Raw genomic sequence first — 461,373 nt, 5'->3', positions numbered from 1 at the left:
TTCCGCCAGCCTCGATCCGAAGAAAGTCGAGCGGGGCCTGCTCGTCTTTGTCGAAATCCGGCTGGAGCGGACATCGCCGGAGATCTTCGACGCGTTCAAACACGCCGTCGAGCGCGCTCCGGACATTCTGGAATGCCACATGGTGGCGGGCGGCTTCGACTATCTGGTAAAAAGCCGTGTGAAGGACATGGAGGCCTACCGCGCTTTCCTGTCGGATGTGGTGCTGGCGCTTCCCGGCGTCCGGGAAACCCATACCTATGCGGTCATGGAAGAAATCAAGGACACGCATATCCTGCCAGTGTGACAAGTCAGTGTGACCAGCGAGAGGCTATTTGGAACCGGACAGGAGAAAGCCTGCGGGCGTCCAGCCTATATGCGTTCACAAAGCATTGTCTTGACCGTGTCGTCCCGCCTGCGCAAGGGACAGAGACCGCACAAGGGGGAGAAACAATGTCTCGATTGCTCACTATCGCACTCGGTCTGTTTTTGTTGTCGCAGGCACCGCTTCAAAGTTTTGCGCAGGACGCTGCGCCGTCTCCGGAGTGGCAGGCTACGCTGGACGCTGCCAAAGGCCAGACCGTCTATTTCCATGCCTGGGGCGGCGAACCGCGCATCAATGCCTTCATCGCCTGGGCCGGCCGGGAGGTTGAGCGGGACTTCGGTGTGCGCATCGTTCATGTGAAAGTCAGCGACACTGCAAGCGTGGTGTCGCAGGTATTGACCGAAAAATCGGTCGGCAAGACCTCCGGCGGCGCTGTCGATCTCATCTGGATCAATGGCGAGAACTTCGCCTCCATGAAAGAAAACGGCCTGCTGGCCGCGCCCGGTTGGGCGCAAACCCTGCCCAACTGGCGCTATGTCGATGTCGAGAACAAACCGACCGTGACCATCGACTTCACGGTGCCGACGGATGGCCAGGAAAGTCCCTGGGGAATGGCCAAACTGGTTTTCATGCACGACAGCGCCAGGCTGCCGACACCGCCGGCAACGCTTGCCGAGCTGCTCACTTTCGCGAAAGACAATCCCGGTCGTTTCACCTATCCGCAACCGCCGAATTTCCATGGAACGACTTTCCTGAAACAGGTTCTGGTCGATACGATCCAGGACCCGGACCTTTTGTCGAAACCGGTCAGTGACGCGGATTTCGACACCGCCACCGCGCCACTGTTTGCCTATCTGGACGCATTGAACCCGGTGCTCTGGCGTCAGGGGCAAACGTTTCCGCAGGACGCGGCGCAATTACGCCTGCTGCTTGCGGACGGCGAACTGGATATCGCCTTCTCCTTCAATCCCGGAGACGCTGCCGCAGCGATAGCCAACGGGGAACTGCCGCCCAGCGTGCGCAGCTTCGTTCTCGACGGAGGCACGATCGGCAATACGCATTTCGTTGCGATCCCCTTCAACAGCTCCGCCCAGGAAGGCGCCAAGGTATTCGCCGATTTCCTGCTCTCACCGATGGCCCAGACCCGCAAACGCGATCCGGAGATCTGGGGCGATCCGACCGTTCTTAATGTGGCTGGCTTGCCGGACAATGAAAAAGCCCTGTTCATGGCACAGGACTTCGGCCCGGCGGCGCTGTCACCGCAAGATCTCGGGCCAGTGCTGCCGGAGCCGCATCCCAGTTGGGTCAGTGCGCTGGAAGAGGCCTGGACCGCTCGCTACGGCACCAGATAAGTGAGACCTCTTGCCGAAACCTGAGGGCCTTCCGGACGTGGCGACCGTCCTTGTGACCACCTTGCTGGCGGCGCCGGTTCTGGCCGGGCTTGCAGGCACCGTGTTGCCGGCCTTCGGCTATCTGCCTGTCCTTGGTCATGAGGCCTTTTCCGGCGAGCCGTTCCGCAAACTGTTTTCAATGCCGGGCCTGGCGACCTCCGCCGCGCTCGGTTTCGGCACCGGTCTTGCCGCCTCTCTCATATCACTGGCAATCGTCCTTCTCTTTACCGCCGGTTGGGCCGGAACGGACACTTTCCGTCGTTTGACGCGGTTCCTGTCGCCGCTCCTGTCGGTGCCGCATGCGGCCGCTGCCATCGGGCTGGCGTTCCTGATCGCACCCTCCGGCTTTCTGGCCCGCCTCGCCTCGCCATGGGCGACGGGCTGGACCCGTCCGCCGGACATATTGATCCCCGGCGACCCCTATGGCCTCGCCATGACTTTCGGGCTGGTGGCCAAGGAGGTTCCGTTTCTTTTCCTGATGACACTCGCCGCCCTGAACAGGCCCCATGTTCAGGATTACCTCAAGGCCGGTGCAAGCCTCGGCTACGGCCGCATGGCCACCTTCTTCAAGATCGTTCTGCCGCAGATCTATCCGCTGATCCGCCTGCCGGTGCTGGCGGTGATCGCCTATGCCACTTCTGTTGTCGATGTGGCCGTGATCCTGGGCCCGACGACCCCGCAACCCCTGGCGCCGCGCCTTGTGGGCTGGATGAATGATCCGGATCTGTCCCTGCGCCTCATGGCTTCGGCCGGGGCGCTGCTTCAGCTTCTCGTCAGCGCCGGCGCGCTGCTCGTCTATCTGCTGCTCGAAATGCTTGCCGGATACGGACTGCGCACGCGCTTTGCCAATGGCCGCCGGCACCCGCGCGACGTCTTGGCCAGGGTTTTAAGTCTCGTACCGATGCTGCTGATCATCACCGCCATGAGCCTGTCCGTGGCGGTTCTGGGGGTCTGGTCGCTGGCAAAATCGTGGTGGTATCCCGCGAGCCTGCCGCAGGCTTGGAGCCTTGCCCGCATGCTGGACGCTCTCAAGTCGGGTGGCCCGAGCCTTGGGGCCACGCTGGCCATCGCGTGTGGCGCCGCCATCATCGCCACCGCTCTGACGCTCTGGCTGCTGGAGGCGCGCGGCAACGCCGGGAGACGTGAAACCGGACGGTTGAAGGCTCTGATCTTCCTGCCTCTCCTGCTTCCGCAGATCGGCTTTCTATTCGGCCTGCAGATGTTCTTTCTGCTTGCCGGGCTGAGCGGTACGCTGACAGGCGTGCTGCTTGCCCATCTGATCTTCGTCTTTCCTTATGCGTTCCTGGCCCTGAGCGATCCCTGGAACCGGCTCGATCCGCGCTACGCCAAGGCCGCCCGATCCATCGGTGCAAGCCGGGCCCGGGTCTTCTTCCGGGTCCAGCTGCCGCTGCTGCTGCGCCCGGTTCTGGTGACCTTCGCCGTCGCTGCTGCCGTTTCCACAGGACAGTACCTGCCGACGCTGATGATCGGCGCGGGGCGGGTAGTGACGGTCACGACGGAAAGCGTTGCCCTTGCGAGCGGCGGAAACCGCCAGATCGCCGCGCTCTATGCCCTCCTGCAACTGGTCGTTCCGCTGGTGGGGTTCACTCTGGCGGCGCTTGTCCCGGCGCTGGTTTTCAGGAACCGCGCCGCCATGCGGCTGGAAAGGTAACATACGGACATGCACTCCAGCGATCGCAGCTCCGGCCTTGTTCTCGATACCGTCACCATCCGGCTGGACGGCGTGCCACTGCTTGAAATCGATTGCCGGATCCTACCGGGCGAAGTGCTGACGATCATGGGGGAAAGCGGCAGCGGAAAATCCAGCCTGCTGGATTTTATCGCCGGCTTCCTCCGGCCGGACTTCACGGCGGAGGGACGGGTGATCCTGAACGGCCGGGATCTGACGTCCCGGTCCGCGCAGGACCGGCATATCGGCCTGATGTTCCAGTCGCCCCTGCTGTTTCCGCATATGTCCGTCTTGCAGAACCTGATGTTCGCCCTGCCCGCGACCTGCAAACGCCGACAGGACCGGCAGGATCTAGCTGAACGCGCTCTGGCCGATGTCGGCCTTGCCGGCTTCGGCTCACGGGATCCGGCGACACTGTCCGGCGGACAGCAGACACGCGTTGCGCTGATGCGCACGCTGCTTGCCGAACCGGAGGCGCTTTTGCTGGATGAACCGTTTTCCAGCCTCGACCGGACGCGCCGGGAGGAGGTGCGGCAACTGGTTTTCGATCTGGCGCGAAAGAAGGGATTGCCCGTGCTTCTCGTCAGCCATGACGAGGAAGACGCCCGGGCGGCCGATGGCGAGGTCCATCGTCTTGGCAACGGTGAAGCCGGCAATGGCTGCCGGACAGAGTGAGCGCGTTCGACCGTTCCCGGCGCGGAGCACCGGGAAAGCGAGGCACGGGAAACAGGATTACTCGGCCGCGTCCGCGGATTTGGCCTGGAGAAGCGAATATCTGTCGATACCGATCCGCTCGATCAGGCTGAGTTCCGTCTCGAGAAAATCGATATGGCTTTCTTCATCGCCGAGCAGCGTTTCGAACAATTTCATGGAGATGAAGTCGCCAAGTTCGCGGCAGACCTCGCGGGCCTCGTGATACAGCGCCCTGGCCACATATTCAGCCGCAAGATCCCCCTCAAGGCATTCCTTGACCGACTGGCCGATGCGCAAGGGGTCCAGGGTCTGCAGGTTCGGCAGGCCTTCCAGGAAAATGATCCGGTCCATGAGGTCCTGCGCATGCTGACGCTCTTCCGCGGATTCCTCCAGTTCCTTGTCCGCCAGATTGCCGAATCCCCAGTCGGCCAGCAATCTGGCATGAAGCCAATACTGGCTGACGGCCGTCAGCTCGTGGCGCAGGGCCTTGTTCAGATAGTCGATAACGCGCGCTTCGCCCTTCATTTGGCCCTCTTCAATTTACCTGTTCACGACCTGCTTGACCGGTTCGGTCCGCGGTTGCTTTTCGCTTTCCTCTTCAGACGCCTTTTGATGAATGATGTCAATGATGGCGGGAAAACAACCACCGCATCTCGGCCGGCACCCCAGGTGCCGGAACACGGCGCCAGGCGTCGGCAGTTTTCCGTTGGGATCCGAACGCATTTCTTCCGCCGCTTCGCGAAGCTGCTTGTCAGACAGAACGTTACAGGAGCATATGATCATCGCAGGTTCCGGACCGCGTCCCTATCATTCGGACATATTGGCATTCGGGGATTTGTGCGCAATAACGAAACTCTACTGTCCGAGTCAACTTTTTCCGAGCCGACCCGGACACGCCAGCAAGGATCTGAAATGACCGTCAAGGCCCCTCAGGATGATCGTCCGACCCTCGTCTTGACAGGCGCCAGCCGTGGCATCGGGCATGCCACGGTCAAGCGCTTTTCCGCCGAAGGCTGGCGCGTGATCACCTGCTCCCGTTACGCCTTTTCGGACAAATGTCCCTGGCCGATGGGACCGGAAGACCATATTCAGGTCGATCTTTCCGATCCGGAAAATCTCGGTTTTGCAGTGCAGGAAATCCGCAAGCGGCTGGAAGCCAACGGCTCGCGGCTGAATGCGCTGGTCAACAATGCCGGGATCAGTCCGAAAGGCCCCGAAGGAGCACGTCTCAATTCCCTCGACACGCCCATGCATGAATGGCGAACGGTGTTCCAGGTCAACTTTTTCGCCCCCATTTTGCTGGGCCGGGGCCTGTTCAAGGAACTGAAGAACGCGAAAGGATCGGTGGTCAATGTGACGTCCATCGCGGGCGGGCGGGTTCACCCGTTTGCGGGAACAGCCTATGCGACTTCCAAGGCCGCTCTTGCGTCCCTGTCCCGTGAAATGGCTACAGATTTCGGCCCTCACGGCATTCGGGTCAATGCGATCGCACCGGGCGAAATCGATACGTCCATCCTGTCTCCCGGCACCGAAAAACTGGTCGCAGACATACCCTTGCGCCGCCTCGGACAACCGGCGGAGGTCGCCGACACGATCTTCTACCTGTGTTCGGACAACTCCTCCTATGTCACCGGTGCGGAAATCCATATCAACGGCGGGCAGCACGTCTAGAGCAATTCCCGCTCAAGGTCCGGCAGATAAGTCGATATACCAGCGCCACATTTCTGAATGCTGCGCCGCACGAATGCTCAGAAATATTAACTAGGCGATCTCCACGAGCGACAACTATTTTGTCAGTAGTTTACTTAATATTCACGGACCCCGGCAATAGTTTCAGAACATGAATGCTGATCTTTTGACGCTGCGGGGACGAAATGCAACGGATTATGAAGATGCTGGTCGACTTGAAGTTTGGCTTCAAGGTCGGAGGCGGGTTTTTCGCTGTTTTGCTGCTGACTGCCGTCGTTGGTGGCGTCGGTTTTCTGGCAATCCACAATCTCTCATCACTCTTTGTCGTCGCCGACCACTCGGCCCGAGTGGCCAATCAGGTCCAGGTGACATCGCTCAAGCGTGAGGAATTCCTCAACAACCCGTCAGCTGAACTCGACGTTGCCGTCCAGCAGGAGATCGGCAAACTGAACGGGACGCTGGAGGAACTGAGCCACGACGTCTCCAATGACGACGTTGCCCGCACCCAGGTCGAACGCGCGCTGACCGCCGTAAAGGAATTCTCGGCAACATTCGGTCAGGTCGTCACCCAGACGCAGCAACAGGCAGAACGTCTTGCCACGCTGCAGGAAAGCGCGGGCAATCTCGAAACGCTCGCGTCGTCGATCTCCGAAGCGGTTCTGGCCGAGGAAAAAAAGGTCAGCGCCGAGGTTTTCACCGCCAACGGCACGCTTGACGATGCCAACACCATGCAGCGAGGGGTCTTCGAGCTTCAGGAAGCCGTGGTGTCCATTCAGCTCGCCTATCTGAAAGGCAGCGGTTCTTTGGAAGGCGAAGCCCACGCGAAGGCCTTGAGCACTGCGGAAGATCTTGTTGCCCAGACCAAGGAAATGCGTTACCGGCAGATCGAAGGCGTCCAGAGCAAAAGCGTCTCCAAGCTTTCGGGCCAGGCGAACAACCTGAGCAAGGCAATCGCCAAGCTTTCCGAGGATCTCGGATTTGCGGAAGCCTATGAGGCCAGGACGGCGGTCGGTACCTCCATCGAGGCAATGCTGGAGATCGCGCGCGATATCCGCATGCAGGCCAATACAGCCGTGAGCCAGTCCAAAGCCACCGCACTGACCGCGAACACCCGCCTTGCCAGCATCCGCGGAATTGCCGAAAAGGCGGAAACCCTCAAGGAACTCGCCCTCAAGGCACAAAAGGAAACCCTGAACCTCTTCGGCCAGTTCGGACTGGATGACCCGGCGCCCGCCGAAGCTCAGATTGCCGCGCTCGCCGCTCTCGAAGAGGAGATGGTTTCCTTCGCGAAAGTCCTGCCCTCCACTGCGGATGCCATCAACGAAATTCCGGTATCGGTCGCCACTTTCGACAAAGCCTTCAAGGAAATGCTGACGGCACAGTCCGATCTGCAGGAGAAACGCAAGCAGCTTGACACCCTGACCGGTCAGGTGAGCGAAGAGATTGCCGGCATATCCGCTTCGCAGGCCACCGCGGCCTCCAACGCCGCCGCATCTGCTGAAATGCAGATCATCGTCACCATCCTGCTGGCCATCCTCGGCGGCATCGGCCTGGCGTTCGTACTGAACCTTGCCATCACCCGTCCGATCCAGACGATCACCAACGTGATGGACCGGCTGGCCAACGGCGACAATGAAATCGAAATACCGGGTATCGATCGCGGTGACGAGATCGGTGGCATGAGCCGTACGGTGCAGGTGTTCCGCGACAACGCTATCGAGCGCGCACATCTGCAGGAGCAGAGCACACGCGAGGAAGCCGACAGGCAGGAGCGTCAGCAGCGCATCGACAGTCTGATCCAGTCTTTCCGGGCAACAGCAGAGGAAGCCCTCGGGTCGGTTGAACTGACCGCCGGCGGTCTCGACTCGACTGCCCGCGCCCTGACGGAAATCGCACGGGACAGCGCCGGGTATGCCAGCGAAACCCAGGAATCTTCCAACGACACCACAAGCAACGTGCAGACCGTAGCAAGCGCGGCGGAAGAACTCGCGGCATCAATCGGCGAGATCTCGCGTCAGGTCGCCCAGACCACGGAGATCGTCGACCGGGCAACCACCGGCACGCGGATCACCAACCAGAAGGTCGAGGGCCTTGCGGAAGCGGCCACCAAGATCGGTGAAGTCGTGACGCTCATTCAGGCGATTGCCGAGCAGACCAACCTTCTGGCGCTCAATGCGACCATCGAGGCTGCCCGCGCCGGTGAAGCCGGCAAGGGCTTTGCGGTCGTCGCGGCGGAAGTCAAGGAACTGGCGACCCAGACGTCCAAGGCAACCGAGGAAATCAGCTCGCAGATCACCGAGATCCAGAACGCGACGAAGGAGTCCGTTGTTGCGATCGGCGAGATCGCCGAGACCATGACCGAGGTTAACACCTACACCACTGCGATTGCCTCTGCTGTCGAACAGCAGGGCGCCGCCACGGCGGAGATCTCGCAGAATGTGCAGCGTGCGGCGGAAGGAACCAGCGCGGTTTCCTCCTCCATGAACCAGTTGTCCCAAGCGGTCGACCAGACGTCCTCCTCCGCCGACATGGTTCTGTCTGCCTCCGGCGAACTCACGGAGAAGACCGACGGACTGAAACAGGAAGTCGAGCGCTTCCTTTCGGAGGTGGCCGCGGCCTGATCCGGATAGCGCGGAAATCAAGGGCGGGAGCGCTGAACGCTCCCGCCCTTTTTCGTGGCCAGTCTGCGCCGTGCCGTACGGATCCCCCCACGCAGGCAATCCCGGATTTCGCGCTGAATATTGACCGCGCCGCCGCTGGCGACTAGATCAACGGATGACCAATCGATATCGGTTGGTCATCAAGACGCTGATCGATTCATATGCGTTGGAGCAAACAGTCTGCGCTCAACGAGATGCAGACTGCTCCAGGGCAGGACAACACCAAAGATTTCTGAGATACGAGAGAATATCGTGGCGGACCGCACCAGCGCCTCATCCTTTGCCGACCCCGACACTTCCCCAGCCCAGTCCTGGCCTGTCATTCTGGAGACCGAAGGCTGGAAGGACTACCGGCTGCTGGACATGGGAGACGGCCAGAAACTGGAGCGTTACGGACGTTTCACTATCGTGCGCCCCGAGCCGCAGGCGATGGGCGCCCGGCGGCTGAAGGAAAGCGTGTGGGACAGGGCGGACGCGGTTTTTTCCGGTGACACGGAAGAAGAAGGTCCGGGCCGGTGGAAGTTTTCCGGCAGCGTGCCGGAAACCTGGCCGATGGCCTATGGGCCGGTGCGCTACAACGGCCGTTTCATGTCCTTCCGCCATGTCGGCGTCTTTCCCGAGCAGGCCGCGCACTGGGACTGGGTCAACGGCAAGATCCGCGCCGAGCGCAAACGCGCCCCGGACAAGCCGCTGAAGATCCTGAACCTCTTCGGCTACACCGGCATGGCCTCGCTGTTGCCGGCGAGCGAAGGCGCTCAGGTTACCCATGTGGACGCCTCCAAAAAAGCCATCGGCTATGCGCGGGAGAACCAGGAGCTCTCCGGACTGGAGGATCTTCCCATTCGCTGGATCTGCGAGGACGCCGGCAAGTTCGTCGCCAGGGAAGTACGCCGCGGCAACAAATATGACGGCATCATCCTGGACCCGCCGAAATACGGACGCGGCCCCAAGGGCGAGGTCTGGGATCTTTACACCAGCCTGCCGGGCATGCTCGCCGATCTTCAGAAACTGCTCTCCGAAGATGCCCTGTTCATGATCCTGACCGCCTATGCGATCCGCTCCAGTTTCGTTTCCATTCACGAGCTGATGGCCGAGACGCTTGACCGTCAGGGCGGACTGCTGGAATCCGGTGAGCTGGTCATCCGCGAAGAGGATGGCAAGCGGGCCCTGTCCACCTCGCTGTTTTCGCGCTGGAGCAGCCGATGAGCGAACACCGCCAGGGCTCGGTCAAGCAGATCACCAGCCATTCCAACCCGATCGTCAAGGAAATCAAGGGCCTCGTCGCCCAGCGCAAGCACCGCAGCCAGTCCGGTCTTTTCGTCGCCGAGGGCCTGAAGCTGGCAACAGACGCGCTTGCCGCAGGCTGGGGCGTGCGCTACCTGGCGCTCGGAACGGAAGCGCGCGACAATCCGGTTGCCCAGAAGGCGGCCGCGACCGCGAAGGCACGGGGCGCGCTGATCCTGGAAGTCTCCACGGCCGTCATGTCCGCCATGACCCGCAAGGACAATCCGCAGATGGTTGTCGGTGTCTACGAACAGCGGATGCTCTCCGCGAAGGACATCCATCCTTCCGGAGCGGCCCTGTGGGTGGCCCTCGACCGGGTGCGCGACCCGGGCAATCTCGGCACCATCATCCGAACCGTCGATGCCGTCGGCGGCGCGGGCGTGATGCTGGTCGGGGACTGCACCGATCCGTTTGCCGTCGAAGCGGTGCGCGCCACCATGGGCTCGCTGTTCCATGTGCCGCTTGCCAAGATCAGCAAGGACGAGTTCAAGGCGCTTGCCGGCAAGTGGCCCGGAACCGTTGCCGCCACCCATCTGAAGGGTTCGGTCGATTACCGCTCGCCGGACTACACGGATCCTGTCCTGCTGGTGATGGGCAACGAACAGCAGGGGCTCGAAGACGACATGGCTGCGGCCTGCCCGACCCTGATCCGCATTCCGCAGGTGGGCCAGGCCGACAGTCTCAACCTGGCCGTTGCCACCGGCATCGCGCTCTACGAAATCCGACGCAAGCACCTGGAGCTTTGAATGCGTTTGTTCGTCTTCGGTACAGGCTATTCCTCCAAGGCATTCATCACTGAAATCCGCGACCGGTTCGACTGGATCGGCGGCACGACCCGCTCTCAGGAAAAAGCCAGGGACCTCGAGGATCTGGGCGTGGAGCCGTTTCTTTTTGACGGGCAGAGCCAGGGGGAAGGCATCGCGGCGGCACTCTCCAGCGCAACGCATGTGCTGGTTTCAATCGCACCGGATGACGCAGGCGACCCGGTCCTGAACCAGCACGGCGGGGATATCGCCGCGGCCAGGCCGGAGTGGATCGGGTATCTTTCCACCGTGGGCGTCTACGGCAATCACGATGGCGCCTGGGTGGACGAGGAGACACCTTGCAAGCCGGTTTCCAGACGCTCGGTGCAGCGCGTTGCCGCCGAACGTGCATGGCTCGACTTTGCCTCCGCCCACCAGCTGCCGGTGCAGATCTTCCGGCTTTCGGGGATCTACGGACCCGGCCGCAATGTCCTGCAAAAATTCAGGAACGGGACGGCCCGCCGGCTCGTCAAGCCGGGCCAGGTGTTCAACCGCATTCATGTCGCGGATATCGCAGGTGTGCTGAGCGCCGCCATGCAACGTCCCGCGACCCGGATTTTCAACGTTACCGACGATGAGCCGGCACCGCCGCAGGACGTGGTCACCTTCGCCGCGGACCTGCTGGGAGTGGCCCCGCCCGCCGAAGTGCCGTTCGAAACCGCCGACCTGTCCCCGATGGCGCGTTCCTTTTACGGAGAGAACAAGCGGGTTTCCAACCGGCGGGTCAAGGACGAACTCGGCTATTCCTTCCGCTTTCCCGATTACCGCACCGCCTTGAAGGACCTGCTGGCAAGCGTGTGAGGCGGTCCGGTGCCCCCTCCTGTGAGGAGAGGGTCGGCACCACCTCTTTCATCATAAAACTGCACACACCCTATTTCGGCTGCGGCACCATGCGCAGATAGGGCTTGAGCGTCTTCCAGCCTTCCGGGAACTTTTCCTTGGCCTCGGCATCGCTGACGGCCGGAACGATGATCACGTCTTCACCGGAATTCCAGTTGGCGGGTGTGGCGACCTTGTGTTTGGCCGTCAATTGAAGAGAGTCGATCACGCGGATGACCTCATCGAAGTTGCGGCCGGTGGACGCCGGGTATTCGATTTTCAGCTTGATCTTCTTGTCCGGTCCGATCACGAACAGCGACCGCACGGTCAAGGTGTCGTTGGCGTTCGGATGGATCATGCCGTAAGCGGTCGCGACCTTGCGTTCCGGATCGGCGATCAGCGGAAAGTTCAGTGCCACACCCTGCGTGTCCTTGATATCTCCGATCCAGGCATGGTGATCGTCGATCGGATCGACGGAAACGCCGAAAACCTTGACGCCGCGTTCCTCGAACTTGTCCTTCAGCTTGGCCGTCATGCCAAGTTCGGTCGTGCAGACCGGGGTGAAATCCTTTGGATGGGAAAACAGAACCGCCCAGGAACCTTCGATCGCTTCATGGAAGCGGATCGGGCCAGAGGTGGTGTCAACTTCAAAATCGGGAGCCTCGTCTCCGAGCAAAAGTGCAGACATCAATAATCTCCTGATAATTTTCTCATGGATAGAAAGCCGGAATTGGGCGTGCCATCCTTCACGAATTCCCAGCGGTTTGTCCAGAGTGGGTATGGCTCTCCGGCATGGGCAATCCGACGCACGGCTTGACGACAGCCTGTTCACCCACCAGCTTGGGACCAGATGAGCGACAGATAATGTCTACAACAACAAAACCTGAGTGGGAGAAAAAAATGGGCACCTGGCGCGTATACCTGTCCGGCGAGATTCATACCGACTGGCGCGAAACGATCATGGAGCAGTCGAAATCACTGGGCCTGCCGGTGGAGTTTTCCGCCCCGGTCACGGATCATGCCGCCAGCGACGATTGCGGTGCGGTGATCCTCGGCGATGAGAGCAACAAGTTCTGGTATGACAACAAGGGTGCGAAGGTGAACGCGATCCGTACGCGCACGCTGATCGAAAAGGCCGATATCGTCGTCGTCCGCTTCGGCGACAAGTACAAACAGTGGAACGCGGCGTTCGACGCCGGCTATGCATCGGCGCTCGGAAAATCGCTGATCGTCCTGCACGACCCGTCTCTGACCCATCCTCTCAAGGAAGTTGACGCAGCAGCACTTGCAGTCGCAGAAAAACCTTCTCAAGTGGTCGATATCCTCAAATATGTCATACACGGCCAGCTGGATCGCTAAGCTTGCCTTGACATTAACTTTATCGTCACCATATTGGGTAAAGCTTTAGATATTCCCGGGTTTGAATGCCGGGTAGCGAGATCCCAACTTATCAAGGACCGCGGTTCGAATTGAGGCAGTCTATTATGACTGCCCGGACATGCGTATTTCTCCGATGGGTATTTCAAAAGTACTTTAGCACTATCAACAACGATGTCATCAAGACGTTGAGAAGTGCGGCTACATATGCCGCTTCGATGCCTTGATGCGAAAATTTGGAAAGCATATCCATGCAACATGGAAACGTAAAATGGTTCGATCATCGCCGAGGTATCGGTACGATCGAACCTGAAGATGGCGAGAATAACGTTCTCGTCGACATCTCGGCCCTTCGCCGATCCGGCATCGACACTCTTGAAGAAGGACAGCTTGTGTTCTTCGACCTCGAGTGGCGCCGCGGTCAGATGGTGGCCGAAGATCTGAAAGTCCTGTAAGCTCGCTTACAGCTCTATCCGGAAACGAGGGCGGTTCGACCGCCCTTTTTTGTTGGGAAATGCCGAACGTGATTGATTGTGACGCCAGGCTGGAAGAAGGGATTGCCGCCCACCGCGACGGCGATCTGCAGGCCGCCCTTGCCGCCTACAAGGACGTGCTGACCGCCGACCCCGACCACTCCGACGGGCTGCATTTTCTCGGCCTTTTGCACTTTGATGCCGGCAAGACGGACAACGCCGTCCTGCTGATCCGCCAATCCCTGGACAAAAATCCGCAAAACGCCTCCGCCTACAACAATCTCGGCAACATTCTGAAACTTGGCAACAGGCAGGAAGAAGCGCTGGAGGCCTATGTCAGGGCGGTGCAAATCGAACCGCGCCACGAACAGGCCTGGAACAACATCAATGTCATGATGGAGGGCGCGACCAACAACGACGACCTCCTGCCGATCCTCAGCGAAATCGTTCGCCTGGATCCCGACAATCCCAATGCGTGGCATAACTACGGCCTGTCGCTGATGCTCGCGGGTCACAGGGACGAGGCAGCCGACGCATTGGAACGGTGTCTGGAATTCGGCGCCGAGGTCTGGACGGACCCGATCTGGCACGCGCGGGTTCTCTGCGCCCTTGGGCGGCAGGAACGCGCTGTCGAGCATCTGGAAAGCATCGTCGCGGCGGATCCGGACAATACCGTCGCGCGCTATCAGCTGGCCGCCGTGCGCGGTGACAATCTTGATCAGGCACCGGAAGACTATGTCAAAACCCATTTCGACAGTTTCTCCGACAGTTTCGACGAGGTTCTGAAGAATCTCGGTTACTGCGCACCCGAACTGGTCGCCGAAGAAGTGATCGCCCTTGGCAGGGAAAACGGAACCCCGTTTGCCGATGTGGTTGACCTTGGGTGCGGGACGGGCCTGTGCGGCCCGCTCATCCGGGACCAGTGCGGCAAGCTGACCGGCATCGATCTTTCGCCCGGCATGCTGCGCAAGGCTGCGTCGCTGGAGGCCTATGATTTCCTGGTGGAAGGCGAACTGGTCGCCTTCCTCAGGTCCGACCTGCCGACACGGTTCGATCTGGCCGTTTGCGTCGATACATTATGCTATCTGGGCGATCTGCAGCCCTTCATGAGCGCCCTTTACGCCGCCCTCAAACCCGGTGGCCTGCTGATTGCCAGCGTCGAGCATCTCTCCGATCCGGCCGGTCCCGACTACCGGGTCGACCCGACGGGACGCTACGCTCATCTGCCCGCCTATCTCAGACGCAGCGCCGAAGCGGAGGGCTTTTCCTATCTCAGGGAAAAACAGGTGGTCCTGCGCCACGAACTGGGAAAACAGGTCCACGGCCTCATCTTCCATCTGCAGAAGCCCGACATCCTCGTGGTCGCATAGACAAACGGGATTCAGCCCCGATTTTATCCACCCACCGGTATAATACCAAAGAGCGTTGATCAGGACTCATCTGACCGGTTTTGGAGGGATTTCGGCTAGGAGTTCGTCGCAGTGCGATACGGGGTATCGGACAAGAGGTACGACGCCGTCCGAAAGCCCTCCAGAACCGGCCTCCAGTGGGCCATTCCCGCCCGCCGGACTTCGTTGCGCCGCTTGCCCGAGCAACCAGGCCGCGCTACGCAACGCGCCTGGCAGGCGACCGGGAATGACCCATCAGATGGGTCATAATCAATGCTCTTTGGTATAAGACGGTTGTGTCGAGGTATATTATTGCTACGGTATCGCCATTGGATCGATGGTGCTCGCATCCGAATTGACCGAAGGTCTGAATGTTGATGCAATTGTAAGCGATAGAGCACCATGTCCGCGTTCATCCGAATGCGGATTGTTTTGGTGGGCGGATGGTTCGTCCGGAGGGAAATTATATGCCGAACTGCAATGTTTTATTGGTTTACCCGCGTTTTAACGCCGGTTCCTTCTGGAACTACGGGGCAACCTGCGAACTTGTAGGCGCAAAATATCCCGCCCCGCCTCTCGGGCTCATCACGGTTGCGGCAATGTTGCCGGAGACCTGGAATGTCAGGCTGGTCGACCGAAATACCGGCCCCCTCAGCGATGAGGATCTCGACTGGGCCGACATGATCATGACCGGAGGCATGCTGCCGCAGCAGGCCGATTGCCTTGCCATCATCAAGATGGGGCAGGCCAAAAACGTTCCCGTTGCGGTCGGCGGACCGGATGCAACCTCGTCTCCTGAAGTTTATGAAGCCGCGGATTTTCTCGTCCTGGGAGAAGCCGAAGGCATTCTCAGCACATTTGTGGACGCGTGGAACGAAGGCGCCCGCACCGGCAGGTTTACCGCCGAGAAATTCAAGGCGGACGTGACCTCCAGCCCGATCCCGCGTTTCGACCTTCTGAAATTCGACGACTATGTCCAGATCGGCGTCCAGTATTCACGCGGCTGCCCGTTCACATGCGAATTCTGCGACATCATCGAGCTTTACGGCCGGGTGCCGCGGACCAAGACCAACAAGCAGATGCTGGCGGAACTCGACAGGCTGCACGAGCTCGGCTACCGCGGCCATGTGGATTTCGTCGACGACAACCTGATCGGCAACAAACGCGCGGTCAAGGGCTTCCTGCCGGATCTGGCGGACTGGCAGAATTCGCGGAACCATCCGTTTGAAATGTCGACCGAAGCCTCGCTCAACCTGGCCGATGACGAAGCGCTCCTGACAATGATGCAAAAGGCCGGGTTCTTCTCGGTGTTCATCGGCATCGAGAGCCCGGACCCGGAAGTTCTGATCGCGACCCGCAAGAAGCAGAACACCCGCCGCGACATCGCCAAGAGCGTGCACAAGATCTACGACGCGGGCATATTCGTGCTCGCCGGTTTCATCGTCGGTTTCGACGAAGAGAACGACAGGGTCGCGGAGGAGATCTCCGCCCTGATCGAGGAGGCCGCCATCCCCGTCGCGATGACGGGTCTGCTCTATGCCCTGCCCAACACGCAGCTCACACGGCGGCTCGCCAAGGAAGGCCGCCTGCACGCGGACTTCGCCACCGACGACCCAGACACCGAACACGGCGACCAGTGCACGGCGGGCCTGAACTTCACGACGGTACGGCCGCGCGAACAGATCCTTGCCGATTTCAAGTCGGTCATCGAACGGGTCTACGGGCCGGAAGCCTATTTCGGCAGGGTGCAGAAGGTCGCCAGCATGCTCAACATGAGCGGCGCAAACGGGTCGATCCTCGGCGCGGGCTTCTTCCATGACCTCAGGATGTTCGGCCGGCTGATCTACGCGATGACCTTCAAGGAGACGACCTATCGTCTTCCTTTCTGGAAAACCCTGATCAAGACCGCCTTCACCAATTTCCGGGCCATCAAGCCGGTGATGATGATGCTGGCGCTTTACGTCCATCTCGGACCGTTCTCGCGGTTCGTCACCGCGCAGATCGATAAGCAGATCGCGGAGATCGAAAAGGGTCACTGGGAGCAGCCGGCGGTGGTGGCCGCCGAATAATACCGGCTTCCGTCGCAACTCCGGCCCATTTCCGCGGGAAGACAAGGTGCGGTCCCCACTTTCCAAACGCAGCGCGCTCGCGTTCATCCTCGTCACGCTGACCATCAACTCGATGGGCATCGGCCTGATGATGCCGGTCATGCCGTCGCTTCTGACGGAGCTGACGGCCCTGCCGGTAAGCGATGCCGCCCGCTGGGGCGGGGCCTTGAGCGTTGTCTATGCGCTGATGCAATTCGCCTTCGGGCCCCTCCTCGGCAACCTGTCCGACAGGTTCGGCCGGCGTCCTGTCCTGCTGGTCTCCATGTTCTCCATGGCCGTGGACTATCTGATCATGGCGATGTCCTGGCATCTTGCGGTGCTGTTTGTCGGGCGGACCCTGTCAGGTGTATCCGGCGCAACCTATTCCGCGGCTTCCGCCTATATCGCCGACGTCTCGCCCAAGAACGAGCGCGCCCGGAATTTCGGCCTGGTCGGCGCCGCTTTTGGCGTCGGTTTCGTTCTCGGCCCGATCATCGGGGGTATTCTGGGAGAATACGGCCCGCGTGCGCCGTTCTATGCGGCAGCGGCGCTTTCGCTGATCAACTTCCTGTTCGGCTACTTCATGCTGCCGGAAACGCTCAAGGACGAAAATCGCAGAACCTTCGAGTGGAAACGCGCGAACCCCTTCGGCGCACTGAAGCAGATCGGGGCCTACCCGGCAGTCCGCACACTTTTGCTTGCGGTCTTTCTGTTCGACATCGCCCATTACGTTTATCCCGCCGTGTGGAGCTACTATGTGGAGGAGGTATTTGCCTGGAGCCCGGCCGATATCGGCCTGTCGCTCGCGGCGGTCGGGATCGGCTTCGCATTCGTGCAAGGCTATCTGATCCGGGTTCTGGAACCGAAACTCGGCACCGGCCGTACGCTGCTGCTGGGACTGTGCGCCAATCTTCTGGCATTCGGTGGTCTCGCGGTCGCCAATGAGGGCTGGATGGTTTACGCGCTGATTTCCTTCGCCGCGCTGGGGGCCCTGGCCACACCTGCATTCACCGCGTTGATGTCCAACCGCATTCCGGACAACGCCCAGGGCGAACTTCAGGGCCTGATCGCCAGTGCCGCCGGGCTCTCCATGGTGGTCAGTCCCTTCGTGATGACGCAAACCTTTGCCTATTTTTCCGGTCCGGACGCGGCAATCGTCTTCCCGGGCGCTCCCTTCGCCCTGGCCGGTCTGCTGATCCTGGCTTCCATGCTGATCGCGCTTCCTTTCATGCGCTTTCAGGAAAAAACGCTGGCAGACTGATCCGATGACCATGCCTCCCCTCCCGCCTCTCGACGGCCCCCGTCTTGCGCCCGCTTCCGGCAAGCCGGCCCGGCAGCTTGTCGTCATCCTGCATGGCTACGGCGCCGACGGCGCGGATCTGATAGACATCGGCCGTGCCTGGCAGGGCCGGCTTCCAGACGCCGCCTTCATTGCGCCGAACGCACCGGAGCCCCTGCCCTTCGAAGCTTTCGGCGGTCGCCAGTGGTTTGCGCTGAGCGAACGCACCCCGGCGGAATACCGGATCGGCGCGGAAGCCGCCCAGCCGGTTCTCGATCGTTTTCTCGACGCCGAACTGGAGGCGCTTTGCCTGGACGACAGCGCGCTGGCGCTCGTCGGGTTCAGCCAGGGCACCATGATGACGTTCCAGTGCGGCCTTCGCCGCAGCACCGCGCCTGCTGCTCTTGTGGGCTTTTCGGGGATTTTACCCGGAGCCGATCGACTGGAGGGCATCAATACCCGGAGCCCGGTCCTGATTGTGCACGGAACAGATGACGACGTGGTGCCCTGCTATCACGCGGAAGCCGCTCGGAAGGCGCTTGAGAGCGCCGGTGTCGATGCGACCCTTCATGAACTTGACGGCCTCGGCCACGGCATCGACGAACGCGGTATGGTGCTCGGCGGGCGTTTTCTGGAGAAAGCATTTTCAATCGGCTCCTGACCCGGACCGGGCGTTAAGGCATGCCGTGTTGAATGCAGAAGGCAATAGTTAATGGCCTGTTAAGTTTTTTGCATAATGGTGGAGGGGTCTTTTTGCCGGGCCGGACGGGTCCGAATTCGCCAGGATCCGAGCTTCATGCAGATTTCCATCGAGACCACCACCCAGAGCTCCAGCCTTTTCATGGCGTCCTATTCAAATGGCGGCTCCGGTGATGCCAAGGGTCAGGACGCTGAAAAGGCGCCTGTCGTCAGCGCTCTTGAAGTTGCCAGCAAGAAGGCCGAGGAAGACGCCGTGGTGATCGCGGCGCTTCAGGACGCGGTGGAAAAGGGCAAGGCTGAACAGAACGGCGACGAGGACGACAAGGACGGCGCCCTTGCGACGGTCGAGGACTATCAGAACACCGCGGGTAAACTGAAAGCCGCGCTCGGAGAGGACGACGGCGGTGCATCGGCCTCCATCTCCTATGAAAGCGCGACGATCTCCACAACGACAATTGAAGCCGAAGTTGGCGGCGAGACGCTTACCGCGCAGTTCGTCTCCTACGAGCGCGTTTCATACGACAGCGCAACCGGCCTCTCGGTGCGCTCGGCGAGTGCTTCTGCCATCGAGGGCGAATCCGACAACGGTTCCTCGTTCAACTACCAGAGCGCTTCCGTCAGCGAGCTTTACGCCGGTACCGGCGACCAGGTGTCCAACCTGGCAGGGCTTTTTGCCTGAGGCAGGTTTCCGAAACAGGAAATCGCTTTGAAGGCACCAAGAATACCTGAAAGACGGGCGGCGAATTCCGAAATTCGCCGCCCGTTTTCTGTTTCAGTGCTTAAGACGTCTTCAGCCTAAAGATGCTGGCACGCTCAGGCCTTCTTCAGATACGCCACCAGAATATCGAGAGCCGCCTGCAGGTCGGCCTTGTGGATCATCTCGGTCACCGTATGGATATAGCGTGTGCCGACTACGATCCCGACCGCCTTGGCTCCTGCCGCCGCCTGCTGGGCCGCCGCCCCGTCCTGGCCGCCGGCCGCCAGCATGGTGCGCTGGAACGGGATCTTTTCCTTCACGGCAATCGCTTCGATCTCCTTGACCAGGTCCCGGTCGGCGATGAAGCTGGAATCCTTGACATGCAGGCCGAAGCCCTCGCCCTGAACCGTGGTGCGGTCCTGCTCAGGGACGCCCGGTGTGTCGCAGGCAAGCGTGGTGTCGACCCCGAAGCCGATATCCGGCTTGATGGCGAAGGCCGCCGTGCGCGCGCCGCGCAGGCCGACTTCTTCCTGGCAGGTAAAGGCGACATGGATTTCCGAAGCGTGTTTGCTCTTGCCGACGCCCTTGAGCGCCTCGATGCCGAGCCAGCAGGCAATGCGGTTGTCGAGCGCCTTGGAGACCACCTTGTCGCCGATCTCGATCAGCGGCTCGTCCATGGTGACCATGTCGCCGACCTTGACGATTTCCTTCGCCTTCTCGCCCATGCCGAGATCGACCACGAAGTCCTTCGGTTCCGGGATCTTCTTGCGCTCTTCGGGTGAGGAAATATGGATGGGCTTGCCGCCGGGGTTCATGACGCCCTTGAAGTCGCCCTCGTCCGTCGACACAAGCACGCGGCGGGAAAACAGGTTGCGCGCGTCAAAGCCGCCAACCGGCTGCACATGCAGGTAGCCCTTGTCCGTCACATGGGAGACCAGGAAGCCGATCTCGTCCATATGGCACAACAGCATGACCTTTTGCGGAGCGCTCTTTTTCGAGGCCTTGCGACTGTCTCGGCGGCAAAGCAACGAGCCCATCGGGTCGACGGTGACCTCGTCGAACAGGCCCTTGATTTCTGCCTGGATCAGTTCGCGGACCCGGTGCTCGTGACCCGGCACGCCTGGGGTTTCGCAAAGACGGCGGAGGAGATCGATATTCATGGAACTTCCTGCTGAGGGTTGTAAAATCCGGCCGATCCTATTCCGAATTCGGCTGCGGGACAAAGAGTGAAGACGCAGGACTTCGATATCCGTTCCCGATACGCGGAAAAACAGCAAATTTGCCTGAATTGCTTAACCATCCGCTCGCCGATTTTTCAATAAACAGGCCGTAGTTTTGCGCTTTGCCATTGCCGCGTCGCAATTGCGGGCAAACAATCAGGGAAACATAAAAAGTTTCCGTTGCAGCCGGATGCGGCGCAGCCCTTTCCTTTTCGACCACCCGGGGACAAGAGATGGCCCAGAAAAAACGATTCATTCTTTCCATTGACGGCGGCGGCATGCGCGGCCTGGTACCCTTGCGCATACTCGAGGCTCTCGAGAGCCGGCTGATCCACCGCGGCATCATGGCGCCGATGCACAAGGTCTTCGATCTGATGGCGGGAACTGCCTCCGGCGGGCTGATCACCGCCGGCCTGTGCGCGCCGCGCCCCGGCAGCTCGGCTGGCGAGGCGGCTGCCACGATTTCCGAACTCAGATGTTTCTTCGAACGCGAGGCACGGGAGATCTTCACCCATTCCATCAGCGACCGGCTTGCGCGTGCGGTGACCCAACCGCTCGGCCTCTTCGATGAGACCTATGACGCCCGCCCGCTGGAAAAGCTGCTGAAGGAACGCTTCGGCTGGACCTCCATGGCCAGCGGCCTCACCAAACTGGTGCTGACCGCATATGACATCGAGCAACGGCGCGCCGTGTTCCTGACCAACGGGCTGGAGGAAAACGGCGGCCGAACGGATGACTATTATTTCTGGCAGGCCGTGCGCGCGACGACCGCCACGCCCTCCTATTTCGAACCGGCCCGGGTCGAGAACCTGTCGCGCAAACGCGAAGAAGCACTTGTCGGCGGCGATGTCTGCATGAACGATCCGGCCATCGCCGCCTATCTGGAGGCGCGCAAGATCGGCTGGGCTTCGGACGAGCTCGTCATTCTGTCACTCGGCAGCGGACGCTCGGCGGAGCGGTCGTTTGCCTACAAGGACGCCACCGGCTGGGGATCGCTTGGCTGGATGCAGCCTTCCAGGGGCGCGCCCCTCCTTTCGATCTTGTCGGATGGGCAATCGCAGACGACATCCTATCAGGCGCGCCAGCTGTTCGCCGAGATGCCCGGTGTCACCTATCACCGCCTCGATGCCGCCTTGCCGCCGGAAGCCGAAGCCATGGACAATGCCCGGCCCGGCAACATCATCGCGCTCAACGGTGCAGCCGACCGGGTGATCCGTGACAACACAGTTCTTCTGGACGAAATCGCCGAGTTGATGAAAACCCACCTCCAGGTCCGGGAATCGGATGCGGAGCCGCCCAAATTGGTGCATGCTGCGTAATACCATTTGCAAATCGCGAAGCACGAGGCTCCAAGGTGACCATGCGCAACCCGGCAGCTCGGACCACAGCATCGAGCGTCCGGAAACGCCCGTTCGCGGGATCATCCGGGCTCATCGCCGCTCTTGTTACAGTGGCGTCGATGGCTTCGAATGCCGGGGCGGCCACCCCGGTACCCACCGCCAAGCCTGACGCCATTGCCGACCTTGTCATCGAAGAGTTCCGGCCGAGCATACAGCTTGTTGCCGGTGTGCCCGTGCCGGTGAAGAAACGCGACGTCCCGGAAGGCTATGTCGCGACCACACCCAAGCTCGTGCTTTATTCCCAGTCTCCCGCGAAAGACTATTTCGGAGCGGCCAACGGCCCGGCGCCCCTGAAGGCCCGGTCCATCGGCTCCTATGCCAAGGGCTGCCTTGCCGGTGGCGCGGCCCTGCCGCAGGACGGCCCCACCTGGCAGGTCATGCGGCTGTCGCGCAATCGCAACTGGGGTCATCCGGTGCTGATCGACTATCTGGAAGATCTGGCGAAGGACGCGCCCAAGGTCGGTTGGAACGGACTTCTGGTAGGCGATCTGGCGCAGCCGCGCGGCGGCCCCATGACGTCCGGCCATGCCAGTCACCAGATCGGACTGGATGCCGATATCTGGCTGACGGAAATGCCGGGCCGGCGCCTCAGCGGACAGGAACGCGAGGAAGTCTCGGCGACGTCCATGCTGATCGGTCCTCTGGACGTGAAAGGCGCGGACCGGCGAGTGGACCCGAGGAAATGGACCGACGTCCATGCAAGGCTCATCCGCCGTGCCGCGTCTGACAAGCGCGTCGCCCGGATCTTCGTCAATCCGACAATCAAGAAAGCGCTCTGCGATTTCGAGACAGGCCGCGACCGAGCCTGGCTATCGAAGATACGGCCATGGTGGGGGCATCACTACCATTTCCATGTCCGGCTTTCCTGCCCGTCCGCCAGCGTCGGCTGCAAGAACCAGAACCCGCCGCCCCCCGGCGACGGTTGCGGATCCAACCTGACATACTGGTTGTCGGACGAACCCTGGGTGCCGAAAAACCCGCCCAAGCCGGGTGAAAAGCCGAAAGTGGTCAAGAAAAGGCCCATGGCCCTGGCCGCGCTGCCGCGCGATTGCCGGTCTGTGCTGACGGCGAACTGACGATTAACTGGCAACGAACCGGCGAAAACGCGCTGTTTTTATCGAAAATACCGGTTTTCGGTGTGACCGGTGTCACTTCTGTTTTTCCAATTGCACAACCTGACCTGGAAACCTCTGGATCTTCTCGCGGGATCGGACAAAAGTCGCGGCGCGCTGCCTTATTTCGCAGGCCGGATCGACATCCGTATCGTTTGAACCAGATTGGATTTTCATATGACACGCCCCGCCGGAATACTTCCCCATCAATCGGAACAGATGTTCCTCACCGATGGCGGCATGGAAACAAGCCTGATATTTCTTGACGGCATCGAGCTGCCTCACTTTGCCTCCTTTACCCTGCTGAAGACGCCGGAAGGGCGCGACAGGCTGAAAAATTATTTCCGCCCTTACGCGCAGACAGCGATCGACTGCGGCGCCGGTTTCGTTCTGGAAAGTCCGACCTGGCGTGCCAATCCCGATTGGGCGGCAAAGCTCGGCTATTCCGCAAGCGACCTCGACGCCGCCAACAGCGATGCGATCGGGACACTGCGCGAACTGGCTGACGAATACCGCAACGACGCCAGTCCCTTCGTTATCAGCGGCTGCATCGGCCCGCGCGGCGACGGCTATGTCGCCGGTGAGCTGATGAGCGTCATGGACGCCTGCGATTACCACGGCCGTCAGATCGAAGTTTTCCAAGAAAGCGGTGCGGACATGGTTTCGGCGATCACCATGACCAATGTGCAGGAAGCAGCCGGAATTGCGCTTGCCGCAAGGGCAGTCGGGACAGAGTGCGTGATTTCCTTCACGGTCGAAACCGATGGCCGCCTGCCCTCCGGCGAGTATCTCGGCGACGCGATCGATGCCGTGGATGCGGTAAGCGGCAATTCCGTCGCCTACTACATGGTCAACTGCGCCCATCCGGTTCACTTCAGCGAGGTTCTGGAGCAGGGCGGTGCATGGGTGAAGCGCATCTGCGGCATTCGCGCGAATGCTTCCCGGATGAGCCATGAGGAGCTGGATGCGGCAGAGGACCTGGACATCGGCGATCCGCAGGACCTGGCGATGCGTTACCGTCACATTCTGGACTATATGCCCTGGGTCCGCGTGCTCGGTGGCTGCTGCGGTACGGACCACCGGCACATCTCGGCGATCAGCGGCACCTGCTGCGGCCATCAGGCAGCCGCATGACCTTAAAGCCCGGCCCGTGTTCGGGCCGGGTCTTCAAACTGATGACGAAATCGGGTTTGGCGTTTTCCAGAGGACCTCGCAGTTTGCCGCCCCCACCAGAGCGTCGTCCGGGACGTAGCGCAGCGAAGACCCGGGACCGGTGGGCCGTGAGCTATCGAAAGAAAAACTCCACAACGGCAGAGGATGTGGCTCTCCGATCCCGGCTCGCGCTGCGCTTGGCCGGGATGACCGCCGAGAGTGGTTCAGCTTCTCAGTTCACTCAACAGACTTGATGACAAAGCCGAGCCGTGTCAGCAGTCTGGCCTGCCCCTTCCTGGCCGGGTCTTCCCCAAACAAGGAAACTCCGTTTCATCCGCTCATTTTTCAGGTGCAGGCATTCCCGCGTTGAGAACGCGGGTCATCAGCACGAGGTCCAGCCAGCGGCCGAACTTGGTACCGGCTTGCGGCAAATGGCCGGTGACTTCGAAGCCGAGTTTTTCATGAAGGGCGATTGAGGCTGCATTTTCTCCGTCGATGACACCCAGCAGCAGATGCAGGCCTTGCGCGCCGGCGATCTCGACAAGCCGGGACAGCAGGGAAAAGGCAACGCCCTGACGCTGGGCCTTCGGGTCGACATAGACCGTGTGTTCCGCCGTGAACCGGTAACCTTCGCGCGGGCGAAACGGACCGAAGCTTGCAAACCCGAGAATCTCACACTTGTCATTCTCGGCAACCAGAACCGGCAGGCCATTCTTCTTGCGCCCCTCGAACCACGTCAGCCTGTCATCGAGGCTTTCCTCCCGGTTCGTCCAGGAGGCCGTGGTTTCGCGAATCGAGCGGTTATAAATGGCCAGAATGGCTGGAATGTCCTTTGGCACGGCATCGCGGACGTTCATGTAACTTTCCTTGGTAATTTTAACAATCAATCGCTAGCACAAGTTTCTTGCCGTATTAAGTCCAAACACCGTGAAGGGGTGAGAACCGGCCCCAGCCCGATCGCGACGTTTTTTCTCTTGTGCACCGGCTGAGGCAAGACCAGGGTCGCGGTCCCGTTCGATTAGCCATATTTTGCTTAAAAACCACCAGAATTCGGCTTCCTGCGCGCGCAATTCACTGGTCGAAATCAAAATGCGGTGGTAAACGGGCGGCCATGACGACGAAGACACTTTCCAACATCCGCAATTTTTCCATCGTGGCCCATATCGATCACGGCAAGTCGACGCTGGCTGACCGGCTGATCCAGATGACCGGTACGATGACCGACCGCGAAATGACCGCGCAGGTTCTCGATTCGATGGATATCGAGCGCGAGCGCGGCATCACGATCAAGGCCCAGACCGTCCGGCTGATCTATACCGCCAAGGATGGTCAGCAATATACGCTGAACCTGATCGACACGCCGGGCCATGTCGACTTCGCCTATGAGGTTTCCCGCTCGCTTGCGGCCTGCGAAGGCTCGCTGCTGGTGGTCGATGCTTCACAGGGCGTGGAAGCCCAGACGCTGGCCAACGTCTACCAGGCCATCGACAACGATCACGAGATCGTCACGGTGCTGAACAAGATCGACCTGCCGGCCGCCGAACCGGACCGGATCAAGGAACAGATCGAGGATGTCATCGGCATCGATGCGTCCGAGGCCTGCATGATCTCCGCCAAGACCGGTCTTGGCGTGGAGGACGTGCTGGAAGCGATCGTCCAGAAGCTGCCGGCACCGAAGGGCGACCCGGACGACACGCTGAAGGCGATGCTGGTCGACAGCTGGTACGACACCTATCTGGGCGTAATGGTTCTTGTGCGGGTCATCAACGGCTCGTTGAAGAAGGGCCAGAAGATCAAGATGATGGGAACAGGCGCCGCCTACGATGTCGATCGTGTCGGCGTGATGACACCCAAGTTCCTGCAGGTGGACGAACTGCATTCCGGCGAGATTGGTGTGATCACCGGCTCGATCAAGGAAGTGGCCGACACCCGCGTCGGCGATACCATCACGCTGGAGAAGAAGCCCTGCGCCGAAGCTCTGCCGGGCTTCAAGCCTGCGCAGCCGGTGGTGTTCTGCGGGCTGTTTCCCGTCGATGCCAACGACTTCGACGATCTGCGCGCCGCCATGGGCAAGCTGCGCCTCAACGACGCCAGCTTCTCCTTCGAGATGGAAACCTCCGCGGCCCTCGGCTTCGGCTTCCGCTGCGGCTTCCTCGGCCTGCTGCATCTGGAAATCATCCAGGAACGGCTTTACCGCGAATTCGACCTCGACCTGATCGCGACCGCGCCGTCGGTCGTCTACGAGATGACGCTGACGGACGGATCGGACATTGATCTGCACAACCCTGCGGACATGCCGGACGTGGTCAAGATCACCGAGATCCGCGAACCGTGGATCCGGGCGACGATCATGACGCCGGACGACTATCTGGGCGGCATCCTCAAGCTGTGCCAGGAGCGGCGCGGCATTCAGGCGGACCTTTCCTATGTCGGCTCGCGGGCTCTGGTGGCCTACGACCTGCCGCTCAACGAAGTGGTCTTCGATTTCTACGACCGGCTGAAGTCGATCTCCAAGGGCTATGCCTCCTTCGACTACCAGATCTCCGACTACCGGGCCGGCGATCTGGTGCGGATGTCGATCCTGGTGAATGACGAACCGGTGGACGCGCTGTCCATGCTGGTACACCGCAGCCAGGCGGAGCGCCGTGGCCGCGCCATGTGCGAAAAGCTGAAAGAGCTGATCCCCCGGCACATGTTCAAGATTCCAATCCAGGCCGCCATCGGCGGCCGGGTGATCGCCCGCGAAACCATCTCGGCCCTGCGCAAGGACGTGACCGCCAAATGCTACGGCGGCGACGCCACGCGTAAACGCAAGCTGCTGGAAAAGCAGAAGGCCGGCAAGAAGAAGATGCGCCAGTTCGGCAAGGTCGAAATCCCGCAGGAAGCCTTCATCCAGGCCCTGAAGATGGATGAGTGAGAAGCGGTAGAGCCTCACCCGGCGAAAAGGTCCGGTGGATCTTTTCGAGCTTCGAACGCACGCGCGTGTAAGACGCGGTGCAACGTCGAGCGGGTTGAAGCGGCCTCGCTTCTAGCGCACGCGCGTGCAAGATGCTCAGCGCCCGTCAGTGGGCGAACGGCGATGCCGTTACAGCATCTCCGAGACCGCAAAGCCGGCGCCCTGCCGGCTGGTCTCGACCAGGTTACCTTGAGCTTCACAGCCTGGCTGTGAAAAATGCGACTGACTAGATGAAGGAAATGGCCATGGAGCAGACCCTCCGTGAACGCGCCGGCAACGCCTGCGAACTCTGCAGCTCCGCCGAGGCTCCGGCATCGCTGGAGATCGGCCCTGAAGCAGACGGCAGCGCGGACATGGCGATCCTCGCCTGCGCCGCTTGCGCCGACCAGATCTCCGGTACGAAAGATATCGACCCGACCCACTGGCATTGCCTGAACGAATCCGCCTGGAGCCAGGTTCCCCCTGTGCAGGTCGCCGCCTACCGGTTGCTTGCCAGAATGCCAGATGAAAGCTGGGCCCGGGATCTTCTGGACATGCTTTACCTGGAAGACGATGTTCTTGCCTGGGCAAAGGCCGGCCTGCAGGCTGACGGGACCGGTGAAACCGCTGGCGAGGACACCGATGTGGTTCACAAGGACACCCATGGCGCCATCCTTTCGTCCGGAGATACGGTGACCCTGATCAAGGACCTGAAGGTCAAGGGTGCCGGCTTCACGGCCAAGCGCGGCACGGCCGTGCGCAACATCGGCCTCGTTGCCGACAACCCGGCGCATATCGAAGGCCGGGTGAACGACCAGCGGATCGTCATCCTGACGGAATTCGTGAAGAAGTCCTAGAAGCCCTGTCCCAAGCCGGGCTTCAGTCCACCGGCACCATCTGCCCTGTCGCGGCACCTTCAATGCATTTGGCATAAGCCAGACCGACCCGGCGCGACGAGACGGGATCATGGCCGGGAAAGATGGCGCCGTATCTTTCCGCTGAAACCTGAAGCAGGCCGGGGCTGACCACGTTGATGCGCAGGCTGCGCGGCATATCGATGGCCGCCGCCTTGACGAAACCGGCCAGCGCGCCGTTCGCGGTCGCAGATCCCGAGCCCTCCCGGACAGGATCCCGGTCCAGAATGCCGCTCGTCAGCGTGAACGATCCGCCATCGGTCAGAACATTCATTCCGGCCAGCACCAGGTTGATCTGGGTGAGAACCTTGTTCTTCAACCCGAACAGGTATTTTTCTCCGGTCATCTCGGAAAGCCGGCCGAATTCGACTTCCCCCGCCGCACAGACGACAGCGTCCACTGCGCCGGCAGCCCGGTACATCGCCTCGATGCTCGTCCGATCGGCCAGATCGACACGAACATCTCCGGAAGAGCGCCCGGCGGTGATGATGTCATGCCTGGGCGCCAGTTCGGCGCAAACCGCTTGGCCGATCGCTCCCGCGGCTCCGACGACAATAATTTTCATGACCTGTTTCCCTCGATCCTGTCATACGCCGCGAGCTTGTAGCTCAGGACTTCCTCGCACCTGGCGAGGTCCGCCCGGCGTTCCTGCAGCCGCTGTTCATGTTTCAAAAGCAGATCCCTGCGCTGTGGAACGGTTGCCTCTCCCTGCCGGTAAAACGACGCAAACCGCTGCATCTCCTTCATCGGCATTCCGGTCTTGCGGAGCCAGTAAAGCAGCGTGAGCCACTCCAGGTTTTCAGGCGAAAAGCGCCGCAATCCGTCCGGACCTCTGTCAATCGGAGGGACGATTCCCGACTTTTCGTAATACCGGATGGTGTCGGCGCTCAGACCGCTTTTCGTGGAGGCTTCAGAAATTCTCATGGGGCACTGCTCGTGTGTTGCGGTTACGAACCTACCGGTCTGGAGTCACTCCAGGTCAAGGCATTTTCCGAGCAGCACTGAAATTACCCGCGCTGCTGAAAGCTTCGCAGAATGGCTTGCCCGAGGACATTTTCATCAATCTGGTGGAAACACAGGTAGAGGACTGGTCCTTCGGCAACGGGCTTGCGCAACACGCGGAGAATTCCCCCAAGAGTACTGGCTTGAAGGAAATCCCTAAACAGAAACGGCGCCGGGGGGCACCGGCGCCGTTTTCTGATTTCACAAAGTTACTTGATCGGCTTCACACCGAAAAGGATCGGTCATGACCGGCTGAAAAGCCGGTCAGGGTCTCGTTAACGCCGGCTCAACGGCAGGTCGGCCAGTTCGCGCTGGCTCATACGCTGGATCGCCGGATGGGACAGCGGATCGGCGCGGTCGTAAGCGGATGCCGGTCTGGCGGTCAGTTGGCGGCGCATAAACAGTTTCATCATGACTTTAAGTCTCCTTATTATTGTTCTTGTCATCGCCAAATCCCTCTTGTTGAATTTAGCTATGCTTCTATATAGTCGAATTTTTTGGCGATAAAAATCGACTTCTTCTGCCATTCGGTTTAGATTATCTATAATGAAAAATCTGAACCGCATTCATCTGTCCGGCCTCAGGGCCGTGGAAGCCGTCGCCCGTCTTGGCTCAGTCAAGGCGGCTGCGGAAGAACTCGGCGTCACCGTCGGCGCCGTCAGCCAGCAGGTCCAGAAGACGGAAGCCCAGCTCGGTGCTCAGCTTTTCGAACGACAGAACAGACTGCTGCTTCCCACCTCGCATATGCTGGCGATGCAGCCGCATCTGACGTCCGCGATGACGTCGCTCTCCACTGCGGTGGCGACCACGCAACGCGGCAGGGAAGATGCGCTGACAATCTCCGTCGCCCCTGTCTTTGCAGGCAAATGGCTCGTCTGGCACCTGAAGTCCTTCAGCAAGGCGCATCCCGGCATACGGGTTCGAGTGGAGGCGACGATCGACCTGGTCGATCCGGATACATCCGATGTGGATCTTTGCATCCGGGTAGGCCGCGGCCCCTACCCGGGCGTCAAAGCGGAAAAACTGCTGAACCAGCGGGTCTTCCCGGTGTGCAGTCCGGCGCTTGCCGAACAGATCAGGGAACCGAAGGACATCGGCAAATTGCCGATCATCCACGATCCGGGGCAGATGTTTACCTGGAAGAGCTGGCTGGACCTGTTCGGGCTGGACGAGAGCATTCTTCAGGACGGACCGACGTTTTCCGACGGCTCCCTGTGCCTCGATGCAGCCATTGCCGGGCAAGGTGTCTTCCTCGCCTGGGAGACACTTGCCGTTTACGCGGTGAATTCCGGCCAGGTGATCGCCCCCTTTCCCGAACGCCCGGCAACAGGCATGGCCTATTGGCTGATCAGCGGTCGCAACGCGCCGGAGACAAAGGCGAAGCGAGCCTTTGGCACCTGGCTGAAAGAAGAACTGCAGACCTCCATCGGACGGCCGAAGGGTGCGGATTCGGTGGCAGGAGAAAACCCACTAGTCCGAGGCGGTTAAAGATTTTCCGAGAACGTCGGCCTTCACCGCTCCCCTCTCGCCCATGGGCTTTTCGGGGCCTGTGGTGCTGTCCTTGCGCGTCTGGGCTTCCATTTCACCGTTCAGTTCCGCGCCAAGCAGAACGATATAGGCGGAGATCCACAGCCACATCAGCAGGATGATGACCCCGGCCAGACTTCCGAACGTCTTGTTGTAGCTGCCGAAATTAGCCGCGTAGACCGAAAAGCCGATGGATGCCGCGAGCCAGAGCAATGCAGCCGTCACCGCGCCGGGCGTAATCCACTTCCACCTGGCATCGGACCGGCACGGCCCGAAGCGATAGACGAGCGACAACCCCATGACGGTCAGCAGACCCATGAGTATCCAGCGCACTGTCGACAAGACACCCGCGAGCCAGTCCGGGAGATAGAGGAAATTCAGGATGACAGGCAGCAGGAGCGCAGAGGCCAGTCCAAGCAGCAATACAAGCACGAGAATGACCGTCAGCGCCAGCGTCAGAAGCTTGCGTTTGAAGAACCCCCGGGTTTCATGCTCGTCATAGGCAACGTTAAGCCCCTCGATCAGGCTCGATATGCCCTTTGAGGCCGAATAAAAGGCAAGCGAGAGACTGACGATGAAGGTGATACCGAGACCCGCATCCTGGGAGCCGGCCACGCTTTCCGCCTGTTCGAGAATGATCTCGGACGCCCTTTGGGGAATGAAGGTCCTGATCGTCGCAAGCTGATTGTGGATTTCGGCAGGCTCCACCACCAGTCCGGAGATCGCCATAAGGGCGGTGATCGCCGGAAAGATCGCCAGCAAACCGTAAAAGGCGATGCCCGCCGCTACCAGACCGACGTGATCCTTCTGCACCGCGCGCCAGACACGATAGAGAATGTCGCGCCATCCTGCCGCCGGAATTCCCGCCGGACTGTCTGCATTTCGGCCTACCGCCATCTGGTCCTCTTGCGCAAGCAGGCGAAGCACTCCGCCGGAACACTCCCGCGTTCGAGCGGGCAAATATCATGAGTAAACGCCCGGTCAGGCGCGAAGTTCCCTGAAATGCCTTTTTGCTTGCCAATGCCGGTTCGTGGAGTAGATTGGCGCCCATGAGTGAGCGCACCGCACATATCCAACGATCCGGACCCGCCGCCGACTTGCGCGCATTTGCGGACGTTGGCTTGCGCCTCATTGCGCTGCAGGGCCCCGCCTGCGGGCGATTTAGGCGCTAATGCGCTTCATTTCCAGCGCTTTTCCTTCTCACGGGGTCTCACGCATTAATGCGGCTGAGACCGTGGCAATGTGTGCGATTATTCGCTAAAAGACCCCGACTTTCTGTTTCGACATCATGCGCGCGCCGCGCGCGAACCGGTACTTGAGCACGCATGTCCAATCTCGATACTCTTGAATCCGACCTTCTGGCCGCCATCGAAAGCGCGGAGAATGAAGCCGCCCTGGAAGAGCTGCGGGTCAATACCCTCGGCAAGAAGGGCTCCATCTCGGAGCAGATGAAAACGCTCGGCAAGATGACCCCGGAAGAACGCCAGGTGATGGGCCCTGCCCTGAACGGCCTGAAAGCGAAGATCACCGAGGCCATCGCCGCCCGCAAGGACGTTCTGGCAGAAGCTGCGCTGGAAGCCCGTCTTGCCGGCGAAAAAGTCGACATCACCCTGCCGCTGCGCCCGTCTCCGGCGGAAACCGGAAGGATCCACCCGGTCAGCCAGGTGATCGACGAACTGACGGCGATCTTCGCCGATATGGGTTTTTCCATCGCGGAAGGCCCGGACATCGAAACAGATGAACTGAACTTCACGGCGCTGAACTTTCCCGAAGGCCATCCGGCGCGCGAGATGCACGACACGTTCTTCTTCAATCCGAAGGAAGACGGCGAACGCCTGTTGCTGCGCACCCATACTTCGCCGGTGCAGATCCGCACCATGCGCGAACAGGAGCCGCCGATCCGGGTTATCATCCCGGGGCGGACCTATCGCTGCGACAGCGACCAGACCCACACGCCGATGTTCCATCAGGTGGAAGGGCTCGTCATCGACAAGGAAAGCCATTTCGGTCACCTGAAGTGGGTGCTCAGGGAATTCTGCAAGGCCTTCTTCGAAGTCGACGACGTCAAGATGCGCTTCCGGCCGAGTTTCTTCCCGTTCACCGAGCCGTCGATGGAAGTGGACATCCAGTGCGACCGCTCGGGCGGCGAAGTGAAGATCGGCCAGGGAGACGACTGGCTTGAAATTCTCGGCTGCGGCATGGTGCACCCGAATGTCATCCGCAATTGCGGCCTCGATCCGGACGTCTATCAGGGCTTTGCCTGGGGCATGGGGATCGACCGGATCGCCATGCTGAAATACGGCATGCCGGATCTCAGGGCGTTCTTCGACGCGGATGTGCGCTGGATCCAGCATTACGGCTTCCGCCCTCTCGACCTGCCGACGCTGTTCGGCGGGTTGTCCAGTTAACTGTCAGGACCTTCAAGGGGGGCGTATACCCATGTCACTGCTGACCCGCTTATTCATTCTTGCCGCTCTGTCACTCGCCGCCATTCTGCCGGTGGCAGCCCAGACCACGGATCAGGAAAGCCGCGTTGCGACACCGACGTCGTTTCTCGAGGCCTGTGCCGAAAAGATCGAAAGCCGGGGACGCTTGCGGTTTTGCGACACCTATTTCCGCGACAAGCTCGGCACGGAAGCCGACGCCCTGCTTTATCTGCGCGACCGCATCACTCGGCTGCGGGCCGGCCATGAGGCAAGTTCGGCGGAAAAATACCAGAGCTTTCTCCAGGCGATCTACATCGTCGCTTTCCTGACCATTGCCTCGATCGTGCTGATCGCCAGCGACCGGCGTATCGGCGGCACGGCCAAATGGGCCGGCCTCACCAGCAGCGCCGCGGTCCTGGTGATGGTGGCGATTGTCGCCATGGGCTGGCTGGGCAAATACAGGGCCGAATATTCCGCCCAGTTCGAGCTCGGCATCCTGCGGGACCGAATTGAAACGGAAGCAGCCCAGGCGATTGCCACCGGACAGCAGATCACACCGGAAATGGTGCGCTTCTGGACACAGGACCTCTCCGATATCGGCCGCCGGTTCGCCAATAGCTACGGTCAGGCCACGATCATTCCCGAGCTGGACCGGTTCAGCAACTAACCTCGTTTCACCAGTTTCGCGCGCGCATGCGCTGCACGACCGATAAAGAGCAACACTCATGAAATTCACCCTTTCCTGGCTCAAGGAGCACCTGGACACCGATGCCGGCCTGGAGGAGATCGTGGAACGCCTCACGATGATCGGGCTGGAAGTGGAAGAGGTCACCAACCGCGCCGACCGTCTGAAGCCCTTTCGCATCGCCAGGGTCCTGGAAGCCGAGCAGCATCCCAATGCGGACCGCCTGCGCGTCCTGAAGGTCGATACCGGCGAAGGCGACCCGGTCCAGATCGTCTGCGGCGCCCCCAATGCCCGCGCCGGCCTCGTCGGCGTGCTCGGCCAGCCGGGCGATTATGTCCCGGGCCTCGACATCACCCTGTCGGTGGGCAAGATCCGCGATGTCGAAAGCTTCGGCATGATGTGCTCTGAGCGCGAGCTGGAACTCTCCGAAGAGCACGACGGCATCATCGATCTGCCCGAAGACGCGCCCGTCGGCATGAGCTACGCCGAATGGGCAGGACTGGACGAACCCGTCATCGAAATCGGCCTGACCCCGAACCGCCCGGACTGCACGGGCGTTTACGGCATCGCGCGGGATCTCGCAGCGGCCGGCCTCGGCAAGTTGAAGGAACGCTCTCACGAGCAGACCCGCGGCAGCTATCCCTGCCCGGTCGATGTGAAGCTCGACTTCGCCGGCACCAAGGCGATGTGCAAGGCGTTCGGCCTGCGCATGGTCAGGAACGTGAAGAACGGTCCGTCACCGCAATGGCTGCAGGACCGGCTGACGGCCATCGGCCTGAGGCCGATCAACATCCTCGTCGATATCACCAACTACATCACCTTCGACCAGGGAAGGCCCTTGCACGTCTTCGACGCCGACAAGGTCAGCGGCGATCTCGTGGTCCGTCGCGGCCGGAGAGGCGAAAGCCTCGAGGGCCTCAACGGCAAGACCTATGAAGTCGATGAGACGATCTGCGTGATTTCCGACGACAACGGCATCGAGAGCCTCGGCGGCATTCTCGGCGGCGTGCCCTCCGGCTGTACCGAAGAGACCGTCAACGTGCTTATCGAGTCCGCCTTGTGGGACGAGGACGACATCGCGGCCACCGGCCGCAAACTCGGCATCAACACGGACGCCCGCTACCGCTTCGAGCGCGGTGTCGATCCGGACTACATGATGCCGGGACTGGAGTATGCCACACGCATGGTGCTGGACCTGTGCGGGGGAGAAGCCTCGGAACCGGTCCAGGCCGGTTCGGTTCCCGAGACCAGCAACATCATCGATTTCCCCTATTCGGAAATCCGGCGTCTCTCCGGCGTCGAACTCTCGCACGCGGAAGCCAATGTCGTCCTGAAATCCCTCGGGTTCTGGATTTCCGGCGCCGGTGACACGGTCAGGGTTGCAGCACCGAGCTGGCGGCCCGACATCGAAGGCAAGGCCGATCTCGTGGAGGAGGTCGTGCGCATCATCGGGCTCGACCGGGTTCCGCTCACTCCGCTGCCACGCCAGGGCACCGTGGGACAGAAGGTGCTGACCACCAGCCAGATACGCCGCGGCAAATCCCGGCGCGCGCTTGCCGCCCGGGGTTTCAACGAGGCGGTCACCTGGTCGTTCATCGGCAAGGACCAGGCGGAGCTTTTCGGCGGCGGCAACGCGGCGCTGGCTCTGGCCAATCCCATCTCGCAGGAAATGTCGGACATGCGTCCCAGCCTGCTGCCAGGCCTTCTGGCAGCCGCCCAGCGCAATGCCGACCGCGGCTTCGGGGATGTCGCCCTTTTCGAAATCGGCCAGGTGTTCGAGAACGATACGCCGGACGGACAGAAGATGGTCGCCGCAGGCGTTCGCCGCGGCACGGCGAAGCTGCAGGGTGCCGGACGCCACTGGGCGGGCGCCTCCGGCGATGTGGATGTTTTTGACGTCAGGGCCGACGCGGAAGCCGCGCTTGCCGCAATCGGCGCACCGGTCAACAAGCTCCAGGTCGTCGCGGATGCCCCGGCAACCTTCCATCCAGGACGGTCCGGCTGCCTGAAGCTCGGCCCGAAAAACACCCTGGCCGTGTTCGGGGAAATTCATCCGCGCACACTTGCCATGCTGGATATCGAAGGCCCGCTGGCCGCATTCGAGATTTATCTCGATGCCCTGCCGCAGCCCAAGGGCAAGGGCAGCCGGTCCAGAGGCGCGCTGAACGCGAGCGGCCTGATGCCGGTGCGGCGCGACTTCGCCTTCCTCGTTGCCAGGGACGTCTCGGCGGAAACGCTTCTGAAAGCGGCGCGCGGCGCAGAAAAGACCCTGATTTCCGAAGTCACTCTTTTCGACATCTACGAAGGCAAGGGCGTTCCGGAAGACCAGAAATCTGTTGCCATCGACGTCCTGCTGCAGCCGCGTCAAAAGACGCTGACGGACGAGGAGATCGACGCCGTTTCAGCCCGGATCATCGCCAATGTCGAAAAAGCGACCGGCGGCACGCTGAGGAGCTGATTGCCGGATCATTGAATTTCAAGGCGCCGCGCGGAGATATCCGTGCGGCGCGCTGCTTTCCGGCGGCAGTGCGCCCCATAGCAGGCAGCTGATTTTTCGAAGGATGTAATCCGGCGTTCGCTCGGCTGCGCGCGCTGGAACTCCGGCTATTGTTGCTGGCCCTGCTCGGCACAGACCTTTACCGGGCAGCTGGAATCGTCCTTGGTCGGCACATATGTTGTACTGACCACACGCCCGGCCGACACGCACTGGTTCCTGCCCGACACATAACGGTCGAACTTGTACGGACCGGATTTCAGGTTGATCGCGCCGAACTTGTCGATCAGCGCCTGCGTCTGCGCGCAGGTGAGCGCGGTGGTGTCGGGTTGCCTGCGGGTCTGCGCTTCGGCGGACAGCACAGTCAAGAACAACGCAGCGCAAACCAGCCCGGCGCCGACGCCAAGCCCTGCAATTGATAGTTGTTTCTTGTTGCTGTTCGCGTTCATCGCAAGGCCTTTCCTGAGATTTCAGGCAAAATTATTTAACAAAAGAGCTTCAGTACTCCTTGTTCCATATTTGTGAAACGAGGTCCATTTGCAATAGCCGAGGTGGAGAGCATTAATGTTCTTGCCGGAAAAATTTACGACACGGGCACGACGGCCCGGCGGTTCGTAAACCGGTACGCCATGATTTTCAGATCGATCAGCGGTTATTCCGGTTCTGGTAGCACCTGTTGCCGACCGGGCATTTCGGATCGTCTTTCGTCGGTGCAAATCGTGCCCGGACCGAACTAGCGCGCGGAACGCAATAGCGGGCGTCAGCGACAAAGGTTTCGTAGGTCGTCGACCCCGTAGACATGACAATCGTACCCCGCTGCTTGACCATGGCCTGCGCCTGAGCGCAGGTCATGGAACGCGTATCGGGCCGTGCGGACTGCGCCTGAACCTGCAGGAGGCCGGGATGGAGGAAAAAGGCTCCCGCAGCCGCCAGAACCGGCAGCTTCCGGAAAACCGTCTTGACCATTGCGTTCATCTGCAAGTCCTTCCCGATCGGAGATGGGTCCAGCGTCTGCGGCCATTCAGCTCCTTCAGTCGAAATAGAACGGCTGATTGTTGGAGCATCTCTGGACATAGCACCTGTTGTTGTCCTTGGTCGGTACGTAGTCGCGTTTGAGAATTTCGCCGTGCTGACAGAAATTGCGGTTCGCCACGTAGCGGTCAAACGTATACTGGCCCGTGCTCAGCACGACGCCGCCGCGCTGGCTGATGAGAGCCTGGACCTGCGCGCAGCTCATCGAGCGTGTGTCGGGCCGCCCCGACTGCGCCGCGGCAGGCTGCACAGCCGACAAGACAAGCGCCGCCCCTGCGGCAGCAGCCATCCATCCCAGTCTGCCTTTTCCAAACCCGCGTTCTTCAGGCCTGCCTTTTCCGGCAAGCGGTCCCTTGTTCTGCTGGCTCATATGCATGTCCCGGTTGATTGGTCCTGAATGCGAAATGGCGTCTATCGGCGCATAGTCAAGCCGCTCCGGCGAAGTTTCAGGGTTCCGGGTTTTCCCGCGCGCAGAATCGCGTAGGCTTGAGATCCGCCGATGCTGACGACAAGGCCCCAGCATGACAGCAGATGCCCAGACCCGACCCGGCCCCGATACCCGTCTGGGCGAACCATATGCCGCCCGCGAAGAAGAGCGTATCACGCGGCTCGAACAGATCCTTTCGACGCTCCCGCATGTGATGGAAATTCTCATCTCCATACGTGATCTCGCGCTGCCCGACGGGTGGCTGGTTTCAGGCGGTATTTACCAGAGTGTCTGGAATGTCCTGACCGGCCGGCCGGCCCTTCACGGCCTCAAGGATTTCGACGTCATCTATTTTGACGGATCAGACCTCTCATGGGAGGCGGAAGACGTCGTCATCCGCAAGGTGAACGCCGCCCTGCCCGACCTTGCCCCCTTGCTGGAGGTGCGCAATCAGGCGCGGGTACACCTATGGTACGAACAACGCTTCGGGCGCCCCTACCGGCCGCTGGACTGCTCAATCGACTCTCTGACAACCTATGCGGCCCGCACGCACGCGGTAGCGGCCAGGCTGGACCGGACGGCAGGATCGTGCTCCAGGCTCCCTTCGGCCTTGCAAATCTCTTCGCCATGCGCCTCGTCCCCAACTACGTGCAGCCGAACGAGCAGACATATGTCGAGAAGGCGGAGCGGATGAAGGCCCTGTGGCCGGAGCTGGAGGTCACCCCCTGGAACGGCGGCAGTGTGTGATCCGGGATGCCACCGGGCAAAAAAGAACCGGCTGAAAATCAGCCGGTCCTGTTCATTCACTTGAAGTCTGATCCTGCAGCCACCGGTCAGGCGGCTGCGACGTCCTTCAGGAAGGCGTCGATCGAGCGGCGCATTTCGGAGGTGTCCCCATCCAGGACCTCCGTGGCTTCCACCATTGATGCGACGGACTTGCCGGTCCTCTCGACCGCTTCACGCACGCCGCCGATATTTTCCGCGACCCGGCCGGTGCCGTCTGCCGCTTCCGCGACGTTGCGGGAAATTTCGGCTGTTGCCGAGCCCTGCTCGCCGACAGCGGCGGCAATGGCCGCGGTATAGCTGTTGACCTCGTCCATCGTGGTGGCGATGAGCCCGATGGAAGCAACCGCATCCTTGGTTTCCGCCTGGATGGCGGAAATCTGCGCACCGATTTCCTCGGTCGCCTTGGATGTCTGCGTCGCCAGCTCCTTCACTTCGGCCGCAACAACCGCAAAGCCTCGTCCGGCCTCTCCTGCGCGCGCCGCCTCGATGGTGGCGTTGAGGGCGAGAAGATTGGTCTGTTCGGCGATCGCCTGGATCAAAGTGACCACTTCACCGATCCGGTTCGCCGCCTCGGCAAGGCCGGCAACCTTGGTGTTGCTGGTCTGGGCATTTTCCGTCGCCTGGACCACGATGCCCGTGGTCTGCTCGACCTGGCGGGAGATTTCAGCGATGGAAGACGACAGTTCCTCAGCGGCCGATGCGACCATCTGCACGTTGGAAGAGGCCGTTTCGGAAGCGTCCGACACCGACGCGGCACGGCCGGTGGTATCCTTGGCCACGGAGCCCAGCTCCTCCGCCGAACCGCGCATTTCATGAACCTTGCGGCCGACTTCGTCCAGCCTGGCGGCGATGTCCATCTGGAATGCCGCGATCCGCTCGTTGACGAGCACCTCCCTTCGCCGTTGCGCCTCGTCATGGTCGGCACTCTGGCGCTGCAGGGAGACCGCCTCGGCGCGGGCTTCCTCAGCCTCGTGACGTGCCTTGTCGGAAATGTCGAAAGCCTTGCCCAGATTGCTGGTCATCCACCACAGGATGCCAACTTCAAGCACGACGACGGTGGCATGAAACAGCACGCGGGCGAAATCCGCGCCATTGGGGAACACCGCCCAGGGCATGGCGAAGTTGAGCACGATGTGGTGGACTGCAACGACGGCGGCATAGGCCACCAGCGCGCGCCAGTCGACCCAGCTGGCCAGGATCGCCAGGACGGCGAAGAAATACATGTGACCGTCGAGTTGGTAGGACACCTGCCCGGCGGGGACGGCAAGGGAAGCGACAAGAAGCGCGACCAGCCCGGCAAGGGACATGGCGGTTGCAAGCCGCGTCTCCACGCCGGAGCCAAATTTCATCCAGGTGACAGTGGCAGCCGCCCCGAGGACCAGCGCCGCGCCGCCCACGGCCACAAGGGACACGGTACCCACCAGCCAGGCGGCCGCGATGACCACAGCAACGTTTGCCCAGATGAAATAGACGGCGATCCTGGCGAAAGTATCCCGGAAAGCGTCAAGACCAGAAGTCGTATTCGTGGTTTCACTCATATCGTATTTTCCCCCAAAACCCCATTCCAGCGCGCGCAGAGTTGTGCAACGGCCGAGGAGGCGACAAAGCCGGCCCCGGCCCGATACAGACTGGCGATGAATTCATGATCTTCAGATTCGGTCAGTGCGACCCAGGATCCGTCGCGGACAAAGATGATCGACCCCTCGGCCCTTGCGATGACCTCTGCGGCCGTCAGACCACCCGGCTTGGCGAACACCGCAACCAGCCCACTGCCACCCGGCATGAGCACGCCGAGACACATCAGCATGCTGGCGCCGAGAAAATAGGTAACCGCAAAGATCTTTGCGGATGATGTCATCGAATCAACCTCACACGTATGCATTTACCCGTACATTCGCTGTTTTACTTTAAGAAATGCTGAAGTTTTTGGTTGCGGGCGTCCAAATTTCCCGTGATCCGGAAAAGAATTTGAAGACAGGACGCCTCGAAGACCCATCCTCACGTGCGCGGGCACACCCGATCGGCAAAGCTGAACCAGCCGGGGAAGGGAAATTGCAAACGAAAAGGCCTCCGACCGCAAACGGACGGAGGCCATGAAGCCGTTTGAAAGTACCAGGATCGGCTCTGCGACCGATCAGCTGACTTTGTCACGCTTTCTCGGCACGTTCAGGCGGTCAGCCGAGACCCGTCGGGCAAGCGACGCCCGTGCCGCCGATGCCGCAATAGCCGCTCGGGTTCTTGGCCAGGTACTGCTGGTGATAGTCCTCCGCGAAGTAGAACGTATCCAGGTGGCGGATCTCCGTGGTGATGGAGGCCGGGACGCCGTTCGCCTTCAGGGCCTGCTGATAAGCCTCCCTGGACTTCTCGGCGGCTTCTAAGTCTTCCTCATCTGCCACATAGATCGCCGAGCGGTATTGCGTGCCGGTATCGTTGCCCTGGCGCATGCCCTGCGTCGGGTCGTGGTTTTCCCAGAACACCTTCAAAAGATCCTGAAGCGTCACCTTGCCTGGATCATAAACGACCAGAACCGCCTCGGTGTGGCCCGTACGGCCGGTGCAGGTCTCATTATAGGTAGGGTTGGGCGTCATGCCGCCCGCATAGCCGACGGCGGTCACATGAACGCCCGGGAGCTGCCAGAACAGGCGTTCTGCGCCCCAGAAGCACCCCATGCCGAGAAGGACCGTCTTCATCCCCGCCGGGTAAGGCCCGGCAAGGGCCCTGCCGTTGACGAAATGGGGTTCGGCGGGCACGATCGCCTCGGCACGCCCCGGCAAGGCTTCCTCCTTGCCCGGCAGGGAAAATTTCTTGGACAGCATGGTCATGAACGACATGGCGGATCTCCGGCACTTGCCCGCGCCGCCTTGCCTGCCGGGTGGCGGACGCCTCCGACACACACAAGGACGGGCGCAGGGCCGAGTGCGCTTAACGGTTGATGGTCAGCCATATATGTGGCGCAGCTTGCCAGCCATGCCAAGGGCCGTCCGGCAAATTGACGGTTTATACCCTCCGGCAGACATATGAGCTTGCCTGAGCACGACTGGAGATTGTTCCACGAGAAGCGTGCCGCAGGGCGATACGGGTCATCCCTCGGAACGGGGGGCGCGAAGGAGAATTCCCCCAATTGCAGCCTTCGGAGATTTGTCCCGGTGCCGGCCTACATTGCGTCACCTGCCATGCCGCCTTGCGCGCGGCCGCCTGCCGGCAAACCTGCCCCCTCTCGTCTGACAGGTCCTCAGGTTCGCCGTCTGGCATCAGCGAGCGATCCGATGGGTCTCGCAGGCTTCAGGCAAACTGGGCGAGCTGGCGCCGGCGCTTGGCGCCGAGCCACAAAAGCAGCATACCCAGCGGGGCCAGCACAGCCCAGACCGGCCAGACCAGCACGGTCCGCTCCGCGACATCCCATAGACCCGGCCGAACCGAGTTTCCGACCAGTTCGAAGGTGTAGGGCGACAGGTTGGACCAGACATGCCCCAGCGGAGCCAGATAAACTTGTGATTGAGCAATTGAACTGCTTGCATCCGAGATTCCGGCAACAATCGCGACAGCGAGAAGGCCATATCCCAGTAACCGGAATAAAAATTTTAAAACACTAATCATGGTATATCTTTCTACGCATCACACTTTATATAGTTAATACTCACGCGAGTTCGCCGAAAAAGGCTGTCACGCCTCCAATTGAGCGCTTCCTCAAGGTAATACCACACAATTAATATACTGGTATTGATATGCAACACAATTTTGCGACATTTACCCCGGCAGGCCACCGGGTGAACGCCCTGAGCGGCCTGTGGTTCCGCAATTTTCCCAGAAAAATCCAAAGCTTGAGGGCAACTTCAAAAAAACGCAGCAAGGCGCTTGCGCTCGACCGCGTCATGGGTATATTGCGCGGCACTCGAGTGGGTCGACCGCTTGAAAAGGACAGGTGGCCGAGTGGCTTAAGGCGCACGCTTGGAAAGCGTGTGAACGTGCAAGCGTTCCGAGGGTTCGAATCCCTCTCTGTCCGCCAATGTTTCTAATTTACACGAGAATGCTGCGAATTCGGAATTGCCGACCAAGCTTGGGATAATGCTTCGCTGGGCGACGTGCGCCGCCGAACCTTTGCGGCAACTGATTGCATGAATGGCTTCAACCAATTAAAGATGAATCACATATCCGCCAGCCATTTCGGATGGACGAGGTACTGAGGTGCATATGAGCGCCGCATTGCCTTAGAAAGGTTGGAAAATTCATTTAATTTTCGGGTGAACGAGTTAATTTAGGATGCCCCAAACGTAATAAAAAGGTTCTTATGTATTCAAAGTCCCTTGGTGCCAGCCTCAAACGTCAGTTTGCCATCATCTCCGCACTGATCATCCGCGAGATGACTACTCGCTATGGAACCAAGTTTGGCGGATATATGTGGGCGGTTCTGGATCCAGTGCTATTTATCGGCATCTTGACACTGGTCTTTTCCGCGATCGCACGTCTACCTCCTTTGGGGAGGAGTTTCGTGTTATTTTATGCAACCGGCTATCTGGCGTTTTATTCCTACAGATCAACTGCCGACCAGATAGCCAAATCGATAGAAGCAAACAAAGCGCTGCTAAACTACCCGGTCGTAACCCCATACGATACCATTATATCAAGAATAATTCTCCAATTAATTACATTATTTGCAGTTAATATGCTTTTATTTACATGTATAAATTTATTTTCTCCCATTGGTTCAATTGACTTAGAGCCTGTAATAATCGCAAGTATACTTGCTATTAGCCTAGGATCTGGCGTTGGGGCCGCTAATGCTGTATGGTTTCATATGAACACTACTTATGAACACGTTTGGGGCATCATCAATCGGCCTGCATTCATGGTTTCAGGCGTTTTTTTTCTGCCTGAAGAGATCCCACATCCGTACAGGGAATTTCTAATGTGGAATCCGATGATCCATGTTGTCGGCCTGTTCAGAACCGGATTTTACCCGACCTACAGAGCCGCTTATGTCGACCTAACTTACGTGGTAGGTATAGCCATCTTTTCTGTCGTATTCGGTTTTGTCTTGGTTTGGATGTTCGATGCACGAATAAGGGAACCGAAATGATTAGGCTTGAGCACATGACTAAGGCCTTCAGGCACAAAGGCCGTCTCAAATTTATTGCTAAGGATGTTTCTTTCACAATCCAGCGCGGGAAAAGCATCGGATTGCTTGGCCGGAACGGAGCTGGAAAGTCCACTCTTCTCAAGCTGATGGCCGGAACTATCAAGCCGACTTCTGGAAGAATAATCAGAAGGGCAAACGTTTCATTCCCCTTGGGCTTTCAAGGCAGCTTTAACCCTAGCCTAACCGGAGAACAAAATGTTCGGTTTGTAGCCAGAATTTATGGTACCGATACTCAGGGTTTGGTCGAGTATGTTCAGGATTTTTCAGAGCTAGAAGAAGCCTATTACATGCCTGTTAAGACCTATTCATCCGGAATGAAAGCAAGACTCGCATTCGGCGTGAGCATGGGAATCAAGTTCGACTATTATCTCGTTGATGAAATCACCGCGGTTGGTGACAAAAACTTCAAGAAAAAATGTCGAAAAGTATTTACCAAGCGTTTGAAGCATTCTGACATCATTATGGTTTCTCACTCAACCGAGACATTGCTAGACTACTGTTCAGCCGGAATCGTTCTGGAGGATGGTTCTCTGAATTTCTACGAGAACATTAATGATGCTGTGGAGATACATTCTCAGAACATGGCTCTCAGATAGATTTCTCAAAAACCCAAGACTCAGGTGAACACAATGACCGGCATAGTTAAACCGGCAGACTCGGAAAGACAAGATAGTTCTGTGACAAACCTCACTAGAGTGCCATCAAATTTGCCGAACTCTAAAGAAAAGGAAAGTAGCGACGGCACAATTATCGATCGCCTGAGAAGATCCGGACTTGATCCGCAAAAACTCCTAGAAATTACATTACCAAATAGGACTGCCAAATCATCTATAAAGACGCGCCACAGATTAATTGTTCTTGGATTTTTGCTAATGGTTATTATCCCCTCGTCTGTCACGTCAATCTACATTTTTTTCTTTGCAAGTAATCAATATCATAGCATTGCGGCATTTGCCATTCGCAGCGGCAGTTCGGCCCCTGCTTCTGATTTCATGGGCTTCCTTATGTCCCCCGGCGCTGACTCTACGGAATCCAACAGCTATATAGTGAGCGACTACGTCCAGAGCCAGACCCTGCTGGAAGATATTGCCTCTGAGGTCGATCTAACGGACATTTACAACCGCTCGGGCGCGGACTGGCTGTTCCGCATGGGTGAGGATCTTCCGATCGAAGAACGGCTTTCCTACTGGAACAGCATGATTGACGTGGACTACGATTCGACGTCCGGCGTCATTTACCTGGAAGTCCGAAGCTTCGACCCGCGGGATTCCCTCAGGATCAGCAGCCTTGTCATGGAAAAATCCGAAAAGCTCGTAAACGAACTGTCAGCAAAGAACCGCCGCGAGAGCGTTCGCTACGCCGAAGAAGCCGTGGCGAAATCGGAAACGCGCCTCAAGGCCATTAGGAAACAGATCCTACAATACCGGAAGGAAACCCAGGAAGTCAGCCCCGAAGACGATGCGAAGATCGCGCTGCAGCTGATTGGGCAACTCGACAACAGGATTTCCGAGAAGAAGGCCGAGCGCCTAAAATTCCTCAGTTACCTGGATACTGAGTCGCCACGCATCCGATTGCTCTCCGAGGAGATCGCGGCGTTGGAGAACCAATTACAGCTGGAAAAATCGCGTGTCGGCGGAGGCTCAACCGGGAGCATGGGAGCTTCGATCTCCGAGCGACTCGCCAGTTTCTCCGAACTGGCCCTTGAAGAGGAATTTGCTCAGGACCTCTTCACCACGGCACTTGCAGGTCTCGAACAGGCCCGCCAGGAGGCCAACCGGAACAGCCTCTACCTGGCAACCTTCATCCCGCCGACCCTCTCCGACAGGGCACAATACCCGAACCGGCTGCTATATTCGCTGAGCACATTTCTGATCCTGCTCGGCGCCTGGCTGCTCTGCGTGCTGATGTACTACAACATCCGCGACCGGAACTGATCGGCTCTGGCCGGCGACCGGCCTCAGCCCTTCAAGATGCGCGACCGGCACGGTCGGGCACACCACCTCCGGAGACACATGTCCCTCGAAGGCGTGTCCGTGCTGGCGCACCCGCCCCCTGCGACGGCTCGGCCCCACGTCGGCACGCTTCGCCTGACGAGCAGGGATATCCGTGGCGGGCGAATCATCCCAGTCCCTTCTTCCTCCCAACCGTTTCGGCTTGAACCTCTCTTCGCGACCGGCCGGCATCAGCATCCGAACTCGAAATAGATCCTGCTTTCGCTCGTCAGTCGCGCACGGACGGGAAGCAACGGCCCGCAAAACCATGCAGGCGCACGGATCAAAGGCTTTGGGACGGCCTTCAACGCCTGATCGGCGTCCTTCGGCTCGCGCAGCAAATGAGCGTTTCCCGGCTGCGCACGATCGAAATCGCGCCGCGCCGGGGACCGGTCTGGGGGCAGAGCGTTGCTGCGAAAAGTTTTTGCTTGCCTTATATCGTGAAAATTGGAACGAAAGAGATCTCAGCTTCAACATAGATCATAGAGCCATGATGAAATCGGACCAAAAAATTCCCGAACAAGTCGATGATGACGAAGAACTTCTTCAATTGATGATGGAAGACTATCGAAACTCCGATGCGATTTATAAAACAACAAATTATTGGTACAAGAAAACCAAGAGGCTGTACGGATTTCTTCTACAAAATGGCCTGCGCGATTTCCGTAGGAACAACGACCCGAAAGGCACCGCCGGAGCGGTTCTGCGGGCGTTCGGAGCAACCGACAATCTCAATGCGGCTCTGAATTACGAGGAAGCCTATGACAGGGCGGCATCCTTCAGGCAGAGCGACAACACCGCGTTCCTCGGCAGCCTGAGTGTTTCGGACGTCGGAAATCCCGAAGACCTGCACGATCGCGGCGGCTCGGCCTACACCAATTCCTGGCTGAACTTTTACATAAGATACTGTTACGTATCCAGGTTCATGAACCTGGACAACAAGGTCATCGTCGAACTCGGATCAGGTTCTGCCAAGCAGGCCGAACTCATCAAGAAGGCGCATCCAACCGCGACCATTCTGCTCTTCGACATTATCCCGCAGCTGTACATTCAGAACCAGTACCTGAAAAAGGTCTTTGGCAAGGACTTCGTCGATTACGAAGTCTGCAGGGAAATGAAGAGCCTCGACGGCATCGAGGCCGGCAAGATTTATGTTTTCGCCAATTCGCAGCTGCCGATGATTTCCATTGGGAAAGTCGACTTGTTCTGGAATGCCGCGAGTTTCCAGGAGATGGAACCGAATGTCGTCAAGCACTACCTGGACATCGTGTCGAAAGCCACGAAGAACATTTACCTGATGCAGCACATGAAGGGTCAGAGCGTCTCCACAGTACCGGGGACCGGTGGCGTTCTGGAGGCCGTCACCTTGGAAACCTACAAAGAGTGTTTGCCGGATTACACCGTGGTCGACCTTTCCCGAGCAGAGCTGGCCAATGCCGACGCGAGCAGCAAGACAATGTATTCGGACAGCTTCTGGACCAGAGACTGACGCGGTCTTCGCGCAATCCAAATCCTATGGTGCGGTCTCCGCTTACGCTTCTTCCCCTGGTATTTCCGGTGCTGAAGAGTACCGGATGGGACAGTCATCTACAGCGAACAGGGCCGAGTGACCGGCAACGGCGTGCTGCAGCAGCTGAGCGTTCTGGAACTCGACAAGGCACTCACGGCTTGAAGATGGCCCGCCGCAGGCGCAGGCACAGCTTCCGCTGCGGACAGCGACCCAGCTCGCCGGCCGCTGACTTCAATGCCAATCCGGTCTCTAGCCGTTCAGCAAGCGCTGCCAGGCTCGAACTCTGGGCTGTGTGTCCAACTTTTTCTGATTTCGCCTTCAAAGTAAGGCTCATATCGCCTAAGACATGTTCAGAAACGAAGGCTGATTCGGACCACGGATGGATTGACCAGCAGGGGTGCCTGTCGATCAAAACGAATATTCGGAGATCGTGTTCAGAAAGAAGCCGCCGAGGAAAAAGCTGTTCGGGTTTCCAGCCCGTCCCTGAGGCGGTTGTCTTCCGGGTTTGTCCGACTGCCGCCTTGAGGCGCTTGCTTCGCAAAGGCGCAATGCGGCGGTCCGCCGGGCGGGTCGAACGTGCCGACCAGCCCGTCCGCCTGAAACAGGGCCAGGCACCTCTGCATGAACACCGTTTGGGTCAATTGTGATGAAAGACGAACCTGAATTGCTCAAGCTGATGATGGACGACATGAGCGTTCAGGCCAGCATCCATCGGCCCGGGCCCTATTGGCAGAGATACGCGAACACCACCGTCGACGCGATCCTGCGCCACGGCGTCGCTTGCTTCCGGAACAATCCGGAAGTCGGAAAAGGGTATTCCGACGTCCCCCTCAGCAGGAACCTGTCGCCGATCCTGCCGGCAACGGGCCCCCTGGTTTCCCTGTTGAAATCACGGTTCGGCGAGAACGTGCTCCGCAGGTTCTCCAACGGATCCTACGAATACCTGAGCCGGCTCGCCCTGCAACGGCACTTCGACAGGGAACTGGGTTCATTCCTCAGGGAAACGGCTAGGAATTCCCCCCTGCCCGATACGATGCATGGCGATCCGGCCCGATGGTACAGGATCGCTGGCCGGAAAATCGGCTTCAACTACATCCGCGTTTTTAGCTGGATCGCTGATTTCGAACCGGTCGTCGACTTCGGGAAAGTGAAGGCCGTTCTGGAAATCGGCGGCGGATCCGGCGCCTACGCGCACACCCTGCTGCACAGGTATCCGAACATAGAACGATATTACTACCTTGATATTCCCCCGACGCTTTATGTCGGCACCCAGTATCTGAAACATTTCTTCCCGGGGGACGTTTTCGACTACCGTGAAACAAGATCCCTGGAAACGATTACCCCCGGGAACACCGCCGGGAAACGGATCATACCTCTCTGCCCCTGGCAGCTCGAAAAGGTGGAGGACTCGATCGATTTCTTCTGGAACAGCAGTTCCTTTCAGGAGATGGGCATCGCCATCGTCTCGAATTACATTCGACAGGCGGAGCGTCTGGCAAACGAGAACGGCACCAGTAAATTCGGCATTTTCACCTACGCGACGCCCAAGACCGAAACTCCGGTCAAAAAGAAGAAGCGGCTTCTGCCAAAGAGCGAAATAGTCAATACTTTCGAGAACGGTAACTGCTGGAGCTGTCACGAGGTCGCGCAAGCGGTATCGAAGAAATTGATTTCAGGCGAGCTGTTGTGTTTTGAACGAACAGGCGCAGGACCGCGTCCACCGCTCCCGTAACAATCTTCACGGAGTATTTCCGCGAAAGAGAAGCATCCGATGTGTCGAACGTTCCTCGTGAAACGTCGGCTGGTGGCATAGCCAACGTTTCCGGGGCTTCTCGTTTGTCCGGCCTCCGGCAAAGAAATGCCAAGGGTGAAGGCGCCCGGCCAACGGCGCATGAAACGGCGAAAGCCACAAATTGCGCGGGGTTGGCCGGGTCAATGCCGGTTCCGGTTAGCTAGGGACCTGCCTGAACGCAACCTTGCGGGAATTCTCCGCGGCTGGTACGCCTTTTGAGCCATTCCGCTCCTAATGGTTCCGCCTGAATATCGTCCAGTGCATGTCACCCTTGTTGTGGGGCTTGGCATCCACCGTCATTCGTACGCCTTCCCTGACGATTTCCCAGTCGGGATGAAAGCTGTGAAAAAGGCCACTGAAATCACGCCAGTACTGATACCCTTGCCCAGCTTCCTTTTCCGGAACACGTCTAGAGTAGTGCTCGAGTTCCGTAACCTCATGATCAAAGTGCTCGTAAATCAGAACATATTTATTCGAATGCGCAGCCATGTTTTTCATGGTTTGCTCGAGTTTATCTGGATTAATGTGAATAAGTACGCCTCTTGTGAAGACCAGGTCGAATTTTTGGTCGAGTTCGATGTCAATTATCGAACCTTGCCGAACACCGTCAAAACCGTCCGCCAAGAGCATATCTACTGCCGGCTTGTTGATTTCAACTCCGGAAATCGCCAATTCCGGACGCAGATGACGAAGAGCCTTTAGGTTTGCACCAATGTTGCAACCCATCTCGAGAACGGACTGCACGTCCGGCATGCTCTCCAGCAGCATTTCCCAGGTCGGAACTCTTGTTTCCAACCAGTTCTCGTTCGCGTGGTGCACCACATAGCGATAGCCATGACTTCCACTCCACACTCTTTCCTGTGAAGTTTCGTATTGAGCTCCGCCTTCACCGCCTGGCTCGGCCTGCTTGTTGCTCAGATCGATGATGGTGTTCATGCGTTTCCCAAGTTTTGAAATCTGCTTGAGAATCGCGTGAATCTTTTGATTCTGCTGTTCAATTTCAGTATTTTTTTCTTCTAAGAGCTTTTCAAGATTTCTTATCCTGACATCCATCTCGTTTACTTTTGAACTTTGGAAGAAATCTAGAATGCTCATATTGGATCCACTCGCCCCTTTTGTCCTGAAGTCAAACCTGGTGTTTGAAAACCGAAGCCCATGCCAAGACGCCTTAACAGCGCTCACATGGACCACGACATTCATGTCCGACGCAGGTAATACGCTCGGTGATTTCACGCAATACCCGACACTCACATCGAATCGGGTATTATTAATGTTCTTATTCAGCTTTCTAGCTTATTTCGTAAACTATTTGAAGTTTCAACTCGTTCGCAATTTCTCTACCATGTCATCGAAATAGGGCGCGACCTTTTCATGGTAGATTTGATCAATAAAGCTGAGTGTTTTATTATATCCGGCGAATTTTTCGTCAATCTGAGATCTTAGGAAAGCTACCGCCCTGTCGGGAGCATCCATGTCGGCGTCTCTTTCAGCGGCAGACCATGCTTGAATGCATCCGTGAGACAAATCAGAGGTATTCGAGAACCCGAACGACCTAGCATCCTCGACAAGCAATATTGATGGCTTTCTATTTCTGAGAAAACAAATATGGGCATGAAGACGGTACCCTACATGCAGATCATAGTGCTCGTACGCCGACAACTTGTTGACGTCGCCATATAGGTGTAGGCAATCAATGCTAAGTTCTGAAGCTCGTCGTGTTATAACTTTGTATAGATCTTTTGGTACGCTATGCAATGATATGTCGATCTGCGAATTTGGAAATTCTTTCTTTAGCTCTTTCAGCAGAATGATCGATTGTTCCAGATATCTAGTGTGGTGCTGAAGCGAAACGACTATCTTCAGATCGTCCAGTTTGTAGCCCAGATCCCGCCCGATCTTCTCTTCGGAAAACAAGGCGAGATCGCCACTGAAATCGCTTGGAATATTCTGCGACTTCAGTCGCCCTTCAATCAGTCTATCCCTGCAGAAAAAGGGGCCGTGCTGCTCCGCCATCGACCTCAGAAATACAAGGGTTTCCTGATCGTACGGCAATTCAAAACTGTCATGTTCAGGAATGGGATGTTGGTATGAACAACCGAAGGCGAAGAATTTGCTGATGCGATCCAGGTCACTAAATAACGGGTAGATCTCGACAGACGTACCGTTACTGACTGAGAACCCCGGCGCAATTACATTGTGGCGTGACCTTTTTGTGAAGCCATCCAAGAGGTTGCCGCGAAACTGAATTGCCGGCACGAACTCGGGCCAACGCGCCCTGATAAGTCTAAGAGTGGAGTCGGCGATCAGCGCATCACCCACATTCTGGGATTTGTGAGCAGGAAATGTCGTCAGGAAGATATTCTGTTTCATTTATTCCGTTTCACTCGCGTTGCCAGTTGCGTCTCCGGGAGTCTCTCGGACTCAGTCGCTGCCGATAAACTTTTTCAGCTCTTCAACAAGCTTGCTAACCAGAACCTCTTTCTCATCCCCCGGGCGATTTTCTATGTGGGAAATGGATTTGCTCCAGATATCAATCAAGGTCTCGTCATCTCGGCGCCAGTGCAGCTCCGAGGAGTTCGACAAGAGCCAAGACCTGCAACCAACCGCGCCAGCCAATTCAATGGGTGTCGTGGCCACTCCAATAAAAAGATCAAGATTTGTCATTAGCGCAGCAACGCCATCCAAGTCATTATACTGATCCAGTTCGCTCAAATGGATCAGTTTACCTGGGAATCTTTCTTCAACCCACGCCAGTTCTTCGTCACAGTCATCATATTGGAGATTAACAAACTGAACGTTTTCAATCGAAAAAAGCGGCTCTAATTCCCTTATAGTGAAGTAGTGCTCATTTCGCGAGTGGGAAACGACACTACTACGCCAGCACAGACCCACTATTTTCTTTTCCTTTGGCAGTATGTCAGAGTATTTTCTAGCTTTTTCTTCATCAACCTTAAGCCAAGGAACGCCTTCAAAATCTTGGTACCCTTTTATGGCATCCGACAGAAGATCTGTCACAAGACAAATTTCATCTGCCTTTTTGACTTCATCGATTCCTTTATTGTCCAAAGCGTCATGAATGTCCGATCCGGGCAACTCAGAGAAATTCGACAGATCGTTTCTGTTCAGATATCGTACTCTACCCACAGGAGCAAAATTAAATCCGTCAAACGATCTTTGGAAGATTTCTACCAAGCGAGGATCCGTTCCAATCGTTACATTCTTTTGGGGAAGCAAACTGCGTATTTTTTTATACACTGAGGCGAACCTAATTTCGTCACCAGGTCCATAAATAGCTGGCATGAACAGTTTCCGCGCTTCTCCCGACGCCAAGGGAGCGTCGCAGTATTTCTCGGGGAAATACGATCGGACATTGTTTTTTAGTTTTATGTCTCTGAAAAACTTGAACGCCTCTTCAGGCCTTCTAAGCCCAAAGTTTATCTTTCGGCTCAGCATGTCGCCAATATCGACGTTATTGAGCTCTGCATTGTGCATCACGATTTCGGCGTTCTCATAATCGCCCTCCAAGATACACAGCCTTAATCTTTCCCGATATAGTAGCGGTGTTTCAAATACTCCGAGCGCCTGATCACAAATAGCAATTGCTTCTTTCACCTTTCCACCGAATGACAATGCCTGGCACATCGACCATGCCCACATCGCTGTCGATGACTGATTGTTATCGTGCATCATGCGCAGGATCCGTTCTGCGCGTCCCGGGTCCTCCAACGCCAAAAAGCCTCGAACTTTCATGAACGACAAAGTGCCATCCAAGTAGGGAATGTTAGCAATTATTTCCCTGTCACTACTGTGATTCAGTTCGACGTTCTCCACGGATTTTATCGCGTAGTACGCCCTATCGGGACTTACATTTATTGCAAGAGCTGCATCCTTCAGACTTTCTTCTCTGTTATTCACTTGTTTGCAATCAAGATAGATGGCCATGAATTTCTCGAGCCGCTTACTACCTCCGGTTATGATAACCAGATTAGATATTGTAGCTGCATCCAAAAAATCGAACTGGAGACGAAACAACTGCGCCAATTCAAGAAAGATCGCATCAGGCTTGTATCCGAAAAAAATTAACTCCATGAGAATTCTATTCGCAATGTCCAGCTTTTTCTTTGTCAATAAGACCCTAGCCACCTGCAACATATCTTCGAGGACGACCTCATCCAGTTCAAAGTCTTTTGAACCTGCCTCAAAAGCATCATGCTGGCTTTTTATTTCTTTTATAATACTCGCCGTAAAAACATCCTCTTCTTCATATGATTTAAAGAAATCATCTGTAAACTTAAATCTTGAGACAACCGATTTTCCATTTTTTGACGTCAAAAAATCTAGGGCGCGTTGGAAGCTCTTTTCTTCAGCGACTACTTTTGCTGCATTCAAATAAGAATCGAGGATACCGTTTCGTGCTGCGATTCCTGCTAGCCAAATTAGAATTGCTTCCTGATAGCGTGGCACGCCATTCCTCGAAATAATATAACGAAGAGATTGGACTAGTGTCAGATTTCTCACAATTTCTTCTGGAAGTTCACCTTCATATCCAAAAAGATCTGCAAACCAAATCTTTGTTTTTTGAAGACATCTACTTTCCTTCGCTCTCGCAAACACTCCTTTCATGAGTAGCACTCTGTCGCTCATGATTTTATAGGCAGCGGATTGAAACCCGATCACTGGGTTATCAGGAGAGACAAGGTACTTTGGATACTTTAGATAGACACCAGCAAACAACTCAAGAACGGAAAGTGTTCTCCCACGTTTGATGTCGCAACGATCATCGGTTAGCCCCCAACCACTATAAAAGGGGGTCCCGAAAACGGACACTTTAATGCCCCTGACAATCGCCTCCAACCCAGACAACGAACTAAGTGTGTAGACGTGATCTACGGTTTCTAGCAAATCGATAAGAGACTCTGTCGGCTTAGTAAGTGTGACCCTGCTGTCAAGCTCTTTGGACTTGAACCGAGTCTTCGCGTATCCTTTGTATACTTCCGGGTGAGGCCGGTACAAAATTTCAGCGTCTGGGTTTTCGCAGAGTGCCGCGTCAATGATATCCGAAAAGGTAAAATTCTGCGGATTACCTAGACGAACAGCAGCATCACGATCAACTTGCCCGATCACCAGAATTCTTTTTTTGATTTTAGGCCTATTAGTAACTTTTTCTATTAGGTATTCTGGGAGGTTGTACTTCGAAAGCTTGCTTTCAATTAATAGATCTAGGCAATTCCTAGCGTTGAGTTCTAGTTCTCTATCGGAGCTCAAATCAATTTTATCAAGGATATCGGTAAGGTCATTGCGACTAAGCGAGTTATAATACATACCTTTCTTATCGAATACTAACGAGCATGGCGTGGAATGGCTCGCACCGATTTCAGCAGATCTTAAAAACGCATCCTCTACTCTGATCAATGAAATCTTTTTACTGGCGACAAATCGTTCAACGAACTTGGGTGTCGAATACCCCCAATTGTAAACTGCCGCTGGTGTGAAGCTCAGCGACGACATGGCCCAGCGTCCGTAGAATCCCTTTATACTGGGGCGGGCGAATGCAACTCGATATTCTGGCAAATAGTCTGCAATTATCCCAAATTTCCAACGATTAAATCCGAATGCCAGCACGATGGGTGCGTCAGGCTTCTCTTCCCAGTTGGGCCCAGCCAAAAAGAAAGCCGAAAAATCATCGGTAATGTTATTAAGTTTTTTTCTGTAGTGGATTTGATAAGCGTATGGACTACTAGTGCGCTCTACTTTCTTTTTCTTTTTCAAAAATTTAGTAATCGAACCAATTTTGTTATTAGCAATATATTTGCCAAATTCGCTTGCGACATTTTCTGAAAGAATACTTTTCACCGACCAGCTCATTCGCACCGCCACTTTCAAATTTTGAACCTGCTTCAATGTCGAATGGACGTTGAAGCTATTGCACTCAGGAGATCAGATTCCTCGGAATCTTAACTCACAAGCTCCCACGACAATGGTTCACCCCGCCTTATCGCTTGAGCTGCACGTTTACCAAGTACCTTCGGAAGATACTTAGGACGCAAACCGAAACCTGGTCGAATTGAACGAACATTTTCAGTTGTAAATTCTTCTCCTGATTGAATATCTCTTATCGCGTAAAGGGATCTCCTAAGCTGAGACATCTTTTTCTCATCTTCACCCTTGATCCCGTAGTTCACTCGTCCGATGGCAGACCAAGCCGCATGCGTATCTTCAACAAGGCGGTTTAGCTCATCTGGTTCTAGAGAAAACGATGAGTCCGGACCGCCGTCGGTTCGGGACAAGGTCACATGTTTTTCTATGACCGAAGCACCCAGTGTCACAGCAGCGCAAGGCAGCGCTGTGCCAGGAGAATGGTCCGACAATCCAACCACTACATCAAATGCCTTGCTCAGATGCGGGATAGTCGCAAGGTTCGCGTCTTCAGGCTTGCTTGGATACGCACTGACACAATGGAGAAGGCAGATATTGTCGTTGCCAGTCGCTCGAATTGCTTCTACTGCCTCGGCTGCTTCCGGCAGATTGGTCACGCCGATCGAAACTATCATCGGTTTACCAGTACTTGCGGCTTTTTGAATTAAAGGAATGTCCATCGCTTCAAAGGAAGCGATTTTGTAGGCTGGTGCATTCAGTTCTTCGAGAAAATCAATTGCGGTCGAGTCGAAGGGACTGGAGAAAACGGATATCCCAATTGAAGCTGCGAAATCGAATAGTTCCTTATGCCATTCCCAAGGCGTGTTCGCTTCCTGATACAGTTCGTAAAGCTTGCGTCCGTCCCATTGACCGCCCTGCAGAACAAACCCGGGACCGTCATGGTCAATCGTGAGCGTGTCGGCGGTGTAGGTTTGCAACTTGACGGCATCGGCGCCCGCATCCTTGGCAATCTGCATCAGCTTCAAGGCACGCTTGATGTCCCGGTTATGATTGCCTGACAACTCGGCAATTACGTACGGACGTTCCTCTACGCCAATCCGCCTGCCATCGATGGAAATCGTCTTTGATCTCTCGGTCATCACAAAACCCCTTGAGCCTGTAAATCTGTCTTTGCTAGTTCGTATTCAATAGTTCTGCGGGAACCACGTTTTTTGACGAAACCCACCTTCTCGAAAATAGAAACGCTCGCCTTGTTTATTTCCAGAACGCGCGCGGAGCATCGGTCTTTTCCTGTTTCAGCAAAGAACTTTTCTATTGCCTCCGCTAGGACCGGCTGACCCAGTTTGCGGGATCGATACAGCGGATTCAGAGCGATCGAAATCTCCGAACACTCGGATTGAACCTTGTCAAACCGTACATAGCCGACGCCTTCAGTCTCGCCCAGAAGATCTGCCATATACAGGATCGTGTTAACGTCATTTAGGATATTTCCGAACCACCGGACGTGGTCTTCCCAGGGAACCGTTTTTTTCGAAAAGGACATGGTAACGCTCCGGTCGTCGTTTCTCCACGACCAGACGGCTTTCATGTCTTCAAGATTTGCTCGTCGAAAATGCAGCATCCCGCGTCCGGTTCCTTAGCTTGACGACAGAGAAAGGGAAGTCCCTAGTATAGCGGTGCGATCACACCCCACCGTCTACCTGAGCATGTTGCTCAAGTAAAGAAACCACCCGAGTAGCACCGTCGCCATCGCAAAGTGTTGCACCGCGGGCGCCTTTCCTGGCCATTTCCTGAAAATCCCGCAAACGAGATGAAATTGCTTCTGAGAGGTCGCGATCCCGGACAGTTCGCACATCACCCACCAGGGCAACCACGCCGGCGGCGTCGAGTTGTTCCGCTATCTTGAACTGATTGTCGGCCAAGACCAGGAGTACGGTCGGCAAGCCCAATGCGCAGCGCTCCCAAGTGGACGTTCCCCCAGCGCCTATGGCCGCGTCGGCGGTCATCATGAGGTCGGCCATGTTGGTAACGTCGCAATGTATCCGGAACCGGTCGTCGGCGCTGACGAGATCCTCGATCCGTTCCCGGGAGGCAGCCTTGCTGCCGATGACCACGTCGAACCGATCAATAAAGCTGAAGTCTTTCAGGATATCGCAAATTCGTCCGGTGACCCCCCCTAGGTCGGTCAGACCCAGCGATACCAGGATCTTCCTGATTGGCTTGGGATCTTCCCGCCGTACCAAGGACCCTAACCGATGCTCCGCAAACTCCGACCGCAGAAGCGCGTATTCCGTCCCGAGCAGCAGGCGGCACCCTCCGGGGACAAGTCCTTCATAATCCGTCTCGCGCACGCCGTAAGTCTGGTCCAGCAGAAAGTCACAATCATGCGGACGGTCCGCCAGATCGTCGATGACCAGAAGGGTTCCTGCCCAGGTCCGCCAGCGTGTTTCATCTGGTGCCGCTATGCCGTAGTGGTCGATCACCAGCAGATCGAAGCAGTCCGCTGCCTCACCCATCTCTCCCCCGTCAAGCGTGCGGACGGTGAACCCGTTCCACATGTCCTTCGGAATGACCTCGAGCGTCTCCGGAGAGGAAAGGAAGATGCAGGAATGGCCGACCGAGCGGAACACACCGGCAAGCGTCAGGCAGCGCATCACGTGGCCGCCGCCGAGCGTCGCGCCCGCATCCACCCTGAAACCTATCCGCCTACTCATCGGCGTCCTGTTCCTCGTTGGGTCCGGTTCAGACTGCAAGCGGATATGTGATCTGCTCGAAGCCGTCGAATCTGTTCTGCCTTGTATCACTGGAACCGCCTGCCGCGCAAAGTTCGCTCAACCCTGGGGTAGCGCGGCAGACTTCGGCCATTACCGGCCATTCACAGGCGGGAAGTCCCGGCATCGCCTTTTCCAGTGCCTCGAAGAACGCGAGATCGGCGTCCGTGTCGAGCGTCCACCGCAGCGTGTGCGCGACGAGGTCTTGCGGCAAGTGAACATTCAGCTTCTTTAATTCCGGGTTCCTGCGGACCGCCGGCATGACATGTTCCCGGTCATGGTCCGTCGGTTCTTTCCGCAAGGCGGCTTCCAGGACGTCCGCCCGCACCGCTTCCACATCCATGCCATGGGGGAAGCTCGGCGGGGCGTTGTTGGTCGCGAAATCAGCGTCATGGCCGAGCAGGGCATCGACGACCGCGCCGCACACCCGCGGGTCGATGACCGGGCAGTCGGAGGTGACCCGCAGCACGATGTCCGCGCGGGCGGCCCGGGCGGCGCCGACATACCGCGACAGGACATCGCTTTCGTCGCCGCGGAAGACGCTGCAGCCCAGCCGCTCCGCTTCCTGCGCGATTGGATCGCAATCCGGCGTGTCGACGGTCGCACAGACCACCTCGTCGACACCGGGGACCGCCTTGCAGCGCTCGAGACAATGGGCCAGGACGGTTTTCTGTCCCAGGCGCTTCATGACCTTTCCCGGCAGACGGCTGGATCCCATGCGCGCCTGCACGATCGCAACGACCCGAGGCTGCGCCCCGTTGCTCATGAATTCACGCCGACGGCTTTTTTCAGGGCGCCGACAACCCGATCGACATCATCCGGTTCCATTGCCGGAAACAGCGGCAGGGACAGTGTCCGGGCGTAAAAGGCCTCCGCACCTTTCAGTGCCTGTTTTCCGTAAAGCGCGCTGTAGTAAGGCTGCGTGTGGACGGGAATGTAGTGGACCTGGGTCCCGATACCCGCCTCGCGCATGGTCTCCATGACCTCCCGGCGCGAACGTCCGGCGGCGTCAAAGTCAATCCGGGCGGCGTAAAGGTGCTGCGCGGGCAGACTGTCCGGCGCGCCCGCATTGGTCCGGATGAGCGGACCGCAGTCCTGCAGCCGCTCATTGTAGCGGGCAACCAGCGCCTGCCGCCGGGCAACGAAGTCCGGAAGTTTCTTCAGCTGGCTGATGCCGAGAGCGGCCTGCATGTCGGTGATGCGGAAATTGTAGCCGATCGCCTGCATCTCGTAGAACCAGGGATTGGCCGTCTCGCCGTCGAAGGCAAGATCCCGGTTCTGGAAGCGTTCTGCGTCCCGGACCATGCCGTGCGAGCGCAGCTCCGCAAGGCTCTTCGCCAGTTCCGGATCGCGGGTCGACGTTGCCCCCCCCTCGCCGCAGGCGATCGTCTTGACCGGGTGAAACGAGAAATTCGCCATGGTCGAGTGGCGGCAGTCTCCGACAGTGAACGTTCCCTCGGAAGTGGTGTACCTGCTGCCAATCGCGTGGCAGGCATCTTCAACGATCGCCGGAGCCTTGTCCTGCGGCCAGGCGGCAACGATGCCGGCAAGCTGCTCCATCGGCGCCACATGGCCGCCCAGATGCACCGGCAGAACCGCCCGAACCGGGCGACCGCCGGCCTTGGCCAGCGCCGCCTCCACGTCCTGTGCCCGCATAACACCTGTGTCGGGGCAGACATCGGAGAAAATCACGTCGGCACCCACGTAACGCACGACGTTGGCCGTCGCCAGGAACGTGACACTGGGAACGATGCACACATCTCCCGGTCCGATGCCGAGCGCCAGCATAGAAAGATGAAGCGCCGTTGTCCCGTTTGCCGAGGCAACGACCTGCGGGTCGCCGAAAGCGTCGGAGAGCGCCGCCTCGAATCCAGCGACGGCGGGACCCGACGTCAGGAAATCACCACGTAGGACATCGCATACTGCTGCAATGTCGTTTTCATCGATCGTCTGACGGCCATACGGCAGGAAATCAGCCATTCATCACGCCTCGCACTCAAGGCCCAGCAGCGGCAGCCGCAGATCTCAGTGGCTACCTTTGGTCAACAGGTCATCGAGACCGGCAGCGTCGAGCCACTCGGAATTGTTGTCGCTGGTATAGCTGAAGCGGTCGGTGACGCGTTTCACATGCGCCAGATCGAGAAAGCTTTCGCGATTGAATTCGTTGAACGCCGGTTCGATGGCGTACCGGTCGGGAAACTCGACGGTGACGTAGGAGTCATCTTCAGAGATCATAATTTCGTGCAGCTTTTCGCCCGGGCGGATTCCCACGACCTTGTGCGGCAACCCCGGCGCGAGAACCTCCGCGAGATCCGTGATCTTCATGCTCGGAATTTTCGGGATGAAGATTTCTCCGCCCCGCATCATTGCGAAGGAGGAAATCACGAAGGCGACGCCCTGTTCGAGCGTGATCCAGAAACGGGTCATGCGCTCGTCGGTGATCGGCAGTTCCTTCACGCCGCGCTCGAGCAGGCCACGGAAGAAGGGCACGACCGAACCGCGCGATCCGACCACGTTGCCGTATCGCACGACGGCGAACCTTGTTCCGATGTTTCCGCTGAAGTTGTTGGCCGCAACGAAGATCTTGTCGGACGCGAGCTTAGTGGCACCGTAAAGGTTGATCGGGTTGGCCGCCTTGTCGGTCGACAGTGCTACAACATGTTTCACGCGGTTGGCCAGCGCGGCGGAGACCACGTTTTCGGCACCCTGAATGTTCGTGCGCACGCATTCCTGCGGATTGTATTCTGCGGCCGGCACCTGCTTCAGCGCCGCGGCGTGAACCACATAGTCCACTTCCCGCATCGCGAATTGCAGGCGGGCCTGGTCCCGTACGTCACCGATAAAAAACCGGACGGCGCGCATCTTCTCCGGCGGCAGGAGCGCCTGCAGCTCCATGTTGAAGTCGAATTGTTTCAACTCATCGCGCGAATAGACGATGACCTTGCGCGGACTCCGGGTCTGCAAAACTGTTTTTACGAACTGCTTGCCAAAGGAACCGGTCCCGCCGGTCACGAGAATAGTTGCCTCTTCGAACTTGGCAGAGTGATCGGCGTCAAAAATACGATACATGTAAATCTACTTCTCTATGGAATCTGGGAGGCGGCGTTTAAATCCCGTAATTGTCGGGGACTGTCAAGTGGACATTCCGCGCGAGATTAAGAATTCAGGCAACCTGCTGATTTGGCAGGACACAAAATGCTGCATATCGCGTGGTGATGGCGACCACGCTGTCGCTACCGACCGGCAGGTTTGCTACGATGCTGGCTTCGCATACCAGTTCATCGAATAGCTTGAATTTTGCTACGGCGCCGTGTCTTCTTATTACGTAGTTGAAGAAGTGCACTGCCAACTCGCGCCGCCAAACTATTTGCCCTGGATGGTGCGGTCCTGGCGGAAAGGAACCTTCAACTTTCGCTTGACATTATGGATGAGGTTGAACCTGTATCGAAGTTGATATTTCAGACCTTGCCGTTGACGTCGAGAAATCGCTCCAAGACGGTACCCGCACCTAAGCGCTCTCTGGATTCGCCTTCCGTCAACTGCTCTTTCATTGCACCGACGGCCGCGATCAAACGCATCAGACCGACGGACCTGCAGGTTTGCTACAGCTTGAGCGAACATCTCGACTGGGAACCGCATGCGGACGGGGCGACCGCGGCATTAAACAGGCATTCAGCCTAACCCGATCCAAACGAATAACCTAAACTTCCGCTCAGATCAAGTCGAACAGCGCAACGACCGTTCTGCCGTGAAGCTCGTCCAGCGACCGGGGCCCCTCCATCTTGCCGGAATAACCTGCATTGGTATGCATGAAGATTATGTCGCTTGGCTTTATGCAGCAGCGCGAGAGCGTCTCGGACAGGCCATCTGCAGTAATTCCGGTCATGGTGTCCGTTTGTCCCGGATGATGCTGGCCAGGCTGGAGACCTTCCAGAAGGTACAGTTCTGAAAATCGTCTCCATCCAACTTGATGCAGAATTCCTGCTCGGCAGCCTCGATCAGCAAGATGCCCCCCGAAGGAATCGATTTACTCCGCTGCAAAAAGTCGCTGCTTTTACGACAGCTACGATCAACTACGACGCCACCTCTAGCAGGCTGTTGAAAAAGGACTCGTTTCGAACGCCTTGCCGTGATTCATTGTTCCCGAAGATGATTTGGAAGGTGATGGATGCGTGGCGGGGACGAACAGACGGGTGAGCTTTTCAGCTATGTCGATCTTGAGGCGCGGGTTCGGCGGGATCATCCTCTCCGTTCGATCCGAGAGATCGTGAGCGCGGCCCTGACTATTCTGGAGCGGGAGTTCGCTGCTCTGTATTCACCGATTGGGCGCCCGTCGATCCCGCGGGAGAAGCTTTTGCGGGCGATGCTGCTGCAAGCGTTCTATTCTATCCGGTCGGAGCGGCTTCTGATGGAGCGGCTGGAGTACGATCGTCTGTTCCGCTGGTTCGTCGGCATCGGCGTTGATGATCCAGCGTGGGACCACTCGACCTTCTCGAAGAACCGCGACCGGCTTCTGGAAGGTGACATTGCCGCGAAATTCCTGGCGGCAGTGCTGGCCCAACCCAGGGTGAAGAAGCTTTTGTCGACCGATCACTTCTCGGTCGACAGCACGCTGATCGAGGCCTGGGCGTCGATGAAGAGCGTCAGGCCGAAAGAGGCCCCCAAAGACGGTTCGGGTGAACCGCCGGCTGCTGGCGGCGGGCGCAACATCGAGGCGGATTTCCATGGCCAGAAGCGGTCGAACGATACGCATGCCTCGACCACCGATCCGCAAGCAAGGCTCTACAAGAAGGGCAAAGGCAAGGAGGCGAAGCTCTGCTTCCTCGGGCATGGGCTGATGGAGAACCGCAACGGCCTTTTGGTCGATGCCTGCCTGACACTGGCCGACGGTCATGGCGAACGAGTGGCCGCATTGCACATGATCGAGCCCCGCGCCGACCGGCCGCGAGCGGTCACGCTGGGGGCTGACAAGGCCTACGACACACAGGACTTCGTCAATGAATTGCGCGCGATGAATGTATCGCCGCACGTGGCTCAGAACATGAGTGGGCGCCGTTCGGCAATCGACGGACGCACGACGCGCCATGACGGCTATGCTGTCAGCCAACGCATCCGCAAGCGCATCGAGGAGGCGTTCGGCTGGATCAAGACGATCGCCGGGCAGGACAAGACGAAGTTCCGTGGCCGCGACCGTGTCGGATGGGCCTTCACCTTCGCCGCAGCCGCCTACAAGCTGGTGCGGCTGCCCAGGCTCATCGCGGAGACCGGCTAATGGCTAGAGTTCCCGCCTTCGCGAAGGCCTTCGCCGGCCGCTGGCGCATCGTCGAGATGGACAACTGGGACAATGACTTCCTCGACCTTGTCGAAGAAGCGCATCTCACCTTTGACGGCGCGGCGGATGGCGAGAACGCCTTCGGCGCGCTCAAGGGCTTTCTCGACGTTCGCTACGGCGCACGCGACGGATCAGCCTGCGAGCGCGACTGACTTCTTCAACAGCCTGCTAGATCCTGACACCGCCCTTGCCCCACCTCTGGCCGTCTCGTTCGGCCTGTCGGCCTGCGGGCAAGCCCCTGAAGGGTCATGCCCGTGAACGAGCATGGACGGCCACCGGCGCGTCATTCACCCGCTTAAATTCCCCATTGAGCAGTCCAGCATGATCGTTAAATTTTGACCGTACCGAGATAGAAGTGACACCAAAACGAGTAATTCGTATTGACTTCAATCTGTTGATGAAATTTAGTTTATACTAACCGCAACAAATAAGAACTTATTGGATGGCTTGTTCAGGACCGTCTGCAAGGCGCGGCACGCAGATCGGCCTGGTTGCCCGGTCCAGGGACGCAACGTAGTCAGGCGGACCTGAACAAACCACCGGAGGCCATGACATGAGCGCGCTCCGCAGCTTCGCGCGTCTTGGCCGATGCCACGCATCGCCCTGCGACACGCTCCTCGCGGAACGCGCTCATGTCATGGTCAAATAGGTTCTTATTTATTGCGGCTGATATTAATTGTAGAGTTTTATCTTTGCACGCCAGCGTTAAAATAACGCTAATTTTGTACGTTATAATTGTTAGGAGACGACAATGTTTCTCAAACTTGCGGGAACTCTTGCCAAGTTTTTTTGATCCTTTTTAGTTCCAGTTACTTCGCCGTAGCAGAAGAAGATGATCGCTCTGTAAGAATTCAAAGTTCTGTGGTGTTTGGTGCTCTGGAAGCAACCGCGACAAATGTCATTGGCAACAGTCCGGGAAGATGGGCTCTTACCCAAAGGTGGGTAGGTGCAAGCTCTCCCTATGAATATGGCGAAATCCTTGTGTCCGAAAACGAGGACAGCCTTTATAGGCTTTGTCGCGTAGGTGCCACCACCGCTGGAACCGGAACATCAGAACTATTTGTATATGCAAACAATTCAGAACTGCGTGGCTATCCTTCGACAAGATACAGCTTAGATATAAGCTCTTTTATACTTGTTGAAGCAAAACACTTGGCGCTTAGGTACTCTGAGAATGATGTTACTTTGAGCGATTTTTTCTGGGGATCGATCACAAAAATCGACAAGGATTTCCTTAGAGCCTTTAAAGTTGAAAAAGTATCTAACTGGTCAATGACTTGGGAGAAAAAACAAGGCTCTCACCACAATGTGATCCTAACTAAGGATGTACCAGGCAGCTATCAGTTCTGCTTAGATAGTTCAGTCATAGGACCACCAACAAACGGAAAGTATCCGAATAGCGTTGTAGTGCGATTGCTTGTAGATAATAAATATATTAAAGGATTTAACAAAGTGGCTGAGTATGCCTTGTCAGGATGCACTTTTTTTCCGGATCAAATATCGAAGTTCAGCTAGATAGCCGCAGTATTGATATTAATTTTTTTAAAATCACCGGCAGCCTTCATAGAATAACTAAAGAACTTGAAAATAAAAACTAATAATATTATTGTGCAGAATAATTAATACCAAGCGCAATTGATCAGAACAGATGAGCCCATTGCCGGCGGCCGATTGACATTATGGTCCATGGTTGCTCGACAAGCTTGTTCCAAGCCCTGCAGCACAGGTCGAGGATCTCCTTGCAGGACATGAAGACGCGGTTTGAGAGCCAGTTTTCGCGCATGAACTGTCAGACATTCTCTACCGGATTGAGCTCCGGCGCTTTGGGCGGCAAATGCAGGATCGTGATGTTGTCGGGCACTTGAAGCTTTCCGGTCATGTGCCATTCAGCCCGGTCCATAATCAGAACCGCATGCGCCCCGGGAGCAACATGAGCGGAGATTTCATCAAGGTGAAGCTGCATCATGGCCGTGTTGCACCGGAGGACAACAAGACCGGCTGCCGGGCATATGGCGCCGAAGATCCATACTGATTTCGTCCGCCGGTCCTTTGGGGCGACATGCCGGGTTCCCTTGTGCGCCCACTGCCTTGTGATCTTTGTCTTCTGACCGACCCGGGCCTCGTCTTGCCACCAGATCTCTACCGGTGTCCGCAGACCCAGACGAGCTTTGAGGGCCTTGAGTTCTGCGGGGAACCTTTTTTTAAAAGCCTCCAGCGCATCTTCGTTCTGGCCATGGTGGCGCGGACGGGCCGTCAGCTTCACAAAGCCCATATCCTTCAAGGTTCCACGCACCGTGCTTTCGGCCACGCTCAAGCCGAACTCCTCATGGAGCCAGACGACCAGATCCTTGATCCGCCAACGGACCACGCCATGGACTGCCGGGATCGGCCCGTCTTCAACAATCCGCGCCAAGGCCGTGCGGTGTTCAGGTGTCAGCTTGGGCACAGCACCGGGAGGTTTGCGGTCAACGAGCCCCTCCGAGCCTTCAGAGTTGAAGCGCAACACCCAGTCTCGAACAATTTGAAGGGTCACCCCGCCGATCCTGGCCGCCTCAAGGCGCTTGCCACCGTCGTAGATCGAGGCAAGCGCCAGCGAACGCCGCATTCGATTGGCATCGCTTGATTGTTTGGCCAGACGCCGCAGCGTCCCGCCATCAAAATCATCGCGAAGTGAAATCCGGCTACCCATGGCAAACTCCCTGTTTGCCATCGTGAATCATGATTTGCCCTGAAAAGGGAAGCTCAAATATGAGTCACAACCAATTGGGCTTGGTAAAAAGAGCCTATAATTGAAGAGGCCGTAGGGAATCGAACAGACTATTCCGAAACTCCAGTGCGAGTCACCCTCGAAGGATTTCGAGAAAGTATGGAAGTATCCTAAATTCTGTTTGTCTGCCCCTTTGCGGAATGTACATAAGGCCCGTCTTATTTACCAAAAGGACCTGTCCCATGATCCGCACCATCGGCCTTGATTTCGGGACCTCGAACACCGTTGCCGTTTCGGCGGATGGGGGCGGGGGGACGCGGGCGATGGGGTTTCGGGATGGGGAGGAGGCGTTTGCGTCGTTGCCGACGGTGCTGAGCTTTCTGGACATGGGGCCGGCGAAGCGGCCGCATCCGGAGGTCGGGCCCTGGGCGATCCGGCAGTTTCTGGAAAGTTACGGCGATGTGCGTTTCATTCAGTCGTTGAAAACCTTCGCGGCGAGTGCCGCGTTCAAGGGCACCGGCATCTATGGCAGCAGATTCGAGTTCGAAGACCTGATGGCGACCTTCCTGAGGTGCGCCTTCGAGCGGGCCGGCACCGCCGTCGAGCCGTCTTCGGTGCGGCTGGTCGTCGGGCGGCCGGTGGAATTTGCCGGATATAATCCGAACGAGACACTTGCCATGGCGCGTTACCGCGCCGCCTTCGGCAAGCTCGGCTTTGAGGACATCCTCTTCGTGATGGAACCGGTCGGCGCGGCGTTTTCCTATGCGCAGTCGCTGGACAGGGACACCACGATCCTGGTTGCCGATCTTGGCGGCGGCACGACAGACTATTCCCTGATGCGCTTTCACACCCATGCCGGTCACCTGTCGGCAACGCCGCTCGGGCGCGGCGGGATCGGCATTGCTGGCGATACGTTCGACTACCGGATCATCGACAACGTGGTGCTGCCGAGGCTGGGCAAGGGATCCATGTACAAGAGCATGGGCAAGGTGCTGGAAATTCCGCCGAACCTGTTTTCCAATTTCGCCCGCTGGCACCTTCTGTCGATCTTCAAGACGTCCGATGATTTTCGGGAAATGAAGAAACTGCTGCGCTGGTGCCTGGCGCCGGAAAAGATCGAGCTGTTTATCGATCTTGTCGAGGAAGACCAGGGCTATCCGCTCTACAAGTCCGTCTCCGAGACGAAAGCCGCGCTGTCATGCGAAGAAGAAACGGAGCTCGTCTTCGCCCCGCTTGGCAAGGACTTCAGAGCGAGTGTCACGCGCCGCGATTTCGAAAGCTGGATCGCACCGGACCTGCAGAAGATGGACAAGGCGCTGGACACAGCCCTGGAAAAGGCCGGATTGCGGGAAGCGGATATCGACCGGGTGTTCATGACCGGCGGCACTTCCTTTGTGCCGGCCGTCCGCCGGCAGTTCGCCAACCGGTTCGGCGCGGAGAAAACCTCCGGCGGTAACGAACTGACCTCCGTTGCCAACGGCCTGGCGCTGATCGGTGCGCGTGAAGACGCGGCGGACTGGGCGGTCGCCGCCTGAAACTGCCTGCCCTCAGTTGACCGACGGCAGAAAGCTCCGACGAGCATGTCCGGCAATCATGCGATTGCCTTTTGCGGCGCCTTTGTCAGTCGATCAGCTTGACGTCGGCCATCAGGTCGGCCGCTGTTTCCTGCAGCGCTTCGCTCAGCTCCGCCGGGGCCAGGCCGGACGGCAGACGCAGATCGGCGGAGGCCTTGAACAGGGCTTCGCCCTGCATGGAACCGCTCGCGACTTCGGTTTCCAGATGCTCGATGCTGACGCCCTGCTCGCTCAGCACGCGGGTAATGTCCCGCAGGATGCCCGGATGGTCCTGGGACACGAGATCGAGATGGGCAAACGCGCCCTGGGGCACATCGGCGCCGGTCTGGTCGGAGCGGAGCGTGATGTCGATACCGTCCGCGGACAGCGCCCGCAGCTTTACAACCAGCTCGTCCGCCTTGTCGCCGGCGATGACTATGCGCACAATGCCGGCAAATTCGCCGCCAAGGCGGGCCATGGAGCTTTCGATCCAGTTTCCGCCCATACCGGCGATGATGTCGGCCACGCGTTCCACAAGACCCGGCCGGTCCCGGGCTATGACCGTGAAAACAAGATGTGTCTGCATGCCGCCTCTTGGTGTTTCCTGAGCAGTGACCTCATCGGGTCGGTTTTTCTGCTTCCCTATGATTTCATATGAATGCAGGTTGAACCAGACAAATTCAGACTGTTCAAAACGAGCCTGAATTTCGCCGCCGATCCCGCACTCTGGAGATGGAACACCTCACATTGCCGAGCCCGGGAAAGGCTAATTCTGGTTCGGTTGCCATTCATGATACTTCTACCTAATACAGATCCGTTGAAAAATTCAGGTTCGCCGATGCAGCAGATAAAACGTCGCCGTGTAGACAGGTTCTGGCTTACGCTCATCGAGCGCCCGGCGGTTTTCCTGGTGCTGGTTGTTGCCGGACTGGCGCTGCTTCCGGTTGCCGTGTGGCTGGACCTGCGCGCCCTCTCGGACGATTCGCTGAAGTCACAGGCTGTCGATCTGGACCAGGCGATCAGCAAGATCAGAACCTATTACGCACAAAATGTCGTGGCGCGCGTTTTGGACAATCCCGGCACGGTGACGCCGACGCATGAGTATCACGATACGCCCGGCGGCATTCCGATTCCGGCCACGCTGTCCATTGAACTGGGCGAGGTGATCGGCGGCGATGCAGGCAATCTGAAATACCGCTTCGTCTCGGACCTGCCGTTCAGAGAGCGCCAGTCTCACGACCTCGGCGCGTTCGAACAGACCGCACTCGTCGATTTCCGCAAAAGCCGGGACCCGGAAGATGTCGTCATCGGGTACGCGGGGTCATTCTTTGACCGGAAGATCCAGATCGCCTCCCCCGTCATGATGGGAGAAGCCTGTGTCTCCTGCCACAACAGCCATCCGGAAAGCCCGAAGACAGACTGGGCGGTCGGCGATGTGCGCGGCATTCAGGCCATCACCATCAGTCAGCCAATTGCCGCCAACCTCTGGTCCTTCAAGTTCCTGCTGCTGTATTTCGCAGGCGCCGGAGCGATCGGAGCCGCCGTAACCGGCCTGCAATGGCACCAGGCCACCCGCTTCCACAAGATGAACATCAACCTGGCGCAGGCAAATACCAAGATCGCCAGGCTGAACGAGCAGCTCACCTCGGAAAACCTGCGCCTGGGGGCGGAAATCGAGGTCGCCCGCCGGATCCAGATGATGGTCCTGCCGACCAAGGACGAACTCGGCGGCATTCATCAACTGGAGATCGCCGCGTTCATGGAACCTGCCGATGAGGTCGGCGGCGATTATTACGATGTCCTGCAGCTCGATGACCGGGTCAAGATCGGCATCGGCGATGTCACGGGACACGGACTGGAAAGCGGTGTGCTGATGCTCATGGTTCAGTCCATCGCCGTCGCGCTGCAGGAGCGCGGGCCGTCCGATCCGAGGCAATTCCTCGTCGCGCTCAACACCGCGGTCTGCCGCAACATCAAACGCACCAAAACCGACAAGCACCTGACCCTGTCGTTCCTGGATTTCGGGGGGGACAAGGTCACCCTGTCCGGCCAGCACGAAGAACTGATCCTGCTGAAGGAAAACGGCGATTGCGAAATCGTCGATACGGTCGATCTCGGCTTTCCCATCGGTCTTGACGAGGATATCGAACCCTTCATCAAAACCAGGGACCTGCCATTCGGTCCCGGCGACATGATCGTCCTCTATACGGACGGCGTGACCGAAGCCGAAAGCCCGGACGGCGAACTTTACGGTCTGGACCGGCTGGTGGGCAGCGTCCGCAAGCATCGCGCGCCGAAGGCGTCCCTGATCCTTGAGGGCGTACTCAGCGACCTCAAGGACCATATTGGCAGTCAGACGGTGCATGACGACATCACCCTTCTGGTGATCCGCCACAAATAGTTTCCAGACGCCGGCGCCTGGAACCCCGTGTCAGCCCAGGGCTTTTCGCAGCGCCGAAACGCGTTCCACGACGAAATACTCCAGTGCAAGGGCGCACAGGAGCGTAAGTCCGACCAACGGAAACATCAGCGACAGGAACAGCATCAGGACCATGGCACCGCGCCAGTGGGGCATATCGGCGGGAGCCCTTGGCGCGAACAGCCTGAGCGCGGCCTTTTTCGGGCGGCGAAGCCACCACATGACAATGCCGCTGACACACAGCGTCATGACGGCAAGACACACCAGGGTGTTGAGCACCAGGTTCCAGATCCCCATCAGGCCCATGTGAAAAGGGATTCCGACAGCCATCGCCTTGCCGGCGAGCGAATAGTCAGCGAAGGCCACATTCGCCAGAACACGGCCCGTGTGCCGATCCACATGCACCGTGCGGTCGGAGAACGGATCTTCCGCATCCGCGCTCATCGTGTCCTGGTTGATGGTCCAGACGCCCTGATTGCCATTGGGATAGGAAATGCGGTAGCGGGCGTTGAAGCCGATATCCCCAGCGAGCAGAGCCACACTGTCGATGTTGACCGGAACGCCGGGCGGGGTACCGGACTCGCCTGCTTTCGACCCGGAGGCTGGCATGGGTGTCTGTTCCAGCGCCCAGGGCACGTCGGAGATCGCCCCGTGGTTCATGGATGCGTGCGTGTCATCGGACAGCGGGACATTGTCCCATTTTTCCGCCGGAAACGTGCTCCAGGCCTGAACGATCTTGCCGCCCCATATCCCGGTCCAGGACATGCCTGTAATGAGGAATACCAGCAGCAAGACGGAAACAGTCACGCCGACGCTGGAATGAAGCTCCTTCCAGAACGACCGCCCCTTGCCCGCAAGGTCGGGAACGAGTGCGCGCAGGAACGATCTGTCCCGAGGCCACCACAGGTAAAGACCTGTTGCAATAAGCACGATCGACAAGCCCGCGGCGATTTCCAGCAGCCTGTCACCCGTCGTGCCCAGAAGCAGTTCGCTGTGAATGTTGTCGGCGAAATCATACCAGCCCTGCCGGCGGACCCAGCTGTCAACGGCCTCCCCCTTGTAGGGATCGACGGCGACCATCGTCTGGACGCCTCCCTCATTGATCCTGAACACCGAAACATTGTCGGCGGCACGTCCCTTGAGCCATTCGACGATGGTGCCGCCGGGCAAGGTTTTCAGGGCCGCTTCCCCTTGCGCGGAAACGCTCAGGGGCGTTTGGTCCTGCGGGACCGGAACCGTAATATTTTCGCCGTCCCGACCGTCGAAATAGCCGATGTACATCATCATCATTCCGGTGACGGCGAGGACCATCAGAAACGGTACGACAAAAATGCCCGAATAGAAGTGCCACCGCCAGGCAGCCAGATAAAACCGGTTCGGCACCGGCATAGGCCGTGCGCTCTCAAGTGTCTCGCTCATGAGATCTCCATAAACGGGTGTTGTCCGCTGTGAAGCCACAGGGACGACCCGGTATCAATTTGCATTTGAATTCGAAAAGGAAGATCAGCCTGCGAGCGGCGGCGCCCGGGCGTCGTTCTGTCCCCGGACCAGATAGGAAAGCCGGACGTCGGACAGCGCTGGTCGGCCACTCGGCGCGGCGGAGACGGCGATCGGAAACTTGGGCGTTTCGTGAAGGACGGCAAATGCGCCGACACCTGCAAAAAGGCAGTGTCCGGACGCGCTGCGGTCCGGGTCGTCCTGCCCGGAACCAGGGGGGATTTCGACGCCGTTGGCGTCAAGCGTTATGGATTTGAGGCCTTCGGTGGTGCACAGCGTGACCGTGAAACCGCCGTCGGCCTGCACCGCCGGCATGTAGCCCTGCGGCACCAGCCCGGCAAGCAGGAACGGCAGCAGGAGCAATGCCCTGACTGCCATCTTCATATCCGGAAATTGCCGCCGGAAACGCCTCACGCCCCAATACCCCAGTTCGAGAATGGTCCTTCTCTAATTCAACGGGGCGGGAAAGACAAATGCTGAAATCGGCGAAATCGCCAAGGTGTTTTCGTGAGGAAACCTCCGGCTGCCTTTTCCGGACAGGGGATGTCGGATTCGCGCTTGATCCGCCAGAAGGCCTCCCCTAAGGTGCCGCAAACTGACGGCGTCCTTGCAAGGGACTGAAAGCGATTCCGGATGCGGTTGACCCATTCAGGGGACCAAGGCCGGAGCTGTCCAGGGCATTTGCAAAAGCATGTTTCGCGGCAGAATGGCTCGCGGCCGGCTTTTTGTTCTTGTTTGCTTTCATCTCCCTTACCGCCGGCACCATCAACCGCCGTCCCGGCACCTGCCAAATGGGGGAGACTCATGTTCCACCGGACCATTCTTGCCGGCCTCGCCGCCGTATTCATTCCCACGTCCGCCTTCGCTCATGGCGGGCATCTGGGCGAGCTTGCGGGCCATTCCCACTGGATCGGTGCCGCGGCGCTGGCCGGAGCGGCTCTTGTTGCCGGTATCATTGCGCTTCAGGGCCGCAAGAAGAAGCAGACAGACGAGGCTCCGGAAGCCGAAACGGCCGAGGAAGAGACCGCCGGAGAGACCGCCTGATGGCTGACAAACTCGGGCTTATGATCTGCGGTCACGGCAGCCGCAACAAGGGTGCCGTCAAGCAGTTCGCCCAGCTTGCGAAAGGCCTCAAGGCCCGTTTCCCGGACTGGCCGGTGGAATACGGCTATCTGGAATTTGCCAATCCGGTCATCCATGACGGCCTGAACAGGCTGCGGGAAGCCGGATGCACGCGCGTTCTGGCGGTGCCGGGCATGCTGTTTGCCGCCGGTCACGCCAAGAACGACATACCTTCCGTGCTGAACACCTATCAGGCCAAACATCCGGAGATGACGATCTCCTATGGCCGGGAACTGGCTGTCGACACGCGCATGGTGAAAGCCGCCGCGGCACGCATCCAGGAGGCCATCGACACGGCCAACAGCGACGTCCCGCTGCATCAAACGCTGTTGATGGTGGTGGGGCGCGGAGCTTCCGATCCGGACGCCAATTCCAATGTCTCCAAGATCACGCGCATGCTGTGGGAAGGCTTCGGCTTCGGCTGGGCGGAGACCTGCTATTCGGGCGTCACCTTCCCGCTCGTTGGCGCCGGCCTGGAGCACGCGGCGAAGCTCGGCTACAAGCGCGTCATCGTTTTTCCCTATTTCCTTTTCACCGGCGTTCTGGTGCAACGGATTTACGGCACGACCGACGAGGTCGCGGCCGGGCATCCCGATATCGAGTTTCTGAAGGCGGGCTACCTGAACGATCACCCCCAGGTGATCGACACCATGGCGGACAGGGTGCAGGAAATCCTGCAGGGCGCCAACCTGATGAACTGCCAGTTGTGCAAGTACCGCGAACAGGTGCTCGGCTTCGAGGCGGAGGTGGGCCTCGCGCAAGAAAGCCACCACCATCATGTGGAAGGCCTCGGCGCGGAAGCCGAATGCCGGCTTTGCGAGGAAATCTGCACCGGTGCCTGCGAGAAACAGGTGCAGGCCGCCAGCCATCATCATCATGATCACGCGCATGATCACCCGCACACGCATGAGCACGGGCATGGCCACACACATGATCACGACCATGCACATGGGCACGACCACGGTCACCACCACCCTCCCTATCCGCATGCGGACCACCCGCACGGACCGAAGTCGCTGAACCGGCAAGGATCGGGGAAACCGTGAACAGTGAGCCCTGCCAGCCCTACGCCTATGAAAAGGACCCTGCGGCGATTTACCGGCAGTCCTTTTCGATCGTGCGGGCGGAGGCCGACCTTTCACGCCTTCCCGAGGACCTGCATCCGGTGGTCATCCGCCTGATCCATGCCTGCGGCATGACGGATCTGCCGCAGGATCTCGCCTGGTCCGATGGTGTGTCTGCCGCGGCGCAGGATGCCTTCACGAAGGGGAGCGCGGTTCTCTGCGACGTTGAAATGGTGGCGCACGGCATCATCCGCTCCCGCCTGCCGGAAGGTACCGACGTCCGGTGCACCTTGAACGACGCCGCCGTTCCCGGTCTTGCGGCAAAGCTGGGCACGACCCGCTCCGCTGCGGCGGTGGAGTTGTGGCGAAGCCGGCTCGAAGGGGCCGTGGTGGCGATCGGAAATGCGCCGACCGCCCTGTTCCATCTTCTGGAAGCAATTGCAGCAGGCGCTCCGAAACCGGCGCTCATTCTCGGGTTCCCCGTCGGATTTGTCGGCGCGGCGGAATCCAAGGACGCGCTGATCGCCAATCCGTTCGGTATTCCCTTTCTGGCCGTCAAAGGCCGCCGTGGCGGGTCCGCGATGGCCGCTGCCGCTGTCAATGCACTTGCCGCCGGTCTGCCGGAGGAAAAGTGAGATGGCGGAAGACAACCGGAAATTGGGGCGGAAACAGGCGCCGGAACAGGGACTAAAATCGCGCGCCGGCAACAAGCCCCTGCGCTCGCTCGGCTTCCTGTCGCAGCCCGGCAGTCAGGCAAAGGCCGGACCGGGAGCGCCTGGCGAGCCGGAGCACAAACACCACAGGTCCCGTGGTTCGCGTCCGGTTTCCGTAACTTCCGACGGCAAACCGCAAACGCTTCCGGTCAAGGCAAAGGTCAAGCCCTACGTGCTGGAGGACAAATGAGTTCGCCATGGCTGACGCTGATCGGTATCGGCGAGGACGGCGTGCCAGCGCCGGGCGGCGCGGAGGCGTTGTCTTCGGCCGACATCGTCTATGGCGGCACCCGCCACCTCGAGCTGGCCGGGCCGCTGAAGGCTGAAAAGAGAGCCTGGCCGAGCCCGTTCTCGTCCGTTTTCGAGGATCTGAAAACCTGCACGAACAGCAAGGTTGCCGTGCTCGCGACCGGAGATCCGATGTGGTACGGGATCGGCGCTTCGCTCCTCAAACACTTCAGTGCGGAAGAGATGACGGTGCTGCCGTCTCTTTCCGCTTTCCAGCTCGCGGCATCCCGCCTCGGCTGGGCGTTGCAGGACACCGAGTGTCTTTCGGTTCACGGCCGTTCCGTCGATCTGCTGCGCGCCGCGCTTTATCCGCGAGCACGCATTCTGGCGCTTACCAGCAACGCGGACGCTCCGCGCCAGGTAGCGGATCTTCTTGCCGATGAGGGATACGGCCGGACACGGATGACCGTTCTGGAACATCTTGGCGGGGAAAAGGAACGCATCGTCACGGCGACGGCGGAAGACTGGTCCGGCGAGGTTGCCGACTTCCATACGCTGGCAATCGAGGCCGTTGCCGATCCGGGCCTGCGGGTGCGCGCCCGAACACCGGGCCTGCCCGATGAAGCCTTCCGCCATGACGGCAAGATGACCAAGCAGGATATCCGCGCGGTCACGCTCGCCGAACTGAAGCCGTTTCCGGGCGCACTCCTGTGGGATATCGGCGCCGGGTGCGGATCGATTGCCATCGAGTGGCTGCGCGCAGCGGACCGGACGCGGGCCATCGGACTGGAGCCCCACGCGGAGCGCCGACAGATGGCGGCTGAAAACGCCATTGCACTCGGAGTGCCGCAGCTTGAACTGAAGGATGTTCAGGCTCCCGAAGGACTGGAAGGACTGCCGCAGCCGGATGCGATCTTCATCGGCGGCGGCCTGACCGCGCCCGGGATCGTCGAGACGGCCCTCAATGCGCTTGAGCCCGGCGGGCGGCTTGTCGCCAACGCCGTCACGCTGGAAAGCGAGGCGATCCTCATGTCGGCCTACCAAAGCCTTGGCGGCAGCTTGAAAAAGCTCTCCGTTCACCGGGCAAGCGCCGTCGGCGGCCTGACCGGCTGGCGCCCGTCGATGCCGGTCACCCAATGGAGCCTCACCAGAGCATGAGCGGAACCCTTTACGGCATCGGTCTCGGCCCCGGCGATCCGGAGCTGATGACCCTGAAAGCCCACCGGCTGATTTCCAGCGCCGAAGTGATCGCCTATCCGGCTCCCGACAGCGGCGAAAGCTTCGCCCGCTCCATCGCCGCCGGTGCGCTGCCGTCTGGCGTCCGCGAGATCCCGATCGTCGTGCCGATGCGCACCGACCGGTTTCCGGCGCAGGAGATCTACGACCGTGCCGCGAAGGAAATCGCGGCGGTTCTGGAAACCGGACAGGATGTGGTCACACTCTGCGAGGGCGACCCGTTTTTCTACGGCTCCTTCATGTATCTGTTCGAACGCCTCGCCGACAGATTTTCCATCGAGATCGTGCCCGGGGTCACGTCGCTGACCGCCTGCGCGGCACAGCTCCGCCGGCCGCTGACATCGCGAAACGACGTGATGACGGTCATTCCCGGTCCCCTGCCCGATGCCGAGATCCGCAGCAGGATCGATCAGGCTCAGGCGGTCGTCATCATGAAGGTCGGCCGCCACCTCGCCCGTCTCAAGGCCCTGCTCGCCGAGATGGACCTCATCGACAAGGCGGGGTATGTGGAGCGTGCAAGCTTACCTGAGCAAAAAGTGCACCGCCTCGTTGACCTCGATGCGGAAACCGCCCCCTATTTTTCCATGATCCTCATCTACAAGGGAGAAGAAGCGTGGACGCTTCCCCCATCCTATTCGTCCTGAACCAGGCCGGCCTCGACACCGCCCAGGACATTGCAGGCCGGTTTTCAACCGCGCGCATTCACGGTCTTGCCGGCCGTGTGCCGACGGCCGACACGCAGTTCAACGAGACCGTCGAGCATCTGCAACTGCTGTTCAAGGCGGGGCACCCAATCGTCGGGTTCTGCGCCAGCGGAATTCTGATCCGCGCCCTCGCCCCGATCCTGTCGGACAAACGCAACGAGCCTCCGGTGATCGCCGTCTCCGAGGACGGCTCAAGCATCGTGCCGCTTCTCGGCGGCCATCGCGGCGCCAATGAACTGGCACGTCTGCTGGCCAAGGCCCTTGGCGGCCATGCGGCGATCACCACCGCTGGCGATACCAAGCTGGGGATTGCCCTCGACGTGCCCCCGAAAGGCTGGCGTCTTGCGAACCCGGACGACGCCAAACCGGTGATGGCCGAACTGCTTTCCGGTGCGCCTGTGCGCATCGAGGGCAAGGCGGACTGGCTGCGAGAGGCAAAGCTGCTGCAGGCAGAGGACGCCGCCATCACCCTGGCCGCAACGGAATATCCCCTGGACGGCAGCCCGACGCGGCTCGTCTACAATCCGTTGAAATATGCCGTTGGCGTCGGCTGTGCCCGCGGGTGCTCGCCTGAGGAACTGATCGACCTGGTCGAGCAGAACCTTGCCGAGGCGAATATCGCCAGAGGCGCTGTCGCCTGCGTCGCCTCCATCGACCTGAAGGCCGACGAAGCCGCTGTCACCGCGCTTGCGGAGCATCTTGATGTGCCGCTGCGGGTCTTTTCGGCGGTCGAGTTGCAGCGCGAAACACCGCGGCTGAAAAACCCGTCCAACGTGGTGTTCGCGGAGGTCGGCTGCCATGGCGTTTCGGAAGGGGCGGCCCTTGCGGCTTCCGGCGCCTTCGGAACGCTGACGGTTGAAAAGCAGAAGACCGACAACGCCACATGCGCCATCGCACGGACGCCCAATTTCATCGATGCGGAAAATGTCGGCCGCGCACGCGGGCACCTTTCGGTCATCGGCATCGGACCGGGCAAGGACGACTGGCGGACCCCCGAGGCGACCGCACTGCTGACACAGGCGACCGATGTCGTCGGCTATTCGCTTTATCTGGATATCGTCGAACGCCACATTGCCGGCAAGACCCTCCACAACTTCCCGCTCGGCGCGGAGGAAGACCGGGTGCGCTTTGCCCTTGAAGAAGCGGGCAAGGGCAAGACTGTCGCGCTGATCTCCTCAGGAGATGCCGGCATCTATGCGATGGGCACACTGGTGTACGAGTTGCTCCACCGCGAGGAGGCCTTCGGCGGCGTTTCGGATGCGGCAAAGCGTGTCAGCATCACCAATGCGCCCGGAATTTCCGCTCTGCAGGCCTGTTCGGCCCGTATCGGCGCGCCGCTCGGTCACGATTTCTGCGCCATTTCCCTGTCCGATCTCCTGACGCCCTGGGAAGTGATCGAAAAACGCCTGAAAGCGGCCGCCGAGGGCGATTTCGTCATCGCCTTCTACAATCCGGTCTCCAGGCGCCGCAGGACCCAGTTGGCGGAAGCGCGCGAGATACTGCTGCAGCACCGGTCCGCCGCCACTCCCGTCATTCTCGGCGTCAACCTCGGGCGGCCTGAAGAAACCGTGCGGGTGACAACCCTGGAAGCGCTGAAAGTGGATGACGTCGACATGCTGACCACGGTTCTCGTCGGCTCGTCGAACACCAGGACGGTGATGAAAGGCGACGGCAAGCCCTTCGTCTATACGCCGCGCGGTTATGCCAAGCGCATCGACGCTCCCAAAGCCCGGCAGGACGACACACCTCAATCCACGGATCAGAGCGATCCCCAGACCCCGGAAGACACTCAATGACCGTTCATTTCATCGGCGCGGGACCGGGCGATCCGGACCTCATCACCGTACGGGGCCTTAGGCTGATCCAGTCCTGCCCCGTCTGTCTTTATGCCGGCTCGCTGGTGCCGGAACAGATCGTCGCCGCGGCCCCGGAAGGCGCGCGCGTGGTCGACACCGCACCGATGACGCTGGACGAGATCATCGGCGAGATCGAAACCGCCCACGCGAAAGGGCAGGATGTCGCCCGGGTCCATTCCGGCGATCCCTCCATCTATGGCGCCACGGCGGAGCAGATGCGCCGGCTGGATGCACTCGGCATCGACTATGACGTCACGCCCGGCGTGCCGGCGTTCGCAGCCGCCGCCGCCGCTCTCAAGACCGAGCTGACCATTCCGGAAGTCGCGCAGACGATCATCGTCACCCGCACTGCCATGCAGTCCTCGGCCATGCCCAACAACGAGGATCTGGACACGCTCGGCAAAAGCGGTGCGACTCTCGCCATTCACCTGTCGATCCGCAACCTGCGCGAGGTCGAGCGCCAGCTCGTGCCCCATTACGGACCGGACTGTCCGGTGATTGTCGCCTACCGCGTCGGCTGGCCGGACCAGGCCTTCATTCACGGCACGCTGTCGACAATCGCAGGCAAGGTGCGCGCCTCGAAGATCACCCGTACGGCGCTGATCTTCGTCGGCCACGCTCTCAAGCCGGGCGAAGACTTCCGCGACAGTGCGCTTTACGACGCCGACCACGTGCACGTGCTGCGTCCGAAGAAGAAGGCGAAGGGCTGATTCCGCGCCGCCAGGAACAAGCGCCTATCTCATCGACCGGTGTCTCGGCAGGCGTGAGCCGGCATTCCATCGCCAACGTGCGCGCATTTGCATTGCAGCATCGGATACGCCTATCCTGACCTCACCACACCAGAAAGAGGCAGGCATGAGCGCTGAAAACCCGTTGCTGAAACAGTCGGTCACCCTTGGCGGTGACCCCGACGCGATCCGGGACTTCTACAAGAACTGGTCGGACAGCTACGACAGCGACCTGCTGCTCGACATCGGTTATGTGGCACCGCAAATCACCGCGGAAGCTCTCTGCCGGCGCGTGTCCGATACGGCGACTATCCTTGATGCCGGTTGCGGTACCGGGCTGGTAGGCATCGAACTCATCAAGCGCAAGCAAAATCTGAGCGTTGACGGGATCGACCTGACACCGGAAATGCTGGAGGTGTCCCGCCGCAAGGAAGTTTACCGCAAGCTGAGCGAAGCGGACATGAGCGCACGGCTTGAGGATATCGACGACGATAGCTATGACGGCGTGGTCAGCGCCGGCGTCTTCACCAACGGCCATGTGGGCCCCGATGGGATCGATGAACTCATCCGGATCACCAGGCCAGGCGCGCCTGTCGTTCTGACCGTGCGCGACAGTGCATGGGAGACGGACGGGTTCAAGGCCAAGGTCGGGCAACTTGAAACGGACGGCCGAACGAAGACGGTGGAGATCACCCACAGCCCGTATCACACCAAGGAAGACATCTTCTGCCAGCTTGTCGTGCTGGAGGTCGTTTAGGGCTGATCCGGCTTGAGGTAGATCTGCTTAACCTGGGGCAGCCGCGATCACATGCCCGAAGGACCCCATGACCGATCCGCGCCGCAGACCCATATCTGAAAGCGCCACTCCTTCCGCATCCCGCGCGCGAAAGAGCCGATCCGCCGCCCCTTCGGAGACGATGGACGCATAGTGGAATTCATGCGCCGTCAATGCGCCGTTCCAGGGCAATCCGGCCAGCGGTTCGAGCCTGCGGTAACCGAGGTGACGTTTGCGGGTCTTGAAGGAGGTTTCAAGCGGCAGCAGACCGAGCATCTGATGGCGGGCACCGTCCGCATCGACGAGACCGGCACCAAGGGTCATGTAGCCGCCGCACTCACCGTAGATCAGCTTTCCGGCGTCCGCAGCGCCTTTCATGCCGTCCCTGAAACGCCTGGCAGCGCTGAGCCGCGCAGCATGAAGTTCAGGATAGCCTCCGGGCAGACAAATCGCGTCGGCATCCGGGGCCGGGGCTTCGTCCGCCAGCGGGGAGAAGAACGAAAGACCGGCGCCTGCACGATGCCAGTGCTCCAAAAGATGCGGATAGGCAAAAGCGAACGCCACGTCGCGGGCAATGGCGATATTCTGTCCCGGCGGCGGGGGAAGACACAAGCCGTCACCATGCTCCGGCGTCAGGCCGCCCGCAGTCTCCGCCAACCGCGCGATATCGACATGCCGCGCGCATAGCACCGCTGCCCGGTCCAGAAAGGCTTCCAAATCCGGATGTTCGCCCGCCTGGACGAGACCCAGATGGCGTTCCGGCAAGATCAGATCATCGGAGCGCGGCAGAGCTCCGAGAACATCCACCTTCAACGGTTCCAGGGCAGAGCGCAGCATCTTTTCGTGCCGGGCACTGCCAACCCGGTTGAGGATCACACCAGCAAGGCGCACGTCTTCTCGGAAACCGGCAAAGCCGTGAACCAGAGCCGCGATGGATTGCGCCTGTCTGGCGCAATCGACGACCAGCACCACCGGCAACCCCAGAGCCACCGCGAGATCGGCCGCCGAGCCGGTACCGTTGGCCGCGCCATCGAACAGGCCCATGGCCCCCTCCACGAGCAGAAGATCATGTCCCTGTGCCTGATGGTGGGCGAGCGCGCGCAGCGTTTCGCCGGTCATCGCCCAGGCATCGAGATTGATGCAGGGACTGCCGCTGGCCGCCTCGTGAAATTTCGGATCAATATAATCCGGGCCGGACTTGGCCGAGGCAACGGAGCGGCCGGCGTTTTTCAGCGCGCGGAGCAGCGCAAGCGTCAGCGTTGTCTTGCCGGCTCCGGAGGAAGGCGCGGCGACCAGCAGTCCTTTTGCTTCCTTCACGTTCAGTTTACCCGGCATCAGCCGTCTGCCGGTCTGCCCGAAGCCCGAGCGGATCGGAGATCAACTCCTTTCCGGAGAGTGCGCCGAGCCAGTCGAGCCCGCTGCGCAGACGGACCACTTCGCCGACACAGACGATTGCCGGCGGCTCCAGCTTCGCCTCGGCCGCGTCTTCGAAACAGCGGCCCAGGGTCGTCTCCAGAACCCGTTGACCGGCCAGGGACGCATTGCACACGATACCCACAGGCTCATCCACAGACCGTCCACCGGCAATCAGTTTGCCGGCTATGGCTTCCAGATGCTTCATCGCCATGTACATGACGATCACCGGCGAGCCCTTTGCAATGCCGTCCCAATTGACCGCGTCCGGCGTCAGGCCGGTCTGGTCATGGCCGGTGAGAAAGGTGACCGCCTGGTTGCAGTCCCTATGGGTTGCCGGGATGCCCGCGTAAGCCAGGCCGCCGATGCCGGCGGTGATCCCGGGGATGACCCGAAACGGCACGCCTGCCGCAACCAGGCCCAGCGCTTCTTCGCCGCCCCGGCCGAACACGAACGGATCGCCCCCTTTGAGACGCAGAACCCGTTTGCCCTTGCGGGCGTGGTCGATCAGCTTCAGGGTTATGTCGCGCTGCTGGGGGCTCGGCTTGCCGCCGCGCTTGCCGGCATAGTCGGTCACCGCGCCGGGTTTTGCCCAGCTGAGAATACTTTGGTCGACAAGCGCATCGTAGACGATCACGTCGGCCTGCCGCAGACCGTTCAGGGCGTGCAGGGTCAACAGGCCCGGGTCTCCAGGACCTGCGCCAGCAAGCCACACCCAGCCGGGCTCGAATTCCGGCAGGCCGGCAGGCACAGTGATGTTGCTTTCATTGCCGTTCATGGGTCCTGTTTACCCGGCTGAGCGGCAAGCGCCAAGCGATTCCGCGATGCGGAACACGCCGAAAACGACATTTCAGCGCAAAGCCGCGCGACATTCGCTATAGAGGGATCATGTCGATTGTTGAGCCAAAAGAGCTTCGGCGCGGGTGGACGACGGGCGCCTGCGCCACGGCGGCGGCAAAGGCCGCCTACACCGCGCTTCTGACCGGCGCGTTTCCCGATCCCGTGGAGATCACGCTGCCCAAGGGCGGAACCGCAAGTTTCGTGCTGACCCGGCACAGCCACTCGGCGGAAGAAGCCACGGCGACGATCACCAAGGACGCCGGTGACGACCCCGATGTTACCCATGGGGCGCTCATCTCCTCGACAGTCCGCCTGCTTGGCAAGGGCGACGGGGTGCATTTCAAGGCGGGTGAAGGCGTGGGCACCGTCACGCTTCCTGGCCTGCCTATTCCTCCCGGCGAACCCGCGATCAATCCGGTGCCGCGCCGGATGATGCAGACAGCGATCGATGAAGTCGCCTGCCTCCATGACGCTTCCGGCGATGTCGAGATCGAGATTTCCATCGAGGGAGGCGCGGCGCTTGCGCTGAAGACAATGAACCCGCGCCTCGGTATCGCCGGCGGTCTTTCCGTACTCGGGACGACAGGCATCGTGCGGCCGTTTTCCTGTGCGTCCTGGATCGCCTCGATCCATCGCGGCGTCGATGTCGCCCGGGCCATCGGACTGACCCATGTCGCCGGGGCGACGGGCGCTGCCTCGGAAGACGCAATCCGCAGCCGCTACGACTTGCCGGACGCTGCCTATCTGGACATGGGAGATTTTGCCGGTGGTCTCTTGAAATATCTGCGCCACCATCCGATCGACAAGCTGACGCTTGCTGGCGGCTTCGCCAAGTTTTCCAAACTGGCACAGGGGGCGCTGGATCTCCACTCCGCTCGCAGTTCCGTAAACTTCTGGTTTCTTCAGGAACTCTTGAGGGAATGCGATGCGCCGGCTGCGATGATTTCAGCGGCCGGGTCCGCCAACACGGCCAAGGAAGTGCTTGATCATTCGCTTGAAGCGGGGATCGGCCTCAGTAACGCTCTGGCCAAAAAGACGAAAACCGCCGTCCGCGGTATCCTCAAGGAGGCACCGGTTGCGGTGGAAGTGCTGATCACGGACCGCGAGGGCAAGGTGCTGGGAGAATGCGGTTTTGACAGCCAAGCCTGATCACATTCTCCTGCTTGCAGGCACCCGGGAGGCGCGCCTGCTTGCCGGCGCGCTGGCGGAAACGTTCCCAAAGACCCGGATCACGGCGTCCTATGCGGGCGTGGTGCGCGACCTGCCCGATCCCGGCGTTCCGGTGCGTGTCGGCGGCTTTGGCGGGGTCGAAGGCCTCTCCAACTACCTGATCGGGGAGGCTGTTTCGGTGATTGTCGATGCCACTCATCCGTTCGCGGCACAGATGAGCTGCAACGCGGTGGCGGCGGCAACATCGACCGATATTCCTCTGCTCCGGCTTGAGCGCCAGGGATGGGTGCCGGTCGAGGGGGATATCTGGGTGAATGCCGCCTCCATGGAAGAAGCGGCCTCGGCCCTGCCCTCCGATGCCCGCGCGTTTCTGGCAATCGGCCGGAAGGACATCGGCTGTTTCACGCGGCGACCGGATATCCATGCCGTTGTCCGCATGATCGAACCACCCGAGGCAGTGCTACCGGATCACTGGGAACTGATCCTGTCCCGCCCGCCGAAACTGGCGGAAAAGGAAATCGCTCTCTTCAAGGACCGGCGGATCACGCATGTCGTCACCAAGAACAGCGGCGGCAAACGCTCCAGCGCCAAGATCAAGGCGGCCAGGCACCTCGGCCTGCCGGTCATCATGGTCCGGCGGCCCGACCTGCCGGAAGCACCGAGCGCGGACAGTGTCGCCGGGTTGATACGCTGCCTTCAGCCGTATCTCTCCAAGAGCATCTAGGGGCTGAGCGCAATCAGGACCTGCCGGCAATCCGGCGGAATTTCAGTTTTACCAGCAGGGCCAGAAAGCGCGGAATTCCGATGATGTAGCGGCGGAACAGGCGGCGCGGTTCCTGAAGCAGCCGGAACAGCCACTCGAGGCCGACCGCCCGGACAAGTTTCGGTGCGCGAACAACGGAACCCGACATGAAGTCGAACAGCGCGCCGACACCGATCGCCACCGGTACTTTCAGCTCAGAACGATTGCGGGTGATGAAGATCTCCTGACGCGGATTGCCCATGGCGACCAGGAGCAGATCCGCTCCGGACCCGCTGATATCCGCGCGGATGCCGGCGACATCCTTGTCTTCGAAATAGCCGTTGCGATAGCCGACGACTTGATGCTGCGGATAGACGGCTTCCAGATGCGCTTTGGCCCCCAGGACCTGCGGCTCCCCTGCCCCGAGAAGATACAGGCGCAACGGCACATCGATATCCCTCAGCAATCGAGGAACGAGATCCGTGCCGTTGAGGTTTTCCGGAAAGCTTCGTCCCCCCAGAAACCGGCTTGCGAGTCCGATGCCGACACCGTCGTTCAGAAGGGTCATCTGCTGCAGGGTGTCAGCGTAGCCCGGATCGTCCAGCGCCGTCAGGATGGTGTGGGCATTGCAGATCGCGATATCGAGTTGGCTCCGCCGACGGACGGCTGCCCGGACACGTGCAATGAAATCTTCCGATGTCAGGCACGCGATGGCGAACGGGCCAATCTCGGTGCGGTCGATTTCAGACGCAGATTGCGGTTCAGCGCTGTTTATCAAAGCTCAAGATCCAACTTCCGTGGCCATTCCGATTTTCATGCAAGATACCCGACCCTTGGAAGGAATTGCACCATGATCGTGCAAGGTCGGAGCTGACGGGATCATCATGATGGTGCTGGCGCGACCGTAACGGCAACGCCGGTGGGACTATTGCCCAATTCAAACCAGTTTCAAGTGATAATCACGTTTGCGACACAGACCGTTTGCGATGCGTTAAACATGTTTGTTTACGAATATACTCGGACGGTCGCTGCGCGATTGGCGCCACGCGTGGGAATTTCGACCTTTTCCGCAGGCAAGATAATGCGGGCCACAGAGCAGCCTGCAACAAGGCACAACAGACGCGAACATGATTGATATCCTGGACATCCCTGCGATCCTGAGACGCCATATCATCTGGCTGATCGCTTTTCCCATTCTGTTTGCCGCTCTTGCCGTTGTATTTCTGGCGCTCAAGACACCGCAATACCGGACGAGTGCGGAGCTGATCATCCAGCCGGAAAGCGTGCAGGTGATCCAGAACGACCCCGCCGGTACAGTTGCCAACCAGTCGCTGCAGGGCATGGACCTCTTGAGTCAGGCCTACATCATTCTTTCCTCACCCGTCCTGAACCAGGTCGCCAACAATCTCAATCTCGACGATTCCCCCACGTTCAAGCGGCCCGGGCTGCTGAGGAGGCTGCTCGGGTCTGCCACCAATACGCGCTCGTCGAGCGAAGCCCGCGAAGAAACGCTCGCAATCCTGAGGGATATCCTGGAGGTCGTGCGGCTCAACCAGTCGCTGGTCTTTCTGATCCAGGTAACGCATCCGGACGCACAGCTCGCCGCGGCGATCGCCAACGAGACCGCGACGGCCTATATCGAGCAGATCCAGAGCAGCCGGGCTGAATCCCTTGGTCGGGCCAGCACCTCCCTGACCAAACAGGCGAGCCAGCTCCGCACCCGTGTCGATCAGGCCGAAGCCGCGATAGAGGCCTACAAGGCCAGCCAGGGGCTCATCAGCACCAGCGGCGGCAGTATTGTCGATCAGCAGATCGAATCGCTCAACACGCAGATCACCGAAGCCCGGGTCGAACTGGAGCGCGCCAAGGCCACCAACGAGCGAATTGCCCCGCTTACGCTTGTCGACGTGGAATCGGGCGCACTGCCTCAAAGTGCCTCCGATTCCGTTCTGAACTCCCTGCGCGTACAATATGCGCGCGCAGCCCAGCAGGAAGCCGAAGCGGCAACCACACTCGGTGCCAACCACCCCACCCTGCTTGAACTCCGTTCCCAGGTGAACAACACCAAACGCCAGATCCAGGACGAGCTGCAGAGGATCAAGACCAACGTCCGCAGCCAGTACGAGCAGGCGCAGGCAACGCTCGACGCCCTGGAACGGCAGTCGGAGTATCTTCAGTCGCAAAACACCACCCAGGGTCAGGCGCTCATTGAACTGCGGCAGCTGCAGAGCGACGCGGATGCCAGCCGCGCGGTCTACGATGCCTTCCTGAAGCGGGCGCGGGAGCTGGAAGAACTGCCCGAACTGGACACCAATTCCTCGCGCATCCTGTCCACCGCGACTGTCCCTTCTTCTCCGAACGGACCGCGCGGCAGCATCGTGCTGGCGGCGGCCATGGTTTTCGGCTTCATGACTGCCGCGGCAGGCATTCTCGGGCTTGCCATTCTCAAGGGGCCGGTCGCATCCGAACGGCAACTGGTTGCCGAAACGGGCATTCCAATTCTCGCCAAGCTGAATGAAACCGGCGACCGTTCCGGCTCATTCCGGCCTTTGAAAGGCCTGTTCGGCGGCAGGACATCAAGTTCCTCGCTGCAGGGTATTGCCCAGACCCGCGTTGCCTATGCAATCCGGCAGAGCCTTCCCGATAGCAGGTCGGCCAATATCCTGGTGCTTTCCATCGGGGAAACAGGCGACACCTTCAAGTTTACCCGCAAGGTTGCAGAAGAGCTGCACGAGATGGGGCAGGAGGTGCTGTTCGCGCATACCACGGGGCACGAGCAGCCCGCTCGTCAGACACCCGCGCTCTCTGAAAACGGCAACCCGGGTTTGCTCAACCGGCTCACCGCCAAGCTCTCCGGAGGTGCCGGGGGTGCCAGCGGATCGCCCGAAAACCAGGACCGGCAACCTGACCTGCCCGGCCACTCGGGGCTCAGCAAATACCTGCAGGTCGAACAGATCAACCCACGCCGGAAATATGCCTCGAGCGGCGATCTGAACACTGCGAACGAAGCTTTTCTCCTGGTCGACGCGGGCAATATCGACAAGAGCCCGCTGCTGCCGGTGCTGCTGCGCCACTGCGACACCATCATACTGATCACGGCGCTCGATGGCATCAGCATGCAAGATTGCAAGCGGACCCTCGCCTACCTGGAACCCTGGCAGGACCGGATTATCGGGAATGTTGTCCTATAACACCCTTGACCGCCGGGAGCTTTCCAGGGCGCTCGGCGAGCGCGACCGGGACCGCTACCGCCTTTGGCTGAACGCGGTCTATCTGATCGCCTTCGGAACGCTGACGTTCAATCTGATGCTCGCGTTCGTCAACTCGAACGTTTTCACAATTTCCGAGAGCCATGTCATTCTGGCGGAGATGGCGTTGCTGGGAGCCGCTCTTCTGCTCGCGCTCAGCAGAAACGCCGCGCTCTATGTCATTCTGGCCATCTACATAAGCTACATGGCCTTCATCCTGGCGCTGCGGCCGGAACTCGATCTCAAGGCGATAAGAGACTTCCTGATACCCATCGTGTTCTACTTCATCGGCAGAAAATTTCGCCGTATCGAGGACGCCGACAGGCTTATCTGGTTAAGTGCCATACTCATTCTCGCTATCGGCTTTTTCGAATTCTTCTTTCTGGAGCTCTATACGCAATTCATCGATATCTTTGGTTACTACGTGGCCCGCGGCACGCTTGAAGCGGGTTCGAACTTCGTCGAAGGATCGAACCTCTTCATTTCCAGCACCCGTCTCGAAGGCCGGAATTTCCTTAACTTTCTTGGAACTCTGCGCGCATCTTCCGTGTTTCTGGAACCAGTCACCATGGGTAACTTCGGCGCATTTTTATGCCTTTGGGCTCTCTTTCGCTCCGGCATGCGCTATCGGGTCCTGATGTTCGTTGCCGCCTTCATCGCCATCGTGATGCCCGACGCCCGATTCGGAATGTTCGTTTCTTTCGCACTTTTTGCCGCGGCTGCAGCCGGGCTCATCATCCCAAGAATTCTCTGGTGGCCGCTTCCGTTGCTCATTGTCCTGGCCCTTGCGCTTTATGGCGGCTGGTCGTCGCAAATCATCTGGGAGGACGATTTCACCGGCAGACTTCTGCGCGCCAGCCAGCTGTTGCAATATGTCACGATGGAAGCGTTCTTCGGGGTTCAGGCCTTTGGTCCTATTCTTGCGGACAATGGCTTTGCATATTCCATCGTGCAGATCGGCGGGATCGGGCTGCTTGCCTTGTGGTCTCTTTTTGTGTTTGCCCCTTACAACAATCCGAAAGCCCTGCAATTCAAGGCCCTTGCGATCACATATATCTCTCTGCTCATGACCGTTTCAAATTCGTTTTACTCCATCAAAATGGCGGCGCTCTTCTGGATTGCGGCCGGTGCCGCCGATGCCATGGGGACGTTTCGGAGCTGCACCGGAACGAATGGTTCTCAAAAGATCTGACCCACGGCATATGAGTCTATCCGACCCGTTCAGATACGAACCGACAACAGCAAGTACTTGTCTGATCGTGATTTGACGCTGTTCGGTAGGAAGTGTGCCGAACAACGATGAGAGTCATTGGCGATGACACGGATTTGAGCTCTCTCTTTTGCACCTGTCGCACAATATGGCATTATAATGGAAGGCGGGAAAACGACGTTTACATTCAGTTACTCCGGAACATAGCATTGCCATCCGCAAGCCCCCCCCAAAGCGTGAGTATTGGCTGAATGATACTGGTTTTTCCTTACTGCCCGTCCGAAAAGCGACACGCACGGTTTTTTGCGGCAGTAATCGCAGCTCTGGCTGCCATCATAATCATGTCCTCGATGCTGCAGGCGGAAGAGATTGGCTGCCTGCGCGGCGTCAACGTTTCAGGAGGTGAATATGGCGATGCTGAAGGAATCTACGAAACCGCCTATATCTACCCGTCCGATGGTACCCTGGATTGGGCTGTATCCAGGCATATGAACGCAATTCGCCTCCCCTTTCTCTGGGAACGGCTGCAACCGTACCTCTTTACTGATCTTGACGCCGCCGAGCTCGCACGCCTTCAGGACACAGTCAAACGTGCAAACATCAGGGGTCTCTCCGTCGTTTTGGATCCTCACAATTATGCGTCATTCAGGGGGCAGAAAATCGGTGCCGGGGAGGTGCCTGCAAAGGCGCTAGCGGATTTCTGGGGTCGTCTTGCGCATCATTTCGCGGGCAATAATGAAGTTGTCTTCGGGGTGATGAACGAACCCGCCGACATTCCATCGAAGGTCTGGTTCGATGCGGCCCAGGAAGCCCTTGCAGCAATTCGCCAGGCAAATGCCGAAAATCTTGTTCTGATTCCCGGTAACATGTGGACCGGGGCCTCACATTGGTTCGACGAGCAGGAGGGGGGCTCAAATGCGCAGCTGTTTGAACAAATCTCAGACCCGGCAGACAATTTGGCTTTCGAGTTTCACCAGTACATGGATAGTGACTTCTCAGGCACGAAGAACAATTGTTCTCGCGTAGACGATGCCATTCTGGCCCTGAAAAAAGTCACAGAGTGGCTGGACCGGAACAGCTTCAGAGGTTTTCTGGGTGAATTCGGTGCGTCGACATCACCCGAGTGCCTGACCGGTCTGATGACAGTCGCGGACTACGTAAACCGTCATCACACCATCTGGATTGGATGGACTGCATGGGCGGCGGGCGAATGGTGGGGAGACTACCCGTTGTCCCTTCAACCGGTCGGAAAAATAGACAAACCTCAAATGCGGGCGCTCCTGCCCTACCTGCTTCCCAAAGGCAATTCCTCGCAGTGCGCGCGGTGACAAGACGTTTTCCGGGTGCTCGACCCTTGCCGACTTCGCCTATTCACCCTTGAAATTCTCGGTGAATAGAACATCCTGGTACAATTCATCATAGCGGCGAATTGCGCTCTCCCAGCCGTGTTGAGCCGCAGAAACCATTGCGGCTTCGCGCAGTCCCGGAGTTTCGTCAAGCCCACCCTTGGCGGCAATGATGCTGCCAGCCGCCCGCGCAGGATCCGCAAAATCCGCAAGCCGGACCATGGAATGCTTGTGCGCCAGCGCCTGGAAAGCCTTATTTGCCGCCACGACCGGTATCAAACCTGCACTCAGAGCTTCGATCATCGCAATGCCAAATCCCTCGTATTCAGATGCACTGACGAACAGGCTGCATCGCGACATGATTTCTCGAACGCGGCTGTCGGGAACCTTTATGTGAAGGGAAACATTGTTTTTCAAACCGAGCCCGGAAATCATTTCCTGAAGGCCCTCGACGGTCAGATCAGATGGAGCACCTATAATGTCCAGATGCCAGTCTGAATCGATCCTCGTCAAATGCTGAACGACCTGCAGCAGCCTGTCCAATCGCTTGTTCGTGGAAAACCGACCGATCGTGACCAGTCTCTTAGCCGGTTGGAGGGCCGATCCGCCTTTGAACTTGTCGAGATCGACACCGTTTTCAATCAGGCGCACTCTGTTTGGCGCTATTTTCTGAAACAGCGCCAGGTCATTGTCCGAACAACATGCAATGCCGTCATATTGCGACGCAGACAGCCGCGTCGCGGTATTCAGCCAGATCTTTTTCAATTGTAAATAGGCATCGGTGTGAAAGAAGCCGCCATGTGTTGTCGCAACGAGCTTGCAACGATGGATCGGCTTGGAGACGGCAAGCGCATCGAAGAAGAAATCGACGCCGTGTACATGAACAAGGTCCGCACCTGCCAGACTGGACCAGACAGAAGGTGCAAGCGGATACCGGCTGCTGCCCCAGTAAGGGATCCGGAGCACCGGAACGCCGTCAATGACCTCGTCCCGGGGCAGATACAGGTCCGGCTGAACGAACAGACGATCGAGCGTGACAACCCGCACGCCGGGGAACCGACCAGCTTGCTGCCTTACCATTTGCAGAACGAAATCCTCCAGCCCGCCGACCATTGGCGCGAACTGGCGTACCACATGCACTACTGAAACATTTTCAAGGTTAGCCAGCAACGGAAAGTCTTTCGCAGCGATAATTCAGTGATCAAATCAGGAGCAATTTACCACAGGCGATCCACCGCGGCTGGAGATTGCCCTGAACACTCCGTTCATGGAGCATACCGCAGTTGTATAGCCGTCGCCCGCATACTCGCCGTCATCCCTTGGAAGCATATGAAGCTCATCCCCATGCTGGGGGAAAAGGCACCCGGGATCTGTTGTAACGGAGGTTTGAAACCCGAATTCCTTTGCGATGCCGGCTTCACGGCGGCCCGTCAGCGACGGACGACCGTAGGGAAATGCGAAGTGAGGCACGTCGCGCTCAAGCCTTTCTTCCAGGAATTCCTTATTGTCCCCTATATCCCGCCGCACCTCTTCCTCGGACAACAGCCCCAACGCCCGGTGTGTCGTCGTATGCGCGGCGATCTCGATCAAGGGATGCCGGTCGGCCTCGATCATCTGATTTTCAGTCATGAAGAATTCTTCAGCCAGATCCGGAAGAGAAGCGCCATTTTCCCTGAATACCTCTTCAAGCATATCGGCACGGTGGAAATCTTCCCAAACCCAGGCCACGAGATGGCGAAGCGTCGCAACCTTGCTTGCATAGTCCGGGCAAAGGAACCGGGTTTTCATAGGCGCAAAATCCACGCTGTCATTTTTCTGAACGATATCGCGTAAACCCAGCCACCAAGCATTGATCGTCCTGGTAATGGCCTCCGTCGGCACAAAAATAGCTGCGGGCGCCTCGTATCGTTCCATGATCGGTAAGGCCAGTTCAGTATTGCACAGGTAGCCGTCATCAAAGGTCAGAACCGCAAACGGCCGGCTTGCCGGATCCTCTATCCTGTGAACCGCCTCGGACAGGCTGACGATATCGCGCCCGCTCCTCCGGAGGCTGCGTAGAATCGCCTCGAAGTCATCCACGTGACATCCACTGCCCAGCTTTTTCCTCAGGCAGTGTGTGAACTCGTGAAACATCAGGATGACGCCCTTACCGCCGTAAACTTTACCCACGAGGGTGGCGAGACCGCTTTTGGCGACAGATTTCAGTCCAAGTGCTTTTATCTGGCCCCGCGCCTTGGCCCCGGCGGACAAGCGTAGCGAAACTTCCGAAAAGCTTCGATCTCCAGAGTTTTTGGCGGGTAGCAAGTCCACATTCATGCTATTTTACAAGACCTTATGTTTTTCTCTTATATATTTAATATCTTTTCCAATGCTCTTACTACATTTTCAGATATCAGAACCATGCTCTAAAGCTATTTTCTAAATACTTTTTTGCCAAATAAACCAAAAATGCGCCCGATCGGAAAAAATAATTCAGCATACACTTGTGTAACAAATTTCAGGCAACGTTTCATTCAGGTTATGCGATTTCCTACAACCGGTTGAGAGACTCTGTCGTCCATGCGAATTTTGATGCCGTGCGCAGCATTCCCACCCTTTGTCGACGGCGGGGGACCTGTTTCCGCTCTCGTGGTCGCAACGCTTCTTAAAAACGAAGGGCACGACGTTCGGGTCGTAAATGCCAGCGATGAAGAGAAGTTTGAGACCTATCAGGGCATTCCGGTCCATCGGATAAAACCGCTCAATCTCTATTGGAACTATCACTTGCCCCGACCGAGCTGGAAAAAAGCATGCTGGCACATGCTGGAAAACGGAAATCCGCGTGCCTACAGCTTCATGCGGCGGGAAATACAAAGCTTCAATCCCGATATCGTTTTGACGGACAGCATCGAGAACATCAATGTGGCGACTTGGGCAGCCGCAAAATCGCTAGGGCTACCGGTTGCTCATACGATCCGCAGCGCATTTCTGCTCTGCTGGAAAGGTGTTATGCAAAAATCCGGGCACGCATGCGACAGGCAATGCGGGAGCTGCCGCCTGACCGCCATCGGGAAACTTTTTTTCTCCAGATTCGTGGATCTGGCGATAGGCGAATCCGACGATATCCTTCAACGCCACTTGAAAGAGGGCTATTTCCGCAATGCCGTGCCACAACGTATTCCGGGTGCCATTCCCGACGAGTGCGCGATGATGGCTAGATCCTATCCAGCCGGCCGGCCGTTCCGTATTGGCTTCATAGGCGCGCATACGCAATTCAAGGGAATAGATGTCCTTGCGGAAGCCGTGCGGCTACTTCCGAAGGAATACCCTCTTGAGTTTTACATTGCGGGAACTGGCCGCGATGCCTTTGCCGAGGAGGTTCGGGCCCGTTTTCCGGCTCGAACGACAAAATTTCTTGGCTGGATCGAGCCGGAAATTTTCTTTCCGCAGATCGACCTGCTGGCGTTTCCTTCGATCGGTCGCGAAGCGTTCGGAAGGGTTGCCGTGGAGGCCTTTTCTCACGCGATTCCAGTCATCGGCTCCAGTCTGGGCGGAATTGCCGAAACCATCGTTCCGGGCATCAACGGCCTTCATGTGCCTCCACAGGACCCTCTCGCTCTCAAGAACGCCTTGTGGCAGATAGCCTCAGCCCCGCAGATGTACGAAGCCTTCTCCAGAGGTGCTCTTTCCAGCGCAGATGACTACAGGGCTTCCAGGATAGGCACAGCCTATACGCAAGCGCTGGGTGCCGCGGTAGATCGTAACAAAGGTCCGGTATGAAACTGGCCGGGCTGCGTCCTCGGGCCGACATACAGAACAGCTGAGCCTGGTCGTAAACTGACCGTTTTGCGCACATCACTTAAGGGCGGCAGTGCTTGCACAAGCCCCCTTTTTTGTTTCTAGAAATTGATTGCCTGAAAGCCTGTCCGGAGCAAGTATCAATTCTTAAGATGTTCCCGCTAAAAAACCCATGGCCAATCGGCCTTCGACTAAGAGCCTGACATACAGGCTCCGGGGTAAGTGATGCAGTCCATTCTCAGTGCGAGTTTCTTTGTTTCCGCGTCCGGGCTTATGTCGATGATTGCGGGTTTTTTCTGCTCTATCGTGATTGCCCGCCTGCTCGGAGCAGAAGGTACGGGGCTGACCGCCTTGGCGTCATGGGTGGCGATCACCGGAGCCATTGTGGCCGGCAGGGGAATTCCCGCAATCATATTGCGGTACATCTCACGCAAAAAAGAAACGCCGGAAGATCAGACCGGCCTTGTGACACAGCTCTACAGGAAATATATCCGCCTCGTTCTGATAGTCTGCTTCAGCTTTCTGCTTTACGGCCTCTATGATTATTTCACGATCGACATAAACAACGCGTTCGTCTGGGCGATTGCCGGGCTCATTTGCCTTGCTTACGCTCAAGGCCATTTCGTAGTCGCTGCCGACCATGGTCTTGGGCACTTTCATAGAACCGCTCAGAAGACCGCGATCGGATGCGCCCTGCAAATTCCCACCACGATTGCAGGTGCTTTTTTCCTGGGGCCTGCGGGCGCGATGCTGGGCTATCTCGCGCGCTACGTTCCCCAAGCTGTGGGTTTGAGGGATTACAGATCCAAATCCGGCACTGCGGATGTCGAGATCACGGACCAGATGGTCAGATATGGTCAAAGCAACTGGATATCCGTCCTGCTCGACACTTTGGTCAAGACACGCGTCGAACTCTTGTTCATCGGCTACTTTTTTACCGTCGTCGAAGTGGGTTATTTTGCGGCCGGGGTGACATTTTCCAGTCTGATTCTCCAGCTTTCTCTCTATTTGGCCGCAGGCCTGACCCCAAGCTTTGGCAAGTTCTTTGACGATGGTGCCACCGAGCAACTGAAGGTTTCCTACGACCGCTCGATAAGGTGGCTCACACTACTGCTGTTGCCTGTCAGCTTGGGAGGAGCCGTAATCATGCCGGAGCTTATTCCGCTGGCATACGGAAGTGACTTCTTGCCTGCAATCCCCGTAGCGTACACTCTTGTGCTCTTCTCCTTGCCACCGGCTCTTTCCTCTGTCCCCCTTTCCGCGATGCTCGCCTTCGAAAAAGACAGAAAAATTCTTTATATCAATGGATTGGCCGCATTCATCCTGATAACTCTGAACCTGATTTTTACGCCGATGTTCGGCGGTCTGGCAGCGGCATTGATCAGGGGCGCTACAGGTTTAGCAACGTTCCTCTGGCTGATTTATCACTGCCACACCCGTCTTGGCCTGAATATCAATCTCAACTCGCTGGCAAGAACTCTTGTTTCCGGGCTGGCCTGCGCGCTATGCGCCTACCTCGTTCTGGCGGAGTTGGGCGGGCTCTCCGGTGTGCTACTTGCGATACCGGTGGCAGCCGTCGTCTATTTGATCGCACTCAGGATCACGAAATCCATTCCGGGCGAAGAACTGGAAATAGTCGGAACCGCGCTCAATACCTACACTCCAACGCGTTTCAGAGCCCTAGTGAAGCCTGTGATTGCCGTTCTGGGGGCAACTCCCCGGAACTGAATTGAGGAAGTTTAATGTCTGAAACCGATACGTGCCCAGTTGCCTATGAAGGCCTTTCGGCACTCGTATCTTATCCGGTGGGCAGAGTCCGGTGTGAGACAGGTGTCCTGCTTTGCCGCCCCTGGGGGCGCGACGAGGTCTGTTGCAGAAAGTTCTACCGCACCCTGGCCGACGTCCTGGCCGCGTCCGGTTATCCCACTTTGCGCTTCGACTATTCAGGAACTGTCGACTCGCTCGATCCCGATGCGGATGAAGGCCTTGAAGACTGGGTGCGGGGAGCCGAAAAAAGTGCTGATGTTCTGAAGGACATCTCCGGCTGTGAAAGGATCGTGGTCTTCGGATTGGGCCTCGGTGCCGTTGTGTCTCATGAGTTGGCCGGGAGGCGGCATGATTTGTCGGGGGCCATCATCGCTGCGCCCATCGTCAACGGGCGCCGATATATCCGGGAAATAAACCTTCTCGCCAAGATGCTTTACGAGACGGAGCATATTCCGCTCAACCTTCTGGATACCAGAAAGACATCCGTTCTGGGAAACGTGATGCCCGGAAAAGTCGCGGAAGATGTGTCGCGCAAGAAGCTGGACGATCCGGCCACACTGACACAAATTCCGCTCTTGTTCTTTTCCAGAGGAAAGAACAAGAGCGACTGCAGCTACGCTAAAGATCTAAAGGCGCGGTCGAGACATGTTACAGTTAAAGAATTTCACGAGTTCGAGGACCTGACAGCGGAGGTATTGACTTCGAAAGTGCCCTTCGACCTGATCGAAAGCTGTCTTGGTTGGATGAGAGAAACGCAACCTGCGCGGAAAAGTTTTCCGGCTCCCGTCAACGCCGACAAATATCCTCCGGTTCTGACGGCAGACAACTTTACTGAAACAGCTGCATTTGTCGAGACCAGGAAAAAGAAGTTGCTGACGGTCACGACACGCCCGGTGTCCTGCTCGCCAGATGCTCCAGTTTTTATTTTCGGTAACACTGGCGGGTATGATCATCACGGCGGTCTGGCGCGGGATTCCGTGACCGCGGCCCGGGCTCTGGCCGAGGCGGGCGCCATATCCATCCGCTTTGATGGTTCGAACACCGGTGACAGCTATCCGGACCTACCTGCGGGCGAGGAAACCCTCTATTCCGAAACCTCAATCCAGGATTTTAAAAACATCGTTGATTTTGCGGCAGCCCGGTTCGAGGGCCCCATAACGCTGGTCGGCCGTTGCAGCAGTGCCTACTCGGCGTTTCATTTAGCCGCGCGCGATCAAAGGGTTCGCCAACTGATACTCGTGAACCAACTGAAATATATCTGGGATCCGAAAGTTCCGGTCAACTTGAAATATATGGGTCACAGATCGACCGAAGAATACAAAAAACGCCTCCTCGACCCTCAAATATTCAAGAGGCTATTCAAAGGACAGATCAATATCCGCGCTGCATCGCTCGGCATCGCAAGGCTGCTCAAACAAAGGACCGCGGAAAAGATCACGCCTTTCTTTCCGCGCATGACCAGCCTTGGTAGAATGAGGCTCGAAGCTTTGGATATGTTCGAAACGCTACGAGATCGAAATATCCCCGTTCACATTTTCTGTACCCTTGGAGATGAAAGCATCAACCTGCTCAAAGTCCATTTCGGGCCCAAGTTTGAAGCTTTTTCTCAGTTTCGAAATATTTCCTACAGCACCATTGGGGACTCGGATCATTGCCTGATGCCAGACCACGCGCGTCATGCCCTTACGGATCTGCTTCTCAAGGCCGCGCACTCACTTCAATCGACGGCAACGCGCAGCCAGTCATGAGTTGTAGCCTGTCGCGTTAAAGCACTGAGACCTGACACTTTGGGGGCTCATCAAGAGCGCCAGATCCGGCGGTTGGCTGCAAACCGATCTTCTTTTTGGCGCCGGGAGCAAGAGGGAACCAGTTCTCCTCCGGCTGATGCGTATCGCAGTTGATCTGCACGAACCTGATTAGCCGGTCCGTCTCAATTTCCAATTGAAAAAGCCCTGTCCGGCTTCTGCTTAACTCCGACCTGATCTCCAGCTGATGCAGCCCACGATCAAAACGGTCCGGAAAATGAAACGTCTCGGCCAGGACTTCACCTGTCTCCGTGTCCAGCATCCTCACCGCTGTCACATCATGCGAGGGCGGGCCGAAGCGGTAGGCATAGGTGACGTCGAAGAACGCACCGATCAGCTCAACCGCGTTGAGGGACTGCATGCTGTGCGGGTTGAGGATCAGATCCTTTCGTCCCGAGACCACCGGCACCTGACCGTCCCGCAGGCACTCAAGCGAGAGCGTGACCTGCTTTTCCTCGGGTCTTTCGTTGATGACATGAATGGCAAGGCCGCCGGTGCCTTCGTCGGTGAGCGAGACCTGAAGAGGACGGAAGGCCCGCTTCAGGGCGTAGAAGGCCGGCTTCGGCCTGCCGGCCGCGTCGATCACACCCCAGCCCGCTCCCATGGCGAGATCCTGGAAGGTCCAGACCAGCGCCCCCTGACAGGAGGAGCCTTCGCGCCGCCATTCGGCAAATGTCTGTTCCATGAGCTCGCCGGTCACCGCCCTGCCGAGATCGAGGTAACGATCCGGATCGCCGTAGCGCAGGGCTGCCGGGTCGATCCCGTATAGCGTTTTCAGATAGTGGTCGCGGACATCCTCGAAGTCCCAGCCCGCGCCGCGATCGCGCGGGACACGCGCTTTCCAGCGCGGATCGTGCCCGGGTTTGATGCCAGGCAGGCCTTCGTCGAGGCTGCGCTGTTCGGGGATGTTGGAAAAAGCCAGGCACTCGGCGGCGAAGCGGACATTGGCGCGGCGAGCGTCCTCCAGCGGGCGCAGATAGGCACCGACGCCGTAGTAGTGGGCGATGCCTTCTCCAGGTGAAAACGGCAGCACGCCACCTGATGGCGCATTCGGCACGTAAGGCACGTCGGGCCGGAGGCGGCCAGCCAGTTCCGGCAGGATTTCCTCGCACAGCGGACCTTTCCAGCGCTCTTCCGGCAGGCCCATCATGGCCCCCTGCTGATAGATCTCGCTGCCTCCGCACAGAACAGCCAGCGACGGGCTCCCTTGGGTTTTGGCAAGTTGGTCGTGGACCTCGGCGCGAACCTCCTGGACGAACGCCTCGTCCTTGACCGGGTAGTCGTAATTGGCGAACTGGAAATCCTGCCAGATCAGCAGGCCCAGATCGTCGCAAATGTCGAAAAATGCCCTGGTCTCGTAGAGCATGGTGCCGCCGATGCGCAGCATGTTCATGCCTGCGTCGCGGGCCGCTTCCAGAAGCGGCCGGTAGCTGTCCGCATCGCCGGGCAGGTTGAGCAGATCGGCACAGGTCCACACGGCGCCACGGCAGAAAACGGACACACCGTTGACCTTCAGGCCGAACCCCTTGCCGTCCAGGCCGTGATCGACGTCCAGGCGGCGGAAGCCGGTTTTTCCGAGGGAAAACCGCTGGTCACCCTCTTTTACAGAGACATCATACAGCGCAGGCGTGCCATGGGTGTGCGGCATCCAGGCGGTGACATCAGCCGGTCTCAGCACCGCCGTCCAGCGGCCGTCCTCCTGCCGGATCATTTCGGCTGTGGTTCCCGCACAGGACAGCTCGGGCGTACCGCCGGCGTTTTCGAGTTTCAGTGACACCGTGAGGGTTGCGCTGCCGTCCGGAGCGAGATCGGCGAGGATGTGCGTGCCGGTGATCCGGGGCGCGTCAGCCGGTTCAATCCGGATCGGCCGATAGGGGCCGACGGCGTGTATCTCCGGGCACCAGCCGGGCATGTGGCCCAGAAGCGTGGTGCGGATCAGGCGCAAGCCCTGCGAGGTCGCCAGTTGCGGCTTCCAGCGGGCGCGCGGCCCCCTGGCGTTCAGATGCGGTTCCAGCGCCCGGAAGCAGATTTCCAGTCTGTTGCTTTCCGACAGCTCGGCTTCAGCCTCATATCTTCGGAACATGTTCCGGCTGTCCAGAAGACGTTCGCCGTTCAGCCAGACTTCGGTGATCGTCGCAAGGCCGTCGAACGCCAGCCGGTAGCGGCCCGGTTCGGCGTCGAATTCCGTCCGGTACCAGGCGTCCCTGTCATGCAGCGGGTGCGGATTTTCAGGATCGTAAAGACCGGCGGCGGCAAGGGCTGAGGCGACCGTTCCGGGAACTTTCGCCGGAACGTCTTGCAATCGCATGTCCCCGGCCTCTTCAGAGCCAGGCGAACTTAGCGCGACGGTCCATTGCGCTGCGGCTAAATCGGCCATTCAGGCCTCGGCTGCGCTGACCACGGGCGCAAGGCTTGCCTCGCCGTCACCATAGTGCCGGTCAAGATGGCTCATCAGGCTGTCCCAGGCGGTCACCGCCGGAAGCAGACTTTCGTCAAGCCCCTGGAACTTCTTGCGCATCACCGCCCTGGCCAGCTTGAACTGAACCGTCTTGCAGGTGGTGGAAATCGCCTTGGCCTCGACAGCGGCTTCGGCAAGTCCGGGCCGTCCCTGCGCAGTCAACCAGTCCAGATATGAGGAAAACAGCTCGAAATTGGCGCCGAGCTGGCGCAGCGTATTGAAGGCATAAAGATGGAAGAAATCGAACGCGCGCTCGCTCACCTTCTCGACCTGCGCCGGGAACACCGCGGCGAATGCCGCCACCGGATTTTCGGCCGGCCTGCGCTTCAGGTGATGGCGCAACAGATCCTCGGAAACAGCCAGAATATGCTGCTGCGACGGCAGCCTGTCGGGGAATTTCACGAACTCGGTGTAGGGCAGGAACGGCATTGGGCCGGCATGCGCGCCGCGCTGGAACACGCCGTCGAAATCGTCGCCTTCCAGACGGTGCAGGCCGAGGCCGTGGAAATAGTCCATCGTCCGGTTTTCGAAGTCCATCCGGTTGACGGCGACGGTCGTCTTGCCGTGGGTCGCGTGGTAGCCGACGCCCTGTGTGTCGGGCAGGAAATAGCTGTCCACCTCGACCAGCGACAGGCGGCCGCGTTCGATCTGCTGCTGAACGTGGTTTTCCACCCGGTCGTAGATCGCCAGTTCGGTGACCTTCAGGCCATAGAGCGCTTCCAGATCCTCCAGAGGAACCTTGAAGAAGGTGAACTGATCGCCTTCGAAGTCCTGGGTGAGCGAATAGGCAAGGCAGGCTTCCGGCGGCAGGCCGAGCGACGGCAGAACCTCGATCCAGACATCAAGATAGCAGTTGGTCTCGGGCCAGTCGCGCTCCTGCGCATGCAGCGGGCTGCGCACGTAGGTGTCTGCACTCAAAGTGTCAAAGACGGCTTGCGTCATGGGGTGCTCGATCCTCTCAGCCCCAAAGGGCCGATCTGACGCCTTCAGGCCAACTGGCCGTGTCGAAGCCGTGATGGCGGAAAAGAGCGAGGGCAATCCGCTCGAGACCGAAGCCGACACAAGCGGTGTGCGCGGGAGCGCCGTCCGCCTGACGGATGTCCCAGGCCTTGCCGAAATTGTCCATGTGATAGTTGAAGCTCATGCAGGCGGTCGGATTTTCCTGCGAGGTGATCGGCACCAGCATTTCGAACTTCAGTTCCTGTTCGCGCTGACCTGACGCCATGATCTTGCCGGCGCGGCCGAAAAAAGGATCGTTGGCGACATCGACGTAATGCGGCAGCTCCAGCCGTTGCATCATGTCCTGGCCGCGCTTCTTCCAGGTTTCCCGGAAAGCCATGGTCTGGTCCGCGGAGCCGACACGTACATATTCGCGCTGGCGGAACATCTGCATCCGCGCCGGATCCTTGGAAGGTTCGTGCCGGAAACAGTAGGACTGAAGAGCGACATAAGCCCCCTCCTCCGCCAGAGGACCCCGCCGGGAGAGGATCGGGTAAAGCGGATAGCAGGCGGCAGGCGTGAGCGCGACCTGGGTCGGTTTCTGGCCCTTCGACCAGTCCTCGCCGGCGGCCATACATTGCAACAGACCCATATGGTCGTGATCGTTGCCACAAAAGGCATGAACCGTTCCCGCCAGCTGGGGGAAGCTCTTCATGTAACCGCTGGTTTCGAAATCCTGCATGGTCATGCCGGGCGGGAAGACCATGGCTTCGGAAATCTCGTCCTTGCCGTAGGAAAGCGCGAAGGTTTCGAACCTCGAAATAACATCCTCGAATTCACCGCTGCGGGCATAAAGACCGTCGACACCGCTATCGTGCAGCACCCCTTTGGAGAAGAGCTGATCCAGAAAAGAGACTTGCGCGTCCATCATTTACCCCAAAAGGCTTGTGTCTTGCTTGTTGACCAGCAGCATTGTCGACGTGTTGCCCAGAATGCGGTCGTTGGAAATCATCAACTGGGCGGAATGGGCATCGCGCAGATGCCGGCCGAGGCTGAAAGGCGTGCCGTTCTTGTATCCGGCAATGCCGCAGATCAGCATGCAGTGGTTGATGATCGTCAGGATGGTCTGCGAGGTGCCGATCTTGATGTTGTTCATGGCGACCGAGAAACTCATCGCGTTCAGCGCATCGCCGTCGCCCTTGGCGCCCTCGAACTGCTTGAGGCCGGCGACCACATTGGCCTTGACCAGTTGCAACAGGCTTGAGGCCTCGGCGAGGCGCAGTGCGCCGGGAGGCACCTGACCCGGCGTCTTGCGCGCGGCGGCCTTGACGAAGCTCTGGGCGCGCGCCACCGCATCCGCGGCGATCCCGTACCAGAGCGCACCCCACAACAGGTGAGACACGGCCAGCATGGACTGGGCGGCAATCTCGGCGAAGGGACGCGGCAGGATCTGTTCGGCGGGCGCTTCCGCCTTGAAGATATAGCCGTCGGAACAGGTGCCGCGCATGCCGAGCGTGTCCCATTTGCTGGTCTGCTCGAGCGTGTATTGATCCTTCAGGAAAATCGTCGCGACCTGATCGGAATGGGCGGCGTCCGGATGACGGCGGGAGGTGACCATGATGGCATCGGCCTTGGCGCCGTAGGAGATCACGGTGGCATCCTTGGTCAGGCGGACAATGTCCCCCTCGACCTCGGTCGCACACAGCGAGTTGCGAAGGTTGCCGCCAATGCCCGCTTCACTGGTCGCGGAGGCAATCAGGAGCTGGTCGTCGCAGATCCGTTTCTGGAACGCCTCATGCCAGTTGCTACCCGGCGCGTAATCGGCAAGGCTCGCGATCTGGATCTGGTGCATGGCGTAGGTCATGGCGGTGGCGGCGCAGGCCTGGCCGAGGATCGCGCAGACATTGGCGACTTCGGTGAGGCTTGCCCCCTCGCCGCCGAACTCCGGACGGATCATGATGCCCAGCAGCCGCTCGGCTTTCAGCGCTTCCATGCCCTCGGCGGGGAACCGGCCCTCGGTATCGACCCGATCGGCAAATTCGGCAGCGACCTTGGCGGCGCGTTTGGCCCGGTCTGTCAGAGCCAGAGCGGTGATCTTGCTGGCAGCGGTCATCGATCAGGCAGCCTGTTCTTCGACGATTTCGGAAAGCGCCGCCGCAATGGCGTCGACGGAGGAGAACGACTTGCGGTTCAGCAGATGCTCGGGAAACTCGATGTCGAATTCCTCTTCGAGAGCCAGCATCACCTGAACCGATGCAAAGGAAGACAGACCGGCGTCGTAAAGATCCGCACCGTCATCGATGCTTTCAATTGCGCCGGGCAGGTTGCCGTGTTTCGCCAGGAGGGTCCGAATAGCCTGTTTCATGTCAATCCTTGCCATATCTGCCGGTTACCGTGAACCGATGACTGTGTTTAGAAGCACTATTTCTCGCAAAAAAAGAATAAACTGTACTTAAGAGGCATGGTAAAAAATTACAAATCAACTTTAGTTAAATTTTGTTAAGTAAACAAAGTGTAAACATCACTGACCACACCCCGGAAATCGGCTTCGATTTCAGCGCATCAGCAGAAGTATCTATAAAATTATGTTTTCAAGTACCTTTGCGGCACTCAAACCATCCGGCTCAGCACGCCGTCCCGGCGGATTATACCGTGATAGAGCGCCGCAGCGATGTGCATCAGGACTGCGGCCGTAAAGAGCAGGCCGAGAATTTCGTGGACCGCGAAAAGCTGCTCTGCGAGGGCGCGGTCCTTGGCAACGATGGCAGGCATGGTGAACACGCCGAAGACCGATATCGAAGCTCCATAGGCGGATGTCGCCACCCATCCGATGAACGGATTGACCAGCAGGAAGAGATATAAAAAGACGTGAGTGGCCTTCGCCGCCAACTGTTGCACAGGGGGAATATCGGCCGGAAGGGGTGCCGGAGGGTGGGTCAGCCGATAAGCCAGCCGGATGACCGTCAGGATCATCAGAACCACTCCGACAGAGCGATGGAAGTCGAAGAGCTGGTTCTGCAGCGGTCCGCCGCTGATCCGGATCATGATCAGACCGGCCGGCACCATCGACAGCACCAGAAGCGCCGTCAGCCAGTGGATGGAACGCGCAATAAGGCTGTAACGCTCATTCACTTCGGCCATGCCGGTCTCTCCCTCAATGTCTCCTCTACCTTAGATCAACCGGCTTTCACTTTGAAACAGGGGAACGCAGAAAAGTTACCGGCCCCGATCAAGGAGCGGATGGCGGAAAGGCTGCGAAATCGATGTGGCCGACCTCCACGTGAAGCTCGCCGGAGCGGATCTTCCGCTGACGATCAGCCCACCATGCATTCAGAGAACTTTCGTCCAGCCCGAGTTCTTGGCCGACACGACGCCAGCCCTGCAGAAATTCCAACAGGAACCCTTCAGAAGCGGATCCAACCTGCCAGTCGGACGATCCGCGAACCACGCTGTATCCTTGCGCTTCAAAAAGGCCGGCGGCCCGCTCCGCGGCGTCCGGTCCAAGCGCCGGACCGAAGCCCTTGTCGGATTTCTGATGTGCGTTCAAGGCCGCGCCCAGGATCGCATCAAAGGGATGGGAAGGTTCGAATGCCGTGCGTCCGTCATATGTCAGGCTGGCAAGAAACGGTTTTCCGGCCCGGACGATCCGGTCGGTGAGACGGCGCAGGAAACCGTCTGAAACAAGATCCAGAAAAGCCGATGTCGTCACCGCATCCACATCCGCGAGCGGCAGATCCTCAAGGTTCCCGGAAAGATCGAGCTGACGGGTTTCCAACCTTTCACCGGTTGCTTTTTTCCAGCGCGAAGCCGCGACCTCCAGAAGGGCCGGATCATGATCGGTGAGCAACCAGGTCACCGGCTGGCGAAACTTGCCGTGCAGGGCGGCGACCGTCGATCCGGCGCCGCTCGCCAGATCGAGGATACGCAGGGGTCTTTCGGGCAACTGCGCCAGAAATGCCTCCTCGACTTCGGCATTTCTCGCCGCAAGGTCGAGCGGCTCGCGCAAGGCCAGCCATTCAGATGAAAATCCGCTCATTCGGCAAGCTCCTGCAGGGTTCGGGAAAATTGCGCGGCAGCGTCCGGCCAACCTGGAAGCGCTGCGGCGGCGATCCGGGCGGCAGCCGCCATTTGCGAGCGTGCCGCAGCATCGGTGATCAAAAGTTCCAAGGCGTCGCGCAGCGCTCCGACGTTTTCAACGCCGCAATAAATCGAAGCCCCTTCAGGCAAGGTGTCCCGCACGGCGCCGTCGCCGCTGCCGATAACCGGCAGGCCGTGGGCCAGGGCTTCCGTATAGGCCATGCCGTATCCCTCGTAACGGCTGGCAAGCACGAAGATTTCCGCATTGCTGTAATAGCTCGTGAGGTCCTCAGGCGAAACGGCGCCGCGAAACGTAATCCGCCCGGCAAGGTTCAGATCCTCGATCTGGCGAAGCAAAGAACGATAGCAGGCGGGATCGGCCTCCAGACCTCCGACAATCTCAAGATGCCAATTGTTGTCCGGTAGTCCGGAGAGGCCCTGAAACAGCAGGTCATAGCCTTTTCTCGGCACAATTGTTCCGACGGCAAGCAGCCTGACCACATTCGAGCGCTCACCCGGAACGGCTTTCGGGTGGTCGGTTCCGGGCAGGACAACGGTTATCCGGTCTGGCGGATATTCAAACAGATCGGCCACCTGGCGGGCGGTTGCGGGACTGGTGACGATCACGTGCCGGGCGAAGGCAAGCGCCTTGTGCTCGCTTTCGCGCATTGCCTCGGCCTTTTCCGGTGTCAGGCCATTTTCCAGGCACAGCGGATGATGGACGAGCGCGACCAGGCACAGGTGATTGCCAAGCGCCTCCGCTGCGGCCGCCATCACGCCGAAGGCCAGCCCGTCGATCACCACAAGTGCGCCTGAAGGCAGTGCAGCGAGCTGCTTTTCCGCCGAAGCCAGGGTCATCTCCGAAGCTTGGGGAAACTCCTCACCGAGAGGCACAAGCTCTACCCGCCAGCCGAGATCGCGCAACCCGGCAATGATCCGCCGGTCGTAGCCATAACCGCCGGTCGGCGTCTCCAGGTTTCCCGGAAAGGCGAAGAAGAGCTGTTTCATGCCGAGGTCAGATCGCGGCTTCATACCAGGCTCGGGCGACATGGGATTCCGAGATCGTCACCCGGATCGCGCCGAGCTCGCTTCCCGGCCGGCCGAGCCGGTCCTCCCGTGCGGCTTTCGCCAGATGGTCGTGAATATGTTTGGTGAGAAACTCCGTCGTGGTGTTGGTACCGGTAAACGCGGGTACTTCGTCGAGGTTCTTGTAATTGAGCGGCTGCAGCACTTCCTTCAGGGCGTCATGCGCGCGGCCGATGTCGATGACAACGCCGTTTGCATCCAGCGTTTCGGCCAGAAAGGCCGCGTCGATGACGAATGTCGCCCCGTGAAGCGCCTGTGCGGGGCCGAAAAGCTCGCCCTTGAAAGAGTGGGCAATCATCACGTGGTCGCGAACTTCAACAGCATACATGTCACTAGGATCCTGAAATTTCAGTGGGAGAATGGAGGTGTGAAGGGATCAGCCCGGCGCGTCTTCATAGACGACCAGAGCCGTCAGCACATCGGAAGCCTTGTTCAACAATTCGGGAAGCTGCGCGGGAAGATCCGGAAAATCCACCCGGTGGCTGATCAGCCGGTCCAGAGCCGGGTCCTGCAACAGGGACAGGGCGGTTTCCAGCCGACGCCGGAATGTCCAGCGGGCCTGCCGCTCCACCGGGATGGTGCCCACCTGACTGGAGACCAGCTTCAACCGGCGGCAATGGAAATCCGCGCCCAGCGGCGCCAGAACATCGCCGGAGCCATACCAGCTCATTTCAATAACGGTGGTTCCGTCGCCGGCGCAGCCCAGCGCCGTGGCAAGACCGGCCGAGCTGGCGCTGGTGTGAAACACGAGGTCCTGATCGCGCGGAGCCTGTTCGGGAAGCGCGAAGTCCAGGTCCAGATCCGCGGCCGTTCCTGCCCTGGCGGCATTCGTGTCAATCAGCGTCACCCTCGTTCCGGGAAGCCTGCTTGCCAGATAGGCGGTCAACAATCCGACAACTCCGCCGCCAACCACGCAGATGTGATCCCCAGGTGATGGTTTTCCGTCCCATAAAGCGTTGATCGCGGTTTCCATATTGGCCGCCAGAACCGCTCTTTCGGCCGGAATGCCGGCCGGAACAGGCACGCAGGCACTGGATGGGAGAACAAAAACGCTTTGATGCGGATAGAGCGAAAAAACGAGACGCCCGGCCAGGTCAGGATCGCCTTCAAGCACCCGGCCCACGTTGGCGTAGCCGTATTTGACCGGGAAAGGAAAGTCACCGGCCTGAAAGGGAGCCCGCATCCGTTGCCATTCGCTTTCAGGAACTTCTCCGCGGAAAACCAGGCCTTCGGTGCCCCGGCTGATACCGCTGAAGAGAGTCCGGACCAGAACATCGCCGGCCTGCGGCACTTCGCACGGCACGACATCGATTGCGCATTGCGCCGGGCCGGTATACCAGAGCGCCTGCGAGAGGGGTGTGTTGCCCGTCACCGCCATAATTCCGCTCTTCCTTTACCGTTCATGATCATCCGCACCGCCTCTGTCAACGTAAGGACACTTTGACATGCGCACTAACGCCATGATCGCCCTGATTGGAAGTCAAAAAAATGTTTCGGGTCTTTGACATGACTTTATCCGATAAAGCAGCTGCCGGCATGACCGCAAGACGCGGTATCTTCTCCGTGCTCGTCATTGCCAGTTTCATCGGACTGGCCGCACTGATGACGGTCACGCTTTCGCCCGGCGGATATTCGGCGCTCGACCTGTTCATCCTGTTTTGTTTCATGGTGACGCTGCCCTGGACGATCATCGGATTCTGGAATGCGGTCATCGGCCTTCTGGTGATGCGGCTGGCCCGAAATCCGATAGAGACCGTTTGCCCGATCAACCCGGGCGCGGGTCCGCTGACAAGTTCGACGGCGCTGTTGTCGTGTATTCGCGACGAGGACGTTGCCAGCCTGGAAATCAGTCTCAGCGCCATGATGACGCATCTGGTCCGGGCAGGCGAGGCGGAACACTTCACTTTTTACGTGCTCAGCGACACCTCGATGGACGACATCGCCCTCAGGGAACAGCAGATGGCGGCCCGCCTTGGGGAGAGGTTCCAGGGCCAGATGGAAGTTCATTACCGGCGGCGCGCCAAGAACACCGGCTACAAGGCCGGAAACATCGAAGACTTCTGCCGGCGCTGGGGCGACAGGCACGATTTCGCGCTGGTGCTCGATGCGGACAGCTTCATGTCGGCGGAGGCCATTACCGGCCTTGTCAGACGCATGGAAGCCAATCCCAGGGTCGGAATTCTGCAGAGCCTCGTAGTCGGGTTGCCGACCGAGAGCGCCTTTGCCCGTGTCTTCCAGTTCGGCATGCGGCTCGGTATGCGCTCCTATACAATGGGCAGTGCCTGGTGGCAGGGCGATTGCGGACCCTATTGGGGCCATAACGCCATCCTCCGCCTGAAGCCGTTCACCGACCATTGCAAACTGCCGGAGCTGCCGGGAAAAGGTCCGCTGGCCGGTCCAATCCTGTCGCACGACCAGGTGGAAGCGGTGCTGATGCGCCGTGCCGGATACGAAGTGCGTGTCCTGCCGCTTGAAACCGGCAGCTATGAGGTCAATCCGCCGCATCTGCTGGAATTCATCCGCCGCGACCTGCGCTGGTGCCAGGGCAACCTGCAATACCGCCGGCTGCTCGGCATGCCGGGATTGAAGGCCGTCAGCCGTGTGCAACTCTTTCTGGCGATTCTGATGTTCCTGGGATCCCCGGCATGGATCGGCTTCATGACCGCCGCTGCCATACTTGGAATGGTGGCCGATGAAATGCCCTATCGTGCCGACACCGGTGCGCTCCTGTTCTTCAGCGTGCTGACAATGGTGTTCGCCGCCAAGCTGGCGACGGTCGCCGATGTTCTGGCACGGGCGGATCTGCGCAAGGCGTTCGGTGGACCGCTGCGCGTTCTGATCAGCGTTTTCACGGAAATTCTTTATGCAGCCATGCTGGCGCCTGTGATGGCCGTCGCCCATACCCTGTTCATGGGCGGGCTCATCTTCGGCAAGACCATCGGCTGGGGTGCACAGGCACGGGGTGTTTCGCGGTTGCCGGTGCTGCTCACCGCCCGCAAGCTCTGGCCGCAGACCCTGTTCGGGCTGGCCGGGCTGGCATGGCTCTCGGGGCAGCAGATCGGCCTGGTCTGGCCGGTTATTCCGGTCGCCCTTGGGCCGCTCCTGGCGATCGTGATTGCGGTGACGACGTCAACCCGGACACTCGGCATGCTCGCGCTGCGCTCGACGCTGTGGTGCATCCCGGAAGAAACCGCACCGCCTGCCGAGCTCGGCGACCTGCATCTTCCCGCGCTCGCAAAGAGCCGTGTTCCGACAACAGCTCCGAAGGATCTCGTTCAGGGCGACGCCAATCCGGCGGAAGCCTGATCCTGTCACGAAAGCAGCCGGAAGCGCTTTGCGTTCAAATTGACCTATTGAAAACTCAGGCGGCGTTGGACGATGCTAGGGGCTGGGTCAGGAGGGCGTAGATCTCTTCCGCGTCGGAGGAGCTGCGGATGCCCTGCGTGACGACAGTGTCCCTCAATTGCCGCGCAATCCTGGCCAGAGCCTTGAGGTGATCGGCGCCAGCGCCTTCGGGTGCCAGCAGCAGAAAGATCAGGTCCACAGGTTCGTCATCGAGAGAATCGAATTCGACCGGCTTCTTGAGCTTGGCAAACAGGCCGACAAGCCTGTCGAGACGGATGAGCTTGCCGTGCGGGATGGCAATGCCATGACCGACACCGGTGGAGCCCAGACGCTCACGCTGAAGAAGCGTATCGAAAATTTCGCGTTCGGAAAGACCGGTCAGCTCCGCTGCCCTGGACGCGAGTTCCTGGATAGCCTGTTTCTTGCTTTTGGCCTTCAGGTCGGCAATGACCGCGTCTTTACCCAGAAGATCACTAAGATCCATTCGTTCGCCTACAAGTTTCGGAAGTCGGCTTCCCTGGGGAAGCCGACCTCGTCCGCATCTTTATTCGGCGGCCACACTGGCCACCAACGCCGGGTCAATCCAGCCTATATTGCCATCCGGCCGGCGGTAAACAACGTTGACACCGCCGTTTGCCGCATTTTTGAACATGACAACCGGTGCTTCGGTCAGATCCAGCTCCATGACCGCCATGCCGACGGTCATTGTCTTGATTTTCGCAGAGGTCTCGGCAATGACGAGCGGATTGAAATCCACCGGCACTTCCTCATCCTCTTCCGGTGAGGCGAGCACGTAAGATGCCGCCTCGAGTGCCTCACGGCCGTTGCCGCTGTGGCTATGATGGTCCTTCAGCTTGCGCTTGTAGCGCCGCAACCTTTTCTCGATCTTTTCCGCAGCAAGATCGAAGCTATTGCGCGGATCCTGGTCCTGCGCAGAGACCTGCAACAGTATCCCGGTATCGAGATGCAGGTTGCATTCCGACTTGAAGCCGGCGCCCTCCCTGCTGAGCGTAACGTGGCCTGTGTAACCGCCCGTGAAGTATTTTGACAGGGCATCTTCAATTCGGTCTGTGATGTGGACGCGCAGTGCGTCACCGACATCGACATTCTTACCCGAAATCCGCAAAGCCATGGGGACCTCTTCTTTTCTATTGACCGACAGGTCACCGGCAATGTCGCCGGTGTTGAAACGCGATACGTTTCAAGCTTGCAGAATGGACCAGTCAGCGCCGAAGCGCCATCCCCTGTTTACCTCACGAGGGCGGTCCTATAATTGCGTCAACGCGAAGAGTCAAACGTTTCGGGAAAAGAATCCCCGCGCCAAAGAAACACGGAGCGAATTCAGTGTTTTCTTTCAGTGGACATCTGCGGAAAAGAAGTGAAACCACATGGCCGGAACCCGGCTAACCAGCATCATGTGCCTCAAATTTGCGAGTTCTTCTCGCGCCGGCGCTGTACCGAAGATCCGATTTTCATCGCTTCACGATATTTTGCTACCGTCCTGCGGGCGATATCGATGCCGTCATCCCTCAGAATTTTGACAATAGTATCGTCGGACAGGATCGCCTTGACGTCTTCGGCGTCGATCATCTGCCGGATTCTGTGGCGCACGGCTTCCGCCGAATGCGCATCGTCGCCGCCCACCGTCGCCGAAATGGCGGAGGAGAAGAAGTACTTCAGTTCATAGATGCCGCGCGGCGTCGACATGTACTTGTTGGACGTCACGCGGCTGACCGTGGATTCGTGCATGCTGATGGCTTCGGCTACGGTCTTCAGGTTCAGGGGGCGCAAGTGCGCAATGCCATAGGTAAGAAAGCCGTCCTGCTGCCGGACAATTTCCGTCGAGACCTTGAGGATGGTCCGGGCGCGCTGGTCCAGGCTTTTCGCCAGCCAGTTGGCCGTCTGCAGCGAGTCAGTGAGGTATTCCTTTTCCGTATCGTTGCGCGCTGTCTTGATGACCTTCGCATAGTAGGTCTGGTTGACGAGCACCCTGGGCAAGGTGTCGGAATTCAGCTCCACCGTCCAGCTGCCGTCGTTGGCGGGACGCACAAAGACATCCGGGACGACGGGTTGTACGAGAGATGAGCCGAACACGCTGCCGGGTTTCGGATCGAGCGCGCGGATCTCCGCGATCATCTCCATGAGATCCTCGTCATCCACACCGCAGGTTTTCCTCAACGCGGCAAGATCACGCCTGGCAAGCAGCTCGATGTTGTCGATCAGCGCTTCCATCGCCGGATCGAAACGGTTCTTGTCGATCAGTTGCAGCTTCAGGCATTCGGCCAGATTGCGCGCAAAGACACCGGCAGGTTCAAAGGTCTGAAGCACGCTCAGCACCCGTTCCAAACGGTCCGTGTCGACGCCGAGCTGTTCCGCCGCCTCGTCGAGATCCAGATAGAGATAGCCGTTCTCGTCGAGGGAATTGATCAGATGGCCGCCGATCAGCTTGTCCGCCGCGTCGCTCAGGGCAAGATGCATCTGCTCTTCGAGCCAGGCACTCAGAGATATTTCCTCGGCAACGAAAGCCTCGAGGTTGTAGTCATCCGAGGCGCTGCCGCTGGAGGCATTCTTGTAGCTGTCGCCGGACTTGAGAAGGGCCGGATCGGGCGACGCGGGAACACCTGGCTCATCGGGAAACACATTGCCGAGATCGGTATCCATGCGGGAGGCGATGGCTTCCGACCCGGTCTCCAGATCGCTTTGCATCCAATCGCTCGCAACAGCTTCGTCACCGGCCGGGGCAACGCTTTCATCGCCCTGCGAGCCCTGATCAGACAAGCCTGCGGTGTCTCCGTCGCCCGCGGATCCGCCGGCGTCGTTGTCTCCCACGTCCGACTTTTCGAGAAGCGGATTGCGTTCAAGCTCGGCTTCGACATAGTCGACAAGGTCGAGATTGGACATTTGCAGAAGCTTGATCGCCTGCATCAATTGCGGCGTCATGATCAGCGACTGGCTCTGTCGCATCTCCAGCTTTGTCGAAATGGCCATTAATGTCCCGGGCGCCGTTTGAGTGAAAGGCGATTGGTCTGGTTTTTGCTTATCGCTTGTTACAGACCTTATAACCTAGGCAGCCACCTGTCATCAAAGCGTAAATTGTTCACCCAGGTACAATCGCCGGACATCCGGGTTGGTGACGATTTCCTGCGGAAGGCCTTCGGTGAGAACCTCACCGGACGCGATGATATAGGCCCGGTCGATCAGGCCCAGTGTTTCGCGCACATTGTGATCGGTGATCAGAACGCCGATACCGCGCTGCGTCAGGTGACGCACAAGCTGCTGGATGTCCCCGACGGCGATCGGGTCGATGCCGGCAAAGGGTTCGTCGAGCAGCATGAAGGACGGCCGGCTTGCCAGGGCACGGGCAATTTCCACTCGGCGGCGCTCACCACCCGAGAGTGAAATGCTCGGCGCCTTGCGCAAATGGGTCAGGCCGAATTCCGCAAGGAGCGAATCGAGTTCTTCCCGGCGTTTCTGGCGGCTGGGTTCGATCACTTCCAGAACCGCGCGAATGTTCTCCTCCACGGTCAGCCCGCGAAAGATCGACGCTTCCTGAGGCAGGTAGCCAATGCCGAGGCGGGCACGCCGGTACATGGGCATGCGGGTGATGTCGAAGCCGTCCAGAAAGATCTTGCCCTGATCCGGACGGATCAACCCGGTGATCATGTAGAATGTCGTCGTCTTGCCGGCGCCGTTCGGTCCGAGGAGACCGACAGCTTCGCCGGGTCTCACGGTCAGGCTGACATATTTCACGACCTGACGGCGACCATAGGTCTTGCCGATGCCCTCGACGACCAGAGCCCGGGAAAGATCTTCCTCCCGCCCAGCCGGTTCCGGCGCGCTTGCCTGCGGCCCGTCATAATCCATGGAGGTTATCTTCACCGATGTGTCGTCCATCCAATCCTTGCCGCAGGTTCACATAAGATCTGCGACAGGCTGTGTCGAGTCAGATCAGGGTTTCGCACCCGGGGCAACCCGCATTCTTGTCGATGCCGGCCGGTTCAAGGTTCAATTGCTGTCTTCTACGCTGTTCGGCTGAATGCGGACCTTCACCCTGCCGCTCCCCTGGCCCGAGCCGCTTCCCTGCCCGGCTGTCAGGTTCGCCTGACCGGTCTTCAGGTTGACGGTCAGCCTCTTGCCGACAACCACGTTCGGACCCTGGCTGAGCACGACCTCGTTGCCGGTCATCACCATGAATTCCCGGTTCATGTCGAAGCTGGCTTCATCACCCTTGGCCGTCTGGTCCTTGGAGGAAATGAAGACGCCTCCGGCCGCTTCCAGACGGGAGATCTTCTGCTGGACCGAACCCTCGGCCTGGTTCTCACCGTCGCCGGCATAAAAGACCTTCAGGCGTTGTGTTTTCAGGCTCGTTTCGCCCTGGATGACAACCACGTCGCCGACAAAGGTCGCCGTGTTGTTGCCGTCTTCGACACGCAGTTCGCCGGCCTCGATCTCGATCGGCTCACCCTCGTTCGATCCAAACCCCGCAAAAGCATCGGAAAAAGTCTGCGCCTGCGCGGAGCCAAAAAACAGGACCGCTGCAGACGCTATCAATATGCGTTTGAAAAATATCATTGCTCACCGTCCTTCGAAACCGGATTGATGGTCATCCTGATACCATCGGAAAACCTGACGAGACCCTTGTTCTCGTCATAGGAAAGTCTGCCTGCAACAACATGCCCCTGATCGGAGCGGATTGAAACAGGTTCCGACGTGGTCAATGCGCCATTGCTCAAATCAATCTCCACGTCCTTCAGATCCACCTTGTAGCCTTCGCTCCAGTCAAGCTGAATGCCTTCATAGAGACGCAGGGTTTCGGACGCGTTGTTGTAGGTTCCCTTGAGCGCGACGACTTCAGCGCTCTGGTCGGCACTCAGGACGATGTCGGCCCGGATCGTCTCCAGATCGATGATGCGCGGATCGGTCAGGCGCTGAATGGCGCGGCGCGCGGTCACCTTGTAGGAGCGCTCGCCGTCATGGCCGGACAACTCCGGCTGATCCATGACCAGGCCTTCGCTGGTCAGCATCACATTCGAGGCGCCGAAGCCGCTGAGGATGTTGAACAGAACAACCATACCGGCCATGCCGGCGAAAATCAGGAACCCGACCAGCGGAAAGACCCAGCGCAGGATGCGGACAAGCAGACTGTGCCTGCGCGCAGCCCGCTGTACCCGGCTCTGCGGCCTGCGCAGGGCGGGCCTGGGAGCTCCAACTCCCGGATGTTCGCTGACAACGCTCAACAAGGTCTCCGAAAACCAAAGGGCCGACAGGCCCGGGGCTCAGAACAGCCCGCAAAAATCAGGAATGGGCGAAGATATCCGTTTCGTCCCATCCCTTAAGGTCGAGTTCCGCCCGAACGGGAAGAAAGTCGAAACACGCCTTTGCGATATGTTCCCGCCCTTCCCGGGCGAGCATGAATTCCAGTTTTTCCTTCAGCCCGTGCAGATAAAGCACGTCCGAGGCCGCATATGCGAGCTGCGCATCGGACAAGGTTTCCGCTGCCCAGTCCGAACTTTGCTGCTGCTTGGACAATTCGACGCCGAGCAGTTCGCGCGAGATATCCTTCAATCCGTGCCGGTCGGTATAGGTGCGCACCAGTTTGGACGCGATCTTGGTGCACCACACCGGCGAGACCTCAATGCCCAGATAGTGCCGCAACATGGCAACATCAAATCGGGCGAAGTGAAAAATCTTCGGTTTTGACGGATCGGTCATCAGCGCCGCCAGATTGGGCGCATCTTTCTGGCCGCGGGCGATCTGTACCACATCGGCAGTGCCGTCGCCCGGAGAAAGCTGCACCACGCACAGACGGTCGCGGTGCGGATTAAGACCAAGGGTTTCGGAATCGACTGCCACCGCGCTTGCCGTTTCATAGGCCTTCAGGTCGGGAAGGTCGCCCTTGTGGTAGCGGATGGTCATGTCGCGTCGTCTCCTGTTTCCGGTCCACGCCCGGCGCTGGAATAACCGAAGAATTTGATCGTCTGGTAGAACATGGCACCGAATGTGGCAAGCAAATTGCCGCGACGTCCGCAGCGGCGGCCCGCAACACCCCTACTTTTTGACGCGGAATTCCTGGTGGCAGGCTTTGCAGGTGCCCGCTAAGTCACCGAACGCGCCCGCCAGTTGCTGCTTGTTTGCCCCGGCTTCTGCCAGCGTTTTGAGGGCGAGAGCCGCTGACTGCAGATCGCCGGCATGGTCCTCGAAAGCCGGCCAGTCGTTCCAGATCGCCGGGTTCGCTTCGCTTTGCGGCTGAAGACTGCCTTCGGGAAACAATTCGGTCAGCGCCTCGCCGGCATGACCGGCAATCGCGTTGCCGGCAGCAATTGCCACCTGAGGATCGTAGGGGCCGCTCTTCAGCATGCGGCCAACGGCTTTCATGCTGTCACCGATTTCGGACATGGCATCCATCCGCTCCTTGACGATACCGGTCGCCCCGCCATGGGCGAAGGCCGCCCCTGCACCTGCCAGGGCCAAACCCATGCATACTCCCGCCAGTTTCAACCGCATGCCGCTGCCACTCCTTCAATTGATCCCGTTGGCGCGCTGAAGCGCGCGCAAATAAGCTATAATTCTTCCCACATCCCCTTCGCTCACGTTTTCGACAGGGGGCATGTCGCCGAACGGCCAGTGGTGCGCGCGCACGCCCCGGGCCGCCGCCAGATGGAAGGCCCCGTCGCTGTGATGTCCGGGCTCGTAGATCCTGTGCACCAGCGGCGGACCGAAACCATCGCGGCCGGCGGCATTGTCGCCGTGACAAGCCGCACAGTTCTCCTCAAAAAGTGCTTCTCCTGCACGCATTTCCGCATTCAGCGCAGGCACGGTGACCGCAACGAGAGCAGCTCCGCTTGCCGGCGCGGTGTCGGTCCGCCCCGACACCAGTGCCCACGCCAGGACGCCAAGAACGATCAGGGAAAGCACCATCGAGATCAGCAAGAATATCCGCCGCATCAATGCCCCCCGCCTTCTGGAGCGCGCGCACGTCCGGACAAGTCGTCCATGATGGGACACTCCGGCCGGTCGTCTCCGTGACACGCTTCCACCATCTCCAGGAGGACCCGCTTGAGTGACTTCAGTTCGGCGATCTTGCGGTCGACTTGCTGTATCTTCTGCCGCGTGATGGCTTTGACATCGGCGCTTGCGCGGTTGGTGTCCTCATAGAGTGACAGCAGATCGCGGCACTCCTCTATGGAAAACCCCAGGCTGCGGGATCGCTGCAGGAATTTGAGGCGCTCCAGGTCCGTCTGCGAAAAATCACGGTAGCCGTTCTCGCCGCGCAGAGGACGGACGAGGCCGATCTCCTCGTAATAGCGGATCGTCTTCACCGGAAGCCGGCTTTGCCGGGATGCTGTACCTATATTCATCGTGGCACCTGCCAATTCACGCGCGAACCCGCGGCGTGAGCTAAAGTTTCAGCCTGCGCAGCCGCAGCGCGTTGCTGATCACCGAGACCGAAGACAGGCTCATGGCGGCGGCGGCCAGCATGGGCGACAGCAATATGCCGAAGACCGGATAGAGGATCCCCGCGGCAATCGGAACGCCGACAGAATTGTAGATGAAGGCAAAGAAGAGGTTCTGGCGGATATTGCGCACGGTCGCACGGGCCAGTTTCCGCGCCCGCACGATGCCCTCCAGATCGCCTTTCAAAAGGGTCATGCCGGCGCTTTCCACGGCGACATCCGCGCCCGTTCCCATGGCAAGGCCGACATCGGCTGCGGCCAGCGCCGGGGCATCGTTGACACCGTCGCCAGCCATGGCGACCGTCGCGCCGGCTGCCTTCAGTTCCTCGATCAGCTTCTGCTTTCCTTCGGGCAGCACACCCGCGCGCACCTCGTCGATGCCGAGAACGCCCGCCACGGCCTGTGCGGTGCGCGGCGCATCGCCGGTTGCCATGACGATCCTGATGCCGTCGCGATGAAGCGCGTCGATCGCGGCCCTTGCATTGGACTTGATCGGGTCGGCGACGGCGATCAGTCCCTGAAGGGCGGCTTGGCCTCCCGATACCTTCACCAGATACATGACTGTCTTGCCGAGTTCGGCCAGTTCTTCGCCGCGGCTTTCAATTGCGGAAATGTCAGCGCCGCTTTCCACCGCGAAGGCGGCATTGCCGAAGAGCACCTCGTCGGCGCCGACACTGGCCCTGACGCCCTTGCCGGTCACCGCTTCGAAATCGGCGGCGTCCGCCAGTTGGACGGACCTTTTGTCCACCTCTGCCAGAATAGCCTCGGCAAGGGGATGTTCGGATCCCTTTTCCAGCGCGCCGGCCAGCCTCAGGAGGTCCTCCTCCGAGACGCCGGACACCGTCACGAGGTCACTGACCGCAGGTTTGCCTTCCGTCAGGGTTCCAGTCTTGTCGACGACAATCGTGTCGACCGAGGCAAGCCGCTCCAGGCTCTCGGCGGTTTTCACCAGAACCCCTGCCTGAGCACCGCGCCCAGTTGCCGTCATGATCGACACGGGCGTCGCCAGCCCCAGCGCACAGGGGCAGGCGATGATCAGCACGGAAACGGCGGCGACAATCGCGTGCACCAGGGACGGGCTCGGGCCGACAAGCAGCCAGACGACGAAGGCCAGCACGGCAACGCCGACCACGGTGGGAACGAAGTAGCCCGCGACCCTGTCCGCAAGACCCTGGATCGGCGCGCGCGAACGCTGCGCTGAAGAGACCATGTCGACAATCTTCGAAAGCATCGTGTCCGCGCCGACCAGTTCGGCCTGCATCACGAAGGAGCCGGTCTTGTTGAGCGTGCCGCCGGTGACCTTGTCTCCGGCAGATTTCTGCACCGGGACCGGTTCACCCGTCACCAGGCTTTCATCGATCGAGGACGTGCCTTCCAGAACCACACCGTCGACCGGCACGGCCTCGCCGGGACGCACCCTGAGCTTGTCGCCTTGCAGGACGTTTTCCAGGGGCGCGTCATATTCGTCGCCGTCCGGCGTGATGCGGCGGGCCGTTTTCGGCGCCAGGTCCAGGAGCGCGCGGATCGCGTCGCCTGTCCGCTCGCGAGCGTTCAGTTCCAGAACCTGACCAACGAAGACCAGCGCGACAATCACCGCCGCGGCCTCGAAATAGACCGGCATGTGACCGCTCGCGCCCTTGAGCGTGTCCGGAAACAGGAAGGGCAGGAAGGTGGCCACCATGGAATAGAGGTAGGCCGCACCGACGCCGATCATGATCAGCGTCCACATGTTCAGGTGGCGGGTGACCAGGGACGTCCAGCCGCGCTGGAAGAACGGCAGAGCAGCCCAGAGAACAACCGGTGTTGCCAGAAGGGCCTCCAGGTAGACCGCGACGCCCTCGCCGATCCAGCTGCGCACGGGAAGGCCGAGCATCGGCCCCATGGTCAGGATCAGCAGCGGAACGGAGGCCAGCGCGCTGACCCAGAGGCGGCGGGTGAAATCGATCAGTTCGTGATTGGGCTCGTCGGAAACGCCACTTGTCGGCTCAAGCGCCATGCCGCAGATCGGGCAGGTACCCGGTCCTTCCTGGATGATTTCAGGGTGCATGGGGCAAGTGTATGTCGCCCCGTTGGCGGAGCCTTCGGCTTCCATCGCCTTTTTGCGGGCATTGTTGCCGGACACGTAGAAATAAGGATCGTTCTCGAATTTGTCGTGACAGCCTGAACTGCAGAAATGATAGTCCTGCCCCTTGTAGTTCAGCGTCGGCTTGCCCGTGCCGGGCGTGACGGACATGCCGCAGACCGGATCAATCGCCTTTTCGGCTGCCGATGCCTGGCCGGACTTGACTGCTGTTTTCTGCATTTCGAACTCTCGCCTCGGGGCACCGCCCCTCACCTGTACCAATCTCAAAAACCAAGGAACTGTTTGATGAGGTTGGTACTAGAGTTTCCAGTTACTGGAAGGTCAAGGCAAAAGAATGCCGGTCCGCGGCCTTCTGCTATCGCGCCGTGAATGCCGCAATCTTCTGTCCGACCTTGTGCAGGTATCTTTCCCGGCTCTCCCGGGTGGAACTGTCCATCTTGTAATGGGCCAGATACAGCGTCTTGCAGCCGGGCCGGCACAGGATCCCGATCCCGCGCAGGATCGTCTTGCGGCCCGGTTCACCTATCAGCTTTGACAGCCACCAGCTTGCGCCGCAGGTGGTGACGACCGCGATACGTCTTATATGCTGCATTTTCGGTCGCGCGCCATGGGTCGCCGTCGGCATCTCGAAGGTCTCGTGCGGCACCCAGACCCGCTCCAGCCAACCCTTCAGCATCGCCGGCAGGCCGAACCACCAGGTCGGATAGACAAAGACCGTCGCCTCGCACCACATGATGTCCGCAAGGTCCTCGGCGACCGGCTCCGTGTTGGCCTGCGGCGTATGATAGCCGCGCCGTTCCTCCGCACTCATGACCGGATCGAAGCCCTTGGCATATAGATCCGTCAGGCGGACCTCATGGCCTTGTTCCTCCAGGGTCTCCACCACTTTCTTGCAAAGAGCGGCATTGAAACTTTCCTTGCAGGGGTGGCTGAAAACCACGAGAACGCGCATGGGTCTGGCCTTTGCGACACGGTGTTTGTTACGCCCGCCGGAGATCGGCGGCATGAATAGTCAGGCCTGCTGCAAACCGGGAAACAGAAAAACCTGATCGCTGGAAAAATCGTAATCCGGGTTTTCCCAGGCGATCATCTTGCCCGGGTTGAGCAGCCCCTTGGGGTCCGCCTGCTTCTTGAAGGCAAGCTGCACGGCGTCGGTGCGCTTCATGCCGCCCTCCTCCAACGTGTAGCGGTGCGGATTGAAGATCGGGCAGCCGTTGTCCTCATGCAGGCGGATGATCTCGTTGAGCCGCGCTTCACTGGTGTATCGGACGATGGGCAGACCGAAGCAGGTGATGTTGCCGTCGAAGCGGACATATTCCAGATGCGCCGGCACTTCGTCACCGAACATCTCGTGCATCTTGCGCACGCGCTCTACCTGATCGGGGAAGGGATAGAGCACCTGCAGATAGGTGATGGTCGGATCCACCCTGAGGCCGCGCAGCGTGGTGTGGTTCCACGCCAGTTCATAAGCCGGCGGCAGGCGCGTCCTGTCTTCGTCGCTGGCCCGATCCGAGCGGTAGAGCACCTCGGCCTTTTTCTGCCGGGCAACAAACGCCTCGAAGGCGGGCATCGCGAAAGGCGCGACCATCAGCACGGCGACGGACTGGTCCCGGCGGATGAATTTCCTGTGGCGCAGAAAATAATCATAAGGCACGGGGGCGGCGATCGGGGCGATGTTCTTCACCAGCAGCCCGTCGAGATTGGCCAGCTCGTCGGAAAAGACGGCGGCGTCCATGAAATCGTCGAAGCCGACCAGCACGTCGACCCAGTCATAGGCGGCCGTCAGCGGCATCTCGACCTCGGTGATCACACCGTTGGTGCCGTATGCATGCATGACCTTCTGCAGATCGTCGCCGGTCATTTCCAGAACTTGCGGCTCGGCCTCCATGGTGATGACTCGCAACCGGATGACATTGCCCAGATCGCGCAGTCCGCCCCAGTTGATCGACCCTACGCCGCCGGACCCTCCGGCGATGAACCCGCCGATGGTCGCCGTCCGGTAAGTGGACGGGTGCATGCGCAATTCCTGGTTCGAATGGGCGCGCGCCGCCGCGTCGATGTCCGCTATGATCGCACCGGCCTCGGCGACAACGGATCCGGGACGGATGTCCTTTACCGCCGTCATCTCCGCCAGGTTTAGCACGACGCCGCGCGACAGGGGCATGGCCTGGCCGTAGTTGCCGGTTCCCGCACCGCGCGTCGTCACCGCCACACCGGCGGCATAGCAGGCTTTCAGGACACGGATGACCTCGGCCTCGGATTTCGGCGTCACGACCAGGTCCGCGGTGACATCCTCAAGCTGCTGCTTGAGCACCGGGGAATACCAGAAAAAGTCGCGGCTCTTCTGCCGGACGATCTGCGGGTTATCCTCGATCTGCAGTCCTTCGAGATCGGCTTTCAGGGCGGCGATGGCGCTCATGGTCGGGCTTACCTTTCCAGCATCAGATGATCGAGCTCGCGGTAGTCGGGAAGTGTGTTGTCGATGCTGTAGCCCTCGCGGATGACTTCGCGCGGTCCCGCCGGGCGGGAAAGCAGTTCGTTCCAGCTGCGCGCCCGGAAAAGAATCAGATCGGCCGGCGCTCCGGGGCGCAGCCGTCCGTGCGGGACATTCATGATGTCCGCCGAGGTCGACGAAACGCTGCTGATCCAGTCGGCAATCGGGTGATCCAGATGGAGGATGCGGGTTGCCTGGGCATAGACTTCGACAAGGTCCAGATCGCCATAGGCATAAAACGGGTCACGGGTGTTGTCGGAGGCGACGGAGACCGGAATGCCGCGCGCGCGCATCTCGTGCAGCAGCGTGACGCCGCGCCGGCGCGGCGTTCGCCCTGCCTGCCGGTCCTGAAGGTACATGTTGCACATGGGCAGCGAGACGATGGCGATCCCGGCCTCGGCGAGAAGATCCAGCGTTTTTTCCGCCTCACCTTCCTCATGAACCGACAGCGAACAGCAATGTCCGCAGACGATCTTTCCTTCGAAACCAAGCCGGATGGCGGTTTCGGCGATATGGCGCAGGGTGACGGCGGCAGGGTCGAGGGTTTCGTCGACGTGAAAATCGAGATCCAGTCCGCGCTCCATGGCCGCGCGGAAGACCGTTTCCAGATGCATGTCGATATTGGGCACCATATAGGTCACGGCGCCCATGACACCGCCGGCGGCGGCGACCCGGTCGGCAATGCTAGAGAGGTAACTCCGGCCATCGTCCACCAGACGGTCGATGCCGAAGAGGCAGACGCCCTGTAGATCGATCCGGTCGGCCCATTCGGCCTGGATCTCGGCAAAAAGAGGCCAGGTGATCGCATCCTGCGGCGGCAGGCTGTCGAGATGCGTGCGGATTGCCGAGGTGCCATGCGCATAGGCGGATTTCAGCGCGAATTCGATGCGGGCACGCAGATCCTCCGCCGACCAGTTGGCGGTTCTGTCTTCCCCCACGGCCTCGAGCGCCCCCTGGAAACTGCCGTCCGGATTGGCCTTGCGTGGCCAGACATGGCCCTTGTCGAGATGGGTGTGCATGTCGACAAGGGTCGGCAGGACCAGGCCGCCGTCGAGATCGAACGTCCCGTGCAGCCCCGTCGGCGTTCCGGCGGGCAGGATACGCACCAGCTTTCCCTGCGAGATTTCCAGATCAGCGGCGATCAGGTCGTCATTGTTCAGCTTTTCCGGGTTCAGCTTTTCCGGGTTCAGGCCATCATTGCCGGCAATCAGGCAGGCCGGAATGGTGGCGTTTTTCAGATAGCCCGATCCGTGAAGTCCGGCGTTGAGGATGTGTCCCATTCAGACTTCCCGCTTGAGGGCGCTCTCATGCCACTTTCTCAGGAGCAGATGCGACAGAAGGTTCATGGTGAGGAAGATCAGGATGCCGGTCACGGAAATCATCAGCAGGGCGGCGAACATGCGCGGCATGTTGAGCCGGTAGCTGGCTTCCAGGATCTGGTTGGCGAGCCCGGAGCCTGAGCCGGCCGAGCCTGCCACGAACTCCGCGACGATGGCGCCGATGAGCGACAGGCCGCCGGCGATCTTCAGGCCGCCGAGAAAATACGGCATGGCGGCCGGCAGGCGCAGGTAGCGCAGCGTCTGCCAACGGCTGGCGCCGTAGAGCTGGAAGAGATTGCGCAGATTGTGATCGGCCGAATTCAGCCCCAGAACCGTGTTGGAGAGGATCGGGAAGAACGCCACGATCCAGGCACAGATCAGCAGGCTGGCGGTGAGCGAATCCACATAGATCAGGATCAGCGGCGCGATGGCGATGATCGGCGTGACCTGCAGGATGACTGCGAAGGGAAAGAAGGAGATCTCGATCCACTTCGACTGGGTGAACAGCACCGCGAGACCCAGACCGCCGGCAGTGGCTATGAAAAGCGCGCCGAAGGTGATCTTGAGCGTGTTGAGAAGGGCGACCCACAGGATCGGCCAGTCGATAAGCAGCGTCTCGAACACCAGCCCGGGCCTGGGCAGGATATAATGGGGAATTTCGTTCCAGATGCAGATCCGGTCCCACAACCAGACCGACAGCACCAGGATGGCGAGCGGAACGACCCAGCGGCCGATGGATTCGATGCGGGCGGCGCGGACGCGCTTCAGCTCTTCCTCGTCGAGAGGAGCGGCATCGAGAGAGGCGGCATAGGAAGTCTTGGCCGGATTGGCCTTGTCTGACAGCGCGACGGTCATGGGGTCTGCCTTTTTGGGAATACGGCGCGGGCGGTGTGCGTCACATGTCGTCTCCCGCATCCATGGCCGCGTGCAGGGCCTGGGAGACGTCGCGGCAGAAGCCGCTGTAGACGGCGGAGGTGCGGAAGCTCTCGTCACGCGGATAGGGCGCGTCGATCGCCATGTCATTGACCACCCGTCCGGGCCGGGCCGCCATGACGACGATACGGTCGGACAGATAGACGGATTCGAACACCGAATGGGTGACGAAGACGACCGTCCAGCCGAAGGTCTCCCAAAGGTGCAGCAGGTCGTTGTTGAGCTTGAACCGGGTGATTTCGTCGAGCGCCGCAAAAGGCTCGTCCATGAGCAGCAGTTTCGGTTTGGTCACCAGCGCCCGGGCGATGGAGACACGCATTTTCATGCCGCCGGAGAGTTCGCGCGGATAGCTTTTGGCGAACTCCGCCAGGCCGACCATTTCCAGCGCTTCCATGACGCTGTCGTGGGCCTGCCGTTGAGAAATGCCCTTCAGGCGCAGCGGCAGCCAGACATTGGCGAATACCGTTGCCCAGGGCATCAGCGTCGGTTCCTGGAAGACGAAGGAAAGCTCGTGCTCCGTGGCGCCCGCCGTTTCCTGGGGCCAGTCCACCCGGCCCGAGGTCGGGCCGGTGAGGCCGGTGATGATCCTGAGCGCCGTCGACTTGCCGCATCCCGACGGCCCGAGCAGGGAGACGAACTCCCCCTGCCGGATGTCGAGCGACATGTTGTTGAGCGCCACCGTGCCGTTTGAGAAGGTCTTGGAGATACCCTTCAGGGACACGATCGCCGGGTTCGGATCAGTCTGCATGTTGGTTTGTGCCATGGCCGTCATTGTTTTCGTTTCCGGGGAGTGTGTTTCCGGGTTTCAAAGCCCGGCCATGGTTGCATGTTTTCCGTCCGCCGCGAACCGGCCCGGTCTGGTTTGAATGCCCGCGTTGCGGTTATTCGCCAATCAATTGCCGGTGAGTTTTTTCTTCAGATCGACACCGACACCGGCGTTCACGAAGTCCAGCGTGTAGGACTTGGTGTAGTCCACATCCGGCTTGACGACACCGGCCTTGACCATCTTGTCGAAGAAGGACTTCTGGCGCTCGTCGGTCATGGCGCCGATGCCCATGGTCAGCGTGTCGCCGCTGTCGACGATGCCGTATTCCTTCAGCTTCTCGATGGAAAAGGCCAGCTGTCCGTCGGACATGCCCGGGTTGTCCTTCTTGATCATCTCCAGAGCCTTGGAGTTGTCGCCATAAAGGAAGTTGACCCAGCCGATGGCCGAGCCGTCGACGAAGCACTTGACGACTTCCGGCTTGGTTTCGATCAGATCGGCGCGGGTTTCGACGGTGGTGGAATAGGTGTCGTAGCCGTAGTCGGCGATCAGGAAGATGTTCGGCGTGAAGCCGCCTTCCGTCTCGATGGCATAGGGCTCGGACGTCACATAGCCCTGCTGGGCGATCTGCTTGTCGGCCAGGAACGGCGCGGAGTTATAAGTGTAGGGGCGCACCTGCTCGTCGGTGAAACCGAACTCGGCCTTCATCCACTGATAAAAGGAGTTCAGCCCGCCCTTGCCGAGCAGCAGCTTGATGCCCTTGAGGCTGTCCCAGGTGTCCAGGCCCTCGCCCGGATGGGTCATCAGGATCTGCGGTTCTTTCTGAAAATGCCCTGCGACGACGACGGTCGGGATGCCCTGCTCGACGGCCGAAAAGGCCTGCAGCATGTTGCCGCCCATGAGGAAGTCGATCTTGCCGGCCGGCAGCAGGATGCGGTTGTTGGCCTGCGGTCCGCCGGGCTTGATTTCCACCTCGAGGCCGCAAGCCTCATAGGTGCCGTCCGCAAGAGCCTGATAATAGCCGCCATGCTCGGCCTGGGCGACCCAATTCGTGCCGAAGCTGACCTTTTCCAGTGCCTGCGCACTTGTGGAGGCCACAAGCGCAAGCGCCGCAATTCCGATTTTCCGAGAAACTGTCATGTATCCGCCTTCCCCTATCATTTCGTACACCGCGCAGGTCAATCCGCCCGCAACGGGCCGAATGCTCTGCCGCTGTGCCTTGATAAGGCCCTGTGAGCGGAACAGGCAATAAAGCGGGCCCGGTATTACCGTTCAGCCCGCAAGAACTTTCGCCAGCGTCGCCAGACGCCGGAAGCAGATGAACAATTGCACAGGACGGGAAACGTGTCAGCATAAAAAATAGACGTGCTTGAAATTTTAGCAAACGCATTGAAAATACGCAGACAGGGAAATTGCCCAACCGGCAAGCGCACGATAGGTTTAGCGCTCTTTCACGACGGGAATATGATAATTGACACGTGCTCACACGCCCGGCGGCATCCGCCCGCCCTTCGCCCGCTACAGCCATGCCATCGAGGTTCCGCCCGACCACCGGCTGCTGTTTGCCTCCGGCCAGCTCGGCATTGCCGCCGACGACACGGTGCCTGCTGACGCGGAAGGTCAGACGCGGCTGTGTTTCGACAATATCTCCGCCATCCTGGACGAAGCGGGCATGACGCTGGCCGACGTGGTGCGCATCAACGCCTACGTGAGCGACCGCGCCCATCTTCCCGGCTACATGACGGTGCGCGACAGTTATTTTTCCGACCCGCCGCCGGCCTCCACCCTGATGATCGTCTCCGGCTTCGCGCGCGAGGAATTCGTCGTCGAGGTGGAAGTCATCGCCGCCGCGCCGTAACGCCAAACAGTCCCGAAACGCCTGACAGCCCCTGCCCCGAACCGGGCCAGGCCGAGCTGGGCCAAACCGAATTATCCGAAGGACCACCCGATGCTGCCGACACCCTATTGGCATGAAATGACGACGACCGATTTTCACGCGCCCGGCGTGAAAAACTGGATCGCGGTGCTGCCGGTCGCGGCGATCGAGCAGCACGGCCCGCACCTGCCGGTCTTCACCGACACCGCCATCGCGGAAGGCCAGATCCGCCGCGTCGTGGAGCTGCTGCCGGAGGATCTTCCGGCGACTTTCCTGCCGGTGCAGGCGGTGGGCAAATCCAACGAGCACATCTCCTCGCCCGGCACACTGACGCTGACCTGGGAGACGGCCATAAAAGCCTGGCTGGAGATCGCCGAAAGCGTTCAGCGCGCCGGCATCCGCAAGCTGGTGATCGTCAACTCCCACGGCGGCAACGTGCCGCTGATCGACATCGTGACGCGCGAATTGCGCGTGCGCCATTCCATGCTGGCCACCGGTACCGCCTGGGCCCGCTTCGGCCAGCCCGAGGGGGTGTTCTCGCCGGAGGAACTCACCTTCGGCATCCATGGCGGTGACGTCGAAACCTCCATCATGCTGCATCTTTACCCGGAGCTGGTGCGCATGGAGCGCGCCGAGGACTTCCGCTCCAACCAGCACGCCCTGGTGGAAGACTTCACCCACCTGCGCGCCCACGGCCAGCATCAGTTCGGCTGGAAAGCCCAGGACCTCAACCTCGCCGGCGCCATCGGCAACGCCTCCCTGGCCACCGCCGACAAGGGCCGCCAGTCCCTCGACCACGCCGCGCACGGCTTTATCGAGCTGCTGAAGGATGTGGACAGGTTCGACATGGGACGGCTGTGGGCGGAGGGGTAAGGCTGTCGGGGTTCTTCTGGAAGCTGATACCCCGCTGACATCCCCTCTTTTCACGAGTTCTCACACTCCCGGCCAGCCTGAAGCACAAAGCCTCAACGCTTGATCCCGGCTCGCCCCTTGAGGGCAGGGCTATCGCAAACGAGCGGGACGTCGCCCCAAACACTGCTGTCACCCCGGGCGAGCGGAGCGAGACCCGGGGCCCACTCATTTCCAGAGAGCAGGTGGATTGCCGAAACGCGGCAGGAAATTCTCAACCGTTTCAACAAGCTGCACCGCGAGTAGCCCCCGGATCTGCGCTTCGCTTGTCCGGGGAGGCACCCGAAGAGAACCTCCCCCACAAGCCATATGGACTGGCGTATCCGTTCATTTGCGATAGCTCTGCCCCTTGAAGGAGACATAGGGAGGGCACCAGCTCCGCGAATTCGGCAAAAATGACCGTACCGAGAGGCCGATCCCCCCCTCTGTCCGCTTCACGGACATCTCCCCCTCGAGGGGGGAGAGGGCAGGTGCCGCGCCGTCTGAGCGGATATCGAGCTCCTGTCCTGGCGGACAGCAAATTCACCCATCGCGCTCCTTGAGCGCCGGAAAGCCTTCGTACCACGCGCCATGATCGCCCGCGTGGTTATCGAAACTCGGCTTTGTCAGCAGGCCGGCCGGGACGGCATAGCTGTCGATGCGGCGCTCGGGGGCCTCGCGCCAGTTGACGTTCACCGCCCAGAGCTTCGGAAAAAACCAGAGCGAATTATACGGCAGATGATCGTGGATCCACCACGCCAGCCGCCGCCAGTCGCCTTCCTCGCTGTGACGGTCCCAGACCCAGGGCACGACAATGCAGGCTGTCGCCCCCAGACGCCCCTCACCGTCGCGGTAATCCCAGATGTGATGGGCATAATTGGCCTCGTTGCGGGCGCAGTTGAGATCGTTCTCGTTGCCGAAGGCATTGACCTCCGGCGAGCGGTAGGCGGAGCGGATGGCGACATGCCCGAAGGCGGCGCGCAACGGCTCCAGCAATTCCCCGCACAGCCTCGTGCCGGCCTCGATGGCGACATCGGGATGATGCGGAATGTTGGGAATGCCATAAAAATTGGAAATTTCCGAATAGAGAAAATCCCGCATGAAGTAGTTTTCGGACAGGCGTACCCGGCCGAGGTTTTCGAGGGAGTTCATGGATCCGGGTTGGCGCATGGGGGCTCCTTTTAAAAAGATCCTGAAACATCAATTCCGGTGCCGGCGCCCCGAAAAGGACTTTCCAAACGGCCCTCAGACCGCCGACGCAATTTGCACCTCACCGAAGTCATCCCGGCCAAGCGCAGCGCGAGCCGGGATGACGAACTGGAGGATTTTCAGAAAATTGAAGACCGGTAATAACAATCCTCTTTCCCCTCCTCCGGTCCTGTCATGGCTTGACCATGGCATCCATGCCGTGGCGGGTCAAAAAACTCAGGCCTGACTTGAGCCACCGGCACGGCATAGATCACCGGGTCAGGCCCGGTGATGACCGGGGTGTGGGGAAAAGGCTCAAGTGGCGGAGCCTCGGACTGAAACAGAGGCTTCACTTGGAAAAGCATGCGTTTGAGAGAAACCGGGATTGCCGAATCGCCGAAACAAAAAAGCCCCGGAGAACCGGAGCTTTTTTGAGTGTTTCGGACTTTGGTAGGCTGTCCGAAACGGGAATTTGGTGCCAGGAGAGGCATCATATTTAATTAATAAGGCACTGTTTTGTATCTATACTTTTAATTTAAACCTTCAAAAGACCAGCAGAAAGACCAACAAAATTTTCCAGCACTCATTCTATTGCCTCCAATCCAACCCAGCGGGCGGTGGCAAGATCAGCGAGACTTTCTCCACGCTCACGAATCTCATTTTCTGTCCAACATGATTTTCCATTAAACCACTTGTTCAGAAACAACCCAGTGTGCTCCTCGAACTTTGCTTTCTTTTCATCGAAGCTTTTGTTGCCTGACGCAATATTGAGACCGCCAGACAGGAGCGTAAGGTTGCCGAGAGTGTGCAGAATCGAGTTCCGCGCAATGGCTTTGCCTTCCGCATCCGAGGTATGCCCTGTTGACCCGTCCTCGAATGGCCAGTCATCACCCCATGACTGTGGCAAGATGTGCTCAACCCACAGGTTTGCGGGCTGATCGGACTTCTCGGCCAATTTCGACCTGCTGGCCAGTTCCAGTTCCCAAAGGATGTCCGTCAAGCGAGGCCGCGGTGAGATTGCATAGGCATTGTTGTTCAAGATGCCATTGCGAACGTCGCTGTCGGTTGGAAACAGGCTGCTTACACCCGCTTTCTTCGAAAAGTAGCCTTTAAAGTTTTCGACCAAAACACCCTTCTCTAGGAACTCTGCTGCGATGGACTGAAAAACATTATTGAGGTTTTTGGTCGTTAGACTGCAAAGCGTTCGACGCACAAGATAGGAATAAATGAGTTGCGCCAGCTTTTCCCGCTCCTCCGATGGAACACCTTCCTGCCCTATCTGCAGTGCCACTGGATATACAGTGGTGACTTGCCAGGTCCTCAACTTGCGCCCAAGCCATTTCAAAGATGGGTCGCAATTTTCCTTTCCTTCGAGCGTGCGATAAACTGGAGCGTGACGCTCAAGGAGCTTCAGTTCATTTTCAACATTGTCGAACTGAGGCTTGCCCTTTGGCACCGCAAAATTGCGGTACTCTGCATAGAGTTCGCGGATCGATATTTTTTTACCCGATTCGGCGGCAAGCATATGTGCCAGAAAATGATCCAGTCGCGGACGCTTGGGACGTGCATTTGGAGCAGCTTCACGCCACCAGGGATCATCAAGTGGGTCCCAAAGCTTCTTGTATAACGATTCAACTTTAGCCTTCTCTTTCTCCGCTCGGTGGAAGATGTTGTTGCGCACGAGATCCATTGCCAAAAGCGGTTCGCCTTTCGAGTTCAGCGTCTCGAAGATCACTTGAGCGTCATCGCTTTCTCCAAGCGTGATAACGACCAGCTTTAGACGGTCCAGCAAGGCGCTGAGCAGCGCCTCTAGTCTTGCCGAAACATCCTCAGAGGCGGTTTCCTCAACGATTTGCTGTTCAGCTAGCTCTAGCTCGTCAGAATCTCCCTCGAAGTCTTGTGGGCCGCGTTGAACAAAGTTCTCGATCCACTGTCGGAACAGATGATAGGCGCGATACGCCTTCTCCGGTCGACTTTTGGGAACGGTAGAGCCCCAAAACAGTGACTTGTATTTCTTGTCAGCCTCGGCTGCAGGCAGATCGATGATGTCGTGGAACAAGTCCCGATCAGAAGGCGTTGGTGTCAGCTTGAAGCGCGTCAACGGATCAGTGTCTTTGCTCTGCGGCACATTGGTCAGGTAGCCGTTTATGTGGTCTATAAAATCATCCTGACCATGGCTTCGTGCCACCTCACGCAACGCAGCAAGGAAAAGCTGAAACGTTGTTAACCGCTGCTGACCATCGACGACCTGGACTGTAGGTGTGAAAGCAAATTTCGCACCGCTGTCGACAGGCGCTAGGATCAGCGCACCCATGTAATGCTCGAATTTACTTTCGCCTACAAGCACCTCGGCGGCTTTTGCAGAGACATCCTCCCAAAAGGGGAGTAGGCGTTCATCGCCCCATTGGTATTTACGCTGGTAAAGTGGCACCATGAAACGGCGCGCTTCTTTCAAAACCACTTCTACCGGGTGATCGTCGGCATCCATTTGAATCACTCCCAAAAATAACTTTGCCTTTATTTTCGTCTTATAATTCAACCTGCTACCAGCACAGTCGCCTCCAATAACTCTGAAACAAACCATCAATATCGACAAGCGTATTAATTCCCAGAAATCTACCTTCTAATCTATGTTATTTCCTCCAGCATCCTGAGTAGATTTGGATCACCACCAGTTCCCTCAATATACTCCAATAGACTGTCAATAATTTCGACTTTCAGGTCGCCCTGACCGATGCGTTTTCGGTGCCTGAAAACGGAAATTCGAAGTTTTTCCAGCTTTTTCTGGATTTCTCGACCATGCCCGGGGTTGTCTGGAGTGAGAAACCAAGGTTCAACTTCACGATAGCGCAGGAGACCTGTCAGGATGAGAAGTGTGTATTTGAGATCGACTTCGAATGATTTCTTTTCAATAAGTCTGTCAATGTTTTCTGCCGTATCCTGAGCTATCTTGCCTGCCAGCTGCCGGCTTAGACTTTGCGGAGCGAACTTGCGTCGTGACAAGGCATCACAAAGCGCTCCACGCGTGTCCGCATTTTGGTTTCTTTTCACAAGCAGGCTAAAAAGTGAATGTAGCTTCTCTGTAGAAGTCATTATGCGAGCTGCACCGCGCACAATTGTACGGGCCGATGCGTGCGCACTGAGAAGTGGATGATCTTCGCCTTCGATCTCAGCGCGGATTGCATTCAAAAACGCGTCCTGGACACGGTCGGAACACTGTCCCGTTGCCCAACCGAGACAAAGCAGGTGATTGTTGTTTTTCAATCGATTACGAGACTTCTGCGCGACGCAAATAACTTCATGTTCAATTGCTTGAACTACATTCTTGAAACGTAGAGTGTCATCTGCTGATAGGAGCTCGGGTAACTCTCCATCAGTGCCGATAGGGAGATAGACTGTCGAGTACAAAGGAGGATTTAGCCTTCGCCTAATTGCTTTTGAAAGGCTCTCTAAAGCTTCGGGGCCTCTTTGTTCAAACTGAGATACTGCGTCCAGAATGCCCGATCTGAACGCATCATTTGTCCATAGATCGATATGGGACGGCTCCAAAATCCGGTTTGGTATCTGCGGTCGGTAAAAATCTTTATCGAGCTCCTCGATGATTTCTTCCGGACTGCGCTGATCTTCAGGTAGTGATAACCAATCAATATCAATCGGCTTTCTTCTCAAATCTTCCCAGGTTGAACTCACAATCTGTATTTTCGCCCAGCCCTGCGCTGGCTTTTGACTGAGATGGATTTCTACAGAAGTATCGTCGGATGGAGGTGTCTCTGTTGTCGCAGTCCAATGTCGAACTTTGGTGTCTCCCTTCTGGATATAAAATTCGATTGTTGTTTTCCCACTACCCCAGACTGGCCCCGTGATTGGTTTCGACTTGTAGGTATGGTTTGCGGGAACCGTCTCCCGTTCGGGTATCAGATCCACAAACTCAGCACCTTCGGTCTTGAGCAGGCAAAGTCTGACGGGATCAAGACGGTCCAAGAAATGTGGTAGTCCGCTTTCGACCAGAAGGCCGGCCTTCAATGCACCTCGCGCAGCGGCATCCCACGAGAGCATCTCCAGCCTACCCCAGTACGTCTCGACGACGTCAGCAAGCGTATCTGCGAAACTCGCGCCTAAAGGTGTCGACAACAACGTCATGTCGGCAGGCTCAACCGAATGACCTTCTAGACCTGCAGGAAGCGAGAGAGAGTTAAAGGGCTCAATTTTTGGAGCAGAGATTTCCACCCAGGTGCCATTTGCACGCCTAAGAATTTCAACATCTCCCGGCTTCATCCGGCCAGACAGTAATTGAAAGGCCATGGAAGTAGGGTCACAACGCCCTTCTAGGAGCGTCTGATCAGATAACAGGACGTCTTTTTCGGCGCTTTCGAATAGTGCTTTCAAGCCCAATTCCGGGCCGAAGGTTTGTCCGTATCCCTGCCTTTCCGGCGCGTAGTGCCCGGATTGACCTTGAACGCGTCGCAGGGTCAATATCTGTTCTTCCAAACCGTCGCTTACGTGTGTCAGGATCCGAACACGAAAGCCATCCCTGTCAGATGGGATTTGACCTGTTTCCATTGCGCCGAGAAAACATGCCACGGATCGCCATAAAAGCGCCGCTTTCGGCCGCTTCTGGCCTCTCAATGCGCCTAGCAGTCGTTCTCGAACGCTCTCGTCGTAAGAGACGCTGTCCGGTATGGTCAGGAAGTAGTTTTGAGCACCGGCCGTAAGTGCTTCAACAGGCGCCCAAAACAGGAAGTGCGACTGAGTTTCAGCCTCATCTTTCAGAGCGTCTAATAAAGAACGCACAGACTTGCGGCGTTCCGGGAGTCCAACTTCTCCCCAGGCACCACTCCTTCCGTGAGGCGCCAGGCTGGCTTGAGGACCGCCGATCCAGCGGCCACTATCCAACTGAACAAGTACCCCCTGCAGTCCGCCATCTATCAATTGCGGGTCCTGCAGTGGTGTATCCGGGTCTTCAAAGCTCCAGTCCCGGCACGCCAGATCATGCCATCCGTTGATGTCGACGCCCACCCACCGTCTCATGTGATTGGCCCGGATTGCAGGAATTCGTCGAAAAACTGAACCAGATTGCCAATCGCCTTTCGTAACGGTGCGCCCGAAGTTCCGACGGTTAAGGCCGTGGTTGCGGGAGCGTCTTCTGATTCAGAATCGGCATTTCCCGCCGTTGGGCGCATAACAACACCACCACTCAGGTGCGCTCTGCGCCCCAAAGTGATTAGCCCCGAGATTTCATCTGCTTCGCCCGGGCACAGGCCTCCTAAGGCATGCCAGATTGGCCATACGGCAATGTATTTCAGGAAGGATCTATCATCCTGCAGCTTTCCGTAACGAACCCAGATTGGTGCGCCAAAGTCTGCCAAAAATTTGTGTGGCCGTTTCATTCGGAAGCGGACTTCAAACACGGTCTGATGATCGGGCAAGTAAAAGACACCAAAAGGATTATCCTGATCGAGCCATGATCCGCGATGTTGCTCATCACGGAAATAAAGCGGGGAGGCTGCTATAAGCTTTGACCCGGGTAGAGATTGCAGTGCGACCATCAGAACCAGTGCGCAATAGTCCTCCCAGGAACGGGACTGCCAGCGCCAGAGCTCATCCAACTCCCGTCTCTGCTGGATGAGTTCCTGCCAAGCCTCCCAGATCTTCCTGTATGCGGGATTGTGTTGCATGACAAAGTTTGGGGTGATGCCTGGATCAGTGGTTCGGACACCCAATTCCGCGAAATCCCGATCCAGTCGCTTGCAACGCTTCTCAAATGCGGAGACGTCCTGAAAGCGCCTGTGGAGCTGAGCTTGCGAATTTCGTTCCTTGTAGTCTTTCGCATTTGATCGGGCGATTGCCGCGTAAGCGCGCACGACCCTGTTCTCGAGCGTATCAAAGTTCTCCCGCCGGGCGACGGCTAGGATTTGCTGCCTGTCACCAGCGCGCTCAGCGAGGCTCTCTCCGGGCTGCCTGATAAGCCACGTCATGGAACGCCGATCAACCTCCTGCACACGAGACAAAGGGGTCATCTGATGGTAACGGCGAAGAATCCGACGCGGGGACTTTTCGATCGTATCAATTGTCGTTCCCAGGTTGCGCGCATGGCGCACAATGACGTCCATAAATGCGTCGTCCTGCACGGTCTCTTCTGTCCAACGCCGCCTGAGTTCGACCCACAAAGTCGATGGATCCGCACTTGCCGCCTCAGCGTCCTTTAGGCGCGCCCAGACTGACTTCAGCCGAAGAAAAAGATGATGTGCAATCTCCTGATCAGCTGTCCTGATGACCTCCACTTCTGACGGGCGTTCCGGAAAATGCGGTAGCGACACCGAAATTATTCCGTCGGGTCCTTCGATCTGGACACCTGCCTGCCTACGTAGCGGAACTGGAACAAGACCAAGTGTCCGGGGGCCGGTCGCCTCCCCCACATATCCCGGCACCGGTTCAAGTGTTGCCTGTGACCTATCCACCCTCAAGGGATTTGACGTGGTTGTGTATATCCAGGTGGCTGTAAGGTTCTCGGCGGGCAACTCGAACGCACCGGGAACCATTGCAAACCGGTGCTTGCGGCTGGTTTCAACAAGCGCCCAAGGCCGGGTCCAAAGCTCAATTGCCGGCATTGCCGGCTCCTGAATGTGAAAGCCCCCGCCAATTAAAGAGCCCAGTGCTGTTGGATTGCTGTTCCCTGAGTTGTTTCAGTTTGTCCGCCATATTTTCATCGGCAAGCTCATTGCGGAGTAGTGACTCCAACCTTTCGAAACCTTCCTGATGATTGTCGATCTCCACCCCCCGAAGTTTCGGCATGATCCTGAATTCAATCTGGTCGGAAAGAGGTACCTTCGAGCCCGATCCAGCGGGGCCATCCTTGGGATAGTTGGCCACGTATGACAGAATTGAGTCATTGAGCCGGTGACCAAATGGGCGACCGAAATGCTCCATAATCTGGGCGAGTTCGCTGATTGTCGTTCTCGCCATTTGTGCCGGGGCGGCTTCCAGGCTGGAGGTCTCCTTTGTCCAGCTCCGCCACTCTCCGAAGCGAATGCCCTCAGATGCAGGCTCTGCCGATCGCTGCACATCAAAGCTTGAAAACTCCGTCGGGGCCGCGAACTGAAGAATATTACCTCGATCAAGCACCTTGTCCGAAAGGGACTGTGTGCTCTCATCGTCGTTCATTGTGCCGGCAAACAAAATATTGTGCGACGGGTACAGGTTAACTGAGCCATGCTCAACTCCCCGCACATCAATCGGAATTAAGGAATCCTTCCGACTGTTCAGTACCCCTTCGTTGTTGAAAGTGGGACGTGCTTCCAGGCGGCTGAGGAATTCGGAAAAATAATATTCAACGCGCGCCAGATTCATCTCATCCAGCAAAACCAGCAACATATGGTCACTGAAGTCCTGGTTTGACAGTCCTGAAGTATTATGCGGGTCCATATGAACCAAGGCTCTTGAGAGTTCCGAAGCGCGGTATTTTTTCTCTATGTAGTTGTAAAAACCGAGAAGATCCTGAGGACTGTCCCATCTCGGCTCAACAGAAAGAGGAAGGAAGTGCATGCCCATCGCCTCTGCATATCGTCGAGGCAACATGCTTTTCCCGGTACCCGAAACACCGGAAAGGACTGTTAGCTGCGCAACATCGTTGATTTTCAGGGAAGTGTGAAAAGCATAGACCGTTCGCCAATGATATCGCAGGCCTAGTCGCTCGAGGTATTTTTGAACCTCGTAAAGTGCATCGGTTTCCCTAATGCTGCTTGCCCGCAAACTTTCCGGCAATTCAAGGCACCGGGGCACGGCCTTCAAGTCTGCCAGCAGTTGGCCTGCATCAGCGGACGTTCCGCTGGGCATATCACTCTCAATTTGGGTGCGTCTGGCTATCAAGCTGGAGATTTCGTCAGCAAGTTCTGCAGCCCGTCTTCGCTTGTTCGACAAGTCCTCATCAAGTTGCGCCAATTCCTCGAGCCTAGGCTCTTCCTCCGCGATTTCCTGTTCCAACTCATCAACTTTGGCCGCCAATTTGTCTTCACGACTCATCAAGCGGCTGATTGACTCCTGAAGAGTTGCCTCCTGACCGGAGAGCCTGGCCACTTCAGCTGACGCGCGTTCATGATCGGCAACCTGTTCCTTGAGAGTAGCAACGCCTTCTTCAAGCGACTGAATGTCCCGCTCCAAGGCAAGTTTTTCAGTTTCAGCCCTGCGCGCTTCGTGTACAAGACGCATGAGTGTGTCGCGTTCCTCTCTCAGGGGATCGAGCTCGTTTTCCAGCTTTGTCCGTTCATCCTTGAGAGTCTCAAGCCGTAGCTCCAACTCTTCGATCCGGCGTTCGAGGTTCTCTGGTTTCTTCTCGCGTTCCTTTCGAAGTACCTCAAGACTTCGTTCCAGTTCGTTGTGCTCCGTCCGGGCTGCATCCAGTTTTTGACTGAGTTCGGCAAGTTCGGACGCAGCTGAAGCAGCTTCCTTTTTTGCCTCTTCAATATCTGCGCGAGCGGAAGACAACCCTGCATGTTCCACGTGGAGGGCATCCAGCCGCTCCTGCAGCGAAGACACTTCGGCAATCAGTCTATCCCGGTCCTGGATTTTCTGTTCGACAACCGAGAGTTCTTCTTGCCGTTCCGATAGCTCCGCCTTGGCAAGCTTGAGACGTTCGGAAATGTTCTCGAATTCCGTGGCTGCCGGAAGACGGCTTTTCCTATCTTCGTAGGAATCTCTCTCCCGGTTCGCCCGGTACCCGTTCCATGCTGCGTACCAGGTGAGAATGGCCACCAAAAGAACAAGTGTAAGCAGACCGATAAGAATAAGTTCTGCCGGCGTCATTGCTGCGCTTCCTGTTCTGTCTCAGTATTTTCATTGAGTGAGTTGGTAGGCGGTGCCGACGGAGCCTGCTCGGCATCCGGCACTTCTTTTGTCCGGGTGATCAGCTGATCACGCTCGAGAAGAGCCTGTTCGATCTGGCTGCGAATGTTCAGCAGAGTAGCGCGTTCCGAAGCTAGCTGTCCCTGTAGGTTTTCAAGCTCTTCAGGAAGCTCAGCGAGCTGCGCCTGCACTTCACGCAGCGAATTCAAGTTTAAAGTCAGGCGTGTATGTTCTGCCCTTGCATTTGCCAGTTTGGCTTGCTCCGGAATGAGATCGGCTCGCGCTTTCGCATATTCGTCCGCGGCATTTTTGTATTCTGCTTCTATGTTTTCCAGTTCGTTCGACCGAATGCGGATTTGGCTATCCAATTCTGACAGCCTCACTTCCTTGCCCGCCAAATCCATATTTTTCGAATTCAATTCGCTCTGTGCTTGTCGAAGCTCTTCCTGCCTAGCCTTCAAGTCCATTTCCACTGAGCTTAACTGCGGTCCTTTTTCATCAATTGAACTTTGCAGGACGTCTAGACGTTGCTGCATTTTCTGAACATCTTGAGCGAGTTCGGAGCGCTGGCTGTCGACGGCAGCTTTCCGATCCAAAGCCGTCTTTTCATCTGCCTCGGCAGCCTTTGCACGCTCTTCAGCAACACGGGCACGTTCTTCTTCTGACTGAGCACGTTCAATTGCAGCCACCTCTCGATCTTGTGCTAGCTGCGCATCCTGCTGCGCCGTTTGCGCGCGCGCTTCGGCATCGGTTTTCTGCTCTGTCAGGCGATTGACGTCGGCACTGAGTGTATCCCTTGTGTTCTGAAGCTCCGAAACAACCGGAGCCAGCTCGGCTTGTGTTGATCGCAGGCTGTCTATCTCACTTTCGAGGTCGTTTTTTTGTTTTTGTGTATCCAAAAGCTCGTTTCTGGCGGCGTCTCGCAACTTGGTTACGCGCTCCAGATCTTCGTTTGCTTCCTCCAGTCTTTCTTGACCGTTCGCGGCGTCTAAGGTGAGCTTCTTCGAAGTAACTTCAGCTTCATTTTTCTGTTCAATTGCTCTCTTTTTATCCGCCTCTGCGCGGCTCAAGTTAGCTTGCACTTCCTGAAGTTGGGATCTCGCCAAGCGTAGCTCTTCTTCCACGCCCTTGAGGTTGTTTTCGCTGTTTTGCAATCGGGTCAACTCGTCAGATGCTTGGCGCTTTCGCCTTTCCAAGTCATTGATTTCGTCATCCAGCTTTGTCTTGAAGTCTTGTGCCGATTGTTCCTCAGCCTTCGCATTTTCCCACAAGCGAATGGCCTCATCCCGTGTCCGTAGAGCTTCGGTTTCCGCCTCGCGGGCTTTTTGCAAAGCCTGTTCCACTTCCTGCCTTTCACGGAGCCGCTCTTCCAGGTCGCGAACCTGAGGTTCGAGCTCGGTAAACCGCGCTGCGAGACTGGAGGTCTGCGCCTCCCGATGCGAAATATCGCGTTCACGGGCATCAAGCACGTCGACCTGAGCGCGAAACTGCAGAAACAGGATGACATTGAGGCCGATTACCGCAGCCGCCAGGACGACGATCACCGTGAGCTGAATCCGGTTCGCGTTCATGATTGTGCCTCCCGCAGCGCGTCGTGTGTTTGTTTGATTTTTTCAATGCATCCAGGCATGTCGCGCTGGAGTTCGTGAACCCAGAACCTGAGAACCGTCCATCCACGTGCCGTCAGTTCACGATCGCGAAGCCGATCGCCGATCTTTCGATTGCCATCGGCATCTGTGTGCCATCTCTGACCATCGACCTCGATGTCAATTTTCAGGGTCTCAGGTTCCAGTGCGAAGTCCAGATACCTGGACCCGACCGGGTATTGGGGAATCGGTTCAAAACCTGCCTTCTTGAGAGCGGCACTCATCCTACGCTCCCAGAGGCTGTCGAAGGGAGCCCTCGGTGTGAGCGTCCTGTTCGATGACCGTCTTGCCAGATAGCGTATGTGAGCAATGTTGGAGTGTTGTGCGGTTGTGAGATCGCCCACAACAACGCAAAGCGCTCGCGCACGACTGATCGCCACATTCAACCGCCGTCGTTCCCTCCGCAAAAACGTGAGAGCGCCGGCATCGATGCCGCTCGCCAAGACAAGCGAAAACAGGATCACATCCGCCTCCCCCCCCTGGAACTTGTCGACAGTCGAAACCCGTAGCTTGAGCGCATCGCGATCCTTTTGAGGAACGCATTGAGCGATCTTGCCGGAGATTTTTGCAACCTGAGCATTGAAGGGCGACACAACACCGACAGTTCCGGAAAAATTTGGATCCGAAGCAAATTGCTGAACGAGTTCGGCAACCCGCTCGGCCTCATCGTTGTTCGTACAGCCGCTTTCTTCACGCCGGACGAAACCCTGGACATCGTCCCAAGCCAATCCAGGTTTGTAACCGGTGGGAGCTTTGAACTCGTCTTCTGAGCGCTGAGACACCATTCGCCCGCGATAAAAATCCTCACTGATATAGTCGACGATATGAGGCGCTGACCGGAACTGGTCCTTCAGGAAATGATTGACTGCTGCGGGTTTGTGTGAGGCGAAGTCGAACAATGAGTTAATGCTTTGCGCGTAGGTGGCACGCCCCGTTTTCGGGAGCTCGAGACTGTCCATCAGAGCATGTTCGGTTTGCCTGCCCAGCGCCGGGATGAAATTCAGCTGTTGCGGATCACCGACAATCACTGCCTGCTTCGCGCGAGCCATCAGCGGCAAGGCGGAGGCGATGTCGCACTGGCTGGTCTCGTCGAAAATCACGTAATCAAACAGATTTGGAACAAGTGGAACACGCTTTGGAACGGAAAGCGTACTAATTGCCCAGACGGGCCGGAGGCCGACAATCTGTTCAGCTACGTCCAGGGGCAGAGCATCTGCCAAGCGTAGTCCGTTAAATTCCAGTTCTCTCTGCTTTTCACTGAGCGCGCGCCGCTGGTCCCCAGTCGGTTGCGTGAGTTCACACACCAGGCGGTTCAATAGAGGTTCAATGCCTCCCATGACCGTCTTTTCGAGACGCTGGAATTCTTCTGTCGGCATGGACGCCACCGATTTCTGAAGGCCGGCAATCGTCCTTAGAAGGTTCGCCTGCACTTCAAGCAGATGACCAATATCGTAGTCCTGAGCAGGGATATCTCCTGAACGATCGCGTTTGCGGAAAAGCATGCGCCCGGTCCAGGTCAGACACTTGATGATCCAGGACTGACTTCTGGTAGGTGCCGGATCAGAAGTTTCCGGATCTCCCTCTCCAGCTTGCTGAAGCCGTTCAAGCTTGTCCGCTACATCACAGAGCATGACATGCTTCGATCGCAAGTCGGTCTGAAGCTGTTGGTGATCGTCGAGCCTCAGAGCATCACTTTTGAGTGCTTCCAGCTTCTGATAAGCAGCGTCATCCGCCTCAGTGCGATATTCGCCGGCGACGATTTCGCGAAAAGCGTCAAGAAAGCCTGTATCAATCTCTCCCGTTGCGTCGCGTCCACGCGTGACCAGAGGGGAATCGTTCGTCAGTTCTTTTAGCCGGGTTTCTACCTCGTCAAGAGCCTGATGGTTTTTCGAGGCGAACAGAACGCTTTTGCCCTGCAGAAGAGCAGAAACGATCGTTGCAATGATGACCTGGCTTTTCCCTGTCCCTGGAGGTCCCTGTATCACCGTGAGAGGGTTTGTCAGTCCGGATTTTACGGCCTCTCTCTGAGTCTCGGAAAGCAACACCGGAGACAGGATTGGATGGTCGTTGTCTTTGCCTACTGCATCGTTCGCGGAGGAAAACAAACCACCCAGGGACGTTGAAAGCAACGTGTCCCGATCCCAGGAGGCAAGCTTTTCGAGGTTCTTGGCCGCACCTACTGTAAAGCTGGAATCGTCCGGCAGTATCAGGGCGGCGCAGTTGTGCAATCCTTGTCTTTGCAGTGGCAGTTGATTTTCCAGATCCGCCACCCGGATTCGTTCGGCCCCCAATGTTGCCAGAGTGTGTCTCAGGCGATCGGAGAGAGACCCGAGATCCTGAGCTTCGCCAAGCATCCACAACCGCTCAAGCAGATCGTGCTCTGTCCATTGTGTCTGCCGAATGACCTGCGACAACCAGTCAGGGTTTATGGAAGGTTCTCCGGGCTGAACGTTCATGATCAGGCGATCGTCCTGGACGCGCCATTCCACCGGGAACAAAAAGGCAGGGTAGATCGTCTGACCTTCTTTAGTCTCGGATAGCAAAAGCGGATACCCGAGTGCTGCGCTGTCCACATTCCGACGGCTCAGCGCCTCCCGGAAAGTATCCGGAAGGTCCGTAGCAAAAACTTCAAGCTGAAGGTTATCCGCCCACCAGGTGCCGCTCATCCGCATGAGCTGCCAGGATTCCGCGTGAAGATCCGGAAATGTTGTGATCCGGCCGCGCGGGTCCTTGCGTTGGGTGGCGGCATAGTAGCGCAGCAAAAGCTCCGGCTCCGGCAATTCGGACTGCTGGTTTTCAGTTGGTGTTGCGCCTAACTCAGCTTCATCCTGGTTGATCGGCCGGGAGATTGCGTTGACCGCAAAAAGGCTTTTCGAGACTGCCGTCTGATCGCTCGGATCAGTTTTGCCTGGTTCGCCTGCCGATCGATTGACAGTCTGCAAAGTGGATGGCTTGCGACGCCAGCGCTGGTCCGGCATTCGAACAATTTCGCCGCGTTCGGCAAGCGTCGTCAAAGTCGAGAGAATTTCGGAAGCGCTGACACGTATGCCGGAATCTCTCAAGCGCCAGAGCAGCTGCTCATTACTTAAGCCGCGCGGGTGCATATAAATAAGTCGCGACAGGGATTCTACTAACAAAGGGTGCACCAAATTCAGGCGGAATTTCAGAGCATTCTAGGAGAGCCATATACATGGCGCAACCTGTGCGCGATATGTTTTTCGCGCGTAAACTGTGCTTCAAGAGGTGGTTCGTAGTTCGAATTTCGGGTGCCCAATCGTTGAACCACTTCGGCAGAAAATTCAGAAATTGACGGTCTTTCGGATCAGACTACAAAAGAACCACTAAAGGCGTTCATGGCCGCGCCGGATGCCGCAACATTATGGTGCACCCGATCCTCATGGTTACACCGGCGGCATCCTTTGTTGCGGCAGTCGATCTCTTTCAAAGACTTCTTTATCGAGACCGGACAATCGGGCAATGGATATGGATCTTTGGCCGTTCTTCTGCATCGTGCCGGCGGCGCTCCACACAACAGATCCTGGCCCGTTGTAGACGACCCGCACCTGAGCATTCTTGGGTCTGTGCAAGACAATGAGATGTTCCGGTTCATGCCGTATTGCAACGCTTGAGCCCTGGGTCAATTTGATTTCGACGTTTCGGCTATCACGCGCCGTTGCGTCGTGACCCAGTGTTGAAGCCGGGTTCAGTTCGAGGTCGAACATGTAGGCGGCAAGTACTTCGCCTATACTCCCGACGAGATGACCATCCAGAGTGAACTTGCGACCAGGAAACATCCGTTCCAGACCGTCAGACGCAGTATATAGATCATCGAGAAACCGGGCGACCTGGCCCCAGTCGATTGTCTCTCCCATGTGCTTCTTTCAAGAATTGCAGTGGTTAGTCGCAGAGCGCCCGCTGATTGAGAATATTCGCCTTTCAAGTCCATTACTTAACTCGCGCGCCCTCGATCAACGCACGCAGGACAAACAGAAGTGAGACGATCTCCTTCTCCAACTGAACGTCATCCAGTTTTGGTAATCCCTCGTCCTTTTCCTGATCGATATGAAGGATGGCATTTGCCAGTTTTCGCAGACGATGCAGTGCCGCCTGATTTGCTCCAGGGGGCAGCAGCTTGTGAGCTTTCTTGATCCGTTCGTTGAGGTCGTATCCCGAAACCTCGTAGTGGTCACGGAGCACGGCTTCCATGATCGAGCGCATGAGGGCAATGGCGGCAAATGGGGCGCCGAAAACAAAGGCGTCGTGTGCCTGTTGCAGATTTTTCAACATCGAATGCGCTTCGGTTTCGCCACACTTATCTAAGACCCGTCGAGGAACCAGGACGAATGGGATGAGTTCGCGACGTCGAAAAACACCGGTCGAGTCGAATCCGGTGTCCTTCTTCAGACGTCTCCATGCAGCCGTTCCTTCCTGAATTTCTTCAATGAAGTCCGGTTGGTCATTCCACCTGTCTGCCTGGTCTGCGTTGTGTTTCGCGAAATCGAGCGCCGCCTCGATACCGCTTGCCTGCTCCTTTGCATCCTCATGCGCAGCTTGCCACTGCAGTTCTGCGCTCGGAATCCGAGAGGTGCCGTTGGTCGCAGGACGAGGCAGTATGTTCGAAAGCCAAACGCCCGCAACAACCGCTTGGTAACGTTCCTCGTAATCACGCCAGGCGGCAAGGAACGCCGGGTCGACGGGCCCCGTAAAAAGCGAACGAGCGCGCCGCTCGTTCATAGTCAGAAAAAAGCCAACCTGAGACAGCCTGGCACAAAGCTTTTCCGCTTCTTCATCGCCGAGAGCCTGTTTGGCAAGCAAATCAGGAGCATCGTCGAACCACTCCTTCAGACGATTGAACAAAAGCATAAATTCGACGACTTCTGGAGAATCCTTACTCTTTGAATTCATTGCGCATTCTCCCGTTTGATAACGGCAGTCGCGGGGCGTGCCCTGTAATGACACGCGTCACACAAGCAAGCGCGGGTCACCACGGGAATGCGCCCAGCCTTATGTCTTGTACACTTTTGAAGGGGCGGCTGCTCATGCATACCACGAGAGCAATTCCTCAAATCCCGCTTTCGTTTCAGCCGTCAGATAGACACCTGCCTTTTTCGCAAGCGGCGCGAGTTCCGTTCGATGGAGGTCGTGACTTTCCCGGGGTTTCAAAATACGGATGCCAATGATCGCCGGAGGTGCTGGTGGTTCGATCCAGACCTCCACCTCGTCGTATTCTCCGTCAACGTCCAGAGCCAGGACTTTGCCGGACCGCGTCCGAAAGCCCATGACTTTCTTGTTTTCATATCCCCGACGCCCGTTGCGATCATCCGGGACTTTGTTGATCGTCTCTCCAAAGCGAAGCACCAGGATGGGCAATGCATCCAATACGCGAAAGCTCATTCAGCCGCCTCTTGTTGGGTTTCTGTCGCCGGGGGGAGAGCCTCGTGAAGGAGAGAATTGAGGAGGCGGGCGCGGGTCGTGTCTACGCGGTTGAGGGCGGCCTCGAGACTGTCGCAGAGTGCAAGAAGGGCATCAACCTTCGCCACGATGCGATGTTGTTCGGCGAGGGGGGGGAGGGGGAATGGCACCTCCTTAAGATTTGACGCGCTTATCCCCCAGTTGCCGACTGTGGTCGCGCAGAACGCCTCAATGTTTCCTCTGACAAGTTCGCTTTCGCCCGCTAAGCGGATGAACTCTGGCAAGGCAAACCGCCGATCGAGGCGCACTCGGATCAGCTTGTCAGGATAAATCGGATTGAGCCGCAAGTAGTCATCGAACAGCGTCAGACGGCCTACAAACGCCCTGTTGCCGTTGAAACGGCAAGCTAGCAAGTCGCCACGTTGAAGGTTGTATTGAATGCGCGTAGCATCATCAATACCGCTGATTAGTTTGTGTTCCTCCTCCGCGACTATGCCGTCTTGTCGGACTGTTCCGGCACTGATGCGTAGGATAGGCACTCCGTTATCTGCATCGTCTGGGCGTCGCGAGTAGCCGTTGCGCGTATTCTCGGCGAGGAGATGGACAAGGCGCGTATAGTGCCAGGTGGTTGGCAGCGGCTCTGGACAGTTAACTCTACCGGATTGGGGCAGAATGACCGGTTCGTCATTCGGATCCTGTTCCGCCAGTTTCCCACGGACAGCAAGGTTTAGGATGGTCTGGCGGAGTTGTTTGATCTGGTCTGAACGTGTGGTGAGAGCAGGAAGCGCGACGAGGGCGAAGCGGGCGCTGGCAGCAAAGTCTTCTGTCGTCGCAGCAGGTCCGGTCAGGCGGGCGAGACTGGCGGTGGCCAGACGGTCGCGGCTAGCTTCTCGCTGCAATCGCGCCGTTTCAAGGCGGTCCAGCAATGCCATCAATTCGTCGACCCGTGCTACGATGCGTTGCTGCTCGGGGAGGGGTGGAAGGGCAACGATAATCCGATCCATTCTGTTTTTCGGCAAACCGCCGCGACCTGCTCCGGTCTGCCCACCGAAAATAAAGTCCTGAAAATACGGAGAAAGGATCAGCTTGTGCAGGAAGTCCGACATTCCTTCGGCCGACGGCCGTATGATGGCTACATGCTGGCTGATGTTCGCTTCGCCGAAGTCATCTGGAACCCGGCAACAGCGTCCGATCGAGCCTCCGGTAATGTTCAGTAGCAGGTCTGCCGCGACAACTTTCGTGCCGGCCATGCGTTCGTGCACTTCCTCGTCAATGTAGGCTACATCGGCAAGACGCAGACCGTCATCGTACACATTCTGCGAACGTAAGAATGGGACGCCAGTGGTTTTGTAAACTTCCTTCCCACCTCTGGGCGTGCTTCCAGAGCCAGTCTTTGAGCACAGGTCTCCAATTCGGCTCCAAGTCCACCCTTTGGGCAAGGGAAACGGAAACTCTTCACCAGCTACTGGCGTAGAGCTGTGTTTGACCTTCAGGCGCGCATTTACAGCCACAATCCTTTTCAGCAACTCCGATGCCGGTTCGTCGGAAGGATCTTGGGGTATCAGCTTTCCCCGGACGGCGAGATCCAGAACAAACTGCCGCAGCCGTGGAACAGCTTCCGGCGTGTCGGCGACTTTTTCATAGAGTTGAAGCAACCGATCCACGTTCATGGCTTGGCAAACTCCTCGAACGAGGGGCCTGCCTTGAGGCGGAACTCTACCTCATAGGACTTGAAGGAAACCGAAGGCACGACTTCGAGCGCATAATGAAGTTGCGGATCCCCTTCTGTGGCCACAACAAGGCCTTCAACTTCTTCGCCATCTTCCACGAGATGTTTTTGAACCCAGCCCATGTAGCGGAGGACCTGACCGACAACGGCATCAGAGGATTTTTCGCGCTTGAGTTCGATCACCAACCATCGTGGATCGGTCTTGTGTCGTGCAAGCAGGTCGATCCGGCCGATCGGTGTGCGGAATTCGTAGCCGGCTTCAGGTTCTCCGTCCCGGCTGAAGATGTTCCATTCTTTTGCGAGGTCTAGCATGTCCCAATTGTCGAACATGTAGTCGTGTAGATGACGCTCCAGGGCGAACCGGGCCTTTCTGGTGTTCTGTCCTTTTGCTAAAGGATCAGCCGGTTCCTCAGGAAGGTTGGTCTCTTCCTCGTCCAGGTCTTCTTCCACGTGAAGAAACCACCACATCGTATCAAGCGTCCAGAGGTCTACATCCAACTCCTGTGCTAGGTGCGTGAGCACCCGATTGACTGCCTCATACCGTTCACCGAAGCTGGCACCGCGAGGGAATGCCGGGAGAAGACCTAAGTCGAGCAATCCGTCATTGGAGGTGTTGTTCCAGACGCCGTATTTGTACGGGTAGGCAACATGCAATATGGCGGTGATGATGCCCTTGCCCATGCCCTTGATGCCAGTTGCTGCATGCATCCGGCCCTCGATTGGCAGCGTTTCATCGACAAGCTCTGCAAGAGCCTGACGGGTTGCTTCCATGTCCGCGCAAATGCGGTTCACCTGCCGATTCAATCCCGACCAATGATGGTTGTTTTCAAAATACAGAAAAGACCGGAGGACATCCTCTGACAGGGTGTCGATCGCTCCGGTCTGGAAAGCTGGATTGTAGCGGGCAAGAACCTGGTCCTTGGATTCCTGAATCTTGCGGATATCCTCGCGATCAAGCATGACTGCCTTGGCTGCCCGGAGACGTCCGAGGGCATCGTCGGAAAAGTTCAATTCATTCATTGTGCGAGTGCCTCCGCCAGGATGGCCTTCAGCTGGTCGCGGATCTCCGTTACCTCGGTTTCGGCAGTAGTCAGATCCTTCAGAAGGGTTTCCGGGTCACCGTGATCCTCCTCGACCGTGTGCGGGTTCTTGATGTCAAGGTTGTAGCCGCGGGCCTTGATATCCTCGAGGGAAGCCTTCCAGGCGCGCTGATTTTCCGCCCGTCCCCTACGCTCCTTGCCTCCCCACCAAGCAGCGCAGTCTGCCAGATGCTCCAACCGGATGGGCCGGGTCATGGAATAAGCTTTCTGCCCTTCCGGCACCTGATGCTCCCAGAACCAGACGTCAGAGGTTGGTGCGCCCTTCTCGAAAAAAAGCAGGTTGGTCCCGATTGAGGCGTAGGGCCTGAACACCGAGTTCGGCAGGCGCACGATGGTGTGAAGGTTGCATTCCTCCATTAGGTGTTCCTTGAGCCGGGTCTTGACGCCCTCGCCGAAGAGCGAGCCGTCGGGCAGGACCACCGCCGCACGTCCACCGGGTTTCAGAAGGCGAACGATCAGGGCGAGGAAGAGGTCGGCGGTCTCGCGTGTGCGGAAGTGCTGCGGGAAGTTGCTCTCGATGCCATCCTCCTCTCGCCCGCCGAAGGGAGGATTGCTCAGGATGATGTCAACACGCTCGTCCTGCCCCCAGGAGATGTAGGGCCGAGCGAGCGTGTTGTCGTGGCGCAGGAAGGACGGATCCTCAATCCCGTGAAGCAGCATGTTGGTAACCGCCAGCATGTGCGGCAACTGTTTCTTTTCGACAGCCCGTAGCGAAGTCTGCATGATGACTTCGTCCTCCGGACGTTTCACGTACTCGTCCCGCATGTGCCGGATAGAGCAGGTCAGAAACCCGCCAGTTCCGCAGGCCGGATCGAACAGGGTCTCCCCGGGCTTCGGATCTGTCATCTGGACCATGAAGGCGGTCACGGCCCGGGGGGTGTAGTATTCCCCTGCATTGCCGGCGGATTGCAGATCGTTGAGGATCTGCTCGTAAATGTCGCCGAAATGCTGGCGTTCACTCAGATTGTTGAAGTCGATGCCGTCAATCTTGTTGACCACCTGGCGCATCAACTGACCGGACTTCATGTAATTGTAGGCGTCCTCGAAGACATCGCGGACGGTGCGCGCGCGCGGTGTTGCCAGCGCCAGCTCTTTCAGCGTTGGGAACAGCTCCCCGTTGATGAAGGTGAGCAGATCATCTCCGGTGATCCCTTCCGGATCCGCAGCCCAGTTTCGCCATTGAAAGCGCTCGGGGATCGGCGATTTGTAATCGTCCTTCAGGAGTTCGAATTCCTGGTCCTGATCGTCGATGATCTTGAGGAAAAACATCCAGCAAAGCTGGCTGATGCGCTGGGCATCACCATCGACGCCTGCATCCTGGCGCATGATGTCCTGGATGGACTTGACGGTTGTACGGACGGACATGGGTTATTCGGCTTTCAGGCTTGGCAGGAGTTTTGAAATTTCGGCAGTAACGGCCCGGAAGTTTTCGGTTGCCAGCTGATTTTTCAACCAGGGCATTAATTCGTCCACCGTTTCCTCGTCGCTGAGTTCAAAAAGCCTGGCGACGGAAATTGAGGATTTGATGGTGTGAGGTTTCACCCAGTACTGCGGCCGCTTGTTCCGAGTACGTCGAAATGGTGGATGCTCAGCTCGCTGCCAAACCAGTTCCGCCCAGCTTTCCGGAGCACGTCCAAGAATAACGTGCAAGTTGACCGTCTTCGACCAAAGCGAAAGTTCACAGAGCACATATCTGCTGTTCTCTCCCCAGGCTGTGCCTCCCGTGTTTTCGTCGACAGCCCATTCCTTTGGCAGAAATCTGACGTTGCCCTTGCTGGACGGCGCCATAACCAACTCCAACCGATCACTTTGCTGAGCCAACGCTTTTTCAATCGCATTTGTCGCTTCGAATTTGGGATCGACCTTGTTTTCAAAAATGAAATCAAGAGCCTGCCGGTGTTTCATATAGATCCGTCGCGCAAGTCGTGCTGCCTCACCGTCGTCCATAAAAAACTCCTTGAGCAGATCTTGATAATGGGTCATCAAAATGAGCGGTTCCGGCCCGATGCTGTCCTCCTGTTGCTTAATGCACTGGGCGAGGACAGCGATTACGGTCTTATATCCCGCATCGATAAATTGATTGTGCTTCGCAGTGCCTTCATGTGCGGTCAAATACACATAGATTCTTCGATCGAAGCTTTCGAATCTTCGCTCAATCTTTTCATAGTATCGCTTGAGCTGGTCCGGCCCCTCGGTTGCTCCCACCTTGTTTTCAATGCAGATCAGCCAAGGTTTTCCCTGTTTAGGGTGAATTTCGAGCAACAAGTCAATGAAATCGAATTCGCGGTGCGTTTCGACGCGATCTATTTCCATCACATCAATAGCGATTGGTGACACCCAGCCTTTTGGCCGGCTGTCCAGCTCTGCACCCCTTTTCATGACTTCCATCAACCATCGGCGGAGAAAAAGGTCATCAAGGCCATGCGAACCGGACGGATCGAATAGCCACGCCAGCATGTTGGAATGTCTCAATTCGCTGTGGGTCGCTCCAAGGACCCTGAAAACATTGAATTGAGAGAGCAATGCCTCGAGTTGGGCGAGTTCCGGGCACTCCGTGACCAATTCCGTGAGCGCAGTTTCAATTTCAGTGCTTTGCGTCAAAGGACTGTCGACCTCCATTAGCCGGTGTCCCTGTAGAGTTCAGCTTGTAGACTTTGAACAGCCTGTTCAAAACCCAGCTTGCCACCGAAGGCACGAACAAGTTCGATCGGCGTACCAAGGTCCGAAAACGGATTGATCCGCAACACGTTCGTGTCGTCCAGGTTCATAACGCCTTCGTCGGTATATTTTGACAGCAGAGCATCGAGAACGGCACGCGCCTTATCACCGTGCCTAGTGAAGACGTCACGCTTTTTGACATTTTCCGCTCTTTCCCGGCGCGTCAAAGGCTTGGCATCGAAGGCAACATGGCAGATCAGGTCGAAGGGATCGAGTTCCTTTCCCAGCTCATCGAGTATGGGATCAAGCGGCAGGCCTTCGTTCTCCAGTTCGTCGAGAATTGCCTTCTTTCGAGCGCTCGCATTCCAGCGCGTGAGAAACTCGTCCAAGCTGGCGAACCGTTTGCGAAGAGCTCTCTTGGTGAAATCGCGCAGCGATTCCGTGACGAGCTTTCCGTTTTCGTCCAGATACTCAATGCGCTCTGCAACGATGTTGGCACCGACACCGTCGACATAAACCTTACGCTGGCCTCTGCCGCCGGTTTGTCCAGCTGAATCCGCCGGAGCGTCACCAGTCAGCTCATCGACAGGTTCCGGATCATAAGAGGATCCTTCCTCATCCATACCATCCGTCTCGTGTTCTTCCGGATCTGGCGGCATCATCGGGTCGTCTTCTCGAGGCTGATAGATCTGCACCGGTTCACCATCAAATTCCGGATCTGCGAAGTGGCTCGTGGCTCCCCGAAAATCCATCAGAGTGAAATAGAATTTCCGCGTATCTTCATGGACTCGAGTCCCCCGTCCCACGATCTGTTTGAATTCGGTCATGGAACCGACTTCGCGATCAAGCACGATCAGGCGGCAGGTCTGCGCATCGACACCGGTTGAGAGCAGGCGAGAAGTCGTTACCAGCACCGGCCATTTGGATTCAGGATCTATGAAATTATCAAGTTGGGCCTGCCCAGCGGCATCCCCGCCAGTGATCCGCATGACATAGCGAGGGTTTTCCGCAACAAGGTCGGCGTTTTCATTCACCAGTGCCTGGCGCATGCGATCGGCATGTTCCTGGTCAACGCAGAAAACAATCGTCTTCTGATAGCGGTCTCCACTCTCTTTGAGGAATTGCGTGACCCTACGTGCAACCAGTCTGGTTCGGTCGTCTAGCACCAGCGCCCGATCAAAATCCTTGGTATTGTAAATGCGGTCGTCGACCTCTTCGCCTTCGCGATCAAGTTGCCCCTTTTGAGGCCGGTAGCCCTGAACGTCATGATCAACATGAACCTTGATGACCTTGTAAGGTGCCAGGAAGCCGTCACGAATGCCCTGTTTCAAAGTGTATTTGAATACATTCTTTCCGAAGTAAGCGATGTTGGAAACGTATTCCGTTTCCCTGGGTGTTGCAGTCAGGCCAATCTGTGTTGCGTCAGCAAAATGTTCCAGGATCTCGCGCCAGGCCGAGTCTTCCGCAGCACTGCCGCGGTGGCATTCGTCGATCACAATGAGATCGAAGAAGTCGGGTGAGAACTCGCGGAAGAGCTTCTGTCGGTCCTCAGGCCCGGTGATGGCCTGGTAAAGTCCGAGATAGACCTCATAGGCGGTGTCGATACGCCTCTTTTTATCTAGCGCAAGGGTTAGATCTTCTGTGCTGCCGTCCTGACGTTCAATGGTCTTGGCCTTTGTGGACAGCTTGGCCATGGCTCCGCCGAACGGACGAAAATCGTTCACCATCGTCTGGTCGATCAGGACATTCCGGTCAGCGAGAAACAGGATTCGTTTTGCAGTTCGCGCTTTCCAGAGGCGCCAGATGATCTGAAACGCTGTGTAGGTCTTGCCTGTCCCTGTCGCCATGACAAGCAGGACTCGTTTCCTTCCTTTGGCGATTGCCTCAATCGCCGCATTGATCGCATTGACCTGGTAATAGCGGGGGGTCTTGCCACTGCCATCATCGAAATAGTCTTGCAAGACGACCCTCTCCGCTTCGGTATCCAGCCCCTTCCAGGTTCGATATCTCGCCCAAAGCTCAGCCGGTGACGGAAAGTCATCCAGGCCGAGATTGACCTCTCGCGGTTCGCTGTCGCCTGTTCGGTCGTGAAAAACAAAACCGTCCCCGTTCGATGAAAAAACAAAAGGAACCTTGAGTGTCTCCGCGTAGTCGAGGGCTTGCTGCAGGCCATCCCCCACACTGTGAGTGTTGTCCTTTGCCTCGATAAGCGCGAGAGGGATATTGGGCTTGTAGTAAAGAATGTAATCGGCACGTTTGCCTTTGCCGCGGCTGACCAGCTTGCCTCGGACGATGATGCGGCCTTTCGTGAAACTGACTTCCTCACGTATCTGCAGCTGCTCATCCCAGCCGGAATTGCGCAAGGCAGGAGTGATGAACTTTGTGCAAATGTCGCGTTCTGAAAGGCTTTTCTTATCCATATTGGAAATTGAACGGATTCAATAATTGAAGTCAAACATTCGCTTGTAGAGACCCAGGTCTGCAATTGAGTGTGGTAGGTGACCTGTACGGTTTTTTCATCCGAACACCGGGATGTCCGTTGAAATCTCCGCGTGTTCGGCTCGCGCCTGTTTCGTGCGCGCGCCGGGCATTTTCTCTTCCCGACCTCGAGAGCCTCCTACATTGCCACTGCGATGGCTTGTCGACCAGATAGCTGGCAGTATCAGATTGCTTAGAGCCGGCTCCAGAACAGGATCGGACGATGACGTACGTGTTCTACGATACCGAAACGACGGGAACCAATACTGCGTTCGACCAGATCCTGCAGTTTGGTGCGATCCGCACGGACGAGGCCTTCAGAGAACTGGAGCGCTTTGAGATGCGCTGCCGGATCCTACAGCACGTTGTCCCCTCACCCGGTGCCATGCGCGTGACAGGTGTGACGGCTGAACAACTCGACGACCCTACCCTGCCAAGTCACTATCAGATGGTTCGACAAATCCGGAACAAGGTTCTGGAGTGGTCTCCAGCTGTATTTATCGGCCACAATAGCCTTGGATTTGATGAACCCCTGCTCCGGCAAGCCTTTTATAAAACACTTTCGGAGCCCTACCTGACAAACAGTCACGGTAACGGGAGAACCGACACTCTGCGGCTGCTGCAAGCGGCCGTCCTGCTGAAGCCCAATGCCTTCATTATTCCTCATGGCGATAACGGAAGGCCGAGCTTCAAGCTCGACAGGCTCTCACCGGCGAACGGCTTTTCGCACGACAACGCCCACGATGCCATGGCCGACGTCGAGGCGACTATTCACATGTGCCGCCTGCTTGCCGAACAGACGCCGGATCTTTGGTGGCGCGGTCTGCAGTTGTCCCGGAAGTCAAAGGTCTCCGAGTTCCTTGCCGTGCATGAACTGTTCGCGATGACTGATTTCTACTTCGGTCGCTCCTACTCCTGGTATGTCGCGCCTATTGGCCCAAACCCAGTAAATTCATCTGAGCTGTTTGTCCTCGACCTGACCAACGACCCGCAAGAGCTGCTGCGACTGACGGACACGGAACTGAAGTCTGCAATAAGACGTCGCCCGAAACCGGTTCGCAGTCTCAAAATGAACGCCGCGCCAGTGCTGTGGCCTATCAAGGAAGCTCCGACGCTTCTTCGGGAAACCTCTCCAGATCTCGCAGAACTTAGGTCACGCGCCAAACAGCTTCGAGACGATGAAGGCATACGCAAAAGGCTGCTTGATCTGATCCTGGATGCACGCGAACCATTTCAAACTTCGGAGCATCTGGAAGAACAGATCTACGATGGCTTCGCAAGCCGGGCTGATTCGCTCGCGATGGAACGGTTTCATCAGGCGGACTGGGCAGACCGACTAGCCGTGCTGCAGGATCTTGCCGATCCACGCTACAAGGGACTGGGCCAACGGCTCATCTATTCCGAAGCTCCGGAAGTTCTGCCCGATGACATGCGTTTTCGCTTCGACGAGGCCGTCGCACGCCGTCTGGTGAATAATGAGGGCTCCGTTCCATGGTTGACGCTTTCAAAGGCTATCGAGGAGGGACAGGACCTTTTAGCCACTGCAGTGGGATCAGACGCAGAGCTTCTTAAGGGTCACATGGCGCGTTTCAACCGCCAGGTTGATTGGGCTGGAAGGTTTCTCAACTGAACTTTCGGCTTCACTTATTTGGCTTCGACAGCGGAATGCCATGAGGGGTCAGCGACCTCTTAATTTCGTCCCCATCTTCTCCACGCGCTATACTGCTAGCCAGGCCGAGCAGACGAAGCTCCCAAATAGCGCAGTCGGATCGGGGTGGCGGATTAGCGGGAACGGTATCCAAACATTTAGCCTTCAATTGAACAACCGCAACCCCACATGGCCGAAAGGTGCTCAATGAAATCGACACGGGCCCGTTTCTGAGCCTCCAAACTCGAAAATCCGCGAAAAACCTTAACATGTTTTAACATTTTGGCCTTTCTTCTTCGATAAGTTATTGATTTTACAAATATCTTATTTTCTCCCTTATGTTAAACTCCTTACGTGGTCCTTATCAAAAACACTCCAATTGTTATCGGAATGGTCTGAAAACACCCCTGTCATGCACCCGTTTTGATAAGAAACTTAACATCTGCCTCCCCAAGCGCTGGGCAAATCGATGATAAATTTGGTGTCCTTGACGATGCAATTTTACGCCGGAACCGTTGGAACTTTTGGAACCGCAATAAGTTCAGATGCTTAAGCGGCTCCGAGAAGTTTCCGAGAAGCTCGTACTCCGGAACCTACAAGCTATTGTTTTCTATTGAGTTCCAGAAGTTCCAACGGTTCCAGAGTCAAGCTCCAGAAAAACCCGTTCTCGTTCAGATGTCCTCCTCATCTTCAAAAAGAACCGCTTCACGAAAAGCATAGAGGTGGACCGTGTTTCCGCGCACTTTTTTGGCGTAGGTGAACCTTCCAGGCTCGCTTTTTGTTGTGTGTAGAAATCCGCTGGAATGCAGAATTCTGGCAAGTTCCGTCGATTGCCCTATTCCTCTGATAGCCCTTTCAAATGCTTTTCGAGTGAAGCCGACAAGCTTCTCGCCAGTTTGGATTTCAAACTGGTATCCCCAGACTTCTCTTTTGCTTCTTGAGATTACTGAGGGAGCGCTCTCATGTTCTTGCCTACGCAGAACAGGGAAATGGATGTCACGATGTTCCGTGATTACGTCCCTGATCGCGTTAGTCGCTTGCACCAACTCTCCAGCGTATGCATGACCGCGGTTCTCAAGCCAAGCGTCAAAGCAGCGTTTTGCTGCATTGTTGGCTTCACCTTTTTGCCAAGCAAAATCCAACCATTTTGAAGCTAGGTCTCCGCATACCGCGATCATCGCAAAACGGCGCGCGACCCTCAAAACTTGTCCGTCAGCGCCGTTCTGCCCCCATTGCTTTACCAAGTTGTTCGTTGAAGCTTCGATGACAGAGCAAATATTTACTGCTTCAGTCAGTTGCTCAACAAAAGCCGGTCCTGCGACTCCGTAATAGCGAAGCGCATGGTCCTTGATCTTCTCAATCATGGACGACGCTTCCTCTCCGTGAACGTGCTCCAGGACACCAAGATCCTTTCCTGCATCAGCAGGTACGTCGGCGAATCTCACGCTCTGCCCCTGTTTCGGTATGTGTCCCCCCTCTTTGATTTTTTCCTCAAGGGTTATCTCCCCAGAGGACAAAATGGGCATTCGCCAAGTTGCGCGAGGCCGAGCCTCTCCTAATCGATCGGCACGCGACTTCCCCTGGCCGTTGATCAAGAAATAGATCGTCTCGCTCGCCCCATGAGCGTCAAGTTCGGCCAATTCATCCAGGCATAGACAAGTCGCTGAGTGGGCCTTTGCCAACGCTTCCAAGCCATTGTTCGTACTCTTCCAGCTCTGGACAAAACCAGAGCGTCCACCTCCACCCCAAACTGAACCTGCGGCTTTCAGAAGAGTGGATTTTCCGGTCGATGAGCTGCCGAAGAAATTGATGCCGAGTGGTTCCTCTTTCATAAGCGCGATCACGGGCCCCGACAGGCCGTGGAGATCGCGAAGACAAGCCGAGTATTTCCGCTTGCAAGCGCCGCCACGTTTTCTCGCCAGTCGTCCAGCTCTCCAAGCCTGCCGTAAAGCGCAGCATGTGAGACGTTCGTAAATACGATCTCCTGGTCGCGTCGCCCCAGGACCTCATGAGGAAGCACGAAGTTATCCTCGAACCACCCTGTTTGCTCGATCAGCCTTACACGCTTTTTGCATTTGACGCCGCCCAGCGCTGATTTCAATTTCTGTAAGGATCCTGAAGATGCATGCAGCGGAAACCCACGAGATACCAATCCTCTAAAGCAATCTGTTCCTTGGCTAACCAAATCAGCAAGCGCGATTTTCTCCTTGTGGGGGCTACCGTCCGGATCGTACCAACTGAGATAAATCGACCATTCCGAATTCGACTTGTCGCGCGCCATTCCCAACACATAGAAGGGACCACATATTTTTTGTGGCTCACCCTTTTCTTGATTCTGATGGTAGAGCCCATCTCCTTGCATTGAAAAGCTCTTTGGCCAAAGAACTTCCCCACCGTTGATCCGGGAGAACTCCACTATTCCATCTGAATTGTCTGGTGAGCTCATCTTACCAACCTCCCCGACCAGAAGGCAGGTCGTTCAACCAGGCCTGAAGATCTCTCTTCAAGATGAGTGTGCGCTGCCCGACTTTCCGTGTTTTCAATCGCCCCTGCTGGATTTCGTCGTAAAGCTTTGATCTGCTGACACCTACAATCTTGGCTGCTTCGACAATCTGAAATGCGAGTTTTTCTGTATCGCTCATGACGAACCTTTCCAATGCCCCGGGTCTTTTCTGTGCCCAGCGCAAATACTTTATCTGTTGTGTTGGATTGGGAGGATCTTGATCCGGCGCCCGTTCGGACGCCTGCCAGCCATCTCAGTCTGCGCCTTTTTCAAGAAGCGCACGGATGTCCTCGACGCGCCAAACGGTGATGCGCTCGCCGAGCTTCACGGGCTGGGGAAAGCGCCCATCTTGCACGCCGGCCCACCAAGTGGACTTGCTGACTGGGATAGGGCCGTTGGGAGCTAATATGGACTTCAGCCGGGGGAATCCGGTCTGAGGTAGTTCGTCAAGGTTGGACATCGTTCATCTCCGTTGTTTCGGTGATGAAGACATCCGAGATTATCGGGTGACAGAATAGACTGGCGGGTCCGAGTTTTTTTGCACCAGATTAGGTACCTGCTTGCACCATGTTATCTGAAGGAGAACTTTCAACTCGATTCAGATATTTAACAAGATATTGAATTAATTAAATAAATAACATGCACCACTTTAATCCTGTTTTGATCTCGATGCTCCGCCCTTTGTTTTCCAATTAGCGACTTTGGCCAATTCTTCGATCACATTCTCAAGGAAATTTCCTCTATCGTCGATCAATCCATATTTGTCGGCATGTGCCCTTAACCATTTCATGATCCGTTGCTTCGGCGTTCCAGGCTCGTGTAGCTCAGAATCGAAGCTCTCCCAAGCATCTACGACCGCCATCAGTTTGGGCGAGTAACGAGAATGCGAAGGGTCACGAAACCCCAATGGCGCATTAGCTGGCAATTTGAAGGCTTCTGTCTCAAATCCTCGTTCGTCTAGCCAATGGATGAGACTCAATACACTAACACTCGATATCGAGTAATCGGGTCCTAGGTCGCGATCGCGGTTGGAAGGTACAACGCGGAGATCAGAAGGTATTTCTCTTCTTTTAATGCTTCCCTGAAGCACACCATTCTCGATCGCGCTAACAATTGCGTTCCGTGCAGCAATATAATCCTGCGGTCGTTGCTCGGGGCGTAAGATCTCGACGTTGTGTTCAATTGATTGAGGTTCGACACCGATAATCAGAAGAGCAGCCTGAATAACGTTCACGGTTTCAGCTAAACGCCAAAATTTCGATACGTCTGAGTTATGTTCCATCTGTTTCACCCGCTATGTCCAATCCAATCAGCTGATGGAAATGATTTGCGCTGACCACCACTCCCCCATCTGCACACGCTCTCCCCAATAAGCTGCACGGTGATAGGCGCGGCGCACCTCGTCAGCACCGACGTGGCCAAGCTCAGCCTCGATCGCATCGGGGTTCCACTTGCCGCACTCGTTAAGCAACGTCGAAGCTGTCGCCCGGAAGCCGTGCGAGGTCATCTCTTCCTTGGTGAAGCCCATCCGCCTTAGAGCGGCGTTCATGGTGTTTTCGCTGATAGGACGTTTTGGTGATGAAACAGAGGGGAAGGCCAGCGGCCGGTTTCCGGTCAACTGGTGCAGGTCCTGAAGGATTTCGACTGCAGCACCAGACAAGGGCTTTTTGTGTTCCCTACGCATCTTGGTTCGGGCTGCGGGGACCGTCCAAGTGGCCTTTGCCAGATCGAATTCGGCCCAATCGGCCAATCTCAGTTCTCCGGGCCGCGGATAGAGCAGCGCCATCAGCTTGAGTGCCGCACGGGTCTCGTAGGAACCTTCGTAGTCCCAGATGCAGCGAATGAGCCCTGCAAGGCGCTGCCAGTCGGTGATAGCCGCCCTGTGAACCACCTTGGGTGTCGTCAGCGCGCCCTTGAGGCCGAAGGTCGGATCGTTTTCCGCACGCGCCGTTGCGATCGCATAGCGAAAGACCTGACCGACAGTCGCGCGCAGCCGGCGGGCCGTTTCGTAGTTGCCCAGCGCCTCCACCTTGCGCAGCGGGACCAGGATTTCGGAAGCCGTGATGTCCTTGACCGGGCGCATTCCGAGGTCCGGCCTGGCCATGTCCAAAAGCCAACGCCTTTTTGTCAGCGTGGTCTTGGCCAAGCCTTCCCGCTCCAACTTCTCGAGAAGCTCATCGGCGATGCTGCTAAAGGTGTTTCCGTTCGAAAGAGCAGCCTCCGCTTTTTCCGTCTTCGCTTTCTGAGACGGGTCGATGCCCTTCGCGAGCAGAACCTTTGCCGCATCCCTTTTCTGCCTGGCTTCCAGAAGACCAACCTGCGGGTACTTGCCCAGCGCCAAGGCCTTCTGCTTTCCTCCAAACCTGTAGGCCAAGCGCCACAGGCGCCCGCCCGTCGGCTTCAGCAACAGATACAAACCGTCGCTATCACTCAACTTTTTCTCTTTTTCGGGCGCTTTCAGGCGGCGAAGTTGGGTATCGGTCAGCGGCATTGTTGGTCTCGCAATTCCGAAGAGACCAACACGAATCTCAGGCTTGTTGGTCTCTTTAGGAAAATAGTACCAACAAATGCATCGGATACCAACACACACCACCGGACAACACCGGACACCAGAAACAAAAAAAGCCCCGGCGAACCGGAGCTTTTTTTGAGTGTTTCGGACGTTGGTAGACTGTCCGAAACGGGAATTTGGTGCCCAGGAGAGGACTCGAACCTCCACGCCCTTTCGAGCACTAGCACCTGAAGCTAGCGCGTCTACCAATTCCGCCACCTGGGCTGTGAGGGGGGCTTGTAAGGGGGAGGTTACGGGTTGTCAATCATGGAATGCTACTTTTTGCGTTCATTCTTCCCAAGCTCCTCCCCGGCTCTTCACACACCGGCCGCAAAGGGCTAAGAGACTGGGGGAGAGCCGGGCAAACGCCCGGGGCAAGACAGTTCTTTTTTCGGCGCGACAGAAGGCATTTCAGGATGTCCACTTCCCTTAACGGCAAACTCGTCACGGTTTTCGGCGGCTCGGGCTTTCTCGGCCGCCATATCGTCCAGGCACTGGCCAAACGCGGCTACCGGGTGCGGGTGGCCGTGCGGCGGCCGGATCTGGCGACGCACCTGCAGCCGCTCGGCATGCCGGGGCAGATCATGGCGGTGCAGGCGAACCTGCGCTACCGCTGGTCCATCGACCGGGCCGTGATCGGCGCGGACGCCGTCGTCAACGCGGTCGGCATTCTGGCGCCTTCCGGCAAACAGTCCTTCGATGCGGTGCAGGCCTTCGGCCCGCGCGCCATCGCCGAGGCGGCCCGCGCCGCCGGTTTTGCCGGCATCACGCATATTTCCGCCATCGGCGCGGATGCGGAGAGTTCCTCCGCCTATGCACGTTCCAAGGCTGTGGGCGAGGCAGGCGTTCTGGAGACCCTGCCCGGCAGCGTCATCCTGCGGCCGTCGATCGTCTTCGGCCCGGAAGACGAGTTCTTCAACAAGTTCGCCGACATGGCACGCTTTTCGCCGGTGCTGCCGCTGCTCGGCGGCGGCGAGACGAAGTTCCAGCCGGTCTATGTGTGCGACGTGGCCGAAGCGACGGCGCGCGCTGTCGACGGCGATCTGACCGCCGGCGCGGTCTATGAGCTTGGTGGGCCGGAGATCAAGAGCTTCCGCGAGTGCCTGGAAGAAACACTCGAGGTCACCCGCCGCACGCGCACGCTGCTGCCGATCCCCTTCCCGGTCGCTTCCGCGATGGGCAAGGTGTTTCAGCTGTTCCCGATGGCGCCGTTCACCGCCGACCAGGTGGAGCTGCTGAAAACCGATAATGTCGTCTCCGAGGTGGCAAAGGCGGACGGCCGCACCCTGGACGGCCTCGGCATCGCCCCGTCCACACTGGCCGCCGTGCTGCCGACCTATCTGGAACGCTACCGCGAGCACGGCCAGTACGACGCCCACCGCCCGGCGTAGAGCCGAGGCGCCATTGCACTTTCAGCCAGGCCTGTTGCCGTCCCGGACATGATCCGGGACGTTTTGCGATTCGCGTGAGGGCGGGGGGTGAGGCCCGGGCCGGATACCGCTGGCGCGGTGTACCCCCTTCCCTAACCCTTCCCCACAAGGGGGAAGGGGATCAGGCTGCGGCACCTGGTTTGGGCTGCGGGACTTTGGCTTGCGGGTAATCCTTCAGCGGAAAGCGTTGTGATCTGGGCACGATCTCGCGGCGGCCGGATTCCCCTCCCCCTTGTGGGGAGGGGTCAGGGGTGGGGGTTGCGGACCCTCGACCTCCGATACCGCTGGCGCGGTGTACCCCCATCCCTAACCCTTCCCCACAAGGGGGAAGGGGATCAGGCTGCGGCGGGTGGCGGTACTGCTGGAAAATTCAGGGGTGGCAATTCGGTCGGTTTTAAGGTGGGATGACATCGGTTCTTTTGCCAAGGAGTGCCGATGTCGTATCCCGCGAAATTCACTCTTCTGTTTGTGGTGTTCGTCGATCTGCTGGGTCAGGGACTGGTGTTTCCGATCCTCAACGGGCTGATCATGGACACCGGGTCGCCGATGCTGGCGCGCGAGACGTCGGAGGCGGCGCGGCATTTCGACTACGGGCTGGTCATCGGTGTGTTCTTCCTGTGCTGGTTCTTCGGCGCGCCCTATGTCTCCAGGCTTTCCGATGTGATCGGCCGCAGGAACGCCATCCTGATCTGCCTCGTCGGTGCACTCGGCGGCTATGCGCTGACCATTGCCGCGCTTTACCTCAACAGTTTCACGCTGCTTATCCTCGGGCGGGCGATCACCGGGCTGACCGCCGGCAACCAGCCTATCGCCCAGGCGGCAATGATCGACGGCAGCAGCGACGACGAGGACCGCAACCGCAACATGGGCTACATCATCACCGGCGTCAGCTTCGGGCTCGTCGGCGGGCCGATCATTGGCGGTTTTCTCTCCGACCCGGCCTTCGTCGGCAGTATCGCCAGCGTGAAACTGCCGTTCTACGCCTGCCTGGCGCTTGTGGCGGTGGCCATCGTGCTGGTGCTGACCGCCTTCCGGGGCGAGCGCGACGGGCAGGCCGACCGGCCGCCCTTCGTCTTCCGTCCGGCGGAGATTTTCGAGCTGCTGTGGCAGATCAGGAAATATCCCGAGGTGATGCGGCTGACGGCGGTGTTCGTCCTGTTTCACCTCGCCAACATGTCGTTCTACATCTTCGTCGACAATTATCTCAGCAGCCGTTTCGGCTATGGCACGCTCGGGGGCTCGATGGTGATGTTCACCATTGGCGTGGCGCTGGCCGTTTCCAGCACCTTCCTGGTGGTGCCGGCGCAAAAGCGCTTCAGCAAGGAGGCCATCCTGACTGTGACGTTTCTGGTGTGGGCCGTCTCGGCCGCCGGCTTCCTGGCATCGCCCGTGGCGATCCTCACCTTCATTCCGGTCTTCTGCTTCTATTTCATCTTCGGCATCGCCTACCCGACCTTTCTCGGGCTTTATTCGGCCTCCGTCAGTGACGACCGGCAGGGCTGGGTGATGGGCGTGACCATCGCCGTCTTCACCCTGGATGCGGGCGTGGTTTCGCTGCTCGGCGGGGAGCTGATCGGCCTGAACCTGAACCTGCCCTTCTACGGGGTCATCGCGATCTCGATCGCGGCGCTTGCGGTGATGTTCCTGGCCTGGAACAAGCCGGAGATCAAGGCGCTGACGCGCCGGTCCGGCGGCTGATCCTTTGGAGCACCGGGCGTTTAACAACCGCCCAAAAGATGCTCTCACACCAAGGAATCGATCAGCTTTTGGGCGACAAGCCGTTTCCGGCTTAACGCCCGCTGATCTGGCCGCCGGCACGCGCTTCAGTTGTTCCAGTAGTCGGCGCCGAGCCGGTCCTGGTGCAACTCGCGATAGCCGAACTGGGTGCGGGCCAGGCCGATGTCCTTCAGGTCGTCCGCGCTCAGATGAGCCAAGGCCCTGGCAGTTGCCCTGCGGCGGAAATACTTGCGCAGTTCAGCGGCCAATACACCAAGGGCAGACACCAGCAGGCCGGATACCAGAAGGCTGCGGCTGCGCGCGCGGCGGTGGAATACAGTTTCGATCTCAATGCTCATCTCTTTTCTCCCGGAGCATTCCGGCGCGGGCCGGAGGCTCTTGCATTATCAATCCGTCGCTTCATCCGCTTTCCGGGTGGATCTCTGAAAGTGCGGCGACACGGTCCCGATTGCCGGGGACAAGAGAAGAATGACAGGCCAATCCTGACAGCAGGGAGTCAGGTTTGATCTCGTTATGTTCCCGAGATATGCTTTTTTCGAGATTCTTTCCCGTGAGACCGTCCGATGAACCCGATTGAACGCGCGCTTGGCATCCTGCTGCTTCTGACCGGCGGCAAACTCATCCCGGCGACGGTGCTGGCGGAGCGCTTCCAGGTGTCGCTCAGAACGATCTACCGCGATATCGACCGGCTGATCGCCCTTGGCGTGCCGGTCGATGCGGAACGGGGCGCGGAAGGCGGCTACCGGCTGGCCAGCGGCTACCTGCAGCCGCCCGTCGCCCTGACCCGCAACGAGACCGCTGCGCTTTTGGCGGCCATGGCGATGGTGCGCGCCAGCCGGATGGTGCCGCTGGCGGCGGACCTGACCTCGGCGGAGCAGAAGCTGCTCGCCTCGCTGCCGAAAAGCGTCCACGGGCTGTTCAAGGACGCCGAACGGATCGTCGGCATCGAGCCGATCCCGGCGGATATCTTCCATTCGGGCACCAAGGCTGAGCCGAGCGGGGACTGGCAGAAGGCGCTGGACGGTTTCATGACCGGCATCCTTGAGGGCAAGCGCGTGCGGTTCGAGCATGTGAACCCCGCCCGCAAGACCGTGAAGGACCATGACGTCGAACCGCGCGGCGTCCTGTTCGACCGCGATCACTGGTATCTTGCCGGGCGCTGCGTGGACACGGACGTGGTCAAGGTCTACCGGGCCGACCGGGTACGCAACCTTGCTGTCAGCGGGCTTTTCTTTCGGCCCGACAAGGACTTCTCCATCCAGAGCCTGCTCGGCGGGACGTGGCTCTCACGCGCGATGCGCCGCTGGGAGCAGGAAGAGGAGATCGCCAAGATCCTGATCACCTCGCGCCAGGCGCAAAAGCTCGGCGCCGACTGGTATTACCGCCATGCGGTGTTCACCCCGGCGGAGGACGGCAGGGTGCTGATCAGCATCCCTTCAACGGAACCGGCGCGCATTCTGCCGCTGGTCCGCTGGCTCGGCCCGGGCGCCGAACTCGTCGGGCCGGACGGCCTGCGGCGGGAACTGGCGCGGGAGCTTGCGGAGCTGGCGGCGCTCTATGACACCGGGCCGCCGCTCGACCTTTCCGCCTGAGGCCAATGGATCAGGTCTGATCGGTGCCCGGTCATTCCGGACACGTGCAGTGAACGCCGCACGCCGATCCGGAAACCAGCGTATCAGCGCGAGCAAAGCGAACTCTTTATTCATGAATGCCACGCCTTTGGCGCGAAATATGTCTGGATCCCGGATCGGCGTTCGACCGGCGTCTCACTGGTCCGGGATGACCGCGCGAGGAAAGCGCGCCGCGATCCAAAGCGTTCAGCCCAGGAAATACAGTCCTGCGAATCCGGCGAGGCCGACGAAGATCCGCCACCAGGCGAACGGGGCAAAGCCGTGCCTGGAGACGAAGTCCAGCAGGCCCTTGACCACGAAGACGGCGGCAACGAAGGATGCGATGAAGCCGATGGTGATGATCATCGCATCGTCCATCGAAAGCACGTTGCGGTTCTTGTAAAGGTCATAGGCGAAAGCGCCGGCCATGGTGGGCATGGCCAGAAAGAACGAGAATTCCGCCGCCGAGCGCTTGTCGGTTCCCATCAGGAGGGCCCCGGCGATGGTCGCGCCGGAGCGGGAGACGCCCGGCACCATGGCAAGACACTGGAAGAAGCCGATGGCCAGGCACAGCGACAGCGGATAGTCCATGACGTTGGTATAGCGCGGTTTCAGGGGCAGCCGGTCGATCCACAAAAGAATGACGCCGCCGATCAGCAACGTGGAACAGATCAGCGCCGGGCTCTCGAACAGGACTTCCTTGATGAAGCTGTGCAGCATCACGCCGATCACGGCCGCGGGCAGAAAGGCCAGCAGGATGCCGGCGACGAAGCGGCGGCTGGCGGGATCGCTCGGAAGGGTGATGAACAGGGTCCACAGCCGGGAGAAATAAACCGACAGGATCGCCAGAATGGCGCCGAGCTGGATCAGCACCTCGAAGGTCTTGCCGGTGCTTTCAAAGCCGAGGAAATGCCCCAGAAGCAGGATATGGCCGGTGGAAGACACCGGAATGAATTCGGTCAGCCCTTCGACAATCCCCAGAATAAGAGCGTGTACAATTGTCTGACCGTCCATTGCCTGTCATCTCTCCACACGGCTAGAAGAAATCCGCGACGCGAATCCGGATGCCGACTATTTGACGGTGCAATCGCGGGTCGTCAAACCCTTGATAACCATATCTGAGTCAAACTCACCGATAATACGATGTTCCCATCCGGCGAATAACGCAGCGTCGTGCGGTTCCGCAAGCAAGCGGACCCCGCCGTTTCGGTCTTTTTTATGGAGGCGTGACCTAGTCTCGCCACAGTTCAGGCTCTAAACCGCTCAATGCTCACGCTTTACCATCATCCGTTCTCGCCGTCGTCCCGGTTCGTGCGCCTCATCCTGAGTGAATACGGCGCTGCGTTCGAGGAGCACCACGTCAACCCCTGGGAACGCACGGAGCAGCTTCTCATGCTGAATGCGGCCGGCACGGTTCCGGTCCTGGTGGAAAACGAAGGTCCGGCGATCTGCGGTCCGGGCCCGATCATGGAATATCTCGACGAGACCCGCGGCTATGCGGTCGCCGACAAGCGGCTGATGCCCGATCATCCGGAAGCCAGGGCCGAAACGCGGCGGCTGGTGGAGTGGAGCCTCACCAAATTCGACCAGGAAGTGGTTGGCCATCTGGTGCGCGAGCGCATCTACAAGCAGATCATGCCGAAATCCGTTGGTGGCGGCGAACCGGATTCCGCCGCGCTCAGGGTCGCCAGGGCCAACATCCACCACCATCTGAAATATTTCGCCTATCTTGTCGCCGCCCGCCGCTGGCTGGCGGGAGACCGGCTGTCCTTCGCCGATTTCGCCCTCGCCGCCTGCCTGTCCTGCGCCGACTATCTGGGAGAAGTCTCCTGGAGTGACGAAGAAGACATCAGAAGCTGGTACGCCCGGGTGAAATCGCGCCCCAGCATGCGGCCGCTGCTCGGCGAGAAGGTGCTTGGCATGCCACCCGCGCAAACCTACGCGGATCTGGATTTTTAGGCTGTCGGGACCTAGGGTCCGTACCCTGGGGTCGATTTCCCTGTCATGACCCGGAACACGCAGTAGCCAGACGTGGAACTCAAGACCAGAAAACTGCTGACCGCATTTGCCGAGAAGGCATCCGGCCTCGGCTTCGACGATGTCAGGGTCGCGCCGGCCGACAGCATCCCCGAAGCCGGGGATCGTCTGCGCCAGTTTCTCGACAAGGGCTATCACGGCACCATGGGCTGGATGGCCGAAACGGCAGAACGCCGTTCGGCGCCGGTCAACCTGTGGCCGGAGGTGAAATCGGTCCTCATGCTGGCCATGAACTACGGGCCGGACGCCGCGCCTAAAAACCATCCACTTGCTCATCTGCAGGACAGGAGCCGTGGTGGAATTTCGGTCTATGCGCGCCACCGCGACTATCACGATGTCATCAAGGGACGCCTGAAGGAGCTTGCAAGTTTCCTGGTGTCGCGCGCCGGCGGCGATGTGAAGGTTTTTGTCGACACCGCTCCGGTGATGGAAAAGCCACTCGGCCAGGCGGCCGGGCTCGGCTGGCAAGGCAAGCACACCAACCTGGTCTCGCGGGACCTCGGATCGTGGTTCTTTCTCGGCTCGATCTTTACAACGCTGGAGCTGCCGCCAAGCGGTGCGGAAGAAGACCATTGCGGCTCCTGCCGGGCGTGCCTCGACAGTTGTCCGACCGATGCCTTTCCCGCCCCCTATCAACTGGACGCACGGCGCTGCATCTCCTACCTGACGATCGAGCATCCGGGCCCGGTTCCGGACGAATTCCGTGAGGCGATCGGCAACAGGATCTACGGCTGCGACGACTGCCTTGCCGCCTGCCCGTGGAACAAGTTCGCCTCCTCCGCGCGCGAGGCCAAGTTGATTGCCCGCGAGGATCTCAAGAATCCGAAGCTGGCGGATCTGCTTGCCCTGGACGATCCGGCCTTTCGGGCTCTCTTTTCCGGTTCGCCGGTCAAGCGCATCGGGCGCGGCCGGTTCCTTCGCAATGTTCTGATCGCCGCCGGCAATTCCGGACAGCCCGCCCTGCTGGACAAGGTGCGGCTGCTCCTGAGGGACAGCGACCCGGTTGTGAGGGGCGCCGCAGTCTGGGCCTTCCGCCGGCTGGCGCCCGAAGACGCCGTCCTGGCCATCCGCCCCACAGAAATCGCCAGGGAAGCCGACGAAGCTGTCCGCAGCGAGTGGCTGTCGCCGCCCCCGTCTTGAATACCGAAAAAAGCGCCGCCGCGATCAAATTGCAGTTGCTCGACGCCGTCACGAGAATGGGTCATAGTCATGGAAAGGTCGGAAATGACCTTTTTAATCGGACCCGGTCGTGATTCATCCGGCCATTTCCGATTATCCTTTCTGGAGCCATGATATTGTTTTCTCAGCCTGTATCCTCTTCACGGCCGAAGCTGGCAAAAGCGCCTGTCCGGCTTCTTGCCCTTTGCGGCGCGCTGACGCTGGTTTGCGGAGCCGCCTTCGCGCAGGACAAGGGACCCGATGCCTTCAACGCCTACGTCAATGGCCTTGCAAAGCTCGGCGTCGAGGTTGAAACCGGCTCCATCGCCTATGACGAGGGCAGCGATACGCTGACCGTGACCGATCCGAATTTTACCTTCGGCGGCACGATCAGGAACCTTCCGCCGCAAGAGGCGGAAGTATCCGAAACGGACGAGCCCAAGGATATTGCTCCTTCGAAACCGCGGGATCTGGTTTTTGCCATTTCTATGTCCAGCGGCTCGCTTGCCATCACAGGCCTCACACATGAGGACGGCGATTTCGAAACGGGAAGCTGGACACACTCCGACGACACCAGGCTTTTGATGACGGCATCGGTCGAGGACGAAGGCCGCCTCAAGGTCGAGGGCCGGCTGGCGGGTATTTCCGCGACCGGTTACAGCTTTACCCTGCCGGAAATACCGGCGGAAGACCGCGATCATCCGGCCAGCCGCTGGCTGCCCTTCGTGCAGGCGTTGCTTCTGACATCCTACGAGGAGATCAGGGTCGACAGCACGGGCCTGACCTTCGAGGGCCACGCGAGCGAGGACGGCAAGGAGACTCTGGTCTTTTCCGGAACCTCAGAGCTGGACGGCTACCGCATGGCGGATGCCGAAGAGGGCTGGATCGGGGAATATTCCGTCGATCTCGTGACCCAGGACCTGCGCACGCTCGATCCGGCGACGGGCGGGATGCTGCGCCAGACGACGCGGCAGGGAAAAACCGTCTACCGGGATATCGATGTCGCCGCCATCATCGATCTGTTCGATCCGGACGTTCCGGTCACCGGAGAGGAGCAGACACTGATCGGCTCCGGTTCCATGGTCGATTATGAAAGCACGCAGGATTTTTCTGACGGCAAGGCGGTCAAGACATCTGTCGAGCGCGGCTCGATCCGCGATATCACGGTGGTCAAGCAGGGCAACACGCTGCTGTCGATGCTGGACCAAATGCTCAACAGGAAAGCCCCCGAGCCGGAAGAACTGATCTCCGGCTTCTTTCAGCTCTACCGGTCCTTTGCCGTCGCCGATGCAAGGATCAGCGGAATTACCGTCGACTTTCCGGCAGGACCCGGCATCGGGGACGTCGGTTTCACAATCAATGAAATGGCGATGACCGACATCAGCTCCGAAGGGATCGGCGAAATGCTGGTCGTCGGTCTCGATGCGCCGGACCTTCCCCAAGGAAGCTCCGTGAAGCTTGACTGGGCTGCTATCGGCGACATCGAGTTCGCCGAATATTCGCCCATGCGCGCGATGATCGCCACGCTCATGGCCGATCCGGACTACGGTGAAAGCAACCCGCTCGACGTTGCACGCGCATTTCTGCCGCGGTCCTTCGGATATGAGGTCCAGGGCCTGGATGTGAATGTGCCGGAAATCGGCAGGACCCAGATCGGCAAGGCCGAGATGACCCTGTCCACCACCGTTCCGCCGGTACCGACAAGCCTCTACGTCAAGAATGACGGCATCCGGATCCCCGTCAGCGCCATTGAGGACAAGGACACGAAGGCCCTCCTTCAGGCGCTCGGCCTGGAGACGGTCGACTGGTCGGACGAGACACGCCTTTACTGGGACGAGACGACACTGGAACTGCGCCTGGAGCGTCTGATGCTGGACATCAAGGGGCTTGGAAAGGCTGAAGCGTCCGCGCGCTTCGCCAATGTGCCGAAGGCCCTCTTCGAAGACCCGCAGGGTCAGGGACAAATGGCGGCGATCGTCGCGCAGTTCGTCGATGCGTCGGTGGTGTTCAAGGATGGCGGACTGACCACAAAGGGCCTTGCCCACGTCGCCGAACAGCAGGGCATTCCGGAAAATGTCTTCCGCGAGGCCCTGGTGAGCCAGGCGGCCATGGCGACGGCGGCCATCGGAAACGAGGCCTTCACCCGGATGGTGAGCGAAGCAGCTTCGGCATTCCTTGAGAATCCGAAGGAATTCAGGGTAACGCTGAAGCCGGAAAACCCGGTGCCGATGACGCAGATCCTTGGCAGCCTGGCAACGCCCCAGGTGCTGCCCGTCCTCCTCAATGTGAATGTCCAGGCGAACTGACAAAGAGAAAAATCGCGTCCCTTGCGGATCAATCCATGATGAATGCCTGCACCTTCCCTTTGTGGGTAGGTGGCGAGGCGCGGGAAACAGCAGGGCTATCGCGTATGATCGGGAAGTTGCTGCAAATACAGGTGTCACCCCGGGCGAGCGGAGCGAGACCCGGGGCCCACTCATTTCCAGAGAGCTGGCAAATTGCAGAAACCCTGCAGGGGAAAATTCAACCGTTTCAACAAGCTGCACTGCGAGTAGGCCCCGGATCTGCGCTTCGCTTGTCCGGGGTGACGCCCGAAGAGAGCGTCCCCCACAACCATAGGGACTGGCGTATGCGGGCAAATGCGATAGCCTTTGGGGGAGACAGGTAACCGGACGCCAACAGTTGCTGCCATACGAGGCAAGACTTCGGGGAGCCTGTCGCGCCTTCATCGACCGCGCGCAGAAACCTGGCCGCCGTTCAACCTGCGTTCGTTACGCTCATGCCGTCAGGTGCGAAAAGGCGGCCACGACCCGCTCATAAACCGGGCGCTTGAAGGGCACGATCAGATCCGGCAGACGCGCGGCGTCTTCCCAGCGCCAGGCGCCGAATTCCGCCGAATGCCCGTCCGGCGGGTTCAGGATATCGATCTCGTCGTCGGAGCCGTCGAAACGATAGGCAATCCAGCGCTGTGCCTGACCACAGTGCTTGCCCCTGCGCGACGCCTTGATGACGTCGGGCGGATAATCATAGGCAAACCATTGCGGCGCTTCTTCCAGAAATGTCACCGAGCGGATCGAGGTTTCCTCGTAGAGTTCCCGGCGCGCGGCATGTTCCGGCAGTTCTCCCTTGTCGATGCCGCCCTGCGGCATCTGCCAGGCATAGTCGTAGGCGGCGGAGCCGGAGCCATCGTCCCGGCTGCCGATCCATACTTTGCCGTCCCGATTGATCAGCATGATGCCGACGCAGGGACGGTAAGGAAGCCCGCCTGCCGGTTCCGGAAAACCCGCTCCAAGTTCAAGCTTCGTCACGGCTGCACCTATCTCGATATCGGAATTGTTCGGAGGTCTGGTAATTGATCATCTTCAAAATGCAAGAGCATCCTGCTTGCGGTGAAGCCAGGACAGGATGTCCTACCTGTCGATGGTCGCGCTCACCGGTACAAGCTGCAGGCCGCGTTGTTCAAGATCGCGCGACCATTTTTCCAGCCGGCGCACGGTGACCGGAAGCGCGGAGCCTGCCGCGACCGCAACCCCGCGGGCACGTGCGATGCTTTCAAGCTGCAAAAGCTTCGCGTCGATCTCGTCTTCGCGCGGAACCTCATCCAGCACGATATCGACCCCGCTGAAGGGCGTGCGCGTTTCCGCGGCGACCTCGGCCGCCTTGGAGCGCGAGGACGTTCCGTTATCGACAAACATCAGCCCACGCCCCTTCAGCTTCTCCATCAGGAACTGCATGGAAGGCTGGGTGGAGGTGAAGCGTGCGCCCATTTCGTTGATCGTGCCGACATAGTTGGTGGCGCGCGTCAGCAGGAAGACCAGCCGCTCGACCATCTTGTCCGGCATGAGGCTGACGAGAAGGGTATGGGGGCCTGGGTCGTTGTCCGGAAAATCGAACGGCTCAAGGGGCAGTTGCAGCAGCAGTTCATGGCCTTCCATGCGGGCCTGCTGCATGTAGAGATCCAGTTCTTCGCCATAGGGAGCCAGGGCGAAGGTGACGTCCGAAGGCAGGCTGGTGATGGCGTTGCGGGTTCCGGTCTCGCTCAACCCCAGACCACCCACGATGACGGCAATCTTGGGAATGGAGGTGAATTCACGCACGATCGGCCGCGAATAGGCATCAAGCGGCCGCACTCCGGCATCGCTGACCTTTGGGAGAAAGCCGAGTTCCGAGCGTTCGCTCACTCTCGTGTCCGGGTTGAGGGAAAGGCCTGTCACGGGAGCCTCCGGCCCCAGCCCGTCCGGCCGCATGACCATCTCGTACCGGGGACCGAGCAGGTCGCCGCTCGTTTCAGGCCGCAGGTTGGGGCCCAGATCGTCGCCGATACCCGGCCGGATTTCGACAACCTCGATGTCCTGGGAGGTCACGCCCTCGACCACGGCATCCAGAGGCAGAACCGCAACGGGTTCTCCGCCCACGGGATCGTCAACAACAGCGACCCAGACGAGCGTGGTGGTGACGATCACACTCAACAGGCCAGCACCGATCAGACCGAACGGCAGCCTGACAAGCCGCCGTTTTCCCATACCAAGGGGAGCTGTGAGATCTTCGCTCGTCATACCGTCCTGAGACTGTTGACCGGCGCGCGAATGGGCGGACCGGCATCATGGTTGTTATAGGGATACGCAGAACGAGAATGGAAAATGTGCGCCGGTGGTCCGGCGCACATTGCAGTGTGTCAGTTCTTGACGGCCGCGCTGTCGGAGACCGGCGGGAAGGCGCTGTTCGCCTGAATGCCGCGCAGGAGGTCCAGAGCCAGCTTCAGCTGGGTGTCGTCTTCCGGATCCGCCGGCACATAGGCCTGGCTGCCGGATTCTTCCTCACCGTCGGCTTCCAGGTGGCCGCGCAGACCCGCTTCACCCTTGGTGTCGACACGGCCGACCAGCTCTTCAGGCAGTTCCTGCAGGGCTTCGATATCCGGCACGATACCTTTCGCCTGGATGGAGTTTCCGGACGGCGTGTAATAGCGGGCGGTCGTCAGACGGATCGCACCGTTGGCACCCAGCGGAATGATGGTCTGCACGGAGCCCTTGCCGAAGGACCGGCTGCCGAGGATGGTCGCCCGGCGGTGATCCTGCAGCGCGCCGGCAACGATTTCCGACGCGGACGCAGAGCCGCCGTTCACCAGCACGATGACCGGCTTGCCGTCCGTCAGATCGCCCGCACGCGCATTGTAGCGCTGGGTTTCTTCCGCTTCCCGGCCGCGGGTCGAAACGATTTCGCCCCGGTCGAGGAAAGCATCGGACACGGCGATGGCCTGATCCAGAAGACCGCCCGGATTGTTGCGCAGATCGATGACGAAGCCTTTCAGCTTGTCCTCACCGATATTTTCGCTCATTTCCGCGATGCCGTCCCGGATGCCGTCGAAGGTCTGTTCGTTGAACTGGGTGACGCGCACATAACCGACATCATCTTCTTCCCGCCAGCGCACGGACTGGATGCGAATGATGTCACGGGTGATGGTGATGTCGAACGGATCGGCACGGCCTTCGCGGCGGACGGTGACAACGATGTCCGTATTGACCGGACCGCGCATCTTTTCGACCGCTTCGTTCAGCGACAGCCCCTGAACCTGCTCTCCGTCGATGGAAGTGATCAGGTCACCTGCGAGGACACCCGCCTTGGCCGCCGGCGTATCGTCGATCGGCGAGACGACCTTCACAAGACCGTCTTCCATGGTGACCTCGATACCGAGACCACCGAATTCACCGCGGGTCTGCACCTGCATGTCGCGGAAACTCTTCGGCGACATGTAGCTGGAATGGGGATCCAGCGACGTCAGCATGCCGTTGATGGCATTTTCGATCAACTGGGCATCGTCCGGCACTTCCACATAGTCCGAGCGTACCCGTTCGAACACGTCACCGAACAGATTAAGCTGCCGGTACGTATCCGTTGCCGCCGCGTTGGCTGCCACGGACACATTGAGCGGCATCTGGGCCATTGTCGTGACTGCCGCAGCTCCCATCAGGGCACCCACCAGCAGCAAGGAAGCTTTCCGTATCATCCGCGAGCCTTTTCTTCTTCTGTGCGCGCCCACCAGGGTTTGGGGTCAATCGCACGGCCGTCCTTCCGAAATTCAACATATAGTATTGGCTGGGTAGACCCCAAGCCAAAGGTCGAGGCGCTTGCCCATTGCGTCGCGCCCATGACCCCAACCGGTTCCCCGGTAAGAACAAACTGCCCCAACTCCGCATCGATCCGGTCCATACCGGCCAACAGCACATGGTAGCCATCACCGGTATTCAGGATCAAGAGTTGTCCGAACGAACGGAACGGTCCCGAATAGACCACCCAGCCGTCCGCCGGAGAGGTTACATTAGAACCCGGCCTTGTGGCGATAGATTGTCCTTCCGTCAAACCGCCAAAATCATCTTCCTCACCGAAATCCTTCAGCATGGTTCCGGAAACAGGCTGAGGCAACTGGCCTCTGGCCTCCTGGAAAGGTATCACCGGCGCCAGCCGACCCGGATCGGAAAACGGATCAAAGTCGCGTGAAGTCTTTCCCTTTGTATCCAACGACGCTTGCCTGGACTTCTCCGCGGCCTCGCGAGCGCTTTCGATTTCAGTTTCCAGGTTCGCGATCAGCTCCTGGAGAGACCCGGCTTGCTCGGCCAGTTCGGCGGCGCGTTCTTTCTCCGCTTCGAGATCCCGTACGGATCTCTGATGTTCCTGCCTTTTCGCGCTCAACAGAAGCTCCAGGCGCGACTTTTCCTCAGCCAATCGCATCGCATCGCCGCGCAGGCGGTTTTTTTCCCCGGCAATCACGCTCCTGAGCCGGTGCAGCTCCTCCAGATCGGCTGCCAGAGCCTCCGTCTCCACTTTCAGCTCCGGCATGACCGCGTTCAGGAGAATCGCACTGCGGACGGCGGAGAGGGCATCGCTCGGGCGAACGGCCAGGGCCGGGGGCGGACGCCGTCCGAGCCTTTGCAGCGCTGCAAGCACCTCCGACAGAATATCGCGGCGGGCAATCAGGGACAGCCGCACGGCGTCCTCGTTCTCGCCAAGGCTTCTCAGCCGGCGCTCGGTATCGGTCAGTTCTGTTTCCAGGCCCTGGATCGTGTCGGACGTGCTGATGATCTTGGCATTCAGCGTTTCGCGATCCCGGTCCAGGGACCTTATTTCGCGGGCGATGGCGGCCTGACGGTCGGTGGAGACTTCAATGTCCCGCGACAGCGCGGCCAGTTCCTCTTCGCGCGCCTTGATGATTTCGGCTGCGGCATCGGTCTGCGCCGCGGCTTCGGGCCGGTTCTGCGGCACGTCATCGATGCTTTCGGTCGCGAGTGCCTGCAGCGGCCATGCAAGCGCGCCCGCAAGAAGACTGCCCAAGAGCGGTTTGACAAGCATCCGCTTCTTAAGTCCAGGACGCACAATCATGATGCGATCCGGTTTCAACCTGTCTCAACTCCCGAAGGTTAGGTCACGGACTCTTCAGCGATACACAGTCTGTGTTAACGAACCGTTTACCTTGTCGACCCGGTGCTCAACCTCAGCTCCCGCGTGTATCGCCGCACGCGCCAACCTCTTTTCCCTTGATGATCTGACCGTTACGTGCCGATTGCGGCGAGATACGGGCAGCGGCGTGTTTTCCCGGCGTTCGCCGCATTAAAGATCCTTCACGTTTCAACGTCCGGGACCCATGACGGCTACGCCTTCGGGATCACATAATGGTGTGCCGGTACACCAGATCGCGCGGGTCGTTGCGCGGGGCCTCCGCATCCAGTTTCGCGCCCAGTCGTTCAGCGAGCCTGCAGGAACGGATGTTGTCCGGATCCACATAGCTCACCAGGGTCGGCAAGCCGCGCTCCTTGAAACCCCAATCCAGGAACGCCCGCGCGGCTTCAAACGCGACTCCCTTGCCTTCCGCATGCGGGTAGACAAACCAGCCGATTTCATGCTCGGGAAAGAGCGGGCCATGATTGATGCCCACCTGACCGAGGCATCGGTCGGAGCCGCGCTCCTCGATCATCAGCGCACCGTGGCCCATCAACACCCAGAGCGCCACGTCATGGCAAAACGACCCCCAGGCCTTCTCCCGCGACATGGGCCCGCCCATATGGGCCGCGCGGTCCGACTGCATCAAGGTGGAGTAATCCGGCCAGTCCTCCATCGTCATCGGGCGCAGGACCAGGCGTTCTGTTTCAATCGTCGGCGTCACGAGACTTCCTCTTCAGCTGCAGTATAGGCATCGCGAGATCAGACCCGGTGATAGGGATGGCCCGACTGAATGGTCATGGCCCGGTAGATCTGTTCGGCCAGCAGGATGCGGGCGATCTGATGCGGCCAGGTCATCGCGCCGAGCGCCAGCTTGAGATCGGCTCTTGCAAGAACCTCTACGCCGTGACCATCCGCCCCGCCGATCGCGAAGACGATGTCCGGCACGCCGTCGTTTTTCCAGGTTTCCAGGGTGCGGCTGAAATCGGGACTGCTCATGTTCCGACCGTTCTCGTCGAGGACAACGAGACGGGCGCCGCTCTGAAGCGTAGCAAGAATGCTGCCGGCCTCTTCCGCCTTGCGGTCTTCGGCGCGCTGAGCACGGCTTTCCGGCATTTCGTTCAGGAGGACATCGATAACACCTAGACCGCGCCCGCTTTTGCGGGCCCTGTCCAGGTAGCGGTCGAGAAGGTCCCTGTCCGCACCGGCCTTCATCCGGCCAATGCAGGAAAGCGTAAAGCGCATGAAATCTCCGCCGGAAAACGATCCGGTGACTTTATCCCTCGGCGGACAGAGGTCCCGCTGTCAGGACCTCATTCCCGTCTCAACCGATATACTGCGGTGTTTCGTCCGCTTCCGGCGCCCACATCTTTTCAAGATTGTAGAAGCCGCGTACTTCCGGACGGAAAATGTGAACGATCACATCACCCGCATCAATCAGCACCCAATCGCAGGTCGTCATACCTTCAACCGTTGCCTTTCCGGCGCCGGCTGCTTTCAGGTCTTTCTGCAAATTTTCCGCGATCGCGCCCACATGACGGTGGGAGCGTCCGGACACGATCACCATGTGATCGGCCAGGGAACTTTTGCCTGCGATGTCGAGAGTAACAACGTCCTCAGCTTTGGAGTCGTCAAGACTGGTGAGGACCGTATCGAGAAGGTCAGCCGCAAGATCAGTGCTTACGGATGCCTGCAGAGGAGAGGACATGTTTGTCCGCCCACTTTCAAAGGTCATGGTCAGGTGTTGTGCCTTTCGCCGTTTGTGCCGTCCTGCGCCCAACGTCGTCACGAACAAAAAAGTTCGATTTCATACGTCACCCGTTTTGGTTACAGGACCGGTTGACCGTACCTCGGCCGCGCCACCGCGACCGCCCCCTATAATACCGCTTCCCGTTTGGCATTTTCAAGACAGGGATTTTTACATGGCAAATCCGGGCTTAACCGTCACCGGCTCTGCCGCAGTTTCGTGGATGAAGCCGGGTCCAGCGGGGTGTGCAGAAAGGTCCACACGGGTGCCTCCATATCGGCCAGAAGAGCCGCATCTTCCTCTGGAAGCCTATGTTTTTCATAGGCTTTTGCCATCGGCGACGACAGGACAGAAAGCGACGCACCGGGGCGGTCGACAATTGCGACCGGCACCGAGCCGACGATGGCCCGCCAATCCCGCCAATGATGAAAGCCGGCCAGATTGTCCGCTCCCATGGCCCAGACGAATCGTACGCCGGGCCGCCGGGCGCGCAGTGCCATGATCGTTCTGGCCGTATAAGTCGTGCCGAGAACCGCCTCATAAGCGGTCACTTTCATGCGCGGATGATCCGCAAGTTCACTGGTCAATCGCAGCCGCGTTTCCAGCGGTGCTAACTCGGAATGGCTCTTGAGCGGATTGCCGGGCGTCACGAACCACCAGATCTGATCCAGCCCCAGCCGCTTGAGCACGGTCGAGGCGACAAGCCGGTGGCCCGAATGCGGCGGATTGAACGACCCGCCGAAGATGCCAATCCGGTTTCCGGTTTCGGCATGGGGCAGCTTCAGCCAGTCGCCGCCGAGCTCCGGCCGGAGACCCGAAGCACTCATGGGCGCGTCTGGCCCGTCCCGTGAACCTTGTATTTGAAACTGGTCAGTTGCTCGACGCCGACCGGCCCGCGCGCATGCATCCGCCCGGTGGCGATGCCGATTTCGGCGCCCATGCCGAATTCGCCGCCATCGGCAAACTGGGTGGAGGCATTGTGCAGGACGATGGCGGAATCGACTTCCTGCTGGAAGCGATCTGCAGCGGCCTGGTCTTCCGTCAGGATGCAGTCGGTATGGTTGGAACCGTATCGGGCGATATGATCCATTGCCGCGTCCAGGTCCTTGACGACCTTCACCGCGAGAATCTTGTCGAGATATTCGGTGGACCAGTCTTCCTCGCTGGCCGGAACGATGTTTTCGCAGATGTCGCGCACGCGGGCACCGCCGCGGATTTCGCACCCCTGATCCTGCAGCGCCTTGACGATGACAGGCAAGTGGCTGTGGGCGACGTCCTCATGCACCAGAAGCGTTTCCAGCGCACCGCATATGCCCGTGCGGCGGAGCTTGGAATTCACGACGATTTCGACGGATTGCTGCAGATCTGCGGCCTTGTCGACGAATATATGCACGAGGCCTTCCAGATGCGCGAAGACCGGCACACGGGCCTCGCCCTGTACGCGTTCGACGAGGCTGCGGCCGCCGCGCGGCACGATAACGTCGAGATTGCCGTTCAGGCCGCGCAGCATTTCACCCACCGCCGCCCTGTCGGTGACCGGCACCATCTGGATGGCGTCCTCGGGAAGACCAGCCGCCGCCAGACCTTTCTGCAGAGCCGCGTGGATCGCCCTGTTGGAGCGGATCGTGTCGGAGCCGCCACGCAGGATTACCGCGTTGCCGGCCTTGAGGCACAAGGCGCCGGCATCGGCCGTCACATTGGGGCGGCTTTCATAGATCACCCCGATCACGCCCAGCGGCGTGCGTACGCGCTCTATCCTGAGCCCGTTCGGACGCTCCCACGCAGCAATGACGCTGCCGACGGGATCGTCGAGTGCGACGATATCCTCGAGCGCCCTGGCGATGGCCTCGATGCGCTCTTCGGTAAGGGTGCCGCGATCCAGGAAAGACGCCGCCTGACCGTTGGCGGTCATGGCGTCGATATCCTGCCTGTTTCCGGCAAGGATTTCCGGCGTCGAGGCGCGGACCGCAACCGCCATCTCGCGCAGGGCCCTGTTCTTCTGCTCTGCTGGTGCCGTTGCAAGGATCCGTCCGGCAGCACGGGCGCGTTGCCCGATCTGCGCCATCAGGTCCTCGGTGGTCTTTGCCTCGACTACATCCAGCATAGCTGCAAACTCCTGTTCAACCGGCTTGTCCGAGCTTCCTGTCCGCTTTCATGTCAATCCATGTGACGGCGGGACCGATCGGCAACCGTTTTTCTCCGGGCTTTTTAGCCTGTTCCATTCAAAAACGCATCTTCCAGGACAAGATCATCCCGGTGGATCATTTCGGCGCGCCCCGGATAGCCGACGATCGCCTCGATCTCCCGGCTGTTGCGCCCGACAATCAACTGGGCCTCGTCCGCATCATAGGCGATCAGCCCCCGGCCGATCATCCCGCCTTCGGGATCGAGCAGGATGACGGCATCACCGCGGGTGAAGGTCCCGGTGACCGACGTCACGCCGGCGGGCAGCAGGCTCTTGCCGGATTTCATCGCCCGGACAGCGCCCGCATCCAGCACGATCCTGCCGCGCGGTTCCAGATGGCCGCCGATCCAGGCCTTGCGGGCGCTCGCCGGCGTGGCGATTGCCGGGAACCAGGTGCCTCTGCCCCCCTCGTCCAGACGCTTCAGCGGATTGAGCTGCTTGCCGGAAGTGATCACCATGGAGGTTCCCGCAGACGTCGCGATCTTGCCGGCATCGATCTTGGTCTTCATGCCGCCGCGTGAAAGCTCCGATCCGGCGCTGCCGGCCATCGCCTCGATTTCCGGCGTGATGCGCGCGACTTCCGGCAGGAAGACGGCATCAGGGTCCTGTTGCGGAGGCGCGGTATAGAGCCCGTCGATATCGGACAGCAGCACAAGGCAATCGGCGCTCGCCATCGTTGCGACACGCGCCGCCAGACGGTCATTATCGCCGTAGCGGATCTCCGAAGTGGCGACAGAATCGTTTTCATTGATGATCGGCACCGCGCCGAGTTTCAAAAGCATGCCGATGGTGGCGCGCGCGTTGAGGTAACGGCGGCGTTCTTCCGTGTCGCCCAGGGTCAGCAGGATCTGCCCGGCCTTCTTGCCGTGGGCGCCGAGCGCATCCGCATAGGCCTGCGCCAGGGAAATCTGACCGGCGGCCGCGGCGGCCTGGCTTTCTTCCAGTTTCAGCGGCCCGGCGGGCAAACCGAGAATGCCGCGCCCGAGCGCGATCGAGCCGGAGGAGACAATCAGCATTTCGGCGCCGGAATCGACGAGCCCCACCAGATCGCTGACCAGGGCATCCAGCCAGGCGCGCTTCAGCTCACCCCGTTCGACCAGCAGGGCGGACCCGATCTTGACGACGATGCGGCTGTGGCCCTTCAGGCTGCGGGACGCGGACGTCACGGATGCCAGCCCTCCTGTTCGGGCGAAGGCACCTGATTGGCAGCATCCTGCTTATCCTTGTCGATGGCCCGCACGATCATGCGCAGCGCCCGGTCGACGTTGAGCCCGCTGGCGGAAGACAGGATCAGCGGCTTCTGGCCGCACGCGGCTTCCAGGCTAGCCGACTGCTGGGCGATCAGCTCCTCGTTGAGCGCGTCGCATTTGGACAGGGCGACGATTTCCGGCTTGTCCACCAACCCGGCGCCATAGGCTTCCAGCTCGCCGCGAACGATCTTGTAGGCTTCGCCCGGATCTTCCTGCCCGGAGCCGTCGACCAGATGAAGCAGCACGCGGGTGCGTTCCACATGGCCGAGGAACCGGTCGCCGAGACCCGTGCCTTCATGGGCGCCTTCGATCAGTCCGGGAATATCGGCCATCGCGAAGCTGTTGCCGTCGATCTGGACGATGCCCAGGTTGGGATGAAGGGTTGTGAAGGGATAATCGGCGATCTTCGGCTTGGCCGCCGTCACCTTGGACAGGAAAGTCGACTTGCCGGCGTTCGGCAGACCGACCAGGCCGGCATCGGCGATCAGCTTGAGCCGCAGCCAGACCCACTTTTCCTCGCCCTCGAGACCCGGGTTGGCCCGGCGCGGCGCCTGGTTGACCGATGACTTGAAATGCGCGTTGCCGAAGCCGCCGTTGCCGCCCTTGAGCAACAGCACGCGCTGGCCGAGTTCGGTCAGGTCGGCAATCAGCGTCTCGTTGTCTTCCTCGAAGATCTGCGTACCGACGGGCACCTTCAGAACCACATCACCGCCATGAGCGCCGGTGCGGTTGCGGCCCATGCCGTGAATGCCGGTCTCGGCCTTGAAGTGCTGCTGGTAACGGTAGTCGATCAGCGTGTTGAGACCATCGACGCATTCGACGATCACATCGCCGCCCTTGCCGCCGTCACCACCATCGGGACCGCCGTATTCGATATATTTCTCGCGCCGGAACGACACACTGCCCGCACCGCCATTGCCGGAGCGCAGATAGATCTTGGCCTGATCGAGGAATTTCATTGTTTTTCTCTTTTTATCCGGTTGTCAGGCCTGATCCTGTCTCGAGTCAAAGCCGTTTAAAAAATCTGTCCGTGTCAGTTCCATACGGATGGCGGGCACCGTCGTGCCGCGCGACAGGCTGGCGCAGTCCACTTGTGCGACCTCGCGAAAACCGAGCTTTGCCGCAACCTTGAGCGACGCGGGATTGCCGATCATGGTTTCGCAGGCCACAAGCTGGTGATCCGTATTGCGGAACAGCCAGTCAACCGCCGCACCGACCGCCTCGCTCATGAAGCCCCTGCCCCAGTAGGCACGCCCCAGCCAATAGCCGATCTCCGGGGTCTCCTGCAACTTTTTGAAGGCGAAACCGCCGATCATTTCGCCTTCATGGTCAATCTGAAAGCCAAGGTCCCCGGCTGTCTTCCAGTCGGCCCAGCTGTCCACGGACGCCTGCAGCGAGGTTCTGCCGCGCTCAATATCATAGGGATGCGGCACACGCGACAGCATCCTGGCGACCTCATAGTCGCCCAGAAGCTCCGCGCAGCGGTCCAGGTCTTCCAGACGCGGCGGCCGGAGAACCAGCCGTTCGGAAACAATGACAGGCGTGCTCATGAGCCCGTTCCCGCCGCAGCCAGAAACCGTTCACGCCGCAACATCACCCGGGCTCCGGGCAGCTCCGCGTTCCGCGACCTGATCGGGAGCAGATAAGGTCCCTCATCCTGAAAACCAAGTTTTTTCAGGACGTTGATGGAAGCCGTGTTTTCCTTCAGCGCGCCGCTCATGACGCGCAGTGTCTGCGTGGTTTCGAACAGCCAGGCCAGGATCGCACGGCCCGCCTCGGTCATGAAGCCCTGGCCCCATTGGTCCGTGGCGAGCCAATAGCCGAATTCCGGCGCCTCCGCCGGTGATCCGACCGAGATGACACCGATCAGCCCGCCGCCGGCGTCAATCGCGAACGCCCGCTCGCCATCTTCCTTGCACGCGGCATTCAGCCCGTACCAGTACCGGGCATCCTCAAGCGAATAAGGGTGCGGGACCCGCGCGAGCATCTTCGCCACATCGTAATCTCCGATGAGACGGGTGATGACCGGCAGGTCTTCGGGAACAACCGGACGCAGCAGAAGGCGCCCGGTTCTGAGCTCGGGCAGCCTCATGCCGCTTCCTTCCGGGCCTCGAAATCCGCCCGTGCGAGCCGGACCACGACGCTGGCGACCCGGCGGTCGAGCGCCCTGGAAAACCGTTCGGTCAGGCTGTAGGGCCTGAAGCCCAACTTGCGCAGCAGACCGCGCGAGCGGAAATTGTCCTCAAAGGCCCGCGCGGCGATGGCATCGGTTTCGAACGCATCGAAGGCCCATGCGAGCACTGCCTCCACCGCCTCGCCGGCATAGCCGTGCCCCTGAAACGCCCGACCGATCCAGTAGCCGAGCGTCGGGGTTGCCGGCAGGTCTTCCAGATCGCCCGGCGGTTCGACGGCCACGACACCGATGAAGACACCGCCGAGGGTGATCGCGAACAGCGCCTCGGTCTTGAAAGGGTCCTTGCCGACGACCGATTTCAGGAACGTTTCCGCCGCTCCGTCCTCGTAAGGCCAGGTGAAGGACGTCAGCCATCTGGCCACCTCGAAATCCCGGCCCGCGAGCGTGGCCATGGCTTCGGCATCGCTCAACGCAACCGGTCTGAGGATCAGGCGCCGCGTTTTCAGGTCCGGCAACATGGTCATCGTCCCTGCCCCCATCCCTTGAGCGACTTCCAGACCGCCCGTTCCAGCGTATAGCGCTCGATCGGCACGGATCCGCCCGCACCGACGGAGCGGATCATCGCCTGGTCGCGGTACTGGAACCCGGACTTGACCAGCACCCGGCGGGAGGCCGGATTGGTTACCCTGCAGGACCCCTGAAGTTCATCGATGTCGTGCCAGGCAAATGCATGATCGACGAGGGAATGCACCGCCTCGGTCGCAAACCCGCGCCCCCAGAACGGTTCGCCCAGCCAGTAGCCGACATGGACGGGGCCGCCGGCCTCAACCGATGCATATCTGGCAATACCGATCAGCCGGCCGGTGCTTTTCAGACGGATCGCGAAGACGCCAGAGCAGGCGCGATCATGCGCTGCCTTTTCGATCAGCGCGCGGCCATCCTTGGCGGTATAGGGATGCGGCATGGTCGCGAGGTTCGCCGCCACGGTCCTGTTGTCGGCCAGATACACCAGATCGGCCAGATCGTCCCTGCGCGGCTTGTCCAGCCGCACACGGACCGCTTCCTGCGGCAACGGGGCCGCGATCAAACTGCTCTCGTCTAATAAACCATCGCTTTCAACAACCATTTTTTCCTCCAGCCAAAACAAATCAAGGGAGAGATGGTGTCCCATCTCTCCCCTGGATTTCTGACTGGTCGATTGCTGACCTGTCTCGAATTGCCGGGGTCGTGAGGGACACCGGCGCTTCGAAACTTCACGTCGGCTTTACTCCGCAGCTACCGCTACCGGGACCACATTGATATAGGTTCGTTTGTTGGCTTTCGCCTGAAACTCAACCTTGCCTTCCACGGTCGCGAAAATGGTATGGTCCTTACCCATGCCCACGCCGTTGCCCGGGTGCCACTGGGTGCCACGCTGACGAGCGATGATGTTGCCGGGAATCACAGCTTCCCCGCCGAATTTCTTGACGCCGAGACGGCGGCCGGCTGAATCGCGACCGTTGCGGGATGAACCGCCTGCCTTTTTATGTGCCATCGTTAGAACTCCTCGTTCTTCGAATTCTCTTTAACAGGTACCGGAAACGGCGGCTTACTTGCCGGCCAGTTCCTTGGCCTGTTCAACCCAGTTGTCGCGCTCGATGCGGCCCTTGAAGTTCAGGACCTCGTCAACGCGGGCAATGTCTTCCGCGGAGAAGCCAACGATCTGCTCATAGGTCATGATGCCCAGAGCATTCAGCTTCTTCTCCAGAACCGGGCCGACGCCGGAGATCTTCTTCAGATCGTCCTTGCCGTCCGGTGCGGTGAAGAGAGGCTCGACAGCCGCCTCTTCCTTCTTGTCTGCCTTCTTCTCGGCAGCAGGCTTGGCTGCCGCCGGAGCCTCTTCAGCCTTCGGCGCGGCCTTTTTCGGCGCTGCCTTCTTGGCCGGCTTGGCGCCACCGGTCAGGATATCGGTCACCTTGACGAGGGTGAAGGACTGACGGTGGCCGTTGCGGCGGCGTGAATTCTGACGCCGGCGCTTCTTGAAAATGATAATCTTGCGGTTACGGCCCTGTTCGACCACTTCCGCAACGACGCTGGCGCCTTCGACAAGCGGCGCGCCGATTGTTGTATCGGTTCCGTTGCCGACCATGAGCACGTCTTCAAAAGTGACGGTGCTGCCAGCTTCGGCATCGAGTTTTTCGACCTTCAGGAGGTCGTCGGCAGCGACAGTATACTGCTTGCCACCGGTCTTGATCACTGCGAACATGTCTCGCACGTCCTTCTTTTCGTTTTTGAACTCACCGGCCGCGATGATGAAACATCTGTCAGCCGGCAGCTATCGGGTCGATACGAGGCGCTTGTTTCACCGGAGCAGAAAGCCCGGTTGACAAGTCTTTGGTGACGGGTTGAGCGTGAAGCTGTAAAAGCCCGGCAGGCCTGAAACGACGGTCAATGCCCGGAAAGGCGAACCTTTTCGAGCCCGCGCAATATAGTCAGCCAGCCTGCGATGTCAAACGGAAATCTGAGCCGTTCCGCCGCAATCATGCTTCCGGCCGGCTCCCTTGTCCAGCCCGGCCCGCACCGGCGTGCCGGCAGCGCGCCGCCGCCCCCTTCACACACCTTGACCGCACCGCATGCCCTCCGGCCTCGCCGCCCCGGATCCAGGCCCGGGCCGCATTATCCGATCCGTTGCGCCGGAACCCTTTGCGAACCGCCAGCCGATCCGGGACAAGCCTGCCGGCAGCAGACCTTTGAACCGGCCCTGTTAAGCCGTTCAGCCTCCCTGCACGGGCCCGAAAATCCGGCTCATCCACATTTGGCAAAAAACACTGAACTCCGGTCTTGCGGCGCGCGCACAGTGTGTCTATGTTCCGCGCCACTTGAGACCCGTTTAGTCAAAAGTACCGCGGAGAGGTGCCGGAGTGGTCGAACGGGGCGGTCTCGAAAACCGTTGAGCGCGCAAGCGTTCCGAGGGTTCGAATCCCTCTCTCTCCGCCATTTTTCATGACAAGCTGCTGTTTCTATTTGCATTTCCCGTTGAAAGATCCGGCGACCCTAAAACAATCCCTAAATACGGATTGCCTTAGCCCTTTGAGCTGCAAAAATTGCGCTTAGAACATATTAGTCCTGAAACCTGCAATGATCGAAACACTAGCGCACTGTGATGCGGTAGACGGTCATGCCAGCGAAACCCTCAAGTTCACCGACCCCACATTCGTAGTCACCACGACGCAAGTCAGGGTCACTCTCCACCGCCGCCATTGCAAAGACCTCATCACGGCACCCTTGGACACTCCCAACGTCTGAACTTTTTCGGTACCGAGTTAAGTTGCTCGGGTTCGGATAATAATAGGCGTCCACTCGTTCCCAGGGCGCGGCTGTTTCTGGCCAGATCCAATTGGCAACGGTCTTTTGGGGACTGCCAAAAAGCGCCCACAAAGCCATCAAGGCCAAAAAAGCGAATGACAACCTCATTCTTCCCCCCTCTTTCGATTGCTCCCCCATATGGTTTAATAACAGCGCCCCGATTCAGAACCGAGGGCGACTGAAAAAAGCGTCCCACCGGTTCTAATTCGAGCCCATTATACACGTCGCCCAGCGCCTTCGGTTCTAGATCGGGTCCATTAGCCACTTCGATGGACCCGTTTCAGAACCGCGTTTTGTTTTTTGGCCTGCTTTTTCCGGTTTTTTTATTTGCCAATCGCGTGTTGCCGGATGCCCTTCAAATGAGCAATCGGTAAGCCTCCATTCAGCCGCCAGCCGCCCATAGAATTGCCCCTCCTTGATCTTTACGATAAAGCCTTTGCGTTCCAACTCGTGTTGCGCGCGTCGGACTGTTTCCTTGCCCATTCTGAGCGTCCGCGCACCGTCTTCCAAACTCAACCGAATTCTCCCGTTGTTAGATCCATTGTACCGACCGCGCATCTCGATAAGCACTTTCAGCGCGCTACCGGAAAGTGACCGCCAAGCCGGGTGTTGCGTCATTGAGTACGGAAACTTCATGTACTGTGGCTCGAGCTTGCTCCGGCCCTTCTTGTCATGCCCTCTACCGCGCCTAGCCATGCGGTTTGCTTTCCGGCATAGAGCGCGAAATGACCATAACAGGCGACCGAAGCACATACCGGGCATGTGTGCCCTTGTACGGCCCTCCGTGCCGCTCTGTGACGGTTTCAATGTCCAAGCCATCGGCGCGAAGGTTATGAACATAGCCGCTCCAGCGCGGCCCCGGCGTGTCGATGGGCGTGCAGCCCTTTTCGCCAGCGTCAATGAGCTTCGAAAGAGCCCAGGCATTCCGGCCTGAATAGGTCAGGTCCAACGAGCCCAGCGCCGTTTCCGCTTTGATTTTAAGTGTCTGCATAGCTTTCATCAGAACACCTCCGGCACATTGGGAAAATGGATTGAAACGTGCGCATCGCACCTACTAGCCGACCACCCGGTTCGCGCCTGGAGGCGCTGGCTGATCAAGGTTAGGGGACGACGGGAAGCGGTTTGCCGTTCCGCCCAATCGAAAAGTGGAAGGGATGCATTTACCGCACGGCGAGGCTTTGCTAAAAGACGCATAGTCTCTAGCTCCTTTAGATACTGGGTTTTGAGATAAGTCCCCGGCGCTTACGGAATGTGTCGAAGCTGACCGTTCGCGAACCGGGGATTTTGTTTAGTACTGGACTCGTATTCCTTATATGGTCCAGCAACTCGAACCTGAGGTTTTCTCAGATCCCCTGGCCGCTCTACATCCGTGGCAGGGCGTCAAGCCAGGCTTTTAAATCCTGTTCGAGAATGACGGTCTTTTTGCCGACCTTCCGGGCAATCAAGCGACCTGCGTTGATTTCTTCGTAGGCTTTGGTCGGACCTAGGATACCGGCCTCTTTCAAAGCGCGGATTGTAAATGCCTTCATATCGTTTGTCTCCGGCCTGTGGTGCTCGTCTAGGAACGCTATCGAAGATGACCAAAAACGAAGAATGCCACTAAGATAGACCACCAAAAAAAACTTGGCAGGGTCTGTCTCAATCGCTATGCCATAGAGGTAGGTTATCGAAATCTATACTAAAATCGCCGTTTTTCAGCTTTTTATGAACACGCGTAATTGCAGTTGCGAAGTCTTCTTCGCCGTTCAAATCAGATAAATGAAGGTCCGCCCAGGCTGCTTGTAAGAAGCGAATGAAGGGACCATCTGTCCGGCTTCTACTGGGTAATTTCCCCGTGAGTGCTGCCCAAGCTTCGAACATTACCTCGACAAAGGCCAACTTTCGTGGATTACCCGGGTTCTGGTAATTCGATGCAAGCGAACTGCTCTTGACCTTGCTATAGATAGTGTATTCGCGCGCCAACGTCCTTGCGGCCATCAAGACTTTAGCATTTTCGCGAGCGCGTTCTTTTAGCACCTCGACGTCCAGTTTTTCATGCTGCGCCAGAAATTGAATCAACATGGGTTCCAGCAAATTTGTCGAAGGCTCTCCGCACCCTGTAAAATAGGAGACAAATTGGTCTAGAGATTCCTGTGCTTTCGACGCGAGCTCGCACACCCGCGTCCAATCGTGATGGAGGGGTTCGCTATCCCGTTCTGCAATTTGGGCTTTCAACACTGATACTTCTAACGCCCTGCGTCCAAAGTCGATGGCACCTCCGGAGTTATTTTGCCATCTGTTCGCTAGTGGCGCTGCGCGGCCATCCGGCAATGATTTTATGAAACCATCTAGCTCGGCATCGAACTTTTTACAGTAGATCCAATCGGGGACAATCCATTTTTCTGTTCTGCTCATTGCGCTGTTGCCAGTTGAACAATGTTTGCGTTTTCAATTGGGCTGCAGTGCCTTTCCCATGCCCCCATCAAGTCCCGCCGACGCTCCAGCGCGTCACCGCGCCGATAGGCCCGCTCTGTCGCATCCCCGACAACATGCGCCAACGCGGCTTCGGCAATTTCACGCGGAAAGCTTGTTTCCTCAGCAGCCCAATCGCGAAAGCCGCTTCTGAACCCGTGAACGGTAAATTGACCGTACCCCATGCGGCGCATTTGCATCGCCATCGCCATGCCCGAAAGCGGCCTGTCTTTTTTGTTGCCGGGAAACAAATAGCCGTCCTCCCGGCGCAATAACTCCAGCTTACCGAGAATTTCCACCATGCGCCCCGTCAAGGGCACCCGATGCTCCCGGCCCGCTTTCATGCGCTGGGCGGCAATAGTCCAAACGCCACTTTCACGGTCGATTTCAGACCATGTTGCATTGAGCGTTTCGCCGCTTCGGGTCGCGGTCAGAATGCACCACTCCAAAGCGAGTGCAGACAGGCTCTCATTGGCTCTCAGAGCGTCCATGAAGTCAGGGATGGCTTTGTAGGGCATTGCCGCGTGATGGCCGCGTGTGAGCTTCTGCCGCTTCGGCAAGAGTGCATCCAGATGGCCGCGCCACCTTGCCGGATTTTCGCCAGAGCGCAGCCCCTTTGCCTTCGCCGCGTCAAGGACGCGTTCCAATCGGCCACGCAATCGAATGGCGGTTTCGGGCTTTGTCTGCCAGATCGGTTGCAAGACCGACAAAATAGCCGCCGTGTCGATTTCATCCAAGCGCTTGCCGCGCAACGGTGCGGCATAGTCTTTTAGGGTCATGCGCCACTGCGCAATGTGTTTCTGGTTTCGAAAACCCGGCGCAAGGTCATCTATCAACGCATCGGCAAAAGACCCGAACGCCTGGTCGGCGTTCCTCGCCCTTTCGGCCTTGCGCCGTTCAATGGGGTTTATGCCCCTTGCAACGAGCGCCCGAGCCTGCCCAGCGCTTTCGCGGGCATCGGCCAAGGGAACCGCCGAAAGCTTCCCCAGCCCCATTTCCTTGCGCTTGCCGTGCCATTGGAAAATGAACAGCCAGGACTTTGCGCCCGTCGCTTTGACCGACAGATAAAGCCCATCCCCATCCGCATGGAGACCGGGCTTAGAAAGTGTCTGCACCGCTCTTGCTGAAAGCCGCTTCGCTGCACGTGCCATCGCCGTAACCCTAAAAACCCTAAAACTGTCCCTAAAAGATAGTGCGGATTTGGGCGAATTACAACGAAAGCCTGCAAACAGATATTGGCTTAATTATCTCAATTTTTGCCTATTTTAACGATGGTGGCGACTATCAAAGAATAGATGTTCGGCGGACTCTCTCTCCGCCATAACTTTATGATTATATTGAGTAAATTTTACTTACGCACTTGAGGTGATTTTACACCTTCGTGGCGCGCCTCCTTCACGAGTTCGATCTCGCTTGGCCGACAGATCGTGTCGAGCCAGGGTTCGAGCGGTCCTTACATTCGCAGGAAGTTGAATCGGCTCTGGCTGGGATCGAGATGGACTCGAGGCTGCCGAAACACCTGTGCCATGGCTCTTATCGACAGGAGCGCAAGAAGCTCCCCCGGAATGAGCCAGCAGATCATCATGAAACGCCTTGCGGCGGACATCTGACGTCACGCCTTGCAATGCCAAAGGCGGAGGAAGCGGGAGGGGCGGGCCCCTCCCGTTGTTTTCACTCGACCGACTCGATCTCGCTCAGCTGCCAGGATTTGTCGAAAAATCCGGGAAGCGGGCTGTAGAGACGCAGAAGGGTGAACCAGCCTTTTTCGGGGTCGGTCTGGATCCAGTTGCCCTCAGCGACACCGTCGGGTTTTTCGGGCGCGAAATAGACGGTGGTCGAGCCGTCCTCGGACGCAACGGCGGCCGGGGTCGGATAGCTCTGCGAACCTGCACGCGGAAATTTCTGCGGTGTTTGCAGCATCGAGCGGGTCTGGTTGTCATAGAGGGTGAAGGACCAGAAGGCGGCGGCCGGAATGTCCTTGGGCAGGGTCACCTTGTAGGTCCTGGCGCCATCGAGCGGTGCGCCGGTGGCGTCGAGGCCGTTCATCAGATATTGCGAGCCGACGCCGGGGATCCGCATGATCATGCCGGGGCTGTCCAGCGTGTAGCCATAGTAGAAGGCAGTACGGGACGCGAGCGTGCGGGCGCCCGTCGGCGGGTAGGGCTTGAACATCCCGTCCTCGTAGGCAGGCGGCGGAGTTTCGAACAGGGCACCACCCTCGAACAGCATGTTCCACCAGTTCGAGCCTTCATAATAGGCCCAGTCGGGGTGCGTGTCCTTCCAGCTCCACTGAAGCGCCCGACCGTAGCCCTGCCCCACCTGGGCGGCATCCGCCAGGATCTTCTTCATCCGCTCGTCCGGCGCGAAGTCCTTGCCGTGGACGATGCCGATCGCGGCAAGCTGTCCGGCGAGTTCCACGTCATAGCTGGTGGCAGGTTCGTTCTGGACGTTCTCGTTCACGAGCTCGAAAAAGCCTGCATCGCTGGGCGGAATGGTGTTGAAGGCCACGCCGCTGCCGTTGATGAACTTCATCTCCGGGATCTTCGGTTCGGCCCCGAGGCGGACCTTGCCTTCAAGCGCCTCGGCGATCGAGGTTCCGTAGCTGCCCGGCGCATAGGGATAGATCTTGAGATTGTCCTTCACGTTGGCGACTGCGGGTTTGGGATCCTTGCCGTCCGTGATGAAGGCGCGCAGCGCATAGAGCACCGAATTGGTCTTGGCGTGGGCGATGAAATATCCGCCCTCGGGAAGCGGACCGTCGTAATCCGGGCCGACGATCAGATATTTGCCGCCCAGGCCACGATCCGGACCGGGCTTGCCGATGTCGATCACCCACTGGAACCACATGTCGTTGAGCGTGCCGAGGCCGTCTTTGGGCTGGTCGATCACCACGGGGCCGTCCGACAGGTCGATCCACGCGACGTAATACACGGTGTCCGCATTGGCCGTCAGGAACAGGGAGGCCGAATCCATCAGCTCTTCAAAAAGGATGACATCGCCGCTTTCGGCGCCGACGCTCTGCATGCCCTTCTTGATTGCAAGCGCCGAAGCACCGCGGAAGCTGTTGTTGTAGACGTTCAGCGCGTTGCCGAAGTCAACGGTGTCGAAAATCGTGCGTGCGGATTTTGCACTTGGTACGCCGTTCTTGAACTCAAGGGTCCCGACCCTCGTGTCGACGCTGGCCGGGGCGGAGAGCGACTGGACGGTTTCTTCGCTGACATCTGCCAGGGCGGCAAAGGGAGCGGCTGCGGCAATCAGCGCCACAAGCGGGAATCTCAGAACTTTCAACGGAAGTCTCCACATAGTTAAATATGTCAATAAGGTAAAAATCTATAGTATTACCCGTGCTCGCGCCTTGGCGCACCCGGCAGTAAAACTTCCCTTACTCTACTGCCGATCCTGCAAACAGACGACTGGAAATTACAAGAAACTTGCCATCTGCCGCCAAAAAAGGTGGTAAGTCTCACAAGGGAATTCACGCCAGGAGCCACAATGTCATCCGCATTTCCTCTTTTCAGAGCCGGCGGGATCGCTCCCTTCTCGCGGTGGGCCGGCAGCAGCGGCAGGCCGATGGGCGAATTGCTCGACACCTGCGGTCTCAGCCACGTCCCTCATGAATCTCTCAATCAGCCCATCTCCCTGGTGAGCGCCATGAGGTTCGTGCGTGAGCTGCATCTGAGCGACGGCCCCGACATCGGTGTCCGTGTCGTCGGAAAGGAAAGCATCGCCGACCTTGGATATCTGGCGGAAATCCTGATGTCCGCGGACACCCTGAGACAGGCACTCCACCGGCTTACGGTCGCGATGCCGAACTACAGCACCCATGAGAACATTGCGCTGCTCCCTGCCAGGGGAGGCGGTATCTTTGTCGAGACCATGTCCATCGAGGTCGATCTCGCGACACTCCACGTTGTCCAGCAATATGTGGCGACCTTGCTCAATTCCCTGTGCCAGCTGACGGGAACGCCAGACGCCCCGTTCGAGAGCATCGAGATCACCCCTCACCCGGACCTCGGTGTGACTTATCTGGAACGCCAGTTCGGCGTCCGTCCGACCGCGAGCACACGGCGACGCCTGGCGATTTTCATTCCCGACCGGATTCTGGACCAGGCTTTCCGGCCGCGGGGCGATCGGCCGACCGGCGGAAGAACGCCCTGTGAATGGCAAGCCCTGCGCAGGGGCGGAGGCATCTCGCGCACGGTCCGCCTGTACGTTGAAAGCATGGTCGAGGACGGTGTCCCGTCGATCGAAAAGCTTGGCGATGCGTCCGGCATGAGCTTGAGAACCCTGCAGCGCAGGCTGACCGAGGACGGTACGAGCTATGCGGAGATCCTGGACGATGTCCGCAGGTGCAAGGCCTTGAACGGCCTCGGGTGCAGAGACGTCCCTATCGGCGCATTGGCCGAGGAACTTGCCTATAATGGCACACCGGCCTTCACCCGCGCCGTGCGGCGCTGGACGGGCCTTTCGCCGCGCGACTACCGCAAGCTCGCGAAGCCGGACGGCACCCGATGACCGGGAACACCCTGTTGCGGCTTCAGATGGCCACCATCAGTGCCGCGAGAACGCCGAACCAGTAGTGCATCAGGACCACCCCGGCGAGGTTCTTCTGGTAGAGATAGACATAGCCGAAGACGATGCTGGCGAAGAAGGTGATGACCACCGCGTCCACCCCGAAGGTCAGGTGGAGCGAGGCGAAGATGGTGCTGGTGAGGAAGACGGCGCGGTGTCCCCTGGTGTCGGCAAGGAACTTCTGGAACAGGCCCTGGAGCAGGCCCCTGGAGCCGATTTCCTGGATCACGGTGTGAAACAGGTATTGCACCAGGAACAGCAGGTCGACCTTGACGCCGGCATTTTGCGGAACCTGATCCCCCTTGAAGAAAACCAGGTAGATCAGCGCCGGCGCCGACAGCACCAGGCAGATCGCGAATGACTGGGCGAGCGAGCGGAACAGCCCTTCCCGGCGCAGACCAAGCTGGCCGGCCGGGATTTTCATGACCTTGATGATGATCAGGCAGGGAACCGCAAACGCCAGGATGGTCTGCCAGGAGAACCCGGGATCATAGACGTCCTTCACGTAGCGTTCGGCCACGAGATAGAACAGCGAGGTCGAAATCAGATAAAGCGCAATGGTGAAGACCAGAAAGTAGCCGAACTGGTTCTGCAGTGTTTTCGCCGCCAGTTGCTCCTGCAGGGCGGACAGCATGCCGTCACTCAGGGACCGCGCACGCTTGACCACCACGCTCGCCAGGGCCCCCTTCAGTTCACCGGAAACGGCGGCACCGTCAGGCAGCCCCTTGAGGGCGGCCACAGGGATCTCGATAAGCGTGCAGGCGGTCTGCGCGATGACGGAGGCGGCACGCGGTGCACCGTCCAGAAACGCCAGTTCCCCGAGACATTCTCCGGCGCGTACCGTGTTCAGCGGAATGTCGCCGCCCTCCGGCCCTTTCCTGGTGGCGAGAGCCTCGCCCTCGATCAGAAGAAACAGATCGGAGGTTTCGTCGCCTTCGCGCACGATGGTTTGCGTTTCGGGAATTTGAACGTATCGGGATACAGAAGCGATGCTTTCAAGCACGCTGTCGTTCAGATGCGCAAAGGCATCGTGCATCTTGAAGTGATCGATCATTTCCATGGAAGGGCTATCGGCAAACTGTCTGAAATCGAGTTCAATTGCTGTTCCTGGTATCGCGCCCGATGCGTAGCAGCAAGACGTTCATAAACTCCTACCGCTTCCCGCTTCAGGAGAACACAGCCAACCGGTTGCGTTCCTTTTGGACCACAGGCTCGCGCACAAGAAACCCCACCGGACGATAACCGGCACTCCGGCCTTGCGGCGGCTGGTTCGCGTCTTTAGAGCATTTGGGTAGGCATCAGACTTGATCAAACCTGAAACCTTCGGGATACGCATGCAAACGGGACAGAAGCGCCGAGTTCTCATCGTGAATGCCTACTTCGACCCGTGGAGATCGGCATCGCCCACACGGTTGTTCGTTCCGCGCGCAATGGCTCCCTATTATCTGGCGGGCTATTTCGACCGCGATCATGTCGAGGTCAGGGTCTGGGACGAAGTCTTTCACGGCGCGCTGCTGAACCGCCGCCTGCTGGAATGGCCGGACATGGTGGTGTTCACCGGGTTGACGGCGGCCTTCGACCGGGCGCGGCAACTGGGCGCCTATTGCCGGCATTTCAATCCGCAGGTGGTGAGCGTCATCGGCGGCCCGATCGCCCGGGCGCTGCCCGCCCTCTGCAATCAGGTGTTCGACTACACCTGCCAGGGCGACGTGGAAGAGATCGGAGCGGTCATCGAAGCCGTCTTCAGCGCGGATCATCTTGCGGACCAGACCGCGCCCCGCTTCGACCTGACAGCCCCGACCATGGGGGTCGGCTATCTCGAAACCACCAAGAACTGCAATTTTGCCTGTTCCTTCTGCTCCCTGTCCGGCGAAGGGCGCGCTTACACCGCCCACAGCGAAGCGTCGATCGACGGTCAGCTGGATGCCATGGGCAAGGCCTTCGGTGTCATGGTTCTGGACAACAACTTCTACGGCAACAACCGCAGCAGCTTCGAGTGGCGCGTCGGCAAAATCGGCGAGCGCTGGAGACAGGGGCAGTTTCGCGGCTGGGGCGCGCTGGTGACGGGCGATTTCTTCAAGCGTCCGGAAAACCTCAAGCTGATGGCGGACAACGGTTGCAAGGCGCTTTTCTCCGGTGTCGAGAATCTCGATCCGGCTGTGCTGAGAACCTTCAACAAGAAGCAGAGCCTTGCCTCCGATCCGCTGTCCCTGACCCAGGCCTGTGCGGAGCACGGCATGTTCTTCGACTACGGCGTGATTATCGATTTTGCCCAACAGACCATCGCCGAGGTGGACGATCAGGTTTCCGGCATCCTTTCGGATCCGCGCATCCCCCTGCCCGGCCTGCTGTCGCTGACCATACCGATTGCCGGGACGCCCTATTTCGACGAGGCCGCGCGGGCCGGGCGGCTGATGCCGAATGTGCTTTTGAGTGACATGGACGGGCAGAAGCTTGTCGAATGGCCGCAGGAACCGCTGGAAAAGGTCACGCCTTTCCTGCGCGACCTGTTGAAGTTCCGCGGGCGCAAGATGGCTCTCACGCGCCATGCGTTCGGGCATGCATGGCACTGGCGCAAGCATTTCGAATGGGAGCAGACGGTCCTGTCCGCCGTGCGTCCTCTGCATCGGTTCGGCGGAAATTTCGGTCTCGGCAGCCCGCGCCAGATGCGCCAGTCGTTCCGGGAACCCGCGCTGACCTACAACGCCATGACCGACCCGTTGCGATCCGCCTACCGGCCGCTTTACAGACTGCCGAGCCAATTCGCCAAGGACTTCGAACCGCTGAAGGTGACGGACGAAACCGGCGCCTTGAGCGATCAGTTCCTGGAAGCCCGATCCGGACGGGTGCCTCTGACAGGCTGATATTGGCCGATTACGTTTGACCGGGTGAGATAGGGCGGCGGTTTTCGCTGGCCCGGCGTCAGGCGCGCCCGTGCGCCGCTTCCGCTGCTACCGCTGCTTCCATGTTGGCAACGAATTGATCGGTGCAGACGGCCCAGCTCTGCCCGAGTGCCGCTTTCCGGCAGACATCTCGCGGTATCTTCAGGGCCGCAAGCGCAGCTTCGCGCAAATCGTCGGACAGGACGCCCGCGCCTCTGTCGCCGATCACGTCGAGCGGCCCCATGACCGGATAGGCGGCCACAGGCGTGCCGCAGGCCAGCGCTTCCAGCAGCACCAGTCCGAAGGTGTCCGTCTTTGAGGGAAAGACGAAGACGTCGGCGCTTGCATAGTGCCGGGCGAGATCCTCTCCGGATTTCGCGCCGGTGAAATGGACCTCCGGATAGCTGCGGCGCAGGCTTTCCAGTTGCGGACCGTCGCCCACGACGACCTTGGAGCCGGGCAGGTCAAGATCGAGGAAGGCCCCGATGTTCTTCTCGACGGCGACACGGCCGACATTCATGAAAACCGGCCGGGGAAGCGCCACCGGCAGGACGGAGCCTTCATCGGGTCTGAACAGGCTGGTATCGACGCCGCGCGACCAGCGCATCAGGTTCCGGAATTTGCGCTCGCGCAGATTTTCTTTCAGCAGCGACGTGGCGACCATGCACCCGGACCCGGAATTGTGGAAGCGGCGGAACCAGGCATAGAAGGGCGCTGTCGGCAACGGCAAGCGGGCCGCCACATATTCAGGAAAACGGGTGTGGTAGCTGGTTGTGAAGGTGCGGCTTTCCTTTTTGGCGGCCGCAGCGGCGAGCAGCCCGAGAGGACCTTCCGTCGCTATATGCACATGGTCGCAATCGTAGTCCCGGATAAGCCTGCGCACGGTGCGACCGGTCGTCAGGGAGAGCCGGATATCGGGATAGGTCGGGCAGGGAACCGTCCTGAACTCCCGAGGTGTCATGAACTCCACGCGCAGACCGCGGTTCCGCAGCTCATCGGCCGTATATTCAAGCGTCCGGACGACACCGTTGATTTGCGGATACCAGGCATCCGTCACGAAGAGCACGGATTTCATGCGGCAATTACAGGCTCTCTGTCATGGTCCGCCCTTGGCGTGGTCTGTTCGGCCCCGGACCATCTGACGATCTCCATCGTGCCGTCAAACCGTTCGCCGATGGCGGTGCAGCTTTCCACCCAGTCCCCCGTGTTGAGATAGTGCAGGCCATTCATGTCGCGACTGGTGGCGTGATGGATATGACCGCAGATGACGCCATCAAGTTTCCGTTGCCTGATGTCGCTGGCGACGGTGTTTTCGAACTGCCCGATGATATTGACGAACTGCTTGACGTGCCGTTTTGCAAAAGCCCCGAGCGACCAGTAGTTCAGCCCCAGCTTGCGCCGGGCGATGTTGAGCCAGGTGTTCATCGCCAGAGCCGTGACGTAAAAGCGGTCGCCCAGATAGGCCAGCCATTTTGCCTTCTGGATAACCACGTCATACTGGTCCCCATGGATGACCAGATAGCGGCGGCCGTCCGCCGTGACGTGTTCGATATCGTCGGCGAACTCCACACAGCCAAAACGGACCCTGCATGATTTCCTGAGAAATTCATCGTGGTTGCCGGGCAGATAGACAATGGTCGTGCCGTGATGGCCACGCTCCAGCAGAAGGTTCATGACCGCCTGGTGAGAGGCCGGCCAGTATCTCTTCTTCCTGAGCCGCCAGCCGTCGATGATGTCGCCGACAAGATAGATCGTCTCGGCCTGGTGATGTCCCAAAAAGTCAAGAAGCAGCTCGGCCTGACACCCGCGCGTGCCCAAATGAATATCGGAAATAAAAAGCGTCCGAAACGTCCTGATCTGAACGTCCTTGGAAAAATCCTGCTCGTAAATGGCTGAGGCTCCTGAATGGAATGGCTGCAGCGAGTATTGTTCCAACACCCTGTGCACGCAAGACCTCGGCGGAACATCGCCAGGACAGGCACTAAAGGTGGCAAGTCACCGTCACCGGGAAACGGAACCACCATGAGAAAGCCGAGTGCGCGGCCGGCGGAGGTTCTGCGTTTCCTTGCGACGGGTCCTTCGTGCTCCGGCGCTATGACTGACCGAAGAGAGATCCAGCCGCGTTGAAAACTCAGTTGTCGCCGAAATACTGCGTGCGAAGATCGTCGATCACGCCATTTTCATGAGCCCCCACGACCTCTATCGTCATCTCCCGTCTGAGGGGGCTGCCATGGGGAAGACCGAAGCCGTATTTCTCCGGTTGAAAAATCGGACCGACCACCTTGAGCTCTGCCTGAGGATTCCTGTGCAGGTAATACTCCAGGACAGGGGCATCACCGATGATGGCTTCCACCCAGCCGTTTTCCAGGGCTTCAACGGACGCCTTGATGTTGCGGGTGGAAATCGAGTTGATGATCGAATCGTGCGCGAATTCTTCCGCGCTGCTGCCCTCGGCGACAGCAACCGTTCTCCCGGCAAGATCGGAGACGCCGTTGATGGTTCCGGTCAGCGACAGACTTGTCATGACACTCGTGACCGAAGAGGTGACGTAGGCCATCACAGCTATCCCGCAAATGAGCCACAGCGCCTGCCAGATGCGGCCAACCCAGCCGAACAGGTTCTTCCGTGACGGGGCCTTTCCCGAGGTGACGACCGACATGACCGAATAAAAGCTTTCGGCAACGCCATCGGTCCATTTCTGCGGAAACCCCTTGTCGAATTTCCGGTCGAAAAGGGTCATGCCCAGGGTCGAGACAACGATGATGAACGCGAGCCAGGCATAAGGCTTGAGATAACCCGCATCCCTGAGGCCTTCGATCAGCCCCGAAAAGCCGACATGAGGTGTCTCGCTAACCATGACGCGCAAGCCTGCGTCGAACCAGGGCTGGGTAAAGTCAAAACGGCCCGCGCGCTTCTCGGTGATGGTCAGATTGGTGACGGCAAGGTCGATCTGCTCAGACGCAACCGCGTCGACCAGTTGCGTGACCGTATCGAAGGACTTGTAATCGTATTCGACTCCGATCTCGCCGGCGATGAATTCCCAGAGGTCAACCGCCATGCCCGAAATATCGTCCCCGTCCACCATGACGAAGGGAGGGCTTTCATAAATGCCGACCAGCAGTTTCGGATTTTCTTCCGTAGTGTCCTGTGCTGCCGATATTGACGAAAAACAGACGAGCGCAAGAAACGCAGCGAGAATTCGCAACATGGCATTCACCTGGACTGTAGCGTGTTTCGGGGAGAAACTGTCGAATCTGGATCTGAGCATATGAGCAATATCAATGAGTTGGATAAAATCAGGGAAGAGAGGACAAGGGAAGGTGGTTCCTGACGCATGGTGTCCGTTCAGTATTTAACGTCGGGTTAAATATCGAAACCCTGCGGAAACAGCGCCTGGGAAGGTCTGAATATCTTAGCTCGCTGACTGTCGAAATTGTCTGGCGGCGTGCCGTGCCCGCAGGGGAACGCTCCCTTCCTGTCAGTGAACTTCCCGCCAACCGCCGGTCGGCAGATTGCCCACCCGGTCACCGGTTCATGATTTCGCCGGTCGATAGCCATGGCAAGGATATCTTGAAGCCGCTCCGGACGTCATGCCGTTTCTTCGGCCGGCTCACCGTTGAAAGCGGGGAAGGATCTCGGTGCCGGCCAGGGAAGGAAAAGGTCGTGCCCTGCCAGGGTCGCACCGACCGCCTGCATCCTGCCGCCCCTGGCAAGGGAGCCGAGAAGGACCGGCGCGAAGCCGAGGTCTTCGAAAAGGTCGGCGACGTCCGACGCGGCCGAACGGTCGTTGCCGGAAATGAACATTGCTCTGCGGAGATCCCCGATCACCGGGTCCTTCCTGAAATTCTCCATGAACATCGCATTCATCGCCTTGACCACACGCGCGCCCGGTGCAAGCCGCGCGATCATTTCGCTGGAACTGTCCTGGCCGAAATCCTCTGCGCCACCCTCCGTCAGCGCATTGGTCGCATCGATCAGGATCTGACCATGCCATGCGGGAAGACTGTTCAAGGTGTCCTCAACATTTGCCCAGGGAACCGCGAGCAGCACGATTTCCTGGCGGGCCGCCTCTTCAAGAGTGGCCGCGTGGGCTTGCGGGCCGAATTCCCCGACCAGACCAGTCAGAGTCTCCGGACCACGCCGGTTGCTGAAGACGATTTCATGGCCGGCGGCCATGGCCTTGAGCGCAAAGGACTGTGCAACGAGGCCAGCTCCGAGTGTCCCTATTTTCATGTCACCCTCCGAAACGCTTCGATCGGTTCTGATGGGGAACAATGTCGTCGCAGGTAACCTTTCTTCAAGTACTGACTTTTTGGTAACCGGAGAGAAAATCGCAAGGCCGCCGCGCACGGGCGGCATAGGCTGCCGCCATTGAAGGAGCGTTCAACGCTCGCTGAAAATATCCCGACTTCAGATAACAGGATAAGCGAAAACATCCGGAGACGGCATCATGGACCCAACCGGAAAAACAGGTCTGCGGCAGGATGCGAAGGAACACCCTTCCAGGAAATCACTCTACCCCACACTCTCCTTCTCCCGCTCAGCGAGTGCGGCGGCGATCGTTGCGGCGTTTTTCTCGCCCCAGACGCACAGGGATGTCAGTGTATCGGCCAGGCTGCAGCCGAGTGGGGTCAGGGTGTAGTCGACCCGGGGCGGGACTTCCCCGTAGTCGGTGCGCAGAATTATTCCGTGCGCTTCGAGTTCCTTGAGCTGCTGGATCAGCACCTTGTCGCTGACGCCGCGCACGGAGCGCCGGAGTTCGCCGTAGCGCATGGGTCCCTTGCGGAGAAAATAGAGAACCAGCGGCTTCCACTTGCCGCCGATCACGCGCAAGGCTGCGTCGAGGCCACAGATAAACGGAAAGGATTTTTCAGGTTCGGTGCTCATTCTGCCTACTTACCAAAAGGTGCATACTTGTGGAAAGGAAATCACATCTTAGCTTCAGTTTGACCCCAAACAAAGGAGAGTTCCAATGGGCAAACTGGAAGGAAAAACAGCAGTCATCACCGGCGGTGCCAGCGGTATCGGCCTGGAAATGGCAAGGCGCTTTATCGCAGACGGCGCGCAGGTCTACATCTTCGGCCGCCGTCAGGACGCCCTTGACGCGGCCCTGAAAGAGCTGGGCGCAAATGCACGGGCCGTTCAGGGCGACACGACCAGACTTGAAGATCTCGACCGTCTGTTTGCGACGGTGAAAACCGACAAGGGCAGCATAGACGTTCTGGTCGCCAATGCGGGCATCGGCGAATTCGCCGCCCTGGGTGACATCACGCCGGAGCATTTTGACAGGACCTTCGACATCAACGTCAAGGGCACGCTGTTCACCGTTAAAAAGGCGCTGCCGCTTCTCAATCGCGGTGCATCGATCATCCTGACCGGATCGACCGTCGGCGTGACGGGAACCGCCGCCATGAGCATCTACAGCGCCTCGAAGGCAGCCGTCCGCAACTTCGCCCGCAGTTGGTCCCTGGACCTGAAGGGGACGGGTATCCGCGTGAACGTGCTTTCTCCCGGCGCAACGGAGACGCAAGGCGTCAAGGACCTGTTCGACCAGACCGGAGCGACGGACCAGATTGTCGCCAACTTCAACGAGCAGACACCGCTCGGCAGGATGGGCAATCCGTCGGAGACGGCAGCCGTCGCGGCCTTCCTGGCGTCCGACGACAGCAGCTACATGACCGGCAGCGAGATCTTCGTCGACGGCGGCTACGCACAGGTCTGATCCTCCGCCCGACCTGCAACACCTTCACAACCAACGGAACACGGCCGGGCCACGCAAGTTGCCCGGCCGTTCCGTTTGCAGGACGGCCTAAGACCAGAAGTCCGCCTGAAGCTGCGCGGCCTCGTCCTCCAGAAGCGGGCCGACCACCTCGACCTGCCTCTGGCCCGCGGCGAACACCGTGCGGCAGGGAAGGTCCAGCGTCGGGTTTTCGTCGTGATCGCCGGTCTGTTCCTTCAGCGATTTTTCCGTCTGACCAAAGACGACACGGCCGATGCCGGACCAGTAGACAGCACCCGAGCACATGGCACAGGGCTCGGCCGAGGTGTACATGGTGCAGCCGGCGAGAAAATCCGGCCGCCATTGCTTGCTGGCGCGGGTGGCGAGCAGGCGTTCGGCATGGGCTGTCATGTCCTGTCCCTCGGCGGTATAGCCGTTGCCCTGCTCCATCAGGATCTCTCCGTCCGGTCCGGCCAGAAGGCAGCCGAACGGATGGTCGCCGGTTTCCCTGGCACTGGCGGCAATCTCGAATGCCCTGCGCAGCAGCGCGATGTCCCTGTCTTCCCGTGTAACGTTCACGCCTGTCTCCCGTATGCTTTGCGGCAGAGGGGATCATGCCCGTTTTCGCCTTGCAAGTGCGCCGGAACGTTCAGTCTTGCTGGACAGAATTTGATCAATCGTCTGGCGAAAATTGAGGCATTCGCGGAAATATTAAGCGAAGCCACCGCAATCAATTGCAATCACCTTGCGGTCTTCTTGACAAGAACACTGCCTTGATCTTCCGTGGAGGCGAGTAGAAGCGGTAGAGCCTTCGGCTTTGACATTGCTCATCTTTGTTGGTTGGCCGATGCAGCCTTGGGGGACCATTCCGAGCCTGCCTTGCGAACAATGGGATGACAATGGCGAACGGTCGGAAATCACGCTCCCGCGTCTTGCCCCTTTTCCAGATAAACAACAGTGAAAGGATGTGCTGATGCGCATGTTTGACGGGAAAATCTTGTGCGTTGCCCTGACTTCGGTCGCTGCAGCGGTCACGGCTTCGGGAACCGCCTCGGCGGCGGACCTGGTGACCTATCAGCTCGACTGGCTGCCGGGCGGCGACAAGGCACCGATCTATGTCTGCGTTCAGGAAGGCTTCTGCCAGGAAGCAGGCCTGGAGATCAAGATCGAGCCGGGCCGCGGTTCGTCGGAAGCCATCACCAAGCTGGCGACCGGCACGTCCGATATCGGCTCTGCCGGGCTGGGTGCGCTGATGGCCGCAAGAGCAACTGAAGGCGTTCCGGCGACCGCAGTCATGTCCATCTTCAACATGGGTCCGCACGCTTTCTACACGACGGCCGACACGGGGATCACATCCATCAAGGACGTCAAGGGCAAGAAGATCGCCACTTCCCCCTTCACCTCCTCCAACGTTTTCCTGCCGCTGGTGCTCGCCGACAACGGGATTTCGGAAGACGACATCACCCTGACCAAATCCGATCCGGGCGCGCTCGGCCCGCTGCTGATGACCGGCCAGTCCGACGCCATCATCGCCTGGCTGACGGATGTGTCCCGTTACACCGGTCAGGCCAAGGAAGCCGGCAAGGAAATTGTCATCCTTCCCTGGGCCGATGCGGGTCTGGAGCTTTATTCCGCAGCGCTCGTTGCCAGCGACACTTTTCTGAGCGAGCGTCCGGAGGTGGCGAAACGTTTCGTCGCCGCATTCAAGAAGTCTCTCGAATTCGCCTATGAAAACCCGGACAAGGCGGCAGCCGCCGTTGCGGCGATGGTGCCGGAGCTTTCGGCGGAAGACGTCAAGGGCTCCTGGCTCGACGCCTCCAAGCTGGCCTTCAACGAAGTGACCGAAACCTACGGCCTCGGCGCGCTGGATGCGGACCGTCTGCAGGCCACATGGGAGCGGGTTGCCGCATCCCAGGACCTCGATCCGGCTTCGCTGCAGCCTGAGGACGTTGTCGACCGGTCCTTCATGCCGGCGTCGGAGTGACGCCCCGTGGCGCTTGCAGGTAACGCGATCAACTTCTCCGGTGTCGGTCAGACTTTTCTGACCGGCACCGGCTCCCTGACAGCCCTGGACGGGGTCTCCGTCACCATTGCCCAGCATGAGTTCGTCGCCGTGCTCGGCCCGTCGGGATGCGGCAAGTCAACCTTGCTGCGGCTGACCGCGGGTCTGATGAAACCCTCTACAGGCAGCGTGAGCGTCTTCGGCCTTTCGGTGACGCAGCCGCGCGACGATGTCGGCATCGTCTTCCAGAAGCCCACACTGCTGCCCTGGGCGAATGTGGAGGACAACGTGGTGTTTCCCGCCAGGCACAAGCTGGGCCGGGTCACCCCCGAGGACCGCGCGCAGGCACAGGCGATCATCGAAACGGTCGGACTGGCCGGGTTTGAAAAGCGCCTGCCATCCGAACTTTCCGGCGGCATGCAGCAACGGGTGGGGATTGCCCGAGCGCTGTTCCTCAACCCGGACATCCTGCTGATGGACGAGCCGTTTTCCGCACTGGACGCCCTGACTCGCGACATGATGGGTTTCGAGCTTCTGCGCCTGTGGCAGGCCAGCCCCAAGACGGTGCTGTTCATCACTCATTCCATTCCCGAAGCCGCCCTTCTGGCGGACCGTGTGCTGGTGCTCAGCGAGCGCCCCGGACGAGTGATCGCCGACCTGCCTGTGCCGACATCGCGTCCCCGGGACGAGACCTCGCTCGGGACACCGGAGATGCAGGACTATGCGGCACATCTGCGTTCGCTCCTGATCCGAAAGGAAGCTGCCTGATGACGGTCGCAGACACGCCGGACACGTCCAGCGCAAAGACACCCAAGCCGGCGACGGCAGCGCCGTCCGCAAAGACCGTTCCCCTGAAGGAGCGTCTGTTGCGCACGCCGGTGGCGCTGCCGCTGATGACTTTCCTGCTGCTGCTGATTCTATGGGAGGCAGGCACCCGGATCTTTGCGGTGCCGTCCTACATCCTGCCGTCTCCCTCCCGCATCCTGTTCGGCTTCGAAGCGGTGCCGGCGGGGCGCTGGGTGGAACATATCTGGGCGACGCTGCGCGTGGCGCTGCTGGGCTATCTGGTCTCCTTCGTCGTCTCCCTGCCGATCGCGGTGGGACTGGCGAAGTCCCGGCTGTTGTCGGGCGCGCTCTATCCGCTGCTTGTGGTGATCCAGTCCGTGCCGGTGGTTGCCGTTGCGCCGATCATCATCGTGGTGCTCGGCACGGGCGATGCGCCGCGGGTGGTCATCACCTTCATGATCTCTTTCTTTCCGCTGGTGGTCTCCATGACCACGGGGCTTGCGGCGACACCGCCGGAGCTGATCGAACTGTCGCGCTCGCTGCGCGCACCGTCCTTCCGGGAGATCACCCAGATCCGGCTGCCCTATGCGACCCCCTACATCTTTTCCGGCATGAAGATCTCGATCACGCTGGCGGTCATCGGTGCGGTGGTGTCGGAATTCGTGGCAGCGGAAAAAGGCATCGGCTATTTCATCCAGTTCTCGACTTCCATGTTCAAGCTGCCGCAGGCCTGGGCCGGTCTGGTAATCCTGGTTGCGATGTCGCTCCTGCTGTTTCAGATCGTCAGCCAGACCCAGCGGATCTTCTTCCCGTGGTCTCTGCCGAAAGGGCAGAAATGACGTCCTTCCTGATTACCGGCATCGATTACGGACTTACCGGCAACCGGGAGGGAGAGCGTTTCAGCGGCACGCTGCGGGTGCGCGACGGCATGATCAGCGAAATGGGTGCGCTTCTGCCGCACCCCGGCGAAGAGACCGTCGATGCCGGTGGCTGCGTGGTGACGCCGGGGCTGGTGAACAGCCATCATCATCTCTTCCAGTCGATCCTCAAGGCTGTGCCCGAAGGGCTGAACGTCCCGCTCGACGACTGGCTGATGCATGTGCCTTACAGTTACTGGCCGCTGATCGACGAGGAAGCCCTGAGAGTTGCCGCCCGGATCGGACTGGCCGAGCTTCTGCTCACCGGCGCGACGACGGTCTGCGATCATCACTATGTCTTCTCCGACCGTTACGAGTACGACCCCGCCGACATCCTGTTCGAGGAAGCGGGCGCCCTCGGTCTCCGTTTCGTGCTGGCCCGCGGCGGCGGCACGAAGGGACGTTCCTTTGCGGATCCGGCCCTGCCCCCGGCGCCGACCGAAACACTGGACGCATTTCTGGCCTCCATCGAGCGGACCGCCGACCGCTGGCATGACCCCTCCCCCGGCTCCCTGCGCCGGGTCGCGGTGGCGCCGACGACCCCTACCTTTAACGTCGAGCCCGGCGAGCTGAAGGGCATTGCCGGTTTCGCCCGTGCCAAGGGCCTGCGGCTGCATTCGCATCTTTCCGAAAACCGCGCCTATGTGAATTTCACGCTTCGCAGCTACGGCAAGCGGCCGGTGCACTGGCTGGCCGAGCAGGACTGGCTCGGGCCGGACGTCTGGTTCGCTCATCTGGTTGAATGCGATCCGGCCGAAGTCGCCCTGCTTGCGGAAACCGGTACCGGCATGGCCCATTGCCCGCAGGCCAATGCGCGGCTCGGCTCCGGCATCGCGCCCGCCGACGCGCTGCATGACGCGGGCGGGATTGTTTCCCTTGCGGTCGACGGGGCCGGAGCCAACGAGGCGGCGGATATGGGTGCGGCACTCTACAGCGCCTTCACGCTTCACCGGGCCGCCAAGGGCGTTCACGCCGCCCGCGCGGAAACGCTGCTGAACTGGGCAACGGACGGCGGCGCCAGAATGCTCGGCTTCGACAACTTCGGAATTCTGGCGCCCGGCATGGCCGCAGACATCACCCTGTTCGACTTGAATGCGCCGCGTAATCTGGGTCTGCACGACCCGGCGCTGGCGCCGGTTCTGACCGGGGCCGCAACCGTGAAGCACAGTTTCGTCGGCGGCCGGCAGGTCGTGAAGGACGGGCGGATACCCGGTCTCGATCTTGCGGCGCTTGCCGAAGATGCCGGCCGGATCACACGGGGCATCATCGAACGAAGAAAGGAGATAACGGCGTCCACCGGGGCCCGCGCCGCCCATGCCTGATGGGCCCGAAAGACTGGCCTGAATTGCCGGTGAAACCGGTATGTGGAGTATAAGCTGGCAGTGCCGCCGCGGCACGGGTCATTGCTCCGGGAACCCTTTTTTGAGGAGAACGGAAACATGAGCACCTCTACATCATACGGCCTTGCCGAACTGGAGAAGGAAAAGAACTTCGGCGGCGAAGGCGAGCTCGTCGATCGCGACATCCCGCGGATCGACATGTCGGACTATTTCTCACGCAAGGCGGAGATCACCGAGGAGTTGTGGGAGGCAGCTACCGGGATCGGCTTCTTCCAGCTCACCAATCATGGCATTCCCCAGGAGTTGATCGACGAGGCCTTTCGCCTCTCGGCCGATTTTTTCAGCCTGCCCGCGGAGACGAAGGAACAATTCCCGCTCAAGCCCGGCTCGAATGCCGGATGGGAATTCAAGGCGCAGGTGCGCCCGTCCACCGGCACGGCGGACCAGAAGGAAAGCTACCAGATCACCCTGCCGCGCATGACCGGTCTGTGGCCGTCCGGGGAGGAAGTCACGGGTTTCAAGGCGACCATGCTGGCCTTCGAGCGCCACAACTGGGCGCTGGCGATGAAAGTTCTCTCCTGCTTTGCGGACAAGCTGGACTTCCCGCCGGATTTCTTCACCGATGGCCATAATCCGCTGACGCCGGAATATCAGTCCACCCTGCGGCTGATCCACTATCTGGGCATGGAGGACGCCAAGCCAGAGGACTTCAAGTTCTGGCGCGCCGGAGCTCACACGGACTTCGACTGTCTCACGCTGCTGCACCAGAAGGCGGGGCAAGGCGGATTGCAGCTCTGCCCGGGCAAGGACAGCCAGGGCCGCGCGATCGCCTGGACCGACGTGCCGCCGCTGGAAGGAGTGATCACCTGCAATATCGGCGACATGCTGATGCGCTGGTCCGACGACAAGCTGCTGTCCAACCTGCACCGGGTGCGCATGCCCAAGCCGGAGGAATATCTCGGCCCGCGCTATTCCATGGCGTTTTTCGCCCAGGCCAACATGGATACGGTGCTTGCCGGTCCGGAGGGCAAATACGAACCGATGACGGCGCATGACTACATCCAGATGCGCCTTGGGGCGAATTTCGGCAAGAAATAAAGCCCAGCGCATATCGACCGGTCCGGCGGGGTATCAAACCTCGCCGGACCTGACTACCTCTCCTCAGAGGCCGTAGACCCTGACGGCATTGTCATGCAGAACGCATTTTATCTCTGCCTCGCTCAGGCCGGCGAGAAGCCGATCCGTTGCCGCGACCCAGTCCGCATAGCTGGCCGCAAGAGTGCAGACTGGCCAGTCGCTGCCCCAGATCAGTCGGTCCGGGCCGAAGGTGGCAAGGAGATGGTCCACATAGGGTTTGAGGTCTTCCACCTTCCAGTTTTCTGCAGCTTCGGTGACGAGACCTGAAAGCTTGCAACAGGCCTGCGTCTGGCCGGCAAGCGCGCTCATGTGCTCCGCCCAGACATCGAACTCTCCGGAGCGTATATCCGGTTTCGAACCGTGGTCGATAACGGTTTTCAGACCGGGGTGCCTGTCCAGCAGCACTCGCAGGTGCGGCAGGTGACCCGGCAGGGTCAGCGCGTCGAAGGTCAGATCATGCCGCTCCATGGCCTCGAAGGCCGGCGTCAATCGCGAGCCCAGCATCCAGCTGACATCGGCAATGTCCTGGATCATCGGGCGCAGGCCGACGAGGCCGGACCGATCCGCCAGCGCGGTGATCTGACCTGCTGCGTCAGCCGCCTCGAAATCCACCCAGCCGACGACACCCCTGATGAAGGGATTGTTCTCAGCCAGCGAGAGCATGAAGGCGGTCTCGGCCGGTGTAGGCGCAGCCTGGACGAGGATGGTCCCCGCTACGCCATGCGCCTCAAGAAACGGCTCGTAGTCGGCGGGCAGGAAATCCCTGTAGATCGGCCCTAGATCAGGTGTCAGCCAGCCGTAATCGCCGCGCCCGATCTGCCAGAAATGCTGGTGGGCGTCGATGCGGGTCCGGGCGGCTGTCATGAACCGATCACGCCCTTTTTCAGAAGGATGTTGCCATAGAGACGGGTTTCACCGGTCTGGAGGATGACAAAGGCGTCCCGGGAGCGCTGATAGAAGGCATTGCGCTCCAGGCCGCCGATCTTCACGGGATTGTCCGCCAGTTTATCGACCAGCTTCTGGAATTCGGCGACCACCGGCGGGACCTCGGACGGATTGCCGACCACCTGCATCGTCAGTGCCGGATCGGGCACGAAGGTGTCGAGCGGCAGGACCTGAAGGACTGCTTCCAGCGCCGCCGTCGCCGAAACACCGTCGAGGCGGACGACGCGCTGGCCGTTGCTGTGCGCGGGAAAGTTCGCGTCGGCGATGACGATATCGTTGCCGTGCCCCATGGCCGCAAGGGCATGCAGCAGGTCGGGTGAAAGAAGAGGGTTCAGGCCGCGTAGCATGTGCGTTCCTCCGGCATGGGAGCGTCCTCGCGGACGAGGCCGCCGGACTTCAGGTCCGACCAGAAACCGGCCGGGATGGATGTCTTCAAGACCGCCAGATTGGCTTCGACCTGGGCCGCGTCGACCGCGCCCGGAATGACCGTCTTCACGCAGGGATGACCGAGCACGAATTGCAGGGCCGCAGCGACAAGCGGGATGGAGTGGGCCGCACAGACCTCCTCGATCCTGCGCACCCGTTCCAGGATGTCAGGCGGCGCGTCTGCGTAGTTGTATTTCGCACCGGGCACTGCGCCGGTGGCCAGAATGCCGGAATTATACGGCCCGCCCAGGATGATGCCGACGTCGCGAGCCTCACAGAGCGGCAGGAAGCTTTCCAGCGCTTCCTGTTCGAGCAGCGTGTAGCGGCCCGCGAGAAGGAAACAGTCGAAATCGGCCAGGCCGAGCAGTTTCTCGCACACCTGCCATTCGTTGACGCCGGCGCCGATGGCGCCAATCTCGCCCGCCTCTCTCAGCTCACTCAGGGCGCGGTAACCGCCGAGATCAAAGAGTTCGCGGACACGGGCATCGCTTGCTTCCTGGGAGCCCTGGGAAAAGGCGCAGACGTCGTGAACGAAGAGAATGTCGGCGTTCCTGATCTGCAGCCGGGCCTTGCTGGCCTCATAGCTGCGCATGACGCCGTCATAGCTGTAGTCGAAGACGATCCGCTTCTGGGGCACATCGACAAAGGCTTCCGGGGTCACCTCCTCCGGTTCGCAGTCGAGCAGCAGGCGGCCGATCTTGGTGGAGAGGCGGATGTTCTCCCTGCCGAAGCGCTTTATGGCCTGCGCGAAGCGTTCCTCCGACCGGCCGAGACCGTATTGCGGCGCGGTGTCGAAATAGCGGATACCGTTGTCATAGGCCGCCTGCAACGCGGCCTGGGCATCGGCCTCGGAAACCTTCCGGTAGAGATTGCCGAGCGGCGCGCCGCCGAAACCCATTTCCGTCAGCTCTATCTTTTCAGCTGTCCGGTTGTTCAACAAATGCGTTGGAAGACCGTTCATTGCATTTCCTCATTCATGGCTGCGTCTCCACTTCGTCCACACGGCCTAGTCGAACAGGTCCGGCCGGCTTTCGATGAGCGGTTCGAGGCGGGTGACGAGCCGGCTCAGATGTTTCTGCATCGCCTGCCGTGCCTTTTCGGGATCCCGGTCGCGGATCGCGTCGATGATGACCTTGTGCTCTTCGTAGGCTTCCTGCGCGCGGCCGCGCATCGGCAGCAGCAGTTGCCGGGCGCGGTTCACCTGGACCCAGCCGGCCGCGGCAAGCGTGTTCAGTTTCGGGTAGCCCGTGAAGGAGAAGATGAGTTCGTGCATGCGCTCATCCTCCCGGTAGAAGCCGGCCTCGTCGAAATCCTCAAGGCACAGCGCCTGGAGCCGGAGATTGCGGGTCAGTTCGGAAAGCTGTTCCTCGGTGCGCTCCGCCGCGACCTTCGCCACGGCTGCCAGCTCGATTGCTTCGCGCAGGAACGCCCCTTCGTGGATTTCCGACATGGAGAATTTGGTGACACGCGACCCCGACTGGGGAACGACTTCCACCAGCCCCTCGCCCGCCAGCCTGGTGATGGCTTCGGTCACCGGTGAGCGGGAAACCCCGAGCTGTTCGCAGATGAGCTGTTTTTTCAGGTTGGTGCCCGGCGGCAGATCCATGGCGAGAATGGCTGTACGCAGCGCCTCGTAGACACGCTGTGCAAGGGAGCCCGTCAGCTTGCCGATGTCCGGCAAGGCGATTTCGTCAGGATCTTGTTCGTTCGGCAGCGACATGACTATCTCAATTGGAATGCTAACATGTTAGTTGACACAGTTACCCTGTCAAGCTAATCCTGAAGACGAGGTAGGCCTGAGCAACAGGCTGAACAGGGAGAGCCGACGTGTTGCAGACTTACGCCAATTCGATCCTTCTCAACCCCGGCGACAACGTGGTCGTCGCGCTTCAGGATATCGAGGCGGGGGCGAACGCGGCCTTCGTGGACACACCGCTTCCCGGACAGGTTCTGCGCGGCCACAAGATTGCGCGCCTGCCGATTGCCGCCGGAGAGAACGTCATTCGCTACGGCCAGATCATCGGCCAGGCGAAAGCCGACATTAAGCCGGGCGAACATGTGCATGTTCATAATCTCGGCATGGGCGACCACAGCCAGGACTATCAACATGGCGAGGCCTGTATCCCGCTGGACCCGATCGCTGAAGAGCGGACATTTCTCGGCTACCGGCGCCCGACCGGCAAGGCCGGCACCCGCAACTATATCGGCATTCTCACTTCGGTGAACTGTTCTGGCTCGGTTGCCAGGTTCATTGCGGAAGCGGCGGAAAAATCCGGCTTGCTGAAGGACTATCCCAATGTCGACGGCATCGTTCCGATCGTGCATGGCACCGGCTGCGGCATGTCCGGCAAGGACGAAGGCTACGCGACCCTCTTCCGCACGCTGTCCGGCTATGCCCAGCACCCCAATTTTGCCGCCATCCTGCTGATCGGCCTCGGCTGCGAAGTGATGCAGGTCGCCGACCTGATCGGCGAACGCAAGATGCGCCCGGGCGGCGATCTCAGATACATGACCATCCAGCAGACAGGCGGCACCCGCAAGACCATCGAAGCGGGCCTTGCGGAACTGAAGGATCTGGCGGAGATCGCCAACAAGGCCGAACGCACGCCGGTTCCGATCTCCGAGATCACCGTCGGCATGCAGTGCGGCGGCTCGGACGGTTATTCCGGCATCACCGCCAATCCGGCCCTCGGCATGGCGTCCGATCTTCTGGTCCGCCACGGCGGCACGACCATCCTTTCCGAAACCTCGGAAATCTATGGCGCAGAACACCTGCTCACCCGCAGGGCGGTTTCCGTCGATGTGGGCAAGAAACTCATCGAGCGGGTCCGCTGGTGGGAGGATTACACCGCCCGCAACGGCGGCGAGATGGACAACAACCCCTCTCCCGGCAACAAGCGAGGCGGGCTGACGACAATCCTGGAAAAATCCCTCGGCGCGGCGGCCAAGGGCGGGTCGGCTCCGCTGGTGGACGTCTACAAGTTCGGCGAGCCTGTCGACAAGAAGGGCTTTGTCTTCATGGACAGTCCAGGCTTCGACCCCTGCTCCGTCACCGGTCAGATCGCCTCCGGTGCCAACATCATCGTGTTCACCACCGGACGCGGTTCGGTCTCCGGCTACATGCCGACGCCCTGCATCAAGCTGGCCACCAACAGCGAGATGTACGGCCGCATGTCGGAAGACATGGACATCAACTGCGGCGATGTGATCACCGAGAACATCAGCCTGGAGAACAAGGGCCGGGAGATCTTCGAAAAGATCATCAGCGTTGCCTCCGGGGAGCATTCCAAGAGTGAACAACTGGGCTTCGGCGGAGTCGAGTTCGTTCCCTGGCAAATCGGCGCCGTGATGTAACACGCCGCAAAAAACAGAACATACCCGCTCAGGGTTTCGGGAGGATTTCAGTGCGCTTGAAGGATAAAACAATATTGGTCTCGGCAGCCGGCCAGGGGATCGGCCGTGCCAGTGCGATCGCCTGCGCGAAGGAAGGCGCCAAGGTCATTGCCGTCGATATCAACGAAGCAACCCTTGCCTCCCTGCCGCAGGAATGTCCCGGCATCGAGATCCACAAGCTGGATGTGCGCGATCGCGGCCAGATCATCGCTCTCGCGGACCAGCTGCCGCAGCTCGACGGTCTGTTCAACTGCGCGGGCTTTGTTCATCACGGCACGGTTCTCGACATCCCCGAGGACGACTGGGCCTTCAGCTTCGACCTCAACGTCACCTCCATGTACCGCATGATCCAGGCTTTCCTGCCGGGCATGCGCGAGCGCGCCAAGACGACTGGAACCGCGTCGATCCTCAACATGTCGTCCATGGCGTCCTCCATCAAGGGCTTTCCGGTGCGCACGCTCTACGGCACCACCAAGGCCGCGGTCATCGGCCTTACCAAGGGTGTTGCCGCCGACTTCGTTCAGGAATGCATCCGCTGCAACGCGCTGTGTCCGGGGACCGTCGACACGCCGTCCCTGCGCGGCCGGATCGCCTCCGCCCCCGATCCTGTCGAGGCGGAAAAGAACTTCATCGCCCGCCAGCCCATGGGCCGTCTGGCGACGGTCGACGACATGACCCCGATGGTCGTCTATCTGTTGTCCGATGAAAGCCGGTTCGTGTCCGGGCAGGCACTTCTTGTCGATGGGGGTGTCACCATTTAGGCGGCACTTCCGTCGCGGTTTGGGAGGACTGCGCGATGACAGACCTGGTCAGAATGACGGGGATCGACAAACGGTTCCCGGGCGTTCATGCCCTCAAGAATGTCAGCTTCGATCTGGCCGCCGGAGAAGTTCATGCCCTGATGGGCGAGAACGGCGCCGGCAAGTCCACGCTGATGAAGATCCTGTCCGGCATCTACCCCAAGGACGGCGGCGAGATCCTCGTCAACGGCCGCGCGGCGGAGCTGGACGGCCCGAGGGCCGCGCAGGACCTCGGCATCGGCATCATTCATCAGGAACTCAGCCTGATGAATGACCTGACGGTCGCGCAGAACATCTTCATCGGCCGCGAACCGCGTCTCAGATTCGGACGGCTGGACGAGACCGCGCTCAACGCGCAGGCGGTCGAGATCTTCAGGTCCATGAACCTGAAGCTGGACCCGAAGACGGTCGTCGGCGAACTCACCATCGCCAGGCAGCAGATGGTGGAAATCGCCAAGGCGCTCTCCTACCGTTCCCGCGTGCTGATCATGGACGAGCCGACGGCCGCCCTGAACGACGCGGAGATCGCCGAACTCTTCACCATCATCCGGCGGCTGAAGGCCGACGGTGTCGGCATCATCTATATCAGCCACAAGATGGACGAACTGAAACAGATCGCCGACCGGGTAACCGTGATGCGCGACGGTGCCTATGTCGGCACGGTGGGTGCGGCCGAAACACCTGTCTCCAGCATCATCTCCATGATGGTCGGGCGCGAGGTGACCAACGAGACGGCCGACATACCGGACCTGTCGCAGGCCGAGACCGTTCTGGAAGTGCGCGGCCTGAACCGGGGCCGCGAGATCCGCGATGTCAACTTTTCTGTCCGCAAGGGCGAAATCCTCGGCTTTGCCGGATTGATGGGCGCGGGACGGACCGAGGTCGCAAGGGCGATCTTCGGAGCGGATCCGCGTGACGGCGGAGAGATCCGCGTGCACGGAAAGCCCTGCGCGATTTCGCAACCGTCAGACGCGGTGAAAGCCGGGATCGGCTATCTGTCGGAAGACCGCAAGCACTTCGGTCTTGCGACCGGCATGGATGTGCGGACCAATATCGCCCTTGCCAGCCTGGATCGTTTCTCCGGCAGCCTCGGTGTCCTGAAGGAAGAGGACATGCGGCGCACGGCGCAGGACTATATCGGCAAGCTGGACATTCGCACCCCGTCGGACAGGCAGGAGGTGCGACTGCTTTCCGGCGGCAACCAGCAGAAGGTCGTCATCGCCAAGTGGCTCTACCGCGATTGCGATATCCTGATCTTCGACGAGCCGACGCGCGGTATTGACGTGGGCGCGAAATCGGAAATCCACAAGCTCCTGAAGAACCTGGCGAAGGAAGGCCGGGCCGTCATCGTGATCTCCTCCGAACTGCCGGAAGTCATGCGGCTCAGCCACCGTATTGCCGTCATGTGCGAAGGGCGGCTGACCGGCATTCTGCCGGGCGGCGAGCAGACCTCGCAAGAAGACATCATGCACCTGGCGACGCTTCGCGCACCGTCCATGCAGCCAGAGGGATACCAGCAATGACAGCCGTCAATCCGACCTCCACCCCCTCCCTGTTCGCGCGGATGATCGACACGGGCGCGCATCAGAAGCTGCTGGCCTTCGCCAGCCTTGTCCTGCTGCTGATCGGCTTTTCGATCGCCTCGCCCAACTTCATGCAGACCTCCAACATGATCGCCATCCTGCAGGCGACGTCGGTCAACGGCGTGCTGGCGGTGGCGGCAACGCTGGTGATCATCACCGGCGGCATCGACCTGTCGGTCGGAACGCTGATGACCTTCTGCGCGGTGATCGCCGGTGTGGTGCTGACCAATCTCGGCATGCCGCTGCCGGTCGGCGTGCTGGCAGCCATCGGCACGGGCGCGCTCTGCGGCCTGTGTTCGGGCACCTTCGTCGCCAAGATGAAGATCCCCCCCTTCATCGCCACCCTCGGCATGATGCTGATCCTGAAGGGCCTGTCGCTGGTGATATCCGGCACGCGGCCGATCTATTTCAACGACACGCCCGGCTTCGACCAGATCTCACGCGGCTCGCTCATCGGCGAGGTCATTCCCGCGCTGCCAATTCCCAATGGCGTGCTGATCCTGTTCATCGTCGCACTCGCCGCGTCCTATGTTCTCGGCCGCACGGTGCTCGGGCGCTACACGTTCGCGCTCGGCTCGAACGAGGAAGCCGTGCGTCTGTCCGGGGTGAACACCGATTTCTGGAAAATGGCGGTCTACAGTCTGGCGGGCGGCATCTGCGGCATCGCCGGCATACTGATCGCCTCGCGCCTGAACTCGGCCCAGCCGGCGCTCGGTCTCGGCTACGAGCTTGAGGCGATCGCGGCCGTTGTCATCGGCGGAACGTCGCTTTCCGGCGGACGGGGAACCGTGCTCGGCACGCTGATCGGCGCGCTGATCATGGCCGTGCTCACCAATGGCCTGCGTGTGCTGTCCGTCGCCCAGGAGTGGCAGACGGTGGTGACCGGCGCCATCATCATTCTGGCCGTCTACGCGGATATGGTGCGCAGACGCAAGGCCTGAAGGTCCATCAACAAGAAGAGGGTGCCCACACCCCGGCAAGCGGACACGAAGTCCGATCACGACAAAGGAGAGGAATATGCTCAACAGACGTCACCTCATCGGAGCCGCCAGTGCGTTTGCACTCATGCTTTCCGGTAATTTCGCTTCCGCCCAGGAAATCTACATTCCGATGATTTCGAAAGGCTTCCAGCACCAGTTCTGGCAGGCGGTCAAGGCCGGCGCGGATCAGGCCGCCGGAGAACTCGGGGTCACCATCACCTTCGAGGGGCCGGACAATGAAACCATGGTCGATCGCCAGATCGACATGCTCGCCGCCGCACTCGCCAAGAACCCGACGGCAATCGGCTTCGCCGCTCTCGACAGCCAGGCCGCCATCCCGCTTCTGCGCCAGGCGCAGGAAAAGGGCATTCCGGTCATCGCCTTCGACAGCGGTGTCGACAGCGACATTCCGGTGAGCACCGCCTCCACCGACAATGTCGCCGCAGCGGCCCTTGCCGCCGACAAGATGGCCGAGCTGATCGGCGGTTCCGGTCAGGTGGCGATCATCGCCCATGACCAGACCAGCCGCACGGGCATCGACCGGGTCGACGGATTTGCGAACCAGATCAAGGCCAAGTACCCGGATATCGAAGTGGTCACGGTCCAGTACGGCGGCGGCGACCATCTGAAGTCGACCGAACTGACCAAGGCGATCCTGACCGCCAACCCGGATCTGAAAGGCATCTTCGGCGCCAACGAAGGCTCGGCGCTCGGTGTGGTCAACGGCGTTACCGAGATGGGTAAATCCGATATCGTCATCATCGGCTACGACAGCGGCAAGGCCCAGAAGGACGCGATCCGCAATGGCGTGATGGCCGGCGCCATCACCCAGAACCCTGTCGGCATCGGCTATGAAACCGTGAAGGCCGCGCTCGAAGCCTCACAGGGCAAGGACGTTCCGGCGAATATCGACACCGGTTTCTACTACTACGACAACTCCAACATCGACGATCCGAAAATCGCCGCTGTCCTCTACGACTGATCCCGACCGGAGCATCCCGCGACCAGAAGCGCGGGATGCTCCAGGCTTTGCGGACAAAAGCTCTTTTCTGCTTTCCTATCGGTCCATATGAAGGCAGTTTGAACCGACGAACCCGGCCGCCGGTGCGGCCGGGCTTCCAGCACCAAGGATACTGATTTCATGAAATTGCTGCGATTTGGCGCTCCCGGACAGGAAAAGCCGGGCGTTCTCGATGCGGACAACCGGGTTCGCGATCTGTCATCGGTTGTTTCGGATATCGCCGGCGACGCGCTTCTGCCCGAAAGCATCGAACGCCTGAAGGGCCTCGACATTTCCGGCCTGCCGCTCGTCGACGGCGATCCGCAGAAAGATCTGCGTCTGGGACCATGCGTCGGCGCCATCGGCAAGTTCATCTGCATCGGTCTGAATTACGCCGACCATGCCGCCGAAGCCGGAATGGAGGTTCCGCCGGAACCGGTGGTATTCAACAAGTGGACATCCGCCGTCGTCGGTCCCGATGACGATGTGAAAATTCCGCGCGGTTCCGTGAAGACCGACTGGGAAGTCGAGCTCGGCGTCGTCATCGGCAAGGGCGGCTCCTATATCGAGGAAGCCGACGCCATGAGCCATGTCGCCGGGTTCTGCGTTGTCAACGACGTCTCCGAGCGCGAATACCAGATCGAACGCTCCGGCACCTGGGACAAGGGCAAGGGCTGCGACACCTTCGGCCCGACCGGCCCCTGGCTGGTGACGCCCGATGAAGTCGGCGACCACGACGCCCTGGGCATGTGGCTCGAAGTCGACGGCAAGCGCTACCAGGACGGCTCCACGAAGACGATGGTCTACCGGGTGCCGTTCCTCGTCTCCTATCTCAGCCGCTTCATGAGCCTGCAGCCCGGCGACGTAATCTCCACCGGCACCCCTCCGGGCGTCGGCATGGGCCAGAAACCGCCGGTCTACCTGAAGGGCGGCGAAGTCATGCGGCTCGGCATCGACAAGCTCGGCAGCCAGGCCCAGAAGGTCGTGAAAGCGTAAGGCTGACTTTCGTTTTCACGCATGCAAATGACGCGAGAAGGGCCGGTTTCCGGCCCTTTTTTCGTCTGCGGATAAAGGCCGGCCCCAACCTTCGTCATCCCGGCCAAGCGAAGCGCGAGCCGGGACCGGCGAGGCACAAACGCCTCGTGTTTCTGTCCTCAGGCTTCGGCTCTCCGATCCCGGGTCTCCGCTTCGCTGCGCCCGGGATGACGCGGAGAGGTTGTACCCCTGACCCGGGGCCCACTCGCAGTGCCGCTTGCTCAAACAACGGTATTTTGCGCGAGGCATGCCGCTCCGTGTCACGCCCCGGAGCGATACCCCTGCTCGATCTCGATCAGGCGCTGTTTGCGCCACAGGCCGCCGCCGTAGCCGGTCAGGGAGCCGTCGGCGCCCATGACCCGGTGGCAGGGAATGACCACGGCGATCTGGTTGGCGCCATTGGCGCGGGCGACGGCGCGCACCGCTTCCGGCCGGCCGAGGGCTTTCGCCACATCGGTGTAGCTGCGGATGTCGCCGGCGGGGATCCTTAGCAGCTCGCGCCACACATCGCGGGTGAAAGCCGTGCCGTGCAGGGCGAGTTTCGTCTCGAAGGTACCGCCCCGGCCTGCGAAGAAGCGGTCGAGCTCGGCCTGGATCTGATCCGTTACTTCCGTGCGTCCGAAGCCGATTTCGCCTTTCGCGAAGGTCTGCAGCTTTCTGAACTCGGCGGGAAACGCCTTGCGGTCGAGAAATTCCAGCAGGTGAAGCTGGGTGCTGTCGGTCACGGCGATCATCGGCCCGAGCGGCGATGCGACCCAATCGGCGAACAGCAGCGGCTGCGCGGAAAACGCCCCCGGAGGCTGGCCGAGGATTTTCGCGAAGGCTTCCCGGAAGGCGCTTGGGGACTCGAAGCCCGCGGTGATCTGCGCGTCGATGACCTTGCCGCCACCGGCGAGCGCCGAGAACCCCTCCTGCAGGCGGCGCTGGCGGGCCATTTCCAGAAAGGTCATCCCGAAATGACGCTTGAAGGCACGGCGCACGGTGGAAGGTTCAAACCCCATGCGGACCAGGTCCGGCTCGCCCCAGCGATAGGAGGGCCGTTTTTCCAGCGCTTCTATCAATGGCTTCACCACCGGGTCGGCGCTGGCCTCGGGCGTTGTCGGCCGGCAGCGCTTGCAAGGGCGGAACCCGGCTTCGATGCATTCGGCTACCGTCTCATGAAAACTGCAGTTTTCCGCCCTGGGCTTGCGCGCCGGACAGGTGAGCCGGCAGAAGATGCCGGTGGAGGAAACACAGACGAACATGCGCCCGTCATAGGACGCATCGCGCGCCAGAAGGGCCTCATAAAGCGTATCGAAGGAAGGTCGGGTCATCAGCATGGCCAGAGATTAAGCTGAGCGGACGGATAGTGCAGCCGGAAATCGGGCGTTTATTTCAAAATGCTGCAATGGGCCGGCGGTTCCGGGAAATGCTTTTCGTTTCTTGTCATCCCTGCGCAGGCAGGGATCCAGTAACCCGCTGAATTTACGCTTCCATTCAAACCCGCCTGGAGTACTGGATCCCGGTCTTGCCGCTGCCGCGTCAAACCGGGATGACAAAGAATCTCCAAGCCCACTGTCGTCCGGCCTCGATGACCCTTGCATTGACTACAAGCCTCGCGGCCGGCACCCGGTCTCCCCCCTTGAGGGGGAGATGTCTCCGGCAGGAGACAGAGGGGGGTGACAGCCTCTCCGCACACAACAATTTCCCCCGAACACGCTGCACCGCTTCACCCCCCTCTGTCCGTTTCACGGACATCTCCCCCTCAAGGGGGGAGACAGGAGCAAGCGGAGGTGTCATTTCGGGGGCCAGAACATCGGGCGTTTGTTTCCGGATGCTGCAACGTCCGGCACTTCAAGGGAAATGCTTTTCGTTTCTTGTCATCCCTGCGCAGGCAGGGATCCAGTAACCCGCTGAATTTACGCTCCCATTCAAACCCGCCTGGAGTACTGGATCCCGGTCTTGCCGCTGCCGCGTCAAACCGGGATGACAAAGAACCTCCAAGGCCACTGCTATCCAGCCTCGATGACCCTTGCATGGACTACAAGCCTCGCGGCCGGCACCCGGTCTCCCCCCTTGAGGGGGAGATGTCTCCGGCAGGAGACAGAGGGGGGTGACAGCCTCTCCGCACACCACGGTTTTCCCCGAACACGCTGCGCCGCTTCACCCCCCTCTGTCCGTTTCACGGACATCTCCCCCTCAAGGGGGGAGAGGGGAGCAAGCGGAGGTGTCTTTGCCTCCTTCGCCTACCTGTACACCTGATCCTCACCCGGGAAGCTGCGGGACTTGACCTCTTCGGCGTAGGCCTTCACGGCTGCCTCGATCTGGCCGCCGAGGTTGCCGTAGACCTTGACGAATTTCGGCGGGGTGGGGTTGAGGCCGAGCATGTCTTCCAGAACCAGGATCTGGCCGTCGCACTGGGGAGAGGCGCCGATGCCGATGGTCGGGATGGGGATCTGGCTTGTGATCCTTGCCGCCAGCGGCTCGACCATGCCTTCCAGAACGATGCCGAAGGCCCCCGCATCGGAGACAGCGCGGGCGTCTGCCTCGTGCATCGCCCAGGTGTCCTCGTCCCGCCCCTGGGTGCGGAAGCCGCCCATGACGTTGACGGATTGCGGCGTGAGGCCGGTATGGGCCATGACGGGAATGCCGCGTTCGGTCAGGAAGTTGATGGTTTCGGCCATGCGCACGCCGCCTTCCAGCTTGACCGCGCCGCACTGGGTTTCCTTCATGACGCGCGCGGCGTTCCTGAAGGCTTCGGACGGGCTTTCCTCGTAGGTACCGAAGGGCATGTCGACGACGACGAGCGCCTTCTTCGTGCCGCGCACCACCGCCTTGCCGTGCATGATCATCAGTTCCAGCGACACGCCGACGGTCGATTCCATGCCGTGCATCACCATGCCGAGACTGTCGCCGACGAGGATGAAATCCGCGTATTCATCGACGATGGCCGCCGTGTGGGCGTGGTAGGAGGTCAGCGAGACGATCGGGTCGCCGCCCTTGCGCCTGGTGATCTGCGGGGCCGTGGTGCGGCGGATGGGTTTCTGGGTGCTCATGCGGCGTCCTTTCGAAGGGGGCTTGAGAGGCGAATTCAGGTATCGGGCGAGATGACCCGCTGGTCAATCAGAAGAACGTTGCCGAAGCCGACAGCGAGCAGCACAACGGCCGGCAGGTCGAGGCGGCCGGAAAGCTCGGCAAGCGTGTCGGCATCCCGGATATCGACACTCCTGACCTCGGCCGCCGGCGCGGCGGCAAGCTCTTCCCGGATGGCGGCGTTCAGAGCGGCAATATCGACGGCGGATGTCGCCAGCTCCTGCGCCCGGGACAGCGCCCGGCTGAGGACAACCGCCTGCGCGCGGTGCTCCGCACTCAGGCGGACGTTGCGCGAGGACATGGCGAGACCGTCCGCCTCGCGCACGGTCGGATGTCCGACAATCTCCAGCGGCATGTCGAGATCGCGCACCATCTGGCGGATCAGGGTCAGCTGCTGGTAGTCCTTTTCGCCGAAGACGGCAAAATCCGGCGTGACGATGTTGAAGAGCTTGGTCACCACCGTGGCGACACCGCGAAAATGTCCCGGCCGCAGGGCGCCCTGCAGAATGGCGGAGAGGCCCGGCACCTCCACAAAGGTATCGCCGCCCGCGCCGTACATTTCCTCAACGCTCGGCATGAAAACCGCATCGACGCCTTCGGCCTTCAAAAGCGCCAGGTCGCGGGTCTCGTCGCGCGGGTAGGTCGCAAGGTCCTCGTTGGGGCCGAACTGGGTCGGATTGACGAAGATGCTCGCCACCACCCGGTCCGCCTTTTCGCGGGCCAGGCGCACGAGGCCGAGGTGGCCGTCATGCAGGTAGCCCATGGTCGGAACCAGACCAACCGCCGCGCCCTCGCGCCGCCATGCGCGCACGGTCTCGCGCATCTCCACCTTTGTCGGGCAGATTTTCATTTCGTTCCTCCCGCAGCCGGTTTGTCGTCAGACCGGTCTTTTCGCGGGTGCAGCATAATGAGGGGGCCGGGGAAGGTCTAGGGGGAGATCTCTGCTTGCGGCCCTTTCCTGTCATTCATCGGCTAAGCTGTGCGCTGCGTCGCGTACCGTCAAATCGGCCATTCGCCGCGCCTGCGGTGTTTGTGTCACTGCCAAGGTCCACTAAGCGGACGAAACAAATATTGCGAAACATTGCGCAAAACTGTGTCGCTCTGGAAAACAAAAACTTTATGCTTTCGACCTACAAATTCAAGAAAACTTATCGCAAGGACAATCATCATGACTGAAAATACTCCAACTTCATCGACAAATCACAAGCGCAACTTGTTAGTTATTTTTCTGGTGTTGGCAGCAATCTTCATAGGCTGGAATTCTTTTGGAGCCTACCAGTGTTCAGCGCGGGGCGGTGACGTGCAGTTAGATGGTCTAGGCATCCGATGTTTTCTGGACCTCAGCAACCGCTAGAGCGTGGATTTGTCCCAACTGATGTATCGACATCCACGTTAGGCTCGAAGCGGACTTGCCGTGGTACAGCATCCCGATCCTGACCCTGGTAGTGCCTGCTAGACACCGGCCCCAAGCTGCCATTCGAGCCATTTGCGGCGAATGGCAGAAAGGAGCCTAGAGTCACGGATGCTGCTCAGCGCGTTGAAGGAAGAAGCTGCCTCATCCCAGACGATCGACTGTTGGCGTTTTGGCTTATCTCTCGCCACCGTTGCGCATCCATAGCATAGCAAACGTGGTTTACCCATCTGACATAGAGCCATTCAGCCCTTTGAGATATGCCCTCTGACACCAGGCCAAGTCTCTCGCAAACCTTACGACTGCGGATATTTCCTTCGGCGACCGGTATCCAAACTTTTTCAAGGCTCAGCTTGTCAAAGGCGTAGTCGATGAAAAAGGATGTGCATCGAGAAATTATGCCGTTCCCCTGACAATCTTCTGACAGCCAATACCCAATAACAACTGATTGTTCTTGCTTGTTAATCTCGTGAAAACCGCACATCCCAACAAGACTGTCTTTCCAGTAAACCCCACATGCAAAACCCAAATCGGCATTTTCCTGGCGATGGATGCTTTCGATAAACTTCCGAGAATCGTCTGGCGAACAGTTTCTGTCGAGCCAAGGCAACCAACTCCGCAAAAAATCACGGTTGGCATCAACAACCCGAAACAAGTCCTCAGCGTCTGACCGCTGGAGGAATTTCAAAAACAAATCGGGCGCGATATCGAATTTCATTCTGCGGATATATGGCTCCTAACCGGCCACGTAAAGACATTCAGAGACTGGAAAACAACGACAGGGTTGTCCGCATCCCGTCCGTTCAATGATGCTTGCTGGCTGCTCCTGCGGCGAAGGTCTGCTCCATCCGTTGCTCGTTCAGTATGGGACCGCCGCCCGGCTGGCAGATTCCAAGACTTTGCAAATGTCACTATCTGCGCCTAGCCGACTTTGGTAGCCACCGAAGCGAATAACCGCTTCCCGCTCGATTGCAGCCATCGCTAGTCCCAACTCAAAACGCCCCGTGACACGCCCGCTGCGCGATCCGGCACGCCACCGCCGGGAAGTCCGTTTCGCCGGAATCGACTCCGGTGTTGGGTCACCGGCTGGAGCGCTGTTTCTGTTCGATCAGCGAAAAGCTGCTGACACCAATCCCTGTCGCAGGAATGTGATTGGCTTTGGAGACACCCGGTTGGAAAGATGACGCCATCAGCGAGGCGTTGAAACGGGCTCAAGGCTGCAACGCCAGGAAACGGAACACGGGACACTCAATGCGTCGGATCTTGATCTGGGTTACGGGATTCGTGCTTCTCAATCTTGGCCTTGGCCTCGCCGCGTATCTTTCGGGGGTGCAGTCGACAGCCGCGCATTGGAGCACTGCCAGTAGGGTGCCGCTCGGGATCGCACCCGATCCGCGCACCGAACGGCAGGCGATCATCCAGGTCTATGCCGCCCGGGCCTTCAGCTGGCGGGGGTATTTCGGGGTGCACAGCTGGATATCGATCAAGCCGCCGGAGGCGGAGCACTTCACCACTTATGAGGTCACCGGGTGGCGGGTGCGCCGGGGCGGGAAAGCGGTTTCCGCCTCTCGCCGCCCTCCGGACAGCCGCTGGTTCGGCGCGGAGCCGCGACTGATTGCCGAGTTTCGAGGCCGGGAGGCCGCTACCGCGATTCCGAGACTGCTGGAAGCCATCAACCAGTACCACCACGACGACAAATATACCGTCTGGCCGGGCCCCAACTCGAACACGTTCATCGCCCATCTCGGCCGGGTCGCGCCCGAACTCAGGCTGGACCTGCCCCCGACCGCTGTGGGCAAGGATTTTCTGGAAGCAGGCCTCTGGGCGAAAGCCCCGAGCGGCACCGGATACCAACTCTCTTTTCGAGGTCTCCTGGGCATCCTGGTCGCCTGGGAAGAGGGACTTGAGGTCAACCTCCTGGGCCTGACTTACGGCATCGACCTGAATGATTTTTCACTGAAGCTTCCGATGGTCGGACGCGTCGGGTTTTCGCCGGATCGCTCGCCCGAGGCGTGATTTGCAAGTACTCGCAGACGGGGATCGCCACCTTCGGCCCGCCTCGGTTTTTTGACGATCCCATCAGCGGTCATTCCGGGCAAGTGCAGCGACGCTGCACGCCGACCCGGAACCCAGCACATCAGCCGCGCCGAAGGCGCGACAAAACCTAAATAACTCAATAGATTATGGGTAAAGGGTTCGCTATCGCCCGCACTGACACGCTGGGTCCCGGATCTGGCCATGCAGTTGCGCTGCAGACCGTCCGGGAGGGCGAACAGAGATTTTTCAGCAGTCAGAGCCGTCTTCGGTGATGGTCCGCTTCAACTACGCCCCCTCAAAACGCCCCATCATACGCCCGCCGTTCAATCCGGCAGGCCAGCAACGTAAACCCGTCGCGGCTCAAGGCCGCTTCGGCTTCCGCTTTCAGGTCCGTCGCATTTTCGATCCACACCCCGTGACCGCCATAGGCTTTGGCAACCGCCGGGAAATCGGTCTCGCCGAAATCGACGCCGACGTTGGGGCGCTGGCTGGAGCGTTGTTTGAGTTCGATGAGGGAGAGGCTGGTGTCGACCAGCACGCAGATGATGACCGGGAGGTTCAGGTCGCGCAGGGTGGAGAGTTCGCCGAGGCACATTTCCAGGCCCGCGTCGCCGACGAAGGCGATGACGGGAGAGCGGCCCTCGACAAGCCGGTGGCCCATGGCCAGCGGCACGGCGCAGCCCATGGTGCAGAGCGCCGAGGATTGCAGCATGCCGCGCGGGTTGGGACAGCGCCAGATCTGGCTGACGAGGATGCGGTGCGCGCCGCTGTCGGCGGTGGCGACCGTGTCGGCAGGCAGGGTGTCGCGCAGCGTGTGGAAGACCGTTCCCGGCCCCCAGCCTGTCGGCTCCGGCGCGAAGGCCTTTTCGAGATCCGCCCTGATCCGGGCCGGTTCCCCGTCCGGCCATGAGGGCTTGTCCGCAGCCCTCGCCTTGCCGAGGTGTTCAAGTGCCGGGGTGACGGCGCTGCGCAGGGTGGCCGAGACGGCGTGCATGCCGTGGGTGCGCAGAACCGGGGTCACATCGACCACCGGGGCGTCCACCGCCCAGGGCCCCCGCCAGTTGATGCGCATTTCGATGGGGTCGTAGCCCAGAAGCAGAATGCAGTCGCTGCGGTTGATCAGCGGCAGCAGGTGGTTGTCTGCTTTCGGGGAGAGCCCGGCACCGCCCAGCGCCAGCGGATTGGCCTCGTCCAGAAGGCCCTTGCCCTTGTAGCTGGTGACCAGCGGCACCTGGAATGTCCGGCAGAAATCGGAAATGGCGGCCGAGGCGTTTTCATTCACCGCATCGACACCGGCAATCGCGATCGGCCGTTCTGCCTTGGCGAAGAGCTCCAGCGCGGTTTCAAGATCCGGCCCGGCGGCCGGGGCCAGCGCGGCGGGGCCGGAGCGGAAGGTCTTCGACCAGGCTTCGGTCGTTTCCGTTTCGGCGACCTTGATGGGAACGTCGATATGGACCGGGCCCGGCTGACCGTCGAGGGCGATGGCGAGCGCTTTTTCCATCATGACGTCGAGCGCGCCGGAGCGGGCGGAAAAGCTCGCCTTGACGATGGGGCGCAGCAGCTGTTGGTGATCGAACACCTGATGGGTGTAGCTTTCGGCTTCGCCGTGGTCGACACAGCCGGTCAGGAAGATCAACGGCACACGGTCCTGCCAGGCATTTGCGACCACATTGACGGCGTTAGCCGCGCCCGGCCCCAGCGTTGCCAGCAGAACGCCGGGCGCGCCGTTCGCATGCCAGCCGCCCTCGGCCATGAAGCCGCCGGCATTTTCGTGTTTCACCAGTACGAATTCGAGGCCGGCCTGATCGAGCGCCTGCATCAGCGCCAGAACCTCGCCGCCGGGAATGCCGAAGGCATGGCGGCAGCCGGCGGCAAAAAGCTTGCCCGCAATGATATCGGCGCCTGTGGTCATTTCGCTGCGTTTCCTTTTTGCCCGGCGGACGCGCCGAGATCGACAATGCCTTTTTCGGCCAGCGCGGACAGTGCCGCTTCGTCCAGTCCGAGAAGACCGCTCAGCACGTTTGCCGTGTCCGCCCCCAGAACCGGCGGTGCGCTCCTGTAGGTGACCGGTGTCTTTTCAAGATTGATGGGGGAGCCGATCAGGTCCACCTCGCCGCTGAGGGGATGCGGCAAGGTGATGCGCATCTGCCGTGCAAGCACCTGCGGATCGGCGAAAACGCCGGCAAGATCGTTCACCGGCCCGCAGGGCACGCCTGCGGTCTCCAGAAGGGAAATCCACTCTGCGGCGGTCTTTTCGATGGTCAGGCGGCGGATCAGCGGAATGAGCTGCTTGCGGTTGCGCACCCGGTCGGCGTTGCGGGCATAGAGCGGATCGGCCGCCAGTTCGGGGGCGCCGGCGATTGTGCAGAACTTTGCAAATTGCGTATCGTTGCCGACGGCCAGAATGAAGGACCTGTCGGCGGCCGGGAAAGTCTCATAGGGCACGATTGCCGGATGGCCGTTGCCGATCCGGCCGGGCACGTCTCCGGAAATCAGATAGGCGACCCCCTGGTTGATCAGCCAGGAGACCTGGGCATCCAGAAGCGAGATGTCGATGGACTGGCCTTCGCCGGTGCTGTTGCGGTGATTGAGCGCCGCCAGGATGGAGACGGCCGCATACATGCCGCACATGACATCGGCGATACCGGTGCCGCATTTGGTCTCCGTGCCGCCTTCCTCGTCCGGGAAACCGGTGAGGGACATGATGCCGCCCATGCCCTGCGCGATAAAGTCATATCCGGCGCGCTGCGCGTAAGGGCCGGTTTGACCGAAGCCGGAAATCGAGCAGTAGATCAGCTTCGGATTGCGCGCCTTCAGCTTCTCGTAATCCAGCCCGCGCCGCTTCAGGTCGCCAACCTTGAAATTCTCCACCAGGATATCTGCCTTTTCGGCAAGATCCGCGATCAGCTTCTGACCTTCCGGCGTCGCCAGATCGATGGCGAGAGAGGCCTTGTTGCGGTTGGAGGAAAGGTAATAGGCGCTTTCCGCCGTCTCCTTGCCCTCTCCGTCCTTCAGAAACGGAGGCCCCCAGCCACGGGTATCGTCGCCACGGCCCGGCCGTTCGACCTTGAGAACTTCAGCCCCGAGATCGCCGAGGATCTGGGTGCAGGTCGGCCCGGCCAGAATGCGCGACAGATCGAGGACGACAAGACCGGAGAGCGCGCCGGGCGCGGAGGAAAGTTTTGACAATGGCCACCTTGGGTCACGGGTTCAGGGACGTTCTCGTAAAGGCCACACGGCAACCGCCCGCGTCAACTCCACCTTATCGCGGGTGACTACAACACGGCTCACATTCCTGTCAGAGACACAGACCGCCGCATCGCATCAAGGCCGGGGCGGCGCAGTGGATGGGTGCGGTCAGGACCAGCCTTTCATCTCGGCGAGATGTTCCCAGGCCCGCCGGATCCATCCGGCCTGCACACTGTGACCGCCGTCGTGGAGGCAGAGTTCCAGAACGCCGGTGACCGGCTGCCAGCGTTCGCACTTCAGATTGCCGTCCGTTTCGGTCTGCGGCGCGGTGCCGGAGAGGCCGCTCTGGCGGCGCCAGACATCGAAGCTCTGGGATACATCGCCCTGTTTCCATTTGCCGCCGCCGAGCCAGCGCCCTTCCAGGGGCACCACGGTGTCGGCCGTGCCGTGAACGTGAAACAGATAGGGCGCTTCGGTGGGGCAATCGCGCGGCAGAGGCTCCCAGAAAGCGCCGGCTATCGGGGCATATCCGGCAAACCGGCCGGAATCCGCGCAGGCCAGATACCACGTCATGAAGCCGCCCGAGGAGAACCCGGAGAGCAGCGTCCGGTGCCTGTCGACGCCAAAGCGGTCGGAAAGGTCCTGAAGCACCGCGTCGAAGAAGACGGCCTCGTCGCGCAGGTTGCGCGGGGCCGTCGGGAAAGACCAGGTGCCGTTGATCCCCTGGACCGCGACGAATGCCACTCCGAGCTCATCCGCCATGCGCTGGAAGCCCTTGTTGCGGACGGCGTTCAGGGCCTTGCCGCGATGGCCGTGGAGATAAAAGATGGCGCCAAGCGGCTCGCCGCTCTTGCGGATCTCCGCCAGCGTCTGCGGCAGGTGAATGAAGTATTCTCCGTTTTCAAGCTCACAGGGCGTTTCCTCGCCGCATGTTTCGCCGTCCGCCGACAGGGCAGCAGACAGCGCGGCGGGCGACGCCAATCCGGCAGCCAGAAAGGCCGCGCAGGCGATCGGGTGAAGAAATTTCGGGACCAAAATCGTCTCCAGCGCTCATTGAAACAGGACTGATAGGATCAGGGAAACAGGTCTGATCGGATCAGGCGTGAGGCGGTGCGGGTCGCGCCACCCTTCGCCGGATAGACAATGACCTCAAGACGGCACTTGTCCAGATGGTTGCGTTCACAAGTCGGCGATTGAGCGCGTCCGGGAGGATCAGTCCCAGGCGCCTTCGGTCGGGATATTGATGGTCTTGCCGCAATGTTTGCAGTGAACCGCGTCCGGATCGTGACGGGAAAGCCCGCAATCCGGGCAGGGTGCGTAGACCTTCGTCGGCCGGAAAATCGTCTGCACCAGGCGCAGGAACAGGGCGACGCCGAATATCATGATGAGGACGGTCATCAGGCGGCCGACGCTGTCGGTCATGGTGATGTCGCCGAACCCGGTGGTGGTCAGGGTCGTGACGGTGAAATAGAGCGCGTCGAGATAATTGTTGATGTTCGGATTGCGGTCGTCCTCCACCACGAAGACAAGCGCGGTGACGACAAAAATGAACACCGCAAGGTTCACCGTCGACTGCAGGATCTCCTCGTTGCTGCGGAACCATTTCGACGACGAGCGCAACTCTTTCAGCAGGTGATAGGAGCGCATCAGCCGCAGCATGCGGACAACGCGCAGGAAAGCGAAGTTTTCAAGGAAGGCCGGTGCGACCAGGGACATGATCACCACCACATCCGCGAAGGAAGTAAAGCTGATGATATAGCGCCCGGGCCTTGCCGACGCGATCAGCCGGGCGGTGAAGTCCAGGGTCAGCACGACTGCTATGGAATAATCCAGTTCGTGATGAATCCGGTAGGGATCGATCACCGAGGAAACGATGAAATAGCCGATGGTGATCAGGTCGAAGGCCAGCAGCGCGTAACGGAAGATCTGCGCCTTCGTGGAGTGCCCGTAATAAAGCTGGCGCAGAAAGGTTCTCAAACCGGACATTGCTTCCGCCATCGGCACCGCTTCCTCATGTGTTCGCATCCGCCAGAAGAGGCAACGGACAAGAGGCGGGGCCAAAAGTCAATCCGCGTGTTGCGCGGCTCATGGGGACATTCGTGCAGATGCCGCATGACCCTCCTGCAAACGGGTTGTTTATTCCAGCGCCGGACTGACCTAAGGCGTAAATTCATAAACGAAGACGAAATGGCATGTCATCTTCATTTATGAGTTTACGCCCTAATAGGGATTATGTTGAAAACCATTGGCCGGTGGGGCCGAAAGACAGGAAAGTTACATGTTCGATTTGTCGGGACAAGTTGCGCTGGTGACCGGCGCGAGCCGCGGGATTGGCGAGGCCGCCGCGCGCAGCCTTGCTAAATACGGAGCCAGGGTGGTTCTGGCCGCCCGCTCCGGCGATGACATCGACCGGATTGCCCGGGAGATCTGCGCCGGTGGCGGCGAGGCCGCAGCCGTCACATGCGATGTGGCCGATTACGGCGCGGTGGCGGGGGCCGTTCAGTTTTGCGTCGATACCTTTGGCGGCATCGACATTCTGGTGAACAATGCCGGGGTGATCGAACCGATCAGCCGGATCGAAACCTCCGATCCGGACGCCTGGGACAAGGTCATCGATATCAACGTGAAGGGCGTCTATCACGGCATCCGCGCCGTGGCTCCGCATATGCTGGAAAAAGGCTCGGGCACCATCGTCAACATCAGTTCCGGCGCCGCGGCCGGGGCGCTGGAGGGCTGGAGCCACTATTGCTCGTCAAAGGCGGCTGCCCTGGCGCTGACGCGCTGCGGCGACAAGGAATTCGCCGACAGGGGTCTGCGCGTCGTCGGCCTCAGCCCCGGAACGGTCGCCACCCAGATGCAGGTCGATATCAAGGCCTCGGGCGTCAATCCGGTCAGCCAGCTCGATCCTTCGGTCCACATTCCCGCCGAATGGGTGGGCGAAACCATCTGCTGGCTGTGCACCGACGCGGGCGACGCCTATCGCGGTGTCGACTGTTCCCTGCGCGACGAAGATGTGCGCAAGGCGGTCGGACTGGTCTGAGAGCTTCCGGAATTGCCGACGAGCATATAACCGCCGCCGGAATCAAAAGAGGGCCGCAATTGCGGCCCTCCCATGAGATCGACGTGACACGAGGTCCGGATCAGATCCCGACGAAACCGTTCAATGCCAGAGGCTGCTCCAACATCGTTCCAGTCCGCCCAGACACATGGGCCACGTTCGGATACTCATTAGACATGGGCACACCTCCTTTCAGTTGTTGATGACCTGAATAATGTGAGGTGGTTCTACCGGTTTAACAAGCCTAAAAATCCGGCCGGTGCTGCCTTTCAAACGTGCATGTCCCGGCCTGTTACCGGGAAGACACAGCCTTTTGCGCGATTTTCATGAAGACAGCGTCCAGTTCCGCGGCCAGTTCGGCAAGCGCCTGACCACCCTCGTCCATGTAGGGCGCGAACACCAGAGCCGGGGTTTTCCATGACAGGGTCGCGGTGCCGCCGCTGTCTTCGCTGATGTAAAAGCGGATTGGCGCTTCGATGCCGGCGGCAACCGAGGCCTCCAGCATGCGCACCGCGTAGTCGTTGCGGTAGACGCCAACGACCCGGTTGCCCGGGATTGTCAGACCGCGTCCTTTCGCGCCGGACGAGGCGCTGGCCTGGGTCACCACGATCATGCCCTCTTCCTTGACGGCGGCCTGCAGTTTCTCCACCAGCTCGTCATAGGCAAGGGAGGTCGGCATCACCTGCCAGCCCTCCCGGGGCGCGATACTGTCCGCCCGGGCAGGCCCGGTGGAAAGTCCAGTGACAAGTGCCGGGGCCAGCATCAGCATCACCATGAAACAGCTCAACACGCGCATTGTCTCGTCTCCCGCATTTTTTTCGCAACAGTGAGGGGACCCTAGCGGCCCTGCAGTCACAGGGGTTTCACAATGCGGTGTTGCGGCGATTTCGGGCCGTCGCCGTGCCGGTGCAGGAAGGTGCCGGGATGAACCGGCTTCCCGGCATCGCCCGGGTTCATTCCGCAACGCAACTCTCCTTTGCCGGTCTACACATTGCCAACACCTTTTTGTGTTTTGCAGTTCAAGTGAAGGCTGCGGATTTTGGGCGTTGATAATTTATTCGGCCGGTGCATTGCACCCAGCGCGCGGAGCGCGCTTCGGCAAAGGCCGGGCCCGGGAACCAAAAAGGCCTGTCATGCGTCTAAGCGATCAATTCGGGTATGACCTCACCCTTACGGACAAGGACGCCGTATCGGCCTGGAACGCGACGGTGAACGCCTTCCTGGCGCACGGGAAAACCACGCCGCAACATCTTGAGACCTGCCTCACCCTCGCACCCGACTTCGCACTCGCACATGCCACCCGCGGGCTGTTCTGCCTGTTGCTGGGCCGCAAGGAACTGAATGCGACCGCGCAGGAGTGTCTCGACCTGGCGCGCAGCTCCGCCCTGCACACACCGCTGACGGAGCGCGAGACGGTGGTCGTCGATGCGCTGGACAGCTGGCTGCGGGGGTTCCCCTCGCGCTCCGCCGATATTCTCGACGCCATGCTGGTGCGGGTGCCCGAGGACGCGCTGATGATGAAGCTGGTGCATGCCATTCGCTTCGTCATGGGCGATGCAGCCGGCATGCGCCAGTCGATCGAACGCGTTTTTTCCGCCTATGAAGAAAGCCATCCCGCCTATGGCTACCTGCTCGGCTGCCGGGCCTTCTCGCTGGAGGAGACGGGCGAGTACCGCCAGGCCGAAGCCCTGGGGCGCAGGGGGCTTGAGTTCGCCCGCGACGACGCCTGGGGCCTGCATGCCGTTGCCCATGTGCACGACATGACTGGACGCTCGGAAGAAGGCGCGGGCTGGCTGGAAAACCATCCCGACGGCTGGGCCCATTGCAACAACTTCGGCTATCACGTGTGGTGGCACCTGGCGCTGATGTATCTCGACCAGAACAATCCGGACAAGGCGCTGGCGCTTTACGATGCGGAGATCCGCAAGGACAAGACCGACGACTACCGCGACATCTCCAACGCCGCCTCGCTGCTTGTCCGGCTGGAGCTGGAAGGCGTTCCCGTGGGAACACGATGGGACGAACTGGCGCTTCTGTCCGACAAGCGCGCCGAAGACGGCTGCAACGTCTTTGCCGACCTGCATTATCTGATGGCGCTTTTGAACGGCGGGCGCCGCATGGGGGCTGACCGGCTTCTTACCGGTTTGAGACTGCGGGCGCAGAGCGAGACCGATCTCGGCCATGTCGCGTCCGAAGCGGGTCTGCCGACCGGTCTCGGCCTGGAGCAATACCGAAAAGGCAACTACGCCTCGGCCTTCACGCTTCTGGATTCGGCAAGAAACAATCTTCACACCATCGGCGGCTCTCATGCCCAGCGCGACGTCTTCGAACGGATCACCATCGATGCCGCCCTGCGCGCCGGTTTCTCGCCGGAAGCGGAAAATCTGCTCAAAAGCCGCGCCCGCAAGCGCGGCGCACTTGACAGATTTGCCGAACAGCGTCTTGAAATCTGCAACAAAATGCATCGCGCCCAACGCGTGATGGAAGATAAAAAACTCAGGGCTACGGATTCGGTATAAGACCCGGCCTTCCCGAAGGGTGAGCGCCCTTTCCGCTTTCAGGCGTCACGCCCTGCAAGCGGTCCGGCTTCATCCCATGCATCAGCTGGACCAAACGTGAACGTTCATTCTCAAGCGAAACGCCCCCGTGATCCGCGGCTCGATTTTTTCCGTGGCCTCGGCATGTTCATCATCTATATCGCCCATCTGCCCGGAAACTGGTGGACGCTGTGGATCCCCGCCAGATTCGGCTTTTCCGACGCGACGGAAATCTTCGTTTTCTGTTCCGGCATGGCCTCGGCCATCGCCTTCGGCAAGATCTTCGACGTGCATGGCTGGACCATGGGCGCGGCGCGCATCCTGCACCGCATGTGGCAGGTCTACTGGGCCCATATCGGCCAGTTCCTGCTGATCGCCGTCGGCCTCGTCATGCTGCATGAGAGCGATTACCTGAACCGCTGCTGCGGCCTGACACAGGACTACGTGGGATCGCTGAACCTCTGGCATCTTTTCGACAACACCAGCGTCGCCCTGCCGGGGCTCATGACACTGACATGGGTGCCGAACTACTTCGATATCCTGCCGATGTATGTGGTGATCCTGGCGCTGATCCCGCTGATCATGCTGGCGTCCCGCGTTTCGGTGATCGCCGCCTTCGCGCTGTCCATCGGCCTGTGGCTCGCCGCGCAGTTCGGACTGCTCGACCTGCCGGCGGAGCCGTGGCCCCAGGCGGACGGGTTGCACCGGAAATGGTTCTTCAACCCGTTTGCCTGGCAGATGCTGTTCTTTACCGGCTTTGCTTTCATGCGCGGCTGGATCCCCGCGCCCCCCGTCAGCCGCAAGCTGATGGCGCTGTGCGCGGCCATCGTGATCGTGACAATTCCCTTCGCCTATTTCCGCGTTCACCTCAACGTGGAGTGGATCCAGGAGATCCGCGAATCCATCCGCCCGTTGTGGATCAAGACGGAGTTCGGGTTGTTCCGCTATATCCACTTCCTGGCGCTGGCCTATCTCGCCTGGGTCGCGGCGGGCGAGCACGGCAAATATCTGCTCGGGCATGGGGAGCTCTGGGGCCGGTTCGTGCGGGTGGTCCAGAAGGTCGGCCAGCAATCGCTCGCCGTCTTCATGGCCAGCCTCGTGATTGCCCAGGCGGCCGGGCTGCTGCGCGACATGGTCTGGGGCCGAGGCGACTGGATCCCGCAGATCCTTTCGAACCTTCTGGGGTTCGTGGCTTTGATCGCCGTTGCCTACACCGTCTCCTGGTACAAGAGCGAACCCTGGCGCAAGCCGCCCAAGATGTCTTCCGACGGATCGCACGAACCACCGAAGGCCGGAGTTGGCAGCAATCCTGAAAGCAAAGGGAAAACGCAGGCAAGGGCAACTGAGCTCACCTGACCCGACACCCGGGAGCGCCCGGCAGGTCCCGGCTCAGGGCCGGGACGGCACGGTGGGTGGGGCGTTACCTGCCACGACCTCTTCCTCAAGCAAAAACACCGGCCATGCGGCCGGTGTTTTTGTCTGGTTCGTCTTCTTCGCCGTTCAGTGCAGCGAGGCCATCAGCAGGTCCGCCTCGAAGGCATTGGCGACCGCGGCTTCGCGGCTGTCGGCAAGCAGGATCGGCGTGCCGTCCGCGTTGAGCAGCGCGTAAAGCGTCATGTTGTCGTGCAGGGGCGGGACATCCGGGAACATTTCCTTGAGGTCACGCGCCTTGATCGGCTTGATATAGGCGATGTCGCCCGTACCGAGCTCGGTCAGCTCGTCAACGGACATGAATTCGGACAGAATTTTGCGGTCTGTCCAGGCCGGGGTCTTTGTATTGTGCATCAGTCATTCTCCATCCGTTAGCCGACGAGGGTCTATTCGCCGCTGGAGATTTCTATTTTTCTTATAACACGTTCCGGTTCGGGACGTGCGAGGTCAATGGACAAAAGCCCATCTTTCAGGTCGGCACCGAGGATTTCGATCCCCTCGGCCATGACGAAGGCCCGCTGAAACTGCCGGGCGGCTATGCCGCGATGCAGATACTGTCTGGACTTATCATCCACCTGACGGCCCCGGATAACGAGCTGGCTCTCCTCGACGGAGACATCAAGCTGGTCTCTGGTAAAGCCCGCAACAGCGAGCGTGATGCGAATGGTATCGCCCTGATCGTCCGATTTCGGCAATCTTTCGATATTATAGGGCGGATAACCGTCATTCGCGGCCTTGGAGACGCGATCGAGCACGCGCTCGATATCGTCGAACCCGAGCATGAACGGGCTAGAAAACGCTGACATGCGTGTCATCCTCAAAGTCCTTGTCGAAGCGACCTTGCATCCGGACCCTTCGATTAGGCATCCGGACCGGAACCCACCGGCTCCATTCGCTATTAAATATGGCGCTTCGTTAAATTTGATTCAAGGAGGGTCGTTTTCAGCGCTTTTCGGCAGCTTTTCATTCTGTTGACAGCAAACATGGTGAACAGGAGCCCCTTGATCAAGGCGGCCCGATTTTCCGGCGAGGCGCGTTGCGCAGGATAGTTGACCGGTCCCGGTGCCGGTCGTCCGTGTGCTCACCCTATGGGACGATCTCCGAAGACATCCGAGCGTGACCGGGATTGTTCACGGGCCGGGAGACAGGAGCGGGTCCTGTTTCAGCATCTTCGCAAGAGCGGAGACAGCATGGCGCACGGCCGGTTCGTGGCGTTCATCCTGGTGCATGACCAGCCAGCGTTCCGTTGTCAGGCTCTCGACGGGATCCGTGATCCGGACCAGATCCGGATAGGCGTCGCCGACGAATGTCGGCAACAGCATCCGGGCGTGTCCCTTGCGCACGAGTGACAGCGCCAGGGTTGCGTTGTTGACCGTGATATCAACCTCTTCTCCATGGTTCTCCTTGAGCCACAGACCCGTGGGGAAATGCGCTTCCTCCTCCACCAGACCGATCCAGCCGGGCTCGCCGCCGGAAGGAACGACTTTTGCCCGGTAGGCGGCATGTTCGACATGGCCGACCTTTTGTCCCGCCAGCCAGGCCTGTTTTGGCCGGCCGTTCCTGACGCCGATATCGATCTGGCGCCTGGCGACATCGCGGTTGCGCAGATCGATCAGGAACTCCGGCGCCCAGTCCGAGTCCGGCGACCAGAAGCCAGCGATGTTGTCGATCAGGAGGCGCGTGGTCCAGCCGCCGGCGGAGATGCGTATCCGGCGGCGGACCCTGCCGCTGTCCCGCCAGGTGGCGATGGAGCGGGCGGCCTGATCCATGTCTTCCAGATGCAGGAGCAGAGCGCGCCCTTCCGCCGTCAGCTGGTAGCCGCGAGCCTCGCGCTCCACGAGACGCACGTTCAGGCTTTTTTCCAGGGATGAGACCCGCCGCCCCAGCGTCGCCGCGCTGACGCCGGTTTTTTCCGTCGCCCCCGAAAGCCCACCTGCCTTGGCGACGGCAAGAAACAGCCGTAAATCTTCCCAATCCATATTTCGTTTCATTTTTGAAAACTCAATTACACTTTGAAAACATGCCAATAACGTCACTTCATGAGATTGTTTGCAAGACACTACAAAAAACAATCAAATATGAAGAGAACCTGCATGTCCATCCCCCTGCCCCCGCGCTCACAGTCTGCGCGCACGAAAAACGGCGGCCTCGCCTGGAATGACCCACTAAGGGAGCTGCATCCGCACCACGCGCTGTTCTGGCCGGAAGACCTGCCGGAGCATGTGCTGCTTGAAAGGCGGCACATGGCCCGCGCTCTCAGGATCAGAAAACTCTTCTGGAGACGCTTGCTGCGCAGGATGCTCTCCCCCTTTCGACGCGCTGTCCGACGGGTCAGACAGGGCCAGGTCGCCCGGGAGACTGGGTCGATCGTGCGTTCCCGCTAATAGACCTATCAGGCTTTTCCGCCGAAATGACGCGTCCGTGATCCGGTTCGTCTTGTGCCCGGGGGCAGGACAGGCCAGTCTAGCCACCGGCCCCGCACCGGTGCCGCATTGCCCATGAATGTTCCCGCATACACGACTCTTCAAATGACCCGCGACGAATTCGATATATTCTGCAGCCGGCTGCCTGCGACCACCCATGTGGTGCAATGGGGCAATGCGTCCGTATGGAAGGTGGGTGGCAAGATCTTTGCCATCTGCTCAAGATGGGGAGACGGTGATCTTCCCCGGTTCAGCTTCAAATGCTCCGACATCTCCTATGCGCTGCTGATCCAGCAGGACGGTCTGATCCCGGCCCCTTACCTCGCCCGGGCGAAATGGGTGCAGATGGAAGAGGAAGGCGCGCTCGACGACGACAGCCTGAAAGCCTACATCGAGGCCGCGCACAAGATCATTTCGGCAAAGCTGACCCGCAAACAACGCAATGAGCTCGGCCTTGCTGTCTGAACGCTCCCTGAAATGGCAGTCGCTCGGCCTCCTCATGCTGGCCGAAATCTCCGCCATGAGCCTGTGGTTCATGTCCGCCGCAATCCTGCCCGATCTCACCCGCGAATTCGGGATTTCCCCGTTCCGGCAGGCAGCGCTGTCCAGTGCTGTGCAGATCGGCTTTGTCGCCGGAGCTCTCGTCTCCGCCTTCCTGGGGCTGGCCGACAGGATCGATCCGCGACGTTTCTTTGCGTTCTGCGCGATCCTTGCCGGTCTTTTCAACGCCAGTCTTCTGGTTGTCGAGCCGGGTGGAGCCGCCTCTATCCTGGCCCGGTTCGCGACTGGCGCCCTGCTTGCCGGGGTCTATCCGGTCGGCATGAAGATCGTCGTCGGCTGGGGTCAGAGGGATCGCGGATTTCTGGTCGGCATGCTTGTCGGTGCGCTGACATTCGGGTCGGCCGGACCGCATCTTCTCGCCCTTCTGGGGGGCACGGACTGGCGCTGGAGCCTGACGGTCGCCTCGATTGCCTCCGCTGCCGGCGGTATCCTGTGTCTTCTGACCGATCTCGGCCCGTATCACGCCCGCGCCGCACGCATGCAGGTGCGCGCCATCCTGACGGCCTGGACCAACCCGAAGATCCGGTATGCCTATGCCGGTTATCTCGGCCACATGTGGGAGCTTTATGCCATGTGGGCGTGGATCGGCGTGGCGCTCGCGGTTTCCTTTTCCGCGCATATGGGACCGGAGGCGGCCGTTTCGCTCTCGCGCCTGATCGCCTTCCTGAGCATCGCGGCCGGTGGCGCCGCCTGTATTGTTGCCGGTCTCGCAGCCGACCGGATCGGCAAGGCGAATATCGCCGTCCTCGCCATGGCTGTCAGCGGAACGGCAGCTGTTGCCTCCGCCCTCACCTTCGGCGGTCCGGTCTGGCTGACGATTGTCTGCGTTCTCGTCTGGGGTGCGGCGATCCTGCCCGACTCGGCCCAGTTTTCAGCGCTTGTTGCCGATTACGCCCCGGCGGACCAGGCCGGCAGTCTGATGACCTTCCAGACCGCGCTCGGATTTGCACTGACGTTCTTCACCGTGCAACTGACCCCGCTCGGCGTCGATCTCATCGGCTGGCCGGGCGTGTTCGCGCTTATGGCCATCGGTCCGGTGTTCGGGATCTGGGGCATGGTGCGGCTGAAACGGCTTCCGTAATCCGGCCCCGGCTGCCGTCCCGGCCAAGCGCAGCGCGAGCCTGGATCTTTGTCAGCTTGCCATCCTCGCTTTCATCTTCGGTAGGTCCCGGATCTTCGTTTCACTTCGTCCGGGACGGCCGCGGGAGAAGCGAGTGCAAAAATGCTGCAGTTACCTCCTGCCCTCCGGCATCACCAGATCAAACTCCGCATGTCCGAAATCTTGGCCGTTGATGCGCAGGCTGAGCGCCTGCGGGCCGCCGTAATAAACCCGCGTGGTGATCGGCCGGATGGCATGCGCGCGGGACAGAGAAATGGTTTCGCCGGGCGCGAGCCGCAGTTTCGTCCATTTGAACACCTTGGGGGACTGCGACCCGTTGGCCTTCCTGAAATGGAGAAGATAGTCGATTACCAGATCCTGCGGCTTGCTGCCTGTGGAGACGAGATCGGCGGCGAAGGCAACTGCGTCGCCATATGACACCATGGGGCTCTCGATGCTCAGGCCCTCAAGACGGATTTGCGGAGGATTCAACCCGAAAGCCGTGAGGGTCGGCGCGTGCCCCTGCTTGATCAATGACCGGCAGGCGTGGCGGACCAGCTTCCGGCGGTTTTCATCCGCATCCTTCAGCCAGCGTGCGGCAATCTCCGCCACAAGATCAGGATGGTCCTTGGCGATGTCGTTCAGATGGTTGGCGACGGAGCGGCGGACATAGTCTTCCGGATCGTCCTTCAGCGCTTCCAGCAGCGGCAGGGTCGGAGACGGATCCTCCACGAGGCGCCTGAGCCGCATGCCCCAGGGCAGGCGCGGCCGGGAGCCTTCGGAGGCCAGCCGGCGGACATGCACGCTCGGGTCCCTTACCCAGGGGGCCATGATCGCGAGGGCCTGCTCCTGATCCTTGTCCAGAAACGGGCGGACATCGAATTCGGCAGTCGCGCGTTTGGTCATTTCCTTCAGGAGCGCGAAGGACGCGTCGAAATCTTCCAGACCGCTCGCCGAGACCACCATGCCCAGCGGCATGATCCCCCAGCCGCGGATACCCTTGTCGTCGCTGCCCCGGTCGAAGGCGATCTCCGTTACCGGATGCAGGACAGCTTCCAGAACGGCGAAGCGCTCGCACAGATCGTCCGGCAGATGGCGGTCGATCACATCGGCAATATGCGCGGCCCGCTGTTTAAGCTCCAGTTGCTCCAGGTCCGACAGGATCTCCGCTTCATAGACCTGCCTGTCGAAGCCGCTCACATGCCGTGCAAGGTGGCCGCCGAGACAGCGCACGAGGTCCGGCGAGATATTGTTCTTGAACGGTTCCATGCCCCAGCCTCATTGTCCGTGATCTTTCCGGTATGCCGGAGGTCCGCCAGGCTTCCTAGCCCGATCCGGCCAGGCTCCTGACAGGGTTTGTCAGGAGATCTTGCCGCGCTGTATCGAGCTGACAAACAAAAAAGCCACTCCGGTTTTCCGGAGTGGCTTGGTTCGGGTCGAAACGCCCGTGTCGGTCCGCCGCAACGGTCCGTTATTCGATCTCAGCACATCCGATCGTCAGTCGATGCGGCGGCCGGTCTTTGCGTCGAAGTAATGGACATGCTCCGGCGCGACCTTGAGGGTGAGCTTTTCACCGGCCGGGTGGACCGCATGGCTGGAGACGCGCACCACAAGTTCGGGGCCGCCCTCTTCGAAGCCGGCATAGATGAAGCTTTCCGCACCGACCGGTTCGAGCACGTTGACGGTAACCTGAAGGGTCAATCCGTCCCCCGCCGACGCACTGTCCACGACTTCCATGTGCTCGGGACGGATGCCGACGGTGTAGCTGTCGTGGCCCTTGACGTTTGCGCCGGAAAGCCCCGTACCCTTGACCAGTTCCAGGCCATCCCCATTGGCTTTGACTTCCAGTAGGTTCATTGCCGGCGAACCGATGAAGCTGGCCACGAAGGTGGAGGCCGGATTGTCGTAGACCTCGATCGGCGCGCCGATCTGCTCAATGTTGCCGCCGTTGAGAACCACCAGCCGGTCGGCCAGGGTCATGGCCTCGAGCTGGTCGTGGGTCACATAGACACTGGTGGTGCCGAGAGCCCGCTGCAGGCGCTTGATCTCCACGCGCATCTGCACGCGCAGCTTGGCGTCGAGATTGGACAGCGGCTCGTCGAACAGGAAGGCCGCAGGCTCGCGCACGATGGCGCGGCCCATGGCGACACGCTGACGCTGGCCGCCGGACAGGGCGCGGGGTTTGCGGTCGAGATACTCACCGATTTCCAGAATGCCGGCGGCTTCCTTCACCCGGCGGTCGATCTCCGCCTTGTTCATGCCCCGGTTCTTCAGACCGTAGGCAAGGTTGTTGTAGACCGTCATATGCGGATAGAGCGCATAGTTCTGGAACACCATGGCGATGTCGCGGTCGGCCGGGTCGATATTGTTGACCAGACGATCGCCGATCCTGATGTCGCCGGTGGTGATGACCTCCAGGCCGGCAATCATGCGCAGCAGGGTGGACTTGCCGCAGCCCGACGGACCGACCAGTACAATGAACTCGCCGTCGGCAATATCGATGGAGACGCCTTTGACGGCCTCCACATTGCCCGCATACACCTTTCGGACGGCGTCGAGAGTAATCGTTGACATTTAATACCTCACTTATCGCTCTCGACGAGCCCTTTGACGAACCAGCTTTGGAAGACCACCACGATCAGCACCGGTGGCACGATGGCGAGGATCGCCAGGGCCATGGCCTCGTTGAAGGCCGGAATCTGCGCGCCCACCCAGACCTGCAGGATCTGCTTGATGCCGCGCACCAGGGTGAACAGGGATTCGTCGGTGGTGATCAGGGTCGGCCAGAGATACTGGTTCCAGCCGTATACGAACATGATGATGAAGATCGCCGCGATCATCGTCTGGGACAGCGGGACCAGGATGTCCTTGAAGAACTTCCAGGGGCCTGCGCCGTCGATCCTGGCTGCTTCCAGCAACTCATCGGGAACAGACATGAAGAACTGGCGGAAGAAGAAGGTGCCGGTGGCAGACGCGATGAGCGGCACGATCAGGCCGGAATAGGTGTTCACCATGCCGAGTTTCTGAACGATCTCGTAGGACGGCAGGATGCGCACCTCGAGCGGCAGCAGCAACGTGGCGAAGATCACCCAGAAACAGAGCGTCGCGAAAGGGAACCGGAAATAGACGATGGCATAGGCAGCCAGCATCGAGATGACGATCTTGCCAATGGCGAAGCCGAAGCCGAGGATCATGGAATTCTTGAGCATGACGAAGCCGTCGACTTCCTTGGTGAAGCCGCCCGCCTCGAACAGAACCTTCTCGTACGTCTCGAAAAACTTGCCGCCGGGGGTGAACTGGATGCCCTCCTTGTAGACGGTCAGCGCATCATGGGTGCTGGTCAGGAACGCCAGGACGACCGGCGTTACCATGAAGAAGACACCGAGAAGAAGGATCACGTGGTCCGAGATCTGCAGTCGTTTCATTTCAGCCCCCTCAGGTGTAGTGCACGCGCCGCTCGATGAGGCGGAACTGGATGATTGTCAGGATGAAGACCATCGCCATCAGGATGACCGACTGGGCCGAAGAGCCCCCCAGGTCGTTGCCGCGGAAGCCGTCCAGATAGACCTTGTAGACAAGGGTGACCGGGTTGTTGCCGGGCTCGTTCTTGACGATGACGTCGATGATGCCGAACGTATCGAAGAAGGCGTAGGTGATGTTGATGATCAGCAGGAAAAATCCGGTTGGAGCCAGAAGCGGGAAGGTAACGGTCCAGAACCGCCGGAAGCCGGACCGGCAGTCAATGCTGGCGGCCTCCTGGACGGACTTCGAAACACTCTGAAGGCCGGAGAGAAAGAAGATGAAGTTCACCGGGATCTGTTTCCACACCGCCGTGGTGATCATGGCGAAGCTGGTGTCGAAATAGTTGACGCCTATCTGCATCTGCCAGCCGAACATGGCGAAGAAATCGACCATCGGGCCGACATGTTGGTCGAACAGAAGGACACCGATCAGACCCGCGACAGGGGGCGCCACCGCATAGACCCACATCAGCAGGGTCTTGTAGGAGGAGGCACCGCGCAGAACCTTGTCCGCCTTGACCGCCAGCAACAGGGCCAGCCCCAGAGACAGGAAGGTCACGGAACATGTAAACACGGCCGTGAAGCGCGCGACGCGGCCATAATCGGACGATGTCACCGTATCCGTGAAGTTGTCGAGGCCGACAAAGGTCGAGCCGAAGCCGAACGGATCTTCAAGGTAAAAGGACGATTCGACCGCTTCGGCTGCCGGCCAGAGGAAGAAGATCGCCACGATTGAGAGCTGCGGCAGAAGCAGCAGATAGGGCAGCCACGGGGACTGGAAGTAGACTTTTTTCATCGGATTGCGTCTCGACCACCGGGAACGGGCAAAGCGAGCCGCCGATCGACCGGCCAGCCCGCTTCACTTGCATGGGAAATGGGGGCGCGCAGCGCCCCCATCGGGATCAGGTCAACTGCCGATCAGTTGCCGGCGGTCTTCGAGAAACGCTCCAGAAGCTTGTTGCCGTCCGCCTCGATCGTGGCGAAAGCATCTTCGACGGAAGCTTCACCGGACAGGATCTTGCCGTACTCACGGTTCATGACGTCACGGATCTGGACGTAGAACCCCATGCGGTAGCCCTTGGTCCATTCGCCGCCCGGCAGGGTGAGCTGCTTGATGCCGACTTCGGCGGCCGGCGTACTTTCGTAGTAGCCGTCTTTCTTGGCCAGCTCATAGGCAGCGTTGGTGATCGGCACGTAGCCGGTTTCCCTGTGCCACATGTACTGGACTTCCGGGGAGGTCAGGTACTGGTAGAACGAGGCAACACACTTGTTTTCCTCGTCCGGCTTGCCGGACATGGCGAACAGGGCCGCGCCGCCGATGAACGTGCCGGTGCCGGCGCCTTCAATGGCATCCCAGTAAGGCAGGTAGGTTGCCGAGAACGGGAATTCGACGGTCTTGGAGATGCCGCCGAAGGACCCCGAAGAGCCGAGCCACATGGCCACCTTGCCTTCGTTGAACGGGGTCTGGTTGTCGCCCCAGCCGGTGCCGTAATACCCGAACAGGCCGTCGTCCAGCCAACCCTTCACCTTGGTGAAGTGGTTCTTGATCGGCTCGCCAAAGACCAGCTTGGTGTCTTTGGAGCCGTCGTAACCGTTGTTGTTGGTCGCGAACTGCAGGTTATGACGGGACTTGAAGTTCTCGGTGAAGATCCACGGCAGGTGAGACTGCGCAAGCGGCACGTAACCGGCTTCCTTCAGCTTCGGAGCGATTGCCTCGAACTCTTCCCAGGTCTTCGGTGCCTCGACACCGGCCTTCTTCAGAGCGTCCTCGTTGGTGTAGAGAATCGGCGTGGAGGAGTTGAACGGCATACCGATCATCTTGCCGTCGCTGTCGGCGTAGAAGTAGCGGACACCGTCGATGTAATCTTCGATGTCGAAGCCGACGCCGGCGTCTTCCAGAATGTCCTGAGCCGGGATGACAGCACCCGTGGCGCCGATGATGGTGGCTGCGCCCGCATCGAAGACCTGCAGGATGTTCGGCTGTTCGCCGGCACGGAAAGCCGCGATACCGGCTGTCAGGGTCTCTTCATACGTACCCTTGAACACCGGAGTGATCTGGCAGACGTCCTGAGACTCATTGTAACCATTGGCGATGTCAACGACGACTTCGCCAAGACGGCCGCCCATGGCGTGCCACCAGGTGATGTCGGTCGCGGCAAAAGAAGCGGAGGAAGTGCCCAAAAGGGCAGCCGCAGCCACGAGGCTGGCGACAGTCTTACGATAAGCCATGTATTTTTGCTCCCATGTATCAGGGCGTCGGGGCCCCTGTCAGCAGTTGGTCTCTTTCACGATGCTGAAATGGCCCGATCAGCATCAGAAACGATAACGCCTGCGTTTCGTATTGTTTTCATATGAACGTTCTATGACGCTCATATGAACATTAAAAGACGCCATGACCGCGTCCGCAAGCAGAAACGGTTTTAAATCTGTAAAACCCGGTTTCCTGTCCGTTCAGACAGCCTGTTTGCGAAGCATCGCGGGTCCGGCCGGCCGTGGGTTTCCCCCGCATTCGCCCGTTTCGGCAAAGCGCGAGAGCCCTTTCAAAAAATTATCCGGCAGAAGGTTAGACGGCTCATATGAAGCTTGAGCGTCATTCACATGAACCGACGGCGACATGTTGCAGAGGCTTGCGAATCCACACGGGGTTTCCTTCCCGCAAGCCTGCTTGACGGCCTGCGGGTCGGGATCACATCCTCGCCGGACGGACTTATTACCTGCCGAAAATCCGGCGTTTGGTGCTGGCGGAGGAATGCAGGATCTTGTTGAAGAGGTAGTGTCTGGCGCGCATTTCAACAAAACGAAACGCGTATTCCAGCTTGCCGGCCAGGCTCCTGCGGGCCCTTGGTCCCGGGGTCAGGTGTCTGACGATGCGGCCTTCGGCGCAAAGCTTTTCGGTCCAGCGGCGCTCCGCGTCCCAGTCGTGGGTCTGCTGCTTGCCCTGATGGGTAAAGCCGAACAGATGGATTTCCGTCTCGGGATAGAGGTCCAGCAGTTCGGCAATGATCGACGCTCCCGATGTCGGGTTGCTCTGATCGAGCGCATCGAATTCCTTCAGATGGGCGCGGGCCCGTGTGACAGGACCGAAGCCGAGGTAGCGCGGTTTGCACTCCCGTTCGAACAGCCAGTCAACCCGGCCGTTCTCCTCGATGTCGTTTACCCAGACCTCCGGAGAGCGGTGCAGGGCCAGCGGGTTGATCCGCTTGCTCATATAGACGCGCGCCCGGTTGAGCATCAGGGCATCGACCCTGTGGCCCGCCGCCCCGCAGGCCGGCGCGCTGTTGAAGCGCAGCACGAAATCCGCGGCGTCGATCAGCGCCGCATCGGCCTGCGAAACAGGTCCGTTGCCGACGATGGAAATCGTTTTGATCGGCCCCAAGTCCGGAATGCCGCCTGTCATCGCATGTTCCCGATTTTCTGTGACAGGCCGTATAGCAATCCGGCTCCCGACCGGCAACGGCTGTTTGCCGGAGGAGAGGCGTCACAGCATTCGGCCAGCGCCGGAACGACCCTTCCCCGTCATTCCGGATCGGCGCTCGGCTCCGCCTCACTGGTCCGGAATAACGGAGTGAAGGCCCGCCGGTTGCATGAAAGCCGGTTCCGCACGCGGCCGGCTTCCGTTAGGTTCAAAAGCCAGACGTTACCGGTGCAGCAGACGATGTCCCTGAAATTCTCCTCCGCCTTTCCGCTGAAGAAAGCCCGCGCCCATGAAGTGTGCGGCGACGGCGCGCTGGCGTTTGCCGCCATCAGCGCGGGGCTTTGCGAAGGTGCCGTCGTGTGGGTGTCGGAGCACCGGCTGCCGGTGGTGAACCCGGAAGGGCTGTTGCCCTATTGCGATCCGGGCCGGCTGCTCGTCACCCGCGCCGACAGTCAGTTGAACGTGCTGGCCAGCACGGAGACGGCGCTGCGCTCGGGGGCAGCGGGGCTGGTGGTCGCCGAACTCGGTGCCGCCATCGGCCTGACGGAAGGCCGGCGCCTGCAACTGGCCGCCGAGGCCGGCGGCACCACGGCATTGCTGGTGATTCCGGAGGGCGCGGGCAGCAATGCGGCGGAAACCCGCTGGCGCTGCACGGGCCTGCCGCCGGATACAAGAGAGTCTTCCGATCCGGCTCAACGTCAAAATTACCCTCCGCAAAACGGTCCCGACTCGACTCGCTGGCGCTGGTCGCTTATAAAGAACAAAATAGGAACATTGTCTGGATGGATTGTAGGTTGGGATGCAGCGGCGCGTCGTGTCATTGTGGTTTCCGAGGCTGGCGGCTGAGCGCTCCTTACGCGCCCGTCCCGTCGACGCGCCCTTTGCGCTGAGCCTTTTCGACCGCAATTCCGAACGCCTTTACGACCTTTGCCCGCGCGCGGAAAGCTTCGGCCTGCAGCGCGGCATGACGCTGGTTCACGCGCGCAGCTTCTGCCCCGGCCTCCTGACGCGGGCCGCCGACCCGGACGCCGACCAGCGCTTCCTGCGCATTCTGGCAAGATGGGCGACACGCTATTGCCCCTGGGTGGGGCTCGACGGCCGGGACGGGCTTTTTCTGGACATCACCGGCTCGACCCATCTTCTGGGCGGCGAGGAGCCGCTTCTGGGTGACATCCGCGCCCGGCTGGCGCGCGCCGGTCTTTCCGCCCGCCTCGGCCTTGCCGGAACGCCGGGGGCTGCCTGGGCGCTGTCACGCTTTTGCGAAGGCATTGCGCCGCCCGGCGAGAACCTGTCGCGCATCGGCTCGCTGCCATTATCGGCCCTGCGCCTTGCCGACCAGACCTGCACCAGCCTGGAGCGGCTCGGCATCGCGACGGTGTCCGACCTTCACAACCTCCCCCGGGCCACCGTTGCCCGGCGCTACGACCCCGATGTGCTGCGCCGTCTCGACCAGGCGCTCGGCGCGGTCGGGGAACAGATCTCCCCCCTGCAGGACGCGCCAGGCTTCGCGGCCCGCCTCACCCTGCCGGACCCCATCGGCCTTCTGGACGATGTGATGGCCGGCGCCCGGCGCCTGATCGGCCATATGTGCACCCAGTTGGACGCGGCGCAGAAGGGCGCACGCATGCTGCGGCTGACCTTCCGCCGGGTGGACCAGGAAAACCGCTCGGTCGAATTGCGCCTTGCCCGGCCGATGCGCGATCCGGTTCGCATCGCCGCACTGTTCGAGCGCGGCGTCGGCGCGGTGGATGCCGGCTACGGCATCGACATGATCCGCCTGGAAGCGGTGGAGATCGAGGCGCTCGGCATGCGCCAGCTTGACCGCGCCCAGAACCGGGAAAAGGACAGTCTCGACGATCTCGTCACCCAGCTCGGCAACCGGCTGGGGCTGGACAACATCCTGCGCTTCCAGCCTGTCGACAGCCATATTCCCGAACGCAGCTTCACGCTCGTGCCCGCCGCCGGCAGCCGCCCCGCCCCGGCTTGGCCGAGCCGCCGCCCCCGCCCCCTCAGGCTGTTTGCACCCGAACCGGTGATCACCTCCGGCGGCGGGAGCCGCCAGGGACTGGAACCGCCGACCCGCTTTCGCTGGCGTGGCAGCTTTCTGACAACCATCGGCGCCGAAGGCCCGGAGCGGATCACCCCGGCCTGGTGGGAAAATGACGCCGGCTGGCGCGGCGGCCTGCGCGATTACTGGCGCGTGGAAACCGGCGAAGGCCGCCGCCTCTGGCTGTTCCACACCCCCCAGGCGCCACGGCCGCAGGGATGGTTCGTGCAAGGGGAGTTCGCCTGATGCCTTGCTCCTTCGCCACTCGCGCATCCTCTCCCCCCTTGAGGGAGAGATGTCTCCGCAGGGGACAGAGGGGGGTATCGGCCTCCCAGCAGACAATCCCTCTTCGAGTACGCCGTACCGCTTCACCCCCCTCTGTCAGCAAAGCTGACATCTCCCCCTCAAGGGGGGAGAGGGGTGTTCGCCGCACGGCCAGACCTTCCTTTGATACCGGCAGACACCGCTGCCGTCTCGGACTTGATCCGGGAGCTCTGATAAATAAGGTATTTCTATCTCCGCACACTGAAATTGAACGAATTTTCAAATAATTATCTTTTTCTGATTATTTTTGGAGGAGGCTGAGTATTTTTGAAGGGGTTGAATTGCCGGTAGTTTGAGCGATTTCAAACGTGATTCCAGAATTTTGAATGTTTTCGCAGTCAACTGAGTATTTTTGCATGAGAGTGATGACCTCTCGAAACCTATGCGGGACGCAAATGACAACTGATAAAAATAAATATGTCGGTCAATCGGCACTAATTGAAAAATACGGACTTCAAGTTCCGTCACCCTCCCTCATGTCAGTTGTCGGTCCGGGCGCCAGAAAAACAACTACAGAAAATGGGGTAACAATTGAGAAGTACACGGCCAGCTACGCTCCGAAAGACACTTTAGCCGGCCACCTGAAATTCTCGCTCCGTTATGAGCCAACAGACCTTGGTGTCTTGTCGGATCTTTTCAAGGTTGCTGACCACCGTGAACTTGAAGACTGGATCCGTTCTGAACCGAATGGAGCATATTCCCGGAGGGCGTGGTTCTTATATGAGTGGCTGACTGACAAAACGCTGGACATTCCAGATCTTGGGGCCGTCACCTATATAAACGCGCTGGACGAGAAATTTCACATTACAGCTACCGACGGACGTCAATCCAGGCGCCACAAGGTTATAGACAACCTCCTGGGGACACGAACCTTTTGTCCGACAGTTCGGCGAACGGAGCAAATTAAAAGCTTTCAGGCCGAGGCGCTGAACAGTGAAGCAAGCGAGCTCGTATCCGGCTGTGATCCCGACATCCTCACCAGGGCGGTAAACTTCCTGTACACAAAGGAAACAAAGTCCACTTTCCAAATAGAAAACGAAGTGGCTTCCGGGATGCGGGCTGAGAGATTTGTGGCCGCCCTCCGAGGTGCCGAGAAGTTCGATCTATCAGACCCGACACGTTTGCTGTCCCTTCAGAACAGCATTGTCGACCCGCGATATGCAGCCACCGGCATCCGGGACTTTCAGAATTTTATCGGCGAGACTGCCGGGGGATATAGAGAGATCGTCCACTTCATATGCCCGAAACCTGAGGATGTGCCGTCATTGCTTTCAGGGTGGGCGGACATGGCCTCTAAACTTCGAGGACATGTGGATCCCGTAGTTTCGGCAGCATTGGTCTCTTTTGGCTTTGTGTTTATCCATCCGTTCGAAGATGGAAATGGAAGAATTCACCGTTTCCTGATGCACAACATCCTCTCGTCGGAGGGGTACACTCCGAAAGATGTTCTCTTCCCAATCAGCGCTGCAATTGTAAGAGACCGTCGCGGCTACGATGCGGCTCTGGAGTCGTTTTCCGCAGCTATACAGCCGTTCATCGAATGGTCCTGGACACCGGAAAAAGAAATATCGGTCAAAAACGACACCTGCGATCTTTACAGATATTTCGACGCAACAACGATCACCGAGTATTTGTACTCGAAAATTAAAGAAACCGTCAGAAAAGACCTTCGAGACGAATTAAGTTTCATTGGTATGTACGATGCCATCTCGCAAGAGATCAAAGAGCGAATTGACATGCCTGACAGAAGGGCATCGCTGTTGGCCCAGCTCCTGATTCAGGGGAAGGGCGCTCTTTCGCAGAAAGCCCTGACAAAATTCTCAGAACTCACAGAACTTGAGATCAAGATCATCCAGAAAGTTGCGACAGATGTTTTGGAAGAGTTCGATTTGCAAAATGACTTCGACACATCTGACAGCATGTACCGCCCTGAATAGCGTTATGCGGGATGCGGGCGGGTCTGCGAGCCGCGGGGATGACCGCCAGCCAGACCCCCTCGCCGCTTGCCCACCCTCTCCCCCCTTGAGGGGGAGATGTCCCCGCAGGGGACAGAGGGGGGTATCGGCTTCCCGGCAGACAATCCCTCTTCGAGTACGCCGCACCGCTTCACCCCCCTCTGTCAGCAAAGCTGACATCTCCCCCTCAAGGGGGGAGAAGGGTGTTCGCCGCGCGGCCAAGCTTCCCTTTGACACCGGCAGTGGCCGCCGCTGTCCCGGACCTAATCCGGGACCTCTTCAGCGTGCCCTCGAGGCAAGGCCCCGGTGCAAGGCCGAGGCGGCGGAGCATATGCAAGGTGCGGGCGGGTCTGCGAGCAGCGGGGATGACCGCCAGCCAGACCCGCTCGCCGCTCGTGCATTCTCTCCCCCCTTGAGGGGGAGATGTCCCCAAAGGGGACAGAGGGGGGGATCGGCCTCCCGACAGACGCAGCCTTTCAGAATGCGCCGCACCGCTTCACCCCCCTCTGTCAGCAGAGCTGACATCTCCCCCTCAAGGGGGGAGAGGGGTGTTCGCCGCGCGTCCAAGCTTCCCTTTGACACCGGCAGTGACCGCCGCCGTCCCGGACTTGATCCGGGACCTCTTCAGCCCACTCCCAAGGCGAGGCCCCGGCTCAAGGCCGGGGCGGCATGGCATATGCGGGGTGCGGGCAGGTCTGCGAGCAGCGGGGATGACCGCCAGCCAAACCCCCTCGCCGCTCGCGCATTCTCTCCCCCCTTGAGGGGGAGATGTCCCCGCAGGGGACAGAGGGGGGTATCGGCCTGCCGGCACACACAGCCTTTCAGAATGCGCCGCGACGCTTCACCCCCCTCTGTCAGCAGAGCTGACATCTCCCCCTCAAGGGGGGAGAGTGGTGTTCGCCGCGCGGCCAGGAAAATAAAACCGGGTGGAGAAAGGCTGCCTTTCGGCACCGCCTCCCGGCCCATGCGGCGGGACGGAGGCCGGCGATGAGTTCCCTGCCCTCCCCCGACACATTCCGCGTCGAGCCGGTGCGCTATGCGGAGCTGTGTGTGACGTCGAACTTCACCTTCCTGACGGGGGCGTCCCATCCGGAGGAACTGGTGACGCGGGCGGCGGCGCTGGGGTTGGAGGCGATTGCGATTACCGACCGCAATTCGCTGGCCGGAGTGGTGCGGGCGTTTTCGGCGCTGAAGGAGATCAAACGCGCGGCGGCGGAAGAGGGCGTGCCCGTGCGCTCGCATGCGCAGACCGATCCGTCCTCCCGTCAGGTCACCACTGCCGCGCCGCCGCTTCCCCTGGCCCTACCCGCGCCACAAGACCCGGCTGGAACCGTCTCCGAAACCGACACCAGCGCTGCCGGTGCAGCCACCTCCGCGACCACGCTCCGCGCGGCCTCGAAATCCGTTCCCCTGAGGCTGCCCAGACTGATCGTCGGCGCCCGGCTGGTGCTGCGCGACAGCCCGGTGGAGTGGGTGGCGCTGCCGAGCGACCGGGCGGCCTATGAACGGCTCAGCCAGTTGCTGACCCTCGGCAAGCGGCGCGCGGAGAAGGGCGACTGCCATCTCGATTTCGCCGATCTTGTGAACGCCGCCGCCGGGCTGATCCTGATCGCGCTGCCGCAGGTGTCCGGTCCCGCGATGGCCCTTTGTGAGACGGCTAAGGATCATATCCGCCGGCTGCGCGAGGCCGTCCCCGGGCATGTGTTTCTGGGCGCCGCGCCGCGCTATGACGGCTCGGACCAGGCATGGTTCCGCGCCTGCGCCCGGGCCGCTCACTCTCTGGCCGCGCCGATGGTCGCCGTCGGCGACGTGCTGATGCACCATGCCGGGCGGCGGCGGCTGGCCGACGTGCTGACCTGCCTGCGCGAGGGCTGCAGCATCGATCAGATCGGCACCCGCGCCCTGCCCAACGGCGAGCGGCGGCTGAAATCGCCGGCCGACATGGCCCGGCTCTACCGCCACCACCCGGCGGCGCTGCGGCGGAGCATCGAGATCGCCACCCGCTGCAGCTTCGACCTGTCGGAGCTTTCCTATGAATATCCGGACGAAGTCACCGGCAGTGAGAGCCCGCAGGAGCGGCTGGAACGGCTGACGCGGGAGGGCCTGGAGCGGCGCTACCCGCAGGGCGTGCCGGCAAGCGCCGAGGCGCTGGCGCAAAAGGAACTGGCGCTGATCCGCAAACTGAAATTCGCCGCCTATTTCCTCACCGTGCACGACATCATCCAGTTCGCCCGCAGCCGGCGCATCCTGTGCCAGGGGCGCGGTTCGGCGGCCAATTCGATCATCTGCTACGCGCTCGGCATCACCGATGTGGGGCCGGAGACGATCACCATGGTCTCCGAGCGCTTCATCTCCGAGCACCGGGGCGAGCCGCCGGACATCGATGTCGATTTCGAGCATGAGCGCCGCGAGGAAGTGATCCAGTATATCTACGAGCGCTACGGCCGCCACCGGGCGGGGCTGTGCGCCACCGTCATCCATTTCCGCTCGCGCGCGGCGACCCGCGAAGTCGGCAAGGTGATGGGGCTGAACGCCGATGTCACCGCCGCCCTCACCGGGCAGATCTGGGGCAGCTCGAACACGGGGCCGGAGGAAACCCGGGTGAAGGAGATCGGCCTCGACCTCACCAATCCGCGTGTCATCCAGACCATCGAGCTGATCCGCGAAATCATCGGCTTTCCGCGTCATCTCAGCCAGCATGTCGGCGGTTTCGTCATCACGCAGGGGCGGCTCGACGCGCTGTGCCCGATCGAGAACGCCGCCATGGAAAACCGCACGGTGATCGAATGGGACAAGGACGACATCGATGCGCTCGGCATTCTCAAGGTCGATGTTCTCAGCCTCGGCATGCTGACCTGCATCCGCAAGTGTTTCGACCTCCTGAAGGACCATCACGACCGCGAGCTGACGCTGGCGAGCGTGCCGCAGCACGACACGCCCACCTATAACATGCTGTGCGTGGCCGATGCGGTCGGCGTCTTTCAGGTGGAAAGCCGGGCGCAGATGAACTTCCTGCCGCGCATGCGCCCACGCGAATTCTACGATCTGGTCATCGAGGTGGCGATCGTGCGGCCCGGGCCGATCCAGGGCGGCATGGTGCACCCCTATATCAACCGCCGTCAGGGCCGCGAGGACGTCGTCTTCCCCTCGAAGGAACTGGAGGAGGTGCTCGGCAAGACGCTCGGCGTGCCGCTGTTCCAGGAACAGGCGATGCAGATCGCCGTGGTCGCCGCCGGATTCACCCCGTCGGAGGCGGATAAGCTGCGCCGCTCCATGGCGACCTTCCGGCGCATGGGCACCATCGGCCAATTGAAGGAAAAATTCATCACCGGCATGCTGGAGCGCGGCTACCAGCTGGAGTTCGCGCAGAACTGCTTCGGCCAGATCGAGGGGTTCGGCGAATACGGCTTTCCGGAAAGCCACGCGGCGGCCTTCGCCATGCTCGCCTATGTCTCGGCCTATCTGAAATGCCACTTCCCGGCGGAGTTCGCCTGCGCGCTGCTCAACTCCCAACCGATGGGTTTTTACGCCCCGGCGCAGATCGTCCGCGACGCGCGCGATCACCAGGTGGAGGTGCGGCCCGTGTGCGTCAACACCAGCTCCTGGGACTGCACGCTGGAGCGGCGCGGCGACGGCGCGCTGGCGCTCAGGCTCGGCTTCCGCCAGATCAAGGGCCTGCGCGAGGAGGACGCCTCCTGGATCGTTGCGGCGCGTGGCAACGGCTATCCGGACCCGGAATCTCTCTGGCTGCGCACCGGCGTCGCGCCGGCGACCCTGGAACGCCTTGCCGAGGCCGATGCTTTCGCCGGCATGGGCCTGAGCCGCCGCGCGGCCCTGTGGCAGGTGAAGACCATCCGCAGCCCGAAACCGCTGCCGCTCTTCAACGATCCGATAGACGGCGAGGCGATCTTCGAGCCGCAGGTCACCCTGCCGGCCATGCATCTGGGCCAGGAGGTGGTGGAGGACTATCTCTCGACACGCCTGACCCTGCGCGCCCACCCGATGGAGTTGCTGCGCCCGCATATCGCGCAGCTGACCCCGCACGACCGGCTGGCCGTGCTCTCTCCGCGCGAGGCGCGCCGCGTCTCCGTCTGCGGGCTGGTGATCACCCGCCAGCGGCCGGGCACTGCGTCAGGCGTGATCTTCCTGACGCTGGAGGACGAGACCGGCGTTTCCAACGTGGTCGTCTGGCCGAAAATCTACGAAAAATACCGCCCCACCGTCCTCGGCGGCCGCCTCGTCAAGGTCACCGGCCGTCTGGAACGCGAGGGCCAGGTCGTGCATCTGATCGCCGACACCATAGAGGACCGCTCCGGCGACCTCTCCCTGCTCGGCCACCCGAACGGCGACGTGCTGGGGCAGACCACAGCCAAGACCGACGACGTCCCCGCCCACATGAAACCACAGCCAGCCCCGAAGCCCCGGGCGATGCATCCGCGGGATCAGGCGAAGAGGCTGTTTCCGAGCAGGGATTTTCATTGAGGGGGAGAAGAATACCATGCGGCTGCCAAAACGACACATGCTCTTAGTTAAATGTCGCGCTCACAAGTGAAACCACCTGCACCAACCGCCAGAAACCTAAAATGTTGGAACACCTTCAATTAGCCCGCCTAGCGCAGCACCCCGTAGTAAATCGCTGGGGCCTCTCGATTTAACCCCCAACAAATTCAAAGCAAATCGAGCACGAGAAGAAGCTACATATAGTCTGTTGTGGGCTGAGTAAGCGGCAAAACTACGCGAATTTGAGGTCTCACTCTCGCCTTCGCTCGGAACGCGGCCCTTATCAACTCCGACAATTACAACTACATCGAACTCAAGCCCACCAACAAAATCTACATGACCAAGCACTAGATGTCCTGACTGCTCAGCTTGTTTCAGCCTGACAAAATCGCCGCGCCTCTCCAAAATTGTTACTGGCTTATTACTACTTTTGGCTAATTCATAAATCTCACTTATTATCTCTTCAGAATGACTTGTTATTAAAACTTTAGACCTATTAGTTTTAGTTTCTGACTGCAACTCGTCAGCTCTCTTAAGCGCCCCAGCAATCATAGCGGCGTCATCAGGAAACTCTATATATTTTACAGGTTTAGACCTTCTCTCCTCCTCTGGTGTAAATATGCTATGAGAACCCAATAAAGTATTGTTAAAATTAGTAAATAGCGTTGCACCTGAAGCTAGCACAGCTTGCGAAAAATCAGTGATCCGTGGAGAACTTCTGAATACTGCGGTGAATGATGTAAGCTCTTGGCTCACGTCAACTTCTGAGCCAAACAGATCCGAGAGAGACGAAATATCATCCCAGCCTCGATCACCAACTGCCTGAGCTTGATCAACTGTAAAAGAGATAGGAAACTTACCAACCTCGCGAGTGAAATGATGAAAAACATGAAGTTCATTCATATTGAATAAGTGCGTTTCATCTACGGCTATAAAGTCATAACCTTCTCGAGATCTACGTCGACGCCAGATCGGCGTATCTAATTGTCCAATTGCCGATATAACAACATCATCAGTGTCGAATTGGCTAGAAGTCTCTAATTGCCTTTGATATCTCTTAAAGATGCTGAATACGAAACCCTTATCCGCATCATTGAAAACCTGAAGACCATACTTAATGGACGGACATTTTCTATAGACGTCAAAGGAATCACCGGCTCGCCCCTTAATTAGAACGCTGATCTCATGCTGAAATAAAACTGAAAGCTCGGAAGATGTAAAAGATTTTATTTGCGAAATAAACTCTTCAGAAAGATACGGACTAAATGAAGGCATATCTTCGTCTAGTGCCTCGGCGATGGCCTGCTCAATATATAATCTTTGCAATATTTTTGAATCATTTGCGTCTCTATCGATGAACTCTGCTTCACTTATCGATTGACTCAAAAATCCCGCGCAAAGAGATGCTAAAGTTTCAACCGACAAAGAAACTTCTGACTTCTTTTTATCTCGGTATTGATACCCTTCGATATCGATTACAGTAAGTGAACTTTCAATTGCTTCTCGAGTGGCTTCACTATGTGTAACGATAAGCGCACGAAAATCTTGATTCTTACTCTCCGCCTGACGCAGTACACGGATAGCTCTCAGCATAAGTGAAAGCGTTTTACCAGTGCCTGCTGGACCTTGCAATCTGTGCGGAGTAGTGGCCTCGGCAAAAATAAACTTACGTTGCTGCTTGGTTAGAAGAGGTAGCCAGTCGTTAAGGGGCATATGTGCTGGCAGAACTGTCGTAGGAGTTGTAGCAAGTTCAGTCGAAATCATCTGGCCTTTATTTTCTGCGCTTGCGATCTCTTCCGCCGCCTCAGAAACATCTTTATAAACACCAGGCAAGCGTTCGAAAACTCTCCGAAAAACTGTCTCTTCCGGTTGCTCCGTCGCAGAGTCCGCCGCTTCATAACCAGATTTATAGACCAACAAGAAGCGTCCATCCATTTCGCGTTTCTTAAGGCGTTGCTTTAGCGGCTCGCGTTCAATCGCTATTCGAAACGGAGCTCTCTCTGTGTAGGGGAGCGGAAAAATCACAGCTTTAGATGTCCCGCTGATTAACTTCTCCGATTTATTGTAAGTTGCCCCTGACCAGTACTTGCTACAAAACCTAAGAAGCTTTTGGAATGACGTAAGCGTCTCCCCCGAACGCAATTGAGTGAATAAGGACGACTGTTCGCAATCTATTACTAAGTATCTCTTTTGCTTCCAATTACCTTTTGTAGTTAGAAATGCTCCTTCTTGATCTTGGTAAAGTATAACTTTTCCTAATTTAGCCAAAAATTGTACCTTTCCGACCAGCGCTTGAATAAGTTTATCACCTTCCTCAAAATCGATAGACTGATATTCGCGTCCCGAAATAAGCTCCGCAACGGCATCGTCGTCGAGGCAAACATACTTCATTTATTCCCTCCCAAGTCTCCGCTCAAGCAGTGACCAATGATACGCTGAATAACTTCATCCTGCGGATCAGCGACCCCTATTCTGCCAAATAAATTGGAGAACAATTGAAGTACATGCTCAATCGTAGGTGAACCAATCAAGCTAACCGGCATAGCGAGTTCACCTTGCGCGATCGATAACCCAGTTGAGTTTTTGGTTTCCGAACACAACTCCTCGTACTTCGTGGACGAAAGTCCTCGCCCAAGCTCTTTCGCCACACTCCGCAGCAAGGTCGTCACCTCTCTTAAAAGGCAAACATAACCGATATTTTCCTCCTCATCGGGCCAAATTTCCTCTAACAGGTAATATCCAAGAACTTGATGTCGACTTAGTCTCTTCACAAGGTCTTCAACGTGCTTCGGTCGCTTATCTTGAAACCAAGAATATAAAATATCAGTATCACCAACACCTGTTATATTTTTGAATTCTTCTACCAAGACTACATGTTCACGAAATTTCTTAGCGGCACTATTTTGATTTTTATTTCCTATTCCGATCGGGAAATGTGTATCCGCGATCGCGGTGAGTGGCACAGATAAGGGGAGCGATGGAGACAGATTAGCTTGACGGAGCATCGACCCTAGTTTGCCGGACTGCTCCTTTAATTCTTGCTCAACTAATATATCTAACCCATCCCTATTTAGCCAATCACGCAGCATAACAATAGGTATGTAGTTTAGTATCGGGTATTTGTCTTGCGCTACATCGCATCTTGCTGTAATTGAAAGACCAAATACTTCACATTTTTCATACCTACACGCAAAAGCGCAATTAAACACCGTTCCTTGGGTTATTTCGCCGTATCTCGGACGGGAAATATGTGGTCGAATTTTTGGCACTTAGACACAACCGTAATGATTTTCGAATTCCCTAAAATAACACGATAAATTGCTATAAATGCAAGTATAAATTAAAATATTTTTCTTGTTCTACTTTGCGGTGCATAAATCTCGCCACCATCTGAAACACCGCCTTTTCTCCGAGTGTTTCTTTGCAGCATATCACTGCTGTCCAGTTTATTTTCCAACCACTGTGCCAAGCTCCTGAGGGAGCGAAAATAAGCCGCGACAACGGCGTCGTTTTCCGTATCTGACCAATCGCCTGAACTCATGCGCGCCAGGGTAGTGCGGTCCGGCGATTGTGTCATGCGGGAATTGCGGCGCTACCTGACCCCACCAAAAAAGCAATATGGCAGTCTCAACCCCCAGAACGGCCGGTCGGGGTTTGCCCGCCAGGCGCGCAGGAGGTCGTTTCGGGCGCTTCAGACCTTTCAGCGATCAAGCCAATGGCTTAAGAAAGAATTCTTCAGCTTTTCCAGCGGGCAGAGAGAAACATGGAACAACGCAAACTGGGCGCCAATGGGCCGGAAATCAGCGCGATCGGCTACGGTGCGATGTCCTTTTCCGACATGTACGGGCCGACGAACGAGACGGAAAGCCACGCCATCCTCGATGCCTGCCGCGACCTTGGGGTCACGCATCTGGACACGGCAAATGTCTATGGCATGGGCAAATCGGAAAGCGCCATCGGGACCTATCTGAAAGCCAATCCGGGCGCGCGGGACGAATTCATCATCGCGACAAAGGCCACGATCACCCGCGATGCGGACGGCAACCGCGGCTATGACAATTCGGCTGAGCACCTTGAAACCGAGCTGGACAAGTCGTTGCAACGGCTCGGCCTGGAGTGTGTGGACCTCTTCTACGCCCACCGCCGCGATCCGCGCTTCACCCCGGAGGAAACGGCGGCCAATCTCGGGCGGCTGGTTGAAAAGGGCAAGGCCCGCGCGATCGGTCTTTCGGAAGTCGCGCCCTCGACCCTGCGGCGCGCCATGAAAGCCTTCCCGATCGCCGCCGTTCAATCGGAATATTCGCTTTCCACGCGGGCGCCTGATCTCGGACTGGTGCAGGCCTGCGCCGAGCTCGGTGTCGCCATGGTGGCCTTCTCGCCCTTGGGCCGCTCGCTGCTGACGGACAACCCGATCCCGCGCGAGCGGATCGCCGATCTGCCGTTCCTCGCCGCAAACCCGCGTTTCACGGAGCCGAACCTGAGCGAAAACCTGCGCATCATGGAAGGCTTCCGCAAGCTCGCGGCAGAGATGGGCACAACGGCGGCAGGGCTGGCGAATGCCTGGCTGCTAAGCCGGGGACCCCATGTGATCCCGATCCCGGGGACGCGCTCGGTGGATCACCTGCGCGAGTGCATCTCGGGCGCAGCCCTCAGCCTCACGGCAGAGGACCTGGAGCGTATCGAGGCCGTGCTGCCGGTCGGCTGGGCCCATGGCGACAGGTATTCGGATGCGCAATGGTCCGGCCCCGAGCGGTATTGCTGACAGCTTCCCGCCGTCAGCTTGCCATGTACTCCGACGGCGGGCGCATGTGGCGCAACGTCGACGCAGCGGTCTGTTGCTGCGGCTACCGGTTCTGTTCCGCCTTCCCATACGAACGGCAAAACAGCTCATCACCGAGCATGGCAAAATGCGCCGCGACAACGGCGGCGTTTTCCTTATCTGACCAATCGTCTGACCTCATGCGCGCCGGGGTGGTCCGACGTTTCAGTTGCGGCATGCGTGAAATCGCCTCCAGGGAGAGATGTGAGCGGCACTAAAGTTAGCTGCTTTCCGCACCCCCCATTGGTTAATAAGTGCTTTAATGCTATTCTGGATTGCGTTTCGCGCAGTCGACGCGAGCCAGGATCGTGCATGTGTCAAAGGCTCATTTATTTCGGGAGCGGACAATGTTCAATCGACTCTTGATTTCATGTTTCTTTCTCGTCGCTTCCACCACCCTCTCCCTTGGAGCGGAGTTGCGGGAGGGATTCGATCGGGGGCGGCTCAACAAGTTCGTCTGGATCACCTGCCAGGCGGATTACCCGCGACTGGTCACCTTTGATGAGGACGTGACTAGCACGACGACAACCCGATATCTGACTGTCTCGATCGACGAGAATCGCGGAAATGTGGACACATGCGCCAACCGCGAGATCTACAAGAAACAGATTTCCGAACTCGGTTTGACGCCGGGACTTCTCGAGCCGTTCACGTTTGACGACGACGTCGCGGATCTCGGTCCCAGCATGATCGCACCGGACATCCAGAACCTAGAAAGCCGCTGTGAAGACGGCGACAGTGACAAGGTGCAACGCAACGAGTTGCGCCTGCTCCAGAAGAAACATGTCCACGACGTGACGGACCCGCACTGGTACACACTCCGCTTCCGAACGAGAGGCGCTCCCCCACCCTGCGGATCGAGCCGTTGGGTCATGGCGCAATGGAAATACCAGGCAGCTTCAGGCTGGCCGCACGAATTCAGCCAGAATCCGTTCCTCGCTCAAAGATTCGACAATGGTGTCTTTCACATCACCGTCCAGAACGACCGGTGCCGCTGCATGGTGGCCATGACGGACGGCGACCCCGACCGGATATCCGACGAACAGTCTCTGCGAGCGGCACCCGAGGGGGACGTGCGACAAGCGCTTAAAAAATCGCGACCGCTGAAATGCACCCGCAGTGGCAAGATCTGCACCCCGGAGGATTTCACCGTCTGGACAGTCGACGGCGGTGCCCCGCCACTACTGCCGGACCCGCAGAAAGGGTGGGTGACCATGTCCTACCGGATCAAGGCTCTTGGCGAGGAACAGGGAGAGATCGATATCTACGCAAACGGTCGTTTCATAGTGCGTGTAAGCGGTCATGTGGGCTATGGCGACTTGACCAATAGCCGGATGAAATTCAAGTTCGGCGCCTATCGGGACCGGATACCCGGCACACACCACATGGATGTGGACGGAATCTGCATTTCCGGAAAGATCGACAATTGCGACAGGACGGTCACTCCGGTTGTACAGAGCGACTGATAGGAGGCACGCGCCCTATTCGCTCCCTGCCGTCTCGCTTCCAAGCACGCCTCGCCCCTTGACAGTCAAGCCATAAACGCCCCGGTCGACGCGTTCGAACCAGCCGTAGTGATCGTCGGCCATCATGCGGGTGGCGCGGGTGACGCCGGTGGCCTTGGCAACGTCAGCCCCGCGGCTGGGGCCGTTGGTGTGAAGATGTTCGGCGCAGCGGATCGCGTCCTGGCGGTAGGCGGTGACCAGCGTTACCCGGGTCGAGCCGCCGGTGTTGGGATCGCCGACGCGGCGGGAGAACTCGCGCAGCAGGCGGGCCTTGCGGGGTTTGGACTTGCGCGGCGCATAGGGCGCCGGGTCGAGGGGGACTTCAACGTGCCCGTCGGCAAGGCGGACCACGATCACGCCGAGGCCCAGCCGCCGGGCGAGCTTGAGGTTGTTCTTGAGGCTTGCCAGAAACCGCTTGCCCTGCCCCCGCGCGACCGCGACATAGACCGCATCGGTGATCGACTGACGGTCGACGGCCTGGTGAAACAGGCTCAGGGTGAAGCCGGTCTTCAGCTCGACAATCACCGGATCCGCGCCGTCGCGGCAGGCGACAATGTCGGCGGCGCCGACCTCGGCCTTGACCTCGTAGCCCTGCCCCTCGAGGAAGGTCTTGACCGGCAGGTAGAGTTCGGTTTCCAGAATGCGCGTCATGCCGGGAGTTTAGGCAGGACAAAAAACCTCGACAATCGGCAAACAGCCGCCGCCGGAAACGGTCCACGGTTTCCGGGACGCCGGGAAGGATCTGTCCCCCTTATGTTGGAAAGGGAGAGGCTGTTACGGCGCGTGCCAACAGCCAATCCACGCCCTTTTCTGGGGGCCGGAAGCCGTCAGAGGCTGATTTTCACGCAAGCGTGAGCGCGCTTTATCGTCTCCGCGCGGACCTCACCTCGGAAATCGCCACAAAGGCGCTATAATTTCCTGTCGGAGCACAGAGCGTTTCGAGGACCCGGGCCTGCACAGGCCGGCGGGGCCGTTCGCCCGAATGGAGAGATCTTGATGACAACCGACTTCCTCACCCGCCGCAAACTGCTTGCCACCGGTGGTGTTGTCTGCGGTGCCGCACTGGTGACGGCAGCCTCCGGACTTGTGGTGCCTGCGCAGGCGGCGGGGCTGGCGCCGACGCGGTCGATGCGCGGCGGGGCCAACAATTATCTGCCCGGTGCGCCCATCGTGGAGCGGATCGGCAGCGGCGGGTTCCGGATGACCGGCACTGTGCGGCGCGCGGGCGACGGCACGCCGCTGGCCGGGCAGCGCATCCAGATCTGGGCACATACCACCGAAGGGCACGAGCGCGACAAACGCAGCCACGGGGCGACGCTGACGGACGCCAACGGCGTCTTTTACATGGACATGCCGCAGATCGTTCCGGCCTTCGGCCAGCCGCATGCACATCTTGCCTATGACAGCGGCGACTTCGAAACCGTCTTCCTGCGCCCGGTGATGTCGAGCGCGAAGGACACCGGCCTTGAAGCCCATTTCGTCCTGCAGCCTGCCTGAGCGGGGAATGCCGACGGCCACGCGCCGGGCCCGTGCCGTCCTGATCTGGGCCGTGCTTGCAGCAGCGCTGCTCGTGCCTTTGGCTGCAGCGGTTGCAAGCCCGCTGCTGCAATGGCGCCAGCCGGTTTATATCGCCGCCGGCTTTGCCGGGATTATCGCGATGGGTCTGTTGCTGCTTCAGCCCCTTCTGGCGGGCGGCGCCCTGCCGGGTCTTGCCGGCGTGCGCGGGCGGCGTATCCACCGCTGGACCGGCGGCCTGCTGGTGGCGGTGGTGATCGCCCATGTCGGCGGCCTCTGGATCACCAGCCCGCCGGACGTGATCGACGCCCTCCTGTTCCGCTCTCCGACGCCGTTCTCCGTCTGGGGCGTCATCGCCATGTGGGCGGTGTTCGCCGCTGCAGTCCTCGCCATTTTCCGCCGCCGCCTGCGCCTGCGCCTCTGGCGGCGCGCTCATACGGCTCTGGCGGTGGTCATCGTCACCGGCAGCGTGGTCCATGCGCTGCTGATCGAGGGCACGATGGAGACGCTGTCGAAGGTCGGCCTGTGCGCGCTGGTCGTGGCGGCGACCGTGAAAGTGGTGGCGGATCTCAAGGCCTGGGCACGCGGACCGCGGCGGGAGACGTGACGGCCGCTCACCGCCGGTCTTCTTCAGAACGACGATTTCATTGCATTGCTGCCCGCCGCTGGACCTGCGGCACATATGGATCCGACCACTCGGCAACGGTGTCGTGTGCTGTGACGACCGGCACATGTACGCGCGGAACGAGGCCCGCATACTCCATCTGAAGATGAAGTCGAGCGCGGCGCTACGTGAGGATGAGGGTGCGTCGCGGATCCAGAACATCCGGATTTCGAAAGGCGAGCAACGTGGCAAACGACGCAACGACGCGGCAAAAGGCGAAGGACCTCGGAGCGCCCGAAGCGGAAACGCTGATTGCCACGGTTCCCAAACTGGCGCGCCTGCTTTCCCGGGAACAGGTGGCGCAGGTGCAAAGGGTGCTCGACGCGGCCGTTCTCAATCCGCTTTACGAAGAGGCTTACAGAAACGCGATGAAGGCGGCGGTGATTTCGCGCGCCGGGAACCTCGTGTTGCGCGACCGGACGAAGGAACGCAAGGCGCGCAGGATACTCGACAAGCGGGTGCGCGTATCGAAAAGCGACGGCTGCATCCGGGTCGATCACAACAAGATGCTGACGGCGGATGCGCTTGTCCCGCGCAGCAACAATCCGGATGAGGCCGACTATCTTGCCTGCGTCCGGCAGATCCTCGATTCCAAGGGGGTCTGGCTGCGGCTGCGCCAGCCCTGGAACGCGCAGGGGCGCAATCCGACGGAATGGGAATTCTGGTTCTCCCTCGGTTACGACGGCGACACCATCAAGACCGATGATGCGCTCATCGACCGGGAGGAATTGCTCGACACGACGATGCTCGGCGCAGGCTACTACAGGTCCGTTCTGACGGGACATGTCCAGACGAAGCTCAAGCGCGCGTTCGAGCGGTTCGACGCCCAGTACGACAACGGCTGGTCCATGCACATGCAACTGATGATGGACCGTCACAGTGCGGCGCCGGGTGTCGTGAAGGTGGCGGACTGGCTGGGCGGAGCGGATTTTCCCGCCACCTGGATCTGGAACCGTCCGCACGCGCTGAGAATGAAGGCCTGGGAGGCAAATGCCGGCGGCGACGTGAACACAGCGCAGGTTTACCTGCTGGCCGCAGCGCATGGCGTTGAATACAACGCGCAACTTCTTGCAGATTATGTCAGCGGCACGATCGGCGGAGCCGGAACGGCCATCAAGATCCTGAAGGTGGCCAGGGCCAGCGGCCAGGTGGCCGAAGGCGTCCTGCTGGTTGCCGGGGTTGGAGCCGGCATCAAGGCCCTGCGCGTGGCCGGCGGCAAGGCGATAAGCCAGGAAGCCAGGTACGAAGCTGCCGGGCAGCTTGCCAGCAACTACGCCAGGAAGGAAGGTATTTCCGAGGCCGAGCTCAAGATGGTCCGCTATGTTCCACAGCCGAGGGGAACCGTGCTCGGCAATATCAAGGGCGGGCACCGCGCGGGTCATGGCACAGGCTCTCAAAGCTGGCCGTGACCGCATCCTCCTGTCAGGAGATCACCTGAAAAGTTTGGGGCCGCAACCTAGTACCAGAACCCCTCCCGCCGCCAGATCGTGAAATGGCCGCGGACCGGCGGGGCCGGGGTGCCGCCGAGGATGGTGAACTCCCGGCCGCCGTGCAGGCCCTTGCCGCCGGTCTCCTTCAGGGTGACATATTCGTTGCATTGCGGGCCGCCGCTGGAACTCTGGCACATGTCGATCTGGGCGCTCTTGTTATCGATCAGTTTCCAGACCCAGTCGACCAGCGCCACATGGCCGTTCCAGACCATGAAGTCGAGCGGCTTGACCTCCTTGATGTCGTCGATGTTGATCTTGGCGACATTCTTCGGATAGTTCTTCGGTACCACGCCGTGATATTTGTCCCATTCGCCGGTATGGATCAGGAAATTGGCGACGAAGCCGATGCAGTCCATGCCGAAGAAACGGTCCTGGACCATCGCCTGCAGCGCGGCGCGATCGGACATCTTGTCGAAATAGATCCGCTTGATCTTGCCTGTTTCCTTGACGTCCTTGGAGCCGTCCTTCTTGGCGCGGTCGCAGACCTCGACCTTGTATTTGTCGAGCAGATCCTTGTTCTTCAGCATGAAGTCCCAGATCTTGACGAAGGTCTTGTCGTTGCCCTGACCCTTGAGCGCCAGGTCGATGGCATTGCCGCCGACAAGCTGCTGCAGGTTCATGCCGTCCGCATCCTTGATCCATCGGAATTGCTTGAAAAAACTGGTTGCGCTGTCGTTGCCGCCATTGCTGCGGGTCTTGCACAGATACTGGTTCAGCTTGACGGGCCCGGCACTGGTCTGCAGGCCCGGGTTGATGAGACGGTCGACGTATTCATAAGGCAGGAAAAAGGACTCGGCCACATTCGTTCTCCTTCAATCGGCCCCTAAACGGGCCTGTCGGATGGCATGGTGCCCGGCGACTGTCGCTCAGCAACCGGCGACCCAAAATGCGACGTGCATGGGGAGCCTGTCTGTTTTGCAGATCACAGAATGCTGATTTTTGGCCGCGCGGGATTGCGGAGCTGCGGGACCTGTTCAGGCGGGGCCATATCTTCGGCCGTCCCCCCTTCCCGGCGTCTTCCCGCCTCCCTTGCCTGGTGTCCTGAGAACCCGCTAGAATTTTTTCGGAATTGGAGCGTCCGGGCCGTCATAGACAAACATCAGCCCGTCGGCGCGGCCCTTGGCGTCGGTGATTATCGCGGGGGAGACTTTCCGGCTTCTGAAGGCCGCGCTCAGCACTTCCGTCTCCGTGAGCGAGAGAGCCGCCATCAGGTGCAAGACAGTTCGCTTGCCGGTGTCCTTGCCCGACGCCATTTCCATTTTCAGGTGTTTTTCCAGAGCGCGTGTCTGACGATGTTGCTGGTAGAGGAACCGCCCGTAAGCGGTCGTCGCCACAACGGCGGTCAGGATCGCCGCCCAGTTCGCCACAGCGCCGAGAATCTCGTTGTACGTCATGCTGCACCCCCCTCCTAGAGACCACGTGGCATCAATGCGGACGCCAGCATAAGGCGTATATGAGAGCAGCGCACGCGTGTGTGCAGATCCCCTCGGGAGGATCTGGCATGGAACGATCTGCGTCCCGCGCCGTTCACTTTCATGAAGCAACCCGTGAAGGAGGACCTCATGTCCACGACCCCTGATACGACGACCCCCGACCTGACGACCGCGAGCAAGAAGGCCCGCACCGAGGCGAAGGAAGAAGCCGACAAGATCCTGCGCACCGCGGAAAAGACCAACACGGGCGGACAGCTCGGCGGCACGTTCTTCGGTCAGGAACCGGACAACGGCATGGCCCCGGCGAAAAAGAGCGCGGCAAACGACAGCTGATCTCTCGGACACGCGCCGGGCGTCTTCCTGCGCCCGCGCGTCTCCCGTTCATCTTTCCAGTCTTTCGGCCTGATGTTCCGGGCGGGGCTTTTGTCGAATTCGTGACTGATCGGGTGCGGCATCTCTCTGGCGTTAAGACGCCGTTTACCATAATGATGTTTTTTTCAATTTCAGGTCGCGTATTCGATTTATCCCTTATCCGGCCCGCGAGGCTGCCCTTCTTGCGCCAGAGACCGCTCCTGAACCCGGAGTTGCGAGGCGCTGAGGAAAGGACGTTCAATTGGTGTCACATGTGAGCCGCCGCAGCTTGATTGCCGGCATCCCGCTGCTGCTTCTGGCCGCCTGTGAGGGCCGCAACAGCACGCCGCTGTCGGCGGGTCTGACGACGCTCGCCGATGGAACACCGGATTACGCCACAGCCTACGCGCCCGTCACCGACGGGGGGTTCTCGCTGCCGGCCATCCAGTACCAGAAGTTCGATCCCAAATATCTGCGCCAGGTGGTGTATTACCCCTCGCGCTATCCGGCCGGGACAATCGTCGTCGATCCGAAGCAGAAATTTCTCTACCTGATCCAGCCGGGCGGCCGGGCGATCCGCTACGGCATCGGCGTTGGACGGGCGGGGTTTTCCTGGAACGGCGAGGCGGAAATCCGGTTCAAGCGGGAATGGCCGAAGTGGTTCCCGCCCGACGAGATGATCGAACGCGACCCCAGCCTTGCCAAATACGACGACGGCCAGGAGGGTGGACCGAGCAATCCGATCGGCGCCCGGGGGCTCTACCTGTGGCAGGGCAACAAGGACACGCTCTACCGGATCCACAGCACCAACCAGCCCTCCAGCATCGGCACCAACGCCTCCAGTGGCTGCATCCGCATGTGGCATCAGGACATCATCGACCTTTATGACCGCGTCGATGTCGGCGCGACGGTAATCGTGCTCGGCTAGACGTTTTTCTGTTTACCGCAGACGCCCTCTCCACACTGTCCCGGACTCGATCCGGGACCTCGTCGGCAACCGGCCCGCGCAAGCCCCGGATCAAGTCCGGGGCGGCGGGGAGTGAGGCTTCGGCAGCGCGATTTGCTGCTACCTCGCCGGAATGGTGCACCGGTTTCCTCCCAGCCTTCGAGCCTTCGAGCCTTCGAGCCTTCGAGCCTTCGAGCCTTCGAGCCTTCGAGCCTTCGAGCTGAACAATCTCCATTGCCACACCGTGTCAATTGGGTTAGATCTTCGTTTGTAATGTTATAACATAATATTTCTTCAACATGAGGCTTCCCTCAAACATCCCGGAAAGGTTCACACCCATGCGACTATTGATCGGCATGCTGGCTCTCGCGCTGGCGATCGGAACGATACTGCCCGCGAACGCGCAGACCCAGAAAAGCCCGAAGGCAGACGAAACCGCGGCCCACAGCCACGACGACGAGATTTACAAAGGTTATTTCAAGGATGAGCAGATCCGCTCGCGCGCGCTGTCCGACTGGGAAGGCGACTGGCAGTCCGTCTACCCCTACCTGCAAGACGGCACGCTGGACCCGGTCATGCAGCACAAGGCGGAACATGGCGGCAAGACCGCGCAGGAATACCGCGCCTATTACGAGACAGGCTATCGGACCGACGTCAACCGCATCGTCATCGACGGTAATGACGTCACCTACCAAAAGGACGGCGGAAGCGCCTCAGGGCAATACGCCGCCGACGGCTACGAAATCCTGACCTATGAAAAAGGCAACCGCGGGGTACGCTTCATCTTCAAAAAGACCGGCGGCGACGCGGCCGCTCCGGACTTCATCCAGTTCAGCGATCACCGCATCGCACCGGCGAAGGCCGACCACTATCATCTCTACTGGGGAGACGACCGTGCGGCCCTTCTGGAAGAACTGACAAACTGGCCGACCTATTATCCCGCCGCGCTCAGCGGCCAGCAGATCCTCGACGAGATGACGGCTCACTGATCGAAAACCAGCCGGTGCGCCGATGGCGCACCGGTCCCGGGCACACTTGAGTCACATCAACGCCCGCGCGCACTCCGGCGCTTATGCTTCCGGACGACTTTTTCCAGAACGCAAGGAGTTTTGCGCATGGCCATTTCAGACTGGACCGCATTCGTAGACCAGACCGACGCCCGCATGGCGGAGGTGCGCAAGGGCGCGCCAGACATCGCCAAGGGTTTCGGCGCGCTGGCCGCAGCGGCAACGAAGCCGGGAGTGCTCGACGCCAAGACAAAGGAACTGATCGCGCTCGCCATCGGCATTACCGCGCGCTGCGACGGGTGTCTGGCCTATCACGCCCGTGCCGCCGCCCGTCACGGCGCCAGCCGCGAGGAAATTCTCGAGGTGATCGGCGTCTCGGTCTATATGGGCGGAGGTCCGTCGATGATTTACGGCGCCGAAGCGCTGGCCGCATTCGACGGGCTTGCGGCGGCGTCCGGCAACTGACGCGGCAGGCCGAACAGGCTGAACGTCCGGCCGGGGACTGCCTCTATTGACAGCCGTTTTGCGCCCAGACGCCCAGCGCTTCCTTGAAGACACCGCCGAGCGGATGCTGCTTGGCAACCGTGCGCGTCTTGTCCGCAACGTAGTTCTGCGCCTGTTCGCACAGGTTGGACTGTTCCCATTGATGGCAGGAAGCGCATGTCTTTTCCTTCCAGACCGCCTCCGGAAGGCCCTCGATCGGCGGGAAGCGCGGAAAACCGGTGATGAGTTCGGCGATGCTCCGGCTCGCAAGTTCCGGATCGCCGACACCGAGCGGCGCGTTGAACGCCACCACCTGCGGCGGACCGGACGCGGGCGTGTCCGACGCCGGTGCCTGGGGCGCGGACGCGGCAGGCGCCGCGGCAATCGGATCGGTGCCCGTCTCGCTCTTCAGGATCGTCTCCAGTTCGAGGCGCGCGAGTTCGGAGAATGCACCTGCGGGGAAGGTATCGAGATACTTCCGGTAGGCCTCGGCCGTTCCCGATTGGCGTGCCTGCTCGATCAGGTCGCGCTCGGACTGGACGGGATCGACCGGTTCAACCTTCAGCGCAGGCGCCTGCTGTTCTGATGTCTGCGGTAAGGAGGCCTGCGGCGCACTCGCCTCTGCCTGCAGTTCCTGCGCCATGAGTTCCTGCAGCAGCGCGCGCGCTTCATGCGTGTAGGGGTTGCTGGGGCTTGCGCGCAGGAACAGAAGCACCTGGACGGGATCGCGGCTGAGCCGAACGGACTCCCAAAGCTGGCGCGTCTGGATTTCTTCTGCGGAAAGCACCACCGCCGGCGCGAACTGGAAATCGACGGTCAACGACGAGGTGTCCCACGGGGTCTGGTTTCCCCCTGTCGCCTCAAGCACCTCGACGCGAACATCCTTGAACAGCGCCTCGATGGGCACCCCGGGTGTGGAGAGCCGGCGTGCCAGCGCTTCCGTGAAGGGACTGTTCGATCCGCCACCGTCAACGGCAATCTCGCCCGGAGCCGTCGAATAGGCCAGATACGTCCCCGTCGGCGCCTTCATCTCGGCGAGGCCGTTGTCTGTCAGGTCGGGGATGGCAGAAAAGGGGTTGTTCCGGCAGGCATCGAGAATGACGATGTTCGTCTGGTTGCGGGCGGAGAACATCTGCCGGAGCACAGCGTTCGCCGGAACGCCGACAAGGCTCAGGTCGGCGGCATCCCGCAGCTCTATGTCAACGGGCAGCAGGTAGTTCGACCCGAAGGACTGCACCCCGTGCCCGGCGTAGTAGAACAAGCCTGTCGCATCGTCCCCCGCCTCACGCAGCCTGCGGCCGAAATCCGAAATCGCCCGGATCAGCTTGTCCTGCGTGGCTTCGGTGATCAGAGTGACATCGAAACCTACCTGGCGCAGGGAGTCTGCCATCAGGACCGCGTCATTGACCGGATTGTCCAGGGCAGTGACGTTGCTGTAGGCACCGTTGCCGATGACCAGCGCCAGGCGCGCTTCGGCGTTCGCCCGAAGCGGAACGAGCGTCGTCATCAGCAGCAAGAAAGCTGCGACAAGGACTGCGGGGGACCGGCGTATGCAGAAGTTATTCGACAACGACAAACTCGATACGACGGTTGCGGCGTTTGCCATCAGCAGTTTCGTTCGGGGCCACGGGGCGCGCTTCTCCATATCCGACGCTCACGATCCGGTCCGCGGGGATGTCCTTCTGGGTCAGGTATTGTTTCACCGCCGCCGCACGACGCTCGGACAACCGAATGTTCGCAGCAGCGCTTCCGTCGCTGTCCGTGTGACCGCCAATCTCGATGACAAGGCCCGGACAGCGAGAGATGATGTCGCTGAGACTGTTCAGCAGCGGTTCGCTGCGCGCATCAAGGCGGGCGCTCCCGCTTCCGAAATAGATGTTGTCGGTGCGCGACAGGATTTCGAACCGGCCCTTGCATGCCTCAAGATCGAGATTGCCCTCCGGTTCCAGCGCGGTTGCGGCTGCGGTCTTCGGGGCAGCCTGAGCGGCAGGTTGGGTTGTGGCTTGGGGAGTGGCTGCCGGCGCGGTGGGTGACGCCGCCGTTTGCGCGGCAGCCCCTTCCGCGGGATTGCGGGCGAACACGAAGTCGAAGGACACCGTCGCGGATGGCACGATCACCACGTCCGCGGCTTCCTCCAGTTTCTGGATACCACCATCAAGGCCGAAGTCGGACGCCGCCACGGAGATGGGCGCCGTTGTCGAGACAGCGACAAGGTCATCGCTCATGACCGTCACCGCGACCTCGGTTTCCAGCGTCTTGGAAAGTCCGTGCAGCGTCAGCGTGTAGGTGAGTGGAATGATCTTGCGCTTGAGCGCAGGAAGGTCGGTCAGCAGCGCTGGGTCAATCCGGGTGGAGATGACGACTTCGGGAAACTGGAACGTCTCGAAGAACAGAAACCGCATGCGGACGTTTCTGAGATCGATCTTGGTATCGATCGAGTCCAGAAAGATACGGACGCTGGCGGCACCGGTCTCGTCGATCGTCCCCGCGAAATCGGCAAAACCGCTTGATTCGACCTTGGTGAGATTCTTGACCGACTGGAACCGGAGCGACGATGCCTCGCGCTGCAGCGTCCAGCCTCGTTCGAAGAAGTTCTCCTGTGCAGTTGCCGGCGATGCCAGCAGCAACAGGGCAGCAAGGATTACAAGCGTCAGTTCCGGTAAAACGGACCGCGCAACGTTCATCTTCCAATCCTTCTACTTACCCCGGCTCTTTAGGCTGAGCCCTTTAATCAATATTTCGTCCAAGTGTTGCAAAGTTGCAAGTTCAAAGCAACTTGCCGAGGCTGGCTCTATCATATGCCTTGAAATGGTATGAGCCGATTTTGCTGCGGGCGCAACCGCGTCTTCCAACCTTACCGGTGCACCCGGCGTCTGCCGACAGGTCTCAACGGCGGCGCCCGATCAGAAATATCCTTTGCATCGCTCTTCAGGTCAGTTTCCGTGTCGTGCCGCGCGGGACAAGCGTGACGCCGCAGGTGCGGATCTGCGGGGATGATTGCGGCTCTTCCAGGCGCTGAACCAGAAGATCCAGCGTCGCCTCGCACAGGTCGTGGCGGCTCTGGGAGACGGTGGTAAGGTCGTAGGCCCTCCAGGAAGCCTGCGGAATATCGTCATAGCCCATCATCTGAATGTCCTCAGGCACCATAAGCCCGTGCACATGGCGCAAACCGTCGAGAACACCAAGGGCGAGATAGTCGGCGGTGCAGAAGATGCCGTCGATGTCGTTGCGCGCTTCGTGCACGACGTCAGACGCGGCCAGCCCGCCCTCATAGGACTGGGTAGGGCAGGTAATCCGGATCACCGAAATGCCTCTGGCTTTCCCCGCCTCTTCGAAGGCCAGCACCCGGCCGTTGATCGAATAGGAGGAATGTTCCGGGGTGATGACGGCAAGTCTCTTGCAGCCGCACTCCAGAAGGTGCTCCAGAGCCATTCGGCCGCCGGCATCGAAATCGGTCACCACCCTGTCGACCGGAGCACCGGGATCGCGCTTGTTGACCACCACCAGTGGCACCCCGTTCTGCAGGCATTCCTGGCAGATCTCCTCGGGAGGCGTGTCGGACGTGACGATGACACCGGCAACGCTGTATTGCAGCAGCGAGCCGATCAGCTCCGCCACATCGGCGGAAGGTTCGCCCCGGAGCATGATGGGCCGAAACCCGAGCTCCAGCAGACCTTGCGTCAGGAGATCGATCTGTTCGGCGCGAAACGGATTGTCCAGATCGGAGGCTACCACGCCGACGAGATCGGACTTCTGCTTGTGCAGCGATCTGGCCAGAACGTTGACCCGGTAACCGAGCTGGCGGGCAGCCGCCATCACCTTGTCACGGGTTTCCTTCGAAACGCTGGCGCCATCGGTGAAGGTGCGCGAAACGGCGGAGCGCGACACACCGGCCAGCCGGGCGACATCGAAGGAATTGATCTGTTTCCTGGGGTGCGGACTCATAAAATTATGCTTTCAGGCCCTGAGGCGTCTGACATCCGTACTTCCGTCTTTTTCCTTGCCGGCCAGCAGCCGCGCCAACAGAAAGGGCTCGTTCACGTTGAGAAGATCCGGACCGAGCGCGAGCAGCCGCTCCATCTCGATGGGATCACTGCCCATATAGGCGACCATGGCCTTCTTTCCGGCCTTGCGCACCGTTTCAAGACCCGTATCGGTCGCATTTCCCCGGTTGAATTCGATGATATCGGCATCGAAGGCGGCAAGACAGGCGTCCAGGGTTTGAAAATCCTCCGGACGGGCCATCAGCCTGGCCTCGGGGAAACTCTTCCTGATCTGATGCAGCCAGTCCGCATTGGCGGACCAGAAAAACACATCCTCGGCCGCCATCCGGTCCAGAACCATACGCGCAGTCTTTACCGGATCGGCCTGCTTGAGTTCGACATATAGCTTGCCGCCGGCCAACACGGCCAGGTCGAGGGTCTCGCTTAGCTGCGGCACCCGTTCATCCCTGTAAAACGGGTCGAACCAGCTTCCGGCGTCAAGGGACGTCAGTTGCGCAAGCGTTTTTCCGGCAACTTCACCCGCGCCGGACGTCGTGCGCTGCAAAAGCGCATCGTGATGAACCACCAGTTCACCGTCCGAGGTTTCCCAGACATCGATCTCGACAAAGTCGAAGCCGGCAGCCCAGGCGGCGCGCGCCGCGCTTCTGGTGTTTTCAGGGGCGATCCCGCAGGCGCCGCGATGGCAGACAATCTCCGGTCGCCGCAGACCGGCGGATTTATACCGCGTAACCATTTCCGGCTGGTCGGAGCAGATACCCAGGATGGGCATCTTCACCAGCGCTTCGAGTACATCGGCACGTTCCTCGTGCCAGGTGACCACCGGCAGGCCCCGTTCGCGGGCCCTGGCGAAAAAGGCATCGTCGAGCAACCCGTCCGGCCGGTCGCCCGCCCGTTCCCAGCAGGGATGCACGATCTGCGCCCCGCATGTGTCCGCAATCGCGAAAGGGTCCCTGCCCAGCCCGACGAGGATGGAGACCGGATAGGGGCAGCCGGCGGTGAGCAGTTCGGCGCAATAGTCCGGCGTGTTCGCCCCGACGATCGCGCGCTCGATGCGGTTGTCCAGCAGGATATCGACGGCGCGCGAGGCGGCCTCGCCCTCCTTGGCGTCAAGATAGATGCCCGCGCCCGACCGCGCCGCCAAGGCGGCGATATCCGCGAACAGCGGGGCGGGACGGCCGGCGGCCGCCGTCAGCTCTACCAGGACTTCGGCAGTGACATCGCCTATGGGCAGGTCCCTGCCGCATATGGCTTTCAGGTCGGCGTCATGAAAGGCCACCGGCACACCGTCGGTCGTCAGCCGGACATCGACCTCCCACATGTCGGCGCCGAGTTCCTGCGCCACTTCAAAGGCGCGAAGCGTGTTGTCGAACGCATAGGCGCTTGCACCGCGATGGGCGATTGCCAGTGGCGGGCGGTGCCCGTCGTAGATCCAGGTCCTGTCCAGTTGAAACTGCGTCATGATGATGCCCTCAAAGCCGGTTTCCGTCAGGACCGAAGGCCAGGACCCTGTCCTGCTCAATCCCCCAGGAGACTTCCTGGCCCAGTTTGAACCCGGCGTTCTGGGACTGGATGGAGCGCAGCACGGCACCATTTTCCAGTGTCACGTCGTACAGTTCCTCCCGGCCCTGGGTTTCGACAAAGCTCACCTTGCCCGGGACCTTGAGCGGGTTGCCCGGCTGGAAGAATTCCGGCCGGACGCCGAAGCGCATCGGCGCGCCCTCGCCGGGAACTTCGATCCCGGAAGGCACCGGCAGGGTGACCTGCGAATTCGCCAGCCTGAAACCGCCATCGGCCACGGTTCCGTCCAGAAAGGCGATCGGCGGATTGCCGAGGAAGCCGGCGACAAAGTCGGACGAGGGACTTTCGTACATGTCCTTCGGCGTGGACAGCTGCACGATCTGTCCCTTGTCCATGAGGGCGATGCGGTCGCACATGGACATGGCCTCCACCTGGTCATGGGTCACCAGCACGGCGGTGATGCCGGTGGCAAGCTGGATGCGCCGGATTTCGGAGCGCATCTCCAGGCGCAGCTTGGCATCAAGGTTCGCCAGCGGTTCGTCGAGAAGCAGGATGTCCGGTTTGCGGATCAGCGCTCTGGCGAGAGCGACCCGTTGCTGCTGACCGCCTGAAAGCTGCATCGGACGCCGCTGAAGCAATTCACCGATATGCACCAGACCGGCGATCTCCTGCACTTTCCGGTCAACCTCGGCCTTGCTTTCCTTGCGCACCTTCAGCGGGAAGGCGATGTTCTCGTAGACGTTCATATGCGGATAGAGCGCGTAGTTCTGGAACACCACGCCGACATTGCGTTTCTGCGAGGAGACTTCCGTGACGTCGGCATCGCCGAACATCAGACGGCCGGCGTTCATCCGGTGAATGCCGCAGATGGCGAACAGCGTCGTCGACTTGCCGCAGCCAGACGGCCCCAGCAGGGCGAGCATTTCGCCATCCCCGATTTCCAGCGACATGTCCTCGATGACAGTGGTGTCGCCGAAGGATTTGGTGAAGTTTTCGATTGAAATTCGCATCAGCCCTTCGTGCCTCCGCCATAGATGTTCATGAGTTGCTTGTTGAAGATCAGGTAGATGACGATCACCGGCAGGGCGTAGAAGACGCCGACGGACTTGAACATGTTGAAGTCCGGTTTCATGTCATCGAAGATCAGATTCGAGAGATAGGTGGACAGCACCTGCGCGCTGCCGCTCGGGGCGAGCACCTGGGGCAGAATGAACTCGCTCCAGGCGGACAGGAACACGAACACGGAAAGGGCCGCCACACCTGGCTGGACCTGCGGCAGCACCAGTTTCCACCACACGGTGAAGCGGCTGGCGCCGTCCTGCAGTCCGGCCATCTCTATTTCCCAGGGCACATTGTCGAAAAAGCCCTTCATGATCCAGATGCCGAGCGGCAGTTCCAGCGCGGCCTTGACCAGAATGACGCCGATCAGCGTGTTGTAGAGACCGATCATCTGCAGGATCAGGAAGATCGAGATGATCAGCGTGATGGTCGGAAAGGCGTGCAGCGTCAGGATGCCGCCCAGAAAAAAGCGCTTGAACGGCATGTTGAGACGCGACAGCGCATAGCCGGCGGTGACGGAGGCCGACACATTTATCAGCGTCGTGCAGGTGGCGAAGATGAAGGTGTTGAGGGTCACCGTCCAGATACTGACACGGCCTGTCTCCGGTTCCTCCCACAGGAAGCGCCAGTGATGAAGCGTGAACCGGTCCGGGATCAGCGACCCTGCCGTCGTATCCGTGACCGTGTCGACAAACAGGTACACATACATGATCACCAGCGGCATCGAGATCACGGCCAGAACCAGGAACAGGGGCCAGGAACGGAAATTCGAGGACGTCATGGCGGCCCTCCTCACTGTTCGATCCGTGGCTTGGCCACGAGGTCGTTGAAGTTGAAAATGCGCAGGTAGACGAGCGAGGCCAGAATTCCGACGATCACCAGCATCAGCGCCATGGCGGCGCCCAGGCCGTACTGAAGATTGCCCGCGTAATTGTCGAGTGCGGTATGAAACGCCATCAGCGACCAGACTTCCGTCGCCCCGCCGGGTCCGCCATCGGTGGACAGCAGGATGTATTCGAAACTCGTCAGCAGCGAGAGGGTCGAGTAGGCGCAGATGAACATGATCGGCCAGCGCAGCTGCGGCAGGATGATGTAGCGGATCTGCTGCCAGCGCGACGCGCCGTCGACCTCACTGGCGTGGAGCATCGATTGCGGAATGGACTTGATCGCACTGCCGAACAGGATCATGCCGAGCGAAGCGCCGACAATGCCGTTGATCAGCACGATGAACACCCAGGCGTTGACCCCGGTGTCCAGCATCCAGTTTCTCGGCGGCACGCCGAAGTTGGCGAGCAGGGAGGACAGAAAGCCGGTGTCCCAGGCAAGCCACTTCCACATGAGCACGAAGATCACGTTGGGCAGGATGCGCGGCAGAAACCAGATGGCGCGGAAACTGCTCGCCGCGGACGAGGGCAGATAGAAGGTGGTGATCGCCAGAAACAGGCCCATTCCGACGGAAGCCGCGAGCGTCAGCACCACATACAACACGGTGTTGCCCGCAACCCGCCAGACGTAGGGGATCTGCGCCATCAGCGCGAAATTGTCGGATGTCCAGGTCCAGCCGGTATAGATGGTTTTTGTCAGCAGCTCCTGCTGATCCGGCGTCATCTCGATACCGTTATCCGTAACCGCGTCCACAAGTCCGCCGGCCGTCTCGAAACGGATATTGAGGACGGAGCGCTTGAAGAGGTCCGCGGCTTTCTTGATGTCGCGCGTCGATCTCGGCCGGGACTTCAGCTTGCGGAAGGCCCGTTCCAGATCACGGCGGCTGGAAAACCGCTCACCGAGCATCTGCGAGCCGACTTCGTTGGCGAATTGCTCGCCATAGGCGGCGGCCGCCGCGGTGATGCCGGCATCGTCAACAACGAAGGATTCCTTGCCGAGCGTTTCGACGAAGCTCTCCTGCGCCCCCGCATCGGCCAGCTTTCTCAGCGATGCCGCGTTGATTTCATAAGCGCCGCCGCTGATGCCGGTCGCCGTACTCATGTTTGTGAAAGAGAACATCACGGTCAGAAGGACCGGGATCAGGAAAAGCATAAGAATGATCGCGAGGGCCGGCGAAAGAAAACCGAGGCCCAGCAGATGTGCGCGCCGCATAAGGAAACTCCTGAAGGTCCCGGGTGGCGGAGCGCATGACGCCGCCACCCGGTTTCCGGTGTCAGATCGAACGTCTGATCAGCGAATGATCACTTCGTCGCCCAGGGTCGCCTTCATTTCGGCTTCGACTTCGGCCACGGCCTCTGCCGGGGTCCTGGTGCCGGTCCAGGCGGTTTCCAGACCCTTGAACATGATCTGGGAGAACTGGCCGTAACCGGTGTGGTTCGGCTGTGCGTTGGCCTGGCCGAGCAGACGCTCGGTGGCTTCCGCCGCCCAGCGGTCGTTGGCATAGAGTTCGATGTTGGACTGTTCCCTGGCGATGCCAAGGTGAGCCGACTTGATCGCATGCAGCGTGTTGATGCGCGGCTCGGACGCGATCTTGATCAGCTGTGCAGCAATTTCGACATCGTCTTCATCGTCCTGAGCAGTCAGGAGATAGGCCAGCGGATGGGTGATGGTGTTGGCGCGGCCATTTTCATTGCCGGCCGGGATCAGCGTGAACTGAATGTTGCCGAAGAAATCGTCGAGGCCTTCCTTGCCGGTGTAACGGGCATAGTGCCAGGTGCCGCCGTGCCAGGTGGCCGCCTTGCCGCTGGCCACTTCCGCGTACCACTGGTCCCACTCGGTGCCGATGTGGTTCTTGCGGGTGACCTTCGCCTCAACGGCGTCGACGAAGAACTGGTAGAAGTCGGTCATCGCCTGCTTGTCGAGCAGCAGTTTGCCGGTGTCCTTGTCGAGCAGCTCACCGCCGAAGGACTGGTAGAACTGGGCGTAGTCCGGGCCGTTGGAAACGCGCGGGTAGAAGCCGTAACCTTCTTCCACCAGTTCCATCTCGACAGCCTTCTTGGCGTCTTCCAGAACGTTGGCGAGCGTGTATTCGCCGGATTCGACCTTGGCCGGCAGAGCTTCGATCTCCGCGTCCGAATAGCCGAGCTGTTTCATGGTGTCCTTCCAGAAGAAGAACGGACGGCTTTCCGCATCCTGCGGCAGGCCGTAGACAACGTCGTTGTAGGACGTGATCTCGACCAGGTTGTCATAAAGGTTGTTCAGCGGCCAGGCGTCCATGTCGACATAGTCCTCGACCGGAACGATCAGGCCCGCCTGGCTCCACGGAGCAATGTCCAGGTGGCTGGTGACGACAATGTTCGGCGCGTCGCCCGCTTCGGCGGCCAGTGTCACGGCCTGCTTGAAGGCAGCCCAGTCGGCAAAGTCGCGTTTCTTTTCGACCGTGATATTCAGCTCTTCGCCGAGGATCTCGTATTCGCGTTCCAGCATGTCCGCCGCCATCTCGATGGCATCGAGACGGTAGACGTCACTGTCGTTGGTCCCCCCGGCCCAAACGGTGATGGTCAGGTCTTTCGCGAAGGCGTCACCGGCAAAGGATGCCGCGGTGACGGCCAGAACGGCAGCCGCTGTGGACTGGCGCAGTTTTGAAACTAGAGTTGTCATCTGATCTCGCCTGCTGTCTGTTGCGCGGCGTCCCTCCCGGAGGCGCCAAGCGCAGTATAGGTATTTTTTGCACACGTGTGCAAACGCCGTTCTAAAGCGGGCAGATTACGGAGATATGACAATAGGACGGGAATTCGAGATTCCGGTCCTAGATGCGGTGAAAGAGCGGATGTTGCCACCGGTGTCCGGTCAGACGAATAGATCGATACGGTCCCAGCCATTCCGGCTTCCGCTATTTCTCCCTGATGGAAAGGTCATCGCATTTGACCGGAGAGCAGCAGCAAATACTGGCGCCCCCGATCTCGCTACGCTCAACTGAAACCCGAACCACATTTCTCCTTCGTCATGCCATGGCTTGACCATGGCACCCGTGCCGCTTCGTCGCCCAGACCTTCAGCTTCACCTGTTCAAATGTCACGGCATGGATTGCAGGGTCTGGCCCACTGCTGTCCGGTTTAAAAATCTAGACAGAGCGCATGACATTGATTCTACTCGGCTTCAGACGTTTGGCCGCGTTTGAGACACGAACAGAGGATCAATGTCATGCGCCATCACAATAGCGTTTTTCATCAAGTGCTGAAGCATGTTCCTTGGGGCGAGTTCAATCGCCTTGTGGATGAGCATAAAGCGGACCACCGCGTCCGCCGTTTGACGACGAAGACCCAGTTTCTGGCCCTTTTGTTCGGCCAGCTTGCAGGCGCGCAGAGCCTCAGGGAGATTGAGACCGGTCTGATGAGCCAATCCGCCCGGCTTTATCATGCGGGCGGCAGCTGCGTGGCCAGGACGACACTGGCTGACGCCAATGCCCGGCGGCCGGCCGCACTCTATGCTGAGCTCTTCGCCTTTATGGCTGCTGCCGCCAGTCGGCGAACACGCAGGCACCTGGCAGATGCCGTGCGCATCCTCGATGCCACTCGGATCCGTTTGTCTTCGGCCGGGACAGGTTGGGCCGATACAGTAAGCGGCCATCGGGCCATCAAGCTGCATGTCACTTACGATCCGTATGCTGACACCGCGCTGGAGACCACTGTAACCGGTCAAAGGGTTCACGATGTTCTCCCTGCCAAAGACATGGAGATCGAGCCGGGGATGACCTATGTGTTCGATCTCGGCTATTACGATTACGCTTGGTGGAAGAAGCTCGACGCGAATGGATGCCGGTTCGTTTCCCGGTTGAAGACCAACACAAACCTTCAGGTCAGCGCAGAACGGGATGTGCCCGCAAGCAGCAACATCCTTTCCGACCGCATCGGGTTGCTCCCACAGCGCTTGGCCCGGTCGCGCCGCAATCCCTTCGACGATCCCGTCCGTGAGATCACCATACGGATCTCAACAGGCAAAACCATCCGGCTTGTCACCAACGACCTGGACGCACCGGCCGACGAAATCGCCGATCTCTACAAACAACGCTGGCAAATCGAGCTGTTCTTCAAGTGGATCAAGCAGAACCTGAAGATCCGGCATTTCCTCGGAACGTCCGAGAATGCCGTACGCATCCAGATCTTCATCGCCTTGATCGCCTATATCCTGCTGAGAGCCGCTCAGGCGACCCAGACCGCAGTCAAGCAACCACTCGCCTTCGCACGCCTTGTTCGCCTCAACCTCATGCATCGACGCACAATCAACGCACTAAACACTCACAAACCACCACCGGAAACAGACACAAGGCAGATGACCCTAAACCTTAATCCAATTTAAACCGGACAGCAGTGGGTCTGGCCCTGCAATGACGGAGCAAATTCGATAGGCCTGCCACGCCCTAGTCCCGTTGCACCACACAGAGTTGACGCCCCTGCCCGGCGCTCAGATGTCGCCGGATTCGATTTCCTCGGCGAGGTCCGCGATCAGGTCGCGGCGCGCCTTGGCGCGGCCGCCGATCCGGTTGGCGACTGTCGCGGCAAGAAGCTGCGCCATGGACAGGACGCTGGTCTGGGTGAGTTCGCTCCAAGGTGTGGAGACGTGACAGTTGAGCACCGTCGCCTCCTTGCGTCGGGCCTTGCCGGTATTGGTTGGGTCGGTGATGACGATGGTCTTCAACCGCGTGGTGCGGGCGAAGGTCAGAACGGTCGAGATCTGCTTGGTCCAGGGCCGGACGGCAATGATGATCAGGGCGTCATTGGGCCCGGTCGAGGCCAGTTCTTCAGGCCATGTCGCCGCGTTTTCGGAAATCATGTGGACGGCCGGACGCACGCGGGTCAAGAGGATGCGCAGATAGCGGGCGATGCCGTTCTCGATGCCGAGCCCGGCAACCCAGACCCGCCCGGCGCCCGCGATCTGCTCTGCGGCGGCATTGAGCACATCCGGCCGCAGTTCCTCGAAAGTGCGCGTCAGGTTGGCGCTTTCCACCTGCAGATGCGTCGGCACCGTGACCGTTTCGTCCACCGACGCCTGCGGCATCGGGATCTGCTGAACAGGGCCGGTGCGGTTGCGCTCCTCGCGCGCCTGCAGACGCACATCGTTGAAATCATTGTAGCCGAGATTGCGGAACAGGCGGGCGGCCGTCGCCTTGGAAACGCCTGTGAACCTGGCAAGCTCGGTGGCGGATGAGGCAAGGATCTCGTCCGGTCGGTCGAGCAGAAACTGGGCGAGCTTCTGCTCCGAGGGGGTCAGTTCCTCGTAGCGTTCCTGGATCCGCAGCGCCAGTCGAGTTCCCATTCCTGCCCTTCGCTCTCTTCGCAGAATCGCCATGCGATTCAGCATTCTCACAGCCGTTTTGAAAAAACACGTGACAAGTGAGAATGTCTATGAAACTCTTGTTTCAGAAAATGTCAATTCCGAAACAAATGGAACTTAACGTGACCAAAACCAAGATCGTCCGCGAAAAAATCTGGTCGAAGCTCGATGCGGTAGCCTTGCCGGACTCCAGATTTCACAAGAACTTCGCGGAAGTGATCCCCGACTTTATCGGCTCGGACAAAGCGACGGACCGGATCGTGGAACAGCCGTTCTTCCAGACCGGCGACTATGCGTTCATCACTCCCGACAATTGCCTCGTCGACCTGCGCCGCCGCATGCTTGAGGCGGGCAAGTCCATGGTCGTGTCGACCTACGGGATCTATCGCGGCTTCTGGCTTCTGGAACCGGACATGGTGCCGAAGGGCCAGGAACTGTTTGCCGCCTGGCTGGACGGACTGGAGCATTTCGGCCGTCCGATCACCCTTGCCGAAATCGCCGAGCGCGGCCGGTTCGACTTTCTGGTCACAGGCGCCTCGGCCGTTTCGCTGGATGGCGTACGCTTTGGCAAGGGCCACGGTTTTTTCGACATGGAATGGGGCATGTTCACGGAACTCGGCATTGTCGACGACAAGTCACCGGTGACCGCGATCGTGCATGACGTTCAGGTGGTCGAGGACAAGCTCTTCCCCAGCCCGACGGACATTCTGGTCGACCATATCGCCACACCCGACCGCTTCCATACAATCGAACACCGCGGCACACGACCCCGCGGCATTCATTGGGACCTGCTCGAACCCGAACAGATCGCCCAGACGCCCCCCCTTCAGGAACTCCGCAAGCTACGGGGCCTCGACGCCTGAAACCTCCTCCCCGGAAATGAAAGGATACATTTGATGCCGCTAATGACCAACCGCCGCCGTTTCCTGCAACTCATGGGCACCGGCGCAGCCGCAGGAGCCATGCCGGGCTTCGTCTCGCGCGCCCATGCCGCCACCCCGCTGACCATGCAGGCAGCCTGGATCAACGACGCGGAATTCGCCGGCTACTTCGCCGCCATCGACGACGGCTTGTACAAGAACGAAGGCCTGGACGTGACCTATCTGTCCGGCGGTCCGGACGTGATCCCGGAAAGCTCGATCATCGCCGGCAAGGCGGACCTTGCGCTGACCACGCCGGACACGACCATCAAGACGATTGTCGATCAAGGCGCACCGTTCAAAATCATCGGGGCGCAATATCAGAAGAACCCGATCGGCATCGTTTCACTCGCCAAGACGCCGATCAATTCGCCGGAGGAACTCAAAGGCAAGACGCTTGCCGTGCCGCCGGTGAATGTTATTTCCGTGGAGGCCCTGCTGGCGATCAACGGGATCGACCGGTCGGAGGTGAATATCGTTCCCTACGCCTACGATCCGACACCGCTGATCAAGGGTGAAATCGACGCCTCGCTCGATTTCACCACCAATGTGCCCTTCACGATCGAACAGTCCGGTGAAAAGGCCGTCAGCTTCCTGCTCTACGATTTCGGCTACAAGACCTACAACGACACGGTCGTGGTGACCGAAGAGGTATTGAAAACCAAACGCGCCGAACTGGTCGCCTGGTTGAAGGCCAGCCGTGCGGGCTGGGATGCCAACTTCGCCGACACCACTGCCTATCCGCCGAAATTCGCTTCCACCTGGTTTGCCGGAACCGGCCGCACCATCGAAAACGAAGTCTTCTTCAACGGTGCCCAGAAACCGCTGATGGAACATGCCGGCGGGATCTTTACAATGGATGCGGAGGGGATCGACGCCAATATCGAGACCCTTGGCCGGATCGGCATCAAGGCAACGCCCGACATGTTCGACACGAGCCTCCTGGAAGAGATCAAAGGCTGACCGGAAATGCAGGGTCTTCCCCTTCAGTTTACAAACGTTTCCAAGGCGTTTTCAATCAAGGGCAAGGCCCTGCCCGTCATCGACAATCTCTCGCTCGACTGTCCGGCCGGTTCCTTTACCGCCCTGCTGGGGCCGTCGGGATGCGGCAAGTCCACGCTGCTCCGGCTGGCGCTGGCTCTGGAGAGCGAGGATTCCGGATCGCTGCGGATCGGCGGCGACAGCCCACGGTCAATCTGCCGCTCCGGGGCGGTCGGGGTCGCATTTCAGGATGCGGCCCTGCTCCCGTGGCGCAGCGTTGAGGAAAATATCCGCCTGCCTTTCGAAGTGCTCGGGCGCAAGCGCCCGGACCCGGAGAAGATAAACGGCCTGATCGAGCTGGTCGGGCTCAAGGGGTTCGAAAAGGCCCGCCCGGGCGAACTGTCCGGGGGCATGCGCCAGCGCGTCGCCATTGCGCGCTCGCTGGCAACCGAGCCCCGGGTGCTGTTGATGGACGAGCCGTTCGGCGCTCTGGACCTGATCCTCAGGCGGCAGATGAATCTCGAACTGCAGCGTATCTGGTCGGCAAAACGGCCGACGACGCTGCTGATCACCCATGGCATCGACGAGGCGGTCTATCTGGCCGACCGTGTCATCGTGCTGTCGCCCCGGCCCGCGCGGGTGCTTGCCGACATTCCGGTTTCCTTCTCCCGTCCGCGCGGCGCGGAACTGCTGCGCGACCCCGCGTTTCACCATGTGTGCGACAGGATCGCCGCCCTGTTGGATCCCGAAACCTCGGCCGCCAGCGCCGCCGCCGAAACCGCTGCACTGGATGCAGCACCTGTAGCCGCCCCGGCTAAAGCCGGGACAACCGCATGACCCGGTTTGGCGATCATCTCGCCACGGGCGTTCTGATCCTCCTGCTGCTGGCGGCCTGGGAGGTTGCCGGACAACTGAAACTGGTCGCCGACGGCACACTGCCGCCCCTCTCGGCAATCCTCCTGCGGTTGGCGGCGGAATGGCGCGAATACTGGCCGCATGTCGCAGCCACGCTTTACACGGCCTCGCTCGGCTTCCTCATCGGCAACGCCGTGGCGCTTGCCGCTGCCGTCTCCTTCTGTCTGTGGCCGGTGGCGGAGCGGGTTTTCCGAGGCGTCAACATCGCCGCCTTCACGGTCCCCCCGATTGCCCTCGCGCCGGTGCTGGTAATCGCGCTCGACGGCGAAACGGCGCGGATCACACTCGCCGCCCTGCTGGTCTATTTTCCGACGATGACGGCCGCCTTGGCCGGCCTGCGTTCGGCAGATCCGCGCGCGGTTGATCTCATTCGAGCCTATGGCGGCGGTCCGCTCAGGACACTCTGGCTGTTGCGGCTGCGGGCGGCCCTGCCCGCCATCCTGAGCGGATTTCAGGTGGCTGCGCCGGCTGCGGTGCTCGGGGCCGTTCTGGCGGAATTCGGCTCCGGAGCCCGCTGGGGTCTCGGCACCTTTCTGCTCGGCTCGCTCGGGCGCGCCGAACCGGACCGTCTCTGGGGGATCGGCCTGACCGCCACGGCAATCGCCGGGCTTGGCTACGCCCTGTCGGCGACCCTTGCCGCCCGCACGACATCACTCAACCGCGCGGTGAACATCGGCATAACAGGCCCGGAACCGGAAACGGCAAACGAAGCGCCCCTGCGCCGCGCGCTGCTGCTGGCCGCCGCGATCCTGATGCCGCTGCTGATCTGGCAGGCAATGCTGTTCTGGGCGGATCTCTCGCCGATCATTGCCAAGACGCCGATGGGCGTGATCGACTATCTCATCACCGGCAAGACCGCAGCGTCGGCGCAGACCCGCCTGCTGGCAGCCCTTGCCGAAACCGTACCGATCACCATCGCCGGCATGTTGCTCGGGCTCGGCTTCGCCTTCGCCCTGGCGCTCCTCTCCTTCGCCGCCCCTCTTCTGATGCGGGCGCTTCTGCCTTTCGCGCTGGTGACCCAGACCATGCCGCTGGTGGCGCTGACGCCGCTGGCCGTGCTGATCTTAGGGCGGGGAATAACGGTGACGCTGGTGATCACCATTTCCGTCACCTTTTTCGCCGCCTTCGTCGTTCTGGCGCAAGGCTTTGCGATGATCCCGAAGGCCGCATTCGATCTGGTCGACGCCTATGGCGCCTCGACGTTGCGCAAGGTGCGGCTGATCGCCATTCCCGCCAGCCGGCAGTGGCTGTTCGTTGCTGCGCGCCTTGCCCTGCCCAAGGCACTGCTGGGCGTCATGATCGCGGAGTGGCTGGCCACCGGAAAAGGCCTCGGCAATCTTCTCAACCAGTCGCGCGGCTATCTCGACTACGGCATGATCTGGACCGTCGCGGTGGTCTCCATTCTCCTGTCCGTGCTGCTCTACCAGTTGACACCGGTGCTGGAATGGGTCGGTCGGTCCGACAGGCGGGTCAGGTGACGTCGCGCGGTGGTGCCGGCGATGAACCTTCCCCCGCCTGACAGGTGCACCGCCGTTTGTCGCTTGAGTATTACGGCCAGCTCGATTCCCGGTACGTAATCGGACGAACTGGCGTGACCCGGCTGCCTCCCATATGACTTCCGGTATCGCGCAAAACCGGTTTCCCGGGCCGCCGGCGTTCCCGCTTTTTACATCAGACAGGCGAATATCACCGGTTTGCGTCACGTTATCGCCCGATGCTCGAAACAGGTCTTGTTCGCAGGACCTCCAGCCGGGCAAGGGTTTCACGATCGATATGGAAAAGGATATCTGGCATGGTCAGCATGAAAGCCGCCGTAGTGCGCAAGTTCGGTGCTCCTCTGGACATTTGCGAGGTGGAGAAGCCGGTGGTGACGGACGGCAAGATCGTCGTGAAGGTGGAAGCCTCCGGGGTTTGCCATACGGACCTGCACGCTGCCAATGGCGACTGGCCGGTCAAGCCCAATCCACCGTTCATTCCCGGCCATGAAGGCGTCGGGATCGTCGCCGAGGTCGGTGCCGGTGTCACTGCGGTCAAGGAAGGCGATCGCGTCGGCATTCCGTGGCTGCATTCGGCCTGCGGCCATTGCAGGCATTGCATGGGCGGCTGGGAAACGCTTTGCAACGATCAGCAGAACACCGGCTACAGCGTGAACGGCGGTTTCGCGGATTACGTTCTGGCCGATCCCGACTATGTCGGGCACATTCCGGACGGCCTTGGCCTTGCGGCGGCCGCGCCTGTGCTGTGTGCCGGCGTCACCGTCTACAAGGGGCTGAAGGAAACCGACACCCGCCCTGGCCAGACCGTGGTCATTTCCGGGATTGGCGGCCTCGGCCACATGGCCGTGCAATACGCCAAGGCGATGGGCCTGCATGTGATCGCCGTGGACATTGCCAACGACAAGCTGGAACTCGCCCGCAAACTGGGCGCGGATCAGGTGATCAATGCACTTGAATGCGATCCGGTGGCCGAAGTGCAGGCCGGCGGCGGCGCGGAAGGCGTTCTGGTCACTGCGGTCGCGGGCAAGTCCTTCCAGCAAGGTGTCGGCATGCTGGCGCGCGGCGGCACCATGAGCCTCGTCGGTCTGCCGCCGGAAGACTTCCCCCTGTCGATCTTCGATACGGTGCTGAACGGCAAGACCATCCGGGGCTCCATCGTCGGCACACGGCTCGATCTGCTGGAATCCCTCGCCTTTGCCGCCGAAGGCAAGGTTGCCGCGCATTACACCGAGGAAACGCTGGACGACGTCAACAGCATCTTCGACCGGATGAAGGCTGGCCAGATCGAGGGCCGGATCGTCATGAAGATCTGACTTCGGTGAGCACGTCGGCGGCGTCGGGCTGGCCGGTGGAGACGGAGGGGGAAGCGGCGGGAGACAGGCTGCCTTCATCAAGGAAAAGGTTTGCCGTTTTCCAGGATGGCCTCGGCTTCGCTCCGGAAGGCCGTGACGGTTGAATAGAATGCATCGAACAGCAGATTTCGTTCGTCCGTCAGGGAAAAGACCTCCTCTTGATACTCGCGATGCATGTCGCTCACCGGGACGCGGCGCACGATGTCTGTACGCCCGGTTCCGAACCGCCACATGAAACCGGCCCCCAGTCCGTTGACGACGGCCTCGTAGACCGCGTCGCGGGTATCGAGGGTCAGGAGCGGCGACGGTTCGAAGCCGGCGGTCCGAAAAGCCCGGTCGACCACCCGCTGCGTGGATGATCCCCTTGTCCGGAAAATCAGCGGTTCAGCCATGAGCCGCTCGCATGTCACCGACTTTTCCCGCGACAGCGGGCTGTCGGGATGAACAATCGCGACCACATTCTGCCTTGCCAGCAATTCGCGCCGGAAGCGGCCGTCGGCCGGAACATCCGGCAACACGCCGATATCCACCTCCCGGGTCAGCACCGCACGGGTAATCTGCTCGTGCGATCCGGTCTCCACTGCGATTTCAATGCTCGGATGCCGTTTCAGAAAAAGCGCAATCAACGCCATGCCGGGCATCGAGTTGCCCAGACCGATGACCAGCCGGCCGTTGAGCAGCGTGTTGTGCCGGGTCAGAAGCCGGGTTGCCGAGCGCTCGGCCTCTTCCATGCGCTCGGCGATGTCGCAGAGGTCGTTGCACAGAGGCGTCGGCGACAAAACGCCGTTCTTCCGGTCGAACAGGCGAACGCCGTATTCCGTTTCAAGGTCCTTCACATGCCGGGCGACAGCCGGCTGCGAAATCTTCAGCGTGCGCGCCGCGGCTGCATATGACCCACCGGCGGCGACTGCGTTGACGGCGCGAATACGGGGCAGGGTGACGGACATTTGAGGCTTTCCATCCGGTTTGAAGCAAAAAGTTTCACCGCCCCAAACCTTAAGTTCGTTCTGTAACAGCCACGTCACACAGAACCGACAGTTTGATCCCGACCTCAGCAGGCCGCCTCCACCGGACACTGCTTTTTTGAAAATCGATCTCCGCCGGTCCGACCGGCGGACATGTGAATGCCGACGGCACGGGCTGAGCGGCGAACGGGAAGGTATGGACATCGCAATGCGTGCGCGCACAACAACACTGACCAAATCGCTGAGCGCGGCAGATGTCGATGGCTATGCCGCCATCCTTTGCGATCTGGACGGATGCCTGATCGCGGAGGCGCGCCTCCTGCCCGGAGCACAGGCCTTCGTGCGAGATGCCGCCAACAGGCTGTCGATCGTATCGAACAATTCGGCGGATACCGGCACCACGCTGTCAGGCAAGCTCAAGGCGATCGGCCTCGACCTGCCGGCTGAGCGTATTTTTCTCGCCGGGGAGCTTGCTGTGCGCTCCGTTGCGGCGGAGCGCCCGGGTGCACAAGTGCTTGTGTTCGCGGAACCGCCACTCCAGCGCCTTGCAACGGATCTCGGCCTGAAAGATGCCGATGATCAGGCTGATGTCATCGTGCTCGGCCGCGATACCAGCTTCACCCTGACGTGCCTGGAGCGCGCCCTTCGACTTCTCGACAAGGGCGCGGAGCTGGTGCTCACCAATCCGGATCTCTCCCACCCGAACGGCGATGGACGGCCAGTGCCGGAGACCGGATCGCTTTTCGCGGCGTTCCGGGCCTGCGAGCCGGACATTCCGGCAAGGGTCTTCGGCAAACCCGAACCGTTCCTGATCGAAGCTGCGCTGAACCATGCCGGTGTTGCGGCAAGCGACTCCGTGTTTGTCGGTGACAATGCCGCCACCGATGGCGCCGCCGCCATCCGCGCCGACCTCGATTTCATTCACCTCGTCGCCCACGCGCCCGGAACGTCGGCAGCCGGCTTTCCGGACACCTGCGACAGCCACTGCGAACAGACACCCAGGGAGGTGGCGTCATGCTGATCTACGTATTGCGCGCCCTCGTCAAGATGGCAGTCACCCTGCTCGTCATCGTGACGCTGGTGTTCTTTGCCACGCGGCTCTCCGGCAACCCGGTCGATTTCGTTCTCGGCGACGGCATCAGCCGTGAGGACCGGGAATTGCTGATTGCCTACTATGGCCTGGATGCGACCATCGGAAGCCAGTACTGGCGCTATCTGGTGTCCGTCTTCTCCGGCGAGTTCGGCCTATCCTTCCTCGAGCGCCGCCCGGTGTCGCAGATCGTGTTCGAGCGGGCCTGGCCATCGCTGAAGCTGCTGCTCAGCGCCATAAGCTTCACCCTGATCGTGTCCGTGCCGCTCGGCATCCTGGCTGCGATCTATCGCACCAGCATCATCGGCAGCGTGGTCATGGTCATCGCCTTTCTCGGCTATGCGGTGCCCGCCTTCATCATCGGCATCCTTCTGGTTCTGATCTTCGGCTACACGCTCAACTGGCTGCCGGTGATCGGCGACGGCTCCGCCCTGCATTTCATCATGCCCACACTGGCGATCTCGGGAATGCTGGTCGCCGCCATCACCCGCTTCACCCGCAACGCCATGCTGGACGTTCTCAGCCAGGACTACATGCGCACGGCCCGGGCAAAGGGCCTGCCGGAGTGGGTCGTCATCCTGAAACACGGCCTGCGCAATGCCTCCATCACGCTTCTGTCGGTCATCGGTCTGCAGATCGCAGGGCTGGCGGCTTCCGGCAGCGTGGTCGTGGAAGCAATCTTCGCCTGGCCCGGCATCGGTGACCTGCTCGTGCGGTCCGCCATCCTTCGCGACTATCCCGTTCTTCAGTTCGCCGTGCTGTCGGTCGCCATCGTGGTCATCGTGATCAATGCAGCGGTCGACATTGCCTACGCCTATGCGGATCCGCGCATCCGTCTTGCGAAAGGATGAGCAGATGACCGACTTGACCCAAACCTCTTCATCGCCCGGCTCCGCCCCCTTCCATATTCCGGTGTGGTCGGATGCGAACTGGATCGTCCGCATCGCCCTGCTTGTCGGCCTGGTGCTGATCTTCGTCGCGCTCGCCGCGCCCCTGATCGCGCCTTTCGATCCCAATGCCCAGAGCCTGATTTCCCGGCTGCGGCCACCGGTCGGTTTCGAGCGCTACAAGGACGGTTTCCTTTTCGGCACGGACGAACTCGGCCGGGACATCCTCTCCCGCTGCATCTACGGCCTGCGCCTCACCTTCGCACTGGCCCTGGCGGGCTCCGTCATCGGCCTCCTGATCGGCGGTACGCTGGGTCTGCTGGCCGGTATCGCCGGCGGTGTCGTCGAAGACTTCGTCATGGCCATGGTCGATACCCAGATCGCCATTCCCTTCACCCTGATCGCGCTGCTGATCCTGGCGGTCATGGGGTCGTCTCTCGATGTCATGGTCCTGGTTCTCGGCGTCTACGGCTGGGAGCAATATGCGCGGATCGTCCGGGCGGAAGTGAAGAAGCTGACGCAGATGCCCTTCGTTGAAGCCGCCCAGGCGGCGGGCGCGACGCCTTTGCGGATCGCCTTCCACCACATTCTGCCCAACGTGGTTTCCCCGATCGTCGTCCAATTCACCTTGAATTTTTCCAACATCGTGATCCTGGAATCGACCCTCTCGTTCCTCGGTCTCGGCGTGCAGCCACCGACGGCGACCCTGGGATCCATGGTCGGGATCGGCCGCGACTACCTGCCGACCGCTCCCTGGATCGTGCTCGCACCCGCCGCCGTGATCCTTCTCCTCACCTTCGCAGTCCAGATCCTCGGTGACTGGCTGCGCGACAAGGCGGATGTCCGTCTCAGGTCCCGCTGATCCCGCAACACCAACAGAAGCCGGAACGGCCAAAACAACACCCCCGAAGCCTTGGAGGCTCAAGATGACGAAACTACTGGCAACTACCGCACTGGCATCGCTGATCGCGACCGGCGCATTCGCGAGCGAACTGACCGTTGGCGCCGCCAATGTGTCCAGCTACCTCGATCCGGGCCGCGACCATTCCAACGTCGGCTCGCAGTTCTACTACAACTCGTTCGATACGCTGATCGCCAAGAACCATGACACCACCGACACCGAATGGCGTCCGGGTCTGGCGACCGAATGGAAGCTGATCGAGCCGACCGTGATGGAGCTGAAGCTGCGCGAAGGCGTGAAGTTCCACAATGGCGAAGACATGACGGCAGACGATGTCGTCTTCTCCCTGAACCGCATGTATCAGGCGGACTTTCCGCCCTACCAGGTGCGTGCCCGCGACCGTCTTGAAAACTTCGAGAAGGCCGAAAAGATCGACGACCACACCGTGCGCATCACCGCCAGGCGCCCCGAGCCGCTCTGGGAAACGCTGTTGAACCTGCAGCAGGTCATGATCGTTCCGCTGGACTATACCAAGGGCCTTGCCGGCGACCCGGACAAGATCGAGCATGACGACTACGAAGCCTTCTCCCTGAAACCGGTCGGCACCGGACCTTACAAGGTCGCCGAGTTCGTACCGGGCGAGCGTGTCGTCTGGGAACGGTTCGACGACTTCTGGGGCGAAAAGGCTCCTCTCGACAAGGTCACCGTCAAGCACATGCCGGAAACGGCCTCGCGCATCACCTCGCTGAAGACCGGTGAAGCCGATATCGTCACCAACATCGCTCCGGACCAGCTCGGCCTGATCGAAAACGATCCGGACATGAAAGCAGCCGGCAGCGCCACCGCCCTCTTCCACGTCATGATCATGAACGTGAACCACCCGAAGCTGAAGGACGCCCGCATCCGTCAGGCGATGTCGCTCGCCATCGACCGCGACACGCTCAACGAAGCGCTGTGGGGCGGCAAGGCCGTGGTGCCCTCGACCCATACGCTGAAGGAATTCGGCGAGCTGTACCAGCCGGAGCTGACGACCTTCGAATACAATCCGGAAAAGGCCCGGGAACTTCTGCAGGAAGCCGGCTACGACGGTTTCGAGATCTCCTACTACACGGCTCCCAGCTACTACACCAATGGTCTTCTGGCAGCCCAGGCGATCATGGAAATGTGGGCCGAGGTCGGCATCAATGGCAAGGTCACCGTCCAGGACAAATGGAACGGCGGATCTCCGGACATGATGGCCCGCAACTGGTCCAACCCCATGTATTTCGCCGATCCTTTCGGCTCCTTCGGTGTCATGTGGGCTCCGAACGGCCCGTCGGAATCCGAAGGCCGCTTCAACACGGATGAGGATTACGCCAAGGCCTGGGAACAGTTCCGTTTCTCCGGCGATGTCGAGCTGCGCCGTGCGGCCTATGCCGAGCTGATGGAACGCATCAAGCAGGACCCTCCGGTTCTGCCGCTTTACCGTCCGTATGAAAGCTGGGCGATGAAGAACAACATCGACTGGGCGCCGAAGCCGGGCCACATCCCTTATGTGCTCGATTTCCGCGCCGGCTCGATCGCCGTCAACTAACCAGGACGAGCGCCGCCGGTCCGCCGGCGGCGCTTCCTTCAAAACACGCCTTCAAATCAGGAAAATCGCCCGTGTCAGTTCGTATTGCCGTTGTCGCCGACATTCATCACGGCGCGCCCTCCGCCACCAAGCGCGGCGATACCGCGCTCAACCTGATGGCGGACTTCGCCCGCTTCGCCAATGACGCCAGACCGGATTTCGTCGTCGATCTCGGCGACCGCATTTCCGACATCGGCCGGGACGAAGACCTTCGCCTCGAAAGGGAAGTCGCCGAAGCCTTCAAGGCCATCGAGGCCCCGATCCATCACATCAACGGCAACCACGACCGCGATCATCTGGAGGTTGCCGACAACGAGGCCATCCTCGGCCAGTCGATGATGAACACCACCTTCGATGCCGGCGGCTGGCGGATCGTTTTGTGGCGCGCGGACAGCAAGATCATGCGCACGCCCGAGCATACGGGTTTCATCCTGCGCGAGGCGGACCTTCTCTGGCTGTCACGGGTCGCGCAGACCACCGATCGTCCGCTTCTGGTTCTGAGCCACGTACCAGTGTCCGGCCATGCCCAGACCGGCAATTATTATTTCGAACGCAATCCGTCCGCTTCCACCTACCCGATGGCGGAGCGGGCGCGCGCGGCCCTAGCGCAATGCCGGTTTCCGGTCGTCTGCCTGTCCGGTCATGTACACTGGAACACAGTTACCACCGTCGACGGCATCACCCATCTGACCCAGCAATCTCTGACCGAGAGCTTTACCACCAGCGGCGAACCTGCCGGTGCCTTCGCCCTCCTGGAACTCGATGAAACCGTCTCCTGGCAGGTGCAGGGGCGCGATCCGTTCGCCTTTTCCTTCCGGCCGACGGCAACCCGCTGGACACCGCCAATGCCGGCCTTCAGCCAGCATGTCGAACTTGCCGCAAAAAGACGCGGAGACCTCACATGAGCGGACCTGTCCTTGCCGTTGAGGATCTCAGGATTTCCTTCGGCACGCATGAAGCGGTCAAGGGTCTTTCCTTCGAAATCCATGCACGCGAGACGCTTGCCCTGGTCGGTGAATCCGGCTCCGGCAAATCCGCGACGGCGCTTGCAATCCTCCGATTGATCGAGCGTGAAGGCGGCACCATCCGGTCAGGCCGGATCCTGCTGGCTGACGGCGACGCCAATCAGGACCTGAGACAGCTGGACGACGCACAGCTGACCCGGCTGCGCGGCAATGCGATCTCCATGGTGTTTCAGGAACCGATGACCTCGCTTAATCCGGTTCTGAAAATTGGCGACCAGGTTGCCGAGGTTTTCATCCGGCACCGGGGTCTGTCGCGCCGGGATGCGCTGAAAGCGGCGCAGGAGACTCTGGATCAGGTTCGCATTCCCGAACCGGCCCGGCGGCTGGACCAGTATCCGCATGAGCTTTCCGGCGGCCTGCGCCAGCGCGTCATGATCGCCATGGCGCTTGCCTGCCGGCCGAGACTGTTGATCTGCGACGAGCCGACCACGGCCCTGGACGTCACCACCCAGGCCGAGATCCTGTCGCTGATCAGGAGCCTTCAGGCCGAGATTGGCATGGGTGTCCTGTTCATCACGCACGACATGGGCGTGGTCGCCGAGATGGCGGACCGGGTTGTCGTGCTGCGGCACGGCGAGAAGATCGAGGAAGCGGCCGTGGAGGATCTCTTCGCCCGCCCGCAAGCCGCTTATTCGAAGAAACTCATGGCGGCTACACCGAAGCTGGGCACCGGCAGCAGCACACGCGCGGCAGGCACGAACATGGTGCTGGAGGTTGACGGCCTGTCGACACGGTTCGCTTCGAAAGCGGGGCTGTTCTCAAAGACCTCGCAGGGTGTTCTGGCTGTGAACGGCGTGTCCATCAAGGTCGCGCGGGGAGAGACGCTCGGACTGGTCGGGGAATCTGGCTGCGGCAAGTCCACCCTGGCGCGCTCCATCCTGCGCCTGATCGAGCCGGAAAGCGGTACGGTCCTTCTTGACGGAAAACATCTGACAGGATCCTCGAAAGCGGAACTGAGGCAGAGCCGCAAGGAGGCCCAGATGATTTTTCAGGACCCTTATGCGAGCCTCAATCCACGTCTTCCGGTCCATGAACTGATCACCGAGCCGGCAAGGATCCACGGGCTTGTCTCACGCAAGGACCAGAAGGAGCTGGCGGCGCAGCTCGTGGCAAGGGTCGGGCTTGAAACCGATGCCATCCATCGGTTCGCGCATCAGTTTTCCGGCGGCCAGCGTCAGAGGCTCTGCATCGCCCGGGCTTTGTCGGTCGAACCAAAGCTGATCGTTGCCGATGAAGCCGTTTCGGCTCTCGATGTCTCGATTGCCCGCCAGATAACCGACCTGATGCTGGAACTGCAGGCCCGCGACGGTCTCGCCTTTCTGTTCATTTCGCACGACATCGCCGTGGTCGAACGCGTCAGCCACCGCATCGCGGTCATGTACAGGGGCGAGATCGTCGAGACAGGTCCCGCCGGCCAGTTGCTGGCCGCGCCCCGGCATGCCTACACAAGGCGGCTCCTCTCAGCCGTCCCTTCCGGCATTCCGGTCAGGAGCCGCAAGCAGGCGCCGCGTGTTTTCGCAGAAGACGCACCGGTGTCCCTGTCCGCATAGAACGGAGTCCATCCGCCCGCGACAGCCGCGCGGCCGGATGGTCTTGTCGTTGCCTAAGATAAAGAGAGTGAATGCGGGACGCCGGGATCAGGCCGACTGCATGTCGACGGCAGTCCCGTCGAAACGGTCCGTCGTCGCCGCTTCCGCCAGAAGATGGGCGACATCGGCCCGGCTGGCTTTCGCGCTCCTGTCGACTTCGGCGCCCAGGACGACGCTATCGCTGCGTCCGTCATCGGTCAGCGCGACAGGCCGCAGTATGGCCCAGGTCAGCCCCGAGGCCTTGAGATGCTCGTCGGCGGCATGCTTGGCCTTGAGGTAATGCGCCAGATCGCCTTCCGGATCGCTCTGATCCGCTCCGATGGAGCTCAGCATGACAAAGCGGCTGACGCCTGCCTGTTTCGCCAGATCCACCAGCTTCTGCGCGCCGTCCCGATCGACCTTGTCGGTCATCTCCGCACCGGTGGACCCGCCGGACCCGGCGGCGAAGACAACAACGTCCATACCCGCGCAGACGCCGGATTGCAGATCGGTCAGGTCGCCCTTTCGAAGCGACACGCCCTCAGGCAACGAGCCGGTGTCGGAACTCTCGCGCACAAGCGCTGTGGGTGTATGCCCCATGTCGATCAGTTCGCTGACTACAAGGTGCCCGGTTTTGCCGGTGGCCCCGGCGACGAGAACATTCATGGTCATTCGGATATACCTTTGAAATTATAAAGCTGGTGAATTGGTTCAATCGGGCGGCGCCATGGGACCGGCTGCCTCGACTGCCGCGAGGTAGCCGGGCTGTTCCTGCAATCTCTGCCAATAGGCAGCGACACGCGGGAATTCCTTCAGGAACCCGAAACGCTCCAGGAGGGCGAGAAGATACGACATCTGAATATCGGCCAGTGTCAGCCTGTCGCCGCACAGGAATGGCCCGGAACCCAGTTCCCCGGCGATATAGGACAGGTGATGCTCCAGTGCGGCTCTGGCGGCTTCAGGCACATCCTTGCCCCCGAAAGCGGGCAGGACCGCAGCCAGCACCACCTCACCGAAGGACGCTTCGACATAGTCGAGCAGCGCCTCATGACGCCAGAATGCGGCCGTCCCCCGCTCCGGCTGATGGCTGGTGTCGTCGTATTTCTCAGCCAGATACCGCAGGATCGTAGCGGATTCGGCGACCATCCGGTCGCCATCCTCGATCACCGGCGACTTGCCCAGCGGGTGGATGCGCGCAAGTGCTTCCGGCGCACGAAAGGCGTCGGTACGGTCGTAATCAATCCGTTTGCACGGCTGGCCGAGGTCGTTCAGCAGCCAGAGCACGCGGGTGGCGCGCGAAAATTTCAGAGCGTGAAGCGTGATCATGGCAGGAACACCGCCTTTACGTTGACGAATTCCTTCATGCCAAAACCGCCGTGCTCGCGGCCGTAGCCACTGTCCTTGACACCGCCGAACGGCATATTCGGATCGGCTGCACCAAAGGAATTGATGCGCACCATACCGGTGTCGAAATGCTTGCGCGCCAGCTCGACGGCCCGGTCCTCGTCTTTCGAGAAGATGCCGCCGCCAAGACCGTAGCGGCTGTCATTGGCCAGCCGCATGGCGTCTTCATCGTCCTTCGCGCGGATAACCGCGGCGACGGGGCCGAAGATCTCGTCATCGTAGGCGGGCATGCCGGGTTTGACGTCGACGAGCACAGTCGCGGGATAATAAGCGCCGGTGCGATCGGGAACCTCGCCGCCGCACATGATCCTTGCGCCGTTTGCAACGCTCTTTTCCACCTGGTCGCGTACCGTCTCAAGCTGGTCCCGGCTCGACAGCGGCCCGAGCTGTGTCGCCTCGTCCATCGGATCGCCGAGAGTGATGGCCTGCATCTGCGCCACGAAGGCTTCTACGAAATCATCATGAACCTTGTCGGTGACGATGAAGCGCTTGGCCGACACGCAGGTCTCGCCGTTGTTGTAGAGCCGCCCCATGACGGAGTATTTCACCGCCGTTTCGATATCGGCATCCTCCAGCACCAGGTAGGCATCGTTCGAGCCGAGTTCGAGCACGGTCTTCTTCAACGCCCTGGCGGCAACACTGCCGACATGACGCCCTGCGCCGTCACTGCCGGTGAGTGTCACGCCGCGCACCTTCGGGTGCTCGATCAGCTTGTCGCTGATGTCGTGGTCGATCAGGATCACCTGGAAGAGATCCTCCGGCAATCCGGCCTCGATGCACAGTTCGCGCAGGCGCAGCCCGGAGCCGGTGCAGATGCTGGCGTGTTTCAGCACACAGCCGTTGCCGGTCATCAGGTTGGCCGCCAGCACGCGGACCGGCTGGTACAGCGGGAAGTTCCATGGCTGGATCGAATAGATGACGCCGACGGGCTGATAGGTGACGATGCCGCGCTTGCCTTCGCCGCCATGAGTGCGTTCCTCGTCCGCAAGCACATCCGGTCCGTTCTTTGCGGAATATTCGAAGATCGCCGCGCAGATCTCGACTTCGGTCAAGCCGTCCCTGAGCAGCTTGCCGGTCTCCGCCGTCATCAGCTCTGCCAGCTCATCCGCGTTGTCGCGCAGTGTCGCGGCGATCCTGGTCAGGTAGGGCGCGCGCTCCTTGTGGGACAGCTCGCGCCAGTCCTCGAACGCGGCATGGCTTTTCTCCAGCCGCTCGACCGCCTCGGCCTCGCTCATCAGGTCGTAGGACCGGATTTCTTTCTCCGTCGCGGGATTGACGGTGGTGATCTTCGTCATGTCGGCTCCTGTGCGTGTTCGCTAGGCAAACCGACAGGGCGCCCGGAGGTTCCCTTTTCGGGACCGATCAGGTGGAGAAAGACTTTTTCCGGAGTTTGATCGGGGCCGAACAGGGCGATTGCCGGTCTCAACAATTCACCCGCTACCCTTAACCTTCGTCCAGCTCCCTCAGCACATCCTGCGTTGCAGCGTCGGCCAGTTTTGCGACCGCGTACAGTTCTTCGAGTGCGGCCGTCCGCAAGGCCGGGTCCAGATCGCTCTGGTAGACGACGAACACGGGATTGGAAAAGGACGGCGCGCCGTTGACAAGGTGGAGCTGGCCGGTTTCGAGATAATCGCGGACCAGTCGTGCGGGGAAGTAGGCCGCCTTGTGGGAATTGATGATGAAGTTGAGACTCAAGGCCCCGGTGGCGAAACTCGACCGCGGGATATCCTGATCGGGAAAGGCGGCATTATGCGCCGCGACGAACTCTTCTCCCCAGTCCATGAAAATATAGCGCTCGTCCAGTTCCGGGCCGAAATCGGGATCGGCGGACACCATCACCAGATCGCCGCCCAGAATCTGCTCGACCGTCAAACCCGGCCGAAGCTGGGGACGATACATGATGGCGATATCGAGCACGCCTTCCACCATCTGGCGGATGAGCCTGTCGGCCATTCCCGCCTCGATCCTGAAGGCGACGTCCGGAAGGCGTTGCTCAAGCCGGCCGAACCAGCGCATGGTCAGGCCGGGCAACAGGCTGTACTGGCCGCCAATGACGAGACGCTCGCTATAGCCGGCAGGGACAGACACCTGATGGCGGGCCTCTTCCCACACCTTCACCAGCGTCAATGCAAACCGCTCGAATTGCCTGCCCGCCGGGGTCAGGGACGTGCCTGACCTCGTACGCATGAAGACAGGCTGGCCGAGCAGATCCTCCAGCTTCCTGATCCGCAGCGAAACGGCGGACTGGGTAATGTTCAACCGGCGTGCCGCATTGACGAAATTGCCCGCCGCGATGACTTCCAGATAGGTTCTGGCCAGCAAGATATCCATGCTCTTGCATAAGCATTTCTCGTTTCAACCACAAGTATTATTCGTTTGCCTTATCCTTGGAATGCTCCTAAGGTCATTTTCAGCGCCGGGCAGACCCCGGCTCAGCGCCAAGGTCCGGGTAAAGTCCGGCTCAGCGCCAAGGTAAAGCCGTCGGACGTTCTGTGCCAGAAGCAGCGAACGCAAAGACGACGGGGATCTATGGGCCAACGATGGCTCACTGCTGCCGAAGATGTTCAAGCGTGACGCTTGTGGTCCCGGCGGTTGTTGAGAGCGCCCGAAACCGATCCGGCCCGTTCACCTGAAAGCCGTGCCGAAACCGGCACCTTGTCTCTTGCCTCCAAGCAATGCCCGCAGTCCGCCAACCGCCTGTGCGATCGGGGGACCAACATGAAAGAAACAGAAAAATGAAAACCACAATTCTTGCCGCAGTTGTTGCAGCCGCTATCGCGGCTCCCGTTGGAGCTTCCGCCGCCGAGCAGACACGGCTTGGCGTTCTTGAGTGCACGATCGAAGGCGGCGTCGGTCTGCTGCTTGGATCGAGCAAGAATGGCACCTGCACGTTCATCCAGGCAGATGGCGCGGTGGAAACCTACACCGGCACAATCAGCAAGCTCGGCATCGATATCGGTGTTACGGGTGAGACCTATCTGAAATGGGTCGTGGTCACACCGACCGGCAGCGAAATCGGCACCCACGCTCTTTCCGGCAAATATGTCGGTGTTTCGACCGGCGTGTCTCTCGGCATCGGCCTTGGCGCGAATGCGCTCGTTGGCGGCCAGCTCAAGAACATCGGCCTCCAGCCCCTGAGCGTTGAAAGCGGCACCGGCCTGAACATCGCCGTTGGCGTTTCGTCGCTGACGCTCGACCCGGCTTAAGGGTTGCGGCCGGGCGGACATCCTCCGCCCGGCCAGTACAAGACGTCACCGGGCAAACTGCGGGACTTTCCAAGCAGTTTGCCCGGAACAATTTCAAGCTGTGATTTCAGAGGGCAGCCCCATAAAATTACGCTCTCAGACAGCAATCCGGCTGCGGAGAGCCACGTCAAAGCCTTTGCGCCATACTCCAGGGTACGAGCCGGGAAAGGCGCCTGGTCACGATCTCATAAACGAGGATGACATCGCAGGGAGGTTTTCAATGACCGATGGTCTCAAAAGTCAGCGTGAACCGCTCGAGGAAGACGGCCTTCTGTTCGGCTGCGTGCTGGACGGAGAAGGCGGCGCGAGCCTTGTGAACTGGGCGGAGGTCGAGGCATGGTCGCAAACCGGTCCTGCCTTGTGGATACATCTCGATCGTGACAGCGAGCGTGTCCAGACCTGGCTGAAGCATGAAAGCAATCTTACCGGACCGACTGTCGAAGCCCTGCTGGCGGAAGAAACCCGTCCCCGGGTCTTCCGGGGAAAGCGCGGGTTCGTGACCATCTTGCGCGGGGTGAACACCAATCCGGATGAAGATCCGACCGACATGATCGCCATGCGGATGTGGTCGGATGGCCACCGGGTGATCACAATCCGGCAACAGCGGCTGCTGACGCCCCGGGACATATTGCGCCAGCTGATCGAAACGGAAACAGGACCGACAACCGCGGCGCAATTGTATGAGCGGCTGATCCATCGGATTACCGAAAGGATGGCCGAGGTCCTTGCGTCCGTCGACAACCGGCTTTTCCAGATCGAAGAGAATATCGATATCGCCCTGGCCAGCGAGCAGCGCAGGCAACTGTCGGCCCTGCGGCAGGAAGGCGCCGCGCTTCGCCGCTATATCTCCCCGCAAAAGGAAGCTTTGACGAATATCCTGATCGAGCCGCCATCGTGGTTTGACGATGAAAGCCGGTTGAGATTGCGCGAAACCACGGATCGTGTCGTGCGATATGTCGAGGAAATCGATGCGGCGCGCGAGCGGGCGATGGTGATCAAGGATGACATTGCCAACCAGCTCGCGGAGGCGACCAACAAGACCTTGTACATACTGGCGATCATATCGGGAATCTTCCTGCCGCTGTCGTTCTTCACCGGGTTGCTGGGCATAAATATCGGCGGCATGCCGGCAGTGGACAACGACAGTGCATTCTGGATTTTCTGTATCCTGATGCTGGTGGTTCTGGCCGGGGAGCTGGCGATATTCCGCCGCCTCGGTTGGCTTTAGGGCGTAAACTCACAATCGATGAAGCGGCATTGAAAATCAGAAGAAACGGGGATCGACCATGGCTAGCCCTATCGTTACGGCGCAGGTTTCAACACCGGCGGACACGCAACCGGAAACCGCCGAGGCGATCATCGAGGATGTCACTTCGGGCCTCTCGCCGATTGTCGAGTTCGTCGTCGATACCACCGTGCATGTGGCCGATCAGCTGCTGTCCTACCAGGGTCTTTACCAAGTCGGCCTGATTGCCGGTTGCGCAACGCTCGCATGGCTGGCCGCCCGGCCGGCGAGGCAGATGGTTGCCGGACTGTGGCCGACCTCCGGCGAGTCGAAGACCTTTCTTCGAAACGCCTTCCTGGTCGTTCAGAGACTGATATTTCCGGCGATCCTGGCTTTGCTGCTGTGGATCGGCGCCACCGTCTTTCGCTCGCTGGGAACAGGGAACGACCTGGTTCGGCTTGTTGCCAGCCTGCTCCAGGCCTGGATTCTCATTCGGTTGTTTTCCGCCTTCGTCCGCGACCCGCTCTGGTCGCGAACATTCGCGACGATTGCCTGGCTGATCGCGGCGCTCAACATCCTGCGGCTGCTGAACCCCACCATCGCGATCCTCGACAATTTAGCTCTCAGTTTCGGTGAGACGCGCCTGTCGGTCTACATGGTCATCAAAGGCGTCATCATTTTCGGCCTGCTCGTCTGGGTGGCTTCACTGGTCAGCCGTTTCATTCAGGCCCGTGTCAACCAGCAGGGAGATCTGACACCTTCTGTCAGAACGCTGATCAGTCAATCCGTGCGGATTGCCATGTTCTTCGCCGCGATCATGTTCGCGATGAATGCCATCGGCGTCGACCTGACCGCGTTTGCCGTCTTTTCCGGTGCCGTCGGTGTCGGCATCGGCTTTGGCTTGCAGGCGATCTTCAGCAACCTGGTCGCCGGGATCATCATACTGTTTGAACGCAGCATCACGGTCGGCGACTTCGTCGAGCTTGAATCCGGGCTGACCGGGGAAGTTCGCGAAATCAACATCCGCTCAACGCGCGTCACCACCAACGACAATGTCGATATTCTGGTCCCGAACTCGGAATTCATCAACAATCGGGTCACCAACTGGACGCTGCACGAGAATTTCAAACGCACCCGCATTCCCTTCGGCGTTGCCTATGGCACCGACAAGGAGCTGGTTCGAAAAGCCGCGCTGGAAGCCGCTAGCTCCGTCCCGCACATGCTGACAGGCGACAGGGTCAAACCGCCGGAGGTCTGGCTTGTCGGGTTCGGAGAAAGCAGCCTGGATTTCGAACTGGTGGTCTGGCTGAAGCCTGAATCCGTGAGCCGGCCCGCGAAGGTCAGCGCCGACTACAACTGGGCGCTGGAAACCGCGCTGACGAAATACGGCATCGAGATCCCCTTCCCCCAGCGCGACCTGCATATCCGCTCCAGCGCCATACCGATCAAGCTGTCGGCGGAGAGTGAAAGCGAGAATTGAGCAAAACAGACAGGCACTGTCTTCAAAGCGAGCGCGCCATTCGCACGGCCCAGGAGCGCATATGAAAAAGCGCTCATGACAACGGTCTGATATAAAGGAAAATTCTCTCGACGAGTGGAATGGTGGAGCCAAGGGGAATCGAACCCCTGACCTCTTCGCTGCCAGCGAAGCGCTCTCCCAGCTGAGCTATGGCCCCTTTATTCCTAAACCGCCGGATCTGGTCTCCGGCGTCGATGGAGGCGGAACATAGTCACACCTCCAGGCAAGATCAAGCAGAAAATGGAATGATTTTTTCTGCCACGTCCGTAACTGCGCGGACAGGGATAAATCCCTGTCCGAACATGGATTTAGCGGTCCGGATCTTCGTCGATTTCCACCCGGATCGGCGGGACTTCGTCCTCGTCCTCGTCTTCATCGTCGATGAAAACGCCGTCATCGGTTGCGTCATCGTCATCGACGTCGACTTCCGCGTCTTCCAGATCCGGGACAACTTCGCCGGTGTCTTCGGTTTCCGCGTCAGCTTCTTCCAGCGGCACGGTGTCCGGTGCCGTCACGTCGTCGTCGTCATCCTCTTCCTCGGGCTTTTCCGCCGCCTTCGCCGCTTTCGCGGCACGTGCGGTCATCACGGTTTCAAAAACCGTGCCGCATTTCGGACAGGTAATCGGATCCCGGTTGAGATCGTAGTATTTCGCGCCGCAGCTCGGGCACAGCCGCTTTGTGCCAAGTTCAGGTTTTGCCACTGTGCTCACCCTCATCGTTATGTCGCTGTCGAGATCAACAGATGTTCAACCGGGCTCGATTGATCATCGGGAAGCTGATCCATTCAAAAGTGATAGAGCGTTCTGCCTGCGTTCAGTCGAGCGCAGACGCTCCGGAAATTGTGGGCCGCCCCATAGCGTCAAGCCGGACCCCTGTCAAAGACAAATCAAGACAAATTCCTTATTCCACCCATTGTTCTGCATGTTGCGCGGCAAATTTCAAGCGTTCGGATGGATGACGGCGCTGCATCCACATGATAGGACGTGACACCTTTTGACAACCGTTCCAAGTTCCGGACATTGAAAATGTCACATGATTCCGCGCCTGCGCCCCTCACGTCCAGCACGGGCAACTCCCTGACCGGCACCATCCGCGTGCCGGGCGACAAGTCCATTTCCCACAGATCGTTGATGTTCGGCACCCTGGCCGTCGGGCGCACCACCGTAAAAGGCCTGCTTGAGTCGGAAGACGTTCTGGCCACCGCGGACGCCATGCGCGCGGTCGGCGCGACGATCGAAAAGCAGTCCGACGGCTCCTATACGGTCGACGGCATCGGCCTTGGCAGCCTGCTGGAGCCGGAGCATGTCATCGACTTCGGCAATGCCGGCACCGGCGTGCGCCTGACCATGGGCATCCTCGGCAGCCACAACATTGCCGCAACCTTCATTGGCGATGCGTCGCTTTCCAAACGTCCCATGGGCCGCGTGCTCAATCCTCTGCGCGACATGGGCACGAACGTGATTGCCCGGGACGGCGACCGCCTGCCCGCTTCGATCCGCGGACCCGAACAGGCCCTGCCGCTCACCTACCGTGTGCCGATGCCTTCCGCCCAGGTCAAATCCGCCGTGTTGCTGGCCGGGCTCAATGCACCGGGCGAGACTGTCGTGATCGAACCGGTCCCGACCCGCGACCATACGGAAAAGATGCTGGCCGGCTTCGGTGCCGAGATTTCCGTCAGCCTGAACGAAGCGGGCGAGCGGGTCATCCGGCTGAAAGGTCAGCCGGAGCTGAAGCCCCAGGATATCGACGTGCCGGGCGACCCGTCCTCGGCGGGTTTTCCGATCGTTGCCGCGCTGATCGTTCCGGGATCGGACGTCACCATCGAAAATGTGCTGCTCAACGAGCATCGCACCGGTCTCATCACCACGCTGATCGAGATGGGCGGCGATATCGAGATCGTCAACCGCCGGGAAACCGGCGGCGAAGAGGTCGGCGACCTCAGGGTGAAAGCCAGCCAGTTGAAGGGCATTACCGTGCCGGCCAATCGCGCGCCGTCGATGATCGACGAATATCCGGTGCTGGCCATCGCTGCCGCCTTTGCCCAGGGCGATACGTTCATGCCCGGGCTGGAGGAATTGCGGGTGAAGGAATCGGATCGTCTGGCGGCTGTCGCCCGCGGGCTCGAGGCCAACGGCATTCCCTGTGTGGAGACCGAGGATACGCTGACCGTCACGGGCGGCGCCAACGCCATCGGCGGCGGAACGGTGATTACCCATCTGGACCACCGCATCGCCATGGCCTTCATGGTGCTGGGCATGGCCGCACACAAGCCGGTGACGGTCGACGATGGCGCAGTCATCGCCACCAGCTTCCCGGACTTCACCGCGCTGTTTTCGGACCTGGGCGCCAAATTCGCCACCAGCGCCAGCGAGGCCGCATGATCATTGCAATCGACGGACCGGCCGCTTCCGGCAAGGGAACGCTCTCGCGGCGGCTGGCGGCGCATTTCGGTCTCCGCCATCTGGACACGGGTCTGACCTACCGCGCGGTCGCCGCCGCGCTGCTGGCCAAGGGTCTGCCGCTGGGCGACGAGACAATTGCCGTGGAGATCGCGCATAATCTCGACCTGGCGCAGATGGACAAGTCCGTTCTGGCCTCTCACGAGATCGGCGAGGCCGCCTCGCGGATCGCGGTTCTCGGCGGCCTGCGCAAGGAGCTGGTCGAACTGCAGCGCCGGTTCGCCGAAAAGCCTCCCGGGGCCGTGCTCGACGGGCGGGACATCGGTACGGTTGTCTGTCCGGACGCCACGGTGAAACTCTTCGTCACCGCCTCGGCGCAAGCACGCGCGCGCCGCCGGACCGACGAAATGATCGCCAAGGGACAGGAGGCGAATTACGCCTCCGTGCTGGAAGATCTGAAGCGCCGGGACGAACGCGACAGCCAGAGAACCGTGGCTCCGATGAAACAAGCAGAAGATGCGGTCTTGCTTGATACGACAGAAATGGATATAGAAACCGCGTTCCAGGCGGCGGTGGATATCGTATCGCGCGCCTGACGATGCCAGATCGGGACGGGGCTCACCCTTGGTGTGCCCCTGTTTGTGCATCGCGAACGCATTCGGTCTTGAGACCACAAGTTCTTTAGGAACGACCAAGGAATATCGGCAGGGCGCCTGTTTTGGCGGCCTGTGACGAGACCGGATTTTCCGTCTCCCGCCCCGCCGGCCCGCTTGATGAAGCGGAAGGATCACGCGGAAACCGCGATCCCGGGAGATCGACAGTCCGGAGTGCAACACCAACCCGCCGGCGGTGCGCCTGAAGGCGCCCAGGAGAATAAATGTCTGATTACAATCCCTCAACCGAGGATTTTTCCGCTCTTCTCGAAGAGTCCTTCGTCCACAATGACCTTTACGAAGGCGCCGTGGTCAAAGGCACCGTTGTTGCCATCGAAAAAGACCTGGCCGTCATCGACGTCGGCCTGAAAGTTGAAGGCCGTGTGCCGCTGAAGGAATTCGGCGCCAAGGGCCGCGACGGCGAAATGGCTGTGGGCGACGAAGTTGAAGTTTACCTGGAGCGCGTCGAGAACGCTCTTGGCGAAGCTGTCCTGTCGCGCGAAAAAGCACGCCGCGAGGAAAGCTGGGTTCGTCTCGAAGTCGCTTTCGAAGCAAACGAAAAAGTCAACGGACAGATCTTCAACCAGGTCAAGGGCGGCTTCACCGTCGATCTGGACGGCGCCGTGGCCTTCCTGCCGCGTTCGCAGGTCGATATCCGTCCGGTGCGCGACGTCACGCCTCTGATGCACACCCCGCAGCCGTTCCAGATCCTGAAAATGGACAAGCGTCGCGGCAACATCGTTGTGTCCCGCCGTGTCGTTCTGGAAGAAACCCGTGCCGAACAGCGTTCGGAGCTGGTCCAGAGCCTCGAGGAAGGTCACACCGTGGAAGGTGTGGTCAAGAACATCACCGATTACGGTGCGTTCGTCGACCTCGGCGGCATCGATGGACTGTTGCACGTCACCGACATCGCGTGGCGCCGCATCAACCATCCGTCGGAAGTTCTCAGCATCGGCCAGACGGTCAAGGTGCAGATCATCCGCGTCAACCAGGAAACGCATCGTATCAGCCTGGGCATGAAGCAGCTCGAAACCGATCCGTGGGACGGTATCGAAGCCAAATACCCGGTCGACACACGTTTCACCGGCCGCGTGACCAACATCACCGACTACGGCGCATTCGTCGAGCTGGAGCCGGGCATCGAAGGCCTGATCCACGTTTCGGAAATGTCCTGGACCAAGAAGAACGTCCATCCGGGCAAGATCGTTTCCACCTCCCAGGAAGTGGAAGTTGTCATCCTGGAAGTCGATCCGGTCAAGCGCCGCATCTCGCTCGGTCTCAAGCAGACCCTGCAGAATCCTTGGGATGCGTTTGCCGAGCAGTTCCCGGTCAACACGGAAGTCGAAGGCGAAGTCAAGAACAAGACCGAATTCGGCCTGTTCATCGGCCTCGAAGGCGACGTGGACGGCATGGTTCACCTGTCCGATCTCGACTGGAACCGTCCGGGCGAGCAGGTCATCGAAGAGTTCAAGAAGGGCGACATGGTCAAGGCCGTCGTTCTGGATGTGGATGTCGACAAGGAGCGTATCTCGCTCGGCATCAAGCAGCTCTCCGGCGATCCGATGGAATCCGGTGCGGCCGGCGAAATTCGCAAGAATGTCGTCGTCACCTGTGAGGTCATCGAGGTCAAGGACAGCGGTCTGGAAGTCAAGATCGCAGACAGCGACCTGACTGCCTTCGTCCGTCGTGCCGATCTGTCCCGCGATCGCGAAGAACAGCGTCCGGAGAAATACTCCGTTGGCGACAAGTTCGACGCCCGCATCACACAGTTCGACAAGAAGACCCGCAAGGTGACCGCGTCCATCAAGGCGCTGGAAATCGCCGAAGAGAAGCAGGCCGTCGCACAGTACGGATCTTCCGACAGCGGCGCCTCCCTTGGCGACATCCTCGGTGCTGCCCTGAAGCAGCAGTCCGACGACTAAGATTTCCGATTTACGACAATTCGGAAAACACGAAAGCCCGGCGGAAACGCCGGGCTTTTTGTTGGCCGGCATCCTGTGCCCCGCTCTTTACATTTCATCATGCTCCGTTAGGCTGAAGACTTGCGACGAGCACCCGCCAGATGCATGCGGCCTCAAAACTCACCTCCCAGACAGAATTGCGATAAGCACCATGAGCGAAGCCAAGAGCGGCGATACGGTTCGTCTTCACTACAAGGGCACCCTGGATGACGGCTCCGTCTTCGACAGTTCCGAAGGCCGGGACCCGCTGGAATTCACGGTCGGCACCGGCCAGATCATTCCCGGCCTCGAGCGCGCCATTCCCGGAATGAAGGTCGGCGACGAGAAAACCGTGAAGGTCGAGGCCGCCGAGGCCTACGGACCGCTGAACCCGGATGCCCGCCAGGCGGTGCCGCGGGCGAACATGCCGGAAAATGTCGAGATCACCGTCGGACTTCAGCTCCAGGCGCAGACCGAAACGGGCCAGATGATGACCGTCACGGTCGTCGAAGTTTCCGAAGACGAAGTCGTTCTGGACGCCAATCATCCGCTGGCCGGCAAGGACCTGACCTTCGAAATCCAGCTCACCTCGATCAACTGACGACCTGCCCCGCAGGTACTGCGGGGCTCGGTCCACCGGCAACCGTCAGGCCGTCGTTTCCGACGCAGCGCTGCGAAAATCCGCAGCGCGGACGGCAAGGACAAGAGTATCCTGCGTTCAACGGAATGCAGGATACTTTCCACGTCCGATGTCAGTCCATTGCGGCAACTCGTCTTTTCAAGTCTGGCGGCTCACCGCACCCTCCGGCCGATGTCCCTGCAATGCGCACCTGCCTGTCCTTTGAGGGGGCCAAGATGCCGGCTGTGGCCTGATGGCTGCGGATGCACACAGGGGGTCACACGGATCCATTGCAAATTTTCTCCATAAAGTTGCCTGAAACACCCGCAAACTGATGTAAATCTCAGAAGGCGATTGCAATTCCCGTGAGGGTCACCCTATTTAGGTTGCTGGTTTTGATACGATTTGTCCGGAGACACCGCATTCATGTCCGTTGATATCGACGCGCTCGTAGACAGACGGCGCCTCAGACGCAAAGTGACGTTCTGGCGGGTGGCGACATTCATCGTGATCGCCGCGGTGCTTGTCGGCGGTCTGCTGTACGTCTCGGGCGTTGCCGAATTCTCCAAGCGCAAGGCCCATATCGCGCGGATCGCGGTCGAAGGGGTCATTATCGAAGACCGCAAGACCCTCAAGATGATCGAGAAGATCGGCAAGTCGGAAGCGGTCAAGGGCGTGGTGGTCTCGATCAATTCTCCCGGTGGCAGCACGACGGGCGGCGAAGCGCTGTATCAGGCGCTGCGCGAACTGGCGGAGAAAAAACCGGTGGTTGCGGAAATCCGCACGATCGGGACATCCGCCGGTTACATGGTCGCGATCGCAGCCGACCATATCGTCGCACGCTACAACACGATCACCGGCTCGATCGGCGTTCTGTTCCAGTTCGGCAATGTCCAGAAGCTGCTGGAGACGGTCGGCATTGAGATGGATGCCGTCAAGAGCGCGCCCCTCAAGGCGGAACCGGACTTCTATTCTCCGGCGACACCGGAAGCGCGCGCCATGCTGGAAACACTGGTGATGGATTCCTACGACTGGTTCGTCGGCCTTGTCGCCGAGCGCCGCAAACTGGCGCCTGCCAAGGCACGGGACCTTGCAAACGGACGTATCCTGACCGGTCATGAAGCGCTGGGTGAAAAGCTCATCGACGCCATCGGCGGCGAGGACAAGGCCATCGCCTGGCTGGAAACGGAAAAGGGCGTCGCGGAGGATCTTCCGGTCGTCACCTGGACGACGCGGGAAAATCTGGAGGAGCTTCCATTCTCCTCCCGTGTGTCGCGAGAATTCGGAAAAGGGATCGGTTCAGCCCTGCTGAATCCCATTAATGACGCTAAGGGGCTGATTCCACGGGGGCTTACGCTTGACGGACTGGTATCCGTTTGGCAGGCTTCCGACGCGGCAGACAATAAACGTTAAGCGAGGGGGCTCTTCATGATCAAATCTGAGCTTGTTCAGCATATCGCCGAACAGAATCCGCATCTCTATCAGCGGGACGTTGAGAATATCGTCAACGCGATCTTGGATGAGGTCACCGAGGCCCTGATGCGGGGAGACCGCGTCGAGTTGCGCGGGTTCGGCGCATTCAGCGTCAAGAACCGGCCCGCACGTGTCGGTCGCAATCCCCGCACCGGTCAGAAGGTGGAAGTGGATGAGAAATTCGTCCCCTTCTTCAAGACCGGCAAGGAAATGCGCTTGCGGCTGAACGGTGGCGTAGATCACGGCGACGAATGATTGCAGACATTGCGCGCGATGCTTCGATGCCCTGTTCGAATTTGAAATTTGATATGACAACACCCGGGAGACCCCAGTGACCCGTTTCGTCAAGAACGTGATATTGTTCGCAATCGCGGTTGTTCTGGTTCCTCTTTCGGTTGCCAACCGGCACACCGTGTCCCTGTCGCTCAACCCGTTTGATCCCACGGATCCCCGGCTGACCCTGACCGACATTCCGTTGTTCTGGGTGATTTTCGCCAGCCTTGGCATTGGCGTGATCGTCGGCGGGCTGGGCGCCTGGGCCAAACAGGGTCGCTGGCGCAAGGAAGCGCGCGTCAAACGCCGCGAAGCCGAAAAGTGGCACAAGGAAGCCGACCAGCTTCGCGAGATGGCGCCCTCCGTACAGCCGGTTTCCGGCGTGAAGGGCCTGACTGGACCGGATAATCGTTCAGCGGCCTGAGCCGCCGGTCCGTTCGGAACTCGTTACCGATAGATTTTCCAGACCATGGCTGGCGAAAGACCGTCTGCCGGCAGCGTTTAACGGCGCTTGCCCGGCGCGGCATATATCGACCGATGCCCCACGCATGCCGTCAGAACCTTTGTCCGCCGTCGAACGTTCAATTTTAAGAGAAGACCGGCTCCAGACTCTGGAACTCCGCCACTGCGGTTCCCATATTGCATTGCGGCAGGGGGAGTTTTACGGAAGCGGACATTTCACAATGTCTTCCAGAGGCCATCCGGGGGTTCAATCGACCTCCGCGGCTCCGTTTCCCCGACTGTCGTATTGCAAAGGAGCTTGAGATGTTCACCACACTTGCCTACTCGGCAAGCCTTCCGGCGATTGCGCTCGGACTGATCTACTATGTTTCAGCCTGTTCGGGCCTTATCTACTGATACATCCTGCGTTCGCGTGAACGCGGGATGTTCTGCACTTGAAGACCGGCAATCCATTCCGCCTTCACAAGGAAAGATCTGAAAGCGGATTGGACTATTGCGCCACGTCGACCGGAGTCATCCATCCCTGAACGGCGCCGCCGGAATCCTTGAGGATGGCGATCCGGCCGATGCCGGGCACATCGAAAGGCGGCCGGATGACCTCGCCGCCATGGGCGGCTGCCAGTTCCAGGCGTTCATCGATATTGTCTACGGCGATATAGGACATCCAGTGTTCCGGTACGCCTTCGAACTGCGGCCCGCTCATCGGGAAGATGCCGGCGACCGGCCTTTCGCCCAGGTTGGCGAGAATATAGAAATCCTCCTCCATCGGCATTTCAGAGAATGCCCATCCCAGGGTGTTGCCATAGAACTCCCTGGCTTTCCGCGTGTCGCGGGTCATCAGCTCATTCCAGTAAAATGTTCCGTGTTCTGCCATGTCATGTCTCCTCCCCGTCACCATTCATGGGCCTGGGACGCGGGATTAACCTAACAAGGACGGCACGAAAAATCGATGGCATTCAGCCGGCGAGACGCGGGTGGCTAGTGCATGCCGCGTTAAATTGAATTCGGAATTTCGCCCGAACGCATTTGAATGCGATACGCTCCAAAGCAGGTCAGGAGTTGGATTTGTCGCGGTAGCCCGGCAAGGTCCAGCCGAATTCGATCGCGCCGCCGCGCAGCACAAGGGCCAGAGAGGCCGCCACGGCGGCCGATACGGCTGGCGGCAGCCCCAGATGCAACAGCACAACAAAGCCGCCTGCTCCGGCGAATGCGGCGCTCACGTAGATCTCAGGCTTGACGATCGTGGAAGGTTCACCGGCAATCGTGTCGCGCAGAATTCCACCGAAGGTGGCTGTCGCGACGCCCATGAGGACCGCGACCAGCACCGTATCGCCCACTGTCATCGCCTTTGCGGCCCCCATCACGCAATAGGCGGAGACGCCGATGGCATCGGCCCAGCGCAGGGGCTTGTGCAGGCGTTCGACCCAGTGGGCGAAAAACCACAGAAAGATGCTGACGACCAGACAGACCAGCAGGTACACCTCGTTCTCTACCCAGAACACCGGCACGCCGAGTAGCAGGTCGCGCAGGGTGCCGCCACCGATGCCGGTCAGGGTCGCGAAGAACAGCAGGGCGATGAAGTCGAGCTGCTTGCGCGATGCGACGATGCCGCCGGTGATGGCAAAGACAGCGACCCCGACATAATCCAGCACTTGTAGCAGCATCTTGTCGCCTCGTTTCCCGGACCGCGCCCTGTTGGCCGCAACCGCCCAATATTTCTGTACCGAGCGCGGCCTGCCCCACACCTGACGTCTCGCCACGTTCCGTATTCGGGAGATCGCGGGAAAGGAAGGGATTATCCGAAGTTCTGTTTCTTACCGGCAAACCCGGTAAACACAAAACCGCTCCCACCTTGCGGCAGGAGCGGCTTTTTATTCGATAGTCAACTCCCGGCGCGGGTTCAGGCGCTCTTGTCGACCGTCTGTCCAGCTTCCGCGTCGGAGGTCGGTGCAGCTTCCTTCGGTCCACCCTTGGAAACGCCGACCATGGCCGGGCGCAGGACCCTGTCGCCGATCACGTAGCCGGCCTGGACGACCTGCACCACCGTGTTGTTCGGCACTTCGGTGTTGGGAACCTCGAACATGGCCTGATGGAAATTCGGGTCGAATTTCTGGCCTTCGGGCTCAAGCTTCTTCACGCCGTTCTTTTCAAGCTGATTGAGCAGATCGCGTTCGATCATCTCGACGCCCTCGATCAGGGCGGCGACACCGGCATCGGCGTTCTTGCGGTCGTCTTCCGGAAGGGCTTCCAGAGCGCGGCGCAGATTGTCGGAAACGTTCAGCATGTCGCGCGCGAAGCCGGAGACGGAATACTGGCGTGCGTCCTTGATTTCCTTTTCGGTACGCCGGCGGAGATTTTCCATATCCGCCATCGTCCGCAATGCACGATCCTTCAGGTCTGCGTTCTCTGCTTTCAGAACTTCGATCGGATCCACTCCGGTTTCTTCGGCGGTTTCGGGCTGTGCAGCCGGTGCGTCGGCTTCCGGGTTTGCCTCGACCGGCTGTTCTTCCGGGGTTTTGTTTTCGTCGCTCATGAATGTTCCGTTTTGGCTCAGACTGTTTGCGGATGCTTATAAAGCCGGTTGCCGGTTTTTCAAAGAGGATCGGCGGATAGGCTGTCGCTTATCCGCCGGATGCACTCATATGTTCGGCAGCCGGGAAGCCGCGGAGAAAAATGCCTAGAGGGCGCTCTTGATCCAGTCGGAGAGCTTGCCCTTCGGCGCAGCACCAACCTGCGTCGCCATCGGCTCGCCATCCTTGAACAGGATCAGCATCGGAATCGAACGGACGCCGTATTTCATGGCCATGTCCTGATTCTCGTCGATGTTGAGCTTGGTGATCTTCACCTGCTCGCCCATTTCTTCAGAAATTTCTTCCAGGGCCGGTGCAATCATCTTACACGGTCCGCACCATTCCGCCCAGAAGTCGACCACGACCGGGCCGTCGGATTTGAGAACTTCCGTTTCAAAGGAAGCATCGGTGACTTGCGTTGTTGCCATAACAAGATCTCGTGATTGTATGCGTCACGCCTACCCGATGTAAGCGCATCTGTTGGCCAGAACGTAGGTAGCGATTGCCCCGCCGTCAAGCTGCTGTGCCATCCGGACGCAGCGCTGCGAAGGTTTCTTCGAGGATCTCTTCGGGAATTTCCATCAGCACGGGTCCGGCGGTCCACAGCAGATAGGCGCAAACCCTGCGGTCAGGGTAAATCTGCTTCAGCATCTGCCGGTAAACACAAAGCTGTGCGCGGTATTCCAGCGGAACCGCCGCAACGGTTTCCGGCGGGTGAAAGTTGGTCTTGTAATCCACAATCGAGACCCGGTCCGCCTCGACGAGCAGCCGGTCGATCTGGCCGGAAATCTCTATCTCCGTTCCATCGTTTGCACGAATCGTCCCGACGAGCGGTACTTCCGCCCGCGCCGGGGCGGCAAAGAGCGGCCTGAACGCCTCCTCATCGAGTATGGCCCCGACCTCGGCCAGCAGGCGCTCCCGATAACGTTCAAACTCGGGCTTCAGCGCCTGCTGCAGATAGGCACCGGCAGCGGCAAGGCGGTCCGCCTCGGCAATCTCCGGGAGCAGCTCCAGCAGGCGGTGAACGAGGCGGCCGCGCTCCAGCGGCCAGGACGCCGGGTCCCGACGGGCCTGAAGACGGGAGAGAGCCGGCACCGGTTCCAGCCCCTCCTTTTCCTCCATGGCCTCGAAGGCGCGCGAAGGCTGCAGGCGTTTTTTCTTCGGCAGCGGGCGGACAGGGTCGGACAGCCAGGACGGCAGCGGCGGTTCCGCGACCTGTGCGGCGGTGCCGTCCGGCCGGTTTTCGGCGGGCGCGGCGTCCTGCGGTTCACTGGAGCCTTGCTGCCAGCGCCAGCCAATGACATTGCCGGTGCTGTCCTTCAACTCCCGGGCTTCGGGCTTCAGCGCCCGTTCGACCATCGAATACCAGCAGCTTTCATGCGCACCGCGTTTCGGCTCCCAGCCGCAGACGATCAGCCGGTCCTCGGCCCGGGTCAGCGCGACATACAAAAGGCGGCGGTATTCCTCTTCCTGGGTCTGGCGAAGCCCCTGAACGGCCTCGTCGTGCCAGGGCGTGCGGTCGATCCTGGGCGGCAGCCAGACCAGCGCCGGAGGCAGGAGATCGTTTTCCAGCCGCAGGCGGGGCAGAAAGGACGGGTCGTGGATCGCACTGACGGGAGGCGCTCCGGGATCGACCAGGATGACGATCTTCGCCTCCAGGCCCTTGGAGCCGTGAACGGTCATGATCCGCACCATGCCCTTGGTGCTGGTCAGCTCACGCTTGATTTCCGTCGGCGCGGCGGCCATCCAGGCAAGAAAACCCTCAAGGCCCGGCGTGCCGCTCTGCTCATAGGCGATCGTCAGCGCCAGGAATTCGTCGAGCACGTCATCGACCTCGACGCCCAGCCTTGCGCGAAACGCCCTGCGGCCGCCATCGGCGCCGATCAGCCGGGCATAGAATTCATAAGGCGGGACGAAGTCGGCGCGTGCGCGCCACTCTTCCAGTTTTTCCCGCACCGCCTGCCATTTCCCGGATCCTTCCGAGCGTTTGACCAGCATCTGCCAGAGCGTTCCGGGGCGGATCTTTTCGGGTGTCTCTCGGGCAATCTCAAGCAGATCGTCGTCCGTCAGGTCGAACAGCGGGCTCTTGAGAACACTGGCCAGCGAGAGGTCGTCCTCCGGCAGGAGCAGGAACCTTCCGAGAGCCGCCAGATCCTGAACCGCGATATGTTCGGTCAGCACCAGCCGGTCACTGCCCGCCGCCGGAATATCGAGCTGCTTGAGTTCCCGGTTGAGCGCATCGACGAACGGTCCGCGTTTGCGCACCAGGATCATCACCTCACCGGGTTCCGCCGTCCCGTCGCGCATCCAGCCGGCGATTTCGGAGGCAATGCGCCTTGCGACCTTCAGCATCGGACTTCCCGAGCCGACATGATCGACCGGCTGACGCCAGTCTTCCGGCTCCACGACCTCGGCCTCCGTCTCCAGCGGCCAGAGGTCGACTATGCCGGGGTCCCGGCGGATCGCCTCGTGAACCGGTGGCGTAATCTCCTTGGAAAGGCCCTTATGAGCGCTTTCGTCCCGGAATACCGTGTCGACGGCACCGAGCACATCCGGCGTGGAGCGGAAGGAGAGCTGCAGATTGACGGAATGGAACTCCTGCCCGGCGGACACCGCCTGCTGCGAAAACTCCCGGCGCATGGCATCGAAATAGGCCGGCACCGCGCCCTGGAAGGAATAGATCGACTGTTTCTCGTCACCGACGGCAAACAGCGTTCGCGTTCTTTCATGCGCCCCGGCACCGGCGAAAAATTCCGCGGCAAGGGACTGAACCACTTCCCACTGGCGCGGGCTGGTGTCCTGGGCCTCGTCGACGAGAATGTGATCAAGGCCCTGGTCGAGCTTGTACTGCACCCAGAGCGCCGCGTCGGACTTCCTCAGGAGAGTTGCCGTCTTGACCACGAGATCCTCGAAATCGAGATAGCCCCTGGCCGTCTTGGCGCTCTCGTAATGGCGGATGACGGCATCGGCCAGCCGCAGCAGGGCAACGGTGCCTTCATAGGTCACGACGTTGCGCCGCTCATCCAGAAGCGCAAGCAAGCGGGCCTGCTCATTGACAAGCGCCTCGACCATATCGGGGTAGGCCGCGGCCACCTTCTTGGTGGCGAGCGACTGGCGCGGCTCCAGCTTTGCCGTCAGGAAGATCTGCAGCCAGGCTTCGCGGAACGCTACCGGATCGTGCAGCCGTTCGGCGGTGACAAGCGCGTCTGCCCGGCCCTGATCCGTTTTGCCGCCACTCTTCAGAGCCTCTCCATAGCTGAGGCAGACAGACCGGTCGAAAGGACATTCGCCCTTGAACCGCCGGTCGAACGTCTCCAGCCGGATGGAGGGGTCGATTTCAAGCAGGCCGGCCAGTTCTGACAGCGCGGTCTGCAGGTCTCCCGCATCGACCGTCCAGCGGCGGAAGGCGTCGCGGTTCTGGATGAGTTCGTCCAGCGCCTTCTGGGCGCCACCGTCGCTCATCAGGTCGATGACCGTCGCAAGCGCATGGCCGAAAGCACTGTCCGGTTCCGTCTCTGCCTTGTGCAGCACGCTGGCGCGGGCCGCGGCCATGAACTCGGCGGCGACCCTGTCGTCCAAGACGGAAAAATGCCCGGCGACATTGGCCTCGAGAGGGAACTGATGCAGCAGGGCTTCGCAGAACCCGTGGATGGTCTGGATCTTCAGTCCGCCCGGCGTTTCCAGCGCCCTGGCGAACAGCCGCCGCGCCAGGGCGAGGCGTCCGGCATTCGGCCTGCGGCCCTCGATCTCTTCAAGCTCCGCCGCCAGCGCCGCGTCTTCCATCGTCACCCAGGTGCCGAGAATGCGGAAAACGCGGGTGGCCATTTCGGCGGCGGCCGCCTTGGTGAAGGTCAGAGCCAGGATCCGTGCCGGATCCGTCCCATCGAGCAGCAGGCGCACCACGCGGCGAGACAGGACAAAGGTCTTGCCCGATCCGGCGTTGGCGCTCACCCAGGCAGACGCGCGCGGGCGGGAGGCAAGATCCTGCCGCTCTTTTGTCAGCTTCGGGATTTCAATTCCGCTCATGCCGGATCTTCCTCCGACCCCAAAGCCCATTCCTGGGTGCGGGCGAGATGATCGTAGTCCCCGCTCAGCTGCCGCTCGCGCATCACACGGGCGCGGGAGAGATAACCCGTATCCTCCTTGGCATAATGCGCGATCAGCTGCTCCAGCCGAGTCCAGGAATCCTCGACCAGATCCTCAAGGGGCGTTTCCTTCGGATTGCGCAGCGCTTCGATGACCGGCTCCGTTCCGCCTTTCAGCTGCAGATAAAGCAGTTCGCGAATTTCCGCGTCCGCGGGCACGTCCTTGAACCCAGATCGTTTGATCAGCGCCGCTTCCAGCAGCAATTGCGGTGACAGCAGGGCTTCGACCTGTTTCTGGGACGGCACCTGGCCGGTCTTGTAGTCGATCACCGCCAGGCCGCCGCTGTCCATCAGGTCGATCCGGTCTGCCCGGCCGCGCAGACGGAATTCGAAACCGGGCAGTTTCATGTCGACACCGCCGCCGATTTCCAGGAACCGCCTGTCGACGCGCTTCGCCCGCTCGGCCTCGTAGGCGACGAAGCCGGCGGCAATCCTCTGGAAGCGCGGCCACCACAGCGCCCGGATCGCCGGGAAGGCGTCCAGCGGTTCGAAGAACCTCTCGCCTATCCCGGTCAGCGCAGCAACAGCAGTGTCGTCGAACGGGCCTGTCCACGTCATCAGGAATTCGGCCAGAGCGTCGTGAATGAGGTTGCCCTTGTCGGCGGCACCCGGCTCGCCGCCGATGGGATCGACCGGCTGCACCTCCAGGACATGACGCGCGAAGATGGCATAGGGATCCCGGATCAGGCGCTCGATTTCGGTGATCGACAAGGTCTTCGGCCGAGCCGCCAGCGGCGGTAGCGGATTGGGCCGGGCCGCCGGTCTGACCGGGCCGTCGGGGCGGTCCAGCAGGGCCGCGAACCGCGTGTAACGCGCGCCCTTGTGTTCCATCTCCTCCGTGACCGCCGGACCCGCCAGCGTGGTCAGTCTTTGCAGCCAGCGCGAGGCAACGGTCGGGGCGCCATCGGCCCGGGCGGCGCGTGTCAGCATGACCCGCGCGGCGCCCATGCCCTGCGCGAAGTCATGCGCCGACGCGCCCAGCCTGCGTTCGGGTGGCTCCAGCCCCATGCCCCGTTTCATCGGCCGGTTGAGCCAGGGGTCGTTGCGGGTCCGCTGCGGCCAGATGCCCTCGTTCAGGCCGCCAAGAACAACGAAATCGAAAGACTGCAGCCGCGCTTCCATGGGACCGAGGATCTTCACCCTGGGATCGCCCGGCAGCTTGCGGCGCACAGCCTGACCGGACATCAGGGCCGGAAGAACGGACGGCCATTCGCCGGGCGGGATTTCCAGCCCGCTGGCTTCGGCTTCCAGAAGACCGGTGAGGAACTGGGCCAATGCCTCTCCGGCTTCACCGGCGAAAAGTTCGTCGACCGATCCGGTCTCATCCACTGCAACCGCCTGAAGCACGTCCACATGGCGACGGGCAAGCTCGATGATGGAGACGGGTTCCGCCAGTTCGGAGAGCTCTTCAAGCGGCGTCAGGGCAGAGGAGAGGCGGTCCACCAGATCGGCGATCACATCCCAGTCTCCCTCGTGGATCTTTTTCCAGCGCGGCACATGGGCTTCGCCTGCCGAGGCGCGGCTGGCTTCGATCGCAGCCTTCAATCCATGTGTTCCAGAGCGAGCACGCGGTCCGCGAATGACCCCGCGTTCGAGGGCGCGTGCGGCGGAGCGGATCTCCCGGATCGGCAGGCCGAGCCTGGCAAGCGGATGTTTGAGGAGCGCCAGCAGGTCTATGGGATCACAGCCGCTGAGCGCCAGTTTCGCGGCCAGAAGGGCGAGGATCGCCGGTGCGGTCTGGTCAAGCGGGCGGCCCGCACTGTCATCCACCTGGATGTTCCAGCGGGCGAGTTCCGCCGCCACACGGCGCGTCAGCATCCGGTCGGGCGAGATCAGCGCGGCCGTTTCGCCGCGTTCGATGGTTTCCCGCAAGGCAATGGCGACACCCAGAGCCTCATCCGCCTCGTTGCGGGCGGTCATGATCGCGACGCCTTGCAAGGCTTCCGCTCTCTGCTCCTGCGATGTCGTGTCGAGAAACGCGGTCCAGCTGTCGGACGTGTCCGCCGGCCGCAGGGCTTCGGAGACGAGTTCCTCGCGCAGGACAAGATCGGCAGCCGGTTCCGGCCCAAGCGTCGCCACCTCGGCTCGGGCGACATGGAGGCGGTCGAGAAGCTGCTTCAGGGAATATTGCGGATGCGAGGGGAGAGAGGCTTCGCCGCTTTGGAACAGCGGCCCTGCCGCCGGTGCCCTGCGTGCGCCCAGGGCAGCCCAGGCCCGATCGTCCAGATGCCGGTCGAGACCCGGAAGCACGATGACACCCTGCGCAAGGCCGGCGACAACTTTCAGAAGCTCCGACGTCGCCGGGACCGATCCGGTCACGCCCGCCACGATGACCGGCCCGGACGGCGCACTTGCGGACAGACGCGTGGCTTCACGCCGGATAAGGGCGGAGCGGCGCGCCTTCGGATCCATCTGCTTCAGCTCGGCCAGATGCGCGGGCCAGGCCTCCTGGACGATCTTGAGGAAGTCCAGAGTGATCTGCCAGTAGCGGGCATGGTCTTCCGGAACGAGCCCGGCCAGTTCGGACCAGTCAGCCTCTTCCGTCTCGACCTCGTCCATCAGGGTGAGCAGATCGCCGGCGAGCCAGGCGGCATCGGCTGTCGAGGCCGGCACGCCGAGAGGTTCGTCGGAGCGAAGGCTCAGCGCCTCCCGGCGCAGCATGCCCTTCCAGGCCTTTACCAGCCGGGTCATCGCCAGATGGCGTTCCAGCAGCGGCATCGCGGGCGGCAGGGCTTCCAGATCCGGCTCGTTCGTCAGGCTCTGAGCGTCTTCATCAGCGTCGCCGACAGGCCGGATGGCAGGCAACAGCACCGGCCGGCCGCCGAATTTTTCCTGAAAGAGTTCAGGCAGCAGGCGGGCGGCGCGGCGTGTCGGCAGATAAAGCGTTGCAGTGGACAGCAACATGGGATCATCGAGGGGACGAAAGCCCGGGACGAGGGTTCCGTCCACAAGCGTGTCGACAAGCGTCTTGAGAAACGGAACGGCGGGAGAGACGGTAAAGAGACGCGGCCGTTCATCCATCCTCAGGCAGCACTTTCCCGCACGGCGTATTCAGCGGCGCGGATGGCATCGGGCGTGCCGATATGGAGCCAGAGCCCTTCCATCTCCACACCAAACAGCCGTCCGGCCTCAATCGCCTTGTCGAACAGCAGGTTCATGGAGAACGGGCCGTCCGGCGCGCCCTCGAACAGGCGCGGATGCAGGATCGCCGCCCCCGCATAGGCAAAGGGGGTCACGCCTTTTTCCTGCCGCCGGGTCAAGGATCCATCCCTGGCAAGATCGAAATCGCCCTTGCCGAAATAGCCGACCGACTTCACGGTTTCGGCGATCAGAAGCAAGGCGTCCATCCGGGTCCCGTCCCAGGCGTCGATCATGTGTTCGAGGTTGGGTTTGACGCCCTCCACCCAGTAACAGGTGTCGGCATTGAGCTGGAAGAACGGCTCGCCTCCGAGATGCGGCAGAGCTTTGCGGATACCGCCGCCGGTCTCAAGCAACCGGTCACGCTCGTCGGAAATGACGATCTCCATGTCCTGGCGGCGGCGGGCATGCACCTCCACCAGATCGGCAAGATAATGCACGTTGACGACGCATTTCTCCACACCCGCCGCGGCGAGCCTGTCCATGCCGTGGTCCATCAGGGCCTGGCCATTGACCTCGATCAGCGGCTTGGGGGTCGTCGCTGTCAACGGACGCATGCGCTTGCCGAGGCCGGCGGCCATGATCATTGCGTTTTTCGGGCGATAGCGCGTGTCTGTCATGATGTCACTCGGTTGATTGCAAACGACCCTGTTCGCCCCTCTTGTAACAGGGAGAAGCTCAGGGACGGTAACGGTCGTACCAGTCTTTCAAATCCGACATGCCGGGTCTGTCAAGCACCCGGTCGAGGTAACTTTGCATGCGCGGCAGATGACCCAGATAGATCGGCTTGTGATCGCGCCGCGCCAGCCTGACGAAAATCCCGAGGATCTTTGAAATCCTCTGCGCGGCCATGATCGCATAGGCCCTTGAAAATCCTGCCTTGTCGAACCCGGAGACCTGGTTTTCCTTTGCCCTGACATAGGCATCCAGAAGCGCGGTTTCCAGTTCCGGAGCGATATCCACCCTGGCGTCGAATGTCAGGGACGCCAAATCATAGGCCACCGGCCCGATGACCGTGTCCTGAAAATCGATCAGGCCGATACGATCGGTTCCGCTCGCCTCCTGCTGCCAGAGCAGATTGGGTGAATGAAAATCGCGTAGCACCCAGCCCCGTTGCGCGTCCGCCAAACCGTCCAGCGTAGCTCGCCAAAGCGCCTCAAATTCCGCGCGGACACCTTCGTCCACCGGGTCTCCGGTCGTCTCCGGCACAAACCAGTCGAGAAACAGGGAGGCTTCGGTGACAAGGGCTTCGGCCGAATAGTCCGGGACTTCGTAGATTGTCCCCTCGCCCAGGTCGACAGCCTGAGGCCAGGCAATGCCGTGCATCCGGGCCAGAACATCGACCGCCGCGTGATAGCGTTCCGGAACGGGGGTTCCGTTTCCGACGATCGTCTCGCTCCCCAGATATTCGGACAGCACGAGGCCGTTCTCCGTGTCGGCCGCATGGATCGCGGGCGCCAGGAAACCGTGTCGGCGCAACTCGCCGCCGATGGCGATAACGGAGCGGCAATCCTGCGCCAGATGGACCTTTTGCATGTAGGCCCGGACCGTTCCGGAGACGCTGCCGCTCTGGAACGGCCAGCGCATCAGAACCGCCGTCTCGCCGCCGGCTTCGACTTTCTCGAAGGTTCGCAGGGAAGCGTCGCCGGCCAGAAAGTGCCGGTCCGCGCCCTGAAACTTCGTCTGTTCCAGAAAGGCGCGGATGTCCCGCGTGAACTCTATCCTTTGCCGCCATTGCGGTGACACGGAACTGAAGCTGAAGGTGCGCGCATCGCTGTCTTCGTCCAGCTGCCCGATCCGGATCCACAGCGCGTCTTCAGGCAGAAGACCGCCCGCCATTTCCGGCCACTCGATCAGGGCCGCGCCGGTCTGGAGCAGATCGTCAAGGCCCAGCTCGTCCAGTTCCTCAGGGTCCTCCAGACGGTAGAGATCGAAGTGGGACAGGTCGAACCGGTCGAAGGCGTAGGTCTGAACCAGAGTGAATGTCGGGCTTGGAACTTCCAGTTCCGGATCACCGGCGAAGGAACGCAGCAAGGCGCGGGTGAAGGTCGATTTTCCGGCCCCCAGATCGCCGGACAGGCAGACGACGTCTCCGGCTTTCAGAACCAGCGCAAGGTCGTTGGCGAGCTGCCGTGTCGCAGCTTCGTCCGGGATTTCCATCGTGAGGAAGGAAGCGGGCAACTGCTTCGGGTCGCGGTCTGCCATTTACTCAGCGGCGGCCTGATCCGACAATTCGGGCCGTGCGGGGAAAACGCAGGACACCGTGGTGCCCTCACCTTCGGCGGAGGCGATATCGACGGTGCCGCCGTGCAGTTCCACGAAGCTCTTGACGATCGCCAAGCCGAGGCCGGCGCCCTGACGGCGGGCTCCGGTGTCATGGCCGACGAAGCGGTTGAACACCTGGGTCAGGATTTCAGCCGGAATGCCGTAGCCGTGATCCTTGACGACGAAGGTGACGGAATCGTCTTCCCGGCTGCAGCTGACATCGACGACGCCGTCGGGTTCCGAATAGCGCACCGCGTTGGAAATCAGGTTGAACAGCACCTGGCGCAGACGTTTTTCGTCCGCGACCATCATGCCGATATCTTCGGGAACCTGGGTGCGCAGATTGATCCGGGCTTCCGCGATCCGGTCTTTCAGGCCCTCGACGGCGGCGGAGACGGTCGAGGCCACGTCGACTTCGCCAAGGTCCAGTTCCATGATGCCGGCATCAAGCGTCGCCAGATCCAGAATGTCGTTGATGATGGCCAGCAAAGCAGAGGAAGAGGACTGGATGTATTCGGCGTATTCACCCTGCTTTTCGGACAGATCGCCGAATTTCGGATCGGACAGAAGCTGGGCGAAGCCGATGATATTGGTCAGAGGCGAACGCAATTCATAGGATACATGCTGGATGAAGGCGTTCTTGATCTGGTCGGCCTGTTCCAGCGCGTCATTCTTCTCAAGCAGCGCGCGTTCCACATTCACGCTGTCGGTGACATCGACGAAGGTCACCAGCGTGCCGCCATCGGGCAGAGGTACGGTCGCATAGTCGAGCACGTCGCCGTTGTGACGCTCCAGACGGCTGACCTTCTGTGTGCGGTTGTCGAGAAGACCGGTAACATTGCCGGCAAGCTGCTCCCAGGCAGCTTCCTCGGTCGCGTTCAAGGTGCACGCCGAGACCACTTCCTTGACATGCGGCAATTCTGAGAGCTGGTCTTCCTGCAGGTCCCAGATACGGCCGAATGCCGGGTTCCACAGGCGCAGGCGGCCGTCGGAACCGAACACGGCGACAGCTTCGGACAGATTGTCGAGGGTTTCGCCCTGCACACGGGTCAGCGCATTGTAGCGGCTTTCCAGATCGAGCTGTTCGGTGACGTTTTCATAGATATAGGTGACGCCGCCCTGCGGATGCGGGTTGGCGATGACGCGCAGGGTCCGCCCGTCCGGCAGGTGCCACCAGCTTTCCCTTGCTTCCAGCGACTGGTAGCTCTCCAGCATCTTGTTGCGCCAGACGCGGTAGTCCGCCTGTTCGGGAATCTTGCGCGTGGCGCGCAAGGCGTCGAGAACGGCCCCGTCCTCCGGATGACCTTCCAGAAACGCCGGATCGAGATCCCAGAGCTGGCGGAAAGCGGCATTATAGAACTGCAGCTTGCGGTCATTGCCGTAGATGGCGACGGCGGCCGCGAGCTGATCCAGGGTGCGGCCATGGAACTCTTCCGCGCGGCCAAGTTCCTTGCGCGCCTGTTCCAGCTCACTGATATCAACGGCAATGCCGGCGCCGCCGACATTCGCGTTGACATCGGTCACCTCGAACACCCGGCGCTCGCCGGAGGCAACAATCGGAATACGGGCGTTGAAACAGCCGTCTTCGGTCCTCTGGACGGCCATCGCTGTTCGGGCGGCCGCATCCAGGAAGGTCGCGCCCTGTTTCACGGCTGTGCCAGCATCCGGCATCTCGACCGCTTCGGCATAGGCGTCATTCGCCCAGATGAGGTTGCCTTCCGCGTCCCGCTGCCAGGCCGGCGCGGGCATCGCATCCAGAAGCGCGTGCAGCATATGCAGCTCGCCGGAGATCTTGGCGTTGCGTGCGGCCAGTTCCGCCTGCATCTGCCGTTCGCCGGTCAGGTCGCGCATGCGCAAAACGACGGCGCCGCCGGTGGTGCGGCCCAGCGCCTCGACATAGCTGCCGGTGCGGGTCTTCAAGGTGGTGGTGAAAGCTTCGCCGGAGCGGAAAAGCATGTCCAGGTAGCGTTCCAGATCGCTCGCGCATTTGGCCGTCAGCCAGCTGCCGAAAGCCAGAAGCTGTACCGGCGGACGCGGAACACCAGATTTCTCCGGCAGGACGCCCCAGATCTGCGGCATGGCGCCGTTGCCGGTCCACACGATCACGCGCTGCTCGTCGGTATTGAGCATGGCCTCCAGGCGGTCCACCCGGAATTTCAGATCGCCCTTTTCCTTTTGCAGCGTTTCGATCAGGACGGCGGACTGTTTGCGGTGCCGGACAAGGGCTGTCGCGGCGGTCACGGCAAAGGCGCACATTCCGCCGAGCGCACCAAAAAGAATCATGCTATCAGGATTTATTGCCGCGATCGTATCGGCGAGCATATCGGCGGAAGCCGGAGCGGAAGACAGCCCGAAGCACGCAATTGCGCCTCCGCCTGCTTTCAGCGTTTTCAGACTCCGATCTCGCCACGCCGCACCTGATCGCGCGCCGTCCCTGCTGCCTTTCGGCATTCTGTGATCCCCTTATGCCGCCATGTCCCGCCTTTGCGGGCACAGCTCCCGGTTTCTGGGAGCAAATCAAAGACAATCGCCTCCTGGCCTCTGATTCGCTTAAACCATAACCTTTTTGAGAATCACGCAGAAGAGTCCGTTTCCGAAAAGTTAACAGGACCCTTCAAATTGAAGGGTCCTGCATTTTTTTGTTCACAGTGCCGAATCAAGGCGATGACTACATGTAGTGCATCGCCTTCACTCAATCAGTATTTGTAGTGTTCCGACTTGAACGGACCGGTCTTGTTAATCCCCAGATATTGAGATTGTCCGTCCGTCAGTTCGGTTAACGTGACGCCGAGCTTTTCCAGATGAAGGCGCGCGACCTTCTCGTCCAGGTGCTTCGGCAACACGTAAACCTCGTTCTGATACTGATCGCCCTTGGAGAAGAGTTCGATCTGCGCCAGGACCTGGTTGGTGAAGCTGGCGGACATCACGAAGCTCGGGTGGCCGGTCGCATTGCCCAGGTTCACCAGACGGCCCTGCGAGAGCAGGATCATGCGCTTGCCATCCGGGAACTCGTACATGTCGACCTGGTCCTTGACCGGGCGCAGCTTGGTGTTCTTCAGCGCGGCGACCTGGATCTCGTTGTCGAAGTGGCCGATGTTACAGACGATCGCCATGTCCTTCATGCCACGCATGTGGTCGAAGGTGATGATGTCCTTGTTGCCGGTGGCGGTGACATAGATGTCGCCTTCCGGCAGAGCCTGTTCGATGGTCTTGACCTCGAAACCGTCCATGGATGCCTGCAGGGCGCAGATCGGATCGATCTCGGTGACGATCACCCGGGCGCCGGCACCGGCCAGCGACTGGGCGGAGCCCTTGCCGACATCGCCGTAACCGCAGACCACGGCAACCTTGCCCGACATCATGACGTCGGTGCCGCGGCGGATGCCGTCGACGAGGGATTCACGGCAGCCGTAACGGTTGTCGAATTTCGACTTGGTGACGCTGTCGTTGACGTTGATCGCCGGGAACGGCAGCGCGCCCTTCTTCTGCATTTCATAAAGACGCAGAACGCCGGTGGTAGTTTCTTCCGAAACGCCCTGGATCAGGTCTTTCTGCATGGTGAACCAGCCCGGGTTGGCCGCCATGCGCTTCTTGATCTGCGCGAAGAGGCATTCCTCTTCTTCCGATGTCGGGTTCTCGATGAGATCCGTCTCGCCGGCCTCGACCCGCGCACCGATCAGAATATAGAGAGTGGCATCGCCACCATCGTCCAGGATCATGTTCGCCCCGTCGGGGAAATCGAAGATCTTGTCGGCGTAGTCCCAGTATTCTTCCAGGGTTTCGCCCTTGACGGCGAAGACCGGAACGCCGGTGGCGGCAATGGCCGCGGCAGCCTGATCCTGGGTGGAGTAGATGTTGCAGGAGGCCCAGCGGACTTCCGCGCCCAGCGCGGTCAGCGTCTCGATCAGAACGGCAGTCTGGATCGTCATGTGCAGCGAACCGGCAATCCGTGCACCCTTGAGCGGCTTGGACTCACCGAATTCTTCGCGGCATGCCATCAGGCCCGGCATCTCGTGTTCGGCGATCTCGATTTCGGTCCGCCCCCAGTCCGCGAGCCCGATGTCTTTGATAATGTAGTCGGTCATGAAAGTGTCCTGCTTTTGGAGCCGGCTTAAAGCGCCTGGCCTTCTGAAGGCAACCGATCCTTCTGACGGGAAGGAGAGCCGATGGAGGCTGTCCGGTCACTGTCTTCCGATTTCCGGCATCTTCCGGAGATCATTGGGAGGGTTTATAGCGCCAGCGTAGACATCATGCAATAAAGATATAAAGAATTCTTTATATCCTTTTCAAATCTATAACGCCATGTCCTTCGGAGCTCATAGCCAGACGACGGGCAGGCCTTCGAGTGAAGACCCACCTCCCTCTCGACCTCGTCTGAGGAAGTGAATAGGCCCCGATTGAACTGGCACTGGGTTGAAATATCCCGGCCTCCGGCCGCTTTATGGCCGGTAGAGGTCATCCCGCGAAGGCGGCAGGCCGGAGGGGCCCTTGGTGCGCCTGGAGGCGACTGTCTGGAAAATGCAGATGGTGCCACGGCGGAATCCAAGCGACACGCCGCACAGATAGGCCAGCCAGAGACGGTATTTGCGTTCCCCGACCTCGGCAATGGCCGCGTCTTTGGCAGCCAGAAGGTTTTCGGCCCAGAGACGGGTGGTGCGGGCGTAATGTTCCCGCCACGCCTCGACGTCGTGGACCTCGAAGCCATGCGCCTCGAGATTGGTCAGCGTCCAGCCGATGTGGTCCACCTCGCCGCCCGGAAAGATGTAAAGCACCAGGGTCCGGTACTCGGGTCTCTTGCGGCGGAACTTCGCGAAGTCCTTCTTGCCGCGCCGGGTGATAGCGTGATGAAGATAAAGCCCGCGCGGCTTCAAGAGGCGCCGGACATGACGGTAATAGTCGTCGTGATTGTCGAGGCCGACATGTTCGAACATGCCGATCGAGGAGATCTTGTCGAACTGACCGTCCAGCTCCCGGTAGTCCTTCAGCTCCACGCTGACCCTGTCTTCCAGGCCCCGCTCCCGGATGCGCTCACGGGCGAGTTTCGCCTGTTCCTCCGCCAGGGTCACGCCAAGCGCCGTGACACCGTAATGTTCCGCCGCATAGCAGATAAGAGCGCCCCAGCCGCAGCCGATGTCGAGCAGCCGGTCGCCGGGCTTCAGCCTGAGTTTGCGGCAGATCATCTCCAGCTTGTCGCGCTGCGCAGTCGCCAGGTCGTTTTCCCAGTCACGAAAATAGGCGCAGGTGTACAACATCTCCGGGTCGAGAAAGAGACGGTAGAAGCTGTTGGAAACGTCATAGTGAAAGGCGATATCCGCCTTGCCGCTGCCGGCCCCTGCGACAGAGCTCTTGCTGTCCGGCGCACCAGTTGATGATTTTGTGCCGCGCGGCGCGAAGAAAAGCTTCCAGGCGGCGCCGAGCAGCAGGCGCTTGTCGAGCTTTCTGAACAGCGTCCGGCCCTTCACTGCCGGCCGCCTGTCGGCAAAGTCGAAGATCGTGCCTCCGCGCGGATCGATGTCGCCGGCGGCATAAAGGTCAATGACGGTTTTCAGGCCGGGCGCGCGCAGGAGCCTCGGCAAAGCCACGTTGGAAACGAACAGGCGCAGACCATCGCGAGGTGCGCTTGACGGGATCAGCGTTCCGTCAGCCAGTTCAAAGGCGAAGTCGACGCCCAGAACCTCATGCACATGAGCAAGGACTTTCCGGGTGGTGTCGGCTGAACTGTCCGCCATGCTCGCTCCTGAAATTCATATAATAATGCGCTCGGAATGGCAGACAGACGCAAGGCAAGACGAAGGACGCCGCCGAACTCAGTCCGTCTCGCCAAATCCACTTTCAACAAGTTCTGAAATCGCGGTCATGGCCACTTCCGCATCCGTTCCGCTCACGCACACCCGGATACAGCAGCCCGGGCTGGCCGCAAGCATCATGAGGCCCATGATCGAAGTTCCGCCCACCGTCTGGCCGTCCTTGGAGACGTGGACATCGGCGTCGAAGGTCTCAACGAGTTTCACCAGTTTGGCGGAGGCCCGCGCGTGAAGACCGCGCCGGTTGACGATCGTCAGGTTTCTTTCGAGCAGGGCTGCAGTGGTCATATTCGTATTAGTTCTGTCCCGAGAGCACCTGACTTGCGACAGAAATGTATTTCTGTCCCGCCTGTCGGGCCTCGTCCACGGCGTCGGCCAGTTCCCGATCGGCGCGGACACTGGCGAGCTTGATCAGCATGGGCAGATTGACACCGGCGACCACTTCCACGGATTTGCCGTCCATCACGGAAATGGCAAGGTTGGAAGGCGTGCCGCCGAACATGTCGGTCAGCAACACGACGCCCTTGCCGGTGTTGGCAGCTTCGACGGCCGCCAGGATATCCTGCCGGCGCTGCTCCATGTCGTCATCGGGTCCGATTGAAATCGTTTCGACCTGATCTTGCGGACCGACAACATGCTCCAGCGCCGCCTTGAATTCTTCAGCGAGGCGTCCGTGGGTAACAAGTACTAGTCCAATCATACGTCTTTTGACCTGATCCTATGAGCATCCTGCATTCAACCGACCACAGGAGAGAGGCTCCAACGTTAAAACATCGATCGACTTTTCCGCTTTCACGTGGTCTCGCGAGAAACCGGTCGATCTGGAGTGCGGTAAGCTCTCTTTACGGAGCCGGGCGTTTATCAGTCAGAAGCACTCTCTTCAACCGTTCCGTCAGTTGCAAGCAAAAAAGACCCGGGCGCTTTCAAATGTAGTCCGGGCCGCCGGGAAAAAGCGTGCGCAAGGCCCAGCGGATCTGCCGCAGGCTGATGTCGGGTCGATTTGAGGGAGAGCTTATCACCGCCAGGGTGAGACCTTCCAGAACCTCCTGCGCAATCGCCGTATCCGGCAGGCGGTCCAGGGTGTCCAGCGGCCTCAGATCGACCGCCAGAAACACCCGCGCCTCCGGCTCGTGTGCCGTCTCCTCCAGAGCGAACCCGCGGATCTCGATCCTGCCTTTTATCGTGTCGGGCACCCGCGCCAGAAGCCGGTTCCCGTCTGCGCTCAGCAAGACACGGTCATCGGCCACAAGGGAGGCAAAATTGCCTTTTGCCCGTGCCGTTTCGATAAGGGTTTCGGAGAGCAGGGATTTGCCGCTTCCCGCCGTACCGCGGATCAGCACGCCGAAGGTGCCGATGATCACGCAGTTCGCATGAATGCTCTGGCCGGTCACTTGCCGGTTCCGGCAGGCAGATAAATGGTGAACCTGGCGCCGGCGATCTTCCGCTTGCTGCCCTCGCCCGGTTCAAGACGATTGGTTGCCACGATTGTTCCGCCATGAGCTTCGATGATCTGTCTGGAGATCGACAGGCCGAGGCCGGAATTGTTGCCGAAACCTTCCCCGTCGGGGCGGTCCGTATAAAAGCGCTCGAAAATCCGTTCCGTGTTCTCGGCTCTGATACCGGGACCGTCGTCATCGACGGTGATCTTGATCTGCCGGCCTTCGCGGGAAAGATCGGCCCGCACGGTCCCGTCGGCGGACGAAAACGACCGGGCGTTGTCGAACAGATTGCTGATCACCTGACCAAGCCGGATATCGTGCCCCTGGACCAGATAGGGCCTGGCCCCCGGAGCATCGGCAACCGTCAGCTTGACCGTGGCTTCCCCGGCACCTGCCCTCTGGTTGGAATCGGCCACCATGTTGCGCAGGAATTCGGCCAGATCGAGTGGTTCGGCCTGGATCCGGGCCAGTTCCGCATCCAGGCGGGAGGCATCCGAAATGTCGCTGATCAGGCGGTCAAGCCGGCGGACATCGTGCTGGATCACCTCCATCAACCGGTCCTTCGACTCCTGCGATTTCGCCACCGGCAGGGTTTCCACCGCACTGCGCAGCGAGGTCAGCGGATTTTTCAGTTCATGCGCAACATCCGCCGCGAACTGCTCGATCGCGTCGATCTTGTTGTAAAGCGCATGGGTCATCTCGCGGAAAGAGCGCGCCAGATGGCCAATTTCGTCCTGACGGTCGGAAAAATCGGGAATTTCCTCGCGCGATGTCGACCCGCGCCGCACCCGGTCGGCGGCGGCCGCCAGGCGCCGGACGGGCCCGGCAATCGTGCCGGCGAGCAGGATCGACAGAAGAATCGTCACCGTGGCCGCGAACAGGAACACCCGGATGATGGCGATACGTTCGGCGCGCACGATGGCGTCGATATCACCGCCCTGGGTGGACAGAAGCAATGAGCCGAGCACTGCCCTGAACCTCTGGATCGGCACGGCGACCGATACGATCAGCTCGCCGCGCGGCGAAATCCTGGTGACGCTCGCGGGCGATCCGGCAAGGGCGGCCTCGACTTCCGGATAGACCCGTCCGTCGCCGCCGCCGGCTTCCTGATAAAGCGGCAGATCGCCCTGCCGCAGCCAGCGCTTGGTCCATTGCCAGAGCGTATCCCAGAAATCCTCCTCCACCGCATTAGGCGGCGGCAGATCGAACCGCAGGATCTGGGCGCTGGAATAAAGATGGCGGGAATCGAGGATCAGAATGCCTTCCGGATCGTAGATCCGCGCACGCGTCTTGGTGGGTGAGATCAGGCGGCGCAGAACCGGGCCGACACGTTCCGGATTGATCGGAAAATCGAGGCTGTCCAGATCGTCGCCCGTCGGCGTGATGCTCTCGCCGGCCTGCAACTGGAGCAGGCGCTCGGGATCAACGGTGATCGTTCCCGTGTCGACTGTCGCCGAGGCGGCAATCGCGCCGGCGATGATCTCGCCCTGGGTCAGAAGACTTTGCACGCGCGCATCGATGAGACCGGCGCGGAACTGATTGAGGTAGAGGATACCGATCACGAGGGCGAGAAGGCCCACGAGGTTGATGGCGATGATCCGCCGCGTCAGGGAGGAGAGCACATAGGTGCCGAAGATACGTCCGAACTGGTTCAGAAGTCGGCGACGGATGCGCTTGTTGCCGAGACGACGCAAGCGGGAGCGTTCCGACCCGCTCGCCGGGTCGGAGGCAGCAACTGCCTCGGCGCTCTCGCTTTCAACCGCCATCTACCCCACCACGAGGGCAAGCGGTGCCACGATGCCGGTGGGCCGGTTTCCCCTCATCAAATGCTTCGGTCCGATCGGAACATATCTTCTGGCCATTCCCGGCTGACCGCCTCAAGCCTCCCGGAAGCGGTAACCAACACCATACAGGGTTTCGATCATGTCGAAGTCGTCGTCAACAACCTTGAACTTTTTCCGCAGGCGCTTGATGTGGCTGTCGATGGTCCGGTCGTCCACATAGACCTGATCGTCATAAGCCGCATCCATGAGGGCGTTTCGGCTTTTCACGACACCCGGACGCTGTGCAAGGGCGGACAGGATGAGGAATTCGGTTACCGTCAGCGTCACCGGCTTGTTGTTCCAGGTGCAGGTGTGCCGCTCCTGGTCCATGACCAGTTGGCCGCGCTCGAGCAGCTTGTCCGCATCGTCGCGCGGAGCAGAGGCGTCCTTCGGCTGCGCCCTGCGCAGCACCGCGCGGACCCGTTCCACCAGAAGCCGCTGCGAGAAGGGTTTGCGGATGAAATCGTCCGCACCCATTTTCAGGCCGAACAGTTCGTCGATCTCGTCGTCTTTCGACGTCAGGAAAATCACCGGAAGATCCGAGTTCTGACGCAGACGGCGCAGCAGTTCCATACCGTCCATACGCGGCATCTTGATATCGAAAATAGCAAGTTCCGGCGGATCGCTCTGCAGCCCGTCGAGAGCCGAGGTTCCGTCCGTATAAGTCTGAACGCGATATCCTTCGGCTTCCAGAGCGATGGACACCGAAGTCAAAATGTTGCGGTCGTCGTCGACCAGGGCAATTGTCGGCATGCTTTATTTTTCCATTTCCGGCAACGCACCGATGGCACGCATCGGCTTCACTGTAACATAGAGCGTTTGGCCTGCTAAATGCGCATAAATTAAGGCAATCTGCCATTTCCGATACTCGGGAGCGAGAATGGCAAGTACACTGCCTGCATGGTGGGGATCGTTCCGGGAAATTTCAAGAGTCCGGCCAGGTCCGTTGAACACGGGCCGCATGCCCTGCCGCTGTAAAATCGGTCCCCTTTCAGCCCCAGGCCGGCCAGGACCAGTCGATCTGAAAACCAGCGCCGGCCTCGCCTGCTGCCGTTGATTTCCGGAATCGCTTTATTTCATCCTCGACGTTGCCTCGCGCGCCATGAGACTTGCGCTTCAAGCGCGCTCACTTTCGGTTTTTTCGACAAATCGAACATTGCGAAGATGTCGCTATTTAGTTCGCTATCCAAATTAAACAACTGACACGCAACATCATATTTTAATCGATTAAACAAAGACATAGCACCTTCGGATGTCTTGCTGCCCTTCTGCCATTCCACTACGGTCGCAGCCCTTACAGCCGGATCTGGCGAGAATTGACCTTCGCATTTCTTGCCATTCTTCGGCGGCAACATGCCCAGATCACGAGGACTGCGGGAACAATGCAAGAAACAGGTGTCAGAAATCCCTCCATTGGCGGCGAAACCTTCGGCTTCAAGGGGCTGAAGGCGCTCTACTGGAACCAGCACGCGCCTGTGCTTTACGAGTATTCCGTTTCCCGCGGCGAAGCCGAGATCACCTCCGGAGGGGCCCTTGTCGCCGAAACCGGCGTTCATACCGGCCGGTCTCCCAAGGACAAGTTCGTCGTTCTCGATGACGAGACCAAAGACACCGTCTGGTGGGACAACAACGGGCAGATGACCCGAGACCAGTTCGACTTGCTGCTGGGTGATTTCCTCGACCATGCCGAAGGCCGCGAGCTGTTCGCGCAGGACCTTTACGGCGGTGCGGACCCGGCTCACCGGCTGCCGGTGCGCGTCTACACGGAATATGCCTGGCATTCATTGTTCATCCGCAACCTGCTGCTGCGGCCGGAAACGAGTGAGCTGGCCGACTTCGTCCCGGAAATGACCATCGTCGACCTGCCCAGCTTCAAGGGCGATCCCGAACGCCATGGCTGCCGGACGGAAACGGTCATCGCTTGCGACCTGACCCGGAAAATCATCCTGATCGGCGGCAGTTCCTATGCGGGGGAAATGAAAAAATCCGTATTCACGATGCTCAACCATCTGCTTCCGGCCAAGGGCGTGATGCCCATGCACTGCTCCGCCAATGTGGGTGAGGACGGCGACACGGCGATTTTCTTCGGCCTGTCGGGCACCGGCAAGACAACCCTTTCCGCAGATCCGGACCGTACGCTGATCGGCGACGACGAACACGGCTGGGGCGATAGCGGTGTCTTCAATTTCGAAGGCGGCTGCTACGCAAAGACCATCAAGTTGTCGGCGCAAGCCGAACCGGAGATCTACTCCACGACGCAGCGCTTCGGCACGGTGCTTGAAAATGTCGTTCTGGATGAAAACCGGGTTCCCGACTTCGACGACGGTTCGAAGACGGAGAACACCCGCGCGGCCTATCCCATCCACTTCATCTCCAACGCCAGCCCCACCGGCCGCGCGCCGATGCCGAAAACCATCATCATGCTGACGGCCGATGCCTTCGGGGTCATGCCGCCGATCGCCCGCCTGACCCCTGCCCAGGCCATGTATCACTTCCTGTCCGGCTATACGGCCAAGGTGGCCGGCACGGAAAAAGGTGTCACTGAACCGCAGGCGACCTTCTCGACCTGCTTCGGAGCCCCCTTTCTGCCGCGCCATCCCTCCGAATACGGCAACCTTCTGAAAGACCTGATCGCCCGGCACAATGTGGATTGCTGGCTGGTCAACACCGGGTGGACCGGCGGCGCTTACGGCACAGGACAGCGCATGCCGATCAAGGCCACCCGCACGCTGTTGCAGGCAGCTCTTTCCGGCAGCCTGAAACAGGCAGAGTTCCGCACCGACGCGAATTTCGGCTTCGACGTTCCGGTCGCTGTTGAAGGTGTGGAGGGCAGCATCCTCACCCCCCGGGAAACCTGGAGCGACAAGGACGCCTATGACGCGCAGGCCGCGAAACTGGTGCAGATGTTTGTCAGTAACTTCGAAGCCTTTGAGGCTCACGTGGACGGCGCAGTTCTCAGCGCCGCCCCGGCCCTGAGGCTCGCGGCGGAATAAAGGCCCCATCCGACCACCGCCATCCTGGACGGCGCCTGTGACCGCAGGCGCCGTTTCTTTTTGGGCAATGTCTTCAACAAGGGCCTGCGGCAGGCCGGGTCATCTTCACCGCACACCGGTATTTCATCGGGGCCGAAACAGTCTATATTGGTATCGACAAAAAGGGACATTCCATATGCCTGCCACCGATACCTCTCCCCTGGCGGATGTGCTCAGAACGGCGGAAACCTGGACCGGGTCTGGCCGGGCGGTCGCGCTGGCGACCGTGATAGAGACCTGGGGCTCCGCGCCGCGTCCGGTCGGCTCCCATCTGGTGATCGATTCCGACGGCAATTTCGAAGGCTCCGTTTCCGGCGGCTGCGTGGAAGGCGCCGTGGTCTCCGAAGCGCTCGACGTGATCGAAACCGGCAAACCCGCGACGCTTGAATTCGGTGTCGCGGACGAAACCGCGTGGCAGGTCGGCCTGTCCTGCGGCGGCCGCATCCGTGTCTATGTCGAACCCGTCACCTGACCCCGGACCTTGAAGCCATGACAGCCGAAACATTTCTCGCCTTTCTCGCCGCGACCCTGCTGTTTGCCTATATGCCGGGGCCGGCGTTGCTCTACACCGCCGCGCAGACGATCTCGCGCGGCAAGCGGGCGGGACTCATGGCTGCCGCCGGAATTCACCTGGGCTGTTACGTCCATGTGGCGGCGGCCGCCTTCGGATTGTCGGCGATTTTCACCGTGGTTCCGGCGCTTTATTTTGCCCTGAAACTGGCGGGCGGGCTCTATCTGGTCTTTCTCGGCATCCAGATGATCCGCACCCGGGTAAGCGCCGGTCCGATGCCGGACCTGCCACAGAAATCGACCCGACGGGCGTTCGCCGACAGCGTCCTGGTTGAAATTCTCAATCCGAAGGTCGCAATCTTCTTCATTGCGTTCCTGCCGCAATTCGTCAATCCGGGCGTCGGCCTGCCGATCTGGGTGCAGTTCCTGATCCTAGGGACTTTCGTCAATTTCGCCTTCACGTCCGCGGACCTGGTGACGGTCCTGTTTGCATCGGAAGTGAAAAAACGCCTGACCAGAAACTCAAGATACCAGGATCTGACCCGCTGGCTGGGTGGCTCCGTGCTGTGCGGCCTCGGCGTGAAACTGGCAACGGATCGCGCCTGACCCATGGACCTCACGCTTCTCACGGATCTCAACGAACTTCGTTCCACCCGCCGCGCGGCGATCCTGGTGACCAGCCTTCAGGACGGCAGCCAGAGGCTTGTGCGCGCCGAAGACGATCTTTCCTCCGATCCGCTGGCGGATGAATTGCGCAAGCGCTTCCGGTCGGGAAAATCCGGAACGGTCGCGACAGAGGGCGGCGATGTCTTTTTGACCGTCTCCGTGCCCGCGCCCCGTCTGGTGATCATCGGCGCCGTGCATATCAGTCAGGCGCTGGTCCCCATGGCGGAGATCGCCGGGCTGGATGTGACAGTGATCGATCCCCGTACGGCTTTTGCCACGGAGGAAAGGTTTCCGGGCAGCACGCTGAGAGGCGAATGGCCTGAAGACGTGCTCAAGGACGCTCCCCTGGATGCCTACACGGCTCTTGCCGCCGTGACACACGATCCGAAAATCGACGATTTTCCGCTGATGGAAGCGCTCAGAACCGGATGCTTTTATGTCGGGGCGCTTGGCAGCCGAAAAACCCACGGCAAGCGGCTGGAGCGGTTTGAGGCTGCCGGCCTCGATGCGGCACTTTTCGAACGGATCGACGCACCCATCGGCCTTGATATCGGTGCGGCGTCGCCGCAGGAAATCGCGGTGGCCGTGCTTGGCTCCATCATCCAGGCGCTCCGCAAGGGACCGGAGGCCGCGGCATGAAATTCGGGCCCCGTCCGCCTGCAGAGGCCGCCGGGTGCATTCTGGCGCACAAGACCAGGCTGTCGGACAGAACGCTCAAGAAGGGTCATGTCCTTACCGAGAAGGATTGCACCGAGCTCGCGGCAGCCGGACAGGCGCAAGTGGTGGTGGCATCTCTCGAACCCGGTGACATCGGCGAGGACGACGCGGCAAGACGCCTTGCCCTTGCTGCTGCAGGCCCGGGGCTGGACGAAGACACTGCCTTCACCGGTCGGGTGAACCTTTACGCGGCATCCGGCGGCGTTCTCGTGGTCGACCCCGACGCGGTGACCGCGGCCAACCGGATCGATCCGGGCATCACCTTTGCGACGCTGGCGAACCACAGCAGGGTGGCCGCGGGGCGCATGGTCGCGACCGCCAAAATCATTTCCTTTGCCGTAGCCGGAGAGCTGGTGGACACCGCGGCCGAGGCACTTCGAGGCGCAGTGCGCGTTGCCGCTTTCAAACAGCACAAGGTGGGACTGGTCGCGACCGAGCTGCCGCATGTGAAAACCGCCACGCTGGACAAGACACGCCGGGTCCTGGAAGATCGCCTGCGGCCAAGCGGCAGCAGTGTCATCGCCGAAAAGCGGGTTCCCCATACACGGGAGGCCGTTGCCGGCGCCATGGCCGAGCTGGTGCGCGAAGGTGCAGACTTCCTGATCCTGTTCGGCGCGTCGGCCATCGTCGATCGTCACGATGTTCTGCCTGCCGCCCTGGACTGCGCGGGCGGCCAGGTGCGCCAGCTGGGAATGCCGGTCGACCCGGGCAATCTCCTCATGCTCGGAGCGCTCGACGGCATGCCTGTCCTGGGGGCTCCCGGCTGCGCCCGCAGCCCGAAGGAGAACGGCTTCGACTGGGTGCTCGACCGGCTTCTCGCCGGGCTCGATGTGGGGCCGGACGATATTACCGCGATGGGCGTTGGAGGCCTCCTGATGGAAATTGCCAGCCGTCCTCAGCCGCGGGTGCTTGCAAGCCCTGGCCGGAAAGCGAAGATCGCGGCACTTGTGCTGGCGGCGGGCAAGTCCTCGCGGATGGGCGGGCCGAACAAGCTTCTTGCCGAACTGGATGGCAAACCGCTTGTCCGCCATGTTGCAGAAGCTGCCACCGGCGCCGGACTGTCACAGGTTGTGCTGGTGACGGGACACCTTGCCGATGCGGTCGGCGGTGCGGTCTCCGATCTTTCGTTAGAGGTCGCGCACAACCCGGATTTCGCCGACGGAATGGCCGCCTCCATCCGCACCGGCATGAACGCGCTTTCCCCGGATACCGACGCCGTCATCATTCTGCTCGGCGACATGCCCCGGATCGACACCGGGATCCTGCAACGGCTCATTGCGGCCTACCGGCAAAACGACACGGGTCTGATTGTTACAGCCACGGCGGACGGCAAGCGCGGCAATCCGGTTCTCTGGGACAAAAGTTTCTTCGAGGCGCTGAAATCCCTGAGCGGCGATGTTGGGGCCCGGCACATCATTGCCGACAATCCGGATTTCGTCAGGGAAGTCGAGATCGGCATGGCAGCGAGACTGGACCTCGACACACCCGAGGCCTTGCGGAAAGCCGGAGGGACATTACCTGAGCATTCCGAGTGATTTGGTCGGAGTACGGCTCCAGGCAATGACGCGTTCAGGTATCAATCGGACAACGACGAGCCGGGAAAAGCCTTAAGTCTCGACGCGGATCTTTGCGGCCGGACAGATGCCTGAAAGCATCATTTCACGAGTCCGCATCTTAAATTTCGTTAACCCGGTATGCATCAGACGCAGGCCGGAAATTCAAGCTATTCTATTGCATTTTTGTGACATGCCGCTTATGTAAGCCGTGCGCTTGCTGCAGAGCACCCTACAGGGTTGGACAACGGATGACGTCCCGAGCGCCGATTACATCCGATTCCCGTCAAAAGCTGTTCGGATCCTTTCACTAAGGATGCTCGAGCGTTTTTGCTGCTTGGTACAAGAACAAAGGAAATACGAAATGGCTGACATGTCTCTCCCGCGTCCGGGCTGCTGCAAATGGGCGGAAGGTGATGCTGGCAACTACATCTTTCCGTGCTCGACGCGCGTAGAGGCCGGTGTGTCCTATTGCACGGAACACAGCGCCATCGTGTACATTCCGCCGGAAGAACGCCGCCGCAGCCGCTCCGGTGGCGGCATGAGCCTGTCCTTCCGTCGGGCTGCCTAAAAGTTACAGCTGCTTAAAATAAAAGCAGATCTTTCGTGGCGACGCCACGAGCCTTGAACCCGGCCTTATGGCCGGGTTTTTTGTTGCCTGAATGCTCCGTGGCAAGATTGATGCCGCTGAAGTTAGATCAACATTTTCCATGACACCAGAGAAACGCATTAATTTCACGCGAAAACAAATTATTCCGACATCGTCACAAATGCTTACCTAGTAAAAAATGCCAATCACCTTATTTTTTCCCCTGGTTATTCACCGAATAGTCATCCTGTGTGTAAGTTTAATCTTTTATTGCGATTTAATGGATAACTTTTAATTTCGACACGGAATAGTTGACTGCAGTTATATTTGGGAGACCTTACGCAAAATGAGCATCGCGCAGGGACATATCGAGGAAGAGCGCCTTAATGCTTTGCACTCGTTGCAGATCCTGCATTCCGAGCACCTTCGGGAATACGATGCCGTTGTCGAAACGGTTGCCGAGATTTTCGACTGTCCCATCGCCCTTATCTCCCTCGTTGCCGAAGAAGACCAGTGGTTCAAAGCCCGGTGCGGCCTTGATGCCGAAGGAACGAAACGGGACGTTTCCTTCTGTCAGCACACAATCCTCTCCGATGACCTGTTGATCGTCTCCAACGCGCTTGAAGACGAACGCTTCAGGGAAAACCCACTCGTTACCGGCGAGCCGCACATCCGGTTTTATGCCGGGTGCCCGCTTTCCATCGACGGTCGCAACAGACTTGGAACACTTTGCGTTATTGGCCGGCAACCTCAGGTCCCCACAGTCGCCCAGCTCAAGCAGCTCCGCCGCCTTGGCAATGTCACTGAAGGATTGTTCAAGGCCCACCAGGCGGGGCTTGAGACACGGGAAGCTCTTGATACTGTCGAGCTCGCGCGCCGGAAGGCGGTTCGCGAAACGGAGCTTATCGAAGAAATTGCAAATCTTTCCGGAGTTGGTGGCTGGGAAGTCGATGTCGCCGCCAACACCCTGACCTGGACTGAAAAGACCAAGGAAATTCACGAAGTCGATCCGGACTTCGTCCCCGATATCAATGAAGCCATTTCGTTCTATCCGCCGGAAGCCAGAGATACGATCAGCAAGGCCGTTCACGCGGCTATCGAAAACAACGTCGGCTGGGACGTGGAATTGCCGATGGTCACCGCAAAGAAGCGCCCCATCTGGGTCCGGGCCGTCGGCAGGCCGATCATGGAAGATGGGTCGGTCACGCGTATTGTCGGCGCTTTCCAGAATATCACCGAGCGCAAGCTTTCCGAACAGGCGATCCGGCACTCGGAGGCGGTGCAGCGAACAACACTCCAAGCCTTGACCGAAGGTATCCTTCTTCTGACCCGGTCAGGCAAGATACAGTCGGCCAACCCGGCGGCGCAGGCAATTCTCGGTCTGGACGGTACGGATCCGACCGGCAAATGCGTCACCGATCTCGGCCTTGAATTCACGAGCAAATCGCCAGATGGCAAGGATTGCAACGGTCCGTTGATGCTGGCGGCGCGCGACCCCAAAGTCGTGACCGATCTGGTCGTGAGCCTCAAACTGCCCCGAAATCCAAGTCAAACCTGGCTCCGCCTGAACGCCGAACCGATAGACCCCCACAACGAATACGGACTGGACGATATTGTCGTCTCGCTGACGGATGTCACGGAAACCAGGCATCAGGCAGAAACCCTGCAGGCCATATTCGACAATTTCCCCGGCGGATTTGCCCATTACGACGAGAACAACAAACTGGCGTCGAACAACGCTGAATTCCAGCGTCTTCTGGACTATCCGCAGGACATGATCGATCGGAAGGCGCACCTTCTGGAATTTCTCAAATTCAGTGCTGACAAGGGTGACCTGGGGCCCGGCACGCCGGAAAAACTGGCGAAGGAACGGTTCAAGCTGGCAGCGGAGCCCAAGGCACTCCACTACGAGCGGCAGACACTGGACGGGCGCTTTCTGGAAGTTCGCAGTACGCCGCTTCCCACCGGCGGCGGAATTTACAATTTCTTCGACGTGACGGACCGCAAGCTCATGGAAGTGAAGCTCGCGGAAAACGAACGGCTCGCCCGCCACCGGATGGAGGAACTGGAAGTCATCCTTGCCAACATGCGGCAAGGAGTGAGCGTCTTCGACAACCGGGGCAACCTGACGCTCTGGAACAAGCAATATATCGACATATTCGGAAAACCCGAAAGTGAGGTCCAGGAAGGTGTCAGCCTGACCAAACTGCTGGAGGCCGAAGAGAAACGCGGCGAGTTCACCGGCAACGTTCAGGACTATGTCATGGACCTGTTCACCCGGCTGACCGCAGGTGAAGTCGTCCGCTCGAAGACAACCCATCCGGATGGCAAGGTGATCAGTTCCATTCAGGCGCCCCTGCCCGATGGCGGCTGGATCGGCACCCACGAAGACATAACGCTGAATGAGCGGGCAGCGCAGAAAATCGCCCATGCGGCTCATCATGACCCGCTTACCGGTCTTGCGAACAGGACACAATTCAATCTGAAGCTGGAAGAAGCTCTGGAAAAGGCCGCCGCGCTTGACAAGCGGGGAAACCTGATGCTGCTCGACCTCGACAGGTTCAAGCCGATCAACGACACCTACGGGCACGATGCAGGTGACGAACTGCTCAAGCTCGTCTCAAAACGGCTGCAGGATTGCGTGCGTTCCACCGACCTCGTCGCCCGGCTCGGCGGAGACGAATTCGCGATCATTCTGAGCGGGACCGGACCGACAGATTTCCACACTTCGGAAATCGCGGGGCGCATCGTCGACAAGCTTCGCTCGCCGTTCGAGGTTCAGAAACAGACGGTCTCCGTCGGCATCAGCATCGGCATTGCCACCATCAATGGCGAAACACAGGACACCGGTTCGGTCTTCAAGAGAGCCGATATTGCGCTTTATGAAGTCAAGAAAAACGGGCGTAACGGTTTCCGGTTCTTCGAGGAACTCGCTTCCCGCCGGATTGCCAACGGATAGAACTTTTTCCGGGAACCGGCAAGACCGGCTCAAACGAAAAACGCGGCCCGTCGCCGGACCGCGTATCTTCATTTCCACGTTGAGGCCGAATACGTCAGGCCTTTTTGAGGGCTTCCACGACGTCCCTGAGCTGGGCCAGCGTCATTTCAGCCTTCTGCCTGGCTTGATCGTCCTTGGCGTCGGCCGCGTCTTCTTCCGCGTTGCGGATCGCCTGATCGAGCTGGTCCATACTGATCTCACTGACCGGAACAGCCTGCTCGGCCAGAACGGAGAGCACTCCGGAGGACACTTCGGCAAAACCGCCGCGGACAAAATATTCTGCCCAGGCGCCATCGTCGTTACGGACCTTGAGAATGCCCGGATTGATGGTGGAGACGACCGGAGCATGGTCCTTCAGAACGCCGAACTCGCCTTCGGTTCCCGGAACGATCACCTCGGCAACATGCGCGGACAGGAGCTGGTGCTCCGGCGAGACCAACTCAAACTGGAAAAGTTCAGCCATTTGGCGTTTTCCTTGTCAGTCTGGAGCATCCTGCCGCGCGAAACGCGAACAGGACCCTCTAGCATCTTCAGATCGATCAACCTGATCTGTTTCGGATGGCCGGGCCATCCAGCATGTGGCAGACCGCACGCCCTTGCGGGCGTCCGGCCAATTCCAGGATCTTAGGCGGCTTCCGCGGCCAGACGCTGGGCTTTCTCGATCGCTTCCTCAATGGAGCCGACCATGTAGAAAGCCGCTTCCGGCAGATGGTCGTAATCGCCGTCCACCAGGCCCTTGAAGCCCTTGATGGTGTCTTCCAGAGCAACAAGCTTGCCCGGAGAACCGGTGAAGACCTCGGCCACGAAGAACGGCTGGGACAGGAAGCGCTCGATCTTACGAGCGCGGGCCACGGCGAGTTTGTCTTCTTCAGACAGTTCGTCCATGCCCAGGATGGCGATGATGTCCTGCAGAGCCTTGTAGCGCTGCAAGGTCACCTGCACGGCACGGGCCGTGTTGTAGTGCTCTTCACCGATGATGCGGGCATCCAGCATGCGGGATGTGGAGTCCAGCGGATCCACGGCCGGGTAGATACCCTTTTCAGCGATCGAGCGGTTCAGAACCGTGGTCGCGTCCAGGTGGGCGAAGGTCGAAGCCGGCGCCGGGTCGGTCAAGTCATCGGCAGGGACGTAGACGGCCTGCACGGACGTGATCGAGCCCTTGTTGGTGGTGGTGATGCGTTCCTGCATCGCGCCCATGTCGGTGGCCAGCGTAGGCTGGTAACCCACAGCGGACGGGATACGTCCGAGCAGCGCGGACACTTCGGAACCGGCCTGGGTAAAGCGGAAGATGTTGTCCACGAAGAACAGAACGTCCTGACCCTTGTCACGGAAGTGTTCCGCAACCGTCAGACCGGTCAGGGCAACACGTGCGCGGGCTCCGGGAGGCTCGTTCATCTGACCGTAAACCAGGGCCGCCTTGGAGCCTTCTCCGCCGCCTTCCTTGTTCACGCCGGATTCGATCATTTCCCAGTAAAGGTCGTTACCTTCACGGGTCCGCTCACCGACGCCGGCGAAAACGGAGTAACCGCCGTGCGCCTTGGCGACGTTGTTGATCAGTTCCATGATGAGAACGGTCTTGCCGACGCCGGCGCCGCCGAACAGGCCGATCTTGCCGCCCTTGGCGTAAGGTGCCAGCAGGTCGACGACCTTGATGCCCGTCACGAGGATTTCCGCCTCAGTGGACTGCTCGACGAATTCCGGAGCTTCCTGGTGGATGCCGCGGCGTTCCTCGAACTTGATCTCGCCGGCTTCGTCCACCGGTTCGCCAATCACGTTCATGATGCGGCCCAAGGTTCCGTCCCCGACCGGCACCTCAATCGGGCCGTCGGTGTCGACAACTTCCTGTCCGCGCACGAGACCCTCGGTGGAGTCCATCGCGATGGTGCGAACCGTGTTCTCACCAAGGTGCTGAGCGACCTCAAGCACAAGGCGGTTGCCCTGGTTGTCAACTTCAAGAGCGTTCAGGATCAGCGGCAGGTGGTCATCGAACTTGACGTCGACAACGGCGCCGATGACCTGGGTGATCCGTCCGACCGTTTTGTCAGCCATATCCCTAATCCTCGTCTCGATCCGGTTAGAGCGCTTCAGCGCCCGAGATAATTTCAATCAGTTCCGTCGTGATCTGTGCCTGACGCTGGCGGTTGTAGGTGATCGTCAGCTTGTCGATCATTTCGCCGGCGTTGCGCGTCGCATTGTCCATTGCGGACATGCGCGCACCCTGCTCAGATGCAGCATTTTCCAGGAGAGCCCGGAAAATCTGGACGGAGATATTACGCGGCAGCAGATCCGCAAGGATCTCGCCCTCGTCAGGTTCGTATTCGTAGACCGCAACGGCACTATCGTCCGCTTCGGCTTTTCCCGTGTCGAATTGAGCCGGGATAAGCTGCTGCGAAGTCGGCTCCTGTGCGATCACCGACTTGAAGGTCGAATAATACAGCGTGCAGACATCGAACTCACCGTTTTCGTACATGGTGAGAACTTCACGGCCGATTTCATCCGCATTGGCGAAAGCGACATTCTTCACGCTGCGAAGATCGATGGTCTTGAGCACCAGATGGCCCAATTCCCGCTTCAGGGCGTCGTAGCCCTTCTTGCCGACGCAGATGATCTTGACCGTCTTGCCTGCCGCAATCAGGCTGCGTGCCCGATCGCGTGCCAGCTTGGCGATATTCGAGTTGAAGCCCCCGCACAGGCCGCGTTCGGCGGTGGCGACGACCAGGAGATGAACCTGGTCATTGCCCGTACCGGACATCAGCTTCGGAGCGTCATCGCGCCCCTCGAAGGCGACCGCTAGGTTGGCCAGCACCGCTTCCATGCGTTCCGCATAAGGGCGCGCGGCCTCCGCGGCTTCCTGAGCACGACGCAGCTTCGCCGCGGCCACCATCTGCATGGCCTTGGTGATTTTCTGCGTCGCCTTCACGGAAGCGATGCGGTTTCGTAAGTCCTTCAGGCTCGGCATGGCCGCCCCTGCTCCTTATCCCGGCGTGTGATCCTTAGACGAAGTTCTTGGCGAACTTGTCGACGGCGGCTTTCAGCTTGCCCGTCAGTTCGTCGTCGAGCGCCTTCTTTTCCCAGATTGCGTCGAGCAATTCCTTGTGCTCACCGCGCAGGAACAGAAGCAGGCCTTCCTCGAAGTCACGCACCCGGTCAACAGGCTGCGTATCCAGGTAGCCGTTCACGCCGGCGTAGATCACCGCGACCTGCTCTTCCGTCTTCAGCGGCGAGAACTGCGGCTGCTTCAGAAGTTCGGTCAAGCGGGCACCACGGTTCAGCAGGCGCTGGGTGGTGGCGTCAAGGTCGGAGCCGAACTGTGCGAAGGCCGCCATTTCGCGGTACTGCGCCAGTTCACCCTTGATCGGGCCGGCAACCTGTTTCATCGCCTTGATCTGGGCCGAAGAGCCCACGCGGGACACCGACAGACCGACGTTCACAGCCGGTCGGATGCCCTGATAGAAAAGGTCGGTTTCCAGGAAGATCTGACCGTCGGTGATCGAGATCACGTTGGTCGGAATAAACGCGGAAACGTCGTTGCCCTGGGTTTCGATGACCGGCAGAGCCGTCAGCGAACCGCTGCCGTTTTCCTCGTTGAGCTTCGCGGCACGTTCCAGAAGACGGGAGTGCAGGTAGAAGACGTCGCCCGGGAATGCTTCACGTCCCGGCGGACGGCGAAGAAGAAGGGACATCTGACGATAGGCAACGGCCTGTTTGGTCAGATCGTCGTAGCCGATAACGGCATGCATCGAGTTGTCGCGGAAGAACTCGCCCATCGCGCAACCGGCGAACGGTGCCAGGTACTGCAGCGGAGCGGCGTCGGATGCGGTCGCGGCAACAACGATGGAATATTCCATCGCGCCGGCGTCTTCCAGCGTCTTGACGAACTGGGCAACGGTGGAGCGCTTCTGACCGATTGCAACATAGATGCAGTAAAGCTTGGCGTTTTCGTCGTCGAAAGCGTGCAGCGATTTCTGGTTCAGGAAGGTGTCCAGAAGGATCGCGGTCTTGCCTGTCTGACGGTCGCCGATGACCAGCTCGCGCTGACCGCGGCCAACCGGGATCAGTGCATCGATGGCCTTGAGACCGGTCGCCATCGGCTCGTGCACGGATTTGCGCGGCAGGATGCCCGGCGCCTTCACGTCCACGCGGCGTTTTTCGGTCGCCTCGATCGGGCCCTTGCCGTCGATCGGGTTGCCGAGCGGATCGACAACACGTCCGAGCAGACCCTTGCCGACCGGAACTTCCACGATGGCGCCGGTCCGCTTGACGGTGTCGCCTTCCTTGATGTTACGGTCGGAGCCGAAGATCACGACGCCGACGTTGTCGGATTCCAGGTTCAGAGCCATGCCCTTGATACCACCGGGAAACTCGACCATTTCACCGGCCTGGACCTTGTCCAGACCATAAACACGGGCGATACCGTCACCGACGGAGAGCACCTGACCGACCTCGGTAACTTCGGCTTCCTGGCCAAAGCTCTTGATCTGGTCCTTGAGGATTGCGGAAATTTCCGCGGCCCGAATATCCATCAGCCGACCTCTTTCATCGCGAACTTGAGTGAATTGAGCTTGGTACGCAGGGACGTGTCGATCATGCGGGAACCGACCTTGACCACGAGGCCACCGATCAGTGCAGGATCAACCTTCGCTGCGATGTTTACAGATTTTCCCGTGGAAGCCGAAAGGGCCTCCTTGAGGGCAGCGACATGCTCGTCGGAGAGAGCCTTGGCGGAAACCACCTCGGCCGTCGCCTCGCCCCGCTTTTCAGCAAGCTGGGCGCGGAACCCCCTGATCATGTCGGGTAGTACGAAGAGGCGCCGATTGCGGGCGACCAACTTCACGAAATTCGCTGCAAGACCGGAGATGCCGGACTTGTCGAGCAGGGCGGTGAGCGCTGCAAGCTGCTCTTCCGCACTGAATGCCGGGCTCTTCACCAGACGGACGAGATCCTCGCTTTCGGCAAGCATGCCTTCGAAAGCCGTAAGGTCCCGCTCAACGTCAGCCGTCAGGCCTTCGTCCTCTGCGAGGTCGAGAAGGGCAGACGCATAACGCAGCGCCACGCCGGATACGAGAGATACGTTGTCAGTCACCAGGTCCGTGCTCTCTGACTTCTTTCATGCCCGCAAAACGGCCAGCGCCCGCAAGACATTGAAAAAACGAATGATTTTCAGGCAAGAAGATATGACGGTTAAACCGTCTCCTCAAAGCCGCGCCTCAATTAGCACAGGGTTTCCGAGTGTGCAACTTCGCCAAATGACCTTTGTTGCGGAATCATCGGTGTTTTTTGGTTTCCGTTCCCAAAAAGCCTTGCAGATCAAGGTCTCAGCGGCGTCATAAACCTTTAGACGGTATCTCCCGGCAGCCGTCCGGAGGGCTTCACAGAAAGTGCTGCGGGTCGATATCCACCTGGACCCGCAATCCGCGTGACGGTTTGGGGCCTCCGGCGAGCCAGTTGCGCAGATAGGACTGCAGGTCGAATTGCCGGGGCGCCATTGCCAGAAGCCGGAAACGGTATCTGCCGCGGACCATTGCAAGAGCGGCCTCCGCTGGGCCCAGCAGCGTGACGGGCTGGTCGCCCGGCGCCGCTCTAGCCAGAGCGCGCGCGTAGCCTTCGGCGAAGGTCTTGTCGGGTCCTGACACGATCACAGCGGCCAGACGTCCGAAGGGCGGCAGTCCGGCGGACCGCCTTGCGTCGATCTCCGCCTTGTAGAAGGCAGCCTTGTCGCCGGACAACAGCGCCCGGATGACCGGATGTTCGGCGCAGTAAGTCTGCAGAAGCCCGACGCCGCCGCCCGACACGCGGCCGGCACGGCCCGTCACCTGGGCCAGAAGCTGAAATGTCTTTTCCGCCGCCCGCGGATCGCCATGGGCCAATCCTAGGTCCGCATCGATGACACCGACCAGCTTCAGCTTGGGAAAATTGTGGCCCTTGGCGACCAGTTGCGTGCCGATGACAATATCGGCGCCCCCCTCCTCGACGATCTTCATCTCCCGCTTCAGCCGCTCGGGACCACCCGGCAGATCGGACGACAGGATCAGAGTGCGGGCCTGCGGGAATAGATCGGAAACTTCTTCGGCGATTCTTTCCACACCCGGTCCGCAGGCCACCAGCGTGTCCGTTCCCTGACAGGAGGGGCATTTGTCCGGAATTTTCTCGAAGTGGCCGCAATGGTGGCAGACCAGTTTTTTCTGGAAGCGGTGCTCCACCAGCCAGGCGCTGCAGTGGGCACATTGAAAACGGTGACCACAGGTGCGGCACAGGGTCAGCGGCGCGTAGCCGCGGCGATTGAGAAACAGAAGCGACTGGCCGCCCGCGGCAAACGTGTCCTTGACGGCATGGACAAGCCGTGGCGCCAGCCAGCGTCCGCGCTCGGGACCGTCGGTCCGCATGTCGATGGCGTCCAGCTCCGGCAGATCGGCCCCCGATGCGCGTTCGGGCAATTCAAAGAGCTCATAACGGCCGAGTTCGGCATTCACCCGGCTTTCGACAGAGGGTGTCGCGGAGGCCAGAACGACGGGAAATTTCGACAGGTGGCCGCGCACCACCGCCATGTCGCGCGCGCTGTAGGGCACCCGGTCGTCCTGCTTGAATGCAGCGTCATGCTCCTCGTCGACAATGATCAGTCCGAGCTCCCTGAAAGGCAGGAACAGCGCGGAACGCGCTCCGATCACGACACGGACATCGCCGGAGGCAACGCCCCGCCAGACCCGCGTCCGGTTCTTTACCGTGATCTCCGAGTGCCATTCGGCCGGATAGACACCGAACCGCTGTTCGAAGCGGCGCAGGAACTGCTCCGTCAGGGAAATTTCCGGAAGCAGGACGAGCGCCTGCCTGTCCCGGCGCAGCGCCTCGGCGATTGCCTCGAAATAGACCTCGGTCTTGCCGGAGCCCGTTACCCCGTCAATCAGGCAGACGCTGCCGGAGGTGGTGTCGAAACACTTCACAAGACCCGCCACGGCCGCCTCCTGGGCAGGGGTCAGCGTTTTGCGGGCGAAGTCCAGCTGAGGTTTCGGTGGCGGCGGGGCCGCAGGCAGCAGAACTGGTTCCAGGACATTGTGATGGAGCAGACCGTCGATCACCGAAGCCGACACGCCGGCGGCATGGGCGAGACCACTTTTGGTCCAGGCAAAGCCGTCTTCCATGGTTGCCAGCACCCGGGTGCGGGCGGCGGTGGAGCGATCCGGTTCGGCGCCCTCGATCCGGCGCACACCGGGGACGGGCGCTTCCGGCTCCAGGGCCTCCTCCGATCTCAAGACCATGCGCAGCACCATGCCCGGCGCGCCAAGGGTCCAGTTCGCAACCCAGTCGACGAAGCGGCGCAGGTCCGCATCGAGCGGTGGCGTGGTGTCGTAGACGCGGGAGATATATTTAAGCTTGTCCGGGTTGATGGCAGCATCCGGCTCGATGTCCCAGACGGCCCCGATCACCTCGCGCGGGCCAAGCGGAACCTTGACGATCGTCCCGGGCACCACGGACTGGCCAGGCGGAACCTTGTAGGTATAGGCGCGCGGCACGGCGACCGGCACCAGGACGCTGGCTATCGTCACCTTGTGGTCTGGATCATCGAACAGCACGGAAGATCAGGTCCCTGTTCACTACGGGTTGGTGTTGCCACCGTCTGCCGGAGGCGCATTTCGCCGTGTTTCGGGTTTACCCGTCATTGCCCGGCTGCCCTGCCTGCGCAAGTCTGTCCGCGCAGGAGATGCGCAGCGAAGGGTGTTCATCCACCGGAGAATCAGGCGTCCTGCTCCTAGGGTAAAGAGGCCGCCGCCGGCAACGCAACTGTTTTGCCGGGCTGCCTTGCGTGCGTGCACCCGTTAACCGAACCGTACAGGTTTGCACGCCAAACTGAGGCCATGTGCGCGCAAACAGCAGACAATGACGCCCTTCTCGTTACGGCCATGCCTGATCTCAATCAGCGCGTGGGCCTCTGGCTCGACCATCTGTCGGACGAGCGGCGCCTGTCCGACAAGACGCTGCTGGCTTACGAACGGGACCTGAGGCAATTCCTGCGCTTCCTGACCGGGCATCTGGGCGGCGCGCCGGCGCTCAAGGATATCGCCGCGCTCAAGCCTGCCGATTTCAGAGGGTTCCTGGCGAGCCGCAGGCGACAGGGCGTTCAAAGCCGGTCGCTCGCACGGGGACTGGCCGGCATCCGTTCCTTCCTGAGGTTTCTGGAGAGACGCGGCGAGGTGAATGCAGCCGCCTCCGCGGCAGTTCGTCCACCGCGCCAAGCCCGGTCGCTGCCCAAGCCCGTCTCCTCGAAAGACGCTATCGGCATCACCAGCGGCGATCTGGCCATGGAAAGCGAGGCCTGGATCGAAGCGCGCAACGCTGCCGTCCTGACGCTGCTCTACGGCTGCGGTCTGCGCATCTCCGAAGCCCTGTCGCTCACCGGCAAGATGGCTCCCGGACGCGGCACCAGGACCTTGCGGATCGTCGGCAAGGGACGCAAGGAGCGTATCGTGCCGATCCTGCCCGTCGTCAGCGAGGCGATTGAACAGTATCTGAAGCTCTGCCCCTATGCGATCAGCCCCGAGGGGCCGCTGTTCGTGGGCGCGCGGGGCGGTCCGCTGAGCCCGCGGCTGATCCAGTTGGCGATGGAAAAGCTGCGCGGCGCCCTCGGGCTTGCCGACAGCGCCACACCGCACGCGCTGCGGCATTCCTTCGCGACGCATCTTCTGGCGGGTGGCGGCGACCTCAGAACCATCCAGGAGCTGCTCGGTCATGCGAGCCTTGCCTCCACACAGATCTATACGGAGATCGACAGTGCGCATCTCCTGAGCGCTTACGACAAGGCGCATCCACGGCGTTAGGCTACGGCCCCCAGATCAGCCCGAGGTCAGGTTCTCCGGGTTAACTGAGAACGTCCCAAGGGTTGGCGGCGCGGGCGTCAACCGGGTAGGGTCATGCCGGTGGAGCCGTTGTCCTGCCGATCCGTGCCGCAACCAGGAGAGAGCGAATGCGTCTGATTATTCTCGCCGCCGGCCTTCTTCTGCTGTCATGCGCTGCTTCGCGCGCGCAAGAGCGCGTCTACTGCCCGCTGCCGGAAGACGGCATCTGGATCAACAAGGACGCGGAGCCGAAGCAGATCAGCCGGGTGGAGATCGAAAGCCGATGCCAGGACAACCAGGTTCATGTGCGCGCCCGTGCCTTCACCTCCTGCATTCCGCGCGATTGCAAATGGGGCTGGACGGAAGCGGCGAGGCGGTCGGACGGGGCCATCCAGGTGCTGCTGATCGGCTTTTTGAGTAGCAAACAGCTTACGATGAAGGTCTTCAGTGACCTGCTCGACGTGCATGTGATCAATGTCACCAACGACTTGTCTCAACCGCGCACGGAAGAAACCTACAATCTCACGCGGAAATGATCGCACATCTTGAAGGTTTCCCTCTTTTTCCTTGCCAAACTGGCGCGTTGGCCTACTCTTTTAGGTAGCGCAACGTCGCGCAGTGATACGCAAGGAGGGGAATGGATGCGTCTGTTGACCACTGGTATCGCGGCCCTCGCCCTGACAGCATTTGCAGTCGTGCCGGCTGTATCCTGTACCTGGGACAAGACCGCACAAGCCAAGCAGAAAATGACCGTCGCCGAGGTGACGACGCTGCCGCAATTCGAGACCGATGCTGCCGTCGCGACCAATGATCTCAGCGATGAGACACTCCGGGAAATGTCAGTCCTGCCGGTTCCGGGCGAAAAACCCGCCGAGTGACCAGGACTTTTGCATTGCTCCAAGTTGCCCGCTGCCCCGCAGCGGGTCTTTTTTTGTCGCAGCCTCCTCTGGATCTTCAGCCGATCAGGCGTTCGGTGCCACATGCATCGTGGTGTGGCGATATTCCCTGACGGCCTGTCTGAGGATCTGAAACGAGGAGCTGAGAAAGAGGCTTGCCATCAGCCCGGCAACGATCAGGTCCGGCCATGCGGTGGCCGTTCCCCACACGCCCAGGGCCGCCAGCATGACGGCGATATTGCCGATCGCGTCGTTTCGCGAGCACAGCCAGACAGAGCGCACATTGGCGTCGCCGTCCTTGTAGCGGACCAGCAGCAGAACGCTGGCAAGATTGGCGGCGAGCGCCATGAACCCGACGGAGCCCATGACCGCTGCCTGCGGAACACCGAGCGTGAAGACGTGGTACAGCGTCGAGCCAGCAACCCAGGCGCCCATCACAAACAGGCTTGCACCCTTGGCCAGCGCCGCCAGAGAGCGGGTTCTCAAGGACGCGCCGATCACGGCCAGGGAAAGTCCGTAGGTGGCCGCGTCGCCGAAGAAATCGAGCGCATCCGCCTGAAGGGATTTCGACCCGGCGGCCTGGCCCGCGACCATTTCAACGATGAACATGCCGGCATTGATCGCAATCACCAGCCAGAGACGGCGACGGTAGTCCTGCGACATTCCGTCGAAGGTTCCTTGAGAATGTCCGCAACATGCGCCCATAAAAAACTCCAGTGCACTTGAAATCCTGCTTCAGGAGCCTTGTAATCCCTATAGCGACTAGAGCTTCAAGAGGTCTTGATGGATTATTCGATCGGGGAATTGGCGAAACGGACCGGCGTCAAGGTGCCGACCATCCGCTACTATGAAAAGGAAGGCCTGCTCGATGTGCCGCTGCGCACGGAGGGCAACCAGCGCCGCTACCGCGCGGAGGATCTGGACCGGCTCGGCTTTATCCGCCATTGCCGCGATCTCGGACTGCCGATGCCGGCCATCCGCGACCTGATCGAACTCGGCCAGCATCCGGACAAACCCTGCCGGGAAGCAGACCGGATTGCCGCTACCCAGCTGCAATCCGTGCGCGAGCGCATTGCCCATCTGAAAAAGCTCGAAGCTGAGCTGGCGCGGATCGCGGCAAGCTGCAAGGGAGCCCATACCGTGACCGATTGCAACGTTCTCAAGGCTTTCGGCGATCACAGTCTCTGCCGCGACGATCACCGTATACCGGTAAAACCTAGTCGCTGACCAACGGCCTCGGCACCGTTTCGTCGCCGACAGCCTGAGCCGTCACCACGCCCGCCTGCCGCTCCAGCCGCAACATCGACCAGCGTTTTTCAGGCAGGTTGCAGGATTGGCGTCCGAGCACGCAGGGAATTTGCGGCACGTGCCGGTAATCCGATCCGGCGAGAGCCTTTTCCGCAACGTCGTGACGGCCCCTGAGGTAGCCCTGCAGGGTGTAGTTGCTGACATACCAGACATCGCCCTCCCCAAGATCCGCCATGGATGTCGGGCGGCCCTTCGGGAAGGTGCCTCCCCACGTCCAGGACAGGGCGCCGCCGGTCTGCTGATCCAGGAAATGCTGGGTCATGGTCTCGTCAATGAAAACCCGCCGGCCATCCGCAAGATCCTGACGGTAGGCCGCAATGACGGCATCCCGGTTTCCGGCGTCTTCGGAGAAGAGATAGAAACTGAAGAAGTTGGCGGAAAGGACCAGGAACAGCGCAGCGAAGACTGCCGCCTTGACCCTGTTCCCTCTTTGCGGAAGTGCGGTGTCCACCACGATCAGAAACACCATGGCCGCCGCAATGTTGCGGACAAGCGCCTTGTCATGGAGAAACGCCGCAAGAAACTGGCCGGCGGCAAGGCTCAGGCAGACTGCGGAAACGAGCCGGGATCTGCGGAAAAGAAATGCGGCCGCGGCGGCGTAAAGCACCGCGCGAACAATCGCCTCGCCATTGACGCCGCCGCCCGTGGACCGGCTTGCATGATAGGTGAACTGCCGCAGAAATTCCGAAAACTCGAAATCGATGGAGACCGCGAAAACCGCCATGGCAACGGCCAGCGCGGCGCCTCCCTCGAGCAATATCGTGACAGCACCCGCCCGCCGGGACACCAGCCGCCAGATGTCCAGCACCGCGATCGCGCCAAGGCTCCAGGCGAAAAGCGCAGGTGCGGCGAGCGGGGCGATACCCAGGAGAGCCTTTGCAACGATGCCGTTCGCTGTGACCCGATACGCAGTATGCCTGTCTTCCGGAACAGACCTGACAAGGAGCGGCAGGAACACCAGCAGGCCCAGCAGCCAGATCAGCGCACCGCTCAGCTCGAGCCGGAAACCGGCAACGACATACATCGGCGCGAAGATCAGCGATGTGAACAGCGCCGCAAAGCGAAGGTTGAGCCTCAGGCAGAGGAGCACGAAGAGCAGGCTGGTGAGCGCATAGCAGCCAAATTCAAAGAGCACGAGCGTCGCGGTTCCCGTGCCCGCGGCGGCGAAGAACCAGCCCGCGAATATCAGATGAAGGCGCGGCTGCAGATGATAGCTCTCCAGACCCGGAAACTGGACAGCCAGCAGGGAATTCCAGTGCCGCCCGCTCGACGCGAATTCCATCGCCCAGGGCACGAAGAACAGATCGTCCACATTGGCAATGGTGCGGTCCGGCCAGAAGAATACCAGCCCGCAGACCGCCGGCAGCAGCACTCCGGCGATGGCGATCAGCCAGACCGGTGACAGCCCCACAGCTCCACCTTTTTCCATTTCAGCCTTTTTCATGGGATCACCTGCGAAATTCCCAAAGCCAAAATCCTAGGGTACGGACCCCTGGCGGGACTATCCCGCCATCTTGCACCTCAACTTTATTCCGACCGGAAGGGCAATGCGCAAGTCTTTCAAAAAACAGCCGGCGGCTCCTGTTCCTCAAGAGCCGCCGGCCAACAGTTTTCTTTCACGCCACGCGCAGAGGCGTGGGCCGGTTCTTACGAGTGGATCGTCTTGAAGAAGGCGCCGAGGGCGGCTTCCTTGACGGCTTCCGACATTGTCGGATGCGCATGACAGGTGCGGGCAAGATCTTCCGAGGAGCCGCCGAACTCCATCAGCACCGCCGCTTCATGGATCATCTCGCCGGCGCCGAAGCCAACGATATGCACGCCCAGGACCTCATCGGTCTTGGCGTCGGCCAGAACCTTGGCGAAGCCGTCGGTCTTGTTCATGGCACGCGCGCGGCCGTTTGCCGTGAAGGCGAACTTGCCGGTCTTGTACTCGATGCCGTCGGCCTTGAGTTCTTCCTCGGTCTTGCCGACGGAGGCGACTTCCGGCTGGGTGTAGACGACGCCTGGAATGACATTGTAGTTCACATGACCTGCCTGTCCGGAGAGGATCTCGGCCAGCGCAACGCCCTCGTCCTCGGCCTTGTGCGCCAGCATCGGACCGGCGACGACGTCACCGATGGCATAGATGCCGTCGACATTGGTCTTGTAATGGGCGTCGATCTGAACGCGGCCGCGTTCATCCAGCGCCACTCCGGCCGTATCCAGCCCGAGGCCCTCGGTATAGGGACGGCGGCCGATGGCGACCAGAACGATGTCGGCTTCCAGAACCTCCTTGTCGCCCCCCTTGGCCGGCTCGACGGTGACCGCCAGGCCCTTGCCCTTTTTCTCGACGCCGGTGACCTTGGACGACAGCTTGAATTCCATTCCCTGCTTTTTCAGCATGCGCTGGAAGTTCTTGGAGACGTCGCCGTCCATCGGGCCGAGGATCTTGTCCATGAATTCGACGACGGTGACCTGCGACCCGAGGCGGTTCCAGACGGACCCGAGCTCAAGACCGATCACGCCGCCGCCGACAACGATCATCTTCGCCGGCACCTTGTCCAGTTCGAGACCACCGGTGGAGGAGACGATCAGTTTCTCGTCGATCTCGACACCCGGCAGCGGCATGACATCGGAGCCGGTCGCGATGACGATGTTCTTCGTTTCAAGTACGTTTGCCTTGCCGTCGTCGCCGGTCACTTCGACCTTGCCCTGACCCAGGATCTTGCCGGTGCCTGTGTGCACGTCGACCTTGTTCTTCTTCATCAGGAAGGCGACGCCGTTGACGTTTGCGTCGACCACGTCGGACTTGTGTTTCATCATCGTCGGCAGGTCGAGCTTCGGCTTGGATACCTTGATGCCGATCTTTTCAAAGCCGTGCCCGGCTTCCTCGAACATTTCTGAGGCATGCAGCAGCGCCTTGGAGGGGATGCAGCCGATGTTGAGGCAGGTGCCGCCGAGCGTTGCACGTTTTTCCACGACGGCCGTCTTCAGGCCGAGTTGAGCTGCCTTGATCGCGCAAACATAGCCCCCCGGGCCGGTTCCGATGATGACAAGATCATATTGGGACATATTGGGCCGCCTTTGCCTCTTCAAGTGTGCGTCCAGGAATCTGGATCATGGTAGGATTGCCCGGCCTCCGGAAACATCCAGAATTGCGCCGGTCGTGTAACTTGCCTGGTCCGACATCAGCCAGAGTATCGCATCGGCCACCTCATCGGCGGACCCTGCGCGCTTCATCGGCAGTTTGGATTGAAGTTCAGCCACCCTGTCGGGCGCGCCGCCCGAAGCGTGGATCTCCGTGTCGATAATCCCCGGGCGGACCGCATTGACGCGAATGCCCTCCTGCGCGACTTCCAGCGCCAGTCCGACCGTCATGGTGTCGATCGCGCCTTTCGAGGCCGCGTAATCGACATACTGGTTCGGCGAACCGAGCTTGGAGGAGGCCGAGCCGAGATTGACGATCGTGCCTCCCTTGCCGCCGTGGCGGGTCGACATCCGCCGAACCGCCTCACGGGCACACAGTATGGAACCGAGGACATTGACGGAGAATATCCGGTTGAGACGTTCGAGAGACATTTCGTCGACCCGTTGCGCCACGTCAAGGACGCCCGCGTTGTTGACCAGACCCGTCAGTGTTCCGAGCCTGTCGGCTTCGGCGAACAGGTTCAGAACATCGGCCTCGTTGCCGACGTCGCCCTGGATTGCCACAGCCGCGCCGCCGGCTGCCCGGATTTCGACGACAAGTTCATCCGCCGCGCCGGAATTTTGAGCGAAATTGACCAGCACCTTCCGGCCGTTTGCCGCAAGCTTGCGACAGACGCTGGCACCTATTCCGCGGCTTCCGCCGGTGACTATGACAATCTCTTCAGACATTCCGCCTCCGGTTGAGGCCATTCATTCAGTTAAGGGGACGAAGTGTTTCCGATGCCTTGCCTGCGGCCCAGGTGCCGGAAAGCGTTCCGTCGGCGTTGATCGTGTAGAATACGGGGGCGGTTTCACCCCAGTCGATGACAAGCCTGTTGCCGGCGAGCGGCCCCTGACCATGGAAGGTCTGGCCGGAAATCGTCCAGCGAAAGAAAGCCGTGCTGCCCTTGACCGTGATGGTGACGCCACCCTCATAGCGGGTTCCATCCGGGTTCAACCCCTGAACGGAATAGGCACCCTCGATCTGCGGGACAAGGACGGCCTTCGGAGCCGCATGGGCAGGCGACGTGGCGCCGCCTGTCAGTGGCACCGCCACGACCAGCGCACAAGCGCCAAGAGCCAGCGCGCGCGCATATGCCCTGCACTGTTCTGTCAAAGCCCGGCCTGTCAAAGTCAGCCTCGCCAAAAGCGCCTCCCGTCGCATCATCGCTCCGCCAGCGCCAGGCGCAGGCCGAAGCCTGCAAAGGCCGCGGCAACCGTCCGGCGCATCCACACCATGACCGTGTCGCTGCGCAGAACCCTTTCGCCCACCAGCGAGGCGAATTGTCCGTAAATCACGAAGACAGCGAAGGTCATGGCCATGAAGACACCGCCGAGGAGCAGCATGTCGAGCGTCGGGTTGAGTGCCTGCGGGCTGACGAACTGGGGAAGGAAAGCCAGGAAAAACACGGTCAGTTTCGGATTGAGAATATTGATCAGAAATCCGGTCCGCGCGGTTGCCGCGAAACTTGCGCCCGCGCTCCTGTCGGCCTTCAGGTCGAGCGGACCGTTTTCCTTCAACGTCTGCCAGGCGAGATAAAGCAGATAGGCGACACCGGCATATTTGACCGCCTGGAACACCAGGGCACTGGTATGCATCAGTGCCGCCAGACCGACGACGGAAGCCAGGATCGCCGGGATGATGCCGAGCGTGCAGCCGAAGGCGGCGGCGACAGATGCCTGCCGCCCCCTGCCGAGACCGACCGCAACCGTGTAGACGACGCCGGTTCCGGGAACCAGCACCACAATCAGCGCGGTTATCAGGAATTCAAGGCTCATCTACCGGTGTCTCCAGGGTCTTTGCGGATCAGAGATCCAGAACCAGTCGCTGCGGATCTTCCAGGCTTTCCTTGACACGAACCAGGAAGGTCACGGCTTCCTTGCCGTCGACAACCCGGTGGTCGTAGGAAAGCGCCAGATACATCATCGGCCGGATCACCACCTGTCCGTTCACCGCCATCGGCCGTTCCTGGATCTTGTGCATGCCCAGGATGCCGGACTGCGGCGCGTTGAGGATAGGCGACGACATGAGCGAACCATACACCCCGCCGTTGGAGATGGTGAAGGTGCCGCCGGACATATCAGCCATGCCGAGCTTGCCGTCTCGGGCTTTCCTGCCGAGATTGCCGATCTCCTGTTCGATTTCGGCGATGGACATCTGGTCCGCATCGCGCACGACGGGAACCACGAGGCCCTTGTCGGTGCCGACGGCCACGCCGATGTGGCAGAAGTTCTTGTAGATGATGTCCGTGCCGTCGATCTCGGAATTGACTGCCGGGATTTCCTTCAGGGCATGGGTCACAGCCTTGGTGAAGAAGCCCATGAAGCCCAGCTTGACGCCGTGCTTCTTCTCGAACAGGTCCTTGTACTGCTTGCGCAGCTCCATGACCGGGCCCATATCCACCTCGTTGTAGGTGGTCAGCATGGCGGCGGTGTTCTGGGCATCCTTGAGGCGGCGGGCGATGGTCTGGCGCAGCTTGGTCATGCGCACGCGTTCCTCGCGCGCCTCGTCCTGGGCTGCGACCGGACCGCGGGCAACCTGTGCCGGCGCCGGAGCGGAGGCGCTGGCCGTCGCACCGGATGCAATCGCACCGATGACATCGCCCTTCAGAACCTGACCGCGCTTGCCGGAACCGGCGAGCTGGTCGGCGGACAGACTGTTTTCGGCCATCATCTTGGCCGCCGACGGCGCCGGAGGCATGGAAGACCCGGCGGAAGCGGCCTGAGCAGGTTGAGCCTCGGCAGCCGGGGCCGGTTTGCTTTCGGCCGGAGCCGCGGCGGCGCCTTCTCCTGAAGGATCGATCTGGCAGAGCAGAACGCCCGGCTCGACGGTGGAGCCGGTTTCGGCGGCGATCTTGACCACCTTGCCGGCGACCGGGGCCGGAACTTCCTGGGCGGCCTTGTCGGTTTCCAGTTCGACGAGCGTGTCGTCGGCCTTGACCATATCGCCGACCTTGACGCTCCACTCACCGACTTCCGCTTCGGTGACGGATTCGCCGGCGCTCGGCGTGACCACATCAACCAGTTCGGCTTTTTCCGATTTCGTCTCGGCCTTGCTGTCTGCTTTTGCGGGAGCAGCTTCAGCCTTTGAGGCGGCAGCCGAGGCACCCTCGGCGATATGACCCAGAAGAGCGCCGACTTCGACCGTATCGCCTTCGTTCACGACGATGCTTTCCAGAGTGCCTGCCTTTGGCGCCGGCACTTCCACGGTGACCTTGTCGGTTTCCAGTTCAACGAGCGGCTCGTCCTGCTTGACGGCCTCACCGGGTTTCTTGAACCACTGTGCGATCGTTGCTTCTGAAACGGATTCACCCAGCGTCGGTACGCGAATTTCGGTTGCCATGGTCGCCTTCTCTTAAAATTACCCGGCCAGTTTTTGAAAGAGGACCCGAAGGCCCTCTCAACGATTAGTTTCCAAGAGCCTCTTCGAGGAACGCCTGCAGTTGAGCGAGATGCGCGGACATCAGGCCTGTTGCCGTCGAAGCCATGGCGGCACGGCCCGCATAACGCGGACGCTTGTGCTTGGCGTCGATCTGTCCGAGCACCCATTCGATATAGGGCTCGACAAAGAACCAGCAGCCCATGTTCTGCGGCTCTTCCTGACACCAGACCATTTCGGCCTGCGGGAAGCGGGCCAGTTCGAGCATCAAGGCCTTTTTCGGGAACGGATAGGGTTGTTCCACACGCAGCAGGTAGACGTCGTTTATGCCGCGCTTTTCACGCTCTTCATAAAGATCGTAATAGACCTTGCCCGTACACATGACGACGCGCTTGATCTTGTCGTCCGCAACCAGCTTGGTTTCCGACGCGGGATTGTATTCCGCATCGTCCCAAAGCAGCCTGTGGAAACTGGAATCCGGACCGAGTTCGGCGATCGTGGACACCGCCCGCTTGTGGCGCAGGAGGGACTTCGGCGTCATCAGGATCAGCGGCTTGCGGATTTCGCGGCGCAACTGACGGCGCAGAATGTGGAAGTAATTGGCCGGGGTCGAGCAGTTGGCGACCTGCATGTTGTCTTCCGCACACATCTGCAGGAAGCGCTCCAGCCGTGCGGAGGAGTGTTCCGGACCCTGTCCCTCATAGCCGTGCGGCAACAGGCAGACGAGGCCGGACATGCGCAGCCACTTGCGTTCTCCGGAGGAGATGAACTGGTCGAACAGCACCTGCGCCCCGTTGGCGAAATCGCCGAACTGGGCTTCCCAAAGGGTCAGGGCACGTGGTTCGGCCAGGGAGTAGCCGTATTCGAAGCCGAGCACGGCTTCTTCCGACAGCATCGAGTTGATGACTTCGTAGCGCTGCTGGTCGGGCGAGATGTGGTTCAGCGGGATATAGCGGCTTTCGTCTTCCTGGTCGTACAGCACCGAGTGGCGCTGCGAGAAGGTGCCGCGCTCGCAATCCTGGCCGGACAGGCGAATCGGGTGGCCTTCCTTCAGCAGGGAGGCAAAGGCAAGCGCTTCCGCGGTCGCCCAGTCGATCCCCTCGCCGGATTCGATCATGCGTTCGCGGTGCTTCATGAAGCGGGCGATGGTGCGATGGATGTTGAAACCTTCCGGCACACTGGTCAGTGCGCGGCCGATTTCCTTGACTTCCTCGATCGGCAGGCCGGTCTGGCCGCGGCGCGGATCGTCTTCATTGTCCGCGCGCTTCATGCCGGCCCATTTGCCGTCCAGCCAGTCGGCCTTGTTCGGCTTGAAGGCCTGGCCGGAATCGAACTCGCCGTCCAGATGCTTGCGCCAGTCGGCCCTCATCTGGTCGACTTCTTCCTGGCTGATGACGCCTTCCTTGATCAGGCGCTCGGAATAGAGCTGCAGGGTCGTCGCGTGCTTGCGGATCTTGCGGTACATGATCGGCTGCGTGAAGGCCGGTTCGTCGCCCTCGTTGTGGCCGAAGCGCCGGTAGCAGATCATGTCGATAACCACCGGGCGGTGGAAAGTCTGCCGGAATTCGATCGCGATCTTGGCAGCGAACACCACGGCTTCCGGATCGTCGGCGTTGACGTGGAAGATCGGCGCCTCGATCACCTTCGCCATATCGGACGGATAGGGCGACGAGCGGGAGAAACGCGGATTGGTGGTGAAGCCGATCTGGTTGTTGATAATCACATGAACCGAACCGCCGGTGCGGTGGCCGCGCAGGGCCGACAGGCCGAAACACTCGGCAACCACGCCCTGGCCGGCAAAGGCCGCGTCGCCATGCAGAAGCAGAGGCAGAACCGTGCCACGGTCGACTTCCGTCGTGTCGATGAATTTGCCGTCTTCGTCCGCGGAAAGCTGATCCTGCTTGGCGCGGGACTTGCCGAGAACCACCGGGTTGACGATTTCCAGATGCGAGGGGTTCGCCGTCAGCGACAGGTGGACGTTGTTGCCGTCGAACGTCCGGTCGGAGGACGCGCCGAGATGGTATTTCACATCGCCGGAGCCTTCCACTTCGTCCGGCGCGGCGGAACCGCCCTTGAACTCGTGGAAGATCGCCCGGTGCGGCTTTCCCATCACCTGGGACAGAACGTTCAGCCGGCCGCGGTGCGCCATGCCCAGAACGATATCCTTCAGGCCCAGTTGACCGCCGCGCTTGATGATCTGCTCCAGCGCCGGGATGAGTGCTTCACCGCCGTCCAGGCCGAACCGTTTGGTGCCGGTGTATTTGACGTCGAGGAACTTTTCGAAGCCTTCAGCCTCGACCAGCTTGTTCAGGATCGCCTTCTTGCCTTCGGCCGTGAAGTCGACCTGCTTGTCCGGTCCCTCGATGCGCTCCTGGATCCAGGATTTGGCCGCCGGATCGGAAATATGCATGAATTCGACGCCGAGCGTCGAACAGTAGGTCCGCTTCAGGATGTCCAGCATCTCGCGGATGGTGGCGTATTCCAGGCCGAGAACATGATCGATGAAGATCTTCCGGTCCCAGTCGGTTTCCGTGAATCCGTAGGAGGACGGGTGCAGCTCCTCGTGATCGCCCTTGCCGGCGAGGCCAAGCGGATCGAGATCGGCATGAAGATGGCCGCGCATGCGGTAGGCGCGGATCATCATCAGGGCGCGAACGGAATCGCGGGTCGCCTGATGAACTTCCATCTCCGAAACCGGTTTGCCGTCGGCTTCGGCCTTCTTTTTCAGCTTTTCGCCAAGCTTGTCTTCAATCGGCGCCCAATTGCCGTCAAAGGCATTGACGAGGTCGCCGTTGGCCTCGATCGGCCAGTCCTTGCGTTTCCAGGTTGCCCCACGCGCTTCCTTCAGCACGGCTTCCTTTTCGTCCTGGAAGGACGCAAAGAAATCCCGCCACTCGGCTTCCACCGAGTTCGGATCCGTCTTGTACTGTGCGTAGAGGTCTTCGATATAGGATGCGTTGGCGCCGTAAAGCAACGACGTCAGTGCGAATACGTTGTTCGCTTCCTGCCGTGCCATGTCCATCTAGCGGAGGGCTGCTCCGCCCTTTTTGTTATGGCGAGCCGTAATTGGCCCGCGGCCGGTTCCCTACAAAGACCAATGTAAAAACACCGGCCCCCTCGAAAATCAGTTGCGGCACGGTATTCGCGCCACAACCCATCCTTCCATCATGCAGCAGGAAACGTAAACAGTTTACGTCCCCTGCTGCAAAGAATTCCCGGATATCAACCCTTCAAGACCTCGAGAAGCGTCTCGCCGAGCTTCGCAGGAGAAGGAGATACCCTGATACCGGCCTCTTCCATGGCCGCGATCTTGTCTTCCGCACCACCCTTGCCGCCGGAAATCACGGCACCTGCATGGCCCATGGTGCGGCCCGGAGGTGCGGTCCGTCCGGCGATGAAACCGGCCATCGGCTTCGAACGGCCCTTCTTGGCCTCGTCCATCAGGAACTGCGCGGCTTCTTCTTCCGCAGAGCCACCGATCTCGCCGATCATGATCATCGACTTGGTCTCGTCGTCGGCCAGGAACATCTCCAGGACGTCGATGAACTCGGTGCCCTTGACCGGATCGCCGCCGATGCCGACGGCCGTCGTCTGGCCGAGACCCGCATTGGACGTCTGGAAGACGGCCTCGTAGGTCAGCGTGCCGGAGCGCGAAACAACGCCGACGGAGCCCTTCTTGAAGATGGAGCCCGGCATGATGCCGATCTTGCATTCTTCCGGGGTCAGGATGCCCGGGCAGTTCGGGCCAAGCAAGCGGGACTTGGATTTGTCCAGTCTCGCCTTGACCTTAATCATGTCGGCCACCGGGATGCCCTCGGTGATGCAGACGATGAACGGAACTTCCGCATCGATCGCCTCGATGATCGCCGCGCCGGCACCTGCCGGCGGGACGTAGATCACGGATGCATCGGCGCCGGTGGCTTCCTTGGCTTCGCCGACGGTGGCGAAGATCGGCAGCTCGGCGGCGCTGTCAACACCGGAAGACCAGGTTTCGCCGCCCTTCTTGGGATGAACGCCGGCCACCATCTTGGTGCCGTAGTATTCAAGGGCCTGTTCCGTATGGAACGTACCGGTCTTGCCGGTGAGGCCCTGAACGATGATTTTCGTGTCTTTATTGACGAGGATGGACATTTACGCGCCCTCCTTCACGGCTTTCACGATTTTCTGGGCGGCGTCGTCGAGGTCATCGGCGGCGATCACGTTGAGACCGCTCTCGTTGATGATCTTCTTGCCGAGTTCCACGTTGGTGCCTTCCAGGCGGACAACGAGAGGGACCTGCAGGCCGACTTCCTTGACGGCTGCAACAACGCCTTCCGCGATCACGTCGCAGCGCATGATGCCGCCGAAAATGTTGACCAGGATGCCCTTCACCTTCGGATCGGAGGTGATGATCTTGAAGGCCGCCGTCACCTTCTCTTTCGAAGCACCGCCGCCGACATCGAGGAAGTTGGCAGGCTCGGCGCCGTAGAGCTTGATGATGTCCATGGTCGCCATGGCAAGGCCTGCGCCGTTGACCATGCAGCCGATGTCGCCGTCGAGAGCAACATAGGCGAGATCGTATTTGGACGCCTCGATCTCCTTGGCGTCCTCTTCGGTCTCGTCGCGCAGGGCGAAGATGTCGTCATGCCGGAAAAGCGCGTTGCCGTCGAAGGACACCTTGGCGTCGAGCACGCGCAGGCGGCCGTCCTTCATGACGATCAGCGGGTTGACTTCCAGAAGGCTCATGTCCTTTTCGACAAAGGCCTTGTAGAGGATCGGGAAGAGCTTCATGCCGTCCTCGCGGGCGGCTCCGGAAAGCTCCAGCGCATCGCAGAGCTTGCCTGCGTCTGCCGCGGTCACACCGGCGTCCGGATCGATCGGCAGGGTGATGATCTTTTCCGGGGTCTCTTCGGCAACGGCCTCGATGTCCATGCCACCTTCGGTGGAGACGACAAAGGCCGCGCGGCCGACGGTGCGGTCGACGAGGATGGAGAGATAAAGCTCGCGCTCGATGTCCGCGCCGTCTTCGATGTAAAGACGGTTGACGACCTTGCCCGCGTCACCGGTCTGCTTGGTGACCAGCGTGTTGCCGAGCATTTCCCGGGCGTGCGACTTGACTTCATCCAGAGAGAAAGCCAGGCGGACACCGCCCTTGGCGTCGGCGGGAAGTTCCTTGAACTTGCCTTTGCCGCGGCCGCCGGCGTGGATCTGGGACTTGACGACCCAGAGCGGGCCCGGAAGGCTCTTGGCAGCAGCTTCCGCTTCGTCAGCTGAAAAGATCGCAACGCCCTCGGCTACCGGAGCGCCGAATTCCTTCAGCACGGCCTTGGCCTGGTATTCATGGATATTCATGTGTCTCCCCCGTTGTCGGAGAACCGTTCCTCCATGGGGAAGGAACGGCCGCTATTCCATTGGACCGCCGCTTATGCCAGCGCCGGCTGAATTTTCTTGCAGGCCTCGACCAGACCGTTGACCGATGCAACTGACTTGTCGAAGTTGCCTTTTTCTTCGCCCTGAAGATCGATCTCGATGATGCGCTCGACACCATCGGCACCGATCACGACAGGAACGCCGACGTAGGTGTCTTTCAGGCCATACTGGCCGTCGAGGGCAGCCGCGCAGGGCATGACGCGCTTCTTGTCCTTGAGGTAGCTTTCCGCCATCGCGATGGCGGAAGCCGCCGGAGCGTAGAAGGCGGAGCCGGTCTTCAGGAGGCCGACGATTTCCGCGCCGCCGTCGCGGGTGCGCTGGACGATCTCTTCCAGACGTTCGGCGGTGCACCAGCCCATCTTGATCAGATCGGGAAGCGGGATGCCTGCAACGGTGGAGTAACGGGTCAGCGGCACCATGGTGTCGCCATGACCGCCCAGAACGAACGCGGTGACGTCTTCCACGGAGACGTTGAATTCCTCCGCCAGGAAGTAGCGGAAACGCGAGCTGTCGAGAACGCCGGCCATGCCGACGACCTTGTTCTTCGGCAGACCGGAGAATTTCTGCAGCGCCCAGACCATGGCGTCGAGCGGATTGGTGATGCAGATGACAAATGCATTCGGCGCGTATTTGGAAATGCCGGCACCGACCTGCTCCATGACCTTCAGGTTGATTTCCAGAAGATCGTCGCGGCTCATGCCGGGCTTGCGAGGAACGCCGGCGGTGACGATGATCACGTCGGAGCCTTCGATGGCCTCGTAGCTGTTGGCGCCTGCCAGTTTGGAGTCGAAGCCGTCGACCGGCGAGGATTCAGCCAGGTCGAGCGCCTTGCCCTGCGGAACACCTTCCGCGATATCGAAGAGAACGATGTCTCCCAGTTCCTTCAAACCTGCCAGGTGTGCCAGCGTTCCGCCGATCTGACCGGAACCGATCAAGGCAATTTTATTACGCGCCATTTTAAAAGTTTCCCTTTACGTAAGATGGAACTCCATGCCATCCGCCAATGACTGACGATGGCACTACTCCCTTTGCCGCGCCCGCGCAACCTCGCCAAAAGATTATTGCGCGCTGCCCGGCAAAAATTCTCATATCTTCCCGCCCCCATACATGCCCTATAGGGAATATATACCTATGCGTGGGTATCCGGCCTCTCTCCCGCAAGGTAAGCCTCGGACCGCATTTCGATCAACCGGGACGCCGTCCTGTCGAATTCGAACGCTTCGGTTCCGTCCTCCGAGGTGTAGAGATTCTGGGGCTCCGCTTCCGCCGAGACGATCAGCTTGATGCCATTGTCGTAGAAGGTGTCTATCAGGATGATAAATCGCTTGGCTTCATTGCGCCGGGCTTTCGACAGGACCGGCACGTTGTCCAGGAACACGGTGCTGAAGGCATGGACGATGCGCAGATAGTCGCTCGCGCCCAGCGGCTGCATGCACAGGTCATCAAAGGTGAACCGCGCCGCGCCGGCGGCCACGCAGGGAACGGCAATCCTGCGCCCCTTGTTCTCCAGTTCCGCGGTATGCGGCTTCATTCCGTGGGTAAGCTTCGTCCAGATCTCGTCCATCCGCGCATCGGCCGTCTCGCCGAGGGGAGTGATATAGACCGGAGCACCGGCAAGCTTCTCCAGCCGGTAGTCGGTCGGCGAATCCAGATGAAGGATCTCGACCCTGGAGGTCAGCATCTTGATGAAAGGCACAAACAGCTGGCGGTTGAGCCCGTCCTTGTAAAGATTCGTCGGCTCGACATTCGATGTCGCCACCACGATCACGCCCTTCTCGAACAGCTGGGTGAACAGGCGGCCCAGGATCATGGCATCGGCAATGTCGGTGACGGAAAACTCGTCGAAGAGCAGCAGCCGGGTTTCCTCGGCGATCTGCTCGGCAACCGGCGGGATCGGATCGTCACCCTTTACCTCACCGCGCTTGTGCGCCTGGCGGTGGGCATGAATGCGTTCGTGCACGTCGCTCATGAATTCGTGAAAATGCACCCGGCGTTTGCGGCGGATCACCGTGACCTCGTAAAAGAGATCCATCAGCATGGTTTTGCCGCGTCCGACGCCACCCCACATGTAAAGCCCCTGCACTGCGGACCAGAGCTGGTTCTTCTTGTTGGCGAACAGCCAGCCAAGCGAACTCTTCTTCGACGCGAGCCGGGTTTCCGCAAGACGGGTATTGAGGAGGTCGAGCTGGCGAACCGCCTGCCGCTGGACAGGGTCTTCCGAAATCTCGCCGGATGCGATCAGCGCGTCGTAGCGGGCGCTCATCGCGCGGTTGACCGGCAGTTCCATCTTCAACAGCGATACTCCCTCCATGAGAACTCATGGGGTCGCGAGTTAATCCAGTTGCACGGCGGAATAAGGTCAAAACGCCGCAGATGCAAGCCATGATATGGTCTTACGCACTTCTCCAAGGCAGACGCAGCGGTTTTAACCGATTGAAAAGCAAGGTGTTCAGGCGGGCGACAGATTATGCGGTGGATGCCTGCACAGGCATGAGGACCTCGGGGAGACGCCTCGAGCTGCTGACAAATCTTTCAACTCAATCACGAGCTCTGTTGAGCGAATGAAGAAACTGAGCGCTTCACTCACGGACGTCATTCCGGGCAAGTGCAGCAAAAGCTGCGCGACGACCCGGAACCCGGCGCATCATTCGCGCCGCAGGCGCGGCCTTATTCCAAAGCGATGAATGAATAAAACTTGTGCTCGCTCACGCTCGCGCTGATGCGCTGGGTTCCGGATCTGCGTTCGACTTGCGTCTCACTTGTCCGGAATGACGCCCCTGTGGGAAGCGCTCAGCCTCTCTCTTTGCTCAACAGAGCTGAATGTTTACGAGCTGTCTGAGACGTATAACACACCGGCTCACTCAATTGCTGGCGCAGCCGGGCACTCCCCCAGATACATCCTCCTGGAGCATCACCCAGCGCTACATCAGCACCGATTTGCGGCCGTTCTGCAGTTCCTGGATGTAGAGCAGTTGGGCGACGAGGTGGCGTTCATCCGTGTCGTCCAGGTTGGCCTTGCGGCCGCGGCCGTCTGTCAGGAGCCAGGCGTTGCCGGGTTTGACGACGTCGCATTCGATCGGCGCCTTGGGGTCGAAGCCGGCTTTTTCCAGAAGCGCGGCACCGAAGCCGCTATCGTCACCGTTTTCCTTGCCCGTGGTACGCAGGCGCAGGCTCCGGTAGACTTGCTGGACGGAGCCGGCTGCGACAAGGGCCGTGACGACGTCATCGCCGTTCATGGCTGCGAACCGCAGCACACCGGCGTCCGAGGGAATGGCAGCGCTCGAACACGGCGTTCTTTGGACGTCGCCGAGCGTAACCCATTCGGAGCGAAGCGTCACGGTGGTCGGTTGCCGCAGCGCCGCCAGTTCCTTCGCCAGGCGTTTTTCCGCAAGGCGCTGGGGATTTCTCACGCCCTGATCCGACCGGGACGATTGGCCGGCGATCACCGTGCCGCCAATCCTGAGGCGCCGGAAGACGATCACGTCGCGCATCAGGTCCGTGCGCTCTACCCGCCAGCCGGCGTCGAGCCAGGCATTCTGATGAACCAGACTGCCACCGGAATTGGCCCACCATGTACGATGTTCCCGGGCGCTCTTGGGAAGCGAAGTGCCGATAATCTGTTCGACCTCATTCAGCTTCGCAGCCCAGACCACATCCTCCAGACGCGCCAGATGTTCCCGCAACGGTTCATATTTCGACATTTGCACAGCCTTTCCGATAGCTGAGCAAAATGTACACCCATAGCGAGCATTGTCCAGTAAAAAATACCGATGCTTGTTAACGGTAGAGGGAGATCGGCGATCCGGTGGAAGTCTGGCCGTCGAACCGCCCGGGAGCGCTGGAATAGAGCTGCGCGACGATCACTCCGGTACCGTCCTTCAAGACCACCTGGTTGCCGTTCAGGTCCCAGGCGGCAATGCCTGTCAGACCCGGAGAAGCGCAACCTCTGGTATTTGCACGGTAGCCGCCGGACCATGTCGTCAGGGTCATGAAGGCCTTGCAATTTTCGCCCGCGGAGGACAGCTCCCATCCGCCAAGTAGATCAGTCCTGCCAATATCCTGGGCGCCGGACGGCGCGGCAACAGGGTTGCTGGCAAGATCCGCCGGGGCCGCTGCCGGATCCAGTCCGGCGGTGCCGACCTGCGGCGCATTGGGATCGAGCGGGGCCAGAGTTCCGGCACCAACCGGCGTGGTCGGGGTCGCGGGCAACGGCGCTGCGTAATTCCGTCCTCCGGAGAACCGCTGGCATCCGGCGGCCAGGACAACCAGTCCCAAGACCAAAACAAGTTTTCCCGCGCGCATCATGACGAATCAGTCCCTCACCTTTCGGTCCATAATGAATGCATCCTTAGCCCAGAATTTGTCGAAAATCCAAAACCCCGGGATTTTGTCCCATGGAACCGGCTTTTTCGACCCTCATTCCGGGTCTGGGTGCAGATCTGTGCCCAAATAACTCCGCCCATATAGTGAGGAAATGCTCCTGGCGCATCCGGACGATACGCTTGCGGCGCTTTCCCTGCCTTTACATATGGGGACTTCAACCCTGATCTCTGTCAGGATATATCACTCGCAGGTCCATTTCGCCGGCCGTCCAGACTGAGGAAAGAATTCATGCCGATCGCCTTGTGGTGTGTGCTGATTGCCGCAATCCTGCCCGTTCTGTCCGTGTTTCCAGCCAAGCTGAGCAAGGATTACGACAATGCCAATCCGAGAGACCAGGACTATTGGCGCCAGGGGTTCCGGGCGCGGGCGCAAGGTGCGCAGGCAAACGGATTTGAAGCTTTCCCGTTTTTCGCCGTCGCTGTTTTCGTTGCCATGAGCCAGGGTGCAGACCCGGGCTGGATAGACCGTCTTGCCGTCCTGTTCGTTGCGCTCAGGCTCATCTATATCGCCTGTTACTGGGCCGGACGGGCCAACCCGCGTTCTCTCGCCTGGGCGGCATCTTTCTTCACCATCGTGGCGCTGTTCACCAGTTCCTTGTGGAGCTGACGGGCCCTCCGGGGCATGGCGAAACCAGAAAAATAGTCCAAGCAGCATTTGCACCAGTGAACCGATTTCGTTAACGATGCAAAAGAGTAAAGTGGTTTTTCGGTAGGCAGAGGTGCATTGTGCGGACGACAGATCAGACGACGGATGCTCCGTCGGCACGCCCCCAATCTGCTGCCCAGCGGCAACTTGCCGAGCAACATATCGTCGATACTCTGATCGCGGAGCGCGGAAAACTGGTGATGGCGAGCCCGTGGTGGCCGTTCATCAGACCCTTCGCGCATAATTTCCTGCGCTACAAGTCCGCGGTCAAGATGGCCGACACGATTGCCCCGATGAACGCGCTCGACGTTTTTTCCCATCTGAGCGATCTTTTGAAGCTGGACGTCACGACGCTCGGACTTGAGCGCGTGCCGAGCGAAGGCCCCGTCGTGCTGGTGTCCAACCATCCGACCGGCATCGCCGACGGCATCGTTCTTTATGACGCGATCAAGGCCCGGCGCGACGATCTGGCGATCTTCGCCAATCGCGACGCCATCCGCATCAACCCGCGCCTTGCCGAGATGATCATTCCTGTCGAATGGCGAGCGGATTTCAAGAGCCGGGAAAAATCCAAGGAAACACTGAAGATCGCATCTTCCGCCTTCAGCAAGGAGCGGGTGGTGGTGCTGTTTCCTTCCGGGCGGCTTGCCTACTGGCATGGCGGCAAACTGACCGAACGCCCGTGGATGAGTTCCGCCCTTGCACTCGCCCGCAAGAACAAGGCGCCGATCATCCCGATGCATATGGGCGGGCGTAATTCCGGGCTTTTTTATTTCCTCGCCAGGGTGTCGACCGAATTGCGCGACATGACGGTCTTCAATGAGCTGCTCAACAAGAAAAACGCCAAGTTCAACGTGCATTTCGGCAAACCCATCCGGCCGGAACGGCTGCAGGGCGACCTTGGCGAGCTGACGGAGCAGATGCGCATCCATTGCGCCGAGACCCTGGCCAACGATCCGGACGCGGAATTCTAGAAGCGATTGCCAGAAAAGTTTTCCCTGGCAAAGGAAAAGTTTTTCCTGGCAAAGACCGGGGTCATCCACAGGCGCAGATTGCCCTTCTGGCGCGAATAAGACATGGTTCGGGAAACTCAAAGGAACCCGCTGCCCCATGTCTGTTTCGCCCGCGGCCGCCGCGGATGAAGTCGCTCCACTTCAGCCTCCCGCCGCTCCGCAGATCCGCGCGGAGCCGAAGCCGCTCGCCGTGCTGCAGAAAGTCTTCGGATACAGCAGTTTTCGCGGCAAGCAGCAGGCCGTCATCGACACTCTGGTCGACGGCAAGGACGCGGTCGTGCTGTTTCCGACCGGGGCCGGCAAATCCCTGTGCTTCCAGATCCCGGCGCTTTGCCGGCGCGGCGTCGGTATCGTCGTTTCGCCGCTGATCGCGCTGATGAAGGATCAGGTCGGCGCGCTCAAGGCTGCCGGTGTCAACGCCGCCGCCATGAACTCGACGCTGTCGCCTGAAGATCAGGCCACCCTGCGCGCAGAACTGCAGCGTGGAGAGATCGACCTGCTCTACGTGACGCCCGAACGGCTGAGCATCGAGAGCTTCCGCAGGTTTCTCGACACGCTTGAAATATCCCTGTTCGCCATCGATGAAGCCCATTGCGTCAGCCAGTGGGGTCATGACTTCCGGCCGGAATACCTGTCTCTGTCCTGCCTGTCGGAACGCTATCCGGGTGTGCCGAGAGTTGCGCTCACCGCCACGGCGGACCCGCACACCCAAAAGGACATCTTGGCGCGGCTGCAGCTTGAAGACGCAGAAGTCTTCTCGACCAGTTTCGACCGGCCGAACATCCGCTACGAAATCGTCGAGCGCACCAACCAGCGTCAGCAGCTTCTGGATTTCCTGAAGAAGCACGAAAACGAAAGCGGCATCGTCTATTGCCTGTCGCGGGCGAAGGTCGAGGACATCGCCGCGTGGCTTACCGAGAAAGGCATCAGGGCGCTTCCCTATCACGCGCGGCTGCCGGCCGAGGAGAGATCGGCCAACCAGGACGCTTTTCTGCTTGAGGAGGACCTGTGCCTCGTGGCCACCGTCGCCTTCGGCATGGGGATCGACAAGCCGGACGTGCGCTATGTCGCGCACCTGGACCTGCCGTCCTCCGTCGAGGCCTATTACCAGGAGACGGGCCGGGCCGGCCGCGACGGCGCTCCGGCGGAAGCCTTCATGGCCTACGGCATGGCCGATCTGGTGCAGCGGCGGCGCATGATTGCCGAAGGCGATGCTCCGGACGAGGTCAAACGCGCGGAAAACGCCAAGCTGAACGCCTTGCTCGGCATTTGCGAGACCTCGGGCTGCCGGCGCCAGGCGCTGCTGGCCCATTTCGGCGAGACCTACCCGAAGCCTTGCGGCAATTGCGATACCTGTCTGTCGCCGGTTGAAACCTGGGACGGAACGGAAGCCGCGCAGAAGTTCATGTCGGCCATCTACCGCACCGGACAGCGCTTCGGAACCGGTCATGTCATCGACGTGCTGCTCGGCAAGAGCAACGAGAAGACCACCCGCTTCGGTCATGACGCCCTGTCGGTCTTCGGCATCGGCGCGGAAGTGGCGCAGAAGACCTGGCAGTCACTCGCACGACAGCTCGTCGCCGCAGGGTTTGTCGACGTCGATCACACCCAGTTCGGCGCCCTCGTCCTGACGGAAAAGGCCCGCTCCGTGCTGCGCGGCGAAGAAACACTTGCCCTGCGCAAGGACCGCAACGCGGCCGGGTTGAAAAAGACCCGCACATCGCGCACAGGTTCGGTCGCCGACGAGCTCGACCATGAAGACAAGCTTCTGTTCGAGCGGTTGCGCCGCCTCAGGACCCAGATCGCACGCGACCAGAAAGTCCCCTCCTATGTGGTGTTCCCGGATGCAACCCTGGCCGGTATTGCGTCCGCGCGTCCGGTGACCAAGGATGCGCTGCTTGCAGTATCCGGCGTCGGCCAGTCGAAGCTGGAGAAATACGGCGAGGCATTCCTTGATCTCGTCGAGGCTTTCGAAGCAGGCGTTTGAAGACTGTTAACCTTAACGAAGCATTGACCCTTTTCGCGATATGAAAGACTCAGGCTGAGCTTTCGTGGGGGTTTACAAATGCGCATCGCAACTGTTTTCGGGTTGTTTCTTCTTGGTTCTACTGCTTCCGCTTTGGCAGCGGATGTGCCTGTCGCCACCTTCGGCACTGTGGAACATCTTCGCCTGGAGCGTTCCGACTGGTCCGGCTTCAGCGGCGTTCTTTTTGCCGGCGGTGCGTTTTTGAACGTCTCGGGCACCGCGGAGTCCAGATATAATACGAACAAGGAAAGCAATTTTGAGCGGTCCGGGGTATTCGGCGGTTCGGTCGGCTACGATCACCAGTTCAACCAGCTGGTTCTGGGCGCTCATCTGGAGGGCATGGTCACCAATTTTCGCAGCGACGCGTCGAAAGATCTTTCCGTGCAGGGCAAGTGGCTGAGTTCGGGAACCGTCCGTCTCGGCTTCGATGCCGGTAGGTTCATGCCATATGTTTCCGCCGGGGTCGGCTATGGACGCCTGCAGGTGGACCACGAAACACGGGCCATGCTCGCGGAAGACGATATGTTTTCACCGCCGCCGGCGCGCATGCTGGAATCCTCCTATTCCAAAACAGCCCTTGCACTGGTGCTCGGCGGCGGGGTCGAGGCCCGGATCAACGACGGGTTTTTCGCGCGCGCCGACTACAAGCACTTCCGGTTTGACGATATCCAGTTCAACATGAATGAGCTTTCGACGATCATGACGGCAAGCAACAATATCGACGTGTTCAATCTCGGCCTTGGCTACCGATACTGATCGCCTCACCGATCCGCTTCAGCCGTCCCCGCGCAGGCACAATTGATAGACGCCAGCAAGGTCGTCCAGGGTCTCCGCGCTGGGGTGTGCAAGGAACCCGCTGATGACCTCACGCAAGGCCAGATGGATCTGGCGATGCTGACGCAGGCGCCGGTAGGACTTGCCGAGGGTGTAGATCTGGTCGATTTCCTCACGCGAGAAGAGATCGAGACCGGCAATGCCCAGCACGACCCCCAGATCGGCATTGGTCCGCCGGGACAGGTCATGTGCCATGAGAAACCCGAAGAGACCGGTCACGAACCGGTTTTCGAACGACAGATCGTCAAAGTCGCGTTCGGCTGTCGCGAGCACCAGCCTCATGATCGCGACAGTGGCCGCGGCGGCAAACTCGGTCGGTGTGTTGGTGTCGCGGATCTCCAGCCCGGCGGCTTCCAGCAAGCCGGCGGTCTTCAAGCGAAGTCGGTCTTCCGTTTCGACAGCTCTGAGTTCCGAAATGAATTCCGGCTCCCTTAATGAGGGACTTCCAAACAAACCAAGCATGACACCGTCCTTCCAGACGCGAGCCCACCCGCAAAAATGTAGGTCACAAATTCCTCAACGGCAAATTTTAATGTCGTATCGCGCCAGATCCGGCCAGATTCGGGCGCGAAAGTGCCTCAAGACCCCGACTTCGGCAACCCTTCAAAAGCCTCAGCGCCCCAGACGGATTTAACCCGTGCGTCGCGACCACAGGCCTTGCGATAGCCCTTGTAGGCATCGGCCCGCGAGACATACCCGAAGCGTGTCAGCGTGCGCACGTCGCTCTTGTAATAGTTCTGATGATAGTCTTCGGCCGGCCAGAAGACTGCCGGCTGTTCGACAGGAGTGACGACCTTTGACCCGAGTGTCTTGCGCGCCAGGGCAATTTCCGCCTCGGCCTGTTTTGCCTGTGCCGCGTCCAGCGGATAGAGCGCCGAGGAATACCCATGGCCGCGATCGCAGAACTGACCGCCCGCATCCGTCACGTCGATCGTTCGCAGAAAAATTCCGACCAGATCGCCATAGCTGATCCGGCTTTCGTCGAAATCGACTTTCACCACCTCCCGGTGACCGCCCCGCTCGTAATCCTTGTAGGTCGGGTTCTGCGTCGTTCCGCCGGCATACCCCGAGACGACTTCGCGCACGCCGGGAAGGGCTTCCAGATCCGATTCCACGCACCAGAAACATCCACCGGCAAGGATCGCGGTTTCCGCCTGCGCCTGTGTATAGGGAGTTGCTGCTGCAAGAGCGGCGAAGACAGATAGCGGCAAAAGGCGCTTCATGTAGGATCCTCCATCAATTGCGTTAAGAGGTAAGCCATTCGCGCGCCGAGACAACTCAACTCCCTTGCGCTTCCCCGCACAAGAGTGTGAAGCCAACGTGAGCGGTTCCATGGCTTTCCCACCGTAAGAGGCAGCGTGTCACAAGACTGCCTGCCGGTCGATGCCGGTGCTGCAGGAATGGGTTTGTGGAACCTGCCCTTCCCGGTACTTGCGGGTTCACCACGCAAAACCGGTGCCCGCATGAGGCGGCAGGTGATGCGCCGGCCATGTGGCCTGTCGAACCTCTGGAACAAAAAAAGGCCGCCCCGAAGGACGGCCTTTCAAGCTCTTGGGTTTTCGACAGGATCAGACCCGGCGTTCGACCATCATCTTCTTGATCTCGGCGATTGCCTTGGCAGGGTTGAGACCCTTCGGGCAAGCCTGGGAGCAGTTCATGATGGTGTGGCAGCGGTAGAGGCGGAACGGATCTTCCAGATCGTCCAGGCGCTTGCCGGTCGCCTCGTCGCGGCTGTCGATCAGCCAGCGGTAGGCCTGAAGCAGGACTGCCGGGCCGAGATAGCGGTCGCCGTTCCACCAGTAGGACGGGCAGGACGTCGAGCAGCAGGCACACAGGATGCACTCATACAGACCGTCCAGCTTCACCCGGTCCTCGTGCGACTGAAGCCACTCTTTTTCCGGCGGCGGCGACACGGTCTGGAGCCACGGCTCGATGGAGCGATGCTGGGCGTAAAAGCGCGTCAGGTCCGGCACGAGATCCTTCACCACCGGCATGTGCGGCAGCGGGTAGATCTTGACCACGTCGGCGGCGACCTCGTCCATGCCCTTCGTGCAGGCCAGGGTGTTGGTGCCGTCGATGTTCATCGCGCAGGACCCGCAGATGCCTTCCCGGCAGGACCGGCGGAACGTCAGGGTCGGGTCGATCTTGTTCTTGATGAAGATCAGGCCGTCCAGAACCATGGGGCCGCAGTCGTCCGCGTCGATGAAATAGGTATCTACCCGGGGGTTGCGCCCGTCGTCCGGGTTCCAGCGGTAAATGCGGTACTCACGCAGGTTGGTTGCGCCTTCCGGCTTGTCCCACACCTTGCCTTCCGTCACCTGGGAGTTCCGGGGAAGCGTCAGCTGAACCATGTCGTTACTGCTCCGCGTTGGGCCCTGGTTTCGCGTCCGGGCCGGTTGGTCTTCTGGCTCGAGATCAAAGCTCGAAGACCATGTTGTCATTCGTTCGGCCGGTCACCTGGTAGCCCCGGTTTGCCAGTTCGCTCAGGCAATCCTCGGTCCAGTAGGGCCGGCAGTTGGTTTCAAGAAGGATCACACGGGGCCAGAGGTCCCTGTCCACGTGCCGCAGGAAGGGAAGCACCACACGGTCCTCGAACCCTTCCACATCCACTTTCAATACGTCGATCTTGCGCAGACCCAGTTCGTCGGACAGGGCTGTCAGCGGCCGGACTTTCACGAAAGTCGGCGTCCAGTCGCCCGCCCACTCTCCGGTGGTCAGGTCCTTGACGAAGGTGGCAAAGCCGCAATTGCTCGGCTCCTGCCACAAGGGCAGCGTGTCGTCGCGCGGGCCGACGGCCGAGCGGACGACCGTCACACTGTCCAGCAGATCGTTGGCCCGCACATTGAACGTCAGTTTGTCCGCCGTCTGCGGATTGGCCTCTATCGCGACCACCTGCGCGCCGAGACCGGCGGCGAAGATCGCGTAAGAGCCGATATTGGCGCCGACATCGACGAACACCTTGCCCTCGCCCAGATGAGGCGCGATCAGCCTGTGTTCTTCGCGTTCCGGCAAGCGCCCCTTGGACAGGATCTTGCGGTCGTCGTAATTCTCGCCCGGATAGATGCGGAATTTCAGACCGTCCGCCTCCAGATCGTAAGGCCCCCTGAAAAGCCGTGCGACCAGAGCGCGGATGCGGATGCGCAGCCCCTTGGACAGTTCATGCCGGTCGGCCAGGCGCCAGGCAGCACGGACCATCCGTTCGACCGGATAGGTGCCGAACGGACTTCTTGTGTCCAGAAGTGTTGCTGCCTCGCTCAACCGCCCCCTCCCGTCAGTAGACGCGCGCTTTCGGCGCGATCTTCTTCGGGTCGATACCACCTTCTTCCAAGGTGGTCAGCGGATCGGTCACGACCGGGCGGTAGTCCAGCTTGATGTCACCGGCTTCATTTACCCAGGCCAGCGTGTGCTTGCGCCAGTTCACGTCGTCGCGGCCGGAGAACGGGCCGTCCTTGAAGTCCTCGCGCGCATGGGCGCCGCGGCTTTCCTTGCGGGCTTCGGCGCCGTAGACGGTGGTGATCGCGTTGGCCAGCAGGTTTTCCAGCTCCAGCGTTTCCACCAGATCGGAATTCCAGATCAGCGACCGGTCGGTCACCTTGAGGTCCTTGCGCTCTCCCCAGATCTCGGACAGACGCTTGCAACCCTGCGACAGGCTTTCCTGGGTGCGGAAGACGGCAGCGTCCTCCTGCATGGCGTGCTGCATCTTGTCGCGCAGGTCCGCCGTCGGGATCGTGCCGTTGGCATTCCTGAGACTGTCGAAGCGCTCCATGATCTTGTCGCAGCTCGCCTCGTTCGGTGTCGGTATGGCGGCTTTCCGGTCGATCACCTGACCCGCCCTAATGGCGGCGGCACGTCCGAACACCACAAGGTCGGTCAGGGAGTTCGAGCCAAGGCGGTTGGCGCCGTGGACGGAAGCGCAGGCAGCTTCGCCGACGGCCATCAGGCCCGGCTGGATGCGGGTCGGATTGTCACCATCCGCGTTCAGCACCTCGCCCCAGTAGTTGGTCGGAATGCCGCCCATGTTGTAGTGAACGGTCGGCAGGACCGGGATCGGTTCCTTGGTCAGGTCCACGCCGGCGAAAATCTTCGCCGATTCGGAGATGCCCGGCAGACGTTCAGCCAGCAGCGCCGGATCGAGGTGATCCAGGTGCAGGAAGATATGGTCCTTTTTCGGCCCGACGCCGCGGCCTTCGCGGATCTCCATGGTCATGCAGCGGGAGACAACGTCGCGGGACGCCAGATCCTTGGCCGACGGCGCGTAGCGCTCCATGAAGCGCTCGCCCTCGGAGTTGACCAGATAGCCGCCTTCGCCGCGCGCGCCTTCGGTGATCAGGCAGCCGGAGCCGTAGATGCCGGTCGGGTGGAACTGGACGAATTCCATGTCCTGAAGCGGCAGGCCTGCGCGCGCCACCATGCCGCCGCCGTCGCCGGTGCAGGTATGAGCGGAGGTTGCCGAGAAGAAGGCCCGGCCGTAGCCTCCGGTTGCCAGGACCACTGTCTTGGCAGCGAAGCGGTGCATCGTGCCGTCGTCGAGGTTCCAGGCGATCACGCCCTGGCAGACACCGTCGTCTGACATGATCAGGTCGAGCGCGAAATACTCGATATAGAATTCCGCGTTGTGGCGCAGGGACTGGCCGTAAAGCGTGTGCAGGATGGCATGACCGGTGCGGTCGGCCGCGGCGCAGGTGCGCTGTACGGGGGGACCTTCACCGAAATTCTGCATATGGCCGCCGAAGGGACGCTGGTAGATCGTGCCTTCCTCGGTGCGCGAGAAGGGCACGCCGTAGTGTTCCAGCTCGTAAACGGCTTTCGGAGCTTCACGGGCAAGGTATTCCATGGCATCGGTATCGCCGAGCCAGTCGGAGCCTTTCACCGTGTCGTACATGTGCCACTGCCAGCTGTCCGGCGTCATGTTGACGAGAGAGGCCGCGATGCCGCCCTGGGCGGCAACCGTGTGCGAGCGGGTCGGGAAGACCTTGGTGATGCAGGCGGTCCTGAAGCCCTGCTCGGCCATACCGAGTGCCGCGCGCAGGCCTGCACCACCGGCGCCGACAACGACAACATCATAGGTATGGTCGACGAATTCGTAAGTCTTGGCCATCCGGGTCAGCCTCCAAAGCCAATCTTGAGCACTGCGAAGATGCAGCCGAAACCGATAAAGACGCAGAAGAAGGAGTTCAGCATCAGGGAAAGGAACTTGATGCCTTCGCCATGCACGTAATCCTCGATGATCACCTGCATGCCGAGCTTCATGTGATAGACACCGGAGAGGATCACCAGAAGCAGGACGATCGAGACCAGCGGGTTTTTCAGCGTGTCGATGACCTCGGCATGGGTGGACCCCTGCATCGCGATCACCATGATCACGAAAAAGCTGATCAAGAAGACATTGGCGAAAGCGGTGACATGCTGCTTCCAGTAATGATCGGTGCCTTCCTTGGCGGAGCCGAGGCCACGGACCTTGTTCAGCGGTGTGCGCAAATCTTTCATGACGCTCTCCTTAACGAACCAGGTAACCGATGACCCAGAGGACCAGGGTCAGGGAAACGGAACCGATGATGGTGGCCCTGGCCATCCATTCCCGGGCTTCCTTGCCGAATCCGGAGCCCATGGCCCAGATCAGGTGACGGAGGCCGCCGAGCATGTGATGCACCAGTGCCCAGGTGAAGCCGAACAGGACCAGCCGGCCCAGGATGGAGCCGTATATATCGTTGACGAAATCGAAGTGGGACGGGCCGGCCGCGGCGGCGATCAGCCACCAGGCCAGAAGAATCGTGCCGAAATAAAGCGCCGCGCCCGTGATGCGGTGCAGGATCGACATAACCATCGTCAGAATGGGTTTATAAATCTGAAGATGGGGCGACAGCGGGCGGTTGCCCCGCAGATCGGCGTTCGACATGGAATTCCTCTCCCGTACGACGCTGGATCAACAAGTTTTCATATGGACCCATATGAAAGCATAAAAGTTGATCGATCTTAAAAATTCCGAGCGGCATGAATTCGGGAAAAACCGGCCGATTAAGACCCTGAAAAAGGCCCGATTACCGCCATCGGCGGTATTTCCTGAGTTCAGTCGCTCCAATTTACGTTCGCGTAAACGTAAGCAAATCAAAGCGTTGTTCAGAAAGGTTCTAGCGCCAACGCTTCGAAAGGTCAAAAGATCCTATAGGCCTAATTGCACCTAAACCACTTTTGAACCGTTTTAAATAGGGGCTGCGACAAATCTTCCCTACCAGGGTGTGAACTCATGAACGGAGAAGAAATGCCGGAACACTGTCAGGAACCGTGCGCCGATCCGGTTTCCTCAAGGTCAAACAGGCTTCCCGTGAGTGTTTCGTCATTTCGTGGTCAGCCGTGAGTTTACCTCGTGGTCAGCCGGTTGCCCCCTGTGCGGAACGCCGAACACCGACCAACCGGTCTCGTGCGAAAAGGTCTGCATGGCTTCTGTTCCAAGCTTGGAATTGCCATAGGGATTGAGCCCGGGCGACCAGACTGCAATCGAGGCCCTGCTCGGTGAAATCACCAGAATACCGCCGCCGACACCACTCTTGCCGGGCATGCCGACACGAAATGCGAAGTCCCCGGAGCCGTCATAATGGCCGCAGGTCATCATCAGCGCGTTGATGCGCCGGCGGCGTTCATCGGAAACAAGGGCCGGCATCTTGGGCGCATCGACCAGGAAGCGGCCCGCCATCGCCAGTTGCCGGCATGTCATCTCGACCGCGCACTGGTGACTGTAGGTGCCGATCACCTTGTCGACCGAGGCATGAAGATTGTCGAACGAGGCAAGGTAGTGGGCCAGGGAGAAGTTTCGGTGCGCGGTGGCAATCTCCGACCGGGCCACCGTTTCGTTTATGTGGATGCTCTCGTCATCCGCCGCCGCGCGGATGAAGTGCAGCAGTTCCCCCAGCGCCTCGCGCGGCCTCGACGTGGCCAGATAGGTGTCGGTGGCCACCAAGGCGCCGGCGTTGATGAAGGGATTGCGGGGAATGCCCTTCTCCCGCTCCAGCAGCAGAACCGAATCGAAGGACAGTCCGGAAGGTTCCCGCCCGACGCGCCGCCAGAGCTGCTCGCCGACCCTGCCGAGCGCGAGGGCGAGCGCGAAGACCTTGGAGACCGACTGGATGGAAAACGGCACGTCTGCGTCCCCGGCGGAAAAAAGCTTTCCGTCCGCCGTGGCGACTGCGATTCCGAACTGCCCGGGGTCTATCCCGGCAAGTTCGGGAATATAGGTCGCGACCTTGCCCTTGTCTGCCTCGGCTGCCGCAGCCTCGGCTATTTCGTTCAACAACGCCTGCATGTGGCTCTCCGTTTCGGAGACCTTTGCAGAAAGAGAAGCGAAAAAGCTAGGGCCGGGAGGCAATCAGGCCCCGGAACGATCAACCTGCCGGGCTGCCAGACGCTTGAAGAGATGCATCATGAAGATGGTCGCGAAGATCGGCGTGACCAGGTTGAGAATCGGCACCGCCAGCAAGGCGGCAATCACCAGCCCGCCCAGAAACACGGTGCCGCCGCGTGCCTTGCGGAACGCCTTGGCCTCTGCAGGGGGCATGAAGCGCATGGCGGCAAATTCGAAGAACTCGCGGCCGAGCAGATAGCCGTTGACCATAAAAAAGGCGATCAGGTTGACGCCCGGGACCAGAAGCAGCAGCAGGGCAAACAGGTTGCCGAGCACCACCACGCCCGTGAACTTGATCGTCTGACCGATGGACTGCCCCAGAGGCAGTGCCCTGCCGGGCCCGTCGCCCGGGTAGTCCCGGGTTTCCACGATGTCGGCGATCTCGTCCTGAAAGAAACCGGCGAAAAGAGCGGAAATCGGCGCAATCAGAAAGCCCAGCACGAAGACCGCTCCGATGCCGGTGAGAACCGACAGGGCCGTATCCATCCAGCCATAGGGAAGCTCGACGAAATTCGCGACCAGCCCCTGGAGGGCAATCCAGATCACCAGCAGAACGCCGAGGGTGAAACCGAGCAGCTTCCAGAAGATCGCCCGGAAGGGCGGCTCGAAAACCTGGGACATGGCACGGGAGGCAGCCTGGAACATGGAACCTTCGACGATCTGTGAATGACCGTGTCGACATAGGTGCGCAGCGATGGCGATGCAAGGCCGCAGTCTGCAGCCACCTGGATCATACCGGCGTTGTCTGCATCGCTATCCCGATGCATGTTTTTCAGTCTCAGCCGATTATTTTTTTCAATTCAGGCAGTCAGTCGAACCGTGTCCGCGCTTTCAGTGCCTGGTTAAGCGTGCCTTCGTCGAGATAGTCGAGCTCCCCGCCGACCGGAACGCCGTGTGCCAGCCGGGTGACCCGGACATCCAGATGCGAGAGCTGGTCCATGATATAGTGGGCCGTGGTCTGTCCCTCCACGGTGGCGTTGATCGCCAGGATGATCTCGGTGAACCCGTCGGCGCCGCAGCGATCGATCAGGGAACCGAGATTGAGATCTTCGGGGCCGATGCCATCGAGCGGCGACAGCGTTCCGCCAAGGACATGATAGCGGGCATTGACCGCCCCGGCCCGCTCCAGCGCCCACAGATCGGCGACATCCTCGACCACCACCAGGACGTCCTGTTCCCGTCTGGGATCGGAGCAGATGGTGCAGGGATCCGAGGTGTCGACCGTGCCGCAGGTGGAGCAGATGCCGATTTCGGTCACCGCAACGCCCATGGCTTCCGCCAGCGGAACCAGGAGCTGATCTTTTTTCTTGATGAGATGCAGGGCGGCGCGGCGGGCGGAGCGCGGGCCAAGGCCCGGCAGTTTTGCCAGCAGCTGGATCAGCCGCTCGATTTCCGGACCAGCAACACTTTTCTGCGCCATGATGTTCTCTTCAATGAAGGTTTCAACGGCCCCGAGAGGCCACTCCCCTCATTCCGCCTGACAGGCGCTTTACTCCACGCGAGAGAAGGCAAAGCGGTAACAGCCGGCAAGGACCGTCAGAACGGCAGTTTCATGCCATCAGGCAGACCAAGGCCACCCATGAGTTCCTGGGTTTTTTCCTGGATCGCCAGCTCAACCTTGGCGCGAGCTTCGGTATGGGCCGCGATGATCAGATCTTCCAGGATTTCGACCTCGTCCTCTTTCAGGAGCGAGGGATCGATATTCAAGCTCTTGAGATCGCCCTTGCCGTTGAGAGCGAGCTTGACCAGTCCTCCACCGGACGATCCTTCGACCTCGATCTCTACGATCTGTTCCTGCAGGGAGCCCATCTGGGACTGCATTTCCTTGGCCTGCTTCATCATCTTCAGGAAATCCACGGAACTACTCCTTCTAAAGCCTCAATTCGCCGGCTGTCGCCGCATACCGCTTGTCTTCGGGGTCAGCATTTAGAAGAACAATGATCGCAGATCAATCGTCTTCGTCATTCCCGAGAGCTTCGTTCAGCAGGGGATCGTTCAAAAGCGGATCTGCCAGGGCCGCTTCATCTTCCTCGCTGGTCTGCACCTTGACGTCGACAACCCGCGCACCGGGAAACTGGCTGAGAAGTGCGGCGACGGTCGGATGAGACCTGGCATCGGACAGAAGCTGCTGCTGGTTGGCTTCCTGTTCCTCATGGATGGTCGGGCGTCCCTGGGTGCGTGAAACCGCCACGAACCAGCGTTGCCCCGTCCATTCGGTCAGCTTGCGGCCGAACTCTCCGGCGATATCGGCAGGCGCGTCCTCGGTCGGCTGGATCTCGATCTTGCCGGGCTCGAATTTCACCAGCCGCATCTGCCGTTGGATCTTCACCTTGAGCGGGATATCGCCCTTTTCGGAGGCGAGAGCCACGCAATCCTGAAGGCTGCGCAGAGTATGGGCCGGCGGCGCACTCTCCTGCGGTTGCGGCACGGCCTGTTGTTGTGGCATCCCGCCCTGAATGGTCGAGAGCTGCGGTCTTGCCCCGCGCTGCTGCGAATCTGCCCCCTGCATGGTGGGGCCGTCGCCCTGCATGCCGGAACCGCGCGGCATGCCGACGGCCATGGCCTGCGCTCCGCCGCCTGTGGGGCCTCCCCCGCCCGTGGGGGCTCCGGAAGATGGCGCGCCACCAGAGGGGGCACCACCCTGGGGGGCGCCTCCCTCAAGCGGGTTCCGGCCATTGCGGATCTGTTCCATCAGATCGCCCGGGTCGGGCAGATCGGCGGCATAGGCAAGACGGACCAGAACCATGTCGGCTGCAGCCAGAGGCTTGGCGGCGGCGTGAACTTCCTGCACGCCTTTCAGAAGGATCTGCCAGGCCCGGGAGAGCAGCCTGACGGAAAGCTTTTCGGCAAACTCCCGGCCCCGGCTGCGTTCGGCCTCGGTCACGGACGCTTCGTCCGCCGACTTCGGCGCCACCTTCATGCGCGTCACGAGGTGGGTGAAATCCGCCAGATCGGTCAGCACGATGGCGGGATCCGCCCCGACCTCATATTGCGCCTGAAGTTCGCCCAGCGCCTCGTCAATACGACCGGCCATCAGATGCCCGAAGAGATCGATCACCCTGGCGCGGTCGGCGAGACCCAGCATCTGGCGCAGGTCTTCCGCCTCGATCGCGCCGCCCCCGTGGGCCATCGCCTGGTCGAGAAGGGAAAGCGAATCGCGCGCTGAGCCTTCACCGGCCCGGGCGATCAGCATCAGGGCGTCGTCGGAGATCCGGATGTTTTCCGCATCCGAGATGCGGCGCAGCAGGGCGATCAGTTTCGATTGCTCTATCCGGCGCAGGTCGAAGCGCTGGCACCGGGAGAGCACCGTGATCGGAACCTTGCGGATTTCCGTTGTGGCGAAGATGAATTTCACATGTTCGGGCGGCTCTTCCAGCGTCTTCAACAGACCGTTGAAGGCCGCATTGGAGAGCATGTGCACCTCGTCGATGATGTAGACCTTGTAGCGCGCAGTCGCCGGACGGTAACGCGCCGCATCGATGATCTCGCGGATGTCGCCGATGCCGGTGTGGGAGGCGGCGTCCATCTCGATGACATCGACATGGCGGCCTTCCATGATCGCCCGGCAGTGCGTGCCTTCCTGCTCGAGCCTGACCGTCGGCTTGTCCGCGGTGCCGGGCACCTCGTAGTTGAGCCCGCGGGCGAGGATGCGGGCCGTTGTGGTCTTGCCGACACCGCGCACACCGGTCAGCATCCACGCCTGGGCGATACGTCCGGTGTCGAACGCGTTTTCCAGCGTTTGCACCATCGGTTCCTGGCCAACCAGATCCTCGAAGGTTTTCGGGCGGTATTTGCGCGCAAGAACGCGATAAGCCCCATCCTTCGAAGCCGGTTTGGCGGTGTCGTGATCGCTCATCGGACCCGGCGCCGCTGCGGCGCCTTCCTGCGGAAAGCCTGTCTCATCCATGGGCTGCACCATAGCGATTTTTTTGCAAAGTGGGACGGGCCTTTGAAAGTTTTTCTGTGAATGGCAGGGCGGGTTCTCCACAAATGCCACCGGTTATGAAGCGTTCTTTTAACCCAGTCCTTATTTTATGGAACCAAGGGGCCATATGTAGAGTATTATTTATATGTTTACCGCATCATGCGGGCCAGAGCGGTTCCAATTTATCGCCGCCAGGCATTCCTCTCACGGAGACACCGTCATAACCAAAAAATCAAATCTTGCGAACGACATGTTCAGCCTGTGGTTTCACGCGCCGATGGTCATCGCAAAACGGTGCGAATCCATGGCAGCATCCGCTTTTGCGGGTGAAGCACACGATGCCACCGAGATGAACCGCATGGTGTTTGAAAAAGCCGAGGCTTCCATCGAAAGCGTCATGGCCATCAACAGCACCATGGCTCTCCAGGGGCTGGCCTTCTTCAAGACCATGAGTCTCGGCCGGCAGCCGGACTTTTCCAGCCGGCATGGCGAGGCTCTCGCGGCGGCGGCCGTCAAGCCCTATGCGAAGCGCGTGCGCTCCAACGAGCGCCGCCTGAATGGCGGCAAAGCCTGAAGCGACTGCTTCAAACCGCAGAAGACCCAAACAAAAAAGCACCGCTGACATCCGGCGGTGCTTTGACATTCTGAAGCCGGATACGTCCGGTATGTTGGGTGGGAGGCTGGCACGGCGACCCGTGCCGAGGCTCGTTAGGGCTGCTTCCTTCCGGACCTGACCCGGTTGGCGAGTGGCTCGTCCACCACCAACCTCCCGAGGGCCTTATATCAGAAGCCCCATGGGGTTTGGCAAGAGGGCGGCCCGTTTTTTATTTGCCGGTAGACCAGCCGTCCGCTGCAGCGTCACCCGGTCTTCCATCCCATTGTCGGCAAAAGGCGTGAAAACCATTTCACTTTGCGCCCGGTCTGCACCTATGCTGGCCGAAATTGATCGGGAAACTCTGACCCGGTTGCCCCGTACCGCTTTGCCTTGAAGCCTCTGGATCAAAGAGACATGTCCTTTTTCAACCTCAACCCGCGCCTCGAAGGCGACAGCTATTTCGTTGCGGACCTGCCGCTTTGCGCCGTGCGCCTGATGAAGGATGCCACCTATCCCTGGCTGATGCTCATCCCGCGCAAACAGGATATGGTCGAAATCATCGACCTCGACGAGCAGGACCAGCAGCAGCTCATCAAGGAGATTGCCCGCGCCAGCAAGGTGCTGCGCTCCGTGATCAACTGCGAAAAACTCAATGTCGCGGCGCTCGGCAACCAGGTGTCCCAGCTGCATGTGCATGTTATCGCGCGCTTCCGCGACGACGCTGCATGGCCGGGACCGGTCTGGGGTGCGGTGCCCGCACAGCCGTACGAGCCGGAAAAGGCGGACGATCTGATCGAACAGCTGCGGGACGCCTTCGCATCTGAAGACGAATAGCAAGGGCACCCCGGTTCGCCGGGAAGGCCATCTGGACACCCTCCCCCTGGCGTCCTAGGTTACCCCCAGTCTTTGCCGCACCCGATGCATTGCCAGCACATTTCCTTTCAAAAACTCTCCAAGGATCAGAACATGCAAGCCAGCGCCGCCGGTCTCCTGCCGATGGAGATGAGCTTTCTCGGCAACACCCTCGACCGGCAATCGACGCGGCGCGGCGACCAAAGCTATCTCTCCGGACTTTTGAACAAGCCGGACACGCAAGTGGTGCTGTCAACCGACACGACGCTGGTCTTTCCCGCCGCCGAAACGCTAGCAATCGGGCATGGGCTCTCCGCCGCCAAGGCGCTGGGAGCCGACCCGGACGAACTGGTTTTCCTGGGATTGCGGCCCGAAACCGGGCAAGCGCTCTTCGCGGCCACGCTGCCGCAGAGTGATGAGGACCTGGAGACGCAGGCGGATCTGCGGCTGGTCAACCTGAGAACGCTGGCGCTGCAGCACCTTTTCCCGCCGCAGGATCTCGGGCCGCTGGCCCAGGCCCGCGCGCTGGTGCATTGGCACCGGACCCACCGTTTCTGCTCGCGCTGCGGCGAAAAATCCTTCATGGCCGAGGCCGGCTACCGGCGAGACTGCCCTGTCTGCGGCGGTCAGCATTTCCCGCGCACGGATCCTTGCGTGATCATGCTGATCACCGATGGCGAGCGGGCGCTGCTGGGCCGTCCGGCACGGCTGCCGGAAGGCATTTACACGACGCTTGCCGGTTTCATGGAGCCGGGAGAAACCGTGGAACAGGCCGTTCGCCGCGAGACCCTGGAAGAATCAGGCATCCGGGTCGGAGACGTCCGGCTCATCGCCAACCAGCCCTGGCCGTTTCCGGCCAACCTGATGATGGGCTGCACCGGCATGGCGATATCTTCCGAAATCGAGATCGAGGATGACGAACTGGAGGCGTGCAAGTGGTGCGACCGGGAGGAGGTCCGCCAGATGATGGCCGACACGCATCCGGAAGGCCACAGGATCCCGCCGTCGATCTCCATCGCCTATGAACTGATCACCGGTTGGCTGGATAAGCGGATCTAGATCCGCCCAAAATACGAGGATGGAACGGCATGACCTGGTGCGTGTATCTGACCCACCCGGAGGTCGCGATCGACCCCGAGGTACCTGTTCCGGAGTGGGGCCTGTCGGATGTCGGCAGGCAGCGCGCGGCGAAGGCCGCCTTCCTGCCTTTTGCCGGGGACATCCGTGGCGTGATTTCGAGCGCTGAAACCAAGGCGCTGGAAACCGCACAGACCTTTGCCGCACGCCTGAACGTCTCTCAACGGACCCTGCCTTTCCTGCACGAGAACGACCGCAGCGCGACGGGTTTTCTTCCGCCTGAGGAGTTCGAGGAAACCGCCGACGCGTTCTTCGCCGATCCCTACAAGTCCGTCCGTGGCTGGGAGCGGGCAATCGATGCGCAGAACCGGATCGTCACCGGCATCCGAAGCGCCATGCGCCACGTTGCGGAGGCGGACCCCGTCCTCTTTACCGGACATGGCGGCGTCGGCACGCTTTTGATGTGCCACCTGATGGGCGCGCCGATCTCCAGAGCGCACGACCAGACGCGCGGCGGCAGCTGGTTCCGCTTCGAAAAGACCTGGCTGACGGACCAGACGGGCCGCAATTTGAGCTGGACAGAGCTTTAGGCACGCTCCAACTCAGGCTTCCGACGTGTTAGGCTCACGATAGAGAGTCAACTTCCGGAGCCTGTCTTGATCCGCCGAATTGCAACACTTTGCTCAGCCGTCCTTGCCGCTTTCGTCTTTTCCGGATTTCAGCTGCAGGCCGGTCAATACGACGCGCAGTTCAGGCAGTTCCTGAAGACCGAAATCATGCCCGCCGCACGGCAGGCGGGGGTTTCTCAGGCGACGCTCGACCGGGAGCTTGCCGGCCTCACGCCGGACACGTCCCTGCCCGGCCTCGTCGGTCCGGGCGGCAAGGGCGCGCCGCCGAAGGTCAACTTTCAGTCCGAATTCAAGTCGCCCGCCCGCTATTTCCGCGACAGCCAGTTCAACGCGCTGGTACCGCGCGGACGCAGCCTGATGCAGAAGCATGCCGCAGCGCTTCAAAAGATCGAGGCCCGCTATGGCGTTCCCAAGCGCATCATCCTGGCTATCTGGGCCCGGGAGAGCGGCTATGGCGGCGCCAAGATCCCCCATGACGCTCTGCGCGTTGTCGCGACACAGGCCTTCATGGGACAGCGGCCGGACTTCTTCAAAGGCGAGGTGATCGCCGCGCTCAAAATCCTGCAGAACGGTGACATCTCGCGGCAGGCGATGAAAAGCTCCTGGGGCGGAGCAATGGGCCAGCCGCAATTCCTGCCGTCGTCCTACTTGAAATATGCCGTCGATTTCGACGGTGACGGCAAGCGCAACATCTGGACGTCCGAGGTCGACACCATGGCCTCTATCGCGCACTACCTGTCCGAACACGGCTGGGTCAAGGACCGGGACTGGGGTTATGAGGTGATCTTGCCCGACAGCGTATCGTGCACCCGCGAGGGGCCGGACAACCGCCAGAAGATCTCCGCCTTCGCCCGGGAAGGCGTCAGGCGGGTCAGCGGCAAGCCTTTTCCGGATCATGAACTGAACCGGCCGGGCAACATTCTCCTGCCTGCCGGCCGGTATGGCCCGGCTTTCATCGCCACGGAAAACTTCTACGTGATCAAGGACTACAACGAGAGCGACACCTATGCGCTCTTCATCGGCCATCTGGCCGACCGCTACGGCAGCAACAAGGGCTTTGCCGGAGAGTGGAAACCGATGAAGGAAACCACCCGTGGCGCGGTGCGCAATCTGCAGCAGCGCCTTGAAGGCCTCGGCCATGACGTCGGCGGCGCCGACGGGCTGATCGGCTTCAAGACCCGGCGCTCCATCGGCAAGGACCAGGAAAAGAACGGCTTCTTCGCCACCTGTTGGGTGGGATGAGACGGCATTTCCATAAACGCCGCTGTTACTGATCCGGTCGCGTCTCGTCTTCGGTCTTGAGCTGCCGCAGCGCCGCTTCAATCGTTGCCTTGTAGCGCACCTGGGGCGGGCGGACATTGTGCGTGACCAGCATGCGGCGCGTCTGCTCGGATGCACCGGTTATGAAGAAGCGCACCCCGGCGCGATGGGCCTTGCGTACGGTGCCCTCGATGACGCTGGCGGCGGTTGAATCCAGGAAGGGAACCGCCGAACAGTCGAGGATGAAGTTTCGCCTCTGGTCGGCGATCCGATCCAGCACCGAGCCGACGGTGGCGGCGGCACCGAAGAAGAATGCTCCGGAGATCCGGTAGATGACCGTATGAGGATCGCTGGCGCTCTCGGCATGATAGGCATAGCGGTCGCCGTTGGTCCTGTCGGCAACATCGTCGAGCGGTGCCGGGACATGCGCTTCAACGGCAATCGTCTTCGACATCCGGTTGATGAAGAGAACAGCGCCCAGCGCGAAGCCGACGACGATGCCTTCCGTCAGGTCGCGGAAGACGACCAGCAGAAAGGTGACGAGCAGAACAAGCGCGTCGCCGCGCGACGAACGGATGAGGGCGGCGAACGCCTGCTTTTCGACCATGTTCCAGGCAACGACCGCCAGAACGCCGGCAAGAGCGGCCAGCGGAATGTAGCTGGCCAGCGGTGCGGCCACCAGCATGAAGCCAAGCAGGAACAGCGCATGCAACATACCGGCGACCGGGCCGTGTGCACCGGCGCGCACATTGGTTGCCGTGCGCGCGATTGTACCTGTCGCGCAGATGCCTCCGAACAGCGCCGAGACAATATTGGCAACGCCCTGGGCGACAAGCTCGCAATTGGAACGGTGGCGACGCCCGGTCATGCCGTCGGCGACGACGGCCGACAGCAGGGATTCAATCGATCCCAGCAAGGCGAAGGCAATCGCATCAGGCAGGATGGCAAGCATGAGTTCGCCGTCAAACACCGGCAGCGAGGGCAGCGGCAGGCTGCGGGGGATACCGCCGAAGCGGGTGCCGATTGTCTCCACCGGCAGTGCGAACAGCGTCGCGGCAAGGGACGCGGCGACCACCGCGATCAGCATGCCCGGCCAGCCCGGCCGCAGGCGTTTCAAGATCAGGATCGCACCGATCGTGAGCGCGGCCACTGTCACGGCAGCGGCATTGACCGTTGGCGCCGCAGCCGAGAGCACGGCCAGTTTCTCGACGAACTCGCCGGGCTCCGCACCCTCCAGCGTCAGTCCGAACAGTTCCTTGAGCTGGCTGGCGAAAATGATCACGGCAATGCCGGCGGTAAAGCCGACGGTCACCGGATAGGGAATGAACTTGATATAGGTGCCGAGCCGCAGGTAACCGCCGACAAGCATGAAGACGCCGGACATCATGGTAGCCAGCAGCAGACCCTCGATGCCGTGAAGGTGCGCGGTCGCGGCGACCAGCACGATGAAAGCACCCGCCGGTCCGCCGATCTGGAATCGGCTGCCGCCAAGAGCGGAAATCAGGAAACCGCCGATAATGGCGGTGAACAGACCCCGCTCCGGCGAGACGCCGGACGCGATGGCAATTGCCATCGACAGGGGCAAGGCGACAATGGCAACGGTCAGCCCGGCAATCGCGTCGGCGCGGAACTGCGGCCAGTGATAACCTTCCCGGAAAACGGTCACCAGCTTGGGCGTGAAGAGTTCGAGAAATGTCGGCTCGGGAAAACGATCCGTCCCCGGTCCGCCGGCTGTCGACCCGGTTTGCACCTGCCGAGAAGCGTCCATCCTGTCAGTCCAGTCTACTTGAATGCGACGGGACCGCCCCCGCTAGGGTACGGACCCATAAAATTGTACTTCCAGGCATCAACCCGGCAAAGAAGAGTTAGGAAAAGCCTGAAGCGCCATGCTGGTGCATGGGGCAAAGGCTTTGACGCGGCTCTTCGCAGCCGGATTGATGTCCTTCGGATCGTTCAGAAAGCGATTGTCTCCGGCGTTGCAAAATCTTGAAAACCATAAAGGTTTCCTGCGATCTTGCGCCTTGGAACCAAACGTTTTCTGAACGACCTGAAAGCATAATTTTATGAGTCCGTACCCTAAAGCGAGGAATCGCCGTCACTTGGAAAATTTCCGCACATCACTTTGCCGGAGTGCCGGAGGAACCCGGCTGCATCAGCCGGACGCCTCGCCCGCCGCCGGTGCTCGGCTGATTGTCGCCGAGGATTTCGACCCCACAGGCATTGAGCGCATCGATAACCTTCGTCAGTGTCTCAATGACTCCGCGCACATTGCCATCGCTGGCTTCCATGCGCTGGATCGTCGGCACCGAGACACCGGCCTTTTCGGCGAGTGTTTTCTGGTCGATACCGGCAAGGGCGCGGGCGGCGCGCATTTGTGCGGCTGTGATCATGCAAACTTATCCTTTGCCCCTTAGATTAACTATCTGACATATCTAAAGTCATGTTTCAAGCATTAATATTGCAGCTCTAGATACGTAGCCGGTCCTTTGTGATGTGGAAAACCGGCAACGCGCCGCAATACCCCGCCCCCAGCGTGGAGTTCGAGTCTCACGGCGGATCCCGGTTCAAGACCGGGATCGCGTGTTCCGTACGAGTGATGAGATGAGAAAGAGAAAAACCCAAAAGACGGCCGGCACTGGCGGGCGGCGGCGGCCATTGCGGATCAGACGCTGACGATGCCTTCCGGCGCGGCCTCGAGACGGAACGCCGCCGCCATCAGGGCCTTGGTGTAGTCGGTCCGCGGGGCGTCGAAAATCTGTTCCGAGGAACCGGATTCCACCACCTTGCCCTGACGCATGACGACGACCTCGTTGGCGAGCGCCCGCACAACCTTCAGGTCGTGGGAAATGAACAGATAGGCCAGGCCGTGAGCCTTTTGCAGATCGCGCAGGAGGTCGACCACCTGGGCCTGCACGCTCATGTCGAGCGCGGACGTCGGCTCGTCCAGCATGACGAATTTGGGTTCCAGAACCATGGCGCGGGCAATGGAGATCCGCTGGCGCTGGCCGCCGGAAAACTCGTGCGGGTAGCGGTGCCGGGTCGCGGCATCGAGCCCGACCTCCTCCAGCGCCTTTGCCACCCTGCGGTCGCGCTCCTCCGCAGTGATCCCCGGAAAATGCACCTTCAGGCCTTCGCCGACGATTTCGGCCACCGACATGCGCGGGCTCAGCGCGCCATAGGGATCCTGGAAGACGATCTGCATGTCCCGCCGCAGCGGACGCATTTCCTTCCAGGAATGTGTCTGGATGTCCTGCCCCTTGAAGGCGATGCGTCCGGTGGAGGAAATCATCCGCAGGATCGCCAGGCCGAGCGTCGTCTTGCCCGACCCGCTCTCACCGACGATCCCGAGCGTCTGGCCTTCACGGACCGTGACGTCGATGCCATCGACCGCCTTGATGTGATCGACGGTCTTGCGCAGGAAGCCACGTTTGACAGGGAACCAGACCTTCAGATCGTCGGCCTGCACCACGATGGGCTTTTCCGTGTCGGTCGCGGGCGGCTGACCCTTGGGTTCGGCGGCAAGCAGGTGCCTGGTGTAATCGTGCTGCGGGTTGTCGAAGATCTCGGCGACTGGCCCTTGCTCGACAATCTTGCCGTCCGTCATCACGCAGACCCTGTCGGCGAATTTGCGCACGATGCCGAGATCATGGGTGATGAAAAGCATGGCCATGCCGTGCTTGCGCTTCAGATCCTTCAACAGTTCCAGGATCTGCGCCTGCACCGTCACGTCCAGAGCCGTGGTCGGTTCGTCCGCGATCAGAAGATCCGGCTCGTTGGCAAGCGCCATGGCGATCATCACCCGCTGGCGCTGTCCGCCGGAAAGCTGGTGCGGATAGGAGTTCAGCCGCTGCTCCGGGTCGTGGATGCCGACCTGATTGAGCAATTCCAGAACGCGTGTCCTTGCCTGGGCGTCACCCATGCCCCGATGGATCTTGAGGATCTCGGCGATCTGCTTTTCCACCGGATGCAGCGGATTGAGCGAGGTCATCGGCTCCTGAAAGATCATCGACACGTCGTTGCCGCGCACCTTGCGTATCTCGCCGTCATCGGCCTGCAGGAGATCGCGGCCGTTCATGAGTATCCGGCCGGAGGGGTGCGAGGCCGTGGGATAGGGCAGCAGCTTGAGAACCGACAGTGCGGAGACCGACTTGCCGGACCCGCTCTCGCCGACCAGGGCAACGGTCTCCCTCTTGCGGACGTCGAAGGAAATCCTGTCGACGGCAAGGGTTTCCCGGCCGCTCTGGGTAAAGGCGACAGAGAGGTCTTCGACAGACAGGAGCGGCTCGTTGGTCATGGTGTTTTCACTCATACTGCCCGCCTCACAAGAAGCTCTTGCGCGGATCGAAGGCGTCGCGCACAGCCTCGCCGATGAAGATCAGAAGGCTCAGCATCAGCGAGATGACGATGAAGCCGGTGATGCCCAGCCAGGGCGCCTGGATGTTGTTCTTGCCCTGCGCCAGCAACTCCCCAAGCGAGGCGGAGCCGGGCGGCATGCCGAAGCCGAGAAAATCCAGGGCGGTCAGCGTCGAGATGGACCCGTTCAGAATGAACGGCATGAAGGTAAGCGTCGCGACCATGGCATTGGGCAGCAGGTGCCGCCACATGATGACCGGATTGGAGACACCGAGCGCACGGGCCGCCGAAATATACTCGAAATTCCGGCCGCGCAGGAATTCCGCCCGCACCACGCCCACCAGCGCCACCCATGAAAAGGCGAGCAGGATCGTGAACAGGGTCCAGAAACCCGGCACCAGAAACGAGGAAACGATCAAGATCAGATACAGGGTCGGGATCGCGGTCCAGACCTCGATGAACCGCTGGAACAGAAGATCCACCCAGCCGCCGTAGTAGCCCTGCACGGCGCCGGCGGCGATGCCGATGACGGAGGAAGCCAGCGTCAGCGCCAGGCCGAACAGCACCGAGATCCGGAAGCCGTAGACAAGGCGGGCCAGGACGTCCCGGCCCTGGTCATCGGTGCCGAGCCAGTTCCAGTTGCCCATGTTGCAATTGGGGTCCTCCGCGCCGAGCGGATAGCGCGAGCAGCGTTTTTCCTTGTCCATCGTCCATGACGGCGGCGCCGGAGCCGGGATCGGAATGTCGTGGTTCACGGAGCGGTAGGAATAGCGCACCGGCGGCCACAGCATCCAGCCGTTGGCGGCGATCTCTTCCTGGATGAAAGGATCGCGATAGTCGGTCACCGCCAGGAAGCCGCCGAATTTTTCTTCCGGGTAGTCGACGAAGACCGGCGCCAGCAATTCGCCGTTGTAAACCGCGATGATCGGCCGGTCGTTGGTGACGAACTCGGCAAGCATTGCCAGGATGAACAGTACCAGAAAGACCCAGAGCGCCCAGAAGCCACGCCTGTTGGCCTTGAAATTCATCAGCCTGCGCTGATTGATCGGCGAGAGGCGCATTTTCCGCGGCGGCGGCGCTGTCTCTTCGGCCAGCGGATTGAGCACGTCGTAGCCTGCGTTTTCCATATCCTTGGTGAGCCGTGAATCCATCGCTCAGACCTCCCTGCTCTCGAAATCGATGCGCGGATCGATCCAGGTGTAGGTCAGGTCGGAAATCAGGTTCACCAGAAGCCCCATCAGCGAGAAGATGTAGAGTGTTGCAAAGACCACGGCGTAGTCGCGGTTGATGACGGATTCAAAGCTGAGCAGGCCCAGCCCGTCGAGATTGAAGATCGTTTCGATCAGGAGAGATCCCGCGAAGAAGGACGAGATGAAGGCCCCCGGAAATCCGGCGACGACAATCAGCATGGCATTGCGGAAAACATGTCCGTAAAGCACCTGGCGTTCGGTCAGGCCCTTGGCCCGCGCCGTGGTCACATATTGTTTGCGGATTTCGTCGAGGAAGGAGTTCTTCGTCAACAGGGTTGTGGTGGCGAAGGCGGACAGCACCATCGCGGTCAGCGGCAGGGCAAGGTGCCAGAAATAGTCGGCAATACGTTCAGGCCAGGAGAGCTGCTCCCAGTTTTCCGACACGAGGCCGACCAGCGGGAAGAAGTCCCAGAAGGACCCACCGGCAAACAGCACGATCAGCAACACCGCGAACAGGAAGCCCGGAATGGCGTATGCCACAACGATCACGCCGGAGGTCCACACGTCGAAGCGGGAGCCGTCCGTCACTGCCTTGCGGATGCCGAGCGGGATGGAGACCAGATAGGAGATCAGGGTCATCCAGAGCCCCAGAGAGATCGAGACGGGCAGCTTCTCGGCGATCAGATCCAGAATGCGAATGTCGCGGAAGTAGCTTTCGCCGAAATCGAACCTTGCATAGTTCCAGAGCATGTTCAGGAAGCGTTCAAACGGCGGTTTGTCGAAGCCGAACTGGACTTCGAGTTCCTTGATGAACTCCGGATCGAGCCCCCGCGCACCGCGGTACTTGGAGGTGACGCTGTCCGCTCCACCGCCACTGCCGCCCGAGGCGTCGTTGCCGGTGCCCATCATGTCGCTGCTGCCGCCGCTTATGCGCGCCGTTGCCGAGACATCGGTGCCGGAAAGCTGGGCGATGACCCGCTCGACCGGCCCACCGGGTGCGAACTGAATGATGAAGAAGTTGATGGCCATGATCCCGACCAGCGTCGGTATCATCAGCAGCAAACGGCGAAGGATATAAGCGCCCATGGAAACTGTGCAGTCCCTTTTTCAACCGGCCTTCTGACGCGGGCCCGAGGTGTCACTTTTCAAGCTTAACCGGCTTTGCCGAGTTTTGCGGCCTTTTCCTTGTCTATCCACCAGAGTTCCTCGATGGGGAAAAGATATCGCGGTGTCTTTTCCGGATAGCCGTAGACATCCCACATGGCGACAGTGTGGATGTTCTTGTACCACTGCGGGATCCAGTAATATCCGGAGCGTAAAACCCGGTCCAGGGCCCGCGCGGCGGTGTCCATCTCCTCGCGGCTCCGCGACGCGATGACCTTGTCCATCATGGCGTCGACCACGGGGTCGGCAACGCCGGCAATGTTGTGAGAGCCCGGTATTTCTGCCGCCCGCGACCCCCAAAGTTCGCGCACATCATCGGAAAGCGTCGCCGAGGACGAGACCCTTTGACTGGCGACGTCGAAATCGAAGTCGTTGAGGCGTGACTGGTACTGAGCCGGATCGACGACGCGCAGGCTGGCCTTGATGCCCAGCCTTTGCATGTTCTTGATCATCGGGTTGGTGATCCGCTCGAAGGCGGTGGTGTTGTTCAGGAACTCGATTTCCAGCGGTTTTCCGTCCGGACCGACAAGTTCCGTGCCATCGCGCTGGTAGCCAGCCTCGCTCAGCAGATCGCTCGCCCTGCGCAACAGGGACCGGTCGTTCCCGGAACCGTCGCTCACCGGCGGGACGACCGCTTCGCCGAATACCGCTTCAGGGAGCTGATCGCGGAAAGGTTCGAGAAGGGCGAGTTCTTCGGCTGACGGTAGCCCCTCGGCCTTCATGTCGGAATTCTCGAAATACGACACGGTCCGGTCGTAAAGTCCGTAAAAGAGGTTCTTGTTGGACCATTCGAAATCGAAGGCGTAGCCAAGCGCCTGGCGAACCCTCGGGTCCCTGAATTTTTCGCGGCGCGTGTTGAAGTACCAGCCCTGCGCTCCCGAGGGCCGTCCGTCGGGAAATTCTCTCCGGACGACCTCGCCGTTTTCAATCGCCGGGAAATTATACTCCGTCGCCCAGTTCTTGGAGGTGAACTCTTCGCGATAGAGGAGATTACCCTTCTTGAAGGCCTCGAATGCGACCTGCCGTTCGCGAAAGAACTCAAGCCGGATGGCCGCGAAATTACACTGGCCCGCCATCACCGGCAGGTCCCGGCCCCAGTAGTTTTCAACCCGGTGATACTCGACATATCGGCCGACCGCATGCTTGCCGACCTTGTAGGGGCCCGAGGACAGCGGCGGTGTCAGGGTGGACTGCTTAAAGTCGTAAGCGGTGTAATAGCGCTTGGAAAAGATCGGATAGTCGGTGGCGATGACCAGCGCCAGCTGCAGCGCCTGGGTGCCGTCGAAATGCAGGGCGACCCGGTTCTCGCTCAGGACCTCGGCATCCTTCAGGGCTGCCAGAGGCTGGCTCAGAAGCGGATGCCCGTCCGCCTTCAGCAACAGGATGGAGAAGGCGACATCTTCCGCCGTCAGCTTTGAACCGTCATGGAACTTCGCCTCCGGACGCAGATTGAAGAAATAGCGATTTCCGTCTTCCGAGACCTCGACCGTTTCCGCCACCAGACCGTAGACCGCATCCGGTTCGTCCTGGGCGCGGACCATGAGCGTGTCGAAACACAGTTCCATGCGCGGCGGCGCATCTCCCTTCAGGATGAAGGAATTGAAGGTGTTGTAGGTCTGCGGGTTCTGGTTGAAGTACCAGTAGGGGGCGGTAAAGGAGAATGTTCCCCCCTTCGGGGCATTCGGATTGACGTAGTCGAAATGGGTGAAACCGGGCCCGTATTTGAGATCCCCGAAAACGGACAGGCCATGCTGGGGTCCTTTCCCGGCCGCACTCGGCGCGGCAGCACCGGGGCCCGCTGACCACGGCCCCAGCCCTGCCACCGCGACAGCGCCGGTCAGTTGCAGCAGCCGCCGGCGCGACGGGGAGGAGAACCCGATCATCTTTCCGCTCCCGTCTTTTCCGCCAGCTCCGCGTCGTACCACCAGATGGCCGGGAAGCCGGTGCTGTATTCGGGCATCCGGTCGGGATGGCCGAAGCGGTTCCAGCGGGCTGTCCTGGTTTCGTCGGAATAGAATTGCGGCACCACGTAGTGGTTCCACAGAAGCACCCGGTCGAGCGCATGGGTCGCGGCCACAAGCGTTTCGCGGTCCTGCGCGAAGATCACCTTGTCGATCAGGTGGTCAATCGCCGGGTTCTTGATGCCGCTGTAGTTTGCCGAACTCGGATTGTCCGCCGATTCAGAACCCCAGTATTCGCGCTGCTCGTTGCCCGGAGACAGGGACTGACCGATTGCCAGCACGACGGTGTCGAAGTCCCTGCTGCGCACCCGGTTGACGAACTGGGAGACATCCACCAGACGCAGGACAGGGTTGATGCCGATACTTTCCAGGTTCTTTGCATAGGGGAGCAACGTCCGTTCGCTGGCCTTGTCCCGGTAAAGGAACTCCACGCTCAACTGCTCGCCGGTCGCCGGATCGATCATCTTCCTGTCCTTGAGCTCGAACCCGGCTCCGCGGAGCAGATTCACGGCTTCGCGAAGATTGGCGCGCACATTCTGCGGGTTTCCGCCGACAGGATTGGTGTATTCCTCGGTGAACACCTCGGGCGGTACCTGATCGCGGACTTCCTCGAGTATTTCCAGTTCCTTGCCTTGCGGCAGACCGGAGGAGGCAAGCTCGGTTCCCGCAAAATAGGAATTGACCCGCTTCAGCAGGTTTGCCGAGACGATCTCGTTGGTCGTTTCGAAATCATAGGCGTAGTTGAGCGCCCTGCGGACATCCGGATTCTGGAATTTTTCCCGGCGCAGGTTCAAGAAGAAGCCCTGCATGACGCCGGTGGACTTGTCCTGAAAAATCTCCTTCACGACCCGACCGTCCCTGACAGCCGGAAAATCATATCGTTTGGCCCATTGGCTGGAACTGCGCTCGACGTGAAAGTCGTATTGGTCACCCTTGAACGCCTCGAACTGGACGGAATCGTCAAGGAAGGCGATGTAGCGGATCTCGTCGAAATTGTTGGTACCAACCCGGAACGGCAGATCCTTGCCCCAATAGTCCTCAACACGTTCGTAGATCACCTGACGGCTGGGCGAGAAGTCCTTGATCCGGTAAGGGCCCGACCCGAGCGGCGGCTCCAGGGTTGCGCGGGAAATGTCACGCGGCTCACCCTCGGCGTTTTTGCCTTCCCACCAGTGCTTCGGCAAAATGGTAAGCTGGCCCATGATTTTCGGCAGCTCGCGGTTGCCCACGGAATCGAAGGTAAACCGGACGACGTTGTCCGCGACGATCTCGGTCGATGTGACGTTCTGATAGTAGAATTTCCGGCGGGGATCGAGTTCGATCGCCTTTTCGAACGACCAGACGACGTCTTCGGCGGTTACCGGCTCGCCGTCGTGCCATCTTGCGTTCGGGTCGATCCTGTATTCGACCCAGGAATAGTCGTCGGGAAACCGGACGGCGTTCGCAAGGACGGCATATTGCGCGCTGATGTCGTCTTCATCCAGCGACGGTTCCATGAGGCTTTCATACACCTCCAGAATACCGGGCGCGATATTGCCCTTCTGGGCAAGGATATTGAACGTATCGAAGCTGCTGCTGCTCGCCAGCCTGACGACACCGCCTTTCGGCGCGTCCGGATTGACGTAATCAAAATGGGGAACATCCGGACCGTATTTGGGTGTTCCGTTGAGCGCGGATGCATGGTGCCACTCGGGCTCATCGGCAAATGCCGTCCCGCTTGCAAGGCTCCCGATCGTCACGCCGGCCAATGCGAGGCCTGTGACGGACATCGCCCCTGCAAGCGCGATCCGCGCCGCAGCCATCTTCAAAACGCGCCATGTGACCATCATCAGCTTCTGTATCCCTCTCCGTTCCTCAGCCCGGATGAATTGGGCTGTCACGGACCAGTTTAGGGACCAGCCGGCCAAACGTCACCTGCCGGATGGCTAAATGACAGAAATTTAACCTGTCTGGGGCACGCCCTTTTCGGACGGGGCTTCCTTGTTCTGCTTGGATTTCGCCTTTTGGGCATACATGCGACCGTCGGCCACCTTGAGCAGATCATCGACCGAAGCAGCATCCCCTGGGTAGCTCGCACTGCCGATACTGGCTTTGACGTCGATCTTGATGCTTGCGAAGGTGAAGGCCTGTTCGACACGTTCCGACAGACGGTTCAGGAAGGCATCCTTTTCCTGGAAACGCATATTGCCGGGCGTCAGGACAATGAACTCGTCGCCGCCGACGCGGGCGACCGTGTCGCTCTGGCGTGTCTGATGCTGCAGCCGCTGGCCGATTTCGATCAGCAACTGGTCTCCGACCGAATGGCCGTAATTGTCATTGACCGGTTTGAAGGCATCCAGATCCACGTAAAAGATCTCAAATCCGGATCCCGAGCGCTCGCACATGGTGGCAAGCTGGTACATGCGCTCTTCCAGGAGGCGCCGGTTCGCCAGCCCTGTCAGGGGATCGTGCAGCGCCATCGAGCGCACCTTGTAGACCTCGTTGATCAGAAGAAAGGCCATGGTGCCGAAAACAAGGGAGATAAGGCTGCCGATCAGCTGGGTCATCCAGACTTCGTCGCCGTAACTCAACCAGCCACCCTGCGGGTAGCCCAGCAATTGCCAGTTCAAGCCACCGGGAAGGTGAAGAGGAAGCGAGACGAAGTCGGCTTCCAGAACGGAGGGGCTGCCGAATATGACGCTGTTTGCGGTGCTGGCCGCATTCTTGTTGACCACGGCGGTGTTGATACCGTTCAGGACATCCTTCATGCCTGCGGCCGCCATCATGCCCGCTTCGTCGAGAATCAGCGTCGCAACGCCCCAGTAGGAGCGGTCGCTCACGGGCTGGCCGGGGAAAGCGGGCGGGAACACCGGGATCCTTATTACCAGGGCACGCCCTCCCTGAACGAGTTCAAGCGGACCGGCGATCACCACTTCACGGCTAATCATCGCATCGCGTATCGCCGGCCACTGCGCGCTGTTCATCCGGTAGTTCAGGCCGATAGCCGACTGGTTGGGCCCGAGGGGGAAGACGGCCCGCAGGACATTGTTGGGAGCAAGCCCGATGGACCGTATGGAGGAATTTTCCTCGATCAGATCGCTGGCGATCTCCCGATAGTGTTCCATCTCGAACGGCTGATCGGCGAATTGGGTCACATAGGCCCGGATGCCGAAACCATGGGCCACGGTCCGACTGATCTCACCCTCAAGGCGCGCGCGCGCTTCGGACAGGTCGGCGACCGCATCTTTCTTGTGCTGAGCGACAAGTTCGCTTCGCACGAGTTGTCCGACATGCGCGGTGACCGCGATTCCAGCGAGGAAACACACAATCGCGACGATGAACGCGGTAAATGCCCCACTCGAACTGAAAAATATATTTCGTGCCAGATTAAAATCCATACGGCTCTTGCCTAATCCCAACCCGCCCTGACAATACACTACGTAACGGAAGATGTGTTAATTTTTCCTACAATTTAAATAAAAAAGCCGGATGACTAATCCGGCTTTTCCGATATTCATTGAAACTACGTGTTCGTTGCTGAGAACTACTCGGATGGCACCGGCACGGGTGAGTCTGACTGCTCATTGAGATAGGCGATCATATCCGCGCGATCTTCAGGTTTACGCAGACCCGCAAATCCCATCGACGTTCCGGGGACATGCTTTTTCGGGGCGAGCAGGAAATGATCGAGTTCTTCGAAAGACCATTCCGGATGCTCTTCAGCGTAGGCGACCATCGCGGACGAATAGCTGAAGCCTTCGTGGCTGGCAGGCTTGCGGCCGACAACCGCCCACAGAGCCGGACCGACCTTGTTGGCGCCGCCTTGCGTGAAGTCGTGGCAGGCCGCGCATTTCTTTGCGACTTTCGCACCGTCTTCAGCCGAAGCTTCCACAAGGCGTTCGGAAATCGGCACGACTTCCGGAACCGCTTCCACTTCCGAGGTCGCATCTTCCGCAGAGGCAACGACGATCTCATAGCCGGGTTTCCCCGGAATCGTCGGATGGAAAATGATGTCGGAGACAATGCCGACGCCCATAGTCAGGATAAGAACCATCAGAACCGCACCTGCGGCCTTGTTCAGCGTGAAGGAATCCATTCTCTCCGGCTCCAAGCTCATACGCGTCCGAGCCCGCAGCATGAGGCTGCGGACCCTATCAGCTTTTTAAAATTTGCCGGAACCTACAAATTTTTTGACCTTGCTGTCCATAGCTTTAAAAGGACATCTGATATGACAAACGGACGCGGCAGGCATTTTTAACAATCCCGCCGAAGCGTCCGGCCCCATGGAGACTGTTTTGAGCGCTGCACTCGTCATCATTCCGGCCCGCCTCGCGGCAACCCGTCTTCCACGCAAGCCACTCGCCGATATTTGCGGAAAACCCATGATCGTCAGGGTACTTGAGCAGGCGCAGAACGCGGATATCGGCCCGGTTGCCGTTGCTTGCGACGACAAGGATATCGCCGAGGCCGTTCACGATCACGGCGGCAAAGCCATCATGACCAGGGCCGACCATCCCTCCGGCTCGGACCGCATCCAGGAGGCGGTCAACCTTGTGGATCCGGACGGCCGGCATGATGTCATCCTGAATGTGCAGGGCGACGTGCCGCTGATTGCGCCGGAGGCGATTCGCGCGGCTTTCGCTCCCCTGAGCATCCCTGACGTGGCAATCGGCACGATCATGACGGAAATTACGGAGCCGCGATTCCGGGACGATCCGAGTTTCGTCAAGGCCGTCACGACGCCGAATGGCCACGGTCATCACCGTGCGCTCTATTTTACCCGCGCGACCGCGCCAAGCGGAGACGGTCCTCTCTATCAGCATGTCGGCATCTACGCATACCGCCGCGCCGCGCTGGCCGATTTCGTCAAGCTGCCTCCCTCTCCGCTGGAGAAGCGCGAGAAGCTGGAGCAGCTGCGCGCGCTGGAGGCAGGCATGCGGATCGACGTATCGATCATCGACAGCGCGCCCATGGATGTGAACACCCCGGAGGATCTGGAGCGCGCCCGAGAGGTGTATCAGGCCTCCTAGAAAGCCCGCTTTCGCAGACATCGTGCGGCGGAAACGCAGAAGAACTTCAAAGTGTCAGGGCATCCTGCCCAGAGGCGGAAAGAACCATGAACGACAGAAAAAAAATAGTTTTCCAGGGAGAAACCGGTGCCAATTCGCATATGGCATGCCGGAGTGTCTATCCCGACTATGAAGCCATTCCGTGTCCGACATTCGAGGATTGCTTTTCGGCCATGGCGGACGGCACGGCCGACCTTGCCATGATCCCGATCGAAAACTCGGTGGCCGGGCGCGTCGCCGACATCCACCATCTGCTGCCAAAATCCGACCTGCATATCATCGGCGAATATTTCATGCCGATCCGCTTCCAGCTCATGGCGCCCAGAGGCGCGAAGCTGGAAGGTCTCAAGAAGGTGCAAAGCCACATTCACGCGCTCGGCCAGTGCCGCAATGTCATTCGGGAGTTCGGCCTCACTGCCGTTGTCGGCGGCGACACGGCAGGGTCCGCCCGCCAGATCGCGGAACTCGACGATCCGAGCGTCGGCGCCCTCGCGCCTGAAATGGCAGCCGAGATCTACGGGCTCGATATTCTGCGCCGCGATGTCGAGGACGCCGCCCACAACACGACGCGCTTCGTCATCCTTTCGCGTGACAAGATGGAAGCGGCGTATAACGGCCAACCGGTCATCACGACGTTCATCTTCCGGGTCCGCAACGTACCGGCCGCTCTCTACAAGGCGCTCGGCGGCTTTGCCACCAACGGTGTCAACATGACGAAGCTGGAATCCTATCAGCTCGAGGGCCAGTTCTTCGCCTCCATGTTCTACGCGGATGTGGAAGGCCACCCCGAGGACCCTTCAGTCGCGTTGGCGCTTGAGGAACTCGCCTTTTTCTGCGCGGAGCTGAACATGCTCGGCGTCTACCGTGCCAGCCCCTTCCGGGACAAGATCAAGGAACCGGAAGCCAACCGCGCCCTGAGGCCCAACCCCCATTCCTGAAGCCGCACATGACGGCACCACCAGAGGACCTTATGACCGAAACCAGATTTGACGCCTTGTGTATCGGCAATGCCATTTGCGACGTCTTTGCGCATGTCGAGGAAGACTTCCTGCTTCAGGAGAGCCTCATCAAGGGTTCCATGCGGCTGATCGATACGGAAGAAGCCGTACGTCTGTTCGACAAGATGGGCCAGACAGTCCGCGTGTCGGGCGGCAGCGCCGGCAATACGGCAGCCGGAATCGCGTCGCTCGGCGGCAGACCCGCCTATTTCGGCAAGGTCGCCGAAGACGAACTGGGTGACAGCTACTCGCACGACATGAACGGCACCGGCGTCTACTTCAACACGCCGCGCCTGCGCGACAGCAAGCCGACCGCACGGTCGATGATCCTGATCACGCCGGATGGCGAGCGGACGATGAACACCTATCTCGGCGCCTGCACCGAGTTCTCCCCGTCCGACGTCGACGAGACGGTGGTCGCGGCTTCCGCCGTCACCTATATGGAAGGCTATCTATGGGATCCTGAAGAGGCCAAGAAAGCCTTCCTGAAGGCCGCCGAAGTCGCGCATGCGCATGGACGCAAGGTGGCTCTCACCCTGTCGGATTCCTTCTGTGTCGACCGGTACCGCAGCGAGTTCCAGTCACTGTTGTCCGACGGAGTGGTCGATCTTCTGTTTGCCAACGAGCACGAGCTGAAGGCGCTCTACGAAACGTCCGATCTCGGCTCGGCAATCTCCGGCGCCCAGGACACCGGCGCCCTGACCGCGCTCACGCTCGGCGCGGAAGGCGCAATGGTCATCACCAAAGACGAGACGCTGAAGGTCAGCGCCCAGTCGGTGGAAAATGTGGTGGATCTGACCGGTGCGGGCGATCTGTTTGCGGCCGGTTTCCTGTTTGGTCTTGCCCGCGAATACAAGCTCTCAGACGCCGCAGAACTGGGCTGCATATGCGCCGCAAGCGTGATCAGTCACGTTGGTGCCCGCCCGGAATGGCCGCTGAAAACGACCGCCGCGCAGAGCGGTTTCGAGGTCTGACGACACCAGGAAAGGGGCGTAACCGCCCCTTTCAGACTGCTGACAAACTCTCAGCGCCTCATCCCGGACGGTCTGCAGCGATAGCTGCATGGCCAGATCCGGGATCCAGACATATTTCGCGCCACAGGCGCGTCTTGCTTCATGATTTCAAAGGCTTGACAGGTTGAGTGCTCGCTTGCGCTCGCGCTGACATGCTGGTTTCCGGATCAGCGTGCAGCGACGCTGCACTTGTCCGGAAAGACGTCATGAAGGTTTGTCATCGGTCTCAAAGGGGCGAAACCGCCCCTTTTTCTTTTCGCTGACAGCATGTCTTTTCAGGTAGCTCAGTCCGCCAGGTCCTGAACACTCAGGACTTTGCCGCTCTCGTCGAGCCGGTAGATGATCGGCGTTCCGGTGCCGAGTTCCCGCTTCAGGATTTCTTCCGGGCTGAGATCTTCCAGTTCCATGATGAGTGCGCGCAGGGAATTGCCGTGCGCGGCCACGATCGTGCGCTTTCCGGAAAGTACCTTCGGCAGGATTTCCGACTTGTAATACGGCAGAACGCGTTCGGCGGTCATCTTCAGGCTTTCTCCGCCGGGGGGCGGGACGTCAAAAGAGCGGCGCCAGATGTGAACCTGTTCCTCACCGAACTGCTCGCGGGCCTCGTCCTTGTTCATGCCAGTCAGGTCACCGTAGTCGCGCTCGTTGAGGGCCTGATCCTTGAGGGTTTCAAGACCGGTCTGGCCAAGTTCCTCAAGGATGATATCCAGGGTTTTCTGCGCGCGGGACAGAACGGAGGTGAATGCCAGATCAAATGTCAGCTTCAGATCCCGAAGCTCCTGACCTGCCTTGTGGGCTTCCGCGATACCTTGTTCCGTCAGGCCGGGATCCTTCCAGCCGGTGAACAGGTTCTTCAAATTCCATTCGCTTTGTCCGTGACGGACGAGCACAAGAAGGCGATCCATGCCAATCTCCCTAAACCAGATCTGCCTGCCTTCATATTTCCGGATGAAAGCAGAAAGGTAATTGTCCTAATGTGTTGGCGCATTCCTGCCGCGTTGGTCTCGACGCAGAATGCTGCAACAGTTCTTCAAGTTCAATTCTCAAGACCGAGTACATCGGCCATCGAATAAAATCCCGGCTTCTGGTCAAATCCCCAGAGGGCCGCCTTGACGGCGCCGCGCGCGAAGAGTTGCCGGTCTTCCGCGCGGTGGGTCAGTTCGATACGTTCGCCTTCACCGGCAAATATCACCGAATGCTCGCCGATCACGGATCCACCGCGCAGGGTGGCAAAACCGATGTCGCCGGTTTTGCGCGGGTCCATGATGCCATCGCGTGAGCGCACGGAATGCGTCTGCATGTCGATGCCTCTTCCGTCCGCAGCGGACTGACCGAGCAGCAGCGCAGTTCCCGATGGCGCATCGACCTTGTGCTTGTGATGCATTTCAAGAACTTCGATGTCGAAATCGGCATCGAGAGCGGCGGCAGCCTTGCGGACGAGATTTGCAAGTAGATTGACCCCGAGGCTCATGTTGCCGGACTTGATGATCCTGGCATGACGCGCCGCCGCATGCAGCGGCTCGTCCTCGCCCTCGGCCCAGCCGGTGGTGCCGATCACATGGACGATACGCGCCTGGGCCGCCAGCTCGGCAAACCACAGGCTTGCCGCAGGAGCCGTGAAATCCAGAACACCGTCAGCCTTTGCAAAGGCGGTCAGGGGATCGTCGGTCACAGGAACCCCCAGCGCGCCGACGCCGGCCAGGTCTCCGACATCCTGACCAAGGACCTCGGCACCTTCCCTTTCGACAGCCGCGACGATTTCAGTGCCCGTGTTTTCAGTTGCAGCGCGCGTCAAGGCGCGGCCCATCCTGCCCCCAGCTCCAACGACGACCAAGCGAATCTGCCGCATCCCGTTCCTCTCATTCAGTTATCGAAGGGGGTATATCAGGTTCACGAAGAGAGGAAAACGCCTGATCGCAAGCCCACAGCAACACTTGTCAGGTGCGTTTATTGTAAAATATATCGATAGAATCATGAATTTTTCTAATGTATAATATCAGTTGAATTACCAATATCACTCAGCTGATTTCTATTTATCCTACACTGCACATAAACTATACAATCATATGCTGAAAAATCAGACGGCCAATTCATATATTTGGAATTCTCAATCAAAATTTCATGTTACTCTCTTTAAAATGCACGCAATGCATACAAAAAAACCTTTTTTGAGAAATCTCTGGCTCAACCAACTCTCGGCCTCAACGGGAGAAGCGTGTTCTCGAAAGGCTGCGGCACCGCACGTGTCACTCGCTGTTTCTTCAGGGACGGGTCCCACTGAAACGCATGGAGCGCCGCGTTGAAAGAAGGCTTTTCCATTCCCTTCAACCGGCTTGTCATGGCTCTGTTCACCTTCGGGTTGATCGGAACGGCGATTGCCCTGTTCTGGATCACCTATCTGGGCAGCCTTTCGATCGCCGAACATGAAATCGCCCGCAGCGCCAGATCCACGGCCACGCTCTCCGGGCTGGTTTTTACGCAGCATCTGGAAAAGCTGGAAGGTCATATCCGCGCGGTCGCCGCCAGTCCCGAAATACGTGATGCGCTTGAAGCGGATGACAGGGCCACCGCCAAGAAGGTCATCGAGCGGGAGACAGAGGGAATGACCAGCGCGGTTCTGGACATCCTGCTGATCGACCGTCCGGACGAGGAAAGCTGGATCAACGGCAGCCTTGGCCTCATCGACCTGAGCCACCAGTTACCGCCCGCCATCCGCTCCGCCATGCCTCCCGATATCTGGGTGACCTACACGGATCACGAGTCGGACCAGGAAATTGTAACCGCCGCCCTGTCGATCCTGGTTCTGGATCCGGAATCCGGCGAGGCGATTGCAAGGATCTTCGGTGGAACGACCGTCACCGATTCCTTCACCCTGCCGGGAGAACTGGCGAAAACGCTTCGTGCGCAGGATCTGGCCTTTTATTACAAGGACACCCTGATTGCAGGCATCGGCGACCTGACGACCGAGGTTCTGCCGGACGGTCTCATCACCGACAACGACGAGGTGGGTCACCATCTGCGCGACGACAATCTCTATGTCTATACCCCGCTCATGAGAAGCATGGACGGACATCAGCTCTCAACCGTGACCAAACAGCCGATCGACACGCTGCAGAAGGTCAAGGAAACCTACACCCGGATGTTCATGCCGTTCCTGATCTATACGGCAGTCCTTGCGATCGGAGCCGCCCTGCTCGTGAACCGGATCACCAGTGCGGGGCTCGGGCGTCTTGTCAGCTACGCGATGAGCCTGCGGCAGTCGCAACAGGTCACGCCGCCAAAGCCCGGGCTTATTTCCGAGTTCAACAAGCTGGCCCGGATGTTCCAGGCAGCCTTTGAATCCATGCGCGTCCGCGATGCCCAGTTCAAGGACATGATCGACGGGTCATTGCACGGGGTTCTGGTGCATGCCGACAACCGCATTCTTTATGTGAACGACGCCCTGCTGAAGATGCTCGGCTACGACCCTGGCTCTCCCGAGCAGCTCGTCGGCGCACCATCGCCGGCGATCTACGCGCCGGAGGAACACGGCCGCCTGAGCAGCTATTACACTGCGAATGAAAACAACGACACGCCCAGAGCGCATGAGATCAAGGGTATACGCAAGGACCGGCAGACTGTCTGGCTGGAGCAGCATGTCCGCATCACCGACTGGAACGGGGCACCCGCCTATTACGCCACGATCACCGATATCAGCGAACGCAAACGCCAGGAGCAACTCGCAACCAGGAATGCCAATTTCGATATCCTGACCGGTCTCCCGAACCGCCGTCTGCTGATAGACCGCCTGCGACAGACCCTGCAGCGCAACAAGCAGCTCGGTGAGCTGACGGCGCTGATGATCCTCGATCTCGACCGGTTCAAGACCGTCAACGAGACCTACGGAGCGAACGCCGGAGACCACGTGATCAGGACCGTGGCAACGCGTTTGACCGAAGTTCTCGGCCCGGATCAAACCGTTGCCCGCATGGGCGGCGACGAGTTCGCGATCCTTTTGACCGACCCGGAAGACCGCTGGCAGATCGAGCAGACCGTTCGCGATATCCTGAGCGAGGTCGAAAAGCCGATCGTGCTGGAAAATGACACCCGCGTCGTCCTGTCCGGCAGCCTGGGGATCACGCTGTCGCCCAACGACGGCCTGGAGGACGAAGCCCTGCTCCAGCAGGCGGACACCAGCATGTACCAGGCGAAATCGGAGAGCGGGGCCAGCTACAGGTTCTACGCCAGCCGTATGAACGAGCAGACCGCGCGCACCGGCCAGATCGAGATCTCCTTGCGGGCGGCCATCGAAGAGGGAAACCTGCATCTGAATTTCCAGCCCATCATGGATTTCCCTAAGGGCAGGATCGTCTCCTGCGAGGTACTGGCCAGATGGTCGGACCCGGAACTGGGGGACGTTCATCCTGTCGAGTTCATCAAGATCGCGGAGGAAAGCGGGCTGATCGTTCCGCTGGGCGAATGGGTGTTGCGCGAAACCTGCGCCTTCTTCCAGTCCTGCAACCGGAACGGACTGCAGCTCGACAGCATCAGCGCCAATATTTCGCCGCGGCAATGCCGCGAAACAGGGTTCGTCAGCCAGCTTCAGACCATCCTCACCGAAACCGGAACGGAGCCGTCACGCCTTCAGCTCGAAATCACAGAAAGCATCAAGTTCGAGGACCAGCGCGTCAATCCCGTCGACATCCTGGAGGCGATCAGCTCACTGGGCGTCAGAATCTCCCTCGACGATTTCGGTACAGGCTATTCCTCGCTCAGCTACCTGAAACGCCTGCCGGTCGACACACTCAAGATCGACCGGACCTTCATCAAGGACATTGAACGGGACAAGGATGGACAGGCACTCGTCGAGGCGATGGTCGCAATGGCGCGGTCGCTCGGCATTTCGGTCATCTGCGAAGGGGCTGAAACACAAGAGCAGTGCAGCCTGGTTTCATCCTTCGGCTGCACCCTCATTCAAGGCTTCGGCATTGCCAGGCCGATGTCGGCGGAGGACTTCCGCGACTATCTCGGCCGCATAAACGGTCGGAACGAGGCCGCGGTGAAAACCGGTTGAACACGACCACCTGCAAGTGATGGAAAGCTGTTCGACCTGAGCGTGTTTTCAAAAGCGTCAAAACAAAAAAAACGGGGGCCATGAAGGCCCCCGTTTCGATTCCAGCTTCAGAATGAAGCGGCTTATTCGCCGTCGTCCTTCGGAATTTCCTTGCCGGTTTCCTGATCGACAACCTTCATGGACAGGCGGACCTTGCCGCGCTCGTCGAAGCCCATGAGCTTGACCCAGACCTTGTCGCCTTCCTTGATCACATCGGTGACCTTGGCGACCTTGTGGGGAGCAAGCTGGGAAATGTGGACCAGACCGTCCTTGGCACCGAAGAAGTTCACGAATGCGCCGAAATCAACGCATTTCACAACGGTGCCTTCGTAGATCACACCGACTTCCGGTTCAGCGGCAATGGAGTTGATCCAGTTGATCGCTGCCTTGATCGCCTTGCCGTCGGAGGACGCGATCTTGACGGTGCCATCGTCTTCGATGTTGACCTTGGCGCCGGTCTTCTCGACGATTTCCCGGATGACCTTGCCGCCGGAACCGATGACTTCACGGATCTTGTCGACCGGGATCTTCATCACTTCGATGCGCGGTGCATGCTCACCGAGCTCGGCACGGGCTTCGGTGATCTCGTTCGACATTTCTCTGAGAATGTGAACGCGGCCGTCTTTCGCCTGACCCAGAGCGACCTTCATGATCTCTTCGGTAATACCGTCGATCTTGATGTCCATCTGCAGGGAGGTGATGCCGTTTTCGGTTCCCGCTACCTTGAAGTCCATGTCACCAAGGTGATCCTCGTCGCCGAGAATGTCGGACAGAACGGCAAAGCGCTCGCCTTCCTTGATCAGACCCATGGCGATACCGGCTACCGGTGCCTTCAGCGGAACGCCCGCATCCATCAGTGCCAGAGAGGTTCCGCAAACAGTCGCCATGGAGGACGAGCCGTTGGATTCGGTAACTTCGGACACGACGCGGACGGTGTAGGGGAAGTCGTGGTGCGGCGGCATCATCGGGTTGATGGCGCGCCATGCCAGCTTGCCATGGCCGATCTCGCGGCGTCCCGGGGAACCCATGCGGCCGGTCTCGCCGACGGAATAGGGCGGGAAGTTGTAATGCAGCATGAAGTGCGCCTTGATGGTGCCTTCAAGAAGATCAACGAACTGCTCGTCTTCGCCGGTGCCGAGGGTGGCGACCGCCAGTGCCTGGGTTTCACCACGGGTAAACAGGGCGGAGCCGTGCGCACGGGGCAGAATGCCGACCTCGGAGGAAATCGCGCGGACGGTAGACAGATCGCGTCCGTCGATACGGGTGCCCGTGTCGAGGATGGCGCCACGGACGATTTCCGCTTCCAATTTCTTGAACTGATCGCCGAGCACGGTGGCTTCCACCGCTTCGCCTTCGGCAGCGTTGGTGATCAGTGCCTCGACAACCTTTGCCTTTGCGGCATCGACTGCGTTCTTGCGCTCGGTCTTGGAGGTGATCTTGTAGGCGGCGGTCAGATCGTCCGCTGCCATGGACTTGATCTTTTCAAACAGGTCCGAGTGATCCGGAAGAACCAGATCGCGCGGTTCCTTGGCAGCCGTTTCAGCGAGCTTGATGATCGCGTCGATAACCTGCTGGAAGCCCTTGTGACCGAACATGACGGCACCAAGCATGATGTCTTCGTCAAGTTCCTTGGCTTCGGATTCCACCATCAGAACCGCATCGCCGGTTCCGGCGACAATCAGGTCCAGAGCCGATTCCGGCATGTCGTCGACCAGCGGGTTCAGCACATATTCGCCGTCGATGTAGCCGACGCGCGCGCCGCCGATCGGTCCCATGAAAGGAACGCCGGAGAGCGTGAGAGCCGCGGAAGAAGCGACCAGCGCCAGCATGTCCGGTGCGTTCTCAAGGTCGTGGGAGAGCACGGTGATGACGATCTGGGTGTCGTTCTTGTAGCCCTTGGCGAACAGCGGGCGGATCGGACGGTCGATCAGGCGCGATGTCAGGGTTTCATGTTCGGACGGGCGGCCTTCACGCTTGAAGAAGCCACCCGGGATCTTACCGGCGGCAAATGCCTTTTCCTGGTAGTTCACGGTGAGCGGAAAGAAATCCTGACCCGGCTTCGGCTGCTTGGCGGAAACGACTGTCGCCAGAACCTTGGTTTCGCCGTAGGTCGCCATTACGGCGCCATCGGCCTGGCGGGCAACCTTGCCCGTTTCGAGCACGAGCGGACGACCGCCCCACTCGACTTCTACACGATGAACATCAAACATAATCTGTCCTTACAGATTTGCCCGTTCCGTCGCTGTTCGGTACAGCACACATTCGGAACAAACACATTCCCGGTCGGCCCCGGATGGGCCGGTTACCGGCGGACATGCCACGGGCAAGACAACGGGCTGCTTTCTGACTTGAACCTGGAAAGAAGCCGGTAATCCTGCCCCATGACGTGTCACGAGGTTTCTATAGAGCGTTTGCCGGTAAATGGAAACGCTCAAGAGCAAAACCCGGTCGGTAGATCCGCAAGGGATCGGCGACATGGACGGTTCTGCTCGCAGTTCGGCGCATGGGGCGTTCACGTCCAGCAGACCGGCTTCCTTGCGTAAAGCGATCCGGGAGGAGTGCCCGATGCAAAAAAACGCGGCGTTTTTCCCGCCGCGTTCTTTCATTTGGGAGTTTAGCGGCGAATGCCGAGACGCTCGATGAGTGTCTTGTAACGCTCTTCGCTCTTGCCACGCGCGTAGTCCAGAAGGGACCGGCGCTGCGCAACCATCTTCAGGAGACCGCGGCGGGAGTGATTGTCCTTGCCATGATCCTTGAAGTGTTCGGTCAGATTGTTGATGCGCTCGGTAAGAATGGCTACCTGTACTTCAGGAGACCCGGTGTCGCCTTCCTTGGTGGCGAATTCCTTCATGAGCTCGGCTTTACGCTCTGTTGTAATCGACATCGCTCTTTTCCTTTCAAAGAGTGGTGGTCCGTTGACCGGACACGTTGAACTGCCGGAACCCGGCCTGATCCGCGAGTTTCCAGAGCCGAGATGTCGTTCAGCAAAGGATTCTTACGGACGAATTGAGCTGAAATGCCCAATGGCGGCGATATATGGCGGAAAACGTCGGGAAAAGCTAGTGGTATCTTTCACACGGTTCCATTCGACGGGCCGCAGATCAAGCCGACTTGAAAGCTTCGACCGGCATTCTCAGTGGAGCAGATGCGAAACGTCGAGTCCGAGCTTCGAATTCAGGTTGCCCAAAGTCACCTGTTCAAATCTTTCCGGCCACGGAATTGCGTAACGGTCCGCCAATTTACGTGCCCGCGGAAGATAGGCTGCCGCGTAGGCAAGGTGCGCTTCAATTGCGGCCTCCCGGCCCGGAACAAGGGCTGGCAAAGAGCCCAGGAGCTCTTTCTGCTCGTCCGTGATCAACCTGTTGAGGTGCAGCGCTCCGCCCCAGTGAGGCGCTCGCGTCTCCTCGATGAGAAGACTGACGAGCAGATTTCGAAGGTGGAACACTCCTGTAATCGCATTGAAATATTCCCGCCGCCCCATGGCGAGAGGCATCAGTCCGAGAATGCGAATGAACTCCTCAAACTGGTATTGCATCTGTTTTGGATCGGGGCCGGTATCCTCCAGGACTTCAGGCAGCGCTTCCACAAGCCCCGTATGGTCAAAGAGAACCTCAAGACCGTTCCGAGCGCGGCCAATCCTGATCCGGTCAGCGTTGACGCCTAGCAGATCGATCCTGAGCCAGTCCGCCATAACTGCATTGACAAGGAGATCTGTCCTTTTGAACTCTCTCCAAAGAACAATTTCACCGACGGTCGACAGAGTTGTGCGCCAGGTTTGCGTGAAAGTGTCGAATGCACCGTCGTCCAGAACGACCAGGAAATCGATGTCGCTGAACCCGTCTTCCAAACCGGCGCCGTAGCTTCCACTCAAACAGAGCGCCTGCACGTGTTTTTCCGACCTGAGCTTTCCGGCAATAAGCTCGATGACTTTGCGGCTCTCCATCAGGACTGCTCCGAATTGTGCCCGGAGACTACCATTCCCGCCTGGAGGGTCAATATCGGTGAATTGGCTTCCATTCAACCGGCCCCCAGACGCCTGGGCAGTTCGAATGCCGTTTACAGGTTGAACACCCGCGTCGGCTGGAAACGGCCTTTTTCGATCGAACCGATCGCCACCGGAACATTGGCGTGGCTGGCGAAGGCGATGTCCGTGTTGAGCGGGGCGTCGCGGCCGCGCAGAAGCACCGCCATGCCCTTGCGGATCTTGGCCGCGTCGTCGCCGGAAACCGGAAGTTCGATCAGGTCGTCCATCGCCTCGCGCACCGGCAGCACGAACTCGGAGACAAGCGCCTCGACGCTCTCGCCTTCCTCCAGCTCTTCGGCAGCTTCGAGGATCTCGTCCAGTGCGACCAGATCCCCCTCCCCGAACGGGCCGACGAGCAGACGGCGGAGCTCGGTGACATGGCCGCAAGTGCCAAGCCGGCGGCCGAGATCGCGCGCAAGCGCGCGCACATAGGTGCCCTTGCCGCATTCCGCTTCGAACACGGCGCGATCGATATCGGGACATTCCACGAGATCCAGGCGATGAACATCGATGGGACGGGCTGCAAGCTTCACGTCTTCGCCGCCGCGCGCCAGGTCATAGGCCCGCTCTCCGGCCACCTTGATGGCCGAGAACTTCGGTGGCACCTGCTGGATGGTCCCGACAAATTCGCCAAGCACGGCGTTGATCGCGTCGGGTTCCGGGCGCAGATCGGAGCGAGCCACTTCCTTGCCTTCGGTATCATCGGTATCGGTTTCAACGCCCCAGGTCACCTCAAAGCGGTAAACCTTGCGGCCGTCCATGACGAAAGGCACCGTCTTGGTTGCCTCTCCAAAGGCCACGGGCAGCAGACCGGACGCGCGCGGGTCGAGCGTTCCGGCATGGCCAACCTTCTGCGGCGAAAAGATCCGCTTCAGCTTGCCGAGAGCTTCGTTGGAGGTGATGCCGAAAGGCTTGTCGAGCACAAGCCAGCCGTTGATGGCATTCTTTTTTCTTTTGACTTGTTGTTGCCGTGCCATATCGGCTCCGTTTGAGAATTCTGTGGCCCCTGGAGAGAAAAATGTCCTCTCCTTGTCATTCCGGTTCAAGCGGGCGAGAGACCGGTATCCGGTGTCCCCGGCGCGCGCCGGTCATCCGGTATTCGAGCCAGTCGTCGGTGTTTACCGGTTCCCTGCCATCGCAGGGACGACAAAGAGAATGTGGCCGAGACCGGCCAGTCCTATTCGTCTTCGTCCTTGCCAAGATCCTTCGCAACGTCAGGCGAATGCAGCAGCGTGTCGATGCGGTCGTCATCATCGAAGCGCGTGTCGAGGACGAAGCGCAGATCGGGCATGTATTTCATGGTCAGCCGCCGGGACACCTGGCCGCGCAGGAACTTGGCGCTGCGGTTGAGGGCCTTTTCCACCTTGTCGGCATTCTTCCCGCCGAGCGGCATGACGAGGCAGGTCGCCAGGCGCAGATCCGGCGTCATGCGGACCTCGGGGATGGTGACGATGACCCCTTCCAGATCCGGATCGGAGAATTCACCGCGGGTCAGAATGTCCGACAGCTCCTTGCGCACGGTTTCGCCGACACGCAACTGGCGCTGGGACGGGCCACGGCTGTCTTGTCCGTGATGTCTTGCCATTGTAGTTGTCCTGACCGCCGTCATTGCGGACATGCGCAGTATCAATCTGCGCATCCATCGGCAATCCGGCGCTTATGCCGCGCCATTGGCGCGGTCCAATTGTAAAAAGAGCGCGCTTTCGCGCGCCCTCATATCTGATTTTGGATCGGTGTGATCCTAACTCACGATCAAAGCGTTCTGGCGATCTGCTCGACGCGGAAACACTCGATGATATCGCCCGGACGCATGTCCTGATACTTGACGAAGTTCATGCCGCATTCCTGACCGGATTCGACAGACTTGACCTCGTCCTTGAAGCGCTTGAGCGTTCCCAGCTCGCCTTCGTGGATGACCACGTCGTCGCGGATGAGGCGGACATTCGCACCACGTTCCACGACGCCTTCGGTAACCAGACACCCGGCGACCTTGCCGACCTTCGAGATGTGGAAGACTTCCTTGATCTCCGCATTGCCGAGGAAGGTTTCGCGGCGTTCCGGCGACAACAGACCGGACATCGCCGCCTTGATGTCGTCGACGAGATCGTAAATCACGTTGTAGTAGCGGATTTCGATACCGTCACGGGACGCTGCTTCGCGGGCCTGCTTGTTCGCACGCACGTTGAAGCCGATGATCGGCGCCTTGGAAGCCGCCGCCAGGGTGATGTCGCTTTCGGTGATACCACCCACACCGGAGAGCAGGATACGTGCTCCGACCTCGTCGGTGCCCAACTCGTTGAGCGCATGGACGATCGCCTCGGCGGAACCCTGCACGTCGGCCTTGAGAACCAGCGGGAATTCCTTCTTGCCGGTCTCCTGCAGCCTGTTCATCATCTGCTCGAGCGAACCACGGGCACCGGAGGCGACCACGGACGCTTTTTCGCGGACCTGACGCTGACGGTAGTCGGTGATCTCACGGGCGCGGGCTTCGTTTTCGACGACCGCGACCATGTCACCGGCTTCAGGCGTGCCCTGGAAGCCCAGAACCGCGACCGGTTTGGCCGGGCCTGCTTCCTTGACCTGCTTGCCGTTCTCGTCGAGCATGGCGCGGACACGGCCCCATTCGGCCCCTGCAACCACGATATCGCCCGGCTTGAGCGTACCTTTCTGAACCAGAACGGTTGCCACCGGGCCCCGTCCGCGATCCAGCTGCGCCTCGATGACGATGCCTTCCGCGGTGCGGTCCGGATTGGCCTGAAGTTCGAGAACTTCCGCCTGCAACAGGATCATTTCCAGAAGCTTGTCGAGGCCCTGACCGGTTTTCGCGGACACTTCCACGTCGATGACATCACCGCCCATGGATTCCACGACAAGTTCGTCGCTCAGGAGCTCGGTGCGTACCCGGTTGGGATCGGCTTCCGGCTTGTCCATCTTGTTGATGGCGACAATGATCGGAGCACCCGAGGCCTTGGCATGCGCAATCGCTTCCTTGGTCTGCGGCATGACACCGTCATCGGCTGCAACGACCAGGATCACGATATCGGTCGACTTGGCACCGCGAGCACGCATCTGCGAGAACGCTGCGTGACCCGGCGTATCGATGAAGGTGATCTTCTGGCCGTCCTGGTCAACCTGATAGGCGCCGATATGCTGGGTGATGCCGCCGGCTTCGCCGGTGACCACCTTGGACTTGCGCAGCGCATCGAGCAGGGACGTCTTGCCGTGATCGACATGACCCATGATCGTCACGACAGGCGGACGTGCCTGCTTGGAGGACTCATCGTCTTCCTGCGTGAACAGACCTTCTTCAACATCCGACTCGGAAACGCGTTTGACCGTGTGGCCCATTTCCTGGGCGATCAACTCGGCCGTATCGGCGTCGATGACATCGTTCATCTTGAGCATCTGGCCCTGCTTCATCAGCAGCTTGATCACATCGACAGCACGCTCGGCCATACGGTTGGCCAGCTCCTGGATGGTGATTGCCTCAGGCAGCACGACTTCACGGGAAATCTTCTCGCGCACCACCTGTTGCTGGCCGCGCTTGGCTTTTTCCTGACGGCGGCGCATGGATGCGAGCGAGCGTGCACGCTGACCGTCGTCACCACCGGTGGCGGCGGAAATGGTCAGTTTCGAGCGACGGCGATCGTCTCCACCACGCGGACGTGCCGCGGGAGCCGGAGCCTGTTTCGGGCGCTTGACCGCGCGCACATCTTTTTTGCCGCGATCGTCTTCTTCAGCGACCGGACCACCCGGCTGACGCGCAGCGGGTGCCGAACGATCTTCGGCAGGCGCCTTGCGACGGCCCATCTCGTTCAGGTTGCGCGGACGGCCACCATCGGCATGGGCCGGCTGACGGGCGCCGGCAGGCTGTGCAGCTTCGGCAGAAGCGTCCGGTTCCGGTGCAGCCGCAGCTTCCTCGGCCTTGGCTTCGGCAAGATGGGCGTTTTCCGCTTCGAACTTTGCGCGTTCTTCCGCTTCCGCCTTGGCGCGGGCTTCATCTTCAATCTTGCGCTGTGCGGCTTCGGCAGCCCGGCGCGCTTCGTCTTCCTGACGGCGCTTGCTTTCCTCGACCTCACGTACCTTGGCCATTTCAAGCGCAGCCGAACGGGCCGCCGCTTCTTCCTTGGTCAAGGTTCGCAGGACGTTGCCGTTGCCTTTCTGACGCTGGCCGGAGGCGGACTGGCGGGCCTGCTTGGCGGCCTGCGAATCTGGCTGCTGCGGCTTGCGCGGCGCTTCGGACGGCGTATCAAGACGCTGGGTCGCCGTTGCCGGCGCTTCCGACTTGGGCTCCTGCCCCGGAACTACGAGACGGCGCTTTTTCTTTTCCACGACGACGGCTTTCGTCCGGCCATGCGAGAACGATTGCCGAACAGTTCCCTGATCGCCACCGCCGCGCTTGAGGCCAAGCGTCTTGCCACGCTCAACGCTGATAGTCTTGTCGCCTGGAGTTTTCGTATCGCTCATATTGCCTTCAGTCCTGCGCAACTGCCTTTTCAGCGTTGCTATTAGTGCCGTCTGCGTTGGAATAGCTGCGAAATCTCTCCAAGTCACGCACTCGTGCCAGGAAATTTTCGCCAGCCTGCCCCGCAAGCAGTGCAGCATGTATCACATTAGACCGGCCCAATGCCAAATCCAATTGAGCCGAATCGAACAAACGAACGATTTCGCATCCGTTTGCCGGTTCTTCTCTGCCCGCGGCCACCGCCGCAAGCTTTCGTACCCCATCGTCAGCGGCGTCCGAGGCATGCAACAACCCGATGACCGGGTCACGCCGCAGCGCCGCGTCAACCTTTGCGTACCCGGTAACCAGCCCGCCGGCCTTGCGCGTCATGGAGAGCGCCTGCAACGCAGACCGTTCCATGAGCGCATCGACACGATCCGCCAGTCCGGGCTCGACACGGGCTTCACCCTTGAAGCCCCTGCCGAAAACTTTCTTCCGGTCCTTTTCGGCGACAGCAACAACATCGCTTGACGCCGTGACCCAGACACCGCGTCCGGGCAGAACCCGCTTCAGGTCCGGAACAACCTCTCCCTCGGGGTCGAGGACGAACCGGATCAGCGAACTCACGGGCAGAACCTCCCGGGTGACGGCACATTGCCGTTCGGTTGGTTCGTTCTTCCTGGGCACGCGGCCACTCCCCCGGATCAACCTGCTCTCAGCCAACTGCACTTGAAAGCAGAAAAGCTGATCAATCTTAATTTGTCAGAGCTCCCGCCGTGCACTCATGCAGCCACGGGAGGCTCCGGCCGGGGCTTTCGCCCCGTGCCGTCAGCCATTCAGGATCGCGCCACCCGGCACTTCTTCCTGGGCAGCCTCGACGGGCTCGACGCCGACTTCCTCGTCGTCTTCCGCCTCGGCTGCCTGTGCTGCCAGTTCCTCTTCGGTGACCCAGCCTGCCGCAAGGCGTGCCGACATCACCATGTTCTCGGCATCGGCGCGCGAAACGTCGAATTCGGACAATGCGCCCTCGAAGCGCTTCGTCTCACCGTCCTTGCGCTCGACCCAGCCAATGAGATCGTCCGCGGCACAGCCGGCCAGATCTTCCATGTTCTTGACGCCTTCCTTACCGAGAGCAACCAGCATCGCGGTGGTCAGGCCGTCAATCGACCGGAGTTCATCGGAAACGCCAAGCGAGATGCGCTCCTCGTCCTGCTTGGCTTCGAGTTCGCCAAGGAAGTCGCGGGCGCGGGCCTGGATCTCGACGGCCGTGTCGTCGTCGAAGCCCTCGATCATCGAGATTTCTTCAGGCTCCACATAGGCGACTTCCTCAACAGAGGAGAAACCTTCGGTCGCCAGAAGCTGGCCGACCATCTCATCGACGTTCAAGGCTTCCATGAACAACTGCGAGCGTTCCTGGAATTCCTTCTGACGGCGGTCGGATTCCTCCTGCTCCGTCATGATGTCGATGGCCCAGCCGGTCAGTTGGGAAGCGAGACGCACGTTCTGTCCGCGACGTCCGATCGCAAGAGATAATTGGTCATCCGGCACGACGACTTCAATACGTTCGGCATCCTCATCCAGAACAACCTTGGCGACTTCCGCCGGCTGCAGCGCGTTGACGATGAAGGTTGCCGCTTCCTCGTTCCACGGGATGATGTCGATTTTTTCGCCCTGCAATTCGCCGACGACGGCCTGAACACGACTGCCGCGCATACCGACGCAGGCACCGACCGGGTCGATGGAGCTGTCCTTGGAGATCACGGCAATCTTGGCGCGCGATCCCGGGTCACGGGCGACCGACTTGATCTCGATGACGCCGTCATAGATTTCCGGCACTTCCTGGGCAAACAGCTTGGCCATGAACTGCGGATGGGTCCGCGACAGGAAGATCTGCGGGCCGCGCTGCTCGCGGCGGACATCATAGATGAAAGCGCGGATCCGGTCGCCGGTGCGGAATACTTCCCGCGGGATCAGTTCGTCGCGGCGGACAATACCTTCGCCACGGCCGAGATCGACGATGACGTTGCCGTATTCCGCACGCTTAACGACGCCGTTGATGACTTCGCCGACGCGATCCTTGAATTCCTCGTACTGCCGGTCGCGCTCGGCTTCGCGCACTTTCTGCACGATGACCTGTTTCGCGGACTGCGCGGCAATGCGGCCGAAGTCGAGCGGCGGCAAGGGTTCGGCGATGAAATCACCGAGGCTTGCTTCCGGGTTGCGCGCCAGGGCATCGGCCAGCGAAATATCGGTCGAGACGTTCTCGACGGTTTCGACAACCTGCAAAAGACGCTGCAGACGGATCTCACCGGTTTTCGGATTGATCTCGGCGCGGACTTCCGTTTCCGTGCCGTACCGGGAGCGGGCCGCCTTCTGGATCGCATCTTCCATCGCGTTGATGACGATCATCCGGTCGATCGATTTTTCCCGTGCGACCGCGTCAGCGATTTGCAGCAGTTCCAGCCGGTTCGCGCTGATTGCCATATTCCACTCCTCTTGCGCCTTTTTAGTGTCGGGTCCGTACCGGGCGCTTTATCTTCCTGCCGCCAAGCCGTGTGCTTAGTTGGGCGTGTTGTCCTGAGTCAGCTCTTCTTGCGGTTCGCGGGCGGCCAGAGCCGCCTTTTCCGCCTGAAGAGCCGCGGTAATCAAATCGTCGGTGAGCACGAGCTTGGCTTCGCCGATATTTTCGAGCGGCAAGGCCACCGTGTCTTCCTCGCCCTTGGCGCTATCGGGAATGCGGATCTTCGCAGCGCCGCTTTCCACGCCGAGCAGGGTGCCCCGGAACCGTTTGCGGCCATCGAGCATGACAGCCATCTCGACCTTCAGCTCATGGCCGGCCCAGCGCTCGAAATCGCCGGAGCGCACCAGGGGCCGGTCAATACCGGGAGAGGAAACTTCAAGATGATATGCCCGGTTGATCGGGTCTTCGACGTCGAGGGCGGGTGACACCGCACGGCTGACTGTTTCGCAATCTTCAACAGTCATCGTGCCGTCAGGCCGCTCGGCCATGATCTGCAGCGTGCAGCCATTGGCCGCGCTGATCCTGGTGCGCACCAAGCGGTAGCCCAGGTCTTCGATGACCGGCTCCACTATCGCGGCAACACGGGCGTCGACACCCTGTTCCGTCACAATTCTTGGTTCGTGTGCGCTCACACTTGGCTCCCGTTTACAGCCGCTTCCGGCCCAGAGCATCAGATGCCTGACTGTCAGTTTACATAGGGCAATCCTGCTCGAATTCTTCAGTTTCCGGTTTAAGTAAGCGAAAAAGAGCGGGTCCCCGGCGGGCCCACTCTCAAATGCCCAGAAAAGCCGTTGAGGTGAAACACGGGCTGTATAACGCCAAAGGACGCAAAAAGGCAAGAGCCGCAGGCAGGAATCCCGGAAAGAAGTCTATTCAGACGCAAAAGCTGACCGCCAGAGCATGTCGCGTTGAATTGAATTCAGGAAATCGACCGAACGCATTTGCGATGCAAACGCTGCCTCGGGTGTCCTCCCGAACCCGGGAAGCCACTTGAAGGCGACAGGCGCTAAACCCGCAGGAACGTAAGATAGCGGCCAATACGTCCCTCGCGGATCGCCTTGGCTTCATATCGCGTGCCCGGCCACCCCGCCCAGGGCGTCTTCCAGTCGGCAGCCGTTTCGGCCGTCCATTCGAATGCCGGATGATCGCGGCAATGGCGCAGGGTCCAGTCGATATAGGTGTCGATGTCACTGGCGAAACGGAATTCGCATCCCGGTTTTACCACCCGGGCATAGCGGGACAGATTCTGCTGATTGATGAAACGGCGCTTCCAGTGGCGCACTTTAGGCCAGGGATCGGGATAAAGCTGATAAGCCAGATCGACGGAAGCCTCCGGCAGCCAGTCGAGCAGATTGACCGCATCGTCATCAAAGAGGCGGACGTTTTTCAGTCCTTCCTCGACGATTGCCGCCAGGGCCTTGGCCATGCTGCCGACAAAAGGCTCGACGCCGATGAACCCTGTCCGGGGATTGGTTCTTGCCCTGTGCAGCAGATGCTCGCCGCCGCCGAAACCGACCTCAAGGCAGATGTCCCGGACATTCGCTTCAAACAGATAGCGCAGATCGGCAGGAGGGGGGCTTTCGAGGTTCAGCCCCAGGCGCGGCAGTTCCCTTTTCATCATCGCCTCACGGCGCGGTGTCAGCGGCTTGCCTATGCGGCGGCCGAAAAAGGAACCTTCGTAGCGGTCAGCCATCTTGTAACAACTTCAAACAGCGGATCGCCGGCGACTGCCGGCGATCCTATTCTTTCAGTACGCTTTCGCGACGTTATCCGGCAAGCGGGCGGAGCTGGTCGACCAGATCGGTCTTTTCCCAGGAAAATCCGCCGTCCGCATCCGGCTCACGGCCGAAGTGGCCATAGGCCGCCGTACGCTCGTAGATCGGCTTGTTCAGCTGGAGATGCTGACGGATGCCGCGCGGGCTCAGGCCCATGACATCGCGAAGCGCGGTTTCCAGCCGGGCTTCGTCGCACCGGCCCGTTCCATGCAGATCGACATAGACGGACAGCGGGTCGGAGACACCGATCGCGTAGGAAAGCTGGATGGTGCAGCGGTCCGCGAGATCCGCGGCCACGACGTTCTTGGCAAGATAGCGGGCAGCGTAGGCAGCCGAGCGGTCGACCTTGGTCGGATCCTTGCCCGAGAAAGCACCGCCGCCATGGGGTGCGGCACCGCCATAGGTGTCGACGATGATCTTGCGGCCGGTCAGGCCGGCGTCGCCGTCCGGGCCACCAATGACGAAGGCGCCGGTCGGGTTCACGTGCCAGACGGTTTCAGCGGAGATCCAGCCGTCGGGAAGCGCGGTACGAATGTAAGGCTCGACGATCGACTTGATATCCTGCGATGACAGCGCCGGGTCCAGATGCTGGGTCGACAGCACAATGGAGGTTGCGCCGACAGGCTTGCCGTCTTCATAGCGGACGGTGACCTGGCTTTTCGCGTCCGGGCCGAGCACAGGCTCCTTGCCGGACTTGCGGGCTTCGGCAAGCAGATGGAGGATCCTGTGGGAATACAGGATCGGAGCCGGCATCAGTTCTTCGGTCTCGCGGCAGGCATAGCCGAACATGATGCCCTGGTCGCCCGCGCCCTCGTCCTTATTGCCACCGGCGTCGACGCCCTGGGCAATGTGTGCGGACTGAGCGTGCAGGTGGACGGCAACGTCACAGTTTTCCCAATGGAAACCGTCCTGCTCGTAACCGATGTCCCTGACGGCCATGCGCGCCAGATGAGCGATGTATTCGTTGGTGATGGTCGCCGGACCGCGGGTTTCACCCGCAATAACGATACGGTTGGTCGTCGCGAGCGTTTCGCAGGCCACGCGGGCTTCCGGCATTTCCCGGAGATAGGCATCCACGACCGCATCTGAAATTCGGTCACAGACCTTGTCCGGGTGTCCTTCGGACACGGATTCGGAGGTAAAGAGGTAATTCTGACGTGCCATTGGCGATCGTCCTTCTGGGAATGAATATGAAGGAAGCGGCGAATGACATCGCCGCTTCCAGAAGCATCAATCTTAGAAGTTTTTCGCCACGTCAAGCGCGAGATGAATTTTTGTCACTCATCGCCGGCAAGAGAACGGACGAGATCAACGATCCGCCGACGGACTTTCGGATCTTCAATCCGTACGAATGCCTTGTTGAGCGAAAGGCCCTCGGAAGACGACAGAAAGTCCACGACATAAGAGGTGGGCTGCGTTTCCCCGAAGCCTTCAGCTTCATCCGGGGTCCCCGGAGCATCTTCGAAGAAGAACGCGACCGGCACCTTCAATACAGTCGCGATATGCTGCAAGCGGCTGGCACCGATCCGGTTGGTGCCTTTTTCATATTTCTGAATCTGCTGAAAGGTAATGCCAAGGGCTTCGCCCAGCTTTTCCTGGCTCATGCCAAGCATCATGCGGCGGAGCCGGACACGGCTGCCAACATGGATATCAATAGGATTCGGAGACTTCTTACTGGGCATCTACGTCGCACTTTCTTTTTCTCGCGGCGAATGTCCGCTCGTTGTCGTTTGCACAAGCTCCCCCAGCGTCCTCCCCACAAGGCCCAAGAGATCGAAGTTTGCCCGCAACCCTTCACTTGTACATGAAGCAGCCCTCAATCGGCTATTTCACGGTTGTATCACACTTCCTTCACTCAACTCAAACAAAAAATATCAATTTAGACGCGAATGCCGGTTGTATTCGAATATCCCGGCAAATAACACAAGCAAAATCGCCACCAGGAGAAAAGAAGCATCGCCAAATCTGCCATAGATTGTTGTCCCGATGCTTTGCGGCAATCTTGCGTCAATCACTCCTTTTTCGAATACCGAAAGGGCATCAATCACTTCCCCCTTGCCGTCAACGATCGCTGAAATGCCCGTGTTCGCCGCCCTGATGAGAGGCAGGCCCGTTTCGATCGCCCGCATGCGGGCTTGCGCGAAATGCTGATAGGGGCCCGGTGTACGTCCGAACCAGGCATCGTTGGTCACGTTGAGGAGGAAGGCCGGCGCACCGGCTTTTCCAGCGAAATCGGCGGGGAATATCACCTCATAGCAAATCAGAGGTAGAAAACCTAAACCTCCGGCGGTGGACAGTGCGCGCCTTTGATATCCCGCTTCGAAGCCTTCCATGGGACCGGCCAGGTTGGAAATTCCAAGCCGGTCGAGCACGGATCGCAAGGGTACGTATTCGCCAAACGGCACCAGGCGGACCTTGTCGTATATGCCGCGAACGGTGCCATCGCCACCGATCAGAAAGACGCTGTTGAAGTAAAGCGCGCCATCGGCTCCGGCCTCGGCACGAATGGCGCCGGTCACCAGTTCGCTCTTTTCACCAAGAGCGCCTGCCACCCGGTAAAGAGCGCCCGGTTCCTGCGTGAGAAGAAAAGGCACAGCCGATTCCGGCCAGACCACGAGCCGCGGCATGCCGACACGGGCAGTGCCGCCGAGAGGGGCCTCGGTCATGTCCAGATAAGTCTGAAAAATCGTATCCCTGAACTCCGGCCGCCACTTGTCCTTCTGGCTGATCGAGGGCTGGACGATACGGATATCCAGCGCCGCGTCCTTCGTTTCCACCGAGGCAAGGCGAACCGAGCCGTAAACCGCGACAAGGCCCAATACCGCGATGGCGGCGCCCAACGCCCCGAGGCGTTGCCGCAAGGGTCTTGCGTCGGCAAGAACAGCCGGGGAAGCGGCAAGCGCCAGGGTCAGGAAGGTCAGGCCGTAGATGCCGACGAGGCTCGCGGTCTGCGACAGTGTGAGCGAGCCGGAGACCCCGTAGCCGAAAGCATTCCAGGGAAAGCCCGTCAGCACGTGGCCGCGCAGCCAGTCCGACAGGGACAGGCAGGCGGCCAGAAGCACGATCCGGTAGAACCTGTCCGACCACAGGAGGGCTGCAAGCGCAACGCCGAGCCCGGTAAACAGCGCCAGACCGACAGGCATCGCCAGGACCGCGAAAGGCATCAGCCAGGCAAAGCGCTCCGCCTCGACAAGAAAGGCCGCCCCTATCCACCACAGTCCGGACAGGAAATAGCCGAAGCCGAACAGCCAGCCGACGGCGAAGCCGGTGCGCAGCCGGCTGCGCACCTTTCCCGGCCCCGTCTCCACCGCGCCGTCCAACAGCCAGACGAGGCAGGGAAAGGTGATGGCCAGAACCGGCATCAGCCCGTAGGGCGGCAACGCAAATGCGGTCGCCGCTCCGCACAGCACACATACTATGCGGCGCTGCCATCCCCAGGCCAAAAGGAAGAAGTTCGGCAGAACGGCCAGGCGTTGAGACAACCAGTGCATTCGTGACTTCGCTCCTGTTTCACAGGGCAGGAGAATTGTCGTCTTGCTGCAGGGCGGTCAAGGCCTATTCAGGGCAGGTCAGGAAAGTTTGTCGGGCCGCCCGGGATCCGCGGAAACAACCGGCCGGTTCGCGTCGGCGCCCTTCTCGTGGCCGGCTTCGGCGACGGGTGCATCGGAGCGTTTCGGGCGGCGGCGCAATTCCTGCTGGCGGGGCTCCGCGCGGCGACGTCGGATCTTCAGACGTTTGATGCGCCGCGGATCCGCATCCATGATCTCGAATTCAAATCCCGGCATCTCGACAGGAACGAACAACAACTCGCCCCGAACCGGAACCCGGCCGACCGAGACGTAGAGCAGACCGCCCAGGGTATCGACATCCTCGGAGATTTCGCCGTTGTTCAGGTCGGTGCCGAGGGCCTCGTCCATATCCTCCAGAGGCAGGCGCGGATCAGCGATCCACACACCCTCACCATCCGGGATCAACATGGCTTCCTCGGCTTCGTCGTGCTCGTCCTCGATGTCGCCGACGACCTCTTCGACCAGGTCTTCCAGCGAAACGAGCCCGTCCGTGCCGCCATACTCGTCTATTACCAGCGCCATCTGGATCCGGTCGGCCTGCATTTTGGCCATCAGATCGGTCGCGGGCATGGAGGGCGGGGCGAACAGCAGGTCCCTCAGAAGTTCGGTTTCCTTGAGGGTGACCGACAGATCCACGCCGGAAAGATCCAGGTCCGGTCTGTTGTGGCCGTTGCGCGCCGAACCATTGGCGGGAAGGTCATCCCCGTCGGTTGCATCGGTATTTTTGTCCACAGCAGTTGCAGACCTGGCAGTCGCGGCCCGTTCGGCGATATAGGCCATCAGGTCCTTGATGTGCACCATGCCGCGAGGATCGTCGAGCGTATCCTCGTAGACCGGCATGCGGGAGTGTCCACTCTTCTGGAACAGCTCCATCACCCGGCTCAGGCTGGTGCCCACATCGACCGCCTCGATATCGGCGCGCGGGATCATGACATCGTCGACACGCAGTTCCCGAAGGCGCAGAATATTGCCGAGCAGCATGCGCTCTTCGGGAGAGAACGACGCATTGTCGCTGCCTTCCCGCGCCAACTCGTCTTCAAGATTTTCGCGCAGTGACGACGACTGACGCCCCAAGCGCAACACGCGTTTGAGATTTTCGAGAAAGGCCGCAGATCGCTGCGGCCTGGTCTGTTGCGGGTCTTCCCCGTCCTGAGATTGTCCTGACGCGGCGGCCTTCGGCTCGCCTGTCGGACTTTGCGGTTCAACTGCGTTCATCATCCATCAATACAAAAACAACATGCCTCATGATGCCACTTAACCGCTGTCCGCCACAAGGGGCCTGTCCGCGTAAGGGTCATCGATCCCCAGAGATGCCAGTATGGCTTTCTCAAGGCTCTCCATCAGCTCAGCTTCCTCATTATCCTGATGATCATAGTCGAAAAGATGAAGCAAACCATGAACAATCAGATGGGAAAGGTGATCGCCGAATTCAATTCCCAATTCTTCCGCTTCCCGCAAAACGGTCTCGTATCCGAATACGATATCCCCCAGAAGCGGTCCATAGACGTCTCCTTCCGGATTGCCGCCGGGAAAGGACAGGACATTCGTCGCCTTGTCCTTGTCCCGCCACTTGCCGTTCAACTGGCGGATCCCGGCATCGTCGGTGAAAAGAAGCGAGACTTCCGTGTTTTCAGTCACCTGTAGACCGGCTTCGGCAAACGCCGCCGAAATCGTCCGGTCTGCCAGCCGGAACAAGTCTGCTTCCCCGGGCCATTCACCCGCCTCTATCGCGAGATCTATCACAAATCCATCTGGCAACGGGCCTGGCATCACGGATCCAACAGTCTTCAGGTGGTCGCGGCTTCGCGGGCGCGGGGCTTTGTCTCCTCGACGGGAGCAGCAGGGCGACGCTCGGAATACCGCCTTTCGCGCGCCTCCGCTTCCTCACGGGAGGCATTGTCGTAGGCGGTGACGATCCGGCCGACCAGTTCGTGACGGACCACATCCGTTTCATTGAAGCGGATATGGGAGACTTCCCGAATGTCCGTCAAAAGCCCCAGAGCCTCCCGCAGACCGGACTTCTGTCCGGGTGGAAGATCGATCTGACTGGGGTCGCCGGTCACGATCATCTTGGAGCCGTCACCAAGGCGGGTCAGGAACATCTTCATCTGCATGGACGTGGTGTTCTGGGCCTCGTCGAGCAGAACGACCGCGTTCGACAGGGTGCGGCCGCGCATGAAGGCGAGCGGGGCGACCTCGATCATCCCGGACTGCAGACCGCGGTCCACCTTTTCCGCCGGCATCATTTCATAGAGCGCGTCGTAGATCGGGCGCAGGTACGGATCGACCTTGTCCTTCATTTCACCGGGCAAGAAGCCGAGCCGTTCACCGGCTTCGACAGCCGGGCGCGACAGGATCAGCCGGGCGACATCGCCGCGCTCCAGAAGCGCCGCGGCATAGGCCACGGCCAGAAACGTCTTGCCGGTGCCGGCCGGGCCGGTGCCGAAAATCAGATCGGCCCGGTCCATCGCACGGATATAGGCGTCCTGCGTCGGCGTCCGGGCGACGATGGTCTTGCGGCGGGTGGCGATCTGCGCGAACGCCAGCCGGGACTTCGGCTCCAGGGTCGGCAGGGGCAACTGCGCTTCCGCGGCAGCGGCCATGCGCAATGCGCCATCCACATCGCCGGGATGGATCTCCTGCCCCTGCAGCAGCCGCTGGTACATGGACTCCAGCGCCGTGCGCGCCTGCGCACACCCGGCCTGGGAGCCTTTCAGGGTGACCTGATTGCCCCGCGCGATCGCATCTACGCCCAGCCGCTGCTCGATCAGAGCCAGGTTCTGATCGAATTGACCAAAGAGATCTCCAATCAGCCGGTTGTCTTCAAAAGCAAGGACGATGTGGGTCATATCGGAGGCCGACGCGGCGGCGGAAGAAGACTGGTCCGTGGACTTGCGGGGAGAAGAGTGGCTGTCTCGCGTCAAACGACGTCTCCTGTAGTCATCCGGCCTGAGCCGCCGAAGCCGGGATGGCCCCGGGAAAGTCAGTTTCATCTTGCCCGTCTATCAGGCGTCCGAACAGCGAATTAGATCCCGTATCTACGATTTCCACCGCTTGTATGCTGCCGATCAGATTCTCCGGAGCGTCCAGTTGCACCGGCTGCAGCCAGGGTGACTTGCCGACAAGCTGGCCTGGATTGCGGCCGACCTTTTCCAGAAGCACGTCGCAGGTCATGCCGAGCCGGGACAGGTTGAAGGCCTTCTGCTGTTCACTCACCAGATCCTGCAAGGCGGCCAGGCGCGCGGATTTTACATCTTCCGGCACCTGATCGTCCATGCCCGCTCCCGGCGTTCCGGGCCGAGGGCTGTATTTGAACGAAAAGGCGGAGCCGTAACCGACGCGGCGGATCAGATCCATCGTATCGTCGAAGTCCCGATCCGTTTCACCCGGAAATCCGATGATGAAATCGCCGGAAAGCGCAATGCCAGGCGCCGCGTCGCGGATGCGATCGATCAGACGGAAATACTCGTCGCGTGTGTGCCGGCGGTTCATGGCCTTGAGGATCGCGTCCGACCCGGACTGCACCGGCAGATGCAGATAGGGCATCAGGGTTTTCAGTTCCCGGTGGGCGTCGATGAGGTCGTCGTCCATATCGCGCGGATGACTGGTGGTGTAGCGCAGCCGGTCCAGACCGTCGATTTCGGAGAGCCGGCGGAGAAGACGACCCAGCCCCCACGTCGCACCATCGGGCGAAACGCCGTGGTAGGCGTTGACATTCTGGCCGAGCAGCGTGATCTCCCGCACACCGGAGGCGGCCATACGCTCCGCCTCGGTCACGATCTGCGCCACGGAGCGGGATACTTCCGCGCCGCGCGTATAAGGCACGACACAGAAGGTGCAGAACTTGTCGCAGCCTTCCTGCACCGTCAGAAAGGCGGATGGAGGACGCTTTTTCAGTGGGGTCTCGGCACGTGCGGACAGGTGGTCGAACTTCGCGTCGATGTCGAATTCGGTTTCGACGACCTTGTTGCCCTGGCGAACCTTGTCCAGCAGCGCCGGAAGCTGGTGATAGCTCTGGGGGCCGACGACGAGATCGACAATCGGCGCACGCCTGGAAATCTCCTCGCCTTCCGCCTGGGCCACGCAGCCGGCGACGCCGACCATCATCTCCTTGCCTGATCTGGCGCGCTCTTCCTTCACCTTGCGGATACGGCCAAGCTCGGAATAGACCTTCTCGGCAGCCTTTTCGCGGATGTGGCAGGTGTTGAGAATGACCAGATCCGCGTCTTCCATGTTGTCCGTCGCCTGGAACCCTTCCGGCGCCAGAACATCGGTCATGCGGTCGCTGTCATAAACATTCATCTGGCAGCCGTAGGTGCGCACGAACACCTTGCGCATGTTTCCTGCCACTGCTGCTGTCTTTTCTGCTGTCAGAGAAACGGCGGATGCGGTCGTTTCCTGGTCTGCTTCCGGGCGGCTTGTCATTCGCTCCTCATGGCCTGCGTCACGCGGCCGGCATGTCGTGAGTGTAAGCGCCGTCGGGCGGGATCTCTTAATCCTTCGCGCCCATTGTTTCCGCTCAAGCATGGCTGCGGGCGGCACTCGTAAAATTCAGACGCCAGCTTTACCGGGTTTTTCCCCGTTTGAGAAGAACTCGAACGGCCCGATTTCGTCCGAATCGCCGCTTTCGCCGGAATCTTCGTATTCAATCGGCTTTTGCAGCAGCGAAGCGACCGTCATCGCCCGGACTTCCCTCTCCAGCTGGCGGGTCAACGCCTTGCGATCCGTGTCGCCGTCGACCAGAACCGGGTCTCCCCAGTGCACGATCACGTCGAAGGCTCCACGTGCGAAGACGCCCCACAGGTGACCTGCAAGCTCCATGTCGCCGTACCAGGCGACATGGGGACGGTGTGCCCGGCCCATCGGCAGGCCGTAAAAGCCCTGATACGCCACCGACAGGGGCTGAACCCAGACCTTCTCGCCGCCGCCGTTGCCGACCGCACGCGTAGCTGCTCCCAGAAGAGCGGAGCGGAAGGGCAGAACGCAGTTGCCGTCATTGGACGTGCCTTCCGCAAACAGCACCATGGCATCGCCCGCCGCCATGCGGCCGGCGATCGTATCGGTCACCTCGACTGTGCGCGTCCGTTTTGTGCGGTCGACAAACACCGTGCGCTGCAGTTTTGCCAACAAGCCGAATATGGGCCAGCCGGAGACCTCCGATTTGGCGATGAAGGACAACGGCATGAGCGAGCCGATGACCGTGATATCGACCCAGGAGGCATGATTGGAGGTGATCAGCAAAGGCCTGTCGGGCGAAGGGCTGCCGATCTGGCGGATGCGGATGCCGACAAGCCGCGTGGCGATCAGGTGCCAGATCTGCGGCAGTTTCCTGCGCATGGGAAGCTGCAGCCGGATCGCAATCCATTGCAGCGGAATGAGGATCAACGAGACGAGCGTCAGAATGAAAATGATGAGAACGGCCTTGATTTCAGCCATCGTCCTTTTCGTCCTTCGAAGGATCGAGGGGCACGCCATAGAGTTCCAGCCGGTGGTCGACCAGCTTGTAGCCAAGCTTGCGGGCGATGAACTCCTGCAGGGCCTCGATGTCCTCGTTGCGGAATTCGATGACCTGACCACTGCGCAGGTCGATCAGATGGTCGTGGTGCTCATCGGGAACGGTTTCATAGCGCGAGCGGCCGTCCCTGAAGTCGTGACGCTCGATCATCCCGGCATCCTCGAACAGTTTCACCGTCCGGTATACGGTTGAAATGGAAATCCTCGAATCGATCGACACCGAACGGCGGTAAAGCTCCTCGACATCCGGGTGCTCGTCCGAGGCTTCTTCAATGACCGTGGCGATGACCCGCCGCTGCTCGGTCATGCGCATGCCTTTTGCGATACACATATCCGCTAGCGTTAGTTGCTCGTCGTCAGCCATTGAATTGCCGCCCGCTGGTAGTTCATGTTCGTCGGAGCTTGCTGCGTTCCATTGAACGCCGACCGGGTGCTCCACCACTTCAAAATCGATCAGCAATCAGACCCTCAATCGATCCCGTTGACAGGTCTGTCGATCCTGCTACAGCGCTTACCGAAGATCGATGCGCATGACAAGCGCCGTGCCGTCCCCGCCACTGTCGCTGTAATAACCCTTGCGCTGGCCAATCTCCTTGAAGCCGAGCCCCCGGTAGAGCAGCAAGGCGCTTTCGTTGGCTGCGTCAACTTCAAGAAACAAATGTTCGCAGCGCTCGGCGTAGAGGCGAAAAAGGCCTGCTTCCATGAGCTTCTTGCCTATACCGCGACCGCGCTGGCGGGCATTCACCGCAATGGTGATGACCTCCGCCTCGTCAGCGACCGTTCTGAGGATCAGGAACCCGAGCGGCGCCCGTGTCCCGTAGGGACTGGCGCGCCGTGCAACCAGGAAGGTCGTCCCGTCCTGGGCTTTCATCCGCCCGAGCTCGTCTACATTCCAATTGTGCGCGAAGCAGGCAGCGTGAATTTCGGCTATCTTCGGCAGGTCCTCGTCCAGCGCCTCTTCCACGACAGGCGGCTGAGTCCAGAACCACCAAAAACTCATTGCCGTTCAATCCTTCCCTTGGTCTGCGGCGTCGCATCGGGTGGCCGCAGATACAGCGGCGAAGGCGACGATCTCGCCGGATCCGCATCGAGCCCCAACTCGGCCACCTCCCGGATAGCCGGAAAACCGCTGCGAGACAAAATTCGCTCCCCCGGAATGGCGAGCGTCTCCGCAACGCTGTCGGCCGCAGATCCGGCCAATCTTATTCCCTCCGGCAATGTTGCCGCAAGATCCTTCAAGCTGCGCACACCGGCCTCGCCAGCCGGGGCTCCAAAAGAGGTGAATTCCTGGCAGTAGACCTCGTCGGCCTTGCCCGTCAGCGCGACAAGCACCGATGGCCCTCCATCATGGGGGGCGGCTTGCCGGGCAATGGCGGCGAGCGTGGTAACACCGACGACGGGCTTGCCGAGGACCAGTCCGAACCCTCGGGCAACGGAAAGGCCGACACGCAGTCCGGTGAAACTTCCCGGCCCGATCGTGACAACGATCCGGTCCAGATCGACGAAGGCCGTGGAGGTTTCGGCCATCACTTCGCCGATCATGACCATCAGCCGTTCCGCATGGCCGCGGCCAATCTCCTCGCCGCAGGCTTCGTAACAGGTCGTCGCGGCTCCGTTGTCGAGAACAGCGGCGGCGCAATTGGCAAGTGCGGTATCGATGGCCAGGACACGCATTTCAGGTCAATCGTTGTTCGTTCGGCATGCGGACGTCACATGCCGTCACATGCCACTAACCCGGTGAGCTCACAGAGTCGAGCCGCGCTTTGGACCTAAGTCCAAAGGGGGGCTTGCCTTCCACAGAGATCGGGGGTCTGAAATAAAAAAGGCCCGGCGAATGCGCCGAGCCTTTGAAATTACACAGAAATTCCGCTCAGATCGGGCGAACTTCCTCAACCTCGGGCACGAAATGCCGCAAAAGGTTCTGAATTCCGTGCTGCAGGGTCGCGGTGGATGAAGGGCAACCGGCGCAGGCGCCGCGCATCGAAAGATAAACAATGCCTTCCTTGAAGCCCTTGAAGGTGATGTCGCCGCCATCCTGGGCAACGGCGGGGCGAACCCGCGTTTCCAGGAGTTCCTTGATGGTGTTGACGGTCTCGGAATCGCCTTCCTCGAAAAACTCGCCTTCTTCCGTGTCTTCGCTTTCGCCCGAGGACATGACCGGCTGACCGGACATGAACTGCTCCATGATGACACCGAGAATCGCCGGCTTCATATGCTGCCAGTCGGTATCGTCCTTGGTGACCGTCACGAAGTCGTGACCGAAAAACACGGCAAGAACGCCGGGAACATCGAACAGCTTCTGAGCCAGGGGAGACACGCCGGCATCCGCCCGCGAGCGGAAGTCATAGGTGCCTTCCGGCAGAACCACTCGGCCCGGCAGAAACTTCAGGGTCGCCGGATTCGGCGTTGCTTCAGTTTGAATGAACATCTTGTGTTGTCCTCGCGTTGTTTCAACGCGTCCCGTTGTCGGTCATGCCTTGCGTCTCTCCATCGCAAAACACCGATGAATGCTTCTAACGTATCTTCGATCAGTTTGGAACTATTAAAAACTAGATAGGAAGAAATCGCGTTCTATCAAGTTCCCCACCCGATATCTTTCGTCGCTTCCGCTTCCCGGTCATGCCAGCGCCGAGATGGAATCGTCATCCAGGTTGCCCGGCACGATCGTCACCGGAATGGGAAAGGGACTTCCCGATTTTCCGGCAATGGAGGAAACAAGAGGCCCCGGGCCTTCCGATCCCGTGCCTGCCGCAAGCACCAGGATTGCAATATCGGCATCCGATTCGATCAGTTCCAGGATCTCATCCGCCTTGTTGCCTTCGCGCACGACGGTTTCCGGTTCCGTCCGGGCGACGGTGCGCACCCGCTCGGCGGCCTTGGCAAGTGTCGCCTCGGCTTCTTCCTGCGCTTCCGCCCGCATGATGTCCTCAACTCCCAGCCAATGCTGGAAGTCGCCCGGAGCGATGATATAGACCAGCGTGACGACGCCGCCGGTGCGTGCCGCACGCTTTGCGGCGTAAACGATTGCCCGGTCGCATTCCGGCGTATCGTCGATCACCACCAGGAACTTCCGGCGGTGACCTTCCTCATTGCTTTTTCGAATAGCTACCATTGGCGCATGCTGCCACCAGCGCGTGCGCACCGCAAGCGGCGAAATTGCCGCTGGCGATACGCCCGTCCCTTAAAGAATGAACCTCGAAAGATCGACGTTCTTGGCGAGGTCGCCGATATTTTCACGGACGAATTCGCCGGTGATCTCAATGGTTTCCCCGGGACGGTCTGGAGCGGTGAAGGAGATTTCGTCAAGGATCCGCTCCATCACCGTCTGCAGCCGGCGGGCACCGATGTTCTCCACCGAGGCATTCAGATCAACCGCAACAGAGGCAATTTCCTCAATCGCATCCTCGGCGAAGGAGAGCGACACCTGCTCGGTTTCCAGCAATGCCACATACTGCTTTATCAGGCTGGCTTCCGGTTCCGTCAGGATGGCGCGGAAGTCTTCCTTCGTCAGCGCCCGCAGCTCCACCCGGATCGGCAGGCGTCCCTGCAGTTCCGGCAGCAGATCGGACGGCTTGGCGACGTGGAATGCGCCCGAAGCGATAAACAGGATGTGGTCGGTCTTCACGGGGCCATGCTTGGTGGAGACGACCGTTCCCTCGATCAGCGGCAGCAGATCACGCTGCACACCCTCGCGGGAGACATCGCCCCCTGCCCGGCCTTCGCGCGCGCAGATCTTGTCGATCTCGTCCAGGAACACGATGCCGGAATTCTCGACCAGGGAAATCGCCTCCGCGACAACTTTGTCCTCATCAAGAAGCTTGTCGGATTCCTCGTTGATCAGGAGCTCGTAGGATTCGGTCACGGTGGTCCGCTTGGTCTTGGTCTGGCCGCCAAAGGCCTTTCCGAGCAGATCGGACATGTTCATGACCCCGACACTCGCACCGGGCATGCCCGGCATTTCAAAGCTCGGCATCTGCGCCTGGGCGCGAACCTCGACTTCGATTTCCTTGTCGTCCATCTCGCCGGCGCGCAGTTTCGCGCGGAAACTGTCTCGGGTCGCGGGACTGGCGTTCTTGCCAACAAGGGCGTCAAGAACCCGTTCCTCGGCAAGGATATGCGCCTTGGCCTTCACCGCCTCACGCTTCTGGTCGCGGATCAGCGAGATACCGGTCTCCACCAGGTCCCGGATGATCTGCTCGACGTCACGGCCGACATAACCCACTTCAGTGAATTTCGTCGCTTCCACCTTGGTGAAAGGTGCATTGGCCAGCTTGGCCAGGCGGCGGGAAATTTCGGTCTTGCCGACGCCGGTCGGCCCGATCATCAGGATGTTCTTCGGCAGAACCTCCTCACGCATCTGACCTTGAAGCTGCTGCCGGCGCCAGCGGTTGCGCAGTGCAATCGCGACCGCGCGTTTGGCGTCCTTCTGGCCGACAATGTAGCGGTCGAGTTCTGAAACAATCTCACGCGGAGAAAAATCGGACATTTTCTAAGACACGCCTTTCGTGTTTGCGGGCCGGCCCCTCAGGTCCCGGCCCAATGTTCCATGAGCAGGCTGTCGCCGGTGCGGCCGAGGAGATCTTCCATCTCCCTGAAGCCGGCCTTTCGATAGGCTTTCACCGCGCGCAGGTTGGCAGGATCGGGATCGATGATGATCCGTCTGTGGCCTTCCCGGCGCAGCTTTTCGACAAATGCCTGCAGTACCCTTGTTCCGTATCCCCTGGACAACATCGAACCGTCGGCCATCGACAGATCAACACCGACCGCCTCCATCGGCAGCAGAGAAATCCAGGGATAGACGGCAGCAACCTCAGGGTCTTGCTGGTCCTTCACGAACCAGACCTGAATGTACCCTGCGTCGCGGCCGTCGATCTGAAAGATGAAGGGCCTCGTCGTATCACGCCCTTCCACCTTCTTGCGAATCTTGTCGAGTTCCTCTTGCGGGTCGCCCCACCATTCGCGCCAGTGCGGGCGCGCCATCCAGTCTGCCAGAAGCGGCAGGTCCTCGGACAAGACGGGGCGAAAGGTCACCATGACCGCCTACTCGGCCGTATCCAGGGATTCGACGGTGACGCTGTCATTGGTGTAGACGCAGATTTCAGCTGCAACGGCCATGGCCTTGCGGGCGATGGTTTCCGCGTCATGTTCGGAGTCTGCCAGCGCACGACCGGCCGCCAGCGCGTAGTTGCCACCGGAGCCGATGCCCATGATGCCGCCTTCCGGCTCCAGCACATCGCCCGTACCCGTAAGCACCAGGGAGACGTTCTTATCGGCCACCAGCATCATCGCTTCCAGGCGACGCAGGTAGCGGTCCGTCCGCCAGTCCTTGGCAAGTTCGACACAGGCACGCATGAGCTGGCCCGGATATTGTTCCAGCTTGGCTTCAAGGCGCTCGAACAGCGTGAAGGCATCGGCGGTGGCGCCGGCAAATCCGGCAATCACTTCGCCCTTGGCAAGCGGCCGCACCTTGCGGGCGGTGTGCTTGATCACCGTCTGGCCGAGAGAGACCTGGCCGTCTCCGGCAATCACGACCTTGCCGCCCTTGCGCACCATCATGATCGTCGTACCGTGCCATACGGCCGGTTCGCGCGTTTCGCTCATTCAATCCTCTTGAGTCATTTGTCGCTGAAGCCCTATGTAGGCGGCAACAGCGGCTTTTCCAAGCAATCAATGGCCCTTCGACGCGGATGCTCTCACCGCCGCGCCTGCGCCATCGTGACACCCTCGTGTCAAACGGGGTGTTATTTGTTGAGGCCGGTATATGACCTGGAGGCCCGAAGAAGCACGTCCACCAGCTTGTCGAGCTGGCCGTCCGAGCGCTCGTCAACCAGATCGCCGGTCTCGTCAAACGCGCTTGTGGCCTTTGCAATCGAAATCATCTGCGGAAGGACCATGGCACCAAGGCCGACCTCGAGGATCGTTCGGGTACCGATCAGCCCGCGCATGCCGCCAAAGGCGCCGGGAGAGGCCGAGCCCAGGGCGAAGACCTTGTTGGTGAAGACCTCCCCCGGCTCCTTCACCCGGCTGATCCAGTCGAGCGTGTTCTTTATGAGCGGCGTGATACCGGCATTGTATTCCGGACAGGTCAGGAACACACCTTCCTGCCCTTCCAGCAACCGCTTCAGTTTTCTGGCGTTCTCCGGAACGCCACTCGCGGTTTCCAGATCACCGTCATAGATCGGCAACGGATAGTCCTTCAACGAAAGCAGGGTGACCTCGGCATCAAGGATAGCCAGCCGCTTTGCCGCCAGCGCGGCAAGCTTGCCATTGAAGGAGCCGCTCCGGGTGGAGCCGGAACAGACAAGTATTCTGGGATGTCGCATGAAAAGGCTCCAATCCGAAGTTCAGTCGGGTGTCAGGTTGAACGGCAATCGTGCGGCACAGGATCTTCACGTCAAGCGCGGGGAAGGTTTCCCTTCGCTTCAGTGCCCCTTGCGGTAGACCCAGACGCGCGCCGGCGGAAGATTTTTCCAGACCCACTCGGAAGATTCCACCGACACGCCGCGACCGGAAAGTTTGATCGGCGCGGCAAGACTGTAGGAAAACTGAATGAACGGCGCTCCCGGCTTGAGAAGATCAAGGGCCTCCTTCAGCAGCGCCTGCCGGACGGGTTCGGGCCGGGTCAGCAGCGGCAGCGAGGAGACGATGCCGTCAAGCGTGTGCGTGTGGTCCCCATCACCCGACAGAAATCCGCCCGGCTGCTTGAGGGTTGCGCCCAAAGTGTAGGCGTCTCCCTGCAGGACGGTCAGGCCCGGATAGCGTCCGTTGAGGAGTTCGCAGAAATCGGCGCTGTACTCGACCAGATTGAGATGTTGAGGGGTAAAGCCCCGCTCTACAAGCGCCCGGGTCACGACGCCCGTTCCCGGTCCGAGTTCGACCACACGTGAATGCGGCAGGGGTGTCAGAAAGGATGCCATCCTGGCGGCCAGATCCGGGCCGGACGGGGTCACGGCGCCGGTTCTCAGCGGGTTCTGCGCCCAGGAGCGGATGAACTTGACTTCATCGAGAACCCTGGTGCGTACGGCATTCACCCTGGTGAGTTTCTGCCGCAGGATGTCCCCGCGATTTCCGTAGCGCTTCAGCATGTAACTTCACCGACATCCATGAAGGGAATATAGGAAGGATTCCAGAAAGATACTACATGCGAGCGCACAGATCGCGCGTTTACGCACCAAGATTGTCGATGAAATCCTTCACCTTGGAGAAGAAACCCGCGGACTCCGGATGATTTTCTCCCGAGGCTTCCTGTTCGAATTCAGCGAGCAGTTCGCGCTGGCGCTTGCTCAGATTGGTCGGTGTCTCGACGGTCACCTGAATGTACATGTCGCCGTGCTGGCTGGAGCGCATGATCGGCATGCCCTTGCCGCGCAACCGGAACTGCTTGCCGGTCTGCGTGCCTTCGGGGACTTTCACCCGGCTGGTGGACCCGTCCACGGTCGGCACATCGAACTGGCCACCGAGGGTCGCCGTCGACATGGAAATCGGCACCCGGCAGTAAAGATCCGCGCCGTCGCGCTGAAACAGTTCATGCGGCCTGACCGAGAGGAAAATATAGAGATCGCCCGCCGGACCACCGCGCGCACCGGCTTCGCCCTCGCCAGCGAGCCGTATACGTGTGCCGTCTTCAATGCCTGCGGGAATATTGACGGACAGCGTGCGTTCCTGGGTCTTGCGCCCGGAACCGCCGCAGCTTTCGCAGGGGTCCGTGATCACCTGTCCGCGTCCCTGACAGGTCGGGCAGGTGCGCTCCAGCGTGAAGAAGCCCTGAGCTGCCCGAACACGGCCGGCGCCACCGCAGGTGCGGCACGCGGACGGGCTGGTTCCCGGCTTGGCTCCCGAGCCGGAACAATTGTCACATGTGATGCTTGTCGGAACCTCTATCTCCACCGTCTTGCCGGTGAAGGCGTCTTCCAGCGAAATATCGAGATTGTAGCGCAGGTCCGCGCCGCGTTCGCGTCCGCCCGAGCGGCGGCCGCCTCCCATGCCGAAGAATTCCTCGAATATATCCGACATCGTCGAGGAGAAATCATGAGCGCCGCCACCGCCACCGCCGCCGAAACCGCCGTTTTCAAAGGCGGCATGACCGAAGCGGTCGTAAGCTGCCCGTTTCTGCTCGTCCTTCAGCGCATCGTAAGCTTCGTTGACTTCCTTGAACTTTGCCTCGGCTTCGGAGTCCCCCGGATTGCGGTCCGGGTGGAATTGCATGGCCATCTTGCGATAGGCGCTTTTCAACACCTTGCCATCCGCATCGCGCGTAACACCCAGCACTTCATAGAAATCACGTTTAGACATCAAGATCTCTCGGTCTTGTTGTTGCACCGCCGGCTGCCAGGATTGTTCCGGCGCCAAGTACGGCGAAGGCGCCGGGCACAGGTGCCCTTGTCATCAGGCAATCAAGCATCCGGCGCCAGGAATTACGCGGCCAGCCCGTTACCGGGCCGGCCGCATGTCTGGTTTATGCAGATTTTTTGTCGTCTTCGTCTTTGACTTCTTCGAAATCCGCATCGACGACATCGTCTTCAGCCTTGGCTTCGGCTCCTTCGCCGCCTTCGCCTTCGCCTTCAGCCTCGGCTTCCGCCTGGGCTGCCTGATACATGGCTTCGCCAAGCTTCATCGAAGCTTCGGCAAGGGCCTGCGTCTTGGCCTTGATGTCTTCCAGGTCTTCGCTTTCCAGAGACGTCTTCAGGGAAGCCAGAGCGGTTTCGATCGCCGACTTGTCGTCTTCGGAAACCTTGTCGCCGTAGTCCTTCAGCGACTTTTCGGTGGAATGGACCAGGGATTCGCCCTGGTTCCTGGCTTCCACCAGCTCCTTGCGCTTCTTGTCCTCGTCGGCATGCGATTCAGCGTCCTTGATCATCTGTTCGATGTCGGTGTCGCTGAGGCCGCCGGAGGCCTGAATGCGGATCTGCTGTTCCTTGCCCGTCCCCTTGTCCTTGGCGGACACGTTGACGATGCCGTTGGCGTCGATGTCGAAGGTGACCTCGATCTGCGGAACGCCGCGCGGTGCGGGCGGCAGGCCGACGAGATCGAACTGACCGAGGACCTTGTTGTCCGCCGCCATTTCGCGCTCACCCTGGAAGACGCGGATGGTCACGGCCGTCTGATTGTCTTCAGCGGTCGAGAACACCTGGCTCTTCTTCGTCGGGATCGTCGTGTTGCGGTCGATCAGACGGGTGAAGACACCACCGAGGGTCTCGATGCCGAGCGACAGCGGCGTGACGTCCAGCAGGAGAACGTCCTTGACGTCGCCCTGCAGAACACCGGCCTGGATGGCTGCGCCCATGGCGACGACTTCGTCCGGGTTGACGCCCTTGTGCGATTCCTTGCCGAAGAAGGTGTTCACCGTCTCCTGGATCTTCGGCATGCGGGTCATGCCGCCGACCAGAACCACTTCGTCGATTTCACCGGCGGCAAGGCCGGCATCTTTCAGAGCCGCCTTCATCGGCGGGATCGTCCGCTTGACCAGGTCTTCCACCAGCGATTCAAATTTCGCGCGGGTCAGTTTCAGGGTCAGGTGCTTCGGACCGGAGGCATCCGCCGTGATGAACGGCAGGTTGATTTCGGTCTGCGACGAGGAAGAAAGTTCAATCTTGGCTTTTTCGGCGGCCTCTTTCAGGCGCTGCAGAGCCAGCTTGTCCTTCTTCAGGTCGATGCCCTGTTCCTTCTTGAACTCGGACGCAAGGTAATCGACGAGAAGCATGTCGAAATCTTCACCGCCGAGGAAGGTATCGCCGTTGGTGGATTTCACTTCGAAGACACCGTCGCCGATCTCCAGAATGGAAACGTCGAAGGTGCCGCCGCCAAGGTCATAGACCGCGATGGTCTTGCCTTCGGTCTTGTCGAGACCGTAGGCCAGAGCGGCCGCCGTCGGCTCGTTGATGATACGCAGGACTTCAAGACCGGCGATCTTGCCGGCATCCTTGGTTGCCTGACGCTGGGCGTCGTTGAAGTAGGCCGGAACGGTGATGACCGCCTGGGTGACTTTTTCGCCCAGGTAGCTTTCCGCCGTTTCCTTCATCTTCTGAAGAATGAACGCGGAGACCTGCGACGGGGAGTATTTGTCGCCGTTGGCTTCCACCCACGCGTCGCCATTGTCGCCTTTGACGATTTCGAACGGAACAAGCTTCTTGTCCTTGTCGACGGTCGGGTCTTCATACCGACGGCCGATCAGGCGCTTGACCGCGAACAGGGTGTTCGTGGGGTTGGTGACCGCCTGGCGTTTCGCCGGCTGACCGACAAGACGCTCTCCGTCGTCCGAGAATGCCACCATGGATGGGGTGGTCCGGGCGCCTTCGGCGTTTTCGATAACTTTGGGATCCTTGCCGTCCATGACGGCGACGCACGAATTGGTCGTGCCGAGGTCGATACCAATGACCTTTGCCATATCTGCCTCTCTTTCTAGCAAACCGGATAGACCCATGAAGGCGTCAGTCCGGCTCCTCTCACTTGGGTTCCGGGATATCCCGGACATCGCACCCGAACGTTCAGTTCTTGATTTGGCGCGAAGCTTGAACGCTATATAGGTGGATGAAACTTTGCCTGCAAGCCATCTGTCGACGGACACATAGCAGACATGCCTTTTCATGCCCGATATTTCTTCCCGGAAAGTTACCGGTAGCGGGGGCTGCAGCAGTTCCCGTGTTGCGCTAAAAGATCCTCATGAGTGAATTGTCCGTCAACGGCCTGAGCGGCCTCAGCTACCTGCCCGGCTATTTCAGCCGCCGCGAGCAGGAGGCATTGCTGGAGGAAATCCGGGCGGTTGTCGCCCGCGCGCCGCTATATACGCCGGTCATGCCGCGCACAGGCAAAGCCTTCACCGTGCGGATGAGCAATTGCGGACCGCTCGGGTGGGTTTCCGATATCGACAGCTACCGTTATCAGCCGCATCATCCCGACACCGGCCTCCCCTGGCCGGAGATGCCGGCCGTTCTGACCACCCTGTGGAAAGACATTGCGCCGCAGGCACCCGATCCGGAAGCCTGCCTCATCAACTATTATGAAGTGAGCGCCCGGATGGGCCTGCATCAGGACCGGGACGAACAAACTTTCGAAGCCCCGGTCATTTCCGTTTCCCTCGGCGACACGGCTACTTTCCGTGTCGGCGGCCTGACCCGAAAGGACCTGACGAAGTCCTTCCGCCTGCAATCCGGCGACGTGGTCGTTCTGGGAGGCGAGGCGAGACTCGCGTTTCACGGCATCGACAGGGTCCTGAAAGGCACGTCGACGCTGCTGAAGACCGGCGGGCGGATCAATCTGACGCTGAGACGGGTCACGCCGCCCTGAGCATCCGCTGCCCAGGCAAACACCCCACGACGTCATTCTTCCAATGACCGGTATTCTGGAACAGCAAGGCCCCGAGCCTTGTACCGCCGCTCAATCGGCATGGCATCAACCTGTTCGATTGCCGGCTGGTGTCAATTCGCCTTGAAAGCGCTGAGAACCCGCCGCGTGGCCGCGACCACCGGGGCGTGGGTGTCCTTCAGGATTGAATTCCGGTCGAAGCGGGACGGGTCGCTGTTGACTGCCTCGCGCAGAGCATGACCGAACGCCATGCGCAATTCGGTGCCGATATTGAATTTGCAGATGGCCGACCCCCGGGCCAGGGCCGTGCGCTGTTCCACCGGCACGCCCGAACCTCCGTGAATGACCAGCGGCACGGTCGTCACGGCTTCGATCGCGCGGATGCGGGGCTCGTCGAGCCCGCCTTGCTTGTCCTGCTGCAGGTGCACGTTACCGACCGAGATCGCCATGGCGTCGACCGCGGTTTCCCGGGCAAATTTTGCGGCCTCCTCAGGATCGGTTCCGGCAGACGCTTCGCCGCCGGAATAGCCGACAAAGCCGATCTCACCTTCGCAGGAAATGCCGGCGGCATGCGCCATTTCAGCGATGGCGGCGGTTTCGTCGATATTCTGTTGCAGGGGATGACGTGAGCCGTCGAACATGAGCGACGTGAACCCGGCGTCCAGCGCCTGTCTGCATTCGTCCAATGTGTACCCGTGGTCCAGATGGGCCACGACCGGAACAGAAGCGTTCTCGGCCAGATACCGGAACATCTTGCCCAGAACGGGCAATGGCGTGTGTTCGCGGCACCCCGGCCCGGCCTGCAGAATGACCGGCACGTTCTCAGCCTCGGCCGCGGCCACATAGGCGCGCATATCCTCCCATCCCAACGTGACCAGTCCGGCCACGGCGTAGTGGTTTTTCAGAGCGGGCTGCAGCACATCCGACAGGGTGACAAGGGTCATTTGAACTTCGCGATCATGTCCTTGATACCCGGAATGGTTTCCAGCTGCGCGGCATGGGTCGGCTGGAAATACTGCACCAGGGATCGCTGGCTCAGACCGCCGAGGATGGTGAAATAATACATCTCGTATCCGGGCAGAACGGCGCAGGGGTGATAGCCCTTGTCGAGGCAGATCGTGGAGCCGTCCATGATGTGATAGGCGTCGCCGGGCTTGTTGTCCTCGCGCTGGAGCATCTGGACGCCGGAGCCGTAGTTGGGCTTGAACCTGAAGTTATAGGTTTCGTCATGACGGGTCTCGACGGGGAGGCGGTCGGTGTCGTGTTTGTGGCTGGGGAATCCGGACCATCCGCCCTGGCCGACGGTGAACAATTCGCTGACCAGCAGCCGCCCGACCTTGTCATGATGGTTGGCGCCGAGGATATGCTTGATCTTGCGGTGTGTCTTGGTGTCATCTGAACCATATTGCACACGGTCGATGCCGTCGCCGCGCACATCGAAAGGTTCCAGAACCTTGTCGTACTTCGCGCCTGCGATGAAGGTTTCGGTTTCATCGGAGGTGCAGACGATTGTCACTTTGGCGCCGACCGGCACATAGACGCCCTCGGGCTCGCCGTCCCAGACATCAACCGTGCGATTGCCGAGCGCCTCGAAGCGAACGCCCTCGATCTCGACATCCACGGTGCCCGTCGCCGGTACGATGCAGGTCTCATAGCCGGGAACGCAATATTCGAACGCGTCGCCCTTCCTCAGCTTGACGATGTTGAAATAGTTCAGAGGGACCAACGGGTTGTCGACGTCGACAATCGGCTTGTTCTGGTTGTCATGGGGCGCGATATGCATGTCTTCTTCCCTTTTAGGGTGTTGTGGGGCCGGGGTGCGAGGACAGGAAATTCTCAAGCTCGGCGGGTGTGGGCATGGCGGGCGCGCAGCCGACACGGCTGACGACGATCGACGCGCAGGCAGAGCCGCGCAGAACCGCATCGCGCAAGTCATGTCCCTCGGCGAGGCCCGCAATGAACCCGCCCATGAAACTGTCGCCTGCACCAGTGGGTTTCAGGGCCGTCACGGGATAAATGCCGGTGCGGAATTCACCTTCGGGGGTCAGCGTGATCGCGCCCTCCTCACCCATCTTGTAGACAACGATCCGGGCGGTGGTGGCAACCAGGTCGCGGGCCTTGTCCAGGCCCTTGTCATAATCGCCCGCCATGAAGCCGAACTCGACATCATTGCCGACAATGATGTCGCACATTGCGGCCGCGCGGGAATAGACGTCCGCGGCGACCTCCGCTGAAGGCCAGGAGTAAGGCCGGTAATCCACGTCGAAGATCAACGGAAGGCCAGCCGCGCGGGCGGCCTCGAAGGCGTGGAAGGTGGCACTGCGCGACGGTTCGGCGGCAAACACCGTGCCGGTGGTGATCAGCGCCGAATAGCTGCTGTAGTCCACCGCCGCCACATCGTCGACGGTCATTTCGAAATCGGCGGCCCCGTTGCGATAAATCACCGACTGGTGGTCCTCGACCCGGCTTTCCACCACGGCAAGGGAGTTTCGCGCCTCGCCGCCGACCGATCTCACATGAGTTCGCTCGATGCCGTAACGATCGAGTTGGTTGAGCGCAAAACGCCCGATCGCATCGTTCGACACCGTGGTGACCAACGCGGCCTGACCGCCATGCCGGGTTATGGCTGCGGCGATGTTCGCAGACGATCCTCCCAGGCAGGTGAAGAAATGCGTTGCGTCCTCGGTTCTGGTGCCGGGCGGGTCGGCGTAAAGGTCCATCCCGGCGCGCCCGAGAATGACAAAACTATTGCCCTTGATGCGGTCCAGATCGGCCATCAGACGCCCTGCCTTTGCCTGGGACGGGCCGATTCCCAGTCTTCATGGGCTGCCCGGACCTTCGGATCGTCAGAGACCTGCTGGGTACCGCATTCCCACCAGGTATGCCCTTCCTTGGTCCAGCCTTCGTAAGCGTCCACTTTCATGCAGATGACCGTGGTTTTCTCCGCCGCCTTGGCGCGCTTGAAGGCTTCGCCGAGTTCTGCCGGGTTCGCCACGGTTTCGGCAATTGCCCCCTGCGAACGCGCATGGGCTTCGAAATCCACGCCGAACGGCTCGGGGATGGTCGGGCAATCGGCGATCAGATTGTTGAAACTTTCATTGCCGGAGTTGTTCTGCAGCTTGTTGATCACCGCAAAACCGCCGTTGTCGAGCACCAGAATGATGAGTTTCTTCTGGCTGAGAACGGAGGAATAAACGTCCGAATTCAGCATCATGTAAGAGCCGTCGCCGATGAAAACGATGGTGTCCTGATCGGGCTCGCGCTGGGCCTGGGCGATGCGCGCGCCCCAGGCGCCGGCAATCTCGTATCCCATGCAGGAGAACCCGAATTCCACATCCACCGTGCCCGCTGCGAGCGTGCGCCAGTTGGCGGTGACCTCTGCCGGCAGCCCGCCGGCTGCGGCGACCACACGATCGCGCGGATCGCACAGATCGTTCACCACGCCGATGGCCATCGCGTAGGAATTGGGCCTGTTTCCCGGCGCAACGTTTTGCGCGACATAAGCATCCCAGTCCGCCCGATAGCCCGTGGCTTCGGCGGTCCATTCTTCCGGCGCCGAATATCCCCCGGCACCGGCAGCAAGAGCCTCGAGCGACAGTTTGGCATCGCCGACGACCGGCAGGGACATGTGCTTGACCGCGTCATGGCGCGCAGCGTTGACAGAGATAAAGCGCGCCTCCCTGGAAAAGGCGGTCCACGAACCGGTGGTGAAATCCTGCAAGCGCGTACCCACAGCGAGGATCACATCTGCCTGTTCCGCGATGGCGTTGGCGGAATTCGAGCCGGTCACCCCGATGGGACCGATGTTGAGCGGATGGGTCGCCAGCATGTTGGCGCGGCCCGCGATGGTTTCGACAACAGGTATCCGGTGCACCTCGGCAAAGCTGGTCAGCTCTTCCACAGCACGGGAATACTGCACTCCGCCCCCGGCGATGATCATCGGCCTGCGCGCGGTTTTCAGCAGCGCCACCGCATCCGCGACTTCAGCCATGTCGGGGGTCTGGCGACGAATGCGATGCACCTTCTTTTCGAACCAGATGGCAGGATAGTCATATGCCCAGCCCTGAACGTCCTGCGGCAATCCGATGAAGGCAGGGCCGCAATCCGCCGGATCCAGAAGGGTTGCGAGGGCGTTCGGAAGCGAGGACAGGATCTGCGCCGGATGACTGATCCGGTCCCAGTAGCGCACCACCGGCTTGAAGGCGTCGTTCACCCCGAAGGTGGGGTCGCCGAAGTTTTCCATCTGTTGCAGCACCGGGTCAGGCAGCCGGGTGGCATAGGTATCGCCGCACAACAGCAGCATCGGCAGCCGGTTTGCATGAGCCAGCGCCGCGCTGGTCAACAGGTTCGACGTACCCGGACCTGCACTCGCGGTACAGAACATGAACCGCTGGCGCAGCCATTGCTTTGCATAACCCGCTGCGGCAAATCCCATGCTCTGCTCGTTCTGGCCGCGATAGAGGGGCAGTTCCTCGCGAACCGAATTCAGCGCCTCCCCCAGACAGGTCACGTTGCCATGACCGAAAATGCCGAAGCCGCCACCGCAGACGCGCAGTTCCTCTCCATCGATCTCGATGAACTGATTGGACAGCCAGCGAATGATCGCCTGCGAGGTCGTCAGGCGGAGTTTTTCACTTACCTTGCTCATCTTGGCAGGCCCTCCTGGGAATTTCCGGTCTCGGACCGATTGCAACTTGCGTGGTTTCTAATCTCAAGATACAAAGTTTGCAACCGGTTGCAAATTATATTTCCGCGGGAGGCTAGGGGAATGAAAGACATCGGCATCGGAATCATCGGCGGTGGCTACATGGGCAAGGCTCACGCCGTTGCCATGGCCAGCGTTGCTGCCGTGTTCAACACCGCACTCCGCCCCCGGCTGGAAATGATCTGCGCCACCAGCATGGAAAGCGCCGAGCGATACAGGCGTGCCTACGGCTTTGCCCGGTGCACGGATTCCTGGCTCGACCTCGTCCAGGACCCGGGTGTCGAAGCCGTCATCATCGCGTCACCGCAAGACACGCATCGCGCTGCCGCTGAAGCCGCATTCGCCCTCGGCAAACCGGTATTCTGTGAAAAGCCGCTGGGCGCCTCGCTGAACGACAGCCGCGCGATGGTGGCTGCGGCGACGGCAAGCGGCGCCATCAACATGGTGGGTTTCAACTATATCCGCACCCCCGCCAGCCACTTTGCGCGCCAACTTGTGGCAGACGGCGAAATCGGCGACGTCACATGGTTTCGCGGCGAGCATACCGAAGATTTTCTGGCCGACCCGCAGGCCCCCGCGACCTGGCGCACGACGGGCATGTCAAACGGCACCATGGGGGACCTGGCACCGCACATGATCAATGGCGCGCTGGCGCTGATCGGCCCGATCACCCGCCTGATCGCCGAGGTCGAAACCGTGCACGCTGAACGGCCCGGTGGCAGCGTCACCAACGACGATCACGCCCAGATGATGTGCCGCTTTGAAAACGGCGCAATGGGGCAGATGTATTTCAGCCGGATCTCGACCGGACGCAAGATGGGCTATGCCTACGAGATCTCCGGCACCAAGGGGGCGATCCGCTTCGATCAGGAAGATCAGAACGCCCTGTGGCTGTATCGTATGGAAGGCCCCGATGCGACGCGCGGTTTCACCAAGATCCTGGCCGGCCCCGCGCATCCGGATTACGAACCCTTCTGTCAGGGGCCGGGCCACGGCACCGGCTACCAGGACCAGATCATCATCGAGGCCAAGGATTTCCTGACGGCCATCGACACCGGCAAGCCGGTCTGGCCGACCTTTCGCGACGGTATGGAGGTCAACCGCATCGTGGCCACCGCCCTCGCGTCTTCCGAATCGAAAACCTGGCAGGACGTGGCGGCGTTCTGAGTATCTGAAAGGCTACGCAAAATGACTATTCGCATTGGCAATGCCCCGTGTTCATGGGGCATCGAATTCCCAAGCGATCCTTCCTACCCCACATGGCAGTCGGTCCTCGACCAGTGCGCAGGCGCGGGATACAAGGGGATCGAACTCGGACCCATCGGCTACATGCCCGAGGATCCCGCCATTCTTGCGCCCGCGCTGGCGGAACGCGATCTGGAAATCATCGGTGGTGTCGTGTTCCGCCCCTTCCATGATCCCGCGAAATGGGACGAAGTCCTGGACGCAAGCCAGCGTACCTGCAAGGCGCTGGTGGCGCATGGGGCACAGCATCTGGTGCTGATCGACAGCATTTCGCCCCGCCGCGCCCCCACGGCCGGCCGTGCGGATGAGGCCGAACAGATGGGTTCGGCAGAATGGGCCGCCTTCCGCGAGCGTATCGAAACGATTGCCAGGATGGGCACCGAGGAATACGGCCTGACCGTCGGCATTCACGCTCATGCCGCCGGCTTCATGGACTTCGAGCCAGAGCTCGAACGCCTGCTGGACGAGGTCGACGAAACCATCCTGAAGATCTGTTTCGACACCGGCCATCACAGCTATGCCGGCTTTGACCCGGTGGCTTTCATGGATCGTCACATGGACCGCATTTCCTACATGCACTTCAAGGACATAAATCCTGCAGTCAAAGCCGACGTGGTCGCCAGGCGCACCGATTTCTACAAGGCCTGCGGCCAAGGCATCTTCTGTAATCTCGGTCAGGGTGACGTGGATTTTCCCGCCGTCCGTCAACGTCTTCTGGATGCCGGTTTCGAAGGCTGGTGCACGGTCGAGCAGGACTGCGACCCCTCCATGCCGGGCACCCCGCTTGAAGACGCACGGGCCAACCGCGAATACCTTCAATCCATCGGATTCTGACTGCCGACCGGGACCCGGTTGGCGAATGTCGAACATAGTAATGCCAGGAAAGGCAAAGACATGGCAAAATTGAAATGGGGCATGATTGGTGGCGGTGAAGGCAGCCAGATCGGACCGGCGCACCGGCTGGGGGCGCAGGCTGACGGGCTTTTCGAATTTGCCGCCGGCGCATTGGACCACCGTGCGGACATTGGCCGAGACTATGCCCGCAGGCTCGGTGTGGCGGCAGACCGCGCCTATGGCGATTGGCAGGAAATGCTGGCCGGAGAACGGGACCGCCCCGACAAGGTGGATCTGGTTACGGTGGCAACCCCGAACTCCACGCATTTCGAGATTACCAAAGCCTTTCTTGAAGCCGGGTTCAACGTTTTGTGCGAAAAGCCGATGACCATGCAGGTCGACGAAGGCGAGGAGATCGTCAAGGTGGCCAAGGCCACGGGAAAGATCTGCGCGGTGAACTACTGCTACTCGGCCTATCCGATGGTGCGTCAGGCGCGGGCAATGGTGCAGGCGGGTGAAATCGGCAAGGTACGCCTTGTGGTCACCAACTTCAGCCACGGCCATCACGGCGATGCAGCAGATGCGGACAATCCCAGAGTCCGCTGGCGCTATGACCCGGCCATGGCCGGGGTTTCCGGCCAGTTTGCGGATTGCGGCATTCACGCGCTTCACATGGCCAGCTTCATCTGCAACGACGAGGTCGCCACACTGTCCGCCGATTTCGCATCGACGATCCCCAGCCGCGTGCTCGAGGACGACGCGATGGTCAATTTCCGCCTGTCGCGCGGAACGGTCGGTCGGCTGTGGACGTCATCGGTTGCGATCGGCCGCCAGCATGGCTTCGATATCCAGGTGTTTGGCGAAACCGGCGGCCTGCGCTGGCAGTCCGAGCAGCCCAACCAGTTGATCTACACACCGGTGGGCGGCCGCACACAGATCATCGAGAAGGGCGAGGCCGGACTGCACGCCGACGCACAGCGTCTGTCGCGCGTTTCCATCGCGCATCCCGAAGGGTTTCCGCTGGCAGTGGCCAACATCTATTGCGATCTGGCCGATGCAATCCGGGGTGAAGTCCGGGACGGTCTGCCGAACTCTTCCGATGGCGTGCGGTCGATGGCGGCAGTCCACACGGCCGTGGCTTCGGCGAAGAACCAGGGCGCCTGGATGGACGCCCGGCCGCCGATGTTCCGTTAACTTCAGCCGGAAGCCAGGGTAGCCCCGGCTTCCGGCGCCTTCAAGGGACGCAAGGTGCCGCGTTCGACAATCTCGCAGGCAAATATCCGGGACTCGGGCAGCCGGTCCGGATCCTTCAGCATTTCGGTCATCAGCTCGATGGAGGAGGCGACGATGTGACGGATCGGCTGGCGGATGGTGGTCAGATTGATGTTCTGCCACGCGGCCATTTCCATGTCGTTCAGACCGATGATGCCGATATCGCCCGGCACCGTCAGATTGCATTCTCCGATTGCCGACAGCGCGCCGATGGACAACACGTCGTCACCGCCGAAATAGGCCTGTGCGGGATCATCCGCCAACAACCGCAACATCTCGCGCCGGCCGGCTTCGAACGAATAGGCGTCGGCAAAGGAATGTCTGACGCGAATGTTCGGGTGGTTCGCCATTTCCGCCAGAAATCCATGCAACCTGTCCTGTGTGGAGGTTGCTGTTTCCGGACCGCCAAGAAACCCGACGTCACTGTATCCACGCGCGATCAGCGTGCGTGCCGCCATCCGCCCGCTTTCGATATTGTCGATGCCGACGACATGGACTTCGGGTGAGCTGGTCGGGCGGCCAAAGGCGTGCACGACAGGCATGCCTGCATCGCGAAACGCCTTGGAAAATCCCGGCGGCAGTGTCGACGAGGCCACCACGACACCATCGACCGAATATTGCCGCAGCATGCGCACGGAACTTGCCGGATCGGTTTCATCGGAAAGATTGACCAGCAGCGGGCGCAGGTCCTTTTCCTGCAGCGCACGGGTGAACCGGTCGAAAACCTCCAGGAAGATGGGGTTGTGAAAGTTGTTGGAGACAAGACCGATCAGCTTTGTCCGCCCTGTTGTCAGGCTTGAGGCAAGCGCGTTCGGGCTGTATCCGAGTTCGGCGGCGGCCTTCAGGACGCGGCGGCGCATCTTGTCAGAAACTGAAGCGCCATCGGTGAAGGTGCGCGAGACCGCGGAGCGTGAAACGCCCGCACGAATAGCGACATCCTTTAAAGTCTTCGGCATGCTCACAAATCTCCGACCCGATTGCGGCTCCTTTTATCATCAGGCTCATCAAAACGCATGGTGACACTGATTGAAGTCTTTTGCAACCGGTTGCAATTTTTTCCCGGATGTGATTGTCTGGAATACGAAGGGCGGACCAACGCCGTTTTCGGACCAGAGTTCTGGTCAAAACTGGGAGGACTACATGACTTCAATTTTAAAGAAAGCCGCACTTGCGATAGCTGTCGCGGCGGTGCCGCTGATGGCGGCGACCGCGGCCTCCGCCGAGGGGGAGAAATATGTCCTGGTGAGCCACGCGCCCGACAGTGACAGCTGGTGGAACACCATCAAGAACGGCATTGCGCTTGCCGGCGAGCAGATGGACGTCGAGGTCGAATACCGCAACCCGCCGACCGGCGATGTCGCCGACATGGCCCGGATCATCGAACAGGTCGTCGCATCGGGGCCCAACGGTCTCATCACCACTCTTGCCGACTACGATGTGCTTCAGGGGCCGATCAAGGATGCCGTCGCATCCGGTATCGACGTCATCATCATGAACACCGGCACGCCTGAGCAGGCCCGTGACGTCGGCGCCCTGATGTATGTCGGCCAGCCCGAATATGACGCCGGCCTTGCAGCCGGTACGCGCGCCAAAGGCGACGGCGTGACCGCATTCCTGTGCGTCAACCACGCCATTCAGCAGCCCACGGTCGGGGAACGCTGCCGCGGCTTTGCCGACGGTCTCGGCGTCGAACTGGGCGATTCCATGCTGGACAGCGGCACCGACCCGGCAGAAATCAAGAACAAGGTCCTGGCGTATCTGTCGGCTCACCCTGAAACCGACGGCATCCTGACGCTGGGTCCGGTCTCCGCAGGCCCGACCATGCAGGCGCTGAACGAAAACGGCATGGCCGGCGACATCTATTTCGGTACGTTCGACCTGGGCGATGAAATCGTCAAAGGCATCAAGTCCGGTGTCATCCAGTGGGGGATCGATCAGCAGCCCTTCCTGCAGGCCTACATGCCGGTCGTCATCCTGACCAACTACCACCGCTACGGCGTTCTGCCGGGCAACAACATCAACTCTGGCCCCGGCTTCGTCACCGCTGACGGGCTGACCAAGGTTGAAGAGTTCGCCGGCGAATACCGCTGAACTTAGCGGAGGCGCCCGATAGCGGGCGCCTCCGTCTTTCAATTCTTCCAATCGAGAAACGGAGCGCGAGCGATGTCAGAGACAACGCAGCCAAAGCCTGTTGCCGATGAACGTGTCAAGGAAATGTCGTCGCTTCGGCGCGCCCTGATCCGGCCCGAACTTGGTGGGATCTGCGGTACGATCGCCGTATTCGCCTTCTTTCTGCTGTTTGCCCACGACAGCGGCATGTTCAACAGCCAGGGCGTACTGAACTGGTCGACCGTATCGGCGCAGTTCATGATCATAGCGGTGGGGGCCTGTCTCCTGATGATCGCCGGCGAATTCGACCTGTCAGTCGGTTCGATGATCGGCTTTGCCGGGATGATGATCGCGATTTTCTCGGTAACGCTCGGCTGGCCTGTCTGGCTGGCCATCCTGGTGGCGTTTGTCCTTTGCCTCGCGATCGGGGCGCTCAACGGGGTGATCGTGGTCAGGACCGGCCTTCCCAGTTTCATCGTGACGCTGGCGACGCTGTTCATCCTGCGCGGTTTCACGATCTATTTCCCTCAGCTTCTCGAAAACAAGACCATCATCGGCGGTATCCGCGAGCAGGCCGAGGGCGATTGGCTCGCTCCGTTTTTCGGCGGCAAGATCCTGACCGGATTTTTCCAGTTTCTCGGCGAACATGACCTCATCGCCACGTTCGAGCGCGGCTCGAGGCAGGGCGAACCGGTTGTCGACGGGATCCCGATGCTGATCGTCTGGGCGATCCTGCTGATAATCTTCGGCCATGTGCTGCTGACCAAAACCAAGTTCGGCAACTGGATCTTCGCCTCCGGCGGCGACGCACAGGCCGCGCGCTACGTCGGCGTGCCGGTGAACAGGGTAAAGATCCTCATGTTCACCTTCACCGCCTTCTGCGCAACGGTTTTCGCCACCTGCCAGGTCATGGAGTTCGGCTCCGCGGGCGCGGACCGGGGTCTGCTGAAGGAATTCGAGGCCATCATTGCGGTTGTTATCGGCGGCGCCCTGCTGACCGGTGGCTATGGATCCGTTCTGGGGGCTGCCCTGGGCGCGCTGATCTTCGGTGTCGTTCAGCAGGGACTGTTCTTCGCCGGTGTCGAAAGCTCCCTGTTTCGGGTGTTCCTCGGCGTGATCCTTTTGCTCGCCGTGATCCTGAACACCTATATTCGGCGCATCATCACAGGGGAGCGGTAACATGAATTCCCGAACCACCCATGCACCCATCATCCAGATGAAAGGGATCGAAAAGCATTTCGGTTCCGTCATCGCCCTGGCTGGCGTGTCCGTCGATATCTTCCCCGGTGAATGCCACTGTCTCCTGGGCGACAACGGCGCAGGCAAATCCACCTTCATCAAGACCATGAGCGGCGTCCACAAGCCGACGAAGGGCGAAATCCTCTTCGAAGGTCATGAGATGCACTTCGAGGATCCGCGCGACGCGATTACCGCCGGTATCGCGACCGTCTATCAGGATCTGGCCATGATCCCGCTGATGTCTGTGGCGCGGAATTTCTTCATGGGGAACGAACCGACCAAAAAGATTGCCGGCATATCGTTCTTCGACCGCAAGCATGCCGATCGGGTGACGATGGAGGAAATGAGCCAGATGGGCATCAACCTGCGCGGCCCGGACCAGGCGGTCGGCACGTTGTCCGGCGGCGAACGTCAGACCGTCGCCATCGCCCGCGCGGTGCACTTCGGGGCAAAGGTGCTGATCCTCGATGAACCGACGTCGGCTCTCGGGGTGCGGCAGACCGCGAATGTTCTGGCGACCATCGACAAGGTGCGCAAACAAGGCATCGCCGTGGTGTTCATCACCCACAACGTGCGCCATGCAATGGCTGTCGGTGATCGTTTCACCGTCCTGAACCGGGGCAAGACCCTGGGCACCGCCCAACGAGGTCAGATCGAGCCGGAAGAGTTGCAGGATCTGATGGCAGGCGGTCAGGAACTGGTCGCGCTCGAGGGCAGCCTGGGCGGCACCGTCTGAAGTATATGGGGATCAAGGATCCCCATATGCATCTGCGCTAGAAGATCACATGCACGGCGATGGCGCCCACTGACAGGGCGATCACCCAGAGCGCGATCCTGCCCGAACGGGTGTGGCGCGCTTCCGCCTTGCCTATGGCTTCGGCGGTGTTGCTGTCAAAGCGCAGACCGGAAGCGGTCATTCTTTCCAGTTCCTCGGACATGCGGCCGATCCTGTCGGCGAATATCGGCATGTCGTTGGCGATCCGGGCCAGCGCGGAAAATGCATCGCCCGCATCGCGGAGCTTGCCGGCCGGACCGAGATTTTCCCTGATCCAGGTTCCCACCACCGGCTCGGCGGTCCGCCACATGTCGAGGTTCGGATTGAGCGAGCGGGCCACGCCCTCGACCACGACCATGGTCTTCTGCAGCATGAGCAACTGGGTCTGGGTGCGCATTTCGAAGAGTTCGGTGACCTCGAACAGCTGGGTGAGCAGCCGGGCCATGGAAATCTCGCTGGCGTCGTGCCCGTGGATCGGTTCGCCTATGGCGCGGATCGCCTGGGCAAACATGTCGACATCCTGATGGGCCGGCACATATCCGGCCTCGAAATGGACTTCCGCGACGCGCTTGTAGTTGCGGGTGATGAAGCCGAAGAGGATCTCCGCCAGAAAACGGCGCTCGCGCTTGTTCAGGCGGCCGACGATGCCGAAATCGACGGCGACGAGCGTGCCGTCGGCCTGCACGAACAGATTGCCCTGGTGCATGTCCGCGTGGAAAAAGCCGTCCCGCAGGGTGTGGCGCAGGAAGCTCTGGATGACCGCAGCGCCCAGCGCTTCCAGGTCATGACCGTCTTCGCGCATGCCCTCGACGTCCGACATCTTGCGGCCGTCGATCCACTCCATGGTGAGCACGCCCTTGGCGGTGCGCAGCCATTCGACACCGGGCACCCGGAAGCCCGGATCGTTGGCGGTATTTTCGGCCATTTCCGACAGGGCCGCCGCCTCGAGACGGAAATCCATTTCCATGGCAACGGATTGCGCCAGCGTGTCGATGACGGCTACGGGCCTGAGGCGGCGCGAGGGGGCATGGAACTTCTCGGCCAGACGCGCGACCAGATAAAAGCTCTCCAGATCCTGCTGGAAGCGGCGCGCGACGCCCGGGCGCAGGATCTTCACGGCGACTTTCCGCTCCGCGCCATCGCCATCGCGGATCACGGCGGGGTGCACCTGCGCGATGGAGGCGGCCGCGACCGCTTCTCCAAACTCGGCGAAGATCTCTTCCACCGGCTGACCCAGCTGTTCGGAAACAGCGCTGCGGGCTGCATCGTGACCGAAGGCGGGCAACCTGTCCTGGAGCGCCGACAGCTCGCGGGCGGCGTCCTTGCCGACCACATCGGCGCGGGTCGCAAGGAACTGACCAAGTTTGACGTAGGAAGGACCCAGCCTGTTAAGGGCGTCCGAGAGGCGCAGATCCGCGCTTTTGCTCTTTACCGCCCGGCGCTCCAGAAGCCGCGCCGAGGCAATGACGAACCTTGGCCCCGCCGGCAGGTCCGGAAGGGAGACCAGACCGAACACGCCCTCGCGCGCCATTACAAATCCCGCCCGCACCAGACGGAAAAAAGGCATTACCGGAAGCGCCATCTATCAGAGTTTCCAGCCGGTATGCAGAGCGGCGATGCCGCCGGAATAGTTGCGATATGTGACCCGTTCGAACCCGGCCTCGCGGATCATCTCGGCAAAGCGCTCCTGGTTCGGGAAGTTGCGGATCGATTCCACCAGATACTGATAGGGATCGCCGTCTCCCGTCACCATCTTGCCTATCGCGGGAATCGCCTTGAAGGAAAAGGCATCATAGGCCTTGTCGAGAAGCGGAACCTCGACCTCCGAGAACTCCAGGCAGAGGAACCGCCCTCCCCGCTTCAGGACACGGTACGCCTCACCGAGCGCCTTGGGGATGTCCGGCACATTGCGGATACCGAAGGCGATCGTGTAGGCGTCGAAACTCCTGTCGGGATACGGCAGCTCTTCCGCATTGCCTTGTGCAAACGTGATCAGGTTGGAAAGACCGGCCTTTTCAGCCCGGTCCCGGCCCACACCGAGCATGGATTCGTTGATGTCGCAGACCACGGCCTCGACCGTCTCGCCCGACCGGCGCACGACCCTTGTGGCGATATCGCCGGTGCCCCCGGCCACGTCGAGAAGACGCCAGCCCCGGCCTCCCGATTTCGGCGGCGCAAGATGCGAGACCATCGCGTCTTTCCAGACCCTGTGAAAACCGCCGGACATCAGGTCGTTCATCAGGTCATAGCGCTCGGCAACCTTGTGAAAGACATCGTCCACCAGGGCCTGTTTGCGGCCCTCGTCAACCCTGGTGAAGCCGAAGCTGGTCGGCATGTCTTCCGGAGAACGGCTGGATGAACCGGTCTGCCCGTGTGCCTGCTGCGTCATGAAGCGCCTCCAAGGTCAACTTTTGCGCGTTGCTGCGAACGCGGATGCTGGTGCGGGATCTGTCTCGTCAAAGTGCGCCGAACCATAGTACAAGCCCTTGCAAAGCGCTATCTTCGCCGGGATAGAAAAGCCATATGACGCAGGCCTATAACGCGCAACGGAAGCTGAAACCAGACCCCGGGAGCAACTAATGTGCGATCCGATGACACCAGACAGCCAACCACGAGAAGCTTCAAATGCCTGAACTGCCGGAAGTCGAAACCGTCAAACGGGGTCTCGCGCCGACCTTCGAAGGCGCGCTCATTGCACGGGTCGAGCAGAACCGCCCGGATCTGCGCTTTCCGTTTCCGGCCGGTTTTGCGGACCGGCTGACAGGGAAGCGGGTGACGGCGCTCTCGCGCCGATCAAAATATCTGCTTGCGGACATCGACAGCAACGACGTCCTGATCATGCATCTGGGCATGTCCGGGTCGTTCCGGATCGAGGCTGGCCTTGCGGAGGATCTTCCCGGCCAATTCGCCCATCCGCGCAACAAGGACCCGAAACACGACCATGTGGTGTTCCACCTGGAAACGACGGCGGGACCCGGCGCGCGCATTATATATAATGACCCGCGCCGCTTCGGCTTCATGGACCTTGTGTCCCGGCCGGAGCTGGCCGCGCACCCCTATTTCAGGGAACTCGGCCTGGAGCCGCTTGGCAATGAACTGAGCGGCGCCACCCTGGCGCGGCTGTTCGCGGGGCGCAAGATGCCCCTGAAGGCCGCGCTGCTGAACCAGAAGTTCATCGCGGGCCTCGGCAACATCTATGTATGCGAGGCTCTCTGGCGAACGGGCCTCAGCCCGCAAAGCCCTGCCGGCATGCTGGCGACAAAATCCGGGCGGCCGGCAAAGAAGGCCGACCTTCTTGCCGCGAACATCCGGGCGATCCTCGAAGAGGCCATCAAGGCAGGCGGCTCCTCCCTGAAGGACCATACGCAGACCGACGGCACGCTCGGCTATTTTCAGCATTCCTTTGCCGTATATGACCGGGAGGGCGAGGCCTGCAGGACGCCGGGCTGCGCAGGCAGCATTGCCCGGCTGGTGCAATCGGGACGGTCGACATTTTATTGTCCCTCCTGTCAGGCATGAGGATAATCGGCTAGCCGAAGAGCCAGCCTTGCCAGACCTGCCTTAGGTCAGGTAGGCATTGCGCTTAGCTTTGACACGTCCAGGCACAGGAGCGGGTGAAATGGGATATGAAAACATCCGCGTTGAAAAACGCGGTAAAGTCGGTCTGATCACTCTGGACCGGCCGAAAGCCTTGAACGCGCTGAACGCGGCTCTGATCGCGGAACTCGGCAAGGCGCTGGACGGGTTCGATGCGGATGAGAAGATCGGCTGCGTCGTGATCACCGGATCGGAAAAGGCTTTCGCCGCCGGTGCGGACATCAAGGAGATGCAGCCGCATAATTTTTCCTCCGCCTACCAGAACGATCTGATCACCCCCTTCGACAGGGTGTCGCGGAACCGCAAACCGATCATTGCCGCCGTTGCCGGCTATGCCCTGGGCGGCGGGTGCGAGCTTGCCATGCTGTGCGATTTCATCATCGCGGCGGACACCGCCAAGTTCGGCCAGCCGGAAATCACGCTCGGCGTCATTCCCGGTGCGGGTGGCACGCAGCGGCTGACACGTTTCGTCGGCAAGTCGAAAGCCATGGAAATGGTGCTGACCGGACGCATGATGGACGCCAAGGAAGCCGATCGTGCCGGCCTGGTCAGCCGGATCGTCCCGGCGGACGATCTGATCGAGGAAGCCCTCAAGGCCGCCGAAAAGATCGCCGACTTCTCGCTGCCGGTGGTCATGATGGCCAAGGAAAGCGTCGACCGGGCGTATGAGACCACTTTGTCAGAAGGCATCCGTTTCGAACGCCGTGTGTTCCAGGCGATGTTTGCGCTTGAAGACCAGAAGGAAGGCATGAGCGCCTTCGCCGAGAAACGGACACCACAGTTCCGGAACAAATAATCTTGCCGGTTTCAACGATAAAGCCGTTGACGGCAGACCTAACGGCCATTATAAGCTGCGCCCAACCGGTGGCGGACTTTCGCCGCCGTTGTTGTTTTGATCGGGTCTTGCCGCCGTTGCGTTTCGGTCCCGATCGCCACCGGACACCAGTCCCAAAATACCGATCAGGATAAGAGCCCATGGCCAACACACCATCGGCCAAGAAGGCGGCCCGAAAGATTGCCCGCCGGACGGCCACGAACAAAGCCCGCCGTAGCCGCATGCGCACCTACCTGCGCCAGGTTGAAGAAGCAATTGCTTCCGGCGACCAGAGCGCTGCCAGCGAAGCTTTCAAGGCTGCACAGCCGGAACTCATGCGCGCTGCGTCAAAAGGCGTTCTGCACGCCAATACGGCGTCCCGGAAGGTTTCCCGTCTCAATGCCCGTATCAAGGCACTTGGCGCGTAATCACTCCGTCACATGACTTTCAAAAAACCCGGCCAGCGTGCCGGGTTTTTTTTAGCCGTGCAATTTTGTGGATGACGCCGGACAGCAACCATGACGGGCATTTGATGTATTTCAGACCCTCAGAATGCTGACATGAATTATTCCACGTTTCCAATACCTTATGAACATGTAAGATTTGTGGAAGGCGCTCAAACCGGATTCGATGTGAGTCAAGGTATGTGTGCCGAATTTTTTTTTATTAATGTTGTTTTTCCACTGTGACAGGTCGCCCCGCTGGCAAAAGTCATTGCGGTCAAAAGCATTTGTTCCGTCACCCACAGCCGGCCAGTTTCCTGTGACGTCGGGGCAGAAACAGGCGACTCTCCGCATTCGCCCAAACGGGCTGTTGCCCCGTCGGGCGCTGTCTGTATATTAACAAGCGGCTGGCGGAGAAAGACCAGCGGACAACTCAAAAGATGGTGCTTGGATCAACAATGAATAAGTCACTAAGATACAAAACTAAGCACGCAGTTCGTAGAATTCCGGATGAATACATTAATTTATTCGGCACCCAGGGCGCCTAGCTTCGGCTTCGGCCCAATCTTCTTCTCGAAAATCTAATTTTTCTTTAAATCGATAGCTTAACGGCTATTGAAGGGGGCAATAGTGCATTTTGTCGGTGGCTACGCTGGAAACGTCGAAGCGTTGGAGGCTTTCAACGAGCTGTCCAATACTCAGGACGCGACCCTTGTCGATGTGCGCACTCAAGCGGAATGGGCCTTTGTCGGCGTGCCCGATCTGCGTCCGATCGGAAAGGAAGCCATCCTTGCTGAATGGCAGAGCTTCCCGTCTTCCGGACCGAATCCGGAGTTCGTGGCGAAGGTTTCCGATCTTCTGGTCAAAAAAGGACTTGACCAAAGCGCGCCAATCTATTTTCTCTGCCGCTCCGGAGCCCGGAGCCAGGCAGCGGCAACAGCCCTGACTGAAGCCGGCTATACCCGGTGCTTCAATATTTCCGATGGCTTCGAAGGCCCGCTCGATGCAGACAGTCATCGCGGCACCAGCTCCGGCTGGAAGGCGGCCGGGCTGCCCTGGATTCAGAATTAGTTACCCCATCAAGAGGGAAACGGGCGACGGGAAATTTTCCCGCCGCCAATACCAAAACCGTCCCAAAAGGGACAATATAATGCCGCAAAAGCGGCAAGGCGTAGGTAGAAGAACGGCTGTGGCGGACGGTTCTTCACCGAAGACAGGAGGCAGATAACATGCAGGTTCAGGAGGCAGGCGGCTCGGAACAATGGAAGCGTGTCAAGAAACATCTTCGCGCGCAATTGGGCGATGACGTCTTCACCAGCTGGTTTGCACGCGTAGATCTGGAAGAACATCAGGACGGCACTGTGCGCCTGTCCGTTCCCACCAGATTTCTCAAGCAGTGGATCCAGAACAATTACAACGATCAGCTGATGGGACTGTGGCAGCGTGAATGCGACAACGTACATCGCATCGAGCTGACGGTTCGCGGCGCCATCAGGCCCCGCCAGGTGCCGGTCTCCCAGCCGAGCCTTGCCTTGCCTTCCGGTTCGAAGCCAGCTGCGGCGGATACGCTGGCGGAAGCTTCCCAGGTGACCCGCGCCCAGGCGGCGACGGCTGCCCTTGGCCGCGGCGACACCGGCGGCGACACGCCTCGCGACGTCCTGCAGGGCGCCTCGCTCGATCCGAAATACACGTTCGACACCTTTGTCGAGGGCGAATCCAACAATCTTGCGCTGGCTGCGGCCCGGCAGGTTGCCTCCGGTGGGTCGGTCACGTTCAATCCGCTGTATCTTCATGCAGCCGTTGGCCTGGGCAAAACCCACCTGATGCAAGCTGTCGCCGCCAAGGCACGGGCCAGCGGCCGGAAGGTGCTCTACCTGACCGCCGAGCACTTCATGTACAAATTCGTCGCTGCGCTGAAGTCCCAGTCGGCTCTGGCCTTCAAGGACACTTTGCGCACCATCGACCTGCTCCTGATCGACGACATGCAGTTCCTGCACGGCAAACAGGTTCAGCAGGAGTTCTGCCATACCCTCAATGCCCTGATCGACGGTGCCCGCCAGGTGATCGTCGCCGCGGATCGCGCCCCGTCGGAACTGGACACTCTGGACGATCGTGTCCGCTCCCGTCTTTCCGGTGGCCTCGTCGTCGGCATCCAGGAGCCGGATTTCGTTCTGCGCCGCAGCATTCTGGACTCCCGCGTGGCTGCCGCCCGCAAGACCTATCCGCAGTTCGAGGTGCCGGAAGGCGTCCTTGACTACGTGGCCCGTCACGTCGCCTCCTCCGGCCGCGACCTGGAAGGTGCCCTGAACCGGCTGATCGCCCATAATCAGCTGACCAACCAGCCGATCACCCAGGAAATGGCGGAGTTGACCCTTCGCGATCTGGTCCGCTCCAGCGAGCCACGCCGGGTCAAGATCGAGGACATCCAGCGGGTGGTCTCAAAACACTACAACGTCAGCAAGGCGGACCTTCTGTCTGCACGCAGGACACGGACAATTGTCCGCCCGCGTCAGATTGCCATGTATCTCGCCAAGGTGATGACGCCGCGCTCGCTGCCGGAAATCGGCCGCCGGTTCGGCAACAGAGACCACACCACAGTGTTGCACGCGGTGCGGAAAATCGAAGAGCTGGCCCGGGGGGACTACGCGCTTGCGCAGGAGCTCGAGCTGCTGAAGCGGATGCTCGACGCCTAGGTC

At 60.0% G+C, this 461,373-nt stretch carries 403 protein-coding genes, 4 tRNA genes, 1 other RNA gene and 6 pseudogenes (1 of these 414 only partly in view); 157 read left to right on the top strand and 257 right to left on the bottom strand.

Annotated elements, in window-relative coordinates:
- The 4 genes from Q1B40_RS03605 to Q1B40_RS03590 form a co-directional block, all read left to right on the top strand.
- A protein-coding gene (locus Q1B40_RS03605) for an Lrp/AsnC ligand binding domain-containing protein (protein WP_299810111.1) crosses the window boundary here: on the top strand, window positions 1-304 show its 3' portion. 152 nt of this gene lie to the left of the window's left edge; only the last 304 of its 456 coding nucleotides appear in the window; its start codon lies beyond the left edge, outside the window; its stop codon occupies window positions 302-304.
- A gap of 146 nt (window positions 305-450) precedes the next feature.
- The gene (locus tag Q1B40_RS03600; RefSeq protein WP_299810108.1) at window positions 451-1,674 is read left to right on the top strand and encodes an ABC transporter substrate-binding protein; all 1,224 of its coding nucleotides are present in this window, start codon (window positions 451-453) and stop codon (window positions 1,672-1,674) included.
- A 10-nt stretch (window positions 1,675-1,684) separates the two neighbouring features.
- The gene (locus tag Q1B40_RS03595) at window positions 1,685-3,385 is read left to right on the top strand and encodes an ABC transporter permease (protein ID WP_299810105.1); all 1,701 of its coding nucleotides are present in this window, start codon (window positions 1,685-1,687) and stop codon (window positions 3,383-3,385) included.
- 9 nt (window positions 3,386-3,394) lie between these two features.
- Window positions 3,395-4,078: an ATP-binding cassette domain-containing protein gene (locus tag Q1B40_RS03590; protein ID WP_299810103.1), complete on the top strand. Its 684-nt coding sequence runs from the start codon at window positions 3,395-3,397 to the stop codon at window positions 4,076-4,078.
- A 57-nt stretch (window positions 4,079-4,135) separates the two neighbouring features.
- On the opposite strand, the gene bfr is transcribed toward Q1B40_RS03590, so the two are convergent.
- Both bfr and Q1B40_RS03580 read right to left on the bottom strand, forming a co-directional pair.
- Entirely contained in the window at window positions 4,136-4,621 is a 486-nt protein-coding gene (gene bfr, locus Q1B40_RS03585) for a bacterioferritin (RefSeq protein WP_299810101.1), read from the bottom strand.
- 15 nt (window positions 4,622-4,636) lie between these two features.
- Window positions 4,637-4,879, bottom strand: coding sequence for a bacterioferritin-associated ferredoxin (locus tag Q1B40_RS03580; RefSeq protein ID WP_299810099.1), 243 nt, complete (start codon window positions 4,877-4,879; stop codon window positions 4,637-4,639).
- Between the two features lie 129 nt (window positions 4,880-5,008).
- Between Q1B40_RS03580 and Q1B40_RS03575 the strand changes: the two genes are divergently transcribed.
- The 5 genes from Q1B40_RS03575 (at window position 5,009) to Q1B40_RS03555 (ending at window position 11,333) form a co-directional block, all read left to right on the top strand.
- Window positions 5,009-5,767, top strand: a complete 759-nt coding sequence (locus Q1B40_RS03575) for an SDR family NAD(P)-dependent oxidoreductase (RefSeq protein ID WP_299810097.1) — start codon at window positions 5,009-5,011, stop codon at window positions 5,765-5,767.
- 203 nt (window positions 5,768-5,970) lie between these two features.
- Window positions 5,971-8,406, top strand: a complete 2,436-nt coding sequence (locus Q1B40_RS03570; protein ID WP_299810095.1) for a methyl-accepting chemotaxis protein — start codon at window positions 5,971-5,973, stop codon at window positions 8,404-8,406.
- A gap of 291 nt (window positions 8,407-8,697) precedes the next feature.
- Window positions 8,698-9,651, top strand: a complete 954-nt coding sequence (locus tag Q1B40_RS03565; RefSeq protein WP_299810093.1) for a class I SAM-dependent methyltransferase — start codon at window positions 8,698-8,700, stop codon at window positions 9,649-9,651.
- On the top strand, window positions 9,648-10,475 hold the full coding sequence (locus Q1B40_RS03560) for an RNA methyltransferase (protein WP_299810090.1): 828 nt from the start codon (window positions 9,648-9,650) through the stop codon (window positions 10,473-10,475). The genes Q1B40_RS03565 and Q1B40_RS03560 overlap by 4 nt, the downstream gene beginning before the upstream one ends.
- Window positions 10,476-11,333, top strand: a complete 858-nt coding sequence (locus Q1B40_RS03555; RefSeq protein WP_299810088.1) for an SDR family oxidoreductase — start codon at window positions 10,476-10,478, stop codon at window positions 11,331-11,333.
- 70 nt (window positions 11,334-11,403) lie between these two features.
- Here Q1B40_RS03555 and Q1B40_RS03550 read toward each other — a convergent pair whose 3' ends face one another.
- Window positions 11,404-12,039: a peroxiredoxin gene (locus Q1B40_RS03550; RefSeq protein WP_299810085.1), complete on the bottom strand. Its 636-nt coding sequence runs from the start codon at window positions 12,037-12,039 to the stop codon at window positions 11,404-11,406.
- A 212-nt stretch (window positions 12,040-12,251) separates the two neighbouring features.
- On the opposite strand from Q1B40_RS03550, the gene Q1B40_RS03545 reads away from it, so the two are divergent.
- The 7 genes from Q1B40_RS03545 to Q1B40_RS03515 all read left to right on the top strand — a co-directional run bounded on the left by Q1B40_RS03545 (window position 12,252) and on the right by Q1B40_RS03515 (window position 19,333).
- On the top strand, window positions 12,252-12,710 hold the full coding sequence (locus Q1B40_RS03545) for a YtoQ family protein (RefSeq protein WP_299810083.1): 459 nt from the start codon (window positions 12,252-12,254) through the stop codon (window positions 12,708-12,710).
- 269 nt (window positions 12,711-12,979) lie between these two features.
- Window positions 12,980-13,183 carry a cold shock domain-containing protein gene (locus Q1B40_RS03540; protein ID WP_299810080.1) on the top strand — a complete coding sequence of 68 codons (204 nt, stop codon included), beginning with the start codon at window positions 12,980-12,982 and terminating at the stop codon, window positions 13,181-13,183.
- Between the two features lie 68 nt (window positions 13,184-13,251).
- The gene (locus Q1B40_RS03535; RefSeq protein WP_299810077.1) at window positions 13,252-14,571 is read left to right on the top strand and encodes a tetratricopeptide repeat protein; all 1,320 of its coding nucleotides are present in this window, start codon (window positions 13,252-13,254) and stop codon (window positions 14,569-14,571) included.
- 461 nt (window positions 14,572-15,032) lie between these two features.
- The gene (locus Q1B40_RS03530) at window positions 15,033-16,658 is read left to right on the top strand and encodes a B12-binding domain-containing radical SAM protein (RefSeq protein ID WP_367279106.1); all 1,626 of its coding nucleotides are present in this window, start codon (window positions 15,033-15,035) and stop codon (window positions 16,656-16,658) included.
- Between the two features lie 46 nt (window positions 16,659-16,704).
- Window positions 16,705-17,937, top strand: coding sequence for a TCR/Tet family MFS transporter (locus Q1B40_RS03525; RefSeq protein ID WP_299810069.1), 1,233 nt, complete (start codon window positions 16,705-16,707; stop codon window positions 17,935-17,937).
- Between the two features lie 10 nt (window positions 17,938-17,947).
- Window positions 17,948-18,616: a dienelactone hydrolase family protein gene (locus tag Q1B40_RS03520; protein ID WP_299812515.1), complete on the top strand. Its 669-nt coding sequence runs from the start codon at window positions 17,948-17,950 to the stop codon at window positions 18,614-18,616.
- Between the two features lie 135 nt (window positions 18,617-18,751).
- Window positions 18,752-19,333: a hypothetical protein gene (locus Q1B40_RS03515; protein ID WP_299810066.1), complete on the top strand. Its 582-nt coding sequence runs from the start codon at window positions 18,752-18,754 to the stop codon at window positions 19,331-19,333.
- A gap of 134 nt (window positions 19,334-19,467) precedes the next feature.
- Here the strand turns inward: Q1B40_RS03515 and Q1B40_RS03510 are convergent, their stop codons facing one another.
- Window positions 19,468-20,511 (bottom strand): M20/M25/M40 family metallo-hydrolase, encoded by a 1,044-nt coding sequence (locus Q1B40_RS03510; RefSeq protein WP_299810064.1) that lies wholly within the window; start codon window positions 20,509-20,511, stop codon window positions 19,468-19,470.
- Between the two features lie 37 nt (window positions 20,512-20,548).
- Window positions 20,549-20,827, bottom strand: coding sequence for a hypothetical protein (locus Q1B40_RS03505; RefSeq protein ID WP_299810060.1), 279 nt, complete (start codon window positions 20,825-20,827; stop codon window positions 20,549-20,551).
- On the opposite strand from Q1B40_RS03505, the gene Q1B40_RS03500 reads away from it, so the two are divergent.
- From Q1B40_RS03500 to Q1B40_RS03490, 3 genes are all read left to right on the top strand, one after another.
- Window positions 20,805-21,890 (top strand): patatin-like phospholipase family protein, encoded by a 1,086-nt coding sequence (locus tag Q1B40_RS03500; protein ID WP_299810058.1) that lies wholly within the window; start codon window positions 20,805-20,807, stop codon window positions 21,888-21,890. The genes Q1B40_RS03505 and Q1B40_RS03500 overlap by 23 nt on opposite strands.
- Before the next feature lie 140 nt (window positions 21,891-22,030).
- On the top strand, window positions 22,031-23,047 hold the full coding sequence (gene mepA, locus Q1B40_RS03495) for a penicillin-insensitive murein endopeptidase (protein WP_299810055.1): 1,017 nt from the start codon (window positions 22,031-22,033) through the stop codon (window positions 23,045-23,047).
- 213 nt (window positions 23,048-23,260) lie between these two features.
- Window positions 23,261-24,217, top strand: a complete 957-nt coding sequence (locus Q1B40_RS03490) for a homocysteine S-methyltransferase family protein (protein WP_299810053.1) — start codon at window positions 23,261-23,263, stop codon at window positions 24,215-24,217.
- Window positions 24,218-24,573: 356 nt separating this feature from the next.
- Here Q1B40_RS03490 and Q1B40_RS03485 read toward each other — a convergent pair whose 3' ends face one another.
- Window positions 24,574-25,092, bottom strand: coding sequence for a GNAT family N-acetyltransferase (locus Q1B40_RS03485; RefSeq protein ID WP_299810052.1), 519 nt, complete (start codon window positions 25,090-25,092; stop codon window positions 24,574-24,576).
- Between the two features lie 254 nt (window positions 25,093-25,346).
- On the opposite strand from Q1B40_RS03485, the gene lepA reads away from it, so the two are divergent.
- Together lepA and Q1B40_RS03475 are read left to right on the top strand one after the other, a co-directional pair.
- The gene (gene lepA / locus Q1B40_RS03480) at window positions 25,347-27,152 is read left to right on the top strand and encodes a translation elongation factor 4 (protein WP_299810050.1); all 1,806 of its coding nucleotides are present in this window, start codon (window positions 25,347-25,349) and stop codon (window positions 27,150-27,152) included.
- 284 nt (window positions 27,153-27,436) lie between these two features.
- Window positions 27,437-28,027, top strand: a complete 591-nt coding sequence (locus Q1B40_RS03475) for an alkylphosphonate utilization protein (RefSeq protein WP_299810047.1) — start codon at window positions 27,437-27,439, stop codon at window positions 28,025-28,027.
- 22 nt (window positions 28,028-28,049) lie between these two features.
- Here Q1B40_RS03475 and Q1B40_RS03470 read toward each other — a convergent pair whose 3' ends face one another.
- The 3 genes from Q1B40_RS03470 to Q1B40_RS03460 all read right to left on the bottom strand — a co-directional run bounded on the left by Q1B40_RS03470 (window position 28,050) and on the right by Q1B40_RS03460 (window position 29,499).
- Complete coding sequence (locus Q1B40_RS03470; protein WP_299810044.1) at window positions 28,050-28,649, bottom strand: short chain dehydrogenase; 600 nt, start codon at window positions 28,647-28,649, stop codon at window positions 28,050-28,052.
- Window positions 28,646-29,008 carry a MerR family transcriptional regulator gene (locus Q1B40_RS03465; protein ID WP_299810041.1) on the bottom strand — a complete coding sequence of 121 codons (363 nt, stop codon included), beginning with the start codon at window positions 29,006-29,008 and terminating at the stop codon, window positions 28,646-28,648. The genes Q1B40_RS03470 and Q1B40_RS03465 overlap by 4 nt, the downstream gene beginning before the upstream one ends.
- Window positions 29,009-29,361: 353 nt before the next feature.
- Window positions 29,362-29,499: a hypothetical protein gene (locus tag Q1B40_RS03460; RefSeq protein WP_299810039.1), complete on the bottom strand. Its 138-nt coding sequence runs from the start codon at window positions 29,497-29,499 to the stop codon at window positions 29,362-29,364.
- A gap of 133 nt (window positions 29,500-29,632) precedes the next feature.
- On the opposite strand from Q1B40_RS03460, the gene Q1B40_RS03455 reads away from it, so the two are divergent.
- Window positions 29,633-30,574 carry a LysR substrate-binding domain-containing protein gene (locus Q1B40_RS03455; RefSeq protein WP_299810037.1) on the top strand — a complete coding sequence of 314 codons (942 nt, stop codon included), beginning with the start codon at window positions 29,633-29,635 and terminating at the stop codon, window positions 30,572-30,574.
- Here Q1B40_RS03455 and Q1B40_RS03450 read toward each other — a convergent pair.
- Window positions 30,557-31,510 carry a YihY/virulence factor BrkB family protein gene (locus Q1B40_RS03450; RefSeq protein WP_299810035.1) on the bottom strand — a complete coding sequence of 318 codons (954 nt, stop codon included), beginning with the start codon at window positions 31,508-31,510 and terminating at the stop codon, window positions 30,557-30,559. The genes Q1B40_RS03455 and Q1B40_RS03450 overlap by 18 nt on opposite strands.
- Before the next feature lie 428 nt (window positions 31,511-31,938).
- Between Q1B40_RS03450 and pheS the strand changes: the two genes are divergently transcribed.
- The 3 genes from pheS to pheT are packed head-to-tail and all read left to right on the top strand — an operon-like array spanning window position 31,939 to window position 36,182.
- Window positions 31,939-33,021, top strand: a complete 1,083-nt coding sequence (gene pheS / locus Q1B40_RS03445; RefSeq protein ID WP_299810033.1) for a phenylalanine--tRNA ligase subunit alpha — start codon at window positions 31,939-31,941, stop codon at window positions 33,019-33,021.
- A 31-nt stretch (window positions 33,022-33,052) separates the two neighbouring features.
- A complete protein-coding gene (locus tag Q1B40_RS03440) occupies window positions 33,053-33,706 on the top strand; it encodes a phenylalanyl-tRNA synthetase subunit alpha (protein WP_299810030.1) in 654 nt (217 codons plus the stop codon).
- 58 nt (window positions 33,707-33,764) lie between these two features.
- Window positions 33,765-36,182 (top strand): phenylalanine--tRNA ligase subunit beta, encoded by a 2,418-nt coding sequence (gene pheT, locus Q1B40_RS03435; RefSeq protein ID WP_299810027.1) that lies wholly within the window; start codon window positions 33,765-33,767, stop codon window positions 36,180-36,182.
- Between the two features lie 146 nt (window positions 36,183-36,328).
- On the opposite strand, the gene Q1B40_RS03430 is transcribed toward pheT, so the two are convergent.
- The 3 genes from Q1B40_RS03430 to Q1B40_RS03420 form a co-directional block, all read right to left on the bottom strand.
- The gene (locus Q1B40_RS03430; protein WP_299810024.1) at window positions 36,329-36,667 is read right to left on the bottom strand and encodes a hypothetical protein; all 339 of its coding nucleotides are present in this window, start codon (window positions 36,665-36,667) and stop codon (window positions 36,329-36,331) included.
- A gap of 196 nt (window positions 36,668-36,863) precedes the next feature.
- Complete coding sequence (locus Q1B40_RS03425; protein WP_299810021.1) at window positions 36,864-37,193, bottom strand: hypothetical protein; 330 nt, start codon at window positions 37,191-37,193, stop codon at window positions 36,864-36,866.
- Between the two features lie 55 nt (window positions 37,194-37,248).
- Window positions 37,249-37,620, bottom strand: a complete 372-nt coding sequence (locus tag Q1B40_RS03420) for a hypothetical protein (protein WP_299810018.1) — start codon at window positions 37,618-37,620, stop codon at window positions 37,249-37,251.
- Between the two features lie 151 nt (window positions 37,621-37,771).
- On the opposite strand from Q1B40_RS03420, the pseudogene Q1B40_RS24695 reads away from it, so the two are divergent.
- Window positions 37,772-38,424 (top strand): annotated as a pseudogene (locus Q1B40_RS24695) (nucleotidyltransferase family protein).
- Between the two features lie 86 nt (window positions 38,425-38,510).
- On the opposite strand, the gene Q1B40_RS03405 reads toward Q1B40_RS24695, so the two are convergent.
- The 4 genes from Q1B40_RS03405 to Q1B40_RS03390 all read right to left on the bottom strand — a co-directional run bounded on the left by Q1B40_RS03405 (window position 38,511) and on the right by Q1B40_RS03390 (window position 42,060).
- Entirely contained in the window at window positions 38,511-40,001 is a 1,491-nt protein-coding gene (locus Q1B40_RS03405; RefSeq protein WP_299810010.1) for a methyl-accepting chemotaxis protein, read from the bottom strand.
- Window positions 39,998-40,321: a hypothetical protein gene (locus Q1B40_RS03400; RefSeq protein ID WP_299810007.1), complete on the bottom strand. Its 324-nt coding sequence runs from the start codon at window positions 40,319-40,321 to the stop codon at window positions 39,998-40,000. Before Q1B40_RS03400 ends, Q1B40_RS03405 begins: the two co-directional genes overlap by 4 nt.
- A gap of 316 nt (window positions 40,322-40,637) precedes the next feature.
- Entirely contained in the window at window positions 40,638-41,294 is a 657-nt protein-coding gene (msrA, locus tag Q1B40_RS03395; RefSeq protein ID WP_299810004.1) for a peptide-methionine (S)-S-oxide reductase MsrA, read from the bottom strand.
- 451 nt (window positions 41,295-41,745) lie between these two features.
- Complete coding sequence (locus tag Q1B40_RS03390) at window positions 41,746-42,060, bottom strand: hypothetical protein (protein WP_299810001.1); 315 nt, start codon at window positions 42,058-42,060, stop codon at window positions 41,746-41,748.
- 319 nt (window positions 42,061-42,379) lie between these two features.
- Between Q1B40_RS03390 and Q1B40_RS03385 the strand changes: the two genes are divergently transcribed.
- The 6 genes from Q1B40_RS03385 to Q1B40_RS03360 all read left to right on the top strand — a co-directional run bounded on the left by Q1B40_RS03385 (window position 42,380) and on the right by Q1B40_RS03360 (window position 48,833).
- Window positions 42,380-42,469 (top strand) — tRNA-Ser (locus tag Q1B40_RS03385).
- A gap of 282 nt (window positions 42,470-42,751) precedes the next feature.
- Complete coding sequence (locus tag Q1B40_RS03380) at window positions 42,752-43,540, top strand: ABC transporter permease (RefSeq protein WP_299809998.1); 789 nt, start codon at window positions 42,752-42,754, stop codon at window positions 43,538-43,540.
- A complete protein-coding gene (locus Q1B40_RS03375) occupies window positions 43,537-44,196 on the top strand; it encodes an ABC transporter ATP-binding protein (protein WP_299809996.1) in 660 nt (219 codons plus the stop codon). Before Q1B40_RS03380 ends, Q1B40_RS03375 begins: the two co-directional genes overlap by 4 nt.
- Window positions 44,197-44,229: 33 nt before the next feature.
- A complete protein-coding gene (locus tag Q1B40_RS03370) occupies window positions 44,230-45,534 on the top strand; it encodes an RkpR, polysaccharide export protein (protein ID WP_299809994.1) in 1,305 nt (434 codons plus the stop codon).
- 172 nt (window positions 45,535-45,706) lie between these two features.
- Window positions 45,707-47,080, top strand: a complete 1,374-nt coding sequence (locus Q1B40_RS03365; RefSeq protein ID WP_299809991.1) for a putative sugar O-methyltransferase — start codon at window positions 45,707-45,709, stop codon at window positions 47,078-47,080.
- A gap of 667 nt (window positions 47,081-47,747) precedes the next feature.
- Complete coding sequence (locus Q1B40_RS03360; RefSeq protein ID WP_299809988.1) at window positions 47,748-48,833, top strand: putative sugar O-methyltransferase; 1,086 nt, start codon at window positions 47,748-47,750, stop codon at window positions 48,831-48,833.
- A gap of 291 nt (window positions 48,834-49,124) precedes the next feature.
- Here Q1B40_RS03360 and Q1B40_RS03355 read toward each other — a convergent pair whose 3' ends face one another.
- The 10 genes from Q1B40_RS03355 to Q1B40_RS03310 form a co-directional block, all read right to left on the bottom strand.
- On the bottom strand, window positions 49,125-49,988 hold the full coding sequence (locus tag Q1B40_RS03355) for a pseudaminic acid biosynthesis-associated methylase (protein ID WP_299809985.1): 864 nt from the start codon (window positions 49,986-49,988) through the stop codon (window positions 49,125-49,127).
- A gap of 222 nt (window positions 49,989-50,210) precedes the next feature.
- Entirely contained in the window at window positions 50,211-51,263 is a 1,053-nt protein-coding gene (locus Q1B40_RS03350; RefSeq protein WP_299809982.1) for a polysaccharide pyruvyl transferase family protein, read from the bottom strand.
- A 51-nt stretch (window positions 51,264-51,314) separates the two neighbouring features.
- Complete coding sequence (locus Q1B40_RS03345) at window positions 51,315-54,758, bottom strand: hypothetical protein (protein ID WP_299809980.1); 3,444 nt, start codon at window positions 54,756-54,758, stop codon at window positions 51,315-51,317.
- Window positions 54,759-54,847: 89 nt separating this feature from the next.
- The gene (gene pseI, locus Q1B40_RS03340; RefSeq protein WP_299809977.1) at window positions 54,848-55,909 is read right to left on the bottom strand and encodes a pseudaminic acid synthase; all 1,062 of its coding nucleotides are present in this window, start codon (window positions 55,907-55,909) and stop codon (window positions 54,848-54,850) included.
- Window positions 55,909-56,391 carry a GNAT family N-acetyltransferase gene (locus tag Q1B40_RS03335; RefSeq protein WP_299809974.1) on the bottom strand — a complete coding sequence of 161 codons (483 nt, stop codon included), beginning with the start codon at window positions 56,389-56,391 and terminating at the stop codon, window positions 55,909-55,911. The genes pseI and Q1B40_RS03335 overlap by 1 nt, the downstream gene beginning before the upstream one ends.
- A gap of 61 nt (window positions 56,392-56,452) precedes the next feature.
- Window positions 56,453-57,484: a UDP-2,4-diacetamido-2,4,6-trideoxy-beta-L-altropyranose hydrolase gene (gene pseG / locus Q1B40_RS03330; RefSeq protein WP_299809971.1), complete on the bottom strand. Its 1,032-nt coding sequence runs from the start codon at window positions 57,482-57,484 to the stop codon at window positions 56,453-56,455.
- 28 nt (window positions 57,485-57,512) lie between these two features.
- Entirely contained in the window at window positions 57,513-58,307 is a 795-nt protein-coding gene (locus tag Q1B40_RS03325) for a glycosyltransferase family protein (protein ID WP_299809968.1), read from the bottom strand.
- Entirely contained in the window at window positions 58,304-59,521 is a 1,218-nt protein-coding gene (gene pseC / locus Q1B40_RS03320) for a UDP-4-amino-4,6-dideoxy-N-acetyl-beta-L-altrosamine transaminase (protein WP_299809965.1), read from the bottom strand. Before pseC ends, Q1B40_RS03325 begins: the two co-directional genes overlap by 4 nt.
- A 45-nt stretch (window positions 59,522-59,566) precedes the next feature.
- Window positions 59,567-60,610, bottom strand: a complete 1,044-nt coding sequence (gene pseB / locus Q1B40_RS03315; protein WP_299809962.1) for a UDP-N-acetylglucosamine 4,6-dehydratase (inverting) — start codon at window positions 60,608-60,610, stop codon at window positions 59,567-59,569.
- A 643-nt stretch (window positions 60,611-61,253) separates the two neighbouring features.
- Window positions 61,254-61,427 carry a hypothetical protein gene (locus Q1B40_RS03310; protein WP_299809959.1) on the bottom strand — a complete coding sequence of 58 codons (174 nt, stop codon included), beginning with the start codon at window positions 61,425-61,427 and terminating at the stop codon, window positions 61,254-61,256.
- A 282-nt stretch (window positions 61,428-61,709) separates the two neighbouring features.
- On the opposite strand from Q1B40_RS03310, the gene Q1B40_RS03305 reads away from it, so the two are divergent.
- From Q1B40_RS03305 to Q1B40_RS03295, 3 genes and pseudogenes are all read left to right on the top strand, one after another.
- A complete protein-coding gene (locus Q1B40_RS03305; RefSeq protein WP_299809957.1) occupies window positions 61,710-62,813 on the top strand; it encodes an IS5 family transposase in 1,104 nt (367 codons plus the stop codon).
- Window positions 62,813-63,013, top strand: a pseudogene (locus Q1B40_RS03300) (hypothetical protein); the annotation flags it as partial. The gene Q1B40_RS03305 and the pseudogene Q1B40_RS03300, both read left to right, overlap by 1 nt.
- 595 nt (window positions 63,014-63,608) lie before the next feature.
- Window positions 63,609-64,388: a hypothetical protein gene (locus Q1B40_RS03295; RefSeq protein WP_299809954.1), complete on the top strand. Its 780-nt coding sequence runs from the start codon at window positions 63,609-63,611 to the stop codon at window positions 64,386-64,388.
- Between the two features lie 124 nt (window positions 64,389-64,512).
- Here the strand turns inward: Q1B40_RS03295 and Q1B40_RS03290 are convergent.
- A pseudogene (locus Q1B40_RS03290) lies at window positions 64,513-65,562 on the bottom strand (IS630 family transposase).
- A gap of 260 nt (window positions 65,563-65,822) precedes the next feature.
- Here Q1B40_RS03290 and Q1B40_RS03285 point away from each other — a divergent pair.
- Window positions 65,823-67,115 carry an Hsp70 family protein gene (locus Q1B40_RS03285; RefSeq protein WP_299809951.1) on the top strand — a complete coding sequence of 431 codons (1,293 nt, stop codon included), beginning with the start codon at window positions 65,823-65,825 and terminating at the stop codon, window positions 67,113-67,115.
- An 85-nt stretch (window positions 67,116-67,200) separates the two neighbouring features.
- On the opposite strand, the gene Q1B40_RS03280 is transcribed toward Q1B40_RS03285, so the two are convergent.
- On the bottom strand, window positions 67,201-67,719 hold the full coding sequence (locus Q1B40_RS03280) for an ACT domain-containing protein (protein WP_299809948.1): 519 nt from the start codon (window positions 67,717-67,719) through the stop codon (window positions 67,201-67,203).
- Window positions 67,720-67,791: 72 nt separating this feature from the next.
- Here Q1B40_RS03280 and Q1B40_RS03275 point away from each other — a divergent pair.
- A pseudogene (locus Q1B40_RS03275) lies at window positions 67,792-68,586 on the top strand (DUF3365 domain-containing protein); the annotation flags it as partial.
- Between the two features lie 153 nt (window positions 68,587-68,739).
- Window positions 68,740-69,534: pseudogene (locus Q1B40_RS03270) on the top strand (PP2C family protein-serine/threonine phosphatase); the annotation flags it as partial.
- A gap of 30 nt (window positions 69,535-69,564) precedes the next feature.
- On the opposite strand, the gene Q1B40_RS03265 reads toward Q1B40_RS03270, so the two are convergent.
- Both Q1B40_RS03265 and Q1B40_RS03260 read right to left on the bottom strand, forming a co-directional pair.
- Entirely contained in the window at window positions 69,565-70,971 is a 1,407-nt protein-coding gene (locus Q1B40_RS03265; RefSeq protein WP_299809945.1) for a PepSY domain-containing protein, read from the bottom strand.
- Between the two features lie 84 nt (window positions 70,972-71,055).
- The gene (locus Q1B40_RS03260; RefSeq protein ID WP_299809942.1) at window positions 71,056-71,427 is read right to left on the bottom strand and encodes a DUF2946 family protein; all 372 of its coding nucleotides are present in this window, start codon (window positions 71,425-71,427) and stop codon (window positions 71,056-71,058) included.
- Window positions 71,428-71,853: 426 nt separating this feature from the next.
- Here Q1B40_RS03260 and Q1B40_RS03255 point away from each other — a divergent pair, with 426 nt between their 5' ends.
- The 9 genes from Q1B40_RS03255 to Q1B40_RS03215 all read left to right on the top strand — a co-directional run bounded on the left by Q1B40_RS03255 (window position 71,854) and on the right by Q1B40_RS03215 (window position 79,457).
- The gene (locus Q1B40_RS03255; protein WP_299809940.1) at window positions 71,854-72,093 is read left to right on the top strand and encodes a DUF6732 family protein; all 240 of its coding nucleotides are present in this window, start codon (window positions 71,854-71,856) and stop codon (window positions 72,091-72,093) included.
- Window positions 72,093-73,217 carry a sirohydrochlorin chelatase gene (locus Q1B40_RS03250; protein ID WP_299809937.1) on the top strand — a complete coding sequence of 375 codons (1,125 nt, stop codon included), beginning with the start codon at window positions 72,093-72,095 and terminating at the stop codon, window positions 73,215-73,217. Before Q1B40_RS03255 ends, Q1B40_RS03250 begins: the two co-directional genes overlap by 1 nt.
- On the top strand, window positions 73,214-73,870 hold the full coding sequence (locus tag Q1B40_RS03245) for a precorrin-8X methylmutase (RefSeq protein WP_299809934.1): 657 nt from the start codon (window positions 73,214-73,216) through the stop codon (window positions 73,868-73,870). Before Q1B40_RS03250 ends, Q1B40_RS03245 begins: the two co-directional genes overlap by 4 nt.
- A gap of 1 nt (window position 73,871) precedes the next feature.
- Window positions 73,872-74,138, top strand: a complete 267-nt coding sequence (locus Q1B40_RS03240; protein ID WP_299809931.1) for a hypothetical protein — start codon at window positions 73,872-73,874, stop codon at window positions 74,136-74,138.
- On the top strand, window positions 74,135-75,334 hold the full coding sequence (gene cbiE, locus Q1B40_RS03235; RefSeq protein WP_299809928.1) for a precorrin-6y C5,15-methyltransferase (decarboxylating) subunit CbiE: 1,200 nt from the start codon (window positions 74,135-74,137) through the stop codon (window positions 75,332-75,334). The genes Q1B40_RS03240 and cbiE overlap by 4 nt, the downstream gene beginning before the upstream one ends.
- Window positions 75,331-76,056: a precorrin-2 C(20)-methyltransferase gene (cobI, locus tag Q1B40_RS03230; protein ID WP_299809926.1), complete on the top strand. Its 726-nt coding sequence runs from the start codon at window positions 75,331-75,333 to the stop codon at window positions 76,054-76,056. The genes cbiE and cobI overlap by 4 nt, the downstream gene beginning before the upstream one ends.
- Window positions 76,026-77,912 (top strand): precorrin-3B C(17)-methyltransferase, encoded by a 1,887-nt coding sequence (cobJ, locus tag Q1B40_RS03225; protein ID WP_299809924.1) that lies wholly within the window; start codon window positions 76,026-76,028, stop codon window positions 77,910-77,912. Before cobI ends, cobJ begins: the two co-directional genes overlap by 31 nt.
- Entirely contained in the window at window positions 77,909-78,682 is a 774-nt protein-coding gene (gene cobM, locus Q1B40_RS03220) for a precorrin-4 C(11)-methyltransferase (RefSeq protein ID WP_299809922.1), read from the top strand. Before cobJ ends, cobM begins: the two co-directional genes overlap by 4 nt.
- 145 nt (window positions 78,683-78,827) lie before the next feature.
- Window positions 78,828-79,457: a class I SAM-dependent methyltransferase gene (locus Q1B40_RS03215; RefSeq protein ID WP_299809919.1), complete on the top strand. Its 630-nt coding sequence runs from the start codon at window positions 78,828-78,830 to the stop codon at window positions 79,455-79,457.
- Window positions 79,458-79,484: 27 nt separating this feature from the next.
- Here the strand turns inward: Q1B40_RS03215 and Q1B40_RS03210 are convergent, their stop codons facing one another.
- Together Q1B40_RS03210 and cobA are read right to left on the bottom strand one after the other, a co-directional pair.
- Window positions 79,485-80,810 (bottom strand): cobyrinate a,c-diamide synthase, encoded by a 1,326-nt coding sequence (locus Q1B40_RS03210; RefSeq protein WP_299809917.1) that lies wholly within the window; start codon window positions 80,808-80,810, stop codon window positions 79,485-79,487.
- Entirely contained in the window at window positions 80,800-81,666 is an 867-nt protein-coding gene (gene cobA, locus Q1B40_RS03205; protein WP_299809915.1) for a uroporphyrinogen-III C-methyltransferase, read from the bottom strand. The genes Q1B40_RS03210 and cobA overlap by 11 nt, the downstream gene beginning before the upstream one ends.
- Before the next feature lie 110 nt (window positions 81,667-81,776).
- Between cobA and Q1B40_RS03200 the strand changes: the two genes are divergently transcribed.
- Together Q1B40_RS03200 and Q1B40_RS03195 are read left to right on the top strand one after the other, a co-directional pair.
- The gene (locus Q1B40_RS03200) at window positions 81,777-82,877 is read left to right on the top strand and encodes a cobalt-precorrin-5B (C(1))-methyltransferase (RefSeq protein WP_299809913.1); all 1,101 of its coding nucleotides are present in this window, start codon (window positions 81,777-81,779) and stop codon (window positions 82,875-82,877) included.
- Window positions 82,861-83,622: a cobalt-precorrin-6A reductase gene (locus tag Q1B40_RS03195; protein ID WP_299809911.1), complete on the top strand. Its 762-nt coding sequence runs from the start codon at window positions 82,861-82,863 to the stop codon at window positions 83,620-83,622. Before Q1B40_RS03200 ends, Q1B40_RS03195 begins: the two co-directional genes overlap by 17 nt.
- 13 nt (window positions 83,623-83,635) lie before the next feature.
- Here the strand turns inward: Q1B40_RS03195 and Q1B40_RS03190 are convergent, their stop codons facing one another.
- Window positions 83,636-84,418: a WecB/TagA/CpsF family glycosyltransferase gene (locus Q1B40_RS03190; protein WP_299809909.1), complete on the bottom strand. Its 783-nt coding sequence runs from the start codon at window positions 84,416-84,418 to the stop codon at window positions 83,636-83,638.
- A 349-nt stretch (window positions 84,419-84,767) separates the two neighbouring features.
- Between Q1B40_RS03190 and Q1B40_RS03185 the strand changes: the two genes are divergently transcribed.
- From Q1B40_RS03185 to Q1B40_RS03175, 3 genes are all read left to right on the top strand, one after another.
- Window positions 84,768-86,831, top strand: coding sequence for a GumC family protein (locus Q1B40_RS03185; RefSeq protein WP_299809907.1), 2,064 nt, complete (start codon window positions 84,768-84,770; stop codon window positions 86,829-86,831).
- A complete protein-coding gene (locus Q1B40_RS03180; protein WP_299809905.1) occupies window positions 86,818-88,080 on the top strand; it encodes a UDP-phosphate alpha N-acetylglucosaminyltransferase in 1,263 nt (420 codons plus the stop codon). Before Q1B40_RS03185 ends, Q1B40_RS03180 begins: the two co-directional genes overlap by 14 nt.
- A gap of 269 nt (window positions 88,081-88,349) precedes the next feature.
- Entirely contained in the window at window positions 88,350-89,426 is a 1,077-nt protein-coding gene (locus tag Q1B40_RS03175) for a glycoside hydrolase family 5 protein (protein ID WP_299809903.1), read from the top strand.
- Between the two features lie 39 nt (window positions 89,427-89,465).
- Here Q1B40_RS03175 and Q1B40_RS03170 read toward each other — a convergent pair whose 3' ends face one another.
- Together Q1B40_RS03170 and Q1B40_RS03165 are read right to left on the bottom strand one after the other, a co-directional pair.
- Window positions 89,466-90,524 carry a glycosyltransferase family 4 protein gene (locus tag Q1B40_RS03170; RefSeq protein ID WP_299812513.1) on the bottom strand — a complete coding sequence of 353 codons (1,059 nt, stop codon included), beginning with the start codon at window positions 90,522-90,524 and terminating at the stop codon, window positions 89,466-89,468.
- A gap of 126 nt (window positions 90,525-90,650) precedes the next feature.
- The gene (locus Q1B40_RS03165) at window positions 90,651-91,760 is read right to left on the bottom strand and encodes a polysaccharide deacetylase family protein (protein ID WP_299809901.1); all 1,110 of its coding nucleotides are present in this window, start codon (window positions 91,758-91,760) and stop codon (window positions 90,651-90,653) included.
- Window positions 91,761-92,003: 243 nt separating this feature from the next.
- On the opposite strand from Q1B40_RS03165, the gene Q1B40_RS03160 reads away from it, so the two are divergent.
- The 3 genes from Q1B40_RS03160 (at window position 92,004) to Q1B40_RS03150 (ending at window position 96,736) form a co-directional block, all read left to right on the top strand.
- Window positions 92,004-93,203, top strand: a complete 1,200-nt coding sequence (locus Q1B40_RS03160; RefSeq protein WP_299809898.1) for a glycosyltransferase — start codon at window positions 92,004-92,006, stop codon at window positions 93,201-93,203.
- A 243-nt stretch (window positions 93,204-93,446) separates the two neighbouring features.
- A complete protein-coding gene (locus Q1B40_RS03155) occupies window positions 93,447-94,949 on the top strand; it encodes a lipopolysaccharide biosynthesis protein (RefSeq protein WP_299809893.1) in 1,503 nt (500 codons plus the stop codon).
- Between the two features lie 14 nt (window positions 94,950-94,963).
- Window positions 94,964-96,736 (top strand): alpha/beta hydrolase, encoded by a 1,773-nt coding sequence (locus Q1B40_RS03150; protein WP_299809890.1) that lies wholly within the window; start codon window positions 94,964-94,966, stop codon window positions 96,734-96,736.
- Between the two features lie 16 nt (window positions 96,737-96,752).
- Here Q1B40_RS03150 and Q1B40_RS03145 read toward each other — a convergent pair whose 3' ends face one another.
- From Q1B40_RS03145 to Q1B40_RS03100, 10 genes are all read right to left on the bottom strand, one after another.
- Complete coding sequence (locus tag Q1B40_RS03145; protein WP_299809888.1) at window positions 96,753-99,101, bottom strand: glycoside hydrolase family 2 protein; 2,349 nt, start codon at window positions 99,099-99,101, stop codon at window positions 96,753-96,755.
- Window positions 99,102-99,170: 69 nt separating this feature from the next.
- On the bottom strand, window positions 99,171-100,193 hold the full coding sequence (locus tag Q1B40_RS03140; protein WP_299809885.1) for a DUF1839 family protein: 1,023 nt from the start codon (window positions 100,191-100,193) through the stop codon (window positions 99,171-99,173).
- Window positions 100,194-100,209: 16 nt separating this feature from the next.
- Entirely contained in the window at window positions 100,210-101,118 is a 909-nt protein-coding gene (locus Q1B40_RS03135; RefSeq protein WP_299812511.1) for an amino acid--[acyl-carrier-protein] ligase, read from the bottom strand.
- A 3-nt stretch (window positions 101,119-101,121) separates the two neighbouring features.
- The gene (locus Q1B40_RS03130; protein WP_299809882.1) at window positions 101,122-102,303 is read right to left on the bottom strand and encodes an acyl-CoA dehydrogenase family protein; all 1,182 of its coding nucleotides are present in this window, start codon (window positions 102,301-102,303) and stop codon (window positions 101,122-101,124) included.
- Between the two features lie 3 nt (window positions 102,304-102,306).
- Window positions 102,307-102,555: an acyl carrier protein gene (locus Q1B40_RS03125; RefSeq protein ID WP_068411523.1), complete on the bottom strand. Its 249-nt coding sequence runs from the start codon at window positions 102,553-102,555 to the stop codon at window positions 102,307-102,309.
- Between the two features lie 245 nt (window positions 102,556-102,800).
- Window positions 102,801-103,331: a cytochrome b gene (locus Q1B40_RS03120; RefSeq protein WP_299809876.1), complete on the bottom strand. Its 531-nt coding sequence runs from the start codon at window positions 103,329-103,331 to the stop codon at window positions 102,801-102,803.
- 88 nt (window positions 103,332-103,419) lie between these two features.
- Window positions 103,420-104,226 carry a class I SAM-dependent methyltransferase gene (locus Q1B40_RS03115; protein WP_299809873.1) on the bottom strand — a complete coding sequence of 269 codons (807 nt, stop codon included), beginning with the start codon at window positions 104,224-104,226 and terminating at the stop codon, window positions 103,420-103,422.
- Complete coding sequence (locus Q1B40_RS03110) at window positions 104,223-105,299, bottom strand: glycosyltransferase family 4 protein (RefSeq protein WP_299809870.1); 1,077 nt, start codon at window positions 105,297-105,299, stop codon at window positions 104,223-104,225. The genes Q1B40_RS03115 and Q1B40_RS03110 overlap by 4 nt, the downstream gene beginning before the upstream one ends.
- Window positions 105,283-105,681: a 6-carboxytetrahydropterin synthase gene (locus Q1B40_RS03105; protein ID WP_299809867.1), complete on the bottom strand. Its 399-nt coding sequence runs from the start codon at window positions 105,679-105,681 to the stop codon at window positions 105,283-105,285. Before Q1B40_RS03105 ends, Q1B40_RS03110 begins: the two co-directional genes overlap by 17 nt.
- A 48-nt stretch (window positions 105,682-105,729) precedes the next feature.
- Window positions 105,730-106,731, bottom strand: a complete 1,002-nt coding sequence (locus Q1B40_RS03100; protein WP_299809865.1) for a zinc-binding alcohol dehydrogenase — start codon at window positions 106,729-106,731, stop codon at window positions 105,730-105,732.
- A gap of 110 nt (window positions 106,732-106,841) precedes the next feature.
- Between Q1B40_RS03100 and mdoH the strand changes: the two genes are divergently transcribed.
- On the top strand, window positions 106,842-108,659 hold the full coding sequence (gene mdoH / locus Q1B40_RS03095) for a glucans biosynthesis glucosyltransferase MdoH (protein ID WP_299809863.1): 1,818 nt from the start codon (window positions 106,842-106,844) through the stop codon (window positions 108,657-108,659).
- 55 nt (window positions 108,660-108,714) lie between these two features.
- Here mdoH and ptsN read toward each other — a convergent pair whose 3' ends face one another.
- From ptsN to Q1B40_RS03010, 17 genes are all read right to left on the bottom strand, one after another.
- The gene (gene ptsN, locus Q1B40_RS03090; protein ID WP_299809861.1) at window positions 108,715-109,182 is read right to left on the bottom strand and encodes a PTS IIA-like nitrogen regulatory protein PtsN; all 468 of its coding nucleotides are present in this window, start codon (window positions 109,180-109,182) and stop codon (window positions 108,715-108,717) included.
- Between the two features lie 60 nt (window positions 109,183-109,242).
- Window positions 109,243-109,830, bottom strand: coding sequence for a ribosome-associated translation inhibitor RaiA (raiA, locus tag Q1B40_RS03085; protein WP_068411526.1), 588 nt, complete (start codon window positions 109,828-109,830; stop codon window positions 109,243-109,245).
- A gap of 290 nt (window positions 109,831-110,120) precedes the next feature.
- Window positions 110,121-111,686, bottom strand: coding sequence for an RNA polymerase factor sigma-54 (gene rpoN / locus Q1B40_RS03080; RefSeq protein WP_299809854.1), 1,566 nt, complete (start codon window positions 111,684-111,686; stop codon window positions 110,121-110,123).
- 93 nt (window positions 111,687-111,779) lie between these two features.
- Complete coding sequence (gene lptB, locus Q1B40_RS03075; protein WP_299809852.1) at window positions 111,780-112,592, bottom strand: LPS export ABC transporter ATP-binding protein; 813 nt, start codon at window positions 112,590-112,592, stop codon at window positions 111,780-111,782.
- Window positions 112,593-112,703: 111 nt separating this feature from the next.
- On the bottom strand, window positions 112,704-113,270 hold the full coding sequence (locus Q1B40_RS03070; protein ID WP_299809850.1) for an LptA/OstA family protein: 567 nt from the start codon (window positions 113,268-113,270) through the stop codon (window positions 112,704-112,706).
- Entirely contained in the window at window positions 113,267-113,935 is a 669-nt protein-coding gene (gene lptC / locus Q1B40_RS03065) for an LPS export ABC transporter periplasmic protein LptC (protein WP_299809848.1), read from the bottom strand. The genes Q1B40_RS03070 and lptC overlap by 4 nt, the downstream gene beginning before the upstream one ends.
- 58 nt (window positions 113,936-113,993) lie before the next feature.
- A complete protein-coding gene (locus tag Q1B40_RS03060; RefSeq protein ID WP_299809846.1) occupies window positions 113,994-114,614 on the bottom strand; it encodes a ribonuclease D in 621 nt (206 codons plus the stop codon).
- Between the two features lie 132 nt (window positions 114,615-114,746).
- A complete protein-coding gene (locus tag Q1B40_RS03055) occupies window positions 114,747-115,175 on the bottom strand; it encodes a cytochrome c (protein ID WP_299809844.1) in 429 nt (142 codons plus the stop codon).
- Between the two features lie 42 nt (window positions 115,176-115,217).
- Window positions 115,218-115,643 (bottom strand): cytochrome c, encoded by a 426-nt coding sequence (locus Q1B40_RS03050; protein ID WP_299809841.1) that lies wholly within the window; start codon window positions 115,641-115,643, stop codon window positions 115,218-115,220.
- A complete protein-coding gene (gene cueR, locus Q1B40_RS03045) occupies window positions 115,643-116,056 on the bottom strand; it encodes a Cu(I)-responsive transcriptional regulator (RefSeq protein ID WP_299809838.1) in 414 nt (137 codons plus the stop codon). Before cueR ends, Q1B40_RS03050 begins: the two co-directional genes overlap by 1 nt.
- A gap of 40 nt (window positions 116,057-116,096) precedes the next feature.
- Window positions 116,097-118,454: a heavy metal translocating P-type ATPase gene (locus tag Q1B40_RS03040; RefSeq protein ID WP_299809836.1), complete on the bottom strand. Its 2,358-nt coding sequence runs from the start codon at window positions 118,452-118,454 to the stop codon at window positions 116,097-116,099.
- Between the two features lie 136 nt (window positions 118,455-118,590).
- Window positions 118,591-119,241 carry an NAD(P)H-dependent oxidoreductase gene (locus Q1B40_RS03035; protein WP_367279105.1) on the bottom strand — a complete coding sequence of 217 codons (651 nt, stop codon included), beginning with the start codon at window positions 119,239-119,241 and terminating at the stop codon, window positions 118,591-118,593.
- Window positions 119,242-119,247: 6 nt separating this feature from the next.
- On the bottom strand, window positions 119,248-120,654 hold the full coding sequence (locus tag Q1B40_RS03030) for an FAD-binding oxidoreductase (protein ID WP_299809833.1): 1,407 nt from the start codon (window positions 120,652-120,654) through the stop codon (window positions 119,248-119,250).
- Between the two features lie 8 nt (window positions 120,655-120,662).
- The gene (locus Q1B40_RS03025) at window positions 120,663-122,009 is read right to left on the bottom strand and encodes a cytosine deaminase (protein WP_299809830.1); all 1,347 of its coding nucleotides are present in this window, start codon (window positions 122,007-122,009) and stop codon (window positions 120,663-120,665) included.
- Window positions 122,010-122,903 (bottom strand): ABC transporter permease, encoded by an 894-nt coding sequence (locus tag Q1B40_RS03020; RefSeq protein ID WP_299809827.1) that lies wholly within the window; start codon window positions 122,901-122,903, stop codon window positions 122,010-122,012.
- Between the two features lie 40 nt (window positions 122,904-122,943).
- Complete coding sequence (locus Q1B40_RS03015; RefSeq protein WP_299809825.1) at window positions 122,944-123,753, bottom strand: ABC transporter ATP-binding protein; 810 nt, start codon at window positions 123,751-123,753, stop codon at window positions 122,944-122,946.
- A gap of 120 nt (window positions 123,754-123,873) precedes the next feature.
- A complete protein-coding gene (locus Q1B40_RS03010) occupies window positions 123,874-124,884 on the bottom strand; it encodes an ABC transporter substrate-binding protein (RefSeq protein WP_299809823.1) in 1,011 nt (336 codons plus the stop codon).
- Window positions 124,885-125,215: 331 nt separating this feature from the next.
- On the opposite strand from Q1B40_RS03010, the gene Q1B40_RS03005 reads away from it, so the two are divergent.
- Both Q1B40_RS03005 and Q1B40_RS03000 read left to right on the top strand, forming a co-directional pair.
- Entirely contained in the window at window positions 125,216-125,602 is a 387-nt protein-coding gene (locus tag Q1B40_RS03005; protein WP_299809821.1) for a RidA family protein, read from the top strand.
- A 90-nt stretch (window positions 125,603-125,692) separates the two neighbouring features.
- On the top strand, window positions 125,693-126,493 hold the full coding sequence (locus tag Q1B40_RS03000; RefSeq protein ID WP_299809819.1) for a creatininase family protein: 801 nt from the start codon (window positions 125,693-125,695) through the stop codon (window positions 126,491-126,493).
- A 558-nt stretch (window positions 126,494-127,051) separates the two neighbouring features.
- Here the strand turns inward: Q1B40_RS03000 and Q1B40_RS02995 are convergent.
- The 15 genes from Q1B40_RS02995 to hsdR all read right to left on the bottom strand — a co-directional run bounded on the left by Q1B40_RS02995 (window position 127,052) and on the right by hsdR (window position 151,499).
- The gene (locus Q1B40_RS02995; protein ID WP_299809817.1) at window positions 127,052-127,678 is read right to left on the bottom strand and encodes a hypothetical protein; all 627 of its coding nucleotides are present in this window, start codon (window positions 127,676-127,678) and stop codon (window positions 127,052-127,054) included.
- Window positions 127,679-128,279: 601 nt separating this feature from the next.
- Window positions 128,280-130,184: a DUF262 domain-containing protein gene (locus tag Q1B40_RS02990; RefSeq protein ID WP_299809815.1), complete on the bottom strand. Its 1,905-nt coding sequence runs from the start codon at window positions 130,182-130,184 to the stop codon at window positions 128,280-128,282.
- A 140-nt stretch (window positions 130,185-130,324) separates the two neighbouring features.
- Window positions 130,325-132,712, bottom strand: coding sequence for a hypothetical protein (locus Q1B40_RS02985; protein ID WP_299809814.1), 2,388 nt, complete (start codon window positions 132,710-132,712; stop codon window positions 130,325-130,327).
- Between the two features lie 8 nt (window positions 132,713-132,720).
- Window positions 132,721-134,304 (bottom strand): DUF2357 domain-containing protein, encoded by a 1,584-nt coding sequence (locus Q1B40_RS02980; RefSeq protein ID WP_299809812.1) that lies wholly within the window; start codon window positions 134,302-134,304, stop codon window positions 132,721-132,723.
- Window positions 134,291-136,495, bottom strand: coding sequence for an AAA family ATPase (locus Q1B40_RS02975; RefSeq protein WP_299809809.1), 2,205 nt, complete (start codon window positions 136,493-136,495; stop codon window positions 134,291-134,293). Before Q1B40_RS02975 ends, Q1B40_RS02980 begins: the two co-directional genes overlap by 14 nt.
- Window positions 136,492-138,105, bottom strand: a complete 1,614-nt coding sequence (locus Q1B40_RS02970) for a hypothetical protein (RefSeq protein ID WP_299809806.1) — start codon at window positions 138,103-138,105, stop codon at window positions 136,492-136,494. The genes Q1B40_RS02975 and Q1B40_RS02970 overlap by 4 nt, the downstream gene beginning before the upstream one ends.
- The gene (locus tag Q1B40_RS02965; RefSeq protein WP_299809803.1) at window positions 138,102-141,317 is read right to left on the bottom strand and encodes an AAA domain-containing protein; all 3,216 of its coding nucleotides are present in this window, start codon (window positions 141,315-141,317) and stop codon (window positions 138,102-138,104) included. The genes Q1B40_RS02970 and Q1B40_RS02965 overlap by 4 nt, the downstream gene beginning before the upstream one ends.
- Window positions 141,318-141,581: 264 nt before the next feature.
- Complete coding sequence (locus tag Q1B40_RS02960) at window positions 141,582-142,052, bottom strand: hypothetical protein (protein WP_299809800.1); 471 nt, start codon at window positions 142,050-142,052, stop codon at window positions 141,582-141,584.
- Between the two features lie 73 nt (window positions 142,053-142,125).
- Window positions 142,126-143,085 carry a DUF4145 domain-containing protein gene (locus tag Q1B40_RS02955; protein WP_299809797.1) on the bottom strand — a complete coding sequence of 320 codons (960 nt, stop codon included), beginning with the start codon at window positions 143,083-143,085 and terminating at the stop codon, window positions 142,126-142,128.
- Window positions 143,086-143,217: 132 nt separating this feature from the next.
- Complete coding sequence (locus Q1B40_RS02950) at window positions 143,218-143,574, bottom strand: hypothetical protein (protein ID WP_299809794.1); 357 nt, start codon at window positions 143,572-143,574, stop codon at window positions 143,218-143,220.
- On the bottom strand, window positions 143,571-145,262 hold the full coding sequence (locus Q1B40_RS02945) for a restriction endonuclease subunit S (RefSeq protein ID WP_299809791.1): 1,692 nt from the start codon (window positions 145,260-145,262) through the stop codon (window positions 143,571-143,573). The genes Q1B40_RS02950 and Q1B40_RS02945 overlap by 4 nt, the downstream gene beginning before the upstream one ends.
- Window positions 145,259-146,341, bottom strand: a complete 1,083-nt coding sequence (locus tag Q1B40_RS02940) for an endonuclease NucS domain-containing protein (protein WP_299809787.1) — start codon at window positions 146,339-146,341, stop codon at window positions 145,259-145,261. Before Q1B40_RS02940 ends, Q1B40_RS02945 begins: the two co-directional genes overlap by 4 nt.
- Window positions 146,338-147,786 carry a class I SAM-dependent DNA methyltransferase gene (locus Q1B40_RS02935; RefSeq protein ID WP_299809784.1) on the bottom strand — a complete coding sequence of 483 codons (1,449 nt, stop codon included), beginning with the start codon at window positions 147,784-147,786 and terminating at the stop codon, window positions 146,338-146,340. The genes Q1B40_RS02940 and Q1B40_RS02935 overlap by 4 nt, the downstream gene beginning before the upstream one ends.
- A 3-nt stretch (window positions 147,787-147,789) precedes the next feature.
- Window positions 147,790-149,040, bottom strand: a complete 1,251-nt coding sequence (locus tag Q1B40_RS02930; protein WP_299809781.1) for a PD-(D/E)XK nuclease family protein — start codon at window positions 149,038-149,040, stop codon at window positions 147,790-147,792.
- Window positions 149,040-151,499, bottom strand: a complete 2,460-nt coding sequence (gene hsdR, locus Q1B40_RS02925; protein ID WP_299809729.1) for an EcoAI/FtnUII family type I restriction enzme subunit R — start codon at window positions 151,497-151,499, stop codon at window positions 149,040-149,042. Before hsdR ends, Q1B40_RS02930 begins: the two co-directional genes overlap by 1 nt.
- Window positions 151,500-151,780: 281 nt before the next feature.
- On the opposite strand from hsdR, the gene Q1B40_RS02920 reads away from it, so the two are divergent.
- Window positions 151,781-153,187 (top strand): exonuclease domain-containing protein, encoded by a 1,407-nt coding sequence (locus Q1B40_RS02920; RefSeq protein ID WP_299809726.1) that lies wholly within the window; start codon window positions 151,781-151,783, stop codon window positions 153,185-153,187.
- Between the two features lie 689 nt (window positions 153,188-153,876).
- Here the strand turns inward: Q1B40_RS02920 and Q1B40_RS02915 are convergent.
- The 6 genes and pseudogenes from Q1B40_RS02915 to Q1B40_RS02890 form a co-directional block, all read right to left on the bottom strand.
- Window positions 153,877-155,567: pseudogene (locus Q1B40_RS02915) on the bottom strand (DUF927 domain-containing protein).
- Between the two features lie 85 nt (window positions 155,568-155,652).
- Window positions 155,653-155,847: a helix-turn-helix domain-containing protein gene (locus Q1B40_RS02910; protein ID WP_299809723.1), complete on the bottom strand. Its 195-nt coding sequence runs from the start codon at window positions 155,845-155,847 to the stop codon at window positions 155,653-155,655.
- Window positions 155,848-155,961: 114 nt separating this feature from the next.
- Window positions 155,962-156,168 (bottom strand): AlpA family transcriptional regulator, encoded by a 207-nt coding sequence (locus Q1B40_RS02905; protein ID WP_299809720.1) that lies wholly within the window; start codon window positions 156,166-156,168, stop codon window positions 155,962-155,964.
- A gap of 189 nt (window positions 156,169-156,357) precedes the next feature.
- Entirely contained in the window at window positions 156,358-156,999 is a 642-nt protein-coding gene (locus tag Q1B40_RS02900) for a hypothetical protein (RefSeq protein ID WP_299809717.1), read from the bottom strand.
- Between the two features lie 18 nt (window positions 157,000-157,017).
- The gene (locus Q1B40_RS02895; RefSeq protein ID WP_299809714.1) at window positions 157,018-158,199 is read right to left on the bottom strand and encodes an integrase arm-type DNA-binding domain-containing protein; all 1,182 of its coding nucleotides are present in this window, start codon (window positions 158,197-158,199) and stop codon (window positions 157,018-157,020) included.
- Between the two features lie 198 nt (window positions 158,200-158,397).
- A tRNA-Leu gene (locus Q1B40_RS02890) sits at window positions 158,398-158,484 on the bottom strand.
- A 191-nt stretch (window positions 158,485-158,675) separates the two neighbouring features.
- On the opposite strand from Q1B40_RS02890, the gene Q1B40_RS02885 reads away from it, so the two are divergent.
- Both Q1B40_RS02885 and Q1B40_RS02880 read left to right on the top strand, forming a co-directional pair.
- Window positions 158,676-159,650 carry a complex I NDUFA9 subunit family protein gene (locus Q1B40_RS02885; protein WP_299809711.1) on the top strand — a complete coding sequence of 325 codons (975 nt, stop codon included), beginning with the start codon at window positions 158,676-158,678 and terminating at the stop codon, window positions 159,648-159,650.
- Window positions 159,651-160,124: 474 nt separating this feature from the next.
- Window positions 160,125-161,387, top strand: coding sequence for an MFS transporter (locus Q1B40_RS02880; RefSeq protein WP_299809709.1), 1,263 nt, complete (start codon window positions 160,125-160,127; stop codon window positions 161,385-161,387).
- A 125-nt stretch (window positions 161,388-161,512) separates the two neighbouring features.
- Here Q1B40_RS02880 and Q1B40_RS02875 read toward each other — a convergent pair whose 3' ends face one another.
- Entirely contained in the window at window positions 161,513-161,764 is a 252-nt protein-coding gene (locus Q1B40_RS02875; RefSeq protein WP_299809706.1) for a DUF1127 domain-containing protein, read from the bottom strand.
- A 225-nt stretch (window positions 161,765-161,989) separates the two neighbouring features.
- Here Q1B40_RS02875 and Q1B40_RS02870 point away from each other — a divergent pair, with 225 nt between their 5' ends.
- Entirely contained in the window at window positions 161,990-163,018 is a 1,029-nt protein-coding gene (locus tag Q1B40_RS02870; RefSeq protein ID WP_299809703.1) for a YafY family protein, read from the top strand.
- 225 nt (window positions 163,019-163,243) lie between these two features.
- Here Q1B40_RS02870 and Q1B40_RS02865 read toward each other — a convergent pair whose 3' ends face one another.
- The gene (locus tag Q1B40_RS02865; RefSeq protein ID WP_299809700.1) at window positions 163,244-164,050 is read right to left on the bottom strand and encodes an undecaprenyl-diphosphate phosphatase; all 807 of its coding nucleotides are present in this window, start codon (window positions 164,048-164,050) and stop codon (window positions 163,244-163,246) included.
- Window positions 164,051-164,302: 252 nt separating this feature from the next.
- Here Q1B40_RS02865 and Q1B40_RS02860 point away from each other — a divergent pair, with 252 nt between their 5' ends.
- The 3 genes from Q1B40_RS02860 to Q1B40_RS02850 all read left to right on the top strand — a co-directional run bounded on the left by Q1B40_RS02860 (window position 164,303) and on the right by Q1B40_RS02850 (window position 168,537).
- Window positions 164,303-164,995: a glutathione S-transferase family protein gene (locus Q1B40_RS02860; RefSeq protein ID WP_068411005.1), complete on the top strand. Its 693-nt coding sequence runs from the start codon at window positions 164,303-164,305 to the stop codon at window positions 164,993-164,995.
- Between the two features lie 72 nt (window positions 164,996-165,067).
- Complete coding sequence (queG, locus tag Q1B40_RS02855; protein WP_299809695.1) at window positions 165,068-166,213, top strand: tRNA epoxyqueuosine(34) reductase QueG; 1,146 nt, start codon at window positions 165,068-165,070, stop codon at window positions 166,211-166,213.
- A 149-nt stretch (window positions 166,214-166,362) separates the two neighbouring features.
- Window positions 166,363-168,537 carry a hypothetical protein gene (locus Q1B40_RS02850; protein WP_299809692.1) on the top strand — a complete coding sequence of 725 codons (2,175 nt, stop codon included), beginning with the start codon at window positions 166,363-166,365 and terminating at the stop codon, window positions 168,535-168,537.
- Window positions 168,538-169,008: 471 nt separating this feature from the next.
- Here the strand turns inward: Q1B40_RS02850 and Q1B40_RS02845 are convergent, their stop codons facing one another.
- The 17 genes from Q1B40_RS02845 to Q1B40_RS02765 all read right to left on the bottom strand — a co-directional run bounded on the left by Q1B40_RS02845 (window position 169,009) and on the right by Q1B40_RS02765 (window position 183,223).
- Window positions 169,009-169,539 carry an RNA pyrophosphohydrolase gene (locus tag Q1B40_RS02845; protein WP_299809689.1) on the bottom strand — a complete coding sequence of 177 codons (531 nt, stop codon included), beginning with the start codon at window positions 169,537-169,539 and terminating at the stop codon, window positions 169,009-169,011.
- A 102-nt stretch (window positions 169,540-169,641) separates the two neighbouring features.
- Window positions 169,642-170,787: a divergent polysaccharide deacetylase family protein gene (locus Q1B40_RS02840; protein WP_299809686.1), complete on the bottom strand. Its 1,146-nt coding sequence runs from the start codon at window positions 170,785-170,787 to the stop codon at window positions 169,642-169,644.
- A 119-nt stretch (window positions 170,788-170,906) separates the two neighbouring features.
- Window positions 170,907-172,235 (bottom strand): S41 family peptidase, encoded by a 1,329-nt coding sequence (locus Q1B40_RS02835; protein WP_299809683.1) that lies wholly within the window; start codon window positions 172,233-172,235, stop codon window positions 170,907-170,909.
- Entirely contained in the window at window positions 172,232-173,605 is a 1,374-nt protein-coding gene (locus tag Q1B40_RS02830; protein ID WP_299809680.1) for a peptidoglycan DD-metalloendopeptidase family protein, read from the bottom strand. Before Q1B40_RS02830 ends, Q1B40_RS02835 begins: the two co-directional genes overlap by 4 nt.
- A 283-nt stretch (window positions 173,606-173,888) precedes the next feature.
- Window positions 173,889-174,386: a GNAT family N-acetyltransferase gene (locus Q1B40_RS02825; protein ID WP_299809677.1), complete on the bottom strand. Its 498-nt coding sequence runs from the start codon at window positions 174,384-174,386 to the stop codon at window positions 173,889-173,891.
- 38 nt (window positions 174,387-174,424) lie between these two features.
- A complete protein-coding gene (rlmH, locus tag Q1B40_RS02820) occupies window positions 174,425-174,907 on the bottom strand; it encodes a 23S rRNA (pseudouridine(1915)-N(3))-methyltransferase RlmH (RefSeq protein WP_299809674.1) in 483 nt (160 codons plus the stop codon).
- A gap of 79 nt (window positions 174,908-174,986) precedes the next feature.
- Window positions 174,987-175,370, bottom strand: coding sequence for a ribosome silencing factor (gene rsfS / locus Q1B40_RS02815; protein ID WP_299809672.1), 384 nt, complete (start codon window positions 175,368-175,370; stop codon window positions 174,987-174,989).
- A 236-nt stretch (window positions 175,371-175,606) separates the two neighbouring features.
- Complete coding sequence (locus Q1B40_RS02810) at window positions 175,607-176,236, bottom strand: nicotinate-nucleotide adenylyltransferase (protein ID WP_299809670.1); 630 nt, start codon at window positions 176,234-176,236, stop codon at window positions 175,607-175,609.
- Window positions 176,233-177,513: a glutamate-5-semialdehyde dehydrogenase gene (locus tag Q1B40_RS02805; RefSeq protein WP_299809667.1), complete on the bottom strand. Its 1,281-nt coding sequence runs from the start codon at window positions 177,511-177,513 to the stop codon at window positions 176,233-176,235. Before Q1B40_RS02805 ends, Q1B40_RS02810 begins: the two co-directional genes overlap by 4 nt.
- Before the next feature lie 104 nt (window positions 177,514-177,617).
- On the bottom strand, window positions 177,618-178,769 hold the full coding sequence (gene proB, locus Q1B40_RS02800) for a glutamate 5-kinase (protein WP_299812507.1): 1,152 nt from the start codon (window positions 178,767-178,769) through the stop codon (window positions 177,618-177,620).
- Entirely contained in the window at window positions 178,757-179,803 is a 1,047-nt protein-coding gene (gene obgE / locus Q1B40_RS02795) for a GTPase ObgE (RefSeq protein ID WP_299809664.1), read from the bottom strand. The genes proB and obgE overlap by 13 nt, the downstream gene beginning before the upstream one ends.
- A 24-nt stretch (window positions 179,804-179,827) precedes the next feature.
- A complete protein-coding gene (locus tag Q1B40_RS02790; protein WP_299809661.1) occupies window positions 179,828-180,394 on the bottom strand; it encodes a GNAT family N-acetyltransferase in 567 nt (188 codons plus the stop codon).
- Window positions 180,391-180,936 carry a GNAT family N-acetyltransferase gene (locus Q1B40_RS02785; RefSeq protein WP_299809658.1) on the bottom strand — a complete coding sequence of 182 codons (546 nt, stop codon included), beginning with the start codon at window positions 180,934-180,936 and terminating at the stop codon, window positions 180,391-180,393. The genes Q1B40_RS02790 and Q1B40_RS02785 overlap by 4 nt, the downstream gene beginning before the upstream one ends.
- Window positions 180,933-181,502, bottom strand: coding sequence for a GNAT family N-acetyltransferase (locus Q1B40_RS02780; RefSeq protein ID WP_299809655.1), 570 nt, complete (start codon window positions 181,500-181,502; stop codon window positions 180,933-180,935). Before Q1B40_RS02780 ends, Q1B40_RS02785 begins: the two co-directional genes overlap by 4 nt.
- Complete coding sequence (locus Q1B40_RS02775; RefSeq protein ID WP_299809652.1) at window positions 181,499-182,104, bottom strand: GNAT family N-acetyltransferase; 606 nt, start codon at window positions 182,102-182,104, stop codon at window positions 181,499-181,501. The genes Q1B40_RS02780 and Q1B40_RS02775 overlap by 4 nt, the downstream gene beginning before the upstream one ends.
- A 138-nt stretch (window positions 182,105-182,242) precedes the next feature.
- Window positions 182,243-182,512 carry a 50S ribosomal protein L27 gene (rpmA, locus tag Q1B40_RS02770; protein WP_103220837.1) on the bottom strand — a complete coding sequence of 90 codons (270 nt, stop codon included), beginning with the start codon at window positions 182,510-182,512 and terminating at the stop codon, window positions 182,243-182,245.
- Window positions 182,513-182,566: 54 nt separating this feature from the next.
- Window positions 182,567-183,223, bottom strand: a complete 657-nt coding sequence (locus tag Q1B40_RS02765; RefSeq protein ID WP_299809643.1) for a 50S ribosomal protein L21 — start codon at window positions 183,221-183,223, stop codon at window positions 182,567-182,569.
- A gap of 641 nt (window positions 183,224-183,864) precedes the next feature.
- Here Q1B40_RS02765 and Q1B40_RS02760 point away from each other — a divergent pair.
- Window positions 183,865-183,954 (top strand) — tRNA-Ser (locus Q1B40_RS02760).
- Between the two features lie 612 nt (window positions 183,955-184,566).
- Here Q1B40_RS02760 and Q1B40_RS02755 read toward each other — a convergent pair.
- The 6 genes from Q1B40_RS02755 to Q1B40_RS02730 form a co-directional block, all read right to left on the bottom strand.
- Window positions 184,567-184,839, bottom strand: a complete 273-nt coding sequence (locus Q1B40_RS02755) for a hypothetical protein (RefSeq protein ID WP_299809640.1) — start codon at window positions 184,837-184,839, stop codon at window positions 184,567-184,569.
- 172 nt (window positions 184,840-185,011) lie between these two features.
- Entirely contained in the window at window positions 185,012-185,314 is a 303-nt protein-coding gene (locus Q1B40_RS02750; RefSeq protein ID WP_299812505.1) for a hypothetical protein, read from the bottom strand.
- Between the two features lie 370 nt (window positions 185,315-185,684).
- The gene (locus Q1B40_RS02745; RefSeq protein WP_299809638.1) at window positions 185,685-185,852 is read right to left on the bottom strand and encodes a DNA-binding protein; all 168 of its coding nucleotides are present in this window, start codon (window positions 185,850-185,852) and stop codon (window positions 185,685-185,687) included.
- Window positions 185,853-185,961: 109 nt separating this feature from the next.
- Entirely contained in the window at window positions 185,962-186,717 is a 756-nt protein-coding gene (locus tag Q1B40_RS02740; RefSeq protein WP_299809634.1) for a hypothetical protein, read from the bottom strand.
- Entirely contained in the window at window positions 186,714-187,925 is a 1,212-nt protein-coding gene (locus tag Q1B40_RS02735) for a site-specific integrase (protein WP_299809631.1), read from the bottom strand. Before Q1B40_RS02735 ends, Q1B40_RS02740 begins: the two co-directional genes overlap by 4 nt.
- A 520-nt stretch (window positions 187,926-188,445) precedes the next feature.
- Complete coding sequence (locus Q1B40_RS02730) at window positions 188,446-190,062, bottom strand: DUF1254 domain-containing protein (RefSeq protein ID WP_299809629.1); 1,617 nt, start codon at window positions 190,060-190,062, stop codon at window positions 188,446-188,448.
- 204 nt (window positions 190,063-190,266) lie between these two features.
- Here Q1B40_RS02730 and Q1B40_RS02725 point away from each other — a divergent pair, with 204 nt between their 5' ends.
- Complete coding sequence (locus Q1B40_RS02725) at window positions 190,267-191,289, top strand: AraC family transcriptional regulator (RefSeq protein WP_299809627.1); 1,023 nt, start codon at window positions 190,267-190,269, stop codon at window positions 191,287-191,289.
- 22 nt (window positions 191,290-191,311) lie between these two features.
- Here the strand turns inward: Q1B40_RS02725 and Q1B40_RS02720 are convergent, their stop codons facing one another.
- Window positions 191,312-192,406: a cyclic nucleotide-binding domain-containing protein gene (locus tag Q1B40_RS02720; RefSeq protein WP_299809624.1), complete on the bottom strand. Its 1,095-nt coding sequence runs from the start codon at window positions 192,404-192,406 to the stop codon at window positions 191,312-191,314.
- A gap of 244 nt (window positions 192,407-192,650) precedes the next feature.
- On the opposite strand from Q1B40_RS02720, the gene Q1B40_RS02715 reads away from it, so the two are divergent.
- Window positions 192,651-194,210, top strand: a complete 1,560-nt coding sequence (locus Q1B40_RS02715; RefSeq protein ID WP_299809621.1) for a hypothetical protein — start codon at window positions 192,651-192,653, stop codon at window positions 194,208-194,210.
- Between the two features lie 58 nt (window positions 194,211-194,268).
- On the opposite strand, the gene Q1B40_RS02710 is transcribed toward Q1B40_RS02715, so the two are convergent.
- From Q1B40_RS02710 to Q1B40_RS02690, 5 genes are all read right to left on the bottom strand, one after another.
- The gene (locus Q1B40_RS02710) at window positions 194,269-195,303 is read right to left on the bottom strand and encodes a glycosyltransferase family 1 protein (protein ID WP_299809618.1); all 1,035 of its coding nucleotides are present in this window, start codon (window positions 195,301-195,303) and stop codon (window positions 194,269-194,271) included.
- Window positions 195,300-196,085, bottom strand: coding sequence for a UDP-2,3-diacylglucosamine diphosphatase (locus tag Q1B40_RS02705; protein ID WP_299812503.1), 786 nt, complete (start codon window positions 196,083-196,085; stop codon window positions 195,300-195,302). The genes Q1B40_RS02710 and Q1B40_RS02705 overlap by 4 nt, the downstream gene beginning before the upstream one ends.
- A gap of 274 nt (window positions 196,086-196,359) precedes the next feature.
- Window positions 196,360-197,436, bottom strand: a complete 1,077-nt coding sequence (locus Q1B40_RS02700) for a transporter substrate-binding domain-containing protein (protein WP_299809615.1) — start codon at window positions 197,434-197,436, stop codon at window positions 196,360-196,362.
- A gap of 380 nt (window positions 197,437-197,816) precedes the next feature.
- A complete protein-coding gene (locus tag Q1B40_RS02695) occupies window positions 197,817-198,461 on the bottom strand; it encodes an NAD(P)-binding domain-containing protein (RefSeq protein ID WP_299809612.1) in 645 nt (214 codons plus the stop codon).
- Window positions 198,462-198,743: 282 nt separating this feature from the next.
- Window positions 198,744-199,115 (bottom strand): helix-turn-helix domain-containing protein, encoded by a 372-nt coding sequence (locus tag Q1B40_RS02690; RefSeq protein WP_299809609.1) that lies wholly within the window; start codon window positions 199,113-199,115, stop codon window positions 198,744-198,746.
- Between the two features lie 85 nt (window positions 199,116-199,200).
- Here Q1B40_RS02690 and Q1B40_RS02685 point away from each other — a divergent pair, with 85 nt between their 5' ends.
- Window positions 199,201-199,950, top strand: coding sequence for an SDR family oxidoreductase (locus Q1B40_RS02685; protein ID WP_299809606.1), 750 nt, complete (start codon window positions 199,201-199,203; stop codon window positions 199,948-199,950).
- An 87-nt stretch (window positions 199,951-200,037) separates the two neighbouring features.
- Here Q1B40_RS02685 and Q1B40_RS02680 read toward each other — a convergent pair whose 3' ends face one another.
- Complete coding sequence (locus tag Q1B40_RS02680; protein WP_299809603.1) at window positions 200,038-200,526, bottom strand: nucleoside deaminase; 489 nt, start codon at window positions 200,524-200,526, stop codon at window positions 200,038-200,040.
- A gap of 400 nt (window positions 200,527-200,926) precedes the next feature.
- On the opposite strand from Q1B40_RS02680, the gene Q1B40_RS02675 reads away from it, so the two are divergent.
- The 5 genes from Q1B40_RS02675 (at window position 200,927) to Q1B40_RS02655 (ending at window position 206,090) form a co-directional block, all read left to right on the top strand.
- On the top strand, window positions 200,927-201,931 hold the full coding sequence (locus Q1B40_RS02675; protein WP_299809600.1) for an ABC transporter substrate-binding protein: 1,005 nt from the start codon (window positions 200,927-200,929) through the stop codon (window positions 201,929-201,931).
- 6 nt (window positions 201,932-201,937) lie between these two features.
- The gene (locus Q1B40_RS02670; protein ID WP_299809596.1) at window positions 201,938-202,717 is read left to right on the top strand and encodes an ABC transporter ATP-binding protein; all 780 of its coding nucleotides are present in this window, start codon (window positions 201,938-201,940) and stop codon (window positions 202,715-202,717) included.
- A 125-nt stretch (window positions 202,718-202,842) separates the two neighbouring features.
- Complete coding sequence (locus Q1B40_RS02665; RefSeq protein WP_299812502.1) at window positions 202,843-203,574, top strand: ABC transporter permease; 732 nt, start codon at window positions 202,843-202,845, stop codon at window positions 203,572-203,574.
- Entirely contained in the window at window positions 203,571-204,974 is a 1,404-nt protein-coding gene (locus Q1B40_RS02660; protein ID WP_299809593.1) for an amidohydrolase family protein, read from the top strand. Before Q1B40_RS02665 ends, Q1B40_RS02660 begins: the two co-directional genes overlap by 4 nt.
- Window positions 204,975-205,091: 117 nt before the next feature.
- Window positions 205,092-206,090 (top strand): 2-oxoglutarate and iron-dependent oxygenase domain-containing protein, encoded by a 999-nt coding sequence (locus Q1B40_RS02655; protein ID WP_299809589.1) that lies wholly within the window; start codon window positions 205,092-205,094, stop codon window positions 206,088-206,090.
- A 63-nt stretch (window positions 206,091-206,153) separates the two neighbouring features.
- On the opposite strand, the gene Q1B40_RS02650 is transcribed toward Q1B40_RS02655, so the two are convergent.
- Genes Q1B40_RS02650 through Q1B40_RS02635 form a run of 4 tightly spaced genes read right to left on the bottom strand, consistent with a single transcriptional unit; the run spans window position 206,154 to window position 209,220 of the window.
- A complete protein-coding gene (locus Q1B40_RS02650; protein WP_299809586.1) occupies window positions 206,154-206,993 on the bottom strand; it encodes an amidohydrolase in 840 nt (279 codons plus the stop codon).
- Complete coding sequence (locus Q1B40_RS02645; protein WP_299809583.1) at window positions 206,990-207,421, bottom strand: RbsD/FucU domain-containing protein; 432 nt, start codon at window positions 207,419-207,421, stop codon at window positions 206,990-206,992. The genes Q1B40_RS02650 and Q1B40_RS02645 overlap by 4 nt, the downstream gene beginning before the upstream one ends.
- Window positions 207,406-208,461 carry an aldo/keto reductase gene (locus Q1B40_RS02640; protein ID WP_299809580.1) on the bottom strand — a complete coding sequence of 352 codons (1,056 nt, stop codon included), beginning with the start codon at window positions 208,459-208,461 and terminating at the stop codon, window positions 207,406-207,408. The genes Q1B40_RS02645 and Q1B40_RS02640 overlap by 16 nt, the downstream gene beginning before the upstream one ends.
- A 45-nt stretch (window positions 208,462-208,506) precedes the next feature.
- The gene (locus tag Q1B40_RS02635; RefSeq protein ID WP_299809577.1) at window positions 208,507-209,220 is read right to left on the bottom strand and encodes a GntR family transcriptional regulator; all 714 of its coding nucleotides are present in this window, start codon (window positions 209,218-209,220) and stop codon (window positions 208,507-208,509) included.
- Window positions 209,221-209,327: 107 nt separating this feature from the next.
- Here Q1B40_RS02635 and Q1B40_RS02630 point away from each other — a divergent pair, with 107 nt between their 5' ends.
- The 6 genes from Q1B40_RS02630 to Q1B40_RS02605 all read left to right on the top strand — a co-directional run bounded on the left by Q1B40_RS02630 (window position 209,328) and on the right by Q1B40_RS02605 (window position 216,252).
- Complete coding sequence (locus tag Q1B40_RS02630; protein ID WP_299809574.1) at window positions 209,328-210,854, top strand: UxaA family hydrolase; 1,527 nt, start codon at window positions 209,328-209,330, stop codon at window positions 210,852-210,854.
- 44 nt (window positions 210,855-210,898) lie between these two features.
- A complete protein-coding gene (locus Q1B40_RS02625; protein WP_208987327.1) occupies window positions 210,899-211,654 on the top strand; it encodes an SDR family oxidoreductase in 756 nt (251 codons plus the stop codon).
- A gap of 35 nt (window positions 211,655-211,689) precedes the next feature.
- Window positions 211,690-213,216 (top strand): sugar ABC transporter ATP-binding protein, encoded by a 1,527-nt coding sequence (locus tag Q1B40_RS02620; RefSeq protein WP_299809571.1) that lies wholly within the window; start codon window positions 211,690-211,692, stop codon window positions 213,214-213,216.
- Window positions 213,213-214,217, top strand: coding sequence for an ABC transporter permease (locus tag Q1B40_RS02615; RefSeq protein WP_299809568.1), 1,005 nt, complete (start codon window positions 213,213-213,215; stop codon window positions 214,215-214,217). Before Q1B40_RS02620 ends, Q1B40_RS02615 begins: the two co-directional genes overlap by 4 nt.
- Before the next feature lie 76 nt (window positions 214,218-214,293).
- A complete protein-coding gene (locus tag Q1B40_RS02610; RefSeq protein WP_299809565.1) occupies window positions 214,294-215,238 on the top strand; it encodes an ABC transporter substrate-binding protein in 945 nt (314 codons plus the stop codon).
- Window positions 215,239-215,397: 159 nt separating this feature from the next.
- Window positions 215,398-216,252: a fumarylacetoacetate hydrolase family protein gene (locus Q1B40_RS02605; protein ID WP_299809562.1), complete on the top strand. Its 855-nt coding sequence runs from the start codon at window positions 215,398-215,400 to the stop codon at window positions 216,250-216,252.
- Between the two features lie 299 nt (window positions 216,253-216,551).
- On the opposite strand, the gene Q1B40_RS02600 is transcribed toward Q1B40_RS02605, so the two are convergent.
- From Q1B40_RS02600 to Q1B40_RS02585, 4 genes are all read right to left on the bottom strand, one after another.
- On the bottom strand, window positions 216,552-217,610 hold the full coding sequence (locus Q1B40_RS02600; RefSeq protein ID WP_299809559.1) for a bifunctional transcriptional activator/DNA repair enzyme AdaA: 1,059 nt from the start codon (window positions 217,608-217,610) through the stop codon (window positions 216,552-216,554).
- A gap of 906 nt (window positions 217,611-218,516) precedes the next feature.
- Complete coding sequence (gene panB / locus Q1B40_RS02595; protein WP_068411146.1) at window positions 218,517-219,326, bottom strand: 3-methyl-2-oxobutanoate hydroxymethyltransferase; 810 nt, start codon at window positions 219,324-219,326, stop codon at window positions 218,517-218,519.
- 35 nt (window positions 219,327-219,361) lie between these two features.
- Entirely contained in the window at window positions 219,362-220,213 is an 852-nt protein-coding gene (gene panC, locus Q1B40_RS02590) for a pantoate--beta-alanine ligase (protein ID WP_299809553.1), read from the bottom strand.
- Window positions 220,214-220,892: 679 nt separating this feature from the next.
- On the bottom strand, window positions 220,893-221,492 hold the full coding sequence (locus Q1B40_RS02585; protein WP_299809551.1) for a GNAT family N-acetyltransferase: 600 nt from the start codon (window positions 221,490-221,492) through the stop codon (window positions 220,893-220,895).
- A gap of 533 nt (window positions 221,493-222,025) precedes the next feature.
- Between Q1B40_RS02585 and Q1B40_RS02580 the strand changes: the two genes are divergently transcribed.
- Window positions 222,026-222,790: a DUF3750 domain-containing protein gene (locus tag Q1B40_RS02580; protein WP_299809548.1), complete on the top strand. Its 765-nt coding sequence runs from the start codon at window positions 222,026-222,028 to the stop codon at window positions 222,788-222,790.
- Between the two features lie 316 nt (window positions 222,791-223,106).
- Here the strand turns inward: Q1B40_RS02580 and Q1B40_RS02575 are convergent, their stop codons facing one another.
- From Q1B40_RS02575 to Q1B40_RS02560, 4 genes are all read right to left on the bottom strand, one after another.
- Window positions 223,107-224,723, bottom strand: coding sequence for a thiamine pyrophosphate-binding protein (locus Q1B40_RS02575; RefSeq protein ID WP_299809545.1), 1,617 nt, complete (start codon window positions 224,721-224,723; stop codon window positions 223,107-223,109).
- Window positions 224,720-226,000 carry a CaiB/BaiF CoA-transferase family protein gene (locus tag Q1B40_RS02570; RefSeq protein WP_299809542.1) on the bottom strand — a complete coding sequence of 427 codons (1,281 nt, stop codon included), beginning with the start codon at window positions 225,998-226,000 and terminating at the stop codon, window positions 224,720-224,722. The genes Q1B40_RS02575 and Q1B40_RS02570 overlap by 4 nt, the downstream gene beginning before the upstream one ends.
- A 168-nt stretch (window positions 226,001-226,168) precedes the next feature.
- A complete protein-coding gene (locus tag Q1B40_RS02565; protein WP_299809539.1) occupies window positions 226,169-227,035 on the bottom strand; it encodes a polyhydroxybutyrate depolymerase in 867 nt (288 codons plus the stop codon).
- 177 nt (window positions 227,036-227,212) lie between these two features.
- Window positions 227,213-227,998, bottom strand: a complete 786-nt coding sequence (locus Q1B40_RS02560; protein ID WP_299809536.1) for an ion channel — start codon at window positions 227,996-227,998, stop codon at window positions 227,213-227,215.
- A 280-nt stretch (window positions 227,999-228,278) separates the two neighbouring features.
- Here Q1B40_RS02560 and Q1B40_RS02555 point away from each other — a divergent pair, with 280 nt between their 5' ends.
- Window positions 228,279-229,040 carry an SDR family oxidoreductase gene (locus tag Q1B40_RS02555; RefSeq protein WP_299809533.1) on the top strand — a complete coding sequence of 254 codons (762 nt, stop codon included), beginning with the start codon at window positions 228,279-228,281 and terminating at the stop codon, window positions 229,038-229,040.
- A 310-nt stretch (window positions 229,041-229,350) separates the two neighbouring features.
- On the opposite strand, the gene Q1B40_RS02550 is transcribed toward Q1B40_RS02555, so the two are convergent.
- Window positions 229,351-229,854, bottom strand: a complete 504-nt coding sequence (locus Q1B40_RS02550) for a DUF302 domain-containing protein (RefSeq protein ID WP_299809530.1) — start codon at window positions 229,852-229,854, stop codon at window positions 229,351-229,353.
- 337 nt (window positions 229,855-230,191) lie between these two features.
- Between Q1B40_RS02550 and Q1B40_RS02545 the strand changes: the two genes are divergently transcribed.
- Together Q1B40_RS02545 and Q1B40_RS02540 are read left to right on the top strand one after the other, a co-directional pair.
- Window positions 230,192-231,577 carry a tetratricopeptide repeat protein gene (locus tag Q1B40_RS02545; protein ID WP_299809527.1) on the top strand — a complete coding sequence of 462 codons (1,386 nt, stop codon included), beginning with the start codon at window positions 230,192-230,194 and terminating at the stop codon, window positions 231,575-231,577.
- A 96-nt stretch (window positions 231,578-231,673) separates the two neighbouring features.
- A complete protein-coding gene (locus Q1B40_RS02540; protein WP_299809524.1) occupies window positions 231,674-232,951 on the top strand; it encodes an OpgC family protein in 1,278 nt (425 codons plus the stop codon).
- Between the two features lie 144 nt (window positions 232,952-233,095).
- Here Q1B40_RS02540 and Q1B40_RS02535 read toward each other — a convergent pair whose 3' ends face one another.
- The 3 genes from Q1B40_RS02535 to Q1B40_RS02525 form a co-directional block, all read right to left on the bottom strand.
- A complete protein-coding gene (locus Q1B40_RS02535) occupies window positions 233,096-233,380 on the bottom strand; it encodes a DUF1150 domain-containing protein (RefSeq protein WP_299809521.1) in 285 nt (94 codons plus the stop codon).
- A 32-nt stretch (window positions 233,381-233,412) separates the two neighbouring features.
- On the bottom strand, window positions 233,413-233,841 hold the full coding sequence (locus Q1B40_RS02530) for an Hsp20 family protein (protein WP_299809519.1): 429 nt from the start codon (window positions 233,839-233,841) through the stop codon (window positions 233,413-233,415).
- Between the two features lie 315 nt (window positions 233,842-234,156).
- A complete protein-coding gene (locus Q1B40_RS02525; RefSeq protein WP_299809516.1) occupies window positions 234,157-235,005 on the bottom strand; it encodes a LysR family transcriptional regulator in 849 nt (282 codons plus the stop codon).
- A 549-nt stretch (window positions 235,006-235,554) separates the two neighbouring features.
- Between Q1B40_RS02525 and Q1B40_RS02520 the strand changes: the two genes are divergently transcribed.
- Entirely contained in the window at window positions 235,555-235,914 is a 360-nt protein-coding gene (locus Q1B40_RS02520; RefSeq protein WP_068411197.1) for an MmcQ/YjbR family DNA-binding protein, read from the top strand.
- Entirely contained in the window at window positions 235,892-237,091 is a 1,200-nt protein-coding gene (locus Q1B40_RS02515) for an MFS transporter (RefSeq protein WP_299809512.1), read from the top strand. Before Q1B40_RS02520 ends, Q1B40_RS02515 begins: the two co-directional genes overlap by 23 nt.
- Before the next feature lie 150 nt (window positions 237,092-237,241).
- Here the strand turns inward: Q1B40_RS02515 and Q1B40_RS02510 are convergent, their stop codons facing one another.
- The 6 genes from Q1B40_RS02510 to Q1B40_RS02485 form a co-directional block, all read right to left on the bottom strand.
- Window positions 237,242-238,378: a DNA alkylation repair protein gene (locus tag Q1B40_RS02510; protein ID WP_299809509.1), complete on the bottom strand. Its 1,137-nt coding sequence runs from the start codon at window positions 238,376-238,378 to the stop codon at window positions 237,242-237,244.
- Between the two features lie 228 nt (window positions 238,379-238,606).
- Window positions 238,607-239,683: a sn-glycerol-3-phosphate import ATP-binding protein UgpC gene (locus Q1B40_RS02505; protein WP_299809505.1), complete on the bottom strand. Its 1,077-nt coding sequence runs from the start codon at window positions 239,681-239,683 to the stop codon at window positions 238,607-238,609.
- A gap of 8 nt (window positions 239,684-239,691) precedes the next feature.
- Window positions 239,692-240,534: a sn-glycerol-3-phosphate ABC transporter permease UgpE gene (gene ugpE / locus Q1B40_RS02500; RefSeq protein WP_299809502.1), complete on the bottom strand. Its 843-nt coding sequence runs from the start codon at window positions 240,532-240,534 to the stop codon at window positions 239,692-239,694.
- Window positions 240,535-240,544: 10 nt separating this feature from the next.
- The gene (locus tag Q1B40_RS02495; RefSeq protein ID WP_299809499.1) at window positions 240,545-241,426 is read right to left on the bottom strand and encodes an ABC transporter permease subunit; all 882 of its coding nucleotides are present in this window, start codon (window positions 241,424-241,426) and stop codon (window positions 240,545-240,547) included.
- A gap of 122 nt (window positions 241,427-241,548) precedes the next feature.
- A complete protein-coding gene (locus Q1B40_RS02490; protein ID WP_299809496.1) occupies window positions 241,549-242,859 on the bottom strand; it encodes an extracellular solute-binding protein in 1,311 nt (436 codons plus the stop codon).
- 481 nt (window positions 242,860-243,340) lie between these two features.
- Window positions 243,341-244,027 carry a hypothetical protein gene (locus Q1B40_RS02485; protein WP_299809493.1) on the bottom strand — a complete coding sequence of 229 codons (687 nt, stop codon included), beginning with the start codon at window positions 244,025-244,027 and terminating at the stop codon, window positions 243,341-243,343.
- A gap of 258 nt (window positions 244,028-244,285) precedes the next feature.
- On the opposite strand from Q1B40_RS02485, the gene Q1B40_RS02480 reads away from it, so the two are divergent.
- The 4 genes from Q1B40_RS02480 (at window position 244,286) to Q1B40_RS02465 (ending at window position 252,853) form a co-directional block, all read left to right on the top strand.
- A complete protein-coding gene (locus tag Q1B40_RS02480) occupies window positions 244,286-244,891 on the top strand; it encodes a hypothetical protein (protein WP_299809490.1) in 606 nt (201 codons plus the stop codon).
- A complete protein-coding gene (locus tag Q1B40_RS02475) occupies window positions 244,860-246,338 on the top strand; it encodes a DNA polymerase Y family protein (protein WP_299809487.1) in 1,479 nt (492 codons plus the stop codon). Before Q1B40_RS02480 ends, Q1B40_RS02475 begins: the two co-directional genes overlap by 32 nt.
- Before the next feature lie 473 nt (window positions 246,339-246,811).
- Window positions 246,812-248,353: a Fic family protein gene (locus tag Q1B40_RS02470; RefSeq protein ID WP_299809484.1), complete on the top strand. Its 1,542-nt coding sequence runs from the start codon at window positions 246,812-246,814 to the stop codon at window positions 248,351-248,353.
- A gap of 1,005 nt (window positions 248,354-249,358) precedes the next feature.
- The gene (locus Q1B40_RS02465) at window positions 249,359-252,853 is read left to right on the top strand and encodes an error-prone DNA polymerase (RefSeq protein WP_299809481.1); all 3,495 of its coding nucleotides are present in this window, start codon (window positions 249,359-249,361) and stop codon (window positions 252,851-252,853) included.
- 96 nt (window positions 252,854-252,949) lie between these two features.
- Here Q1B40_RS02465 and Q1B40_RS02460 read toward each other — a convergent pair whose 3' ends face one another.
- Both Q1B40_RS02460 and Q1B40_RS02455 read right to left on the bottom strand, forming a co-directional pair.
- The gene (locus Q1B40_RS02460; protein ID WP_299809478.1) at window positions 252,950-255,262 is read right to left on the bottom strand and encodes a UvrD-helicase domain-containing protein; all 2,313 of its coding nucleotides are present in this window, start codon (window positions 255,260-255,262) and stop codon (window positions 252,950-252,952) included.
- Window positions 255,259-256,140: a hypothetical protein gene (locus Q1B40_RS02455; RefSeq protein WP_299809475.1), complete on the bottom strand. Its 882-nt coding sequence runs from the start codon at window positions 256,138-256,140 to the stop codon at window positions 255,259-255,261. The genes Q1B40_RS02460 and Q1B40_RS02455 overlap by 4 nt, the downstream gene beginning before the upstream one ends.
- Window positions 256,141-256,634: 494 nt before the next feature.
- On the opposite strand from Q1B40_RS02455, the gene Q1B40_RS02450 reads away from it, so the two are divergent.
- Both Q1B40_RS02450 and Q1B40_RS02445 read left to right on the top strand, forming a co-directional pair.
- Window positions 256,635-257,633 carry an aldo/keto reductase gene (locus Q1B40_RS02450; RefSeq protein ID WP_299809472.1) on the top strand — a complete coding sequence of 333 codons (999 nt, stop codon included), beginning with the start codon at window positions 256,635-256,637 and terminating at the stop codon, window positions 257,631-257,633.
- 404 nt (window positions 257,634-258,037) lie between these two features.
- Complete coding sequence (locus tag Q1B40_RS02445) at window positions 258,038-259,156, top strand: heparin lyase I family protein (RefSeq protein WP_299809469.1); 1,119 nt, start codon at window positions 258,038-258,040, stop codon at window positions 259,154-259,156.
- Window positions 259,157-259,171: 15 nt separating this feature from the next.
- Here the strand turns inward: Q1B40_RS02445 and Q1B40_RS02440 are convergent, their stop codons facing one another.
- Window positions 259,172-259,846 carry a DUF2161 domain-containing phosphodiesterase gene (locus tag Q1B40_RS02440; protein ID WP_299809466.1) on the bottom strand — a complete coding sequence of 225 codons (675 nt, stop codon included), beginning with the start codon at window positions 259,844-259,846 and terminating at the stop codon, window positions 259,172-259,174.
- A 345-nt stretch (window positions 259,847-260,191) separates the two neighbouring features.
- Between Q1B40_RS02440 and Q1B40_RS02435 the strand changes: the two genes are divergently transcribed.
- The 3 genes from Q1B40_RS02435 (at window position 260,192) to Q1B40_RS02425 (ending at window position 262,783) form a co-directional block, all read left to right on the top strand.
- Window positions 260,192-260,692, top strand: coding sequence for a twin-arginine translocation pathway signal (locus tag Q1B40_RS02435; protein ID WP_299809463.1), 501 nt, complete (start codon window positions 260,192-260,194; stop codon window positions 260,690-260,692).
- A 7-nt stretch (window positions 260,693-260,699) separates the two neighbouring features.
- Window positions 260,700-261,317, top strand: coding sequence for a ferric reductase-like transmembrane domain-containing protein (locus tag Q1B40_RS02430; RefSeq protein WP_299809461.1), 618 nt, complete (start codon window positions 260,700-260,702; stop codon window positions 261,315-261,317).
- A gap of 242 nt (window positions 261,318-261,559) precedes the next feature.
- Window positions 261,560-262,783: a hypothetical protein gene (locus Q1B40_RS02425; RefSeq protein ID WP_299809459.1), complete on the top strand. Its 1,224-nt coding sequence runs from the start codon at window positions 261,560-261,562 to the stop codon at window positions 262,781-262,783.
- Window positions 262,784-262,830: 47 nt separating this feature from the next.
- On the opposite strand, the gene Q1B40_RS02420 is transcribed toward Q1B40_RS02425, so the two are convergent.
- Together Q1B40_RS02420 and Q1B40_RS02415 are read right to left on the bottom strand one after the other, a co-directional pair.
- A complete protein-coding gene (locus Q1B40_RS02420) occupies window positions 262,831-263,664 on the bottom strand; it encodes a hypothetical protein (RefSeq protein ID WP_299809456.1) in 834 nt (277 codons plus the stop codon).
- A 252-nt stretch (window positions 263,665-263,916) separates the two neighbouring features.
- Window positions 263,917-264,258, bottom strand: a complete 342-nt coding sequence (locus Q1B40_RS02415) for a hypothetical protein (RefSeq protein ID WP_299809453.1) — start codon at window positions 264,256-264,258, stop codon at window positions 263,917-263,919.
- 168 nt (window positions 264,259-264,426) lie between these two features.
- Between Q1B40_RS02415 and Q1B40_RS02410 the strand changes: the two genes are divergently transcribed.
- From Q1B40_RS02410 to Q1B40_RS02395, 4 genes are all read left to right on the top strand, one after another.
- A complete protein-coding gene (locus Q1B40_RS02410; RefSeq protein ID WP_299809450.1) occupies window positions 264,427-264,630 on the top strand; it encodes a hypothetical protein in 204 nt (67 codons plus the stop codon).
- A gap of 280 nt (window positions 264,631-264,910) precedes the next feature.
- The gene (locus Q1B40_RS02405) at window positions 264,911-265,576 is read left to right on the top strand and encodes a L,D-transpeptidase (RefSeq protein WP_299809447.1); all 666 of its coding nucleotides are present in this window, start codon (window positions 264,911-264,913) and stop codon (window positions 265,574-265,576) included.
- Between the two features lie 356 nt (window positions 265,577-265,932).
- The gene (locus Q1B40_RS02400; protein WP_299809444.1) at window positions 265,933-266,583 is read left to right on the top strand and encodes a metal-binding protein ZinT; all 651 of its coding nucleotides are present in this window, start codon (window positions 265,933-265,935) and stop codon (window positions 266,581-266,583) included.
- 126 nt (window positions 266,584-266,709) lie between these two features.
- Complete coding sequence (locus tag Q1B40_RS02395; RefSeq protein ID WP_299809441.1) at window positions 266,710-267,066, top strand: carboxymuconolactone decarboxylase family protein; 357 nt, start codon at window positions 266,710-266,712, stop codon at window positions 267,064-267,066.
- A 43-nt stretch (window positions 267,067-267,109) separates the two neighbouring features.
- On the opposite strand, the gene Q1B40_RS02390 is transcribed toward Q1B40_RS02395, so the two are convergent.
- From Q1B40_RS02390 to Q1B40_RS02355, 8 genes are all read right to left on the bottom strand, one after another.
- The gene (locus tag Q1B40_RS02390; RefSeq protein ID WP_299809438.1) at window positions 267,110-268,591 is read right to left on the bottom strand and encodes a caspase family protein; all 1,482 of its coding nucleotides are present in this window, start codon (window positions 268,589-268,591) and stop codon (window positions 267,110-267,112) included.
- A gap of 52 nt (window positions 268,592-268,643) precedes the next feature.
- Window positions 268,644-269,768: an OmpA family protein gene (locus tag Q1B40_RS02385; protein WP_299809435.1), complete on the bottom strand. Its 1,125-nt coding sequence runs from the start codon at window positions 269,766-269,768 to the stop codon at window positions 268,644-268,646.
- Window positions 269,769-270,012: 244 nt separating this feature from the next.
- The gene (locus tag Q1B40_RS02380; protein ID WP_299809432.1) at window positions 270,013-271,029 is read right to left on the bottom strand and encodes a LacI family DNA-binding transcriptional regulator; all 1,017 of its coding nucleotides are present in this window, start codon (window positions 271,027-271,029) and stop codon (window positions 270,013-270,015) included.
- 12 nt (window positions 271,030-271,041) lie between these two features.
- Window positions 271,042-272,547: a glycerophosphodiester phosphodiesterase family protein gene (locus Q1B40_RS02375; protein WP_299809429.1), complete on the bottom strand. Its 1,506-nt coding sequence runs from the start codon at window positions 272,545-272,547 to the stop codon at window positions 271,042-271,044.
- A 10-nt stretch (window positions 272,548-272,557) separates the two neighbouring features.
- Window positions 272,558-273,616: an ABC transporter ATP-binding protein gene (locus Q1B40_RS02370; protein WP_299809426.1), complete on the bottom strand. Its 1,059-nt coding sequence runs from the start codon at window positions 273,614-273,616 to the stop codon at window positions 272,558-272,560.
- The gene (locus Q1B40_RS02365) at window positions 273,616-274,446 is read right to left on the bottom strand and encodes a carbohydrate ABC transporter permease (protein ID WP_299809423.1); all 831 of its coding nucleotides are present in this window, start codon (window positions 274,444-274,446) and stop codon (window positions 273,616-273,618) included. Before Q1B40_RS02365 ends, Q1B40_RS02370 begins: the two co-directional genes overlap by 1 nt.
- 11 nt (window positions 274,447-274,457) lie before the next feature.
- Window positions 274,458-275,762, bottom strand: a complete 1,305-nt coding sequence (locus tag Q1B40_RS02360) for a carbohydrate ABC transporter permease (RefSeq protein WP_299809420.1) — start codon at window positions 275,760-275,762, stop codon at window positions 274,458-274,460.
- Window positions 275,763-275,840: 78 nt separating this feature from the next.
- Window positions 275,841-277,211 (bottom strand): extracellular solute-binding protein, encoded by a 1,371-nt coding sequence (locus tag Q1B40_RS02355; protein ID WP_068411507.1) that lies wholly within the window; start codon window positions 277,209-277,211, stop codon window positions 275,841-275,843.
- A gap of 543 nt (window positions 277,212-277,754) precedes the next feature.
- Between Q1B40_RS02355 and Q1B40_RS02350 the strand changes: the two genes are divergently transcribed.
- Window positions 277,755-278,909: an IS4 family transposase gene (locus Q1B40_RS02350; protein ID WP_299809407.1), complete on the top strand. Its 1,155-nt coding sequence runs from the start codon at window positions 277,755-277,757 to the stop codon at window positions 278,907-278,909.
- 105 nt (window positions 278,910-279,014) lie between these two features.
- On the opposite strand, the gene Q1B40_RS02345 is transcribed toward Q1B40_RS02350, so the two are convergent.
- Window positions 279,015-279,866 (bottom strand): MurR/RpiR family transcriptional regulator, encoded by an 852-nt coding sequence (locus Q1B40_RS02345; RefSeq protein ID WP_299809404.1) that lies wholly within the window; start codon window positions 279,864-279,866, stop codon window positions 279,015-279,017.
- A 140-nt stretch (window positions 279,867-280,006) separates the two neighbouring features.
- Here Q1B40_RS02345 and Q1B40_RS02340 point away from each other — a divergent pair, with 140 nt between their 5' ends.
- The 5 genes from Q1B40_RS02340 (at window position 280,007) to adhP (ending at window position 285,509) form a co-directional block, all read left to right on the top strand.
- Window positions 280,007-280,747, top strand: a complete 741-nt coding sequence (locus Q1B40_RS02340) for a 5-formyltetrahydrofolate cyclo-ligase (RefSeq protein WP_299809401.1) — start codon at window positions 280,007-280,009, stop codon at window positions 280,745-280,747.
- A 33-nt stretch (window positions 280,748-280,780) separates the two neighbouring features.
- Window positions 280,781-281,767: an ABC transporter substrate-binding protein gene (locus tag Q1B40_RS02335; protein ID WP_299809398.1), complete on the top strand. Its 987-nt coding sequence runs from the start codon at window positions 280,781-280,783 to the stop codon at window positions 281,765-281,767.
- A 6-nt stretch (window positions 281,768-281,773) separates the two neighbouring features.
- A complete protein-coding gene (locus Q1B40_RS02330; RefSeq protein ID WP_299809395.1) occupies window positions 281,774-282,622 on the top strand; it encodes an ABC transporter ATP-binding protein in 849 nt (282 codons plus the stop codon).
- Complete coding sequence (locus tag Q1B40_RS02325; RefSeq protein WP_299809392.1) at window positions 282,619-284,178, top strand: ABC transporter permease; 1,560 nt, start codon at window positions 282,619-282,621, stop codon at window positions 284,176-284,178. The genes Q1B40_RS02330 and Q1B40_RS02325 overlap by 4 nt, the downstream gene beginning before the upstream one ends.
- A gap of 314 nt (window positions 284,179-284,492) precedes the next feature.
- Window positions 284,493-285,509, top strand: coding sequence for an alcohol dehydrogenase AdhP (adhP, locus tag Q1B40_RS02320; RefSeq protein ID WP_103220767.1), 1,017 nt, complete (start codon window positions 284,493-284,495; stop codon window positions 285,507-285,509).
- A 77-nt stretch (window positions 285,510-285,586) separates the two neighbouring features.
- Here the strand turns inward: adhP and Q1B40_RS02315 are convergent, their stop codons facing one another.
- A complete protein-coding gene (locus tag Q1B40_RS02315) occupies window positions 285,587-286,495 on the bottom strand; it encodes a LysR substrate-binding domain-containing protein (protein WP_299809385.1) in 909 nt (302 codons plus the stop codon).
- Between the two features lie 226 nt (window positions 286,496-286,721).
- On the opposite strand from Q1B40_RS02315, the gene Q1B40_RS02310 reads away from it, so the two are divergent.
- From Q1B40_RS02310 to Q1B40_RS02285, 6 genes are all read left to right on the top strand, one after another.
- A complete protein-coding gene (locus Q1B40_RS02310) occupies window positions 286,722-287,534 on the top strand; it encodes an HAD-IIA family hydrolase (protein WP_299809382.1) in 813 nt (270 codons plus the stop codon).
- Complete coding sequence (locus Q1B40_RS02305; RefSeq protein WP_299809379.1) at window positions 287,528-288,454, top strand: ABC transporter permease; 927 nt, start codon at window positions 287,528-287,530, stop codon at window positions 288,452-288,454. Before Q1B40_RS02310 ends, Q1B40_RS02305 begins: the two co-directional genes overlap by 7 nt.
- Window positions 288,455-288,458: 4 nt before the next feature.
- Window positions 288,459-289,352: an ABC transporter permease gene (locus Q1B40_RS02300; protein WP_299809376.1), complete on the top strand. Its 894-nt coding sequence runs from the start codon at window positions 288,459-288,461 to the stop codon at window positions 289,350-289,352.
- A gap of 64 nt (window positions 289,353-289,416) precedes the next feature.
- Window positions 289,417-290,964: an ABC transporter substrate-binding protein gene (locus tag Q1B40_RS02295; RefSeq protein ID WP_299809372.1), complete on the top strand. Its 1,548-nt coding sequence runs from the start codon at window positions 289,417-289,419 to the stop codon at window positions 290,962-290,964.
- 71 nt (window positions 290,965-291,035) lie between these two features.
- A complete protein-coding gene (locus Q1B40_RS02290; protein WP_299809369.1) occupies window positions 291,036-291,908 on the top strand; it encodes a metallophosphoesterase in 873 nt (290 codons plus the stop codon).
- On the top strand, window positions 291,905-293,578 hold the full coding sequence (locus Q1B40_RS02285) for an ABC transporter ATP-binding protein (protein ID WP_299809366.1): 1,674 nt from the start codon (window positions 291,905-291,907) through the stop codon (window positions 293,576-293,578). The genes Q1B40_RS02290 and Q1B40_RS02285 overlap by 4 nt, the downstream gene beginning before the upstream one ends.
- 87 nt (window positions 293,579-293,665) lie before the next feature.
- Here the strand turns inward: Q1B40_RS02285 and Q1B40_RS02280 are convergent, their stop codons facing one another.
- The 4 genes from Q1B40_RS02280 to Q1B40_RS02265 all read right to left on the bottom strand — a co-directional run bounded on the left by Q1B40_RS02280 (window position 293,666) and on the right by Q1B40_RS02265 (window position 297,331).
- Window positions 293,666-294,268: an SDR family oxidoreductase gene (locus Q1B40_RS02280; RefSeq protein ID WP_299809364.1), complete on the bottom strand. Its 603-nt coding sequence runs from the start codon at window positions 294,266-294,268 to the stop codon at window positions 293,666-293,668.
- Window positions 294,269-294,307: 39 nt separating this feature from the next.
- Window positions 294,308-294,922 (bottom strand): glutathione S-transferase family protein, encoded by a 615-nt coding sequence (locus tag Q1B40_RS02275; RefSeq protein ID WP_299809361.1) that lies wholly within the window; start codon window positions 294,920-294,922, stop codon window positions 294,308-294,310.
- Window positions 294,919-296,295 carry an NAD-dependent succinate-semialdehyde dehydrogenase gene (locus Q1B40_RS02270; RefSeq protein WP_299809358.1) on the bottom strand — a complete coding sequence of 459 codons (1,377 nt, stop codon included), beginning with the start codon at window positions 296,293-296,295 and terminating at the stop codon, window positions 294,919-294,921. Before Q1B40_RS02270 ends, Q1B40_RS02275 begins: the two co-directional genes overlap by 4 nt.
- A gap of 148 nt (window positions 296,296-296,443) precedes the next feature.
- Window positions 296,444-297,331 (bottom strand): LysR family transcriptional regulator, encoded by an 888-nt coding sequence (locus Q1B40_RS02265; RefSeq protein ID WP_299809356.1) that lies wholly within the window; start codon window positions 297,329-297,331, stop codon window positions 296,444-296,446.
- 404 nt (window positions 297,332-297,735) lie between these two features.
- On the opposite strand from Q1B40_RS02265, the gene Q1B40_RS02260 reads away from it, so the two are divergent.
- The 3 genes from Q1B40_RS02260 (at window position 297,736) to Q1B40_RS02250 (ending at window position 300,950) form a co-directional block, all read left to right on the top strand.
- Window positions 297,736-298,206: a DUF992 domain-containing protein gene (locus Q1B40_RS02260; RefSeq protein WP_299809353.1), complete on the top strand. Its 471-nt coding sequence runs from the start codon at window positions 297,736-297,738 to the stop codon at window positions 298,204-298,206.
- A 259-nt stretch (window positions 298,207-298,465) separates the two neighbouring features.
- Entirely contained in the window at window positions 298,466-299,473 is a 1,008-nt protein-coding gene (locus Q1B40_RS02255) for a zinc transporter ZntB (protein ID WP_299809351.1), read from the top strand.
- A gap of 58 nt (window positions 299,474-299,531) precedes the next feature.
- Window positions 299,532-300,950, top strand: coding sequence for a mechanosensitive ion channel domain-containing protein (locus Q1B40_RS02250; RefSeq protein ID WP_299809348.1), 1,419 nt, complete (start codon window positions 299,532-299,534; stop codon window positions 300,948-300,950).
- A gap of 120 nt (window positions 300,951-301,070) precedes the next feature.
- Here the strand turns inward: Q1B40_RS02250 and Q1B40_RS02245 are convergent.
- Window positions 301,071-301,146, bottom strand: a tRNA-Ala gene (locus Q1B40_RS02245).
- Window positions 301,147-301,297: 151 nt separating this feature from the next.
- A complete protein-coding gene (locus tag Q1B40_RS02240; protein WP_299809345.1) occupies window positions 301,298-301,690 on the bottom strand; it encodes a TIGR02300 family protein in 393 nt (130 codons plus the stop codon).
- A gap of 324 nt (window positions 301,691-302,014) precedes the next feature.
- Between Q1B40_RS02240 and aroA the strand changes: the two genes are divergently transcribed.
- The 7 genes from aroA (at window position 302,015) to Q1B40_RS02205 (ending at window position 308,770) form a co-directional block, all read left to right on the top strand.
- Window positions 302,015-303,370 carry a 3-phosphoshikimate 1-carboxyvinyltransferase gene (aroA, locus tag Q1B40_RS02235; RefSeq protein ID WP_299809342.1) on the top strand — a complete coding sequence of 452 codons (1,356 nt, stop codon included), beginning with the start codon at window positions 302,015-302,017 and terminating at the stop codon, window positions 303,368-303,370.
- Window positions 303,367-303,984, top strand: coding sequence for a (d)CMP kinase (gene cmk, locus Q1B40_RS02230; protein ID WP_299809338.1), 618 nt, complete (start codon window positions 303,367-303,369; stop codon window positions 303,982-303,984). The genes aroA and cmk overlap by 4 nt, the downstream gene beginning before the upstream one ends.
- 281 nt (window positions 303,985-304,265) lie before the next feature.
- Window positions 304,266-305,963 carry a 30S ribosomal protein S1 gene (rpsA, locus tag Q1B40_RS02225; protein WP_299809335.1) on the top strand — a complete coding sequence of 566 codons (1,698 nt, stop codon included), beginning with the start codon at window positions 304,266-304,268 and terminating at the stop codon, window positions 305,961-305,963.
- A gap of 190 nt (window positions 305,964-306,153) precedes the next feature.
- Window positions 306,154-306,582, top strand: a complete 429-nt coding sequence (locus Q1B40_RS02220) for a peptidylprolyl isomerase (RefSeq protein ID WP_299809332.1) — start codon at window positions 306,154-306,156, stop codon at window positions 306,580-306,582.
- 444 nt (window positions 306,583-307,026) lie between these two features.
- Window positions 307,027-308,013: a signal peptide peptidase SppA gene (gene sppA, locus Q1B40_RS02215; RefSeq protein WP_299809330.1), complete on the top strand. Its 987-nt coding sequence runs from the start codon at window positions 307,027-307,029 to the stop codon at window positions 308,011-308,013.
- Between the two features lie 15 nt (window positions 308,014-308,028).
- Window positions 308,029-308,328, top strand: a complete 300-nt coding sequence (gene ihfB, locus Q1B40_RS02210; RefSeq protein WP_068409172.1) for an integration host factor subunit beta — start codon at window positions 308,029-308,031, stop codon at window positions 308,326-308,328.
- A 76-nt stretch (window positions 308,329-308,404) separates the two neighbouring features.
- Window positions 308,405-308,770, top strand: a complete 366-nt coding sequence (locus Q1B40_RS02205) for a lipopolysaccharide assembly protein LapA domain-containing protein (RefSeq protein ID WP_299809326.1) — start codon at window positions 308,405-308,407, stop codon at window positions 308,768-308,770.
- 528 nt (window positions 308,771-309,298) lie between these two features.
- Here the strand turns inward: Q1B40_RS02205 and Q1B40_RS02200 are convergent.
- The 17 genes from Q1B40_RS02200 to Q1B40_RS02120 form a co-directional block, all read right to left on the bottom strand.
- Window positions 309,299-309,682 carry a VOC family protein gene (locus Q1B40_RS02200; RefSeq protein ID WP_299809323.1) on the bottom strand — a complete coding sequence of 128 codons (384 nt, stop codon included), beginning with the start codon at window positions 309,680-309,682 and terminating at the stop codon, window positions 309,299-309,301.
- 178 nt (window positions 309,683-309,860) lie between these two features.
- A complete protein-coding gene (locus Q1B40_RS02195; RefSeq protein WP_299809320.1) occupies window positions 309,861-310,472 on the bottom strand; it encodes a trimeric intracellular cation channel family protein in 612 nt (203 codons plus the stop codon).
- 236 nt (window positions 310,473-310,708) lie between these two features.
- Entirely contained in the window at window positions 310,709-311,341 is a 633-nt protein-coding gene (gene grpE, locus Q1B40_RS02190; protein ID WP_299809318.1) for a nucleotide exchange factor GrpE, read from the bottom strand.
- Window positions 311,342-311,485: 144 nt separating this feature from the next.
- Window positions 311,486-311,806, bottom strand: a complete 321-nt coding sequence (gene trxA, locus Q1B40_RS02185; RefSeq protein ID WP_299809316.1) for a thioredoxin — start codon at window positions 311,804-311,806, stop codon at window positions 311,486-311,488.
- Between the two features lie 85 nt (window positions 311,807-311,891).
- Window positions 311,892-315,404, bottom strand: coding sequence for a double-strand break repair helicase AddA (gene addA, locus Q1B40_RS02180; protein ID WP_299809314.1), 3,513 nt, complete (start codon window positions 315,402-315,404; stop codon window positions 311,892-311,894).
- A complete protein-coding gene (addB, locus tag Q1B40_RS02175; protein ID WP_299809311.1) occupies window positions 315,401-318,544 on the bottom strand; it encodes a double-strand break repair protein AddB in 3,144 nt (1,047 codons plus the stop codon). The genes addA and addB overlap by 4 nt, the downstream gene beginning before the upstream one ends.
- Window positions 318,545-318,546: 2 nt before the next feature.
- Window positions 318,547-319,281, bottom strand: a complete 735-nt coding sequence (locus tag Q1B40_RS02170; RefSeq protein ID WP_299809308.1) for a nucleotidyltransferase family protein — start codon at window positions 319,279-319,281, stop codon at window positions 318,547-318,549.
- A gap of 58 nt (window positions 319,282-319,339) precedes the next feature.
- Window positions 319,340-320,866, bottom strand: a complete 1,527-nt coding sequence (gene tsaE / locus Q1B40_RS02165; RefSeq protein WP_299809305.1) for a tRNA (adenosine(37)-N6)-threonylcarbamoyltransferase complex ATPase subunit type 1 TsaE — start codon at window positions 320,864-320,866, stop codon at window positions 319,340-319,342.
- Window positions 320,867-323,209 carry a PAS domain-containing sensor histidine kinase gene (locus Q1B40_RS02160; protein WP_299809301.1) on the bottom strand — a complete coding sequence of 781 codons (2,343 nt, stop codon included), beginning with the start codon at window positions 323,207-323,209 and terminating at the stop codon, window positions 320,867-320,869.
- Window positions 323,210-323,622: 413 nt separating this feature from the next.
- Window positions 323,623-325,011: an adenosylhomocysteinase gene (ahcY, locus tag Q1B40_RS02155; RefSeq protein WP_299809295.1), complete on the bottom strand. Its 1,389-nt coding sequence runs from the start codon at window positions 325,009-325,011 to the stop codon at window positions 323,623-323,625.
- Between the two features lie 354 nt (window positions 325,012-325,365).
- On the bottom strand, window positions 325,366-326,655 hold the full coding sequence (locus tag Q1B40_RS02150; RefSeq protein WP_299809292.1) for a cyclopropane-fatty-acyl-phospholipid synthase family protein: 1,290 nt from the start codon (window positions 326,653-326,655) through the stop codon (window positions 325,366-325,368).
- A 78-nt stretch (window positions 326,656-326,733) separates the two neighbouring features.
- Window positions 326,734-327,018: an HPr family phosphocarrier protein gene (locus tag Q1B40_RS02145; protein ID WP_299809290.1), complete on the bottom strand. Its 285-nt coding sequence runs from the start codon at window positions 327,016-327,018 to the stop codon at window positions 326,734-326,736.
- 7 nt (window positions 327,019-327,025) lie between these two features.
- Window positions 327,026-327,430, bottom strand: coding sequence for a PTS sugar transporter subunit IIA (locus Q1B40_RS02140; RefSeq protein WP_068409138.1), 405 nt, complete (start codon window positions 327,428-327,430; stop codon window positions 327,026-327,028).
- A 223-nt stretch (window positions 327,431-327,653) separates the two neighbouring features.
- On the bottom strand, window positions 327,654-328,121 hold the full coding sequence (locus tag Q1B40_RS02135) for an aldolase (RefSeq protein WP_299809287.1): 468 nt from the start codon (window positions 328,119-328,121) through the stop codon (window positions 327,654-327,656).
- Window positions 328,118-329,935, bottom strand: a complete 1,818-nt coding sequence (locus Q1B40_RS02130) for a sensor histidine kinase (protein ID WP_299809285.1) — start codon at window positions 329,933-329,935, stop codon at window positions 328,118-328,120. Before Q1B40_RS02130 ends, Q1B40_RS02135 begins: the two co-directional genes overlap by 4 nt.
- 111 nt (window positions 329,936-330,046) lie before the next feature.
- The gene (locus Q1B40_RS02125) at window positions 330,047-330,745 is read right to left on the bottom strand and encodes a response regulator transcription factor (RefSeq protein ID WP_068409253.1); all 699 of its coding nucleotides are present in this window, start codon (window positions 330,743-330,745) and stop codon (window positions 330,047-330,049) included.
- Between the two features lie 323 nt (window positions 330,746-331,068).
- A complete protein-coding gene (locus tag Q1B40_RS02120; protein ID WP_299809282.1) occupies window positions 331,069-331,347 on the bottom strand; it encodes a hypothetical protein in 279 nt (92 codons plus the stop codon).
- A gap of 27 nt (window positions 331,348-331,374) precedes the next feature.
- Here Q1B40_RS02120 and Q1B40_RS02115 point away from each other — a divergent pair, with 27 nt between their 5' ends.
- From Q1B40_RS02115 to Q1B40_RS02085, 7 genes are all read left to right on the top strand, one after another.
- Window positions 331,375-332,985, top strand: a complete 1,611-nt coding sequence (locus tag Q1B40_RS02115) for a phosphoenolpyruvate carboxykinase (RefSeq protein ID WP_299809280.1) — start codon at window positions 331,375-331,377, stop codon at window positions 332,983-332,985.
- A gap of 175 nt (window positions 332,986-333,160) precedes the next feature.
- Window positions 333,161-333,496 carry an XdhC family protein gene (locus Q1B40_RS02110; RefSeq protein WP_299809278.1) on the top strand — a complete coding sequence of 112 codons (336 nt, stop codon included), beginning with the start codon at window positions 333,161-333,163 and terminating at the stop codon, window positions 333,494-333,496.
- A gap of 17 nt (window positions 333,497-333,513) precedes the next feature.
- Complete coding sequence (locus Q1B40_RS02105) at window positions 333,514-334,140, top strand: LysE family translocator (RefSeq protein ID WP_299809276.1); 627 nt, start codon at window positions 333,514-333,516, stop codon at window positions 334,138-334,140.
- Between the two features lie 3 nt (window positions 334,141-334,143).
- Window positions 334,144-334,839: an XdhC family protein gene (locus Q1B40_RS02100; protein ID WP_299809274.1), complete on the top strand. Its 696-nt coding sequence runs from the start codon at window positions 334,144-334,146 to the stop codon at window positions 334,837-334,839.
- Window positions 334,836-336,452, top strand: coding sequence for a molybdopterin-binding/glycosyltransferase family 2 protein (locus Q1B40_RS02095; RefSeq protein WP_299809272.1), 1,617 nt, complete (start codon window positions 334,836-334,838; stop codon window positions 336,450-336,452). The genes Q1B40_RS02100 and Q1B40_RS02095 overlap by 4 nt, the downstream gene beginning before the upstream one ends.
- Window positions 336,453-336,834: 382 nt before the next feature.
- The gene (locus Q1B40_RS02090) at window positions 336,835-337,041 is read left to right on the top strand and encodes a hypothetical protein (RefSeq protein ID WP_068409120.1); all 207 of its coding nucleotides are present in this window, start codon (window positions 336,835-336,837) and stop codon (window positions 337,039-337,041) included.
- Between the two features lie 364 nt (window positions 337,042-337,405).
- Complete coding sequence (locus Q1B40_RS02085; RefSeq protein WP_299809268.1) at window positions 337,406-340,018, top strand: PAS-domain containing protein; 2,613 nt, start codon at window positions 337,406-337,408, stop codon at window positions 340,016-340,018.
- A gap of 94 nt (window positions 340,019-340,112) precedes the next feature.
- Here the strand turns inward: Q1B40_RS02085 and Q1B40_RS02080 are convergent, their stop codons facing one another.
- The 6 genes from Q1B40_RS02080 to Q1B40_RS02055 form a co-directional block, all read right to left on the bottom strand.
- Window positions 340,113-340,520 carry a F0F1 ATP synthase subunit epsilon gene (locus Q1B40_RS02080; protein ID WP_299809266.1) on the bottom strand — a complete coding sequence of 136 codons (408 nt, stop codon included), beginning with the start codon at window positions 340,518-340,520 and terminating at the stop codon, window positions 340,113-340,115.
- Window positions 340,521-340,681: 161 nt separating this feature from the next.
- Window positions 340,682-342,115: a F0F1 ATP synthase subunit beta gene (atpD, locus tag Q1B40_RS02075; RefSeq protein WP_299812497.1), complete on the bottom strand. Its 1,434-nt coding sequence runs from the start codon at window positions 342,113-342,115 to the stop codon at window positions 340,682-340,684.
- Between the two features lie 16 nt (window positions 342,116-342,131).
- Window positions 342,132-343,016: a F0F1 ATP synthase subunit gamma gene (locus Q1B40_RS02070; protein WP_299809264.1), complete on the bottom strand. Its 885-nt coding sequence runs from the start codon at window positions 343,014-343,016 to the stop codon at window positions 342,132-342,134.
- A gap of 34 nt (window positions 343,017-343,050) precedes the next feature.
- Window positions 343,051-344,580, bottom strand: coding sequence for a F0F1 ATP synthase subunit alpha (gene atpA / locus Q1B40_RS02065; RefSeq protein ID WP_299809262.1), 1,530 nt, complete (start codon window positions 344,578-344,580; stop codon window positions 343,051-343,053).
- Window positions 344,580-345,140 (bottom strand): F0F1 ATP synthase subunit delta, encoded by a 561-nt coding sequence (locus Q1B40_RS02060; RefSeq protein ID WP_299809260.1) that lies wholly within the window; start codon window positions 345,138-345,140, stop codon window positions 344,580-344,582. Before Q1B40_RS02060 ends, atpA begins: the two co-directional genes overlap by 1 nt.
- A gap of 286 nt (window positions 345,141-345,426) precedes the next feature.
- Window positions 345,427-347,625 (bottom strand): primosomal protein N', encoded by a 2,199-nt coding sequence (locus tag Q1B40_RS02055; protein ID WP_299809258.1) that lies wholly within the window; start codon window positions 347,623-347,625, stop codon window positions 345,427-345,429.
- 327 nt (window positions 347,626-347,952) lie between these two features.
- Between Q1B40_RS02055 and Q1B40_RS02050 the strand changes: the two genes are divergently transcribed.
- The 3 genes from Q1B40_RS02050 to Q1B40_RS02040 all read left to right on the top strand — a co-directional run bounded on the left by Q1B40_RS02050 (window position 347,953) and on the right by Q1B40_RS02040 (window position 349,763).
- Window positions 347,953-348,867: a tyrosine recombinase XerC gene (locus Q1B40_RS02050; protein WP_299809256.1), complete on the top strand. Its 915-nt coding sequence runs from the start codon at window positions 347,953-347,955 to the stop codon at window positions 348,865-348,867.
- Between the two features lie 146 nt (window positions 348,868-349,013).
- Entirely contained in the window at window positions 349,014-349,421 is a 408-nt protein-coding gene (locus Q1B40_RS02045) for a serine/threonine protein kinase (RefSeq protein ID WP_299809254.1), read from the top strand.
- Window positions 349,422-349,526: 105 nt separating this feature from the next.
- On the top strand, window positions 349,527-349,763 hold the full coding sequence (locus tag Q1B40_RS02040) for a hypothetical protein (protein WP_299809252.1): 237 nt from the start codon (window positions 349,527-349,529) through the stop codon (window positions 349,761-349,763).
- Window positions 349,764-349,847: 84 nt separating this feature from the next.
- On the opposite strand, the gene Q1B40_RS02035 is transcribed toward Q1B40_RS02040, so the two are convergent.
- Window positions 349,848-350,486: a cation transporter gene (locus Q1B40_RS02035; RefSeq protein WP_299809250.1), complete on the bottom strand. Its 639-nt coding sequence runs from the start codon at window positions 350,484-350,486 to the stop codon at window positions 349,848-349,850.
- Window positions 350,487-350,564: 78 nt separating this feature from the next.
- On the opposite strand from Q1B40_RS02035, the gene Q1B40_RS02030 reads away from it, so the two are divergent.
- Window positions 350,565-351,008, top strand: coding sequence for a helix-turn-helix domain-containing protein (locus Q1B40_RS02030; protein WP_299809248.1), 444 nt, complete (start codon window positions 350,565-350,567; stop codon window positions 351,006-351,008).
- Here Q1B40_RS02030 and Q1B40_RS02025 read toward each other — a convergent pair.
- From Q1B40_RS02025 to Q1B40_RS01965, 13 genes are all read right to left on the bottom strand, one after another.
- Window positions 350,998-352,533, bottom strand: coding sequence for a hypothetical protein (locus Q1B40_RS02025; protein WP_299809246.1), 1,536 nt, complete (start codon window positions 352,531-352,533; stop codon window positions 350,998-351,000). The two genes, Q1B40_RS02030 and Q1B40_RS02025, sit on opposite strands and share 11 nt — an antisense overlap.
- A gap of 203 nt (window positions 352,534-352,736) precedes the next feature.
- On the bottom strand, window positions 352,737-354,140 hold the full coding sequence (gene lpdA / locus Q1B40_RS02020; RefSeq protein WP_299809243.1) for a dihydrolipoyl dehydrogenase: 1,404 nt from the start codon (window positions 354,138-354,140) through the stop codon (window positions 352,737-352,739).
- Window positions 354,141-354,185: 45 nt separating this feature from the next.
- The gene (locus tag Q1B40_RS02015) at window positions 354,186-354,944 is read right to left on the bottom strand and encodes an SDR family oxidoreductase (protein WP_299809241.1); all 759 of its coding nucleotides are present in this window, start codon (window positions 354,942-354,944) and stop codon (window positions 354,186-354,188) included.
- Window positions 354,945-354,969: 25 nt separating this feature from the next.
- Entirely contained in the window at window positions 354,970-355,371 is a 402-nt protein-coding gene (locus tag Q1B40_RS02010; RefSeq protein ID WP_299809239.1) for a hypothetical protein, read from the bottom strand.
- A 47-nt stretch (window positions 355,372-355,418) separates the two neighbouring features.
- Window positions 355,419-356,033, bottom strand: coding sequence for a LysE family translocator (locus Q1B40_RS02005; protein ID WP_299809237.1), 615 nt, complete (start codon window positions 356,031-356,033; stop codon window positions 355,419-355,421).
- Window positions 356,034-356,061: 28 nt separating this feature from the next.
- Window positions 356,062-357,597, bottom strand: a complete 1,536-nt coding sequence (odhB, locus tag Q1B40_RS02000) for a 2-oxoglutarate dehydrogenase complex dihydrolipoyllysine-residue succinyltransferase (RefSeq protein ID WP_299809235.1) — start codon at window positions 357,595-357,597, stop codon at window positions 356,062-356,064.
- A 64-nt stretch (window positions 357,598-357,661) separates the two neighbouring features.
- Window positions 357,662-360,649 (bottom strand): 2-oxoglutarate dehydrogenase E1 component, encoded by a 2,988-nt coding sequence (locus tag Q1B40_RS01995; protein WP_299812495.1) that lies wholly within the window; start codon window positions 360,647-360,649, stop codon window positions 357,662-357,664.
- A 206-nt stretch (window positions 360,650-360,855) separates the two neighbouring features.
- The gene (sucD, locus tag Q1B40_RS01990) at window positions 360,856-361,764 is read right to left on the bottom strand and encodes a succinate--CoA ligase subunit alpha (protein WP_299809232.1); all 909 of its coding nucleotides are present in this window, start codon (window positions 361,762-361,764) and stop codon (window positions 360,856-360,858) included.
- A complete protein-coding gene (sucC, locus tag Q1B40_RS01985; protein ID WP_299809229.1) occupies window positions 361,765-362,964 on the bottom strand; it encodes an ADP-forming succinate--CoA ligase subunit beta in 1,200 nt (399 codons plus the stop codon).
- Window positions 362,965-363,035: 71 nt separating this feature from the next.
- The gene (gene mdh / locus Q1B40_RS01980) at window positions 363,036-363,998 is read right to left on the bottom strand and encodes a malate dehydrogenase (protein ID WP_299809226.1); all 963 of its coding nucleotides are present in this window, start codon (window positions 363,996-363,998) and stop codon (window positions 363,036-363,038) included.
- Between the two features lie 173 nt (window positions 363,999-364,171).
- Window positions 364,172-365,329: a cell division protein ZapE gene (zapE, locus tag Q1B40_RS01975; RefSeq protein ID WP_299812493.1), complete on the bottom strand. Its 1,158-nt coding sequence runs from the start codon at window positions 365,327-365,329 to the stop codon at window positions 364,172-364,174.
- 634 nt (window positions 365,330-365,963) lie between these two features.
- Window positions 365,964-366,743: a hypothetical protein gene (locus Q1B40_RS01970; RefSeq protein WP_299809223.1), complete on the bottom strand. Its 780-nt coding sequence runs from the start codon at window positions 366,741-366,743 to the stop codon at window positions 365,964-365,966.
- Window positions 366,744-366,819: 76 nt separating this feature from the next.
- Window positions 366,820-367,317, bottom strand: a complete 498-nt coding sequence (locus tag Q1B40_RS01965; RefSeq protein ID WP_299809220.1) for a protease inhibitor Inh/omp19 family protein — start codon at window positions 367,315-367,317, stop codon at window positions 366,820-366,822.
- Window positions 367,318-367,653: 336 nt separating this feature from the next.
- On the opposite strand from Q1B40_RS01965, the gene Q1B40_RS01960 reads away from it, so the two are divergent.
- The 4 genes from Q1B40_RS01960 (at window position 367,654) to Q1B40_RS01945 (ending at window position 371,865) form a co-directional block, all read left to right on the top strand.
- Window positions 367,654-368,031, top strand: a complete 378-nt coding sequence (locus Q1B40_RS01960) for an MAPEG family protein (protein ID WP_299809218.1) — start codon at window positions 367,654-367,656, stop codon at window positions 368,029-368,031.
- A gap of 119 nt (window positions 368,032-368,150) precedes the next feature.
- The gene (locus tag Q1B40_RS01955) at window positions 368,151-369,044 is read left to right on the top strand and encodes a GNAT family N-acetyltransferase (protein ID WP_299809216.1); all 894 of its coding nucleotides are present in this window, start codon (window positions 368,151-368,153) and stop codon (window positions 369,042-369,044) included.
- Window positions 369,045-369,180: 136 nt separating this feature from the next.
- Window positions 369,181-371,070, top strand: coding sequence for a DNA helicase RecQ (gene recQ, locus Q1B40_RS01950; protein ID WP_299809213.1), 1,890 nt, complete (start codon window positions 369,181-369,183; stop codon window positions 371,068-371,070).
- 78 nt (window positions 371,071-371,148) lie between these two features.
- Window positions 371,149-371,865: an outer membrane beta-barrel protein gene (locus Q1B40_RS01945; RefSeq protein WP_299809210.1), complete on the top strand. Its 717-nt coding sequence runs from the start codon at window positions 371,149-371,151 to the stop codon at window positions 371,863-371,865.
- An 18-nt stretch (window positions 371,866-371,883) separates the two neighbouring features.
- On the opposite strand, the gene Q1B40_RS01940 is transcribed toward Q1B40_RS01945, so the two are convergent.
- The 12 genes from Q1B40_RS01940 to Q1B40_RS01885 all read right to left on the bottom strand — a co-directional run bounded on the left by Q1B40_RS01940 (window position 371,884) and on the right by Q1B40_RS01885 (window position 383,195).
- Window positions 371,884-372,405: a hypothetical protein gene (locus Q1B40_RS01940; RefSeq protein ID WP_299809207.1), complete on the bottom strand. Its 522-nt coding sequence runs from the start codon at window positions 372,403-372,405 to the stop codon at window positions 371,884-371,886.
- Between the two features lie 116 nt (window positions 372,406-372,521).
- Entirely contained in the window at window positions 372,522-373,166 is a 645-nt protein-coding gene (gene msrA, locus Q1B40_RS01935) for a peptide-methionine (S)-S-oxide reductase MsrA (protein ID WP_299809204.1), read from the bottom strand.
- A gap of 345 nt (window positions 373,167-373,511) precedes the next feature.
- Window positions 373,512-374,294, bottom strand: a complete 783-nt coding sequence (locus tag Q1B40_RS01930) for a succinate dehydrogenase iron-sulfur subunit (protein WP_299809201.1) — start codon at window positions 374,292-374,294, stop codon at window positions 373,512-373,514.
- Window positions 374,295-374,358: 64 nt separating this feature from the next.
- Window positions 374,359-375,201: an FkbM family methyltransferase gene (locus Q1B40_RS01925; RefSeq protein ID WP_299809198.1), complete on the bottom strand. Its 843-nt coding sequence runs from the start codon at window positions 375,199-375,201 to the stop codon at window positions 374,359-374,361.
- A gap of 13 nt (window positions 375,202-375,214) precedes the next feature.
- Window positions 375,215-377,041, bottom strand: coding sequence for a succinate dehydrogenase flavoprotein subunit (gene sdhA / locus Q1B40_RS01920; protein ID WP_299809195.1), 1,827 nt, complete (start codon window positions 377,039-377,041; stop codon window positions 375,215-375,217).
- A gap of 5 nt (window positions 377,042-377,046) precedes the next feature.
- Entirely contained in the window at window positions 377,047-377,430 is a 384-nt protein-coding gene (gene sdhD / locus Q1B40_RS01915; protein WP_068409049.1) for a succinate dehydrogenase, hydrophobic membrane anchor protein, read from the bottom strand.
- Window positions 377,431-377,440: 10 nt separating this feature from the next.
- Complete coding sequence (sdhC, locus tag Q1B40_RS01910; RefSeq protein WP_299809179.1) at window positions 377,441-377,839, bottom strand: succinate dehydrogenase, cytochrome b556 subunit; 399 nt, start codon at window positions 377,837-377,839, stop codon at window positions 377,441-377,443.
- A 438-nt stretch (window positions 377,840-378,277) separates the two neighbouring features.
- The gene (locus Q1B40_RS01905) at window positions 378,278-379,240 is read right to left on the bottom strand and encodes a glutaminase (protein WP_299809176.1); all 963 of its coding nucleotides are present in this window, start codon (window positions 379,238-379,240) and stop codon (window positions 378,278-378,280) included.
- Window positions 379,241-379,303: 63 nt separating this feature from the next.
- Complete coding sequence (locus Q1B40_RS01900) at window positions 379,304-379,984, bottom strand: sulfate transporter family protein (protein WP_299809173.1); 681 nt, start codon at window positions 379,982-379,984, stop codon at window positions 379,304-379,306.
- A gap of 163 nt (window positions 379,985-380,147) precedes the next feature.
- Window positions 380,148-380,759, bottom strand: coding sequence for a recombination mediator RecR (gene recR / locus Q1B40_RS01895; protein WP_299809170.1), 612 nt, complete (start codon window positions 380,757-380,759; stop codon window positions 380,148-380,150).
- Window positions 380,760-380,875: 116 nt separating this feature from the next.
- The gene (locus Q1B40_RS01890; protein WP_299809167.1) at window positions 380,876-381,196 is read right to left on the bottom strand and encodes a YbaB/EbfC family nucleoid-associated protein; all 321 of its coding nucleotides are present in this window, start codon (window positions 381,194-381,196) and stop codon (window positions 380,876-380,878) included.
- Window positions 381,197-381,287: 91 nt separating this feature from the next.
- Window positions 381,288-383,195: a DNA polymerase III subunit gamma/tau gene (locus tag Q1B40_RS01885; RefSeq protein WP_299812491.1), complete on the bottom strand. Its 1,908-nt coding sequence runs from the start codon at window positions 383,193-383,195 to the stop codon at window positions 381,288-381,290.
- A gap of 373 nt (window positions 383,196-383,568) precedes the next feature.
- On the opposite strand from Q1B40_RS01885, the gene Q1B40_RS01880 reads away from it, so the two are divergent.
- On the top strand, window positions 383,569-383,838 hold the full coding sequence (locus Q1B40_RS01880; RefSeq protein ID WP_299809164.1) for a hypothetical protein: 270 nt from the start codon (window positions 383,569-383,571) through the stop codon (window positions 383,836-383,838).
- Window positions 383,839-383,936: 98 nt separating this feature from the next.
- Here Q1B40_RS01880 and ffs read toward each other — a convergent pair.
- Window positions 383,937-384,034, bottom strand: an RNA gene (gene ffs, locus Q1B40_RS01875) — signal recognition particle sRNA small type.
- Window positions 384,035-384,273: 239 nt separating this feature from the next.
- Between ffs and Q1B40_RS01870 the strand changes: the two genes are divergently transcribed.
- The 4 genes from Q1B40_RS01870 to Q1B40_RS01855 all read left to right on the top strand — a co-directional run bounded on the left by Q1B40_RS01870 (window position 384,274) and on the right by Q1B40_RS01855 (window position 387,659).
- A complete protein-coding gene (locus Q1B40_RS01870) occupies window positions 384,274-384,693 on the top strand; it encodes an HIT domain-containing protein (protein WP_299809161.1) in 420 nt (139 codons plus the stop codon).
- Between the two features lie 132 nt (window positions 384,694-384,825).
- Entirely contained in the window at window positions 384,826-385,770 is a 945-nt protein-coding gene (gene nudC, locus Q1B40_RS01865; RefSeq protein WP_299809158.1) for an NAD(+) diphosphatase, read from the top strand.
- A gap of 29 nt (window positions 385,771-385,799) precedes the next feature.
- Window positions 385,800-386,378, top strand: coding sequence for a histidine phosphatase family protein (locus Q1B40_RS01860; protein WP_299809156.1), 579 nt, complete (start codon window positions 385,800-385,802; stop codon window positions 386,376-386,378).
- 66 nt (window positions 386,379-386,444) lie between these two features.
- Window positions 386,445-387,659, top strand: a complete 1,215-nt coding sequence (locus tag Q1B40_RS01855; RefSeq protein WP_299809154.1) for a lytic murein transglycosylase — start codon at window positions 386,445-386,447, stop codon at window positions 387,657-387,659.
- Window positions 387,660-387,684: 25 nt separating this feature from the next.
- Here the strand turns inward: Q1B40_RS01855 and Q1B40_RS01850 are convergent, their stop codons facing one another.
- From Q1B40_RS01850 to Q1B40_RS01810, 9 genes are all read right to left on the bottom strand, one after another.
- Complete coding sequence (locus Q1B40_RS01850; RefSeq protein ID WP_299809151.1) at window positions 387,685-389,445, bottom strand: SulP family inorganic anion transporter; 1,761 nt, start codon at window positions 389,443-389,445, stop codon at window positions 387,685-387,687.
- 349 nt (window positions 389,446-389,794) lie between these two features.
- A complete protein-coding gene (locus tag Q1B40_RS01845) occupies window positions 389,795-390,067 on the bottom strand; it encodes a helix-turn-helix domain-containing protein (RefSeq protein ID WP_299809148.1) in 273 nt (90 codons plus the stop codon).
- Window positions 390,068-390,339: 272 nt separating this feature from the next.
- On the bottom strand, window positions 390,340-391,971 hold the full coding sequence (locus tag Q1B40_RS01840; protein ID WP_299812489.1) for an ABC transporter ATP-binding protein: 1,632 nt from the start codon (window positions 391,969-391,971) through the stop codon (window positions 390,340-390,342).
- Between the two features lie 25 nt (window positions 391,972-391,996).
- Window positions 391,997-393,181: an ABC transporter permease gene (locus tag Q1B40_RS01835; RefSeq protein WP_299809145.1), complete on the bottom strand. Its 1,185-nt coding sequence runs from the start codon at window positions 393,179-393,181 to the stop codon at window positions 391,997-391,999.
- Between the two features lie 3 nt (window positions 393,182-393,184).
- A complete protein-coding gene (locus Q1B40_RS01830) occupies window positions 393,185-394,306 on the bottom strand; it encodes a microcin C ABC transporter permease YejB (RefSeq protein ID WP_299809142.1) in 1,122 nt (373 codons plus the stop codon).
- A 65-nt stretch (window positions 394,307-394,371) separates the two neighbouring features.
- Window positions 394,372-396,267 (bottom strand): extracellular solute-binding protein, encoded by a 1,896-nt coding sequence (locus Q1B40_RS01825; RefSeq protein WP_299809139.1) that lies wholly within the window; start codon window positions 396,265-396,267, stop codon window positions 394,372-394,374.
- Complete coding sequence (locus Q1B40_RS01820; protein ID WP_299809136.1) at window positions 396,264-398,174, bottom strand: extracellular solute-binding protein; 1,911 nt, start codon at window positions 398,172-398,174, stop codon at window positions 396,264-396,266. Before Q1B40_RS01820 ends, Q1B40_RS01825 begins: the two co-directional genes overlap by 4 nt.
- 111 nt (window positions 398,175-398,285) lie before the next feature.
- Window positions 398,286-399,602, bottom strand: a complete 1,317-nt coding sequence (locus Q1B40_RS01815; protein ID WP_299809133.1) for a diguanylate cyclase — start codon at window positions 399,600-399,602, stop codon at window positions 398,286-398,288.
- A gap of 266 nt (window positions 399,603-399,868) precedes the next feature.
- Window positions 399,869-400,420: a cytochrome c family protein gene (locus Q1B40_RS01810; RefSeq protein WP_299809130.1), complete on the bottom strand. Its 552-nt coding sequence runs from the start codon at window positions 400,418-400,420 to the stop codon at window positions 399,869-399,871.
- Between the two features lie 187 nt (window positions 400,421-400,607).
- Here Q1B40_RS01810 and Q1B40_RS01805 point away from each other — a divergent pair, with 187 nt between their 5' ends.
- From Q1B40_RS01805 to Q1B40_RS01795, 3 genes are all read left to right on the top strand, one after another.
- Window positions 400,608-401,354 carry a 3-deoxy-manno-octulosonate cytidylyltransferase gene (locus Q1B40_RS01805; protein WP_299809127.1) on the top strand — a complete coding sequence of 249 codons (747 nt, stop codon included), beginning with the start codon at window positions 400,608-400,610 and terminating at the stop codon, window positions 401,352-401,354.
- Window positions 401,355-401,440: 86 nt separating this feature from the next.
- A complete protein-coding gene (locus tag Q1B40_RS01800) occupies window positions 401,441-402,331 on the top strand; it encodes a prephenate dehydratase (RefSeq protein ID WP_299809124.1) in 891 nt (296 codons plus the stop codon).
- A 32-nt stretch (window positions 402,332-402,363) separates the two neighbouring features.
- Window positions 402,364-403,365, top strand: a complete 1,002-nt coding sequence (locus Q1B40_RS01795) for an adenosine kinase (protein ID WP_299812487.1) — start codon at window positions 402,364-402,366, stop codon at window positions 403,363-403,365.
- A 323-nt stretch (window positions 403,366-403,688) separates the two neighbouring features.
- Here the strand turns inward: Q1B40_RS01795 and Q1B40_RS01790 are convergent, their stop codons facing one another.
- The gene (locus Q1B40_RS01790) at window positions 403,689-404,309 is read right to left on the bottom strand and encodes a 2,3-bisphosphoglycerate-dependent phosphoglycerate mutase (RefSeq protein ID WP_299809121.1); all 621 of its coding nucleotides are present in this window, start codon (window positions 404,307-404,309) and stop codon (window positions 403,689-403,691) included.
- A gap of 131 nt (window positions 404,310-404,440) precedes the next feature.
- Window positions 404,441-405,253 carry a 4-hydroxy-tetrahydrodipicolinate reductase gene (gene dapB, locus Q1B40_RS01785; RefSeq protein ID WP_299809118.1) on the bottom strand — a complete coding sequence of 271 codons (813 nt, stop codon included), beginning with the start codon at window positions 405,251-405,253 and terminating at the stop codon, window positions 404,441-404,443.
- A 450-nt stretch (window positions 405,254-405,703) separates the two neighbouring features.
- Between dapB and Q1B40_RS01780 the strand changes: the two genes are divergently transcribed.
- On the top strand, window positions 405,704-408,457 hold the full coding sequence (locus Q1B40_RS01780) for an EAL domain-containing protein (RefSeq protein ID WP_299809116.1): 2,754 nt from the start codon (window positions 405,704-405,706) through the stop codon (window positions 408,455-408,457).
- 122 nt (window positions 408,458-408,579) lie between these two features.
- Here the strand turns inward: Q1B40_RS01780 and pnp are convergent, their stop codons facing one another.
- The 30 genes from pnp to dnaK all read right to left on the bottom strand — a co-directional run bounded on the left by pnp (window position 408,580) and on the right by dnaK (window position 440,727).
- Window positions 408,580-410,706, bottom strand: coding sequence for a polyribonucleotide nucleotidyltransferase (gene pnp, locus Q1B40_RS01775; protein ID WP_299809114.1), 2,127 nt, complete (start codon window positions 410,704-410,706; stop codon window positions 408,580-408,582).
- A 404-nt stretch (window positions 410,707-411,110) separates the two neighbouring features.
- Window positions 411,111-411,380, bottom strand: coding sequence for a 30S ribosomal protein S15 (gene rpsO / locus Q1B40_RS01770; protein ID WP_103220644.1), 270 nt, complete (start codon window positions 411,378-411,380; stop codon window positions 411,111-411,113).
- A 249-nt stretch (window positions 411,381-411,629) separates the two neighbouring features.
- The gene (locus Q1B40_RS01765; RefSeq protein WP_299809105.1) at window positions 411,630-412,517 is read right to left on the bottom strand and encodes a nucleotidyltransferase domain-containing protein; all 888 of its coding nucleotides are present in this window, start codon (window positions 412,515-412,517) and stop codon (window positions 411,630-411,632) included.
- 35 nt (window positions 412,518-412,552) lie between these two features.
- Window positions 412,553-413,497 carry a tRNA pseudouridine(55) synthase TruB gene (gene truB, locus Q1B40_RS01760; protein WP_299809102.1) on the bottom strand — a complete coding sequence of 315 codons (945 nt, stop codon included), beginning with the start codon at window positions 413,495-413,497 and terminating at the stop codon, window positions 412,553-412,555.
- A 200-nt stretch (window positions 413,498-413,697) separates the two neighbouring features.
- Window positions 413,698-414,105 (bottom strand): 30S ribosome-binding factor RbfA, encoded by a 408-nt coding sequence (gene rbfA / locus Q1B40_RS01755; protein ID WP_299809099.1) that lies wholly within the window; start codon window positions 414,103-414,105, stop codon window positions 413,698-413,700.
- Window positions 414,106-414,272: 167 nt separating this feature from the next.
- Window positions 414,273-416,987: a translation initiation factor IF-2 gene (gene infB, locus Q1B40_RS01750; protein ID WP_299809096.1), complete on the bottom strand. Its 2,715-nt coding sequence runs from the start codon at window positions 416,985-416,987 to the stop codon at window positions 414,273-414,275.
- A 7-nt stretch (window positions 416,988-416,994) separates the two neighbouring features.
- Window positions 416,995-417,651, bottom strand: coding sequence for an RNA-binding protein (locus Q1B40_RS01745; RefSeq protein ID WP_299809093.1), 657 nt, complete (start codon window positions 417,649-417,651; stop codon window positions 416,995-416,997).
- 141 nt (window positions 417,652-417,792) lie between these two features.
- A complete protein-coding gene (gene nusA, locus Q1B40_RS01740; protein WP_299809090.1) occupies window positions 417,793-419,448 on the bottom strand; it encodes a transcription termination factor NusA in 1,656 nt (551 codons plus the stop codon).
- 75 nt (window positions 419,449-419,523) lie between these two features.
- Entirely contained in the window at window positions 419,524-420,117 is a 594-nt protein-coding gene (rimP, locus tag Q1B40_RS01735) for a ribosome maturation factor RimP (protein ID WP_299809087.1), read from the bottom strand.
- A gap of 374 nt (window positions 420,118-420,491) precedes the next feature.
- Window positions 420,492-421,178: a tRNA (guanosine(46)-N(7))-methyltransferase TrmB gene (locus Q1B40_RS01730; protein WP_299809084.1), complete on the bottom strand. Its 687-nt coding sequence runs from the start codon at window positions 421,176-421,178 to the stop codon at window positions 420,492-420,494.
- Window positions 421,179-421,251: 73 nt separating this feature from the next.
- The gene (gene metK, locus Q1B40_RS01725; RefSeq protein ID WP_299809079.1) at window positions 421,252-422,424 is read right to left on the bottom strand and encodes a methionine adenosyltransferase; all 1,173 of its coding nucleotides are present in this window, start codon (window positions 422,422-422,424) and stop codon (window positions 421,252-421,254) included.
- 113 nt (window positions 422,425-422,537) lie between these two features.
- The gene (locus tag Q1B40_RS01720) at window positions 422,538-422,942 is read right to left on the bottom strand and encodes a helix-turn-helix transcriptional regulator (RefSeq protein WP_068409002.1); all 405 of its coding nucleotides are present in this window, start codon (window positions 422,940-422,942) and stop codon (window positions 422,538-422,540) included.
- A gap of 192 nt (window positions 422,943-423,134) precedes the next feature.
- Window positions 423,135-424,751, bottom strand: coding sequence for an apolipoprotein N-acyltransferase (lnt, locus tag Q1B40_RS01715; protein ID WP_299809074.1), 1,617 nt, complete (start codon window positions 424,749-424,751; stop codon window positions 423,135-423,137).
- Window positions 424,752-424,829: 78 nt separating this feature from the next.
- Entirely contained in the window at window positions 424,830-426,044 is a 1,215-nt protein-coding gene (locus tag Q1B40_RS01710; RefSeq protein ID WP_367279104.1) for a hemolysin family protein, read from the bottom strand.
- 39 nt (window positions 426,045-426,083) lie between these two features.
- On the bottom strand, window positions 426,084-426,599 hold the full coding sequence (gene ybeY / locus Q1B40_RS01705; RefSeq protein WP_299809068.1) for an rRNA maturation RNase YbeY: 516 nt from the start codon (window positions 426,597-426,599) through the stop codon (window positions 426,084-426,086).
- Window positions 426,600-426,616: 17 nt separating this feature from the next.
- The gene (locus Q1B40_RS01700; RefSeq protein WP_299812485.1) at window positions 426,617-427,678 is read right to left on the bottom strand and encodes a PhoH family protein; all 1,062 of its coding nucleotides are present in this window, start codon (window positions 427,676-427,678) and stop codon (window positions 426,617-426,619) included.
- Between the two features lie 91 nt (window positions 427,679-427,769).
- Entirely contained in the window at window positions 427,770-429,167 is a 1,398-nt protein-coding gene (gene miaB / locus Q1B40_RS01695) for a tRNA (N6-isopentenyl adenosine(37)-C2)-methylthiotransferase MiaB (protein ID WP_299812483.1), read from the bottom strand.
- Window positions 429,168-429,380: 213 nt separating this feature from the next.
- A complete protein-coding gene (locus Q1B40_RS01690) occupies window positions 429,381-430,265 on the bottom strand; it encodes a 1-acyl-sn-glycerol-3-phosphate acyltransferase (RefSeq protein ID WP_299809065.1) in 885 nt (294 codons plus the stop codon).
- Complete coding sequence (locus Q1B40_RS01685; protein WP_299812481.1) at window positions 430,258-430,707, bottom strand: Fur family transcriptional regulator; 450 nt, start codon at window positions 430,705-430,707, stop codon at window positions 430,258-430,260. The genes Q1B40_RS01690 and Q1B40_RS01685 overlap by 8 nt, the downstream gene beginning before the upstream one ends.
- Window positions 430,708-430,854: 147 nt before the next feature.
- A complete protein-coding gene (gene rimI / locus Q1B40_RS01680; RefSeq protein ID WP_299809062.1) occupies window positions 430,855-431,343 on the bottom strand; it encodes a ribosomal protein S18-alanine N-acetyltransferase in 489 nt (162 codons plus the stop codon).
- A complete protein-coding gene (tsaB, locus tag Q1B40_RS01675; protein ID WP_299809059.1) occupies window positions 431,340-432,017 on the bottom strand; it encodes a tRNA (adenosine(37)-N6)-threonylcarbamoyltransferase complex dimerization subunit type 1 TsaB in 678 nt (225 codons plus the stop codon). The genes rimI and tsaB overlap by 4 nt, the downstream gene beginning before the upstream one ends.
- A gap of 196 nt (window positions 432,018-432,213) precedes the next feature.
- Window positions 432,214-432,771, bottom strand: coding sequence for a NifU family protein (locus Q1B40_RS01670; protein WP_299809057.1), 558 nt, complete (start codon window positions 432,769-432,771; stop codon window positions 432,214-432,216).
- Window positions 432,772-432,960: 189 nt separating this feature from the next.
- Window positions 432,961-433,455, bottom strand: coding sequence for a universal stress protein (locus tag Q1B40_RS01665; protein ID WP_299809054.1), 495 nt, complete (start codon window positions 433,453-433,455; stop codon window positions 432,961-432,963).
- 69 nt (window positions 433,456-433,524) lie between these two features.
- Window positions 433,525-434,829, bottom strand: coding sequence for an ATP-dependent protease ATPase subunit HslU (gene hslU / locus Q1B40_RS01660; RefSeq protein WP_299809051.1), 1,305 nt, complete (start codon window positions 434,827-434,829; stop codon window positions 433,525-433,527).
- 38 nt (window positions 434,830-434,867) lie between these two features.
- A complete protein-coding gene (locus Q1B40_RS01655; protein WP_299809048.1) occupies window positions 434,868-435,377 on the bottom strand; it encodes a GNAT family N-acetyltransferase in 510 nt (169 codons plus the stop codon).
- A 6-nt stretch (window positions 435,378-435,383) separates the two neighbouring features.
- Complete coding sequence (gene hslV / locus Q1B40_RS01650) at window positions 435,384-435,944, bottom strand: ATP-dependent protease subunit HslV (RefSeq protein ID WP_299809045.1); 561 nt, start codon at window positions 435,942-435,944, stop codon at window positions 435,384-435,386.
- Between the two features lie 140 nt (window positions 435,945-436,084).
- Window positions 436,085-436,666 carry an NADPH-dependent FMN reductase gene (locus Q1B40_RS01645; RefSeq protein WP_299809042.1) on the bottom strand — a complete coding sequence of 194 codons (582 nt, stop codon included), beginning with the start codon at window positions 436,664-436,666 and terminating at the stop codon, window positions 436,085-436,087.
- A 99-nt stretch (window positions 436,667-436,765) separates the two neighbouring features.
- The gene (locus Q1B40_RS01640) at window positions 436,766-437,428 is read right to left on the bottom strand and encodes an rRNA adenine N-6-methyltransferase family protein (RefSeq protein WP_299809039.1); all 663 of its coding nucleotides are present in this window, start codon (window positions 437,426-437,428) and stop codon (window positions 436,766-436,768) included.
- A gap of 79 nt (window positions 437,429-437,507) precedes the next feature.
- Window positions 437,508-438,635: a molecular chaperone DnaJ gene (gene dnaJ / locus Q1B40_RS01635; protein ID WP_299809035.1), complete on the bottom strand. Its 1,128-nt coding sequence runs from the start codon at window positions 438,633-438,635 to the stop codon at window positions 437,508-437,510.
- Window positions 438,636-438,798: 163 nt separating this feature from the next.
- Complete coding sequence (dnaK, locus tag Q1B40_RS01630; protein ID WP_299809032.1) at window positions 438,799-440,727, bottom strand: molecular chaperone DnaK; 1,929 nt, start codon at window positions 440,725-440,727, stop codon at window positions 438,799-438,801.
- 275 nt (window positions 440,728-441,002) lie between these two features.
- On the opposite strand from dnaK, the gene Q1B40_RS01625 reads away from it, so the two are divergent.
- Window positions 441,003-441,626 carry an alpha-ketoglutarate-dependent dioxygenase AlkB gene (locus Q1B40_RS01625; protein ID WP_299809029.1) on the top strand — a complete coding sequence of 208 codons (624 nt, stop codon included), beginning with the start codon at window positions 441,003-441,005 and terminating at the stop codon, window positions 441,624-441,626.
- A gap of 131 nt (window positions 441,627-441,757) precedes the next feature.
- Here the strand turns inward: Q1B40_RS01625 and Q1B40_RS01620 are convergent, their stop codons facing one another.
- The 4 genes from Q1B40_RS01620 to iolD are packed head-to-tail and all read right to left on the bottom strand — an operon-like array spanning window position 441,758 to window position 446,292.
- The gene (locus Q1B40_RS01620; RefSeq protein WP_299809025.1) at window positions 441,758-442,588 is read right to left on the bottom strand and encodes a class II fructose-bisphosphate aldolase; all 831 of its coding nucleotides are present in this window, start codon (window positions 442,586-442,588) and stop codon (window positions 441,758-441,760) included.
- Window positions 442,585-443,427, bottom strand: coding sequence for a 5-deoxy-glucuronate isomerase (locus Q1B40_RS01615; RefSeq protein WP_299809021.1), 843 nt, complete (start codon window positions 443,425-443,427; stop codon window positions 442,585-442,587). Before Q1B40_RS01615 ends, Q1B40_RS01620 begins: the two co-directional genes overlap by 4 nt.
- Before the next feature lie 13 nt (window positions 443,428-443,440).
- On the bottom strand, window positions 443,441-444,421 hold the full coding sequence (gene iolC, locus Q1B40_RS01610) for a 5-dehydro-2-deoxygluconokinase (RefSeq protein ID WP_299809018.1): 981 nt from the start codon (window positions 444,419-444,421) through the stop codon (window positions 443,441-443,443).
- Window positions 444,421-446,292, bottom strand: coding sequence for a 3D-(3,5/4)-trihydroxycyclohexane-1,2-dione acylhydrolase (decyclizing) (gene iolD, locus Q1B40_RS01605; protein WP_299809015.1), 1,872 nt, complete (start codon window positions 446,290-446,292; stop codon window positions 444,421-444,423). Before iolD ends, iolC begins: the two co-directional genes overlap by 1 nt.
- A gap of 120 nt (window positions 446,293-446,412) precedes the next feature.
- Between iolD and Q1B40_RS01600 the strand changes: the two genes are divergently transcribed.
- Genes Q1B40_RS01600 through Q1B40_RS01590 form a run of 3 tightly spaced genes read left to right on the top strand, consistent with a single transcriptional unit; the run spans window position 446,413 to window position 449,622 of the window.
- Window positions 446,413-447,516 carry a Gfo/Idh/MocA family oxidoreductase gene (locus tag Q1B40_RS01600; protein ID WP_299809013.1) on the top strand — a complete coding sequence of 368 codons (1,104 nt, stop codon included), beginning with the start codon at window positions 446,413-446,415 and terminating at the stop codon, window positions 447,514-447,516.
- Between the two features lie 21 nt (window positions 447,517-447,537).
- Window positions 447,538-448,428: a TIM barrel protein gene (locus Q1B40_RS01595; RefSeq protein ID WP_299809011.1), complete on the top strand. Its 891-nt coding sequence runs from the start codon at window positions 447,538-447,540 to the stop codon at window positions 448,426-448,428.
- Between the two features lie 60 nt (window positions 448,429-448,488).
- Complete coding sequence (locus Q1B40_RS01590) at window positions 448,489-449,622, top strand: Gfo/Idh/MocA family oxidoreductase (protein WP_299809006.1); 1,134 nt, start codon at window positions 448,489-448,491, stop codon at window positions 449,620-449,622.
- Window positions 449,623-449,624: 2 nt separating this feature from the next.
- Here Q1B40_RS01590 and Q1B40_RS01585 read toward each other — a convergent pair whose 3' ends face one another.
- Window positions 449,625-450,656: a LacI family DNA-binding transcriptional regulator gene (locus tag Q1B40_RS01585; protein WP_299809003.1), complete on the bottom strand. Its 1,032-nt coding sequence runs from the start codon at window positions 450,654-450,656 to the stop codon at window positions 449,625-449,627.
- A 184-nt stretch (window positions 450,657-450,840) separates the two neighbouring features.
- Between Q1B40_RS01585 and Q1B40_RS01580 the strand changes: the two genes are divergently transcribed.
- The 3 genes from Q1B40_RS01580 to Q1B40_RS01570 all read left to right on the top strand — a co-directional run bounded on the left by Q1B40_RS01580 (window position 450,841) and on the right by Q1B40_RS01570 (window position 453,784).
- Window positions 450,841-451,791 carry a sugar ABC transporter substrate-binding protein gene (locus Q1B40_RS01580; RefSeq protein ID WP_299809000.1) on the top strand — a complete coding sequence of 317 codons (951 nt, stop codon included), beginning with the start codon at window positions 450,841-450,843 and terminating at the stop codon, window positions 451,789-451,791.
- A 72-nt stretch (window positions 451,792-451,863) separates the two neighbouring features.
- Entirely contained in the window at window positions 451,864-452,988 is a 1,125-nt protein-coding gene (locus Q1B40_RS01575; RefSeq protein WP_299808997.1) for an ABC transporter permease, read from the top strand.
- 1 nt (window position 452,989) lies between these two features.
- Window positions 452,990-453,784: an ATP-binding cassette domain-containing protein gene (locus tag Q1B40_RS01570; RefSeq protein ID WP_299808994.1), complete on the top strand. Its 795-nt coding sequence runs from the start codon at window positions 452,990-452,992 to the stop codon at window positions 453,782-453,784.
- A gap of 37 nt (window positions 453,785-453,821) precedes the next feature.
- Here Q1B40_RS01570 and ubiB read toward each other — a convergent pair whose 3' ends face one another.
- Window positions 453,822-455,405: a 2-polyprenylphenol 6-hydroxylase gene (ubiB, locus tag Q1B40_RS01565; protein WP_299808991.1), complete on the bottom strand. Its 1,584-nt coding sequence runs from the start codon at window positions 455,403-455,405 to the stop codon at window positions 453,822-453,824.
- A gap of 3 nt (window positions 455,406-455,408) precedes the next feature.
- Window positions 455,409-456,158, bottom strand: coding sequence for a bifunctional demethylmenaquinone methyltransferase/2-methoxy-6-polyprenyl-1,4-benzoquinol methylase UbiE (ubiE, locus tag Q1B40_RS01560; RefSeq protein WP_299812479.1), 750 nt, complete (start codon window positions 456,156-456,158; stop codon window positions 455,409-455,411).
- Window positions 456,159-456,448: 290 nt separating this feature from the next.
- Here ubiE and mutM point away from each other — a divergent pair, with 290 nt between their 5' ends.
- The 5 genes from mutM (at window position 456,449) to dnaA (ending at window position 461,370) form a co-directional block, all read left to right on the top strand.
- Window positions 456,449-457,342 carry a bifunctional DNA-formamidopyrimidine glycosylase/DNA-(apurinic or apyrimidinic site) lyase gene (gene mutM / locus Q1B40_RS01555; protein WP_299808988.1) on the top strand — a complete coding sequence of 298 codons (894 nt, stop codon included), beginning with the start codon at window positions 456,449-456,451 and terminating at the stop codon, window positions 457,340-457,342.
- A 100-nt stretch (window positions 457,343-457,442) separates the two neighbouring features.
- Window positions 457,443-458,216 (top strand): enoyl-CoA hydratase, encoded by a 774-nt coding sequence (locus Q1B40_RS01550; protein ID WP_299808985.1) that lies wholly within the window; start codon window positions 457,443-457,445, stop codon window positions 458,214-458,216.
- Between the two features lie 179 nt (window positions 458,217-458,395).
- Window positions 458,396-458,662: a 30S ribosomal protein S20 gene (gene rpsT, locus Q1B40_RS01545; RefSeq protein ID WP_068408966.1), complete on the top strand. Its 267-nt coding sequence runs from the start codon at window positions 458,396-458,398 to the stop codon at window positions 458,660-458,662.
- A gap of 645 nt (window positions 458,663-459,307) precedes the next feature.
- Entirely contained in the window at window positions 459,308-459,748 is a 441-nt protein-coding gene (locus Q1B40_RS01540) for a rhodanese-like domain-containing protein (protein WP_299808978.1), read from the top strand.
- Between the two features lie 158 nt (window positions 459,749-459,906).
- Window positions 459,907-461,370 (top strand): chromosomal replication initiator protein DnaA, encoded by a 1,464-nt coding sequence (dnaA, locus tag Q1B40_RS01535; protein WP_299808975.1) that lies wholly within the window; start codon window positions 459,907-459,909, stop codon window positions 461,368-461,370.
- The last annotated feature ends 3 nt before the right edge of the window (window positions 461,371-461,373 follow it).

Source organism: uncultured Roseibium sp., from assembly GCF_947496995.1.
Classification (GTDB): Bacteria; Pseudomonadota; Alphaproteobacteria; order Rhizobiales; family Stappiaceae; genus Roseibium.
This window is presented reverse-complemented; position numbering and strand designations above follow the sequence as displayed.

Bases quoted from the DNA above. Each gene is read 5' to 3' on its own strand.
- Q1B40_RS03600 (WP_299810108.1), top strand. From the start codon at position 451: ATGTCTCGATTGCTCACTATCGCACTCGGTCTGTTTTTGTTGTCGCAG.
- Q1B40_RS03590 (WP_299810103.1), top strand. From the start codon at position 3,395: ATGCACTCCAGCGATCGCAGCTCCGGCCTTGTTCTCGATACCGTCACC.
- bfr (WP_299810101.1), bottom strand. From the start codon at position 4,621: ATGAAGGGCGAAGCGCGCGTTATCGACTATCTGAACAAGGCCCTGCGC.
- Q1B40_RS03580 (WP_299810099.1), bottom strand. From the start codon at position 4,879: ATGATCATATGCTCCTGTAACGTTCTGTCTGACAAGCAGCTTCGCGAA.
- Q1B40_RS03575 (WP_299810097.1), top strand. From the start codon at position 5,009: ATGACCGTCAAGGCCCCTCAGGATGATCGTCCGACCCTCGTCTTGACA.
- Q1B40_RS03570 (WP_299810095.1), top strand. From the start codon at position 5,971: ATGCAACGGATTATGAAGATGCTGGTCGACTTGAAGTTTGGCTTCAAG.
- Q1B40_RS03560 (WP_299810090.1), top strand. From the start codon at position 9,648: ATGAGCGAACACCGCCAGGGCTCGGTCAAGCAGATCACCAGCCATTCC.
- Q1B40_RS03555 (WP_299810088.1), top strand. From the start codon at position 10,476: ATGCGTTTGTTCGTCTTCGGTACAGGCTATTCCTCCAAGGCATTCATC.
- Q1B40_RS03550 (WP_299810085.1), bottom strand. From the start codon at position 12,039: ATGTCTGCACTTTTGCTCGGAGACGAGGCTCCCGATTTTGAAGTTGAC.
- Q1B40_RS03545 (WP_299810083.1), top strand. From the start codon at position 12,252: ATGGGCACCTGGCGCGTATACCTGTCCGGCGAGATTCATACCGACTGG.
- Q1B40_RS03540 (WP_299810080.1), top strand. From the start codon at position 12,980: ATGCAACATGGAAACGTAAAATGGTTCGATCATCGCCGAGGTATCGGT.
- Q1B40_RS03530 (WP_367279106.1), top strand. From the start codon at position 15,033: ATGGTTCGTCCGGAGGGAAATTATATGCCGAACTGCAATGTTTTATTG.
- Q1B40_RS03520 (WP_299812515.1), top strand. From the start codon at position 17,948: ATGCCTCCCCTCCCGCCTCTCGACGGCCCCCGTCTTGCGCCCGCTTCC.
- Q1B40_RS03515 (WP_299810066.1), top strand. From the start codon at position 18,752: ATGCAGATTTCCATCGAGACCACCACCCAGAGCTCCAGCCTTTTCATG.
- Q1B40_RS03510 (WP_299810064.1), bottom strand. From the start codon at position 20,511: ATGAATATCGATCTCCTCCGCCGTCTTTGCGAAACCCCAGGCGTGCCG.
- Q1B40_RS03500 (WP_299810058.1), top strand. From the start codon at position 20,805: ATGGCCCAGAAAAAACGATTCATTCTTTCCATTGACGGCGGCGGCATG.
- Q1B40_RS03505 (WP_299810060.1), bottom strand. From the start codon at position 20,827: ATGAATCGTTTTTTCTGGGCCATCTCTTGTCCCCGGGTGGTCGAAAAG.
- mepA (WP_299810055.1), top strand. From the start codon at position 22,031: ATGGCTTCGAATGCCGGGGCGGCCACCCCGGTACCCACCGCCAAGCCT.
- Q1B40_RS03490 (WP_299810053.1), top strand. From the start codon at position 23,261: ATGACACGCCCCGCCGGAATACTTCCCCATCAATCGGAACAGATGTTC.
- Q1B40_RS03485 (WP_299810052.1), bottom strand. From the start codon at position 25,092: ATGAACGTCCGCGATGCCGTGCCAAAGGACATTCCAGCCATTCTGGCC.
- lepA (WP_299810050.1), top strand. From the start codon at position 25,347: ATGACGACGAAGACACTTTCCAACATCCGCAATTTTTCCATCGTGGCC.
- Q1B40_RS03475 (WP_299810047.1), top strand. From the start codon at position 27,437: ATGGAGCAGACCCTCCGTGAACGCGCCGGCAACGCCTGCGAACTCTGC.
- Q1B40_RS03470 (WP_299810044.1), bottom strand. From the start codon at position 28,649: ATGAAAATTATTGTCGTCGGAGCCGCGGGAGCGATCGGCCAAGCGGTT.
- Q1B40_RS03465 (WP_299810041.1), bottom strand. From the start codon at position 29,008: ATGAGAATTTCTGAAGCCTCCACGAAAAGCGGTCTGAGCGCCGACACC.
- Q1B40_RS03460 (WP_299810039.1), bottom strand. From the start codon at position 29,499: ATGATGAAACTGTTTATGCGCCGCCAACTGACCGCCAGACCGGCATCC.
- Q1B40_RS03455 (WP_299810037.1), top strand. From the start codon at position 29,633: ATGAAAAATCTGAACCGCATTCATCTGTCCGGCCTCAGGGCCGTGGAA.
- Q1B40_RS03450 (WP_299810035.1), bottom strand. From the start codon at position 31,510: ATGGCGGTAGGCCGAAATGCAGACAGTCCGGCGGGAATTCCGGCGGCA.
- pheS (WP_299810033.1), top strand. From the start codon at position 31,939: ATGTCCAATCTCGATACTCTTGAATCCGACCTTCTGGCCGCCATCGAA.
- Q1B40_RS03440 (WP_299810030.1), top strand. From the start codon at position 33,053: ATGTCACTGCTGACCCGCTTATTCATTCTTGCCGCTCTGTCACTCGCC.
- pheT (WP_299810027.1), top strand. From the start codon at position 33,765: ATGAAATTCACCCTTTCCTGGCTCAAGGAGCACCTGGACACCGATGCC.
- Q1B40_RS03430 (WP_299810024.1), bottom strand. From the start codon at position 36,667: ATGAACGCGAACAGCAACAAGAAACAACTATCAATTGCAGGGCTTGGC.
- Q1B40_RS03425 (WP_299810021.1), bottom strand. From the start codon at position 37,193: ATGAACGCAATGGTCAAGACGGTTTTCCGGAAGCTGCCGGTTCTGGCG.
- Q1B40_RS03420 (WP_299810018.1), bottom strand. From the start codon at position 37,620: ATGAGCCAGCAGAACAAGGGACCGCTTGCCGGAAAAGGCAGGCCTGAA.
- Q1B40_RS03405 (WP_299810010.1), bottom strand. From the start codon at position 40,001: ATGAGTGAAACCACGAATACGACTTCTGGTCTTGACGCTTTCCGGGAT.
- Q1B40_RS03400 (WP_299810007.1), bottom strand. From the start codon at position 40,321: ATGACATCATCCGCAAAGATCTTTGCGGTTACCTATTTTCTCGGCGCC.
- msrA (WP_299810004.1), bottom strand. From the start codon at position 41,294: ATGTCGTTCATGACCATGCTGTCCAAGAAATTTTCCCTGCCGGGCAAG.
- Q1B40_RS03390 (WP_299810001.1), bottom strand. From the start codon at position 42,060: ATGATTAGTGTTTTAAAATTTTTATTCCGGTTACTGGGATATGGCCTT.
- Q1B40_RS03380 (WP_299809998.1), top strand. From the start codon at position 42,752: ATGTATTCAAAGTCCCTTGGTGCCAGCCTCAAACGTCAGTTTGCCATC.
- Q1B40_RS03375 (WP_299809996.1), top strand. From the start codon at position 43,537: ATGATTAGGCTTGAGCACATGACTAAGGCCTTCAGGCACAAAGGCCGT.
- Q1B40_RS03370 (WP_299809994.1), top strand. From the start codon at position 44,230: ATGACCGGCATAGTTAAACCGGCAGACTCGGAAAGACAAGATAGTTCT.
- Q1B40_RS03360 (WP_299809988.1), top strand. From the start codon at position 47,748: ATGAAAGACGAACCTGAATTGCTCAAGCTGATGATGGACGACATGAGC.
- Q1B40_RS03355 (WP_299809985.1), bottom strand. From the start codon at position 49,988: ATGAGCATTCTAGATTTCTTCCAAAGTTCAAAAGTAAACGAGATGGAT.
- Q1B40_RS03350 (WP_299809982.1), bottom strand. From the start codon at position 51,263: ATGAAACAGAATATCTTCCTGACGACATTTCCTGCTCACAAATCCCAG.
- Q1B40_RS03345 (WP_299809980.1), bottom strand. From the start codon at position 54,758: ATGAGCTGGTCGGTGAAAAGTATTCTTTCAGAAAATGTCGCAAGCGAA.
- pseI (WP_299809977.1), bottom strand. From the start codon at position 55,909: ATGACCGAGAGATCAAAGACGATTTCCATCGATGGCAGGCGGATTGGC.
- Q1B40_RS03335 (WP_299809974.1), bottom strand. From the start codon at position 56,391: ATGCTGCATTTTCGACGAGCAAATCTTGAAGACATGAAAGCCGTCTGG.
- pseG (WP_299809971.1), bottom strand. From the start codon at position 57,484: ATGAGTAGGCGGATAGGTTTCAGGGTGGATGCGGGCGCGACGCTCGGC.
- Q1B40_RS03325 (WP_299809968.1), bottom strand. From the start codon at position 58,307: ATGAGCAACGGGGCGCAGCCTCGGGTCGTTGCGATCGTGCAGGCGCGC.
- pseC (WP_299809965.1), bottom strand. From the start codon at position 59,521: ATGGCTGATTTCCTGCCGTATGGCCGTCAGACGATCGATGAAAACGAC.
- pseB (WP_299809962.1), bottom strand. From the start codon at position 60,610: ATGTATCGTATTTTTGACGCCGATCACTCTGCCAAGTTCGAAGAGGCA.
- Q1B40_RS03310 (WP_299809959.1), bottom strand. From the start codon at position 61,427: ATGACCGGAATTACTGCAGATGGCCTGTCCGAGACGCTCTCGCGCTGC.
- Q1B40_RS03305 (WP_299809957.1), top strand. From the start codon at position 61,710: ATGCGTGGCGGGGACGAACAGACGGGTGAGCTTTTCAGCTATGTCGAT.
- Q1B40_RS03285 (WP_299809951.1), top strand. From the start codon at position 65,823: ATGATCCGCACCATCGGCCTTGATTTCGGGACCTCGAACACCGTTGCC.
- Q1B40_RS03280 (WP_299809948.1), bottom strand. From the start codon at position 67,719: ATGCAGACACATCTTGTTTTCACGGTCATAGCCCGGGACCGGCCGGGT.
- Q1B40_RS03265 (WP_299809945.1), bottom strand. From the start codon at position 70,971: ATGAGCGAGACACTTGAGAGCGCACGGCCTATGCCGGTGCCGAACCGG.
- Q1B40_RS03260 (WP_299809942.1), bottom strand. From the start codon at position 71,427: ATGGCAGTCAGGGCATTGCTCCTGCTGCCGTTCCTGCTTGCCGGGCTG.
- Q1B40_RS03255 (WP_299809940.1), top strand. From the start codon at position 71,854: ATGTTCCACCGGACCATTCTTGCCGGCCTCGCCGCCGTATTCATTCCC.
- Q1B40_RS03250 (WP_299809937.1), top strand. From the start codon at position 72,093: ATGGCTGACAAACTCGGGCTTATGATCTGCGGTCACGGCAGCCGCAAC.
- Q1B40_RS03240 (WP_299809931.1), top strand. From the start codon at position 73,872: ATGGCGGAAGACAACCGGAAATTGGGGCGGAAACAGGCGCCGGAACAG.
- cbiE (WP_299809928.1), top strand. From the start codon at position 74,135: ATGAGTTCGCCATGGCTGACGCTGATCGGTATCGGCGAGGACGGCGTG.
- cobI (WP_299809926.1), top strand. From the start codon at position 75,331: ATGAGCGGAACCCTTTACGGCATCGGTCTCGGCCCCGGCGATCCGGAG.
- cobM (WP_299809922.1), top strand. From the start codon at position 77,909: ATGACCGTTCATTTCATCGGCGCGGGACCGGGCGATCCGGACCTCATC.
- Q1B40_RS03215 (WP_299809919.1), top strand. From the start codon at position 78,828: ATGAGCGCTGAAAACCCGTTGCTGAAACAGTCGGTCACCCTTGGCGGT.
- Q1B40_RS03210 (WP_299809917.1), bottom strand. From the start codon at position 80,810: ATGCCGGGTAAACTGAACGTGAAGGAAGCAAAAGGACTGCTGGTCGCC.
- cobA (WP_299809915.1), bottom strand. From the start codon at position 81,666: ATGAACGGCAATGAAAGCAACATCACTGTGCCTGCCGGCCTGCCGGAA.
- Q1B40_RS03200 (WP_299809913.1), top strand. From the start codon at position 81,777: ATGTCGATTGTTGAGCCAAAAGAGCTTCGGCGCGGGTGGACGACGGGC.
- Q1B40_RS03185 (WP_299809907.1), top strand. From the start codon at position 84,768: ATGATTGATATCCTGGACATCCCTGCGATCCTGAGACGCCATATCATC.
- Q1B40_RS03180 (WP_299809905.1), top strand. From the start codon at position 86,818: ATGTTGTCCTATAACACCCTTGACCGCCGGGAGCTTTCCAGGGCGCTC.
- Q1B40_RS03175 (WP_299809903.1), top strand. From the start codon at position 88,350: ATGATACTGGTTTTTCCTTACTGCCCGTCCGAAAAGCGACACGCACGG.
- Q1B40_RS03170 (WP_299812513.1), bottom strand. From the start codon at position 90,524: ATGGTAAGGCAGCAAGCTGGTCGGTTCCCCGGCGTGCGGGTTGTCACG.
- Q1B40_RS03165 (WP_299809901.1), bottom strand. From the start codon at position 91,760: ATGAATGTGGACTTGCTACCCGCCAAAAACTCTGGAGATCGAAGCTTT.
- Q1B40_RS03160 (WP_299809898.1), top strand. From the start codon at position 92,004: ATGCGAATTTTGATGCCGTGCGCAGCATTCCCACCCTTTGTCGACGGC.
- Q1B40_RS03155 (WP_299809893.1), top strand. From the start codon at position 93,447: ATGCAGTCCATTCTCAGTGCGAGTTTCTTTGTTTCCGCGTCCGGGCTT.
- Q1B40_RS03150 (WP_299809890.1), top strand. From the start codon at position 94,964: ATGTCTGAAACCGATACGTGCCCAGTTGCCTATGAAGGCCTTTCGGCA.
- Q1B40_RS03145 (WP_299809888.1), bottom strand. From the start codon at position 99,101: ATGCGATTGCAAGACGTTCCGGCGAAAGTTCCCGGAACGGTCGCCTCA.
- Q1B40_RS03140 (WP_299809885.1), bottom strand. From the start codon at position 100,193: ATGACGCAAGCCGTCTTTGACACTTTGAGTGCAGACACCTACGTGCGC.
- Q1B40_RS03135 (WP_299812511.1), bottom strand. From the start codon at position 101,118: ATGGACGCGCAAGTCTCTTTTCTGGATCAGCTCTTCTCCAAAGGGGTG.
- Q1B40_RS03130 (WP_299809882.1), bottom strand. From the start codon at position 102,303: ATGACCGCTGCCAGCAAGATCACCGCTCTGGCTCTGACAGACCGGGCC.
- Q1B40_RS03125 (WP_068411523.1), bottom strand. From the start codon at position 102,555: ATGAAACAGGCTATTCGGACCCTCCTGGCGAAACACGGCAACCTGCCC.
- Q1B40_RS03120 (WP_299809876.1), bottom strand. From the start codon at position 103,331: ATGGCCGAAGTGAATGAGCGTTACAGCCTTATTGCGCGTTCCATCCAC.
- Q1B40_RS03115 (WP_299809873.1), bottom strand. From the start codon at position 104,226: ATGAGCGGATTTTCATCTGAATGGCTGGCCTTGCGCGAGCCGCTCGAC.
- Q1B40_RS03110 (WP_299809870.1), bottom strand. From the start codon at position 105,299: ATGAAGCCGCGATCTGACCTCGGCATGAAACAGCTCTTCTTCGCCTTT.
- Q1B40_RS03105 (WP_299809867.1), bottom strand. From the start codon at position 105,681: ATGTATGCTGTTGAAGTTCGCGACCACGTGATGATTGCCCACTCTTTC.
- Q1B40_RS03100 (WP_299809865.1), bottom strand. From the start codon at position 106,731: ATGGCGGTGACGGGCAACACACCCCTCTCGCAGGCGCTCTGGTATACC.
- mdoH (WP_299809863.1), top strand. From the start codon at position 106,842: ATGTTTCGGGTCTTTGACATGACTTTATCCGATAAAGCAGCTGCCGGC.
- ptsN (WP_299809861.1), bottom strand. From the start codon at position 109,182: ATGGATCTTAGTGATCTTCTGGGTAAAGACGCGGTCATTGCCGACCTG.
- raiA (WP_068411526.1), bottom strand. From the start codon at position 109,830: ATGGCTTTGCGGATTTCGGGTAAGAATGTCGATGTCGGTGACGCACTG.
- rpoN (WP_299809854.1), bottom strand. From the start codon at position 111,686: ATGGCCATTTCGACAAAGCTGGAGATGCGACAGAGCCAGTCGCTGATC.
- lptB (WP_299809852.1), bottom strand. From the start codon at position 112,592: ATGGACGACACATCGGTGAAGATAACCTCCATGGATTATGACGGGCCG.
- Q1B40_RS03070 (WP_299809850.1), bottom strand. From the start codon at position 113,270: ATGATATTTTTCAAACGCATATTGATAGCGTCTGCAGCGGTCCTGTTT.
- Q1B40_RS03060 (WP_299809846.1), bottom strand. From the start codon at position 114,614: ATGACCATCCGCTACCACAAGGGCGACCTTCCCGACCTGAAGGCCTAT.
- Q1B40_RS03055 (WP_299809844.1), bottom strand. From the start codon at position 115,175: ATGGGTTTGGCCCTGGCAGGTGCAGGGGCGGCCTTCGCCCATGGCGGG.
- Q1B40_RS03050 (WP_299809841.1), bottom strand. From the start codon at position 115,643: ATGCGGCGGATATTCTTGCTGATCTCGATGGTGCTTTCCCTGATCGTT.
- cueR (WP_299809838.1), bottom strand. From the start codon at position 116,056: ATGAATATAGGTACAGCATCCCGGCAAAGCCGGCTTCCGGTGAAGACG.
- Q1B40_RS03040 (WP_299809836.1), bottom strand. From the start codon at position 118,454: ATGCAGAAAACAGCAGTCAAGTCCGGCCAGGCATCGGCAGCCGAAAAG.
- Q1B40_RS03035 (WP_367279105.1), bottom strand. From the start codon at position 119,241: ATGCCGCCGATCTCCGGCGGGCGTAACAAACACCGTGTCGCAAAGGCC.
- Q1B40_RS03030 (WP_299809833.1), bottom strand. From the start codon at position 120,654: ATGAGCGCCATCGCCGCCCTGAAAGCCGATCTCGAAGGACTGCAGATC.
- Q1B40_RS03025 (WP_299809830.1), bottom strand. From the start codon at position 122,009: ATGGGACACATCCTCAACGCCGGACTTCACGGATCGGGCTATCTGAAA.
- Q1B40_RS03020 (WP_299809827.1), bottom strand. From the start codon at position 122,903: ATGACCGTCGCGCTGTCAGACAAGGCCAATCCGGCCAAGACTTCCTAT.
- Q1B40_RS03015 (WP_299809825.1), bottom strand. From the start codon at position 123,753: ATGACGGCCATGGCACAAACCAACATGCAGACTGATCCGAACCCGGCG.
- Q1B40_RS03010 (WP_299809823.1), bottom strand. From the start codon at position 124,884: ATGACAGTTTCTCGGAAAATCGGAATTGCGGCGCTTGCGCTTGTGGCC.
- Q1B40_RS03000 (WP_299809819.1), top strand. From the start codon at position 125,693: ATGCTGCCGACACCCTATTGGCATGAAATGACGACGACCGATTTTCAC.
- Q1B40_RS02995 (WP_299809817.1), bottom strand. From the start codon at position 127,678: ATGCGCCAACCCGGATCCATGAACTCCCTCGAAAACCTCGGCCGGGTA.
- Q1B40_RS02990 (WP_299809815.1), bottom strand. From the start codon at position 130,184: ATGGATGCCGACGATCACCCGGTAGAAGTGGTTTTGAAAGAAGCGCGC.
- Q1B40_RS02980 (WP_299809812.1), bottom strand. From the start codon at position 134,304: ATGCCGGCAATTGAGCTTTGGACCCGGCCTTGGGCGCTTGTTGAAACC.
- Q1B40_RS02975 (WP_299809809.1), bottom strand. From the start codon at position 136,495: ATGACGCCGGCAGAACTTATTCTTATCGGTCTGCTTACACTTGTTCTT.
- Q1B40_RS02970 (WP_299809806.1), bottom strand. From the start codon at position 138,105: ATGAACGCGAACCGGATTCAGCTCACGGTGATCGTCGTCCTGGCGGCT.
- Q1B40_RS02960 (WP_299809800.1), bottom strand. From the start codon at position 142,052: ATGGGAGAGACAATCGACTGGGGCCAGGTCGCCCGGTTTCTCGATGAT.
- Q1B40_RS02955 (WP_299809797.1), bottom strand. From the start codon at position 143,085: ATGAATTCAAAGAGTAAGGATTCTCCAGAAGTCGTCGAATTTATGCTT.
- Q1B40_RS02950 (WP_299809794.1), bottom strand. From the start codon at position 143,574: ATGAGCTTTCGCGTATTGGATGCATTGCCCATCCTGGTGCTTCGCTTT.
- Q1B40_RS02945 (WP_299809791.1), bottom strand. From the start codon at position 145,262: ATGAACGTGGATCGGTTGCTTCAACTCTATGAAAAAGTCGCCGACACG.
- Q1B40_RS02940 (WP_299809787.1), bottom strand. From the start codon at position 146,341: ATGAATGAATTGAACTTTTCCGACGATGCCCTCGGACGTCTCCGGGCA.
- Q1B40_RS02935 (WP_299809784.1), bottom strand. From the start codon at position 147,786: ATGTCCGTCCGTACAACCGTCAAGTCCATCCAGGACATCATGCGCCAG.
- Q1B40_RS02930 (WP_299809781.1), bottom strand. From the start codon at position 149,040: ATGGAGGTCGACAGTCCTTTGACGCAAAGCACTGAAATTGAAACTGCG.
- hsdR (WP_299809729.1), bottom strand. From the start codon at position 151,499: ATGGATAAGAAAAGCCTTTCAGAACGCGACATTTGCACAAAGTTCATC.
- Q1B40_RS02920 (WP_299809726.1), top strand. From the start codon at position 151,781: ATGACGTACGTGTTCTACGATACCGAAACGACGGGAACCAATACTGCG.
- Q1B40_RS02910 (WP_299809723.1), bottom strand. From the start codon at position 155,847: ATGAGCGATACAGAAAAACTCGCATTTCAGATTGTCGAAGCAGCCAAG.
- Q1B40_RS02905 (WP_299809720.1), bottom strand. From the start codon at position 156,168: ATGTCCAACCTTGACGAACTACCTCAGACCGGATTCCCCCGGCTGAAG.
- Q1B40_RS02895 (WP_299809714.1), bottom strand. From the start codon at position 158,199: ATGCCGCTGACCGATACCCAACTTCGCCGCCTGAAAGCGCCCGAAAAA.
- Q1B40_RS02885 (WP_299809711.1), top strand. From the start codon at position 158,676: ATGTCCACTTCCCTTAACGGCAAACTCGTCACGGTTTTCGGCGGCTCG.
- Q1B40_RS02880 (WP_299809709.1), top strand. From the start codon at position 160,125: ATGTCGTATCCCGCGAAATTCACTCTTCTGTTTGTGGTGTTCGTCGAT.
- Q1B40_RS02875 (WP_299809706.1), bottom strand. From the start codon at position 161,764: ATGAGCATTGAGATCGAAACTGTATTCCACCGCCGCGCGCGCAGCCGC.
- Q1B40_RS02870 (WP_299809703.1), top strand. From the start codon at position 161,990: ATGAACCCGATTGAACGCGCGCTTGGCATCCTGCTGCTTCTGACCGGC.
- Q1B40_RS02865 (WP_299809700.1), bottom strand. From the start codon at position 164,050: ATGGACGGTCAGACAATTGTACACGCTCTTATTCTGGGGATTGTCGAA.
- Q1B40_RS02860 (WP_068411005.1), top strand. From the start codon at position 164,303: ATGCTCACGCTTTACCATCATCCGTTCTCGCCGTCGTCCCGGTTCGTG.
- Q1B40_RS02850 (WP_299809692.1), top strand. From the start codon at position 166,363: ATGATATTGTTTTCTCAGCCTGTATCCTCTTCACGGCCGAAGCTGGCA.
- Q1B40_RS02840 (WP_299809686.1), bottom strand. From the start codon at position 170,787: ATGACGAGCGAAGATCTCACAGCTCCCCTTGGTATGGGAAAACGGCGG.
- Q1B40_RS02835 (WP_299809683.1), bottom strand. From the start codon at position 172,235: ATGATACGGAAAGCTTCCTTGCTGCTGGTGGGTGCCCTGATGGGAGCT.
- Q1B40_RS02830 (WP_299809680.1), bottom strand. From the start codon at position 173,605: ATGATTGTGCGTCCTGGACTTAAGAAGCGGATGCTTGTCAAACCGCTC.
- rlmH (WP_299809674.1), bottom strand. From the start codon at position 174,907: ATGCGCTTTACGCTTTCCTGCATTGGCCGGATGAAGGCCGGTGCGGAC.
- rsfS (WP_299809672.1), bottom strand. From the start codon at position 175,370: ATGTCCTCTCCTCTGCAGGCATCCGTAAGCACTGATCTTGCGGCTGAC.
- Q1B40_RS02810 (WP_299809670.1), bottom strand. From the start codon at position 176,236: ATGAGTGCTTCGGGTCTCCGGCCGGAGCTCGGCGGCGACTGGCTGAAG.
- Q1B40_RS02805 (WP_299809667.1), bottom strand. From the start codon at position 177,513: ATGCTGGATGTAGTCGAGGCAAAGACCACCGAGGACCTGATGGCGCAG.
- obgE (WP_299809664.1), bottom strand. From the start codon at position 179,803: ATGAAATTCCTCGATCAGGCCAAGATCTATCTGCGCTCCGGCAATGGC.
- Q1B40_RS02790 (WP_299809661.1), bottom strand. From the start codon at position 180,394: ATGAGCACGCCTGTCATTGTTTCCGAACGGCTGGTTCTCCGGCCGCCG.
- Q1B40_RS02785 (WP_299809658.1), bottom strand. From the start codon at position 180,936: ATGAGGCTGCCCGAGCTCAGAACCGGGCGCCTTCTGCTGCGTCCGGTT.
- Q1B40_RS02780 (WP_299809655.1), bottom strand. From the start codon at position 181,502: ATGACCATGTTGCCGGACCTGAAAACGCGGCGCCTGATCCTCAGACCG.
- Q1B40_RS02775 (WP_299809652.1), bottom strand. From the start codon at position 182,104: ATGGTTGTTGAAAGCGATGGTTTATTAGACGAGAGCAGTTTGATCGCG.
- rpmA (WP_103220837.1), bottom strand. From the start codon at position 182,512: ATGGCACATAAAAAGGCAGGCGGTTCATCCCGCAACGGTCGCGATTCA.
- Q1B40_RS02765 (WP_299809643.1), bottom strand. From the start codon at position 183,223: ATGTTCGCAGTGATCAAGACCGGTGGCAAGCAGTATACTGTCGCTGCC.
- Q1B40_RS02750 (WP_299812505.1), bottom strand. From the start codon at position 185,314: ATGCAGACACTTAAAATCAAAGCGGAAACGGCGCTGGGCTCGTTGGAC.
- Q1B40_RS02745 (WP_299809638.1), bottom strand. From the start codon at position 185,852: ATGAAGGCATTTACAATCCGCGCTTTGAAAGAGGCCGGTATCCTAGGT.
- Q1B40_RS02740 (WP_299809634.1), bottom strand. From the start codon at position 186,717: ATGAGCAGAACAGAAAAATGGATTGTCCCCGATTGGATCTACTGTAAA.
- Q1B40_RS02735 (WP_299809631.1), bottom strand. From the start codon at position 187,925: ATGGCACGTGCAGCGAAGCGGCTTTCAGCAAGAGCGGTGCAGACACTT.
- Q1B40_RS02725 (WP_299809627.1), top strand. From the start codon at position 190,267: ATGTCATCCGCATTTCCTCTTTTCAGAGCCGGCGGGATCGCTCCCTTC.
- Q1B40_RS02720 (WP_299809624.1), bottom strand. From the start codon at position 192,406: ATGGAAATGATCGATCACTTCAAGATGCACGATGCCTTTGCGCATCTG.
- Q1B40_RS02710 (WP_299809618.1), bottom strand. From the start codon at position 195,303: ATGAAATCCGTGCTCTTCGTGACGGATGCCTGGTATCCGCAAATCAAC.
- Q1B40_RS02700 (WP_299809615.1), bottom strand. From the start codon at position 197,436: ATGTTGCGAATTCTCGCTGCGTTTCTTGCGCTCGTCTGTTTTTCGTCA.
- Q1B40_RS02695 (WP_299809612.1), bottom strand. From the start codon at position 198,461: ATGAAAATAGGGACACTCGGAGCTGGCCTCGTTGCACAGTCCTTTGCG.
- Q1B40_RS02690 (WP_299809609.1), bottom strand. From the start codon at position 199,115: ATGAGCACCGAACCTGAAAAATCCTTTCCGTTTATCTGTGGCCTCGAC.
- Q1B40_RS02685 (WP_299809606.1), top strand. From the start codon at position 199,201: ATGGGCAAACTGGAAGGAAAAACAGCAGTCATCACCGGCGGTGCCAGC.
- Q1B40_RS02675 (WP_299809600.1), top strand. From the start codon at position 200,927: ATGTTTGACGGGAAAATCTTGTGCGTTGCCCTGACTTCGGTCGCTGCA.
- Q1B40_RS02665 (WP_299812502.1), top strand. From the start codon at position 202,843: ATGACTTTCCTGCTGCTGCTGATTCTATGGGAGGCAGGCACCCGGATC.
- Q1B40_RS02660 (WP_299809593.1), top strand. From the start codon at position 203,571: ATGACGTCCTTCCTGATTACCGGCATCGATTACGGACTTACCGGCAAC.
- Q1B40_RS02655 (WP_299809589.1), top strand. From the start codon at position 205,092: ATGAGCACCTCTACATCATACGGCCTTGCCGAACTGGAGAAGGAAAAG.
- Q1B40_RS02650 (WP_299809586.1), bottom strand. From the start codon at position 206,993: ATGACAGCCGCCCGGACCCGCATCGACGCCCACCAGCATTTCTGGCAG.
- Q1B40_RS02645 (WP_299809583.1), bottom strand. From the start codon at position 207,421: ATGCTACGCGGCCTGAACCCTCTTCTTTCACCCGACCTGCTGCATGCC.
- Q1B40_RS02640 (WP_299809580.1), bottom strand. From the start codon at position 208,461: ATGAACGGTCTTCCAACGCATTTGTTGAACAACCGGACAGCTGAAAAG.
- Q1B40_RS02635 (WP_299809577.1), bottom strand. From the start codon at position 209,220: ATGTCGCTGCCGAACGAACAAGATCCTGACGAAATCGCCTTGCCGGAC.
- Q1B40_RS02620 (WP_299809571.1), top strand. From the start codon at position 211,690: ATGACAGACCTGGTCAGAATGACGGGGATCGACAAACGGTTCCCGGGC.
- Q1B40_RS02615 (WP_299809568.1), top strand. From the start codon at position 213,213: ATGACAGCCGTCAATCCGACCTCCACCCCCTCCCTGTTCGCGCGGATG.
- Q1B40_RS02610 (WP_299809565.1), top strand. From the start codon at position 214,294: ATGCTCAACAGACGTCACCTCATCGGAGCCGCCAGTGCGTTTGCACTC.
- Q1B40_RS02605 (WP_299809562.1), top strand. From the start codon at position 215,398: ATGAAATTGCTGCGATTTGGCGCTCCCGGACAGGAAAAGCCGGGCGTT.
- Q1B40_RS02600 (WP_299809559.1), bottom strand. From the start codon at position 217,610: ATGCTGATGACCCGACCTTCCTTCGATACGCTTTATGAGGCCCTTCTG.
- panB (WP_068411146.1), bottom strand. From the start codon at position 219,326: ATGAGCACCCAGAAACCCATCCGCCGCACCACGGCCCCGCAGATCACC.
- panC (WP_299809553.1), bottom strand. From the start codon at position 220,213: ATGAAAATCTGCCCGACAAAGGTGGAGATGCGCGAGACCGTGCGCGCA.
- Q1B40_RS02585 (WP_299809551.1), bottom strand. From the start codon at position 221,492: ATGAAATTCGATATCGCGCCCGATTTGTTTTTGAAATTCCTCCAGCGG.
- Q1B40_RS02580 (WP_299809548.1), top strand. From the start codon at position 222,026: ATGCGTCGGATCTTGATCTGGGTTACGGGATTCGTGCTTCTCAATCTT.
- Q1B40_RS02575 (WP_299809545.1), bottom strand. From the start codon at position 224,723: ATGACCACAGGCGCCGATATCATTGCGGGCAAGCTTTTTGCCGCCGGC.
- Q1B40_RS02560 (WP_299809536.1), bottom strand. From the start codon at position 227,998: ATGGCGGAAGCAATGTCCGGTTTGAGAACCTTTCTGCGCCAGCTTTAT.
- Q1B40_RS02555 (WP_299809533.1), top strand. From the start codon at position 228,279: ATGTTCGATTTGTCGGGACAAGTTGCGCTGGTGACCGGCGCGAGCCGC.
- Q1B40_RS02550 (WP_299809530.1), bottom strand. From the start codon at position 229,854: ATGCGCGTGTTGAGCTGTTTCATGGTGATGCTGATGCTGGCCCCGGCA.
- Q1B40_RS02545 (WP_299809527.1), top strand. From the start codon at position 230,192: ATGCGTCTAAGCGATCAATTCGGGTATGACCTCACCCTTACGGACAAG.
- Q1B40_RS02535 (WP_299809521.1), bottom strand. From the start codon at position 233,380: ATGCACAATACAAAGACCCCGGCCTGGACAGACCGCAAAATTCTGTCC.
- Q1B40_RS02530 (WP_299809519.1), bottom strand. From the start codon at position 233,841: ATGACACGCATGTCAGCGTTTTCTAGCCCGTTCATGCTCGGGTTCGAC.
- Q1B40_RS02525 (WP_299809516.1), bottom strand. From the start codon at position 235,005: ATGGATTGGGAAGATTTACGGCTGTTTCTTGCCGTCGCCAAGGCAGGT.
- Q1B40_RS02520 (WP_068411197.1), top strand. From the start codon at position 235,555: ATGACCCGCGACGAATTCGATATATTCTGCAGCCGGCTGCCTGCGACC.
- Q1B40_RS02515 (WP_299809512.1), top strand. From the start codon at position 235,892: ATGAGCTCGGCCTTGCTGTCTGAACGCTCCCTGAAATGGCAGTCGCTC.
- Q1B40_RS02510 (WP_299809509.1), bottom strand. From the start codon at position 238,378: ATGGAACCGTTCAAGAACAATATCTCGCCGGACCTCGTGCGCTGTCTC.
- Q1B40_RS02505 (WP_299809505.1), bottom strand. From the start codon at position 239,683: ATGTCAACGATTACTCTCGACGCCGTCCGAAAGGTGTATGCGGGCAAT.
- ugpE (WP_299809502.1), bottom strand. From the start codon at position 240,534: ATGAAACGACTGCAGATCTCGGACCACGTGATCCTTCTTCTCGGTGTC.
- Q1B40_RS02495 (WP_299809499.1), bottom strand. From the start codon at position 241,426: ATGAAAAAAGTCTACTTCCAGTCCCCGTGGCTGCCCTATCTGCTGCTT.
- Q1B40_RS02490 (WP_299809496.1), bottom strand. From the start codon at position 242,859: ATGGCTTATCGTAAGACTGTCGCCAGCCTCGTGGCTGCGGCTGCCCTT.
- Q1B40_RS02485 (WP_299809493.1), bottom strand. From the start codon at position 244,027: ATGACAGGCGGCATTCCGGACTTGGGGCCGATCAAAACGATTTCCATC.
- Q1B40_RS02480 (WP_299809490.1), top strand. From the start codon at position 244,286: ATGTCCCTGAAATTCTCCTCCGCCTTTCCGCTGAAGAAAGCCCGCGCC.
- Q1B40_RS02470 (WP_299809484.1), top strand. From the start codon at position 246,812: ATGACAACTGATAAAAATAAATATGTCGGTCAATCGGCACTAATTGAA.
- Q1B40_RS02465 (WP_299809481.1), top strand. From the start codon at position 249,359: ATGAGTTCCCTGCCCTCCCCCGACACATTCCGCGTCGAGCCGGTGCGC.
- Q1B40_RS02460 (WP_299809478.1), bottom strand. From the start codon at position 255,262: ATGAAGTATGTTTGCCTCGACGACGATGCCGTTGCGGAGCTTATTTCG.
- Q1B40_RS02450 (WP_299809472.1), top strand. From the start codon at position 256,635: ATGGAACAACGCAAACTGGGCGCCAATGGGCCGGAAATCAGCGCGATC.
- Q1B40_RS02445 (WP_299809469.1), top strand. From the start codon at position 258,038: ATGTTCAATCGACTCTTGATTTCATGTTTCTTTCTCGTCGCTTCCACC.
- Q1B40_RS02440 (WP_299809466.1), bottom strand. From the start codon at position 259,846: ATGACGCGCATTCTGGAAACCGAACTCTACCTGCCGGTCAAGACCTTC.
- Q1B40_RS02435 (WP_299809463.1), top strand. From the start codon at position 260,192: ATGACAACCGACTTCCTCACCCGCCGCAAACTGCTTGCCACCGGTGGT.
- Q1B40_RS02430 (WP_299809461.1), top strand. From the start codon at position 260,700: ATGCCGACGGCCACGCGCCGGGCCCGTGCCGTCCTGATCTGGGCCGTG.
- Q1B40_RS02415 (WP_299809453.1), bottom strand. From the start codon at position 264,258: ATGACGTACAACGAGATTCTCGGCGCTGTGGCGAACTGGGCGGCGATC.
- Q1B40_RS02410 (WP_299809450.1), top strand. From the start codon at position 264,427: ATGTCCACGACCCCTGATACGACGACCCCCGACCTGACGACCGCGAGC.
- Q1B40_RS02400 (WP_299809444.1), top strand. From the start codon at position 265,933: ATGCGACTATTGATCGGCATGCTGGCTCTCGCGCTGGCGATCGGAACG.
- Q1B40_RS02395 (WP_299809441.1), top strand. From the start codon at position 266,710: ATGGCCATTTCAGACTGGACCGCATTCGTAGACCAGACCGACGCCCGC.
- Q1B40_RS02390 (WP_299809438.1), bottom strand. From the start codon at position 268,591: ATGACGACGCTCGTTCCGCTTCGGGCGAACGCCGAAGCGCGCCTGGCG.
- Q1B40_RS02385 (WP_299809435.1), bottom strand. From the start codon at position 269,768: ATGAACGTTGCGCGGTCCGTTTTACCGGAACTGACGCTTGTAATCCTT.
- Q1B40_RS02380 (WP_299809432.1), bottom strand. From the start codon at position 271,029: ATGAGTCCGCACCCCAGGAAACAGATCAATTCCTTCGATGTCGCCCGG.
- Q1B40_RS02375 (WP_299809429.1), bottom strand. From the start codon at position 272,547: ATGACGCAGTTTCAACTGGACAGGACCTGGATCTACGACGGGCACCGC.
- Q1B40_RS02370 (WP_299809426.1), bottom strand. From the start codon at position 273,616: ATGCGAATTTCAATCGAAAACTTCACCAAATCCTTCGGCGACACCACT.
- Q1B40_RS02365 (WP_299809423.1), bottom strand. From the start codon at position 274,446: ATGACGTCCTCGAATTTCCGTTCCTGGCCCCTGTTCCTGGTTCTGGCC.
- Q1B40_RS02360 (WP_299809420.1), bottom strand. From the start codon at position 275,762: ATGCGGCGCGCACATCTGCTGGGCCTCGGTTTTCTTTCGCCGGCCCTC.
- Q1B40_RS02355 (WP_068411507.1), bottom strand. From the start codon at position 277,211: ATGACAACTCTAGTTTCAAAACTGCGCCAGTCCACAGCGGCTGCCGTT.
- Q1B40_RS02350 (WP_299809407.1), top strand. From the start codon at position 277,755: ATGCGCCATCACAATAGCGTTTTTCATCAAGTGCTGAAGCATGTTCCT.
- Q1B40_RS02345 (WP_299809404.1), bottom strand. From the start codon at position 279,866: ATGGGAACTCGACTGGCGCTGCGGATCCAGGAACGCTACGAGGAACTG.
- Q1B40_RS02335 (WP_299809398.1), top strand. From the start codon at position 280,781: ATGCCGCTAATGACCAACCGCCGCCGTTTCCTGCAACTCATGGGCACC.
- Q1B40_RS02330 (WP_299809395.1), top strand. From the start codon at position 281,774: ATGCAGGGTCTTCCCCTTCAGTTTACAAACGTTTCCAAGGCGTTTTCA.
- Q1B40_RS02325 (WP_299809392.1), top strand. From the start codon at position 282,619: ATGACCCGGTTTGGCGATCATCTCGCCACGGGCGTTCTGATCCTCCTG.
- adhP (WP_103220767.1), top strand. From the start codon at position 284,493: ATGGTCAGCATGAAAGCCGCCGTAGTGCGCAAGTTCGGTGCTCCTCTG.
- Q1B40_RS02315 (WP_299809385.1), bottom strand. From the start codon at position 286,495: ATGTCCGTCACCCTGCCCCGTATTCGCGCCGTCAACGCAGTCGCCGCC.
- Q1B40_RS02310 (WP_299809382.1), top strand. From the start codon at position 286,722: ATGCGTGCGCGCACAACAACACTGACCAAATCGCTGAGCGCGGCAGAT.
- Q1B40_RS02305 (WP_299809379.1), top strand. From the start codon at position 287,528: ATGCTGATCTACGTATTGCGCGCCCTCGTCAAGATGGCAGTCACCCTG.
- Q1B40_RS02300 (WP_299809376.1), top strand. From the start codon at position 288,459: ATGACCGACTTGACCCAAACCTCTTCATCGCCCGGCTCCGCCCCCTTC.
- Q1B40_RS02295 (WP_299809372.1), top strand. From the start codon at position 289,417: ATGACGAAACTACTGGCAACTACCGCACTGGCATCGCTGATCGCGACC.
- Q1B40_RS02285 (WP_299809366.1), top strand. From the start codon at position 291,905: ATGAGCGGACCTGTCCTTGCCGTTGAGGATCTCAGGATTTCCTTCGGC.
- Q1B40_RS02280 (WP_299809364.1), bottom strand. From the start codon at position 294,268: ATGACCATGAATGTTCTCGTCGCCGGGGCCACCGGCAAAACCGGGCAC.
- Q1B40_RS02275 (WP_299809361.1), bottom strand. From the start codon at position 294,922: ATGATCACGCTTCACGCTCTGAAATTTTCGCGCGCCACCCGCGTGCTC.
- Q1B40_RS02270 (WP_299809358.1), bottom strand. From the start codon at position 296,295: ATGACGAAGATCACCACCGTCAATCCCGCGACGGAGAAAGAAATCCGG.
- Q1B40_RS02265 (WP_299809356.1), bottom strand. From the start codon at position 297,331: ATGGATATCTTGCTGGCCAGAACCTATCTGGAAGTCATCGCGGCGGGC.
- Q1B40_RS02260 (WP_299809353.1), top strand. From the start codon at position 297,736: ATGAAAACCACAATTCTTGCCGCAGTTGTTGCAGCCGCTATCGCGGCT.
- Q1B40_RS02255 (WP_299809351.1), top strand. From the start codon at position 298,466: ATGACCGATGGTCTCAAAAGTCAGCGTGAACCGCTCGAGGAAGACGGC.
- Q1B40_RS02250 (WP_299809348.1), top strand. From the start codon at position 299,532: ATGGCTAGCCCTATCGTTACGGCGCAGGTTTCAACACCGGCGGACACG.
- aroA (WP_299809342.1), top strand. From the start codon at position 302,015: ATGTCACATGATTCCGCGCCTGCGCCCCTCACGTCCAGCACGGGCAAC.
- cmk (WP_299809338.1), top strand. From the start codon at position 303,367: ATGATCATTGCAATCGACGGACCGGCCGCTTCCGGCAAGGGAACGCTC.
- rpsA (WP_299809335.1), top strand. From the start codon at position 304,266: ATGTCTGATTACAATCCCTCAACCGAGGATTTTTCCGCTCTTCTCGAA.
- Q1B40_RS02220 (WP_299809332.1), top strand. From the start codon at position 306,154: ATGAGCGAAGCCAAGAGCGGCGATACGGTTCGTCTTCACTACAAGGGC.
- sppA (WP_299809330.1), top strand. From the start codon at position 307,027: ATGTCCGTTGATATCGACGCGCTCGTAGACAGACGGCGCCTCAGACGC.
- ihfB (WP_068409172.1), top strand. From the start codon at position 308,029: ATGATCAAATCTGAGCTTGTTCAGCATATCGCCGAACAGAATCCGCAT.
- Q1B40_RS02200 (WP_299809323.1), bottom strand. From the start codon at position 309,682: ATGGCAGAACACGGAACATTTTACTGGAATGAGCTGATGACCCGCGAC.
- Q1B40_RS02195 (WP_299809320.1), bottom strand. From the start codon at position 310,472: ATGCTGCTACAAGTGCTGGATTATGTCGGGGTCGCTGTCTTTGCCATC.
- grpE (WP_299809318.1), bottom strand. From the start codon at position 311,341: ATGAGCGACGAAAACAAAACCCCGGAAGAACAGCCGGTCGAGGCAAAC.
- trxA (WP_299809316.1), bottom strand. From the start codon at position 311,806: ATGGCAACAACGCAAGTCACCGATGCTTCCTTTGAAACGGAAGTTCTC.
- addA (WP_299809314.1), bottom strand. From the start codon at position 315,404: ATGAGCGGAATTGAAATCCCGAAGCTGACAAAAGAGCGGCAGGATCTT.
- addB (WP_299809311.1), bottom strand. From the start codon at position 318,544: ATGGATGAACGGCCGCGTCTCTTTACCGTCTCTCCCGCCGTTCCGTTT.
- Q1B40_RS02170 (WP_299809308.1), bottom strand. From the start codon at position 319,281: ATGACAGACACGCGCTATCGCCCGAAAAACGCAATGATCATGGCCGCC.
- tsaE (WP_299809305.1), bottom strand. From the start codon at position 320,866: ATGGCAGACCGCGACCCGAAGCAGTTGCCCGCTTCCTTCCTCACGATG.
- Q1B40_RS02160 (WP_299809301.1), bottom strand. From the start codon at position 323,209: ATGATTCTTTTTGGTGCGCTCGGCGGAATGTGCGCCTTTGCCGTGACC.
- ahcY (WP_299809295.1), bottom strand. From the start codon at position 325,011: ATGACCGACTACATTATCAAAGACATCGGGCTCGCGGACTGGGGGCGG.
- Q1B40_RS02150 (WP_299809292.1), bottom strand. From the start codon at position 326,655: ATGGCGGACAGTTCAGCCGACACCACCCGGAAAGTCCTTGCTCATGTG.
- Q1B40_RS02145 (WP_299809290.1), bottom strand. From the start codon at position 327,018: ATGACCACTGCAGCCCTGCTCGAAAGAAACCTGACGATCGTCAACCGG.
- Q1B40_RS02140 (WP_068409138.1), bottom strand. From the start codon at position 327,430: ATGATTGGACTAGTACTTGTTACCCACGGACGCCTCGCTGAAGAATTC.
- Q1B40_RS02130 (WP_299809285.1), bottom strand. From the start codon at position 329,935: ATGGCGGTTGAAAGCGAGAGCGCCGAGGCAGTTGCTGCCTCCGACCCG.
- Q1B40_RS02125 (WP_068409253.1), bottom strand. From the start codon at position 330,745: ATGCCGACAATTGCCCTGGTCGACGACGACCGCAACATTTTGACTTCG.
- Q1B40_RS02120 (WP_299809282.1), bottom strand. From the start codon at position 331,347: ATGTTGCCGCCGAAGAATGGCAAGAAATGCGAAGGTCAATTCTCGCCA.
- Q1B40_RS02115 (WP_299809280.1), top strand. From the start codon at position 331,375: ATGCAAGAAACAGGTGTCAGAAATCCCTCCATTGGCGGCGAAACCTTC.
- Q1B40_RS02110 (WP_299809278.1), top strand. From the start codon at position 333,161: ATGCCTGCCACCGATACCTCTCCCCTGGCGGATGTGCTCAGAACGGCG.
- Q1B40_RS02105 (WP_299809276.1), top strand. From the start codon at position 333,514: ATGACAGCCGAAACATTTCTCGCCTTTCTCGCCGCGACCCTGCTGTTT.
- Q1B40_RS02100 (WP_299809274.1), top strand. From the start codon at position 334,144: ATGGACCTCACGCTTCTCACGGATCTCAACGAACTTCGTTCCACCCGC.
- Q1B40_RS02095 (WP_299809272.1), top strand. From the start codon at position 334,836: ATGAAATTCGGGCCCCGTCCGCCTGCAGAGGCCGCCGGGTGCATTCTG.
- Q1B40_RS02090 (WP_068409120.1), top strand. From the start codon at position 336,835: ATGGCTGACATGTCTCTCCCGCGTCCGGGCTGCTGCAAATGGGCGGAA.
- Q1B40_RS02085 (WP_299809268.1), top strand. From the start codon at position 337,406: ATGAGCATCGCGCAGGGACATATCGAGGAAGAGCGCCTTAATGCTTTG.
- Q1B40_RS02080 (WP_299809266.1), bottom strand. From the start codon at position 340,520: ATGGCTGAACTTTTCCAGTTTGAGTTGGTCTCGCCGGAGCACCAGCTC.
- Q1B40_RS02070 (WP_299809264.1), bottom strand. From the start codon at position 343,016: ATGCCGAGCCTGAAGGACTTACGAAACCGCATCGCTTCCGTGAAGGCG.
- atpA (WP_299809262.1), bottom strand. From the start codon at position 344,580: ATGGATATTCGGGCCGCGGAAATTTCCGCAATCCTCAAGGACCAGATC.
- Q1B40_RS02050 (WP_299809256.1), top strand. From the start codon at position 347,953: ATGCCTGATCTCAATCAGCGCGTGGGCCTCTGGCTCGACCATCTGTCG.
- Q1B40_RS02045 (WP_299809254.1), top strand. From the start codon at position 349,014: ATGCGTCTGATTATTCTCGCCGCCGGCCTTCTTCTGCTGTCATGCGCT.
- Q1B40_RS02040 (WP_299809252.1), top strand. From the start codon at position 349,527: ATGCGTCTGTTGACCACTGGTATCGCGGCCCTCGCCCTGACAGCATTT.
- Q1B40_RS02035 (WP_299809250.1), bottom strand. From the start codon at position 350,486: ATGGGCGCATGTTGCGGACATTCTCAAGGAACCTTCGACGGAATGTCG.
- Q1B40_RS02030 (WP_299809248.1), top strand. From the start codon at position 350,565: ATGGATTATTCGATCGGGGAATTGGCGAAACGGACCGGCGTCAAGGTG.
- Q1B40_RS02025 (WP_299809246.1), bottom strand. From the start codon at position 352,533: ATGAAAAAGGCTGAAATGGAAAAAGGTGGAGCTGTGGGGCTGTCACCG.
- lpdA (WP_299809243.1), bottom strand. From the start codon at position 354,140: ATGTCCCAATATGATCTTGTCATCATCGGAACCGGCCCGGGGGGCTAT.
- Q1B40_RS02015 (WP_299809241.1), bottom strand. From the start codon at position 354,944: ATGTCTGAAGAGATTGTCATAGTCACCGGCGGAAGCCGCGGAATAGGT.
- Q1B40_RS02005 (WP_299809237.1), bottom strand. From the start codon at position 356,033: ATGAGCCTTGAATTCCTGATAACCGCGCTGATTGTGGTGCTGGTTCCC.
- odhB (WP_299809235.1), bottom strand. From the start codon at position 357,597: ATGGCAACCGAAATTCGCGTACCGACGCTGGGTGAATCCGTTTCAGAA.
- Q1B40_RS01995 (WP_299812495.1), bottom strand. From the start codon at position 360,649: ATGGCACGGCAGGAAGCGAACAACGTATTCGCACTGACGTCGTTGCTT.
- sucD (WP_299809232.1), bottom strand. From the start codon at position 361,764: ATGTCCATCCTCGTCAATAAAGACACGAAAATCATCGTTCAGGGCCTC.
- sucC (WP_299809229.1), bottom strand. From the start codon at position 362,964: ATGAATATCCATGAATACCAGGCCAAGGCCGTGCTGAAGGAATTCGGC.
- mdh (WP_299809226.1), bottom strand. From the start codon at position 363,998: ATGGCGCGTAATAAAATTGCCTTGATCGGTTCCGGTCAGATCGGCGGA.
- zapE (WP_299812493.1), bottom strand. From the start codon at position 365,329: ATGGAACTGCCGGTCAACCGCGCGATGAGCGCCCGCTACGACGCGCTG.
- Q1B40_RS01970 (WP_299809223.1), bottom strand. From the start codon at position 366,743: ATGTCGAAATATGAACCGTTGCGGGAACATCTGGCGCGTCTGGAGGAT.
- Q1B40_RS01960 (WP_299809218.1), top strand. From the start codon at position 367,654: ATGCCGATCGCCTTGTGGTGTGTGCTGATTGCCGCAATCCTGCCCGTT.
- recQ (WP_299809213.1), top strand. From the start codon at position 369,181: ATGTCTGTTTCGCCCGCGGCCGCCGCGGATGAAGTCGCTCCACTTCAG.
- Q1B40_RS01945 (WP_299809210.1), top strand. From the start codon at position 371,149: ATGCGCATCGCAACTGTTTTCGGGTTGTTTCTTCTTGGTTCTACTGCT.
- Q1B40_RS01940 (WP_299809207.1), bottom strand. From the start codon at position 372,405: ATGCTTGGTTTGTTTGGAAGTCCCTCATTAAGGGAGCCGGAATTCATT.
- msrA (WP_299809204.1), bottom strand. From the start codon at position 373,166: ATGAAGCGCCTTTTGCCGCTATCTGTCTTCGCCGCTCTTGCAGCAGCA.
- Q1B40_RS01930 (WP_299809201.1), bottom strand. From the start codon at position 374,294: ATGGTTCAGCTGACGCTTCCCCGGAACTCCCAGGTGACGGAAGGCAAG.
- sdhA (WP_299809195.1), bottom strand. From the start codon at position 377,041: ATGGCCAAGACTTACGAATTCGTCGACCATACCTATGATGTTGTCGTT.
- sdhD (WP_068409049.1), bottom strand. From the start codon at position 377,430: ATGAAAGATTTGCGCACACCGCTGAACAAGGTCCGTGGCCTCGGCTCC.
- sdhC (WP_299809179.1), bottom strand. From the start codon at position 377,839: ATGTCGAACGCCGATCTGCGGGGCAACCGCCCGCTGTCGCCCCATCTT.
- Q1B40_RS01905 (WP_299809176.1), bottom strand. From the start codon at position 379,240: ATGCAGGCGTTGTTGAACGAAATAGCCGAGGCTGCGGCAGCCGAGGCA.
- Q1B40_RS01900 (WP_299809173.1), bottom strand. From the start codon at position 379,984: ATGTTCCAGGCTGCCTCCCGTGCCATGTCCCAGGTTTTCGAGCCGCCC.
- recR (WP_299809170.1), bottom strand. From the start codon at position 380,759: ATGGCGCAGAAAAGTGTTGCTGGTCCGGAAATCGAGCGGCTGATCCAG.
- Q1B40_RS01885 (WP_299812491.1), bottom strand. From the start codon at position 383,195: ATGAGCGATCACGACACCGCCAAACCGGCTTCGAAGGATGGGGCTTAT.
- Q1B40_RS01880 (WP_299809164.1), top strand. From the start codon at position 383,569: ATGGCAGCATCCGCTTTTGCGGGTGAAGCACACGATGCCACCGAGATG.
- Q1B40_RS01870 (WP_299809161.1), top strand. From the start codon at position 384,274: ATGTCCTTTTTCAACCTCAACCCGCGCCTCGAAGGCGACAGCTATTTC.
- nudC (WP_299809158.1), top strand. From the start codon at position 384,826: ATGCAAGCCAGCGCCGCCGGTCTCCTGCCGATGGAGATGAGCTTTCTC.
- Q1B40_RS01860 (WP_299809156.1), top strand. From the start codon at position 385,800: ATGACCTGGTGCGTGTATCTGACCCACCCGGAGGTCGCGATCGACCCC.
- Q1B40_RS01850 (WP_299809151.1), bottom strand. From the start codon at position 389,445: ATGGACGCTTCTCGGCAGGTGCAAACCGGGTCGACAGCCGGCGGACCG.
- Q1B40_RS01845 (WP_299809148.1), bottom strand. From the start codon at position 390,067: ATGATCACAGCCGCACAAATGCGCGCCGCCCGCGCCCTTGCCGGTATC.
- Q1B40_RS01840 (WP_299812489.1), bottom strand. From the start codon at position 391,971: ATGACCAACGAGCCGCTCCTGTCTGTCGAAGACCTCTCTGTCGCCTTT.
- Q1B40_RS01835 (WP_299809145.1), bottom strand. From the start codon at position 393,181: ATGGATTCACGGCTCACCAAGGATATGGAAAACGCAGGCTACGACGTG.
- Q1B40_RS01830 (WP_299809142.1), bottom strand. From the start codon at position 394,306: ATGGGCGCTTATATCCTTCGCCGTTTGCTGCTGATGATACCGACGCTG.
- Q1B40_RS01825 (WP_299809139.1), bottom strand. From the start codon at position 396,267: ATGATCGGGTTCTCCTCCCCGTCGCGCCGGCGGCTGCTGCAACTGACC.
- Q1B40_RS01820 (WP_299809136.1), bottom strand. From the start codon at position 398,174: ATGATGGTCACATGGCGCGTTTTGAAGATGGCTGCGGCGCGGATCGCG.
- Q1B40_RS01810 (WP_299809130.1), bottom strand. From the start codon at position 400,420: ATGGATTCCTTCACGCTGAACAAGGCCGCAGGTGCGGTTCTGATGGTT.
- Q1B40_RS01805 (WP_299809127.1), top strand. From the start codon at position 400,608: ATGGAGACTGTTTTGAGCGCTGCACTCGTCATCATTCCGGCCCGCCTC.
- Q1B40_RS01800 (WP_299809124.1), top strand. From the start codon at position 401,441: ATGAACGACAGAAAAAAAATAGTTTTCCAGGGAGAAACCGGTGCCAAT.
- Q1B40_RS01795 (WP_299812487.1), top strand. From the start codon at position 402,364: ATGACCGAAACCAGATTTGACGCCTTGTGTATCGGCAATGCCATTTGC.
- Q1B40_RS01790 (WP_299809121.1), bottom strand. From the start codon at position 404,309: ATGGATCGCCTTCTTGTGCTCGTCCGTCACGGACAAAGCGAATGGAAT.
- dapB (WP_299809118.1), bottom strand. From the start codon at position 405,253: ATGCGGCAGATTCGCTTGGTCGTCGTTGGAGCTGGGGGCAGGATGGGC.
- pnp (WP_299809114.1), bottom strand. From the start codon at position 410,706: ATGTTTGATGTTCATCGTGTAGAAGTCGAGTGGGGCGGTCGTCCGCTC.
- rpsO (WP_103220644.1), bottom strand. From the start codon at position 411,380: ATGTCGATTACAACAGAGCGTAAAGCCGAGCTCATGAAGGAATTCGCC.
- truB (WP_299809102.1), bottom strand. From the start codon at position 413,497: ATGGCACGGCAACAACAAGTCAAAAGAAAAAAGAATGCCATCAACGGC.
- rbfA (WP_299809099.1), bottom strand. From the start codon at position 414,105: ATGGCAAGACATCACGGACAAGACAGCCGTGGCCCGTCCCAGCGCCAG.
- infB (WP_299809096.1), bottom strand. From the start codon at position 416,987: ATGAGCGATACGAAAACTCCAGGCGACAAGACTATCAGCGTTGAGCGT.
- nusA (WP_299809090.1), bottom strand. From the start codon at position 419,448: ATGGCAATCAGCGCGAACCGGCTGGAACTGCTGCAAATCGCTGACGCG.
- Q1B40_RS01730 (WP_299809084.1), bottom strand. From the start codon at position 421,178: ATGGCTGACCGCTACGAAGGTTCCTTTTTCGGCCGCCGCATAGGCAAG.
- metK (WP_299809079.1), bottom strand. From the start codon at position 422,424: ATGGCACGTCAGAATTACCTCTTTACCTCCGAATCCGTGTCCGAAGGA.
- Q1B40_RS01720 (WP_068409002.1), bottom strand. From the start codon at position 422,942: ATGCCCAGTAAGAAGTCTCCGAATCCTATTGATATCCATGTTGGCAGC.
- lnt (WP_299809074.1), bottom strand. From the start codon at position 424,751: ATGCACTGGTTGTCTCAACGCCTGGCCGTTCTGCCGAACTTCTTCCTT.
- Q1B40_RS01710 (WP_367279104.1), bottom strand. From the start codon at position 426,044: ATGAACGCAGTTGAACCGCAAAGTCCGACAGGCGAGCCGAAGGCCGCC.
- ybeY (WP_299809068.1), bottom strand. From the start codon at position 426,599: ATGCCAGGCCCGTTGCCAGATGGATTTGTGATAGATCTCGCGATAGAG.
- Q1B40_RS01700 (WP_299812485.1), bottom strand. From the start codon at position 427,678: ATGACCCACATCGTCCTTGCTTTTGAAGACAACCGGCTGATTGGAGAT.
- miaB (WP_299812483.1), bottom strand. From the start codon at position 429,167: ATGCGCAAGGTGTTCGTGCGCACCTACGGCTGCCAGATGAATGTTTAT.
- Q1B40_RS01690 (WP_299809065.1), bottom strand. From the start codon at position 430,265: ATGGCTGAAATCAAGGCCGTTCTCATCATTTTCATTCTGACGCTCGTC.
- Q1B40_RS01685 (WP_299812481.1), bottom strand. From the start codon at position 430,707: ATGGCTGACGACGAGCAACTAACGCTAGCGGATATGTGTATCGCAAAA.
- rimI (WP_299809062.1), bottom strand. From the start codon at position 431,343: ATGAGTTTTTGGTGGTTCTGGACTCAGCCGCCTGTCGTGGAAGAGGCG.
- tsaB (WP_299809059.1), bottom strand. From the start codon at position 432,017: ATGCGTGTCCTGGCCATCGATACCGCACTTGCCAATTGCGCCGCCGCT.
- Q1B40_RS01670 (WP_299809057.1), bottom strand. From the start codon at position 432,771: ATGTTCATTCAAACTGAAGCAACGCCGAATCCGGCGACCCTGAAGTTT.
- Q1B40_RS01665 (WP_299809054.1), bottom strand. From the start codon at position 433,455: ATGGTAGCTATTCGAAAAAGCAATGAGGAAGGTCACCGCCGGAAGTTC.
- hslU (WP_299809051.1), bottom strand. From the start codon at position 434,829: ATGTCCGATTTTTCTCCGCGTGAGATTGTTTCAGAACTCGACCGCTAC.
- Q1B40_RS01655 (WP_299809048.1), bottom strand. From the start codon at position 435,377: ATGGTGACCTTTCGCCCCGTCTTGTCCGAGGACCTGCCGCTTCTGGCA.
- hslV (WP_299809045.1), bottom strand. From the start codon at position 435,944: ATGAGCGAAACGCGCGAACCGGCCGTATGGCACGGTACGACGATCATG.
- Q1B40_RS01645 (WP_299809042.1), bottom strand. From the start codon at position 436,666: ATGCGACATCCCAGAATACTTGTCTGTTCCGGCTCCACCCGGAGCGGC.
- Q1B40_RS01640 (WP_299809039.1), bottom strand. From the start codon at position 437,428: ATGCTGAAGCGCTACGGAAATCGCGGGGACATCCTGCGGCAGAAACTC.
- dnaJ (WP_299809035.1), bottom strand. From the start codon at position 438,635: ATGTCTAAACGTGATTTCTATGAAGTGCTGGGTGTTACGCGCGATGCG.
- dnaK (WP_299809032.1), bottom strand. From the start codon at position 440,727: ATGGCAAAGGTCATTGGTATCGACCTCGGCACGACCAATTCGTGCGTC.
- Q1B40_RS01625 (WP_299809029.1), top strand. From the start codon at position 441,003: ATGAGTGAATTGTCCGTCAACGGCCTGAGCGGCCTCAGCTACCTGCCC.
- Q1B40_RS01620 (WP_299809025.1), bottom strand. From the start codon at position 442,588: ATGACCCTTGTCACCCTGTCGGATGTGCTGCAGCCCGCTCTGAAAAAC.
- Q1B40_RS01615 (WP_299809021.1), bottom strand. From the start codon at position 443,427: ATGCATATCGCGCCCCATGACAACCAGAACAAGCCGATTGTCGACGTC.
- iolC (WP_299809018.1), bottom strand. From the start codon at position 444,421: ATGGCCGATCTGGACCGCATCAAGGGCAATAGTTTTGTCATTCTCGGG.
- iolD (WP_299809015.1), bottom strand. From the start codon at position 446,292: ATGAGCAAGGTAAGTGAAAAACTCCGCCTGACGACCTCGCAGGCGATC.
- Q1B40_RS01600 (WP_299809013.1), top strand. From the start codon at position 446,413: ATGAAAGACATCGGCATCGGAATCATCGGCGGTGGCTACATGGGCAAG.
- Q1B40_RS01595 (WP_299809011.1), top strand. From the start codon at position 447,538: ATGACTATTCGCATTGGCAATGCCCCGTGTTCATGGGGCATCGAATTC.
- Q1B40_RS01590 (WP_299809006.1), top strand. From the start codon at position 448,489: ATGGCAAAATTGAAATGGGGCATGATTGGTGGCGGTGAAGGCAGCCAG.
- Q1B40_RS01585 (WP_299809003.1), bottom strand. From the start codon at position 450,656: ATGCCGAAGACTTTAAAGGATGTCGCTATTCGTGCGGGCGTTTCACGC.
- Q1B40_RS01580 (WP_299809000.1), top strand. From the start codon at position 450,841: ATGACTTCAATTTTAAAGAAAGCCGCACTTGCGATAGCTGTCGCGGCG.
- Q1B40_RS01575 (WP_299808997.1), top strand. From the start codon at position 451,864: ATGTCAGAGACAACGCAGCCAAAGCCTGTTGCCGATGAACGTGTCAAG.
- Q1B40_RS01570 (WP_299808994.1), top strand. From the start codon at position 452,990: ATGAATTCCCGAACCACCCATGCACCCATCATCCAGATGAAAGGGATC.
- ubiB (WP_299808991.1), bottom strand. From the start codon at position 455,405: ATGGCGCTTCCGGTAATGCCTTTTTTCCGTCTGGTGCGGGCGGGATTT.
- ubiE (WP_299812479.1), bottom strand. From the start codon at position 456,158: ATGCCGACCAGCTTCGGCTTCACCAGGGTTGACGAGGGCCGCAAACAG.
- mutM (WP_299808988.1), top strand. From the start codon at position 456,449: ATGCCTGAACTGCCGGAAGTCGAAACCGTCAAACGGGGTCTCGCGCCG.
- Q1B40_RS01550 (WP_299808985.1), top strand. From the start codon at position 457,443: ATGGGATATGAAAACATCCGCGTTGAAAAACGCGGTAAAGTCGGTCTG.
- rpsT (WP_068408966.1), top strand. From the start codon at position 458,396: ATGGCCAACACACCATCGGCCAAGAAGGCGGCCCGAAAGATTGCCCGC.
- dnaA (WP_299808975.1), top strand. From the start codon at position 459,907: ATGCAGGTTCAGGAGGCAGGCGGCTCGGAACAATGGAAGCGTGTCAAG.